Source organism: Paracoccus sp. BR5-17, assembly GCF_055693925.1.
Window position 1 is genome coordinate 183010 of record NZ_JBVFUV010000003.1, and the last position, 439760, is coordinate 622769.

433 protein-coding genes, 9 tRNA genes, 34 pseudogenes and 2 CRISPR repeat arrays (2 of these 478 only partly in view) are annotated in these 439760 nt (G+C 68.8%); of the genes and pseudogenes, 194 read left to right on the forward strand and 282 right to left on the reverse strand.

Going from position 1 to position 439760, the window contains the following annotated elements:
• Both ACZ1HC_RS01980 and ACZ1HC_RS01985 read left to right on the forward strand, forming a co-directional pair.
• Nucleotides 1-99 carry the end of a glycosyltransferase gene (locus ACZ1HC_RS01980; RefSeq protein ID WP_472698521.1) on the forward strand. 795 nt of this gene lie to the left of the window's left edge, so only the last 99 of its 894 coding nucleotides appear in the window; its start codon lies beyond the left edge, outside the window; the stop codon is at nucleotides 97-99.
• A complete protein-coding gene (locus ACZ1HC_RS01985) occupies nucleotides 99-908 on the forward strand; it encodes an NAD-dependent epimerase/dehydratase family protein (RefSeq protein WP_472698522.1) in 810 nt (269 codons plus the stop codon). Before ACZ1HC_RS01980 ends, ACZ1HC_RS01985 begins: the two co-directional genes overlap by 1 nt.
• Nucleotides 909-981: 73 nt before the next feature.
• Here the strand turns inward: ACZ1HC_RS01985 and cobT are convergent, their stop codons facing one another.
• Nucleotides 982-2850, reverse strand: coding sequence for a cobaltochelatase subunit CobT (gene cobT, locus ACZ1HC_RS01990; protein WP_472698523.1), 1869 nt, complete (start codon nucleotides 2848-2850; stop codon nucleotides 982-984).
• Nucleotides 2851-3020: 170 nt separating this feature from the next.
• Between cobT and ACZ1HC_RS01995 the strand changes: the two genes are divergently transcribed.
• Nucleotides 3021-3602 carry an NADPH-dependent FMN reductase gene (locus ACZ1HC_RS01995; RefSeq protein ID WP_472698524.1) on the forward strand — a complete coding sequence of 194 codons (582 nt, stop codon included), beginning with the start codon at nucleotides 3021-3023 and terminating at the stop codon, nucleotides 3600-3602.
• 42 nt (nucleotides 3603-3644) lie between these two features.
• On the opposite strand, the gene ACZ1HC_RS02000 is transcribed toward ACZ1HC_RS01995, so the two are convergent.
• Genes ACZ1HC_RS02000 through ACZ1HC_RS02010 form a run of 3 tightly spaced genes read right to left on the reverse strand, consistent with a single transcriptional unit; the run spans nucleotide 3645 to nucleotide 6600 of the window.
• Entirely contained in the window at nucleotides 3645-4523 is an 879-nt protein-coding gene (locus tag ACZ1HC_RS02000; RefSeq protein WP_472698525.1) for a hypothetical protein, read from the reverse strand.
• A gap of 23 nt (nucleotides 4524-4546) precedes the next feature.
• Nucleotides 4547-5950: a TolC family outer membrane protein gene (locus tag ACZ1HC_RS02005; protein WP_472698526.1), complete on the reverse strand. Its 1404-nt coding sequence runs from the start codon at nucleotides 5948-5950 to the stop codon at nucleotides 4547-4549.
• Nucleotides 5947-6600: a protein-L-isoaspartate O-methyltransferase family protein gene (locus tag ACZ1HC_RS02010; RefSeq protein WP_472698527.1), complete on the reverse strand. Its 654-nt coding sequence runs from the start codon at nucleotides 6598-6600 to the stop codon at nucleotides 5947-5949. Before ACZ1HC_RS02010 ends, ACZ1HC_RS02005 begins: the two co-directional genes overlap by 4 nt.
• 122 nt (nucleotides 6601-6722) lie before the next feature.
• Between ACZ1HC_RS02010 and ACZ1HC_RS02015 the strand changes: the two genes are divergently transcribed.
• Nucleotides 6723-6796, forward strand: a tRNA-Cys gene (locus tag ACZ1HC_RS02015).
• Between the two features lie 360 nt (nucleotides 6797-7156).
• Entirely contained in the window at nucleotides 7157-7609 is a 453-nt protein-coding gene (locus ACZ1HC_RS02020; RefSeq protein WP_472698528.1) for an FRG domain-containing protein, read from the forward strand.
• Nucleotides 7610-7612: 3 nt separating this feature from the next.
• Here the strand turns inward: ACZ1HC_RS02020 and ACZ1HC_RS02025 are convergent.
• Nucleotides 7613-8381, reverse strand: a protein-coding gene (locus ACZ1HC_RS02025; protein WP_472698529.1) for an IS5 family transposase whose coding sequence is annotated in 2 segments (ribosomal slippage) — nucleotides 7613-8045 and nucleotides 8044-8381 — 771 coding nt in all. Because the reading frame shifts where the segments join, the coding sequence is not laid out codon by codon here.
• 24 nt (nucleotides 8382-8405) lie between these two features.
• Here ACZ1HC_RS02025 and ACZ1HC_RS02030 point away from each other — a divergent pair.
• Nucleotides 8406-8768, forward strand: a complete 363-nt coding sequence (locus ACZ1HC_RS02030; RefSeq protein ID WP_472698530.1) for a hypothetical protein — start codon at nucleotides 8406-8408, stop codon at nucleotides 8766-8768.
• Nucleotides 8769-9177: 409 nt separating this feature from the next.
• Here the strand turns inward: ACZ1HC_RS02030 and opgC are convergent, their stop codons facing one another.
• The 9 genes and pseudogenes from opgC to ACZ1HC_RS02075 all read right to left on the reverse strand — a co-directional run bounded on the left by opgC (nucleotide 9178) and on the right by ACZ1HC_RS02075 (nucleotide 21126).
• Nucleotides 9178-10311 (reverse strand): OpgC domain-containing protein, encoded by a 1134-nt coding sequence (opgC, locus tag ACZ1HC_RS02035; protein WP_472698531.1) that lies wholly within the window; start codon nucleotides 10309-10311, stop codon nucleotides 9178-9180.
• A complete protein-coding gene (gene mdoH / locus ACZ1HC_RS02040; RefSeq protein ID WP_472698532.1) occupies nucleotides 10308-12404 on the reverse strand; it encodes a glucans biosynthesis glucosyltransferase MdoH in 2097 nt (698 codons plus the stop codon). The genes opgC and mdoH overlap by 4 nt, the downstream gene beginning before the upstream one ends.
• Nucleotides 12401-13915 carry an OpgD/OpgG family glucan biosynthesis protein gene (locus tag ACZ1HC_RS02045; RefSeq protein WP_472698533.1) on the reverse strand — a complete coding sequence of 505 codons (1515 nt, stop codon included), beginning with the start codon at nucleotides 13913-13915 and terminating at the stop codon, nucleotides 12401-12403. The genes mdoH and ACZ1HC_RS02045 overlap by 4 nt, the downstream gene beginning before the upstream one ends.
• Before the next feature lie 188 nt (nucleotides 13916-14103).
• Nucleotides 14104-16350 carry a phosphoenolpyruvate--protein phosphotransferase gene (ptsP, locus tag ACZ1HC_RS02050; protein ID WP_472698534.1) on the reverse strand — a complete coding sequence of 749 codons (2247 nt, stop codon included), beginning with the start codon at nucleotides 16348-16350 and terminating at the stop codon, nucleotides 14104-14106.
• 62 nt (nucleotides 16351-16412) lie between these two features.
• Nucleotides 16413-17668: pseudogene (locus ACZ1HC_RS02055) on the reverse strand (aspartate kinase).
• Nucleotides 17669-17768: 100 nt separating this feature from the next.
• Entirely contained in the window at nucleotides 17769-18176 is a 408-nt protein-coding gene (locus ACZ1HC_RS02060) for a DUF1178 family protein (protein ID WP_472698535.1), read from the reverse strand.
• Between the two features lie 3 nt (nucleotides 18177-18179).
• Nucleotides 18180-19421 (reverse strand): 3-deoxy-D-manno-octulosonic acid transferase, encoded by a 1242-nt coding sequence (locus ACZ1HC_RS02065; protein WP_472698536.1) that lies wholly within the window; start codon nucleotides 19419-19421, stop codon nucleotides 18180-18182.
• Between the two features lie 132 nt (nucleotides 19422-19553).
• Nucleotides 19554-19630: transfer RNA gene (locus ACZ1HC_RS02070), tRNA-Arg, on the reverse strand.
• 77 nt (nucleotides 19631-19707) lie between these two features.
• Nucleotides 19708-21126, reverse strand: coding sequence for a sensor histidine kinase (locus ACZ1HC_RS02075; protein WP_472698537.1), 1419 nt, complete (start codon nucleotides 21124-21126; stop codon nucleotides 19708-19710).
• A gap of 264 nt (nucleotides 21127-21390) precedes the next feature.
• Between ACZ1HC_RS02075 and rpmH the strand changes: the two genes are divergently transcribed.
• The 9 genes from rpmH to ACZ1HC_RS02120 all read left to right on the forward strand — a co-directional run bounded on the left by rpmH (nucleotide 21391) and on the right by ACZ1HC_RS02120 (nucleotide 28014).
• Nucleotides 21391-21525, forward strand: a complete 135-nt coding sequence (rpmH, locus tag ACZ1HC_RS02080; RefSeq protein ID WP_103172990.1) for a 50S ribosomal protein L34 — start codon at nucleotides 21391-21393, stop codon at nucleotides 21523-21525.
• A gap of 109 nt (nucleotides 21526-21634) precedes the next feature.
• The gene (rnpA, locus tag ACZ1HC_RS02085; protein ID WP_472698538.1) at nucleotides 21635-21970 is read left to right on the forward strand and encodes a ribonuclease P protein component; all 336 of its coding nucleotides are present in this window, start codon (nucleotides 21635-21637) and stop codon (nucleotides 21968-21970) included.
• Nucleotides 21967-22215 carry a membrane protein insertion efficiency factor YidD gene (gene yidD / locus ACZ1HC_RS02090; protein ID WP_472698539.1) on the forward strand — a complete coding sequence of 83 codons (249 nt, stop codon included), beginning with the start codon at nucleotides 21967-21969 and terminating at the stop codon, nucleotides 22213-22215. The genes rnpA and yidD overlap by 4 nt, the downstream gene beginning before the upstream one ends.
• Before the next feature lie 11 nt (nucleotides 22216-22226).
• Complete coding sequence (gene ttcA, locus ACZ1HC_RS02095) at nucleotides 22227-23102, forward strand: tRNA 2-thiocytidine(32) synthetase TtcA (protein ID WP_472698540.1); 876 nt, start codon at nucleotides 22227-22229, stop codon at nucleotides 23100-23102.
• A 100-nt stretch (nucleotides 23103-23202) separates the two neighbouring features.
• Nucleotides 23203-25032 carry a membrane protein insertase YidC gene (gene yidC / locus ACZ1HC_RS02100; RefSeq protein ID WP_472698541.1) on the forward strand — a complete coding sequence of 610 codons (1830 nt, stop codon included), beginning with the start codon at nucleotides 23203-23205 and terminating at the stop codon, nucleotides 25030-25032.
• Nucleotides 25029-25790, forward strand: a complete 762-nt coding sequence (locus ACZ1HC_RS02105; RefSeq protein WP_472698542.1) for an MOSC domain-containing protein — start codon at nucleotides 25029-25031, stop codon at nucleotides 25788-25790. The genes yidC and ACZ1HC_RS02105 overlap by 4 nt, the downstream gene beginning before the upstream one ends.
• Complete coding sequence (gene yihA, locus ACZ1HC_RS02110) at nucleotides 25787-26437, forward strand: ribosome biogenesis GTP-binding protein YihA/YsxC (protein ID WP_472698543.1); 651 nt, start codon at nucleotides 25787-25789, stop codon at nucleotides 26435-26437. Before ACZ1HC_RS02105 ends, yihA begins: the two co-directional genes overlap by 4 nt.
• Nucleotides 26438-26514: 77 nt before the next feature.
• Complete coding sequence (gene argB / locus ACZ1HC_RS02115) at nucleotides 26515-27414, forward strand: acetylglutamate kinase (protein WP_472700756.1); 900 nt, start codon at nucleotides 26515-26517, stop codon at nucleotides 27412-27414.
• Between the two features lie 81 nt (nucleotides 27415-27495).
• Entirely contained in the window at nucleotides 27496-28014 is a 519-nt protein-coding gene (locus ACZ1HC_RS02120; RefSeq protein ID WP_472698544.1) for a SixA phosphatase family protein, read from the forward strand.
• 101 nt (nucleotides 28015-28115) lie between these two features.
• On the opposite strand, the gene ACZ1HC_RS02125 is transcribed toward ACZ1HC_RS02120, so the two are convergent.
• The 11 genes and pseudogenes from ACZ1HC_RS02125 to ACZ1HC_RS02175 all read right to left on the reverse strand — a co-directional run bounded on the left by ACZ1HC_RS02125 (nucleotide 28116) and on the right by ACZ1HC_RS02175 (nucleotide 38350).
• Nucleotides 28116-28904 carry an amino acid ABC transporter ATP-binding protein gene (locus ACZ1HC_RS02125; protein WP_472698545.1) on the reverse strand — a complete coding sequence of 263 codons (789 nt, stop codon included), beginning with the start codon at nucleotides 28902-28904 and terminating at the stop codon, nucleotides 28116-28118.
• Nucleotides 28905-28914: 10 nt separating this feature from the next.
• On the reverse strand, nucleotides 28915-30369 hold the full coding sequence (locus ACZ1HC_RS02130; protein ID WP_472698546.1) for an amino acid ABC transporter permease: 1455 nt from the start codon (nucleotides 30367-30369) through the stop codon (nucleotides 28915-28917).
• Between the two features lies 1 nt (nucleotide 30370).
• The gene (locus tag ACZ1HC_RS02135) at nucleotides 30371-31627 is read right to left on the reverse strand and encodes an amino acid ABC transporter permease (protein ID WP_472698547.1); all 1257 of its coding nucleotides are present in this window, start codon (nucleotides 31625-31627) and stop codon (nucleotides 30371-30373) included.
• Nucleotides 31628-31738: 111 nt separating this feature from the next.
• Nucleotides 31739-32755 (reverse strand): amino acid ABC transporter substrate-binding protein, encoded by a 1017-nt coding sequence (locus ACZ1HC_RS02140; protein WP_472698548.1) that lies wholly within the window; start codon nucleotides 32753-32755, stop codon nucleotides 31739-31741.
• Nucleotides 32756-32918: 163 nt separating this feature from the next.
• The gene (locus ACZ1HC_RS02145; RefSeq protein ID WP_472698549.1) at nucleotides 32919-33632 is read right to left on the reverse strand and encodes an ATP12 family chaperone protein; all 714 of its coding nucleotides are present in this window, start codon (nucleotides 33630-33632) and stop codon (nucleotides 32919-32921) included.
• Nucleotides 33629-34285 carry an HAD-IA family hydrolase gene (locus ACZ1HC_RS02150; protein ID WP_472698550.1) on the reverse strand — a complete coding sequence of 219 codons (657 nt, stop codon included), beginning with the start codon at nucleotides 34283-34285 and terminating at the stop codon, nucleotides 33629-33631. The genes ACZ1HC_RS02145 and ACZ1HC_RS02150 overlap by 4 nt, the downstream gene beginning before the upstream one ends.
• Nucleotides 34282-35334, reverse strand: coding sequence for an RluA family pseudouridine synthase (locus ACZ1HC_RS02155; RefSeq protein ID WP_472698551.1), 1053 nt, complete (start codon nucleotides 35332-35334; stop codon nucleotides 34282-34284). The genes ACZ1HC_RS02150 and ACZ1HC_RS02155 overlap by 4 nt, the downstream gene beginning before the upstream one ends.
• On the reverse strand, nucleotides 35331-35690 hold the full coding sequence (locus tag ACZ1HC_RS02160) for a fluoride efflux transporter FluC (protein ID WP_472698552.1): 360 nt from the start codon (nucleotides 35688-35690) through the stop codon (nucleotides 35331-35333). Before ACZ1HC_RS02160 ends, ACZ1HC_RS02155 begins: the two co-directional genes overlap by 4 nt.
• A gap of 32 nt (nucleotides 35691-35722) precedes the next feature.
• Nucleotides 35723-37038: pseudogene (locus ACZ1HC_RS02165) on the reverse strand (replication-associated recombination protein A).
• A gap of 47 nt (nucleotides 37039-37085) precedes the next feature.
• Nucleotides 37086-37676, reverse strand: a complete 591-nt coding sequence (locus ACZ1HC_RS02170) for an acyl-homoserine-lactone synthase (RefSeq protein WP_472698553.1) — start codon at nucleotides 37674-37676, stop codon at nucleotides 37086-37088.
• A gap of 62 nt (nucleotides 37677-37738) precedes the next feature.
• Nucleotides 37739-38350 (reverse strand): helix-turn-helix transcriptional regulator, encoded by a 612-nt coding sequence (locus tag ACZ1HC_RS02175; RefSeq protein WP_472698554.1) that lies wholly within the window; start codon nucleotides 38348-38350, stop codon nucleotides 37739-37741.
• 97 nt (nucleotides 38351-38447) lie between these two features.
• Between ACZ1HC_RS02175 and ACZ1HC_RS02180 the strand changes: the two genes are divergently transcribed.
• The gene (locus ACZ1HC_RS02180; protein WP_472698555.1) at nucleotides 38448-38642 is read left to right on the forward strand and encodes a hypothetical protein; all 195 of its coding nucleotides are present in this window, start codon (nucleotides 38448-38450) and stop codon (nucleotides 38640-38642) included.
• 24 nt (nucleotides 38643-38666) lie between these two features.
• Here the strand turns inward: ACZ1HC_RS02180 and rplQ are convergent, their stop codons facing one another.
• The 29 genes from rplQ to tuf form a co-directional block, all read right to left on the reverse strand.
• On the reverse strand, nucleotides 38667-39083 hold the full coding sequence (rplQ, locus tag ACZ1HC_RS02185) for a 50S ribosomal protein L17 (protein ID WP_472698556.1): 417 nt from the start codon (nucleotides 39081-39083) through the stop codon (nucleotides 38667-38669).
• 108 nt (nucleotides 39084-39191) lie between these two features.
• Complete coding sequence (locus ACZ1HC_RS02190) at nucleotides 39192-40208, reverse strand: DNA-directed RNA polymerase subunit alpha (RefSeq protein WP_472698557.1); 1017 nt, start codon at nucleotides 40206-40208, stop codon at nucleotides 39192-39194.
• Between the two features lie 115 nt (nucleotides 40209-40323).
• Entirely contained in the window at nucleotides 40324-40713 is a 390-nt protein-coding gene (gene rpsK, locus ACZ1HC_RS02195; RefSeq protein WP_106691846.1) for a 30S ribosomal protein S11, read from the reverse strand.
• 12 nt (nucleotides 40714-40725) lie between these two features.
• Nucleotides 40726-41094, reverse strand: coding sequence for a 30S ribosomal protein S13 (gene rpsM / locus ACZ1HC_RS02200; protein WP_103173012.1), 369 nt, complete (start codon nucleotides 41092-41094; stop codon nucleotides 40726-40728).
• Between the two features lie 146 nt (nucleotides 41095-41240).
• Entirely contained in the window at nucleotides 41241-41921 is a 681-nt protein-coding gene (locus tag ACZ1HC_RS02205) for an adenylate kinase (protein WP_472698558.1), read from the reverse strand.
• Nucleotides 41922-41957: 36 nt separating this feature from the next.
• Nucleotides 41958-43328, reverse strand: a complete 1371-nt coding sequence (gene secY, locus ACZ1HC_RS02210) for a preprotein translocase subunit SecY (protein ID WP_472698559.1) — start codon at nucleotides 43326-43328, stop codon at nucleotides 41958-41960.
• A gap of 109 nt (nucleotides 43329-43437) precedes the next feature.
• Nucleotides 43438-43914 (reverse strand): 50S ribosomal protein L15, encoded by a 477-nt coding sequence (gene rplO / locus ACZ1HC_RS02215; RefSeq protein WP_472698560.1) that lies wholly within the window; start codon nucleotides 43912-43914, stop codon nucleotides 43438-43440.
• Nucleotides 43915-44095: 181 nt separating this feature from the next.
• Nucleotides 44096-44806: a hypothetical protein gene (locus tag ACZ1HC_RS02220; protein WP_472698561.1), complete on the reverse strand. Its 711-nt coding sequence runs from the start codon at nucleotides 44804-44806 to the stop codon at nucleotides 44096-44098.
• Between the two features lie 131 nt (nucleotides 44807-44937).
• Nucleotides 44938-45123 (reverse strand): 50S ribosomal protein L30, encoded by a 186-nt coding sequence (rpmD, locus tag ACZ1HC_RS02225; RefSeq protein ID WP_472698562.1) that lies wholly within the window; start codon nucleotides 45121-45123, stop codon nucleotides 44938-44940.
• Between the two features lie 12 nt (nucleotides 45124-45135).
• Nucleotides 45136-45702 (reverse strand): 30S ribosomal protein S5, encoded by a 567-nt coding sequence (rpsE, locus tag ACZ1HC_RS02230; protein ID WP_472698563.1) that lies wholly within the window; start codon nucleotides 45700-45702, stop codon nucleotides 45136-45138.
• A 115-nt stretch (nucleotides 45703-45817) separates the two neighbouring features.
• The gene (gene rplR, locus ACZ1HC_RS02235) at nucleotides 45818-46177 is read right to left on the reverse strand and encodes a 50S ribosomal protein L18 (protein WP_472698564.1); all 360 of its coding nucleotides are present in this window, start codon (nucleotides 46175-46177) and stop codon (nucleotides 45818-45820) included.
• Nucleotides 46178-46189: 12 nt separating this feature from the next.
• The gene (rplF, locus tag ACZ1HC_RS02240; protein ID WP_472698565.1) at nucleotides 46190-46723 is read right to left on the reverse strand and encodes a 50S ribosomal protein L6; all 534 of its coding nucleotides are present in this window, start codon (nucleotides 46721-46723) and stop codon (nucleotides 46190-46192) included.
• A 12-nt stretch (nucleotides 46724-46735) separates the two neighbouring features.
• The gene (gene rpsH, locus ACZ1HC_RS02245; RefSeq protein WP_472698566.1) at nucleotides 46736-47134 is read right to left on the reverse strand and encodes a 30S ribosomal protein S8; all 399 of its coding nucleotides are present in this window, start codon (nucleotides 47132-47134) and stop codon (nucleotides 46736-46738) included.
• Nucleotides 47135-47143: 9 nt separating this feature from the next.
• Nucleotides 47144-47449 carry a 30S ribosomal protein S14 gene (rpsN, locus tag ACZ1HC_RS02250; RefSeq protein ID WP_472698567.1) on the reverse strand — a complete coding sequence of 102 codons (306 nt, stop codon included), beginning with the start codon at nucleotides 47447-47449 and terminating at the stop codon, nucleotides 47144-47146.
• A gap of 17 nt (nucleotides 47450-47466) precedes the next feature.
• Complete coding sequence (gene rplE, locus ACZ1HC_RS02255) at nucleotides 47467-48027, reverse strand: 50S ribosomal protein L5 (RefSeq protein WP_472698568.1); 561 nt, start codon at nucleotides 48025-48027, stop codon at nucleotides 47467-47469.
• Complete coding sequence (gene rplX, locus ACZ1HC_RS02260) at nucleotides 48027-48332, reverse strand: 50S ribosomal protein L24 (RefSeq protein WP_472698569.1); 306 nt, start codon at nucleotides 48330-48332, stop codon at nucleotides 48027-48029. The genes rplE and rplX overlap by 1 nt, the downstream gene beginning before the upstream one ends.
• Nucleotides 48332-48700 (reverse strand): 50S ribosomal protein L14, encoded by a 369-nt coding sequence (gene rplN, locus ACZ1HC_RS02265; protein WP_010400243.1) that lies wholly within the window; start codon nucleotides 48698-48700, stop codon nucleotides 48332-48334. The genes rplX and rplN overlap by 1 nt, the downstream gene beginning before the upstream one ends.
• A 91-nt stretch (nucleotides 48701-48791) precedes the next feature.
• Nucleotides 48792-49037 (reverse strand): 30S ribosomal protein S17, encoded by a 246-nt coding sequence (gene rpsQ, locus ACZ1HC_RS02270; RefSeq protein ID WP_472698570.1) that lies wholly within the window; start codon nucleotides 49035-49037, stop codon nucleotides 48792-48794.
• 12 nt (nucleotides 49038-49049) lie between these two features.
• Nucleotides 49050-49256 carry a 50S ribosomal protein L29 gene (gene rpmC / locus ACZ1HC_RS02275; protein ID WP_472700757.1) on the reverse strand — a complete coding sequence of 69 codons (207 nt, stop codon included), beginning with the start codon at nucleotides 49254-49256 and terminating at the stop codon, nucleotides 49050-49052.
• A gap of 197 nt (nucleotides 49257-49453) precedes the next feature.
• Nucleotides 49454-49867 carry a 50S ribosomal protein L16 gene (rplP, locus tag ACZ1HC_RS02280; RefSeq protein WP_103173027.1) on the reverse strand — a complete coding sequence of 138 codons (414 nt, stop codon included), beginning with the start codon at nucleotides 49865-49867 and terminating at the stop codon, nucleotides 49454-49456.
• Between the two features lie 11 nt (nucleotides 49868-49878).
• The gene (gene rpsC / locus ACZ1HC_RS02285) at nucleotides 49879-50595 is read right to left on the reverse strand and encodes a 30S ribosomal protein S3 (protein WP_472698571.1); all 717 of its coding nucleotides are present in this window, start codon (nucleotides 50593-50595) and stop codon (nucleotides 49879-49881) included.
• Nucleotides 50595-50975 carry a 50S ribosomal protein L22 gene (gene rplV, locus ACZ1HC_RS02290; protein ID WP_472698572.1) on the reverse strand — a complete coding sequence of 127 codons (381 nt, stop codon included), beginning with the start codon at nucleotides 50973-50975 and terminating at the stop codon, nucleotides 50595-50597. Before rplV ends, rpsC begins: the two co-directional genes overlap by 1 nt.
• 5 nt (nucleotides 50976-50980) lie before the next feature.
• Entirely contained in the window at nucleotides 50981-51259 is a 279-nt protein-coding gene (gene rpsS, locus ACZ1HC_RS02295; protein ID WP_142664074.1) for a 30S ribosomal protein S19, read from the reverse strand.
• Between the two features lie 3 nt (nucleotides 51260-51262).
• Nucleotides 51263-52102 carry a 50S ribosomal protein L2 gene (rplB, locus tag ACZ1HC_RS02300; protein ID WP_472698573.1) on the reverse strand — a complete coding sequence of 280 codons (840 nt, stop codon included), beginning with the start codon at nucleotides 52100-52102 and terminating at the stop codon, nucleotides 51263-51265.
• Between the two features lie 93 nt (nucleotides 52103-52195).
• A complete protein-coding gene (locus ACZ1HC_RS02305; protein ID WP_472698574.1) occupies nucleotides 52196-52492 on the reverse strand; it encodes a 50S ribosomal protein L23 in 297 nt (98 codons plus the stop codon).
• The gene (gene rplD / locus ACZ1HC_RS02310) at nucleotides 52489-53109 is read right to left on the reverse strand and encodes a 50S ribosomal protein L4 (protein WP_472698575.1); all 621 of its coding nucleotides are present in this window, start codon (nucleotides 53107-53109) and stop codon (nucleotides 52489-52491) included. Before rplD ends, ACZ1HC_RS02305 begins: the two co-directional genes overlap by 4 nt.
• Nucleotides 53109-53969 carry a 50S ribosomal protein L3 gene (rplC, locus tag ACZ1HC_RS02315; protein WP_472698576.1) on the reverse strand — a complete coding sequence of 287 codons (861 nt, stop codon included), beginning with the start codon at nucleotides 53967-53969 and terminating at the stop codon, nucleotides 53109-53111. Before rplC ends, rplD begins: the two co-directional genes overlap by 1 nt.
• 10 nt (nucleotides 53970-53979) lie before the next feature.
• Complete coding sequence (gene rpsJ / locus ACZ1HC_RS02320; RefSeq protein WP_167622738.1) at nucleotides 53980-54288, reverse strand: 30S ribosomal protein S10; 309 nt, start codon at nucleotides 54286-54288, stop codon at nucleotides 53980-53982.
• Between the two features lie 281 nt (nucleotides 54289-54569).
• Nucleotides 54570-55745, reverse strand: a complete 1176-nt coding sequence (gene tuf / locus ACZ1HC_RS02325; protein ID WP_472698577.1) for an elongation factor Tu — start codon at nucleotides 55743-55745, stop codon at nucleotides 54570-54572.
• A 222-nt stretch (nucleotides 55746-55967) separates the two neighbouring features.
• Between tuf and ACZ1HC_RS02330 the strand changes: the two genes are divergently transcribed.
• The 3 genes from ACZ1HC_RS02330 (at nucleotide 55968) to ACZ1HC_RS02340 (ending at nucleotide 58158) form a co-directional block, all read left to right on the forward strand.
• Complete coding sequence (locus ACZ1HC_RS02330) at nucleotides 55968-56915, forward strand: tellurite resistance TerB family protein (protein WP_472698578.1); 948 nt, start codon at nucleotides 55968-55970, stop codon at nucleotides 56913-56915.
• Nucleotides 56916-57067: 152 nt separating this feature from the next.
• Complete coding sequence (locus ACZ1HC_RS02335; protein WP_472698579.1) at nucleotides 57068-57535, forward strand: c-type cytochrome; 468 nt, start codon at nucleotides 57068-57070, stop codon at nucleotides 57533-57535.
• Nucleotides 57535-58158 carry a cytochrome b/b6 domain-containing protein gene (locus ACZ1HC_RS02340; RefSeq protein WP_472698580.1) on the forward strand — a complete coding sequence of 208 codons (624 nt, stop codon included), beginning with the start codon at nucleotides 57535-57537 and terminating at the stop codon, nucleotides 58156-58158. Before ACZ1HC_RS02335 ends, ACZ1HC_RS02340 begins: the two co-directional genes overlap by 1 nt.
• A 66-nt stretch (nucleotides 58159-58224) precedes the next feature.
• Here the strand turns inward: ACZ1HC_RS02340 and parC are convergent, their stop codons facing one another.
• A complete protein-coding gene (gene parC, locus ACZ1HC_RS02345) occupies nucleotides 58225-60465 on the reverse strand; it encodes a DNA topoisomerase IV subunit A (protein WP_472698581.1) in 2241 nt (746 codons plus the stop codon).
• 120 nt (nucleotides 60466-60585) lie between these two features.
• Here parC and ACZ1HC_RS02350 point away from each other — a divergent pair, with 120 nt between their 5' ends.
• The 9 genes from ACZ1HC_RS02350 to betC all read left to right on the forward strand — a co-directional run bounded on the left by ACZ1HC_RS02350 (nucleotide 60586) and on the right by betC (nucleotide 67953).
• Nucleotides 60586-61086, forward strand: a complete 501-nt coding sequence (locus ACZ1HC_RS02350) for an SH3 domain-containing protein (RefSeq protein WP_472698582.1) — start codon at nucleotides 60586-60588, stop codon at nucleotides 61084-61086.
• Nucleotides 61083-61904, forward strand: coding sequence for an SDR family NAD(P)-dependent oxidoreductase (locus ACZ1HC_RS02355; protein ID WP_472698583.1), 822 nt, complete (start codon nucleotides 61083-61085; stop codon nucleotides 61902-61904). The genes ACZ1HC_RS02350 and ACZ1HC_RS02355 overlap by 4 nt, the downstream gene beginning before the upstream one ends.
• Nucleotides 61905-61931: 27 nt before the next feature.
• Nucleotides 61932-62132 carry a twin transmembrane helix small protein gene (locus ACZ1HC_RS02360; protein WP_472698584.1) on the forward strand — a complete coding sequence of 67 codons (201 nt, stop codon included), beginning with the start codon at nucleotides 61932-61934 and terminating at the stop codon, nucleotides 62130-62132.
• A complete protein-coding gene (locus tag ACZ1HC_RS02365; RefSeq protein WP_472698585.1) occupies nucleotides 62132-62704 on the forward strand; it encodes a cob(I)yrinic acid a,c-diamide adenosyltransferase in 573 nt (190 codons plus the stop codon). The genes ACZ1HC_RS02360 and ACZ1HC_RS02365 overlap by 1 nt, the downstream gene beginning before the upstream one ends.
• A gap of 111 nt (nucleotides 62705-62815) precedes the next feature.
• Nucleotides 62816-63574 (forward strand): electron transfer flavoprotein subunit beta/FixA family protein, encoded by a 759-nt coding sequence (locus ACZ1HC_RS02370; RefSeq protein ID WP_472698586.1) that lies wholly within the window; start codon nucleotides 62816-62818, stop codon nucleotides 63572-63574.
• Nucleotides 63574-64500, forward strand: a complete 927-nt coding sequence (locus ACZ1HC_RS02375) for an electron transfer flavoprotein subunit alpha/FixB family protein (RefSeq protein ID WP_472698587.1) — start codon at nucleotides 63574-63576, stop codon at nucleotides 64498-64500. The genes ACZ1HC_RS02370 and ACZ1HC_RS02375 overlap by 1 nt, the downstream gene beginning before the upstream one ends.
• A 124-nt stretch (nucleotides 64501-64624) precedes the next feature.
• Nucleotides 64625-65500, forward strand: coding sequence for a 3-hydroxybutyryl-CoA dehydrogenase (locus ACZ1HC_RS02380; protein ID WP_472698588.1), 876 nt, complete (start codon nucleotides 64625-64627; stop codon nucleotides 65498-65500).
• Nucleotides 65501-65528: 28 nt separating this feature from the next.
• The gene (gene choX, locus ACZ1HC_RS02385) at nucleotides 65529-66458 is read left to right on the forward strand and encodes a choline ABC transporter substrate-binding protein (protein WP_472698589.1); all 930 of its coding nucleotides are present in this window, start codon (nucleotides 65529-65531) and stop codon (nucleotides 66456-66458) included.
• 1 nt (nucleotide 66459) lies between these two features.
• Nucleotides 66460-67953: a choline-sulfatase gene (gene betC, locus ACZ1HC_RS02390; protein ID WP_472700758.1), complete on the forward strand. Its 1494-nt coding sequence runs from the start codon at nucleotides 66460-66462 to the stop codon at nucleotides 67951-67953.
• A 56-nt stretch (nucleotides 67954-68009) separates the two neighbouring features.
• On the opposite strand, the gene ACZ1HC_RS02395 is transcribed toward betC, so the two are convergent.
• The 6 genes and pseudogenes from ACZ1HC_RS02395 to ACZ1HC_RS02420 all read right to left on the reverse strand — a co-directional run bounded on the left by ACZ1HC_RS02395 (nucleotide 68010) and on the right by ACZ1HC_RS02420 (nucleotide 71260).
• Complete coding sequence (locus tag ACZ1HC_RS02395; protein WP_472698590.1) at nucleotides 68010-68411, reverse strand: DUF2852 domain-containing protein; 402 nt, start codon at nucleotides 68409-68411, stop codon at nucleotides 68010-68012.
• Between the two features lie 82 nt (nucleotides 68412-68493).
• Nucleotides 68494-69108 (reverse strand): TetR/AcrR family transcriptional regulator, encoded by a 615-nt coding sequence (locus tag ACZ1HC_RS02400; RefSeq protein WP_472698591.1) that lies wholly within the window; start codon nucleotides 69106-69108, stop codon nucleotides 68494-68496.
• A 14-nt stretch (nucleotides 69109-69122) separates the two neighbouring features.
• Complete coding sequence (locus tag ACZ1HC_RS02405; protein ID WP_472698592.1) at nucleotides 69123-69401, reverse strand: HPr family phosphocarrier protein; 279 nt, start codon at nucleotides 69399-69401, stop codon at nucleotides 69123-69125.
• Nucleotides 69398-69820 (reverse strand): PTS sugar transporter subunit IIA, encoded by a 423-nt coding sequence (locus ACZ1HC_RS02410; protein ID WP_472698593.1) that lies wholly within the window; start codon nucleotides 69818-69820, stop codon nucleotides 69398-69400. Before ACZ1HC_RS02410 ends, ACZ1HC_RS02405 begins: the two co-directional genes overlap by 4 nt.
• A pseudogene (rapZ, locus tag ACZ1HC_RS02415) lies at nucleotides 69817-70817 on the reverse strand (RNase adapter RapZ). Before rapZ ends, ACZ1HC_RS02410 begins: the two are co-directional and overlap by 4 nt.
• A 32-nt stretch (nucleotides 70818-70849) precedes the next feature.
• A complete protein-coding gene (locus tag ACZ1HC_RS02420) occupies nucleotides 70850-71260 on the reverse strand; it encodes an HPr kinase/phosphorylase (RefSeq protein ID WP_472698594.1) in 411 nt (136 codons plus the stop codon).
• A gap of 204 nt (nucleotides 71261-71464) precedes the next feature.
• Here ACZ1HC_RS02420 and ACZ1HC_RS02425 point away from each other — a divergent pair, with 204 nt between their 5' ends.
• On the forward strand, nucleotides 71465-73060 hold the full coding sequence (locus ACZ1HC_RS02425; protein WP_472698595.1) for a phosphoenolpyruvate carboxykinase: 1596 nt from the start codon (nucleotides 71465-71467) through the stop codon (nucleotides 73058-73060).
• 83 nt (nucleotides 73061-73143) lie between these two features.
• Here ACZ1HC_RS02425 and ACZ1HC_RS02430 read toward each other — a convergent pair whose 3' ends face one another.
• From ACZ1HC_RS02430 to ACZ1HC_RS02445, 4 genes are all read right to left on the reverse strand, one after another.
• Nucleotides 73144-75168 (reverse strand): PhoX family protein, encoded by a 2025-nt coding sequence (locus ACZ1HC_RS02430; RefSeq protein WP_472698596.1) that lies wholly within the window; start codon nucleotides 75166-75168, stop codon nucleotides 73144-73146.
• 147 nt (nucleotides 75169-75315) lie between these two features.
• A complete protein-coding gene (gene argF, locus ACZ1HC_RS02435; protein WP_472698597.1) occupies nucleotides 75316-76242 on the reverse strand; it encodes an ornithine carbamoyltransferase in 927 nt (308 codons plus the stop codon).
• Nucleotides 76243-76424: 182 nt separating this feature from the next.
• Nucleotides 76425-77591 carry an acetylornithine transaminase gene (locus ACZ1HC_RS02440; protein ID WP_472698598.1) on the reverse strand — a complete coding sequence of 389 codons (1167 nt, stop codon included), beginning with the start codon at nucleotides 77589-77591 and terminating at the stop codon, nucleotides 76425-76427.
• 139 nt (nucleotides 77592-77730) lie between these two features.
• On the reverse strand, nucleotides 77731-78564 hold the full coding sequence (locus ACZ1HC_RS02445) for an ABC transporter permease (RefSeq protein WP_472698599.1): 834 nt from the start codon (nucleotides 78562-78564) through the stop codon (nucleotides 77731-77733).
• A gap of 117 nt (nucleotides 78565-78681) precedes the next feature.
• Between ACZ1HC_RS02445 and ACZ1HC_RS02450 the strand changes: the two genes are divergently transcribed.
• Nucleotides 78682-79311, forward strand: coding sequence for a GcrA family cell cycle regulator (locus ACZ1HC_RS02450; protein ID WP_472698600.1), 630 nt, complete (start codon nucleotides 78682-78684; stop codon nucleotides 79309-79311).
• Between the two features lie 20 nt (nucleotides 79312-79331).
• Here the strand turns inward: ACZ1HC_RS02450 and ACZ1HC_RS02455 are convergent, their stop codons facing one another.
• Complete coding sequence (locus ACZ1HC_RS02455; RefSeq protein ID WP_472698601.1) at nucleotides 79332-79979, reverse strand: hypothetical protein; 648 nt, start codon at nucleotides 79977-79979, stop codon at nucleotides 79332-79334.
• A gap of 121 nt (nucleotides 79980-80100) precedes the next feature.
• Nucleotides 80101-80622: a BLUF domain-containing protein gene (locus ACZ1HC_RS02460; RefSeq protein WP_472698602.1), complete on the reverse strand. Its 522-nt coding sequence runs from the start codon at nucleotides 80620-80622 to the stop codon at nucleotides 80101-80103.
• A 150-nt stretch (nucleotides 80623-80772) separates the two neighbouring features.
• Here ACZ1HC_RS02460 and metG point away from each other — a divergent pair, with 150 nt between their 5' ends.
• The 3 genes and pseudogenes from metG (at nucleotide 80773) to ACZ1HC_RS02475 (ending at nucleotide 83678) form a co-directional block, all read left to right on the forward strand.
• A complete protein-coding gene (metG, locus tag ACZ1HC_RS02465; protein WP_472698603.1) occupies nucleotides 80773-82497 on the forward strand; it encodes a methionine--tRNA ligase in 1725 nt (574 codons plus the stop codon).
• Between the two features lie 120 nt (nucleotides 82498-82617).
• Nucleotides 82618-83537, forward strand: a pseudogene (gene rocF / locus ACZ1HC_RS02470) (arginase).
• Between the two features lie 55 nt (nucleotides 83538-83592).
• Nucleotides 83593-83678, forward strand: a tRNA-Leu gene (locus ACZ1HC_RS02475).
• Nucleotides 83679-83739: 61 nt separating this feature from the next.
• Here the strand turns inward: ACZ1HC_RS02475 and ACZ1HC_RS02480 are convergent.
• The 4 genes from ACZ1HC_RS02480 to ACZ1HC_RS02495 form a co-directional block, all read right to left on the reverse strand.
• Nucleotides 83740-83815, reverse strand: a tRNA-Thr gene (locus ACZ1HC_RS02480).
• An 88-nt stretch (nucleotides 83816-83903) separates the two neighbouring features.
• Nucleotides 83904-85691 (reverse strand): heme biosynthesis HemY N-terminal domain-containing protein, encoded by a 1788-nt coding sequence (locus tag ACZ1HC_RS02485; RefSeq protein ID WP_472698604.1) that lies wholly within the window; start codon nucleotides 85689-85691, stop codon nucleotides 83904-83906.
• Between the two features lie 10 nt (nucleotides 85692-85701).
• Entirely contained in the window at nucleotides 85702-86748 is a 1047-nt protein-coding gene (locus tag ACZ1HC_RS02490; RefSeq protein ID WP_472698605.1) for a COG4223 family protein, read from the reverse strand.
• Between the two features lie 594 nt (nucleotides 86749-87342).
• Nucleotides 87343-87915: a uroporphyrinogen-III synthase gene (locus ACZ1HC_RS02495; RefSeq protein WP_472698606.1), complete on the reverse strand. Its 573-nt coding sequence runs from the start codon at nucleotides 87913-87915 to the stop codon at nucleotides 87343-87345.
• Between the two features lie 157 nt (nucleotides 87916-88072).
• Here ACZ1HC_RS02495 and tsaD point away from each other — a divergent pair, with 157 nt between their 5' ends.
• The 9 genes and pseudogenes from tsaD to truA all read left to right on the forward strand — a co-directional run bounded on the left by tsaD (nucleotide 88073) and on the right by truA (nucleotide 95211).
• Nucleotides 88073-89143 (forward strand): tRNA (adenosine(37)-N6)-threonylcarbamoyltransferase complex transferase subunit TsaD, encoded by a 1071-nt coding sequence (gene tsaD / locus ACZ1HC_RS02500; RefSeq protein ID WP_472698607.1) that lies wholly within the window; start codon nucleotides 88073-88075, stop codon nucleotides 89141-89143.
• A complete protein-coding gene (locus tag ACZ1HC_RS02505; RefSeq protein WP_472698608.1) occupies nucleotides 89140-90084 on the forward strand; it encodes an NAD(P)H-dependent glycerol-3-phosphate dehydrogenase in 945 nt (314 codons plus the stop codon). The genes tsaD and ACZ1HC_RS02505 overlap by 4 nt, the downstream gene beginning before the upstream one ends.
• Complete coding sequence (locus ACZ1HC_RS02510; protein WP_472698609.1) at nucleotides 90081-90356, forward strand: YciI family protein; 276 nt, start codon at nucleotides 90081-90083, stop codon at nucleotides 90354-90356. Before ACZ1HC_RS02505 ends, ACZ1HC_RS02510 begins: the two co-directional genes overlap by 4 nt.
• Nucleotides 90356-90769, forward strand: coding sequence for an EVE domain-containing protein (locus ACZ1HC_RS02515; RefSeq protein WP_472700759.1), 414 nt, complete (start codon nucleotides 90356-90358; stop codon nucleotides 90767-90769). Before ACZ1HC_RS02510 ends, ACZ1HC_RS02515 begins: the two co-directional genes overlap by 1 nt.
• Nucleotides 90770-90888: 119 nt before the next feature.
• Entirely contained in the window at nucleotides 90889-91140 is a 252-nt protein-coding gene (locus tag ACZ1HC_RS02520; RefSeq protein ID WP_472698610.1) for a DUF4170 domain-containing protein, read from the forward strand.
• A 22-nt stretch (nucleotides 91141-91162) separates the two neighbouring features.
• A complete protein-coding gene (locus ACZ1HC_RS02525; RefSeq protein WP_472698611.1) occupies nucleotides 91163-92326 on the forward strand; it encodes a 3-deoxy-D-manno-octulosonic acid transferase in 1164 nt (387 codons plus the stop codon).
• Nucleotides 92323-93308, forward strand: a pseudogene (gene lpxK / locus ACZ1HC_RS02530) (tetraacyldisaccharide 4'-kinase). The gene ACZ1HC_RS02525 and the pseudogene lpxK overlap by 4 nt, the downstream one beginning before the upstream one ends.
• A 156-nt stretch (nucleotides 93309-93464) precedes the next feature.
• Complete coding sequence (locus tag ACZ1HC_RS02535; protein WP_472698612.1) at nucleotides 93465-94430, forward strand: 5-bromo-4-chloroindolyl phosphate hydrolysis family protein; 966 nt, start codon at nucleotides 93465-93467, stop codon at nucleotides 94428-94430.
• A gap of 4 nt (nucleotides 94431-94434) precedes the next feature.
• The gene (gene truA / locus ACZ1HC_RS02540) at nucleotides 94435-95211 is read left to right on the forward strand and encodes a tRNA pseudouridine(38-40) synthase TruA (RefSeq protein ID WP_472698613.1); all 777 of its coding nucleotides are present in this window, start codon (nucleotides 94435-94437) and stop codon (nucleotides 95209-95211) included.
• Between the two features lie 38 nt (nucleotides 95212-95249).
• Here the strand turns inward: truA and ACZ1HC_RS02545 are convergent, their stop codons facing one another.
• Both ACZ1HC_RS02545 and ACZ1HC_RS02550 read right to left on the reverse strand, forming a co-directional pair.
• Entirely contained in the window at nucleotides 95250-96182 is a 933-nt protein-coding gene (locus tag ACZ1HC_RS02545; RefSeq protein WP_472698614.1) for an NAD-dependent epimerase/dehydratase family protein, read from the reverse strand.
• 79 nt (nucleotides 96183-96261) lie between these two features.
• Entirely contained in the window at nucleotides 96262-96942 is a 681-nt protein-coding gene (locus ACZ1HC_RS02550; RefSeq protein WP_472700760.1) for a sugar transferase, read from the reverse strand.
• A gap of 219 nt (nucleotides 96943-97161) precedes the next feature.
• Between ACZ1HC_RS02550 and ACZ1HC_RS02555 the strand changes: the two genes are divergently transcribed.
• The 10 genes and pseudogenes from ACZ1HC_RS02555 to ACZ1HC_RS02600 all read left to right on the forward strand — a co-directional run bounded on the left by ACZ1HC_RS02555 (nucleotide 97162) and on the right by ACZ1HC_RS02600 (nucleotide 105395).
• Nucleotides 97162-97617 carry a universal stress protein gene (locus ACZ1HC_RS02555; protein ID WP_472698615.1) on the forward strand — a complete coding sequence of 152 codons (456 nt, stop codon included), beginning with the start codon at nucleotides 97162-97164 and terminating at the stop codon, nucleotides 97615-97617.
• A 64-nt stretch (nucleotides 97618-97681) separates the two neighbouring features.
• The gene (locus ACZ1HC_RS02560) at nucleotides 97682-98239 is read left to right on the forward strand and encodes a NifU family protein (protein WP_472698616.1); all 558 of its coding nucleotides are present in this window, start codon (nucleotides 97682-97684) and stop codon (nucleotides 98237-98239) included.
• On the forward strand, nucleotides 98232-98810 hold the full coding sequence (tsaB, locus tag ACZ1HC_RS02565; protein ID WP_472698617.1) for a tRNA (adenosine(37)-N6)-threonylcarbamoyltransferase complex dimerization subunit type 1 TsaB: 579 nt from the start codon (nucleotides 98232-98234) through the stop codon (nucleotides 98808-98810). The genes ACZ1HC_RS02560 and tsaB overlap by 8 nt, the downstream gene beginning before the upstream one ends.
• Nucleotides 98811-98817: 7 nt before the next feature.
• On the forward strand, nucleotides 98818-99237 hold the full coding sequence (locus ACZ1HC_RS02570; RefSeq protein WP_472698618.1) for a GNAT family N-acetyltransferase: 420 nt from the start codon (nucleotides 98818-98820) through the stop codon (nucleotides 99235-99237).
• Between the two features lie 80 nt (nucleotides 99238-99317).
• Nucleotides 99318-100301 carry a BMP family lipoprotein gene (locus ACZ1HC_RS02575; protein ID WP_472698619.1) on the forward strand — a complete coding sequence of 328 codons (984 nt, stop codon included), beginning with the start codon at nucleotides 99318-99320 and terminating at the stop codon, nucleotides 100299-100301.
• Between the two features lie 28 nt (nucleotides 100302-100329).
• Nucleotides 100330-101901, forward strand: a complete 1572-nt coding sequence (locus ACZ1HC_RS02580; protein WP_472700761.1) for an ABC transporter ATP-binding protein — start codon at nucleotides 100330-100332, stop codon at nucleotides 101899-101901.
• Nucleotides 101901-102464, forward strand: coding sequence for a hypothetical protein (locus ACZ1HC_RS02585; protein WP_472698620.1), 564 nt, complete (start codon nucleotides 101901-101903; stop codon nucleotides 102462-102464). The genes ACZ1HC_RS02580 and ACZ1HC_RS02585 overlap by 1 nt, the downstream gene beginning before the upstream one ends.
• Nucleotides 102465-102468: 4 nt before the next feature.
• Nucleotides 102469-103560, forward strand: a complete 1092-nt coding sequence (locus ACZ1HC_RS02590; protein WP_472698621.1) for an ABC transporter permease — start codon at nucleotides 102469-102471, stop codon at nucleotides 103558-103560.
• Nucleotides 103560-104611: pseudogene (locus ACZ1HC_RS02595) on the forward strand (ABC transporter permease). The gene ACZ1HC_RS02590 and the pseudogene ACZ1HC_RS02595 overlap by 1 nt, the downstream one beginning before the upstream one ends.
• The gene (locus ACZ1HC_RS02600) at nucleotides 104595-105395 is read left to right on the forward strand and encodes a purine-nucleoside phosphorylase (RefSeq protein ID WP_472698622.1); all 801 of its coding nucleotides are present in this window, start codon (nucleotides 104595-104597) and stop codon (nucleotides 105393-105395) included. Before ACZ1HC_RS02595 ends, ACZ1HC_RS02600 begins: the two are co-directional and overlap by 17 nt.
• A 62-nt stretch (nucleotides 105396-105457) precedes the next feature.
• Here ACZ1HC_RS02600 and mnmH read toward each other — a convergent pair whose 3' ends face one another.
• Nucleotides 105458-106549: a tRNA 2-selenouridine(34) synthase MnmH gene (gene mnmH, locus ACZ1HC_RS02605; RefSeq protein ID WP_472698623.1), complete on the reverse strand. Its 1092-nt coding sequence runs from the start codon at nucleotides 106547-106549 to the stop codon at nucleotides 105458-105460.
• Nucleotides 106509-107069 (reverse strand): L,D-transpeptidase, encoded by a 561-nt coding sequence (locus tag ACZ1HC_RS02610; RefSeq protein ID WP_472698624.1) that lies wholly within the window; start codon nucleotides 107067-107069, stop codon nucleotides 106509-106511. The genes mnmH and ACZ1HC_RS02610 overlap by 41 nt, the downstream gene beginning before the upstream one ends.
• 403 nt (nucleotides 107070-107472) lie before the next feature.
• Here ACZ1HC_RS02610 and ACZ1HC_RS02615 point away from each other — a divergent pair, with 403 nt between their 5' ends.
• Nucleotides 107473-109725 carry a heavy metal translocating P-type ATPase gene (locus ACZ1HC_RS02615; RefSeq protein WP_472698625.1) on the forward strand — a complete coding sequence of 751 codons (2253 nt, stop codon included), beginning with the start codon at nucleotides 107473-107475 and terminating at the stop codon, nucleotides 109723-109725.
• Between the two features lie 45 nt (nucleotides 109726-109770).
• Here ACZ1HC_RS02615 and ACZ1HC_RS02620 read toward each other — a convergent pair whose 3' ends face one another.
• From ACZ1HC_RS02620 to meaB, 5 genes are all read right to left on the reverse strand, one after another.
• Entirely contained in the window at nucleotides 109771-110226 is a 456-nt protein-coding gene (locus ACZ1HC_RS02620; RefSeq protein WP_472698626.1) for a copper chaperone PCu(A)C, read from the reverse strand.
• Between the two features lie 18 nt (nucleotides 110227-110244).
• The gene (locus tag ACZ1HC_RS02625) at nucleotides 110245-110595 is read right to left on the reverse strand and encodes a hypothetical protein (protein WP_472698627.1); all 351 of its coding nucleotides are present in this window, start codon (nucleotides 110593-110595) and stop codon (nucleotides 110245-110247) included.
• A 96-nt stretch (nucleotides 110596-110691) separates the two neighbouring features.
• Nucleotides 110692-110982 carry a 50S ribosomal protein L28 gene (gene rpmB, locus ACZ1HC_RS02630; protein ID WP_472698628.1) on the reverse strand — a complete coding sequence of 97 codons (291 nt, stop codon included), beginning with the start codon at nucleotides 110980-110982 and terminating at the stop codon, nucleotides 110692-110694.
• Between the two features lie 136 nt (nucleotides 110983-111118).
• Nucleotides 111119-112165 carry a bifunctional transcriptional activator/DNA repair enzyme AdaA gene (locus ACZ1HC_RS02635; RefSeq protein ID WP_472698629.1) on the reverse strand — a complete coding sequence of 349 codons (1047 nt, stop codon included), beginning with the start codon at nucleotides 112163-112165 and terminating at the stop codon, nucleotides 111119-111121.
• A 5-nt stretch (nucleotides 112166-112170) separates the two neighbouring features.
• Nucleotides 112171-113205, reverse strand: coding sequence for a methylmalonyl Co-A mutase-associated GTPase MeaB (gene meaB / locus ACZ1HC_RS02640; protein WP_472698630.1), 1035 nt, complete (start codon nucleotides 113203-113205; stop codon nucleotides 112171-112173).
• A gap of 64 nt (nucleotides 113206-113269) precedes the next feature.
• Here meaB and ACZ1HC_RS02645 point away from each other — a divergent pair, with 64 nt between their 5' ends.
• From ACZ1HC_RS02645 to ACZ1HC_RS02655, 3 genes are all read left to right on the forward strand, one after another.
• Entirely contained in the window at nucleotides 113270-113620 is a 351-nt protein-coding gene (locus ACZ1HC_RS02645) for a SoxS protein (RefSeq protein ID WP_472698631.1), read from the forward strand.
• 66 nt (nucleotides 113621-113686) lie between these two features.
• Nucleotides 113687-114979, forward strand: coding sequence for a serine--tRNA ligase (gene serS / locus ACZ1HC_RS02650; RefSeq protein ID WP_472698632.1), 1293 nt, complete (start codon nucleotides 113687-113689; stop codon nucleotides 114977-114979).
• Nucleotides 114980-115045: 66 nt separating this feature from the next.
• On the forward strand, nucleotides 115046-115792 hold the full coding sequence (locus ACZ1HC_RS02655; RefSeq protein ID WP_472698633.1) for a hypothetical protein: 747 nt from the start codon (nucleotides 115046-115048) through the stop codon (nucleotides 115790-115792).
• Nucleotides 115793-115797: 5 nt separating this feature from the next.
• Here the strand turns inward: ACZ1HC_RS02655 and der are convergent, their stop codons facing one another.
• The 5 genes from der to ACZ1HC_RS02680 form a co-directional block, all read right to left on the reverse strand.
• Nucleotides 115798-117282: a ribosome biogenesis GTPase Der gene (der, locus tag ACZ1HC_RS02660; RefSeq protein WP_472698634.1), complete on the reverse strand. Its 1485-nt coding sequence runs from the start codon at nucleotides 117280-117282 to the stop codon at nucleotides 115798-115800.
• Complete coding sequence (locus ACZ1HC_RS02665; protein WP_472698635.1) at nucleotides 117279-118604, reverse strand: PQQ-like beta-propeller repeat protein; 1326 nt, start codon at nucleotides 118602-118604, stop codon at nucleotides 117279-117281. Before ACZ1HC_RS02665 ends, der begins: the two co-directional genes overlap by 4 nt.
• Nucleotides 118605-118643: 39 nt before the next feature.
• The gene (locus tag ACZ1HC_RS02670; protein WP_472698636.1) at nucleotides 118644-119312 is read right to left on the reverse strand and encodes a tetratricopeptide repeat protein; all 669 of its coding nucleotides are present in this window, start codon (nucleotides 119310-119312) and stop codon (nucleotides 118644-118646) included.
• 137 nt (nucleotides 119313-119449) lie between these two features.
• Nucleotides 119450-120049 (reverse strand): superoxide dismutase, encoded by a 600-nt coding sequence (locus ACZ1HC_RS02675; protein ID WP_472698637.1) that lies wholly within the window; start codon nucleotides 120047-120049, stop codon nucleotides 119450-119452.
• Between the two features lie 169 nt (nucleotides 120050-120218).
• Nucleotides 120219-120473 carry a hypothetical protein gene (locus ACZ1HC_RS02680; protein WP_472698638.1) on the reverse strand — a complete coding sequence of 85 codons (255 nt, stop codon included), beginning with the start codon at nucleotides 120471-120473 and terminating at the stop codon, nucleotides 120219-120221.
• A gap of 200 nt (nucleotides 120474-120673) precedes the next feature.
• On the opposite strand from ACZ1HC_RS02680, the gene ccmI reads away from it, so the two are divergent.
• The 6 genes from ccmI to plsY all read left to right on the forward strand — a co-directional run bounded on the left by ccmI (nucleotide 120674) and on the right by plsY (nucleotide 125467).
• A complete protein-coding gene (gene ccmI / locus ACZ1HC_RS02685; protein WP_472698639.1) occupies nucleotides 120674-121900 on the forward strand; it encodes a c-type cytochrome biogenesis protein CcmI in 1227 nt (408 codons plus the stop codon).
• Nucleotides 121897-122367 carry a Holliday junction resolvase RuvX gene (gene ruvX, locus ACZ1HC_RS02690; protein ID WP_472698640.1) on the forward strand — a complete coding sequence of 157 codons (471 nt, stop codon included), beginning with the start codon at nucleotides 121897-121899 and terminating at the stop codon, nucleotides 122365-122367. Before ccmI ends, ruvX begins: the two co-directional genes overlap by 4 nt.
• Nucleotides 122364-122531: a DUF1289 domain-containing protein gene (locus ACZ1HC_RS02695; protein ID WP_472698641.1), complete on the forward strand. Its 168-nt coding sequence runs from the start codon at nucleotides 122364-122366 to the stop codon at nucleotides 122529-122531. Before ruvX ends, ACZ1HC_RS02695 begins: the two co-directional genes overlap by 4 nt.
• Before the next feature lie 124 nt (nucleotides 122532-122655).
• Nucleotides 122656-123618 (forward strand): aspartate carbamoyltransferase catalytic subunit, encoded by a 963-nt coding sequence (locus ACZ1HC_RS02700; protein ID WP_472698642.1) that lies wholly within the window; start codon nucleotides 122656-122658, stop codon nucleotides 123616-123618.
• Nucleotides 123615-124889, forward strand: a complete 1275-nt coding sequence (gene pyrC, locus ACZ1HC_RS02705) for a dihydroorotase (protein ID WP_472698643.1) — start codon at nucleotides 123615-123617, stop codon at nucleotides 124887-124889. The genes ACZ1HC_RS02700 and pyrC overlap by 4 nt, the downstream gene beginning before the upstream one ends.
• Nucleotides 124886-125467 (forward strand): glycerol-3-phosphate 1-O-acyltransferase PlsY, encoded by a 582-nt coding sequence (gene plsY / locus ACZ1HC_RS02710; protein ID WP_472698644.1) that lies wholly within the window; start codon nucleotides 124886-124888, stop codon nucleotides 125465-125467. The genes pyrC and plsY overlap by 4 nt, the downstream gene beginning before the upstream one ends.
• Here plsY and ACZ1HC_RS02715 read toward each other — a convergent pair.
• From ACZ1HC_RS02715 to ACZ1HC_RS02760, 10 genes and pseudogenes are all read right to left on the reverse strand, one after another.
• Entirely contained in the window at nucleotides 125464-126498 is a 1035-nt protein-coding gene (locus tag ACZ1HC_RS02715) for an SGNH/GDSL hydrolase family protein (protein ID WP_472698645.1), read from the reverse strand. The genes plsY and ACZ1HC_RS02715 overlap by 4 nt on opposite strands.
• Before the next feature lie 109 nt (nucleotides 126499-126607).
• Entirely contained in the window at nucleotides 126608-126997 is a 390-nt protein-coding gene (locus tag ACZ1HC_RS02720; protein ID WP_472698646.1) for a hypothetical protein, read from the reverse strand.
• Between the two features lie 142 nt (nucleotides 126998-127139).
• Nucleotides 127140-128509 (reverse strand): annotated as a pseudogene (locus ACZ1HC_RS02725) (glutamate--cysteine ligase).
• Between the two features lie 68 nt (nucleotides 128510-128577).
• Nucleotides 128578-129084 (reverse strand): hypothetical protein, encoded by a 507-nt coding sequence (locus ACZ1HC_RS02730; protein ID WP_472698647.1) that lies wholly within the window; start codon nucleotides 129082-129084, stop codon nucleotides 128578-128580.
• Complete coding sequence (locus tag ACZ1HC_RS02735; RefSeq protein ID WP_472698648.1) at nucleotides 129071-129559, reverse strand: molybdenum cofactor biosynthesis protein MoaE; 489 nt, start codon at nucleotides 129557-129559, stop codon at nucleotides 129071-129073. The genes ACZ1HC_RS02730 and ACZ1HC_RS02735 overlap by 14 nt, the downstream gene beginning before the upstream one ends.
• A 4-nt stretch (nucleotides 129560-129563) precedes the next feature.
• Nucleotides 129564-129815, reverse strand: coding sequence for a molybdopterin converting factor subunit 1 (gene moaD, locus ACZ1HC_RS02740; protein WP_188714981.1), 252 nt, complete (start codon nucleotides 129813-129815; stop codon nucleotides 129564-129566).
• Nucleotides 129805-130437, reverse strand: a complete 633-nt coding sequence (gene pgsA / locus ACZ1HC_RS02745; RefSeq protein ID WP_472698649.1) for a CDP-diacylglycerol--glycerol-3-phosphate 3-phosphatidyltransferase — start codon at nucleotides 130435-130437, stop codon at nucleotides 129805-129807. The genes moaD and pgsA overlap by 11 nt, the downstream gene beginning before the upstream one ends.
• Before the next feature lie 129 nt (nucleotides 130438-130566).
• Nucleotides 130567-132427, reverse strand: a pseudogene (gene uvrC, locus ACZ1HC_RS02750) (excinuclease ABC subunit UvrC).
• A gap of 507 nt (nucleotides 132428-132934) precedes the next feature.
• Nucleotides 132935-133744 carry a S49 family peptidase gene (locus tag ACZ1HC_RS02755; protein ID WP_472698650.1) on the reverse strand — a complete coding sequence of 270 codons (810 nt, stop codon included), beginning with the start codon at nucleotides 133742-133744 and terminating at the stop codon, nucleotides 132935-132937.
• Nucleotides 133745-133801: 57 nt separating this feature from the next.
• Nucleotides 133802-134821, reverse strand: a complete 1020-nt coding sequence (locus ACZ1HC_RS02760) for a LacI family DNA-binding transcriptional regulator (protein ID WP_472698651.1) — start codon at nucleotides 134819-134821, stop codon at nucleotides 133802-133804.
• A 98-nt stretch (nucleotides 134822-134919) separates the two neighbouring features.
• On the opposite strand from ACZ1HC_RS02760, the gene ACZ1HC_RS02765 reads away from it, so the two are divergent.
• From ACZ1HC_RS02765 to ACZ1HC_RS02785, 5 genes and pseudogenes are all read left to right on the forward strand, one after another.
• Nucleotides 134920-134996: transfer RNA gene (locus ACZ1HC_RS02765), tRNA-Arg, on the forward strand.
• A gap of 258 nt (nucleotides 134997-135254) precedes the next feature.
• Nucleotides 135255-135626, forward strand: a complete 372-nt coding sequence (locus ACZ1HC_RS02770; RefSeq protein WP_472698652.1) for a capsular polysaccharide synthesis protein — start codon at nucleotides 135255-135257, stop codon at nucleotides 135624-135626.
• 121 nt (nucleotides 135627-135747) lie between these two features.
• Nucleotides 135748-136946, forward strand: a pseudogene (locus ACZ1HC_RS02775) (IS256 family transposase).
• A 39-nt stretch (nucleotides 136947-136985) separates the two neighbouring features.
• On the forward strand, nucleotides 136986-137498 hold the full coding sequence (locus ACZ1HC_RS02780; RefSeq protein WP_472698653.1) for a capsular polysaccharide synthesis protein: 513 nt from the start codon (nucleotides 136986-136988) through the stop codon (nucleotides 137496-137498).
• The gene (locus tag ACZ1HC_RS02785; RefSeq protein WP_472698654.1) at nucleotides 137479-137676 is read left to right on the forward strand and encodes a hypothetical protein; all 198 of its coding nucleotides are present in this window, start codon (nucleotides 137479-137481) and stop codon (nucleotides 137674-137676) included. Before ACZ1HC_RS02780 ends, ACZ1HC_RS02785 begins: the two co-directional genes overlap by 20 nt.
• A 57-nt stretch (nucleotides 137677-137733) precedes the next feature.
• Here the strand turns inward: ACZ1HC_RS02785 and ACZ1HC_RS02790 are convergent.
• Nucleotides 137734-137817, reverse strand: a tRNA-Tyr gene (locus tag ACZ1HC_RS02790).
• A gap of 124 nt (nucleotides 137818-137941) precedes the next feature.
• Between ACZ1HC_RS02790 and ACZ1HC_RS02795 the strand changes: the two genes are divergently transcribed.
• The 3 genes from ACZ1HC_RS02795 (at nucleotide 137942) to ACZ1HC_RS02805 (ending at nucleotide 139892) form a co-directional block, all read left to right on the forward strand.
• Nucleotides 137942-138745 (forward strand): TrmH family RNA methyltransferase, encoded by an 804-nt coding sequence (locus ACZ1HC_RS02795; protein WP_472698655.1) that lies wholly within the window; start codon nucleotides 137942-137944, stop codon nucleotides 138743-138745.
• 94 nt (nucleotides 138746-138839) lie between these two features.
• On the forward strand, nucleotides 138840-139247 hold the full coding sequence (locus ACZ1HC_RS02800) for a YHS domain-containing (seleno)protein (RefSeq protein WP_472698656.1): 408 nt from the start codon (nucleotides 138840-138842) through the stop codon (nucleotides 139245-139247).
• A gap of 213 nt (nucleotides 139248-139460) precedes the next feature.
• Nucleotides 139461-139892 carry a CoA-binding protein gene (locus ACZ1HC_RS02805; protein ID WP_472698657.1) on the forward strand — a complete coding sequence of 144 codons (432 nt, stop codon included), beginning with the start codon at nucleotides 139461-139463 and terminating at the stop codon, nucleotides 139890-139892.
• A gap of 39 nt (nucleotides 139893-139931) precedes the next feature.
• Here the strand turns inward: ACZ1HC_RS02805 and ACZ1HC_RS02810 are convergent, their stop codons facing one another.
• The 5 genes from ACZ1HC_RS02810 to ACZ1HC_RS02830 all read right to left on the reverse strand — a co-directional run bounded on the left by ACZ1HC_RS02810 (nucleotide 139932) and on the right by ACZ1HC_RS02830 (nucleotide 146622).
• Nucleotides 139932-141875 carry an OmpA family protein gene (locus tag ACZ1HC_RS02810; protein ID WP_472698658.1) on the reverse strand — a complete coding sequence of 648 codons (1944 nt, stop codon included), beginning with the start codon at nucleotides 141873-141875 and terminating at the stop codon, nucleotides 139932-139934.
• A gap of 154 nt (nucleotides 141876-142029) precedes the next feature.
• On the reverse strand, nucleotides 142030-144291 hold the full coding sequence (rnr, locus tag ACZ1HC_RS02815) for a ribonuclease R (protein WP_472698659.1): 2262 nt from the start codon (nucleotides 144289-144291) through the stop codon (nucleotides 142030-142032).
• An 11-nt stretch (nucleotides 144292-144302) separates the two neighbouring features.
• Nucleotides 144303-144719, reverse strand: a complete 417-nt coding sequence (locus ACZ1HC_RS02820) for a GNAT family N-acetyltransferase (protein ID WP_472698660.1) — start codon at nucleotides 144717-144719, stop codon at nucleotides 144303-144305.
• Nucleotides 144716-145855 carry a succinyl-diaminopimelate desuccinylase gene (gene dapE, locus ACZ1HC_RS02825; protein WP_472698661.1) on the reverse strand — a complete coding sequence of 380 codons (1140 nt, stop codon included), beginning with the start codon at nucleotides 145853-145855 and terminating at the stop codon, nucleotides 144716-144718. Before dapE ends, ACZ1HC_RS02820 begins: the two co-directional genes overlap by 4 nt.
• A gap of 2 nt (nucleotides 145856-145857) precedes the next feature.
• On the reverse strand, nucleotides 145858-146622 hold the full coding sequence (locus tag ACZ1HC_RS02830) for a sulfite exporter TauE/SafE family protein (protein WP_472698662.1): 765 nt from the start codon (nucleotides 146620-146622) through the stop codon (nucleotides 145858-145860).
• 166 nt (nucleotides 146623-146788) lie between these two features.
• On the opposite strand from ACZ1HC_RS02830, the gene ACZ1HC_RS02835 reads away from it, so the two are divergent.
• Both ACZ1HC_RS02835 and ACZ1HC_RS02840 read left to right on the forward strand, forming a co-directional pair.
• Nucleotides 146789-148387, forward strand: coding sequence for an acyl-CoA dehydrogenase family protein (locus ACZ1HC_RS02835; protein WP_472700762.1), 1599 nt, complete (start codon nucleotides 146789-146791; stop codon nucleotides 148385-148387).
• A 78-nt stretch (nucleotides 148388-148465) separates the two neighbouring features.
• Entirely contained in the window at nucleotides 148466-148942 is a 477-nt protein-coding gene (locus tag ACZ1HC_RS02840) for an META domain-containing protein (RefSeq protein ID WP_472698663.1), read from the forward strand.
• On the opposite strand, the gene recO is transcribed toward ACZ1HC_RS02840, so the two are convergent.
• The 15 genes and pseudogenes from recO to ACZ1HC_RS02915 form a co-directional block, all read right to left on the reverse strand.
• A complete protein-coding gene (gene recO, locus ACZ1HC_RS02845; protein ID WP_472698664.1) occupies nucleotides 148936-149670 on the reverse strand; it encodes a DNA repair protein RecO in 735 nt (244 codons plus the stop codon). The two genes, ACZ1HC_RS02840 and recO, sit on opposite strands and share 7 nt — an antisense overlap.
• Nucleotides 149670-150101 (reverse strand): VOC family protein, encoded by a 432-nt coding sequence (locus ACZ1HC_RS02850; RefSeq protein WP_472700763.1) that lies wholly within the window; start codon nucleotides 150099-150101, stop codon nucleotides 149670-149672. Before ACZ1HC_RS02850 ends, recO begins: the two co-directional genes overlap by 1 nt.
• Nucleotides 150102-150158: 57 nt before the next feature.
• Nucleotides 150159-151070, reverse strand: coding sequence for an EamA family transporter RarD (gene rarD / locus ACZ1HC_RS02855; protein WP_472698665.1), 912 nt, complete (start codon nucleotides 151068-151070; stop codon nucleotides 150159-150161).
• Nucleotides 151071-151111: 41 nt separating this feature from the next.
• Entirely contained in the window at nucleotides 151112-151447 is a 336-nt protein-coding gene (locus tag ACZ1HC_RS02860) for a DUF1491 family protein (RefSeq protein WP_472698666.1), read from the reverse strand.
• Complete coding sequence (era, locus tag ACZ1HC_RS02865; RefSeq protein ID WP_472698667.1) at nucleotides 151440-152378, reverse strand: GTPase Era; 939 nt, start codon at nucleotides 152376-152378, stop codon at nucleotides 151440-151442. The genes ACZ1HC_RS02860 and era overlap by 8 nt, the downstream gene beginning before the upstream one ends.
• The gene (rnc, locus tag ACZ1HC_RS02870) at nucleotides 152375-153064 is read right to left on the reverse strand and encodes a ribonuclease III (protein ID WP_472698668.1); all 690 of its coding nucleotides are present in this window, start codon (nucleotides 153062-153064) and stop codon (nucleotides 152375-152377) included. Before rnc ends, era begins: the two co-directional genes overlap by 4 nt.
• Nucleotides 153061-153856, reverse strand: a pseudogene (gene lepB / locus ACZ1HC_RS02875) (signal peptidase I). The gene rnc and the pseudogene lepB overlap by 4 nt, the downstream one beginning before the upstream one ends.
• A gap of 74 nt (nucleotides 153857-153930) precedes the next feature.
• Nucleotides 153931-154341 (reverse strand): holo-ACP synthase, encoded by a 411-nt coding sequence (acpS, locus tag ACZ1HC_RS02880; protein WP_472698669.1) that lies wholly within the window; start codon nucleotides 154339-154341, stop codon nucleotides 153931-153933.
• Nucleotides 154338-154766, reverse strand: coding sequence for a hypothetical protein (locus tag ACZ1HC_RS02885; RefSeq protein WP_472698670.1), 429 nt, complete (start codon nucleotides 154764-154766; stop codon nucleotides 154338-154340). The genes acpS and ACZ1HC_RS02885 overlap by 4 nt, the downstream gene beginning before the upstream one ends.
• Nucleotides 154763-155500 (reverse strand): pyridoxine 5'-phosphate synthase, encoded by a 738-nt coding sequence (locus ACZ1HC_RS02890; RefSeq protein WP_472698671.1) that lies wholly within the window; start codon nucleotides 155498-155500, stop codon nucleotides 154763-154765. Before ACZ1HC_RS02890 ends, ACZ1HC_RS02885 begins: the two co-directional genes overlap by 4 nt.
• A 28-nt stretch (nucleotides 155501-155528) precedes the next feature.
• Nucleotides 155529-156351: pseudogene (locus tag ACZ1HC_RS02895) on the reverse strand (4-(cytidine 5'-diphospho)-2-C-methyl-D-erythritol kinase).
• A gap of 3 nt (nucleotides 156352-156354) precedes the next feature.
• Nucleotides 156355-156675, reverse strand: a complete 321-nt coding sequence (locus ACZ1HC_RS02900; protein WP_472698672.1) for a tetratricopeptide repeat protein — start codon at nucleotides 156673-156675, stop codon at nucleotides 156355-156357.
• A gap of 160 nt (nucleotides 156676-156835) precedes the next feature.
• Nucleotides 156836-156892 (reverse strand): annotated as a pseudogene (locus tag ACZ1HC_RS02905) (hypothetical protein); the annotation flags it as partial.
• Nucleotides 156893-156915: 23 nt separating this feature from the next.
• Nucleotides 156916-158175: pseudogene (locus ACZ1HC_RS02910) on the reverse strand (tetratricopeptide repeat protein); the annotation flags it as partial.
• A 77-nt stretch (nucleotides 158176-158252) separates the two neighbouring features.
• The gene (locus ACZ1HC_RS02915) at nucleotides 158253-159908 is read right to left on the reverse strand and encodes an electron transfer flavoprotein-ubiquinone oxidoreductase (protein ID WP_472698673.1); all 1656 of its coding nucleotides are present in this window, start codon (nucleotides 159906-159908) and stop codon (nucleotides 158253-158255) included.
• Nucleotides 159909-160154: 246 nt separating this feature from the next.
• On the opposite strand from ACZ1HC_RS02915, the gene greA reads away from it, so the two are divergent.
• Nucleotides 160155-160625, forward strand: coding sequence for a transcription elongation factor GreA (gene greA / locus ACZ1HC_RS02920; RefSeq protein WP_472698674.1), 471 nt, complete (start codon nucleotides 160155-160157; stop codon nucleotides 160623-160625).
• 3 nt (nucleotides 160626-160628) lie between these two features.
• Nucleotides 160629-161594, forward strand: coding sequence for a hypothetical protein (locus ACZ1HC_RS02925; protein ID WP_472698675.1), 966 nt, complete (start codon nucleotides 160629-160631; stop codon nucleotides 161592-161594).
• Nucleotides 161595-161621: 27 nt separating this feature from the next.
• Here the strand turns inward: ACZ1HC_RS02925 and ACZ1HC_RS02930 are convergent, their stop codons facing one another.
• Nucleotides 161622-162104, reverse strand: coding sequence for a GNAT family N-acetyltransferase (locus tag ACZ1HC_RS02930; protein WP_472698676.1), 483 nt, complete (start codon nucleotides 162102-162104; stop codon nucleotides 161622-161624).
• A 69-nt stretch (nucleotides 162105-162173) separates the two neighbouring features.
• On the opposite strand from ACZ1HC_RS02930, the gene ACZ1HC_RS02935 reads away from it, so the two are divergent.
• Both ACZ1HC_RS02935 and ACZ1HC_RS02940 read left to right on the forward strand, forming a co-directional pair.
• Nucleotides 162174-162941, forward strand: a complete 768-nt coding sequence (locus ACZ1HC_RS02935; protein WP_472698677.1) for an AzlC family ABC transporter permease — start codon at nucleotides 162174-162176, stop codon at nucleotides 162939-162941.
• Nucleotides 162938-163270 carry an AzlD domain-containing protein gene (locus ACZ1HC_RS02940; protein WP_472698678.1) on the forward strand — a complete coding sequence of 111 codons (333 nt, stop codon included), beginning with the start codon at nucleotides 162938-162940 and terminating at the stop codon, nucleotides 163268-163270. Before ACZ1HC_RS02935 ends, ACZ1HC_RS02940 begins: the two co-directional genes overlap by 4 nt.
• On the opposite strand, the gene ACZ1HC_RS02945 is transcribed toward ACZ1HC_RS02940, so the two are convergent.
• The 4 genes and pseudogenes from ACZ1HC_RS02945 to ACZ1HC_RS02960 all read right to left on the reverse strand — a co-directional run bounded on the left by ACZ1HC_RS02945 (nucleotide 163258) and on the right by ACZ1HC_RS02960 (nucleotide 166826).
• Entirely contained in the window at nucleotides 163258-163881 is a 624-nt protein-coding gene (locus ACZ1HC_RS02945) for a type 1 periplasmic-binding domain-containing protein (protein WP_472698679.1), read from the reverse strand. The genes ACZ1HC_RS02940 and ACZ1HC_RS02945 overlap by 13 nt on opposite strands.
• A gap of 18 nt (nucleotides 163882-163899) precedes the next feature.
• Complete coding sequence (locus ACZ1HC_RS02950; protein ID WP_472698680.1) at nucleotides 163900-164055, reverse strand: aa3-type cytochrome c oxidase subunit IV; 156 nt, start codon at nucleotides 164053-164055, stop codon at nucleotides 163900-163902.
• Between the two features lie 55 nt (nucleotides 164056-164110).
• A complete protein-coding gene (locus ACZ1HC_RS02955; RefSeq protein WP_472700764.1) occupies nucleotides 164111-165061 on the reverse strand; it encodes an MBL fold metallo-hydrolase in 951 nt (316 codons plus the stop codon).
• Between the two features lie 68 nt (nucleotides 165062-165129).
• Nucleotides 165130-166826: pseudogene (locus ACZ1HC_RS02960) on the reverse strand (acyl-CoA dehydrogenase).
• A 112-nt stretch (nucleotides 166827-166938) separates the two neighbouring features.
• On the opposite strand from ACZ1HC_RS02960, the gene ACZ1HC_RS02965 reads away from it, so the two are divergent.
• A complete protein-coding gene (locus tag ACZ1HC_RS02965) occupies nucleotides 166939-167886 on the forward strand; it encodes an L-threonylcarbamoyladenylate synthase (protein ID WP_472698681.1) in 948 nt (315 codons plus the stop codon).
• Between the two features lie 74 nt (nucleotides 167887-167960).
• Here the strand turns inward: ACZ1HC_RS02965 and ACZ1HC_RS02970 are convergent, their stop codons facing one another.
• The 3 genes and pseudogenes from ACZ1HC_RS02970 to ACZ1HC_RS02980 all read right to left on the reverse strand — a co-directional run.
• On the reverse strand, nucleotides 167961-168455 hold the full coding sequence (locus tag ACZ1HC_RS02970; protein WP_472698682.1) for a Rossmann-fold NAD(P)-binding domain-containing protein: 495 nt from the start codon (nucleotides 168453-168455) through the stop codon (nucleotides 167961-167963).
• A gap of 20 nt (nucleotides 168456-168475) precedes the next feature.
• Complete coding sequence (locus ACZ1HC_RS02975) at nucleotides 168476-168943, reverse strand: hypothetical protein (protein WP_472700765.1); 468 nt, start codon at nucleotides 168941-168943, stop codon at nucleotides 168476-168478.
• Nucleotides 168944-168955: 12 nt separating this feature from the next.
• Nucleotides 168956-169386, reverse strand: a pseudogene (locus ACZ1HC_RS02980) (Glu/Leu/Phe/Val dehydrogenase dimerization domain-containing protein); the annotation flags it as partial.
• A gap of 295 nt (nucleotides 169387-169681) precedes the next feature.
• Between ACZ1HC_RS02980 and ACZ1HC_RS02985 the strand changes: the two are divergent.
• From ACZ1HC_RS02985 to ACZ1HC_RS02995, 3 genes are all read left to right on the forward strand, one after another.
• A complete protein-coding gene (locus ACZ1HC_RS02985; protein ID WP_472698683.1) occupies nucleotides 169682-170041 on the forward strand; it encodes a hypothetical protein in 360 nt (119 codons plus the stop codon).
• Nucleotide 170042: 1 nt separating this feature from the next.
• The gene (locus ACZ1HC_RS02990) at nucleotides 170043-170330 is read left to right on the forward strand and encodes an I78 family peptidase inhibitor (protein ID WP_472698684.1); all 288 of its coding nucleotides are present in this window, start codon (nucleotides 170043-170045) and stop codon (nucleotides 170328-170330) included.
• 64 nt (nucleotides 170331-170394) lie between these two features.
• Nucleotides 170395-170727 (forward strand): DUF2794 domain-containing protein, encoded by a 333-nt coding sequence (locus tag ACZ1HC_RS02995; protein ID WP_472700766.1) that lies wholly within the window; start codon nucleotides 170395-170397, stop codon nucleotides 170725-170727.
• Here the strand turns inward: ACZ1HC_RS02995 and hrpB are convergent.
• Nucleotides 170724-173180 carry an ATP-dependent helicase HrpB gene (gene hrpB, locus ACZ1HC_RS03000; protein ID WP_472698685.1) on the reverse strand — a complete coding sequence of 819 codons (2457 nt, stop codon included), beginning with the start codon at nucleotides 173178-173180 and terminating at the stop codon, nucleotides 170724-170726. The genes ACZ1HC_RS02995 and hrpB overlap by 4 nt on opposite strands.
• Nucleotides 173181-173293: 113 nt before the next feature.
• On the opposite strand from hrpB, the gene ACZ1HC_RS03005 reads away from it, so the two are divergent.
• The 4 genes from ACZ1HC_RS03005 to nagA are packed head-to-tail and all read left to right on the forward strand — an operon-like array spanning nucleotide 173294 to nucleotide 177706.
• Complete coding sequence (locus tag ACZ1HC_RS03005; RefSeq protein ID WP_472698686.1) at nucleotides 173294-174661, forward strand: YcjX family GTP-binding protein; 1368 nt, start codon at nucleotides 173294-173296, stop codon at nucleotides 174659-174661.
• Nucleotides 174662-174686: 25 nt separating this feature from the next.
• Nucleotides 174687-175724, forward strand: coding sequence for a YcjF family protein (locus ACZ1HC_RS03010; RefSeq protein WP_472698687.1), 1038 nt, complete (start codon nucleotides 174687-174689; stop codon nucleotides 175722-175724).
• A gap of 24 nt (nucleotides 175725-175748) precedes the next feature.
• Complete coding sequence (locus ACZ1HC_RS03015) at nucleotides 175749-176585, forward strand: glucosamine kinase nucleotide-binding domain-containing protein (protein ID WP_472698688.1); 837 nt, start codon at nucleotides 175749-175751, stop codon at nucleotides 176583-176585.
• Nucleotides 176582-177706 (forward strand): N-acetylglucosamine-6-phosphate deacetylase, encoded by a 1125-nt coding sequence (gene nagA, locus ACZ1HC_RS03020; protein WP_472698689.1) that lies wholly within the window; start codon nucleotides 176582-176584, stop codon nucleotides 177704-177706. Before ACZ1HC_RS03015 ends, nagA begins: the two co-directional genes overlap by 4 nt.
• Here the strand turns inward: nagA and ilvD are convergent.
• From ilvD to ACZ1HC_RS03045, 5 genes are all read right to left on the reverse strand, one after another.
• Nucleotides 177693-179531 (reverse strand): dihydroxy-acid dehydratase, encoded by a 1839-nt coding sequence (gene ilvD, locus ACZ1HC_RS03025; RefSeq protein WP_472698690.1) that lies wholly within the window; start codon nucleotides 179529-179531, stop codon nucleotides 177693-177695. The genes nagA and ilvD overlap by 14 nt on opposite strands.
• A 92-nt stretch (nucleotides 179532-179623) precedes the next feature.
• Nucleotides 179624-179938 (reverse strand): DMT family transporter, encoded by a 315-nt coding sequence (locus ACZ1HC_RS03030; protein WP_472698691.1) that lies wholly within the window; start codon nucleotides 179936-179938, stop codon nucleotides 179624-179626.
• 93 nt (nucleotides 179939-180031) lie between these two features.
• Nucleotides 180032-180586 carry a pyridoxamine 5'-phosphate oxidase family protein gene (locus ACZ1HC_RS03035; RefSeq protein ID WP_472698692.1) on the reverse strand — a complete coding sequence of 185 codons (555 nt, stop codon included), beginning with the start codon at nucleotides 180584-180586 and terminating at the stop codon, nucleotides 180032-180034.
• Between the two features lie 71 nt (nucleotides 180587-180657).
• Entirely contained in the window at nucleotides 180658-181857 is a 1200-nt protein-coding gene (locus tag ACZ1HC_RS03040) for a UbiH/UbiF family hydroxylase (RefSeq protein ID WP_472698693.1), read from the reverse strand.
• A gap of 9 nt (nucleotides 181858-181866) precedes the next feature.
• A complete protein-coding gene (locus ACZ1HC_RS03045; protein ID WP_472698694.1) occupies nucleotides 181867-182052 on the reverse strand; it encodes a hypothetical protein in 186 nt (61 codons plus the stop codon).
• Nucleotides 182053-182201: 149 nt separating this feature from the next.
• Between ACZ1HC_RS03045 and ACZ1HC_RS03050 the strand changes: the two genes are divergently transcribed.
• From ACZ1HC_RS03050 to ACZ1HC_RS03060, 3 genes are read left to right on the forward strand one after another with little or no spacing between them, the layout of a single operon-like run.
• Nucleotides 182202-182828 carry a GntR family transcriptional regulator gene (locus tag ACZ1HC_RS03050; protein WP_472698695.1) on the forward strand — a complete coding sequence of 209 codons (627 nt, stop codon included), beginning with the start codon at nucleotides 182202-182204 and terminating at the stop codon, nucleotides 182826-182828.
• A 43-nt stretch (nucleotides 182829-182871) separates the two neighbouring features.
• Entirely contained in the window at nucleotides 182872-183456 is a 585-nt protein-coding gene (locus tag ACZ1HC_RS03055; RefSeq protein WP_472700767.1) for a DNA-3-methyladenine glycosylase family protein, read from the forward strand.
• Nucleotides 183453-184106 carry an alpha/beta hydrolase gene (locus ACZ1HC_RS03060; protein ID WP_472698696.1) on the forward strand — a complete coding sequence of 218 codons (654 nt, stop codon included), beginning with the start codon at nucleotides 183453-183455 and terminating at the stop codon, nucleotides 184104-184106. Before ACZ1HC_RS03055 ends, ACZ1HC_RS03060 begins: the two co-directional genes overlap by 4 nt.
• A 64-nt stretch (nucleotides 184107-184170) precedes the next feature.
• Here the strand turns inward: ACZ1HC_RS03060 and ACZ1HC_RS03065 are convergent, their stop codons facing one another.
• The gene (locus tag ACZ1HC_RS03065) at nucleotides 184171-184596 is read right to left on the reverse strand and encodes a VOC family protein (RefSeq protein WP_472698697.1); all 426 of its coding nucleotides are present in this window, start codon (nucleotides 184594-184596) and stop codon (nucleotides 184171-184173) included.
• Between the two features lie 182 nt (nucleotides 184597-184778).
• Between ACZ1HC_RS03065 and ACZ1HC_RS03070 the strand changes: the two genes are divergently transcribed.
• Nucleotides 184779-185378, forward strand: coding sequence for an HNH endonuclease (locus tag ACZ1HC_RS03070; protein ID WP_472698698.1), 600 nt, complete (start codon nucleotides 184779-184781; stop codon nucleotides 185376-185378).
• A gap of 39 nt (nucleotides 185379-185417) precedes the next feature.
• On the opposite strand, the gene ACZ1HC_RS03075 is transcribed toward ACZ1HC_RS03070, so the two are convergent.
• Together ACZ1HC_RS03075 and dapA are read right to left on the reverse strand one after the other, a co-directional pair.
• Nucleotides 185418-185591, reverse strand: a complete 174-nt coding sequence (locus ACZ1HC_RS03075; RefSeq protein ID WP_472698699.1) for a hypothetical protein — start codon at nucleotides 185589-185591, stop codon at nucleotides 185418-185420.
• Between the two features lie 99 nt (nucleotides 185592-185690).
• Nucleotides 185691-186566 (reverse strand): 4-hydroxy-tetrahydrodipicolinate synthase, encoded by an 876-nt coding sequence (gene dapA, locus ACZ1HC_RS03080; RefSeq protein ID WP_472698700.1) that lies wholly within the window; start codon nucleotides 186564-186566, stop codon nucleotides 185691-185693.
• A gap of 107 nt (nucleotides 186567-186673) precedes the next feature.
• On the opposite strand from dapA, the gene ACZ1HC_RS03085 reads away from it, so the two are divergent.
• Complete coding sequence (locus ACZ1HC_RS03085) at nucleotides 186674-188725, forward strand: lytic transglycosylase domain-containing protein (RefSeq protein ID WP_472698701.1); 2052 nt, start codon at nucleotides 186674-186676, stop codon at nucleotides 188723-188725.
• Between the two features lie 20 nt (nucleotides 188726-188745).
• Here ACZ1HC_RS03085 and ACZ1HC_RS03090 read toward each other — a convergent pair whose 3' ends face one another.
• The 3 genes from ACZ1HC_RS03090 to ACZ1HC_RS03100 form a co-directional block, all read right to left on the reverse strand.
• Nucleotides 188746-189717: a DMT family transporter gene (locus tag ACZ1HC_RS03090; protein ID WP_472698702.1), complete on the reverse strand. Its 972-nt coding sequence runs from the start codon at nucleotides 189715-189717 to the stop codon at nucleotides 188746-188748.
• Nucleotides 189718-189779: 62 nt separating this feature from the next.
• Nucleotides 189780-190568 (reverse strand): inositol monophosphatase family protein, encoded by a 789-nt coding sequence (locus ACZ1HC_RS03095; RefSeq protein ID WP_472698703.1) that lies wholly within the window; start codon nucleotides 190566-190568, stop codon nucleotides 189780-189782.
• A 30-nt stretch (nucleotides 190569-190598) separates the two neighbouring features.
• Entirely contained in the window at nucleotides 190599-191552 is a 954-nt protein-coding gene (locus ACZ1HC_RS03100) for a LysR family transcriptional regulator (RefSeq protein ID WP_472698704.1), read from the reverse strand.
• Between the two features lie 90 nt (nucleotides 191553-191642).
• Here ACZ1HC_RS03100 and metF point away from each other — a divergent pair, with 90 nt between their 5' ends.
• On the forward strand, nucleotides 191643-192515 hold the full coding sequence (gene metF / locus ACZ1HC_RS03105; protein ID WP_472698705.1) for a methylenetetrahydrofolate reductase [NAD(P)H]: 873 nt from the start codon (nucleotides 191643-191645) through the stop codon (nucleotides 192513-192515).
• Between the two features lie 69 nt (nucleotides 192516-192584).
• Here metF and ACZ1HC_RS03110 read toward each other — a convergent pair whose 3' ends face one another.
• A complete protein-coding gene (locus ACZ1HC_RS03110; protein WP_472698706.1) occupies nucleotides 192585-193739 on the reverse strand; it encodes a type III PLP-dependent enzyme in 1155 nt (384 codons plus the stop codon).
• Between the two features lie 175 nt (nucleotides 193740-193914).
• Between ACZ1HC_RS03110 and ACZ1HC_RS03115 the strand changes: the two genes are divergently transcribed.
• A complete protein-coding gene (locus ACZ1HC_RS03115; RefSeq protein ID WP_472698707.1) occupies nucleotides 193915-194346 on the forward strand; it encodes an Lrp/AsnC family transcriptional regulator in 432 nt (143 codons plus the stop codon).
• 100 nt (nucleotides 194347-194446) lie between these two features.
• A pseudogene (locus tag ACZ1HC_RS03120) lies at nucleotides 194447-197535 on the forward strand (valine--tRNA ligase).
• Nucleotides 197536-197606: 71 nt separating this feature from the next.
• Here ACZ1HC_RS03120 and ACZ1HC_RS03125 read toward each other — a convergent pair.
• The 17 genes from ACZ1HC_RS03125 to cyoA all read right to left on the reverse strand — a co-directional run bounded on the left by ACZ1HC_RS03125 (nucleotide 197607) and on the right by cyoA (nucleotide 213187).
• Entirely contained in the window at nucleotides 197607-198701 is a 1095-nt protein-coding gene (locus ACZ1HC_RS03125) for a pyridoxal phosphate-dependent aminotransferase (protein ID WP_472698708.1), read from the reverse strand.
• Nucleotides 198701-198937, reverse strand: coding sequence for an Lrp/AsnC ligand binding domain-containing protein (locus ACZ1HC_RS03130; RefSeq protein ID WP_472698709.1), 237 nt, complete (start codon nucleotides 198935-198937; stop codon nucleotides 198701-198703). Before ACZ1HC_RS03130 ends, ACZ1HC_RS03125 begins: the two co-directional genes overlap by 1 nt.
• A gap of 30 nt (nucleotides 198938-198967) precedes the next feature.
• On the reverse strand, nucleotides 198968-200338 hold the full coding sequence (locus tag ACZ1HC_RS03135; RefSeq protein WP_472698710.1) for an MATE family efflux transporter: 1371 nt from the start codon (nucleotides 200336-200338) through the stop codon (nucleotides 198968-198970).
• 75 nt (nucleotides 200339-200413) lie between these two features.
• Entirely contained in the window at nucleotides 200414-200773 is a 360-nt protein-coding gene (locus ACZ1HC_RS03140; protein ID WP_472698711.1) for a hypothetical protein, read from the reverse strand.
• 1 nt (nucleotide 200774) lies between these two features.
• Complete coding sequence (locus ACZ1HC_RS03145; RefSeq protein WP_472698712.1) at nucleotides 200775-201710, reverse strand: DnaJ C-terminal domain-containing protein; 936 nt, start codon at nucleotides 201708-201710, stop codon at nucleotides 200775-200777.
• A gap of 57 nt (nucleotides 201711-201767) precedes the next feature.
• Nucleotides 201768-202826 (reverse strand): aldo/keto reductase, encoded by a 1059-nt coding sequence (locus ACZ1HC_RS03150; RefSeq protein WP_472698713.1) that lies wholly within the window; start codon nucleotides 202824-202826, stop codon nucleotides 201768-201770.
• A gap of 61 nt (nucleotides 202827-202887) precedes the next feature.
• On the reverse strand, nucleotides 202888-203640 hold the full coding sequence (locus ACZ1HC_RS03155; RefSeq protein ID WP_472698714.1) for an ABC transporter ATP-binding protein: 753 nt from the start codon (nucleotides 203638-203640) through the stop codon (nucleotides 202888-202890).
• 43 nt (nucleotides 203641-203683) lie between these two features.
• Nucleotides 203684-204562 (reverse strand): ABC transporter ATP-binding protein, encoded by an 879-nt coding sequence (locus ACZ1HC_RS03160; protein ID WP_472698715.1) that lies wholly within the window; start codon nucleotides 204560-204562, stop codon nucleotides 203684-203686.
• The gene (gene nikC / locus ACZ1HC_RS03165) at nucleotides 204559-205455 is read right to left on the reverse strand and encodes a nickel transporter permease (RefSeq protein ID WP_472698716.1); all 897 of its coding nucleotides are present in this window, start codon (nucleotides 205453-205455) and stop codon (nucleotides 204559-204561) included. The genes ACZ1HC_RS03160 and nikC overlap by 4 nt, the downstream gene beginning before the upstream one ends.
• Nucleotides 205452-206444, reverse strand: coding sequence for an ABC transporter permease (locus ACZ1HC_RS03170; RefSeq protein WP_472700768.1), 993 nt, complete (start codon nucleotides 206442-206444; stop codon nucleotides 205452-205454). Before ACZ1HC_RS03170 ends, nikC begins: the two co-directional genes overlap by 4 nt.
• A gap of 83 nt (nucleotides 206445-206527) precedes the next feature.
• A complete protein-coding gene (locus tag ACZ1HC_RS03175; RefSeq protein WP_472698717.1) occupies nucleotides 206528-208126 on the reverse strand; it encodes an ABC transporter substrate-binding protein in 1599 nt (532 codons plus the stop codon).
• A 126-nt stretch (nucleotides 208127-208252) separates the two neighbouring features.
• Complete coding sequence (locus tag ACZ1HC_RS03180) at nucleotides 208253-208717, reverse strand: SURF1 family protein (protein WP_472698718.1); 465 nt, start codon at nucleotides 208715-208717, stop codon at nucleotides 208253-208255.
• Nucleotides 208718-208749: 32 nt separating this feature from the next.
• Entirely contained in the window at nucleotides 208750-208947 is a 198-nt protein-coding gene (locus ACZ1HC_RS03185) for an SURF1 family cytochrome oxidase biogenesis protein (RefSeq protein WP_472698719.1), read from the reverse strand.
• Nucleotides 208944-209360, reverse strand: a complete 417-nt coding sequence (cyoD, locus tag ACZ1HC_RS03190; protein ID WP_472698720.1) for a cytochrome o ubiquinol oxidase subunit IV — start codon at nucleotides 209358-209360, stop codon at nucleotides 208944-208946. The genes ACZ1HC_RS03185 and cyoD overlap by 4 nt, the downstream gene beginning before the upstream one ends.
• Nucleotides 209360-209977 carry a cytochrome o ubiquinol oxidase subunit III gene (gene cyoC / locus ACZ1HC_RS03195; protein ID WP_472698721.1) on the reverse strand — a complete coding sequence of 206 codons (618 nt, stop codon included), beginning with the start codon at nucleotides 209975-209977 and terminating at the stop codon, nucleotides 209360-209362. The genes cyoD and cyoC overlap by 1 nt, the downstream gene beginning before the upstream one ends.
• A gap of 3 nt (nucleotides 209978-209980) precedes the next feature.
• The gene (gene cyoB / locus ACZ1HC_RS03200) at nucleotides 209981-211987 is read right to left on the reverse strand and encodes a cytochrome o ubiquinol oxidase subunit I (protein WP_472698722.1); all 2007 of its coding nucleotides are present in this window, start codon (nucleotides 211985-211987) and stop codon (nucleotides 209981-209983) included.
• Nucleotides 211988-211996: 9 nt separating this feature from the next.
• Complete coding sequence (gene cyoA / locus ACZ1HC_RS03205) at nucleotides 211997-213187, reverse strand: ubiquinol oxidase subunit II (RefSeq protein WP_472698723.1); 1191 nt, start codon at nucleotides 213185-213187, stop codon at nucleotides 211997-211999.
• Between the two features lie 320 nt (nucleotides 213188-213507).
• Here cyoA and ACZ1HC_RS03210 point away from each other — a divergent pair, with 320 nt between their 5' ends.
• Together ACZ1HC_RS03210 and ACZ1HC_RS03215 are read left to right on the forward strand one after the other, a co-directional pair.
• The gene (locus ACZ1HC_RS03210; RefSeq protein ID WP_472698724.1) at nucleotides 213508-214734 is read left to right on the forward strand and encodes an MFS transporter; all 1227 of its coding nucleotides are present in this window, start codon (nucleotides 213508-213510) and stop codon (nucleotides 214732-214734) included.
• Nucleotides 214735-214802: 68 nt separating this feature from the next.
• Nucleotides 214803-215660, forward strand: a complete 858-nt coding sequence (locus tag ACZ1HC_RS03215; RefSeq protein ID WP_472698725.1) for an alpha/beta fold hydrolase — start codon at nucleotides 214803-214805, stop codon at nucleotides 215658-215660.
• 4 nt (nucleotides 215661-215664) lie between these two features.
• Here ACZ1HC_RS03215 and ACZ1HC_RS03220 read toward each other — a convergent pair whose 3' ends face one another.
• The 9 genes and pseudogenes from ACZ1HC_RS03220 to cls form a co-directional block, all read right to left on the reverse strand.
• Nucleotides 215665-217827, reverse strand: coding sequence for a malate synthase G (locus tag ACZ1HC_RS03220; protein WP_472698726.1), 2163 nt, complete (start codon nucleotides 217825-217827; stop codon nucleotides 215665-215667).
• 270 nt (nucleotides 217828-218097) lie between these two features.
• Entirely contained in the window at nucleotides 218098-218772 is a 675-nt protein-coding gene (locus tag ACZ1HC_RS03225) for an AI-2E family transporter (protein WP_472700769.1), read from the reverse strand.
• A gap of 1 nt (nucleotide 218773) precedes the next feature.
• Nucleotides 218774-219364, reverse strand: a pseudogene (locus ACZ1HC_RS03230) (AI-2E family transporter); the annotation flags it as partial.
• Between the two features lie 97 nt (nucleotides 219365-219461).
• The gene (locus tag ACZ1HC_RS03235; protein WP_472698727.1) at nucleotides 219462-220688 is read right to left on the reverse strand and encodes a saccharopine dehydrogenase family protein; all 1227 of its coding nucleotides are present in this window, start codon (nucleotides 220686-220688) and stop codon (nucleotides 219462-219464) included.
• A gap of 35 nt (nucleotides 220689-220723) precedes the next feature.
• On the reverse strand, nucleotides 220724-221824 hold the full coding sequence (nspC, locus tag ACZ1HC_RS03240) for a carboxynorspermidine decarboxylase (RefSeq protein WP_472698728.1): 1101 nt from the start codon (nucleotides 221822-221824) through the stop codon (nucleotides 220724-220726).
• An 87-nt stretch (nucleotides 221825-221911) separates the two neighbouring features.
• Entirely contained in the window at nucleotides 221912-222277 is a 366-nt protein-coding gene (locus tag ACZ1HC_RS03245) for a hypothetical protein (RefSeq protein ID WP_472698729.1), read from the reverse strand.
• A gap of 10 nt (nucleotides 222278-222287) precedes the next feature.
• Nucleotides 222288-223060 (reverse strand): annotated as a pseudogene (locus ACZ1HC_RS03250) (DUF6478 family protein).
• A gap of 70 nt (nucleotides 223061-223130) precedes the next feature.
• Nucleotides 223131-223409, reverse strand: a complete 279-nt coding sequence (locus tag ACZ1HC_RS03255) for a 4a-hydroxytetrahydrobiopterin dehydratase (protein WP_472698730.1) — start codon at nucleotides 223407-223409, stop codon at nucleotides 223131-223133.
• A gap of 9 nt (nucleotides 223410-223418) precedes the next feature.
• A complete protein-coding gene (gene cls, locus ACZ1HC_RS03260) occupies nucleotides 223419-224846 on the reverse strand; it encodes a cardiolipin synthase (protein WP_472698731.1) in 1428 nt (475 codons plus the stop codon).
• Between the two features lie 91 nt (nucleotides 224847-224937).
• Between cls and accD the strand changes: the two genes are divergently transcribed.
• Both accD and ACZ1HC_RS03270 read left to right on the forward strand, forming a co-directional pair.
• Nucleotides 224938-225918, forward strand: a complete 981-nt coding sequence (gene accD, locus ACZ1HC_RS03265) for an acetyl-CoA carboxylase, carboxyltransferase subunit beta (RefSeq protein ID WP_472698732.1) — start codon at nucleotides 224938-224940, stop codon at nucleotides 225916-225918.
• 62 nt (nucleotides 225919-225980) lie between these two features.
• Nucleotides 225981-227251 (forward strand): annotated as a pseudogene (locus ACZ1HC_RS03270) (bifunctional folylpolyglutamate synthase/dihydrofolate synthase).
• A 75-nt stretch (nucleotides 227252-227326) separates the two neighbouring features.
• On the opposite strand, the gene zapE reads toward ACZ1HC_RS03270, so the two are convergent.
• Nucleotides 227327-228427, reverse strand: coding sequence for a cell division protein ZapE (zapE, locus tag ACZ1HC_RS03275; RefSeq protein WP_472698733.1), 1101 nt, complete (start codon nucleotides 228425-228427; stop codon nucleotides 227327-227329).
• Nucleotides 228428-228527: 100 nt separating this feature from the next.
• Between zapE and ACZ1HC_RS03280 the strand changes: the two genes are divergently transcribed.
• Entirely contained in the window at nucleotides 228528-229175 is a 648-nt protein-coding gene (locus ACZ1HC_RS03280; protein WP_472698734.1) for a 5'-methylthioadenosine/S-adenosylhomocysteine nucleosidase, read from the forward strand.
• Between the two features lie 98 nt (nucleotides 229176-229273).
• Entirely contained in the window at nucleotides 229274-231022 is a 1749-nt protein-coding gene (locus tag ACZ1HC_RS03285; protein ID WP_472698735.1) for an ABC transporter transmembrane domain-containing protein, read from the forward strand.
• A 21-nt stretch (nucleotides 231023-231043) separates the two neighbouring features.
• On the opposite strand, the gene ACZ1HC_RS03290 is transcribed toward ACZ1HC_RS03285, so the two are convergent.
• Complete coding sequence (locus ACZ1HC_RS03290; RefSeq protein WP_472698736.1) at nucleotides 231044-231583, reverse strand: CAP domain-containing protein; 540 nt, start codon at nucleotides 231581-231583, stop codon at nucleotides 231044-231046.
• 301 nt (nucleotides 231584-231884) lie between these two features.
• Here ACZ1HC_RS03290 and ACZ1HC_RS03295 point away from each other — a divergent pair, with 301 nt between their 5' ends.
• Together ACZ1HC_RS03295 and ACZ1HC_RS03300 are read left to right on the forward strand one after the other, a co-directional pair.
• The gene (locus ACZ1HC_RS03295; RefSeq protein ID WP_472698737.1) at nucleotides 231885-233768 is read left to right on the forward strand and encodes an acyl-CoA synthetase; all 1884 of its coding nucleotides are present in this window, start codon (nucleotides 231885-231887) and stop codon (nucleotides 233766-233768) included.
• Between the two features lie 85 nt (nucleotides 233769-233853).
• Nucleotides 233854-234999, forward strand: coding sequence for a glycosyltransferase family 61 protein (locus tag ACZ1HC_RS03300; RefSeq protein WP_472698738.1), 1146 nt, complete (start codon nucleotides 233854-233856; stop codon nucleotides 234997-234999).
• Here ACZ1HC_RS03300 and ACZ1HC_RS03305 read toward each other — a convergent pair.
• On the reverse strand, nucleotides 234944-236338 hold the full coding sequence (locus tag ACZ1HC_RS03305; RefSeq protein ID WP_472698739.1) for a glycosyltransferase family 61 protein: 1395 nt from the start codon (nucleotides 236336-236338) through the stop codon (nucleotides 234944-234946). The two genes, ACZ1HC_RS03300 and ACZ1HC_RS03305, sit on opposite strands and share 56 nt — an antisense overlap.
• 144 nt (nucleotides 236339-236482) lie before the next feature.
• On the opposite strand from ACZ1HC_RS03305, the gene ACZ1HC_RS03310 reads away from it, so the two are divergent.
• The 3 genes from ACZ1HC_RS03310 to ACZ1HC_RS03320 all read left to right on the forward strand — a co-directional run bounded on the left by ACZ1HC_RS03310 (nucleotide 236483) and on the right by ACZ1HC_RS03320 (nucleotide 238097).
• Nucleotides 236483-236797, forward strand: coding sequence for an HNH endonuclease family protein (locus ACZ1HC_RS03310; RefSeq protein ID WP_472698740.1), 315 nt, complete (start codon nucleotides 236483-236485; stop codon nucleotides 236795-236797).
• Nucleotides 236798-236866: 69 nt separating this feature from the next.
• A complete protein-coding gene (locus tag ACZ1HC_RS03315) occupies nucleotides 236867-237007 on the forward strand; it encodes a hypothetical protein (RefSeq protein ID WP_472698741.1) in 141 nt (46 codons plus the stop codon).
• 321 nt (nucleotides 237008-237328) lie between these two features.
• Nucleotides 237329-238097 (forward strand): IS5 family transposase gene (locus tag ACZ1HC_RS03320; protein WP_472698742.1). Its coding sequence is split into 2 segments (ribosomal slippage): nucleotides 237329-237666 and nucleotides 237665-238097, totalling 771 coding nucleotides; the frame shifts between segments, so codons are not numbered across the junction.
• Between the two features lie 204 nt (nucleotides 238098-238301).
• Here ACZ1HC_RS03320 and ettA read toward each other — a convergent pair.
• From ettA to rimO, 4 genes are all read right to left on the reverse strand, one after another.
• On the reverse strand, nucleotides 238302-239957 hold the full coding sequence (gene ettA / locus ACZ1HC_RS03325) for an energy-dependent translational throttle protein EttA (RefSeq protein WP_472698743.1): 1656 nt from the start codon (nucleotides 239955-239957) through the stop codon (nucleotides 238302-238304).
• A 57-nt stretch (nucleotides 239958-240014) separates the two neighbouring features.
• Nucleotides 240015-240734, reverse strand: coding sequence for a sulfotransferase family protein (locus tag ACZ1HC_RS03330; protein WP_472698744.1), 720 nt, complete (start codon nucleotides 240732-240734; stop codon nucleotides 240015-240017).
• Nucleotides 240735-240876: 142 nt separating this feature from the next.
• A complete protein-coding gene (locus ACZ1HC_RS03335; protein WP_472698745.1) occupies nucleotides 240877-241512 on the reverse strand; it encodes an MT-A70 family methyltransferase in 636 nt (211 codons plus the stop codon).
• A 79-nt stretch (nucleotides 241513-241591) separates the two neighbouring features.
• On the reverse strand, nucleotides 241592-242956 hold the full coding sequence (rimO, locus tag ACZ1HC_RS03340; RefSeq protein ID WP_472698746.1) for a 30S ribosomal protein S12 methylthiotransferase RimO: 1365 nt from the start codon (nucleotides 242954-242956) through the stop codon (nucleotides 241592-241594).
• Nucleotides 242957-243170: 214 nt separating this feature from the next.
• Here rimO and ACZ1HC_RS03345 point away from each other — a divergent pair, with 214 nt between their 5' ends.
• Nucleotides 243171-243638, forward strand: coding sequence for a hypothetical protein (locus tag ACZ1HC_RS03345; protein WP_472698747.1), 468 nt, complete (start codon nucleotides 243171-243173; stop codon nucleotides 243636-243638).
• Nucleotides 243639-243656: 18 nt separating this feature from the next.
• Here ACZ1HC_RS03345 and ACZ1HC_RS03350 read toward each other — a convergent pair whose 3' ends face one another.
• Genes ACZ1HC_RS03350 through ACZ1HC_RS03360 form a run of 3 tightly spaced genes read right to left on the reverse strand, consistent with a single transcriptional unit; the run spans nucleotide 243657 to nucleotide 245999 of the window.
• Nucleotides 243657-244427, reverse strand: a complete 771-nt coding sequence (locus ACZ1HC_RS03350) for an ABC transporter permease (protein WP_472698748.1) — start codon at nucleotides 244425-244427, stop codon at nucleotides 243657-243659.
• A complete protein-coding gene (locus tag ACZ1HC_RS03355; RefSeq protein WP_472698749.1) occupies nucleotides 244424-245365 on the reverse strand; it encodes an ABC transporter ATP-binding protein in 942 nt (313 codons plus the stop codon). Before ACZ1HC_RS03355 ends, ACZ1HC_RS03350 begins: the two co-directional genes overlap by 4 nt.
• 49 nt (nucleotides 245366-245414) lie before the next feature.
• A complete protein-coding gene (locus ACZ1HC_RS03360) occupies nucleotides 245415-245999 on the reverse strand; it encodes an NADPH-dependent FMN reductase (RefSeq protein ID WP_472698750.1) in 585 nt (194 codons plus the stop codon).
• A 176-nt stretch (nucleotides 246000-246175) separates the two neighbouring features.
• Between ACZ1HC_RS03360 and chrA the strand changes: the two genes are divergently transcribed.
• Nucleotides 246176-247363, forward strand: coding sequence for a chromate efflux transporter (gene chrA / locus ACZ1HC_RS03365; RefSeq protein ID WP_472698751.1), 1188 nt, complete (start codon nucleotides 246176-246178; stop codon nucleotides 247361-247363).
• Here the strand turns inward: chrA and ACZ1HC_RS03370 are convergent, their stop codons facing one another.
• Entirely contained in the window at nucleotides 247364-248632 is a 1269-nt protein-coding gene (locus tag ACZ1HC_RS03370) for a 4-aminobutyrate--2-oxoglutarate transaminase (RefSeq protein ID WP_472698752.1), read from the reverse strand.
• 67 nt (nucleotides 248633-248699) lie between these two features.
• Between ACZ1HC_RS03370 and ACZ1HC_RS03375 the strand changes: the two genes are divergently transcribed.
• Both ACZ1HC_RS03375 and ACZ1HC_RS03380 read left to right on the forward strand, forming a co-directional pair.
• The gene (locus tag ACZ1HC_RS03375; protein WP_472698753.1) at nucleotides 248700-249173 is read left to right on the forward strand and encodes an META domain-containing protein; all 474 of its coding nucleotides are present in this window, start codon (nucleotides 248700-248702) and stop codon (nucleotides 249171-249173) included.
• A gap of 5 nt (nucleotides 249174-249178) precedes the next feature.
• Complete coding sequence (locus ACZ1HC_RS03380; RefSeq protein WP_472698754.1) at nucleotides 249179-249904, forward strand: rhomboid family intramembrane serine protease; 726 nt, start codon at nucleotides 249179-249181, stop codon at nucleotides 249902-249904.
• Here the strand turns inward: ACZ1HC_RS03380 and mnmC2 are convergent.
• Nucleotides 249901-250572: a tRNA (5-methylaminomethyl-2-thiouridine)(34)-methyltransferase MnmC2 gene (gene mnmC2, locus ACZ1HC_RS03385; protein WP_472698755.1), complete on the reverse strand. Its 672-nt coding sequence runs from the start codon at nucleotides 250570-250572 to the stop codon at nucleotides 249901-249903. The genes ACZ1HC_RS03380 and mnmC2 overlap by 4 nt on opposite strands.
• On the opposite strand from mnmC2, the gene ACZ1HC_RS03390 reads away from it, so the two are divergent.
• Entirely contained in the window at nucleotides 250571-251617 is a 1047-nt protein-coding gene (locus ACZ1HC_RS03390; protein ID WP_472698756.1) for an NAD(P)/FAD-dependent oxidoreductase, read from the forward strand. The genes mnmC2 and ACZ1HC_RS03390 overlap by 2 nt on opposite strands.
• Nucleotides 251618-251684: 67 nt before the next feature.
• On the opposite strand, the gene ACZ1HC_RS03395 is transcribed toward ACZ1HC_RS03390, so the two are convergent.
• Nucleotides 251685-252206, reverse strand: coding sequence for an NnrU family protein (locus ACZ1HC_RS03395; RefSeq protein WP_472698757.1), 522 nt, complete (start codon nucleotides 252204-252206; stop codon nucleotides 251685-251687).
• A gap of 38 nt (nucleotides 252207-252244) precedes the next feature.
• Between ACZ1HC_RS03395 and ACZ1HC_RS03400 the strand changes: the two genes are divergently transcribed.
• Together ACZ1HC_RS03400 and ACZ1HC_RS03405 are read left to right on the forward strand one after the other, a co-directional pair.
• The gene (locus tag ACZ1HC_RS03400; protein ID WP_472698758.1) at nucleotides 252245-252850 is read left to right on the forward strand and encodes a DUF4202 domain-containing protein; all 606 of its coding nucleotides are present in this window, start codon (nucleotides 252245-252247) and stop codon (nucleotides 252848-252850) included.
• Nucleotides 252847-253530, forward strand: coding sequence for a CbiX/SirB N-terminal domain-containing protein (locus ACZ1HC_RS03405; protein ID WP_472698759.1), 684 nt, complete (start codon nucleotides 252847-252849; stop codon nucleotides 253528-253530). Before ACZ1HC_RS03400 ends, ACZ1HC_RS03405 begins: the two co-directional genes overlap by 4 nt.
• On the opposite strand, the gene ACZ1HC_RS03410 is transcribed toward ACZ1HC_RS03405, so the two are convergent.
• Together ACZ1HC_RS03410 and ACZ1HC_RS03415 are read right to left on the reverse strand one after the other, a co-directional pair.
• Nucleotides 253525-254241, reverse strand: a complete 717-nt coding sequence (locus tag ACZ1HC_RS03410; RefSeq protein WP_472698760.1) for a GNAT family N-acetyltransferase — start codon at nucleotides 254239-254241, stop codon at nucleotides 253525-253527. The two genes, ACZ1HC_RS03405 and ACZ1HC_RS03410, sit on opposite strands and share 6 nt — an antisense overlap.
• Nucleotides 254241-254981, reverse strand: a complete 741-nt coding sequence (locus ACZ1HC_RS03415) for a competence/damage-inducible protein A (RefSeq protein WP_472698761.1) — start codon at nucleotides 254979-254981, stop codon at nucleotides 254241-254243. Before ACZ1HC_RS03415 ends, ACZ1HC_RS03410 begins: the two co-directional genes overlap by 1 nt.
• A gap of 105 nt (nucleotides 254982-255086) precedes the next feature.
• Between ACZ1HC_RS03415 and map the strand changes: the two genes are divergently transcribed.
• On the forward strand, nucleotides 255087-255884 hold the full coding sequence (gene map / locus ACZ1HC_RS03420) for a type I methionyl aminopeptidase (protein ID WP_472698762.1): 798 nt from the start codon (nucleotides 255087-255089) through the stop codon (nucleotides 255882-255884).
• A 45-nt stretch (nucleotides 255885-255929) separates the two neighbouring features.
• On the opposite strand, the gene ACZ1HC_RS03425 is transcribed toward map, so the two are convergent.
• The 4 genes from ACZ1HC_RS03425 to kynU all read right to left on the reverse strand — a co-directional run bounded on the left by ACZ1HC_RS03425 (nucleotide 255930) and on the right by kynU (nucleotide 262385).
• Nucleotides 255930-258980 (reverse strand): efflux RND transporter permease subunit, encoded by a 3051-nt coding sequence (locus ACZ1HC_RS03425; RefSeq protein ID WP_472698763.1) that lies wholly within the window; start codon nucleotides 258978-258980, stop codon nucleotides 255930-255932.
• Nucleotides 258977-260074 carry an efflux RND transporter periplasmic adaptor subunit gene (locus tag ACZ1HC_RS03430; RefSeq protein WP_472698764.1) on the reverse strand — a complete coding sequence of 366 codons (1098 nt, stop codon included), beginning with the start codon at nucleotides 260072-260074 and terminating at the stop codon, nucleotides 258977-258979. Before ACZ1HC_RS03430 ends, ACZ1HC_RS03425 begins: the two co-directional genes overlap by 4 nt.
• Entirely contained in the window at nucleotides 260071-261093 is a 1023-nt protein-coding gene (locus tag ACZ1HC_RS03435) for an efflux RND transporter periplasmic adaptor subunit (protein WP_472698765.1), read from the reverse strand. The genes ACZ1HC_RS03430 and ACZ1HC_RS03435 overlap by 4 nt, the downstream gene beginning before the upstream one ends.
• Nucleotides 261094-261197: 104 nt before the next feature.
• Nucleotides 261198-262385, reverse strand: a complete 1188-nt coding sequence (kynU, locus tag ACZ1HC_RS03440) for a kynureninase (RefSeq protein WP_472698766.1) — start codon at nucleotides 262383-262385, stop codon at nucleotides 261198-261200.
• Nucleotides 262386-262446: 61 nt separating this feature from the next.
• On the opposite strand from kynU, the gene ACZ1HC_RS03445 reads away from it, so the two are divergent.
• Complete coding sequence (locus ACZ1HC_RS03445) at nucleotides 262447-263241, forward strand: alpha/beta hydrolase (RefSeq protein ID WP_472698767.1); 795 nt, start codon at nucleotides 262447-262449, stop codon at nucleotides 263239-263241.
• On the opposite strand, the gene ACZ1HC_RS03450 is transcribed toward ACZ1HC_RS03445, so the two are convergent.
• Nucleotides 263231-263701 carry a YbaK/EbsC family protein gene (locus ACZ1HC_RS03450; protein ID WP_472698768.1) on the reverse strand — a complete coding sequence of 157 codons (471 nt, stop codon included), beginning with the start codon at nucleotides 263699-263701 and terminating at the stop codon, nucleotides 263231-263233. The two genes, ACZ1HC_RS03445 and ACZ1HC_RS03450, sit on opposite strands and share 11 nt — an antisense overlap.
• Nucleotides 263702-263777: 76 nt before the next feature.
• Here ACZ1HC_RS03450 and ACZ1HC_RS03455 point away from each other — a divergent pair, with 76 nt between their 5' ends.
• The 3 genes and pseudogenes from ACZ1HC_RS03455 to ACZ1HC_RS03465 all read left to right on the forward strand — a co-directional run bounded on the left by ACZ1HC_RS03455 (nucleotide 263778) and on the right by ACZ1HC_RS03465 (nucleotide 265732).
• Nucleotides 263778-264116 (forward strand): hypothetical protein, encoded by a 339-nt coding sequence (locus tag ACZ1HC_RS03455; RefSeq protein WP_472698769.1) that lies wholly within the window; start codon nucleotides 263778-263780, stop codon nucleotides 264114-264116.
• 84 nt (nucleotides 264117-264200) lie between these two features.
• Nucleotides 264201-265455: pseudogene (locus tag ACZ1HC_RS03460) on the forward strand (lytic murein transglycosylase).
• A gap of 100 nt (nucleotides 265456-265555) precedes the next feature.
• Nucleotides 265556-265732 (forward strand): hypothetical protein, encoded by a 177-nt coding sequence (locus tag ACZ1HC_RS03465; protein ID WP_472698770.1) that lies wholly within the window; start codon nucleotides 265556-265558, stop codon nucleotides 265730-265732.
• Between the two features lie 66 nt (nucleotides 265733-265798).
• On the opposite strand, the gene ACZ1HC_RS03470 is transcribed toward ACZ1HC_RS03465, so the two are convergent.
• The 7 genes from ACZ1HC_RS03470 to ACZ1HC_RS03500 form a co-directional block, all read right to left on the reverse strand.
• Nucleotides 265799-266233: an RNA pyrophosphohydrolase gene (locus ACZ1HC_RS03470; protein ID WP_472698771.1), complete on the reverse strand. Its 435-nt coding sequence runs from the start codon at nucleotides 266231-266233 to the stop codon at nucleotides 265799-265801.
• 48 nt (nucleotides 266234-266281) lie between these two features.
• Nucleotides 266282-267712: a S41 family peptidase gene (locus ACZ1HC_RS03475; protein ID WP_472698772.1), complete on the reverse strand. Its 1431-nt coding sequence runs from the start codon at nucleotides 267710-267712 to the stop codon at nucleotides 266282-266284.
• 17 nt (nucleotides 267713-267729) lie between these two features.
• Entirely contained in the window at nucleotides 267730-268905 is a 1176-nt protein-coding gene (locus tag ACZ1HC_RS03480) for a murein hydrolase activator EnvC family protein (RefSeq protein WP_472698773.1), read from the reverse strand.
• Nucleotides 268902-270419 (reverse strand): 2,3-bisphosphoglycerate-independent phosphoglycerate mutase, encoded by a 1518-nt coding sequence (gene gpmI / locus ACZ1HC_RS03485; RefSeq protein ID WP_472698774.1) that lies wholly within the window; start codon nucleotides 270417-270419, stop codon nucleotides 268902-268904. Before gpmI ends, ACZ1HC_RS03480 begins: the two co-directional genes overlap by 4 nt.
• Before the next feature lie 172 nt (nucleotides 270420-270591).
• Nucleotides 270592-271059, reverse strand: a complete 468-nt coding sequence (rlmH, locus tag ACZ1HC_RS03490) for a 23S rRNA (pseudouridine(1915)-N(3))-methyltransferase RlmH (protein ID WP_472698775.1) — start codon at nucleotides 271057-271059, stop codon at nucleotides 270592-270594.
• A gap of 16 nt (nucleotides 271060-271075) precedes the next feature.
• The gene (rsfS, locus tag ACZ1HC_RS03495; RefSeq protein ID WP_472700770.1) at nucleotides 271076-271498 is read right to left on the reverse strand and encodes a ribosome silencing factor; all 423 of its coding nucleotides are present in this window, start codon (nucleotides 271496-271498) and stop codon (nucleotides 271076-271078) included.
• Between the two features lie 77 nt (nucleotides 271499-271575).
• Nucleotides 271576-272934 carry a mechanosensitive ion channel family protein gene (locus tag ACZ1HC_RS03500; protein ID WP_472698776.1) on the reverse strand — a complete coding sequence of 453 codons (1359 nt, stop codon included), beginning with the start codon at nucleotides 272932-272934 and terminating at the stop codon, nucleotides 271576-271578.
• A 234-nt stretch (nucleotides 272935-273168) separates the two neighbouring features.
• Here ACZ1HC_RS03500 and leuC point away from each other — a divergent pair, with 234 nt between their 5' ends.
• On the forward strand, nucleotides 273169-274605 hold the full coding sequence (leuC, locus tag ACZ1HC_RS03505) for a 3-isopropylmalate dehydratase large subunit (RefSeq protein WP_472698777.1): 1437 nt from the start codon (nucleotides 273169-273171) through the stop codon (nucleotides 274603-274605).
• Nucleotides 274606-274669: 64 nt separating this feature from the next.
• On the opposite strand, the gene ACZ1HC_RS03510 is transcribed toward leuC, so the two are convergent.
• Nucleotides 274670-275440 (reverse strand): VPLPA-CTERM sorting domain-containing protein, encoded by a 771-nt coding sequence (locus tag ACZ1HC_RS03510; RefSeq protein WP_472698778.1) that lies wholly within the window; start codon nucleotides 275438-275440, stop codon nucleotides 274670-274672.
• 211 nt (nucleotides 275441-275651) lie between these two features.
• Between ACZ1HC_RS03510 and leuD the strand changes: the two genes are divergently transcribed.
• On the forward strand, nucleotides 275652-276257 hold the full coding sequence (gene leuD, locus ACZ1HC_RS03515) for a 3-isopropylmalate dehydratase small subunit (RefSeq protein ID WP_472698779.1): 606 nt from the start codon (nucleotides 275652-275654) through the stop codon (nucleotides 276255-276257).
• Nucleotides 276258-276345: 88 nt separating this feature from the next.
• On the opposite strand, the gene ACZ1HC_RS03520 is transcribed toward leuD, so the two are convergent.
• From ACZ1HC_RS03520 to ACZ1HC_RS03540, 5 genes are all read right to left on the reverse strand, one after another.
• Complete coding sequence (locus ACZ1HC_RS03520; RefSeq protein ID WP_472698780.1) at nucleotides 276346-277479, reverse strand: DNA methyltransferase; 1134 nt, start codon at nucleotides 277477-277479, stop codon at nucleotides 276346-276348.
• Nucleotides 277480-277566: 87 nt separating this feature from the next.
• Nucleotides 277567-278199: a ribonuclease HII gene (locus tag ACZ1HC_RS03525; RefSeq protein ID WP_472698781.1), complete on the reverse strand. Its 633-nt coding sequence runs from the start codon at nucleotides 278197-278199 to the stop codon at nucleotides 277567-277569.
• Nucleotides 278196-278675 carry an ureidoglycolate lyase gene (locus ACZ1HC_RS03530; protein ID WP_472698782.1) on the reverse strand — a complete coding sequence of 160 codons (480 nt, stop codon included), beginning with the start codon at nucleotides 278673-278675 and terminating at the stop codon, nucleotides 278196-278198. The genes ACZ1HC_RS03525 and ACZ1HC_RS03530 overlap by 4 nt, the downstream gene beginning before the upstream one ends.
• Before the next feature lie 22 nt (nucleotides 278676-278697).
• The gene (locus tag ACZ1HC_RS03535) at nucleotides 278698-280419 is read right to left on the reverse strand and encodes a glycosyl transferase family 90 (RefSeq protein WP_472698783.1); all 1722 of its coding nucleotides are present in this window, start codon (nucleotides 280417-280419) and stop codon (nucleotides 278698-278700) included.
• Complete coding sequence (locus tag ACZ1HC_RS03540; protein ID WP_472698784.1) at nucleotides 280416-281618, reverse strand: MFS transporter; 1203 nt, start codon at nucleotides 281616-281618, stop codon at nucleotides 280416-280418. Before ACZ1HC_RS03540 ends, ACZ1HC_RS03535 begins: the two co-directional genes overlap by 4 nt.
• A gap of 192 nt (nucleotides 281619-281810) precedes the next feature.
• Between ACZ1HC_RS03540 and ACZ1HC_RS03545 the strand changes: the two genes are divergently transcribed.
• From ACZ1HC_RS03545 to ACZ1HC_RS03555, 3 genes are all read left to right on the forward strand, one after another.
• Nucleotides 281811-282566 carry a GntR family transcriptional regulator gene (locus ACZ1HC_RS03545; protein WP_472698785.1) on the forward strand — a complete coding sequence of 252 codons (756 nt, stop codon included), beginning with the start codon at nucleotides 281811-281813 and terminating at the stop codon, nucleotides 282564-282566.
• 117 nt (nucleotides 282567-282683) lie between these two features.
• Complete coding sequence (locus ACZ1HC_RS03550) at nucleotides 282684-283970, forward strand: L,D-transpeptidase family protein (RefSeq protein WP_472698786.1); 1287 nt, start codon at nucleotides 282684-282686, stop codon at nucleotides 283968-283970.
• 319 nt (nucleotides 283971-284289) lie between these two features.
• Entirely contained in the window at nucleotides 284290-284787 is a 498-nt protein-coding gene (locus ACZ1HC_RS03555) for an extensin-like domain-containing protein (protein ID WP_472698787.1), read from the forward strand.
• On the opposite strand, the gene ACZ1HC_RS03560 is transcribed toward ACZ1HC_RS03555, so the two are convergent.
• On the reverse strand, nucleotides 284788-285519 hold the full coding sequence (locus tag ACZ1HC_RS03560) for a Crp/Fnr family transcriptional regulator (protein ID WP_472698788.1): 732 nt from the start codon (nucleotides 285517-285519) through the stop codon (nucleotides 284788-284790).
• A 107-nt stretch (nucleotides 285520-285626) separates the two neighbouring features.
• Nucleotides 285627-286970: a FliI/YscN family ATPase gene (locus tag ACZ1HC_RS03565; protein ID WP_472698789.1), complete on the reverse strand. Its 1344-nt coding sequence runs from the start codon at nucleotides 286968-286970 to the stop codon at nucleotides 285627-285629.
• 76 nt (nucleotides 286971-287046) lie between these two features.
• On the opposite strand from ACZ1HC_RS03565, the gene ACZ1HC_RS03570 reads away from it, so the two are divergent.
• Genes ACZ1HC_RS03570 through ACZ1HC_RS03615 form a run of 10 tightly spaced genes read left to right on the forward strand, consistent with a single transcriptional unit; the run spans nucleotide 287047 to nucleotide 292686 of the window.
• Nucleotides 287047-287433 carry a FlgB family protein gene (locus ACZ1HC_RS03570; RefSeq protein ID WP_472698790.1) on the forward strand — a complete coding sequence of 129 codons (387 nt, stop codon included), beginning with the start codon at nucleotides 287047-287049 and terminating at the stop codon, nucleotides 287431-287433.
• Nucleotides 287433-287825, forward strand: a complete 393-nt coding sequence (gene flgC / locus ACZ1HC_RS03575) for a flagellar basal body rod protein FlgC (protein ID WP_472698791.1) — start codon at nucleotides 287433-287435, stop codon at nucleotides 287823-287825. Before ACZ1HC_RS03570 ends, flgC begins: the two co-directional genes overlap by 1 nt.
• A 12-nt stretch (nucleotides 287826-287837) precedes the next feature.
• Nucleotides 287838-288122 carry a flagellar hook-basal body complex protein FliE gene (gene fliE / locus ACZ1HC_RS03580; protein WP_472698792.1) on the forward strand — a complete coding sequence of 95 codons (285 nt, stop codon included), beginning with the start codon at nucleotides 287838-287840 and terminating at the stop codon, nucleotides 288120-288122.
• A gap of 3 nt (nucleotides 288123-288125) precedes the next feature.
• Complete coding sequence (locus ACZ1HC_RS03585) at nucleotides 288126-288392, forward strand: flagellar biosynthetic protein FliQ (protein ID WP_472698793.1); 267 nt, start codon at nucleotides 288126-288128, stop codon at nucleotides 288390-288392.
• Between the two features lie 4 nt (nucleotides 288393-288396).
• A complete protein-coding gene (locus ACZ1HC_RS03590; protein ID WP_472698794.1) occupies nucleotides 288397-289113 on the forward strand; it encodes a flagellar hook-basal body complex protein in 717 nt (238 codons plus the stop codon).
• Nucleotides 289114-289124: 11 nt separating this feature from the next.
• Nucleotides 289125-289910, forward strand: coding sequence for a flagellar basal-body rod protein FlgG (flgG, locus tag ACZ1HC_RS03595; protein WP_472698795.1), 786 nt, complete (start codon nucleotides 289125-289127; stop codon nucleotides 289908-289910).
• Nucleotides 289910-290323 (forward strand): flagellar basal body P-ring formation chaperone FlgA, encoded by a 414-nt coding sequence (gene flgA, locus ACZ1HC_RS03600; protein WP_472698796.1) that lies wholly within the window; start codon nucleotides 289910-289912, stop codon nucleotides 290321-290323. Before flgG ends, flgA begins: the two co-directional genes overlap by 1 nt.
• A 14-nt stretch (nucleotides 290324-290337) precedes the next feature.
• A complete protein-coding gene (gene flgH / locus ACZ1HC_RS03605; protein WP_472698797.1) occupies nucleotides 290338-291063 on the forward strand; it encodes a flagellar basal body L-ring protein FlgH in 726 nt (241 codons plus the stop codon).
• A gap of 9 nt (nucleotides 291064-291072) precedes the next feature.
• Nucleotides 291073-291654: a hypothetical protein gene (locus ACZ1HC_RS03610; RefSeq protein WP_472698798.1), complete on the forward strand. Its 582-nt coding sequence runs from the start codon at nucleotides 291073-291075 to the stop codon at nucleotides 291652-291654.
• Between the two features lie 60 nt (nucleotides 291655-291714).
• Nucleotides 291715-292686, forward strand: a complete 972-nt coding sequence (locus ACZ1HC_RS03615; protein WP_472698799.1) for a glycosyltransferase — start codon at nucleotides 291715-291717, stop codon at nucleotides 292684-292686.
• On the opposite strand, the gene rfbA is transcribed toward ACZ1HC_RS03615, so the two are convergent.
• The 10 genes from rfbA to ACZ1HC_RS03665 form a co-directional block, all read right to left on the reverse strand.
• Nucleotides 292656-293534 carry a glucose-1-phosphate thymidylyltransferase RfbA gene (rfbA, locus tag ACZ1HC_RS03620; protein WP_472698800.1) on the reverse strand — a complete coding sequence of 293 codons (879 nt, stop codon included), beginning with the start codon at nucleotides 293532-293534 and terminating at the stop codon, nucleotides 292656-292658. The two genes, ACZ1HC_RS03615 and rfbA, sit on opposite strands and share 31 nt — an antisense overlap.
• Nucleotides 293531-294388: a dTDP-4-dehydrorhamnose reductase gene (rfbD, locus tag ACZ1HC_RS03625; RefSeq protein WP_472698801.1), complete on the reverse strand. Its 858-nt coding sequence runs from the start codon at nucleotides 294386-294388 to the stop codon at nucleotides 293531-293533. The genes rfbA and rfbD overlap by 4 nt, the downstream gene beginning before the upstream one ends.
• Nucleotides 294385-295425 carry a dTDP-glucose 4,6-dehydratase gene (gene rfbB, locus ACZ1HC_RS03630; protein WP_472698802.1) on the reverse strand — a complete coding sequence of 347 codons (1041 nt, stop codon included), beginning with the start codon at nucleotides 295423-295425 and terminating at the stop codon, nucleotides 294385-294387. The genes rfbD and rfbB overlap by 4 nt, the downstream gene beginning before the upstream one ends.
• Entirely contained in the window at nucleotides 295422-295982 is a 561-nt protein-coding gene (gene rfbC / locus ACZ1HC_RS03635) for a dTDP-4-dehydrorhamnose 3,5-epimerase (RefSeq protein WP_472698803.1), read from the reverse strand. Before rfbC ends, rfbB begins: the two co-directional genes overlap by 4 nt.
• Nucleotides 295983-296068: 86 nt before the next feature.
• A complete protein-coding gene (locus ACZ1HC_RS03640) occupies nucleotides 296069-297172 on the reverse strand; it encodes a flagellar basal body P-ring protein FlgI (RefSeq protein ID WP_472700771.1) in 1104 nt (367 codons plus the stop codon).
• Complete coding sequence (locus ACZ1HC_RS03645) at nucleotides 297169-298179, reverse strand: hypothetical protein (RefSeq protein WP_472698804.1); 1011 nt, start codon at nucleotides 298177-298179, stop codon at nucleotides 297169-297171. The genes ACZ1HC_RS03640 and ACZ1HC_RS03645 overlap by 4 nt, the downstream gene beginning before the upstream one ends.
• Nucleotides 298180-298181: 2 nt before the next feature.
• Nucleotides 298182-299636 (reverse strand): flagellar hook-associated protein FlgK, encoded by a 1455-nt coding sequence (gene flgK / locus ACZ1HC_RS03650; RefSeq protein WP_472698805.1) that lies wholly within the window; start codon nucleotides 299634-299636, stop codon nucleotides 298182-298184.
• Between the two features lie 14 nt (nucleotides 299637-299650).
• Nucleotides 299651-300967: a flagellar hook protein FlgE gene (locus ACZ1HC_RS03655; RefSeq protein ID WP_472698806.1), complete on the reverse strand. Its 1317-nt coding sequence runs from the start codon at nucleotides 300965-300967 to the stop codon at nucleotides 299651-299653.
• Nucleotides 300968-301035: 68 nt separating this feature from the next.
• Nucleotides 301036-301773, reverse strand: a complete 738-nt coding sequence (locus tag ACZ1HC_RS03660) for a flagellar motor protein MotB (protein ID WP_472698807.1) — start codon at nucleotides 301771-301773, stop codon at nucleotides 301036-301038.
• Nucleotides 301774-301874: 101 nt separating this feature from the next.
• Nucleotides 301875-303314: an aldehyde dehydrogenase family protein gene (locus ACZ1HC_RS03665; protein ID WP_472700772.1), complete on the reverse strand. Its 1440-nt coding sequence runs from the start codon at nucleotides 303312-303314 to the stop codon at nucleotides 301875-301877.
• Between the two features lie 151 nt (nucleotides 303315-303465).
• Here ACZ1HC_RS03665 and ACZ1HC_RS03670 point away from each other — a divergent pair, with 151 nt between their 5' ends.
• Nucleotides 303466-304122 (forward strand): peroxiredoxin, encoded by a 657-nt coding sequence (locus tag ACZ1HC_RS03670; protein WP_472698808.1) that lies wholly within the window; start codon nucleotides 303466-303468, stop codon nucleotides 304120-304122.
• Here ACZ1HC_RS03670 and ACZ1HC_RS03675 read toward each other — a convergent pair whose 3' ends face one another.
• The gene (locus ACZ1HC_RS03675) at nucleotides 304123-304977 is read right to left on the reverse strand and encodes a glycosyltransferase family 2 protein (protein WP_472698809.1); all 855 of its coding nucleotides are present in this window, start codon (nucleotides 304975-304977) and stop codon (nucleotides 304123-304125) included.
• Nucleotides 304974-305762, reverse strand: a complete 789-nt coding sequence (locus ACZ1HC_RS03680; RefSeq protein WP_472698810.1) for a hypothetical protein — start codon at nucleotides 305760-305762, stop codon at nucleotides 304974-304976. The genes ACZ1HC_RS03675 and ACZ1HC_RS03680 overlap by 4 nt, the downstream gene beginning before the upstream one ends.
• A gap of 148 nt (nucleotides 305763-305910) precedes the next feature.
• On the opposite strand from ACZ1HC_RS03680, the gene ACZ1HC_RS03685 reads away from it, so the two are divergent.
• Together ACZ1HC_RS03685 and ACZ1HC_RS03690 are read left to right on the forward strand one after the other, a co-directional pair.
• Complete coding sequence (locus tag ACZ1HC_RS03685) at nucleotides 305911-306819, forward strand: glycosyltransferase family 8 protein (protein ID WP_472698811.1); 909 nt, start codon at nucleotides 305911-305913, stop codon at nucleotides 306817-306819.
• A 30-nt stretch (nucleotides 306820-306849) separates the two neighbouring features.
• Entirely contained in the window at nucleotides 306850-307887 is a 1038-nt protein-coding gene (locus ACZ1HC_RS03690; protein ID WP_472698812.1) for a polysaccharide pyruvyl transferase family protein, read from the forward strand.
• Nucleotides 307888-307943: 56 nt separating this feature from the next.
• Here the strand turns inward: ACZ1HC_RS03690 and pnp are convergent, their stop codons facing one another.
• From pnp to ACZ1HC_RS03725, 7 genes are all read right to left on the reverse strand, one after another.
• Nucleotides 307944-310085, reverse strand: a complete 2142-nt coding sequence (gene pnp / locus ACZ1HC_RS03695) for a polyribonucleotide nucleotidyltransferase (protein WP_472698813.1) — start codon at nucleotides 310083-310085, stop codon at nucleotides 307944-307946.
• Between the two features lie 281 nt (nucleotides 310086-310366).
• Nucleotides 310367-310945: a hypothetical protein gene (locus ACZ1HC_RS03700; protein WP_472698814.1), complete on the reverse strand. Its 579-nt coding sequence runs from the start codon at nucleotides 310943-310945 to the stop codon at nucleotides 310367-310369.
• 161 nt (nucleotides 310946-311106) lie between these two features.
• On the reverse strand, nucleotides 311107-311376 hold the full coding sequence (gene rpsO, locus ACZ1HC_RS03705) for a 30S ribosomal protein S15 (RefSeq protein WP_103172335.1): 270 nt from the start codon (nucleotides 311374-311376) through the stop codon (nucleotides 311107-311109).
• 138 nt (nucleotides 311377-311514) lie between these two features.
• Nucleotides 311515-311994 carry a hypothetical protein gene (locus ACZ1HC_RS03710; protein ID WP_472700773.1) on the reverse strand — a complete coding sequence of 160 codons (480 nt, stop codon included), beginning with the start codon at nucleotides 311992-311994 and terminating at the stop codon, nucleotides 311515-311517.
• Entirely contained in the window at nucleotides 311927-312472 is a 546-nt protein-coding gene (locus tag ACZ1HC_RS03715; protein ID WP_472698815.1) for a hypothetical protein, read from the reverse strand. Before ACZ1HC_RS03715 ends, ACZ1HC_RS03710 begins: the two co-directional genes overlap by 68 nt.
• A 160-nt stretch (nucleotides 312473-312632) precedes the next feature.
• Nucleotides 312633-312758, reverse strand: a complete 126-nt coding sequence (gene ykgO / locus ACZ1HC_RS03720) for a type B 50S ribosomal protein L36 (RefSeq protein ID WP_028725484.1) — start codon at nucleotides 312756-312758, stop codon at nucleotides 312633-312635.
• Between the two features lie 80 nt (nucleotides 312759-312838).
• Nucleotides 312839-312913 (reverse strand) — tRNA-Val (locus ACZ1HC_RS03725).
• Nucleotides 312914-313069: 156 nt separating this feature from the next.
• On the opposite strand from ACZ1HC_RS03725, the gene ACZ1HC_RS03730 reads away from it, so the two are divergent.
• Nucleotides 313070-313936 (forward strand): N-formylglutamate amidohydrolase, encoded by an 867-nt coding sequence (locus ACZ1HC_RS03730; protein ID WP_472698816.1) that lies wholly within the window; start codon nucleotides 313070-313072, stop codon nucleotides 313934-313936.
• 57 nt (nucleotides 313937-313993) lie between these two features.
• Here the strand turns inward: ACZ1HC_RS03730 and ACZ1HC_RS03735 are convergent, their stop codons facing one another.
• Both ACZ1HC_RS03735 and pyrF read right to left on the reverse strand, forming a co-directional pair.
• On the reverse strand, nucleotides 313994-314719 hold the full coding sequence (locus ACZ1HC_RS03735; RefSeq protein WP_472698817.1) for a hypothetical protein: 726 nt from the start codon (nucleotides 314717-314719) through the stop codon (nucleotides 313994-313996).
• 66 nt (nucleotides 314720-314785) lie between these two features.
• Nucleotides 314786-315469, reverse strand: coding sequence for an orotidine-5'-phosphate decarboxylase (gene pyrF, locus ACZ1HC_RS03740; RefSeq protein WP_472698818.1), 684 nt, complete (start codon nucleotides 315467-315469; stop codon nucleotides 314786-314788).
• Between the two features lie 153 nt (nucleotides 315470-315622).
• Here pyrF and clpB point away from each other — a divergent pair, with 153 nt between their 5' ends.
• A complete protein-coding gene (gene clpB / locus ACZ1HC_RS03745) occupies nucleotides 315623-318262 on the forward strand; it encodes an ATP-dependent chaperone ClpB (RefSeq protein ID WP_472698819.1) in 2640 nt (879 codons plus the stop codon).
• A gap of 284 nt (nucleotides 318263-318546) precedes the next feature.
• On the opposite strand, the gene dxs is transcribed toward clpB, so the two are convergent.
• The 5 genes and pseudogenes from dxs to ACZ1HC_RS03770 all read right to left on the reverse strand — a co-directional run.
• Nucleotides 318547-320463, reverse strand: coding sequence for a 1-deoxy-D-xylulose-5-phosphate synthase (gene dxs / locus ACZ1HC_RS03750; protein WP_472698820.1), 1917 nt, complete (start codon nucleotides 320461-320463; stop codon nucleotides 318547-318549).
• A 33-nt stretch (nucleotides 320464-320496) separates the two neighbouring features.
• The gene (locus tag ACZ1HC_RS03755) at nucleotides 320497-321357 is read right to left on the reverse strand and encodes a polyprenyl synthetase family protein (protein ID WP_472698821.1); all 861 of its coding nucleotides are present in this window, start codon (nucleotides 321355-321357) and stop codon (nucleotides 320497-320499) included.
• The gene (locus tag ACZ1HC_RS03760) at nucleotides 321357-321593 is read right to left on the reverse strand and encodes an exodeoxyribonuclease VII small subunit (protein WP_472698822.1); all 237 of its coding nucleotides are present in this window, start codon (nucleotides 321591-321593) and stop codon (nucleotides 321357-321359) included. Before ACZ1HC_RS03760 ends, ACZ1HC_RS03755 begins: the two co-directional genes overlap by 1 nt.
• A complete protein-coding gene (locus tag ACZ1HC_RS03765) occupies nucleotides 321590-322510 on the reverse strand; it encodes a histone deacetylase family protein (RefSeq protein WP_472698823.1) in 921 nt (306 codons plus the stop codon). The genes ACZ1HC_RS03760 and ACZ1HC_RS03765 overlap by 4 nt, the downstream gene beginning before the upstream one ends.
• Nucleotides 322511-322521: 11 nt before the next feature.
• Nucleotides 322522-324138 (reverse strand): annotated as a pseudogene (locus tag ACZ1HC_RS03770) (MFS transporter); the annotation flags it as partial.
• Between the two features lie 419 nt (nucleotides 324139-324557).
• Between ACZ1HC_RS03770 and ACZ1HC_RS03775 the strand changes: the two are divergent.
• The 3 genes from ACZ1HC_RS03775 (at nucleotide 324558) to ACZ1HC_RS03785 (ending at nucleotide 327316) form a co-directional block, all read left to right on the forward strand.
• Nucleotides 324558-325409 carry a L,D-transpeptidase family protein gene (locus tag ACZ1HC_RS03775; protein WP_472698824.1) on the forward strand — a complete coding sequence of 284 codons (852 nt, stop codon included), beginning with the start codon at nucleotides 324558-324560 and terminating at the stop codon, nucleotides 325407-325409.
• 120 nt (nucleotides 325410-325529) lie between these two features.
• A complete protein-coding gene (locus tag ACZ1HC_RS03780) occupies nucleotides 325530-326372 on the forward strand; it encodes a hypothetical protein (RefSeq protein WP_472698825.1) in 843 nt (280 codons plus the stop codon).
• Between the two features lie 8 nt (nucleotides 326373-326380).
• Nucleotides 326381-327316 (forward strand): lytic transglycosylase domain-containing protein, encoded by a 936-nt coding sequence (locus tag ACZ1HC_RS03785; protein ID WP_472698826.1) that lies wholly within the window; start codon nucleotides 326381-326383, stop codon nucleotides 327314-327316.
• Nucleotides 327317-327329: 13 nt separating this feature from the next.
• Here the strand turns inward: ACZ1HC_RS03785 and ACZ1HC_RS03790 are convergent, their stop codons facing one another.
• A complete protein-coding gene (locus ACZ1HC_RS03790; RefSeq protein ID WP_472700774.1) occupies nucleotides 327330-329531 on the reverse strand; it encodes a primosomal protein N' in 2202 nt (733 codons plus the stop codon).
• Between the two features lie 123 nt (nucleotides 329532-329654).
• Between ACZ1HC_RS03790 and fsa the strand changes: the two genes are divergently transcribed.
• The 7 genes from fsa (at nucleotide 329655) to ACZ1HC_RS03825 (ending at nucleotide 334180) form a co-directional block, all read left to right on the forward strand.
• On the forward strand, nucleotides 329655-330311 hold the full coding sequence (gene fsa / locus ACZ1HC_RS03795; RefSeq protein WP_472698827.1) for a fructose-6-phosphate aldolase: 657 nt from the start codon (nucleotides 329655-329657) through the stop codon (nucleotides 330309-330311).
• 17 nt (nucleotides 330312-330328) lie between these two features.
• Complete coding sequence (locus ACZ1HC_RS03800; protein WP_472698828.1) at nucleotides 330329-331024, forward strand: DUF484 family protein; 696 nt, start codon at nucleotides 330329-330331, stop codon at nucleotides 331022-331024.
• A complete protein-coding gene (locus ACZ1HC_RS03805; RefSeq protein WP_472698829.1) occupies nucleotides 331021-331950 on the forward strand; it encodes a tyrosine recombinase XerC in 930 nt (309 codons plus the stop codon). Before ACZ1HC_RS03800 ends, ACZ1HC_RS03805 begins: the two co-directional genes overlap by 4 nt.
• Nucleotides 331951-332007: 57 nt before the next feature.
• Complete coding sequence (gene msrA, locus ACZ1HC_RS03810) at nucleotides 332008-332583, forward strand: peptide-methionine (S)-S-oxide reductase MsrA (protein ID WP_472698830.1); 576 nt, start codon at nucleotides 332008-332010, stop codon at nucleotides 332581-332583.
• Complete coding sequence (locus ACZ1HC_RS03815) at nucleotides 332583-333455, forward strand: 50S ribosomal protein L11 methyltransferase (RefSeq protein WP_472698831.1); 873 nt, start codon at nucleotides 332583-332585, stop codon at nucleotides 333453-333455. Before msrA ends, ACZ1HC_RS03815 begins: the two co-directional genes overlap by 1 nt.
• Before the next feature lie 168 nt (nucleotides 333456-333623).
• Nucleotides 333624-333830, forward strand: coding sequence for a cold-shock protein (locus tag ACZ1HC_RS03820; protein WP_103172357.1), 207 nt, complete (start codon nucleotides 333624-333626; stop codon nucleotides 333828-333830).
• A gap of 98 nt (nucleotides 333831-333928) precedes the next feature.
• Nucleotides 333929-334180 (forward strand): DUF982 domain-containing protein, encoded by a 252-nt coding sequence (locus tag ACZ1HC_RS03825; protein WP_472698832.1) that lies wholly within the window; start codon nucleotides 333929-333931, stop codon nucleotides 334178-334180.
• A 66-nt stretch (nucleotides 334181-334246) separates the two neighbouring features.
• On the opposite strand, the gene ACZ1HC_RS03830 is transcribed toward ACZ1HC_RS03825, so the two are convergent.
• Both ACZ1HC_RS03830 and ACZ1HC_RS03835 read right to left on the reverse strand, forming a co-directional pair.
• A complete protein-coding gene (locus ACZ1HC_RS03830; RefSeq protein ID WP_472698833.1) occupies nucleotides 334247-334441 on the reverse strand; it encodes a DUF1127 domain-containing protein in 195 nt (64 codons plus the stop codon).
• A gap of 188 nt (nucleotides 334442-334629) precedes the next feature.
• A complete protein-coding gene (locus tag ACZ1HC_RS03835; protein WP_472698834.1) occupies nucleotides 334630-335349 on the reverse strand; it encodes a 16S rRNA (uracil(1498)-N(3))-methyltransferase in 720 nt (239 codons plus the stop codon).
• A 13-nt stretch (nucleotides 335350-335362) separates the two neighbouring features.
• Here ACZ1HC_RS03835 and ubiA point away from each other — a divergent pair, with 13 nt between their 5' ends.
• From ubiA to ACZ1HC_RS03850, 3 genes are all read left to right on the forward strand, one after another.
• Nucleotides 335363-336301, forward strand: coding sequence for a 4-hydroxybenzoate octaprenyltransferase (gene ubiA / locus ACZ1HC_RS03840; RefSeq protein WP_472700775.1), 939 nt, complete (start codon nucleotides 335363-335365; stop codon nucleotides 336299-336301).
• 61 nt (nucleotides 336302-336362) lie between these two features.
• Nucleotides 336363-338465: an OmpA family protein gene (locus tag ACZ1HC_RS03845; protein WP_472698835.1), complete on the forward strand. Its 2103-nt coding sequence runs from the start codon at nucleotides 336363-336365 to the stop codon at nucleotides 338463-338465.
• Nucleotides 338466-338550: 85 nt separating this feature from the next.
• Nucleotides 338551-338859: a hypothetical protein gene (locus ACZ1HC_RS03850; RefSeq protein WP_472698836.1), complete on the forward strand. Its 309-nt coding sequence runs from the start codon at nucleotides 338551-338553 to the stop codon at nucleotides 338857-338859.
• 24 nt (nucleotides 338860-338883) lie between these two features.
• On the opposite strand, the gene ACZ1HC_RS03855 is transcribed toward ACZ1HC_RS03850, so the two are convergent.
• Nucleotides 338884-340248 carry an aminotransferase gene (locus ACZ1HC_RS03855; RefSeq protein ID WP_472698837.1) on the reverse strand — a complete coding sequence of 455 codons (1365 nt, stop codon included), beginning with the start codon at nucleotides 340246-340248 and terminating at the stop codon, nucleotides 338884-338886.
• A gap of 130 nt (nucleotides 340249-340378) precedes the next feature.
• On the opposite strand from ACZ1HC_RS03855, the gene ACZ1HC_RS03860 reads away from it, so the two are divergent.
• Both ACZ1HC_RS03860 and miaB read left to right on the forward strand, forming a co-directional pair.
• Nucleotides 340379-340822, forward strand: a complete 444-nt coding sequence (locus ACZ1HC_RS03860) for a DUF2380 domain-containing protein (RefSeq protein ID WP_472698838.1) — start codon at nucleotides 340379-340381, stop codon at nucleotides 340820-340822.
• Between the two features lie 81 nt (nucleotides 340823-340903).
• Nucleotides 340904-342235, forward strand: a complete 1332-nt coding sequence (miaB, locus tag ACZ1HC_RS03865) for a tRNA (N6-isopentenyl adenosine(37)-C2)-methylthiotransferase MiaB (RefSeq protein WP_472698839.1) — start codon at nucleotides 340904-340906, stop codon at nucleotides 342233-342235.
• Between the two features lie 302 nt (nucleotides 342236-342537).
• On the opposite strand, the gene ccoP is transcribed toward miaB, so the two are convergent.
• The 4 genes from ccoP to ccoN are packed head-to-tail and all read right to left on the reverse strand — an operon-like array spanning nucleotide 342538 to nucleotide 346114.
• The gene (ccoP, locus tag ACZ1HC_RS03870) at nucleotides 342538-343572 is read right to left on the reverse strand and encodes a cytochrome-c oxidase, cbb3-type subunit III (protein WP_472698840.1); all 1035 of its coding nucleotides are present in this window, start codon (nucleotides 343570-343572) and stop codon (nucleotides 342538-342540) included.
• Nucleotides 343572-343760, reverse strand: coding sequence for a cbb3-type cytochrome c oxidase subunit 3 (locus tag ACZ1HC_RS03875; protein WP_472698841.1), 189 nt, complete (start codon nucleotides 343758-343760; stop codon nucleotides 343572-343574). Before ACZ1HC_RS03875 ends, ccoP begins: the two co-directional genes overlap by 1 nt.
• An 11-nt stretch (nucleotides 343761-343771) precedes the next feature.
• A complete protein-coding gene (ccoO, locus tag ACZ1HC_RS03880) occupies nucleotides 343772-344497 on the reverse strand; it encodes a cytochrome-c oxidase, cbb3-type subunit II (protein WP_472698842.1) in 726 nt (241 codons plus the stop codon).
• Nucleotides 344498-344509: 12 nt separating this feature from the next.
• Nucleotides 344510-346114, reverse strand: a complete 1605-nt coding sequence (gene ccoN, locus ACZ1HC_RS03885) for a cytochrome-c oxidase, cbb3-type subunit I (protein ID WP_472698843.1) — start codon at nucleotides 346112-346114, stop codon at nucleotides 344510-344512.
• Nucleotides 346115-346312: 198 nt separating this feature from the next.
• Here ccoN and ACZ1HC_RS03890 point away from each other — a divergent pair, with 198 nt between their 5' ends.
• A complete protein-coding gene (locus tag ACZ1HC_RS03890) occupies nucleotides 346313-347149 on the forward strand; it encodes a universal stress protein (RefSeq protein WP_472698844.1) in 837 nt (278 codons plus the stop codon).
• Between the two features lie 41 nt (nucleotides 347150-347190).
• On the opposite strand, the gene mtaB is transcribed toward ACZ1HC_RS03890, so the two are convergent.
• Nucleotides 347191-348444 (reverse strand): tRNA (N(6)-L-threonylcarbamoyladenosine(37)-C(2))-methylthiotransferase MtaB, encoded by a 1254-nt coding sequence (mtaB, locus tag ACZ1HC_RS03895; RefSeq protein WP_472700776.1) that lies wholly within the window; start codon nucleotides 348442-348444, stop codon nucleotides 347191-347193.
• Entirely contained in the window at nucleotides 348441-349274 is an 834-nt protein-coding gene (dapF, locus tag ACZ1HC_RS03900) for a diaminopimelate epimerase (RefSeq protein ID WP_472698845.1), read from the reverse strand. The genes mtaB and dapF overlap by 4 nt, the downstream gene beginning before the upstream one ends.
• Before the next feature lie 94 nt (nucleotides 349275-349368).
• Between dapF and ACZ1HC_RS03905 the strand changes: the two genes are divergently transcribed.
• A tRNA-Lys gene (locus ACZ1HC_RS03905) sits at nucleotides 349369-349444 on the forward strand.
• 152 nt (nucleotides 349445-349596) lie between these two features.
• Here ACZ1HC_RS03905 and gltB read toward each other — a convergent pair.
• The 5 genes and pseudogenes from gltB to ACZ1HC_RS03930 form a co-directional block, all read right to left on the reverse strand.
• Nucleotides 349597-354136: pseudogene (gltB, locus tag ACZ1HC_RS03910) on the reverse strand (glutamate synthase large subunit).
• Nucleotides 354133-354834: a hypothetical protein gene (locus ACZ1HC_RS03915; RefSeq protein ID WP_472698846.1), complete on the reverse strand. Its 702-nt coding sequence runs from the start codon at nucleotides 354832-354834 to the stop codon at nucleotides 354133-354135. Before ACZ1HC_RS03915 ends, gltB begins: the two are co-directional and overlap by 4 nt.
• A gap of 4 nt (nucleotides 354835-354838) precedes the next feature.
• The gene (locus ACZ1HC_RS03920; protein WP_472698847.1) at nucleotides 354839-356335 is read right to left on the reverse strand and encodes an NAD(P)-dependent oxidoreductase; all 1497 of its coding nucleotides are present in this window, start codon (nucleotides 356333-356335) and stop codon (nucleotides 354839-354841) included.
• Between the two features lie 149 nt (nucleotides 356336-356484).
• Nucleotides 356485-357288 (reverse strand): undecaprenyl-diphosphate phosphatase, encoded by an 804-nt coding sequence (locus ACZ1HC_RS03925; protein ID WP_472700777.1) that lies wholly within the window; start codon nucleotides 357286-357288, stop codon nucleotides 356485-356487.
• Nucleotides 357288-358274, reverse strand: coding sequence for a complex I NDUFA9 subunit family protein (locus ACZ1HC_RS03930; RefSeq protein ID WP_472698848.1), 987 nt, complete (start codon nucleotides 358272-358274; stop codon nucleotides 357288-357290). The genes ACZ1HC_RS03925 and ACZ1HC_RS03930 overlap by 1 nt, the downstream gene beginning before the upstream one ends.
• Before the next feature lie 185 nt (nucleotides 358275-358459).
• On the opposite strand from ACZ1HC_RS03930, the gene ACZ1HC_RS03935 reads away from it, so the two are divergent.
• A tRNA-Leu gene (locus tag ACZ1HC_RS03935) sits at nucleotides 358460-358544 on the forward strand.
• 115 nt (nucleotides 358545-358659) lie between these two features.
• On the opposite strand, the gene ACZ1HC_RS03940 is transcribed toward ACZ1HC_RS03935, so the two are convergent.
• Entirely contained in the window at nucleotides 358660-359109 is a 450-nt protein-coding gene (locus tag ACZ1HC_RS03940) for a DoxX family protein (protein WP_472698849.1), read from the reverse strand.
• 94 nt (nucleotides 359110-359203) lie between these two features.
• Nucleotides 359204-359512, reverse strand: coding sequence for a hypothetical protein (locus ACZ1HC_RS03945; RefSeq protein WP_472698850.1), 309 nt, complete (start codon nucleotides 359510-359512; stop codon nucleotides 359204-359206).
• Nucleotides 359513-359661: 149 nt separating this feature from the next.
• On the opposite strand from ACZ1HC_RS03945, the gene ACZ1HC_RS03950 reads away from it, so the two are divergent.
• The 4 genes from ACZ1HC_RS03950 to queG all read left to right on the forward strand — a co-directional run bounded on the left by ACZ1HC_RS03950 (nucleotide 359662) and on the right by queG (nucleotide 362780).
• Nucleotides 359662-360195, forward strand: a complete 534-nt coding sequence (locus ACZ1HC_RS03950) for a DUF1269 domain-containing protein (protein WP_472698851.1) — start codon at nucleotides 359662-359664, stop codon at nucleotides 360193-360195.
• A 32-nt stretch (nucleotides 360196-360227) separates the two neighbouring features.
• Nucleotides 360228-360956: a monofunctional biosynthetic peptidoglycan transglycosylase gene (mtgA, locus tag ACZ1HC_RS03955; protein WP_472698852.1), complete on the forward strand. Its 729-nt coding sequence runs from the start codon at nucleotides 360228-360230 to the stop codon at nucleotides 360954-360956.
• A 61-nt stretch (nucleotides 360957-361017) separates the two neighbouring features.
• Nucleotides 361018-361704 carry an FtsZ-binding protein FzlA gene (fzlA, locus tag ACZ1HC_RS03960; RefSeq protein ID WP_472698853.1) on the forward strand — a complete coding sequence of 229 codons (687 nt, stop codon included), beginning with the start codon at nucleotides 361018-361020 and terminating at the stop codon, nucleotides 361702-361704.
• A 44-nt stretch (nucleotides 361705-361748) separates the two neighbouring features.
• On the forward strand, nucleotides 361749-362780 hold the full coding sequence (queG, locus tag ACZ1HC_RS03965; RefSeq protein ID WP_472698854.1) for a tRNA epoxyqueuosine(34) reductase QueG: 1032 nt from the start codon (nucleotides 361749-361751) through the stop codon (nucleotides 362778-362780).
• Here the strand turns inward: queG and ACZ1HC_RS03970 are convergent.
• The 3 genes and pseudogenes from ACZ1HC_RS03970 to cobA all read right to left on the reverse strand — a co-directional run bounded on the left by ACZ1HC_RS03970 (nucleotide 362777) and on the right by cobA (nucleotide 367076).
• Nucleotides 362777-364255 (reverse strand): calcium-binding protein, encoded by a 1479-nt coding sequence (locus tag ACZ1HC_RS03970; protein WP_472698855.1) that lies wholly within the window; start codon nucleotides 364253-364255, stop codon nucleotides 362777-362779. The two genes, queG and ACZ1HC_RS03970, sit on opposite strands and share 4 nt — an antisense overlap.
• Nucleotides 364256-364357: 102 nt before the next feature.
• Nucleotides 364358-365431: pseudogene (locus ACZ1HC_RS03975) on the reverse strand (calcium-binding protein); the annotation flags it as partial.
• Between the two features lie 934 nt (nucleotides 365432-366365).
• Nucleotides 366366-367076, reverse strand: a complete 711-nt coding sequence (cobA, locus tag ACZ1HC_RS03980) for a uroporphyrinogen-III C-methyltransferase (protein WP_472698856.1) — start codon at nucleotides 367074-367076, stop codon at nucleotides 366366-366368.
• A 150-nt stretch (nucleotides 367077-367226) separates the two neighbouring features.
• Here cobA and ACZ1HC_RS03985 point away from each other — a divergent pair, with 150 nt between their 5' ends.
• On the forward strand, nucleotides 367227-368603 hold the full coding sequence (locus ACZ1HC_RS03985) for a cryptochrome/photolyase family protein (RefSeq protein ID WP_472698857.1): 1377 nt from the start codon (nucleotides 367227-367229) through the stop codon (nucleotides 368601-368603).
• On the opposite strand, the gene ACZ1HC_RS03990 is transcribed toward ACZ1HC_RS03985, so the two are convergent.
• Both ACZ1HC_RS03990 and mobA read right to left on the reverse strand, forming a co-directional pair.
• A complete protein-coding gene (locus ACZ1HC_RS03990; RefSeq protein ID WP_472698858.1) occupies nucleotides 368582-369295 on the reverse strand; it encodes a hypothetical protein in 714 nt (237 codons plus the stop codon). The two genes, ACZ1HC_RS03985 and ACZ1HC_RS03990, sit on opposite strands and share 22 nt — an antisense overlap.
• An 11-nt stretch (nucleotides 369296-369306) precedes the next feature.
• Nucleotides 369307-369918: a molybdenum cofactor guanylyltransferase MobA gene (gene mobA / locus ACZ1HC_RS03995; protein WP_472698859.1), complete on the reverse strand. Its 612-nt coding sequence runs from the start codon at nucleotides 369916-369918 to the stop codon at nucleotides 369307-369309.
• 229 nt (nucleotides 369919-370147) lie between these two features.
• On the opposite strand from mobA, the gene exbB reads away from it, so the two are divergent.
• The 3 genes from exbB to ACZ1HC_RS04010 are packed head-to-tail and all read left to right on the forward strand — an operon-like array spanning nucleotide 370148 to nucleotide 372426.
• Nucleotides 370148-371074, forward strand: coding sequence for a tonB-system energizer ExbB (gene exbB, locus ACZ1HC_RS04000; protein ID WP_472698860.1), 927 nt, complete (start codon nucleotides 370148-370150; stop codon nucleotides 371072-371074).
• A 3-nt stretch (nucleotides 371075-371077) separates the two neighbouring features.
• Nucleotides 371078-371542 (forward strand): TonB system transport protein ExbD, encoded by a 465-nt coding sequence (exbD, locus tag ACZ1HC_RS04005; protein ID WP_472698861.1) that lies wholly within the window; start codon nucleotides 371078-371080, stop codon nucleotides 371540-371542.
• Entirely contained in the window at nucleotides 371539-372426 is an 888-nt protein-coding gene (locus ACZ1HC_RS04010) for a TonB family protein (RefSeq protein WP_472698862.1), read from the forward strand. Before exbD ends, ACZ1HC_RS04010 begins: the two co-directional genes overlap by 4 nt.
• Before the next feature lie 193 nt (nucleotides 372427-372619).
• Here ACZ1HC_RS04010 and ACZ1HC_RS04015 read toward each other — a convergent pair whose 3' ends face one another.
• The gene (locus ACZ1HC_RS04015; RefSeq protein ID WP_472698863.1) at nucleotides 372620-374071 is read right to left on the reverse strand and encodes a 2-isopropylmalate synthase; all 1452 of its coding nucleotides are present in this window, start codon (nucleotides 374069-374071) and stop codon (nucleotides 372620-372622) included.
• Between the two features lie 125 nt (nucleotides 374072-374196).
• Here ACZ1HC_RS04015 and ACZ1HC_RS04020 point away from each other — a divergent pair.
• Nucleotides 374197-375853: pseudogene (locus tag ACZ1HC_RS04020) on the forward strand (NAD+ synthase).
• 46 nt (nucleotides 375854-375899) lie between these two features.
• Here the strand turns inward: ACZ1HC_RS04020 and ACZ1HC_RS04025 are convergent.
• Nucleotides 375900-376859, reverse strand: a complete 960-nt coding sequence (locus ACZ1HC_RS04025; protein ID WP_472698864.1) for a TIGR03885 family FMN-dependent LLM class oxidoreductase — start codon at nucleotides 376857-376859, stop codon at nucleotides 375900-375902.
• Between the two features lie 212 nt (nucleotides 376860-377071).
• Between ACZ1HC_RS04025 and ACZ1HC_RS04030 the strand changes: the two genes are divergently transcribed.
• From ACZ1HC_RS04030 to ACZ1HC_RS04070, 9 genes are all read left to right on the forward strand, one after another.
• Nucleotides 377072-378118: an NAD(P)-dependent alcohol dehydrogenase gene (locus ACZ1HC_RS04030; RefSeq protein WP_472698865.1), complete on the forward strand. Its 1047-nt coding sequence runs from the start codon at nucleotides 377072-377074 to the stop codon at nucleotides 378116-378118.
• A gap of 189 nt (nucleotides 378119-378307) precedes the next feature.
• Nucleotides 378308-379138 carry a manganese catalase family protein gene (locus ACZ1HC_RS04035; protein ID WP_472698866.1) on the forward strand — a complete coding sequence of 277 codons (831 nt, stop codon included), beginning with the start codon at nucleotides 378308-378310 and terminating at the stop codon, nucleotides 379136-379138.
• A 57-nt stretch (nucleotides 379139-379195) separates the two neighbouring features.
• Nucleotides 379196-379804: a DUF2243 domain-containing protein gene (locus tag ACZ1HC_RS04040; RefSeq protein ID WP_472698867.1), complete on the forward strand. Its 609-nt coding sequence runs from the start codon at nucleotides 379196-379198 to the stop codon at nucleotides 379802-379804.
• A complete protein-coding gene (locus tag ACZ1HC_RS04045) occupies nucleotides 379801-379941 on the forward strand; it encodes a hypothetical protein (protein ID WP_472698868.1) in 141 nt (46 codons plus the stop codon). Before ACZ1HC_RS04040 ends, ACZ1HC_RS04045 begins: the two co-directional genes overlap by 4 nt.
• Nucleotides 379942-379964: 23 nt before the next feature.
• Entirely contained in the window at nucleotides 379965-380720 is a 756-nt protein-coding gene (locus ACZ1HC_RS04050) for an SDR family NAD(P)-dependent oxidoreductase (protein ID WP_472698869.1), read from the forward strand.
• A gap of 80 nt (nucleotides 380721-380800) precedes the next feature.
• Nucleotides 380801-381292 (forward strand): DUF4142 domain-containing protein, encoded by a 492-nt coding sequence (locus ACZ1HC_RS04055; protein WP_472698870.1) that lies wholly within the window; start codon nucleotides 380801-380803, stop codon nucleotides 381290-381292.
• Between the two features lies 1 nt (nucleotide 381293).
• Nucleotides 381294-381473, forward strand: coding sequence for a patatin-like phospholipase family protein (locus ACZ1HC_RS04060; RefSeq protein WP_472700778.1), 180 nt, complete (start codon nucleotides 381294-381296; stop codon nucleotides 381471-381473).
• Nucleotides 381474-381490: 17 nt separating this feature from the next.
• Nucleotides 381491-383401, forward strand: a complete 1911-nt coding sequence (locus tag ACZ1HC_RS04065; RefSeq protein ID WP_472698871.1) for an MBL fold metallo-hydrolase — start codon at nucleotides 381491-381493, stop codon at nucleotides 383399-383401.
• Nucleotides 383402-383519: 118 nt separating this feature from the next.
• Entirely contained in the window at nucleotides 383520-384071 is a 552-nt protein-coding gene (locus tag ACZ1HC_RS04070) for a PRC-barrel domain-containing protein (protein WP_472698872.1), read from the forward strand.
• A gap of 57 nt (nucleotides 384072-384128) precedes the next feature.
• Here the strand turns inward: ACZ1HC_RS04070 and ggt are convergent, their stop codons facing one another.
• The 4 genes from ggt to ACZ1HC_RS04090 form a co-directional block, all read right to left on the reverse strand.
• The gene (gene ggt / locus ACZ1HC_RS04075) at nucleotides 384129-385943 is read right to left on the reverse strand and encodes a gamma-glutamyltransferase (RefSeq protein WP_472698873.1); all 1815 of its coding nucleotides are present in this window, start codon (nucleotides 385941-385943) and stop codon (nucleotides 384129-384131) included.
• An 88-nt stretch (nucleotides 385944-386031) separates the two neighbouring features.
• A complete protein-coding gene (locus tag ACZ1HC_RS04080) occupies nucleotides 386032-387690 on the reverse strand; it encodes a DHA2 family efflux MFS transporter permease subunit (protein ID WP_472698874.1) in 1659 nt (552 codons plus the stop codon).
• On the reverse strand, nucleotides 387677-388864 hold the full coding sequence (locus ACZ1HC_RS04085) for an HlyD family secretion protein (RefSeq protein WP_472698875.1): 1188 nt from the start codon (nucleotides 388862-388864) through the stop codon (nucleotides 387677-387679). Before ACZ1HC_RS04085 ends, ACZ1HC_RS04080 begins: the two co-directional genes overlap by 14 nt.
• On the reverse strand, nucleotides 388861-389289 hold the full coding sequence (locus ACZ1HC_RS04090) for a MarR family transcriptional regulator (protein ID WP_472698876.1): 429 nt from the start codon (nucleotides 389287-389289) through the stop codon (nucleotides 388861-388863). The genes ACZ1HC_RS04085 and ACZ1HC_RS04090 overlap by 4 nt, the downstream gene beginning before the upstream one ends.
• A 76-nt stretch (nucleotides 389290-389365) precedes the next feature.
• On the opposite strand from ACZ1HC_RS04090, the gene ACZ1HC_RS04095 reads away from it, so the two are divergent.
• On the forward strand, nucleotides 389366-389854 hold the full coding sequence (locus ACZ1HC_RS04095; protein WP_472698877.1) for a universal stress protein: 489 nt from the start codon (nucleotides 389366-389368) through the stop codon (nucleotides 389852-389854).
• Between the two features lie 106 nt (nucleotides 389855-389960).
• Here ACZ1HC_RS04095 and ACZ1HC_RS04100 read toward each other — a convergent pair whose 3' ends face one another.
• The 6 genes from ACZ1HC_RS04100 to ACZ1HC_RS04125 all read right to left on the reverse strand — a co-directional run bounded on the left by ACZ1HC_RS04100 (nucleotide 389961) and on the right by ACZ1HC_RS04125 (nucleotide 394067).
• Nucleotides 389961-390452 (reverse strand): Hsp20/alpha crystallin family protein, encoded by a 492-nt coding sequence (locus ACZ1HC_RS04100; RefSeq protein WP_472698878.1) that lies wholly within the window; start codon nucleotides 390450-390452, stop codon nucleotides 389961-389963.
• A 38-nt stretch (nucleotides 390453-390490) separates the two neighbouring features.
• Nucleotides 390491-390889, reverse strand: coding sequence for an Hsp20/alpha crystallin family protein (locus ACZ1HC_RS04105; RefSeq protein WP_472698879.1), 399 nt, complete (start codon nucleotides 390887-390889; stop codon nucleotides 390491-390493).
• 15 nt (nucleotides 390890-390904) lie between these two features.
• Nucleotides 390905-391432 carry an Hsp20/alpha crystallin family protein gene (locus ACZ1HC_RS04110; protein WP_472698880.1) on the reverse strand — a complete coding sequence of 176 codons (528 nt, stop codon included), beginning with the start codon at nucleotides 391430-391432 and terminating at the stop codon, nucleotides 390905-390907.
• A gap of 231 nt (nucleotides 391433-391663) precedes the next feature.
• Nucleotides 391664-392533, reverse strand: coding sequence for a VOC family protein (locus ACZ1HC_RS04115; protein WP_472698881.1), 870 nt, complete (start codon nucleotides 392531-392533; stop codon nucleotides 391664-391666).
• Nucleotides 392534-392590: 57 nt separating this feature from the next.
• Nucleotides 392591-393034 (reverse strand): DoxX family protein, encoded by a 444-nt coding sequence (locus ACZ1HC_RS04120; RefSeq protein ID WP_472698882.1) that lies wholly within the window; start codon nucleotides 393032-393034, stop codon nucleotides 392591-392593.
• A gap of 106 nt (nucleotides 393035-393140) precedes the next feature.
• Nucleotides 393141-394067: a LysR family transcriptional regulator gene (locus ACZ1HC_RS04125; protein ID WP_472698883.1), complete on the reverse strand. Its 927-nt coding sequence runs from the start codon at nucleotides 394065-394067 to the stop codon at nucleotides 393141-393143.
• Nucleotides 394068-394284: 217 nt separating this feature from the next.
• Between ACZ1HC_RS04125 and ACZ1HC_RS04130 the strand changes: the two genes are divergently transcribed.
• From ACZ1HC_RS04130 to ACZ1HC_RS04175, 10 genes are all read left to right on the forward strand, one after another.
• Nucleotides 394285-395280, forward strand: a complete 996-nt coding sequence (locus ACZ1HC_RS04130) for an ABC transporter ATP-binding protein (protein ID WP_472698884.1) — start codon at nucleotides 394285-394287, stop codon at nucleotides 395278-395280.
• A complete protein-coding gene (locus tag ACZ1HC_RS04135) occupies nucleotides 395277-396344 on the forward strand; it encodes an ABC transporter ATP-binding protein (protein ID WP_472698885.1) in 1068 nt (355 codons plus the stop codon). The genes ACZ1HC_RS04130 and ACZ1HC_RS04135 overlap by 4 nt, the downstream gene beginning before the upstream one ends.
• Before the next feature lie 32 nt (nucleotides 396345-396376).
• Nucleotides 396377-397879, forward strand: a complete 1503-nt coding sequence (locus ACZ1HC_RS04140; protein ID WP_472698886.1) for an ABC transporter substrate-binding protein — start codon at nucleotides 396377-396379, stop codon at nucleotides 397877-397879.
• Nucleotides 397880-397999: 120 nt separating this feature from the next.
• Nucleotides 398000-398944, forward strand: a complete 945-nt coding sequence (locus ACZ1HC_RS04145) for an ABC transporter permease (protein ID WP_472698887.1) — start codon at nucleotides 398000-398002, stop codon at nucleotides 398942-398944.
• Nucleotides 398944-399828: an ABC transporter permease gene (locus tag ACZ1HC_RS04150; RefSeq protein WP_472698888.1), complete on the forward strand. Its 885-nt coding sequence runs from the start codon at nucleotides 398944-398946 to the stop codon at nucleotides 399826-399828. The genes ACZ1HC_RS04145 and ACZ1HC_RS04150 overlap by 1 nt, the downstream gene beginning before the upstream one ends.
• Before the next feature lie 10 nt (nucleotides 399829-399838).
• The gene (locus tag ACZ1HC_RS04155) at nucleotides 399839-401629 is read left to right on the forward strand and encodes a gamma-glutamyltransferase family protein (protein ID WP_472698889.1); all 1791 of its coding nucleotides are present in this window, start codon (nucleotides 399839-399841) and stop codon (nucleotides 401627-401629) included.
• Between the two features lie 2 nt (nucleotides 401630-401631).
• The gene (locus ACZ1HC_RS04160; RefSeq protein WP_472698890.1) at nucleotides 401632-402381 is read left to right on the forward strand and encodes a DUF1028 domain-containing protein; all 750 of its coding nucleotides are present in this window, start codon (nucleotides 401632-401634) and stop codon (nucleotides 402379-402381) included.
• 12 nt (nucleotides 402382-402393) lie between these two features.
• Nucleotides 402394-403215, forward strand: a complete 822-nt coding sequence (locus ACZ1HC_RS04165) for a sulfite exporter TauE/SafE family protein (RefSeq protein ID WP_472700779.1) — start codon at nucleotides 402394-402396, stop codon at nucleotides 403213-403215.
• Between the two features lie 2 nt (nucleotides 403216-403217).
• Complete coding sequence (locus tag ACZ1HC_RS04170) at nucleotides 403218-403883, forward strand: FadR/GntR family transcriptional regulator (protein WP_472698891.1); 666 nt, start codon at nucleotides 403218-403220, stop codon at nucleotides 403881-403883.
• A 204-nt stretch (nucleotides 403884-404087) separates the two neighbouring features.
• The gene (locus tag ACZ1HC_RS04175; protein ID WP_472698892.1) at nucleotides 404088-404288 is read left to right on the forward strand and encodes a hypothetical protein; all 201 of its coding nucleotides are present in this window, start codon (nucleotides 404088-404090) and stop codon (nucleotides 404286-404288) included.
• A 30-nt stretch (nucleotides 404289-404318) separates the two neighbouring features.
• Here the strand turns inward: ACZ1HC_RS04175 and ACZ1HC_RS04180 are convergent.
• Nucleotides 404319-405517: pseudogene (locus tag ACZ1HC_RS04180) on the reverse strand (IS256 family transposase).
• Nucleotides 405518-405688: 171 nt separating this feature from the next.
• On the opposite strand from ACZ1HC_RS04180, the gene cas5c reads away from it, so the two are divergent.
• The 3 genes and pseudogenes from cas5c to ACZ1HC_RS04195 form a co-directional block, all read left to right on the forward strand.
• Entirely contained in the window at nucleotides 405689-406501 is an 813-nt protein-coding gene (gene cas5c / locus ACZ1HC_RS04185; protein WP_472698893.1) for a type I-C CRISPR-associated protein Cas5c, read from the forward strand.
• Nucleotides 406498-408126, forward strand: a pseudogene (gene cas8c / locus ACZ1HC_RS04190) (type I-C CRISPR-associated protein Cas8c/Csd1); the annotation flags it as partial. The gene cas5c and the pseudogene cas8c, both read left to right, overlap by 4 nt.
• A 55-nt stretch (nucleotides 408127-408181) precedes the next feature.
• Nucleotides 408182-408744: a CRISPR direct-repeat array (repeat unit 32 nt; unit sequence GTCGCCCCTTATGCGGGGGCGTGGATCGAAAC).
• Between the two features lie 53 nt (nucleotides 408745-408797).
• Nucleotides 408798-409798 (forward strand): annotated as a pseudogene (locus ACZ1HC_RS04195) (IS256 family transposase); the annotation flags it as partial.
• Between the two features lie 525 nt (nucleotides 409799-410323).
• On the opposite strand, the gene ACZ1HC_RS04200 reads toward ACZ1HC_RS04195, so the two are convergent.
• On the reverse strand, nucleotides 410324-410608 hold the full coding sequence (locus ACZ1HC_RS04200) for a hypothetical protein (protein ID WP_472698894.1): 285 nt from the start codon (nucleotides 410606-410608) through the stop codon (nucleotides 410324-410326).
• Nucleotides 410605-410766, reverse strand: a complete 162-nt coding sequence (locus ACZ1HC_RS04205; RefSeq protein WP_472698895.1) for an Arc family DNA-binding protein — start codon at nucleotides 410764-410766, stop codon at nucleotides 410605-410607. The genes ACZ1HC_RS04200 and ACZ1HC_RS04205 overlap by 4 nt, the downstream gene beginning before the upstream one ends.
• 124 nt (nucleotides 410767-410890) lie before the next feature.
• Here ACZ1HC_RS04205 and ACZ1HC_RS04210 point away from each other — a divergent pair, with 124 nt between their 5' ends.
• Both ACZ1HC_RS04210 and ACZ1HC_RS04215 read left to right on the forward strand, forming a co-directional pair.
• Nucleotides 410891-411289 (forward strand): hypothetical protein, encoded by a 399-nt coding sequence (locus ACZ1HC_RS04210; protein ID WP_472698896.1) that lies wholly within the window; start codon nucleotides 410891-410893, stop codon nucleotides 411287-411289.
• 475 nt (nucleotides 411290-411764) lie between these two features.
• Nucleotides 411765-411992 (forward strand): annotated as a pseudogene (locus tag ACZ1HC_RS04215) (transporter associated domain-containing protein); the annotation flags it as partial.
• A gap of 22 nt (nucleotides 411993-412014) precedes the next feature.
• Here ACZ1HC_RS04215 and ACZ1HC_RS04220 read toward each other — a convergent pair.
• Nucleotides 412015-412995 (reverse strand): calcium/sodium antiporter, encoded by a 981-nt coding sequence (locus ACZ1HC_RS04220; protein ID WP_143794656.1) that lies wholly within the window; start codon nucleotides 412993-412995, stop codon nucleotides 412015-412017.
• Between the two features lie 93 nt (nucleotides 412996-413088).
• Between ACZ1HC_RS04220 and ACZ1HC_RS04225 the strand changes: the two are divergent.
• Nucleotides 413089-413462: pseudogene (locus ACZ1HC_RS04225) on the forward strand (IS5 family transposase); the annotation flags it as partial.
• A 298-nt stretch (nucleotides 413463-413760) separates the two neighbouring features.
• Here the strand turns inward: ACZ1HC_RS04225 and ACZ1HC_RS04230 are convergent.
• From ACZ1HC_RS04230 to ACZ1HC_RS04240, 3 genes are all read right to left on the reverse strand, one after another.
• Nucleotides 413761-414792, reverse strand: coding sequence for an IS110 family RNA-guided transposase (locus tag ACZ1HC_RS04230; protein WP_472698897.1), 1032 nt, complete (start codon nucleotides 414790-414792; stop codon nucleotides 413761-413763).
• Between the two features lie 125 nt (nucleotides 414793-414917).
• Nucleotides 414918-416747, reverse strand: a complete 1830-nt coding sequence (locus tag ACZ1HC_RS04235) for an SLC13 family permease (protein WP_472698898.1) — start codon at nucleotides 416745-416747, stop codon at nucleotides 414918-414920.
• A 56-nt stretch (nucleotides 416748-416803) separates the two neighbouring features.
• A complete protein-coding gene (locus ACZ1HC_RS04240; protein WP_472698899.1) occupies nucleotides 416804-417658 on the reverse strand; it encodes a universal stress protein in 855 nt (284 codons plus the stop codon).
• Between the two features lie 88 nt (nucleotides 417659-417746).
• On the opposite strand from ACZ1HC_RS04240, the gene ACZ1HC_RS04245 reads away from it, so the two are divergent.
• Both ACZ1HC_RS04245 and ACZ1HC_RS04250 read left to right on the forward strand, forming a co-directional pair.
• Nucleotides 417747-418181: a DUF1538 family protein gene (locus ACZ1HC_RS04245; RefSeq protein WP_472698900.1), complete on the forward strand. Its 435-nt coding sequence runs from the start codon at nucleotides 417747-417749 to the stop codon at nucleotides 418179-418181.
• Nucleotides 418136-418531 carry a DUF1538 family protein gene (locus tag ACZ1HC_RS04250; protein WP_472698901.1) on the forward strand — a complete coding sequence of 132 codons (396 nt, stop codon included), beginning with the start codon at nucleotides 418136-418138 and terminating at the stop codon, nucleotides 418529-418531. Before ACZ1HC_RS04245 ends, ACZ1HC_RS04250 begins: the two co-directional genes overlap by 46 nt.
• 239 nt (nucleotides 418532-418770) lie before the next feature.
• Here ACZ1HC_RS04250 and ACZ1HC_RS04255 read toward each other — a convergent pair.
• A pseudogene (locus tag ACZ1HC_RS04255) lies at nucleotides 418771-420074 on the reverse strand (IS3 family transposase).
• A 122-nt stretch (nucleotides 420075-420196) separates the two neighbouring features.
• Nucleotides 420197-420496: pseudogene (locus ACZ1HC_RS04260) on the reverse strand (transposase); the annotation flags it as partial.
• 97 nt (nucleotides 420497-420593) lie between these two features.
• Here ACZ1HC_RS04260 and ACZ1HC_RS04265 point away from each other — a divergent pair.
• Together ACZ1HC_RS04265 and ACZ1HC_RS04270 are read left to right on the forward strand one after the other, a co-directional pair.
• Nucleotides 420594-421163, forward strand: a complete 570-nt coding sequence (locus ACZ1HC_RS04265; RefSeq protein ID WP_472698902.1) for a plasmid pRiA4b ORF-3 family protein — start codon at nucleotides 420594-420596, stop codon at nucleotides 421161-421163.
• Nucleotides 421164-421349: 186 nt separating this feature from the next.
• A pseudogene (locus tag ACZ1HC_RS04270) lies at nucleotides 421350-421757 on the forward strand (IS5 family transposase); the annotation flags it as partial.
• Between the two features lie 135 nt (nucleotides 421758-421892).
• On the opposite strand, the gene ACZ1HC_RS04275 reads toward ACZ1HC_RS04270, so the two are convergent.
• From ACZ1HC_RS04275 to ACZ1HC_RS04345, 15 genes and pseudogenes are all read right to left on the reverse strand, one after another.
• Nucleotides 421893-424472: a molybdopterin-dependent oxidoreductase gene (locus ACZ1HC_RS04275; RefSeq protein ID WP_472698903.1), complete on the reverse strand. Its 2580-nt coding sequence runs from the start codon at nucleotides 424470-424472 to the stop codon at nucleotides 421893-421895.
• Nucleotides 424469-424798 carry a nitrite reductase small subunit NirD gene (gene nirD / locus ACZ1HC_RS04280; RefSeq protein WP_472698904.1) on the reverse strand — a complete coding sequence of 110 codons (330 nt, stop codon included), beginning with the start codon at nucleotides 424796-424798 and terminating at the stop codon, nucleotides 424469-424471. The genes ACZ1HC_RS04275 and nirD overlap by 4 nt, the downstream gene beginning before the upstream one ends.
• An 11-nt stretch (nucleotides 424799-424809) precedes the next feature.
• A pseudogene (gene nirB, locus ACZ1HC_RS04285) lies at nucleotides 424810-427240 on the reverse strand (nitrite reductase large subunit NirB).
• A gap of 3 nt (nucleotides 427241-427243) precedes the next feature.
• Nucleotides 427244-428038, reverse strand: coding sequence for an ABC transporter ATP-binding protein (locus ACZ1HC_RS04290; protein WP_472698905.1), 795 nt, complete (start codon nucleotides 428036-428038; stop codon nucleotides 427244-427246).
• Between the two features lie 10 nt (nucleotides 428039-428048).
• Nucleotides 428049-428942, reverse strand: coding sequence for a nitrate ABC transporter permease (gene ntrB, locus ACZ1HC_RS04295; protein ID WP_472698906.1), 894 nt, complete (start codon nucleotides 428940-428942; stop codon nucleotides 428049-428051).
• Nucleotides 428943-428952: 10 nt separating this feature from the next.
• Nucleotides 428953-430245: a CmpA/NrtA family ABC transporter substrate-binding protein gene (locus ACZ1HC_RS04300; RefSeq protein WP_472698907.1), complete on the reverse strand. Its 1293-nt coding sequence runs from the start codon at nucleotides 430243-430245 to the stop codon at nucleotides 428953-428955.
• Nucleotides 430246-430524: 279 nt separating this feature from the next.
• Nucleotides 430525-431700 carry an ABC transporter substrate-binding protein gene (locus tag ACZ1HC_RS04305; protein WP_472698908.1) on the reverse strand — a complete coding sequence of 392 codons (1176 nt, stop codon included), beginning with the start codon at nucleotides 431698-431700 and terminating at the stop codon, nucleotides 430525-430527.
• Nucleotides 431697-432278: an ANTAR domain-containing response regulator gene (locus ACZ1HC_RS04310; RefSeq protein ID WP_472698909.1), complete on the reverse strand. Its 582-nt coding sequence runs from the start codon at nucleotides 432276-432278 to the stop codon at nucleotides 431697-431699. Before ACZ1HC_RS04310 ends, ACZ1HC_RS04305 begins: the two co-directional genes overlap by 4 nt.
• A gap of 155 nt (nucleotides 432279-432433) precedes the next feature.
• Nucleotides 432434-432767: direct repeats of the CRISPR family, unit length 29 nt; unit sequence GGGTCTATCCCCGCGGGTGCGGGGGAGCC.
• Between the two features lie 165 nt (nucleotides 432768-432932).
• Entirely contained in the window at nucleotides 432933-433058 is a 126-nt protein-coding gene (locus tag ACZ1HC_RS04315; RefSeq protein ID WP_472698910.1) for a type I-E CRISPR-associated endoribonuclease Cas2, read from the reverse strand.
• 137 nt (nucleotides 433059-433195) lie between these two features.
• A pseudogene (gene istB / locus ACZ1HC_RS04320) lies at nucleotides 433196-433396 on the reverse strand (IS21-like element ISSsp5 family helper ATPase IstB); the annotation flags it as partial.
• A complete protein-coding gene (locus tag ACZ1HC_RS04325; RefSeq protein ID WP_472698911.1) occupies nucleotides 433387-434982 on the reverse strand; it encodes a prohead protease/major capsid protein fusion protein in 1596 nt (531 codons plus the stop codon). The gene ACZ1HC_RS04325 and the pseudogene istB, both read right to left, overlap by 10 nt.
• Nucleotides 434983-434987: 5 nt before the next feature.
• Nucleotides 434988-436544 carry a phage portal protein gene (locus ACZ1HC_RS04330; RefSeq protein WP_472698912.1) on the reverse strand — a complete coding sequence of 519 codons (1557 nt, stop codon included), beginning with the start codon at nucleotides 436542-436544 and terminating at the stop codon, nucleotides 434988-434990.
• Entirely contained in the window at nucleotides 436544-436753 is a 210-nt protein-coding gene (locus ACZ1HC_RS04335; protein WP_028030714.1) for a phage head-tail joining protein, read from the reverse strand. Before ACZ1HC_RS04335 ends, ACZ1HC_RS04330 begins: the two co-directional genes overlap by 1 nt.
• 2 nt (nucleotides 436754-436755) lie before the next feature.
• On the reverse strand, nucleotides 436756-438753 hold the full coding sequence (locus ACZ1HC_RS04340) for a phage terminase large subunit family protein (protein WP_472698913.1): 1998 nt from the start codon (nucleotides 438751-438753) through the stop codon (nucleotides 436756-436758).
• A complete protein-coding gene (locus ACZ1HC_RS04345) occupies nucleotides 438701-439285 on the reverse strand; it encodes a hypothetical protein (RefSeq protein WP_472698914.1) in 585 nt (194 codons plus the stop codon). The genes ACZ1HC_RS04340 and ACZ1HC_RS04345 overlap by 53 nt, the downstream gene beginning before the upstream one ends.
• Before the next feature lie 111 nt (nucleotides 439286-439396).
• On the opposite strand from ACZ1HC_RS04345, the gene ACZ1HC_RS04350 reads away from it, so the two are divergent.
• Together ACZ1HC_RS04350 and ACZ1HC_RS04355 are read left to right on the forward strand one after the other, a co-directional pair.
• On the forward strand, nucleotides 439397-439594 hold the full coding sequence (locus ACZ1HC_RS04350; RefSeq protein ID WP_472698915.1) for a DUF6900 domain-containing protein: 198 nt from the start codon (nucleotides 439397-439399) through the stop codon (nucleotides 439592-439594).
• 12 nt (nucleotides 439595-439606) lie between these two features.
• Nucleotides 439607-439760: the 5' portion of a hypothetical protein gene (locus ACZ1HC_RS04355; RefSeq protein WP_472698916.1), read on the forward strand. 62 nt of this gene lie beyond the right edge of the window; only the first 154 of its 216 coding nucleotides appear in the window; its start codon is at nucleotides 439607-439609; its stop codon lies beyond the right edge, outside the window.

Sequence of the window (439760 nt, forward strand, 5' to 3'; positions counted from 1 at the left end):
AAGTCGCACCTGCTGCGCCCGCTGATCGACCTGTGGCGCGCCATCGCCGACGGCCACCCGGTGCCCGACCTGGCCGCCCAGGTCCGCCCCGCCGCCTGATGCGCCTCGCGCTGACGGGCGCCTCGGGCATCGTCGGGGGCTTCGTGCTGCGCGCGGCCGTTGCGGCCGGCCACCAGGTCACCCGCCTGGACCGCAGCAGCGGCTTCAGCCTGGGCGAGACGCCCGATCTCTTCGGCCATGACGCCCTGATCCACTGCGCCTTCGCCCACGCCCCCGGCCGCTATCGCGGCGGCGAGGGGGACGATCCGCAGGGCTTCCTGCGGCTGAACCGCGACGGGACGCTGCGCCTGTTCGACGCGGCGATCCGCGACCGCGTCCCCCGGATCGTTTTCCTGTCCTCTCGCGCCGTCCATGACGGCCATCCGGCAGGCATGGTCCTTGCCGATGACCTGGCGGCACGCCCCGCAAACCTTTACGGCCGGATCAAGGCCGAGACGGAGGCCTGCCTCGCCAGCCTGCCGGTGGCCGGAACCTCCCTGCGCGCGACCGGCGTCTATGGTCCGGGCCCCGCCAACAAGTGGCGCGGGATCCTTGAGGACTACCGGGCGGGGCGTCCCGTCGCCCCGCGGGTCGCGACCGAGGTGCATGGCGAGGACCTTGCCCGGGCGATCCTGCTGCTGCTGGACCAGCCCGCGCCGCCCTCGCCGGTCAACTGCAGCGACCTTGTCCTGGACCGCCGCGATCTGCTGGCCGAGGTTGCGGCCCTGACCGGCTGCCCGCATCCCCTGCCCGACCGCGCCGACCCGTCCGGCCTTCGCATCCAGACCTGCCACCGGCTTCGAGACTTGGGTTGGCAACCCGGCGGCATGGCCCGGCTGCGCGCCACGCTGCCGCATCTTCTGTGCTGAAATATCCTCGGGGGTAGGACGCCCCCGGCGTCCGCAGGGGGTCCGAGACCCCCTGCCCGCCCGCGCCGCAGGCTCAGCCGCGCCGCGCCTGCGCCATGCCCAGAACCCGGGCGCGCTTGCGGGGATCGGCGTCGAACAGCGCCGCCAGCTGTTCGGTGATCGCGCCGGCAAGCTGATCGGCGTCGGTGATGGTCACCGCCCGCTGGTAATAGCGCGTGACGTCGTGGCCGATGCCGATCGCCAGCAGTTCCACCATGCGTTTCTTCTCGACCATCGCGATCACGTCGCGCAGGTGCTTTTCCAGGTAGTTGGCGGGATTGACCGACAGGGTCGAATCATCGACCGGCGCCCCGTCCGAGATCACCATCAGGATCTTGCGCGCCTCGCTGCGCCGGACCAGCCGCTTGTGCGCCCATTCCAGGGCCTCGCCGTCGATGTTTTCCTTCAGCAGGCCCTCCTTCATCATCAGCCCCAGGTTCGGCCGCACCCGCCGCCAGGGCGCGTCGGCGGGCTTGTAGATGATGTGGCGCAGGTCGTTCAGCCGCCCCGGCTGCGCGGGCCGGCCCGCCTGCAGCCAGGCCTCGCGCGATTGCCCGCCCTTCCAGGCGCGCGTGGTGAAGCCCAGGATCTCGACCTTGACGCTGCACCGCTCCAGCGTCCGGGCCAGCACATCGGCGCAGATCGCCGCGATGCTGATGGGCCGGCCGCGCATCGAGCCGGAATTGTCGATCAGCAGCGTCACGACGGTGTCGCGGAACTCGGTGTCCTTCTCGACCTTGAAGGACAGGGGCGTGGTCGGGTTCGCCACCACCCGGGCCAGACGTCCGGCGTCCAGAACGCCCTCCTCCTTGTCGAACTCCCAGCTGCGGTTCTGCTGGGCCTGCAGCCGGCGCTGCAGCTTGTTGGCCAGCCGCGACACCGCGCCGCGCAACGGTTCGAGCTGCTTGTCCAGATAGGCGCGCAGCCGCTCCAGCTCGGCCGGCTCGGCCAGATCCTCGGCGCGGATCTCCTCGTCCCAGGCCTGGCTGAACACCTTGTAGTCCGCGCTGGCTTCGCTGACCGGCGGCGGCAGGTCGGGCGGGGTTTCGGATTCCGGCATCTCGGCCTCGTCGGTCAACTGCTCGTCGGACTGGTCGTCCATGCTGACCTGGGCCTGCCGCTCGTCCTGCTGCTGTTCCTGCGACCGTTCGGGCGAAGCCTCGGCATCCTCGCTGTCGTCCTGGTCGCGCGACTGGTTGTCGCCGGCTTCCTCGTCCTGCTCGGCCTGCTCGTCGGCCTCGTCCTCGTCGGGCTGGTCGGGATCGTCGCCCAGCTGGTCGCCATAGCCCAGGTCGCTGATGACCTGCCGCGACAGGCGCGCGAACGCCGCCTGGTCGGCCAGCACCTCGTTGACCCCGGCCAGCGAACCGCCGGCCTGCTGTTCCACGAAGGGCCGCCACAGATCGGCCACATGCTGCGCGCCCGCCGGAAGCGGACGGCCGGTCGCTGCCTGGCGCAGGATATAGCCCGCCGCCACCGCCAGCGGGGCGTCGGCGGCCGCCTTGATCTGGCCGTAGCCCTTCTTGTCGGCGTCGGCGCCGATGCGGGCGTCGATGTTGGACAGCGCGCCCGGCATCTCGCGCGCGCCAAGCGCCTCGCAGCGCGCGGTTTCCATCGCCTCGTAAAGTTCTTTGGCCATCGGCCCGGCAGGAGAGAAGCGGGCGTGGGTCGCCGCGTCGTGGTGGCGCATCCGCATCGCCAGGGCGTCGGCGGTGCCACGCGCCTGCAAGACCTCGTCCCGGCCCATCCGGCGGCTGACCTGCGGCAGGCGCATGGTGTCGCCCGCCACCCCTGATGGATCGGCGCTGAAGGTCACGTTCAGATCGCGGTCGTCGGCCAGCGCCCGTGTCGCCTCGGACAGGGCCTTCTTGAACGGATCGGCAGGGTTGTCGGACTTCTTCATGCCACCAGATAGACCACCGCCGCGACTGCCGTTCAAGGCGTCATCTGCGGATCTTGTGCATGGATGCGCGACCCGCTGTGCGCGCCTGCCCTGTGGAAAGATGCAGCGCGGCCCCCAAAACAGGCTAGTCTGCGGCTGAGATTCAACCCCGAAGAAAAAGGAGAGCTGCCATGTCCAGGCCCCGCATCGGCGTCATCATCAGTTCCACGCGCGACAGCCGGTTCGCCGACAAGCCGACGCAGTGGCTGATGGAGAAGGTCAGGGATCACCCGGGACTCGACTTCGCGCTGATCGACCTGCGCGACCACGACCTGCCCTTCTTCAACGAGCCCGCCTCGAACCTGTGGATGCCCTCCAGCGATCCCCGGGCGGTCGCCTGGCAGGAAACCCTGGCGGGCTTCGACGGCTTCATCTTCGTGGTGGCCGAATACAACCGCTCGATCACAGGGGCACTGAAGAACGCGCTTGACCAGGCCTACAAGGAATGGAACCGCAAGCCCTTCGGCGCCCTGGCCTATGGCAGCATGGGCGGGACGCGGGCGCTTGAACACCTGCGCCTGATCGGGATCGAGCTTCAGATGGTGCCGCTGCGCAACGCGGTTCACATCGGCGGGGCGGACTTCTTCAAGGTCTCGCCCCTGGGCGCGAATGCCCCGATGACCGAGATCGAGGGCAATCTTGAAGGCTCGCTGAAGGCCATGCTGGACGAACTGGCCTGGTGGGCCGGAACCCTTCAGGCCGCGCGGACCTGACAGGACCGGGGGCAGCGCGGCAAGGCGCTGCCCCCCTTTGCGTCAGAGGCGGTCGAGATGGGTGTCCAGGGCCGCAGCGATCTCGCGCCGGATCACCGCGCGCAGATTGGCCGAGAACCGCTCGCCCAGCTCGCCGTTCAGCTCCTCTTGCACCATCTCGCGCAGAAGCTCGCGGATGCCGCGCTCCTCGGCCGCGGGGTCGGCGGGGATGTGGTGTTCGGCGTCGCAGGCCGCGACTTCGGCGGCCAGTTGCGCGACGGGGTCGAGGGCAACCGGATCGGGCGACAGAACCCAGCCCGACAGGCGCTGCTCGGCCGGCCTGGCCTCGGCCATCAGCGGCTGCGGCTTGGGCTCGTCGATCTCGGGGCGCATCCGGGCCTTCCAGTCGAAGGCTTCGGCAAAATCATCCTCGTCCTCGGCCACGGCGTCCACCGGTTCGGAGAGGCTGGCCGCCACCGGCGCGGGGGCTTCGACCTGCGGCGCGGGTTCGCGAAGCTCAGGGCGCAGCCAGGCCCGCCAGCCGGATACCTTCGCGGGCTCGGGCTCCTCGGCACGGCGCTCGGCGCGCAGACGCGGGCGGACGGGATCGGCAGCGGGACCGGTGTCGGGACGGGCGCGCAGGATGAAGGGCGGGACCGCGGGGGCCGGGGCCTCGGCCTCCTCCTCGGCAACGGCCGGGGCGGGCGCCGGGCGGGCGGCGGTTTCGACCATCTGCCGCGCAAGGGCGGCGGCGCCGCCATGCCGGCGGGCCAGGAACTCGCCGGCATCATCCTGCACCAGGCCGGTCCGGCCGCTGCGGATGCTGTCACGGGCGGAACTAAGCGCATCATCATCCGCGATCATGCGACGGATCGCGGTCAGGACGTCGCCGATATCCTCGGACAGGCGGGCGGCGTTTTGCGAAGCGCGGGGATCACCCATGGTGGCCCCCGCAGTTCAGCGTGTCAGTCGCGCCCGATTGCGCGCAGGACGCGGTCAAGGCTTTCGCCCTGCTTGCTGGTGTAGGGCGCGTCGCGCACGGCGTTGTAGTACTGCGAAGGGTCATAGGTCGGGATCCCCAGGTTCAGGTGTTCTACCGTAAGGAGACCCATAGCAGCCAGAAGTTGATAATGTGCTAACTGCAGCAGGGCTTGCGCGTCGATCTCGTCGGCGCGCGCCTCCAGCAGGGACTGCTCTGCGTCCAGCACGTCCAGCGTCGTCCGCGCGCCCAGCGCCGCTTCTTCGCGCACGCCGTTATAGGCTTGCTCGGCGGCGGCGATCTGTTCGTCGATGGCGCTGAGCTGCGCCCGCGCCACGGCGATGTTGGCCCATGATTCGCCGACCTGCTGGCTGATCTGGCGGGCGGTGTTCAGCAGGGCCGCGCGCGCCTGATCCCGTTCGGCCATCGCCTGACGATGCAGCGCCGACAGGCGGCCGCCGGAATAGAGGGTCTGGCTCATGCTCAGGCCGACCTGCGCGCTGTTGAAGTTGTCCCGCTGGTTGTCCAGCGGACTGCGTGCGCTGCGGCTGACGCCGGCGCCGATACTGCCGGTCAGCGTGGGGTTGCGCTCGGCGGCGACGGCGGCGACGCGAAGCTCTGAAAAGGCGGCGCGCCGCTGGTTCTGGGCGATCAGGGGATGGTTGCGCTGCGCGATCGCCCTGGCCGCATCAAGCGTGGGCGGCAGCTGCGGCAACGGCGGCGGCGGGGCCAGCGCGCCGGGCACGAGCCCCGTCACCGCCAGATATTCCTCGCGCGCGATCTCGAGATCGCCCTGGGCCGCGGCAAGGGCCGCCTGCGTCTGCGCAAGCTGGGCCTCGGCCAGGGCCACGTCGGTCACGGTGATCTCGCCCACGTCGAAGCGGTCCTGCGCGGCCTGACGTTCGCTGGTCAGAAGCTCGACCGAGTTCTGCTGCAGGGCCACCCGCTCGGACGTGCGGCGGATGTCGAAGAAGGCCACGGTCGCCGACAGCAGGACATCCTGCTCGACCGCCACCAGACCCTGCCGCGTCGCCAGCACCAGTTCCTTGGCGGCGTCGATGGCAAGCTGCGAACGCCCCCAGTCGTAAAGCAGGATCTGGGCGCCGATCTGCACCGAGGTCGAACGGGCGGTGGTATAGCCGGTCAGCCCCTCGACCCGCTGGACAGTATGGCTGGCGGTCCACTCGATCACCGGGCGCAGCGCGGCGACGGCTGCCGCCACGTCCTCGTCGGCGGCGCGCAGGACGGCGCGGTTCTGTTCGATCAGGGCCGAGTGCCGATAGGCGGCAACCATCGTATCGGCCAGCGTCTGCTGGGCCTGGACGGCCTGCCCGCCAAAGGCGAACGCGGCGCCGAACGCGATCCCGGCAACAGCGTGAAAACCCCTCATAGCGAGAAACTCCGCACCCGCTGGAAGCCCGGCAGGAGCGGGGCCCAGGCGTTGAAGGCATAGCGCCAGACGACCCGGCCGACCAGGCAGTGGCCGATGCGGACGACGCCGAGCGCGCCTTCCAGAAACAGCGCGGCGATCCGGCCGCCCTCTTTCAGCTGGGCAAGGATCGGCGCGGGAACCTCTTCGACGCCGCCGTTGATGAGGATCGCGTCGAAGGGGCCCTGCCGCTCGGCGCCCTGGGCCAGCGGGGCGTTCAGCACCGCGACGTTGAAGACGCCGGCCTCGGACAGCCGCCGCTCGGCCTCGGCGGCCATCTCGGGATCCTCCTCGATGGCGACGACGGTCTGGACCAGCCGCGCCAGCAGGGCCGAGGAATAGCCGTAGCCGCAGCCTACATCCATCACCAGGTCGTCGGGGTCCAGATCCAGCATGTCGATCATCTTTCCCAAGGTCCGCGGTTCCAGCACGACACGGCCGCCGCCCAGGTCCAGGTTTTCCCCGGCATAGGCCACGGACCGGCGCGAGGGGGGAACGAAATCCTCCATCGGGACCGCCAGCATGGCCTCGATGACCGGGAATTTCGTGACATCGTTGGGCCGAACCTGGCTGTCCACCATCATGGTGCGCCGCGTGGCGAAATCGCTCATTACCGGAACCTCTGCGAACTGCTTTTTGCGCTTATTGCCATGATTCCGAGGGTCCCGCAACGACGCAGGTTCGCGTCTTGCAAGCCGTGCGGCAATCCTCTATTGGATGCAGACCTCACGGCGGCGGGTTGGCGGAGAGGTTACGCAGCGGATTGCAAATCCGTGAAGACCGGTTCGATTCCGGTACCCGCCTCCAAGGAAAATCAATCACTTAGCTGGAAGATCGTAGCGCGGGGCAGCTGCCGAATAGGGACAGTGTAGCCGCTTTGTCGCCACGCTTCTTAGGAATCAAGAACTGGTGACGAGGGGCCATTAAGGGCTGCTTGTATGGTCGTCAGCATTGACGGAAGCGGCGCGGCACCGGCTGAAGTGCAGCGGCTGCGCGTCGGTCGGGCCGCGTGTTGAAGCTGCATGGGAGCAAGAGATGTTCTTGCGTTACCGTACAAGACGTGCAGTTGCTCGAACAATAATCACAACTGACATAAATTGATAGATGAAGCGTAAGAATGAACATCGGTTAACTTCGAATGGTTAAGTTAGATGAAAGGATCGTAGTGTGGAAGTGATAGAGTGGAACAGCGGCGACAACCTCTGGAGCTTTATGTCGTATTTAAGCGATAGCGGATGCCTTGGTCATGACTTTGTTTTTAGAGGTCACAGCGACGCCGAATGGCGTCTTATTCCATCGCTCTACAGGCACAACTACAATCTGTGGGGACAAAACAAGGAAAAGCTATTTTATAGTCAAGAAGAATATATGGTTTCAGCTTTTTTTAACCGTGGTGCAATCCTTCTCCCAAATTATGAAAGAAGCCCCATTGCCGATAGAGTCATTGCTCAACACTACGGCGTCCCTACGCAACTATTAGATTGGACCTTGGATCCACTGATTGCACTTTACTTTGCTGTAAATAATCTCAACCACAATACAGACTGTGCGTTGTTTTATATTTCTCCCACACACGGTCGAAGATTTGTTAGCCCCGATCTTAGGGTCCAGACTCATTGATCTTCAAAGCCAGAACATGATGGTTGCCGCGAGTGCGACAGCGGACAGGAAGGTCTTGGCGCATCTGTCATAGCGGGTTGCGACCCTGCGCCAGTCTTTCAGGCGACCGAACATGATCTCGATGCGGTTGCGGCGGCGATAGCGCCGCTTGTCGTAGCGGACCGCCTTGCCGCGCGACTTCCGCCCCGGGATGCAAGGGCGTATCCCCTTGTCTTTCAACGCTTCCCGGAACCAGTCGGCGTCGTAACCGCGATCCGCGATCATCCACTCGGCAGCGGGCAAGCTGCCCAGCAGGGCGGCGGCTCCGGTGTAGTCACTCACTTGGCCCGCGGTCATGAAGAACTTCAGGGGCCGTCCCTTGGCGTCGGTAACGGCATGTAGCTTGGTATTGAGCCCGCCCTTCGTTCTGCCAATCAAACGTCCGCGCTGGTCGTCGGGCCCCCTTTTTCGCCCGCAGGCTCGAAGCCGTGCGGTGCGCTTTCAGGTAGGTCGCATCGATCATGATGGTCTTCTGCTCGGCACCCTCGGAGGCCAGTCCTTCCATCATCCTGGCGAAGACTCCCATGTCGCCCCACCGCTTCCATCGGTTGTAGAGCGTCTTCGGAGGTCCATATTCACGCGGCGCATCGCACCATCTCAACCCATTACGATTGATGAAGATTATGCCGCTCAAGACCCGACGATCATCAACCCGCGGCTTGCCATGACTCCTCGGAAAGAACGGCTTCAAACGCTCCATCTGCTCGTCGGTCAGCCAGAAAAGATTGCTCATCATTGCCCCCATCAGTTCGGGAGCGTGAATCACGCAGCCAAGGCGACCGCAAGCCGATTAATGGGTCCTGACCCTAGGCTACCTTGGAGCGATCGCATCACCAGGTTAAATCCTCCTGTGATTGATGAGCGCATACGCATGCAAAAAAGTGTCTTCACAATTCAAAACTACGGCGACCAGGAGGATTTTACACCTTTAGATGAGCGCAATTTAGATCGGTTGGAGATCAATAAAATGGGAAAAGTCATTATAAGGGCTGCATGTAGACGTCCGTTTCTCCAGCAATTGCTCAACTTGGGCGTCGATAGTTCTCTTGTTTACCCCGGCATCCAAGGAATTGGGCAACGGATTGCCGAGGCGGCGATAGTTGGAGTTTCAACTTCATGAGGAACCTGTTGATGGGCTTGTCAGTCAACGTGATTTCTCGGCACAATTTTTCGTGGCCTATCTACATACTCGGGCGCGACAACTTCCCCCATACCCCCGGCGCGACAGTCAGGGATACCCCTTATCGCATTGCAGTTTGAGCGGTGCAGGGCAAGGCGGTTCAACCTGCGTAGGGCCGGTACAAGGCAATTCGAACAGTTGACAGGTAAACAACTCAGACAGCATAAGCGTGACACGAAGTGCGACATACAACTCAACCTCACACTCGGTTATTCAAGCCGCCCAGTGGCTTAGAACAATGGTAGCAGGTCCGGTACCCGCCTCCAGATCCCCGGTATCCTGGTGCGCAGCGTCGTCCCGGCCGGCCCCCTTGCCGGAACGGCGGGCTGGCGGATGTCGCGTTTTCGCGTCAGGCAGCGGTCTTGCGCCGCAGCCGCAGGGACAGTTGCCAAGGGGCGCCATAGGCAAGCCACAGGGCCGACAGCCACCACAGCGCCAGCATCGCCCAGACATCGACCACCATGCGGCGCAGGATGCCCTGGTCGGGCGGGTTCATCTGGAAAGCGTCGCCCAGCACCGACAACAGAACGCAGGCCAGAAACGAGAACAGCCCGCCCCGCCCGATCTGCTGCAGGGCCACCCCCAGCCGGCTGGCGGCCATCCGCTCCATGATGTCGGCAAGGGGGACGGCGACCAGCCAGCTTGCGGCCATGATGGCCATGTAGCGGGTGCCGTCCAGATCCCACTTGCCGATCTCTCCGCCATAGATCAGGCGCAGGGCGTCGCGGAAGGCCAGCGCCGGCGCGCCGATCTTGGCGCCGATGATGATGGCGGTGCCGAACAGGAACATCCCGGCCGAAAGCACCGTCAGCAGCGTCCTGTGCTGCATCAGGACCGGCATCATCTGCCTGCGGAACAAGCCCATCGCGATGCCGGAAAAGAACAGCATCTGCCAGCCGAAGGGATTGAACAGCAAGCCGCCCAGGCGGTGGTTGGGCACGAAGGCGTTCAGCAGCGGCGCAAAGCACCACAGCACGAAGGATCCGGCCGCGAACCCCACCGGATAGCGGATCAGCAGCGGCACCAGCACCGGCACCGAGGCCAGCAGGATCACATAGACGGCCAGCACGTCCAGCAGGTTCGGCTGCAGCCACATGCTGGCCAGCACGCCAAGGAAGCCGAGAGGGTTTTCCAGCACCCAGACCGCATACTGGTGCCAGATCGCGGTATGGTCCATCTCCAGCGCCAGCAGGCCGGCCGACACCAGCGCCATCAGCATCCCGCCGAACACCAGGGCCCGCCAGACCTCGAAGGCGCGGCGGGCAAAGCGCCATTGCGCGGCGCGGCGCCCCTGCTTCATCTCGACTGCCAGCCAGACCATGCCGACCAGGAAGCCCGACAGCAGCACGAACAGTTCCGCCGCGTCGAAGATCGAGAAATTGGCCAGCGTGAACGACCGCAACGCCGAAACCGGCATGTGGTCCAGCATGATGCAGACCAGCGCGTAGCCGCGCAGCATGTCCAGAGCGATCAGCCGCTTCATGAGGGAAGCAGGCTCCATTGCCGCAGCAGCGCGGGGTCGGACACCAGGGCGTCGGTTTCGTCGCGGGTCAGATAGCCGAGGGCCTGCGCCTTGGTGGCCGCATGGCCGATCTTTGCGCCGGCGGTGATGCGCGCCAGGCGCTTGTCGTCGGGCAGGGCCGGGTTTTCGGGAAGCAGCGCCACGTGGCGGTCGATCTGGCCGGGTTCCTCGGCGAAGGCCAGAAGGCCCGGTGTTCCCCTCAGCGGGCGGGGCATCGCCCGCACCACCGCGCTGGCCTCGGTCAGGATGGCCGGGGGATCGCGTTCCTCGGGGGTGACCAGCAGCCCGCGCATCCGCGCCCAGCGGCCGAAGATCGGGCTGGCCGAATAGCGCGAGGTGAGCGGCGACAGGATCAGCCCCGCCAGGATCGGCGACAGCCAGATCAGTTGCGGGGGCGAGAACTGCGCCAGCACGATCAGCGTGCCGAGGCCCAGCCCGACATGCACCCAGTGCCGCGCGATCACCACGTTCCAGTCGGGCATGGATCCGGCGCGCACCTGGGCGTTCCAGCCGCTGTCGCGGCCGCGCAGGATGTCGAAGATCTGGCGCGTCTGGATCAGCATCTGGACCGGGGCGATCAGCGCCGACAGAAGGATCTCGAACAGGGAACTGGCGAAGATCCGCACCGGCCCGCCGGAATTGCGCGCCAGCGGCCGCAGCCAGGCGCGGAAGGTGGCGATCAGCTTGGGCAGCAGCAGAAGCGCCATCGACACCGCGAACAGCCACAGCATCCGCTGGGCGTCGAACACCGGCCAGTCCGGGAACAGCTGATAGGCGGTGGGAAAGTATTCGGGCGTGGACAGCAGCACCGTGGCCGACAGCGCAAGGCCGACCAGGATCAGGGCCAGCCACAGCGGGCTCATCAGGAAGCCCAGGATGCCGATGGTGAAATGGGCTAGGGTGATGGCGCGGGCGCCGCGCATCCCGAACAGGCGCGAATGCTGCAGGTTGCCCTGGGCCCAACGCCGTTCGCGCACGGCCATGTCCAGAAGCGTCGGCGGGCAGCCCTCGAAGCTGCCGCGCAGATCGTGGTCCAGCCGGACCTTCCAGCCGGCCCGGCACAGCGCCGCCGCCTCGACGAAATCGTGCGACAGGATGGTGCCGCCGAAGGGCGGCTTGCCGGGCAGGCGCGGCAAGCCGCAGGCCGAGGCGAAGGCCGGCAGGCGGATGATGGCGTTGTGGCCCCAGAAGTTGCCGGTGTCGCCCGACCAGGCGGAAACGCCGCGCGCGATCATCGGGCCATAGACCCGGCCCGCGAACTGCGTCAGGCGGGCAAAGATCGTCTCGCCCCCCACCAGGACCGGCATGGTCTGGATCAGCGCCAGCCGCGGATCGGCGTTCATGCGCGCCGACAGCGCCCGGATCGTGGCGCCGGTCATGATGCTGTCGGCATCCAGCACCACCATCTGATCGTAGCGGCCACCCCAGCGGCGGATGAAGTCGCCGATGTTGCCGGTCTTGCGGTCCTCGTTGGTGATGCGGCGGCGATACCAGATCGGCAGGGGCGACATGCGGCGGGCCGCGTCGATCACCAGCGTCTCGTTCACGGCCACGACCGGATCGCGGGTGTCGGACAGCACGAAGATCTCGGCCCGCTCGCCCAGGCCCTCGCGGTCAAGCTCGCGCGCCAGGGCGGTCAGCAGGCCGATGCTTTTCTGCGCGTCCTCGTTGTAGATCGGCATGACCACGACCAGGCGGGCCGTGTTCGGCCCTTCGGGCGTGGTCAGGCGCGGCGCGAACAGGCCCGCCAGCACGTTGCAGAAGGAAAACCCCACCCAGGCGAAGGTCGGCACGAACAGGACCAGCAGCGCCCATTGCATCGGCGTCGGATCGTCGCCGAAGGTGCGCAGCATCTGCTGAAAGCCGATGACGGCCAGGGCCGCGGTGCCGCCGAAGGCGACCAGCCGGGCCATCCAGACGCGCCAGCCGTCGTGGACGCGCGGGAAGGCCGGTTGCGGCGGCGCCCCGAAATCCTGCACCGGCATGGCCAGCGGCGCTTCGGCCGGAGTGGCGGGCAGCCGGTGGCAGTCCGCCAGGACGCGCGCCCGACTCATGCGGTCCAGCGCGCGAGCCAAGTTTCGCTTTGCGCCACGCCCTCGGGCGAGGTCAGCACCGCCTGCAGGTCGGCCAGCATCGCGTCGCCCGGCTCGAACTCGAAGGCCAGGCGCAGGACGCCCTGGTCGGCCAGCGGCTTCAGGTAGGCATGGGCGATCCGTCCCGCCGAGGTAGTCACCTGCGATTGCGGCATCGCGTCGGTGAAAAGCGACAGGTCGAAATCGACGATGACGCTGCGCGCGGCTTCGGAATTGATGGACCGGCCGCTGCGCACCTGCCGGACCTTGGCCAGCGGCAGGTCGTTGGCCGGCAGCCCCGAGAAGATCAGCCGATAGCGGAAGTCGTGGCGCCGGTCGCGGGCCAGCGGCTCTTTCGGCACCCAGAAGCTGACGATGTTGTCGTTGAACTCGTTCTCGACGGGGATCTCGACCAGGCGCACCTCGCCCTCTCCCCAGTTCTCCTCGGGCTCGATCCAGGCCGAGGGACGCAGGTGGTAAAGCGCCTCGGCGTCCTGATAGTTGTCGAAGTCGCGGCTGCGCTGCACCAGACCGAAGCCCCGCGGATTGTTGTCCACGAAGGACGAGATCTGCAGGTTTTCGTGCGCCCCCAGGGTCCGCCACAGCGCCTGCCCGGCGCCCGTATGCATGGCCAGGCCGTCGCTGTCGTGAACGGCGGGGCGATAGTCGTCAACCTCGCGGCGGCTTGCCGGGCCGAACCAGAACATCGATGTCAGCGGCGCAAGACCGGTGCTCTGCAGATCGACGCGCGGGAACAGCGCGGCCCGCGTCCGCACCACCGTCGCGGCACCCGGATTGACGTCGAACTGATAGGCGCCCGCGACGGACTTGCTGTCCAGAAGCGCGTAGATGCGCACCCATTCCGATGTCTCGGACGGTTCCTGGATCCAGAAGTCGGTGAACAGCGGGAACTCCTCGCCGTCGGGGCTGCCGGTCTTGATGGCAAGCCCGCGCGCCGACAGGCCATAGATCGTCCCGCGCGCCACGGCGCGGAAATAGGTGGCCCCCTGGAACACCAGGAACTCGTCCATCACGCCGGGGCGGTTCAGGATGGTGCGCAGCCGGAAGCCCGACCAGCCCATGTCGCCCTTGTTCTGCAGATCGGCGCCCTCGGGGAACTGCGAGGGATCGAACTCCAGCATCGCCGGGTCGAATTCAAGCCGCTGCGGCACGCCGTCGCGCACGATGCTGATGTTGACCGGCTCGTAGAAGATCGCGCCGGGCGGCAGCAGATCCATCCCGAAGCGCGGGTTGCCCGCGAAGGGGTCAAGATCGCGGCGAAAGCGGATCGCGCGGTACTTGTCATAGGTCAGGTTGGCGAAACTGCCCACCTGCTCGGCAACCGGCTGTTCGTAAACCCGGGTTGCGCGATCCGCGGCCATAGAGGCCACGTCCTCGAATCCGAAGGTGGCCGGGGCCGGAGGGGTGTCTTTCCCCTCGCCGGCCGATGCCGCCTCGTCCGGTGCTGTCTGCGCCTGCGCAGGCACGGCCATGAACGACCCTCCTGCGGCCAAGGCGGTCGCTGCGTTGAGAAAATGACGGCGTTTCATGTCGGGTGATGGTTACCAAAAACCGTTTCAATATAAGGGGGCTGCGTCGCCGCAGCAAGGCAGAAGCCTGACGTGCGACGGTCCAGCCGGCGCCGACCGGGCAGCCGATGCCCCGCCCTGCGGCTTTCCGCCTAATGCCGCGCCAGCCATTCGGTGACCGGACCGCGCAGGTTGGGCAGCCCGGCGTCCAGACCTGCGTCGATCACCTCGCGCAGGCCGGTCAGCGACACCCGCCGGATCAGGTGCTTGACCGGCCCGATCGAGGCCGGGCGCATCGACAGGCGCGGGATTCCCAGGGCGGCGAAGGTCAGCGCCTCGACCGGGCGGCCGGCATCCTCGCCGCAGAAGGACAGCGGCACCCGCGCCTCCTCGCACCGCTCGATGATCTGGCGCAGAAGCAGCAGGAAGGAGGAACTGAGCGTGTCATAGCGGCGGCGCACCCGTTCGTTCTCTCGGTCGGCGGCAAAGAAGAACTGCTTGAGATCGTTGCCGCCGATCGACACGAAGTCGCACATCTCGAAGAACTTCCGGGGCGCGAAGGCCAGCGAGGGGGTTTCCAGCATGGCCCCCACGCGGATGTCGGTGGGCATGGCATGGCCCAGCCGCTGTTCGCGCGACAGCTCGTGCATCAGGATCTTGTAGGCGGCCTCGTATTCGCCGATGTCGGCGATGAACGGGAACATGACGTGCAGCGGCCGTCCCGCCGCGGCGCGGATCAGCGCCTGGATCTGCATCCGCAGGATCCCGCGCTTGTCCAGCCCCACCCGGATCGCACGCCAGCCCATGGCCGGATTGGGTTCGTCCTGCGGCTTCATGTAGGGCAGCACCTTGTCGGACCCGATGTCCAGCGTGCGGAACATCACCGGCTTGCCCTGCGCGTTGTCCAGCACCCGGCGATAGAGTTCGGCCAGTTCGCGGCGGCGGGGGACGTGGCTGCGGACCAGGAACTGCAATTCGGTGCGGAACAGGCCCACCCCCTCGGCGCCCGACCCCGCCAGCGAGGGCAGGTCGGCCATCAGGCCCGCGTTCATGTAAAGCTGCACCGTCGTGCCGCAGGTCGCGGTGGCAGGCAGTGTCCGCAGGCTGGCATAGCGGTTCTGCGCCTCGGCCTGCATGGCGATCTTGTCCAGGAAGGCCTTGTGGACGCTTTCCTCGGGGCGAAGATGGACCACGCCATGATCGCCGTCCACCAGGATGGTGTCGCCGTTCAGCGCCTCGGTGGTGATGCGGGCGGCGTGGATGACCAGCGGGATCGCCAATGCGCGGGCGACGATGGTGGCATGGCTGCCCACCGATCCGTCCTCGAGCACGACGCCCTTCAGGCGGCGGCCGTATTCCAGCAGTTCCGCAGGGCCGATGTTGCGGGCAACCAGGATCGGGTTGTCGGGCATCTGGGCGCCGGTGTCGGCCCCCTGCCCGGTAAGGATCCGCAGCAGCCGGTTGGACAGGTCGTCCAGATCGTGCAGCCGTTCGCGCAGATAGGGGTCGGCGGCCCGTTCCAGCCGCGCCCGCGCCGCCGACTGTTCCTTTTCCACAGCGGCCTCGGCAGACAGGCCCAGATGGATGTCCTCCTCCATGCGCTTCAGCCAGCTGCGCGAATGGGCGAACATGCGATAGGTTTCCAGGACGGCGGCGTGTTCGCCCTCGCCGCCCATGTCGGCCGCCGCCACCATCTTGTCCACGGTGCTGCGCAGCATCGCCACGCCCTCGTTCAGGCGCGCGAGTTCCCGGTCGGGATCGTCGCCCACCGGGTTCGTCACCACGACGCGCGCCTCGTGCAGCCAGACCCGGCCCTCGGCCGCCCCCTCCTGCCCGGTCGAGCCGCGGATCAGCAGCGGAAAGCGGTGCTTGGGCGGCAGCGAATCGGACTGGCCGCCCTGGAAGGCGCCCAGTTCCGCCATTTCAGCCAGCACCATGGCCACCACTTCCAGGCCATAGATCTCGTCTTCGGAAAACAGCCGCGCCTCGCGGCACTGGACCACCAGAACGCCCAGCCGTTCCCCGACCCGCTGGATCGGCACCCCCAGAAAGGACGGGAACACCTCCTCGCCGGTTTCCGGCATGAAGCGGAAGCCGGGTTCGGAGGGAGCGTTGGCGGTGTTCACATAGCGCCCCGTGCGCGCCACCCGCCCCACCAGCCCCTCGCCCAGGCGCAGGCGGGTGCGGTGGACGGATTCCGGCCGCAACCCCTCGGTCGCGCAGAGTTCGAGCGTCTGGGCATCGCGGAACAGATAGATCGAACAGACCTGCGTTCCCATCGAATCGGCGATGTGATGGGTGATCTGGTCAAGCCGGTCCTGACCACCGCCGGCGGCAGCCAGGATGTCCTTCAACCGTTTCAACAGCTTGCGTGAATCGCTGTCCTTGCGGTCCTGCATCGCCCGCCTGCCCTGCCTTGCTTTGCCCCGCAGATGCCATCCGGCACGCCGTCAGGAAGATATCAGGCCGCTTCCAGGCCAAAGGCATCATGCAGCGCCTGCACGGCCAATTCCATATATTTGCGGTCGATCAGCACCGAAATCTTGATCTCGCTGGTGGAGATGACCTTGATGTTGACGTTTTCATCGGCCAGCGCCTTGAACATCCGGGCGGCCACGCCGGCATGGCTGCGCATCCCGATGCCCACCACCGACACCTTGGCCACCTCGGTGTCCACCACCAGTTCGTCATAGGCGATCTGCCCGGCGGCCTTGGCCTCCTCCATCGCCCGCTTCGCACGTTCGACCTGGTTGATCGGCACCGAGAAGGTCATGTCGGTCACCGAACCGGGATGGTTCTCGTAATCCTTTTCCGAGATGTTCTGCACGATCATGTCCACGTTCACGCCCGCCTCGGCCAGCGGCGCGAAGATCGCGGCCGAGATGCCGGGCCGGTCCTCGACCGTGACCAGGGTGATCTTGGCCTCGTCCCGCGAGGAGGCGACGCCGTTGACGACTTTCGATTCCATGATTTCCTCCTCGGCACAGATCAGCGTGCCCGAATTTTCGGTCGTTTCCTCGAAGGACGACAGCACCCGCAGCCGCACCTTGTAGCGCATCGCCAGTTCGACCGACCGGGTCTGCAGGACCTTGGCGCCCAGCGACGCCAGTTCCAGCATCTCCTCGAAGGCGATCCTGTCCAGCTTGCGGGCCTTCGAGGTGATGCGCGGATCGGTGGTATAGACCCCGTCCACATCCGTGTAGATGTCGCAGCGTTCGGCGCCGAAGGCGGCGGCGAAGGCGACGGCCGTCGTGTCCGAGCCCCCCGGCCCAGCGTGGTGATGCGCCCGTCCGGCCCCAGCCCCTGGAAGCCCGCGACCACGGCGACCTTGAAGCCCTCGGCGAACTTCTGGTCGATGTTGGCGCGCGGGATGTCCACGAAGCGGGCTGCGGAATGCTGGGCGGTGGTGTTGATCGGCACCTGCCAGCCCTGCCAGCTGCGCGCCGGAACGCCCAGTTCCTGCAAGGTCAGCGCCATCAGCCCGGCCGTGACGTTCTCGCCCGAACTGACGACGGCATCGTATTCGCGCGCGTCAAACAGCGGCGAGGTCTGTTCCACCCAGCCCACCAGTTCGTTGGTCTTGCCCGACATGGCGCTGACGATCACGATGACGTCATAGCCGCGCTCGACCTCGCGCTGCACCTTCAGGGCAGCGTTCTTGATGCGGTCCAGATCCGCGACCGACGTGCCGCCGAATTTCATCACCAGAAGCGGCATCGCGAGGCCTCCAGCCAGGGGTTTCTGCTGGCCGCGGCTTTTAGGGGCGGGGGGCGGAACCGCAAGGGCGGAAAGGGAATAGCCGCGCCTGCCCTGCCGATCAGTTCGTCTTCTGGCGCGGGATGAAGGGCAAGGGGGCCACCGGCACCCCGTCCTCAAGCAGCTTGCGGGCCTCGTCTGGCCTTGCTTCTCCGTGGATCGACCGGCGGGGGATGCGGCCTTCGTGCATGGCGCGGGCCTCGTCGGCGAATTTCAGGCCGACATAGTCGCTGTTGGCCTCGACCTGCTGGCGCAGGGCCTGCAAGGCGGCCTCCAGGGGGTTCGGGGCAGGCCCCGCCTTGCGTTCCGAGGCGACCGAGGGCGCCATCAGCGACTTCCGGACCTGCGCCGATCCGCACTGGGTGCAGGCGACGTACCCGGCCGCAAGGGTCGTCTCGAACGCATCGGACGACCGGAACCAGCCGTCGAAGTCATGGCCTTTCTCGCAGCGCAGCGCATAGCGGATCATCGGTTAAGAACCCCTTCCTTCCCCGCCTATATCGGATCGGCCGGGCGGCCCTGCAAGTTCCCGCAGATGCGCGATCAAAGCGGCGGGATCGCCGGCGCGACGGTCCAGCACCAGGCGCGCCGCCCGCCCCACCTGCCGCGCCCGGTCCGGCGCGTCGGCAAGCCCGGCCAGTTGCCCGGCCAGGCTGCCCGCATCGACGGCGATCGCCCCACCCGCGGCGTCGAGGGCGGCATAGGCCTCGCGGAAATTGCCGACATGGGGGCCGTGCAGGATCGCGCAACCGTGGGCGGCGGGCTCCCACGGGGTATGGCCGCCCCGGTCCGCCAGGGACCCGCCCACGAAGCAGAGCCCGGCTTCGCCATACCAGCGGTCCATTTCCCCCAGGGTATCGGCCAGCAGCACCTTTTCCCCCGCCGCGCCGCGCGACCGGCGCCCGTGGGCGATGCCGCGTTGCGCCAGCAGGGCCGCCACCGCATCGCCGCGCTGCGGGTGACGGATGGCCAGGATCAGGCGCAGGTCGGGGTGGCGGCGGCGGGCCAGGGCCCAGGCGTCCAGAACCGCGGCCTCCTCTCCCTCATGCGTCGAGGCCGCCAGCAGCGTCCTGTCGCGATCCGCCGAGGGCGGCGGCAGCGTGATCCCGGCGGGGCTCAGCAGCTTCAGATCCAGCCGCGGCAGGATCGCCCCGGCAGGAACCCCCAGCGCCCCAAGCCGCCCTTCGCTGTCGGCATCCTGGGCCGACAGGGCTGCCAGCCGCCCCAGCACCGGCCCGATCAGCCCCGGCAGCCGTGCCCATCTCCGGGCAGACCGTTCCGACATGCGCGCGCCGATGACCGCCTGGGGGATGGCGCGCCGCGCCAGGGCCCAGGATCGCAGCGGCCAGAACTCGGCCTCGACGGTGATCTGCAGGCGCGGCTGCACCTGATCCAGGAACCGCGCCAAGGTGCCGGGCAGATCCAGCGGCGCCAGCCGTGCCGGCAGGCCCCAGCCGGCCGCCCTGTCCCGCCCGGTCAGGCTGTTGGCCGTCACCAGCACGCGATGCGTGGCCGCCAGGGCTTCTATGACCGGCCGCGCGGAAGTCAGCTCTCCGACCGAGGCGCCGTGGATCCAGATCTCGGCCGGGCCGGCGCCGTCCAGCGCCAGACGCTGGCGCAGCGCCTCGGACCGGCCCAGACCGGCGCGCAGGCGAAGGACGTGTTCAAGAAGGCCACCGGCCGCGCGATGCATCATGCACTGGCTATAGCCCATGCCGCATCCGCCATGAAGCACCCCCTGCCGGGGGGCCGCCCGTCCGCAACGCAGCCAAATGGGAAGGATACCCGCACGCGATGGGCCGGACGCGCCGGCAGCGCGTCGTGATGGGGGGATCATGAGGGGAAGTGGCGGACCCGGAGCGATTCGAACGCCCGACCCCCAGATTCGTAGTCTGGTGCTCTATCCAGCTGAGCTACGGGTCCGTCATAGGGCGGTCATGTAGACGGCTGCCGGGGGGATGCAAGGGGGTCGGGCGGAAAAAACGCCGGGCGCGGGGTTGTCACGCCCCCGCCATCCGCGCGGCCGGAAGGATCGCCACGTCGCGCGGGATGTGGATCATGAACTCGCTGCCCTCGGCATCGCTGCGCACCAGCTCCAGCCGCCCGCCATGACCGCGCACCAGATCGGCGGCGATGGTCAGGCCCAGGCCCGTGCCGCCCTTGCGGGCGCTGCCGGCGAAGGGCTTGAACAGGTATTCCCGGGCCCTGTCCGGCAGGCCCGGCCCGGTGTCGCCCACGCGGATCCACCAGTCGCTGTCGCTTTCGCCGGCGCCGATCTCGACCGTGCCGGGCTGGCCGGTGCCCTCGATGGCCTGGCGGGCGTTGCGGGCAAGGTTGGCAAGGACGCGGAACAGCTGGTCGCGATCGGCCCGGATCATCAGGCTGGGCGGAATGTCGCACAGGAACTCGACCTTCGGGCCGTCGCCGCTGGCCAGGGTCTCGGCCTCGATGACCTCGGCGGCCAGTTGCGCCAGGTTGAAGCGCGACAGCGTCGGCGCAGGCTCCTCGGCCCTGCCGAAGGCCAGGGTCGTCTCGCACAGGTTCACGGCGCGGCTGATCGAATTGACCAGCTTGGGCGCCGCCCGCCTGACCTTGGGATCGCCGCTGTCCTCCAGCCGGTCGGCGAAGATCTGCGCGGTCGTCAGGATGTTGCGCAGGTCGTGGCTGATCTTGGCCACCGCCTCGCCCAGCTGCGCCATCCGCTCCCTCTGCTTCAGCGACGAGGTCACGGTCTTCTGCATCGTCTCGAGCGCGGTTTCCGCGTCGCGCAGTTCGGCCAGGCGGGCGTCGGGGATGATGATGTGGCGCGGATCGCCCGGCGCCTGGGCATAGGACACCATGTGGCTGATGACGCGCCGGATCGGCACCAGCACCAGACGCTGCACGGCCAGGTTCAGAAGGATCGCCGTCAGGATCGAGAAGGCCGCCGACAGCAGCAGCAGGCGGAAGCCGTATTCGATCATGCCGGTGCGCAGCGGCGCCGTCTCCATGGTGATCTCGATCAGCTGGCCGGCCTGGTTCACCGGGGCGCCGATGACCCGGATCACCTCGTTCTGGCGGTTCACAAGCACCCCCAGCGCGTCGTCGATGCTCTGGAACACGCCCTGTTCGCGCAGGTCGTAGGTCTGGGCGACCGGCCCCGGGATGGGCGAGGACAGCACAAGCTGGCGGATGTCGTCGCGCCGCAGGACGACGTTGAAGACCCCCGCATTCTGCAGCAGTTCCGATTCCAGGTCGGCGGCCAGGGATTCATCGGTCGCCAGCAGCGCAAGGCTGGCGATCTGCGCCCGCTCCAGCCGCGATTCGAGGTAATCCAGCCGAAAGCTGGCCAGCGCCGGAAGCAGGATCAGCACTTCGGCCAGCATGACGAAGATGATCGTCAACGCGGCGAATCGGCCAGAGATCGTGTTCAGTTGCATGCACTCTTGATGGTCAGCGCCCGAGGATGCGCGTGTTTCAGCCCGACCGGCCCCCGCTTGCGCATCAAACGAATGTGATCTTTCGCAGGTTCCGGCGGGGATTTCCAGTCACCTGCGCGAAACCGCGACTTGCCGGTTGACGGACCGGCCCCCTTCCTCTATCCAGCGGGCTTCGAACAACCGGCGCGTCCGCGTGCGGGGTGAAGCCTTGCTTCCTTGCCCCGGCTGCCCGCCATCCGCAAGACAAGATCCCGGAGAACGACCATGAAGCGCACCTATCAACCCTCGAATCTCGTTCGTGCGCGCCGCCACGGCTTTCGCGCCCGCATGGCCACCAGCGGCGGCCGCCGCGTGCTGAACGCGCGCCGCGCCAAGGGCCGCAAGCGCCTGTCGGCCTGATCCCGTGCGGCGGGACCGTCCCGCCCGATCCAAGGCCCTGCCGATGCCGCCCCTGCCCCATCCCGGTGCCTCAGAGCGACCTGCGGATGACGGCACGGCGGCATTTCGCATGTCGATGCCCCCGGTCATCGCCAAGCGGGCGGACTTTCTGGCCGCGTCCCGCGCGCTGCGCCAAGGGGCGCCCGGCTTCCTGCTGCAGGCCCGCGACCGGGGCGACGGGGCGCCGTTCCGGGTGGGCTTCACCTGTTCCAAAAAGATCGGCAACGCGGTGATGCGCAACCGCGCCAAGCGCCGCCTGCGCGAAGCGGCGCGGCTGCATCTGCCCCAGGGCGCGCGGCCTGGCTGGGACTATGTGCTGGTCGGCAGGCCGGATGCGACGATCGGCCGCGCCTTCGCCGACCTGTGCGCCGACCTGCGCCACGCGCTGCGGAAGATCCACGGATGAGCCCGCTGGCCTCTCTGCTGGCCCTGCCGGTCCGCGCCTACCGGCTGCTGGCCTCGCCCTGGATGGGGAAGGCCTGCCGCTTCCAGCCGACCTGTTCGGCCTATGCGCTGGACGCGCTGTCGCGGCACGGGGCGCTGCGGGGCGGGTGGCTGACGGCGCGGCGGATCGCGCGCTGTCATCCCTGGGGCGGCTCGGGCTATGATCCGGTGCCGGGCGCCGATCCCGATCACGACCGCCTTGGATGAAGGGCCTTGCCATGCTGGACGACACCGACGACCTGACCGAGATCCACCCGCTGTTCGCGGGCGCGCCCTCCTCGACCGAGTTCCGCAAGCTGCGCAAGCGCCTGGTGCGCGAGACGCGGCAGGCGATCGAGGATTACGGCATGGTCCGCCCCGGCGACCGCTGGCTGGTCTGCCTGTCGGGCGGCAAGGACAGCTATACCCTGCTGGCGGTGTTGCACGAACTGAAATGGCGCGGGCTGCTGCCGGTCGATCTGCTGGCCTGCAACCTGGACCAGGGCCAGCCGAACTTCCCCGCGACCGTGCTGCCGACCTTCCTGAGCGAACGCGGCGTGGCGCACCGGATCGAATACCAGGACACCTATTCCATCGTCACCGACAAGATCGCTCCGGGCGGGACCATGTGTTCGCTGTGTTCGCGGCTGCGCCGGGGTAACCTGTATCGCATCGCCCGCGAGGAAGGCTGTTCGGCCGTCGTCCTGGGCCATCACCGCGACGACATCCTGGAAACCTTCTTCATGAACCTGTTCCACGGCGGCAGGCTGGCGACCATGCCGCCCAAGCTGCTGAACGAGGACGGCGACCTGACCGTGCTGCGCCCCCTGGCCTATGTGGCCGAGGCCGACTGCGAGCGGTTTTCCCGCGCGATGGGCTATCCGATCATCCCCTGCGACCTCTGCGGCAGCCAGGAGGGCCTGCAGCGCGTTCAGGTCAAGCGCCTGCTGGACGAGTGGGAAAGCCGCACCCCGGGCCGCCGCCAGGTGATGTTCCGGGCGCTGATGAACGTGCGCCCCTCGCACCTGCTGGACCCCGGGCTGTTCGATTTTGCCGCGCTGTTCCCCGGCGCCAAAGCGCCTGACCCCGGCCAGGCGCCGCGGCTGCGCGACTAGGACGGACGCTGCGGATGCTGGCCACGGCGGCCAAATACGCTTGACCTTTAGCCGCCCCTTCTGTTGAAGCGGCGCGACCGACGCGAAAGGCTTTGCTGGCATGGAAGACAACAACCGCAATCTGATCCTGGCGACCGTCCTGTCGTTCCTGGTGATCCTGGTTTGGTACACGGTCTTCGCGCCCGAACCGCCCCTGCCCGCAGAACAGCCGGTCGCGGTCGAAACGCAGACGCAGGACATCCCGCTGGCCAACCCCGAAAGCAGCACCCTGCCCGCCGATCTGGGCGCGCCCGCCGAACCCGCCACCCAGGCCGGCCGGGTCGAGATCCAGACGCCCTCGCTCTCGGGCTCGATCTCGCTGGTGGGGGGGCGGATCGACGACCTGCTGCTGACGAAATACCGCGAGACCCTGGACGAGGATTCGCCCAATGTCCGCCTGCTGTCGCCGTCCTCGGCCACCGCCACGCAGGCGATCGCGACGGGCGCGGCCAAGCCCTATTACGCGATCTATGGCTGGACCCCCGGCCCCGGCGTCGATCCCGCGCTCGTTCCCGGCCCCTCGACCGTCTGGACCGTGGAAGCCGGCGACACGCTGGCCCCCGGCCAGCCGGTGACGCTGGCCTGGGACAACGGCTCGGGCCAGATCTTCCGCCGCACCTTCGCGGTTGACGAGGATTACCTGTTCACCGTCACCCAGTCGCTGCAGAACAACGGCGACGCCGCCTTCACCGCCGCCCCCTACGGCATCATCGCGCGCCACGGCCGCCCCGACACGCAGAACTTCTTCGTCCTGCACGAGGGCGCGGTGGGGATGCACGACGGCACGCTGATGGAGCTGAAATACGACGACATCGCCGAACTGGACGCAGTGGAACGCGAAGGCCGGGCCGAGGTGAACGAGGTCACCAACAACGGCTGGATCGGCTTCACCGACAAGTACTGGATGACCACGCTGGCCCCCGCGCCCGGCCAGGCCTTCACCTCGGTGGTGAAATACGCCGAAGGCGCGGACATCTATCAGACCGAAGCCCGCTACCCGATGCAGAGCGTCCAGCCGGGAACGCAGGTCAGCGCCGCCAGCTACCTGTTCGCCGGCGCCAAGGTCTGGGAGACGATCAACGCCTACGAGGAAAGCCCCGGCATCCAGGGCTTCGTGGATTCGATTGACTGGGGCTGGTTCTACTTCCTGACCAAGCCGATCTTCCGCCTGCTGCACTGGCTGCACGGCATGATCGGCAACATGGGCTGGTCGATCATCGCGCTGACCTTCATCCTGAAGATGCTGGTCTTCCCGCTGGCGCGCAAATCCTACATCTCGATGGCCAAGATGAAGGAGCTTCAGCCCCAGCTGGAGGCGCTGAAGGAACGCACCGGCGACGACCGCATGAAGTTCCAGAAGGAAATGATGGAGCTTTACAAGCGCGAGAAGGTCAACCCGGCCGCCGGCTGCCTGCCGATCCTGCTACAGGTGCCGATCTTCTTTGCGCTCTACAAGGTGATCTTCGTCACGATCGAACTGCGCCACGCGCCTTGGATCGGCTGGATTCAGGATCTGGCCGCGCCCGATCCCTCGTCGCTGTGGAACCTGTTCGGGCTGCTGCCCTTCGCGCCCCCCGCCCAGGGCACGCTGCTGCATTCGCTGTCGCTGCCGGCGCTGGCGATCGTTCTGGGCATCAGCATGTGGCTGCAACAGCGCCTGAACCCGACGCCCGCGGATCCGGCGCAGAAGATGATCTTCGCCTGGATGCCCTGGATCTTCATGTTCATGCTGGGCGGCTTCGCCTCGGGGCTGGTGCTGTACTGGATCACCAACAACCTGATCACCATCGCGCAGCAATACACGATCATGTCGATGCACGGCCACCGGCCCGACCTGTTCGGCAACATCAAGTCCTCGATCCCCACCCGTCCGAGGAAGGGCAGCAAGTGACGGCGCGCCTGGCCCATATCCGCCGCCACCCGATCAAGTCGATCGGCGGCGAGGGGCTGGACCGCGTCACCCTGACCGCCGCGCGCCGTCTGCCCGGCGACCGCGAATGGGCGGTGCTGACCGAGGCCGGCGAACGCCACGCGCGGGCCGGCCAGGCGGCGGGCGAACCCGACCGCTGGCTGCCCAAGTCCTGCTTCCTGCGGGGCGTGCAGTCGCCGGGCCTGCAGGCCGTCACCGGCGGCTGGTCAGCCGGTCGCCTGACCCTGCGCCAGCCGGCCCGGGGCGATCTGACCATCGACCCTGAAACCGAAGGCGACAGGCTGGTGGACTGGCTGCGCCCGCTATGGCCGGCCGACGCCCCCGCGCCCACCCGGCTGGTGCGCGGTGCGGCGATCTGGACCGACCAGAAGTGGCCCTGGATCTCGATCCTGTCGCTGGCCAGCCTGGCGGATCTCGAGGCGCGGGCCGGGTTGCCCCTGGGCCTGCACCGCTGGCGCGGCAACCTGTGGATTGAGGGCTGGGAGCCCTGGGCCGAACGCGACCTGATCGGCCGGATCATCCGCATCGGCACGGTCGAGTTGCGCGTCACCCAGCATGTCGGCCGCTGCGAGGCGACCTCGGCCGATACCGGGACCGGCGAACGCGACATCGATATGCCGGACGCCCTCGACCGCCTCTACGGCCACAGCGATTTCGGCATCTTCGCCGAGGTGGTGACCGGCGGGGACATCGCCCTTGGCGATCAGGTGGCCGCATGAAGGTCGCCTTTCCCGTCGCCCCCGAACCCGAGGCCGACCAGGCCGAGGCCGCGCGCCTGCTGTTCACCGGGCCGGTGGACTTCCTGAAAGGCGTCGTCGCGATGGACGGCTTGCCGCCCGCCGACCGCCCCGAGGTCTGCTTCGCGGGACGCAGCAACGCCGGCAAGTCCAGCCTCATCAACGCGCTGACCGGCCGCAAGGGCCTGGCGCGGGCCTCGAACACGCCGGGCCGCACGCAAGAGATCAACTACTTCACCCTGGGCGACCACAGCTATCTGGTGGACCTGCCGGGCTATGGCTTCGCCAAGGCGCCGGTCGCGGTCGTCGCCCGGTGGCAGGCATTGCTGAAATCCTATCTGGCGGGCCGCCCGACGCTGCGGCGCGCCTTCTGCCTGATCGATTCGCGCCACGGCGTGAAAGCCGTCGATCACGAGATCATGACCCTTCTGGACCGATCCGCCGTGCCCTTCCAGGTGGTGATGACCAAGGCCGACAAGCTGGGCCCCAATGCCCTCCGGCCGGTCCTGGACCAGGTCGAGACCGAATTGCAGAAGCATCCCGCCGCCTTCCCCCAGATCGTCGTCACCTCGTCCGAGAAGGGCCAGGGCATCGCCACGCTGCGCGCGATCATCGCCGGGCTGGACTGAACGCGACTGGACTGATCCGGCGTAGCGTCCTAGGGTCCGGCCGTCGAAAGGGGCCTTCAAGGATGAGAACGCAAGACATGGACCGCGACTGGACCGCCACCGCCAGAACCCTCTCCGAGGCCCTGCCCTACCTGCAGCGCTATTCCGGCGCGGTCGTCGTCGTGAAGTTCGGCGGCAACGCGATGGGCGACGACGACGCGATGGCGGAATTTGCCCGCGACATCGTGCTGATGAAGCAGGTCGGCATGAACCCCGTCGTCTGCCACGGCGGCGGGCCGATGATCAACGACCTGCTGTCCCGGCTGGGCATCGAAAGCACCTTCGTGCGCGGCAAGCGCGTGACCACCAAGGACACCGTCGAGGTGGTCGAGATGGTGCTGTCGGGCCTGGTCAACAAGCGCATCGTCCAGGCCATCAACGACGCCGGCGGGCGGGCCGTAGGCATCAGCGGCAAGGACGACGATCTGATGGTCTGCGAGGCGGACGATCCCGAACTGGGCTTCGTCGGACGCCCCGTCGAGATGAACGTCCAGATCATCCGCGACCTCTACAAGGCCGGCCTGATCCCGGTGATCGCCCCCGTCGCCACCGGCATGGCCGACAACGAGACCTTCAACGTCAACGGCGACACCGCCGCAGGCGCCATCGCCGGCGCGCTGCGCGCCGACCGGCTGCTGCTGCTGACGGATGTCGCGGGGGTCAAGGACAGGACCGGCCAGATCCTGACGCAGCTTCACCCCGACCAGGTCCGCGCCATGATCGCCGACGGCACCATCACGGGCGGCATGATCCCCAAGGCCGAAACCGCGCTGAAGGCGCTCCAGGACGGCGTGCGCGCGGTGGTGATCCTGGACGGCCGCGTTCCCAATGCGACCCTGCTGGAGCTTTTCACCGAACACGGCGCCGGCAGCCTGATCCGGTCCACGCCCCCCAGCACCCGCCCCCGCGGCCTGCGTCAGGGCGAGGCTTCGTTGTAACGGGGCGGCCCGCCTTGCCGAAGGCGCAGCGCCTGTGGCAGGCTGTCGTGCAAACAGGCATGACACGGGGACAGACCGCATATGACACCGCTTGGACACCGACGGCTGATCCTGACCCGCCATGCCAAGTCGGCCTGGGATGACCCGGGCCTGGCCGATCACGACCGGCCGCTGAACGATCGCGGCCGCCGCTCGGCCCTGGCGCTCGGCGACTGGATGGCCTCGCGCGGCTACGAGCCCGAGGAAGTGCTGTGTTCCTCGGCCGCGCGCACGCAGGAAACCTGGGCGACCATCGCCAGCGCACCGCTCGAGGTCCGCCCCCTGCTGCGGATCGAGCCCGGCCTTTATCAGGCGGGGCCCGAAAAGATGCTGGCGATCCTGAAGACCGCGACGCGGCCCACGGTCATGATGCTGGGCCACAACCCCGGCATTTCGGAATTCGCGGCGCTGCTGCCCGCCCGCCTGCCCCTGGACCCGGATTTCCGCCGCTACCCGACCGGCGCGACGCTGGTGGTGGATTTCCAGATCGAGGACTGGTCGCAGGTCGAACCGGGCCAGGGCAGCGTCATGGATTTCGTGCGGCTGGACGGGCGCCACTGACCATCGGGCCTGCGGCCTGCATCTTCTGTGCGCAAATATCCTCGGGGGGTCCGGGGGCGAAGCGCCCCCGGGCGGTCCGCCGATGATTCCCCGCAGGTGGCTCAGTGCCCCAGGATCTGGGACAGGAACAGCTTGGTGCGTTCCGACTTGGGGTTGTTGAAGAACTCGTGCGGCTCGTTCTGCTCGACGATCTGTCCCTGGTCCATGAAGATCACCCGGTTCGCCACCGCCTGGGCGAAGCCCATCTCGTGCGTGACGCAGATCATCGTCATGCCTTCCTCGGCCAGCTCGATCATGGTGTCCAGAACCTCCTTGATCATCTCGGGGTCCAGCGCCGATGTCGGCTCGTCGAACAGCATGATCCTGGGCTGCATGCACAGCGACCGGGCAATAGCCACGCGCTGCTGCTGGCCCCCCGACAGCTGGCCGGGATACTTGTGCGCCTGTTCGGGGATCTTGACCTTTTCCAGAAACCGCATGGCGGTTTCCTCGGCCTGGCGGCGCGGCACCTTGCGCACCCAGATCGGCGCCAGCGTGCAGTTCTCCATGACGGTCAGGTGCGGGAACAGGTTGAAGTGCTGGAACACCATCCCGACCTCGGAGCGCACCTTGTCGATGTTCTTGATGTCGTCGGTCAGCTCGATCCCGTCCACGACGATGTGGCCGGACTGATGCTCCTCCAGCCGGTTGATGCAGCGGATCAGGGTGGACTTGCCCGACCCCGACGGCCCGGCGATGACGATGCGTTCGCCCCGGTACACGGTCAGGTTGATGTCGCGCAGCACATGGAAGGATCCGAACCACTTGTTCATGTTGCGGATGTCGATCGCGACCTCGTCGCTGACCTGCATGTGGCTGCGGTCGATCTGGCGGGTGGAATTGTCGCTCATGGCGGGGTCCTTACCTGTGGTCGCGGGCCAGCCGGCGTTCGAGATACATCGAATAGCGCGACATGCCGAAGCAGATCAGAAAGAAGATGAGTCCGACGAAGATGTAGGGCTCCCAGTAGATGCCCTTCCACGAGGTACTGGCCCGCACGGCATCGGACATCGACTTCAGCGGATCATAAAGGCCCACGAAGGTCACCAGCGTGGTGTCCTTGAACATGCCGATGAAGGTCGAGACGATCCCCGGGATGCTGATCTTCAGCGCCTGGGGCAGCACGATCAGGCGCTGCGCCTTCCAGTAGTCCAGGCCCAGGGCATCCGCCGCCTCGTACTGGCCCTTCGGCAGGGCGGCAAGGCCGCCCCGGATCACCTCGGCCATGTAGGCCGCGGAAAACAGCGTCACCATGATGATGACGCGCAGGATGATGTCGAAATTCGTGCCCGGCGGCAGGAAATAGTTCAGCAGCAGCGAGGCCACGAACAGCAGCGCGATCAACGGAACCCCGCGGATGAACTCGATGAAGATGACGGCCAGCGACTTGACCAGGAACATGTCCGACCGCCGCGCCAGGGCCAGCACGATCCCCAGGGGCAGCGACAGCGCGATCCCGGCGATGCCGATGGTGATGGACAGCAGGAAGCCCCCGAAGCGGTCCGAGGCGACGGCCGGGATCGACAGAGAGACGATGCTTTCCGCGTCCCGGGCCGCCTCGGCCGAATAGCCGATCCACCACAGCAGCGGGATCGCCAGGGCCGCGGCGACCGCCGCGATGGGGGACAGGGGCTGAAGCACCCGCCAGGCGACCCAGCCCAAGGCCGGGCCGACCAGCACCATGATCGGCCCCCAGGCCGAGCCGCCCCACAGGAACCAGACGCCCATCAGCGGATACAGGACGGAAAATATCAGCAGCCAGGACACGCGGCGCTCGGACACCAGCAGCCCTGCGATCAGGACCAGCGCCGCAAAGACCAGCCAGGCCGCGGGCGCGTCCAGCCAGACCATCAGCCCCAGCGTCAGCACCGTCGTCGTGCCCAGCACGATCCGCCGGATGCCCGGCGCCTCCGAGAATAGGACCGGCGCCAAGGCCAGGAACAGCAGGCCGAAGGCCATCGTCGGACGCCAGTACAGTTCCGACGGATAGAACCCGTAGACGTACTGGTTCCAGCGTTCCCGGATGACCGCCCAGCAGGCCCCGCGCGCCCCCTCGCCCCAGCGTTCGGCGATGATCTGGCGGCATTCGGCAAGACTGCCGGCGTTCCAGACGGAATGGGCGAACCAGTCCCAGAAATGGCTGACCACGAACCAGACGATCAGGATGCCCAGGATGGTCAGGACCGTGTTGACCGGCCCCGAGAACAGGTTTTCGCGCAGCCAGCGGACGGACCCCGCCTGGCGCACGGGAGGGTCGGCGGGGGGCAGCATCGTGTCGCGCACGAAGGGGACGGTCTGGGCATGGGTGTCGCTCATCCTACCGTTCCTTCAGCTTGACGCGCGAGTTGAAGATGTTCATCCCCGACGAGATGATGAGGCTGAGAACCAGATAGACGCCCATCATCAGCAGGATGGCCTCGAGTTCCCGCCCGGTCTGGTTCAGCGTCGTGCCCCCCAGCGTCCCCTTGATGTCCATGTAGCCCACCGCGATCGCCAGCGAGCTGTTCTTCGTCAGGTTCAGGTATTGCGAGATCAGCGGCGGGATGATGACCCTCAGCGCCTGCGGCAGGATCACCAGGCTCATGGTGCGGCGGGGACGCAGGCCCAGAGCGAAGGCGGCCTCGGTCTGGCCGCGGCTGACGGCCTGGATGCCGGCGCGCACGATCTCGGCGATGAAGGCGCCGGTGTACAGCGTCAGCGCCAGCCACAGCGCGACCAGGCTGTTCTGCACGTTGAGCCCGCCCGTGAAGTTGAAGCCGCGCAGTTCCGGGGTCTCGAAATGCAGGCCGAAATACCAGATCAGCAGCAGCGACGGAACCGTCATCACCGCAAGGCTCATCCACCAGGTGGTGGGACGCTCGCCGGTCTGGTCCTGCACGCGCTGCGCCCAGGCGCGGATCATGCGGCGCACGAACCAGCCGCCGACCAGGACCACGACGAAGGCGATGGTCGCCCAGTTGACGGTGATCCGCGCGCCCAGATCCAGGCTGCCCGGATCGTTGGTCATCGCCAGCGTCGGGATCGCGGTATAGCGGTTGGTCAGCGCCACATGGTCGAACAGGATCATGCTGGCCGCCGGATCGTCGCCGCGGAAGGCGTTGGGGGGCGGCATCACCTCGGTGAAGATGGCGAAGACGATCAGGATCCACAGCAGCAGGGGGACGTTGCGGAAGGCCTCGACATAGACGGTCATCAGCCGGGCGATCAGCCAGTTGTTCGACAGCCGGGCCACGCCCGCGATGATGCCCACGAAGGTCGCCGCGATGCAGCCCAGGATCGCCACGATCAGCGTGTTCAGCAGGCCGACCACGGCGGCGCGGAAATGCGTGTCGTCTGCGGTATAGGGGATCGGCGTCTGGGGGATGTCATAGCCGGCCCGCTGCCACAGGAAGCCGAAGTTGAAGTCCTTGCCCAGGGCCTCCAGGTTGCGGATCGTGTTGTTGACCAGCCACCAGGCCAGGGCCATCACCAGAATGAACACGATCACCTGGAAGGTCATCGACCGGTAGCGCCGATCATAGATCAGCATGCTGGGCCGAAACGGCGGGCTCGCCGGCGCGGAGATGTCCGTCATTCGATCTTTACCCCTGCAGCCGGTCATGCCTTTCATGGCTGCGTTTGTCGCGACCGGTCTTTTGTGGTGATGCGCAGGGGCGCGGCCGCCCCCCGCCTTGTCGTGGAACCCTCAGCGGAAGGGCATCGCGTACATCAGGCCGCCCTGCGTCCACTGGGCGTTCAGGCCGCGCGCCAGGCCGATGGGGGTCTGTTCGCCGATATTGGCCGCGAAGATCTCGCCATAGTTGCCGCTGGCCATGATGGCGCGCTTAGCCCAGTCCTTGTCCAGGCCGATCATCGCGCCCAGATCGTCGGTCACGCCCAGCAAACGCTGCACCTCGGGGTTCTGCGAGGAACTGGCGAGTTCCTCGACATTGGCAGAGGTGACGCCGTATTCCTCGGCCGCGATCAGCGCGTAAAGCGTCCAGCGCACGATGTCGCCCCAGTTGTTGTCGCCGTGGCGCACCGCCGGCCCAAGCGGCTCCTTCGAGATGATCTCGGGCAGGATGATGTGGTTCTCGGGGTCGGCGAAGGCCGCGCGCGTCGCCGCCAGGCCCGAGGCGTCGGTCGTGTAGGCGTCGCAGGCGCCGGCCATGTACTGCTGCTCGCCCTCGGCGTTGCTGTCGATGTTGACGGGCTGATAGCTCATGTTGTTGGCCTTGAAGTAGTCGGCCAGGTTCAGTTCCGTGGTGGTGCCGGTCTGGATGCAGATGGTCGCGCCGTCCAGTTCCTTGGCCGAGGTCACGCCCAGATCCTTGCGCACCATGAAGCCCTGGCCGTCGTAGTAGTTCACGCCCACGAAATCCAGCGCCAGGTCGGTATCGCGCGAGAAGGTCCAGGTCGAGTTGCGCGCCAGCACGTCCACCTCGCCCGAGGACAGCGCGGTGAAGCGCGTCTGGCCGGTCGTCGGCACGTATTTCACCTTGGACGGATCGCCCAGCACGGCGGCGGCGACGGCCTTGCAGATATCGACGTCGAAGCCCGTCCAGTTGCCGTTCGCGTCCGGCGCGGCGAAGCCCACGAGGCCGGTGTTCACGCCGCAGTTCAGTTCACCGCGCGCCTTCACGTCTGCCAGCGTGTCGGCCATGCCGGCACCGGCCATCAGCGTGGCGGCGGCGACAGAACCCAGGAATACCGAAGTCTTCATTTCTACCCCTTGTGTTGGATGCCGCCCCTTTCCGGGGCGGGCGAGGCCCGGCCTTGGCGGTCGGGCTGTTCTGCGGAGGCCCCGGGCGGGGGCCGCTCCATGAGCAACATAGTGCCGATCCTTCCCGGTGCGTCAAGCTTGACGCCCCCTCGGGCCCTCACATTCACCTGCGGCGCGAAAGGTGCCAGAACCGTTCGGCCACCAGCATGGCCTCCTTCCGCCCCTGGGCGGCCGCATGCGCTTCCTCGTCCTGGCCCCAGCGTTCGGTCTGGAAATCCTCGTCGATGCGAGAGATGCGGAACGCCTCGGCCGCGTCGATCCGGCCGCGGATGACGGCCAGACCCAGGATCAGCGACCCCGGCAGCGTCACAAGATCGTGCAGCGCCGTCAGGCCGAAGGCATCCAGGTCGTCCAGATGCCCGCGCAGCCGCGCCAGCACCTGACGGTCCTGCGGGACGGGGATGATGCCGTGGGTGATGCGCAGGGGCGCGCGCAGATCCGTCGCGGCCCAATCCACCAGCGAATCCCAGGCCTCGGCCTGACGGCGGGCCAGTTCGGCCGGCTGGTCGGCGCGATAGGACAGCAGGTCGGTGCCGCCGTATTCGGCAAGCATGTCCGCCACCGAGGCAAACTGCGGCGTGACCTTCTCGACCGCGGAATTGGCGGCGCGGGTCAGCGGCATGGCGTTGGGGTCGATGATGTCGGCCTGCGCGTCCCATTCCCGGGCGATGGCCCAGGCCAGATCCTCGACCGGCAGGATCAGGGGCAGCTTGCCCGGGGTCCGCAGCGGGCGCATGTCCAGAACCACCTCGAACCCCGAACCGGCGGACACGACCGAGGCCGCCTTCCAGAACCGCCGTGCCTTCCACTCGCTCATGCCGCCCACCGTTCTATCGCCTGCGTCAGTTCCGTGAAGTCGCGCGCGATGCAAGCCGCGCCTGCGGCCTGCAACCGTTCCACGGGATGATAGCCCCATGCAACCCCGAAGCCCGCCATTCCCGCCGCCCGCGCCATGTCCAGATCGAAGCTGGTGTCGCCCACCATCGCCGCGTCGGCTGCCCCAACACCCGCATCGGCCATCGCCGCCAGCAGCATCGCGGGATGCGGCTTCGAGGGATGGTCGTCCGCCGTCTGCAGGCTGACGAAGCGCCCCTCCAGCCCATGCGCGGCGATCATCGCCGCAACGCCGCGCCGGGACTTGCCGGTGGCCAGCGCCAGCACCATGTCGCCGCGCCTGCCCAGCCTGTCCAGGCAGGCCATCGCCCCGTCATAAAGCGGCGCTGCCCGGTCCAGCCGCGCCTGCATGAAGGCCCCGCGATAGGCGACGACGATCCTGCCCTGCGTTTCGGCGTCGTGGGCGGGAACAAGCTGCGCCACCGCCACGGGCAGCGACAGGCCCACGACGGACAGCACCTGGGCCCGCGGCAGGGGCGCGAGGCCCACGGCCCGGAACGCCTCGGCCATCGCGCGATGGATGTGGTCCTGACTGTCGATCAGCGTGCCGTCGACATCGAAGACGACCAGCCTCATTCAGGATCCGCGAAAGGGTCGTCGGGCACGTCGCCCTCGTGCCAGCCCAGCGTCTTCCAGGTTCGCGCCATGTGATCGGGCAGAGGCGCGGTCAGGGTGATGCGCTTCTTGGTGATGGGATGGTCGAAGCTGATGCTGCGCGCGTGAAGATGCAGCTTCTTGCTGATCTCGCCGCCCAGCTGGGCGCCCCAGCCGTCGCCCAGGTTCTCTTGCCCCGAGCCGCCGTATTTGCCGTCTCCGACGATCGGGTGGCCCAGTTCCGCCATATGCGCGCGCAACTGGTGCGTCCGGCCGGTCACGGGCACCAGGGCGCACCAGCTGACCCGCGTGGCCAGCGCGTCCAGCACCGCGTAATCGGTGGTGGCGCGTTTGGCCCCCTCGGTCGTGTCGATGTCGCGGGGATGGACGGCGATCATCTTTTCGTTGTCGCCGCGCCCGGCCCCGCCCTTGACCAGGCCGAAGCGGATCGTGCCCATGCGCGGATGCGGCACGCCCGCCACGGCGGCCCAGTAGATCTTGCGCGTGGTGCGCGACCGGAAGGCGTCGGACAGGGCGCGGGCCACGCGGTCGGTCCGCGCCAGCAGCAGCACCCCCGAGGTGTCCTTGTCCAGACGATGCACCAGCTTCGGGCGGTCCTTGTAGCCGAACATCAACGCCGTGGTCAGCCCGTCCACATGGCGGTCGCCCTGCCCGCTGCCCCCCTGGCTGGGCAGGCCCGGAGGCTTGTTCAGCGCGATGATGTGGTCGTCCTTCCACAGCACGGCAGCCTGGATCATGCTTTCGTCCGCCCCCGAGACCCGGGGCCCCAGCGGCCGTTCCCTGACGGGCGCGGCGGGCCGGCCCTCGGGCAGCGGCGGGATGCGGACCTCCTGCCCGGGCTCGATCCGGGTGGCGGGCTTGACGCGCCCGCCATCGACGCGCACCTGGCCGGTGCGGCACAGCTTCTCGATGGCGATCTGGCCAAGCTGGGGGAACTTCTTCCTCAGCCAGCGGTCCAGGCGCTGATCGCCCTCGTCCTCGGCCACGCGGATGGTCTGCACGCCGCTCATGCCCAAAGCCCCCGCCCCAAGGCCAGCCCCGCCGCGACCGCGGCCAGCGACAACAGGACCGAGGCGCCGGCATAGGCCAGGGCCCCGGCCCCCTGCCCGCGTTCGTACAGGCTCAGCACGTCCAGCGAGAAGGCCGAGAAGGTCGTGAACCCGCCCAGCATCCCGGCCAGCGCCAAGGGTGCCCAGTCCTTGCCGAACCTGTGGGCGAAGGCGGCGGCGAGAAGCCCCATCGCGAAGCTGCCCAGGACATTGGCCAGCAGCGTGGCCAGCCAGGCCAGCGGCATCGCGCGATACAGCGCATAGCGGCAGGTGGCCCCGATGGCCCCGCCTATGGCGACTTGCAGAAAGGGGTTCATGGGCATGTCTGTGTGGCCCCGCGCGGGCAAAGTCAACCGCCCCGCTTCAGCCGCTGCGACACGAACCAGTCGAGCCGCTTCTTCAACTCGCGCTCGAACCCGCGTTCGACCGGGACATACAGGACCGGGCGCTTCATGCCGTCGGGAAAATAGTTCTGGCCGCTGAAGCCGTCCTCGGCATCGTGGTCATAGGCATAGCCGGCGCCATAGCCCTGGTCCTTCATCATCTGCGTGGGCGCGTTCAGGATATGGGCGGGCGGCATCAGGCTGCCCGTGCGCCGCGCCTCGGCCCGCGCCGCCTTGTAGGCCACGTAGCCGGCGTTCGACTTCGGGGCCAGCGCCAGATAGACCACCGCCTGCGCCAAGGCCAGTTCCCCTTCCGGGCTGCCCAGCCGTTCGTAAAGCGCCCAGGCATCCAGGCAGTGGCGCTGCGCCGCCGGATCGGCCAGACCGATGTCCTCGACCGCCATGCGGGTGATGCGGCGGGCCAGATAGCGGGGATCCTCGCCCCCCTCCAGCATCCGCGCCAGCCAGTACAGCGCCGCGTCGGGATCGCTGCCGCGCACCGACTTGTGCAGCGCCGAGATGAGGTTGTAATGCTCGTCGCCGGACTTGTCGTATTTCGCCGCCCGCCGCGTCAGGCGCTGCGCCAGGGCCGGCTGGTCCAGCGGCCTGTCGGTCTTCCAGGCCGCCACCTGTTCGATAAGGTTCAGCGCGGCGCGGCCGTCGCCGTCGGCCATCTCCAGAAGCGCCTCGCGCGCCTCGGGGGTCAGGGGCAGCTTGCGGCCCAGTTCCCGCTCGGCGCGCTGCGCCAGCAGTTCCAGATCGCGCAGCGACAGCCGCTCGAGCACGATCACCACCGCCCGCGACAGCAGCGCCGCGTTCAGTTCGAAGGACGGGTTTTCGGTCGTCGCACCGACCAGAAGGATCGTCCCGTCCTCCATGTAGGGCAGGAAGCTGTCCTGCTGGGCCTTGTTGAAGCGGTGGATTTCATCGACGAACAGCAGCGTGCCGCGTCCCTGCCGGCGACGCAGCTTCGCGGCCTCGAACACCTTGCGCAGTTCGGGCACGCCCGAAAAGATGGCGCTGATCTGCACGAAGGCCAGATCAGTCTCGTCCGCCAGAAGCCGGGCGATCGTCGTCTTTCCGACGCCGGGCGGCCCCCAGAGGATCAGCGACGACAGGCTGCGGGACGCCAGCATCGAGCCCAGCGGCCCTTCGGGGCCAAGCACCTTGCCCTGGCCGATCACATCGCCCATGCGCACGGGGCGGATGCGGTCGGCCAGGGTCGCACCGCCGGGGAAGGCGGTGGATCAGAGGCGGTGCTGGCGTCGAACAGGTCTGGCATGATGCGATCAATGTAGGATCGGCCTGGCGCCCCGAACAGCCCCGCCGTCAGTGCATCTTGCCGGCCAGGTTGATCGCCACGCACTGGAAATTGGCGTCGTCGATCCACATGACCCGGCCGATGGCCTCGGCCTCCAGGCCGCAGCGGCCATACCAGCGCGGCCACGTGGCGCCGGTCAGCGCGATCAGCCGGGTGGCGCCCAGGTCGCGGGCCGATCCGGTCATGGCCTCGACCATCTTGAAATGGACCTTGCGGCGATACATCTGCGGGATGTCATGGCAGACGAACACCCGCGAGCATTCCCAGATCTGCTCGTCCACCGGCGCCTCGTGATCCAGCAAATCCTGCGGGATCGACCCGCCCAGGATGCCCTTCTGCGCGTCCCGGATCATGTAGCTGTAGATGCCGCAGCGCGCGGTCGTGGGCGTCAGGCGGAAGCCTGCCAGAACCTCGCCCTTGTCATGGACCGCGATCCAACGGCTTTGAGGGGTGTCGTACTGGTCGAACTCCATGTCCTCGGCCTCGGGAAGGTCCCAGTTCTTCTGGATGATGAAGCTTTGCTTGCGGGCGCGAAACAGGTTGGCGAAAAGCTCGCCATGGTTGTGGAGGTTCGAGAAGGAAAGCGTGGTCGTCTGCATGGTCATACTCCTGGGGTGTGAGATCTGACCCTTCCCACATCACGGATCCCCTGGGCGAGCGCCTAGAGCAGCCGGTACTCCTTGGCCCGCTGGAGCGCCTCGGCCGTGGTGCGTGCGTTCAGTCTTTCGCGGACCGAAATCAGCCTGGCCTTGAACGCGCTTTCGGTAATGCCAAGTTTGGCTGCCGCTGCCGCATGACGATCGCCCTCCGCAACGCAACGAAGGGCCTCTTTCTGAGCCTTTGTCAGGCTCGCCGGCGGCTCCGTGATGTCATGAAGCCGACGTACCGTGGTCGAGATCTCCTCGATCTCGCTATCCGTGAACTCGCGGTCGCCGCGTGCGAAGCTGGCGATGGTGCGCGAGGTGATCGGACCGCTGGAAACCGTCAGGCCATAGGTAAGACCGTGGTTGGCCGCGTCCTTGAGAATGTTGAACGGATCCGGGATCGGCAGGCTGGACCAGCGGCAGGCGCCGGTCGTGGAAAACCCCCAGGCGATCGTGGGGTCGCGCAGTGCGTATCCGTTCTGTGAATAGAAGTCCGCCCAGGCCTGGGAATAGGTCTGGAACTGCATCAGGGGGGCGGCAAAACGGATGTGCAGGCCGACGAAATAACCTGCGGGGGCCAGTTTCCCCAGTTTCTGCAAGCCAGCATTGATATCGGCGCGTGATGACATGACTTTTTAGACAAATTGCCTTAGCTGGCGTCAACGGACAAAGTAGGTATGACCGACAATAGTTGCCATATCCTTAATAGGATAGGAGAACCCGCCTATGCGGCCCCCGTGCGGCATTTCCGTCCTGCCTGCCGATCTTCACCAGCAACTGCTGGAGATGCCGCTGACGGATGACGAACGGCGCGAAGCCGCCGATGCGCTCTGTCAGCTTCTGTCGCAGCCGGAAACCGAAGCCTTCTATCGCTACATCGTCAAAAACGCCCCGCAACCGGATTGGCTGCGGGGCGTTTGATTCGACCTGAACCCGCCTAGGGGATTATTCGGCGGCAGCCTCGGCTTCCAGACGGCTGCGGTCGGCAGCGCCCTTGGCCGACACGTCGCGATCCACGAACTCGATGATGGCCATCGGCGCCATGTCGCCATAGCGGAAGCCGGCCTTCAGCACGCGGACATAGCCGCCCTGACGATCCTTGTAGCGCGCGCCCAGCACCTCGAACAGCTTGGCGACGTGCTGATCCTGCTTGAGCTGCGAGGCAGCCTGGCGGCGGGCATGCAGGTCGCCGCGCTTGGCCAGGGTGATCAGCTTCTCGATGATCGGGCGCAGTTCCTTGGCCTTGGGCAGCGTGGTCTTGATCTGCTCGTGCTCGATCAACGAGCCGGCCATGTTGGCGAACAGCGCCTTGCGGTGTTCGTGGGTGCGGTTGAGTCGGCGATAGCCGCGGGCGTGACGCATGATGGTTCTCCGTTGACGTCTTTTGCTTTGTCCGGCAGCCCATGCGTGCGGGCCGCTCTCCTTGGGGCGGAATGCCCGGGTGGCAGGGGCCGAAGCCCCCGCCGAAACTCAGAACTGGTCGTCGAAGCGCTTGGCCAGATCCTCGATGTTCTCGGGCGGCCAGTCCACGACATCCATGCCCAGGTGCAGGCCCATGCCCGACAGCACTTCCTTGATCTCGTTCAGGGACTTGCGGCCGAAGTTCGGGGTCCGCAGCATCTCGGCCTCGGTCTTCTGGATCAGGTCGCCGATATAGACGATGTTGTCGTTCTTCAGGCAGTTGGCCGAACGCACCGACAGTTCCAGTTCGTCCACCTTCTTCAGCAGCCGCGGATCGAATTCCAGCCCGTCCTCGGCGTCCTGGCGGTTGGCCGATTCCGGCTCGTCGAAGTTGACGAAGACCGACAGCTGGTCCTGGACGATGCGCGCGGCATAGGCCACGGCGTCTTCCGGGGTCAGCGAACCGTCCGTCTCGATCTTCATGGTCAGCTTGTCATAGTCCAGCACCTGCCCTTCGCGGGTGGGCGTGACTTCATAGCTGACGCGCTTGACGGGCGAGAAGATCGCGTCGATCGGAATCAGGCCGATGGGCGCGTCCTCGGGGCGGTTCTTGTCGGCGGCGACATAGCCCTTGCCGGTCTGCACGGTCAGTTCCATGCGCAGTTCCGCGCCGTCGTCCAGATGGCAGATGACGTGATCGCGGTTCAGCACCGTGATGCCCGCGGTTTCCTGGATGTCCCCGGCCTTGACCTCGCCCGGGCCCTTGGCGGACAGCGTCAGGCGCTTGGGCCCCTCGACGTCCATCTTCAGCGTGACGCCCTTGAGGTTCAGCACGATGTCGGTCACGTCCTCGCGGACGCCGGCGACGCTGCTGAACTCGTGCAGGACGTTGTCGATCTGGACCGCCGTGATGGCCCCGCCCTGAAGCGAGGACAGCAGCACGCGGCGCAGGGCGTTGCCCAGCGTCAGGCCGAAGCCGCGCTCCAGCGGTTCGGCCACCAACGTGGCGGTGCGGGTGGCATCCGCGCCCGGCCTGACGACCAGCTGCGTCGGCTTGATCAGCTCGGCCCAATTCTTGTGGATCATGCGTTTGCCTCCATTCTTGTTCCCGCCCCATGTCCTTGGCCGGAAACGCCCGAGGTTGAAAACGTAAAGACCGAACCGCGCGAAGTCGCGCGGTCCGGGTAAGCATCATCTGAAATCAGACGCGGCGGCGCTTCGGCGGGCGGCAGCCGTTATGCGCGATGGGGGTCACGTCGCGGATCGCGGTGATGTTGAAGCCCACCGCCGCCAGCGCGCGCAGCGCCGATTCACGGCCCGAGCCGGGGCCCTGGACTTCGACTTCCAGCGTGCGCACGCCGTGTTCCTGCGCCTTGCGGCCGGCGTCCTCGGCGGCCATCTGCGCAGCATAGGGCGTCGACTTGCGCGAGCCCTTGAAGCCCATGGTGCCGGCCGACGACCACGAGATCGCGTTGCCCTGCACGTCCGAGATCAGGATCTTGGTGTTGTTGAAGCTGGAGTTCACATGCGCCACGCCGGTGGCGATGTTCTTGCGCTCCTTGCGCTTCATGCGGGTCTTGTCACGTGCCATGTCCGTTCCCCCTTACTTCTTCTTGCCGGCGATGGGTTTCGCCGGGCCCTTGCGGGTACGGGCATTGGTGTGGGTGCGCTGACCGCGGACCGGCAGGCCGCGACGGTGGCGCAGACCGCGATACGAACCCAGGTCCATCATGCGCTTGATGTTCATCTGGGTTTCGCGGCGCAGGTCGCCCTCGACGGTCAGGTTGGCGTCGATGTATTCGCGGATCTGCAGCACTTCGGCATCCGACAGGTCGTTGACGCGGCGGGCGCGGTCGATGCCGACGGCTTCGCAAATCTGTTCGGCATACATCGGGCCGATGCCGTGGATATAGGTCAGGGCGATCGGGACGCGTTTCCCGGTCGGAATGTTGACGCCAGCAATACGAGCCACGCGTTTTCCTTTTTTCGGTTGCGGTTCCGTAGCGCCGGAACCTTTTTTCACAACGTAAGGCCCGAAAGCGATGCCTTCGGGCCGATGATGGTCCACCCGAAACCGGGTGATTCTCTTGCGAGATGCCGTGACTTAAAGGGAGTGCGCTACCGCGTCAAGTCCCGGGCGGATTTTTCGCTTGACACGGGTAGCACGGCGGCAATCTGTCCGGCGACCTTGTCCATGTCGGCCAGGCCGTCAACCGGGGCAAGCTTGCCCTTGGCATAGTAATAGCCGATCAGCGGAGAGGTCTTCTTGTAGTATTCCAGCAGCCTGGTCTTCAGGCTGTCCTCGTTGTCGTCGGCGCGGCGGCGCAGATCGTTGGATCCGCAGACATCGCAGACCCCGGGCTTGGCGGTCGGCTTGGTGTCGTCGTGGTAAACCTCGCCGCAGTTGCCGCAGGTGAAACGCCCGGTGATCCGCCGCACCAGCGCCTGGTCATCGACCTGCATCTCGATCACCGCGTCCAGCACCATGCCGGTCTCGTCCAGCAGCTGCCCCAGGGCGTCGGCCTGGGCCAGCGTGCGCGGGAAGCCGTCGAAGATGAAGCCGTTGCCGCCTTCCGACAGCTTCTCGCGGATCAGGCCGATGACGATCTCATCGGTGACAAGTTCGCCTCGGTCCATCACCTCGGCCACGCGCCGGCCCATCTCGGTCCCCGAGGACCGCGCGGCGCGCAGCATGTCGCCGGTGGACAGCTGGACCAAGCCCCGCTCCTCGACCAGCTTGCGGGCCTGCGTTCCCTTGCCGGCGCCCGGCGGCCCGAGCAGAATGATGTTGATCGTCATGTCGGATCTGTCCCCCTCGTCAGCCCTTCTGGGCCGTTAGCGGCGCGACGGTGCGCGACGCGGCTTGGCGCTTCCCTCTTTGCGTTTACCACGCAGTTGGGATTTCTCAATCAGGCCTTCATATTGATGGGCCAGAAGATGGCTTTGAACCTGGTTGATCGTGTCCATCGTCACCGACACCACGATCAGCACCGAGGTGCCGCCGAAATAGAACGGGATCGACCACTGGCTGCGCAGGATCTCGGGCAGCAGGCAGACCGCGGCCAGGTAGGCCGAGCCGATCACCAGGACCCGGTTGACCACATAGTCCAGATATTCCTCGGTCCGCTTGCCGGGGCGGATGCCGGGAATGAAGCCGCCCTGGTTCTTCAGGTTCTCGGCCACGTCGTCTGACTTGAAGCTGACGTTATGGGTATAGAAATACGCGAAGAACACGATCATCGCCGCAAAGAAGACCAGATACAGCGGCTGGCCCGGCCCGAAATAGGCCAGGATCGTGGACATGATCGGGCCGGTCTGGTTGCCCGAGAAGGTCGAGATCGTGACCGGCAGCAGCAGCAGCGACGAGGCGAAGATCGCCGGGATCACGCCCGCCGGGTTCACCTTGATCGGCAGGTGGCTGGACTGGCCGTCATAGATCTTCATGCCGACCTGGCGCCGCGGATACTGGATGCGGATCTTGCGCAGCGCGCGTTCCATGAACACCACGAAGGCGATCACGGCCACGACCATCACGATCACGCCCAGAATCACCGGGGTCGAGATGGCGCCCGACCGCCCCTGCGCGAAGAAGCTGGCCATTGCGGCGGGGATCTCGGCGACGATGCCCACGAAGATGATGAGCGATATGCCGTTGCCGATGCCGCGGGCGGTGATCTGTTCGCCCAGCCACATCAGGAACATGGTGCCGCCCACCAGGGTGATGACCACCGAGGCCTGGAAGAACAGGCCCGGATCATGCGCAAGGCCGCCCGCCTCCAGCGAACGGGCAAGGCCATAGGCCTGGAACAGCGCCAGGGCCACGGTGCCGTAGCGCGTGTACTGGTTGATCTTCTTGCGGCCCTGTTCGCCTTCCTTCTTCAGCTGCTCCAGCGACGGCACCATCGAGGTCAGAAGCTGCACGATGATCGAGGCCGAGATATAGGGCATGATGCCCAGCGCAAAGACGCCCATCCGCCCCAGCGCGCCCCCGGTGAACATCGACAGGATGCCGCCGATCCCCGACTGCGCCTCGTCCATGAAGTTGCGCAGCGCCGCGCCGTCGATGCCCGGCACCGGGATGTAGGTGCCCAGCCGATAGATGATCAGCAGGCCGATGGTGAACCAGATACGCTGGCGAAGTTCGGTGGCCTTGCCGAATGCGCCCCAGGAAAGGTTCGCGGCCATCTGTTCTGCGGCTGACGCCATGTGATTTACGTCCCGTGTCATGACAGCGCCGCCGGCCCGTTTCCGGGGACCGGCGGCGCCAGGAAAACCTGTGGGCTATCTATGGGGCGCAGGCGCCCCGATCAACAGCTTATTCCGCCGCCTCGGCCCGCACCGGCATCGACACCTTGCCGCCCGCCTTCTCGACCGCCTCGACCGCCGATTTCGACGCGCCGGTGACGCTGATGGTCACGGCCGAGGTCAGTTCGCCCTTGCCCAGCAGGCGGATGCCGTCAAGCCGGCGGCGCACCAGACCCGAGGCGACGAGCGCCTCCTCGGTCAGTTCCGCGCCCGCGTCGATCTTTCCGGCGTCGATGAAGGACTGGATCTGGCCCAGGTTCACGACCGCGAACGACTTCGCGTTGGGCTTGTTGAAGCCGCGCTTCGGCAGGCGCCGATACAGCGGCATCTGGCCGCCTTCGTAGCCGTTCAGCGCGACGCCGGAGCGCGAGCTCTGGCCCTTGATGCCGCGGCCGGCGGTCTTGCCCTTGCCCGAACCGGGACCGCGCGCGACGCGCTTCTTCTTGCGGTTCGCGCCTTCGTTGTCGCGGATTTCATGCAGTTTCATGTCGCTTCTCCTGGGCCGGACGCACCCCCGAAGCGATGATGGGGCGGCCACGGCATGACGTGTTTCGTGAATCGTGCCCGACGGCACCCGGGGCATATAGACGCAACGCCGTTCACCGGCAAGTCCTGCCGTGACGCGCGGGCGCCGCCGAAGCGGTCGCACCCGTGGGCGCGACGACCCCTCAGAACTCGAACCAGGTGCCCAGCTTGAACCCGGCCTCACCGGGGCCGGAAAGCGGCGCGATCACCCCCGCCTCGAGGCGCGCGGGGCCGGCGACGTCATAGACGACGGAACTGGCCAGCTTGGCCTGGAAATCGCTGTCCTTGCCGCTTTCCAGCCGAAGCTGGTTGACGATGGCCCAGTCGGGCCGTGGACGGATGCCCAGGGTCAGGTCCAGCTTGCCGACGATCTCGGGGGTCAGATAGGCGTATTCGACCTGCGTCAGCCCCTCGCGGACGATGATCTCCTCGGTCTTGCCGGCGACCTTCAGCCGTGCCTCGGCGGTCATCCAGCCGCCGTCCCAGGGACCGGAGAAACCCCGGCCCAGCATCAGGGCGGCCTGGCTCAGCGGCTGGATCTCGCCGTTCCGGCGGATCGCCCCCAGGCCCAGGGAATAGGACAGCCGATAGGGCCCCTCGCCGTCGTCCAGAGACTTCTGATACCACAGCAGCAGGGTCGTCTCGCCCACATCGGTATGGCCCAGTTCTGCGCCCAGAACGCGGCGCCGCGACAGGCCGTATTCGCCGTAAAGCCCCAGATGCGAATTGCCCGCCCTGTCGCCCTCGCCCGTCAGGGCCAGGAAGGTGTGCCCGGGATCACGTGGCCAGGGCCCCGCATGGGCCGGCAGCACCAGCACGAGCCAGCCGAGACAGACGCCAATGAGCCGGGCCACCGTCTTCCCCTTCCGGTGCGTGTCTTCGGAAGGAATAGGAAACAGAGGTTACGAATTGGTTAACGCGGCGGCGCCAAGACGAACGCCCCGGGGTTTCCCCGGGGCGCGGTTGACTGCCGATCCTGATGGGTTCAGGCCTTTTCCTCGACGATGGTCACCAGATGCGGGATCTTGGCGACCATGCCGCGGATCGCCGGGGTATCCTGCAATTCGCGGGTGCGGTGCATCTTGTTCAGGCCCAGGCCCTTCAGCGTCTCGCGCTGGATGGCCGGGCGGCGGATCGGGCTGCCGATCTGCTTGACGACGATGGTTGCCATGCGCCTCTCTCCTTAGGCTTCGACCGGCTCGGCAGCCGGCTTGTTGTCCTGCTGCAGGATGTCGGCCACCTTCTTGCCGCGACGCTGCGCGACGGAACGGGGGCTGGCTTCCTTCTTCAGGCCGTCCAGGGTGGCGCGGATCATGTTGTAGGGGTTCTGCGAACCCTGCGACTTCGCCACCACGTCCTGAACGCCCAGCATCTCGAACACGGCGCGCATCGGGCCGCCGGCGATGATGCCGGTGCCCGGGACAGCGGTGCGCATGATGACGCGGCCGGCGCCGTGGCGGCCTTCGATGTCATGGTGCAGCGTGCGCCCGTCGCGCAGCGGCACCCGCACCAGCGAGCGCTTGGCCTGCTCGGTCGCCTTGCGGATGGCTTCCGGCACTTCCTTGGCCTTGCCCTTGCCGAAGCCGACGCGGCCGCGCTGATCGCCGACCACCACGAGGGCCGCGAAGCCGAAGCGCTTGCCGCCCTTGACGGTCTTCGAGACGCGGTTGATCGCGACCAGACGATCCTGGAACTCCGGGTTCTCCTCGCGGTCCTCGCGGCGGCCCCGGCGGTTTTCACGTTCTGCCATCAGGCATTCCTTCTTCTCTGGCGCGCGACCCGCGCCGTTTTTGCCAATCCAGGTGGGCGCGCCTGCGCGGGCACGCCCCCGGATCATCGGGGTGGCGCTGACGCCACCCGCCTCATCAGAACTTCAGGCCACCTTCGCGGGCGGCGTCGGCCAGGGCCTTCACCTTGCCGTGGAAGATGAAGCCGCCACGGTCGAAGACCACTTCCTCGATGCCGGCGGCCTTCGCCCGATCGGCGATCGCGGCGCCGATCCTGGCGGCGGCCTCGACGTTGTTCTTGCCCACCAGGCCGAAGTCCTTTTCCAGCGTGCTGGCCGAGGCCAGGGTCACGCCGCGGACATCGTCGATCACTTGGACCGAGATGTTCTTGGACGAACGGTGGACCGACAGGCGCGGACGGCCGTTCGACATCGCCCGCAACTTGTTCCGAACGCGCAGGCGGCGCTTCTGGAACAGCTCTTGCTTTTTCAGTGCCATTTCATGCGCCCCTTACTTCTTCTTGCCTTCCTTGCGGAAGACGAACTCGCCCTTGTAGCGGATGCCCTTGCCCTTGTAGGGCTCGGGCTTGCGCCATTCGCGGATGTTCGCGGCCACCTGACCAACCAGCTGCTGGTCGATGCCTTCCACAACGATTTCGGTCTGCTTCGGCGCGGTGATCGTCACGCCTTCCGGCGTTTCGAAGTTCACGTCGTGCGAATAGCCCAGAGCCAGCTTCAGGGTCTTGCCCTGCATCGTGGCGCGGTAGCCCACGCCCTGGATCTCCAGCTCTTTCTTGAAGCCTTCCGACACGCCGACGGTCAGGTTCTCCACCATCGAGCGGGTCATGCCCCACTGCTGGCGCGCCCGCTTGGAGGTGCCGCGCGGCTTCACCGAAACCGCGCCCTCGTCCAGCACCAGATCCACGTCGTCCGTCGCCGTGAAGCTGCGGGTGCCCTTGGGACCCTTGACCTGGATGGTCTGGCCCTTGATCTCGGCCGTCACGCCCTTGGGCAGAGCGACCGGCTTCTTACCAATCCGAGACATCTGCTGCCCTCCTCAGAACACGGTGCAGAGGACTTCGCCGCCGACATTGGCGTTGCGAGCCGCTGCATCCGACATGACGCCCTTGGGGGTCGAGACGATCGAGACGCCCAAACCCTGACGGACCTGCGGGATTTCCTTGGCGCCGGCGTAGACGCGGCGGCCAGGCTTCGACACACGCGACAGTTCCCGGATGACCGGGGCGCCGTCGTGATACTTCAGACCGATCTCCAGCTCGGCATGGCCGGCTTCGGAGGTCACTTCTTCATAGCCGCGGATGTAGCCTTCGGCTTTCAGCACGTCCAGGACCCAGGCGCGAAGCTTGGAGGCCGGGGTGCGGACGGTCGATTTGCCGCGCATCTGCGCGTTGCGGATGCGGGTCAGCATATCGCCGAGAGGATCGTTCATCGACATGGTGCCCCCTTACCAGCTGGACTTGACGAGACCGGGGATCTGACCTTGCGAGCCCAGCTCGCGCAGCATGATCCGCGACAGTTTCAGTTTGCGGTAATACGCGTGCGGACGCCCGGTCAGTTGGCACCGGTTGTGCAGACGCGTCTCCGACGAGTTGCGCGGCAGTTCGGCCAGCTTCAGCGTGGCCTTGAAGCGCTCTTCCATCGGGCGGGACTGGTCGTTGATGACCTCCTTGAGGGAGGCGCGCTTGGCGGCGTATTTCGCGACCAGACGCTCGCGCTTCTTCTCGCGCTCGACCATGGATTTCTTTGCCATATCTCTTACCTCCGCGATCAGCTGTTGAAGGGCATGTTGAAATGCTTCAACAGCGCTTTCGCTTCCGCGTCGGTCGGCGCGGTGGTGCAGATGATGATGTCCATTCCCAGAACTTCGTCGACCTTGTCGAAGTTGATCTCCGGGAACACGATGTGTTCCTTCAGGCCCATGGCATAGTTGCCGCGGCCGTCGAACGAGGTGCCCTTAACGCCGCGGAAGTCGCGCACGCGCGGCAGCGCCACGTTGATGAGGCGATCGAGGAATTCGTACATCCGGTCGCCGCGCAGCGTCACCTTGGCGCCCAGGGGCATTTCCTCGCGGACGCGGAAGCCCGCGATCGAGGTCTTGGCCTTGGTGATCACGGCCTTCTGGCCGGCGATCAGCGACAGTTCCTCGGCGCCCTGCTTGACCTTCTTGGTGTCCTTCACCGCCTCGCCGATGCCCATGTTCAGGACGATCTTGTCCAGACGCGGGATCTGCATGTCGTTGCGGTAGCCGAATTCTTCCTTCATCGCGGCGCGGATCGTGTCGCGATAGACCGCCTTCAGGCGCGGCGTGTACTTGGTTGCGTCCAGCATCAGATCACGTCTCCGGTGGTCTTGGCGAAACGGACCTTCTGATCGCCTTCCATGCGGAAACCGACGCGGGTCGCCTTGCCGTTCTTGTCCAGCAGCGCCAGGTTCGACAGGTTGATCGGCATCGCCTTCGGCGTGCGGCCGCCCTGGGTCGTCTGGGTCTGGCGCTGGTGACGGATCGCGATGTTGATGCCGTCAACGATGGCCTTGTTGTCCTTGGGCATGACCGCGGTGATCTCGCCCTGCTTGCCCTTGTCCTTGCCGGCCAGCACGACGACCTTGTCGCCCTTCTTCAGCTTGGCAGCCATCACAGCACCTCCGGCGCAAGCGAGATGATCTTCATGAAGTTCTTCGCGCGCAGTTCGCGCACGACCGGCCCGAAGATCCGGGTGCCGACCGGCTCGCCCTGGTTGTTCAGGATGACGGCGGCGTTGCGGTCGAAGCGGATGGACGTGCCATCCTCGCGCTTCACTTCCTTGGCGGTCCGAACGACCACGGCCTTGCGGACGTCGCCCTTCTTGACCCGGCCCCGGGGGATGGCTTCCTTGACGGACACCACGATGATGTCGCCCACCGACGCATAGCGGCGGTGCGAACCACCCAGGACCTTGATGCACTGAACCCGGCGGGCGCCGGAGTTGTCAGCGACATCCAGATTGGTCTGCATCTGGATCATTTGGTTTCTCCCGACCTTTGGGGACCGCGCCCGGATTGTCTGATGGGGGCGGCCCCAGGGTTTCGATCATTTCTGACCTGTGATGATGGACCTACGCGGAAACCGCTTCGTCCGTCAGGACAGTCCAGCGTTTCGTCTTCGAGATCGGCGCGCATTCGATGATGCGAACGATGTCACCGACCTTGAACTGGTTGTTCGCGTCGTGCGCCCGGTACTTCTTGGACGAACGGACGGTCTTGTGCAGCAGCGGGTGCTTGAAGCGGCGCTCGACCAGGACGGTGACGGTCTGTTCGTTCTTGTCGCTGGTTACGCGGCCTTGCAGGATGCGTTTGGGCATGGGCCGGGCTCCTTAGTTCGAGGCCGCGGCTTGCGCCGCTTTCTGGTTCAGAATGGTTTTCACACGGGCCACGTCGCGGCGCACGGCGCGCATCCGGGCGGTGCTTTCAAGCTGGCCGGTGGCCTGCTGGAAGCGGAGGTTGAAGGCCTCCTTCTTCAGCGCGATCAGTTGATCCTTCAACTGATCGGGCGTCTTCGACGTCAGATCCTGCGCTTTCATGGCGCCATTCCTTTCAACATCACCGGAGAGCCCCTGCATCGCAGGGCCACCCTGATTCCCGGTGGAGTTTCGTGATGAAGGCCTGCCCATACAGGCAACGCGGCCTTCGTGCAACCCTTTTCGGGGCGGAAAAGGATGACCCCGCCGGTCGCCCGGCGGGGTCATCCCTGGGCAGGGCTTTCGGCCCCGCCTTTTTCTTACCAGTCTTCGCGCGCGACGATCCGGGTCAGGACCGGCAGCTTGTTGGCGCCAAGCCGCAGGGCTTCACGGGCGATCTCGTCGGACACGCCGTCGATCTCGAACATGATGCGGCCGGGATGCACGCGGGCGGCCCAGAAATCGACCGAACCCTTGCCCTTGCCCATCCGCACCTCGGTCGGCTTCGACGACACCGGCACGTCCGGGAAGATCCGGATCCAGACCCGGCCCTGACGTTTCATGTGGCGGGTGATCGCGCGGCGGGCCGCCTCGATCTGGCGGGCGGTGACGCGCTCGGGCTCGGTGGCCTTCAGCGCGTAGGAGCCGAAGTTCAGGGCGAAACCGCCCTTGGCTTCGCCGTGGATCCGGCCCTTGTGCTGTTTGCGGAACTTGGTCCGTTTCGGTTGCAGCATCTCATGTCTCCTTAGCGCGCGTCGCGGTCACGGCGCGGACCACGGGGCGCGGGACCTTCCTGGGCCTCGGCGGCCTTGCGGTCGCGGGCCTGGGGGTCGTGCTCCATGATCTCGCCCTTGAAGATCCAGACCTTCACCCCGATGATCCCGTAAGGGGTCGTGGCTTCGGCCAGGGCATAGTCGATGTCGGCCCGCAGGGTGTGCAGGGGCACGCGGCCCTCGCGATACCATTCGGTCCGGGCGATCTCGGCCCCGCCCAGGCGGCCCGAGACGTTCACGCGGATGCCCAGGGCGCCCATGCGCATGGCGTTCTGCACCGCCCGCTTCATGGCGCGGCGGAACGAGACCCGGCGTTCAAGCTGCTGGGCGATCGATTCCGCGACCAGGGCCGCATCGACTTCCGGCTTGCGGACCTCGACGATGTTCAGGTGAACCTCGGACTTGGTGAAGTTCGCCAGCTTGTTGCGCAGCACCTCGATGTCGGCGCCCTTCTTGCCGATGATGACGCCCGGGCGCGCGGCATGGATCGTCACGCGGCACTTGCGGTGCGGCCGTTCGATGATGACGCGGCTGATGCCGGCTTGCTTGGCTTCCGACTTGATAAAGTCCCGGATCTTCAGGTCCTCAAGCAGCAGATTGCCATAGTCCTTGTCGTCGGCGTACCAGCGGCTGTCCCAGGTGCGGTTGACCTGGAGGCGCATGCCGATCGGATTGACCTTCTGACCCATTACGCTTGCTCCTCGACTTGGCGCACCTTGATGGTGATTTCCGAAAACGGCTTCATGATCTTGCCATACCGGCCACGCGCCCGCGGGCGGCCGCGCTTCATCACCAGGTTCTTGCCGACCCAGGCTTCGGCGACGATCAGGTTGTCGACGTCCAGGCCGTGGTTGTTCTCGGCATTCGCGATGGCCGACTGAAGGCATTTCTTCACGTCGCCCGCGATCCGCTTGTGCGAGAAGGTGAGGTCGGCCAAGGCCCGGTCCACCTTCTTGCCGCGGATCAGTTGCGCGACCAGGTTCAGCTTCTGCGGCGAGGTGCGAAGCATCTTGGTCTTGGCGAACGCCTCGTTCTCCGCCACGCGGCGCGGATTGGTTTCCTTACCCATGACGATTACTTCCTCTTGGCTTTCTTGTCCGCCGCGTGGCCGTAATAGGTCCGCGTGGGCGAATATTCACCGAATTTCTGGCCGATCATTTCCTCGGTCACGGCAACGGGGATGTGCTTCTGCCCGTTGTAGACGCCGAAGGTCAGGCCGACGAACTGCGGCAGGATGGTCGAACGACGCGACCAGATCTTGATGACGTCGGATTTCCCCGACTCACGGGCCTTTTCCGCCTTGCGAAGCACATAGGCGTCGACAAAGGGGCCTTTCCAGATAGAACGTGCCATAGGTCAGCGCCCCTTCTTCTTCGCGTGACGCGAGCGCAAGATGTACTTGTCGGTCGCCTTGTTCGAGCGGGTCTTCTTGCCCTTGGTGTCCTTGCCCCAGGGCGTGACCGGCGTCCGGCCGCCCGAGGTGCGGCCCTCGCCGCCGCCATGCGGGTGGTCGATCGGGTTCATGGCGACGCCGCGGACGCTGGGGCGGATGCCCTTGTGGCGGTTGCGGCCGGCCTTGCCGAGGTTCTGGTTCGAATGGTCGGCGTTCGACACCGCGCCGATGGTCGCCATGCATTCCTGGCGCACCAGGCGCAGCTCGCCCGAGGACAGGCGGATCTGCGCATAGCCGCCGTCGCGGCCGACGAACTGGGCATAGGTGCCGGCCGAGCGGGCGATCTGGCCGCCCTTGCCGGGCTTCAGCTCGACGTTGTGGACGATCGTGCCGATCGGCATGCCGCTGAAGGGCATGGCGTTGCCGGGCTTCACGTCCACCTTGGCGCCGGCGATCACCTTGTCGCCCACGGCCAGGCGCTGCGGCGCGATGATATAGGCGCGCTCGCCGTCCTCGTAGCCGATCAGGGCGATGAAGGCAGTGCGGTTGGGATCGTATTCGATCCGCTCGACCACGGCGGCCATGTCGAACTTGGTGCGCCGGAAATCGACGATGCGATACAGGCGCTTCGCCCCGCCGCCCTTGCGGCGCATGGTGATCCGTCCGGTGTTGTTCCGACCGCCGTTCTTGGTCAGACCCTCGGTGAGGGCCTTGACCGGGCGACCTTTCCAAAGCTCCGAACGGTCGATCAGAACCAGCCCGCGCTGGCCAGGCGTCGTCGGTTTGTACGACTTCAATGCCATCTTTCTGTCTTCCGTTGCTTTGGACCAGGGTGGTCCGTTACGTCCAAAAGATCGCGGCCCCGGTTGCCCAGGGCCGCGGATTCGAGCCTGCTATCAGAGTCCGGTGGACACGTCGATAGTGCTGCCCTCTTCCAGGGTCACATAGGCCTTCTTGACATCGCTGCGGCGGCCGAGGATGCCCCGGAACCGCTTCTGCTTGCCCTTGGTGATGGTCGTGTTGATCGCCTTCACCTTGACCCCGAACAGCGCCTCGACCGCCTGCTTGATCTGCGGCTTGCTGGCGTCCTTGGCGACCTGAAAGACCACGCCGTTGTTTTCCGACGTCATGGTGGCTTTCTCGGTGATGATCGGCTTCACGATCACGTCGTAATGTTCCGCTTTCGCGCTCATTTCAAACGAGCCTCCAGAGCTTCGACGCCCGAACGCGTGATCACCAGGGTGTCGCGCTTCAGGATGTCATACACGTTGGCACCCATCGACGGCAGGACATCCACGCCCTCGACGTTGCGGGCGGCGCGGGCGAAGCCTTCGTTGACTTCGGCGCCGTCGATGACCAGCACGCGCTTCCAGCCGTTTTCCTTCACAGCCTTGGCGACCACCGAGGTCTTGGCGTCCGTCAGGTTCAGATCCTCGACGATCACCAGTTCGCCCGCGGTGGCCTTGGCCGACAGCGCATGGCGCAGACCCAGGGCCCGCACCTTCTTGGGCAGGTCGAAGGCGTGCGGAACGCGGGTCGGCCCCTTGTAGGTGCCGCCGTGGCGGAAGGTCGGCGCCTTGCGCGAGCCGTGACGGGCGCCGCCGGTGCCCTTCTGGCGATAGATCTTCTTGGTCGAATAGCTGACATCCGACTTGCCCAGCACCGAATGGGTGCCGGCCTGGGCCTTGGCGCGCTGCCAGCGGACCACGCGCTGCAGGATGTCGCCGCGCGGCTCCAGCCCGAAGATCTCGTCCGCCAGCTCGATTTCACCGGCCTTGCCGGAATCCAGCTTGATCACATCGAGTTTCATCACTTGTCTCCTTCGGGCGCAGCATCGCCGTCCGAAGCCTCGGAGGCGGTCGAAGCCTGGGCCTCGGCCAGTGCGGCTTCCTCGGCGGCGGCGGCTTCGGCGGCGGCAGCCTGACGGGCGGCCTCCTCGGCGGCAGCGGCCTCGGCAGCGGCGGCTTCGGCGGCGCGGCGGGCCTCCTCGGCGGCGGACCTCAGCGCGGCGGGATAGATCACGTTCTCGGGCGTCGCCTTCTTGACGGCGTCCTTGATCGTGACCCAGCCGCCCTTGGAGCCGGGAACCGAGCCCTTCACCATGATCAGACCGCGGTCGGCATCGGTGCGCACGACCTGCAGGTTCTGCGTGGTGACGCGGACGGCGCCCAGATGGCCGGCCATCTTCTTGCCCTTGAACACCTTGCCGGGATCCTGGCACTGACCGGTGGACCCGTGCGAGCGGTGGCTGATCGACACGCCGTGCGAGGCGCGCAGACCGCCGAAGTTGTGACGCTTCATGGCGCCCGCGAAGCCCTTGCCGATCGAGGTGCCGGCGATGTCCACATACTGACCGGCGAAATAGTGGTCAGCGGTGATTTCCTCGCCCACGTTGATCAGGTTTTCTTCGGCCACCCGGAACTCGGCGATCTTGCGCTTGGGCGCCACATTCGCCTTGGCGAAGTGGCCGCGCATGGCCGCGGTCGTGCGCTTGGCCTTGGCGACCCCGGCGCCCAGCTGGACGGCGGTATACCCGTCACGCGCGGCGGTGCGCTGATCGACGACCTGCAGGTTGTCCAGTTGCAGGACGGTCACCGGAACCTGACGGCCGTCCTCGAGGAACAGCCGGGTCATGCCCAGCTTCTTGGCGATAACACCAGTACGCAGCATCATCCCCTCCTTACACCTTGATCTCGACATCCACGCCGGCGGCGAGGTCGAGCTTCATCAGCGCATCGACGGTCTGCGGGGTCGGATCGACGATGTCCAGCAGCCGCTTGTGGGTGCGGATCTCCCACTGGTCGCGCGACTTCTTGTCGATGTGCGGACCGCGCAGGACGGTGAACTTCTCGATGTTGTTGGGCAGCGGGATCGGGCCGCGGACGGTCGCTCCGGTGCGCTTGGCGGTGTTGACGATTTCCTGGGTGCTGGCTTCCAGCACGCGGTAATCGAACGCCTTCAGCCGGATGCGGATATTCTGACTTTGCATGGTCATCCCTCTGACGGGGAGTTCCAGTCGAGAGGCTGACAACGCACCACGCGGCGCCAGCGTCGGACCGTATAAAAACTGCAAGGCCGCCCTGGATCAGGCGGCCGCGCGCATGACAGGCGAATCTGCGTGACGGCAGGTTCGGGCTGCGATGCGCGCCTATAGCCCCGCGCAGGCGGTGCCGTCAAGCCCGAAGCATCGCCCCCCACGGCGAAGGCCGCGCTTTGGGGCGCGGCCTTCGGGTTGGTTCTGGGGCTGCGGGCGGCCGGGCCGCCCTGGGATCACTTGATGATCTTCGACACGACGCCGGCGCCGACGGTGCGGCCGCCTTCGCGGATGGCGAAGCGCAGCTTTTCCTCCATGGCGATCGGGGCGATCAGCTCGACCTCGAACTTCAGGTTGTCGCCCGGCATCACCATCTCGGTGCCCTCGGGCAGCTTCACCGTGCCGGTCACGTCCGTGGTGCGGAAGTAGAACTGCGGGCGGTAGTTGGCGAAGAACGGCGTGTGCCGGCCGCCTTCCTCCTTGGTCAGGATGTAGGCCTCGGCCTCGAAGGTGGTGTGCGGCTTGACCGAGCCGGGCTTGCACAGCACCTGCCCGCGCTCCACGCCGTCGCGGTCCACGCCGCGCAGCAGCGCGCCGATGTTGTCGCCCGCTTCCCCGCGGTCCAGCAGCTTGCGGAACATCTCGACGCCCGTGCAGGTGGTCTTGCGGGTGTCGCGGATGCCCACGATCTCAAGCTCGTCGCCGACGTTGACGGCGCCGCGCTCGACCCGGCCGGTGACGACCGTGCCGCGGCCCGAGATCGAGAACACGTCCTCGATCGGCATCAGGAAGGGCTGGTCGATGGCGCGCTCGGGCGTCGGGATGTAGTCGTCCACCGCCTTGATCAGCGCCCGGATCGAGTTCTCGCCGATCTCGGGGTCGCGGCCTTCCATCGCCGCCAGCGCCGAGCCCTTGATGATCGGGATCTCGTCGCCCGGATAGTCGTAGCTGCTCAGCAGCTCGCGCACCTCCATCTCGACCAGCTCCAGCAGCTCCTCGTCATCGACCTGGTCGACCTTGTTGAGATAGACGACCATGTAGGGGATGCCCACCTGGCGGCCCAGCAGGATGTGCTCGCGCGTCTGCGGCATCGGGCCGTCGGCGGCGTTGACCACCAGGATCGCCCCGTCCATCTGCGCCGCGCCGGTGATCATGTTCTTGACGTAGTCGGCGTGGCCCGGGCAGTCCACATGCGCATAGTGGCGCGCTTCCGATTCGTATTCCACATGCGCCGTCGAGATGGTGATCCCCCGGGCGCGTTCTTCCGGCGCCCCGTCGATCTGGTCATAGGCCTTGAATTCACCGAAATACTTCGTGATCGCAGCCGTCAGCGTCGTCTTGCCGTGGTCAACGTGACCGATCGTGCCAATGTTGACGTGCGGTTTCGTCCGTTCAAACTTTGCCTTTGCCATGAATGGCCTCCTGATCGCGGGGCATGGCGAAGACGGCCCCGAATTGACGTGCGCCGCGATGTATAAGCCTGCCCTGGAAAAATCAAGGCCGCCCGCGCCCCCGCGCCGGGCGGACCGGACCCGCCGTTCCCAGGCCCCGCGGAACCATTCCGGGCAAAGTTCTGTTCGACCGGCAACCGGGGTGCCCTGCGCCCCCACCCACCCTTGCGGAGGATGAACTCGATGAGCCTGATGAAAACCCTGGGCCGGGTCGCGGCCGGCGTCATTCTTGCCAAGGGCCTGGGGGCCGCCATGCAGCAGCAGCGCCCGCAGGGCCAGCACGGCAGGCAGATCCCGCAGGGCCGCAGCGGCCAGGGCGGGCTTCTGGGCGAGTTGTTCGGCAACAACACTGCCCCCGGCCAGAGCGGCAACCTGGGCGACGTGCTGGGCCAGGTTCTGGGCGGAGGACGTTCCGGGACGGGCCCGCGCTATGGCGGCCCGCAGTCGCGCGGCGCCCAGGGCGGCCTGGGCGGGCTGCTGGATGGCCTGACCACCAGGGCCCGCACCGGTGGCAGCGGCAGCAGCGGCGGGCTGAACGACCTGCTTGCCCAGCTTGGCGGCGGCAGCAAGACCCGCAGCGCGGGCACCGGCACGGGCACGGGCGGCGGGCTGGGCGACATCCTGGGCGGCCTTCTGGGCGGGGCGGCGGCAGGAGGCGCGGCCGGCGCGCTGGCACGCAAGGATTCCCAGCCCAGCAACGATGCCAGCTTCGGCGAGCTGTTCAACGACGCCGTCATCAACAAGGGTGAACCGCAGGTCGCACCGACGCCCGAACAGAACGCGGTGGCCGGGCTGATGCTGCGTGCCATGATCCAGGCGGCCCGGTCGGACGGCACCATCGACGAGGCCGAGAAGCAGCGCCTGCTGGGCAAGCTGGGCGAGGACCTGGACGAAGACGAGCGACAGTTCATCCGCGACCAGATGGCCGCCCCCGTCGATCCCGAGGGACTGGCGCGCGACGTGCCCCGCGGCCTTGAAGCGCAGGTCTATCTGATGTCGCTGCTGGCCATCGACCTGGATCACCAGGACGAGGCGCGCTATCTGGACAGGCTGGCCCGCGCCCTGAACCTGGACCGGCCCACGGTCAACGACATCCATGCCGAGGTGGGTGTCACGAAGCTGTACGATTGACAGCTTGAAAACGGTCCCTGGAACGGCCCCTTCGGGGGCCGTTTTGCGCCGGCACGGCCGGCTTCTGATTCCGTTGCTCCAGTCAGCTGATTCGGCTATGGTTTTCCGGACAGTCCCCGCGATGTAGCCAGTCCCCTTTCAGGAGCCAGCCGATGAACGCAGTCAAAGCCCTTGCCCTTGCCGCCGCCCTGACCGTCCCGGTCGTGGCCCTTGCCCAATCCGCAGAGGAAGCCGCCGAAAATGCCGTCGAGGCGCGGCACGGCTTCATGACCATGCTGGCCATCAACATGGGACAGCTGTCCGGCATGGCCAAGGGCGACATCCCCTATGACGAGGCCGCGGCCAGCCGCGCCGCCGCCAACATCGTCGCCCTGACCCAGTACGACGCGCCCGCGCTGTTCATCGAGGGCACATCCTCCGAGGAGATGGAGGACTCGGCGGCTTTGCCGGCGATCTGGGAAAACCCCCAGGGCTTCGGCGAACGCTTCGCCGGCCTGCGCGAAGCCGCGGCGGGCAGCCCCGATGCGGTGATGGGCGGACAGGAAAACCTTGCCCCCGTGCTGCAGAAGCTTGGCGGCGCCTGCAAGGCCTGCCACGACGATTTCCGCCAGGAGGACTGATGGAGGACGAGGCCGCGCAGCGCGAGAAGGTCTGGGACCCGGCGCTGCGCGTCTTCCACTGGTCGCTGGCGATCCTGGTGGTCGCCAACTGGCTGCTGGGCCAGTTCGGCCCCAGCGACATGACCCTGCATTTCTGGCTGGGCTACGGGGTGATCGCCCTGCTGGCCTTCAGGCTTGTCTGGGGCTTCGTCGGCCCGCCCTCGGCCCGGTTCAGCGGCTTCCTGCGCGGACCGCGCGCGGTGGCCGCCTACCTGCCCGAGATGATGCGCCGCCGTCCCAGCCGCTGGCCGGGCCACAGCCCCGTGGGCGCGCTGGCGGTGGTGGCGATGCTGGCGGTGCTGATCCTTCAGGTCACGACCGGCCTCTTCGCCGACCCCGAGGACTTCATCAATGTCGGTCCCTTGGCCTCGGAGGTCAGTTCCGACACCGCGCGGATGGCGCTGCGGTGGCACCACCGGGGCGCCGACCTGATCCTGATCCTGGTGCTGCTGCACTGGGCGGTTCTGCTGTTCTATCGCCTGTGGAAGCACGAGGATCTGGTTCGCCCGATGATTACCGGCTGGAAGCTGGTCCGCCGGCGCGGGGACGGTTCCCGGCCCGGCACCCAAGACCGGCCCGGCTGAAAGGCCCGGCCCCCTGCGCCCGGGCGGAAGGAACCGCGCCGGTCGTCAGTCCGGCGCGTTGACGCGTCAGGTGAAGCGGTTGTTGCGGGGAAAGCCGCGCGGCGCCATGCGGCCGGCGCCGGACCGCTTGCCCAGCCATTCGCTCAGATCGCTTTCGGTGCGGGTCCGGCCGCCGCTTTCCTGCCACCGCAGACCTTCGGACAGGGTGATGAAGGTGGCATCCGACAGCGTGTCCCCCGCCACCAGCCCGCCGCCGCTGCCGTATTTCTGCAGCTTGACGCCCTTGCCGCGCGACATCTCGGGCAGGTCGGCCAGCGGAAAGACCAGCATCTTGCGGTTGGTGCCCACCACCGCGACATGGTCCCCGCGGACGGGCCGGCACAGCCGTGCCTCGCCGTTCAGCACCTGCTTGCCGGTCCGGGTCTGGGCCAGGATGTCGGCGGCGGCCACGATGAAGCCGTCCCCGGCCTTCGAGGCCACCAGATAGCGTTCGTCCGGCCGCCAGGGGAACATGGCGATCACCTCGGCCTCGTTGGGCAGGTCGATCATCAGGCGCAGCGGCTCGCCCATGCCGCGGCCGCCGGGCAGGCTGTTGGCCGGCAGCGTGTAGAACCGCCCGTTCGAGGCGAAGACCATCACCTTGTCGGTCGTTTCGGCATGGACCGCCAGGCCCGGGCCGTCGCCATCCTTGAACTTGACCTCGGCATCCAGGGGCTGGTGGCCCTTCAGCGTGCGGATCCAGCCCATCCGTGACAGGATCACCGTCAGCGGCTCGCGCTCGATCATGGCATCCATGTCCAGCGGCGCGATGTCCTGAGCCTCGGCGATCCGGGTGCGGCGTTGCCCCAGCGGCTTGGACTTGCCGAACAGGTTGCGCACCTCCTTCAGCTCGGCCGCGATGCGCGCCCATTGCACGCCCTCGTCGGCCAGCATCGCCTCGAGGCCCTGCCGTTCCTGCTGCAGGGCGTCGCGTTCCGAGCGCAGTTCGATTTCCTCGAGCTTGCGCAGGGCGCGCAGGCGCATGTTCAGGATCGCCTCGACCTGCACCTCGGTCAGGGCGAACTCGGCCACCATGACCGCCTTGGGGTCGTCCTCGTTGCGGATGATCTCGATCACGCGGTCCAGGTTCAGGTAGGCGATCAGATAGCCTTCCAGCACCTCGAGCCGGGCGGCGATCCTGTCCAGCCGGTGGGTGGCACGGCGGACCAGCACCTCGCGGCGGTGGTCCAGGAAGGCGCGCAGCACCTCCTTGAGCGAGCAGACCTTGGGCACGCGGCCGTCGATCAGCACGTTCATGTTCATGTTGAAGCGGATCTCCAGATCGCTGACGCGGAACAGCGCGCCCATCAGCTGTTCGGGATCCACGGTGCGGGCCCTGGGCTCCAGCACGATGCGGATGTCCTCGGCGGATTCGTCGCGGACATCGGCCAGGATCGGGATCTTGCGGGTCTGGATCAGTTCGGCCAGACGCTCGATCAGCCGGGACTTCTGGACCTGGTAGGGGATCTCGGTCACGACGACCTGCCACTGGCCGCGGCCCAGATCCTCGACCGCCCAGCGGGCACGCAGGCGGAAGGCGCCGCGGCCGGTGCGATAGATCTCGGCGATGGTGTCGCGGTTTTCCACGATGACGCCGCCGGTGGGGAAGTCCGGCCCCTGCAGGATGCCCGCCAGCGTGTCGTCGCCCGCACCCGGCGTCTTGATGAGGTGCAGGCAGGCGTCGATCACCTCGTGCAGGTTGTGGGGCGGGATGTTCGTGGCCATGCCCACCGCGATGCCCGAGGCGCCGTTGGCCAGCAGGTTCGGAAAGGCCGCGGGCAGCACCACGGGTTCCTGAAGCGTGCCGTCATAGTTGGGGCGGAAGTCGACGGCGTTTTCGGCCAGCCCGTCCATCAGGCTTTCGGCCGCCTGGGCCAGCCGCGCCTCGGTATAGCGGGCGGCGGCGGGGTTGTCGCCGTCGATGTTGCCGAAGTTGCCCTGCCCGTCCACCAGCGGATAGCGCATGGCGAAATCCTGGGCCAGCCGCGCCATCGCGTCATAGATCGCGGCGTCCCCGTGGGGGTGATAGTTGCCCATCACGTCGCCGGTGATCTTGGCCGACTTGCGGAACGGCCCGTTCGGCGCCAGGCGCAGTTCGCGCATCGCGTAAAGGATGCGGCGGTGGACCGGCTTCAGCCCGTCGCGCGCATCGGGCAGCGCCCGGTGCATGATCGTAGACAGGGCATAGGTCAGATAGCGTTCGCCGATCGCGCGGCTCAGCGGCTCGGTCAGGGTGTTGTCGTCGGGGTCGATGGGCAGGCTGGACATGGGCCACCAGATAGGGCGCGGCGGGCCGGCGGTCCAGCGGGAATCGCGGAACGGCGGTTGCGCCGCTGGCGTTGCGCTGCAACATGGGACGACAAGATCCGCAAGGACGCAGGGGGGCTGATGATCAGACTTGGCGCGCTGATTCTGGCGACCCTGGCCGGGCTGTTCCTGGTCCTGTCGGTCTGGGGCGAGGGCGACCCGAGGGCAGAGCGCCGCGCCGCCCTGCGGCAGCAGGCCGCGGCCCCCGCCGCCGAGCCCGCGGCCGATCCTGCGGCAGCCGTCCCGCAGCCGCAGATCATCCCCGCCCTGGTCGAGGCCCAGAGCCAGACCCCCCGGCAGGTGCAGCGCTTTCCCGGACCGGCGCTGCGGCCTTCGCCCGAACATGCGGGACAAAGGCCTGCGGCGGCCTCCCTTCCCGACGGCCCGGTGCTGTATGTCACCGCGGACCGCGTGAACATGCGGGCCGGGCCATCGACGGGGGACCGGGTGGTGACCTCCCTGGCGCGGGGGACGGCGGTGCAACCGCTGGGGCCGACCGGCGGCGAATGGGTGAACATCCGCGATGCCGACGGCCGCCTGGGCTATGTCGCGGGCCGGTTCCTGTCGCCGGGGGCGCCATGACCCGGCGCGTCCTGATTACCGGCTGCTCGTCCGGCATCGGGCTGGACGCGGCGCGGCGGATGCAGGCCGAAGGCTGGCGGGTCGTCGCCACCTGCCGCCGCGACGAGGACATCGCCGCCCGGCGGGCCGAAGGCATGGAATGTCACCATCTGGAGCTGTCTGACGAAGATAGCGTCGCGGCCCTGGCGGACCGGGTGCTGTCGGACGGGCCGCTGGACGCGCTTGTGAACAACGCCGCCTTCGCCCTGCCCGGCGCGGTCGAGGACATGCCCCGCGGCGCCCTGCGCGCCATCTTCGAGACGAACCTGTTCGGCACCCATGACCTGACCGTGCGGCTGATCCCGCATTTCCGCCAGCGCGGCGGCCGGATCGTGAACATCAGTTCGGTGCTGGGGCTGATCGGCATCCGCTGGCGCGGCCCCTATGTCGCCACCAAGTTCGCGTTGGAGGGGCTGACCGACGTGCTGCGCCTGGAGATGGCGGGCACCCCCGTCCGCGTCATCCTGATCGAGCCGGGCCCCATCGCCAGCCGCATTCGCGTCAACGCGATCCCGCATTTCGAACGCTGGGTGGACTGGCGCAGCAGCGCCCGGGCCGACGAATACCGCGACAGCCTGCTGAAGCGGCTGTACGAACCCGCCGCCGGCAAGGACCGGTTCGAGCTGCCGCCCTCGGCGGTCAGCGACCGGGTCGTTCATGCGCTGACGTCCGGCCGGCCCCGGCCGCGCTATTACGTCACCACGCCCACCTGGATGTCGGGGACGGCGCGGCGGCTGCTGCCCACGCGCGCACTGGACTGGTTCGCCCGCCAGGGTTAGGGTCCCGGCCAGCGAAAGGCGGTGGACATGACGGACGACCCCCTCTTCTACGTGATCGTGCTGGCCATGCTGGCGGTGCTGGCGATCCTGGCGACCGGCATCGGCGGCTTTGCCAGGGGCGGCGACTTCAACCGCAGGAACGGCAACCGGATGATGCGGTGGCGCCTGATCGCGCAGGCGGTGGCGGTGGCGCTGATCATGCTGTTCGTCTGGCTGGGGGGCCGCTGATGGTCGTGCTGAACCGCATCTATACCCGCACCGGCGACAAGGGCGACACCGCGCTGTCGGACGGCAGCCGCGTCGCCAAGCACGATCCCCGGGTCGAGGCCTATGGCAGCGTGGACGAACTGAACGCGACGCTGGGCCTGGCGCGCCTGCACGCCGCAGGAGAGATGGCCGCGCGCATCGGCGTCATCCAGAACGACCTGTTCGACCTGGGCGCGGATCTGGCCCGCCCGGGTCTGGCCGCGGACGATCAGGCGGGCTATCCGGTGCTGCGCGTCATTGATGCCCAGGTGGCCCGGCTGGAGGCCGAGATTGACGCGATGAACGCGGCCCTGAACCCGTTGCGCAGCTTCATCCTGCCCGGGGGCTCGGCCCTTTCGGCGCATCTGCATCTGGCGCGCACGGTGGCGCGGCGCGCCGAACGCCGCGCCACGGACCTTGCCACGGGGGGCGACGTGAACGGGGCCGCGATCCGCTATCTGAACCGCCTGTCGGACTGGCTGTTCGTGGCTGCCCGCGTCGCCAACAACGGCGGCGCCGACGACATCCTGTGGGTGCCGGGGGCCAGCCGCTAGGATCCGGGCCGCGCGAAAACGCTGCGTCGGGGAACGCTTTTGTATTGTGCAGGGCCGCGATCCGCCGATAACACTGCCCCCGACAATCAGACCCTAGGGAGAGCGCAGTCCATGAAGATCCTTGTGCCCGTGAAACGGGTGATTGACTACAACGTGAAGGCCCGCGTCAAGGCGGACGGGTCTGGCGTCGATCTGGCCAATGTGAAGATGTCGATGAACCCCTTCGACGAGATCGCCGTCGAGGAGGCGATCCGGCTGAAGGAGAAGGGCCAGGCCGAGGAGGTGATCGTGGTCTCGGTCGGCGTGAAGCAGGCGGCCGAGACGCTGCGCACGGCGCTCGCCATGGGCGCGGACCGGGCGATCCTGGTGGTCGCCGCGGACGACGTGCATCAGGACATCGAGCCGCTGGCGGTGGCCAAGATCCTGAAGGCCGTGGTCGATGCCGAACAGCCCGGGCTGGTGATCGCGGGCAAGCAGGCCATCGACAACGACATGAACGCCACTGGCCAGATGCTGGCGGCGCTTCTGGGCTGGGGCCAGGCGACCTTTGCCAGCAAGCTGGAGATCGACGGCGATGCGGCGCGCGTCACGCGCGAGGTCGATGGCGGCCTGCAGACCATCCAGGTCAGCCTGCCCGCGATCGTCACCGCCGACCTGCGGCTGAACGAGCCGCGCTACGCCAGCCTTCCCAACATCATGAAGGCCAAGAAGAAGCCGCTCGAGGAAAAGACCGCGGCCGATTACGGCGTGGACGTGACGCCGCGCCTTGAGGTGGTGTCCACCCGCGAGCCCGAGGGGCGGCAGGCCGGCATCAAGGTCGGCTCGGTGGACGAGCTGGTGGGCAAGCTGAAAGAAGCGGGGGTGATCTGATGGCTGTTCTTCTGTTGGGCGAAGTGACGGGCGGCGTGCTGAACCGCGACGCGACGGCCAAGGCCGTGAACGCCGTGGCCTCGCTGGGCGAGGTGACGGTGCTGTGCGCCGGCGCCCAGGCCCGCGACGCGGCGGCCGAGGCCGCGACCATCGCCGGCGTGGCGAAGGTGCTGGTGGCCGAGGATCCGCGCTATGGGCACCGGCTGGCCGAACCCACCGCGGCGCTGATCGCGCAGCTTGCCGGCGACTATGACCACATCGCCGCCCCGGCCACCACGGATGCCAAGAACGTCATGCCCCGCGTGGCGGCGCTTCTGGACGTCATGGTGATCCCCGAGGTGTCCAAGGTGATCGATGCCGACACCTTCGAGCGTCCGGTCTATGCCGGCAACGCCATCCAGACGGTGCGTTCGCGCGACGCCAAGAAGGTCCTGACCATCCGCACCGCCAGCTTCGACGCGGCGGGCGCGGGCGGCAATGCCCCGGTCAGCGAGGCGACCCTGGCCGATGATCCGGCGGTGTCGTCCTGGGTCGGCGACGAGGTTGCCGCCTCGGACCGGCCGGAACTGACCTCGGCCGGGCGGGTCGTCTCGGGCGGGCGCGGGGTGGGCTCGAAGGAAAACTTCGCCATCATCGAGGCCCTGGCCGACAAGCTGGGCGCCGCCGTCGGCGCAAGCCGCGCCGCGGTGGACAGCGGCTATGCCCCGAACGACTGGCAGGTGGGCCAGACCGGCAAGGTCGTCGCCCCCGAGCTTTACGTGGCAGTGGGCATCTCGGGCGCGATCCAGCACCTTGCCGGCATGAAGGACAGCAAGGTGATCGTCGCCATCAACAAGGACGAAGAGGCGCCGATCTTCCAGATCGCCGACTACGGCCTGGTAGGCGATCTGTTCACCACGGTGCCCGAACTGACCGAAAAGCTGTAAGGCCACGCCGGCAAAGGGCCGGAAGGCCTGCACCCATTCCTCGACCGCCCCCTTCGGGGGCGGTTTTGCGTTGCAGCACCGCTGCCCCCGCCCTATCGTCCCGTCAACGGAAAGCGAGGCGGCAATGACGGTTCAAACGGTTGGCATCATCGGGGCGGGTCAGATGGGCAACGGGATCGCCCATGTCTTCGCGCTTGCCGGCTTTGACGTGCTTCTGACGGATATCGGCCAGGAAGCCCTGGACAAGGCGCTGGGGCTGATCGACCGCAACCTCGAACGTCAGGTCGGCCGCGGCAAGATCACCGCCGAGACCAAGAAGGCGGCGATGGGCCGCATCAGGACCACCCTGCGGCTGGCCGACCTGGGCCAGTGCGACCTGGTGATCGAGGCCGCGACCGAGCGCGAGACCGTCAAGCAGGCGATCTTCGAGGATCTGGTTCCGCATCTGAAGCCGACGACGATCCTGACCTCGAACACGTCGTCCATCTCGATCACGCGGCTGGCCTCGCGCACGGACCGCCCGGAAAAGTTCATGGGCTTCCACTTCATGAACCCGGTTCCGGTGATGCAGCTTGTGGAACTGATCCGCGGCATCGCCACCGACCAAGCCACCTACGACACGCTGCACGAGGTGGTCGAGAAGCTGGGCAAGACCGCCGCCAGCGCCGAGGATTTCCCCGCCTTCATCGTCAACCGCATCCTGATGCCGATGATCAACGAGGCGGTCTATACGTTGTATGAAGGCGTGGGCAACGTGAAGTCGATCGACGAGTCGATGCGGCTTGGCGCCAACCACCCGATGGGTCCGCTGGAGCTTGCCGACTTCATCGGGCTGGACACCTGCCTGGCGATCATGAACGTGCTGCATGACGGGCTTGCGGACACGAAGTACCGCCCCTGCCCGCTGCTGACGAAATATGTCGAGGCCGGATGGCTGGGCCGCAAGACCGGCCGCGGATTCTACGACTATCGCGGAGAAGCCCCGGTCCCGACGCGGTGACGCGCACCGCCCCCTACAGGAGGTAGAGATGAAAGTCCTGACGACACTGGCCGCCCTGACGCTGGCCACCGCCCTGCCCGCCTTCGCGGATGACGCGGGCACCTGCGGCACCGTGCGCTATTCCGATCCCGGCTGGACGGACATCACCGCGACGAACGGGGTCGCTGCGGTCCTGCTCGAGGCGCTTGGCTACACGCCCGAAATCTCGACCCTGTCGGTTCCGGTCGGATACGAGGCGCTGAAGAACGGCCAGACCGATGTCTTCCTGGGCAACTGGATGCCCGCGCAGCAGAAGTTCCGCGACGACCTGGACGCCTCGGGCCGCGTTCAGGAACTGGCGCAGAACCTGGAAGGCGCCAAGTTCACCCTGGCGGTCAACCGGGCCGGCGCGGATGCGGGCGTGACCGACTTTGCCGACCTGGATGCGCGCAAGGACGCCTTCGGCGGCAAGATCTACGGGATCGAGCCGGGGGCGCCCGCGAACCAGTCCATCCAGGCGATGATCGAGGCCGACGATTTCGGCCTGGGCGACTGGGAACTGGTGGAATCGGGCGAACAGGCGATGCTGGCGCAGGTGACGCGCAGCGGCGACACGCCCGTGGTGTTCCTGGCCTGGGCGCCCCATCCGATGAACGAGGCCATCGACATCACCTATCTGTCGGGCGGGGACGCGCAGTTCGGCCCCGACTTCGGCGGCGCGACCGTGCATACGCTGGCGCGCAGCGAATGGGTCGAGGCCTGCCCCAACGCCGCGCGCCTGTTCAGCCAGCTGGTCTTCGACGTGCAGATGGAAAACGTGCTGATGGGCAAGATCCTGGACGGCGGCATGGACGCGAAAGAGGCCGCCCGGGAGTGGCTGGCCGAAAATCCCCAGGCCCTCGACCGGTGGCTGGACGGCGTGACGACCCTGGACGGCCAGCCGGGCGCCGAGGCAGCGAAAGCCGCGGTGGCTGGATAAGATCTTGAAGCCGAACATCCTGATCCTGATGGTGGACCAGCTGTCGGGGGTGCTGTTCCCCGACGGCCCGGCCGCCTTCCTGCACGCGCCGAACCTGCGCCGCTTGGCCCAGCGGTCCACGCGGTTCGCCAACACCTATACGGGCAGCCCGCTCTGCGCGCCGGCGCGGGCCAGCTTCATGTCGGGTCAGCTGCCGCGCCGCACCCGGGTCTATGACAACGCGGCCGAGTTCGCGTCGGACATCCCGACCTATGCCCATCACCTGCGCCGGGCGGGATACCACACCTGCCTGTCGGGCAAGATGCATTTCGTCGGCCCCGACCAGCTTCACGGCTTCGAGGAGCGGCTGACCACCGACATCTATCCCGCCGATTTCGGCTGGACGCCGGACTATCGCAGGCCCGGCGAACGGATCGACTGGTGGTATCACAACCTGGGTTCCGTCACCGGCGCCGGCGTGGCCGAGATCACCAACCAGTACGAATACGACGACGAGGTGGCCTATCACGCGACCCGCAAGCTTTACGACCTGTCGCGCGGCAAGGACGACCGCCCCTGGTGCCTGACGGTCAGCTTCACCCATCCGCACGATCCCTTCGTGGCGCGGCGCCGGTATTGGGATCTCTATGACGGGATCGCGGAACTGGAACCGCCCGCAGCGATCCCCTATGACGAGATGGATCCCCATTCGCGGCGGCTGATGGATGCCTGCGACTGGCGGGCCTTCGACATCGGCCCCGACCACGTGCGCCGCGCGCGGCAAGGATATTTCGCCAACATCACCTATGTGGACGACAAGATCGGCGAGATCCTGGACGTGCTGGAGCGCACCCGGCAGGACGCCATCATCCTGTTCCTGTCCGACCACGGCGAGATGCTGGGCGACAGGGGCCTGTGGTTCAAGATGAACTTCTTCGAGGCCTCGGCGCGCGTGCCGCTGATGATCGCGGCGCCCGGGATGACGCCGGGGCGTGTCGATCAGCCGGTCAGCACCATCGACGTCCTGCCGACGCTGTGCGATCTGGCCGGGCTGTCGCTGGAGGAGATCGCCCCCTGGACCGACGGCCATTCCCTGGCGCGCGGGGCTGCGCGCGGGCCGGTGCCGATGGAATACGCAGCCGAAGGCAGCGTCGCGCCGATGGTGGCGATCCGCGACGGGCGGTGGAAATACATCGCCTGCAACGCCGACCCCGAGATGCTGTTCGACCTTGGGAACGATCCGCAGGAACGCCAGAACGTCGCGGGCGATCCCGGTCATGCCGGGCCGCTGGCGCATCTGCGCGTCATGGCCATGCAGCAATGGGACCTGGACGCCTATGATGCCGAGGTGCGCCAGTCGCAGGCCCGCCGCCGGATCGTTTACGAGGCGCTGCGCAACGGCGCCTATTACCCCTGGGACCACCAGCCGCTGCAACGGGCCTCGGAACGCTACATGCGCAACCACATGGATCTGAACGTTCTGGAGGAAATCCAGCGCTTCCCGCGGGGGGAATAGCGCAAAAAGGGCCGGTCATCCCGGCCCTTCGCGTCAAGTCCCGCCAGATGCGCCGGTCAGGCGGCCGCCTTGGGGCTGCGGCTTTCCATGAACTGGTCGAACTCGGCCTTGTCCTTGGCCTCGCGCAGCTTCTGCAGGAAGTCCACGAATTCGCGGTGTTCGTCCTCAAGCCGCTTCAGCGTTTCCTCGCGATAGGCGTCGAAGGCGCTGTTGCCGGTGCTGGGGGCGTAATAGCGGACGTGCGCGGCGCGGTTCTTGCCGGTGAACATGCGTTTGCTCCAGATCATGTAGCCCAGAAGGGCCAGGCCTAGGGGCCAGAAGGCGACAAAGCCCAGGATCATCGCGACGATCCAGGCTGTCCGGCCACGGGCATCCAGCCAGTCGCGCGCCCGGATCAGCGGTCCCTGGACGCGGGAGGGCAAGGGATAGGCGGGCATTTGGTAGGCTGCGGTCTGCATTCTGGGGAACCTCCCATGTTAATGTTAATCACATTTACATAGATGGAGCGCCGCCGGCCCGCGTCAAGCGACGGAAGCGAAATTAATCGCCGATCAGTCCCAGACCGCGCAGGTAGATGATCGCGCCGCTTTCCAGCATCTCGGAGGCGCCGACCGGGCTGCGCCCGCCGGGCGCGCCGCGCAGGAACAGTTCGACCACGCCGTGGCTCAGCGCCCAGATGTGGTTGGCGACCATGCGCGCGGGCGGACGGCGGTCGGGCGGCAGACGCCGGGACATCGTTTCGGCAGCGCCGATCAGCACCCGCTGCGCCTGTTCCGAGGCCGCCAGCAGGTCGGCATTTCCGGCGATCGACAGGCCGGATTCGAACATCGCCATATAGTAGCCGGGGCGTTCCACGGCGAAATCCAGATAGGCCTGACCCATCCGCATGAAGGCGGTCAGCGGCCGGGGCTTGCCGTCGTCGAAGGCGCGTTCCAGCCGTTCGCCGAAATCGACGAAGCCCTGGCGCGCCACCTCCTCCAGCAGGTCGTCGCGGCCCTTGAAATGGCGATAGGGCGCGGCAGGCGACACGCCCGCCCGGCGCGCGGCCTCGGACAAGGTGAAGGCCAGCGGGCCGGTTTCCTGGATCAGAAGGGCGGTGGCTTCGACCAGGGCCTGCCGCAGGTTGCCGTGATGATAGGACTTGCGGTCGGGCAAGGGTCCCCGGCCCCTCACATGCCTTCGCCGAAATAGTCCGCCACCAGCGCCTGGAGGGCGTCGGCCAGGGCGGCGGCTTCGGGGCCGGTGGTGGTCACGGTGATGCGGCTGCCGCGCGGGGCGGTCAGCATCAGCAGGCCCATGATCGAATCGCCCGACACGGTGATCCCGTCCTTTTCCACCTGCGCCTGGGCATCGAACCGTTCGACCAGGTCCACGAACTTGGCGCTGGCGCGGGCATGAAGGCCTTTTTCGTTGATGATCTCCAACTCGCGCGTGATCACCCCGGTCATCCGAAGCGCGATCCCGTGTCCAGGGCCGCCTCGAGAGGGACGTTGTAGGAGTTGATGTATTTCCGGCCCGCTTCCTTGGCGAAGGCCACGGCGTCGGGCACCGGCAGGTGCCGCGACTTGGCAAGCTTCACCAGCATCGGCAGGTTGGCGCCATAGAGGATCGTGCGGTCCCGCATCGCGCAGGCCGGCAGCGACAGGTTCGAGGGCGAGCCGCCGAACAGGTCGGTCACCACCACCACCCCGTCGCCAGTGTCCACGGCATTGGCGGCCGCCTGGATCTCCGCCGTCTTGGCGGCGCGGTCGTGATCGTCCTCGATCACGACGGCTGCAATGCCGCTTTGCGGACCCACCACATGTTCGACGGCCAGCAGGTATTCCCTGGCAAGACCGCCATGCGCCACGATCACGATACCAATCAACGCGTTCCACCACGTTCAACAGCGCGCAGCCGGCCCGCTTCCCTGGGACTGCCCTCGGCGTTCCCCAGGAAAGACGGCACCGGAATGCGACGTTCAAGTTCCCGGTGCCTTATTGACACCGGCCAGCCGGCCTTCGCAAGCACGGCCGCCACCTTTTCAGCCAAAGTGACGGAACGGTGTTGCCCGCCGGTGCAGCCGAAGCCGACCGCAAGATGCGATTTCCCCTCGTCCAGATAGGCCGGAAGCAGAAACAGGATCATGTCGCACACGCGATCCAGAAACTCGGCGAATCGCGGATCATCGGCGACGTGCTGCTGCACGGCCGCATCGCGCCCGGTCAGGGGGCGCAGCGCCGCGTCCCAATGCGGATTGGTCAGGAAGCGGCAATCGAACATCATGTCGATGCCGCGCGGCACCCCCGCTTGTAGCTGAAGGAATGCAGCGAGACGCTGAGCCTGCCATCGGGACGGATGTCGAACCATCGCGTCAGTTCGGCCTTCAGGTCGTGGGGCGTCAGTTCCGAGGTGTCGACCAGCACGTCGGCCCGGACCCGGATCGGCTGCAGCAGGTCGATCTCGGCCATCACGCCTGCCGAGGGTGCCGTGTCGGGCGACAGGGGATGACGGCGGCGGGTTTCGTTGAACCGGCGTTCCAGCACCTCGGGCGCGCAGTCCAGGAACAGAACCTGGGGGGCGTAGCGCGGGTCCCGGGTCAGCTTGTCGATCAGCTCTATCACGTTGCTGGCCGAGAAATCGCGGTTCCGCACGTCCAGGCCCAGGGCCAGCGGCTGGGGACGCGCCGGACCGTCCAGCAGCCGCGGGATCAGCGACAGGGGCAGGTTGTCGATGGCCTCGAACCCCAGATCCTCGAGCACGTTGATGGCCGTGGACCGTCCCGCGCCCGAAGGCCCGGTGACCAGCACCAGCCGCTGCGCCCCCTCGGACGACGGGGCGGCATCAAGGGTGGCGGGATCGGGATCGTCGGCCAAGGCGACCATCTTTCCTGTGGGAAGGGGATGCGGATCGTTCGTCACGCGACACGGCCACCCAGCAAAAGCTGCCGCAGCGCAGCGTAAAGATGCGGTTGATAGGGCCCTGTGACAAGGGGCAAGGCCAGCCCCAGCAGATCATAGCTTCGCGACTGTGGCAGGCGATCACCAGCCTCCGCCCCCAGATCGACCACCAGGGCAAGCCGGACGGGTCCGGCCTGCGCAGCCCGCAGGATGCCGATGCCGCGCGCCTCGATCCGGCCCGCAAGCGGGGCCGGGCAGCTGGCAACGACGTGATCCCCGTCGCGGTGAAGATCGGTCCGGTCATCCGCCACCAGAACCGCCCCCGCAGCCATCAACTGCAACGCGAGCGTGGTCTTTCCTGCGCCAGAGGGGCCGAGGATCATCATCCCCTGGCCGTCAAGCGCGACGGTGGTTGCGTGAAGCTGCATTCCGAATCACCCCCCTGCTTCGATCATCGGAGGATTCCCTAACAACCAGTTAGCAGGGGTGCGGCGCGCCTTGTTGGCGATAACATTTCCTGTTTCCGCTAACTGTTCGCGCCAACTTCTTTCTCGCCCATTCCGGCGTGTTATAGCGCCTTCATAGCGCGTCACCACGACGCCGCAAAGCCATCACCTGAGGAGCGTCCGAACATGGCCAGCCGCGTAAACCCGAACTGCAAGCTTGAGGATCAGGGAATCGAAGGCCTTGGCCGGGTTTACTACAACCTTCTCGAACCGGCGCTGATGACCGAGGCGGTGGCGCGGGGCGAAGGCAGGCTGGGTCTTGGCGGGACCTTCCTGGTCTCGACGGGCGCGCATACGGGGCGGTCGCCCAAGGACAAGTTCGTGGTCCGCACCCCCGAGGTCGAGGACACGATCTGGTGGGACAACAACAAGCCCATGTCGCCTGAGGCCTTCGACCGCCTGCACGCGGACATGCTGGCCCACATGAAGGGCCGCGACTACTTCGTGCAGGACCTGTTCGGCGGCGCGGATCCCGACAACCGGCTGGACGTGCGCGTGGTGACGGAACTGGCCTGGCACGGGCTGTTCATCCGCCACCTGCTGCGCCGCCCGGATGCGTCGGAGCTGGAAAGCTTCGTGCCCGACTTCACCATCATCAACTGCCCCGGCTTCAAGGCCGATCCCGAACGCCACGGTTGCCGCAGCGAAACCGTGATCGCGCTGAACTTCACCAGGAAGCTGATCCTGATCGGGAACACCGCCTATGCCGGCGAGAACAAGAAGTCGGTCTTCACGCTGCTGAACTATCTGCTGCCGGAAAAGGGCATCATGCCGATGCACTGTTCGGCCAACCACGCCATCGGCAACCCCGATGACAGCGCGGTGTTCTTCGGCCTGTCGGGCACCGGCAAGACCACGCTGTCGGCGGATCCCTCGCGCGTGCTGATCGGCGACGACGAACACGGCTGGTCCGACAAGGGCATCTTCAACTTCGAGGGCGGCTGCTACGCCAAGACCATCAACCTCTCGCCCGAGGCCGAGCCCGAGATCCACGCCACCTGCTCGCGCTTCGGCACCGTGATCGAGAACATGGTCTTCGATCCCGAGACGCTGGATCTGGACTTCGAGGACAACTCGATCACCGACAACATGCGCTGCGCCTATCCGCTGGAGGCCATCGGCAACGCGTCCCCCACCAGCCTGGGCGGGCACCCGAAGAACGTCATCATGCTGACCTGCGACGCCTATGGCGTGCTGCCGCCGATCGCGCGGCTGACGCCGGCGCAGGCCATGTATCACTTCCTGTCGGGCTTCACCTCGAAGACTCCGGGGACCGAAGTGGGCATTGCCGAGCCGACCCCCACCTTCTCGACCTGCTTCGGCGCACCCTTCATGCCGCGCCGCCCCGAGGTCTATGGCAAGCTGCTGCAGGAAAAGATCGCCCAGCACGGCGCAAGCTGCTGGCTGGTGAACACCGGCTGGACCGGCGGCGCCTTCGGCACCGGCAAGCGGATGCCCATTGCAGCGACCCGGGCGCTGCTGGCAGCCGCCCTGGACGGCAGCCTGAACGACGTGCAGTTCCGCAAGGATCCGAACTTCGGCTTCGAGGTTCCGGTGTCCGTGCCGGGGGTCGAGGATCGGCTTCTGGATCCGCGCCAGACCTGGGCCGATCCCGCGGCCTATGACCGGCAGGCCGCCAGGCTCGTCCAGATGTTCAGCGACAACTTCGCGCAGTACCTGGACGCCATCGATGACGAGGTGCGCGCGGCGGCCATCGGCTGATCCTGCCCCGACAGCAACAGGAACGGGGAAGGCCGCGCAGATGCGCGGCCTTTTCAGTGGCACCCGGCCGGCCTGCACCGGCCCTAGCCGATCCGGCCGCCGCCCTGCTTCGTGATCGCCACGACCGCGGGGCGCACCGGCATCGCCTCATTGAAGTCCGGCCAGCGGGTTGACAGATCCTCGTAATAGGACGGGCGGCCGTGGCCGTCCCAGTCCTCGCCGCCATCGCCCGGATGCTGGACGGCCACGAAGAAGGTGGTCATGTCACTGGTCATGCAGGGGCCGCACAGTTCGGCGCCCACCGGCACGCGATAGAACAGCCGAGAGGTGCCGCGCGCCGTCCCTTCGGTATCCACCGCCCACAGGCCGTCGGTGCGGCCGGTGTCGGCCATCGAGTTGCCGTCGGTCGAAACCCACAGCCGGCCATCCCGGTCCACCGTGGCGTTGTCGGGCATCCCGAACCAGCCGTTGACGGAGGTTTCGGTCGAGAAGGTCGCGCCAACCTGGGCGATCTTCGGATCCCCGCATTTCACCAGGATTTCCCAGGTCCCTTCCGTGGCGGTGAAATCGCCGTCCCGTTCGATGATCTCGACGATGTGGCCGAAGGCGTTCTCGGCGCGGGGGTTGGCCGCGTTGGCCCGGTCGCGCTTGGTGTTGTTGGTCAGCATGACATAGGCGCGGCCCGTCAGCGGGTTCGGCTGGATGTCTTCGGGGCGATCCATCGGCGTGGCGCCCAGCAAGTCGGCGGCGCGGCGGGTGTCGATGACCACATCGGCCTGGCTCATGAAGCCGTTCTCGGGCGTCAGCGGGCCCTGGCCCTGAACCAGGGGCATCCAGACCACCCGGCCGTCGGCATCGAAGCGCGCGACATACAGCGTGCCCTCGTCCAGCAGGTCCATGTTGGCGGCACGGTCCTGGGGGTCATAGCGTCCCGCCGTCACGAACTTGTAGACATAGTCGAAACGCTCGTCGTCGCCCAGGTAGAAGACCACGCGGCCGTCCCGGGCAACCACGCTTTCCGCACCCTCGTGCTTGAAGCGGCCAAGCGCGGTGCGCTTTCTGGGCGTTGAGGCCGGATCCATCACGTCCACCTCGACGATCCAGCCGAAGCGGTTGGCCTCGTTCGGTTCCTTCGAGACGTCGAAACGCTCGTGGAACCTGCCCCAGGCATAGGTCGCTTCGGGGATGCCCAGGCGTTGGTAGTTCGCTGCCTCGGGGTGGCCTTCGGGCAGTTCGCCCATGAAATAGCCGTGGATGTTCTCCTCGGCCATGATGTAGGTGCCCCAGGGGGTCACGCCGCCGGCGCAGTTGTTGATGGTCCCCAGCACCCTGGTGCCCGAGGGATCGGCCAAGGTCTGCAGGCGCGCATGGCCCGCCGCCGGACCCGACAGTTCCATCTCTGTCGTGGCGGTGATGCGGCGGTTCAGCGCGCCGTCCAGAACCGGCCGCCACTTGCCGTCCACGCGGCGGATCTCGATGACGGTGCCGCCATGAGCCGCCATCTCGATGTTGACGCGGCCCTCGTCGGCCTCGGCGACGACGATTTCCCGTGCGGTTGTCACGGTCCCGTCCTCGGCGGTGTCCTCGACCTCGCGGATGGTGACGATCCCGGGGAACATCAGGTGATCGTTGGTATATTCGTGGTTCACGACCAGCAGGCCCCTGTCGGCCGCGCCGTCCAGGGGGATGAAGCCCACGAAGTCGTTGTTGTAGCCGAACTGACGTTCCTGGGCGGCCGCGGACTGGTTCATCGGATCGAAGTCCGGCGCATCGGCGAAGACCTTGTCGCCCCAGCGCAGCAGCACGTCGGCATCATAGCCTTGGGCCACGTGATGGTCGGCATCCACGCCCGCCACGACTTCGGGGAAGGCGAAGGTCGAACCCGAGCCGGGGGCAGCCTGCGCATCGCCCGCCGACAGCAGGGCCATGGGGCTGACCGCGGCCGAGATCGCCGTCACCGCCATCGACCCCCTGAGAAAGCCGCGCCGCGAGAAGCGCGCGGCGATGATTTCGCCCATCGTCGGACTTTCGGTCGGGTTCAGGCCGGGCCCCTCCGCCTCCTCGAGCCTGCTGGTGCGGAAGATGTTCCGGGTTTGCTGGTCACGCATCGCGCTCTCCTGGCTGATCCTCGGGCCGCGGGGACCCGTCGGGCAGGGCTTAGAAGAACGGTGCGACAGCGCGGTGTCGGAACCGTGACGGTTTCTTGAAACGGGCACGCTTTCGCATGTCCGGCGGGCGGCCTTGCGGCTGGGTGGTCACACCCCCAGGCACCAGCGCATGATGGCCTTCTGGGCGTGAAGGCGGTTCTCGGCCTCGTCCCAGACCACCGAATGCGGGCCGTCCATGACGGCGCTGGTCACCTCGTCCTCGCGATGGGCAGGCAGGCAGTGCATGAACAGGCTGTCGGGCTTGGCCTTTGCCATCAGCGCCTCGTTGACCTGGTAGCCGCGCAGCTGGTTGTGGCGCCGTTCCTTGGCCGATTGCGGGTCGTGCATCGAAACCCAGGTGTCGGCGATGACCAGATCGGCGCCCGCGACCGCCTGGGCGGGATCGCGCACGATCTCGGCCCGGACGCCATGGGCGCGGGCGAAGTCCAGGGCCTCGCGTTCGGGATCCAGCGGGGGCGGGCCGCTGAAGGTGAAGTCGTAGCCGAACTGGCCCGCGCCGTGGATCACGCTGGCGCAGACGTTGTTGCCGTCGCCCACCCAGACCACCTTGCGGCCGGCGATCGGGCCGCGATGTTCCTCGAAGGTCATCACGTCGGCCATGATCTGGCAGGGATGGGTGCGGTTGGTCAGCCCGTTGATGACCGGGACAGTGGCGTATTCGGCCATTTCCAGCAGCGTCGCCTCCTCGAAGGTGCGGATCATGATGAGATCCACGTAGCGCGACAGGACGCGCGCGGTGTCGGCGATGGTTTCGCCGTGGCCAAGCTGCATTTCGGATCCCGACAGGACCATGGTCTGCCCGCCCATCTGGCGCACGCCCACGTCGAAGCTGACGCGGGTGCGGGTCGAGGGCTTTTCGAAGATCAGCGCCACCATGCGCCCCGCCAGCGGCTGGTCGTCGTCGGCCATCCCCTTCGGACGGTTGTTGCGGGCGGTCTTCATGGCGTGGGCCTGGTCGATGATCGACCGCAAATCGGCCTTGTCGGTGGTGTGGATATCCAGAAAATGCTTCATCTTCGATGCCTTCGCGGTTTGGACAAGGAAGCCTGCCGCGGCCTTCGCGGTCAAGAGGGGGCGCTGCCCCCACGCGCGTGCCGCGCGTTCCCCCGGGGTATTTCGGACAAAGAAGAAGCGATTATCGTCGCCGGACCGGAAGGAGCCCCGCGAGGGTTGCGGCGGCGAACAGGGGCAAAACCTCAGCCAAGGCTGGAGGCCGCCCGGTCGAGGCGCGCCACGGCCTCGGCGATTTCGTCGTCGGTGATGTTCAGCGGCGGCAGCAGGCGCAGGGTGTTGTCGGCAGCGGGCACGGTCAGCAGGTGCTGGGCGTATCCGGCCTTGACCACATCCGCGGGCGAAACCTTGCATTTGAGGCCCAGCATCAGGCCCTGGCCGCGCACCGCTTCGAAGACCTCCGGGTGGGCCGCGACCAAGCCCTCGAGCTTCTGACGGAACAGGGCGGCCTTGCGGTTCACCTCGGCCAGGAAGGCGTCGTCGGCCACGATCTCCATCACCCGGGCGCCGACCGCGCAGGCCAAGGGGTTGCCGCCATAGGTCGATCCGTGCGTGCCCGCGACCATGCCGGCCGCCGCCTTTTCCGTTGCCAGCACCGCGCCCAGCGGGAAGCCCCCGCCGATGCCCTTGGCCACCATCATGATGTCGGGCGCGATCCCTGCATATTCATGGGCGAACAGCCGGCCGGTCCGGCCCATGCCGCATTGCACCTCGTCCAGGACCAGAAGCGCGCCGTGCCGGTCGCAGAGCGCGCGGATCTCTTGCAGGTCGGCATCGGGCAGCGGGCGGATGCCGCCCTCGCCCTGCACGGGTTCCAGCATGACCGCGGCCGTCCTGTCGCTGATCGCGGCCTTCAGCGCCGCCATGTCGCCCCAGGGAAGTTGCCGGAAGCCGGGCATCAGCGGGCCGAAGCCCTTGACCATCTTTTCCGCCCCCGAGGCGGCGATGGCGCCGGTCGAGCGGCCGTGGAAGGCGCCCTCGAAGGTCAGGATCTCGATCCGGTCCTGGCCCTGGTCGTGCCAGTACTTGCGGACCATCTTGATCGCCAGTTCGGCGGCTTCGGTGCCCGAATTGGTGATGAAGGCGGTATCGGCGAAGGTATGTTCCACAAGCAGGTCGGCCAGCCGTTCCTGCTGGGGGATCTGGTAGAGGTTCGAGACGTGCCAGATCTTCCCCGCCTGTTCGGTCAGCGCAGCCACGAGGTCGGGGTTGGCGTGACCCAGCACGTTCACCGCAATGCCCGATCCCAGGTCCAGATACCGGCTGCCGTCGGTGGCGATAGCCCAGACCCCCTCGCCCTTCTCGAAGGCGATCGGGGCGCGGTTATAGGTCGGCAGGACGTGCGAAATCATGGGGAACTTCCCGATTGGCAGGACGGACGGCGTGGGCAGGACGGATCGGGCGGTGACGCAGGTCAACGTCGGGGACGGGCGGTGGTGGCGGTCCATGCGATCATGGCCCCGCCATAGCGCCGATTCGAGGGCCGTGCAATCACGCTTTCATCCGGTAGCCGGTTTTCAGCCACCGCCAGCCCAGCCACAGGATCACGGCCACGACCAGCACGCAGATCACCAGCCCGCGCCAGACCGGCGCATCGCTGACGCCGGTGACGCCGTAGCGCGCCCCGTCGATCAGGTAGAAGACCGGATTCCAGTGCGACAACGTGCGGAAGGGTTCCGGCAGGGACTGGACCGAATAGAAGGTGCCCGACAGGAAGGACAGGGGCGTGATGACGAAGTTGCTGATCGCCGCCATCTGGTCGAACTTCTGCGCCAGCACCCCGGCCAGGATGCCCAAGCCCCCCAGCATCAGCGCGGCCAGCAGGATGAAGGTCAGCGCCCAGACCGGATGGGCCACCCCCTGCCCCGTCACCAGCACCATTCCCGCGCCGATCACCGCCCCGACCAGCCCGGCGCGGGCGACCGATCCCGCCAGATAGCCGGTCAGCAGTTCGCCCGCCGACAGGGGCGGCATCAGCGTGTCCACGATGTTGCCCTGCACCTTGGCCGAGGTGATCGAGCTCGAGGTATTGGCGAAGGCGTTCTGCACCACCGTCATCATCAGGATGCCGGGGCCCAGGAACACCAGATAGGGCAGGCCCATCACCTCTCCGCGTCCCTGGCCCATCGCCAGGGCGAAGATCAGCACGAACAGCGCCGCCGTCATCAGCGGCGCAAAGACCGTCTGCTGCCAGACGGCCATGAACCGCATCACCTCTCGGGTGGCGAGGGTGCGCAGCCCCAGCCAGTTCACGCGGCCGAAGCGGCGCACGCCCATGGCGGGCTGTTCGCCGGCGGGGCGGTGGGGGAAGATCGTCTGGCTCATCCGGCGGTCCTTGAATTTCTGCGCATCGGCGGCTAAATCTCGGCATCCCGTTTCTGACGGGGCCAATCGCAGGTTTCAAGATGGGGCGGCGCGGATCGCACGCCCGGAAAGGCAGCCATGTCCTGGACGGATGAACGCGTCGAGACGCTGAAGCGCATGTGGGCCGAGGGCCAGTCGGCCAGCGCCATCGCCAAGGAACTGGGCGGCGTCACGCGCAACGCGGTCATCGGCAAGGTCCACCGCCTGGGTCTGTCCAACCGCGGCGACGAGGCCGAGCCGGTCCCCGCCCCTGCGCCCGCCCCCGAACCCGTGGCCGAGAAGAAGGCCGACCGCCAGCCGGCCGCGGCCGCCCAGGCCCTGCGCCCCGAACCGCAGCCCGAGCCGCAACCCGAGCCTGCCGCCCCCCAGCGCGAGGAGCGTGCCGAGGAAGAACCCGTGTCCCAACCCGTCTTCACCCCCGTCCCGCGCCGCCCGATCGTGCCGGCGGGTCAGCCCCTGCCGCCCCAGCCTTCCGCGAACGAGATCAGCCCCGAAACCTTGGCTTCGGTCCGCGAGGTGGAAAAGCGCGCCCGCAAGCTGACCCTGATGGAACTGACCGAGCGGACCTGCAAATGGCCGATCGGCGACCCCGCGACCGAAAAGTTCTGGTTCTGCGGCCTGCCCAGCCAGCCCGGCAAGCCCTATTGCGAGACCCATGTCAGCGTGGCCTTCCAGCCGATGAGTTCGCGCCGCGACCGGCGGCGCTAGCGGGCGGCAGCCCCGCGGCTTCAGGGCCGTCCTTCGGCGGGCGGCCCGTTTGCCGTCCGGGGACCCGCGACCGCCAGACCGATCGCCTGCAGGATCATGACCGCGGCGGCCAGCTCCAGGACCTCCTCGCTCTGCCCGGCGATGTCGTTCACCCAACCGGCCACCTCGATCCCCCAGGGGGCAAGCTTCCGCGCCAGGCCGTCTAGAGACTTCGCCACGGCATAGACCAGGACTGCCGCGGCGATCAGCCAGGCCGGCGCCATCCGCCGGCGCAGGGCCAGGCGCCAGGGCCGCAGGTCGCGCCTGAGCAGGCGCAGCACGGCCGCGCCCAGCAGCAGGACCACGATCAGGCCGGCGATCTTCTGTTCGGCGGGATTGTCGCGCGTGTACAGCTTCAGCGACAGGACGCCGCTGTTCGTGAAGGCCTTGTCCCAGTCCAGTTCCCGCAGGCCCGCGGCCAGGACCAGCACCAGCCGGTGCCAGTTCGCCCAGTCCCGACGGGCCGCCATGTCCCAGGCCAGCAGCCCCGCCCCAAGGCACAGGGTGACGGCCGACATCCGTTCCACCGGGCCCGCTTCGGACAGCAGTTTGGCCCCGGGGTCGGCCAGCGCCAGATGCAGAACGAGGGCAACGACCGTCAGGCCTGCGATCGCCGCCAGAACCAGCACCGGCCTGCCGAAAATCCGCGGCGGCGGGGGCAGTCCTGACGGATGTCGGGCGGATCGTTCGATGGGACTGTCCTTCCTGGCGGCAGGGGTCAGGGGCGGCTTCCGGTCGTGATGAGGCAGGCTAGTGGCCGCCACCCGGATTGGCAAGGCCGCCCTCGCCGCCCAGCTGGCCGGCGTCAGGCCCCGCGCTTCCGATCGCCTGCAGGAACTGCCTCACGCGGTCGGCATAGGCCGCCTCGTCGGGGCTGCGGGTCTTCCAGTCCGCAAGCCAGTCCATAAGCGATGCGGCGGCGGGGTCGGAAAAGCGCATGTCCCAGTCCGGGAACAGGCGCCGGGACAGCGAGCCCTGGTCAAGGACCGTCATCTGCAGATGCCGGTTGTCGTCGCGCAGGGTGTCCACCAGCCGGAAGATGCGCAACCAGGGCCCCTCGATCCACTGGACGAAGGTTCCGTCCTCGTAATGCAGGCAACCCGTCACGCCGGTGCGGTGGTTGCGCTCGCGCGCGTCCTCCAGGATCGCAGCAACGCCGGCCTGGTCAAGCGAAGGGTGGATCAGGCTGCGGTAAAGGCAATAGCCCAGCCTGTCATCCGCCTGCGGATTGCGGGGCTGAGCCGCGTTCCCGGCCTCCGGCGCCTCGTCCATCATGGCTCTGTCATGTCCCCGTCTGGTCATTTGTCTAATTCTACTAGGACACCTCTTGCAGGGAGTGCAACAGAAATCCTGCCTTTCTAAACCGCTTCAATTTGCCCGGCCGGGCGGCTAAGGAGACGCGACCCTGACAGGACGCACCGCATGGCCCGCCACCTCATTACCTCTGCCCTGCCCTATATCAACGGCATCAAGCACCTGGGCAACCTTGTCGGCTCGCAGTTGCCCGCCGACCTCTATGCCCGCTTCCTGCGCGCGCGGGGCCACGAGGTGATGTTCATCTGCGCCACCGACGAACACGGCACGCCCGCCGAACTGGCCGCCGCCAAGACGGGCGAACCCGTGGCCGACTACTGCGCGCGGATGCACCAGGTGCAGGCGGATCTGGCGCGGGGATTCGGGCTGTCCTTCGATCACTATGGCCGGTCCTCCAGCCCGCGGAACCATGCGCTGACCCAGCATCTGGCGGGCAGGCTGGCCGACAACGGCTATATCGCCGAGGTCAGCGAGAAGCAGGTCTATTCCGTTGATGACGGCCGCTTCCTGCCCGACCGCTACATCGAGGGCACCTGCCCCAACTGCGGCTATGACAAGGCGCGCGGCGACCAGTGCGAGAACTGCACCAAGCAGCTTGACCCCACCGACCTGATCGACCCGCGCAGCGCCATTTCCGGCAGCACCAACCTGGAGGTGCGGGAAACCAAGCACCTTTATCTGCGCCAGTCGGCGCTGAAGGACCGCATCAGCGCCTGGATCGACAGCAAGAGCGACTGGCCGATCCTGACCACCTCGATTGCCCGGAAATGGCTGAACGACGGCGAAGGGCTTCAGGACCGGGGGATCACCCGCGACCTGCACTGGGGCGTGCCGGTCAGACGCGGCGACCGCCCCTGGCCGGGGATGGAGGGCAAGGTCTTCTACGTCTGGTTCGACGCCCCCATCGAATACATTTCCGCGACCGCCGAATGGGCCGACGCCGCCGGCCTTCCCGACGCCGACTGGCGGCGCTGGTGGCGCACGGACGAAGGCGCGGACGACGTGACCTACACGCAGTTCATGGGCAAGGACAACGTGCCCTTCCACACCCTGTCCTTCCCCGCCACCCTGATCGGGTCGGGCGAACCCTGGAAGCTGGTCGACTACATCAAGTCCTTCAACTACCTGACCTATGACGGGGGGCAGTTCTCGACCAGCCAGGGCCGCGGCGTCTTCATGGACCACGCGCTCGAGATCCTGCCCGCCGATTACTGGCGGTGGTGGCTTCTGTCCCACGCGCCCGAATCCGGCGACAGCGAGTTCACCTGGGAAAACTTCCAGCAGTCCGTGAACAAGGATCTGGCCGATGTCCTGGGCAACTTCGTCAGCCGCATCACCAAGTTCTGCCGCTCGAAGTTCGGCGAGACGGTGCCCGGCGGCGGCGCCCATGGGGCCGAGGAAGCCGCGCTGGTCCAGGCCCTGACCGCCCGGATCCGCGCCTATGAAGGCTTCATGGCCGCGACCGAGGTGCGCAAGTCGGCCGCCGAATTGCGGGCCATCTGGGTTCTGGGCAACGAATACCTGCAGTCGGCCGCCCCCTGGTCCACGCACAAGGCCGACCCTGAAAAGGCCGCCATGCAGGTCCGGCTGGGCCTGAACCTGATCCGCCTCTACGCGATCCTGTCCGCCCCTTTCGTGCCCTTCGCTGCCGGGGCCATGCTGGAGGCGATGCGGACGCGCGACGCCGCCTGGCCCGACGACGTGGCGGGGGCGCTGACCGCGCTGCCCGCAGGCCATGCCTTCACCGTGCCCGAGGTGCTGTTCGCCAAGATCACCGACGAACAGCGCGAACGGTGGGAGGAGCGGTTCAAGGGGGTGCGCGCCACCGCGTGACGGGCGAAGGGCCGAACCGGCACGGGCACAGGCTGCCCGTTCCGACGCGCCGCTGCGACGGGCGGTGGAACCCCGTCGCCCGGCATGTTCTTTTGAACCGAGGCAACACAGGAAGGTCCCATGACCCATTGCATCCTGATCGGCGCGCCCGTCGATGAAGGCCAGCGGCGCCCCGGCTGCCTGATGGGGCCCGCCGCCTACCGGGTGGCCGGTCTCGCCGGCACGCTGACGGCGCTGGGCCACACCGTCGAGGATCGCGGCGACATCCGCCCGGGTCCGGCGCCCGATGCCCATTGCGCCAACCCCGCCGTCCACCACCTGCCCGAGATGATCGCTTGGACCCACGCCCTGCGCGAGGCGATGGCCGAGGCGCTGCCCCAGGGGCTGCCGGTAGTGATGGGCGGAGACCATGCGCTGGCGCTGGGCAGCGTCGCCGGGGCGGCGATCCACGCCCGGCAGCAGGGAAGGCCGCTGTTCGTGCTGTGGCTGGACGCCCACAGCGACATCCATACGGTGCAGACCACCACCTCGGGCAACCTGCACGGCACGCCCATCGCCTATGCGCTGGGCCTTCCCGGCTTCGATCCCTTTCCCCCTTCCCCGATCCGGTGCCCGGCCAGAACATCTGCATGTTCGGCATCCGCAGCGTCGATCCGGCCGAACACGCGGCGATGCTTGCCGTCGACATCACCGTGAACGACATGCGCGTGCTGGACGAACAGGGCATCGTCGCCCCGCTGCGCACGTTCCTGAACCGGGTGGCGGCGGCAGGCGGGATGCTGCACGTCTCGCTGGACGTGGATTTCCTGGACCCCTCGATCGCGCCCGCAGTGGGCACGACCGTGCCCGGCGGCACCACCTTCCGCGAGGCGCATCTGGTCATGGAACTGCTGCACGAATCGGGCCTGGTGACATCGCTGGATCTGGTCGAACTGAACCCGTTCCTGGATGACCGCGGCCGCACCGCCAAGCTGATGGTCGATCTGGTAGGCAGCTTGATGGGCCGCAAGGTCTTCGACCGTCCGACCCGCAGCTTCTAGCGCCAGACCGCCGAAAGCCTTGCCAACCGCCCCCCGCCCGTTAGCCAATCCGGGAGCGGGCGTGGCGGAATGGCAGACGCATGGGACTTAAACTCCCTGGGGCGCAAGCCCGTGCGGGTTCAAGTCCCGCCGCCCGCACCATCATTCCGGCCCGGAAACGCCAACGGCCAGCCCGGGGGACTGGCCGTCTGCTGGAACAACCTGGTGCCGGTGAAGGGACTCGAACCCCCGACCCCATCATTACGAATGACGTGCTCTACCAGCTGAGCTACACCGGCATCTGGTTGTGCGGCGCCGGATAGCAGCTTCCGCGCGACGGGAAAAGGGGGCGCGGCGTTTTTTCTGTGCGCCCCCGAACCGTCCGCCTCAGGGGCGGGTCTTGCCCTCGGTCCAGTCGGCCTCCTCGGGCGGCAGCACGTCGGGACGCACCGGGACCGGCTCGGGTTGCGACGCCGGGGCCTTGTCGAAGGGACGCTCGGGGGCCGGCCTCACCACCGGTTGAATGCTGGGCGCGGACACCGTCTCGGGCCGGGCCGGGGCCGGTTCGGGGGTGGTGATCGTGGTGGCCGGCTCGATGGTCATGTAGTCGCTTTCCCGCGGCACCATGCCCGGCGCCACCTGCGCGATCTCGATCTTGCGGGGCGCCGGCGCAGCCTTGGCCGCGGGCTCGGCGTCCGGCCTTGCGGTGGGCTGCGGGACCGACGGCGGCCGGACCTCTGCATCGGCGCCAGTATGGGTGTCGGCGGGTTCCGGCGCGGCGGGCTTCCGCTTCGGCGCGCCGACCAGAAGCGGCAGCATCTCGGCCCCGGGCGCCACGGTCGCGACGGGGCGGCGGGTGTCGGGTTCGCGCCAGGTCAGCGTGTCGAAGCCGCCGCAGCTGTCGCAGACCGGGGCCCAGGCCTCCATGACGTTGTGGCACTTGTCGCAGACCCACTGCGGCCCGCGCGAGGCCGTCAGCGCCCGCGTCAGGTAGCCCCGCACGACGCTGTCGTCGGCCCCCTCGCCGCGCTCAATTGCCGCCATGATCGAAAGCGTCCGCACCGTGGGGTGCTTTTCCGCCACATCGCCCAGGGCGCGCCGGGCGCCGGGAAAGTCCTCGGCCATCAGCAGCAGCTCGGCCCGCAGCAGGCGCGACTCCTCGTGATCGGGGTTCCTGGCGATCAGCCGCTCGAACCGCTCCAGACGGGCCGCGGTCGATTCGTCGGGCACGATCTCGGCATAGGTCGCCGCCACGTCGGGATGGGGACGCACCGACCAGGTCTTTTCCAGCACGCGAGAGGCGTTGCGGTAATCCTTCTGCGCGATGTAGCTGCGCGCGGCCAGCACCGCCGCCGGGATCAGGTCGGGCGACGCCTTGCTGGCCGAGATGGCGGCCTCGCGCGCGCTGATGGAGTTGCCCTGGGCCAGAACCTCGCTGGCTTCCTGCAGGGCCAGCACCGCGTCACGGCGGATATGCACGTCCTTGGGCAGATCGCCCTGGCGGCGCTTGTCCTTCAGCACTTGGCGCGCGCCCTTCCAGTCATGCTCGCGCATCTCAAGATCCAGCAGCGTGTCCTGCAACTCGCGGTGGCGGGGCTTCAGCGCATAGGCCTTTTGCGCCAGCAGCAGCGCGGTGGCGGTGTCGCCGTCCTCGATCTTCTGGCGCATCAGCCCGCGGATGCCCACGAAGCGGGTGCGGTCGTCCTGCAGCAGGGTGCGGTAGACCTGGCCTGCCCGGTCCCTGTCGCCCGCGACCTCGGCCGCCTGGGCCGACAGCAGGTTGGTGATGTGGGGCATGTTCAGGTATTTCTCGGCCTTGGCGGCCTTTTCCTGGGCCAGCTTGCCCTCGCCCGAGGCGACGGCAAGCATCCCGTCGGCCAGGGCCTCGTAGCCCTTGCGCTCGCGCGAGCGGGCGAAATAGCGGTCGATGGCGGTTTCGTCGCCGGCGATGAAGCGGATGAAGGCCAGCAGCAGCCCGAGGGCCTTGAACACCAGCCAGGCCAGCACCATCAGGATCAGCAGCGCCACGACCGCCTTGACCGGGGTCAGCACATATTCGGTGCCGGCGTATTCGATCCGCAGCATCTGTCCGGTTTCCGACAGATGCACCGCGCCAAGGGCGACGGCCACGACGACCGCGAAGAAGAACAGGATTTTCAACAGGGACAGCAACATTGCCCGAACCTCAGTTTGCAGGGGCGGACAGGTCGGACAGGGCCGCCTGCGCATCGCGATAGGCGGTGGCCCCGTCCAGCCAGTCGGCCATCGCCGGGGCGGCCCGGGCCTCCTCGGGCAGGGAATCGATCTCGGCCAGCGCGTCGGCGATGCGGCCTTCCTCGACCGCGTCGTTGGCGCGCGACAGGACCGCGTCCGGGTCCGATCCCTCGCGCGCCTCGACCGACCGCGCGCCGGTCTGGGCGCGCAGGAAGTTCGTCAGCACGTTGCCGTCGCCCTCGGCGCTGTCCTGGCGCAGCGCCGCCCGCAGCGCGTCCCGGGCGGCCCGGGGAAAGTCCGCCTGAAGCCCGTCCAGGCTGGGAACCTCGCGGGTCAGCGCCTCGGGCGTCTGCAGGCCCGCGCCTTCCAGCGTCTGACGCGCCTCGTCGGGCGTCACGCCCTGGTCAAGCCGGGCCTGCAGCGACGCGATTGCCGCCACCGCCTCGGCCCGGCGGGTGCTTTCGGCGGCGGCGTCCTGCAACCGCTGCGCCTCGGACTGGGCCGCGTTGATCTGGGACAGGGCGGATTGTGTCGCGGTCTGGATCTGCTGTTCCAGCGCCCCGGCCTGATCGACAAGGGACTGGAGACGCGAAGCCGTCTCGGGATCGACTTGCGGACGCGCCGCCAGTTCCTCGATTCGGGCGGCCTGCTCCTCGATCCGGGAAACCTGTTCATCAAGGCGCGCGGCCTGCTGCTCGATCTGCTGGCGCAGCGCCGCCAGGTCCTCCTGGGACGGGCCGGCGGGTGCGGCCTGGGCCTCGGCCTGCGCCTGTTCGGTCTGCGCGGCCAGTTCGGCGCGCAGCGCGTCGATCTGCTCGGCGGTGGCGTCCTGGGCGGCGGCGACGGCATCGGTGCGGATGGCGGCAAGGTCCAGTTCGGGGGCGGCGGCTGCCGGCTCGGGCTGCGGGGGCAGCCAGCCTTCTGGCAGATTGGGCAGCGCCCAGATCGTTGCGGCCGAGCCCAGGCCCGCGGCCACAACGCCCCCCAGCACCACCGGCCAGAAGCCGGTCTTGCGCACCGTCACCTTCTGCGCGGGCGCAGGGGACGCTGCAGCGGGCGACGCTGCCGGAGAGGTCGAGGAGGCCGAAGAACCCGAGACGCCCGTGGATCCGGTGGACGCTGCGGACCCTGTGGATCCCGTGACCGCCGACGATCCGGAGACTGCCGAGGAGGCCGGCTCCGTCGCAGAAGCCGGGACGGCGGTCGTCGCTTGGGTCGCCGCCGCCTTGCCGCCCGTGGGCGACAGGCTGGCATCGCGGGACGCATCGGCGCCGCGGGTCGCCGCCTGGTCCTGGGCGGCCCTGCGCGCAGCAGGGGGTTCTGGCCGGTCTTGTCGCCCAGCAGCGTCGATTCGACGGGCTTGACCTCGCCGCCCGAGGCTGCGGCCGCCTTGCCCTCGCCCGAGGGGATGTCGGCCGAGGCGATGACGCCGGGCGCGGCTGCCTGCCTTTTCGACGTCGAGGGCGCGTCGTCCTGCGGGGTTGCGGATGGGCTGGTCGTCCTGGTCTTGTCTGGCTTTTTCACGTTTGGTCCCCGTCTCGCGGCGGCAGGCTGGCCGCGGCTGGCCCGCAGCCTAATCAGGCAGGGGCCGCTTCTCAACCCGCCCTGCGCATCATTGTTCCGCGACGGGCAGACGGCGGATGGCCGCCGCCATCGCCTCGATGTCGGGGCTGCGGGCAACCGTGCGGCCCGCGCTGGGCGCGTCCCAGGCCGCCAGGGCCGCGTCGCTGATCGCGGCCAGCCACAGCGGCGCGCGCGCATCCCGCGCGGCCTGCGCGACCAGCCGCGCGCTGCGGGGGGAAAACAGCGGCAGCGCCACCGGCCCGTCCCCGGCCAGCAGGGCCCGCGCCTGCGGGGACAGGGGCTGCGCCTGCTGGTCATAGACGACCACGCCCGGCACCGGCAGATCCCTGGCCAGATGCCGCCCGTGCGGATGGATCAGCGGCACCGGCGCCGCCCGGATCAGCGGCAGCAGGCTTTCCGCGAAGCCGTTACCCTGCTGCACCGCAAAACCCGCCCGGCGCGCGGTGGCGGCCGTGTGACCGCCCACGCAGATTGCCAGCCGCCCCTGCCCCGGTCCCGCCGCCGCCACCGCATGGGCCGAGGTGAAGACCAGCCCCGGCGCCGCGCGCAGCGCCGCCTGGTCGTGATCGACCGCCACGATCCGCAGGATGGGCGAAATCACCGGCCGCCAGTCCGGCAGCAGCGCCGCAAGGCGCAGCGAGATCCGGCCGGGGACGGGTCAGCAGCAGGACGCGCTGCGGGTCGGGGGACATTGGCAAATCCTGCATCCGATGCTAGGGCCTTCAGGCGTAAGCGCCAATCCCCCGCCCGGCAAGAGCATGGACGACACCCAGATTTTCCTTGGCATCGAGAGCAGCTGCGACGACACCGCCGCGGGCCTTGTCACGGGCGGACGGCGGATCCTCGCCTCGGTGGTCAGCAGCCAGACCGCGCTTCATGCCGACTTCGGGGGCGTGGTGCCGGAAATCGCCGCCCGCGCCCATGCCGAACGGCTGGACCTGGTGGTGGAACAGGCGCTGTCGCAGGCGGGCGTCGGGCTGTCCGATGTGACGGCGGTCGCCGTCACGGCGGGGCCGGGCCTGATCGGCGGGGTGATGGCCGGCGTGATGTGCGCCAAGGGCATCGCCGCCGGGGCCGGCCTGCCGCTGCTGGGCGTGAACCACCTGGCCGGCCACGCGCTGACGCCGCGCCTGACCGACGGCATCGGCTTTCCCTATCTGATGCTGCTGGTGTCGGGCGGGCATTGCCAGTTCCTGCGCGTGGACGGCCCGCAGGACTTCACGCGGCTGGGCGGCACCATCGACGACGCCCCGGGCGAGGCTTTCGACAAGCTGGCCAAGCTGCTGGGCCTGCCGCAGCCGGGCGGCCCCTCGGTCGAAGCGGAAGCCGCCGCCGGCGATCCCGACCGCCTTGCGCTGCCGCGCCCGCTTCTGGACCGGCCCGGCTGCGACATGTCGTTTTCCGGGCTGAAGACCGCCGCGCTGCGGCTGCGCGACCAGATGATCGGCGATCAGGGCGGTCTGCGCCAGCAGCACCGGGCCGATCTGTGCGCCGCCTTCCAGCAGGCCGTGGCCGAGATCCTGGCCGAGAAATCGCGCCGCGCCCTGGCGGCAAGCCCGGCGCCGGTGCTGGCCGTGGCGGGGGGCGTGGCCGCCAACGGCACGATCCGCGCGGCCCTGGAACGCGTGGCCCGCGACCGGGGCGTGCGCTTCCTGGCCCCGCCCCTCGCGCTTTGCACCGACAACGGCGCGATGATCGCTTGGGCCGGGGCCGAACGCTTCGCCCTGGGCCACCGCGACGGCATGGATCTGGCCGCGCGCCCCCGCTGGCCTCTGGACCAAGGCGCTGCGCCGATGCTGGGCGGCGGCAGGAAGGGGGCCAAGGCATGAGCATCGCGATCCTCGGCGCGGGCGCCTTCGGCACCGCGCTTGCCGTGGCCCTGTCGGCGAACGGGCCGGTGACGCTCTGGGCGCGCGACACCAGCTGGGGCCGCGACAACCCGCGCCTGCCCGGCGTCACCCTGCCTCAGGCGGTGCGCGTGACCGGGGATCTGCCAGCCGCGACGACCGCCGGCACGCTGCTGCTGGCGCTGCCCGCACAGGCGCTTGGCGGGTTTCTTGCGGATCATGCCGCATGCCTGAACGGCAAGCACCTGGTCAGCACCGCCAAGGGCATCGACCTGACGCACCTCACCGGCCCCTCGGCCCTGCTGCAGGACGCCTGCCCGCAGGCGACGGTGGCGGTCCTGACCGGGCCTTCCTTCGCCGCGGACATCGCCCGCGGCTTGCCCACCGCCCTGACGCTGGCCTGCGCGGATCCCGATGCGGGCCGCGCCCTGCAGCACGACCTGTCCACCCCGGTCCTGCGCCTTTACCGCAGCACCGACGTGACCGGGGCGGAACTGGGCGGGGCGCTGAAGAACGTCATCGCCATCGCCGCCGGGGTCGCGATCGGCGCCGGCCTGGGCGACAGCGCCCGCGCCGCCATCATCACCCGCGGCTTCGCCGAGATGACCCGCCTCGCCACCCGCCTGGGGGCGCGGCCCGAAACCCTGACCGGGCTTTCGGGCCTGGGCGATCTGACGCTGACCTGCACATCCGCGCAGTCGCGCAACTTCCGCTATGGCCAGGCCCTGGGCGCCGGCCAGCCCTTCGACGCCACCACCACCACCGTCGAGGGCGCCGCCACCGCCCGCGCCGTCGCCTCCCTGTCCCGCCGGATCGGCTGCGACATGCCCATCGCCGCCATGGTCGCCCGCCTCGCGGAAGGCCGCATGAGCGTGGACGACGCCACCCAGCACCTGATGACCCGCCCCCTGAAGGAGGAATGATGCCCCTGTTCGCCGTGATCTGCCGGGACAAGCCCGGCGCCCTGCAAACCCGCCTGGACACGCGCGAGGCGCATCTGGGCTTCATCCGCGACAGCGGCATCGTCCGCATGGCCGGCCCGCTGATCGAGGCCGGCGAGATGCGCGGATCGCTGCTGATCCTGGAAGCCGACGATCTGGCCGCCGCCCGGGACTGGGCCGCGAACGACCCCTACAAGTCCGCCGGCCTGTTCGACAGCGTCGAGGTGATCGAATGGAAGAAGGTGATCGGCTGATGGCCTTCTGGCTGTTCAAGTCCGAACCCGACGTGTTCAGCTGGGACGACCTCGTGGCGCGCGGCGATGCGGGCGAGGAATGGGACGGCGTGCGAAACTACCAGGCCCGCAACTTCATGCGCGCCATGACGGTGGGCGACCGGGGCCTGTTCTATCACTCCAACATCGGCAAGCAGGCCGTGGGCATCGTCCAGGTCATCGCCGCGGCCCATCCCGACAGCACGACGGATGATCCCAGATGGGAATGCGTGGACATCAAGGCGGTGCAGCCGCTGCCCCGGCCCGTCTCGCTGGAACAGGCGAAGCAGGAACCGGCGCTGAAGGACATGGTGCTGGTCAAAAACTCGCGCCTGTCGGTGCAGCCCGTCAGCGACCGCGAATGGGCGGCGATCATGCGGCTTGCAGGGCTATGACCGCTCTTTCACCTTTGCGCAAATACCCCGGGGGTCCGGGGGCTGGCCCCCGGCCTGCCGCTTCATCTCGACGCGCCGCGGCATCAGGTTCGCGCCCGTCACAACCACAGGAAACACCCATGAGCCAACGCCTGCATCTCGTCTTCGGCGGCGAACTGACCGACCCGCAGGGCACCCAGTTCCGCGACACCGACAACATCCACATCGTCGGCATCTTCCCGAACTACCAAGCCGCCTACGACGCCTGGAAGGCCGAATCGCAGCGGACCGTGGACAGCGCCCATACCCGCTATTTCATCGCCCACCTGCACCGCCTGCGCGACGAGGAAACCGCCGCCAGCGCGACCGAGGAACTCGAGGTCAGGGGCTGAGGCCGGTCCGGGGACGCGGGACATGGCCCTGGGGCGCGGGGGGATCGGGCGACTGGGCCTGTGGTGGCAGGCCCGCCGGCCGGGTCTGGCCGATGACGCGGGGGTGCCGGACATTCCGCCCGGCAGCGGCCCGCTGCTTCTGGTGCAGGTCGCGCCCGAAGCCCGCGCGGCCTTCGCCCAGGTGCAGCGCCGCCTGATGCGCGGCAGGCCCGACCTGCGCATCCTGGACGCGGGCGATCCCGGCCCCGCCACGGCCGAGGCGCTGATGCAGGCCAGCCCGGCGGCGCTGCTGCTGCTGGGGACCGACCTGCCCCCGGCGCTGATCCAGGCCGCGGCCCGCCGGCGCTTGCCGATCATCCTGGCCGAGGGACGCTTTTCGGCCGAGGATGCCGGCTGGACCCTGCGCGCCGTCGCGCGGCGCGAACTGGTGCGCCAGATCCGCACGATCCTGGTCACCGACGCGGCCAGCCAGTCCGTCGTCCTGCGCATGGGCGCGCATCGCAAGCGGGTGACCGTGACCGGCCCGGTGGCGGAAATCCGCGACCCCCTGCCCTGCTCCGAGGCCGAGCGCAGCGTCATGGCGCAGCTCTTGCGCGGCCGGCAGGCCTGGCTGGCCGCCTCGGTCCCCCCGGACGAGGAACAGGCGGTTCTTGTCGCCCATCACGCGGCGCTGGCCCAGTCGCACCGGGCGCTGCTGTTCCTGGCCCCGCGCGATCCCGACCGCATCGACCCGCTGGCCCGGGCGATCGAGGCCAGCGGCCTCATCGTCGCCCGCCGCGCGCTGGACGAGGATCCGGCCGAGGACGTGCAGGTGATGCTGACCGACGGCCCGACCGAGATGGGGCTGTGGTATCGCCTTGCGCCCGTGACCTATCTGGGCGGCACGCTGGGCGGCGACGACGCGGCGGCCCGCCACCCCTTCGAACCGGCCGCGCTGGGATCGGCGATCGTCCACGGCCCGCACACCGCCCGCTTCGCCGCCGAATGGCAGCAGCTTGCCGGCGCGGGCGCGGCGCGACAGGTGTCGGGCCCCGAGGAACTGGCCACCGCCATCGCCGAACTGTCCCAGCCCGACCTGGTGGCGGCGCTGGCCAACAACGCCTGGGCCGTCAGCACCGGCGGGGCCGAGGTGACCATGCGGATCTGCGCCCCCGTGCTGGATGCCATCGCAAAGGCCAGGACATGAGACGCGCCCCCGCCTTCTGGTATCTGCGTCCGCCAAGCCTGCGCGCCCGCCTGCTGTCGCCCCTGGGCGCGGCCTATGCCCGGGCCACCGCCTGGCGGCTGGCGGCGGGTCCCCGGACCACGCTTGGCGTGCCAGTGATCTGCGTCGGCAACCTGAACGCGGGCGGCACCGGCAAGACGCCCACGGTGATCCACCTTCAGCAGGCGCTGCAGGCGCGCGGGCTGGCCGCCCATGTCGTCTCGCGCGGCTATGGCGGCAGCGGCCAAGGCCCGCTGCGCGTGATCGAGGCGCAGCACGACGCCGCGCTGACCGGGGACGAGCCCCTGCTGATGGCGGCCTTCGGGCCGGTCTGGGTCGCCAGGGACCGGCTGGCGGGCGCCCGGGCGGCCGTGGGCGGCGGCGCGCAGGCCGTGATCCTGGACGACGGCTTCCAGGATCCGGCGCTGGCCCACGACCTGTCGCTGGTGGTGGTCGATGCCGCCAAGGGCTTCGGCAACGGCCTGTGCATCCCCGCAGGCCCCCTGCGAGAGCCGGTCGCCGCCGGCCTGGCCCGGGCCGACCTGCTGTTGTCGATCGGGCCGGACGACGCGCAGGCGCGTTTTGCCCCCCGCCGGGCGCCCCGCCGCATCTGCGGGGCCGGCTTGCACCCCTGCCGACGGGCATGGACTGGCAGGACCACCGCGTGCTGGCCTTCGCAGGCATCGGCCACCCCGAGAAGTTCTTCGCCACTCTTGCCGGGCTGGGCGCCGATCTGGTCCGCGCCGAGGCGCTCGAGGATCACCAGCCCTTCACCCCGGCCCTGCTGACGCGGCTGGAAACCGAAGCGCGGCTGCTGGGGGCGCAGCTTGTCACCACCGAAAAGGACGCAGCCCGGCTGCCGCGGGCCTTCCGGCCGCAGGTCATGACCCTGCCGGTCCGGCTGTCGCTGGACGATCCCGCGCCTCTGGATGCGGCGCTGGACTGCCTGTTTGCGCGGCGCTGATCTTTGCAATCGCGGCTGCAATCCCGATATAGGGCTTGCACGGCCATCCGGGCCGCAGGGGAAAGCACGGGCATGTCGCAAAAGGCCATCCAGAGGCTCAGCTTCTATCTGCTGATACTCGTGACGCTCTATGCCTCGGTTGGGGCGGGATAGGGCATGTCGAAACGCTTTGGCGGGCGCCCCTGGCCTGATCTCGGCCCGCAGGACGACAACCGGAACCCGGCGCCCGCGCCAGCGATCCGCCACCCGCTGGCGGGACGGCCGAAATACGTGACCATCGCTGCCACGCCCTTCCTGTTTGGCGCCTTCTTCCAGGATCCGGTCGGCATGGCGGGCAGCCTGGCCGCCTTTGGCGTCATCGCCAGCGCGATGTGGATGACCGGCGAGGGGCTGGCCGCCGAGGCCGCCTATCAGGTCCGCCGGGTGGCCCGCCGTCCGGCCGTCCCGCGCAAGCTGCTGGGCAGCGTGATGACGGGGCTGGGGCTGGGCCTGGGCACCGTCGCGCCCGACAGCCTGGCCGGGGCCGGAGTGATCGGAGCCACCGGCATGGTGCTGCACTGGCTGGCCTTCGGGGCCGACCCGATGCGCGACAAGGGCATGAAGACCGGGGACGACTTCCAGCAGGACCGCGCCCGCAAGATGATCGACGAGGCCGAGGCGACCCTTGCCCAGATCCGCGAGGCGATCGGGTCCTTGGGGGACCGCTGGCTCGAGGCCCGGCTGCACCGCTTCGCGGCAACGGTCGAGGCGCTGTTCGACCGCGTCCGCGCCAATCCGGGCGACCTTTCGGCCGCGCGGCGCTATCTGGGGGTCTATCTGGCGGGCGCGCGGGATGCGACGGTGAAGTTCGCGGGCCTCTACCGCCAGACCCGCGACCCCTCGTTGCGCGCCTCGTACGAGGCGTTCCTGGACGATCTGGAACGGGATTTCAGCGCCAAGTCCCGCCGCCTGCTGGAAGGCGACAGGACGGATCTGGACCTCGAGATCGCGGTCCTGCGCGAACGCCTGGCGCGCGAGGGGGTGGGCGCCTCGGAACCCGCCGCGCTTGATCCGCCGCGCAGCGAGACGGCGCGCTTTCTGGACGGGCTGCTGACCCCCGACCGCGACAAGGCGCGGCGCTGAATCCGTGCCGCGCTTCGCCTTCAGGATCGAATACGACGGGCGTTCCTTCGCCGGATGGCAGGCGCAGGCCGACCAGCCCTCGGTCCAGGGCGCGATCGAGGCGGCGCTTGCCAGGCTGGATCCGGGGTTCGCGGCCGGTGCGCGGGTTGCTGCCGCAGGGCGCACCGATGCCGGCGTCCATGCCACGGCCCAGGTCGCCCATGCCGACCTGCACCGCGACTGGGACACCTTCCGACTGGCCGAGGCGCTGAACTTCCACCTCAAGCCGGTGCCGGTGGCGGTGCTGGCCGCCGCGCGGGTGCCCGACGATTTCCATGCCCGGTTCTCGGCCGTCGAACGGCGCTATCTGTTCCGCCTGCAGGCCCGCCGCGCGCCGGTGACGCACGACCGGGGGCTGGTCTGGCAGGTGCTGAACCCGCTGGACGCGCTGGCGATGCGACAGGCGGCGGCGCACCTGACGGGGCGGCACGACTTCACGACCTTCCGATCCTCGATCTGCCAGGCGGCAAGCCCGGTGAAGACCCTGGACGAGATCCGCATCGACGAGGTCGAGATCCCGCATGGCCGCGAATACCGCTTTCGCCTGCGCGCGCGGTCCTTCCTGCACAACCAGGTCCGGTCCATCGTCGGGACGCTGGAACGCGTGGGCGCCGGTTCCTGGCCGCCGGACCGCGTGGCCGAGGTCCTGCGCGCCCGCGACCGGGGGGCCTGCGGCCCGGTCTGCCCGCCGCACGGGCTGTACCTCTGCGGCGTGGCCTATCCGCACGATCCCTTCGCCTGAACGCCGTCCCGCCACGGGCGGCGCGGCGGGGGGCGCGGTCAGTCCCGGCCCAGTGCTTGGTGCAGATCGGCCAGCCCCTGGTCCACCGTGAAGGCCGCCGCGAAGCCCAGGGCCGCCCGGGCCGCCTCTGGTGCGCCTTTCGAGATGCGGATGTCGCCCTTGCGCGCGGGCACGTGGTTGATGACCGCCGGCCCCGGGCCGCCCACGGCGTCGATCTTCCGCGCCAGGTCGATCACGCTGGTCCCGATCCCGGTGCAGATGTTGAAGCGATGCGCCCCGGGCCGGGCGCTGCCGAAGGCCATCGCCGCCAGCAGCCCGCGGGCGACGTCCTCGACATAGACGAAGTCGCGAACCTGCTGGCCGTCGCCATGCACCGTATGGGGCCGGCCCGCCCGCAGGTCGGAGAAGAACTTGGTGATGACCCCCGCATAGGGCGAACGCGAATCCTGGCGGTCGCCATAGACGTTGAACAGCCGCAGGCTGACCGAGGGCAGGCCCCGCGTTCCCGCCAAGGCGCGCAGGTGATGTTCGGCGCCCAGCTTGTCGGCGCCGTAGGGCGAGACCGGGAAGGCGGCGTCGGTCTCGCGGCAGAACTCCTGCGGCGAATCGCCATAGACGGCGGCGGTCGAGGTGAAGACCACCGGGATGTTGCCGCTGCGCTGCGCCGCCAGGAACACCGTCAGCGCGCCGTCCAGGTTGATGCGATGCGCGCCCATCCAGTCGGCGATGCAGGCCTGCACCGACACCTGCGCCGCCAGATGGAAGATGCCGTCCATCCCCACAGCCAGCCGGGCCACCAGATCGGCGTCGAGGATGCTGCCCTGGACGAAGCGCGCGCCGGGCCGGATGTTCCGCCGCCGCCCCGATGACAGGTCGTCGAGGATCACCACCTCGTCGCCCCGGGCGATCAGGCGGTCGGTCAGATGGCTGCCGATGAATCCGGCGCCGCCGGTGACAAGGAACCTGCCCACTGCGCTTATCCCCCGCCGATCGCGTTGCTGGGACGGGCAGCGATCTTCCGGCAGGCAGTCCCGTAAGGTGCTGCGACTGTCAGTTGCGGTTGCCCCTGGTGCCCCTGCGCGGACGCGGAGCATTGGCGAAGACGACGGCCAGGGTATGCCACAGGATCCACAGGTCCAGCGCCATGGTGCGGTTCTTCTGATAGATCAGGTCGATCTTCAGCTTGGTCGGCAGGCAGCGGCGGGCATAGGCGCGCTCGGTCTCCTCGGCGCTGCGGCAGCGGGCCAGGATCTGGCCTTCGTGCCGGTGATAGATCAGCGTCGCAAGGCCGGTCACGCCGGGGCGGTTCTTCAGGACCTGGCTGTAGACGGCGGGGAACCGCTCGACATATTCGCGGATGGTGGGGCGGGGGCCGACGAAGCTCATGTCGCCGCGCAGGATGTTGAACAGCTGCGGCATCTCGTCGATGCGGGTGCGGCGCATGAAATGGCCCAGCGGCGTGATCCGCCAGTTCTTGTGCGCCCCCGTCACGCCCGAATCCTGGTCCTGCTGCAGCATCGTGCGGAACTTGAGGTGCAGGAAGGTCTCGGTCGGGGTGCGCATCCGCGGCGCCGCATAGAGGATCGGCCTGCCCTGCACGACCAGCAGGACCACCGCGACCACGGCCATCACCACCGACAGCGGCACCAGCAGGATCAGGGCCAGCGTGATGTCGAACAGGCGCTTGCGACGGGGCAAGGGCTTCACGCCGGCCGCATTGGCCTGCTGCATGAGCCAGGTCAGGCTGGTCGCCGGAAGATACGCCGCCTTGGTGTTGTCCCAATCGGGGTGGATTGTCACGATACCTGCCTTGCCGTTTCCGCTTTTGCTCTCCGCTAGCACATCGTTCCGGGCATGGGAACACGGCGCGCCCGGCGGGGGCCGAATGACTTGCGCGACCATTGCAAAGTCGCCACTGTCAACCCGAACGAGGCGATGCACAGGCGGATGATGCGGAAATTTTTAGTCATGCTGGACGACAGCCGGGAATGCCTGAACGCGATGCGCTTCGCGGCCATGCGCGCCTCCAATTCCGGCGGGGCGGTGACGGTGCTTGCGGTGATCCCCCCCGACGAGATCCAGCATGGCTTCGGGGTGGCCGAAGTGATGCGCGCCGAGGCCTACGAACGGATCGAGGCGCATTTCGATGTCTATGCCAAGTGGATGAAAACACGCCCGAAGGTCGAACCGGAACTGGTCATCCGCGAGGGCGACCCGGCCGAGCAACTGCTGGCTTATCTGAACGAGGATCCCGAGATCGGCATCATCGCCATGGGCCTGGGATCGGACAAGTCGTCGCAGAACCCGCTGCTGCTGCGCCTGCTGCGCGATGCGGGAAGCCTGCCCTGCCCCATCACCATCGTGCCCGCCGACATCTCGAAGGAACGGCTGGAGGCGATCACCTGACCGCAGCCCCCGCTTGACCCGCAGGCGCCCCGTCGCCATATCCGATGCAAAGGAGCCTTGGCCAATGTTCATCCAGACCGAAACCACACCGAACCCTGCGACGTTGAAGTTCCTTCCCGGGGAAACCGTGCTGGACACCGGCACGGCTGACTTTCCCTCGGCCGACACCGCGGCGCGGTCTCCGCTGGCCCAGCGCATCTTCGCCGTGGGTGGGGTCACGGGCGTCTTTCTGGGCCGCGACTTCGTGACCGTGACGAAGGCGGACGACCAGCCCTGGGATCATCTCAAGCCCTCGATCCTGGGCGCCATCATGGAGCATTTCCAGTCCGGCGCGCCCGCGATCGAAGGCGTCTCCCAGCCGTCGGGCCATGCCAGCCATGACGGACCCGACACCGAGATCGTCACCCAGATCAAGGACCTGCTGGACACCCGGGTGCGCCCGGCGGTGGCACAGGACGGCGGCGACATCACCTTCCACGGCTTCGACCGGGGGGTGGTCTATCTGCACATGCAGGGCGCCTGCGCGGGCTGCCCGTCATCGACTCTGACCCTGAAGATGGGGATCGAGAACCTGCTGCGCCACTATATCCCCGAGGTGGTCGAGGTCAGGCCCGTTGCCTGACCCGGTCGCCCTGGGCTTCGACACATCGGCCGCGCATTGCGCGGCCGCTTTGCTGCGGGGCGACGCGGTTCTGGCCCAGGCCTCGGAGGAGATGACCCGCGGCCAGGCCGAGCGGCTGTTCCCGATGATCGAGGAGGTGCTAGGCCGGTCGGGCCTTGCCTGGCGGGATCTGGACGTGATCGGCGTGGGCATCGGGCCGGGCAACTTCACCGGCATCCGCATCGCCGTGGCCGCCGCCCGCGGGCTGGCCCTGTCGCTGGGGATCCCGGCCGTCGGCGTGACCGCGACCGAGGCTGCGGCCCTGGGCGCGGCCCGCCCCTGCCGCGTCGTGCTGCCGCTGCGGGGCGACCAGGTGGTGTGGCAGGACTTCGGCACGGCCAAGGGGGCCGTCCGCAGCAAGCTGCGGCCGGTCCGCTGCCGCCCGGCCCCGCGCAGGCTGCGCCTGCGGTTCCCCCCGCCATCGCCATCGCGCGCATCGCCCTGGCGCGCCGCACCGATCCCGGCCCGCGACCGGCGCCGCTGTATCTGCGCCCCGCCGACGCGGCACCCGCGCGCGACGCGGCGCCGCTGATCCTGCCGTGACGAGGGACGACCTGTCCGCCCTGCACGCCCGCTGCTTCGTCCGGCCCCGCCCCTGGAGCGGCGCCGAGTTCGCCACGCTGCTGGACAGCCCGCACGTCTTCCTGCTGACCCGCCCTGCGGGGTTTCTCATGGGCCGGATGGTCGCCGACGAGGCCGAGTTGCTGACCCTGGCGGTCGCCCCCGAGGCCCGCCGGCAGGGAATCGCCCGCGACCTGCTGCGCGATTTCTGCGCGACGGCCCAAGCGGGCGGGGCGCGCCGCGCCTTTCTGGAAGTGGCCGCCGACAACGCCGCCGCCCGCGGGCTTTATCTGGGCGAAGGCTGGCAGGAGGCGGGGCAACGGCGGAACTACTATGGCGCCGGCCTGAACGCGGTCGTGATGCAGCGCCATCTTCAGGCCGGCCAAGAAGGCGGTTGACCCGTGGGGGCCGTTGCGCCCTAATCTGGCCATCAAGCGGGCGACTTGAATCGCCGGCATCAACAGGATGAGGTTTCCTTATGTCCCTGACGAAATCGCTGCTTGCGGGCGTGGCGCTGTCGGCACTGGCGGGCGGCGCGGCCCTGGCCGAGCCTGCGCTGATCTTCGACCTTGGCGGCAAGTTCGACAAGTCCTTCAACGAGGCCGCCTTCATGGGCGCGCAGCGCTGGGCCGAGGAAACCGGCGGCACCTACAAGGAACTGGAGATGCAGTCCGAGGCGCAGCGCGAACAGGCGCTGCGCCGGCTGGCCGAAACCGGGGCCAACCCGATCGTCATGACCGGCTTTGCCTTCGGCGACGTGCTGAACCAGGTGGCCCCGGATTATCCCGACACGCAGTTCGCCATCATCGACATGGTCGTGGAACAGCCCAATGTGCAGTCCATCGTCTTCACCGAGGAACAGGGCAGCTATCTGGCCGGGATCATGGCGGCCGAAGCCTCGGAATCCGGCACCGTGGGCTTCATCGGCGGCATGGACATCCCGCTGATCCACAAGTTCGAATGCGGCTTCGCGCAAGGCTTCAAGGCCGCCCGGCCCGACGGCACGGTTCTGGTCAACTATACCGGCACCACGCCCGCCGCCTGGAACGACCCCGTCAAGGGGGGCGAACTGGCCAAGGCCCAGATCAGCCAGGGCGCGGACGTGATCTATGCCGCGGCCGGCGGGACCGGGATCGGCGTGCTGCAGGCCGCGGCGGATGGCGGCATCCTGTCGATCGGCGTGGACAGCAACCAGAACCACCTGCACCCGGGCAAGGTGCTGACCTCGATGGTCAAGCGGGTGGACAACGCCGTCTACGACGTCTTCACGAACGGCGTCGAGCCGGGCGTCAAGGTCATGGATCTGGAGGCCGGTGGCGTGGACGTGGCCATCGACGACAACAACAAGCCGCTGGTGACGCCCGAGATGCAGGCCGCCCTGGATGACGCCCGCGCCAAGATCGCCAGCGGCGAGATCGCGGTCCACGACTACATGACCGACAACACCTGCCCGGTCCAGTAATGGCGGCGGACAGGCGGACAGGGGGCGGCTGGAAACGGCCGCCCCTGCGGCGATTGAACTGCGCGGCATCTCGAAGGCGTTCGGGCCGGTGCAGGCCAACCGCGACATCCATCTGCGCGTCGAGAAGGGCACGATCCACGGCATCATCGGCGAGAACGGCGCCGGCAAGTCCACGCTGATGTCGATCCTCTACGGCTTCTACAGGCCCGACTCGGGCGAAATCCTGGTCGGCGGCCAGCCCCTGACCATCACCGACAGCCAGACCGCGATCCGCGCCGGCATCGGCATGGTCTTCCAGCACTTCAAGCTGGTCCAGAACTTCACCGTCCTGGAAAACATCATCCTGGGCGCCGAGGAGGGCCGCCTGCTGCGCCCGTCGCTGTCCAAAGCCCGCGGCGTGCTGCGGCAACTGGCGCAGGAATACGAACTGAACGTCGATCCCGACGAGGTCGTGGAAAACCTCTCGGTCGGGCACCAGCAGCGGGTCGAGATCCTCAAGGCGCTGTATCGCCAGGCCGACATCCTGATCCTGGACGAGCCCACCGGCGTGCTGACCCCCGCCGAGGCCGACCACCTGTTCCGCATCCTGGAAGGCCTGCGGGCCGAGGGCAAGACGATCATCCTCATCACCCACAAGCTGCGCGAGATCATGGAGATCACCGACACCGTGTCGGTCATGCGCCGCGGCGAGATGGTGGCATCGGTCAGGACCGACGACACCAGCCCCGAGGAACTGGCCGAGCTGATGGTCGGCCGCAAGGTGCTGCTGAACGTCCAGAAGGCGCCCGCACGCCCCGGCAAGCCGGTGCTGGAAGTCCGCAACCTGCGGATGGTCGATGACGACGGCGTGGAACGGCTGCGCGGCATCGACCTGGACATCCGCGCGGGCGAGATCCTGGGCATCGCGGGCGTCAGCGGCAACGGGCAGACGCAGCTTCTGGAGATCCTGGGCGGCTATCCCCCGAAGGGCAGCACCGTCTCGGGCGAGGTGCGGGTGAACGGCGCGCCGCTGCCCCTGCGCGGGGCCGCCTGCAACGCCGCCGAACGCCGCCGCCAGGGCATCGGCCACATTCCCGAGGATCGGCAGGCCGAGGGGCTCATCATGGATTTCTCGGCCTGGGAAAACGTCGCCTTCGGCTATCACGACGCGCCGGAATACGGCCAGGGCCCGCTGATGGACCGGGACGCCATCCGCCGCGATGCCGAGGGCAAGATCGCCCGCTTCGACGTGCGCCCGCCGAACTGCGACCTGGCCGCGCGCAACTTTTCGGGCGGCAACCAGCAGAAGATCGTCGTCGCCCGCGAAATCGAACGCAATCCGGACCTGCTGCTGATCGGCCAGCCCACCCGCGGCGTGGACATCGGCGCCATCGAGTTCATCCACAAGCGCATCGTCGATCTGCGCGACGCCGGCAAGGCGATCCTGCTGGTGTCCGTCGAACTGGACGAGATCATGGCGCTGTCGGACCGCATCGCGGTGATGTTCGACGGCCGCATCATGGGCGAACGCCTGCCCGGCCAGACCACGACCGGCGATCTGGGCCTGCTGATGGCGGGCGTGGACGCCGCGCCCCAAGACCAACCTTCCCGGATGACCTGATGAAGTCCATCTGCCTCGCCTGCCTTGTTCCCCTTGCTCTGGCTGCCGGTTGCAGCACCGGCGCCATGCCGCGGATGCCCAAGATGGACATCTGGCCCGATGGCGAGGCGCCCGACCGTCTGGTCATGGCCGCCGAGTCCCGCGCCCAGACCCGTGCCCGCAACCCGGACGGCAGCTGGGCGGTGGCCGATCCGGTCCGAGATTCGGATTATCAGGCCGACTTCCCGGCCAATTGCGTCACCGACGCCCGCGGCACGGCCTGCGCCGACCACGCCCCGGTCGAGGTGCCGGCCGAAGCCGCGACCGCGCCCCAGGTCACCGGCCGCGTCGCCATCGCCTTCGCCACCCTCGCCGACGGCAGCCGCTGCACCGGAGAGGCCCGCCAGGGCCAGTCCGCGGCCGAGGAGAACCTGCTGGCCGTGCGCGGCTTTCCCGGCGCAGGCGGCGCGGTCCCCCGCGCCCGAAGCCTGGCGCGCATGGCGGGAAACGGTGACCCGATCGGCTGGGACCAGATCGCCGACGCCCGCGCCTTCCTGGCGCTGTGTTCCGGCATGAAAGGCTGAGCCGATGGAAAAGATGCCGAAATGGGCCGACCTGATCCTGACGCCGCTGATCTCTCTGGTGCTGGCGATGGCGATTTCGGCGCTGGTGATCCTGGCCATCGGTGAAAGCCCGGTGGTCGCGCTGACCACGATGATCGACGGCGCCCTGGGCTCCAGCTATGGCTGGGGCTTCACGCTGTATTACGCGACGAACTTCATCTTCACCGGGCTGGCGGTGATGGTGGCCTACCACGCCAGCCTGTTCAACATCGGTGGCGAGGGGCAGGCAGCGATGGGCGGCCTGGGCGTGGCGTTGGTGCTGCTGTCGGTGCCGCTGCCGCACTGGGCGCTGGCGCTGCCCGCCGGAATGGCGGGCGCGGCGCTGTTCGGCGCCGCCTGGGCGCTGATCCCGGCCTGGCTTCAGGCGAAACGCGGCAGCCACATCGTCATCACCACGATCATGTTCAACTTCATCGCCGCCGCGGCGCTGAACTATATCCTGGTGAACCTGCTGCGCCCGGTGGGCAGCATGGACCCGGCATCCGCCCGCTTTCCCGAAGCCTCCCACCTGCCCAAGCTGTCGGACATGGCGCTGGCCCTGGGCTTCGACTGGGGCGAGAACACCCCCGTCAACATCAGCTTCTTCGTGGCGGTGATCGCCTGCCTGCTGGTCTGGCTGCTGATCTGGCGAACCCGCCTGGGCTTCGAAATCCGCGCCTTCGGCAAGTCCGAACCCGCCGCGCTTTACGCGGGCATCAACCCGGTGCGCATCACCGTGATCGCCATGCTGATCTCGGGCGGACTGGCGGGGATGATGGCCATCAACAACGTCATGGGCGAGGCCGAGCGCCTGGTCCTGAACGCCGTCGAAGGCGCGGGCTTCATCGGCATCGCCGTGGCGCTGATGGGCCGCAACCACCCGCTGGGCGTGTTCCTGGCCGCGCTGCTGTTCGGGTTCCTGTATCAGGGGGGCGAACTGGCGCTCTGGACCTCGATCCCGCGCGAACTGATCATCGTCATCCAGGCGCTTGTGATCCTGTTCACCGGCGCTCTGGACAACATGGTGCGGATGCCGCTGGAGCGGATGTTCATGGCGATGCGGAAAAGGGGCGCATGATGGATCTGAATACGATCATCCAGATCCTCGACAGCGCGGTGCGGCTGATGACGCCCCTGCTGCTGGCCTGCCTGGCCGGGCTGTATTCCGAACGCGCGGGGATTTTCGACATCGGCCTGGAAGGCAAGATGCTGATGGCCGCCTTCAGCGCCGCCACCGTCGCCGCGCTGACCGGCAATGTCTGGCTGGGCGCCTGCGCGGGGCTTCTGGGGGCGCTGATGCTGTCGGCGCTCCACGGCATCGCCTCGATCACCTTCCGGGGCAACCAGTTGATCTCTGGGGTGGCGATCAACTTCCTGGCCTCCGGCCTGACGGTGCTGCTGGGACAGAAGATCTTCGGCCTGGGCGGGCGCACCCCCAGCCTGACCCCCGGGGCCGAGCTTGATGCGCAACTGGGGCCGTTCCGGGGCTGGCTGTCTGGCATCGCCGGACCGGATGGCACGGCCGCGCTGACCGGCACGCCGCGCTTCGGGGAAATCACCCTGCCGCTGGCCGAGGCGATGCGGGGCGTCCCGGTGATCGGGCCCTTCTACGCCGAGGTGGTCTCGGGCCACACGATCCTGGTCTATGTGGCCTTCCTGATGGTGCCGCTGACATGGTGGGTGCTGTATCGCACCCGCTTCGGCCTGCGGCTGCGGGCGGTGGGGGAAAACCCCGCCTCGGTCGATACCGCAGGGGTGTCGGTCACGCGGCTGCGCTATGCCGCGGTGGCCATCGCCGGGCTGCTGTGCGGGCTGGCCGGGGCCTATCTGGCAACCGGCCTGTCCGCCGGCTTCGTCAAGGAGATGACCGCCGGGCGGGGCTTCATCGCCCTGGCCGCGCTGATCTTCGCGAAGTGGCGGCCCTGGGGGCGCTGGGCGCCACCTTCCTGTTCGGCCTGCTCGAGGCCGTGACCAACCGCTATCCCGATCTCGACCTGGGGATCGTCACGGTGCCCTCGATGTTCATGAACGCCCTGCCCTACATCCTGACCGTCATCATCCTCGCGGGCTTCGTGGGCCGCGCCATCCCGCCCCGCGCCGGAGGAGAGCCCTATGTCAAAGAGCGCTGAGCTTGCCCGTCTGATCCGCGACCGGGCGGGGGACCAGCCGCCCGAATACGGGCTGATCCTGGGATCCGGCCTGGGCCACCTGTCGGGAACGGTCGATGGCGTGGCGATCCCCTATGACGACCTGCCCGGCTTTCCCCATGCGGGCGTGTCGGGCCACGTCCCGCAGCTGGTGATCGGGCAGTTGGAAGGCCGCCGCGTCGCGGTCTTCGGGGGCCGGTCGCATTACTACGAATCCGGCCGCGCCGATGCGATGCGCCTGCCCCTGGAGACTCTGGCAGCCCTAGGCACGCGCAAGCTGATCCTGACCAATGCCGCGGGGTCGCTGCGCCCCGACCTTCCGCCGGGCGGGCTGATGCTGCTGGCCGACCACATCGCCTTCGCCGGCACCAACCCCCTGATCGGAGAGCCGACCGACGCCCGCTTCGTGCCGATGACCGATGCCCACGACGCGGACATGCGCGCAGCCTTGGCCGCCGCCGCAGCGGCCGAGGGGATCGACCTGCCCCAGGGCGTCTATTGCTGGTTCTCGGGCCCCAGCTTCGAAACCCCTGCCGAAATCCGCGCCGCGCGGATCCTCGGCGCCGATGCCGTCGGCATGTCCACCGTCCCCGAGATCATCCTGGCCCGCTTCCTGGGCCTGCGCTGCGCCGCCATCTCGGTCATCACCAACATGGGGGCAGGCCTGTCCGACGAATCGATCAGCCACGACCACACCAAGGCCATGGCCCCGCTGGGCGCCGCCAAGCTGGAACGCATCCTGCGCCGCTTCCTGCGCGACGCCTGACTTCTTCTTTGTCCCAAATACCCCCGCCGGAGGCACCCGCCCTCGCCCCCCTGCCCGGTGCCTCAGGTCAGGCGGACCAGTTCCGCCTCGACCCGCGCCGCGGCTGCCTCCAGGTCGCGCAGGTCGTCCAGGGCCACCACGGCGCGTTCGCGGTCGGCATAGCGCTGCCGGTGCTTCAGATAGCGCGGGTCATAGTGGTCGCGCAGCAGCCCCTGGGCAAGGCCGCGCCAGTCGCCCGCCGCGACGGCGGCCAGCCAGCCTCGGGTCCGCTCGGCCGGATGCAGCGGCGCCAGGGCGGCAACGACCGCCTCGACGCGCGCCGGGTCGGCCACCATGTCGGCATAGCTTTCCGCCGTATAGGCCGCCCGGGCTGCGACAGGCACCTGAAGCCGCAGGCGCGGCGCGGCGCAGATCGCCTGCCACATGGCCTTCGGCAGCGTCACCTTGCCGATGCGGCTGCTCTCGGCCTCGACCAGCACGGGACGCGCGGGGTCAAGCCCTTCCAGCACCAGCGCCAGCCTGCCCTCGAACAGCTTCTGGCCTGGCTGGCCCTCGGGCCGGCCGCCGAACAGGCTTCCGCGGTGGTTGGCCAGACCTTCAAGGTCGATCACCTGCCAGCCGCGCCGCGCCAGCCGCCCCAGGATCGCGGTCTTGGCGCTGCCGGTATCGCCGTCCAGGACGATCACTGGCGCCAGGACCGGCTGGTTCTGCACCCGGTCCACCACCAGCGCCCGCCAGGCCTTGTAGCCGCCCTCGATGCGGTCCACCCGCCAGCCTATCTGCGATAGGATCGTGGCGAAACTGCCCGACCGCTGCCCGCCCCGCCAGCAATAGATCAGCCCGCGCCAGCTTCCGTCGCGGTCGGCCAGCGGCCCGGACAGGTGGCGCGCGGCATTGGCGGCCACCAGCGCGCCGCCGACGCGGCGGGCGTCGAAGGCCGACACCTGCTTGTAGATGGTGCCCACCTGCGCCCGTTCGGCGTCATCCAGAACCGGCAGGTTGATCGCGCCGGGCAGGTGATCCTCGGCGTATTCGGACGGGGACCGCACGTCGATGATGTCGTCGAACCCCGCCAGGGCGGGGTCGAGCAGGCGCGTCAGGGCCAGGGGCACGTCAGTAGACGTAGACCGGCGTCCCGATGGGCACCTGGTCATACAGCGCCATCACCGCCTCGTTGCGCATCCGCAGGCAGCCGTTCGACACCGCCCGCCCGATCGAGCCCGGCTCGGTGGTGCCGTGGATGCGGATGGCCGTGTCCTGGCCTTGGTCGTTGTACAGATACAGCGCCCGCGCGCCCAGCGGGTTCTGCGGGCCGCCCGGCATCCCGTTGGCCCATTTGCCGTACTGTTCGGGCTTGCGCTTGATCATGTCCTGCGTCGGCGTCCAGGACGGCCATTCGACCTTGCGGCCGACGGTCGCGCGGCCCTTCCAGACCAGCTCGTCGGTGCCCACGGCCACGCCATAGCGCACGGCCCGCCCCGGCGCGATGACGTGATACAGGAAGAAGTCCTTGCTGACGACGACGATGCTGCCGACCTCGAAATCGTTGCGGATCGCGACTTCGGTCGGGGCATAGGGATCGCGCGGAGCCTCCTGCGAGAAGGCCAGCGAGGGGGCGAGGCAGGCGGCGGCCATCAGCGGCGCGGCCAGCGACATCAGTTCACGGCGATTCATGGTGATCCTGTCATTCTCGTGTTCTTCTGCTCTTGATCCTGTCCTAGCAAGACGGGACCCACAGGTGCAACTCACGAGGGCGTATCGCGTTCAATCGCCCTTGACCGCGGCGCCTCCAGGCCACATCTGCCGGATATGGCCTTCGCCCCGCGCCCCTGCTGTCAAGACGCCCGCCGCCGCCCGCTGCGGCGTCCCGCGCATCTGTGCCGGGGCAGGGGCGACCGCGCCTGCCGCTGCCATCAGGACGCCCGGCCGGTCCAGGCCCGGCCGCGCCGCCCCCTGCGGCTCGACCCCCGCGCCCTGATCGCCGCGCAGCTTCCGCGGCAGGCCCCGCTGCGGCCCCAGGCGCCGCCCCGTTTCCTGAACCCGTGCCGCATCTCTTGCATGACTTCAGGAAACCGCCATGACCGCCACTTCCACTGACCTGCCGCGATCGGGCACCGCGCCCGATCTTGCCACCACGCGCCTGTCCATCCAGGGCATGAGCTGCGCCGCCTGCTCGGCCCGCATCACGCGGGTGCTGTCCGCCCGCCCCGGCGTCGCCGAGGCGCAGGTGAACCTGCTGGCCGGCTCGGCCAGCATCCGCCACGACCGCTCGCTCTCGCCCCAGGATCTGGCCCAGGCCGTGACGAAGCTGGGCTATCCCGCCACCGTCCCGCAAGAGGCGGCGCCCCGGCCCGCCCCTGACGAGGCCGGCCCGCTGAAGCGCGATTTTCTTCTCGCCCTGGCCCTGACCCTGCCGGTCTTTGTGGCCGAGATGGGCGCGCACCTGGTTCCGGCCTTCCACCACTGGCTGCAGGGCACGTTCGGGGCGCAGCCCCTGAACTGGGCGCAGATGGTCCTGACCGCGCTTGTCCTGGCGCTGCCGGGCCGGCGCTTCTTCGTCACCGGCATCCCCGCCCTGCTGCGCGGCGGCCCCGAGATGAACAGCCTCGTGGCGCTGGGATCGGGGGCGGCCTTCCTCTATTCGGCGGTGGTGGTGCTGATGCCGGGGCTGATCCCGCCCGCCTCGCGCCATGTCTATTTCGAGGCCGCGGCCGTCATCGTCACCCTGATCCTGATGGGCCGCTGGCTGGAGGCGCGGGCCAAGGGCCAGGCGGGGGCGGCTATCCGCGCGCTGATCGAACTGGCGCCCGATCACGCCAATGTCCTGCGCGACGGCAGGCCGGTCCGGACCCCGGTCGCGGACCTGCATCCCGGCGACCTGGTCCTGCTGGCCCCGGGCGAACGCGTGGCCGTGGACGGCGTCGTGACCGAAGGCCAGGGTCATGTCGATGAATCCATGCTGACGGGCGAACCCGTCCCGGCCCCCAAGGCCCCGGGCGACGGCGTCACCGGCGGCACCGTGAACGGCACTGCCGCCCTGACCTACCGCGTCACCGCCACGGGCGCCGACACCACCCTGTCGCGGATCGTGCAGATGGTGGAGGGCGCCCAGAACGCCCGCCTTCCGGTGCAGGCCCTGGTGGACCGCATCACCCGCGTCTTCGTGCCGGTGGTGATCGGGCTGGCGGCGCTGGCCTTCCTACTGTGGCTGGCCTTCGGCCCGGATCTGGCCCATGCGGTCGTCGCCGGCGTGGCGGTCCTGATCATCGCCTGCCCCTGCGCGATGGGTCTGGCGGTGCCGGTTTCGATCATGGTGGGCACGGGGCGGGGGGCGCAGCTTGGCGTGCTGTTCCGCCGGGGCGAGGCCTTGCAGCGCCTGTCGAAGGCCCGGCTGGTGGGCTTCGACAAGACCGGCACCCTGACCCGGGGCCGCCCGGAACTGACGGGCGTGCAGACCGAGGGCATCGCCGAGGACGAGGTTCTGCGCCTTGCCGCCGCCGCCGAGGCGCGGTCCGAGCATCCCCTGGGCGCGGCCATCGTGGCCGGAGCGGTCGGGCGCCGACTGGACCTGCCCCCGGCCACAAGCGTCCAGGCCACTGCCGGACGCGGCCTGACGGCCCTGGTCGAGGGCCGGCGCCTGCTGATCGGCAACATTGCCGCGCTGACCGAGGCCAGGGTTACCCCCGCCCCCGCGCTGGAACGCGCCGCATCAGAGATGGCGGGCCGGGGCGCCACGCCGGTTCACGTGGCGGTGGATGGCCGGCACGCCGCCGTCTTCGCGCTGGAAGACCGGCTCCGCGAGGAAGCCCCCGGAACGGTTGAGGCCCTGCACCGGATGGGCCTGACCACGGTGATGCTGTCGGGCGACATTCCCGCCACCGCCCAGGCCGTCGGCCGGCGCCTGGGGATCGACGACGTGCGCGCGGGACTGATGCCCGGCGACAAGCTGGCGGCGGTCGGCGGCATGGGCGCGGGATCCGTCTTTGTGGGCGACGGGATCAACGATGCCCCCGCGCTTGCAGCGGCGGAAACCGGCATCGCCATCGGCACGGGCACCAGCATCGCCATCGAATCGGCGGATCTGGTGCTGATGTCGGGCGACCTGTCGGGCGTGGTACGCGCCATCCGGCTGTCGCGGGCGGTGATGCGCAACATCCGCCAGAACCTGTTCTGGGCCTTCGCCTACAACACCGCGCTGATCCCGGTCGCGATGGGGGTGCTGGTGCCCTTCGGCGGCCCGCAACTGTCGCCGATGCTGGGCGCCGCGGCGATGGCCCTGTCCTCGGTCTGCGTGGTGGGCAACGCCCTGCGGCTGAGAAGGGTGCGCTAGGCCGGCAACCGCGGGCGCCTGCTGCCGCCCGCGGTCCCAGGGGCCTCAGTGGCCCGTATGGCCCTGCACTTCGTCGGGCGCGCGGTCGTTATCGACCGCCGCCTCGATCTGCCGGGTTCCGCAGTCGCCGAAGTCCAGCGTCAGGGTCACCGTGTCGCCCTGGGCAAGCGGCGCCTTCAGTCCCATCAGCATCACGTGATCGCCGCCGCGGGCCAGCGCGTGTTCGCCGCCCGCAGGGACGGGGATGCCCCCCTCGACGCGCATCATCTTCATCACGCCCCCTTCCTCGGCATGGGTGTGCAGTTCCGCGCGCTCGGCAGCCTCGGTCGAGACGGCGGTCAGCGTGCAGGCGGCGGGGCCGCGATTCTCGACCACCATGAAGACCGCGCCAGTCCTGGGGTTGGCGCTGCGGGCATAGGCGTCGCGGACGGACAGCCCGTCCTGGGCAAGGGCGGCAGCGGGAAGAAGGGCCGCTAGCGCGGCCAGGGTCATGCGGATCATCGGTTCTTGTCCTTCGTGTCAAACTGGCTTGGCGGGGAAGACCTGTTGGGCCGGGGGATCCCGCGCGGCGGCCGGTGGGGCAGCCTGCCCCGGCACGACAAGGACGGAAGAGGGCCGGGCCGTGCGCGCCGGCCCCTGCGGCGAAAGCGCGTCGGCGGACGGAGCGGGCGCCGCCGCCAGCAAGGACAGCGCCATGTCGGGGCAGACATGCGCCCGCCGCTGGCCGTCGGGGCGTTCGACGACGACTAGGCCGTGGCCGGTGCAGATCACCACCCGGTCGGCCCGCAGGATGGTGCCGCGCGCGGCACCCAAGCCGATGCCGGTAAGCATAAGGCACAGAATCAGCGCGTGATGGACCAGGCGTCGCATGGCGCGACCATCGGCGATGAACGGGATCAAGGCAACCGCAATGCAAAAGCCCCGCCGTGGGAACGACGGGGCATGTTGCCGCAGTCAGGGACCGGATCAGGCCTGGGGCGCGTCAGCCTTGGCCAGTTCCCGCTTGATCTTCAGCGCGCGGTCCGACAGCTCGCTGTCCTTGGCCTTGGCCAGATAGGCGTCCAGCCCGCCCCGGTGATCGACCGAACGCAGCGCCGCGGCCGAAATGCGCAGCGAATACGAGCGGCCCAGCTTGTCCGACAGCAGCGTGACCTCGTTCAGGTTCGGCAGGAACCGGCGACGGGTCTTGTTGTTGGCATGGCTCACGTTGTTGCCGGTCATCGGGCCTTTGCCGGTCAGTTCGCAGACGCGCGACATGGTGTTGATCCTTCGTCTTTGCTATGCGGGCGGTCCCGGCGGGGGTTCCGGCCCAAAGTGAAAGGGCGCCGCGAGGCAGCGCCCGGAATTCCGTTTGCGCGTCCCTAATGGAACCGGGTGGGGCCGTCAAGTCCCATCAGGCATAGCCCCGTTCGATGGCGATCAGCCTTTCCTTGCGCCACAGCCCGCCGGCATAGCCGGTCAGCGTGCCGTCGGCGCCGATCACCCGGTGGCAGGGCACCACCAGGGCGATGCGGTTGGTGGCATTGGCCCGCGCCACCGCGCGCATCGCCGTGGGCCGCCCGATCGCTGCGGCAAGCTGGGCATAGCTGCGGGTTTGCCCGGCGGGAATGTCCTGAAGGGCGCGCCACACGGCCTGCTGGAAGGCCGTGCCGTGCAGCGTCACCGGCACATCCAGCCGCAGCCCCTGCCCCGCGAAATAATCGGCAAGCCGCGCTTCGGTCAGGTCGTGGACCGGACCGCGCCCCAGCCCCACCCGCCCGCCGACATGGGCCGACAGGCGACGAAGCCCCAGCGGCAGCGCCTTGCGGTCGATGAATTCAAGCAGGTGCAGCGTCCGGTCGTCGGCAATGGCGATCATGCCCCCCAGCGGCGTGTCGATCCAGTGGGCCAGCAGGTCCGACCCCTGCCGCAAAAGGTGCGGCGCGTGGCCGAACAGCCGCGCAAAGGCCGACCGGAAGCCCGAGGCCGAATCGAATCCCGCGTCCAGTTGCGCCTCGATCATCCGCGATCCCCTTGAAAGGCTCGTCACTCCGTCCCGCAGCCGCGCGGCGCGGGCCATGCCCAGGAAACTTTGCCCGAAATGGCGCTTGAAGGCCCGCCGCACGGTCGAGGGGTCGTGCCCCAGGGCCAGCAGGTCCGCCTCGGACCAGCGGTGGCCGGGGCGGTCGCGCAGCCGGGCCAGAAGATCGCGCACCAGGGGATCGCCTTCGACGGTGGCGCCGGCGGGGTGGCAGCGGCGGCAGGGCCGGAAGCCCGCCGCCCGCGCGGCATCGGCCGTGGCGAACCAGCGGCAGTTCTGCGCCAGGGGCTTGCGGGCCGGGCAGGTCAGCCGGCAGAAGATGCCGGTGGTCGTGACCCCCACCAGGGCCCGTCCCTCCCAAGCGGGATCGCGGGCCAGAAGGGCCGCGTAAAGCGTCGCGTCGTCGGGCAGATCAAGCATGTCACTCACCTTGTCCATGCCCCCGAGCCTAGCCGATCTCGCGGCGCCTCGCGGGCCGCAGGATCGGGCGTCGCATCCTGCCGCGCCAGCCAGTCCAGCATGTCCTGCGCGGCCTCGGCCGGGGCCTTGGCACCGGCCGCCACGGCATCGCCCAGACGGGCCAGCCGGTCGCGCGCCGCGGGCGCGTCCAGCCGGGCCAGCAGCCCCGCGCGAACGTCGGCCAGAAACCACTGGCGTTCCTGTTCGGCGCGGTTGGCCGCGAAATGGCCGTGGTCGCGGCGCCACTGGGCCAGGGACTGCATCTCGGCCCAGGCCTTCTCCAGTCCCTCGCCGGTCGCGGCGGAAACCGGCAGCGCCTTGGGAAAGCCCTCGGGGTCCTGCGGGCGCTTGCGCAGCAGCCGCAGCGCGCCCGCGTAATCGGCCACCGTGCGCCGGGCGGTGCCCAGCAGGTCGCCATCGGCCTTGTTGACCAGGATCAGGTCGGCCATCTCCATGATGCCGCGCTTGACGCCCTGCAATTCGTCGCCGCCGGCCGGGGCCAGCAGCAGCACGAACAGGTCGCACATCTCGGCCACCAGCGTCTCGGACTGGCCGACGCCCACCGTCTCGATCAGCACCACGTCGAAGCCCGCCGCCTCGCACAGCCGGATCGCCTCGCGCGTGCGGCGCGCGACGCCGCCAAGCTGGGCGCTGGAGGGGGTGGGCCGGATGAAGGCCATCGGGTTTCGGGACAGCGTCTCCATCCGGGTCTTGTCGCCCAGGATCGACCCGCCCGACCGGGCCGAGCTGGGGTCGACCGCCAGCACCGCCACGCGCAGGCCCTGCCCGATCAGCATGGTTCCGAAGGCCTCGATGAAGGTGGACTTGCCGACCCCCGGCGTTCCCGACAGCCCGATCCGCAGCGCCTGCCGGTCGGGCAGGCGGGCCAGCAGCGCCACCGCGCGGTCGCGGTGGTCGGGGCGCGTCGATTCGATCAGCGTGATCGCCCGCGACAGGGCGCGCCGGTCCTTGGCGACAAGGGGTTCCAGAAGCTCGTCCATGCCAGAAGGGATAGGCGGCGGCGATGCGATTGCCAAGCGGTCACGGCCGATGGATACTGCGCCGATGATCCGACGCCTTGCCGCCGCAGCCCTGATGATCCTGGCCGCCCTGCCCGCGATGGCCGGCCCGCTGCGGCTGATGATGGTGGAAAAGGACGGCTGCATCTATTGCGAGGCCTGGAACCGCAGCATCGGCCCGGCCTATGCCGGGTCGGCGGCGGGCCGCGCCGCGCCGCTGATGCGGGTGGACATCCACGGCCCCTGGCCCGACGGGCTGGCCCTGGCGCGCAGGCCCTTCGTCACCCCGACCTTCATCCTGCTGGACGGCGGGCTGGAGGTCGGGCGCCTGGAAGGCCACATGACCGCCGCGCAGTTCTGGCCCGCCCTGGACGCCCTGCTGGACCAGGCCCGCTGAGCGGGCTTTCCCACGTCCCCCGCTTCGGCTAGTCACCGGCAACGCTGTCAGTTCAGGGGGACGATCATGCATGACATCCGTGCCATCCGGGAAAACCCGGCGGCCTTCGACGCCGCCCTGGCGCGGCGCGGGCTTGCGCCGCTGTCGGACCGCATCCTGTCGCTGGACGCCGACCGCCGGGCGCGCATCGTCGCGTCCGAGACCGCGCAGGCCGACCAGAACCGCGCCAGCAAGGAGGTCGGCGCCGCCAAGGCCCGGGGCGACGACGCCGAGTTCGAGCGCCTGCGCACTCTCGTGGCCGAGAAGAAGGCCGACGTCACCCGGATGCAGGCCGAGGCCTCGCTGCTGGACGGCCGCCTGCGCGACCTGCTGATGGAGATCCCCAACCTGCCGCTGGACGGCGTCCCCGACGGGCGCGACGAAAGCGACAACGTGGAACTGCGCCGCTGGGGCAGCCCGCGCGCCTTCGACTTTCCCGCGCGCGAGCATTTCGAGATCGCCGGCGTGCGTCCGGGCATGGACTTCCAGACCGCCGCCAAGCTGTCGGGCAGCCGCTTCGTGGTGCTGAAGGGCGCCGTCGCGCGCATCCACCGGGCGCTGGCGCAGTTCATGCTGGATCTGCACGTGAACCGTCACGGGCTCGAGGAGACCTGGACCCCCGTCCTGGTGCTGGAAGACATGATGGTAGGCACCGGGCAACTGCCCAAGTTCGGCCAGGACAGCTATCTGACCCGCGAGGGCTACTGGCTGATCCCCACGGCCGAGGTGACGCTGACGAACACCGTGAACGGCGATCTGGTCGATCACGCCAGCCTGCCCCGCCGCATGGTGGCCCATTCCCAGTGCTTCCGATCCGAGGCGGGCAGCGCGGGCCGCGACACCACCGGAATGCTGCGCCAGCACCAGTTCGAGAAGGTCGAGATGGTGTCCGTCACCGACGCCGAGGACGGCCTTGCCGAACACGACCGCATGACCCGCTGCGCCGAAGCCGTACTCGAGGCGCTGGAACTGCCCTATCGCACCATCGTCCTGTGCACCGGCGACATGGGCTTTGGCGCGCGCATCACCCATGACCTGGAAGTGTGGCTGCCCGGCCAGGACAAGTACCGCGAGATCAGCAGCGTCAGCTATTGCGGCGATTTCCAGGCGCGGCGGATGAACGCGCGCTATCGCTCCGACAAGACCGGCAAGCCGGAATTCGTCCATACGCTGAACGGCTCGGGGCTGGCGGTGGGACGGGCGCTGATCGCGGTGCTGGAAAACGGCCAGCAGGCCGACGGGTCGGTGGCGCTTCCCCAGGCGCTTCACCCCTATCTGGGCGGCGCGACCCTGCTGGGGGCCGATGGCCGCCTGGCCTGAAGCCGGCAAAATGCGCGATCCGGCGCCGCGGCCGAAACTGCGGCGCCGATCCCCGCGTTGGCTGTCATGGCGCGCGGGGCAGACATCTTCCATCTGGGATCGGTGACGATCTTCATCGCCAGCGGGATCCTTCTGGCGACGCTGAGGCGCCCCGCCGCGCAGGGCGCGGTGCCCGACCTGTCGCAGGGTCCGGTTCTGGATGCCTTCGGGGTGGGGGCGAACCTTCCCGTCGCCAGCCTGCCGCAACTCTATCTCCAGCCGCAGAACCCGCTGATGTGGGCGCTGCTTCTGACGCTGTGGGGGCTGCTGCTTCTGGACGGGATCGGCCAGTACCTGGATCCTTCGGACCTGGGGCCGGCCCCCGCCGCCCATCCGCTGAGCCTTGCGCTGCTGTGCGGGGCGGCGTGGCCCTGGCTTGCGGTGCTGAGCAAGCCGCTGGCGACGCTGGGGGCGCTGCTGATGATGGCGGCGGCGCTGTCGGGGGCGATCCGGGCGCGGGGCCAGCGCCGCCCGACCCCGGCCTTCCTGGCGGGGTGGAGCGTCGCCCTGGCCACCGCGACGGTGGCCACGCTGATCGGCGCGCCGCTGTCGCTGACGACGCCGCAGACGGCGATCCTGGCGATCCTGCCTGGCGCCGTCATCGGCATGATCGGCCAGGAACGGCTGGGACGGTCGCTGGGCTTCTCGATCGCGATCATCTGGGCCTTCTGCGCGGTGGCGATCACGACGATGGGCAGCAATCCCGGCGTGGCGCTGGCGGCCATCATCGGCATCTCGGGGATGGGGATGGTGCTGGTGCGCGCCGCGACCTGATCGCGCTAGCTGCCCTTGGGCTTCTGCCGATTCCGGTGCTTGGACAGCGCCCCCGACTGGCTGATCCTGCCGGCCTTGTCCTTGTAGGGGTTGTCCGCCCCCTGGTCGCGGAAGAACAGCCGGATGGGTGTGCCGGGCATGTCGAAGTCCTGCCGCAACCCGTTCACCAGATACCGCTGGTAGCTGTCGGGCAGCTTGTCGGTATGGGTCGCCTTGACGACGAAGGCGGGCGGACGGGTCTTGACCTGCGTCATGTAACGCAGCCGGATCCGGCGGCCGCCCGGCGCCGGGGGCGGATGGCTTTCGGTCATCGCGGCAAGCCACTGGTTCAGCCGGGCGGTGGGGACGCGCCGGTTCCAGACCTCGTGCGCCTTGAGGATCGCGGCGTGCAGCCGGTCCAGCCCCTTGCCGGTTCGCGCGGACACCGTGACCAGCGGCGCGCCCTTCAACTGCGGCAGCAGCTTTTCGAAGTTGGCGCGCAGTTCGTTCAGCTTGTGGGGCTTGTCCTCTTCCAGATCCCACTTGTTCGCGGCGATGACGACGGCGCGGCCCTCGGTCTCGGCGAAGTCGGCGATGCGCAGATCCTGCTGCTCGAAGGGAATGGCCACGTCCAGAAGGACCACCACCACCTCGGCAAAGCGGACGGCGCGCAACCCGTCGGCCACCGACAGCTTCTCCAGCTTGTCCGTCACCCGGGCGCGCTTGCGCATCCCGGCGGTATCGAAGATGCGCATGGGCGTGCCCATGAAGGTCGTGCTGACGCTGATCGAATCGCGGGTGATCCCGGCCTCGGGGCCGGTCAGAAGGCGATCCTCGCCGATGATCTTGTTGATGAGGGTGGACTTGCCCGCATTGGGACGGCCGATCACCGCCAGTTGCAAGGGGCGCGCCGCAGATGGCCGCCAATCCTCGGCCCCGGTGCCCGCTTCGGCATCGGCTTCGGACAGATCCACGTCCGTCTCGGCGGCTGCCGGGGACGGCCGCTCGGCCTCGATGCGGTCCGCCAGCGGCACCAGGGCGCGATAGAGATCGTCCATCCCCTCGCCGTGTTCGGCGCTGATGCGCAGCGGCTCTCCCAGGCCCAGGCCATAGGCCTCGATCGCGCCGGATTCGCCTGCCCGACCCTCGGCCTTGTTGGCGGCGACGATGACATGGCGGGCGCGGCGGCGCAGGATTTCTGCAAAATACTCGTCGGCGGCCGTCACGCCCGCGCGGGCGTCGATCACGAACAGGCAGATGTCGGCCTCGTCCACGGCGCGTTCGGTCAGGCGGCGCATCCGGCCCTGCAGGCTGTCGTCGTCGGCCATTTCAAGGCCGGCGCTGTCGATCACCACGAAGCGCAGGTCACCCAGGCGCGCGGCGCCCTCGCGCAGGTCGCGGGTGACGCCGGGCTGGTCGTCGACCAGGGCCAGCTTCTTGCCGACGAGGCGGTTGAACAGGGTCGATTTGCCGACATTGGGCCGGCCGACGATGGCAAGGGTGAAGGTCATCGGAAGGCGTGCAACTGGCCCGCGCGCGAGACGACATAGATCGTCTGGCCCGCCACGGCGGGGGCGGCGGCGGCGCCGCCGGGGATCGGCGCCTGGCCCACCAGGGCGCCCGAGCCGGGATCGAACACCCGCATCACCCCGTCCGAGGAGGTCACGAACAGCCGACCCCCCGCCAGGACCGGGCCGAAATGGGCGTGGATGCGGTCCTGCCTGCGGATCCGCCTGTCCGTGTAGTAGGGAAGCTGGACGCGCCAGATCACGCCGCCGCTGGCGGCATCGAGGCGGACCAGTTCGGCCTGATCGTTGACGGCGAAGACCGACCCGCCCGCCACGACGACCGGGCTGTTGGCGCCGTCGCGGGCCGACCAGGCCTCGATCCCGCTGTCCATCTCGACCGCGTTGATGCGCCCCGAGGAGGTGCCGCCATAGACCCTGTTGCCGGCGATCACCGGATCGCCGGTCATGTCGCGGATGTTGGCGATGGCCCGGCCGATCCGCATCCCGCCCACCTGCGAGGTCCACAGGGTCGCGCCGGTTTCGCGGTCGGCGGCCAGAAGCTGGCCCGAGGCGAAGGGAAAGATCACCGTGTCGCCCTGGACCGCGGGCACCGACACGCCCATCACCCCCGCCGTGGACGGCGTGCCGGATGTCTGCCACAGCACCCGGCCGTCGGCCGCGCGCACCGCCCAGCCGATGTCGTTGCGGCCCAGCACATAGACCACGCCGTTCTGCACCGCCGGGCCGCCGCCGATCGGCGCATCGACCCGCTGGCGCCACAGCACCCGGCCCGAGGCCGCGTCAAGCGCGACCAGTTCGCCGAAGCCGCTGGTGGCATAGACGCGCCCCGCCTCATAGGCCAGCCCGCCGCCCGACACGCTGTCGCGGGTTTCCAGGGCCGGGGCGATGTCGCTGCTCCAGACGGTGGCGCCGCCGGTGCTGGTCGCCGTCACCCGCGTCCGGCTGTCCAGCGTGAAGACCAGCCCGCCGCCCACCACCGGGTCGGCGCTGATGCGATGGCGCTTGTCGCTGCCCTGCCCGACGGGGGCGGTCCAGATCCGGGTCGTGCCGGCGCCGACGGCCAGATGCCCCGGCTGGTGGGCCGCATTGCCGGCGCGGTGGGTCCATTCCCCGTTCGTAACCGGCGCGGCAAGGTTCAGCGCGGTCGAGGTGACCGGAGCGGGTCCTTCGATCGCCGGCCCGTCAGGAGAGGTGACCGCCAGCGGGTCCAGCCGCTGTCCCGGCAAGATGGGATCGCGTTCGCCGCAGGCCTGCAGGCCAAGCGTGGCCGCCAGGGCCAGGGTCAGTCGCAGCGTGGCGGTCATTCCTCGCCTCTCCCTCGTGTCTTCGGTCATTGGCCCGCGTCAGCCGGCAGGCATGGTGTCGGACGGTTCCGCTTCGACGCCCAGCGCGATCATCATCTCGGACAGGCGCAGGCGCAAGGCTTGCGACAGGCCGTCCTTCTGCTGGATCTGGCGGATCAGGCTGACCGCATCCTCGGTCCGCCCGGCGCCGACCAGGGCGATCGCCTTCTGCTCGAGGGCCAGCAGCTCGAAGGGGGCGCCGGTGCGCGACAGGCGGGCCAGGATCTCGTCGCGCTGGGCGGGATCCATCCTCTCGCCCTGCAGGATCACCAGCTTCAGTTCGGCCAGGTCGTGCAGGACGGTGCCCGCCGCCTGATCGCCCGCCACCTCGCGCAGCGCCTGGGCCGCGGCCTCGTCCTCGCCGGCCTCGGACCACTCGGACGCGGCCAGCAGCGCCGCCAGGATGCGGCGGGATTCGGCGCCGCGGGGATCGACCTCCAGGATGGCCGCCGGATCGCCCGCAGCCTCGGCCGCCAGGATCGCGTCGCCCCAGGCGCGGGCCTGCGCCTGGTCCCGGGCCTGGCTGTATTCGCGCCAGATGACGCCCGCGACGATGCCCAGGATGACCAGGCCCGCCAGCCAGCCCCAGCGGCGGAACAGCCGGAACAGCCGTTCGCGGCGCAGGTCCTCGAAGACCTCGTCGATGAAATTGTCGTTCTGGTTGGCCATGCCGCCTTCCGCCCCGCCTTCCGCAGTCTCTTGCGCCTTGTCTTATACCGCTGCGGGCCGGAAAGCCAAGCAGGCGCTTGGCCGGAACGGGAAAGGCCCGGCGCGACGGCCGGGCCCTGTGCCTGCTGGCGCGGGGATCACATCCGCGAGGCGACGTTTTCCCAGTTCACGAGGTTGTTGAGGAAGTTTTCCAGATATTTCGGCCGCGCGTTGCGGAAGTCGATGTAATAGCTGTGTTCCCAGACGTCGCAGCCCAGAAGCGCGGTCTGCCCGTGGCAGAGCGGGTTCACGCCGTTCTCGGTCCGGGTGACCTCCAGCCCGCCGTCGGCGTTCCTGACCAGCCAGACCCAGCCCGAACCGAACTGCGCCACGCCGCCTTCGGCGAACTTCTTCTTGAAGTCATCGACCGATCCGAAGGACTCGGTGATCGCCCGTTCCAGTTCCGAGGGCATGGCGCCGGGGGTCGGCGTCATCATCTCCCAGAACTGGGCGTGGTTCCAGTGCTGGCTGGCGTTGTTGAAGATGCCGTTCTGCGCCACCGCGCCCTTCTGGTAGGTGCCCCTGACGATCTCCTCCAGCGGCTTGCCGTCCCATTCGGTGCCCGCGACCAGCTCGTTCAGCTTGTCCACATAGGCCTTGTGGTGCTTGTCGTGGTGGTATTCCAGCGTTTCCCTGGACATGCCGCCCTGGGCCAGGGCGTCATGGGCGTAGGGAAGATCGGGGAGGGTGAAGGCCATCTTTCTGTCCTTTCATAAGGGGTTGAGGCATCGGTCGGGGCACAGTCCGGGATCTCGTCCGGCCGACGCAAGAGGGCCGGATGCTTCGCAGGGGCCGCCGCAACGCCGCAGACCGGGGGCGCTTGCCCCCGGTCCTTGCCGGATGACGGAATGTGGATCGGATGTCCGGTCAGTCGGCCGGAGCCGTCGTCGCGGGCGCAGCCGGGGTCGCGGGCGCGGCCGGTTCGACTTCCACCGCATCGTCCTCGAGTTCGTCGTCCGCGGCGGTATCCGCGGTGCCGGCAGGCTCGGTGGTGACCGCCGTATCGGTGGTCGCATCCGCAGCCGGCTCCTCGCCGCCCGACATGAAGAAGAACAGCAGCGCCACGATGACGATGATGGCTCCGATGATGATGTACATGCGATTGCTGTTGCGCTCGGCCATTCTTGCCCCTTTCGGATCAATCATTCATATCCGGACAATGAAGGCCGGGCTTCTCTGGTTCCCTCGATGTCCCGCGACCGGCGAATCCGCCGCGTCATGGGCCAAGGCCCGCCGGTGTCCTTCGCCGCCCTTGCGACAGCCTGCCGCTTTCCGCCGGACGCAAATGCCCTTAGAAGATGGGCCTGACCAAAGAGGCTCGCATGTTCTGGATCATCTGCGCCGCACTGACGGGGGCCGTGGGCCTTGCGATCGCCGCCCCCTTGCTGCGCGGGCGCGGCCATGCCGCCCCGCCTGCCGCGGCCTACGACCTTCAGGTGTACCGCGACCAGCTGCTCGAGGTGGACCGCGACCTGCAACGCGGGGTGATCGCGGCCGAGGATGCGGCGCGGCTGCGCACCGAGATCGGGCGCAAGGTGCTGGACGCCGACCGCCGGCTGTCGCAGGCCGGGGGCCAGGGGAAGGGCGCGGGGGCCGGCGGGCTGGCGGTGGCCCTGCTGGCTCTGTGCCTTGCGGCGGGCCTGGCGCTTTACCTGCGCGAAGGCCGGCCCGGGCTTGGCGACCTGCCCCTGGCGCAGCGCATCGCCCAGGCGGAACAGCGCTATCAGGACCGCCCCGGCCAGGCCGAGGCCGAGGCCTTGGCGCCCGCCCCTGCCCCGCCCGAGGTGCCCGAGGACTTAGCCGCCCTGATCCGCCAGCTTCGCGAGGCCGTGGCGCGCAATCCCGACGATCCGCAGGGCCTTGCGCTTCTGGCCGTCAACGAACTTCGGCTGGGCAATGTGGCCGCCGCCCGCGATGCCCAGCAGCGGCTGGTCGAGCTTCGCGGCGACCAGGCCTCGTCGGACGACCTGGTGCGCCTTGCCGCGCTGATGATCGAGGCGGCGGGCGGCCTGATCACCCCCGAGGCCGAGGAAGTCCTGGCCCGCGGCCTGGGCCGGGATCCGTCCAATCCCCAGGGGCGCTACCTGCTGGGGCTGCTGCAGCTGCAGAACGACCGCCCCGACCGCGCCTTCCCGGTCTGGCGCCGCCTGCTCGAGGAAGGCCCCGAGGATGCGCCCTGGATCCCGCCGATCCGGAACGCCATTGCCGACCTGGCCTGGCTTGCGGGCCATCCCGACTACGTTCCCCCCGCGCCCGTCGCCGCGCCGCTGCCCGGCCCCGACGCCGATGCCGTGGCGGCGGCCGAGGAGATGACCCCGCAGCAGCGTCAGGACATGGTCGTCGGCATGGTGCGCCAACTCCAGGCGCGGCTGGCCCAGCAGGGCGGCAGCCCCGAGGAATGGGCGCGGCTGATCTCCTCTCTGGTGGTGATCGGCGATCTGGACCACGCCCGCGAGATCTGGGCCGAAGCCCGGACCCGCTTTGCCGACCAGCCCGAGGCGCTGGAAACCGTCCGCCGCGCCGCCGCAGGGTCGGGGCTGGCGGAATGATCCACGCCGACATCACCGACTTCGCCGCCGGGCTGCCCCCGGTCGGAGCCATCGCCGGGCTGGATCTGGGCACCAGGACCATCGGCGTGGCCGTCAGCGACGGGCTGCGGCAGGTGGCCTCGCCGCTGACGGTGATCCGGCGGCAGAAGTTCACGCTGGACGCGCAGAGCCTGCTGGCCATCGCCGCCGACCGCGCCCTGATCGGCCTGGTCCTGGGCCTGCCGCGCAACATGGACGGCAGCGAAGGCCCGCGCGCGCAGTCCACCCGCGCCTTCGCCCGCAACCTGGAACGGCTGACCGATCTGCCCATCACCTTCTGGGACGAACGGCTGTCCACGGTGGCCGCCGAACGCGCGCTGCTGGAAGCCGACACCTCGCGCAGGCGCCGGGCCGAGGTGATCGACCAGGTGGCGGCGGGCTATATCCTGCAGGGCGCGCTGGACCGTCTGCGCCATCTTCGCCGATGATCGAAAGCCCCTGCATCAGGATCTGCGTGATCGACCCGAAGACCCGGCTCTGCACCGGCTGCTGGCGCAGGCTGGACGAAATCGCCGCATGGTCCCGCCTGTCGCCCGAAGACCGCCGCCGGATCATGGCGGACCTGCCCGCCCGCGCGTCCCGGCAGGGCTGACATCTTCTGTGCCGAAATATCCCCGGGGGACGCGCGGAACGCGCGGGGGGCAGGCAGCCCCCTGCCCGCTTGCTGCGTGATCGGCCATCTGCGATAGAAGCCCGACCCGACCTTGAGGCCCGTCATGACCTTTCGCGCCCGCCACCTTCTGGGCATCGACCACCTCTCCCCGCCCGAGATCACCGCGCTTCTGGATCTGGCCGGGGACTACGTCGCCCTGAACCGCCGCACGGTCAAGCATTCCGACGCGCTCGCGGGGATGACGCAGATCAACATGTTCTTCGAGAACTCGACCCGGACGCAGGCCAGCTTCGAACTGGCGGGCAAGCGGCTGGGCGCCGACGTGATGAACATGGCCGTGGCCCACAGCAGCGTGAAGAAGGGCGAGACGCTGATCGACACCGCCCTGACGCTGAACGCGATGCAGCCCGACCTGCTGGTGGTGCGCCACCCCAACAGCGGCGCGGTGAACCTGCTGGCGGAAAAGGTCACCTGCGCCGTCATCAACGCCGGCGACGGGCGCCACGAACACCCGACGCAGGCGCTGCTGGATGCGCTGACCATCCGCCGCGCCAAGGGCCGGCTGCACCGCCTGACCATCGCCATCTGCGGCGACATCGCCAACAGCCGCGTGGCCCGGTCGAACCTGCTGCTGCTGGGCAAGATGGAAAACCGCCTGCGCCTGATCGGCCCCGCCACCCTGATGCCCGCGGGCGCGGCCGAGATGGGGGTCGAGCTGTTCGAGGACATGCGCCAGGGCCTGAAGGGCGCCGACGTGGTGATGATGCTGCGGCTGCAGAAGGAACGCATGGACGGCGGCTTCATCCCGTCGGAACGCGAATACTTCCACCGCTTCGGCCTCGACGCCGAAAAGCTGGCCTGCGCGGCCCCCGATGCCATCGTCATGCATCCCGGCCCGATGAACCGCGGGGTCGAGATCGACGGCCTCATCGCCGACGACATCAACCGGTCGGTCATTCAGGATCAGGTGGAAATGGGCGTGGCCGTGCGCATGGCCGCGCTTGACCTGCTGGCGCGGAACCTGCGCGCGGAACGCGGCCGGGCGGCGGCGGGGGTGATGGTATGACCGCCATCCTGTTCACCAACGCCCGCCTGATCGACCCCGAGGCGCAGTCCGATGCCCCCGGCAGCCTGCTGGTCCAGGGGGGCGTGATCCGCGGCAGCGGCGCGGACGCCCCCGATGGCGCCACCGTCATCGACTGCGGCGGCCGGGCCCTGGCGCCGGGGATCATCGACTGGGGCGTGAAGATCGGCGAGCCGGGCGAGCGCCACAAGGAATCCTTTCGCAGCGCCGGCCTTGCGGCGGCGGCGGGCGGCGTCACCACCATCGTCGCCCGCCCCGACACCCTGCCGCCGATCGACACGCCCGAATCGCTGGAATTCGTCACCCGGCGGGCGGCGGACGCGCCGGTGAACATCCGCCACATGGCCAGCCTCACCAAGGCCCGCGAGGGGCGCGAGATGGTCGAGATCGGGTTCCTGACCGATGCCGGGGCCGTCGCCTTCACCGACGGCGTGCGCCAAGTCACCGACACGCGGCTTCTGTCGCGCTGCATGACCTATGCGCGGGGGCTGGGCGCGCTGATCGTGGGCCATCCGCAGGACGCGGGGCTGTCGCGGGGGGCGGCGGCCACCAGCGGCAAGTTTGCCTCGATCTATGGCATCCCGGCCGTCTCGCCCATGGCCGAGGTGATCGGGCTGGACCGCGACCTGTCGCTGGTCGCCATGACCGGCTGCCGCTGGCACGCCGACCAGATTACCGCGGCCGCCGCCCTGCCCGCGCTGCGTCGCGCGCGCGACGCGGGACTGGACGTGACGGCGGGGATCTCGATCCACCACCTGACGCTGAACGAATACGACGTGGGCGATTACCGGACGTTCTTCCGCTTCACCCCGCCGCTGCGGTCCGAGGACGACCGGCTGGCGATGGTGCAGGCCGTGGCGGAGGGGCTGATCGACGTGATCGCCAGCTTCCACACCCCCCAAGACGAGGAATCCAAGCGCCTGCCCTTCGAGGCCGCCGCCCCCGGCGCCGTGGGCCTGCAGACGCTGCTGCCCGCCGCGATGCGCCTGTATCACCAGGGCGGGCTGACCCTGCCGCAGCTGTGGCGGGCGATGTCGCTGAACCCGGCGCGTCGGTTGGGCCTGCCCGGCGGCCGGCTGACGGCGGGCGCGCCTGCCGATCTGGTGCTGTTCGACCCGGACGCGCCCTTCGTGCTGGACCGCTTCACCCTGCGGTCGAAGTCGAAGAACACGCCCTTCGACGGCGCCCGGCTGGAAGGGCGCGTCCTGGGCACCTGGGTCGCCGGCCGGCGCGTCTTCGGAGGCGAGGCATGATCCTGATCCTGTGGAGCGTTTTCGGCTATCTGCTGGGCTCGATCCCCTTCGGGCTGGCGATCGCGCGGGCCCTGGGGCTGGGCGATCTGCGCAAGATCGGCTCGGGCAATATCGGGGCGACCAACGTGCTGCGGACCGGCAACAAGGGCGCGGCCTTGGCAACGCTGCTGCTGGATTCGGGCAAGGGCGCCATCGCCGTGCTGGTGGCCCGCCATTTCGGCGGCGAGACGGCGGCGATGCTGGCGGGCGGCGCGGCCTTTCTGGGCCATTGCTTCCCCGTCTGGCTGGGCTTTCGCGGCGGCAAGGGCGTCGCCACCTTCCTGGGCACGCTGATCGCGCTGCACTGGGCGCTGGGGCTGACCGCCTGCGCCGTGTGGCTGGCCACGGCGCTTGTCAGCCGCATCAGCAGCCTGTCGGCGCTGCTGGCGGCGGCGCTGTCGCCGGTCTTGGCCTGGGGCCTCGGACGTTCCGACCTGGTCGCCGTCAGCCTGTTCATGGCGGTGCTGATCTTCATCCGCCACCGCCCGAACATCGCCCGCCTGCTGGCCGGGACTGAACCCCGGATCGGCCGGCGCTAGGCCCGGCGGCGGCGCAGGGCCACGAAGCTGCCCAGCCCGGTCAGAAGAAACGGCAGCCCGCCCGTCAGCGGAACCGGCGCCAGTTCCGACCCGATCGCGTCCAGGGCGGCCTGACCGAACTGCGCATGGGCCAGAAGGTTCGGATGGACCGAATCGAAGAACAGCCGGGTCAGCGATTCGGCGTCGCTGCACACGGCCGGCTGGCCGAACGCCCCCGCCACCCCCGCGCTGGGAAACAGGCAGGGCAGCGTCGTGTCGCCATAGCCGAACCCGGCAGGATCCGCCAGGATGCTGTTCAACTGCGCATAGATGTCCAGGTCGATGACGTTCAGGCCCCCGGATTCGAGCGCGGCGACATTCGCCGCCAGCCGCGCGTTGTAGGCCGATGTGGCCGCGCTGGCCAGCAGCCGGGCCTGGGGCTGGAACAGCGAAAAGCCCGGCGTCGCGCCTAGATCGGGCAGGTTCGAGATCAGGAAGTCGCGCACCCCGCGGGCGCCCAGGAAGCTGGCCGTTTCCGCCACCGCGTCGGCCGCCCTGACCGCCGCGGTCAGGGCATTGGCCACCGGGTCGCCGCTGGCCAGGCCCGCAAAGATGTCGTTCGCCCCCGCCAGGATCGACACCAGGGGCCGCGATCCGAAGCTGGCCGAGGCCGCGGCCAGGACCTGCCGCTGGGCGGTCAGGCCCGGCGTGGGATCCAGCAGATCGGCCGGCTCGGCCGCCTCGGCCCCGCCGAAGGCCAGGTTGCCCGTCGGCCGGCCCTCGGCCTCGAACGCCTCGGCGACGTATTCCGCGAAGGTCCGGCCGTTGGAAAAGCGCGGCCCGTCCTGGGGCGCGTAATAGGCCGCCCGTCCCGGCTGGGCAGAGATCGGCGCCCCCGGATGGCCCGCGGCAAAGACGGCCAGCGGCAGGTTGCCGTCGTCCGTCAGGCTGTCCCCCAAGGCCCAGAAGCTGGTGAAGGCATTCGTCACCACCGAGGCCTGCGCCGTCAGCGGCGCTGCGATGATGGCAACGGTCAGCAGGAATTTGCGCATGATCCCCCCATGTGCTTTTCCGCTCAGGCTAAAGGCAGCAGGGGCGCCGAGACAACAGGAAAGATCCGGGGGGCAGGCTGGGTCCCGGGCCGGCCGCGGATCGCCGCCCTCAGCGTTCGGCGACCAGGCTGCGGCCCGTCGGGCGCGCGGGACGGCCGGGGGCCGGTTCGGGCTGCGGCTGGGCCACGACCTCGCGCAGGGGCGCCTGGCTGAACAGCCGCGCGGGGGCGGCCAGGGGCGCGGCCCCGCCCTGTCCGGCGATCCGACGCAGCGCCTCGGCCCCGCGCCGCGCCGAGATCGCCAGCGAGATCAGCGCCAGGCAGGTCCCGGCCGCCAGGATCAGCCCGACGATGCCCAGAAGCCCCAGGAAGATCGGCAGCGGTGGCAGGCCCTCGGCCTGGCCGACCTGCGAGACGATCGCCCCGATCAGCGCGATGACCCCCACCGCGAAGACCGCACCGACGATCCGCTGCACCCATACCATCGCATCCGCCTTCATCCGTGCCGCTCCTTCGCCGCTGTTTCAGGCCGTTCCCGCCTTGGCGTGCCACCGACGCCAGCGGCTTTCAAGCCTGTTGCGGTCATTTTGTCGTGCATTGGGGATGGCGGCACGGGCCCCTGCCGGATCACCCCGGGGCGGATCAGTAGGAATAGTCGCGATAGATCGCGGTCAAATCGCCGTTCCATTCGCCGTGGTACTTTTCCAGCAGTTCGTCGGCCGGCACCTTGCCGCTATCCAGGCTTTCCTTCAGCGCATCCAGGAAATGCGTCTCGTCCGGGATCATGCCGCCGGCGCCGGGGCGGGCGCGGTTGGCCAGACCCTGTTCGGCGATGGCCACGACCTCGCGCGCCAGATCCTGCATGTGGATGCCGTTCACGCTGGCCTGCAGGGCATGGAGACCGGCCTGCCGGCGCAGACCCTCGCGCGTCTCGTCATCCCAGCCCTTGACCAGATCCCAGGCGGCATCCAGCGCACCCTGGTCATAGATCAGCCCGACCCACAGCGCCGGCAGCGCGCAGAGCCGCCGCCAGGGGCCGCCGTCGGCGCCGCGCATCTCGATGTATTTCTTGACGCGGGCCTCGGGGAAGACGGTGGTCATGTGGTCGGCCCAGTCCGACAGGGTCGGCACCTCGCCCGGCAGGGCGGGCAGGCGGCCGTCCAGGAAGTCGCGGAAGGACTGGCCCAGGGCGTCGATATACTGGCCGTCGCGATAGACGAAATACATCGGCACGTTCAGGACGTAATTCACCCAGGCCTCGTAGCCGAAGCCGTCCTGGAAAACGAAGGGCAGCATCCCCGTGCGGGCGTCGTCCAGGTTCTGCCAGATATGCGCGCGCCAGCTTTTCCAGCCGTTGGGCTTGCCGTCGAGGAAGGGCGAATTGGCGAACAGCGCGTTGGCGACGGGCTGCAGCGACAGGGCGACGCGCAGCTTCTTGACCATGTCGGCTTCCGAGGCGAAATCCAGGTTCACCTGCACCGTGCAGGTGCGGTACATCATCTGCTTGCCCAGCGTGCCGACCCGGTCCATGTAGTCGGTCATCAGCCGATAGCGCCCCTTGGGCATCATCGGCATGTCGTCCTGTCCCCAGATCGGCGCGGCCCCCAGGCCGATGAAGCCCGCGCCGATGCGGTCGGCCACCTGCTTCACCTCGGCCAGGTGCTGGTTCACCTCGTCGCAGGTCTGGTGGATGGTTTCCAGGGGCGCGCCCGACAGTTCCAGCTGCCCCCCGGTTCCAGGCTGATATTGGCCCCGTCGCGCTGCAGGCCGATCAGCCGGTCCTGTTCCATGACCGGATCCCAGCCGAAGCCGTCCCGAAGCCCGGACAGCATAGCATGGACCGAACAGGCGCCCTCGTAGGGCAGAGGCTTCAGGGTCGCCTTGTCGTAGCCGAACTTCTCGTGTTCGGTGCCGATGCGCCAGGCGTCGCGCGGCTTTTCGCCGCTGGCGATATAGGCCGCCAGTTGGTCGCGGCTTTCGATCGGGCCTCCGCCCTGTTGTGGTATCGACATGAGGCGGGGCCTTTCGAGCGTGTCTGCCGGTCACAGGTGACAAGCGGCGATGGCCAAGTCAACCCGCCTCAGCCGGGGCGCCGCCAAACCGTCCGCACCGCGTCGGACTGATCGGCGACATGGGCCAGGGCGGCCGAGACCGCGCCCATGTCCAACCCGGGCAGCGCCGTGAAGGCATGAGCCAGCGCGTCCGAGCCCGCCGCATCGACAGGGACCAAGAGCGCCTCGCCACTGGCGCTGCGCAGCCGCCAGTGGCCCCTGCCCTCGAGGCGCAGCAGGCGGATCTCGACCAGGTCGCGAAGCGCGATCTCGCCGCCCAGGACGGCGGCGCCGTAATAGCGGACGGCGCCCTCGTCCACCTCGACCAGGCCGGGGGCGGCGATCTGGCGGCGGAACGGCAGGCGGCGGACCGCGCCGATCAGCAGCGACAGGCCCACCAGCACCACCAGGCCACCCAAGGCAGCGAAGAACCAGCCGCCGCGCAGGGCCAGCCACAGCCCCGCGGCCAGGATGATGACGGCGAGGATGGCTTCGGACCGGCGGGCGGCCCAGGCGCGCAGTTCAGGCCGGATCATCGCTGGCGGCCGGAGCCGGGTATTTGGGCAAAGAAGAAGCCTGCCATCGCGACAGGGATTCCTCGTCGCTGGTCCGGGCATCGACCCAGCGGGTGGCGCCGTCGCGGCCGATCTCGCGCTTCCAGAAGGGGGCGCGGGATTTCAGCCAGTCCATCAGGTAGTCCGCGGCCTGGAAGGCGGCGTGGCGGTGGCGGGCGGCGGTGGCCACCATCATGATCGGCTCGCCCACGGCAAGCAGGCCGTGGCGATGGACGATGCGCCAGTCGGCAAGGGCGAAGCGGGCCGCGGCCTCGGCGCCGTAATCGGCCAGCGCGCGTTCCGTCATGCCGGGATAATGCTCGATCTCGAGCGCGGCCAGGGCGCCGGTGTCGTCGCGCACGATGCCCGTGAAGGTGACGATGGCGCCCGCCCCGGCGCCGAACCGCGCCAGTTCGGCGGAAAGATCGAAGGGGGCGGTCTGGACGCGGGCCGACACCGGATCAGCCCCCGGTCATCGGCGGGAAGAAGGCGACCTCCCTGGCCCCGGCAAGGGGGGCGTCCAGGTCGGCAAGCTGCTGGTCCACCGCGCAGCGGACCGCCGCCAGGTCGGCGAAGGCGGCCGCGTGCCAATCGTCGCGCGCGGCAAGATCCGCGATCAGGTCGCGGACGGTCGCGGCGTCGGTCTCGATCCGTTCGCGGGGCTGGCCGATGCGTTCGCGCAGCCAGGCGAAATAGAGGACGTCAAGCGTCATGGCCGGGCTCTCGCAGGTAGGGGCGCGACTTCACGAAATAGTCCCAGCCCGTCCAGGCCGTCAGGACCGCGGCGACCCAGATCAGCAAAAGCCCCACCTGCGTCGCCAGATCCGCCCAGGACGACGAAAAGGGCAGCCGGGATTCGCCCACCAGCGGCGGGCGCCCGTGTTCGACATAGGCAAGGCCCGTGCCCAGAAACAGCACCGAGATCGCCACCATCTGCGTGGTGGTCTTCCACTTGGCCAGCTTGGTGACCTTCAGCAGCCGCGCGTTCGCGCCCAGGAACTCGCGCAGGCCGGACACGAAGACCTCGCGGAACAGGATCAGGGTGGCGGGCAGGATCAGCCAGGGATTCATGCCGGAATAGCCGGTGATGACGACGATGGCGATCACCACCATGGCCTTGTCGGCGATCGGATCCATGGCGGCGCCGAAGCGGCTTTCCTGCTGCCAGCTTCGCGCGAGGTAGCCGTCCACCCAGTCGGTCACGGCAGCGACCAGGAACAGCGCCAGGGCAGCCCAATCCGCGAAGGGGCGGCTGAAATACAGAAACATCAGCGGCACCGCCGGCGCCGCGATCAGCCGAAGCAGGGTCAGGATATTGGGGACGGTCCAACGCATGAGGGCAAGCTAGTCGGTGGCGCCGGACTTGGAAAGGGGGCGCATTGCGATGCCCGCCGCCGTGGTCCGGCCTGCCGCCCAGGGCGCCGGCTGCCCCGGCAGGCTGCAGCGGGGCCGGGGCGCGCCGGCTCAGCTGCGGGCGTTGAAGTGGTCGTGAACCTTCTGCGCCATCGCGGCCGAGATCCCCTCGACCGCCTGCAGGTCGGCCAGGCCGGCGCGGCTGACGGCCTTAGCGCTGCCGAAATGGGCCAGCAGGGCGCGCTTGCGCGATGCGCCGATGCCGGCGATCTCGTCCAGGGGGTTGGCCATTACCGATTTCGCGCGCCTGGCGCGATGCGAGCCGATGGCCCAGCGATGCGCCTCGTCGCGCAGCCGCTGGATGAAATAAAGGACCGGGTCGTTCATGCGCAGGGCGAAGGGCGGGCGGCCGGGGCGGTGGAACTCCTCTTTTCCCTGGTCGCGGTCGATGCCCTTGGCGACGCCGACGATGGGAATGTCCTCGACCCCCAGTTCTGCCAGGATCCCCTCGACGGCCGAGACCTGCCCGGCGCCGCCGTCGATCAGCAGCAGGTCGGGCCAGGCCTCGGTCTGCCGGTCGGGATCTTCCTTCAGCAGCCGCAGGAAGCGGCGGGACAGCACCTCTCTCATCATGCCGAAGTCGTCGCCGGGGGTGATCTCGGTCCCCTTGATGTTGAACTTGCGATACTGGCTCTTGATGAAGCCCTCGGGGCCGGCCACGATCATGCCGCCGACGGCGTTGGTGCCCATGATGTGGCTGTTGTCATAGACCTCGATCCGGCGGGGGGCGCGGGCAGCTCGAAAGCCTCGCCCAGGCCTTCCAGCAGGCGCAGCTGGGTGGCGCTTTCCGACATGCGGCGGGCCAGGCTTTCGCGGGCATTGCGCATCGCGTTTTCCACCAGATCGGCCTTCTCGCCCCGCTGCGGGACGCCGATGACGATGCGCCGCCCGGCGCGTTCCGACAGCACCTGCCGCGTCAGGTCGGGTTCATCGGGCGCGTGCGACAGCAGGATCATCCGGGGCGGCGGCTTGTCGTCGTAGAATTGCAGCAGGAACGCCTGCATCACCTCGGCCGGCGATTCGACGCCGCCCAGGCGCGGATAGAAGTCGCGGTTGCCCCAGCTCTGGTTCCCGCGGATGAAGAAGACCTGCACGCAGGCCTGCCCCCCTCCATGTGCAGGGCGACGATGTCGGCCTCGGCCACGCGCTTGGGGTTGATGGCCTGGACCGACTGCACCGCGGTCAGCGCCTTGATCCGGTCGCGCAGCGCCGCGGCGCGTTCGTATTCCATGTCCTCCGCCGCCTGCGCCATGTCGCGGGCCAGGTTGGCCTGGATCATGGTGGTCTTGCCCTGCAGGAAGCGTTCGGCGTCGGCGACAAGCGCGCCGTAATCCTGTTCGCTGATCCGACCGACGCAGGGCGCGCTGCACCGCTTAATCTGGAACAGCAGGCAGGGACGGGTGCGGCTTTCGAAGGTCGCATCGGTGCAGTTGCGCAGCAGGAACACCCGCTGCAACTGGGTCAGCGTGCGGTTCACCGCCCCCGCGCTGGCGAAGGGGCCGTAATAGTCGCCCTTTTCCGATTTCGCGCCGCGATGCTTCTTGATCTGCGGGAAGGCGTGGGACTTGGCGACCAGGATGTTCGGGAAGGACTTGTCGTCGCGCAGCAGCACGTTGTAGCGCGGCTTCAACTGCTTGATGAGGTTCTGTTCCAGAAGCAGCGCCTCGGTTTCCGTGCGCGTGGTCAGGAACATCATCGAGGCCGTCTCGCGGATCATCCGCGCGATGCGCGCCGAATGGCCCGAGGGCCGGGCATAGTTCGACACCCGCGCCTTCAGGTCGCGGGCCTTGCCGACATAAAGAACAGCCCCCTGGGCATCCAGCATCCGATAGACGCCGGGGCTGCGGTCAAGCTGGCGAAGATAGTCCTGGATCAGCGCGTGGCCGGTCTTGAGAGAAGGCGCTTGGGTCATGTCAGTGAAGAAAGTGATTCCCTTCCCCTGCCGCAAGATGCCGGGGCACCGCAAGGCGAAAGCTGTCCACCGGCTTTGGGGATAACTCTGTGCACTGGCTGTGAGACAGAGGGATTCCGTCCAGCAAACGTTACAGATCCTTCATACTGCCCGAAAATTGGGCACAAAGACAAATAGTTGTTTCCACAAGGAAAAACGGTGGACGCGATGCCGTGGTCAAAAAATCTTCACGGTTTCAGCCAGTTGGGCAACCCGTCTTAACCGGCCGGGACAACCGGGCGCCGCGTCGGCCCAGGATCACCGGCATCGAGCCTTCCGCAAGATCCCGTCGCGCCATCGGCCGGCCGCGCCGGACCAAACACCCCCGTGCGCGCCCCGCCGTGCCCGCCGATCAGCGGCCGCCGCGCAACCCCCTCAGCAGGCGGGACAGGAACCGGCGAAACGCGGGTCCGTTGACCAGGCCCAGCAGGATCATCGCCAGCAGGAACAGGATGACGATGCGGAGGCTCATCCTCCGGCGCCGAAGCGCGCGAAGGCCGCGCGTTCCTGGGCGGCGTCCAGAACCGTGCCCGCCGACAGGCCCAGCCTGCGGAACAGCGACTGGCGCGGCGCATGGACGACGAAGCGCGTCCTGTCGCCGAACAGGGCCTTCATGCGCGGGACCAGATGGCCGATGCCGTCGGCCAGGCCCAGTTCGACCGACTGCCGGCCGGCCCAGAATTCGCCGGTGAACAGATCGCGGTCCGCCGCCAGCCGCGCGCCGCGCCGGGCGGTCACGTGATCCTTGAACGCCTGGTGGATCGGTTCCAGGACATTGTGCAGCCGCGCGACATCCTCGGGGCGCTCGGGGCGGAAGGGATCCTGCGTGGATTTGGACCGCCCGGCGGTATGGACGCGCCGTTCGATCCCCCAGCGGGCGATCAGGTCCTGAAAGCCGAAGCCCGCCGAGATCACGCCGATCGACCCCAGGATCGAACTGTCGTCGGCCCAGATCTGGTCGGCCGCGCAGGCCAGCCAGTATCCGCCCGAGGCGGCCACGTCCTCGACGAAGGCGTGGACGGGGATGCCGGTTTCGTCCGCAAGCCGCCGGATCCGCGCGGCGATCAGCGAGGACTGGACCGGCGATCCGCCGGGCGAATTGATCGACAGGGCCACGGCTACCGGCTTGCCCTTTCGGAAGGCGCGTTCGATCACCGGGGCCAGGGCGGCGTCGGACAACGCGCCGCCGCGTCCCGCCATGCCGATGGCGCCATGCAGCCGCACCACCGAGACCCGGGGGCCCTTCTTCGTCAGACGGTCAAGGAAAGGAATACGCATGGCCGCAGACTTAGTTACCCGCCCGCCCTGCCGCAAGCGCCCGCCCGGCGGCAATCGTCAGCCATGCCGGATCGTGTCGCCGGGCAGGAAGGTCGGCGTCAGCGCCACGATGCGGTCCGCCGGCAGGCTGTCCTTGCCCGCCACCAGCCGCGCCGCCCGCCTCCCGATATCGACCCGCCGCGCGTCGGTGGTGGCCAGCCGCACCGGCAGCCCCTCCAGCAGATCGACGCCGTTGAAGCCCGCCAGCCCGATCCGGCCGGGGATGTCATAGCCCTTGTCCAGGCAGTAAAGCAGCCCGCCCGCCCCGATCATGTCGTTCGAGAAATAGAGGAAATCCAGATCCGGGGCGCGGGTCAGGATGCGCTCGGTCAGTTCGCGGCCCTTCAGCAGCGACGACCCGCCCTGATAGTATTCGCGCGCCTCGAGCGGCACGCCGGCTTCCGACAGGCCCTCCTCGAACCCGGCCAGGCGCTTGCGGGCGCGGTGATCCTCGGGCATGTGGGTGCCGACGAAGCCGATGCGGCGATATCCCGCGGCCAGGATCCGCGCCGCCATCTCGCGCCCCGCGCGGCGGTGCGAGATGCCCACCACGGTGTCGATCCCCTCTCCGTCCACGTCCATGATCTCGACCACGGGGATGCCGGAATTGGCCAGCATCGCGCGCGAGGCCTTGCTGTGTTCCAGCCCTGCCAGGATCACCCCCGAGGGCCGCCAGGACAGCATGTCGTAAAGCACCATCTCCTCGCGCGCGGGGGAATAGTTGGTGACGCCGATCACGGGCTGCAGGCCGGTGTCGTCCAGTTCCGCCGAAATCCCCCCCAGCACGTCGGGAAAGACCAGGTTCGACAGCGACGGGATGACCACGGCGACCAGGTTCACCCGCTGGCTGGCCAGCCCGCCGGCGATCTTGTTGGGCACGTAGCCCAGGGTCTTGGCCGCCGTCAGCACCTTTTCGCGGGTGGCCGCCGACACGTCGCCCCGGTTCCGCAGGACCCTGCTGACCGTCATCTCCGACACGCCGGACGCTTCGGAGACATCCCGCAGGGTCAGCGGGCGGCGGGGTCTGGGAACGTTCATCTGGCACCGGCATTGGGATCTTTTCCCGATGTTAGCGCCCGTTCGGCGGCGCGACAACCTTGCCAAAGCGCCCGTCTGCGGTCAAAAGGGCTGCAGGCGGCCCCGTGGCTCAACTGGATAGAGCAGCCCCCTCCTAAGGGGCAGGTTACAGGTTCAAGTCCTGTCGGGGTCACCATGAGGCCCGTATCCGGCCCCCTAAGCCCCTGCCAGGCATCGTCGGCCCGCACCCCTTGGAAGGCACGGAACAACAGCATCGGGATTGCCTTGGTGGCCTGCTAGGAACAGGCGGTCGTTAAGGGATCCGGCGCATGGATGCTCGACAAACTCTCTGCATCCTGTTCTCTGGAGCAAGGTCAACAAGCCGGGGCGATTCATGGGTGTGCGACAGGTTCTGGGGCGGGGCAAACGGACGCTGAAAAGCACGTTCTTGTGGATGCGCCATGAACTCCCCAAGGCGCCAAGGCTGGAACTGTATGCCCGACGGCTTGACCGCGACAACCGCCACCTCACCAAAACCCTGCGCGAGGGTGGCGGGGATGCCTTTCAGGCCTATATCTCGCCCTATCTGGACCGTGACATTCCCCGCATCCTCTGGATTTTCTGGGCCCAGGGCGAAGATGCGGCGCCCGAGCTTGTCAAGACATGCATCGCCTCGTGGCGCCGGGAAAACCCCGATTGGGACATTCGCATCCTGGACAATAACGCGCCCGAAGTCTTGGATCTTCCAGATTTGCCGAACGATCTGCCGCTCCGGTTCAAGGCCAACCTGCTGCGACTGAAGGCTGTGTCCCATGTGGTGGTGTAGGAGGCCGCGCGCGGAGCCTTTGGCGTAGCGCAGCGCGCGGCCGTAGGTAACGCTGGCGGTCATCGCCGATCTTCGGAGTAGGTTTGGGTTGCAAGACCTGAAACCTGGAATGGAGACGACGATGACCAATGACAGAATGGCGCTAATCGAGCTGGTTGAGAAGCAGGCTGATGGCGATCTCGTGCGCGAGATGCTGGCCTTTGCGGCCGAGCGGATCATGGAAGCCGAAGTTGAGGCGCGGACAGGGGCTGCCAAGGGGGCGCGAACGCCCCTGCGGGAGGTTCAGCGCAACGGATACCGTGACCGCGATTGGGACACCCGTGCCGGGCGGATCACGCTGGAGATCCCGAAGCTCCGGAAGGGCAGCTACTTTCCCAGCTTTCTGGAACCGCGCCGCACAGCCGAGAAGGCCTTGGTGGCGGTGATCCAGGAAGCCTATGTTCACGGTGTCTCAACCCGCTCGGTCGACGACCTGGTCAAGGCCATGGGCGCAGGCGGCATGTCCAAAAGCCAGGTCAGCCGCCTCTGCGCCGAGATCGACGAGCGGGTGAATGCGTTCCTGAGCCGTCCGTTGGAGGGCGCTTGGCCCTACCTGTGGCTCGACGCGACCTACCTGAAGGTGCGCGAAGGCGGGCGGATTGTCAGCCATGCCGTGATAATCGCTGTCGCCGTGAACGAGGATGGCAAGCGCGAGGTGCTGGGGGTCGCGACTGGCCTCTCTGAGGCCGAGGCGTTCTGGATGAAGTTCCTGCGCTCCTTAGCCGACCGCGGTTTGCGCGGCGTGAAGCTGGTAATCGCCGACGACCACAAGGGTCTGCGGGCCGCCGCGCGCCGGGTCTTCAACGCAACCCACCAGAGATGCCGGGTTCATTGGATGCGCAACGCCTTGGCCCATGCTCCAGCCAAGAGCCGCACCGCCATGGCGGCGATGCTGAAGACGATCTTCGCTCGAGGCAAACCAAGGCCGAGGCGGAAAAGCAGTGGGATATCGTCGCGGATGCGTTGCGTGAGAAGCAGTCGAAGCTGGGCGCCCTGATGGACGCCTCCCGTGACGACGTGCTGGCCTACATGTCCTTCCCCCGCGAACACTGGGCTCAGATCGCCAGCACAAATCCACTGGAACGGGTGAACCGCGAGGTGAAGCGACGCGCTGACGTGATCGGCATCTTTCCGAACGATGATGCAGTCATTCGTCTCGTCGGCGCGCTGATGCTCGAGACAAACGACGAGTGGACCGTCGCCCGGCGCTATATGAGCCTTGAAACGCTCGCCCGCGTCACCGACAATCCCAACGTCAGGCTGCCCGCCGTGGCATCCTGATCGAACCCTAATCTTTCCGGGGGTCGGCGCTCATACACCATGCCCTGGGGCACTATCCGACTGAACCTTCTGGCGCGTCATGGAGGGGTCTGGACTGATGCCACCACCTACTGCCACCGTCCCTTAAACCAGTGGATCCAATTGCTGGGCGGGCAGACGGGGTTTTTCGTCTTTTCCGCGCCGCATTCTGATCGCTGGATCGACAACTGGTTTATCGCCAGCCATCCGGCAAATCCGCTGGTCGCTGCCTGGCACGAGGCTTATCGGACGCTTCTGACCCGGGCGAAAACCAGGCCGTCCAGATACTTCATGATGATCTACGCCCTGCAATGGCGGCTGATCAACAGCAGTGACCTGATGGCGCATTTCCGCCGCCGTGGCAGCCTGCCTGCGGTGCCGTGCTTCTTGTTGCAGGGTGCGCTCGAGGGCAAGATCGACGCCGATGCTGCCCTGAAAGCAATCGGACGCGGATTGCCGCTGAGCAAGCTGTCCCACAAGGCTGTCGTGGCGGAAGGGCGGCTGAACAACCTGCTTGCCCGGATCGGGTCATGAAGCCCTTGCCATCCCGCGGATCCTGGCTCGGGTCCTGACCATCAGGACGGAGATCACCATCCACGAGGCGCGCAAGGCGCTGGCGGAAAATGCTCCCGCCGAGGCGGATGTCCGGCAGATGTTTCCCACGAAGGACGGCTTCGGAACGACCCTGTCGCTGGACAGCCTGCGGCCCTGACAGGACAGGCCCAATGCCTCCGCTTTCGGGCAGCGCAGATGGGGGGAAACGGGAAAATGGTGGGCGACCCTGGAATCGAACCAGGCATGGGTCTCCCCGGCGGAGTTACAGTCCGCTGCCGCACCTTGCAGCACGTCGCCCGCCGAACGCCTCGGCGTGGGGGCGTCATTAGCGGGCGGGCCGCAGGGCGTCAAGCGGATTTCCGGGCCTTGCGCCGGGGCGGTTTCCCGCGCCATGAAGGGGCCAGCCGACAAGGATGCTGCGCATGGCCGAACGACCGGGAAAGCCCCAGAAACCCGCCTGGGTGATCGACAAGGAACGTGCCCGGCGCGCCTTGGCGTCCGAGACGCTGTGGCTGTTCGGCCTGCACGCGGTGCGCGACGCGCTGGCCAATCCGCGCCGCGAGAAGCTGCGCCTTGTCGTCACGCAGAACGCCCTCGACCGTCTGGGCGACCTGCACGGCATGACGCCCGAGATCACCGATCCCCGGATCTTCGGCAAGGCCGTGCCGCTGGCCCCCGACAGCGTCCACCAGGGCGCCGCGCTCGAGGTCAGGCCGCTCAGATGGGGCGGGCTCAGCGATGTCGTGCTGCGCCAGGCACCGGGCGAAAGGCGGCCCCTGCTGGTGGCCCTGGACCGCGTCACCGACCCCCACAACATCGGCGCCATCCTGCGGTCGGCCGAGGTTTTCGGGGCCCGCGCGGTGATCGCCCCGGCCCGTCATTCCGCGCCGGAAACGGGCGCCCTGGCCAAGACCGCCTCGGGCGCGCTGGAGCGCCAGCCCTATCTGCGCGTACCGAACCTGGCCGAGGCGCTGAGCCAGTTGAAGGGGATGGGCTTCACGCTGATCGGCCTGGACGGAACCGGCACCACCCCACTGCCCGACCTGCTGGCAGGACTTCAGGGCCGCGCGGTCTGCCTGGTGCTGGGGGCGGAAGGGCCGGGGATGCGCGACCTGACCGCCAAAAGCTGCGATCACGTCGCCCGGATCCCCTTTGCGGCCGATTTCGGGTCGCTGAACGTGTCCAACGCGGCGGCCGTGGCCCTGTATGCGGCCAGCATGGCATGAACATCACATGGCTGCGACAATCTGCGCGGCAGCGTTGAGATTCGGATCGGGTGCTGTCATCTAGGGGTCCTGCCGCCGCAAAGACTGCCTGCCCATGAAATCGCTGCTTCTCTCGCTTGTGCTTGCCCTGGGGTCCGGCGTGCCGGCCGCGGCTCAGGACTGGGCCATCGACGGCTATGACGCGGTGGGGTTTCTGGAACGCGGGCAACCGGTGCCCGGGCGCCGCGACATCTCGACGCTGTGGAAGGGAAAGCTCTGGCATTTCGCGTCCGAGGAAAACCGCAGCCGGTTCGAAGCCGATCCGCGCAGCTTCGCCCCGGCTTTCGGAGGGCTGTGCCCCGTGGCGCTGTCGAACGGCCAGCGGGTTCCAGGTGATCCGCATCATTTCGTGGTCATCGGAAATAGACTGTATCTGGTAGGATCCGGACGCGCCGCACACAAGCTGCGGCAGGATCCCCAGGAAATCCTGGCCAAGGCGCGCGAAAACTGGGCGCGCCATTAACACGAAGCGCGACTTTTTCAATCACATGATCGAGATATGTCTGGAACCAATCCGGGGTGTTGCCCATTTACAAGCTGGAACATGACCTCGGAACCGTCATGTTCAGATCACTGTCCCTCGTTCCGCGACTTGCGCCCGGCCAGCCTTCTGGACCGGGCGCCTTTTCTATGTCAAGCTTGATTCAACTATTGGACGAGAAAAGGGAGGTTTGTCATGGACACGGATGTGACGGACGACCAAGATATTGCCCGCATCGCGCGCGACGTGAAAGTGATTGCGGTTGTGGGCCTGTCCCCGAACGAGGCACGGCCGAGCTGGGGCGTGGCGCGCTTCCTGCAGGCGAACGGATATCGGATCGTTCCGGTCAATCCCGGCCAGGCCGGAAAGACCATCCTGGGCGAAACCGTCTATGCCAGCCTGTCCGACATTCCCGACACCATCGGCGTCGAGATGGTTGACATCTTCCGCCAGTCCGAGGCCGTGGGCCCGATCGTGGACGAGGCGCTGGCGCATCTTCCGGCGCTCAGCGCGATCTGGCTTCAACTGGGGGTGCGCAACGACGCGGCGGCCGGGCGCGCCAGGGACTGCGGCATCACCGTCATCCAGGACCGCTGCCCGAAGATCGAGTTTCCCCGCCATCTCTAGCGGAAAAGGCCCCGGCGCTGCCGGGGCCTTTCGCGTCGGTCAGTCGGCCTCGGCCGTCTGCAGCAGATCGGTGATCCGGCGCACCGCCGCGCGGCGGTTCTCTCGGACATCGCCTTCCTGCCTCACCTGCAGGAACTGCTCGCCATAGCCTTGCACCACCAGATTCTCGGGCGGGACATCGAAGTATTCCGTCAGCGCCAGGGCCACGGATTCCGCCCGCCGGTCCGACAGCGCCAGATTGGCCGCGTCCGGGCCGACGGTGTCGGTATGGCCTTCGATCAGGAACATCTCGCGCGGGTTTTGCGCGATTGCGTCGGCGATCACGTTGCCCAGCGTCGAGAGCTGGCGCGCCTGGTCGGGCGAGATGGCGGCCGAGCCGGTGTCGAAGGTGATGGCGTCGATGGTGACCGGCGGCACCAGGGCGCGCACCTCGGGGATGCTGCGGATCTGGCCCAGGGTGAAGCGGCGGTCCAGCTCGACCTCGCGCTGCAGGGCCTCGCGCAGGGCGGCCTCGTCCTGATAGTCGGCGGCCGAAACGACCGGCGCCGGGGCGGGCAGAGACGCGACATCCACCGGCTCGACCGTGGCGGTGTCGTCGATCAGCCGGGTCTGGGTGCCGTCGGGCGATATCAGGGTGCGGCGCAGCACGCGCAGGTCGGCGTCGCGGATCGTGACCACCCGGCTGCCGTCGCTGCGCGTCACCACCGTGCGTGACGAGCCATCATCAAAGTTTTCGGTCGTGACGGTCGATCCGGGCTGGCGCAGCAGCGCGACCTCGTCCTTGATGATCTCCTGGCTGCCGTCCGGGCGCGTGACAACCACCCGGTCCGGCGCGCTGAGCGTGACCTGCCGGTTGTTGTTCAGGTAGGTGCCGACGGCGACCCCGCCCAGCCCCAGCAGCAGCGCCCTGGCCAGGTCGTTGTCATCGTCGTCATCGTCCTCGTCGTCCTCCTGGCGGGCCTCCTGGTCCTGCGAGGCTGCCTGCTCCTGCTCGGGCGTCAGGGCCTCGCGCAGGCTGGTTTCGAAATCCTCGTTCGAGGAGCGGCTGTTCTCCTCGGTGATCTCCTCCTCGACGACCTCGCCCTGCTCTTCCTCGTTCAGCGCGGCCGCCACCGCGCCGCCGCCGGTTTCCCCGGCGGCCTGCTGGGCGGCTTCGGTCCGGGGCGCGTCAGCCTCGGGCGGGGTGGCCGCGTCCTCGGGGGCAGCGGCCTGGTCGGCGGGTTGCCCGTCAGCCGCGGGTGCCTCGTCCTGCTGCTCCTGCTCAAGCGCCTCGCGCAGCGCGTCTTCGCTGCCGGCTTCGGCCTCGGTGTCGGCTTCGGTTTCAGCATCCGGGGCGGGCACAGGGCGGTCGGCCTGCTGTTCGCGGGCGGCCTCGACCGGGCGTTCCTGTTCCTGCTGGCGGTCCGCCTCGGCGGGACGCTCGTCGCCGACGGCCGGGGCCTCGGCGGGTTCGGCTTCGGCTGCGGCAGCGTCAGCGGGATCCTCGGCTGCGGCGGGGGCCTCCTCCTCGCTGCTCTCGGCGCGGGCCGGGCGATCGCTTTCCTGCTCGCGCTGGGCCTCGGCGGGGCGCTCAGATGCCTCGAGTTCGGCTTCGGGCTCTGCCGGCGCAGCCTCGGGGGCCGCGGCTTCGGGCTCGGGTGCAGGCTCCGCGGCAGGCTGCTCGGCAGGCGCGGCCTCAGCGGGGGCCGCGGCTTCCGGTTCCTCGGCAGCGGGTTCCTCGGCTTCCGCCTCCTCGGCGGCCGGCTCCTCTGCGGCGGGTTCCTCGGCAGCGGCCTCGGCTTCCGGTTCCTCAGCGGCCGGTTCCTCGGCAACGGGTTCCTCGGCGGGGACTGCCTGTTCGGCCTGGGGTTCGGCGGGTTGTTCCTGGGCCGGCGGGACGGGGGGCTGCTCGCCCTCGGCCGGGGCCTGGGCCTGGGCCAGGGGCGGCACCAGAAGCGACAGACAGGCCGCCAGGGCGGTAGAGTTCTTGAACATGCGGCGCATGGGTCTTCCTTCCCTTGAACGGGTTGATCCGTTGCGGATCCAACCGGCTATCGGACGGGGCGGTTCCAAACATCCGCGTGACGCGGCGGTGATCGGCAGAAACTGCCGCGTAGCGCCCCCAGCCGCGCAAGGCGCCGTTGGGGCGGGCCGCGGCCTAGCGCTTGCGGCGGCGCTTGGTGGCGCGCTTGATCTCGGCCAGACGGGACTTGGTGGACATCGGACGCGGGCCGCGGCCGCGCCTGCCCTTCTGCGGGCCGCGCGGCAGGGGCTGGCCCTCCAGTTCCAGCAGATCCAGCGTCAGCCCGCCGGTCGTCGGCACCGCCTCGGCCAGACGGACCGTGACCCGCTGCCCCAGGCCGATCTCGAGCCCGGTATCGCTGCCGATCAGCATCTGCGCGTCGGGATCGAAGTGGAAATATTCGTTGCCGATGGCGCGGATCGGCAGAAGCCCGTCGGCGCCGGTCTCGTCCAGCTTGACGAAGGCGCCGAACTTCTGGACGCCGCTGATCCGGCCGGTCATCTCGGTGCCGACGCGTTCGGACAGGAAGGCTGCCAGATAGCGGTCGGTGGTGTCGCGTTCGGCGGCCATGCTGCGGCGCTCGGTCTCGCTGATATGGGTGGCGGTTTCGGACAGCCGCTCCATGTCCTGGGCCGACAGGCCGTCCCCCTTCCCGTCCCGGCCCCCGCCCCAGCCATGCGCGGAAATCAGCGCCCGGTGCACGATCAGGTCGGAATAGCGCCGGATGGGCGAGGTGAAATGCGCGTAGCTTTTCAGCGCCAGCCCGAAATGGCCGAAGTTTTCGGGGTGGTAATAGGCCTGGGTCATCGAGCGTAGCGTGCTGATGTTGATCAGCTCGTCGAAGTCGGTGCCTTCGGACTGGGCCAGCAGGCGGTTCAGGTGGCTGGTGTGCAGCACCTGCCCCTTGGCCAGCGTGAAGCCCGAGGCCTGGGCCACCTCGCGCAGCGCGTCGATCTTGGCCAGGCTCGGTTCCTCGTGGACGCGGAACAGCAGCGGACGCTGACGGCGGGTCAGTTCCTCGGCGGCGGCGACGTTGGCCAGGACCATGAACTCCTCGATCAGCCTGTGCGCGTCCAGCCGCTCGCGGAAGTTCACCGACTTGACGCGGCCATCGGGCGTCAGTTCGATCCGGCGTTCCGGCAGGTCCAGATCCAGCGGCTGTCGGCGGGCGCGCGCTTCCTTCAGCAGGCCGTAGGCGTGCCACAGGGGCCGGATCACGCTGTCCATCAGCGGTTCCGTGTGCGCGTCCGGCTTGCCGTCCGCCGCGGCCTGGGCCTGTTCATAGGCCAGGCTGCCGCGGCTGTTCATCATGCCGCGGTGGAAGTTGTGGCTGATCTTGTTGCCCTGCGCGTCCAGCCGCATCCTGACCGCGATCACCGGCCGGTCCACGCCTTCGTGCAGCGAACACAGGTCGGCCGACAGCGCCTCGGGCAGCATGGGCACGACGCGGTCAGGAAAATAGGTAGAATTGCCGCGCAGCCAGGCCTCGCGGTCCAGGGCGCTGCCGGGGGTGACGTAATGGGCGACATCGGCGATGGCGACCCAGATGGTCGCGCCGCCGTCCTCCTCGACATGGGCGGCCACGGCGTCGTCGTGGTCGCGCGCGTCCGAAGGGTCGATGGTCACCAGCGGCAGGTCGCGCAGATCCTCGCGGCCCTTCATCGTGGCGGGCCTGGCGGCCTCGGCCTCGGCGATCGCCGCGTCGGGAAAATCGTCGGGGATGCCGTGCTGGTGGATGGCGATCAGGCTGACGGCGCGCGGCGCCGAAGCATCGCCCAGCCGGTCGACGACCCGCGCCAGAGGCAGGCCCAGCCGGCCCTTGGCGCCGACCTGTTCGGCCTGCACCAGTTCGCCGTTCTGCGCGCCCTGGGTCGCATCGGCGCGGACGCGCCATTCCTTGTCCTGGCCCTTGTCGATGGGCACGATGCGGCCCCCTTCGGCCTCCTTGCGGAAGATGCCGGTGATGCGGTGGGGCGCGGCCGTGATGCGGCGGATCAGGCGCGCCTGGTACTGGTAATCCTCGCCGTGAACCTCGATCAGGCGGCCCAGGAAGCGGTCGCCCCGGCCCAGCGCCGGGTCGCTGTCGCGCGGCAGGTAATGGATGCGCGGCATCGGGCCGTCGCCGTGCCATTCCAAGGGACGCGCGAACAGGTCGCCCGAACCGTCGGGGGCCAGCAGTTCCAGCACCGTGACCGGGGGCAGGCGTTCCGCGTCCAGGTAATGGCGGCGGCGGCGTTCCAGATGGCCCTCGCCCTCAAGCTCCTTCAGCAGGCGCTTGAGTTCGATCCGTTCGGCGCCCTTGATGCCGAAGGCCTTGGCGATGTCGCGCTTGGAATTGGCGTCGGGATGTTCCGCGACCCACTCCATGATCTGTTCCTTGCTGGGAAGCTGGGCCATCTGCCGGTCCTTCAAAGGTCGCGGGTCATGTCGCGATGCGGGATCCCGGCATCGTCATAGACCGGACCATAGGGGGTGAAGCCCAGCTTCTCGTAGAAGCCGAGCGCATGGGTCTGCGCGCCCAGCTTGGCGCGGGTGATGCCCGGCTGCACCCGCAGCACGTCCAGCGCGGCCCGGATCAGCGCCGCGCCCAGGCCGGTGCCGCGCACCCGGGGCAGCACGCAGACGCGCCCGATCTTGCCGGTGTCGCCGTCCAGCACGATCCGCGCGCTGCCGACGGGCTGGCCGTCCTGGGTCGCCAGCAGGTGGATGGCGGTGCTGTCCAGGCCGTCGATCTCGCGGTCCTCGGGGACGCCCTGCTCCTCGATGAACACGGTGCGGCGCAGGGCAAGGCAGGCGGCAAGGTCGGTGGTGGGTTCGATCTTCATTCGAAATACTGTTCCAGAATCCGCTGGTAGATGGTCTTGAGTTGCTGGACCTGCGCCACGGGAACGCGTTCGTCCACCTGGTGCATATAGGCGCCGACAAGGCCGAATTCGACCACCGGACAGTGGTTCTTGATGAACCGCGCGTCCGAGGTGCCGCCGCTGGTGGACAGCACCGGCTGGCGGTTGGTTTCCTGGGTGACGACGCTGCGCACCAGATCGACGAAGGGTCCCGGCCGGGTCAGGAAGGCCTCGCCGCTGATCTGGCTGTCGATGGTCAGGCTGACGCCGGTGGCCTGGGCGATGCGGGCGGCGCGGGCCTTCAGGTCGGCCTCCAGGCTGGCGCCGGTATGGAGGTCGTTGAAGCGGATGTTGACCACGGCCCGGGCCCGTTCCGGGATCACGTTCGAGGCCGGATTGCCGCAGTCGATGCTGGTGATCTGCAACCCGGACGGGTCGAAATGATCGGTCCCGCCATCCAGCGGCGCCGCGATCAGGTCGTTGAGATAGGCCGTCAGCGCGTGCAGCGGATTGCGGGCGCGGTGGGGATAGGCCGCGTGCCCCTGCACCCCCCGGGCGGTGACGGTATAGGTCGCCGATCCGCGGCGGCCGATCTTCATCATCTCGCCCATGACGTCGGGGTTCGATGGCTCGCCGACGATGCAGGCCTCCATCCGTTCGCCGTTCTCCTCCATCCAGTCCAGCAGGGCCAGGGTGCCGTCGCGCGACGGGCCTTCCTCGTCGCCGGTGATGGTCAGGATCACCGCGCCCTCGGGCGGGGGCGTTTCGCGGACGAAGTCGATGGCGGCGGCGACGAAGGCCGCGACGCCGGATTTCATGTCGGTGGCGCCGCGGCCCCAGATGACGCCGTCCTCGACATGGCCGCTGAAGGGGGGATGGGTCCAGGACGCCGGATCGCCCGGCGGGACCACGTCGGTATGGCCGTTGAAGCCCAGCGCCCTGTCGCCCTTGCGGCCCCAGCGGGCGAACAGGTTGGGCGTGCCGTTGCGATCGACGCGACGCACCTCGAAGCCCGCATCCGCCAGCAGATCGCCCAGCAGGACCAGGGCGCCGCCTTCCTCGGGCGTGACCGAGGGGCAGCGGATCAGGCGGGCGGTCAGGGCGGCGGCATCGGTCATGGTCATATCCAGTCAGAGAAGGCGCGGCGGACCAGGTTCAGGCCGGTCATCACCAGCAGGATCAGCGTCCAGCGGCGGAACTGCGCGACATCCATGCGGTCCTGCAGGGCAAAGCCCGCCATCATCCCCGCGAAGCCCGGAACGCAGAGGACGGCGGACAGCGGGATCGTCTGCGCGTTCAGCACGCCCGACGCCAGATGGGCCAGCGTCAGCCCGATCGCGCCCAGCAGGAACACCACGCCCTGCACGCGGACCTGTTCGCGCTTGTCCACCCCCAGCGACAGCAGCAACACCACCAGCGGCGGCCCCCAGATCCCCGAGACGCCGCCGTACAGCCCGCCGACGATGCCCGTCGCGATCTCGGCCCGGCGGCGGTGGCGGATCGCCAGGGTCATCGGCCGCCCCGCCAGCTGCCACAGCGCGAAACCCAGGATCGGCAGGCCCAGCAGCGCATACATCAGACCCTGCGGGATCTGGCGGGCCAGCCCGGCCGACAGCATCAGGAAGATCAGCACCATCGCGATATGCCAGCGGAAGTTTCGGACCGACCGCAGCGCCGCCCCGGGTCCCTGACGCAGGGCCTGGTGGATGTTGGTCGTCAGCACCGGCAGGATCAGCGCCGCAAGCGCCACCTGCGGCGGCAGAAGCGACGCGAAGGCCGACGCCATGATGAGCGGCATGGCAAAGCCGATCGCCCCCTTCACGAAGCCCGCAAAGGCCGTGACGGCGAAGACCGTCCAGAACAACCAGGGATCCAGTCCGAACATGGCGGCAGGCTAGCCGCCCCGACCGGGAATGGGAATGGCCCATCCCGGGCAAGAAAGGCAGACATAATCGTTCACCGGCCGCTGGCAAGCCGCATTATTGTTGCGCTGCGGCTGCGAAGGCGCTACCCATGCCGCGATGCCGCAAGGAGCCTGATCCATGAAAGACATGCCCCACCAGTTCGACAGCGTGCTGTCCGATCTTGCCGACCTGCAGGCGCGGGCCACCGACAGGCTGCGCGCGCTGGTCTCGGCCAACGGCAAGGTCGATGCCGAGGCGCTTGAACGCCACCAGCATGGCGCCCACACGCTGTCCTGGCTTGCGACCTATGTCGAATCGCTGCGCCAGCTTGCGGCCTGGTCGTCCCGCGTCGAGGGAGAGGTCGAGACCCTGATCGCCCGCATCGGCTTTGGCGAATACCTGACCCAGATCCTGGGCGGCATCCCCATGAGCCAGACCGAGTTCGCCCGGCTGTCGGATCTGGGCCTGGACTGGCAGCCCTCGGACGCCACCCGCGCCCTGATGGCGGGAAACACGCCCGAAGCCCGCGCCCGGCTTGCCGCCCTGCTGGCCGAACACCAGGGCAGCGCGACCTTCGGCGCCTCGGGCCTGGACGAGGATCTGGAGATGATCCGCGACCAGTTCCGCCGCTGGACCGACGACAAGGTGGTGCCGCACGCCCACGGCTGGCACCTGCGGGACGAACTGATCCCGATGGAGATCATCGCCGAACTGGCGGAACTGGGCGTCTTCGGCCTGACCATCCCCGAGGAGTTCGGCGGTCTTGGCCTGTCCAAGGGCGCGATGGTCGTGGTCAGCGAGGAACTGTCGCGGGGCTATATCGGCGTGGGTTCGCTGGGCACCCGGTCGGAAATCGCCGCCGAACTGATCCTGGGCGGCGGGACCGAGGCGCAGAAGGCCCACTGGCTGCCGCGGCTGGCCTCGGGGGAAATCCTGCCCACGGCGGTCTTCACCGAACCCAACACCGGCAGCGACCTGGGCAGCCTGCGCACGCGGGCCGTGAAGGACGGCGATACCTGGACCGTCACCGGCAACAAGACCTGGATCACCCATGCCGCGCGCACCCATGTGATGACGCTGCTGGCCCGCACCGATCCCGAGACGACCGATTACCGGGGCCTGTCGATGTTCCTGGCCGATAAGACCCCCGGAACCGACGCCGACCCCTTTCCCACACCCGGCATGACCGGCGGCGAGATCGGGGTTCTGGGCTATCGCGGCATGAAGGAATACGAGCTTGGCTTCGACGGCTTCACCGTCCGCGCCGAAAACCTGCTGGGCGGCGTCACCGGGCAGGGCTTCAAGCAGTTGATGCAGACCTTCGAATCCGCGCGCATCCAGACCGCGGCCCGCGCCATCGGCGTGGCGCAGAACGCCTTGGAACTCGGGCTGCAATACGCGCTTGACCGCAGGCAGTTCGGCAAGGCCCTGATCGCCTTTCCGCGCGTGGCCGACAAGCTGGCGATGACGGCGGTCGAAATCGCGATCGCGCGGCAACTGACCTATTTCAGCGCCCGCGAGAAGGACCAGGGGCATCGCTGCGACCTCCAGGCCGGGATGGCCAAGCTGCTGGGCGCGCGCGTGGCCTGGGCCGCGGCCGACAACGCCCTGCAGATCCACGGCGGCAACGGCTTTGCGCTGGAATACCAGATCAGCCGGGTGTTGTGCGATGCACGCATCCTGAACATTTTCGAAGGCGCGGCCGAAATTCAGGCGCAAGTGATCGCCCGGCGTCTGTTAGGCTAGCCGGGTTTCGTCTAGGGTGCTGCAACCAAAGCCGTTTTGCCGCATTCCCCTTCGACGTCCGCCCACAGGAGCCCAGACATGTCCCGCCTTGCCCGACTCGGCACATTCGGCGCGCTGACCGCCGCAGCCTTCGCCCTTGCCGCCTGCGAGCCCACCGCGGCCGTGGATCCGGCGACCGACCGGGGCTTCATTCCCGGCGGGAACTACGCCCTTGTCGGGATGGACGGGGCGACCGTGCCGCTGCGCAACATCACGCTGACCGTCGCCGAACGCAGCGTGTCGGGGCGCGGACCGTGCAACGGCTACGGGGCGGCCAACAACTTGGAACTGCCGCTGGTCCAGTTGTCGCCGCTGCAGACCACCAACGTTCCCTGCGGCCGGAACGCCGCGCTTGAGAACCGGTTCTTCGAGGTCCTGCAATCGGCGACCGAGATGGAATATTACGGCGGGGTCCTGAAGGTCAAATCGCCCGAAACCTGGCTGATCTTCGAGCGTGGCGTGACCGAGGCGCAGGCCCAGGTGACGGCCCTCGATCAGGCGCGCGCGGGTCAGTAGGCCGCCGGCCCGCCCCGCGTCAGCCGGTCCACAAGACGCTGGCGGGCTGCCGGAACCGGCCGGCCCACCAGTTCGCCGCCAATCCTGGTGGTCAGGAAATGGCCGGTAATCGCCAGCCCCTCGGCCAGATCCTGCCCGCGGTTGTCGCCTGCCCCGCCCAGCATGGCGGGCAGAGGCAGAAGCCGGTCGGCCCATTCCCCGGCCCCTTCGCGGCTGACCGCGCGGCCCGACCGCGGGCTGACGAAGGCCAGCCCGTCTTGCGTTCCCGTCACCGCACAGGCCGACAGATCCAGGCCGAAGCCCATCTCGTCCAGCAGGCGGATCTCCCATCGCAGGTAATCCGGGCCCCAGTCGGCGCCGCCTTCCATCAGATCCAGCAGGCGTTCGGTATCGGCCACCAGGGCCGGATGCGGATCGCGTTCGGGCAGCGCAAAGACCAGCAGCGCACAGACCGCGATCAATCCCGCAAGCGCCAGGGGATCGGCCAGCAGTCCCGACCGCAGCCGCACGGGCTCGACCGAGAAGGTGCCAAGCTGGTCGTCGCGCCGCGCCCGCCAGCGCAGATCCAGGCGGCTGCCGGGTTGCAGCATCGCCGCCCGCCGCTGGGACGTGCCGCCGGGCACCAGGCCGGAATGGCGCCCGTGCAGGTCGGTCAGGACGTCCAGGATCACCGCCGTCTCGCCATGCGGACGGCGGGCCAGGACGGTGCCCTGGGCCTGCCATTCCATCAGGCGTCCGGCAGGGTCAGCGACCCGTCCCGGGCCAGCGGCCAGAAGGGGTTCATGGCGATTTCCCAGACATGGCCGTCGGGATCGGCGAAATAGCCGGAATAACCGCCCCAGAAGACCCGTTCCGGGCGCTTCAGGACCGTGGCGCCGGCATCCACCGCAGCCTGAAAGACGGCATCCGTCGCGGCTTCGTCAGGCCAGTTCTGCGCCAGCGCGACCGCCCCGGTGCCCAGGGCCGCCCCGGCCCGCCCCTGATCGGCGGCCAGGTCGTCCCGCCCGAACAGGGCCAGCACCGCACCGGCCATCTGGAAGAAGGTGACGCCGGGCTGCGACGCGGGATGGGCCACCCATCCCCAGCCCTGATAAAAGCGTCGCGCGCGGTCCATGTCGGCCACCCCCAGCGTGACAAGGGTGATGCGTTGGCGGGTCAGGGACATGGAACCTCCGGCGGTCGGGCCAGCTTGGCACGGTCCGCCGCCGCCGCCAAGTCAGGTCGCGGCACGGCGCCGCGCCCCTGCCCCGCGCAGCATCGACAGAGTATAGATCACCAGGGCCGCCCAGATCATCGGGAAGGCGATCATCTGCGCCGCCCCGAAGGCTTCGCCGAAGATCAGCACGGCGGTCAGGAAGATCATCGTCGGCGCGATGTATTGCAGGATGCCGATGGTGGACAGCCGCAACTGCTTGGCAGCGGTGGCATAGCAGATCAGCGGCACCGCCGTCACCGGGCCGCAGCCGATCAGCAGGATCGTGTCGGTCAGGCTGCCCGAGGCGAAATGCGACTGCCCGCTGGCCGTCAGCCAGATCACATAGGCCAAGGCTGGCGGCGTCAGCAGCAGAACCTCGAGCGTGAAGCCCTGGGTCGGACCCAGCGGCAGGCTTTTCTTGCAATAGGCGTAAAAGCCCCAGGTCAGCATCAGCCCGATCGCCACCAGCGGCAGGCGCCCCAGCTGCACCGTCAGCACCACCACCGCCAGCGAGGCCAGCGCGATCGCCACCATCTGCGCCCGGTTCAGCCGTTCGCGCAGCAGCGTGGCGCCCATCAGGATGCTGAACAGCGGGTTGATGTAATAGCCAAGCGCCGCGTCCAAGGCGTGGTTGTTGCCCACCGCCCAGACATAGATCATCCAGTTGACCGAGATCAGCGCCGCGGTGACCAGCGCCATGACCAGCAGGCGCGGCCGGCGCAGCGCCGCCATCACCTCGGCCGAGCGGCGCTGCCAGATCAGCACCGCAAGCGCGATGGGCAGCGACCACAGCACGCGATGGGCGATGACCTCGGCGGGGGGGACGTGCGACAGCTGTTTCATGAACAGAGGCAGAAAACCCCACATCACATAGGTCGCGACGGCCAGGATCAGGCCCGGCAGGGAATCACCCGATGGGGACGCGTTCTTCATGCCGATTGCATAGGCTGCAAATGCCGCCCGCACCAGACGGATCACGCAAGGCCGGGCTCGTCCAGCAGGGTGCGGCCGTCGCGGCTCTCGATCTCGATCACCCACAGGTCGGGGTCGAAGCCGCGCTGCCGGGCGATGGCCTGGTCGATCTCGGGTTCCGGGCCTTGGGCGATCACCCGCCAGGGGCGGCTGCCCGTGTCGAAATCCCATTCGCGGGCATATGCCGCGGCGGTGCCGTCCAGATGCGCGCATTTCACCAGCACGGCGCCCGCGGTGTCGTCGCCCCGGGCCGTGACATAGGCGGGGATGTTCGCCAGTCCCAGCCGCGCAAGATAGGCCGACACCCAGATGCCGGTCGCCAGTCTCGGCTCAGGCATCGCCGTCGCGGAAGTCCAGCCCCATTTCGCTGTAGCGCTCGGCCTCGTCCAGCCAGTTCTCGCGGACCTTCACCTGCAGGAACAGGTGGACGCGGCGGCCCATGAACTCCTCAAGCTCGGCGCGCGCCGCCTGGCCCACGGCCTTGATCGTCTCGCCGCCCTTGCCCAGAACGATGCCCTTGTGGCCGGGCCGCGCGACATAGACGATCTGATCCACGCGAGCGGATCCGTCCTTGCGTTCCTCCCAGGCTTCGGTTTCCACCGTCAGCTGATAGGGGATTTCCTCGTGCAGGCGCAGGGTCAGCTTTTCGCGGGTGATCTCGGCGGCGATCATGCGCATGGGCAGGTCGGCGATCTGGTCCTCGGGGTAAAGCCAGGGGCCTTCGGGCAGCCTGTCCGCCAGCCAGGCGCGCAGGTCGTCGCAGCCATAGCCCTTCTCGGCCGAGATCATGAAGGTGTTGACGAAGGGATAGGCGGCGTTGAGGTCCGCCGACAGCGCCAGCAGGGTTTCCGCCTTCACCCGGTCGATCTTGTTGATGACCAGGGCGACCGGAGTCCTGCCGTCCAGTCCCCGAAGCGAATCGATGATGGCCCCGACGCCCTCGGTCCTGCCGCGATGCGCCTCGACCAGCAGCAGGATGATGTCGGCGTCCGAGGCCCCGCCCCAGGCGGCGGCGACCATCGAGCGGTCCAGGCGGCGGCGCGGACGGAAGATGCCGGGCGTATCGACGAAGACGATCTGCGCCGCGCCGTGGATGGCGATGCCGCGGATGCGTGCCCGGGTCGTCTGCACCTTGTGGGTGACGATGCTGACCTTGGCGCCGACCATCTGGTTCAGCAGGGTGGACTTGCCGGCATTGGGTTCGCCGATCAGGGCGACGAAGCCGGCACGGGTCGGGCTTTCGGACAGGGGGCTCTCGGTATCGGTCATGCGCGGCCCTCCAGCCGGTCCAGCAGGGCCTGCGCCGCCGCCTGTTCGATGCTGCGTTTGGTGCCCGCGCCTCTGGCTTGCGCCTCGCGCCCGTCGGCCAGCCGCGCGGTGATCAGGAAGACCGGCGCATGGTCGGGGCCTCCGCGTTCGGTCTGTTCGTAGACGGGCGGCGGCATCCCGTTGGCCTGCGCCCATTCCTGCAGCGCGGTCTTGGCGTCGCGGGGATCGTCCTCCAGCGTCTCCAGCCGGTCGGCCCAGAGCCGCAGCACGATCCGCCGCGCCGTCTCGAAGCCCGCGTCCAGATAGACGGCGGCCAGGACCGCCTCCATCGCGTCGGCCAGCAGGGCGTCCTTGCGGCGGCCGCCCGACATCATCTCGGACCGGCCCAGCTTCAGCACGTCGCCCAGCCCGATCTCGCGGGCGATGGCGGCGCAGGTCTCGCCGCGCACAAGCGCGTTGTAGCGCGGGGCAAGCTGGCCTTCGCTGGCGGCCTTGTCGGCGTCGAACAGCGCCTCGGCCATGACCAGGCCCAGGACGCGGTCGCCCAGGAACTCCAGCCGCTGGTTGTCGGGGCGCGTGGTTGAAGCGATGGATCCATGCGTCAGCGCGCGCACCAGAAGTTCGGGACGCGCGAAGTCGTGCCCCAGCCGGGCCATGAAGGCGCGGATGTCGGCGCCGGGCTTCAATCGACCGCCTTGAAGAAGCGATCGGCCCGCCAGGTCCAGAAATACAGCAGCGACCGGCCCGCGGACGAGAACATGATCCGGTCGGCGCGGCCGATCAGGTATTCCGACGGCACGAAGCCCAGCCCGCCGATTTCCTGGGGAAAGCGCGAGATCCTCGGAATTGTCGCGGTTGTCGCCCATGAAGAAATACTGGCCTTCGGGGACGGTAAAGGTGGGCGTGTCGTCGGCGAATGCGCCGTCGGCAATGTTCAGGATATCGTGGCTGCGTCCGCCGGGCAGGGTTTCGGTGGAGCGCTGCTTGATGCACTGCCCGCCCTCGGCCACCGGGTCGTTCACGCAGCGCGGGATCAGGCCCTGCGGACCCTGCTGTTCCTTCACCTCGACGAAATCGCCGGCGGGGGTGACGGGCACTTCCTCGCCATTGATCCACAGCCGGCCGTTCCGCATCTGGATCGTGTCGCCCGGCAGGCCGATCAGCCGCTTGATGAAATCGACCCCGCGCGTGGGGTGGCGGAAGACCACCACATCGCCGCGTTCGGGTTCGGAACCCAGGATCCGGCCGCTGATCGGGCAGATCGAGAAGGGGCAGGAATAGCGCGAATAGCCGTAAGCCATCTTGTTGACGAACAGGAAGTCGCCGATCAGCAGCGTGTCCTTCATCGACCCCGAGGGGATCCAGAAGGGCTGGAAGAACAGCGTGCGGAAGATGCCCGCGATGACAAGCGCCCAGAACACGGTCTTGACCGTTTCCCACAGGCCTTCCTTCTTCTTGCCCGCCGTGCTGTCGGCCATGGTGTCGTCCTTCGTCATCAAGCGCGGGCGAATGGCCGCATTGGCGCGTTCATGGTCCCCGGCGGGGGGCAGAGTCAAGATTGCGGGGCGTCGGGCCGCGCCTCGATCACCACGAAAGCCTGCGCCCAGGGGTGGTCGTCGGTCAAGGTGACGTGAACGACGGCGTGATGGCCGGGCGGCGTCATCCGCGCCAGCCGCTCCGCCGCCCAGCCGGTCAGTTCCATCACCGGCTGGCCGCTGCGCAGGTTGCTGATCGCCATGTCGCGCCAGCTGATGCCCATCGCCAGCCCGGTGCCCAGCGCCTTGCTGCACGCCTCCTTGGCGGCCCAGCGTTTCGCCAGCGTCCCGGCCTCGTCCTTGCGACGCGCGGCCTTGGCCAGTTCGGTGGACGTGAAGACCCGGTTGCGGAAACGGTCGCCGAAGCGGTCCAGCGTCCCGGCGATGCGGTCGATATTGGCCAGATCGGTGCCGATGCCCAGGATCATTGTGGGACGGCCTTGAGTTCGTAGGATGGCTCCAGGAATGTCGCTGCCCATTTCGGCAGGGTGGGCCAATGCCAGGTGCCTTTCACCAGCCAGCTTGGCGCCGCTTCATCGACAAGCCTTCTTGCAAGCACCCAACTTGCAAATTCGTCGTGCGGGTAGACAAAAATCCTCTCTCTCAGACGGAACGCGATGTGCAGCCCCTTGCCGAGATATTTCTTGTCGATCACGAGCCGCGACTTCAACTGGACCCTCAGCACCGTCGCCCCGTCGATGTGGCAAGCAAGGAAGTCTGCGCCCTGCCAATCGTCGCTCAGCCACATGGAGTGAAAGCCATAATCTGCCAGACGTGCGGCGACCTTGTGGAAGTTGCGCAATTCCTTTTGACGGGCGTTCAGGGTCGCGGGATCGACGATCGTGAAGTTCATCCCTGCCGCGCCTCGTCCATCCGGCGCCGCATCTCGCGGATCGCGCCGTCGAGGCCGATGAACAGGGACTCGGCGATCAGGAAATGGCCGATGTTCAGTTCCCTGATCTGCGGGATCGCGGCGATGGGACCCACCGTATCGAAGGTCAGGCCGTGGCCCGCGTGAACCTCGAGCCCCAGGCGGTCGGCCAGGGCCGCGCCTTGGGCCAGGCCCGCCAGTTCGCGGTCGCGATCCGTGGGACGGCCCTCGGTATCCAGGTCGCAATAGGCGCCGGTGTGCAGTTCGACCACCGCCGCGCCGATCCGGGCCGCGGCCTCGATCTGGGCGGGGTCGTGGCCGATGAACAGGGACACGCGGCAGCCCGCGTTGCGCAGGGGGGCGATGAAATCGGCCAGCATCGCCTCGTTTCCGGCGACGTCCAGACCACCCTCGGTGGTGCGTTCCTCGCGCTTTTCGGGGACGATGCAGACGGCGTGGGGACGGTGGCGCAGGGCGATGGCCTGCATCTCGGGGGTGGCCGCCATTTCCAGGTTCAGGGGCAGCCGCAGGTTCGCCATCAGCGCGTCGATGTCGGCATCGCTGATGTGGCGGCGGTCTTCGCGCAGATGGGCGGTGATGCCGTCGGCGCCCGCGGATTCGGCCAGGCGGGCGGCGCGCAGCGGATCGGGCCAAGGCGTGCCGCGTGCGTTGCGGACGGTCGCGACATGATCGATGTTGACGCCTAGACGCAGCATGAAGTCCCCCTTCGCGGTTTGCGCCAGCTTAGCGGGGCGCCGGCGGCGGTGCCAGTTCCGAGGCGACGGCCCACCAGCCCTGCCGTTCCAGCGCGGCCGCGGCCGCCCGGGCGCGGTGCGGGCTGTCGAAAAGCCCGAAGCAGGTGGCCCCCGAGCCGGACATGCGCGCAAGGGCCGCGCCGCTGGCCCGCAGCGCCTGCAGCACCTCTGCGATGACGGGGGCGATCGCCAGGGCGGGCTGCTGAAGATCGTTGCGGGCAAGCGCCAGCCAGAACGCCAGATCCCGCAGACCCGCGAAGGCCGGAATGTCGGGCAGGCCGGGATTGCCGCGCTGCGCCAGCGCCGCAAAGACCTGGGGGGTCGAGACGGCCACGCCCGGGTTCACCAGCACCAGCGGGATCGCGGGCAGGGTCGGAAGGGGCGTCAGGATCTCTCCGACGCCCTGCATCCGGGCGGGCCGCGAAGCGATGCAGACCGGGACATCGGCGCCCAGCGTATCGGGCCGGTCGGGCACGGGGTGGCCCATGCGCGCCAGCCCGCGCAGCACCGCCGCCGCATCCGCCGACCCGCCGCCGATGCCCGAGGCCACGGGCAGGTTCTTGGTCAGCCGGATCGCCGCCTGCCCCCCGGCCAGCCGCGCGGCCCGCAGGCAGAGATTGTCGCCGCCGGACAGATCCCCGGCGAAGGGCCCGTCGATGCGCAGCGACAGGGGCCCCGGTTCCAGCACCACCTGATCCCCGGCCCCTGCGAAGGCCACCAGCGAGATCCAGCAGATGATAGCCGTCGGCGCGGCGGCCGGTCACATGCAGCGCAAGGTTCAGCTTGGCCGGCGCAGCCTCAAGGACGGGCATCTCTCAGTCGTTGGCGGCCTGCGGGGCGGGCGCCGGGGTCTGGACCGCGCCCGCGGCCTCCTCGGCCAGCACGGCGTCAAGCCCGCGGTCCAGCTTGGCGCGGATCCGGTCGGGATCGACGTCGTCCGTCTCGGTCGGATCGAGCGAGAGGGCGCGCTGCCACTGGATCTCGGCCTCGCGGTGGCGGCCGACCTTCCAGTAGATGTCGCCCAGATGGTCGTTGACCAGCGGATCCTGGGACATGGTCAGGATCGCCCGTTCCATCGGTTCGACGGCCTCCTGATACCGGCCCAGCCGGTAATAGGCCCAGGCCAGCGAGATCAAGGATATACCCGTCGTCCGGCGACAGCGAGACCGCCTTCTCGATCATCTCGAGCGCCCGGTCCAGGTTCACGTTCCGGTCGATCCAGCTGTAGCCCAGATAGTTCAGCAGGCTGGCCTGGTTCGGGCGGATCTCGATCGCGGCCAGGAAATCGGCCTCGGCCCGGTCGAACTGGCCCGACCGTTCCAGCGCGATGCCGCGCGCATAGAGGGGAACCACCGTGCCTCGGCCGGGGCATCCTCCAGCAGCGCCAGGGCCTTGTCGTAGGCGGGCACGGCCTGGGCGAATTTCTCCTGCTGGCGCAGAAGGTCGCCCAGCGCGATCCAGGCCTGGGGCAGGTCGGGATAGGCGGCGGTCAGCGACAGGGCGGCCTTGCCGGCCTCGTCGGTGCGGCCGGCGCGCGACAAGGTGTCGATGCGCGACAATTCGGCCGCCGGGCGCATCTGGCCCATGCGGCGCAGCGCGTCGTATTCGGGTTCGGCCAGCTCGAACTGCTGACGCTCCTGCAGGATCTCGGCCACCATCAGCCGCGCCTCGGCGGTTTCGGGGGACAGCCAGGCGGCCAGGCGGGCGTGGATCAGCGACAGCGGCTCGGGGTCGGGGCTGCTGAGCAGGGCCGAGGCGAAGGTCAGGAACACCTGGGCGATGCCGTCGGCCGGGGTCTTGACCACGTCGAAGGGGACCGGCTGGCCCGCCTTGATGCGGTCGCGCAGGGCCAAAAGCTGCGGCTCGGCCTCGACGCCGGGAACCGCCTCGATCATCGCCACGGCTTCGTCGCGACGCTCCAGTTGCGCCAGGATCTGCGCGCGGGCCGTGAAGCCCAGGATATGCGCGCCGGTCAGGTCGTCGGCCAGCAGCGATTCCGCGCCCTCGTAGTCGCCGACCAGGGCCCGCGCCAGGGCAAGATGATAGTTCACCATCGGGGCCACGCCCTCGACCCGGGCCAGCCGCTCGAACTCGGCCAGCGCTTCCGAGGCCTTGCCCCCGCCCAGAAGCCCCCAGCCGCGCAGCATCCCGGCCAGAAGGTCGGCTTCGGGTTCGGGATCGTCGGGGGTGCCCACATCGTCCAGAAGGGCGGCCCAGTCGCCGGAATGGACTAGGTCCGCCCGGCTGATCAGGCGCGACAGTTCCGTCGGTTCGCTTTCGGCACCGATGCGCGAGGCCAGTTCCACCGCCCGGTCGATCTCTCCGGCGGAAACCAGGGCCACCAGGGCGTTGTCCTGAAGGAAACGGTCGTCGGGATCATGGGCGACGGCCTGCACGAAGAACCGCGCGGCGGCCTGGAAGTCGTTTTCCACCGTCGCCATGCGCGCCGCCAGAAACGGCCCCGCCAGCCCGAAAGTCAGCGGCGGCGCGGGATTCGAGACGGGCGCCTCGGCCGCCGGCGTGTCACCCTCGGGGCGCGGATCGGGGCGGTCCTGTGCCTGGGCGGGCAGCGACAGCCCCGCCAGCAGCGCGGCGATCAGGGCCAGGGTCGGGCGGGTCAGGGTCACGGCATCCATCCCGGAAATCACGAAAATGTTCTGGCGACCCTAGCGCGGGGCCGGGCGCGGTTCAACGCCCCTGCCCTCGCCTCCCATCACATGTTCGGGTAATTCGGCCCGTCGCCGCCCTGGGGGGTGGTCCAGACGATGTTCTGCGACGGATCCTTGATGTCGCAGGTCTTGCAGTGGACGCAGTTCTGGAAGTTGATGACGAAGCGCGGGCCGCTGGCATCCTCGACCACCTCGTAGACGCCGGCGGGGCAGTATCGCTGCGCGGGCTCGGCGTATAGGGGCAGGTTCACCCGGATCGGGATGGTCGGGTCCTTCAGCTTCAGGTGGCAGGGCTGGCTTTCCTCGTGGTTGGTAAAGCTGAACGCCACGTTGGTCAGCCGGTCGAAGGACAGCTTGCCGTCGGGCTTGGGATAGTCGATGGGCTTGAAGTCGGCGGCCTTGCCGGTGGCTTCCGCGTCGGTCTTGCCGTGCTTCCAGGTGCGCAGGATGTTGCGGCCCGTCAGCCCCGCCCCCCACATGTCCATGCCGCCCAGCACCAGCGACGGCCACAGCCCATAGCGCGACCAGGCCGGCTTGACGTTGCGCACCTTCTTCAGGTCCTGGCCGATGGCGCCCGTCCGCACCGCGGTGTCATAGTCCGTCAGCCGGTCGCCCTGGCGCCCCGCGGCGATGGCCGCAGCCGCCGCCTCGGCCGCCTCGATCCCCGAGATCATGGCGTTGTGGTTGCCCTTGATGCGCGGCACGTTGACCATGCCCGCCGAACAGCCCAGCAGCACGCCGCCGTTGAAGCTCAGTTCGGGAAGCGACTGCCAGCCGCCCTCGGAAATCGCCCGGGCGCCATAGCTGATGCGCTTCCCGCCCTCCAGCAGCTCGGCCACCATCGGGTGGTGCTTGAAGCGCTGGAACTCCATGTAGGGATAGAGATACGGGTTCTCGTAGTTCAGGTGCACCACGAAGCCCACCATCACCAGGTTGTCCTCGTAGTGATAGATGAAGCTGCCGCCGCCGGCGTTCTTGCCCAGCGGCCAGCCCATCGTGTGGACCACCCGGCCCTTCTGGAACTTCTCGGGGCGGACTTCCCAGATCTCCTTCATGCCCAGGCCGTATTTCTGCGGCTCGTGGCCCTGGGACAGGCCCAGGCGGTCGATGATGACCTTGGCCAGCGACCCGCGCACGCCCTCGCCGATGAAGACATACTTGCCGTGCAGCTCCATCCCCGGCTCGTAGTTCGGGCCAGGCGTGCCGTCGGATTGCAGGCCCATCTCGCCCGCGACCACGCCCTTGACCCGGTCGCCGTCCCAGACGACCTGCGACGCCGCCATGCCGGGGAAGATCTCGACGCCCAGTTCCTCGGCCTGTTCGGCCAGCCAGCGGCAGACGCTGCCCATGCTGACGATGTAGTTGCCGTGGTTGTTCATCAGCCGCGGCATCGGCCAGTTCGGCACCCGGACCGACCCCGCCTCGCCCAGCACGAAGAAGTTGTCGTCGGTGACTTCGGTGCGCACGGGGGCGCCCTTTTCGCGCCAGTCGGGGATCAGCCGGTTCAGCCCGATGGGGTCCAGAACCGCCCCCGACAGGATATGCGCGCCGACCTCGGAGCCCTTTTCCAGCACCACGACCGACAGATCGGGGTCGATCTGCTTCAGCCGGATCGCGGCCGACAGGCCGCTTGGGCCTGCCCCCACGATCACAACGTCGTATTCCATCGACTCGCGCTCGGGCTGCGTGGTGTCGGTCATGGCTCGGGCCCCCCTGCTTTGGCTCATTGCCGATGTAGCCTCTTTGCCGCGGCGCGACAATGCCGACGCAGCGGCCGATTTCTGCTGGAAATGCTGCCTCCGGTCTTGCCAAGGCGCGGCTGTTCGGGGCACCTTGCCCGCAACCGAGGTCCCGCCCCTGCCATCCGCATGGCAGGGGCGTTGCCTTAGCATCTGGACGAAACCGCATCCCGAAAAGGGTTGCATCCCGCAGAGGAGTGGGCAGCGATGGACAAGATTCCGATGACCCGCAGCGGCTATGCCGCGCTTGAACGCGAACTGGGCGAACTGAAATCGAAGGAACGTCCCGCGATCATCCGCCAGATCGCCGAGGCGCGCGAGCATGGCGACCTGTCGGAAAACGCCGAATACCACGCCGCGCGCGAGAAGCAGGGCTTCATCGAGGGCCGCATCAAGGAACTGGAATCCATCCTGTCGCGAGCCGAGGTGATCGACACCGCCAAGCTGACCGGCTCGGTCAAGTTCGGCGCGGTGGTCCATCTGGTGGACGAGGACACCGACGAGGAGCGCACCTACCAGATCGTCGGCGAGGCCGAGGCCGACATCGAACGGGGGCTGCTGAACATCCGTTCGCCCCTGGCGCGCGCGCTGATCGGCAAGGATGTGGGCGACAGCGTCGAGGTCGCCACCCCCGGCGGTCAGCGCAGCTACGAAATCCTGGCGATCCGGTACGAATAGGCCATGTCGCTGGTTGCACGGATCACCTCGCTGGCGCAGCGCGACGCGCTGACGGTTACCGGCATCGCCCTGTCGGCAGCCTGGCTGTTTCTGCTCGCGCTGTTCTGGCTGCTGGCCCCCGCGGATCCGCAAGGGGGCCCCACGGGCATCGCCCGGCTGGTCACGATCATGGGCACGGTCCTGCCGCTGGCGCTGATCTGGCTGGCCGTCGGCATGGCCCGCGCCCTGGCCGTGCTGCGTGCCGAGGCCGAGGATCTGCGTCTGCGGCTGGGCCAGCTGCGCGAGGGCGCAGCGCTGCGCGATCCCGCCCCGCAGCGCCCGGCAGCCGGAAGCCCCGGTGCGGAGGATCGGGAACCTCAGGCCGCGGCCCCGCTTGCGGCTGCGCCCGTCGCCGCGCCGCCCGCTGCCCCTTCGCCCGTCCCCCCGCTGCCGCGCCCGGCGCCCCGTCCGGCCGAACCGCGCCCCCAGGCGCTTCGGCCGGAACCCGGTCCCGCCGTGCCGGTCGATCCCGAAACCCTGATCCGGGCGCTGAACTTTCCCGATGGCGCCGACGATGCGCCCGCCATCGCCGCCCTGCGGACCGCCCTGCAGGATCCCGACCATGCCCGCGTCCTGCGTGCCGCGCAGGATGTGGTGACGCTTCTGGCGGGACAGGATCTGTACATGGACGACCTGCCCCCCGACCCGGCCCCGGCATCGGCCTGGCGGCGCTATGCCCAAGGCCAGCGGGGCAGCGCGGTGGCGCAACTGGGTGCCATCCACGATCCGGTGGCCCTGGACATCGTGGCGGCGCTTTTGCAGCGCGACGAGATCTTTCGCGACACGGCGCACCATTTCCTGCGCCACTTCGACGCGATGCTGGTGCGGCAGGTGCCGCAGATGGACGACGCGCAGATCGCGGTCCTGGCCGGGACGCGGTCGGCCCGCGCCTTCATGCTGCTGGGGCGCCTTTCGGGGAACTTCGGCTGACGGCGCGGGTCGCGGTGCGGGCGGCGGCTAGACGGGCCGGCGCAGCAGCACCACCGGCCCGGACCAGGGCCATCCGAAGGGACCGCGCCCGATCTCGGCAAAGCCCAATGCGGCGTAGAAGGCCAGGGCGTCGCGGTTGCGGGCCTCGACCTCGGCGCGCAGGCCGGGATGGCCCGCCTGCCGCGCCGCCCGGGCCGCGCCCTCCAGCAGCGCGCGGCCGATGCCCGACCGCGGACGGGCGGCCACGATGCCGTCGATCACCAGATCCGCCGTGGCCGGCGCGGCGCGGTAACAGGCGCGCGCCAGCAGCGGCATGGCCGCCAGAAAGCCCCCCTGGGCGTCGCGTATCCCGGCCATTCCGGCAAGCCCGTCGTTCCCGCCGATCGCGGCGATGCCGTGGCAGGCGCGCCCCTGCGGCGGGCGGCAGGCCAGGGGCGGGGCAAAGGCCCGCCACCACAGGCCCGCGGCATCGGGCAGGTGCCGGGCCGGAATGGGAAACAGGATCTGCACCCGGCCTTGCCTTCCCGTTGCGCATCGTGCAACCAAGGTGCCGCGTTCCGGCCTGATGCGAAAGCCCCCATGTCACCGATCCCCCAGCCCCGTTCCGCGCCCCGGCAAGGCCGTGCCGACGCGGCCGAGGCACGGACCCCGCGCAGCCTCTATCGGCTGGGCGTGCTCAGGTCGCTGCCCTTCCTGATCGTGATGATGCCCTTCGGGATGCTGTTCGGGGTGGTGGCCACCAAGGCGGGCATGGATGTGGGGCAGGTCCTGGGCTTTTCGGTTCTGGTGCTGGCCGGTGCCTCGCAGTTCACGGCGGTCCAGCTTCTGTCGGAAAACGCGCCGGTCCTGATCGTGATCCTGTCCAGCCTGGCGGTGAACCTGCGCATGGCGATGTATTCGGCCTCGCTGGTGCCCTGGCTGCGCGGGGCCAGCGCGGCGCAGAGGGCGATGGTCGCCTATTCCCTGGTGGACCAGAGCTATGCCCTGGCCGTCCAGGAATACGAATCCAATCCCCGCCTGACCCTGGGGCAGCGGCTGGCCTTCTTCGCCGGCGTGGTCACCGTGGTCTGCCTGCCCTGGATGATCTTTTCCTGGATCGGCGCGACCCTGGGGCAGGCGATCCCCGAAGGGATCGCGCTCGATTTCGCGATGCCGATCACCTTTCTGGCGATGATCGCGCCGATGCTGCGCAGCGCGGCGCATCTGGCGGCCTGCTTCGTGGCGATCGTGGCGGCGCTGCTGCTGGCGGGTCTGCCGTCGGGGCTGGGGCTGCTGATCGCCGCGCCGCTGGGCATGGCCGCCGGAGCCCTGGTCGAGACGCGCGCCAGCCGGAGGGCCCGCGCATGACCGACGGACCTTCGGACCTGACCATCTGGCTGGTGATCGTGGTGCTGGGCATCGGCACCTTCCTGATCCGCTGGTCGTTCCTGGGGGCGCTTGGCAACCGGGACATGCCGCCCTGGGTGCTGCGGATGCTGCGCTACACGCCGGTGGCGGTGCTGCCCGCGCTTGTGGCGCCGCTGGTGGTCTGGCCCGCCGCGAACGGCGGCCAGCCCGACCCGGCGCGCATGGCGGCGGCCGCGGTGACGGTGGCGGTCGGCCTTTGGACCCGAAACATGATCGCGGCCATCCTTGCCGGCGCGATCACGCTGTTCGGCCTGCTTTACATGTTGTAGCCGACGATCCTGCCGTCCTTCTGGCGCAGCAGCACGTCGTGGTTGTTGGCCGGATCGCCGTCCATGTGCCGCTTGGACTGGACGCCCGGCTGCGTCAGGAACCAGTTGCGCAGCCTGATCGGGCTGAAGCCGGTGGGCGCGTTCTCGAATCCCGGAACGCGGCTCAGCGCCTGGCCGGTGTTCACGGCGCAGAAGCTCTTGGGCGAGGCGCCCTGCGATTCCACCGCGCGGATCGCCGCCTCGGCCACCTGGGGGCTGACGAAGACGGTGTCCTCGGCCACCCAGTAGGTGCTGCGGGCGTGGTAGTCGATGTAGAAGTTCTTGAAGTTGTCGGTGATCCCGTACAGCACGTCGTTGCGTTCGGGGATGCGCGGATGCTGCCAGCTTCCCGCGGGGTCATAGATCACCCTCTGGCTGCCGTTCACCATCAGCCCTGAATGGCCGCCCTCGCCCCGCGGAATGCCGATCACCGTCAGAAGCGTGATCGACGGCGGCTCGTCCGAGACGAAGCGCGCGGCCCGCAGTTCCTCGTCGGAATCCCACACGTGCTTGGCGCCGCAGGCGGCCAGGGCGGCCGGCATGGCAGCCGCCAGAAAAACCCGTCTTTTCATTGAGGATCCGCCTGCCGCTCAGGCATTCGCCAGGGCCAGGAACACCAGCACCAGGATCGACAGGATCACGGTCCAGGTGGCGAACTTGATGAAGCCCCTGAAGGTCCGTTGCTGTTCGGTGATGTCCATGGTGCCGACCTTGTGGTGTTCGGTCGTGTCGTGATGCTGCGCCATGCGGCTGCCCTCCTTGTCCGGTTCGCCCTTGCGATAACGGAAACCGTCCGCCCTGTCACGCCCCCCACAGCACGGCCCCGTCCTGCTGTCCCACCGGCGACACGACGCCCTGCCGGTGCAGGTGGTTCACATGGGCCACCGCCTCGACCAGGGCCAGGCCGAACTCGCCCGATCCGATGCGGCGCTTGAACAGGATGTCGAAGCAGCCGACCGCCGTGCGCGGGCCTTCGCGCAGGGCCGCGACCATCCGGGCCAGGGCGCTGTGGTGGTTGTCGATCAGCTGGCGCAGCCGCGTCGGCAGGCCGGTGAAGGGCAGCTTGTGGCCGGGCAGGACCAGGTGGCGAGGCTGGGCCAGATCCAGCATCCGCTGGCAGCTGTCGATCCATTCGCCCACCGGATCGGCCTCGGGTTCGGTCGGATAGACCCCCAGATTGGGAGAGATCGAGGGCAGAAGCTGGTCGCCGCCGATCACCAGGTCGTCATCCAGGGACCAGAAGGTGGCGTGGCAGGGCGCGTGGCCGTGCCCCATGACGACGCGCCAGCGGCGGCCCCCGAACACCGCGTCCTGCCCGTCCGTCAGCCGGGTGAAGCCCAGCGGCAGGGGATGGACGCAATCGGCGAAGTTGAAGGGCCGTTCCGCAGCGCGCTTCTCCAGCATCTCCGCCGGCATCCCGGCGCGGCGCCAGAAGGCCAGGGATTCGGCGGTGATATGGTCCTGCCGGTCCAGGACCAGCATCCGCGCCATCAGCCAGGCGGTGCGGCTCATGGCCAGTTCCGCCCCGTCCAGCGCCATGAACCGGCCTGCCAGGCCTATATGGTCAGGATGGTGGTGGGTGCCGATCACGCGCAGGATCGGCCGGCCCTTCAGCGGACCCGCCCGCAGCGCGGTCCAGGCCTCGCGGGCGGCGGGGGTGTCGAAGCCGGTATCGACCAGCGTCCAGCCGTCGCCCTCGTCCAGGGCATAGACGTTCACGTGGTCCAGCGCCATCGGCAGCGGCAGGCGCATCCACAGGACGCCCGGCGCGACCGTAATGGCATCGCCCGCCGCGGGCGGGACCTGGAACGGAGCGGCGATCACGCCGCCACAGCGCCGGCCAGCGCGGCGTCGCTGATGCCCTCCAGGTCGTCCAGCCCGGCCAGGGCCTCGGCCAGGTCGGCCGCGTGGCGCGGCAGGACGCGCGCCATGAAGACCCGGGCCAGGGCCAGTTGCGTCCCGCCGCCGGCCTGCACCGCGCGCAGGTGGTAAAGCCCCCCAGCACCCGGGCGAAGGCCGACAGATAGGGCACCGCCCCGGCAAAGCGGTCGGGCAGGTCGCGCTCGAGCAGCGTCTGCGTCGCCTCGCGCAGGGTCTCGGCCGCCTGCCACAGCTGGTTGGCCATCTGCGGGTGATCGACCTGGGCGGTCTTGGCGCCGTCGGCGATCTCGTCCAGAAGGCGCAGGGCGACGTCGCCGCCGTCCGACAGCTTGCGGCCCACCAGATCCATCGCCTGGATGCCGTTGGTGCCCTCGTAGATGGGGGTGATGCGCACGTCGCGCAGATACTGGGCCGCGCCGGTTTCCTCGACATAGCCCATGCCGCCGTGGACCTGCACGCCCATGTCGGCGACCCGGCAGCCGACATCGGTGCCATAGGCCTTGGCGATCGGGGTCAGGAACGCCGCGCGGGCGGCATGGGCGGCCTCGCCGGTGGCGCGCTCCAGGTCGATGGCGGTGGCGCAGGCCAGGCCGATGGCCCGGGCGGCAAAGACCTCGGCCCGGGCGGTGGCCAGCATCCGGCGGACGTCGGGATGGCGGATGATCGGCCCCATCTGGTTGCGTTCGGCGGCATAGGCCACGGCCTTCTGCAGCGCGGCCTCGGCCACGCCGACGCCCTGCATCCCCACGCCCAGGCGGGCGCAGTTCATCATCGTGAACATCGCGGCCATGCCCCTGTGCTCCTCGCCGACCAGCCAGCCGGTGGCGCCCTCGAAGCTCATCACGCAGGTGGGGCTGCCGTGGATGCCCAGCTTCTCCTCGAGGCTGAGGACCTTGAGGCTGTTGGCCACCCCCGGCCGGCCATCGGCATCCGGGATCAGCTTGGGCACCATGAACAGGCTGATGCCCCGGGTTCCCCTGGGGGCGCCCGGCAGGCGGGCCAGCACCAGGTGGCAGACGTTGTCGGTCACGTCGCTGTCGCCCCAGGTGATGTAGATCTTCTGGCCGGTCACGCGATAGGTGCCGTCGTCCACGGGCTCGGCCCGGGTGACAAGCGCGCCCACATCGCTGCCCGCACCGGGTTCGGTCAGGTTCATCGTCCCCGACCATTCCCCGGAGATCAGCTTTGGCAGGTACAGCGCCTTCAGCTCCTCGCTGGCGTGATGCTCCAGCGCCTCGATCTGGCCTTGGGTCAGCAGGGGGTTCAGCTGCAAGGCCAGGCAGGCGCCCGACATCATCTCCGAGACGGCCATGTTCAGCGCCTGCGGCAGCCCCATGCCGCCGTGACGGGGATCGGCGGAAAGCCCGACCCAGCCGCCCTCGGCAATGGCGCGGAAGCCCTGGGCATAGCCGGGCGAGGACCGGACGCGGCCGTTTTCCAGGACCGCAGGCTGTTCGTCGCCCGCCCGGTTCAGCGGCGCCAGGACGTTCTCGGCCAGCTTTCCGGCCTCGGACAGGATGGCGGACGCGGTCTCGGCCGTCGCCTCGGCGAAGCGGTCGGTCCGGGCCAGGTCGGGGAACGGCACGACGTGGTTCAGGATGAAGTCGATCTGCTCGACCGGGGCCTTGTAGCTCATCTGGATCCCTTTCCCTCGGCGCCTTGGCAACCTGCCGCGGCGCGGCTATCTGACTGTCGCGGCCCATCTTATGGGGCCTTGACCAATGCTCAACCGAAACCCGGCGTCACGGATGCAGACCGAACGACTGTTGCCAGACGAAAGCGGGCTGGCCCGCGCCGCCGCCCTTCTGGCGCAAGGACAGGTCGTGGCCATCCCGACCGAGACGGTTTACGGCCTGGCGGGCGACGCGCGCAACCCCCAGGCCGTCGCCCGCATCTATCAGGCCAAGGGCCGGCCCAGCTTCAATCCGCTGATCGTGCACGTGGCCGACCTGGACACGGCGCGCACCATGGCCGATCTGACGCCCGAGGCCGAGGCGCTCGCCGCCGCCTTCTGGCCCGGCGCCCTGACCCTGGTGCTGCCCCTGCGCAAGGAAGCGGGCATCGCCTCGCTGGTCACCGCGGGGCTCGAGACGGTCGCGCTCAGACTGCCTGCGCATCCCGTCGCGCAGGCGCTGTTGCGGCTGACCGGGCCGCTGGCGGCCCCTTCGGCCAATGCCTCGGGCCGCATCAGCCCGACAAGCGCGGCCCATGTGCTGGACCCCGACGGCGGCCTGAACGGCCGCATCGCGGCGGTGATCGAGGCCGGCCCCTGCAGTCTGGGCGTGGAATCCGCCATCGTCGGCTGGCCGGAAAACCGCGCGACGCTGCTGCGCCCCGGGGGCATCCCGGCCGAACGGCTGGCCGAGGTTCTGGGTCGCCCGCTGGCGGATCATTATGCCGATCCGGCCGCGCCCAGCGCGCCGGGCCAGCTGACCAGCCACTATGCCCCCAGGGCGGCGCTGCGACTGGACGCGGCCGATCCCGCGCCCGGCGAAACCCATATCGCCTTCGGCCGGCCCGGCCCCTTAACGCTGTCGGAAACCGGCGACCTGACCCAGGCCGCCGCCCGGCTCTTCGACATCCTGCGGCGCGCCGACCGCGAAGGCCGCCCGATCGCCGTCGCGCCGATCCCGGATCACGGCCTGGGCGCGGCGATCAACGACCGCCTGCGCCGCGCCGCCGCACCGCGGAGCTGAGGCCCCATCTTCTGTGCGCAAATATCCCGGGGGCGCCGCCGGAACGGCGGCGGGGGCAGCGCCCCCGCCTCCCGTCACAGCCCCAGCGATCCATAGACGTTGGCGATGCGCCGGATCGCCACGACGTATCCGGCGGTGCGCATGTCATCCATCTGCGGATTGGAAATCCAGACCTCCTTCATCTTCTTGAAGGCCTCGCGCATCGTGTCGTCCAGACCCGAGCGGACCAGATCCAGCTCGTCCGCGCCGTGCAGGAAGGCCTCCTTGAAGCCGCGCGCCAGTTCGAAGTTCGTGCCCGTGTCGGCCGAGATCCGCTCCAGTTCCTCGATCAGCAGCCGGGCGCGCGCTTCTTCATGGCGGCGTTCCAGACGGCCCAGGCTGATCTGCGACAGGTTCTTGACCCATTCGAAATAGCTGACCGTGACCCCGCCCGCGTTGGCATACATGTCGGGGATGATGACCACCCCCTTGCGCTTGAGGATCGCGTCGGCATCCGCCGTCACCGGGCCATTCGCGGCCTCGATGATCAGCTTGCAGCGGATGCGGTCGGCGTTGCCGGCGTGGATCACGCTTTCGACGGCCGCCGGGATCAGGATGTCGCACTCGTCCTCCAGCGCCGACAGCCCGATCTCGCGATAGTCGCCGCCGGCAAAGCCCCGGACTCCCCGGTCACGCGGATATGGCCGCGCAGGGCGTCGATGTTGATGCCCTGGGGGTTGCTGATCGCCCCGTCGCGCTCGATCACGCAGGTGACGATCGCCTTGTCCTCGGCCGACAGAAACTGGGCGGCGTGATAGCCCACATTGCCCAGGCCCTGGACGATCACCCGCTTGCCCGCCAGGCCGCCCTCCAGCCCTGCCCGCTTCATCACGTCCGGGTGGCGGAAGAACTCGCGCAGCGCGTATTGCACGCCCCGCCCCGTGGCCTCGACCCGTCCCTCGATCCCGCCTGCAGTGCGCGGCTTGCCGGTGACGCAGGCCTTGGCGTTGATGTCGTCGGGATGCAGCCGCTTGTAGGCATCGGCCATCCAGGCCATCTCGCGTTCACCCGTGCCCATGTCGGGGGCCGGAACGTTCTGGCTGGGCGAGATCAGGTTGCGCCGGGACAGCTCGTAGGTGAAGCGGCGGGTGATGCGCTCCAGCTCGTCCTCGTTCCAGGCGCGGGGGTCGATGCAAAGGCCCCCTTGGACCCGCCGAAGGGCACCTCGACCAGCGCGCATTTGTAGGTCATCAGGGCGGCCAGGGCCTCGACCTCGTCCTGGGTCACGTCCAGCGAATAGCGGATGCCCCCCTTCACCGGCTCCATGTGCTCGGAATGGACCGAACGATAGCCGGTGAAGGTGTGGATCTGCCCGCGCAGACGCACCCCGAAGCGCACGGTATAGGTCGAATTGCAGACCCTGATCTTCTCCTCCAGCCCCGGCTGGAGATTCATCAGGCCCGCAGCCTGGCTGAACATGCGCTCGACCGAATCGCGGAAGGATGTATGGGGGACGGTCATCAACTGCTCCTGAACTGGGCGCTTTCCTGGCGATGTCCCCGGACCCTATGCCGGCCCGGACGGGGGGCCAAGCGTCTTCTGGGCAAGATCCGGGCATTCCCGCCCCCTTCCCGGCCCAGCCCTGGCAGGCCCTGCCGACAAGGGGCCGCCGCCGGCCAACCGCAGGCGGGTGCGGCGGGCCCGGAGTCGATGATGCGAACGTGACCGCCGACACGCCTTCTCAACCAGAGGGGCTCTCTGTATGATCCGGGCGCGAAGCCCGCGACAGACGGGCGCTCCGAGGGAATCCGCCATCATGAAGACCATCACGATCCTGCTGCCGATCGCCGCCGCCAGCCTGGTGTCGGCCTGCATGGCCCCGGCACCCGTCCCGGCCCCCCTGCCCGAACCCGCCCCGATGGTTTATGCGCCCCCCGCGCCCGAACCGGCGCTTGGGGTGTCGGGCCTGACCGAACGCAAGCCCGACCTCTGCGGGGCGACCAAGAACTATGGTTCCACGGTGGGCCAGCCCGGCAGCGTGATCCCGACCCTCGGCATCACCAAGGATTACCGCGTCGTCGAATATCGCGGGATCGAGCCGCAGGACTACGACCCCAACCGGATCGTCTTCCGCCTGGACCAGGCGGGCATCATCACCAATGTCGATTGCGGGTGACATGATGCCTGCAAAAGCCTGCGCCCTCGCCCTGACCGCCGCCGCGCTTCTTGCCGCCTGCGAACCCTTGCCGGTCGAGCCCGCGCCCGACACGCCTCCCGATGACTGCCGCGCCTCGGCCTATCAGGGGCTGGTCGGGCAGCCGGCCTCGGTGGTGGCGGCCATGACCTTTCCCATCGGAACCCGCCAGATCGGCCCCGATGATCCCGTCACCTCGGATTTCCGCCCCGAGCGCCTGAACATCGAATACGGCCGCACCGGCCTGATCGAGAGGGTCAGCTGCTATTGACCGGCCCGGCGCCGTCGTTTTCGCCGTTGCCTTGCCCCGCGGCGGGTGTCACCATTCCGTCATGATGAATGCCGGCCCGCCGTTCCAAGCCGATCCCGATCGCGTCGTCTTCGACCGGGCGGAATTGTCCCTGATCCTGTCGGTCTATGGCCGATTCGTCGCCGCAGGCGAATGGCGCGACTATGCCATGTCCTTCCTGCGCGACGCGGCCGTGTTCAGCGTCTTCCGCCGCGCCGCCGAACATCCTCTCTACCGGATCGAAAAGCGCCCCCGGCTGCGCGCCGCCCAGGGCGCCTATGCGGTGATCGGCATGGACGGGCGCATCCTCAAGCGCGGGCACGACCTGGCGCAGGTGCTGCGCGTGCTGGACAAGGCGCTGATCCGCGCCGTCGACTAGGTTCCGCGCGGCTTGGCGCGCAGCGTGGGATCGGCCTGGCGCGGATCCTCGGGCCAGGGATGGCGGGGATAGCGCCCGCGCATGTCCTTCCTCACATCGCCATAGCTCGACGCCCAGAAGCCCGGCAGGTCGGTCGTCACCTGCACCGGCTTGCCGCCCGGGGACAGCAGGCTGATGCGCAAGGGCCGCCCGCCCACGGCCGGGTGTTCCGTGACCCCGAACAGCTCCTGCAGGCGCAGCTCGATCGAGGGCTGCTCGTGGCCGTAGTCGATCGGCACCCTGCGGCCCAGCGGCGTGACGAAATGCGCCGGCACCTCACGATCCAGCCGCTGCTGGCCGTCCCAGCCGATCCGGGCCTTCAGCGGCTCGACCAGATCCAGCCCGCGCAGATCGGCCAGCGTCCGGGCGCGGCCCAGCCAGGGCAGCAGCCAGTCGGCATCCGCCAGCAGGGCCGCGTCATCGACCGGGCCAAGCTCCGGCAGCAGCGCGATCCGCGCCCGCAGCCGCGCCGCCGCCGGACTCCAGGGCAGCCCGTCCAGCCGCAGTCCCTCCAGCGAGGCCCGGGCGATGGCCTCGGGCGGCGCCTCGGGCCAGGGGCGGTCCGACAGCACCAGCGCGCCCAGCCGCTCCTGCACCCGCGCCATCACCCGCGCCTCGCGCCGCGACCACGCGCAGATCGAGACCGTCTCGATCCGCCCGCCGTGCAAGGCGCGCAGCCGGTCCTCCTCCAGGGGGGCCGCCATGCGGATGCGCGCCTCGCGCGCGTCGCCGTCCAGATCGGCGGCGACGATTAGGCGCTCTCCGGCCAGCGGATCGCCCGGATCCATGACGGCGCCCCTGCCCCCCGACAGCACGAAGCGCGCCTCTCCGCCGCTGCGGCGCAATCCGATCCGGTCGGGATAGGCCAGCGACACCATGGCGCCCGTTTCTTCTTTGTCCAAATACCCCCGGGGGGCCCGGGGGGCAGAGCCCCCGCCGTCGCGGGACGCCACAAGCCGCCGCAGCCGCAAGGCCTCGTCGCGGATCTGCTGGATGACCGGCCGGTTCGCCTCCCAGGGATGGCGGGCGGAAAATCCGCCGGGGTCGCGCATCGCCGCCAGCCGCAGCGCCAGATCGGCGGGCGCGCCGCGCAGGGGATCGCGGCTCGACAGCAGCGCGGCCAGTTCCGCCGCTTCCGGCCCTGCGCGCAGCAGCATATGGGCCAGCCTGGGATGCAGCGGCAGCCGCGATAGCGCCCGCCCGTGATCGGTGATCCGGCCGGCCCCGTCCAGGGCCTCGAGCCCGCGCAGCAGGGCGCGGGCCTCCGACAGCGCCGCATCGGGCGGGGGCGTCAGGAAGGCCAGATCCCCTGGCGCGGCGCCCCAGGCGGCCAGATCCAGCGCCAGCCCGGCCAGATCCGCCACCGCGATCTCTGGCGGGGCGAAGGGGGGAAGCGCGCCTTCCTCGGCCCGCGCCCATAGCCGATAGCAAAGCCCCGGCGCCACGCGCCCCGCCCGGCCGCGGCGCTGGTCGGCCTCGGCCCGGCTGACGCGTTCGGTCACCAGCCGCGACATCCCTGAACCGGGGTCGAACCGCGCCCGCCGCGCCCGGCCCGCATCCACCACCACCCGAACCGCCGGAATGGTCAGCGAGGTTTCGGCGATCGCGGTGGCCAGGACGATCCGCCGCCGCGGCCCCGGGGGCGACAGCGCCGCCCGTTGCTGGGCCGGTTTCAACGCCCCGTAAAGCGGCAGCACTTCACAGCGGTCGCCAAGCTGAGCCATGACCCGCCGGATCTCGCCCTCGCCGGGCAGGAAGGCCAGGATCGTGCCGCCGGTCTCGCGAGTTTCGGCCTCGGCCTGGGCGATCAGCCGCGCGGCCTCGTCGACCAGGCGCGCGCCCGCGGGCAGCGGCCGGGGCAGCCAGCGCGTCTCGACCGGGAAGGCGCGGCCCTCGGACCGGATCACGGGCGCGTCGTCCAGCAGCGCGGCGACGGGTTCGGCGTCCAGCGTGGCCGACATCACCAGCACCGCCAGATCCTCGCGCAGGGCGCCCCTGGCCTCCCAGACCAAGGCCAGCCCCAGGTCCGCGTTCAGGCTGCGCTCGTGGAACTCGTCGAAGATGACGCAGCCAATCCCCTCCAGGCCGGGATCGGCCTGGATCATCCGCGTCAGGATGCCCTCGGTCACCACCTCGATCCGGCTGCCCGCGACGCTTTCGCCGCGCATCCGGTAGCCGACGCGGCCGCCGGGGGCCTCGCCCAGCTGCTCGGCCAGCCGTTCGGCGGCGGCGCGCGCGGCCAGCCGCCGCGGCTCGAGCATGACGATCCGGCCCGCCACCCTGTCCAGCAGCGCCAGCGGCACCCGCGTGGTCTTGCCGGCCCCCGGCGGCGCCACCAGCACCGCCCGGTCCTGCGCGGCCAGCGCCTCGCAGAGCGCGGGCAAAACATCCTCGACAGGCAACCGATCCAGCATCCCCGCGTTATGGCGCAACGGCGGGCCAAGCGGAACCCCGGCCCGCCGCCCTAGGCAAACCCTTCCCCGGGGCCTACCTTCCAGGACCGACGGCAGAAAAACAGGCAGGCGGAATGGGTATCGGCAGCAGCGTTCTGGCAGGCATCGGCATGGGTGATCCGGTCGTCCGGCTGGGGGTCACCGGCCTGTCGCGGGCGGGAAAGACGGTGTTCATCACCTCGCTGGTGGCGAACCTGATGGACCGCGGGCGGATGCATTCGCTGCGCGCCGCCGCCGATGGCACCATCAAGGCGGCCTGGCTGCAACCGCAGCCCGACGACACGGTGCCGCGCTTCGACTTCGAACGCCACCTGGCCGCGCTGACCGGCCCGCAGCCCCACTGGCCCGAGGGGACGCGCCATGTCAGCCAGTTGCGCCTGTCGCTGCGGCTGGACGGCCGCGGCCTTCTGGGCGGGCTGAGGGGGCCGCGCACCCTGCATCTGGACATCGTCGATTACCCCGGCGAATGGCTGCTGGACCTTCGCCTGATGGAGCGGGACTTCTCCGACTGGTCGGCCGAGGTTCTGGACCGGATGCAGGGCCGCCCCGGCGCCCAGGACTATCAGGCCGCGCTGGCGGGCCTTGATGGCGACCGCTTCGATGAACCCACCGCGCAGCGGCTCGCCGGGGTCTATACCGCGCATCTGCACGCCGCCCGGGACGCGGGCTGGTCGGACTGCACCCCCGGCCGCTTCCTGATCCCCGGAGAGATGGAGGGCTCGCCCGCGCTGACCTTCGCGCCCCTGCCCGCAACCCTTGCGGAGGGCCGGCTGCACCGGGAGTTCCGCCGCCGCTTCGACGCCTACAAGTCCCGCGTCGTCAGACCCTTCTTCCGCAACCACTTCGCCCGCATCGACCGGCAGGTGGTGCTGGTCGATGTGCTGGGCGCGATCCATCAGGGGCCTGGCGCGGTCGAGGACATGCGCCGCGCCATGGCCGACGTGCTGACCGCCTTCCGCCCCGGCCGCGCGGGCTGGCTGGCGCAGCTTCTGGGCACGCGGCGGGTCGAACGCATCCTGTTCGCCGCCACCAAGGCCGACCACCTGCATCACGTCCAGCACAACCGCCTGACGGCGATCCTGTCGGCGATGCTGCGCGAGGCGCGCGACCGCGCCGACTTCTCGGGCGCGCGGACCGAGGCCATGTCGATCGCCGCGCTGCGCGCCACGACCGAAGACACGATCCGCCAGAACGGCGAGGATCTGCCCGCCGTGCGCGGCCGGCTGCTGGACGGGCGGCAGGCGGCCTTCTATCCGGGCGAACTGCCCGCCGATCCCGCCGTGCTGCTGCATCCCGCGCGCGACGGCGCGGCACGCTGGCTGGACGGCGACTATGCCATCATGAACTTCGCGCCCGCGCCCATGACGGCGCGCCCCGGCGACGGCCCGCCCCATATCCGGCTGGACCGCGCCGCCGAATTCCTGATCGGGGACCGGCTATGAGCGATACACCCCCCGCCGCGGCCCGGTGCTGATCGAACTGGACGCCCCTGCCGCCGCCGATGCCCGTCCCGGTCCCAGCCAGGACGAACGCGAAGGCGACGGCGGCCCGAACCCGGCCGACGCCCCGCCCATCGACGCCGCCGATGCCGTCCTGCCCCGCCCCCGCACGATGGAGATGGTGGCCCGGCTGGTCGGGCGGCGCCCGTCGCGGCTGACGCGGTTCTTCGTCAATTCCGGCGTGGCGCTGTTCACCTTCCTGCTGTCGATCGCGGCGCTGAACTTCATCAACGACCTGCTGAACCGCTATCCGGTGCTGGGCTGGATCGGGGTTGCGCTGTTTGCGCTGTTCACGCTGGCGGCCCTGGGCATGGCCTGGCGCGAATACCGGGCCTGGGCGCGGTTCGCCCGGATCGACGCCATCCAGCGGCAGGCCGGCGCGGCCCTGGCAGGCGACAGCATGGACAAGGCCCGTGCGGTGGCCGACGACCTGCTGGCGCTTTACCGCGACCGGCCGGAACTGGACTGGGGCCGCAGGCGGCTGGCCGACGGCCGGGGCGACGCCTTCGATGCGCGCACCCTGCTGACGATGGCCGAAACGGAACTGCTGGCGGGCCTCGACCAGGATGCCCGCCGCGAGATCGAGGCCGCCGCCCGCACCGTGGCCACCGCCACCGCGCTGATCCCGCTGGCGCTTGCCGATGTCGCTGCGGCCCTGGCGGCGAACCTGCGGATGATCCGCCGCATGGCCGAGATCTATGGCGGCCGGGCCGGTGCGGTCGGCGGCTGGCGGCTGGCGCGCACGGTGATGACCCATCTGGTCGCGACCGGCGCGGTGGCTGCCGGCGACGACCTGATCGAGACCGTCGCGGGCGGCGGGATGCTTTCCAAGCTGTCGCGCCGCTTCGGCGAGGGCGTGGTGAATGGCGCCCTGACCGCCCGCGTCGGCATCGCCGCGATGGAGGTCTGCCGTCCCCTGCCCTTCCTGGCCCAGCCGCGCCCCCGGGTCGGCAACCTGGTCACGCGGGGGTTGCGCGGGCTGTTCGGATCCGGGGAACGCGGCTAGAACCGTCCCGAAGGGGGACAGGGCATGGCGTTCTTTCTGGGAATCGACGGGGGCGGCAGCGGCTGCCGGGCGGCGGTGTCGGACGCGGACGGCCGGATCATCGGCCAGGGCCAGGGCGGGCCCGCCAACATCAACAGCGATGTCGAGGGCGCGGCGGTCAACATCATGGCCGCCACGGCCCGGGCGATCGAGGGGACCGGCGCCGACCCGCGCGACCTCATCGCCGCGCTGGGCCTTGCGGGCGGCACGATGACGGCCGCGACCGAACGGCTGGCGGGGCTGCTGCCCTTCGCCCGGATGCGGATCGTCAACGACGCGGTGACGGCGGCCCGCGGAGCCCTGGGCACCCAGGACGGCATCCTGGCCGCGATCGGCACAGGATCGGTCTTTGCCGTGCAGCGCGGCGGCGATCTGCGCCAGGTGGGCGGGCGCGGCTTTCTGATGGGCGACGAGGGATCGGGCGCCGTTCTGGGCCGGGCGCTGCTGGCTCTGGCGATGCGGGCCGCAGACGGCTTCGCGGCCATGACCCCCCTGCTGCAGGAAATCCTGGAAACGCTCGGCGGCATCGAGGGCATCATCCGCTTCGGCAACACCGCCAGCCCCGCCGATTTCGCCGCCTTCGCCCCAGGCATCGTCTCGGGCGACGACCCGGCGGCGCGGCAGGTCCTGGATGCGGCCCTGGCCGATGTGCGCCACATCCTGACCGTCCTGCAAGGCGATGCGCCCTTGCCGGTGGTCTTCGTGGGCGGGCTTGGCCCCGCCTATGCGGCGCGGCTGACGGACTGGCCGCAGCGCCCGGCGCTTGGGTCGGGGGTGGACGGGGCGCTGCTGATGGCGCGGCAGATGGCCGGGGCGGCATGACGGTCCTGGCCGCGACGCGCGTCTTCGACGGCCGCCGGATGCTGGCCGATCATGCCGTGGTGATCGAGGGCGGCCGCATCGCCGCCGTGCTTCCGGTTGCCAAGGCCGGGCCTGTCACGCGGCTGAACGGCACCCTCGCCCCCGGGTTCCTGGATTTGCAGGTGAATGGCGGCGGCGGGCTGATGGTGGACGGCGGCACCGATCCCGCGGCGCTGCGCCGGATCTGCGCCACGCACCAGCGGCTTGGCTGCGCGGGGGTGCTGCCCACGCTGATCTCGGACAGCCCTGACGCCACGGCGTCCGTCATCGCCGCGGGCATCCGCGCGATCGGCACCCCCGGCTTTCTGGGCCTGCATCTGGAAGGCCCGCATCTGGACCCGCGCCGCCACGGCGCCCATGACCCGGCCCTGATCCGCCCGATGACGCCCGAGGATCTGGCGCGCCTTTGCGATGCCGCGCGCGCCCTGCCGGTGCTGATGGTGACGCTGGCGCCCGAAGCCGCGACGCCCGACCAGATCGCCGCGCTGTCGCGCGCCGGTGCGGTCGTCAGCCTGGGCCACAGCGACTGCGATTACGACACCGCCCGCGCCGCCTTTGCGGCGGGCGCGCGGCTTGTCACGCATCTGTTCAACGCCATGAGCCAGATGGGCCACCGCGCCCCCGGCCTGGTCGGCGCGGTGCTGGCGGGCGACGCCCGGGCCGGGCTGATCGCGGACGGGGTCCATGTCCACCCGGCGGCGATGCGCGCGGCCCTGGCGGCGCGCCCCGAAGGCATCTTCCTGGTCACCGACTGCATGGCCTTCGCCGGCACCGACCTGACCCGGATGGCCTTGCAAGGCCGGATCATCCACCGCCGCGACGGGCGGCTGACGCTGGCGGACGGCACCCTGGCCGGGGCGGATCTGCGTATGGATCAGGCGATCCGCGTGCTGGTCGATCAGGCGGGGATCGCCCCCGAACGGGCGCTGGCCATGGCCACGTCGGAGCCCGCGCGCGCCGCCGGCCTGGCGGGCGAGTACGGCGCGCTGCGCGAAGGCAGGCGCGCCGATCTGGTGCTTCTGGACGACGACTGGGGCCTGCAATCCGTCTGGATCGCCGGCCAGCCGGTCACTCCGGGATGACGCGCACCGCGCCGCGCGAGGCGCTGGTGGTCATCGCGGCATAGGCCCTGAGCGCGGTCGAGACCTGACGCTGGCGCGGCTTGGCGGGCTTCCAGCCCAGGGCCTCGCGCTGCGCACGGCGGGCGGCCAGGGTCGCGTCGTCCACCTCCAAGTGGATCACCCGGTTCGGGATGTCGATGCGGATCGTGTCGCCCTGTTCGACCAGGCCGATGGTGCCGCCCTCGGCCGCCTCGGGCGAGACATGGCCGATCGACAGCCCCGACGAGCCGCCCGAGAAGCGCCCGTCGGTCACCAGCGCGCAGGCCTTGCCCAGCCCCTTCGACTTCAGATAGCTGGTGGGATAGAGCATCTCCTGCATCCCCGGCCCGCCGCGCGGGCCTTCGTAACGGATCAGCACGATCTCGCCGGGGACCACCTTGCCGGTCAGGATTCCCGACACCGCATCGTCCTGGCTTTCGAAGATATGCGCGCGGCCGGTGAAGGTCAGGATCGATTCGTCCACCCCCGCCGTCTTCACGATGCAGCCGTCCTCGGCCAGGTTGCCATACAGCACCGCCAGCCCGCCGTCCTGGCTAAACGCATGGTCTGCCGCCCGGATCACGCCCGACTTGCGGTCGGTATCCACCGAATCATAGCGCCGGTCCTGCGAGAACGCGACCTGCGTCGGCACGCCCCCCGGCGCGGCGCGGTAGAAGTCGTGGACGGACGCGGCGTCGGTGCGCATCACGTCCCAGCGGTCCAGCGCCTCGGCCAGGGACCCGGCATGGACGCTGCCGACATCGGTGTGCAGCAGGCCCGCGCGGTCCAGTTCGCCCAGGATGCCCATGATGCCGCCGGCGCGGTGGACGTCCTCCATGTGCACGTCGTCCTTGGCGGGGGCGACCTTGCACAGCACCGGCACGCGCCGCGACAGGCGGTCGATGTCGGACATGGTGAAATCGACGCCCGCCTCGTGCGCGGCGGCCAGCAGGTGCAGCACGGTGTTGGTGGACCCGCCCATGGCGATGTCCAGGGTCATCGCGTTCTCGAAGGCCTTGAAGCTGGCAATCGAGCGGGGCAGCACGCTGGCGTCGTCGCCTTCGTAGTAGCGGCGCGCCAGATCGACGACCAGATGGCCGGCCTCGACGAACAGGCGCTTGCGGTCGGCATGGGTGGCAAGCGTCGATCCGTTGCCGGGCAGCGCCAGGCCCAGCGCCTCGGTCAGGCAGTTCATGGAATTGGCGGTGAACATGCCCGAACAGGATCCGCAGGTCGGGCAGGCCGAGCGTTCGATCACCTCGACCTCGGCATCCGAGATGCGATCATCGGCGGCGGCGACCATGGCATCGACCAGATCCAGCGCCTTGACCTTGCCGCTGTCCAGGATGACCTTGCCGGCCTCCATCGGGCCGCCGGACACGAAGACCACCGGGATGTTCAGCCGCAGCGCCGCCATCAGCATCCCCGGCGTGATCTTGTCGCAGTTGCTGATGCAGACCATCGCATCGGCGCAATGGGCGTTGACCATGTATTCCACCGAATCCGCGATGATCTCGCGCGAGGGCAGCGAATACAGCATCCCGTCATGGCCCATCGCGATCCCGTCATCGACGGCGATGGTGTTGAATTCCTTGGCGATGCCGCCCGCGGCCTCGACCTCTCGGGCGACCAGCTGGCCCAGATCCTTCAGATGGACATGGCCCGGCACGAACTGGGTGAAGCTGTTGACGATGGCGATGATCGGCTTGCCGAAATCGCTGTCCTTCACCCCGGTCGCCCGCCACAGGCCGCGCGCGCCCGCCATGTTGCGGCCGTGGGTGGTGGTGCGGGAACGATAGGCGGGCATGGCAGGCACTCCTCTGGCTGGCGCGCGGTTTTAACACCGTTGGCGGCGGAAGGAAATTGCCGATTGCGTGCGTTTGCGGTTCGTTTCGACCGTCACGAGGCCAGCTTCATGGTGACGATGCCCGCCACGATCAGGGCGGCGGCCAGAAGGCGCGCGGGGGTGACGGGTTCGCCGAACAGCACGATGCCCAGCAGAAAGGCCCCGACCGCGCCGATGCCCACCCAGACGGTATAAGAGGTTCCCAGCGGCAACGTCCGCATGGCAAGCGCCAGCAGCCAGAACGAGCCGATCATGCCGGCGACCATGACCACCGTGGGCAGAAGCCGCGTGAAGCCGGCGGACTGCTTCATCGCCGTGGCCCAGACGATTTCCAGAAGGCCGGCAAGAACAAGATGGAACCAGGCCATGACGGACCCCCTGCTGGCCGGGTCGTCCCGGCATGTCGCCCGTCACGGGGAGGTCGTCCTCTCTACCCCAGGTACGGGCGCGGGCGCCGGCGTTCAAGGCCGCAGGCGATCGACCTGCGCGTTCTCGACCAGGCGGGTCCTGGCGCCCAGCAGCCGTTCGGCCAGCATCTTGGTGCCGGTTATCAGCAGGTTGCTGCCGTCCCACAGTTCCGCCGCAACCGGCCGCACCGTGATGACCCGCAGATCGGGATTGTCGGGCGCCTTGAAGAAGGTCTCGTCGGAAAAGCGCCACAGGTCGCGGGCCTTCTGGGGGTCGTGGCGGACCTCGGCGATGCCGTTGATGACCACGTAGTCATTCGCGCGCTCATCGGAAAAGGCCAGCGCCACATGGGGGTTCGCCGCGATCTGGTCCAGCTTGCAGCCCTTGCCGTCGGACAGGACGTAGATCGCCCCCTCGTCGCGGCGGACGCGGGCGAAGACCGGGCGGACCCGCTGGCCCTGGCCGTCCTGGGTGACGAACATGCAGGGGTCCAGCTTTCCGGCAAGGGTCCAGATGCGGTCGATGACATCAGGATCGGGGGCGGAGTCCTGCGGTTCGGGGTCTTTCGGACCGGGGTTCTGCGGGTGGGGGGCATCGGGGGCAGGCATGGCGATCCTCGGGGCTCTGCGGTGGCGCAGAAACGCCCGGGCGCGAGGCCCGTTCCCTGCCGGCTTCCCCCTCAGCGCATCCCCAGCCCGGCCCGCATCATCAGCCGCCGCACCGGAGCAATGCCGTAGAGCCCGCCCAGCGCCGCCGCGCGCAGGTCGCGCAGCGGGCGGATCGAAGTCTGGCTGGCGCGGTTCAGCGCGTCGATGCCCAGCAGCCGGGCAAAGGCCTCGGGGCGGCGGTCGCGGTCATAGGCGGCAAGGCCCGCCGGATCGCCCGGCCGGTCGCCCGACAGGTCCAGCAGCGCCGACAGGTCGGCCAGGCTCATGTTCAGGCCCTGCGCACCGATGGGCGGGACCACATGGGCGGCCTCGGCGATCAGGGCGGTACGGGGGCCGGCGAAGCGGTGGGCGATCTGGCTGATGATCGGCCATTGCGTCAGCCGGGTCGCCAGCGCCAGATGGCCCAGCACCCCGGCGGAACGGGCGTTCAGTTCGGCCTCGAAGGCGGCGGGCGGCAGGGCGGCAAGGCGCGCCACGTCGCGGCCGGTCTCCATCCAGACGACGGCCGAACAGGGCCTGCCGTCGCGGTCGGGCAGCGGGACCAGCGTGAACGGCCCGCCCGAGCGGTGGATCTCGGTCGAGACGTTGCCGTGGGGGATGTCGTGCGTGACCGCGAAGGCCAGGGCCTTCTGCCCATAGCGGAAGGTCCGCACGCCGATGCCAAGCGCCTGGCGGACCGGCGAATCGCGCCCGTCCGCGCCCACCAGCAGCCGCGCCCGCAGGCGCCGGCCGTCGGTCAGCGTCACCAGCGCGCCCTCGTCCCGGGCCAGGACGCCGGCGGTGCCGGTGCCGGGCTGGAAGCGGACGTTCTCCATCCCGGACAGCCGGGCCAGGATCTCTCGCCGCAGCAGCCAGTTGGGCAGGTTCCAGCCGAAGGGCTGGTCGCCGATTTCCGAGGCGTCGAAATCGCGGATCAGCCGCGCCACCGGCTGCGCGCCGCCGGCATCGACGATCCGCATCACCTGCAGGGGCGTGGCGTGGGGCGCCAGCCGGTCCCACAGCCCGATCCGCCGCAGCAGGCCGACCGCGGGCGTCAGGAAGGCCGTGGTCCGCAGATCGGCGCCCTCGGCGGCCTCGTCCGTCACCGGCGCGGCCGGATCGACGCAGAGGACCGAACGGCCCTGCGCCCCGAAGGCCACGGCAGCGATCAGCCCGGCGACGCCGCCGCCGGACACCAGGATGTCGGTTCGCGAAGGATCGCCTGCGATCATATGCCGCGCCTAGTTTCCGGCGGTGAACAGCAGCATCACCGCGAAAACCACCGCCGTCAGCACCAGACCCAGCAGGCCAAGCGCCGGCAGGCCGATCAGGGCGACGGCCAGGACGCCCAGCGCCAGAACCACGGCGATCAGGGCAAGGACAGGAAAAGTCAGGCGATTGGCGGTCTTGCGAGTAGCGTGGGTCATGGCAAACCTGTTGATGGGCGCGTCCGGCCCCGATTGTGGCCCAACCGGTCGGCAAGGGCAATCTGGCGCAAGGCCCCGCGCAGGAACCCCATGCGGATCCGGGAACAGCGGCCTTGCAATCGGCGGATGCGCGGCCAATCGTGCAGGCCATGAAGGACGCGTATTCCCTGATCCTGGCCGCGATCGAATCCGGCACCTATCGCCCCGGCGACAGGCTGGTCGAATCGGAACTGGCCGAACGCTTCGGCGTCAGCCGCACCCCCGTGCGCGAGGCGCTGCAGCGGCTGGAAACGCAGGCCATGCTGGTGCGCGACGGGCGCAGCCTGATCGTCGCGTCGCTGGACCACAACCAGCTGGCGGAACTTTATACCGTCCGCGCCGAGCTCGAGGCCCTGGCGGCCCGCCTGGCCGCCCGCCACGCCACCCCCGAGGAGGTCCGGGTGCTGGCGCAGATGGTCGAGGACGACCAGAAGGCCGTGGGCGACCCCGAGGCGCTGGCCCGCGCCAACAAGCGCTTCCACCACCAGATCCACCTGGCCTCGCACAACCGCTATCTGGTGCAGCAGCTTGACCTGGTGCATCGGTCGATGGCGCTGATGGCGCGCACATCGCTGGCCGCCGAGGGGCGCAGCGAAACCGCCCTGGCCGAACACAAGCGGATCGTGGACGCCATCGCGGCGGGCGACGGGCCGGCGGCGGACAGGGCGCTGCGGCAGCATATCTCGATGGCCTGGGAGACGCGGCTGAAGCTCGAGGCGGCGGCGGACCGTGACTGAGCGCCCGCGCCTGATCGGCTCCGAGGCCGACCTGTCGGAAGGCATGGCGCATCTGGTGGCGGTCTGCCCGGTCTGGGCGCGCGTGGCGCCGCGGATCGGCCCCCTGCCCCTGCGCCGGCGCAGCGACGGCTTCGAGGCCATCGCCTCGGCCATCGTCTCGCAGCAGATCTCGGTCGCGGCGGCCGAAGCGATCTGGGCGCGGATGGGCGCGGCCGGGTTGCGGAGCGAAGCGGCCATCGCGGCGGCGGACGACGACAGCCTGCGTGCGGCGGGGCTGTCGCGGCCCAAGGCGCGCTATCTTCGGGCCGTGGCGGCGGCGGGCCTGGACTGGAACGGGCTGCGGGAGCTGCCCGACGACCAGGTGATCGCGGCGCTGACGGCCCTGCCCGGCATCGGCGTCTGGACCGCCGAGATCTATCTGAAGTTCGCGCTGGGCCGGGCGGACGCCTTCGCGGCCGGCGATCTGGCGCTGCAGGAGGCCGCGCGGATCATGTACGGCCTGGAACTGCGCCCCGGCCCGGCCGCCCTGCGCCAGATGGCCGAACCCTGGCGGCCCTGGCGTGCGGTTGCGGCGCGGGGGCTGTGGGCCTATTACCATCTGGCGAAAGGCCGCGAGGGAGTGACATGAGCGTTCTGACAACAGCCCGCAAGGGACCGGCGAAGGCCGATGCGGTGGTGGTCTTCCTGCACGGCTATGGCGCGGACGGCGCGGATCTGCTGGGCCTGGCCGAGCCGCTGTCGCCGCATCTGCCGGGCGTCGCCTTCCACGCCCCCGACGCGCCCGAGCGCAGCATCAACAACCCCTTCGGCTATCAGTGGTTTCCCGTTCCCTGGCTGGACGGGTCGAGCGAGGCGCAGGCGCGCGACGCCATGGCACGGTCGGTCGGCCTGCTGAACGCCTGGCTGGACGGGGTGCTGGCGGACGAGGGGCTGACGGCGGACCGGATGGTCGTGGTGGGATTTTCGCAAGGCACGATGATGGCGCTGCACGTCCTGCCGCGCCGGGCCGAGCCCGTCGCCGGCATCGTCGGGTTCTCGGGCCGCCTGCTGGCGCCGGAACTGCTGGCGGCCGAGGCCAGGGTCAGGCCGCCGGTGCTGCTGCTGCACGGCGACCAGGATCCGATGGTGCCGTTCCAGGACATGCAGCTTGCATCCCAGGCGCTGCAACAGGCGGGCTTTGCCGTCAGCAGCCATGTGATGAAGGGAACCGGGCACGGGATCTCGGCCGACGGTCTGTCGGTCGCGCTGCGCTTCGTGAAGGACCGGCTGGGAAAATGACAAGGCCGGGGGCTTCGCGCCCCCGGACCCCCGCGGGATATTTGCGCACAGAAGATGGCCCCCGTCAGGCCCAGATGGCGGGGTCGGCAAGTTCGATCGAATTGCCCGCGGGATCGCGCAGATAGATGGACCGCCCGCCGTTGGGCCATTGGAAATCCGCCTCGATGGCGATGCCGCGGGCGGTCAGGTGGGCGCGCCAAGCGTCCAGGTGATCGGGCTGGACCGACAGGCAGAAATGCCCCTGCCCCCGGGCGCCATGCGGGGGAACCGGCAGGCGGGCACCGGGGCCGGGCGGCTGCCCGGTGGCGGCCGGGTTGAACACCAGCAGAACCTGCGAGGGGGCCACGCGGAAGAAAACGTGCCTGCCGGGGACGCTCTGGAAGGGCTCGAGGCCCATCACCTCGGCCCAGAAGGCCCGGGCGGCGTCCAGGTCATCGGCGTAAAGGGCCGATTCCAGCGTGCCGAGAACAGGGGGTGGCGGTTGGCTCATGGGCGCAGGCTGCCATGTCCGCGGCCGCCGGGCAATCCGTCCTGTGCGCGCCGCGCGGATCCGGATCCCCTGCCGCGCCGAACAGATTGGGGGGTTGCCAGCGGCCCGACGCGATATATAGTTGCGGTGATGGATCTGACGGGCGCCCCCGACCACCCTGCGGGGGAAGACGGGAAGGCTGCATGCTAGACGACCGACATCAGGCGGATTTCCGGACCCAGTTCGTGCGCGAGCCAGCCAGCCTGCGCCATCACCCCGCGCTTGTGCTGAACGCGGACTATCGGCCGCTGTCCTATTACCCGCTCTCGCTCTGGCCTTGGCAGGAGGCGATCAAGGCGGCCTTCCTGGACCGCGTGGACATCATCGCCGAATACGACGAGGTGGTGCGAAGTCAGCGGCAGGCGTTCCGGCTGCCCTCGGTCGTGGTTCTGAAGGATTATGTGAAACCCCAGAAGCGCGTAGCCTTTACGCGCTTCAATCTTTTCCTGCGGGACGAGTTCTGCTGCCAGTATTGCGGCGCTAAGGGGGATCTGACCTTCGATCATGTCGTGCCCCGGTCGCGCGGCGGCGTCACCAGTTGGGACAATGTCGTGGCGGCCTGTTCGCCCTGCAACCTGCGCAAGGCCAACCGCAGCCTGCGCCATTCCGGGATGAGCCTGCGCCGCAAGCCCAGGCAGCCCACGCCCGAGGAAATGCACGCGGCCGGGCGGCGGTTTCCGCCGAATCACCTGCATGAAAGCTGGATGGATTTCCTGTACTGGGACGCCGAACTGGAAAGCTGACCCCCGGCTGCAAGCCCGCAGCGGGCCGCAGGGACGGCTTCAGGCGTCGTGGTCGTGCCTGTCGCGCTGCGCCAGATGGACGAACACCGCCCCGGACAGCGCGATCAGCGACAACGCCACCAAGGGGATGCCTGCAGCGAAAGACAGCCACAGCGTCAGGGCGGCGATCAGGATGACCGCGGCGATCAGGAACAGGAAATGCGGCAGGGGCATGGCGATCGTCTCCTCACCGCCAATATGGGGCGCAAGGAGCCGCTTGAAAAGAAGACCGTGACGGTCCGCCAGGTTTTTGCCTGCCTGCCGGCGGCGCGTTCAGATCAGGCCGGCATGGGCAAGCGCCGCGTCGATCTGCCGCCGTGTCGGATCTGTCAGCCCCACCAGCGGCAGCCGGACCCGTTCGTGGCAAAGCCCCAGCCGCGACATCGCGTATTTCGCCCCCACCAGCCCCGGTTCGACGAAGATCGCCACGTGCAGCGGCATCAGCCGGTCCTGGCATTCCAGCGCCTTCGCATAGTCGCCCGCCAGCGTCGCCTCCTGAAACTCGGCGCAGAGCCTGGGTGCCACGTTCGCGGTCACGCTGATGCAGCCCACCCCGCCATGCGCGTTGAAGCCCAGCGCGGTGGCGTCCTCGCCCGAGAGCTGCACGAAGTCGCGGCCGCAGGTGATGCGCTGCTGGCTGACCCGCTCGAGCCTGCCGGTGGCGTCCTTGACGCCGATGATCGTGGGCAGTTTCGCCAGCTCGCCCATGGTTTCCGGGGTCATGTCGATGACCGACCGGCTGGGGATGTTGTAGATGATGATCGGCAGGTCCGACGCCTGGGCCAGGGCGGTGTAATGCGCGATCAGCCCCGCCTGCGTGGGCTTGTTGTAATAGGGCGTCACGACCAGGGCGGCGTCGGCGCCGACCTCGGCTGCGTGGCGGACAAGGCCGATGCCCTCGCGGGTGCTGTTCGATCCGGCGCCGGCGATGACCGGGATGCGCCCGGCCGCGGCGCGCACGACTTCCTCGATCACCAGGCGATGCTCGTCATGGGTCAGGGTGGGGCTTTCGCCGGTGGTGCCGACGGGAACAAGGCCATGGCTGCCCTGTTCCACATGCCAGTCCACCAGGGCCTTCAGCCTGTCCAGATCCAGTTCGCCGTCCTCGGTGAACGGCGTGACCAGGGCGGGCAGGGATCCCTTGAACATGACACGCTTCCTTGCAGCATTGCTTTGCGGGCCTGATTAACGGGCTGGGGGAACTTGCCAAGGTTGTGAATTGCCTCGCGGGCAAGGGGCGGCGACACAGGGCGGTGATGCGACTTCTGCGCGACATGATAGCCGCCGGGCTGCTGATGCTGGCCCCCCTTGGCCCGGCCCGGGCCGAGGACGCCGGCGCGATGGCCCTGGCGCTGTCGGCGGCGGATGCCCGCGACTGGATCACCGCCCGCGACGCTGCGCGCCGGTCGGGACCGATGGCCGAGGCGCTGGTCGGCTGGCAGGCGATGCGCGCGGGCCACGGCCAGATCGGCGACTATGTCGACTTTGTCCGGGCCTATGGCGACTGGCCGGGACTGGCGCTGCTGCGCGAACAGGGCGATGCCCGGCTGCGCCCGGACCTGCCGGCGCAGGACCTGCGCGACTGGTTCGGCGCCCGCCTGCCCCAGACGCTGGCGGCGGAAACCGCCTATCTTGCCATCCTCGACCCGCAGGCCGCGGCGGCCGAACGCGCCCGGTTCTGGACCGGCACTCCGCTGACGGCGGCCGAGGAGGCGGCCTTCCTGGCCGCGCACGAGGCGGAACTGGCACCGCTGATGACGGCGCGGGCCGTGGCGATGCTGGACCGGCAGGAATGGGCCCAGGCCGAACGCCTGTTGCCCCGCCTGCCCCAGGGCGACCGGCCGCTGCTGGCCGCGCGGATCGCGCTGCAGGCGGGCCGCGCGGGGGTGGACGACCTGATCCTGGCCCTGCCCGATGCGGCGCGCGCCGATCCGGGCCTGACGCTGGACCGCTATCTGTGGCGGGTCCGCGCCAAGCAGCATGATGGCGCGCAGGCGCTGATGCTGGCGGCCTCTGGCAGCGCCACGGCGCTGCGCGACCCCGCCGCATGGGCGCCGATGCGGGTGGACTATGCCCGGCTGGCCATGCGCAACGGCGACTGGGCGCGGGCCGAGGCGCTTGCCCGCCCGCATTTCCTGCCCCAGGACAACCGCCATTATGCCGATCTGGAATGGCTGGCGGGTTTCGCGGCGCTGAAGCAGGGGGCGGCGGACCGCGCCCTGGCGCATTTTCGGCACCTGGAGACCGTTGTGGGCAGCCAGATCAGCCGGTCCCGGGCCTTCTACTGGCAGGGACGCGCGCATCAGGCGCTTGGCGATCAGGCGGCGGCGGATGCGGCCTTCCGGCAGGCGGCGGCGATGCCGGGGACCTATTACGGCCAGCTTGCCGCCGAACGGGTCGGCGTGCCCATGCCTGCCGACCTTGCCGATCCCGGTCCCCTGCCCGACTGGCGCCGATCGGCGCTGGGCAACAGCACGGTCTTTCAGGCCGGGCTGTGGCTGCTGGCCACCGGCCGCCCGGACGAGGCGCAGCGATTCTTCCTGCACCTGTCGGAAACCGCCCCGCCCCAGGACATCCTGCGCATGTCCCGGCTGATGCATGACGCGGGGATGCCCTGGCACGGGCTGCGCCTGTCCAAGCGCGCGGCCGACAAGGGCGTGATCCATCCCGCGGCGCATTTTCCGCTGACCGGGCTGCAGCACACCGACTTCGGCGTACCGCCCGAACTGGTGCTGTCCATCGCCCGCCAGGAATCCGAGTTCAACCCCGCAGCCCGTAGCCCGGTGGGCGCGCGCGGCCTGATGCAGGTGATGCCGGCCACCGCCGAGCAGATGGCCCGCCAGATCCGCGAACCCTATGACCTGGGGCGGCTGACGTCCGACGGGGCCTACAACGCCCGGCTGGGCGCGGCCTATCTGGCCGGGCTGCGCGGCCGCTTTGGCGCCTCGACGGCGCTGATCGCCTCGGGCTACAACGCCGGGCCGGGGCGCCCCGCCCGCTGGCTGCGCGACTTCGGCGACCTGCGCCGCGACGCCGATCCGGTCGAATGGGTGGAGCTGATCCCGTTCGACGAGACCCGCAACTACGTGATGCGCGTGACCGAGGCGATGCCCGTCTATCGCGCCCGCATCCACGGCAAGCCCGCGCCGCTTGTTCCGGCCTGGGATCTGACCGGCGGCGGGCTGATGCCGCCACCCGCGGCGCGGCTGACGCTGGCCCTGTCCGCGCGGCCGGCGGAAAAGCCCTTCATCGGGCCGCGCCTGCCCCCGGGCTGGCTGCCGGTCGCCGTCGAGGCCTCGGCTCGCTAGGGCTGCGCGCCAGGCGCCCGTCAGGCGGCCTTCAGCCTTGCGCGCCACAGCGTGAACAGGCCCGCCGCGACGACGATCGCCGCGCCGATCACCACGTTCATGTGCAGCGCCTCGCCGAAGACCAGCACGCCGATCGCGCTGACCCAGACAAGCTGCGTATAGGCGAAGGGCTGCAGGGCCGAGGCCTCGGCCAGTTCGTAGGCCCGGATCAGCAGGTAGTGGGACAGGATCCCCAGGGCGCAGAGGATCCCCATCCAGATCCAGTCGCCCGGCGCCAGCCACTGCCAGTGACGGATGCCCAGCACCGTGATGGTGGCGGCCCCGGCGATGCCGGTCCAGAAAAAGCTGACCTGCGCCGGATCGTCGCGCGACACGTGCCGCGTCAGCAACCCGTAGACCGCGAACATCAGCGCCGACACGAAGGCCAGCAGCGCGCCGGGATTGAGCGCCGTGCCGCCCGGCTGCAGGATGATCAGGATGCCCAGAAAGCCCACGCCGATCGCCGTCCAGCGGCGCCAGCCGACCCGCTCGCCCAGGATCGGGCCCGACAGCGCGGCGACCAGCAGCGGATAAGCGGTGAAGATGGCATGGGTGCCGACCAGGCCAAGGCGAACGAAGGCCTCGACCATCAGGGTGGTCTCGATCACCAGAAGGGTGCCGCGCAGGATCTGCGTCGCCGGCCTTCTGGTGCGGATCGCCCGGCGCAGGCCGCCCGGCTGGCGGGAAACCATCGCGATCACGAACAGGGCGAAGACCCAGTACCGGATCATCACGATCAGCAGCGGCGGGTATTGCGATCCCAGCAGCCGCGAGAAGGCATCCTGCCCGGCGAAGATCAGGCTGGTCGCGCACATCAGCAGAATGGCCAGCCCGGTGCGGTCGCCGCTGCCGCGCGTGGGCGGCGGAACGGGCGGCGGGGCCGCGGCAGCGGCCGCCGATGCGGCATAGGGCTGGTCGTCGTGGCTCTCTGGCATGGCGGGTCCCCGGGTCATGGGCCGCCATGCGCCCCTGCCGCCCCAAGGTCAAGGCAAGCCGGCCTTGCAGGCGCTGCAACTCAGTCGCGGCTGCGGATGACCTTGGCCAGCGGCTCGAAGAGTTGCGGATTGGCGGCGATCAGGCGGCCGGATTCCAGCGGGCTGTCGCCGTCGCGGATGCCTTCGACAAAGCCGCCGGCCTCGCGCACCATCAGGATGCCGGCCGCCACGTCCCAAGGCTTGTTGCCCCGTTCCCAATAGCCGTCATAGCGGCCCGCCGCCACATAGGCCAGATCCAGGGCCGCGGCCCCCATCCGGCGCACGCCGGCGGTCAGCGGCATCAGGCGGGCCAGATCCTGCAGCGCGGCCGGCAGGGGGCCGTTGCCGGCGAAGGGTATGCCCGTGGCGAACAGCGATTCGTCCATCCGCCGCCGGCCCGACACCCGCAGCCGCTGGTCGTTCATGAAGGCCCCGCCGCCCTTTTCGGCCACGAACAGCTCGTCCTTGGCGGCGTCGAAGATCACCGCGGCGACGATCTCTCCCTTGTGTTCCAGGGCGATGCTGACCGCCCAGTGCGGCAGGCCGTGCAGGAAGTTGGTGGTCCCGTCCAAGGGATCGACGATCCAGCGCCGGGTCGGATCCTCGCCCGCTTCCTCGCCGGTTTCCTCGCCCAGCCAGCCATAGTTGGGACGCGCGCCGCGCAGTTCTTCCTTGATGATGCGCTCGGCCTCCTGATCGGCCTTGCTGACGAAGTCGCCCGCGCCCTTGACGCTGACCTGAAGGTTCTCGACCTCGCGGAAATCCTTGACGAGGCTGCGCCCGGCCTTGCGGGCGGCCTTGATCATGACGTTCAGATTGGCGCTTGCCATAGCATTCCTCGGGACATGGGGTTGGGGGCGTCATAGGGGCAAGCCGCGGGAATGTGAAGCGCCGGGGGCTAAGGCGGCGGCGCCCCGCAGCATCCGCAGGGGTTCGGTCCGCGACAGGCGCAGCACATGGGCCATGTAGGGCTGGCCCAGATCCTCGGACCGCACCGCCGCGTAAAGTCGGCGGATGATGCCGCTGCGGGTCAGGGGCAGCATGGCGATTTCCGCATTGGCGGATTCGCGGCGCAGCACCCAGTCGGGCATCACCGCCACGCCCCGGCCAGAGGCCACCAGCATCAGCGATACGGCGGTCAGTTCGACGGTGCGCTGCTGCGCCGGTTCCACCCCCGCCGGCGTCAAGAACTGGCTGAAGACGTCCAGCCGCGCCCGGTCCATCGGATAGGTGATCAGCGTCTCGCCCGCCAGATCCGCGGGATCGGCATGGCCTTTCGCCACCAGCGGATGGCCGGCCGGCACCACCAGCGTCGGCGCATAGTCGAACAGCGGCTGGTAGGTGATGCCTGCCATCTCCTCGGGGTCGGAGGAGATCACCAGATCGACCTCTTGCCGCGCCAGTGCGGGCAGCGCGCCGAAGGCCAGCCGCTGGCGGATGTCCAGGTCCACCTCGGGCCAGGCGCGGCGGAAGATGTCCAGCACCGGCAGCAGCCAGTCGAAGCAGGCGTGGCATTCCATGGCGATGTGCAGCCGCCCGATGCGGCCGGCCTCGACGCCCTTGAACTCGGCCTCGGTGGCGGCGACCAGCGGCAGCACCTGTTCGGCCAGCCGCAGCAGGCGCATCCCCGCGGGCGACAGGCGCATCGGCTTGGCGCGGCGGACGAACAGATCGACCCCCGCCTGCTCCTCGAGCGCCTTGACCTGGTGGGACAGGGCCGATTGCGTGATGTTCAGCACTTCGGCTGCGCGGGCGAGACCTCCCTGTTCATGGATCGCGCGGACCGTCCGCAGGTGGCGCAGTTCAAGGTGCATGGTGAGGCGGTCTCATGTTGATCTTGAGGATTATGAATTTGTCTCACAGACTGCGGCATGGCACAAGCGCCCGGAGCCAAAGGAATCGCCATGCCCCGCCCCAAGATCAGCTTCGAGTTCTTTCCGCCCAAGACGCTGGATGCGTCCTTCCGGCTGTGGGAAACCGCGCGGGCCCTGGCGCCGCTGGCCCCGGATTTCGTGTCGGTCACCTATGGCGCGGGGGGCACCACCCGCAAGCTGACGCACGAGGCGGTGACGACCATCCACCGCCACTACGGCCTGCCGGTTGCCGCCCACCTGACCTGCGTCGAGGCCACGCGGGCCGAGACGATGGAGATCGTGCAGGCCTATGCCGATGCCGGAATCCGCGAGATCGTGGCCCTGCGCGGCGACGCGCCGAAGGGCCAGGACCGCTTCACCCCCCACCCCGAGGGCTTTGCCGACACGGTCGAGCTGATCGAGGCAATCGCGGCGCGCGGCGACATGACGATCCGCGTCGGCGCCTATCCCGAAGCGCATCCCGACAGCAGCGGGACGGACGCCGACGTGGCCTGGCTGAAGCGCAAGATCGACGCGGGCGCGACAAGCGCCATCACCCAGTTCTTCTTCGAGGCGGACACCTTCTTCCGCTTCCGGGACAAATGCGCGGCTGCGGGGATCGAGGCGCCGATCATCCCCGGCATCCTGCCGATCCAGGGCTGGGCCGGGACGAAACGCTTCGCCGCGGCCTGCGGCACCAGCGTGCCCGCCTGGGCCGAGGAGGCGTTCGGTGCCGCCGCCGCCCGGGGTCCGGCGGCGGAACGCGCGCTGTCCGAAGAGGTCTGCGTCACGCTGTGCCAGGCGCTGCTGGACGGGGGCGTGGAGCGGCTGCATTTCTACACGCTGAACCGGCCCGACCTGACGCTGGCGGTCTGCCGGGCTCTGGGGGCACGGCCCCTGCGCGATCTGGGCGCCGTGGCCTGAGCGGCACCCGTGGAACGGGGGTTTTCCACCCCCGACCCCCGGAGGATATTTGCGCACAGAAGATGCGGCCTAGTCGAAGCCCATCACCGTGGCGCGGGTCATCGCGCCGAAGCCATTGAAGCGCGTGTTGGTCACGACCGAATAGGCGCCCGCGCCGTGGAAGATCACATAGTCGTCCTCGGCGATGTCCTCGGGAAGCGACAGTTCGCCCGGCAGGCGATCCACGGAATCGCAGGTCGGGCCGAAGATCACGCGGCCGCTGCGCTCGGCGGTGCGGGGCTTGCCCTGCGGGGTCAGGACCTCGATCCGGTCGATATTGCCGATGATCGGCAGTTCCGCCAGCCCGCCATAGACGCCGTCGTTCAGGAACACGCCGGCCCCGTCGCGCACCCCCTTGACCCGGGCGATCAGGGCGTAGGCATCGGCGCAAAGGCCGCGCCCCGGTTCGCAGACAAGCGCGGGGGCATCGTCGCCGAAGCATTCCGCCACCGTGTCGCCGATCTCGGCGAAGATCGAGGGAAGATCCGGCTCGACCCCCACGACGCGATGCGAGGGGAAGCCGCCGCCCACGTTCAGCCGACGCGCCCGCACGCCCGCCATGTCGCAGATCTCGCGCGCGACGCGGATATAGCTTTCCCAGGCGATCGGGTCGGTGCATTGTGTGCCCGGATGGAAGGTCAGCGAGGCGACATAGCCCCGTTCCGCCACCAGCCGCAGAAGGTCCGCCGCGAGTTCCGGCGTGGCGCCGAACTTCGACCCGAAGTCATAGGCCGCGCCCAGGACCGGCAGCTTGAAGCGGGGAGAGATCTCTACCCCCTTGCCGTCCACATGGGTGGGCACCTGCTCGAACAGCTTGTCCAGTTCGCTGCGGCTGTCCACCGACCAGGCGCGGATCCCCTCGCGCACGCCGTGGGCGATCTCGCGCCGCGACCGGACCGGGTTGTGGTAATGGCGCGCGGCGCGGGGGGCCAGGCGGCCGATCAGGTCGATCTCGAAGGGCGAGGCCACGTCGAAGCCCTGGATGCCCGCCGTCACGAGGTTCTGGATCACGGCCTCGTCGGGATTCGACTTCACGGCATAGGTGACCAGCCCCGGAAAACCTTCCAGGAACTGCCGCGCCCGGTCCTGCAGGACGGTCGGGGCGAAGGCCATCACCGGGTGGTCGGGCTGAAGATGGCGGATGAGGTCGGCCGGATTGTCCCAGACGGTCTTCTGTGTTCCCATGGGGCGGGGTCCTTTCGCGCGTTCAAGCCAAGGCAGGGCGACAGGTCGAAGCCCCGTAATCCAGAGTGGCGCTTTTGGGTTCCATTTTCACCGATGAAAAGGGTAGATTCGTCGTCTTCCCCAGTTAATATGACGAACTTCATGTCATTGTGACCAGACAGGGATGCGCGCGCCGATGGATGACCTGGACCGCAACATCGTGGCGCAACTGTCCCAGGACGCCCGCACCTCGATCGCGGTTCTGGCGCGGCGGCTGAAGGTGGCGCGGTCCACGCTGCAGGCCCGTCTGGAGCGGCTGGAGGCCTCGGGCGCGATCGCCGGCTATACGCTGCGCCTGGGCGATGCCGCCACGCGCGGCCGCATCCGCGCCACCGTGCTGCTGGCCATCGAGCCGCGCAGCCAGCCCGCCATCCTGTCGCGGCTGAAGGCGATGTCCCAGGTCGAACGCATCCACACCACCAGCGGGCGCATCGACCTGCTGGTTCAGATCGTCAGCGGATCGACCGCAGAACTGGACGAGGCCCTGGACCGGATCGGCGCCATCGACGGCATCCGGTCGCATGAAAGCCTGATCCACCTGACGACCAAGCTGGACCGCGCGCTCTGACCGGGGCGCGCGCGGCCGGGGGCGGCGACGGCGGTCCTGTCTCTTGGCCTTTGTCGCCGGTTTCGCTAATCCCTTGGCCAAGCGAAGGGGATCAGCCACGATGAGCATGGACAAAAGCTTTGACGCCAGGGCCGCCGAGGCCAGGATCAGCGCCGAATGGGAACAGACGAACGCGTTCGCCGCCGGGGCCAATGCCTCGCGCGCCGAGACATTCTCGGTGATGATCCCGCCGCCGAACGTCACGGGCAGCCTGCATATCGGCCATGCCTTCAACAACACCCTGCAGGACATCCTGGTCCGCTGGCACCGGATGCGCGGCTTCGACACGCTGTGGCAGCCGGGTCAGGACCATGCCGGCATCGCCACCCAGATGGTCGTCGAACGCCAGATGGCGCAGCGCCAGGAACCCGACCGCCGCGAGATCGGGCGCGAGGCCTTCGTGGAAAAGATCTGGGCCTGGAAGCAGGAATCCGGCGACACCATCATCAACCAGTTGAAGCGCCTGGGGGCATCCTGCGACTGGTCGCGCAACGCCTTCACCATGTCGGGCGCCCCCGGCGCGCCAGCGGGCGAAGATGGCAATTTCCACGATGCGGTGATCCGGGTCTTCGTGGATCTCTATAACAAGGGCATCATCTATCGCGGCAAGCGGCTGGTGAACTGGGATCCGCATTTCGAGACCGCCATCAGCGATCTGGAGGTCGAAAACCGCGAGGTTCCCGGCCACATGTGGCATTTCAAATACCCGCTCGCGGGCGGTGAGACCTATGATTACGTCGAACGCGACGCGGACGGGAACATCACCCTGCGCGAGACGCGGGACTATATCAGCATCGCCACGACCCGGCCCGAAACCATGCTGGGCGACGGCGCGGTGGCGGTGCATCCCGAGGATGCGCGTTACGCCCCCATCGTCGGCAAGCTGTGCGAGATCCCGGTGGGACCCAAGGCGCATCGCCGCCTGATCCCGATCATCACCGACGAATATCCCGATCCGAATTTCGGCAGCGGCGCGGTCAAGATCACCGGGGCGCATGACTTCAACGACTACGGCGTGGCGATGCGCCACGGCATCCCGCTGTATGCGCTGATGGACACCAAGGGCGCGATGCGGTCGGACGGGCTGTCCTATGCGGAATCCGCCGCCATCGCGACCCGCGCCGCGCGGGGCGAGGATGTGGGCGACGTCTCGGCCGTGAACCTGGTGCCCGAGGATCTGCGCGGGCTGGACCGTCTCGAGGCGCGGCGGCGGGTGATCGGGCAGATCAACGCCGAGGGGCTGGCCGTCACCATCCTGCACAAGGAGATCGACCGCGACACCGGGGCCGAGCATCTGGAGCGCCGCCCCCTGGTCGAGGCCAAGCCGATCATGCAGCCCTTCGGCGACCGGTCCGGCGTGGTGATCGAGCCGATGCTGACCGACCAGTGGTTCGTGGACACTGCCCGGATCGTCGGCCCGGCGCTTGATGCGGTGCGCGACGGCCGCACCCGGATCCTGCCCGAGCAGCACCGCAAGGTCTATTTCAACTGGCTCGAGAACATCGAACCCTGGACGATTTCCCGCCAGTTGTGGTGGGGCCATCAGATCCCGGTGTGGTACGGGCTGGATCTGTCGGTGGAAGGACAGGTCGAGGATGACCATGATGGCAACCTGGACGACGTGGAACTGTTCGCCCTGCTCGAGGAGGGCCTGGTCCACCGCGATGCCATCCACCGCGCGGCTGTCAGCTTCTCCGAGGCGGCCGGGCAGTTCCGCGACCTGATCGCGGGCCTGCCCCAGCCGCTGGAGGTCGCCCGCGTTGTCGAGGTCGCGGATCGCGACGCGGCGATCGACGCCTTTGCCCGCGCGCTGGCCGATTACAACCTCACGCAGGATCCGACCCGGCTGATCTATCCGGTCTGGCGCGACCCGGACGTGCTGGACACCTGGTTCTCGTCGGGGCTGTGGCCGATCGGCACGCTGGGCTGGCCCGAGGACACGCCGGAACTGCGCAGGTATTTCCCGACCGACGTGCTGGTGACCGGCTTCGACATCATCTTCTTCTGGGTCGCCCGCATGATGATGATGCAGCTTGAAGTGGTGGGCGACGTGCCCTTCCGCACCGTCTATGTCCACGGCCTGGTGCGCGACGAGAAGGGCGCCAAGATGTCGAAGTCGAAAGGCAACGTCATCGACCCGCTGAGCCTGATCGACGACTACGGCGCCGACGCGCTGCGCATGACGCTGACCGGAATGGCCGCGATGGGCCGCGACCCCAAACTGGGCCCGAAGCATGTCGAGGGCGCGCGGAACTTCGTCACCAAGATCTGGAACGCGGCGCGGTTTGCCGAAATGAACGGGGTGCGCGGCGGCGGCCCCTGCCCCGGCCAAGCCACACCGTCAACCGCTGGATCATCGGCGAGGTCGCGCGGATCCGCGTGGCGACGGACGAGGCGCTGTCGTCCTATCGCTTCAACGACGCGGCGAACGGGCTTTACGCCTTTGTCTGGGGCAAGGTCTGCGACTGGTATGTGGAATTCGCCAAGCCGCTGTTCGACGGCGACCATGCCGAGGAGACGCGCGCGACCATGGGCTGGGTGCTGGACCAGTGCTGTCTGCTGCTGCACCCGATCATGCCCTTCGTGACCGAGGAACTGTGGCGGCTGACCGGCGAGCGGCCGAAGATGCTGGTCCACGGCGACTGGCCGGCCTATGGGGCGGACCTGATCGACGCCGAGGCCGACCGGCAGATGAACTGGGTGATCTCGCTGATCGAGGCGGTGCGGTCCGCCCGCGCGCAGATGGGGGTGCCTGCGGGTGCCAAGCTGGACCTGATCGTGACCGAGGCCGATCCCGCCGCCCGCGCCGCCCTGGCTGCCAACGGCCCGCTGATCGAACGGCTGGCCCGGGTCAACGCGCCGGTGGACGGCGTGGCAGGCAAGGGCATGATCGCCGTCGCCGTCCAGGGGGCAAGCCTGGCCCTGCCGATCGGCGCGGTGATCGACGCGGCGGCGGAAACCGCGCGGCTTCAGAAATCGCTGGCCAAGTCCGAAAGGGACGCGGACGGGCTGCGCAAGCGCCTGGGCAATCCCCGTTTCGTCGAGAACGCCGAGCCCGAGGTGATCGAGGAAACCCGCGAGAAGCTGGCGGCGCTTGACGATGACATCGCCCGGCTGACGGCGGCGCTGGCGCAGCTGGCGGCGATGTAAGCCCTTGCCGATGGGGCACCTGCGGCGCGTGCGGGTGCCTCCGGCGGGGGTATTTGGACAAAGAAGAAGTCTCAGAGCCGCGCGAGCGCCCGCGGCAGGGCCTGTTCCAGGATGTCCAGTTCGGGATCGGGCGCGCAGCTGATGCGGATGCAGCGATCGAGGGGCGCCACGCCGGGCATGCGGATGAACACGCCCTCGGCCGCCAGCCCATCGACCAGCCGGCGGGCGAAGGCGCCGTCGCGGCCGGTATCGACGGCCACGAAGTTGGTGGCCGAAGGCAGCGCCGCCATGCCGCTGCTTGCCGCGATGGTGGTGATCCGCTGCCGTGCGGCGCCGACGCGGGCGACGGTCTGCGCCAGCCAGTCCTGGTCCTGCAGCGCGGCCAGCGCGCCGGCCTGGCCGATGCGGTTCACCCCGAAATGGTTGCGCACCCGGTCGTAGGCCGCGATCAGGTCGGGGTGGCCGATCGCATAGCCCACCCGAGCGCCGGCCATGCCGTAGGCCTTGGAAAAGGTGCGCAGACGGATCACGCGCGGGTCGTCGGCGGCGATGGCAGGAAGGGCGGAGGCAGGGGCAAATTCGGCGTAGGCTTCGTCCAGGACCAGCAGCGTCGCGGGCGGAAGGTCGTCCAGCATCGCCTCGATCACCCTGCCCTCGTGCCAGCTGCCCATCGGGTTGTCGGGGTTGGCCAGATAGAGAAGCCGCGCGCCGGTGGTTGCCGCGCGGTCCAGCAGCGCCTGCGGGTCCTCGGCGTCGTGGCGATAGGGCAGCTTCTCCAGCGCGCCGCCGAAACCCGTGACGTGGAAGTTGAAGGTGGGATAGGCCCCGTCCGAGGTCACCACCGCATCGCCCGGCGCCACGGTCAGGCGCACGAGCAGCCCCAGAAGGGCGTCGATCCCCTCGCCCACGACGATGTTTTCCGCCCGGACGCCGTGATGCGCGGCAAGGGCCTGCGTCAGATCGAAGCTGGTCGGATCGCCGTATTTCCAGACCTCGGCCGCCGCCTTTTGCATCGCGGCAATGGCGCGCGGGCTGGGGCCGAAGCCGTTCTCGTTGGCGCCAAGCCGCGCGGCGAAGGGGCGGCCTGCCCGGCGTTCCAGCGTTTCGGGACCGACGAAGGGCACGGTCGCCGGCAGGCCGGCGGGGATCGGGGAAAGGCGGACCATCAGAAGGCGCGGAAGGTCATGGTCGTCAGCGTGCGGCTGATATGGGGGATGTCGAACAGCTTTTCGGAGAGGTAGCGGCCGACATCCTCGTCTTCCGGGATGTAGACCTTGGCGATCAGGTCGTAGTCGCCCGAGGTCGAGTAGAGTTCGCTGACCACTTCGCGGTCATAGATGGCCTCGGCGACCTGATAGGTCTTGCCGGGCTCGCAGCGGAACTGGACGAAGACGGGTCGCATCGGCAGCCTCCCTTGTGGATCGGGCGCAGGTTAGACCGCCACGGCGGGACGGGTCCAGACCCCGCGCGAATGTCCCCGCCAGAACCGCGTCAGCAGCAGCGCGGCCGCCACCGTCAGCCCCACGCAAAGCCCCAGCCACAGCCCGGCAGGCCCGAAGCCCAGCGGGAAGGCCAGCCCCCAGGCGACCGGCATCCCCACCACCCAGTAGCTGAAGCCCGCGATCCACATGGGCACGCGGGTGTCATGCACCCCGCGCAGGAAGCCGAGCGCCAGCACCTGCATGGCGTCGGCCAGCTGGAACAGCGCGGCGAAGAACAGAAGGCCGGTGCCGATCTGCACGATCGCCGCCGCCTGCGGATCGGCCGGGTCCAGATACAGCCGTACCAAGGGCGCGGCGGCGGTCAGGAACAGCACGATGGTCATGCAGGCAAAGGCCAGCGACATGCCGGTGACGGTCACGGCCGCGTCGCGCATGAAGCGGCGGTCGTTGCGGCCCTTGGCCTGCCCGACCCGGATGGTCGCCGCATTGGACAGCCCCAGATGCGCCATGAAGGCGATGGCGGTGATCTGCAGGGCGATGCCGTGGGCGGCCAGTTCCCGGGTGCCGATCCAGCCCATCATGATGTTCGAGCCGACGAACAGCCCGCCCTCGGCCACCATGGTCAGGCCAATGGGCAGGCCAAGCGCCGCCACGCTGCGCAGGGCGGGCCAGTCGGGTCGCCACAGGCGGTGGAACAGGCTGTATTTGCGCGCCATCGGCAGCCAGGCGGCATAGCCGACCAGCATCAGAAGCTGCAGGATCTGGACCGTCAGGCTGGCGATCGCCGCGCCCTGCACGCCCAGTTCCGGCGCCCCCAGATTGCCGAAGATCAGCACCCAGTTCAGGCCGGCATTGACCGGCAGGCCGGCCAGCGTCACCCACATCACCACCTGCGTCCGCTCCATCGCCGCCAGGTACGAGTTCAGCGTCAGCTGGCACAGGACGATGCCCAGGCCCCAGCCGGCGATGCGCAGGTAGTCCTGCGCATGCTGCGCGACGGCCGGTGACTGGCCAAGCGCCGACAGGATGGGTTCGGAAAACCACATCAGCGGCATCCCCGCCAGGCCGAAGCCCGACGACAGCCACAGCGCCATGCGCGTGGCGCGCCGGACATCGGCCTCGTCGCGGCGGGCGATGGCCGTGGCGATCAGGCCCAGGACGCCGGTGCCGAAGCCCATGCCCAGAAAGAACAGGATGTGGAAGAACGACGTGGCGATGACCAGCCCGGCCAGGGCCTCGACCCCGTACCAGCCGACCATGACGGTATCGCCCACGCCGATGGCCATGCGCGCCAGATGGCTGCCGATCAGCGGCAGGCCCAGCGACAGGGTCGCGGTGATATGAGGCAGGAAGCGGGACATGATCCCGCCATACTGCGGCGCCGGCGACCGCACAATCGGCAAAGCGCCGGCGGGCCTTGGCGCCGGCGCGGGCGATCAGGCGTCGTCCCGTTCCCGCGTCACGATCCGCAGCCGGCGCACGGTCTGGCGGATCCGGCCGCGCACCTCGTCGGGTTCGGTGGCGACGGCCTGGATCAGCGCGCGCATGTCGGCGCGGACGGTGTTCAACTGGTCGATCAGCGACATCACCATCGCCAGGGCGTCGTCGGGAAGATCGTAGGCGTCGGACAGGTCGCACAGCAGTTGCAGCCGCGCCAGATCCGCCTCGCTGAACAGGGGCCCCCGGGGCGTCATGGCAGGGCTGACCACCCGGGCCGCGACCAGGGCCGTCAGACGCCGCGCGTCCAGGTCGCCCAGGATCGCGATCACTTCGGTTTCAGAAAAACTGCGGGTCATGCTACTTCCCCCCGTTCCCCATCATCCCGGCCCGCGGATCATAGCCGTGGCCCTTGCGCCAGTTTTCCATGAAGCGGGCCAGATCCTCGTCCACCCTGGGCGGCATGACGATCTTCAGTTCGACCTGCTGATCGCCGCCGTTGATCCCCCGACCCCGCAGCCGCAGCTTCTGGCCGGTGCTGGCCCCCTTGGGGATGGTCACGCTGACGGGGCCGTCGATGGTGGGGACGGTGACCTTGCCGCCCAGAACCGCCTCGTCGAGGCTGATGGGCAGGGTCAGCAGGATGTCGTCGCCCTCGCGCCGGAAGTCGGGATGGGGGGCCACGCTGATCGTCAGATAGGCGTCGCCCGGGCCGCCCTGGCCCAGCCCGGGTCCGCCCTTGCCCTTCAGCCGGATGGTCTGGCCGTCCCGCACGCCCCGGGGGATGGTGACCTCCAGATCGCCGCCCTCGGGCAGGGTGATGCGGGTCTTGCCGCCGCGCGCGGCGGTCAGGAAATCCACCTGAAGGGAAAAGCGGTAATCCTGGCCGCGCATGTGGAAGTCGCGCATCTCGTCCGCGCCGCCGCCGCGGCCGAAGCCGCCGAAGCCGCGCCGCCCGAACAGGTCGGAAAAGACATCCGACAGATCCGGATCGCTCTCGAAGCCGTAGCTGCGGGCATAGGGGCTGCCGGCGGCCTCGGCATGGTCGCGCCAGGCGCGGCGCTGCGGGCGTTCCTGGCCCTGGGCGTCGATCTCGCCGGCATCGAAGCGGCGGCGCTGTTCGGGATCCTTCAGCAGGTCGTAGGCGGCGGATGCGGCCTTGAAGCGCGCCGTCGCCGCCGGATCGGGATTGAGGTCTGGATGGTCCGACTTGGCGATCCGGCGATAGGCCTTCTTGATCTCGGCATCGGTTGCCGATTTCGTCACCCCCAAGGCTTCATACGGATCGCCAGCCATCACCATTCCCCCAAATCGTCGCCTGTGTTCAAGAACATAGGCGGCATCGCGGTTTCATCAATAGGGCAGCGGATGCTGCCTGTGCAGCCGGTCGATTGCCTTGCGCAGATCGTCGGGCAAGGCCTTGCCCAGGCCCGCCAGCAGGTGGTCGAGCTGGTCCATCCGGGTGGCGCCGATGATCGGGACGACCTTGAAGGGCCGGGTCGATTGCCAGGCGATGGCCATGTGAATCGGATCCCAGCCATGTTCGGCCGCCAGCGCGTGATAGGCCTGGGTCGCGGCCAGGCTGCGCGCGGTCTTGCGCCCGCCCAGGTTGCCCTGCCCGCCCGCGGCCTTGTCCACCGCAGCGCGGCTGCCCTGGGGCAGCGCGCCGCCCGCATACTTGCCCGACAGCAGGCCGGCGGCCAGGGGCGAATAGGCCAGCAGCGTCACGTCCTCGTTGACGGCGGCCTCGGCCAGATCGGTATCGAAGAGGCGATGGAGCAGCGAGTATTCGTTCTGGATCGAGGCCAGGGGCGGGCCACCGATCCGGCCGGCCATGTCGCACCAGCGGGTCAGGCCCCAGGCGCTGTCGTTCGACAGGCCGAAGGCGCGGATCTTTCCCGCCTTCCGCGCCGCCGACAGCGCCCCCAGAACATCGGCCATGTGATCCAGGGTCTGCTGTTTCGACTGCGTCGAGGGATCGTAGCTCCAGTTCTGGCGGAAGGCATAGCTGCCGCGCACCGGCCAGTGCATCTGGTAGAGGTCGATGCGGTCGGTCCGCAGCCGCTTCAGCGAGGCGTCCAGCGCCCGGGCGACGGTGGCGCCGTCGAAGGGGGCGTTGTCGCGGACCATCTGGCTGGGGCCGGTGATCTTGGTGGCGATCTGGAGCCGGTCGCGGTTGGCCCGCCGGGCGATCCAGTTCCCGATGATGGTTTCCGTCAGGCCGATGGTGTCGCGCCGGACGGGGTTGACCGGATACATCTCGGCGGTGTCCAGGAAGGTGATGCCCGCCTCCAGGGCGCGGTCCATCTGGGCATGACCCTCGGCTTCGGGGGTCTGGTTGCCGAAGGTCATCGTGCCCAGGCAGATCGCGCTGACCTCGATATCGCTGCCGCCCAGTGTCACCCGCCTCATGCCGCTTCCCTTTCGCTGCTGCCGGGGCAACTTAGCGGCAGGCCTGCGGGACGCAAGCCGGTCAGGCGCGGGCGTAGCCCTGCGACGCGGCGATGAGATGGCGGGTATAGTCCTGCCGGGCGGTGCCCTGGCGCAGGGCCTGGACCTCCATCACCTCGACGATGCGGCCGGCCTGCATGACGGCCAGCCGGTCGCACATATGGCCCACCACCGCCAGGTCGTGGCTGACCATCACGTAGGTCAGCCCGTGTTCGGCGCGCAGATCGGCCAGCAGGTTCAGGATCTCCGCCTGCACGCTGACGTCGAGCGCGCTTGTCGGCTCGTCCAGCAGCAGCAGGCGGGGTTCGGCGGCCAGTGCGCGCGCGATGGCGACCCGCTGGCGCTGCCCGCCCGACAGCTGGTGCGGATAGCGGAAACGGAAGCCCCCGCCCAGGCCCACGTCGTCCAGAAGCCGCGCGATGCGACGGTCGATGTCGTCCATGCCCTGCAGCCGCAGGGTTTCCGACAGCACCGCATCGACCGAATGGCGCGGGTGCAGGCTGGCATAGGGATCCTGGAAGACCATCTGCACGGTCTTGTAGAAGGCCCGGTCGCGCCGCCGCGCGGCCAGGGGCTGGCCCGCCACCTCGATGGTCCCGGACCAGCTGTCGATCAGCCCGGCGATGGCACGCAGGATGGTGGACTTGCCGGACCCCGATTCGCCCACCAGGCCGAAGCTTTCGCCTTGGGCGACGGCGAAGCTGGCGTCCCTGACCGCGTCCACCCGGTCGGGAGCGTGGCCGAACCAGACGTCCAGATGATCGACCCTCAGCATGGGCGGCACCGTCGCAGGGGGGTACTTGGACAAAGAAGAAGCATCAGAGGCCACCCGGAAGCTGGCTTTCCAGGCTTTGCATGATCGCGTCGTCCTCGCGCCAGCTTTCCTCGCGCTGCAGGACCGGCAGGCGGTCCTGGGGGGCGTCCAGGCGCGGCAGGCTGTGCAGCAGGCCCCGCGTATAGGGGTGGCGGGCGTCGTGCAGATCCTTCGCGGCCAGCGTCTCGACGATCCGGCCGGCATACATGATCAGCACCCGGTCGCAGAACTGCGCGACCAGGTTCAGGTCGTGGCTGATGAAGATCAGGCCCATGCCGCGGTCGCGCACCAGCCGATCCATGATGTTCAGCACCTCGGTCCGCACCGACACATCCAGCGCACTGGTGGGTTCGTCCGCGATCAGGATGTCGGGGTCGGGGGCCAGCATCATGGCGATCATGATGCGCTGGCCCATGCCGCCCGAGACTTCGTGCGGATAGGTGCCCATCACGCGTTCCGGGTCGCGGATCTGCACGGCGGCCAGCATGTCGAGCGCCTTCTGACGGGCAGCGGCCCGGTTGCCGCCCGCGTGCAGGCGGTAGGCCTCGACGATCTGGTCGCCGATGGTCATGACCGGGTTCAGGCTGAACTTGGGATCCTGCATCACCATGCTGATCCGCCTGCCCCGGATCCGGCGCATCCGCCGTTCGGGCAGGTTCAGGATCGACTGGCCCTCAAGCTCCATCAGGTCGGCGGTGACGCGACCGGGCGGGCGGACAAGGCCCAGGATGGCGCGGCCGGTCATCGACTTGCCCGAGCCGGATTCGCCCACCACGCCCAGCCGTTCGCGGCCCAGGTCGAAGCCGACGCCGCGCACGGCCTCGAAGCTGCCCTGGCGGGTCGGGAAGCTTACTCGCAGGTTGCGCACCGAGAGCAGCGTCATTCCTTGGCCCCCTTCGGATCCAGCACGTCGCGCAAGCCGTCGCCCAGCAGGTTGAAGGCCATCGAGACGATGAAGATCGCGATCCCCGGCATGGCGGCGACCCACCAGAAGTCCAGGATATAGGTCCGGCCGTCGGAAATCATCGCCCCCCATTCCGGCATCGGCGGCTGCGCGCCGAGGCCGAGAAAGCCCAGTCCCGCCGCGGACAGGATGATCCCCGCCATGTCCAGCGCAACCCGCACGATCAGCGACGACACGCAGAGCGGCCAGATGTGCCGGACCAGCAGCCGCAGCGGCCCGGCCCCCTGCAGGCGCGCGGCGGCGATGAAGTCGGCATTGCGGATGGTCAGGGTTTCCGCCCGCGCCAGGCGCGCATAGGGCGGCCATGCCGTCAGGGCCAGCGCCAGGACCGCGTTGCCGATGCTGGCGCCCAGGGCCGCGACGAAGGCCAGGGCCAGGATCAGCTTGGGAAAGGCCAGGAAGATGTCGGTGAGGCGCATCAGCACCTGATCGACCCAGCCGCCCGCGAAGCCCGCCACCGTGCCGATGAACAGCCCGATGATCGGGGCGATCAGCGCCACCGTCCCGACGATGAACAGCGTGATGCGGGAACCATGGATCAGCCGCGACAGGATGTCCCGGCCCAGATGGTCGGTGCCCAGCCAGTGTTCCGCCGAGGGCGGCTGCAGCCGTCCGGCCAGATCCTGGGCGAAGGGGCTTTGCGGCGCGATCCACGGCGCCAGCACCGCCACGCCGATCAGCACCACCAGCACGATCAGTCCCAGCATCGCCAGCCTGTTGCCCCGGAAGGTCAGCCAGCCCTGATAGAGCGCGCCAAGCCGCGCTTGCCTGCGGGTCTGCGGGGCGTCGGAAAGAAGCCATGCGCGGTTCATCTCGACCTCGGATCCAGGACGCGGTAGAGGATGTCGCTGAGCAGGTTCAGCACCACGAAGCAGGTGCCCACCACGACGGTGCCGCCCAGGACCGCGTTCATGTCGCCGGCCAGCAGCGCCTTGGTGATGTACTGGCCAAGACCGGGCCACGAGAAGATGATCTCGGTCAGGACCGATCCTTCCAGCAGCGACCCGAAGGACAGGGCGATGACGGTGACCAGCGGGATCCGGATGTTGCGGAAGGCGTGGCGCCAGATCACCGCGCGTTCCGACAGGCCCTTCACGCGCGCGGTGGTGATGTATTCGGCCGACAGCTGTTCCAGCATGAAGCTGCGGGTCATCCGGCTGATATAGGCCAGGCTGAAATAGCCCAGCAGGCCGGCGGGCAGGATGATGTGGCTGAAGGCGTCCCTGAAGGCCGCCCAGTCGCCCGCGATCAGCGAATCGACCAGGATCAGGCCGGTCACGGTGGGCACCATCCCGTCATAGATGATCCCCTGCCGCCCCGGTCCGCCCACCCAGCCCAGGATTCCGTAGAAGACCAAAAGCCCCATCAGCCCCAGCCAGAAGATCGGCATGGAATAGCCGACCAGCGCCACCACGCGCGCCACCTGATCGACGATCCCGCCCCGCCGAGCGGCGGCGATCACCCCCAGGGGCACGCCGATCAGCACGCCGATCAGGGTGCCCAGCGTCGCCAGTTCGACGGTGGCGGGAAAGACCCGCAGGATGTCCTCGACGACCGGCTGCCCGGTCGAGATCGACCGCCCGAAGTCCCCGGTCAGCACGTCGCCCAGATAACGCGCGAACTGGACGTAGATCGGCCGGTCAAGCCCCATGGCCTGATAGACCGCGTCGTATTGCGCCTGGCTTGCGCGGTCGCCCACGACCTTCAGGACCGGGTCGATGGGCATGACGCGTCCGATGATGAAGGTCACCAGCAGCAGGCCCAGCAGGGTCAGCAGCAGCGACAGGATCGTGCCCGCGATGCTGCGGGCGCGGCGCCGGCGGGCGGCGGCGCGGCCGTCGGAGGGCGTCGCCGCCCCCCGCCGGTATCCGAGACGGCCAAGCCCTATTCGCCCTTCGTCACCTGCCGATACATGACCGAGGTCACCGCCCCGCCCGAGTTCCAGTTCTGCACGGTCTCGCGCAGGCCGGTATTCTCGACCCGCTGGAACAGCGGCACGATCGGCGCCTCGGCCTGATACTGCCTCTGGATGTCCTGGTACATCTGGGCGCGCTTCTCGGCGTCCTGTTCCAGGGTGGCGGCCACGGTGGCCTCGTTCATCTCCTGCGGGACGGCATAGGCGTTGCGCCAGGCCAGAAGGCCGGTCGCCTGCGCCTCGTCGCTGTTGTCGGGATTATAGGCGAAGGTCGAGGCGTTGGTGTTCGGGTCGGAATAGTCCGGCCCCCATTCGCCGATGAACACCGGCACGTCGCGGGCGCGATAGGCGTCCAGCACCTGCGCGCCGGTCATCTGCTGGATCTCCAGCGTCAGGCCGGCCTCGGCCATCGAGGCCTGCAGGGCCTGGGCCACGTCCAGATATTCGCGCAGGTCGCGGACCTTGGTGACGATGGTCTTGCCGGACATCCCGGCCTCGTCGATCAGCGCCTTGGCCTTGGCCACGTCAAGCGTCCAGGGCATGTCCTCAAGAGCGCCCAGATACCCCTTGGGCAGGAAGGACTGATGGGGCACGAAGGTGCCCTTGAGGAAACTGTTCGCGATCCCGTCGTAATCGACCAGGTACTTCATCGCCTCGACCACCTGGGGATTGGACAGCACCGGGTCCTTCTGGTTCAGGCCCATATACAGGATCCGGCCGCGCGGCTCGTCCTGGATCTTCACGCCCTCGACCGCGGCCACCGATTCCACGTCCGTGGGCGACAGGTTGCGGGCGGCGTCGATGTCACCCTGTTCCAGCAGCAGGCGCTGCGCGCTGGATTCGGCGACGTTGCGGACCACCACGCGCTTCATCGCGGGGGCGCCTTGGAAATAGTCCTCGTAGGCCGTCAACTGCACGGCCTCGTTCGGACGCCAGCCGGCCAGGATATAGGGACCCGAGCCCGCCTCGTTGGTGTTCAGCCAGGTGTTGCCCAGATCCTCGTCCTGGGCATTGGCCATGACGGTTTCCTTGTCCACCACGCTGGCGATGTTGGCGGTCAGGCAGTTCAGCACGAAGGTCGGCGCGTAGGGCTTGTCCAGATGCAGCGTCAGGGTGGTGTCGTCGAAGGTGATCTTTTCCTCGACGTTCTCGGGGGTGAAGCCGAACTGCGTCAGGATGAAAGCGGGGGTCTTGTTCAGGATCACCGCGCGCTGCAGCGACCAGGCCGCATCCTCGGCCCGGACGGGGTTGCCCGAATGGAAGGTCACGCCGTCGCGCATGGTGAAGGTGATGGACATGCCGTCGGGGGCCACCTGCCAGCTTTCGGCAAGCGAGGGCTTGAAGCCCGCCTCCATGTCCAGCGGGTCGAAATCCACCAGCCGGTCGTAGGTGTTCTGGTTCACGTCGTTGCCCGAGAACTCGAAGCTCTGGGCCGGATCGAGGCTGATGATGTCGTCGATGGCAGCGGCCACCACCAGCGTGTCGGCGGGCGTTTCGGCATATGCCGCGGGCGCAAAGGCCAAGGCTGATGCCAGCAGGATCGCGCGCGGGGTCAGAAGGTGTTTCATGATGCTTCCCTGTCGTTCGTCCCCGCGTCGTGGCGGGGTTGCATGACAGGCAGCGTGACCCAAGGCGGCACATGTGGCAAGGCCCTGATGGGTCGCGCCCGGGTCTGGCCCGGGAAATCCGGCCGCCTAGCGTCTGATGGCGCAGGCGGTCAGGACCAGCAGGCCGCCCGCCATCACGAACCAGGTCAGCGCATAGGTCAGATGCGGGTTGCGGAAGGCGATCACGGTCAGGCCGCCGACCGGCTGGCCATCGCCGCTGCGGTCGGCGTCGATGAAGTAGGGCGCGGCTTGGGGCAGGCCCAGGCTGGCGGCGATGGCCCGCGTGTCGCGCGAATACCAGCGGCCCGCCGCCGGGTCGTTGGCGCGCAGGAAGGCGCCGTCGGGCTGCGACATCCGCAGCAGGCCGGTCACGGTCTGCGGGCCGGGCGGCAGGGGCCGATCGTCGCGCCGGTCCGCGGCGACGAAGCCCCTGTTGACCAGCACCGTCCAGCCCTGGTCGGTCATCAGGGGCGTCATCACCCAGAACCCCGCCCCGCGTTCGGTGACGGCCTGCACCAGCACATCGCTGCCGGGCAGGTATTCCCCCTGCACGGCGACGCGCCGGTATTCGGCGTCATCCCGGCTCAGCCCCGCCCAGTCGCCGGGGGTGGCGCGGGAACCGGCGCGGCCGCGACGCGGGCATCGACGCGGGCGATCAGGTCGGTCTTCCAGGCCAGCCGCTGCACCTGCCAGATGCCCAGGCCCATCAGGATCAGGAACGCGATCCCCGCCGTGACCAGCAGGGCAGCGGGCAGTGCTGCGGCGCGACGAGACACGGTCACGACCCCAGGCCCAGGGCCTCGTGGTTCATCTGGGGCATCATGTTGGTGTTCATGTTGTACATGACCCACAGCGAGCCGGCCAGGACGATCACCAGGATCACCACCGTGAAGATCAGCGCCATCATGGTCCAGCCTTCGTCGCTGCGCGCGTTCATGTGCAGGAAATAGACCATGTGGACCAGGATCTGCGCCAAGGCCATGCCCACCACCACGGCGGCGGTCAGGAAGCGGCTTTCGAAGCCCCCCGCCATGACGATGGCGAAGGGGATCGCCGTCAGGACCGCCGAGAGGACGAAGCCCGTCAGGTAGGACCTTACGCTGCCGTGGTCGTGGCCGCCGTCGTGATGATCCTCGTGCGCCTCAGCCCGCCGCTGCGCGCGGTGCTTGTCGCCTTGGGCTTCGATCGAACTCATCAGATCATCCCCAGCAGATAGACGAAGGTGAAGACGCCGATCCAGATGACGTCCAGGAAGTGCCAGAACATCGACAGGCAGGACAGGCGGCGGCGGTTGGCGTCGATCAGGCCGCGCTGGCGGATCTGGATCATCAGCGTGACCAGCCACAGACAGCCGAAGGCCACGTGCAGCCCGTGCGTGCCCACAAGCGCGAAGAAGGCCGACAGGAAGGCCGACCGCTGCGGCCCGGCGCCCAGGTGGATCAGGTGCTGGAACTCGTAGATCTCGACGGCCAGGAAAGCCAGGCCGAAGACCAGCGTGATCCCCAGCCACATCAGCGTGCCGCGCGCATTGTCCCTGACCATCGCCAGCATGGCGAAGCCGTAGGTGATCGAGGACAGCAGCAGGAAGGCGGTGTTCAGCGCCACCAGTTCCAGATCGAACAGATCCTTCGGCCCCGGACCGGCGGCATAGCTGCCGCCCAGGACGCCGAAGACCGCGAAGAGCACCGCGAACATCAGGCAGTCGCTCATCAGGTAGATCCAGAACCCGATGCTGGTCGAGAGGCCCTCGGGGTGGTGATGCGGCTCGACGTCCCAGTAGTTGCCGGGCGCGGCCTGGGTGACGCTGCTCATGGATCAGGCCCCTGCGCTTGCCAGCCGGCGGTCGTGCGCGTCTTCCGTGGCGCGGACCTCCTCGGCCGGGATGTGATAGTCGCGGGCATAGTTGAACGTGTGCAGGACCGCGGCGATCACGATGCCCGCGAAGGACAGCGCCGCCAGCCACCAGATGTACCAGACCAGGGCAAAGCCGCAAATCGTGGACAGCGCCGCGATGATGACGCCCGAGCCGGTGTTGCGCGGCATGTGGATCGGCACGTAGGCCGCGCGCGGCCGGGTCTGGCCGTGGCGCTTCATGTCCCACCAGGTGTCCAGCCCGTGGCTGACCGGGGTGAAGGCGAAGTTGTAGGCGGGCGGGGGCGAGGATGTCGCCCATTCCAGCGTGCGCCCGTCCCAGGGATCGCCGATGTCGTCGCGCAGCCGGTCGCGCCGCGCGATCGAGACGCCGAACTGGATGAACATGGCGGCGATGCCGACGGCGATCAGGACCGCGCCTAGGGCGGCGATGGCGAACCAGATCTGCAGGCTGGGATCGTCGAAGACCCGCATCCGCCGCGTCACGCCCATCAGGCCCAGGACATAGAGCGGCGCGAAGGCCACCCAGAAGCCCACCACCCAGAACCAGAAGCTGACCTTGCCCCAGAACGGCTCCAGCCGGAAGCCGAAGGCCTTGGGCCACCAGTAATAGATCGCCGCGAACAGCCCGAACAGCACCCCGCCGATGATGACGTTGTGGAAATGCGCCACCAGGAACAGCGAGTTGTGCAGCACGAAGTCGGCGGGCGGCACGGCCAGCAGCACCCCCGTCATGCCGCCGATCACGAAGGTCAGCATGAAGGCGATGGTCCACATCATCGGCAGCTCGAAGCGGATGCGGCTGCGATACATGGTGAACAGCCAGTTGAAGATCTTCGCCCCCGTGGGCACCGAGATGATCATGGTGGTGATCCCGAAGAACGAGTTCACCGACGCCCCCGACCCCATCGTGAAGAAGTGGTGCAGCCAGACCAGATAGGACAGGATGGTGATGCAGACCGTCGCATAGACCATCGAGGTGTATCCGAACAGCCGCTTTCCGGTGAAGGTCGCCACCACCTCGGAATAGACGCCGAACAGCGGCAGGATCAGGATATAGACCTCGGGGTGGCCCCAGATCCAGATCAGGTTCACATACATCATGGCGTTGCCGCCAAGATCGTTGGTGAAGAAATTGGTGCCGACATAGCGGTCCAGCGTCAGCAGGACCAGGGTCGCCGTCAGCACCGGGAAGGACGCCACGATCAGGACGTTCGTGCACAGCGAGGTCCAGGTGAAGATCGGCATCCGCATCATCGTCATGCCGGGCGAGCGCATCTTGACGATGGTCACCAGCAGGTTGATGCCCGACAGCGTGGTGCCCACGCCGGCGATCTGCAGCCCCCAGATATAGTAGTCCACGCCCACATAGGGGCTGTAGCCAAGCCCCGATAGCGGCGGGAAGGCCAGCCAGCCGGTCTGCGCGAACTCGCCCACGAACAGCGACATCATCACCAGGATGGCACCGCCCGCGGTCATCCAGAACGACAGGTTGTTCAGGAACGGGAAGGACACGTCGCGGGCGCCGATCTGCAGCGGCACCACATAGTTCATCAGCCCGGTGATGAAGGGCATCGCCACGAAGAAGATCATGATGACGCCGTGGGCCGAGAAGATCTGGTCGTAATGATGGGCATTCAGATAGCCTTCGGATCCGCCGAAGGCCATGACCTGCTGAAGCCGCATCATGATCGCGTCGGCAAAGCCGCGCACGAACATGATGAATGCCAGCACCATGTACATGATGCCGATCCTCTTGTGATCGACGGTGGTGAACCATTCATGCCACAGATAGCCCCAAAGCCGGTACCTGTGCAGCATCCAGAGCATCGCGATGCCGCCGATGCCGACCACGACACCGGTGGCCCAGACGATCGGATCCTGCGGGATCGCGTTCCAGTCCAGGCGCCCCAGCAGGAAGGTGGTTTGGATGTCGGAGGGTACAGCCATCGTCGGCCTCTACAGATTCTGGTCGGCCCCGGCCGGCGGCGCGGCCTGGGTCACCTGGTTCGGGATCAGGTTGCGGCCCAGGATGCCCTGCGGCGGCTGAAGCCCCTGCCCGCGCATCGGGGTCAGGTCGCGGGGGGCGGGACGATCGTCCTGATCGGCATAGGCCAGCATCTCATCCAGTTCCTCGACCGTGCAGATGCCGGTGACCTGGAAGGGCGGCAGACCCAGCACCGGGCGCGGGGTGCCGCGGCCGGGTTCGGCCAGGGCGGCGACGTTGGCGATGCCCGGCAGGCCCAGCCCGCCCTGCGCGTCATAGGCCATCATCTCGGCCATGCACATGCGGCCCTGCTCGACGCACATGTTCACCACGCGGCTGAACAGTTGCGGATCGACCCGGGCGAAGGCCATCGGGGGAACGTTCTCGCTGGGTTCCTCGAGTTCAAGGTAGCGGGCGCGGTCCAGGGTCCCGCCGCTGTCGGCTACCCGGGCAAGCCAGCCGTCGAAGCCGGCGCCATCGACCGCATGGGCCCTGAAGCGCATCCCCGAAAAGCCCGCGCCGGAATAATGCGAGGCCAGGCCCTGATATTCGCCCGCCTCGTTGAAGACCCCGTGCAGCGTCGTCTGCATCCCCGGCATGGCATAGATCATCCCCGCCATCGCCGGGATGTAGAAGGCGTTCATGACCGAGGTCGAGGTCAGCGTGAACTCCACCGGCCGGTCCACCGGCACGACCAGTTCGTTGACCGAGGCGACGCCCTGTTCGGGATAGATGAACAGCCATTTCCAGTCCATCGCCACGACCTGCACCTGCAGGGGCTGTTCGTTGCCGACAGGGGTTTCCGCGTCGATGCGGTCCAGGGGCCGGTAGGGATCCAGAAGATGCGTGCCGACCCAGGTCAGCGCGCCCAGGCAGACGATGATCAGCAGCGGGATCGCCCAGATCACCAGCTCCAGCTTGGTGGAATGGTCCCAGTCGGGATCATAGGTCGCCTGCCGGTTCGACGCCCGGTAGCGCCAGGCGAACCACACGGTCAGCGCCATCACCGGGACGATGATGATCAGCATCAGCAGCGTGGACTGCACCAGCAGTTCCGCCTGCCGGGCGGCGATGTCGCCAGACGGCTCCAGCACGACCGCCTCGCAGCCGGCAAGCAGCATGACGGGCGCAAGCCACGAAAGATGTCCGAGAGACTGTCTCATGCGGTCAGGATCCTGGTAGGCGCCGGAATCACGCGGCTGTTCCGGCGGCGACGCCTGGATGTTTGCAGTCAGATAGCCGCCATGATCTGGATCAAACATAAGACAATTTGTCGCGTATCAATCCCCGGCGGCTTGCGGCATGTCTTGCGGCGGCGGCGCGGTTCCCGCGGGACCGTGCGCATCCTGCCCTTCACGCCTTGTGGCCCCCTGCGGAGTGGTTCGCGCAATGGTGACATCATTCAGAAGCCCCCGTCGGCCAAAGCGCCGGCAAGGATGCCGACGACATCCACGTCACGCCCTCGGACATCGCGGTGGGCGTGGTGATCGGGCGCACGTCCGAGTTCTTCGATTTCTTCGTGTTCGCCATCGCCTCGGTGATCGTGTTCCCGGCGCGGCTGTTTCCCTTCGCCGATCCGCTGACCGGCACGCTGCTGTCCTTCCTGCTGGTGCTGCTGGCCTTCGTCGCCCGCCCCGTCGGCACGGCGATCTTCATGCGCATCGACCGCAAGCACGGGCGCGTGACCAAGCTGACCCTGGCGCTGTTCCTGCTGGGCACCTGCACGGTGGCGATGGGGCTGGTGCCGTCCTACGAGGTGCTGGGCGACTGGGCAATCGTCGCCATGGCGGTGCTGCGGATCGGCCAGGGCCTTGCCATCGGCGGCAGCTGGGACGGCCTGTCGTCGCTGCTGGCGCTGAGCGCGCCTCGCCGGAAGCGCGGCTTCTACGCGATGGTGCCGCAGCTTGGCGCGCCGATCGGGCTGATCGTCGCGGCCTCGCTGTTCTCCTTCCTGGTCTCGAACCTCTCGGCCGAAGATTTCCTGGACTGGGGCTGGCGCTATCCGTTCTTCGTCGCCTTCTCGGTCAACGTGGTGGCGCTGTTCGCGCGCCTTCGCATCATCGCCTCGCCCGAGTTCCAGGAGGCCTTCGAGACGCGCGAACTGCAGCCGACCCGCATCCGCACCGCCTTCCGGTCGGACTGGCGGGCGATCTGGCTGGCGTCCTTCGTGCCGCTGGCCAGCTTCGCGATGTTCCACATGGTCACGGTCTTTCCGCTGTCCTGGGTCTATCTCTATACCGACGAGACGCTGACCTTCTTCCTGAACATGACGGCGCTTGCCGCGGTCTTCGGGCTGGGGTCGGTGCTGCTGTCGGGCTATCTGTCGGACTGGTTCGGGCGGCGGCGCGTGCTGCTGTGGGGATCGCTGGGGATCGGCGCCTTCAGCCTGATGGCGCCCCTGCTGCTGAGCGCGGACAAGACCGGGGTCAGCATCTACCTGATCCTGGGCTTCCTGATCCTGGGCATCAGCTTCGGCGTGTCCTCGGGGGCGGTGGCCTCGATGTTCAACAGCCGCAACCGTTATACCGATTCCGCCTTCGCCTCGGCCCTGGCCTGGCTGTTCGGGGCGGGGCTGGCGCCGCTGACGGCGCTGTTCCTGTCCACCACCCTGGGCCTGTTCGCGGCTGGCCTGTATCTCCTCTCGGGCGCCGTCGCCACCGCCATCGCGCTGTGGCTGGTGCGGCAGATGGAGTTCCAGAAGCAGGGCTGACAACGCGGGCTTGACCCGGCACCGTGCAGATGCACGATGATCCGGGACATCGAGGACCGGGGGATCGCTTGTTTGCAGACTTCGACAGGGTGGACGTTGCGCTGCCGGGGGCCACGATCCACGCCCGGATCGGCGGCAGGGGCGACCCGCTTCTGCTGCTGCACGGTTATCCGCAGACCCATGCGATGTGGCACGGGATCGCGGCGGATCTGGCGCGCAGCCACCGGGTGGTCCTGGCGGATCTGCGCGGCTACGGCGATTCGCGATGCCATGACGGGGACTTCACCTTCCGCGCGATGGCCCGCGATCAGGTGGCGCTGATGGGGCATCTGGGCCATCCGCGCTTCAAGGTGGTGGCCCATGACCGCGGCGCGCGGACCGCGCACCGGATGGTGCTGGACCATCCCGACGCGGTGCGGTCGGTGGCGCTGCTGGACATCCTGCCGACGCTGGATGTGTGGCGCACGATGGATGCCTGGCTGGCGCAGCGTTATTACCACTGGACGTTCCTGGCCCAGCCGGGCGGCCTGCCGCAGCGGCTGATCGGCGCCGACCCGGTGTTCTTCCTGCGATCCGTCCTGACCGGGCTGGCCGGATCCGCCGACGGCTTCGACCCGGCCGCCCTGGCGGAATACGAACGCGCCGCGCTGGGGCCCGGGGTGGTGGATGCGTGGTGCGGCGATTACCGCGCCGCGGCCACCACCGACCTGGACCACGACCGGGCCGACCTTGGCCGGACCAGCGACATCCCCTGCCTGATCCTGTGGGGCGGCAGGGGCGTGGTGGCCCATCACGTCGATCCGCTGCAGGCCTGGCGGGCCTGGTTCCCGACCGCCCGCGGCCAGGCCATCGACGCCAGCCACTTCCTGGCCGAGGAGCGCCCGGCCGAGGTGCTGGCCGCCATGGCCAGCCACCTGCGGGACTAGGGTCTCAGCCCGCGCGCCGCGCCTTGGCCTCGCGCCGGCGCGCGTGCAGCACCGGCTCGGTATAGCCCGAGGGCTGCGCGGTGCCCGTCAGCACCAGATCCCGCGCCGCCTCGAAGGCGGGGCCGTCGAAGCCGGGTGCCATCGGCACATAGTTCGGATCGCCCGCGTTCTGCTGGTCCACCTTCACGGCCATGCGGCGCAGCGCGTCCTCGACCTGATCGCGACTGACAAGGCCCTGCTCCAGCCAGTTCGCCAGGATCTGCGCGCTGATGCGGCAGGTGGCGCGATCCTCCATCAGCGGCACGTCGTCGATGTCGGGCACCTTGGAACAGCCGATGCCCTGATCCACCCAGCGCACCACATAGCCCAGGATCCCCTGGGCGCTGTTGTCCAGTTCGCGCAGGATGTCGGACTGCGGCAAGGGCGTGTCCCCCATCAGGGTCGGCGTCAGCAGGGCGTCCAGATCCGGCACGGGCTGGCCTTCCAGTTCATCCTGGCGCGCCGCCACATCGACCATGTGGTAATGCAGCGCGTGCAGCGTGGCCGCCGTCGGACTGGGCACCCAGGCAGTGTTCGCGCCCGACTGCGGATGGGCGATCTTGGTGCCCAGCATCTCGGCCAGGGCGTCGGGCTTGGCCCACATGCCCTTGCCGATCTGCGCGCGGCCGCGCAGGCCGCAGTTCAGGCCGATCAGGACGTTGCGATCCTCATAGGCCTTGAGCCAGCCCGACCGCCGCGTCGCATCGCGCCCCGCGAAGGCGCCCGCCTGCATCAAGGTGTGGATTTCGTCCCCGGTGCGGTCCAGAAAGCCGGTGTTGATGAAGAACACCCGGTTGCGGATCGCGTGGATCGAGGCTGCCAGGTTGGCGCTGGTGCGGCGTTCCTCGTCCATCAGGCCCAGCTTGACGGTGTTGGCGGGCAGGCCCAGGATCCGTTCCACGCGGGCGAAGGTGCGGTCGGCGAAGGCGGCCTCGTCGGGTCCGTGCATCTTGGGCTTGACCACGTAGATCGAGCCCACCCGGCTGTTGCGCGGCCCTTCGGTCTTTCGCAGGTCGTGGAGGGCCGCGGTGACCGTCACCATCGCGTCCATCAGCCCCTCGGGCGTGTCCTGGCCGTCCAGGCGCACGGCGTCGGTGGTCATCAGCAGGCCCACGTTGCGCACCAGCAGCAGCGCCCGGCCCGGCAGGGTCAGGGTGCTGCCGTCGGGCTGCGTCACCACCCGGTCATCGGCTAGACGGCGGGTCATGGTCCTGCCGTTCTTGTCGAAGCTGTCGACAAGGTCGCCCTTCATCAGCCCCAGCCAGTTTGCATAGACCGCGACCTTGTCCTCTGCATCCACGGCGGCCACGCTGTCCTCGCAGTCCTGGATGGCGGTCAGCGCGGCTTCCAGAACCACGTCGCGCAGCCCCGATGCCGAGACCGCGCCGATCGGGTGGCCCGGGTTGATGACCAGTTCGACATGCAGGCCGTTGTGGCGCAGGACCAGGGCGCTGTCCTGGCCCTCGACCCGGCGCCCGACATAGGCCGAAGGATCGCGCAGCGTGACGGCAGAGCCCGCGACGACCGCCCTGAATCCCCCGGCATCGGCGTCATAGGAGGTCACCTCGGCATGGCTGCCGCCGGTCAGGGGGAAGGTCTCGTCCAGGAACTGCGCGGCGCGGGCGACCACCGCCTCGCGGCGGGCGGGGTCGATGCCGCCAGCGGCGGGCGGCGGCCCCATCACGTCCGAGCCGTAGAGCGCGTCATAAAGCGAACCCCAGCGGGCGTTGGCGGCGTTCAGCGCGAAGCGCGCGTTGCTGACCGGCACTACCAGCTGCGGCCCGGCCACCTGCGCGATCTCGGGATCGACGCGGCCGTTGTCGATGGCGAAAGGCGCCGGTTCGGGGACCAGATAGCCGATCTCGGTCAGGAAGGCGCGATAGGCCGCCGTGTCCCAGGGCTGGTTGCCGCGGGCCTTGTGCCAGGCGTCGATGCGGGCCTGCAACTCGGCGCGGCGGTCCAGCAGGGCGCGGTTTTCGGCAGCGAAGTCGCGCAGCAGCCCCGCATAGCCCGACCAGAAGGCGTCGGCATCGACGCCGGTGCCGGGCAGCAACCGCTCCTCGACGAAGGCGGCCAGGGTCTCGGCCACCTCGAGGCCGTGCTGGCGAAGATGGCGGGTCTGGGTCATGGGCTTCTCCTCTCCGATCGCGCGCGGTGGCGTGCCGCTTGTGAAAACCCGTTTACGCCAGATGGGCAGCGGTTCCAAGCGCAATGAAAAGTTTTTCTGACGGGTGGAAAAACCGCATCGGCGGGGTCCGGTCGCCGTTCCGTCCGGTTCCGGCGATCTTCCGCGGCCCTGCCCCAGCCCGCCGCAACCCTGCCGGCGCGGGGCTGCTGGCGTGCGCGCCGGGCGCCGGCGCATCCATCGCAGGAACCTGCCGGAACCCCGGCCCCTTTTTCAGGGGCTCTTGTCCTCGACCACCTCGGCCGTGACCTCGCGCGCGGCGGCTTCGTCCTCGGCCTCGCTGCCGGCCTCGACGATCTCGCGGGCCTCCTCCTCGTCCTCGTCCTCGTCCTCGATGGCAGGGGGATCCTCGCCGGCCAGGAAGTTGCCGAACTTTTCCCAGCCGGGGACATAATCCGCCAGAACCCGCAGAACGACCAGCACCGGCACGGCGATGATCATGCCGATCACCGACCACAACCATGCCCAGAGCGCCACCGCCAGAAACACCACCACCGTGTTCATCTGCAGCCGGCGGGACACGAAATAGGGCGTGATGACCTGCCCCTCCAGCGAGGTCAGCAGCATGTAGCTTCCCGCCACCATCAGCGGCCAGAAGATGCCGGGCATCACCACCAGCGCGACAAGGCCCGATGCCGCCACCCCGACGATCGCGCCCAGATAGGGGATGTAGTTCAGCACGAAGGCGCCCAGCCCGAACAGCACCGCGCCGGGCATCCCCCAGGCGAACATGGCCAGCCCGACCGCCAGCCCCAGCCCCGCATTGATGATGGTAATGGCGCCCAGATAGTTGCCCAGCGAGATCCTCGATCTGGCGCAGGGCCAGATAGGCGCTGCGCTTTTCGGCCATGGTGTCGAAGCTCTGCACGATCTTGAGATACAGCAGATCGCCCGAGGCCAGCATGAAGAACAGCAGGACCAGCGTCAGGACGATCTGGCCGATGATCGGCGGCGTGAACCTCATGGCCGAGGTCAGGGGGCTGTCGCTGACCTCCTGGACCTTGATCGGCTCCTGCGGGCTTGTCTCGTCGCCGCCCTGGACGTCCTCGATTTCCTCGGCGGCCTGCTGAAGCTCCTGGAAGGACGCGCGCAGGTCGCTGAACTTCTCCTCCAGCCGGACCTTGATGGTGGGCAGGTTCTCGGCCGCGCGGCTGATCGGCCCGCTGGCGACAAGGCCGATCAGGACCACCGTCAGGACCAGGCCAAGCGTGACCACGGTCGCGGTCAGGCTGTCGGGCACGCCGCGCCGTCGCGCCAGGCGGCGCAGGGGCGTGAAGACGAAGAACAGCAGCGCCGCCAGCGTCACCGGCATCAGGAAGTCGCGCCCGGCGGCGATGGCGGCGAAGGCGAGGATCAGGAAGATGCCGATGACGGCCCAGTTGGCCGCGCGCCCGCTGGCTCCGCTGCCTTCGGGAAGAAAGCGCGGAAAGCTGTATTTCTGGGCCAAGGCGGTCCCCCGATGCTGCACCGGCCGCCCCATGCTGCGCCGGCAGGATCGAACGCGAACGGGCCTGCGATGTTCCAGACCGCCGCGACCGATCGCACCGACCCGGCCGGCACGGATCAGGGCGCGCGGATCAGATCGGATGGTCGCCGGTCGCGTCGATCACGCGGCTGGGCAGACCCATCTGCCCCAGAAGCTCCAGGAAGGGACGGGCGGGCAGATCCTCGACATTCACCATGCTGCCGACATCCCAGGTGCCGCGCGCGACCAGCACCGCCGCCGCGACCGGGGGCACGCCCGCCGTATAGCTGATGCCCTGGCTGCCGACCTCGGCAAAGGCGTCCTTGTGGTCGGCGACATTGTAGATGAAGACCTCGCCCGGCTTGCCGTTCAGGCTGCCCTTGACCAGATCGCCGATGCAGGTCTTGCCCTGATAGTCGGGCGCCAGGCTGGCCGGATCGGGCAGCACCGCCTTGACCACCTTCAGGGGCACCACCTCCTGCCCCTCGGCGGTCCTGACCGGCTGTTCGGACAGAAGCCCCAGGTTCTTCAGCACCGTGAAGACGTTGATGTAGTGATCGCCGAAGCCCATCCAGAAGCGCACGTCGGCGTCCTTGTAGCGGGCCGACAGGCTGTGGACCTCGTCATGACCGGACAGATAGGCCTTCTGCTTGCCGACGACCGGCAGATCCCATTCGCGGCCAACCTCGAACATCTGGTTGGTGCGCCATTCACCGCCCTGCCAGGAATAGACCGTCCCGGTGAACTCGCGGAAGTTGATCTCGGGGTCGAAGTTCGTGGCGAAATACCGCCCGTGCGAGCCCGCGTTGATGTCCACGATGTCGATGCTGTCGATCTTGTCGAAATATTCATCCTCGGCCAGGCGGGCATAGGCGTTCACGACGCCGGGATCGAAGCCCGCGCCCAGGATCGCGGTGATGCCCGCGCGCGCCACGTCCTCGCGCCGCGTCCATTCGTAGTTCGCGTACCAGGGCGGCGTCTCGCAGATCCGGGCGGGATCTTCATGGATGGCGGTGTCGATATAGGCGGCGCCCGTGCGGATGCAGCCTTCCAGAACGGTCATGTTGATGAAGGCCGTGCCCACGTTGATGACGATGCCCGCATCGACCTGCCGGATCAGCGCCTCGACCGCGCCCGCATCCATCGCGTCCAGCGCATGGCTGGTGAAGGGCATGTCGTGGCCCTTGTCGCGCAAGGTCTGGATGATCGCATCGGCCTTGGCCTGCGTGCGGTTGGCGATGTGCAGATCGCCGAATTCCCCCGCCCATTGCGCCACCTTGTGCGCCACGACCTGCGCGACGCCACCCGCGCCGATGATGAGGACGTTCTTCTTGGCCAATTCTGGATCCTTTCCGGGGTTGCAGAGAGGGCGCCTTAGGACAGGCTGGATTTGTAGTCGTCGTAGCCGAAGCCGCGGACGGCGCGAACCGTGCCGTCCTCCTCGCGGATGGCGATGGCGGGCATGGCCACGCCGTTGAACCAGTTCTTCTTGACCATCGTGTAGCCCGCGGCATCGGCGATGCTGATCCGGTCGCCCACGGCCAGCGGCCGGTCGAAGCGCGCGTCGCCGAAGATGTCGCCCGCAAGGCAGGTCTTCCCGGCGATCTGGTATTCGTGCGACCCCGCCTGGGGCAGCTTGGCGCTTTCGCGGTAGATCAGCAGATCCAGCATGTGCGCCTCGGTGCTGCTGTCCACGATGGCGACCTGCCTGCCGTTGTCGATGATGTCCAGCACGCTGACCTCGAGGGTGGCGGTGCCGGTGATGCTGGCCTCGCCCGGCTCCAGGTAGGCCTGCACGCCGAAGCGGTCCTGGAAGGCCTTCAGCCGGTCGGCCAGCCGGTCGAGCGGATAGCCCTCTGCGGTGAAATGGATGCCGCCGCCCAGGCTGACCCAGTCGAGACGCCGCAGGATCGCGCCGAACTCGGTCTCGATGCGGGTCAGTTGCCGGTCGAACAGGTCGAAGTCGCGGTTCTCGCAGTTGTAGTGGATCATCACCCCGCTGATGCGGTCCATCGCCGCCTCCAGCCGCGAGGGATCCCATTCGCCCAGGCGGCTGAAGGGCCGGGCGGGGTCGGCCAGGTCGAAGCCGCTGGTGGAAAAGCGCGGGTTCAGGCGCAGGCCGGTGGTCAGCCCGCGCGCCTTGTCGGCAAAGCGGTCAAGCTGCGAGAGGCTGTTGAAGATGATCTTGTCGGCATAGGACACCGCCTCGTCGATCTCGTGGTCGGCCCAGGCGACGGAATAGGCATGGGTTTCCTTGCCGAACTCCTCGTGGCCCAGGCGCAGCTCGAACAGCGACGACGAGGTGGTGCCGTCCATGTAGTCGCGCATCAGGTCGAAGACCGACCAGGTGGCAAAGCATTTCAGCGCCAGCAGCGCCCTGGCCCCCGACGCCTCGCGCAGCCGCGCCACCTGCTGCATGTTGCGGCGCAGGGCGGACTTGTCGATCAGGTAGAAGGGCGTCTGCATCCCGGCCATGCGAAACCTGTGGGCTGAAAGCGAAAGCGCCGATATAGCCACCGCCCGGACCTTTCGCAAGGAAGGGTGACGGGCGCTGCCCGCGGCTCAGCCGCCCGCGCCCAGGCGCCGCAGTTCGCGCTTGACCAGGTCCAGTTCGGCCCGCAGCTGCGCGACTTCGGCCAGCAGTTCCTCGCCGGCAACGCTGCCGGCGATCAGCGTCAGGCGGGCCAGCACGGGCGATCCGGGCCGGTCGGGATCACCCGCCACAAGCAGCAGCCCGTGCACCCCCCGGTCGATGACCGTCCCGGGCAGATCGACCGCCACCGACCACAGGCCCGGCCCGGCATGGACGACCGCGGCCTGCGCCACCGCCTTGCCGCGATGAACCAGCCACAGATCCGGGGGCGGCGCCTCGGCTTGCAGGGTCCCGCTCCAGCATCCTGCCGACAGACCGTGATCCTGGAACCTCATGGCCCGCGCCTCAGGCCTGGGCGCGCCGCCGGCGGGACACCAGCAGGTCGTCGAGGATCACGGCGTTCCGGCGCGGCGCCTCGAAGATCAGGTCCAGCCAGGCCCGATCGACGGGCCGGTTGGCAAGGCCCGCATAGGCCAGGTCGAACTCGGCCTGCCGCCTGGCGCCAGGGCCCTCGACCGGATGGCCAAGCTGGCGCAGCATCGTCTCGGTGTTCGGGCCCTGCACCAGGTTGATCCGGGCATAGAGGGTGATCGGCCGCTCCGCCTCGGTCACCGCATCCAGGTGCAGCACCTGGTCCGGCCCCAGCCCCTCCAGCGCGTCCCCCGGCAGGTCCAGGGCCAGCGACAGGAACCCGCAGGACGCGCCCATCATCTCGATCTGCAGGCCATAGCAGGCCGCCTGCCCGGGGCGCGGCCGCGACAGCTGGCGCAGGATCAGCGCATCGTGGGGACAGTCGTGCCAAAGGGCGGCATCCTCGGCCAGCCGGTGCCCGCTGCGGGGGGCGGCCACCGCCGGGGGCTGATCTGCCCGCACAGCAGCCGCGGCCGCCAGTGCCAGTCCGTGCCGGCCGGCAGGTCGCCCGGCGCCAGCGCGGTCTTTCGCAGCATCAGCGGGTCCGACGCCTGAAGGAACCGCGACAGGCTGCGATGCAGGGCCTGCGCCTGCTCGCGCAGTGCGGGATCGACGGGCCGGGGCCGGCGGTCCAGACGGTCGGCCAGCCGCGCCCAGTCGGGGCGGCGCCGGTCCAGGCCGAACAGTTCCCCCAGTCGCATCGCCATGACGGGCAGCCTGTCCCTTTCCGCTTGTCGCTTCCTTGTGGATAGACTGCAACCTTGACGCGAACAAGCCTCAGGACAGCAGCGCGTCCAGATGCGCGGCGCAGTCGAAATCGGCCTCGGTCAGCCCGCCGGCGTCATGGGTGGTGAACGACACCTGGCAATAGCCCCAGCCGAAGGCGATGTCGGGATGGTGGTTGCGCTTGTTGCCCAGCCATGCGACCAGGTTGGCCATCTCGACGGCCCTGGCGAAGCCCTTGAACCGGAAACGGCGCGTGATCGCGCTTCCGTCCGGGGTCAGGGCCCAACCGTCCAGAGCATCCAGCCGTTCCGCGATCCTGCCCGGGTCCATCGCTCCTCCTCACAGCAGCGGCGAGGCCAGGGCCAGCAGGTTGTTGCGCAACCGGCGCAGCAGGGACCAGTCGCGCACCTCCTCCAGCGTGATCTCGCGCGAGCGTTCGACATAGCTGTCCTGCCGCGCGTCCAGTTCCGCCACGAATTCGTGGTCGAAGACGGCCATGTTGACCTCGTAGTTCAGCTCGAAGCTGCGCCGGTCCAGGTTGGCGCTGCCCACCATGCCCATGCGGCCGTCCACGGTCATGATCTTGGAATGCAGCAGGCCGTCCTGGAACAGCATGATCCGCGCGCCCGCCGACAGCAGGCCATGATAGAACCCCTGGCTGGTCGCCCCGACCACCAGGGAATCGTTGCGCGCCGGCAGGATCATCGTCACCTCGACCCCGCGCCGCGCCGCCGCCCGCACGGCCGCGTCCAGGGCGGTATCGGGCACGTAATAGGGCGTGGTGATGACCACCCGATCACGCGCGGCGTGCAGCATTCCCGTCAGGCAGTCGGAAATCGAGCCCTGCCGCCGGTCGGGGCCGGTGGGGATGACCTGCGCCACCTCTCCGGGATCGGCGGCGGGGCTGACGGGCTGCAGCATGTCGCCCAGATCCTTGCCGGTATAGCTCATCCAGTCGCTCAGGAAGACCGACTGGTACTGCCGGACGACCGGCCCCTCGACCGACATCAGGATATCGACCCAGGGGGCGAAGCGCGGCTTGATGGCGAAGGCCATGTCGGCGCAGTTCCGGCTGCCCGAGAAGGCCACCCGGTTGTCCACCACCAGGATCTTGCGGTGGTTGCGCAGATCCAGTCGGCGGAACAGCACGCTGATGAAGGGCAGCCCCCAGGGGAAGGCGGTCACGCATTCGGCGCCGGCCTCCTGCATCCGCGCCCACAGCGGCGAGCGCACCAGAAGCCGCGATCCCAGGGCATCGACGATCACCCGGCATTCGACCCCCCGCCCGGCGGCGCGGGCCACCGCCTCGGCCACCTTCTGGCCGGAATGGTCGGGCAGCCAGATGTAGAACAGCACATGCACGTGATCCACGGCCCGGTCGATGGCGTCGATCAGCCGGTCGATGGCCTCGTCGCCCTCCTCCAGCAGGCGGATGCGGTTGCCCGACAACGCCGACATGCCCCCCACCGCCGCATTCGCGGCCACCACCGGCACCGCGTAATGGGGCGGCTCGGCGATGACGGCGGGGTTGGGGACGCGCAGGTTGGTCAGCCGGTCGCGCACGTCGGCCATGCGCTGAACCTCGGCCTGGTTCAACCGCACCTCGCCGAACAGCACATAGGCCAGGATGCCGACGACCGGCAGCGCCTCGATCACCATGATCCAGGCCAGCCGCACCGAGGGATCCAGCCGGGGGCGGATCAGGACGCGCGCGATCAACGCCAGCGTGACCGTGGTGTGAAGGATGACCAGGAAGGAAGCCCACATGCCGCGCATCATTCCTCTCTGCCGCGGCAATTGCAATTCCTGCCGTCGGGGCCTATCTCGGGGGCTTGAAAACAGCAAGGGCCGTTCGCGAATGAACTGGATCACCAACTACGTCCGTCCGCGCATCAATTCGCTGTTCTCGCGCCGCGAGGTGCCTGAGAACCTGTGGACGAAGTGTCCCGAATGCGGCGCCATGCTGTTTCACCGCGAATTGTCGGACAACCTGAACGTCTGCACGACCTGCGACCACCATCTGGCGATCAGCCCGCGCGACCGCTTCACTGCGCTGTTCGACGGCGGCGCCTTCCTGGAGGTCAAGGTCCCCGAACCCATCGCCGACCCCCTGCAGTTCCGCGACCAGAAGAAATACCCGGACCGCATGAAGGCTGCGCAGAAGGCCACCGGCGAGAAAGAGGCCATGCTGGTCGCCGAGGGCGAGATCGGCCGCACCCCCATCGTCGCCGCAGCCCAGGACTTCAGCTTCATGGGCGGGTCGATGGGCATGTATGTGGGCAACGCGCTGATCGCCGCGGCCGAACGCGCGGTCAGGACCAGGCGCCCGCTGGTGGTGTTCTCGGCGGCGGGCGGGGCGCGGATGCAGGAAGGGATCCTGTCGCTGATGCAGATGCCCCGCACCACCGTCGCCGTCCAGATGCTGAAAGAGGCGGGCCTGGCCTATGTGGTGGTGCTGACTCACCCGACCACCGGCGGCGTCACCGCCAGCTACGCCATGCTGGGCGACATCCAGATCGCCGAGCCCAACGCCCTGATCTGCTTCGCCGGTCCCCGCGTCATCGAGCAGACCATCCGCGAAAAGCTGCCCGAAGGCTTCCAGCGGGCCGAATACCTGCTGGAACACGGGATGCTGGACCGGGTGACGCACCGCAAGAAGCTGCGCGACGAACTGATCTCGATCCTGCGCATGATCGGCGGGCTGCCGGCACCCACCCGCGCCGACCTGCCGGCGCCCTCGGCCGAAGCGATCCAGCCCGAACCCGCCCAACCCGAACCGGCCCGCCGGGACGCGTCCCGCCCCAGGCCGGCCCGGTCCGAACCCGCGCCCGCCGACTGACCATCTTCCGTGTCCAAATATCCTCGGGGGTCCGGGGGTCCGAGACCCCCGGCTTGTGCCGCATGAGCCATTCCGACGCCATCCTGGACCGCCTGATGTCCCTCCATCCGAAGGTCATCGACCTGTCGCTGGACCGGATGAGGCGCCTGCTGGCGGCCTTGGACCATCCCGAACGCCGCATCCCGCCGGTCATCCACATCGCCGGGACCAACGGCAAGGGCAGCACCCTGGCGATGATCCGCGCGGGGCTTCAGGCCGGGGGGCGCGTGTCCACGCCTACACCTCGCCGCATCTGGCGCGCTTCCACGAACGCATCCGCCTGGCGGGCGAACTGATCGCGGAACCCGACCTCTCGGCGGCACTCGAGGAATGCGAGGGTGCCAATGCCGGCCAGCCCATCACCTTCTTCGAGATCACGACGGCGGCGGCTTTCCTCGCGTTTTCCCGCATCCCCGCCGACTACACGCTGCTCGAGGTAGGCCTGGGCGGCAGGCTGGATGCCACCAACGTGATCGACCGGCCGCGGCTGTGCGTCATCACCCCGGTCAGCATCGACCACACGCAATACCTGGGCGACACGCTGCCCCTGATCGCGGCGGAAAAGGCCGGCATCATCAAGCGCGGCGTCCCCGTGGTGGTGGGCCCGCAGGACGATCAGGCCCTGCGCGTGATCGAGGCCAGGGCCTCGGGCCTGACGGCCCCTGTTCTTGCCCACGGCCAGCACTGGATGATCGCGCGGGACCGGGACGGCATGATCTATCAGGACGACCACGGGCTGTGGGATCTGCCGCTGCCCAATCTGGTCGGCCCGCACCAGATCCAGAACGCCGGCACGGCCCTTGCCGCCCTGCGCCAGCTTGGCGCCACCGAGGCCCAGGCCCGCGCCGCGGTGACCCGCGCCGAATGGCCCGCGCGGATGCAGCGCCTCCGCCACGGGCCGCTGGTCGATCTGGCCGGTCCGCAGGCCGAACTGTGGCTGGACGGCGGCCACAACCCGGCCGGGGGCGAGGCCTTGGCCGCGACGCTTGCCGCCCTGCCGCCGCGCCCGACGCATCTGGTTTGCGGGATGCTGAACACCAAGGACATCGCGGGCTATCTGCGGCCCTTGGCGGCCCATGCGCGGTCGCTCACGGCCATAGACATCCCGGGCGAGCCCAACACCCTCCCCGCCGCGACCACGGCCGAGGTTGCCACCCATGCCGGGATGATCGCCGCAACCGCGCCGGATGTTGCGTCGGCCATCGCCAGGATCGCCAGCCGCGACCCCCAGGCCCGCATCCTGATCTGCGGATCGCTGTATCTGGCGGGACGGGTGCTGCGGGAAAACGGCTAGCGGATCAGGTCGGGCGAACAACCCCGGGTCCGCTGCCCGGGCCGCCTGACCCGGCCGCCAAGGTTCGCGCCGCCGCTAGCCGCTGTCTCCGCCCCAGGCGGCGTCCTGCATTTCCCGCAGCCGGCTGGCAGTGCGCTCGAACTCGAAGCTGCCCTCGCCCTCGTTATAAAGCTGCTCGGGCTGGTCGGCCGCGCTGGCGACCAGCCGGACCTTCGCCTCATAGAGCGCGTCGATCAGCGTCACGAACCGCTTGGCCTCGTTATAGTTGGACGCCGACAGCCGCGGGATGGCGTCGATCATCAGCACCCTGACCTCGCGCGACAGCGCCAGGTAATCGGCCGGCCCCAGAGGCTTGCCGCAGAGATCCCAGAACCCCGAACGGCCCACGCCATCCGCGAACTGCGGCAGGGTGAAGCTGCGCCCGCCGACCTCGATCGCATGGGGGGTGCCCGGGGCGCCGCCGGTCAGGCCGTCCCAGATGGCGTCCATCGCGGCCTTCGCGGCGCCATTGGCCGGGCAGAACCACACCTGCCCGCCCGTCACCCGCCCCTGCCGGTGGTCAACCGGACTGTCCAGGCACACCACCTCGAGCCGCTGGCGGATCAGGTCGATGAAGGGCAGGAACAGCTGCCGGTTCAGGCCGTGCTTGTACAGATCCTCGGGCGCCCGGTTCGAGGTGGTGACGATCACCACCCCCTGCTCCAGCAGGACCTGGAACAGCCGCCCCACGATCATCGCATCGGCGATGTCGGTGATCTGCATTTCGTCGAAACACAGCAGCCGCACCCGCGAGGCGACCTCGATGGCGACGGGACGCACGGTGTCCTGCTCTCCGCGCTGGCGGGCGCGGTTCAGGCCCGCCTGGATTTCCTGCATGAAGGCGTGGAAATGCACCCGCCGGACGGGCACGGTCGCGGCCTCGGCCACCAGATCCATCAGCATCGACTTGCCGCGCCCGACGCCGCCCCACAGATACAGCCCCCGCGCCGCTGGCGCGGGCGGCGGGCTGCCTACCCCCAGGAAGGCGCGCCAGGCGGACCGTTTCTCGGGGACGGGGGCGGCGGCAAGATCGTCCAGCACCCGGTCCAGATGCGGCAGCACGCCAAGCTGCGCCGGATCCGCCTCGATCCGGCCTTCCGCCACGCGCCGTCGGTAAAGATCGCTGACCCTGCCCATGCGCCGCACCTGCCACGGATGCCGAAGCGGCCGCAAGACCCCATGCTTGACCGCCCGCCACCGCCCGTGCGACCCCTGACCCAGCAACCCCCGAGGAGCCATGAGCACGTCCCCCACCCTGATCGCCGGCATCCCGGTCCTGTTCGCGATGGCCGCCCCCGCCGAATACGGCCCCGCCCTGCGCGCCCGGATCGACCCGGTCATCACCGGCATCGGCCCGGTCGAGGGCGCGGTCCAGCTGACGGCGGCCCTGGCCGGGATGCGCGATCTGCCCCGGCTGATCGTGTCGCTGGGCTCGGCCGGATCGGCGCGGCTGGAACAGGCCGAGGTCTATCAGGTCAGCGCGGTCGCCTATCGCGACATGGACGCGTCGCCCCTGGGGTTCGAGAAAGGCCGCACGCCGCTGCTGGATCTGCCGGTGCGCGTCGAACTGCCCCACCGGATCGAGGGTATCCCCTCGGCCACGCTGTCCACGGGCGCCAATGTCGTCAGCGGCGCTGCCTATGATGCGGTGGCCGAGGACATGGTGGACATGGAAACCTTTGCCCATCTGCGTGCGGCCCAGCATTTCGGGGTGCCGCTGATCGGGTTGCGCGGCGTCTCGGACGGGGCGGCGGAATTGCAGCACCTGTCGGACTGGACGCAATACCTGCACATCATCGACGAGAAGCTGGCCCTTGCCGTGGACCTGATGGCCGAGCAGCTGGCCGACGGGCGGCTGATGGCGGCGCCCCCGCGCTTGTCCTGAGGGCAGTCTGCCCCTAAACCCGGCAGGGCATATCGACCGGCAAAGGCAGACATGGCACGCGGCACCACCACCCCCCCGACCGGCCCGCCAGCAGGCGCGTGGGCGCCCTGCGCGCGCTCTGGCCCTTTGTCCGCCCCTACCGCCTCCAGGCGGCTCTGGCGCTGATCGCGCTTGTCGCCACCTCGGCCATCAGCCTGGTCCTGCCCCTGGCGGCGCGGCGGGTGGTGGACAATTTCGACGATGGGGCGGGGCTTCTGGACGAATATTTCGGGGCCGCGCTGCTGATCGTGGCGCTGCTGGCCCTGGGCACGGCGGCGCGGTACTTCTTCGTGACGCGGCTGGGCGAACGGGTCGTGGCCGACATCCGCAAGGCGGTCTTCGCCCGCGTCATCACCCTGTCCCCGGCGTTTTTCGAACGGGTGATGACCGGGGAAATCCTGTCGCGCATCACCACCGACACCACGCTGATCCAGTCGGTGATCGGATCCTCGCTCTCGATCGCGCTGCGCAACATGCTGATCCTGGCGGGGGGGCTGGCGATGCTGGCCTTCACCTCGCTGAAGCTGATGGGGCTGGTGCTGCTGATCGTGCCGGCGATCCTGGTCCCGATCATCGTGCTGGGCCGCCGCCTGCGGGACCTGTCGCGGGCCAACCAGGACTGGATCGCCGCCTCGTCCGGGGCCGCCTCCGAGGCGCTGCTGGCCGCGCAGACGGTGCAGGCATATACCCACGAGGGCCGCAGCATCGCGCGCTTCGACGAGGTGACGGAAAGCGCCTTCGCGGTGGCGCTGACGCGGATCCGCACGCGGGCCGTGATGACGGCCATCGTGATCTTCCTGATCTTCGCCGGCGTGATCGGCGTCCTGTGGATCGGCGCGCGGGACGTGCAGACGGGCGCGATGACGGCGGGGCAGCTGGTGCAGTTCGTGATCTACGCGATCCTTGTCGCCAGTTCGACCGGCGCCCTGTCCGAGATCTGGGGGGAACTGCAGCGCGCCGCCGGCGCCACCGAACGCCTGGGCGAATTGCTGTCGGCCGAGGATGCGCTGACCGATCCGGCCCGGCCGGTTCCCCTGCCCCGCCCGGTGCGCGGCCGCATCACGCTCGAGGATGTGAGCTTCCGCTATCCCACCCGGCCCGATGTGTCGGCCCTGGAAGGGGTCAGCCTGTCGATCAACCCCGGCGAGACGGTGGCCCTGGTCGGCCCCTCGGGCGCGGGAAAGACGACGGTGATCCAGTTGATCCAGCGGTTCTGGGATCCGGCGGCGGGCCGGGTGACGCTGGACGGCATCGATCTGCGCGACATGGCGCGGGCCGATTTCCGGCAGGCCTTGGCGCTGGTGCCGCAGGATCCGGTGATCTTCGCGGCAAGCGCCCTGGAAAACATCCGCCTGGGCCGTCCCGATGCCCCGCCCGCCGAAGTCGAGGCCGCCGCCCGCGCCGCCCATGCCCATGACTTCATCAGCGCCCTGCCGCAAGCCTACGACACGCCGCTGGGCGAACGCGGGGTGATGCTGTCGGGCGGCCAGCGCCAGCGCATTGCCATCGCCCGCGCCATCCTGCGCGACGCCCCGGTGCTGCTGCTGGACGAGGCCACCAGCGCGCTTGACGCGGAATCGGAATCGCTGGTTCAGGCCGCCGTGCAGCGCCTGTCCGAGAACCGGACCACGGTGGTCGTGGCCCACCGGCTGGCCACCGTGAAGAAGGCCGACCGCATCGTGGTCTTCGACGGCGGCCGGATCGTGGCGCAGGGCAGCCATGACGCCCTGGTGGCCGAGGGCGGCCTTTACGCGCGGCTGGCGCGGATGCAGTTCACCGACATGCCGCGGCTGCCGGAACCCGCCTGACCGGCGCCCCGGTTCCCGCCGTCACTTGGGCGCGGCATAGACGGCAGCCCAGAAGCGCGTCTTGCCGTCCGGGCCGATCGCCTGGCCGATGCCGTAATCGCGCACCTGCGGGATCAGGATATTGGCGCGGTGGCCGCTGGACGCGTTCCACTCGGACAGCACGCGTTCCTGCGAGAAGGGTCCGGCGGCGATGTTTTCCGCCGTGACGCGGGGGGCGTAGCCTGCCGCCTTGACGCGCGGGCCGGGGCCGCTGGTCGTGCTGCCCAGATGGGTCATGCGGCCGCGCTGCGCCATGTCGCAAGCGTGCCGCGCGGCGACCTGGGCCAGCACCGGATCCGGCCGCACGGGCGCAAGGCCCGCGCCGCGCCGCATGGCGTTGGTGGCCGCCGCGCCCAGGCTGTTCTGGCCGGGGCTGGTGGCAAGGCAGGTCGCCTGGCCGGCCGGCATCAGCTGCATGGCATGGGGATCGTCACCGGCAGCCTGGTCGGGACCGGTCTGGGCACAGGCAGCCAGCACGGCGCAGCCAAGTGCCACGGCAGAAAAACGGATGGAAAATCTCATGTCGTTTCACCTCGGGATGTCGGACACATCCTATGGGTGAAATATTTAAAAAATGGACAACGCGCGATTGCTCGGGGGACAGACGGGCGATACCCGCCGCAAGCCCGCGCCCTTCACCGTCGCGTCCGTCTTTGGTCGCGCCGCCCGGGCTTGCGCGGCGGGCCGACGCTGACGCAGCGTCGGCCCTTGCTGACGCCGCGTCCTGCAATGACGTTTCGTCAAGGCTCTTGCCCCCTTTCCCGCCGATGTCCCATTCTGGGGCATCGTTGGGATCAGGAGGGTGGTCCCGTGGGAGGAATGGATGACGCGCTTCAGCACTTACGACGACCGCAACGCCCTTGAGGCAGAGATGCCCTACGAGGCCCGGGGCCTGCCGGTCACGATCTACGGCCTGCTGTCGCGCACGGCCGAACGCTTCCCCGACCGCCCGGCGATCAGTTTCCAGCTTCTGTCCGACCCCAAGAGCCACGCCTCGACCCTGACCTGGCGCGACCTGCTGGAGCGCGTCACCGAAACCGCCAACCTGCTGCGCAAGCTGGGCGTCGGGCCGACCGACACCGTTGCCTATCTTCTGCCGAATTCGCTGGAAACGCCGGTGGTGCTGCTGGCCGGCGCCACGGCCGGGATCGTCAACCCGATCAACCCGCTGCTGGACGCCGAACAGATCGCGGGCATCCTGCGCGAAACCCGCGCCAAGGTTCTGGTGACGCTGCGCGCCTTTCCCAAGACCGACGTGGCCCAGAAGGCGGCCGAGGCGGTGGCCCTGGCCCCCGACGTCACCCACGTGGTCGAGATCGACCTGAACCGCCACCTGCGCGGGCTGAAGCGCTTCATCGTGCCGCTGATCCGGCCGCGGGTGAAGCGCCGCCACAAGGCCAAGGTCCTGGGCTTCGAGGCCGCGACAAGCTGCGAGAAGCACACGCGGCTGGATTTCGAGGATGTCCAGCGCGACCGGGTCGCCGCCTACTTCCATACCGGCGGCACCACCGGGATGCCCAAGGTCGCCCAGCACAAGTATTCGGGCATGATCTACAACGGCTGGCTGGGCGGATCGCTGCTTTTCGACGAGACCGACGTGCTGATGTGCCCGCTGCCGATGTTCCACGTGTTCGCGGCCTATCCGATCCTGATGTCCTGCGTCGCGTCGGGCGCCCATGTCGTCATGCCGACCCCGGCCGGATACCGGGGCGACGGGGTCTTCGACAACTTCTGGAAGCTGATCGAACGGTGGCAGGCGACCTTCCTGATCACCGTCCCCACCGCCATCGCCGCGCTGATGCAGCGGCCGGTGAACGCCGATGTGCGCTCGCTCAAGACCGCGATCTCGGGGTCGGCGCCGCTGCCGGTCGAGCTTTACAACCGCTTCAAGGCCGCCACCGGGGTCGAGATTTCCGAAGGCTACGGCCTGACCGAGGCGACCTGCCTTGTCAGCTGCAACCCGGTCGACGGGCTGAAGAAGGTCGGATCGGTGGGCATTCCGATGCCCTACACGCGTGTCCGCATCCTCAACCACGACGACGCCGGCAACGTCCACGAATGCCCCACCGACGTGGTCGGAGAGATCTGCGTGGCCAATCCCGGGGTCTTTCCGGGCTCGACCTATACCGAGGCCGACAAGAACCACAAGCTGTTCGCCGAGGATGTCTATCTGCGCACCGGCGATCTGGGGCGGCTGGACGCGGACGGGTATCTGTGGATCACCGGCCGCGCCAAGGACCTGATCATTCGCGGCGGCCACAACATCGACCCCGCCGAGATCGAGGAGGCGATGCTGACGCATCCCGCCGTGGCCTTTGCCGGCGCGATCGGCCAGCCCGACAGCTTCGCGGGCGAACTGCCCTGCGTCTATGTCGAACTGGTCGCCGGCGCCCAGGTCACCGAGGACGACCTGCTGGCCCATGCCCGGCAGCACATCCACGAACGCGCCGCCATCCCCAAGCATGTCGAGATCCTGCCCGAACTGCCCAAGACCGCCGTCGGCAAGATCTTCAAGCCCGACCTGCGCCGCATGGCCATCAAGCGCGTCTATGACGAGGCCCTTGCCGGCACCGGCGCCCATGTGGCCGAGGTGGTCGAGGACAAGAAGCGCGGCCTGGTGGCCCGCCTGGCCCGCGAAGGCCAGGTGGACGAGGCTGCCGTCAAGGCCCGGCTGGGCGAGTTCACGCGCCCCTGGGAATGGCAGTGATCGCTGCAATCCGCGGTGGCCGGCTTGTTACCGTTCACAATTCTGCGTAGAAAAATCCCGGCGGATGCCGTTCTGCGGGGATGCGATGCTGGACCTGACTGACGAATCGGACGACCTGGTTCTGATCGAGAACGCGATCGTGGTCCCACCGGGACCGAAGGGGCAGGGAAAGTGGCAACCTTCGGGCGTCCTGACGGGCGATGGCGCCTTCGTCGCCAATTCCATCAGCTGGTCCAGCACGGTCCTGCCGGTCAATTCCGAGCCCCCCATGCCCCGCCCCGCAGATATTCGGGACATGCCGGGGACGCATATGTTCGCGGGGATCAGCTATGGCCATTTCGGGCATTTCATCACCGAAAGCATGACCCGCATCTGGGCCCTGGATCAGCTGCGGGACAGCATCGACGGCCTGATCTTCACGCCGAAGAACCAGATGAAGGACAACCTGCGCCCCTTCGAGGTCTATCGCGATCTGATCGACAACTTCGGCCTGGCCGGCCTTGTGATCGCCTGCCCGGCGGAACCGGTGCGCGTCGAAAGGCTCTATGTGCCCAGGCAGGGTTTCGGCCTGGGGGATCTGGCGGGCGGCAGCCGCAAGTTCGTGGACTTCATCAACCGCCACGCGGGGGTGACGGTGGCGCCCGCCGGCGCCGAGCGGATCTACATATCGCGGTCCCAACTGCCGCCCGAGCGGGGCGGGATCCTGGGCGAAGGCAAGCTGGAACGCCATCTCGAACAGGAAGGATACAGGATCTTCCATCCGCAGAAGGAATCGAAACTGGCGCAGCTGGCGCAGTACAAGGCGGCGCGGGCGGTCGTCTCGGTGGATTGTTCGCCCCTGCACCTGATCGGCTATGTCGGCAACGCCGACCAGACGGTGGCGATCCTGCGGCGCCGCAGCCTGGAGTTCGGCGACCTGTTCGCCCGCCAGTTGACGGGCTTCAAGGGGATCCGCTGCGTCGGCGTGGACGCGCTGAAGAACGACTGGCTGCCGGCCAACACCAACCGGCCCAGCCGCAGTTCCTTCGGCGAGATCGACTTTCCCCGCACCTGGCGGGCGCTAAAAGAGGCCGGGCTGATCCGGGGCGAGGTTCCCTGGGAGCCGCTGACGCTGGAGAACCGCAACCGCGACCTGCACCGCATCGAGGCGATGCACGACATGGCCTTCAGGCCCTTCATTGCCGACGACAGCTTCCAGACCAGCATCCAGAAGGCCGATCAGTCCGGCTGACCCCCTCTGCCAGATCGCAGATCAGGTCGATCGCGAATCTGCCCACCTGCACGCCGATCAGCCCTTCGGTGATGGGCGGGATCACCGAAGGGTCCTGCTGCGCCAGATCGGCGAAGACCACCGAATAGCGGCACCCCGCGACATGGGCATTGCCCAGGAAGTCGCCCCAGCGGTGGAATTGCGTCTGCACGCTGCCGATCTCGATCACATGAGCGTCGGGGTGGGCGAACATCATGTTGGCGAAGAAGGCGCCATGCGCCGACACGATAACCCTGGCCGCGTTCATGGTGGCGACCTGTTCCAGCGGCGCCAGCCGTTCGAAATAGACCTTCCGGAATCCCAGGGGGCGCAGACGGTCCCACAGCGCATCCTGGCCCAGGAAATCGCGTTGGTTGGCCGCCTCGTTCCGCGGGTCGCGCAGCACCAGGATGCGCTCGGGCCGCGCCCGGTCGGGCAGGCCGGCCGCCATTTCCAGGGCCCTGTCGCGCATCCGGCGCAGCGAATGGTCGAAGCTGTTCTTCAGCACGAACTTGCGGCTTTGGGTATGCGCGGTCAGGTCGTGCCACGCCGGATCTCCGCAACAGCGCGACAGCGGGCCGCTGATGCGGCCGTCGCCGCTGGCCAGAATGAGGTGCCGGGCGTTCAGCGGGATCACCACGCGATCATGGCGCGTCGCCCGGTCCGTGAAGACGATGCGCCCGGCCAGTTCCGGGAAAAGCGCCCGCACGAACGCTTCGGAAAAGCCCGAGGCCTGGGCGTTTCGGCAATGCACGGTGATTGGGCCTTCGCCCCGGTCGCAGAAATGCGTCAGTTGGGGCAAGGTCTCGGTCATGAAGTGATAGTAGTTGGTCCGGTTCCGGCACTCGATCCCGATGGGAAGGGCGGTGGCGTCGCCGCGCCACGGCGGAAGCTCCGCGTCGCCGGCGGTGCGGGCGACGCGGAAGAAGGCGATCATGTCATCGACCGCGGCCCTGGTCCGGTTGTGCTTCAGGAAGCGGGCGAAGACGCGATCGCCTGCGGCTCCGTTCGTCAGCCACTTGCCCCTGATGCGAAGGCTGCCCGCGCTGAACAGCGCCGCTTCGGCCAGGGCCAGGAAGGTGTTGGTCTCGAAGATCACGGGCGTCCGGCGCCAGCGGTCCTCCAGGTTGCGCTCGAGCCGGCGCTGGATGGCGGGGTGTTCGCTGCGCGCGTATTGGCGCACGCGCGCGCCCGTCACCGGACGGATCAGCCAGTCGGGCCGCTCGATCCCGTACAGCCCCGCGTCAACCCCGGGAATGAAGAAATAGTCCCGCGGGGGTCCGGCCCACCTGCCCGGTCTTTCCCTGTGAACGGCCGACACGCCCCCTCCTGTCGCGAATGCAAGGACTTCTCGTTGCAATGTCGCAGGTGTCGTCAACCCTGACCAGATGCCGAAAGCGGGCCTTGCCCTGCCGGGAGCTTCCGGCCTTGATGGGGGCGCCGCCTGCCTGGAAGATCGCCCGCCATGTCCGCTGCCACGCCCCCTGCCCCGTCCCCCGCCCCGTCCGGGGATCCCCTGTGCCCGCTCTGCCTGCGCCCGATCCCGCCGGGCGTCCCGCAAAGCCGCCACCACCTGATCCCCAAGCTGCGCGGCGGCAAGGGCGGCGAGACGGTGCTGCTGCACCACGTCTGCCACAAGACCATCCACAAGACGCTGGGCGAAACGGATCTTGCCCGCCACTACCCTGCCGTCGAGGCCCTTCGTGCCCATCCCGACCTGCGGCGCTTCTTCGAGTGGGTGGCGAAGCGCCCGCCCGGCTGGACCGGAAAGGTGCGGTAACGCGGCTGTGTGTTTGCCGCGCAGGCGATTCGGGCGACGCTTGGCCGTTGCAACCGGAAAGGAGAGCCCATGAAGAGACTTGCCCTGACCACCCTGACCGCCTGCCTGCTGGCAGCCCCGGTCCTTGCCGCGCCCGTCACCGCCCCCGAAGGCGTGCCCGGCGCGACGATCCTGGCCAACTGCCCCGGCAAGCCGCCGGTCAATGCCTGAACGATGCGCAACGCCGCAAGGCGTTGCGTGTTTTGCAGGGTAGGATTTTCCCCCCACCATTGTTACGGCCGAAAGCCGGCGGAGGGAAACTTCCCCTCAAATAATCATAGGTAAGATGCGCAAATTCCCGTATTGCTTTGCGTCGCATGGCTACCGGAAGGACAGGCAACTCTATGGGCTTATCAGTCAATCCTGCTCTATATCTGGAGGAGGTAACTGTTTAACTTCATCAGGCGGAGGCAACCTAGGGTCAGGACCCATTAATCGGCTTGCGGTCGCCTTGGCTGCGTGATTCACGCTCCCGAACTGATGGGGGCAATGATGAGCAATCTTTTCTGGCTGACCGACGAGCAGATGGAGCGTTTGAAGCCGTTCTTTCCGAGGAGTCATGGCAAGCCGCGGGTTGATGATCGTCGGGTCTTGAGCGGCATAATCTTCATCAATCGTAATGGGTTGAGATGGTGCGATGCGCCGCGTGAATATGGACCTCCGAAGACGCTCTACAACCGATGGAAGCGGTGGGGCGACATGGGAGTCTTCGCCAGGATGATGGAAGGACTGGCCTCCGAGGGTGCCGAGCAGAAGACCATCATGATCGATGCGACCTACCTGAAAGCGCACCGCACGGCTTCGAGCCTGCGGGCGAAAAAGGGGGCCCGACGACCAGCGCGGACGTTTGATTGGCAGAACGAAGGGCGGGCTCAATACCAAGCTACATGCCGTTACCGACGCCAAGGGACGGCCCCTGAAGTTCTTCATGACCGCGGGCCAAGTGAGTGACTACACCGGAGCCGCCGCCCTGCTGGGCAGCTTGCCCGCTGCCGAGTGGATGATCGCGGATCGCGGTTACGACGCCGACTGGTTCCGGGAAGCGTTGAAAGACAAGGGGATACGCCCTTGCATCCCGGGGCGGAAGTCGCGCGGCAAGGCGGTCCGCTACGACAAGCGGCGCTATCGCCGCCGCAACCGCATCGAGATCATGTTCGGTCGCCTGAAAGACTGGCGCAGGGTCGCAACCCGCTATGACAGATGCGCCAAGACCTTCCTGTCCGCTGTCGCACTCGCGGCAACCGTCATGTTCTGGCTTTGAAGATCAATGAGTCTGGACCCTAGCCCGCGCAACCTCAAACAGGTTTATGGGTCCTGACCCTAGCCATGTTCTGTAGTATTTCTAAAAAACGTGAATTCTGGAGGCTTTCATCTCCCCGGCACAATGCAATCATAGTGTCAATCGCATGGTAGTTCTTTTTCCGCAGTTGAACTTCTATTGCTCCCTTAATTCTATCATCCATAATTACCTCGCGAACTTCTTGTACTTCACCCGCTTCGGCTCGATGCTGTCCGGCCCCAGGCGGCGGACCTTGTCCTTCTCGTAATCCTCGAAGTTGCCCTCGAAGAACTCGACATGGGCATCGCCTTCGAAGGCCAGGATATGCGTGCAGAGCCGGTCGAGGAAGAAGCGGTCGTGCGAGATGATGATCGCGCAGCCGGCGAAGTTCTCGATCGCGGCTTCCAGGGCCTGCAGGGTTTCCACGTCCAGATCGTTGGTCGGTTCGTCCAGCAGCAGCAGGTTGCCGCCCGACTTCAGCAGCTTGGCCATGTGGACGCGGTTGCGTTCGCCGCCCGACAGCAGGCCCACCTTCTTCTGCTGGTCGCCGCCCTTGAAGTTGAACGAGCCCACATAGTTGCGGCTGTTCACCTGCGCATCGCCCAGTTCGATCACCTCGGCCCCGCCCGAGATCTCCTCCCACACGGTCTTGTCAGGGTCCAGGCTGTCGCGGGACTGGTCAACATAGGACATCTTCACCGTCTCGCCGATGGTGATGGTGCCCTCGTCGGGCTGTTCCTGGCCGGTGATCATCTTGAACAGCGTGGACTTGCCCGCGCCGTTGGGGCCGATCACGCCGATGATGCCGCCGGGCGGCAGGCTGAAGGACAGGTCCTCGATCAGCAGCTTGTCGCCCATGTGCTTCTTCAGGCCTTCGACCTCCAGCACCTTGCCGCCCAGGCGCGGGCCGTGCGGGATGACGATCTGCGCCTTGCCGACCAGTTCCTTGATCGATTCGTCGGCCATCTTGTTATAGGCCGAGATGCGGGCCTTCGACTTGGCCTGCCGGGCCTTGGCGCCCGCGCGGATCCATTCCAGTTCCTTTTCCATGGCCTTCTGCTTGGCCTTGTCCTCGCGCGCTTCCTGGGCGACCCGCTTGGCCTTGGCCTCGAGCCAGCTGGAATAGTTGCCCTCGTGCGGGATGCCCCGGCCGCGTTCCAGTTCCAGGATCCAGCCGGTGATGTCGTCCAGGAAATAGCGGTCGTGGGTCACGGTCAGGATCGTGCCCTTGTAGTCGATCAGGTGCTTTTGCAGCCAGGCGATGGTTTCGGCGTCCAGATGGTTGGTCGGCTCGTCCAGAAGCAGCATGTCGGGCGCCTCCAGCAGCAGCTTGCACAGCGCCACGCGGCGGCGTTCGCCCCCCGACAGCGTTTCCACCTCGGCGTCGTCGGGCGGGCAGCGCAGCGCCTCCATCGCGATGTCCACCTGGTTGTCCAGATCCCACAGGTTCTCGGCGTCGATCTCGTCCTGGAGGCGGGCCATTTCCTCGGCGGTCTCGTCGGAATAGTTCATGGCAAGTTCGTTGTAGCGGTCGAGCTTGGCCTGCTTGGCCTTCACCCCCTCCATGACGTTGCCGCGGACGTTCAGCTGCGGGTCAAGCCACGGCTCCTGCGGCAGATAGCCGACGCGGGCGCCCTTGGCGGCCCAGGCCTCGCCCTGGAAATCCTTGTCGATCCCGGCCATCACCTTCAGCAGCGTGGACTTGCCGGCGCCGTTCACGCCCACCACGCCGATCTTCACGCCCGGCAGGAAGTTCAGGTGGATGTTCTCGAACACCTTCTTGCCGCCGGGATAGGTCTTGGACACGCCGTCCATGTGGTAGACGAACTGATAGGACGCCATCGGAATCTCCTGCAGATTTTGGGTGCTATGTAGGCCAAAGCGGCGCCGGGCGAAAGGTCAGCGCGTTTCGGCCAGGAAATCGGCCCCGAGGCGGTCGGCAAGGAAGGCCAGCTGCCGGGCCATCCGCCCGGCCAGCGCCTGCGCGACCTCGGGCGGCGGGCGGTCGGGGTTGGGGTTGGAAAAGACCCTGTCGCGCATCTGCGCATAGGGCTGCGGGGCGATGCCCAGGAACGACTCGACCGCGGCCATCACCCGCTGCGGGTCGCGGGCGATGCGGCCGAAGGGCAGCACCAGCATGTCGGGAAAGCGCGCTTGCCAGCGGGGCAGGTAGCTGGCGTAATCGCCCCGGTCGTACAGCACCGGGTCGTCGATCGCGGCCATCCAGTCGGCCAGCGTCCGCGGGCGGCGCCCCTCCCGCTGCAGGTTCATGCGAAGCTGAGAGATGGCGCGATCGACCGGGTGGCGGATCAGGTAGATGACGCGGGCGCGGGGCAGGAAATTTGCCACATGGTCCACGCCCGTCTCGGGGAGGGTGGAATATTCCGGCGTGAAGTCCATCGGGATCGCGCCTGCGGGCGCGGGGGCGAAGACGCGCTTGTACCACTGGTTGTGAAACATCTTCCCGCGCGTGATGCCGTTCAGATAGGCGTCCAGTTCGGGCGGCACGGGGATGGCGCGCCGGGCGTGGCGGTCGCGAATTTCCTGCGGCTTCTGGCGGTAATGCCAGCCGATCCAGCGGCGATGGTCGGGGATGAACAGGTGGTTGAAATACTGCACCTCCTTGAAGGGGGGATCCAGACCTGCGGGTGCTGGCCCAGCATCTGCGCCAGCCAGCTTGTCCCGGCCTTCTGCGCGCCGATGCACAGGGCGCCGGGCTTGCGCGGCAGGCCCGTGGGGTCCATGACCGGGGCCCGACCGCTCAAGGCAGCTTCACCGCGTTGCTTTGGGAGTGGTTGGCATAGGTGGGCCAGTCGGGTTCGTATGCGCCGGCCTGGTTGCCCCAGACGGTCCAGCCCGGGCGCGGCCCGCGCGCGAACATCTCGAGCCGGGGGCCCCAGGAACAGGCCTCGATCAGCGGATACTGTTCGTCGGGCTTGCGCGAATGTTCGCGCTTGCGGGTGGCGATGACGTTTTCCTGGCTGCGGCCGGGGTCCAGCGTGCGCACGTCGCGGCCGCGCGTGCCGAACAGCAGGATTTCCGTGACGTTGCGGAAATAGAAGCCCACCCCGCGCCGGTCGGGGCCGCCGTCCTTGCGGGTCTTGTACCAGATCAGGTTCGACTTGTAGGCAAAACCCCAGGCCTCCATGACCCGCAGCCCCTCGGGCAGCAGGGCGTTCGGCACCCAGAGGTAGAGATGCGACCGCGCCTCGGCGACCCGGGCCACGGGCAGGGCGCAGATCTCGTCCAGCGTCATGGTCGGATAGCGCGACAGGCGCTTGTGTTCGGGGGCCATCTTGCCGGTGCGGTTCTGGAACTGCCAGGGCGGATCGGCCAGCACAGTGCCGAAGCGGACCGCGCCGGCGGTGGCCAGAAGATCATCGGACGCGCTTGCCAAGCCGGCCTCCGGTCAGAGGTTCACAGATGCGACCCAGCTTTAGCCGACCGCCCGCGCCGCCGCCACCGCCAAGCTTGCGCTAGAGCCGGCCCCACAGGTCGTATTCGCCCGCCTCGTCCACGGTGACGGTGACGATGTCGCCCGCGGCGAGGCTTTCGAAGCCTTCGTCGATGAACAGGTTGCCGTCGATTTCCGGCGCGTCGGCCTTGGTGCGGCAGGTGGCGCTCTGGTCGTCCACGCTGTCCACGATCACCTCGAGACGACGGCCGACCTTCGCGGCCAGCCTGGCTTCGGAAATGGCCTGGGCCTTTTCCATGAAGCGGTCGAAGCGGTCCTGCTTGACCTCGGGCGCGACGTGGTCGGGCAGGTCGTTGGCCCGCGCGCCCTTGACGTTCTCGTACTGGAAGGCGCCGACGCGGTCCAGCTGCGCCTCGTCCAGCCAGTCCAGCAGGGTCTGGAACTCGGCCTCGGTCTCGCCGGGATAGCCGACGATGAAGGTGGAACGCAGCGTGATCTCGGGGCAGATCGCGCGCCAGGCGGCGATCTCGTCCAGGGTCCGGGCCGCCGCCGCCGGCCGCGCCATGCGGCGCAGGGTCTCGGGATGGGCGTGCTGGAAGGGGATGTCCAGATAGGGCAGCACCAGCCCCTCGGCCATCAGCGGGATCAGGTCGCGCACATGCGGATAGGGATAGACATAGTGCAGACGCACCCAGGCGCCCAGGCTGCCCAGGTCGCGGGCTAGGTCGGTAATGTGGGCGCGGTGCCCCCGGTCGGTCGCGTGCCGCAGGTCGAGGCCATAGGCACTGGTGTCCTGGCTGATGACCAGCAGTTCGCGCACGCCGGCCTGCACCAGCCGTTCCGCCTCGCGAACCACCGCATGAGCCGGGCGGCTGACCAGGCGGCCGCGCATGTCGGGGATGATGCAGAACTTGCAGCGATGGTTGCAGCCTTCGGAAATCTTCAGATAGCTGTAATGGCGCGGCGTCAGGCTGACGCCCGATGCGGGCAGCAGGTCGATGAAGGGATCGGGCTGCGGCGGCACCGCGGCGTGGACCGCGTCCAGCACGGCCTCGTATTGATGCGGGCCGGTGACGGCCAGCACCCGGGGATGGGCGCCGGTGATATAGTCGGGCTCCGCCCCCAGGCAGCCGGTGACCAGCACCTTGCCGTTCTCGCGCAGCGCCTCGCCGATGGCGTCCAGGCTTTCCGCCTTGGCGCTGTCCAGAAAGCCGCAGGTGTTCACGATCACCGCGTCGGCGCCCTTGTAGTCGGGGCTGATGGCATAGCCCTCGGCCCGCAGGCGGGTCAGGATGCGTTCGCTGTCCACAAGCGCCTTGGGACAGCCCAGGGACACCATGCCGATGGTCGGCTGGCCCTCGCGGCGGGTCTCGGGGACGCGGGCGCGGGCAAGATCGGGGCGCAGGTCGGGCGGGTTCTGGTGCATCGCGCGCAGATAAGCGATTCTGCGCCCGCGGGAAAAGCCCGTTCCGCGCGGCCTATCTGCGCCGCATGAAGCGGCGGATCATCTTGAAGATGGCGAAATACTTGAACAGACGGTACATGAGGGCCTCCTTTCGCTGACCTTCAACGCGCCGGGACGGCCCCAGTTCGCCGGAACGTGACTTTCCCTGCGGCGGGGGCTGGGGAATAACGGCCCCATGAAGATGCAGATTTTCCCCGTCCTTGCCGTTGCGGCTGTCGTGGCCGCGATGGCCGGCCCCGCCGAGGCCCAGCCGCGACCGGGCATCCACCGGCAAGGCCAGTTCATCGACGTGTGGAACCACAAGGGCGGCAACGTCCTGCAGATGGTGCAGACGCGCCAGGAACTGGCCGCGACCGGGCGCACGGTGCGCATCCGCGGCTATTGCCGGTCGGCCTGCACGATCCTGACGACGCTGCCGAACGCCTGCCTGGGGCCGAAGGCGCGGATCGGGTTCCACGCCCCGCGCATCCCCAACACGCGGATCATCCCGCCCTATGTCGATCAGATCATGGGCCGCTTCTACCGCGCCGGCATCCGCCACCGGTGGTTCGGCGGCTGGAACCGCGCAAGCGAGATGCAGGTGATCACGGCGCGCGACTATGTGCGGCTGGACCCGCAGGCGAGGATCTGCCCCAGCCTGTGACGATCCGGCCTGCGACGGCTATTCGCGAAGCCGCCAGCCGGTCGCGAAGATCCAGCGGATCGCCGCGCAGCAGACCGCGATCATCAGCGCGACCGCGACCAGCGACACGCCCACCGGGACGTCGGCCAGGCCGAAGAAGGACCAGCGGAACCCCGAGACCAGATACAGGACCGGGTTCAGCTTGGCGACGTCCTCCCAGAAGGGAGGCAGCATCTCGGCCGAATAGAAGGCGCCGCCAAGGAACACCAGGGGCGTGATGACCATCAGCGGCACCACCTGCAACTGCTCGAAGCTTTTCGCCCACAGCCCGATGATGAAGCCCAGCAGGCTGAAGCCGGTGGCGGTCAGGATCAGGAAGGCCAGCATCCAGACCGGATGCAGGATATGGACGCCCACGAAGAAGAAGCTGGTCGCCAGGATGACCAGGGCGATCAGCACGGCCTTGGTCGCCGCCGCGCCCACGAAGCCCAGCGTCACCTCGATCCAGCCCACGGGCGAGACCAGGTATTCATAGATCGTGCCGCTGAACTTGGGGAAATAGATGCCGAAGCTGGCGTTGCTGACCGATTGCTGCAGGATGGTCAGCATCATCAGGCCCGGCACGATGAAGGCGCCGTATTCCACGCCCTCGACCGCCTGGATGCGCCCGCCGATGGCGGCGCCGAACACCACGAAGTAAAGGACCGTCGAGATGACGGGCGACAGCATCGACTGCATGATGGTTCGGAAAAAGCGCATCATCTCGTGATGGAAGATGGCCCGCACGCCGGGCCAGTTGATCCCGGTCATGCCGTCACCTCGCGGCGCGGTTCGGAAACGAGCGTCATGAAAACCTCTTCCAGGGTGGATTGGCGGGTCGAGACGTCCCGCACCATCACCCCGTGCCGCGCCAGATCCCCCAACAGGCGGGCGATGCCGGTCCGCGCCGCCCGCGTGTCATAGTCATAGGCCAGGGCCAGCCCGTCGGCGGACAGGCGCAGGCCGCGGCCCGCCAGGTCGTCGGGCAGCGCCGCCATCGGCTCCATCAGCTCGATCGTCAGGGTCTTCCTGCCGAACTCGCCCATCAGCTCGACGGTCGGCCTGACCAGCAGCAGTTCGCCCCGGTTGATGACGCCGATGCGGTCGGCCATCTCCTCGGCCTCCTCGAGGTAGTGGGTGGTCAGGATGATCGTCACGCCGTCGCGGCGCAACTGGTCCACGACCTCCCACATCTCGCGGCGCAGCGCCACGTCCACGCCCGCCGTGGGTTCGTCCAGAAACAGCACCTTGGGCCGGTGCGACAGCGCCTTGGCGATCAGCACCCGCCGCTTCATGCCGCCCGACAGCTCGCGCGTCATGGCGTCGCGCTTGTCCCACAGCGCAAGGCTGCGCAGCACCTGTTCGATATGGGCGTCGTCGGGGCCTTCGCCGTAAAGCCCGCGGGTGAAGCGGACGCAGTTGATGACCTTCTCGAAGGGTTCAAGCGCGATTTCCTGGGGCACGAGGCCGATCAGCTTGCGCGCGGCGCGCCAGTCGGTGCGGATGTCGTGCCCGCCCACGCGCACGGTGCCGCCGGTCGGCACCACCAGCCCGCAGATGATCGAGATCAGCGTCGTCTTGCCCGCCCCGTTCGGGCCCAGCAGGGCGATGATCTCGCCCTCGTGGATGTCCAGCGACACGTTGTCCAGGGCCTTGGTGCCGCTGTCGTACTGCTTGGTGAGGTTCTGGATCTGGATGATCGGGGTCATGGGGATGTCCTTGTGACGGATCGGGCGCGATCGCTTGGCGCCAGGGGCATCAGCCGTCGTCCTCGGGGTGGTAGGGGCGAGCGTCGCGCGCGTTGGCAAGGGCTTCCACCCACCAGTCCAGCCGGTGCGCGAACACCGCCATCGCCGCCGTGGCGGCGGCCGCGTCGTCGGCATCGGTGATCCGGCCCGCCTCGTCGAAGCGCCGCCAGGGCGACGCGAAGCTGACCGTGTCGCGCAGCGTGACGGTGTGCAGTTCGGCCAGGATGATCCGCAGCGCCTCGATGGCGCGCAACCCGCCCGAGATGCCGCCATAGCCGATCAGCCCCACGGGCCGCGCCCACCATTCGGCGGTGACGCTGTCGATCAGCGTCTTCAGGTGGCCCGGCTCGGCGTGGTTGTATTCCGGCGTCACGATCACGAAGCCGTCAAGCCCCGCCATCCGGTCGCGCAGCCGTCCGATGGCGGCCGCGTCGCCCGTCTGCACCGGCAGCAGGTCGGGATCGGCCGGGTCGATCATCCGGGTGGCGAAGCCGTGCCCCTCCAGCTGGCGGATCACCCAGGAGGCCACGCGGTCGTTGATCCGCCCGGCGCGGATCGACCCCAGGATCACCCCGATGCATTTGCGTTCCGCCATCGCCGCTCCTTGCGCGTTCAGAAAGGGCCGGGTTCCTAAAGACAGTCGTCCCGGGCGAAGGACAAGGCGAAAAAGCCCGCCGCCGTTCCCCCGAGGGCGCCGTGGCCGGGCCCGCGGCATTGCCCGCCGCGCCGCGCCATGCCACAAACCGGCGTCGCCATCGTCAGGGAAAGCGCATGTCCCCTTTGCCCGGCAGCAGCCCGTTGCAGGTCTTTCTGGTGTTTCTCAGGCTGGGGCTGACGTCCTTCGGCGGCCCCATCGCGCATCTGGGCTATTTCCGCGACGAGTTCGTGACCCGGCGGCAATGGATGACCGACCGCGCCTATGCCGATCTGGTGGCGCTGTGCCAGTTCCTGCCGGGCCCGGCCTCCAGCCAGGTCGGCTTTGCCATCGGCATGATGCGGGCAGGCTGGGCCGGCGCCCTGGCGGCCTTCCTGGGCTTCACGCTGCCCTCGGCGGTGCTGCTGACGGGGCTGGCCCTGTCGGGGCTGGGACTGGGCGCTGGGACGGCGGCATCGGGTGTGATCCAGGGCCTGAAGATCGTCGCCGTGGCCATCGTCGCGCAGGCCGTCTGGGGCATGGCCCGCAGCCTGTGTCCCGACCGGACGCGGGCGGGCATCGCCCTGGGGGCGCTTGTCATGCTGGTGGTGCTGCCCGGATCGGCGGGGATGATGGCCGCCATCGCCGCGGGCGCCCTGGCGGGGCTGGCGCTGTGCCGCCCGCAGGACGGCGCCGCGCCGTCGGCGCTGGCGCTGGGCATCAGGCGGCGCAGCGGTCTGGCGGCGCTGGCGATCCTGGCCGGCCTGCTCGTCCTGCTGCCGCTGCTGGCCCCGGCCGGGCAGGGCCTGGCCCTTGCGGACCGCTTCTTCCGCGCCGGAGCGCTGGTCTTCGGCGGCGGCCATGTGGTGCTGCCCCTGCTGGAGGCGGGGACGGTGGCCCCCGGCTGGGTCGGCCCCGACGCCTTCCTGGCCGGATACGGGCTGGCGCAGGCGGTGCCGGGACCGTTGTTCACCTTCGCGGCCTGGCTGGGCGCGCTGATGGAGGTTCCGCCCAACGGCGTCGCCGGCGCGGTCATCGCCCTGGTGGCGCTGTTCCTGCCGGGCTTCCTGATCCTGACGGCCGCCCTGCCCTTCTGGGACCGGCTGCGCCGCCAGCCCCGTGCGCAGGCGGCGATGCAGGGGACCAATGCGGCGGTCGTGGGGATCCTGGGGCTGGCGCTCTACGACCCGGTCTTCGTCAGCGCCATCGGCGACCGGGTGGATTTCGCCCTGGCGCTGGCGGGCTTTCTGGCGCTCACGCGGTGGAACGTCCCGTCCTGGGCGGTGGTGCTGCTGGCGGCCGGCGCCGGGGCGGCCATCGCCTGATCATCCCCGCGCGGCCAGAAGGCTGTCGTCCAGGATGTCCAGGGCTTCCTCGAAGACCGGGTCGGGGATCGTCAGCGGCGCCAGGAAGCGGATCACGTTGCCGTGGACACCGCAGGTCAGCAGGATCAGCCCGCGCTTCAGCGCCTCGTCGCGGACCTTGTTGGCGAAGGCCGGGCTGGGGCTGTCGCTGCCGGGCAGGTTGAACTCGACCGCGTTCATGAAGCCGGGGCCGCGGATGTCGACGATCTGCGGGATCTGGTCGCGCGCGGCGGCCAGGCGCTGCTTCAGCCGCTGGCCCAGCCGCATGGCGCGGTCGCACAACCCCTCCTCCTCGATCACGTCGAGGACGGCATGGGCGGCGGCCACGCCCAGCGGGTTGCCGGCATAGGTGCCGCCGAGGCCGCCGGGATTGGGGCTGTCCATCACCTCGGCCCGTCCGGTGACGGCGCTGATGGGCAGGCCGCCGCCCAGCCCCTTGGCCATCGTCACCAGATCCGCCGCGACGCCGTGATGTTCCATCGCGAACAGCTTGCCGGTGCGGGCGAAGCCTGTCTGCACCTCGTCCGCGATCAGCAGCATCCCGTGATGGTCGCACAGCGCGCGCAGTTCCGCCATGAAGCCCTGCGGCACCTCGTAGAAGCCGCCCTCGCCCTGCACCGGCTCGACGATGATGGCGGCCACGCGCGCCGGTTCCAGGTCGGCCTTGAACAGTTGCTGCAACGCCTTCAGCGCGTCTTCCTTGCTGACGCCGTGCAGCGGGTTCGGGAAGGGCAGATGCCAGACGTCGGGCATCATCGGCCCGAAGCCCGCCTTGTAGGGCTGCACCTTGCCGGTCAGCGCCATGCCCATGAAGGTCCGCCCGTGAAAGCCGCCCGCGAAGCTGACGATGCCGGGGCGGCCGGTATAGTGGCGGGCGATCTTGATGGCGTTTTCCACCGCCTCGGCGCCGGTGGTGGCGAAGAGGGTCTTCTTCTCGAAATCGCCGGGCACCAGGGCGTTCAGCCGTTCGGCCAGGGCCACATAGTTCTCATAGGGGACGACCTGGTGGCAGGTATGGGTAAAGCGGTCCAGCTGCGCCTTGACGGCCTCGACCACCCTGGGATGGCGGTGGCCGGTGTTGACCACCGCGATGCCCGCGGCAAAGTCGATATAGCGGTTGCCGTCCCTGTCCCAGATCTCGGCGTTCTCGGCGCGGTCGGCATAGATCTGCGTGGTCATGCCCACCCCGCGAGAGATCGCGGCATTCTTGCGGTCGGTCATGCTGGTCATCGAAGTCGCCTCTCCCGTGATTCGGCAGGATGCTAGCGCAGCGGCAATGCGCCGAACAGGCCCGGCCTTGCGCCGCCTGCCCCGCCGCGCCATGCTGGCCCACGACCCCCAGGAGGTTCCGATGCCGGCCCGCGCCCTTGCCCTTGTCGCCGCAGTCCTGTCCCTTGCCGCCTGCCAGGATCCGGGCGAACGATCGGTGGCCATGCTGCGCCCGGGCAGCAGCTTTGCCGTGGCCCGCATCGACGGCGCCCCCGCCCCGGGCGGCGTCACCCTCGAGGTGGGCGAGGGCGGCCGCGTGACGGGGCGTGCGCCCTGCAACCGCTACAGCGGCCAGTTGACCGAAAGCGGCGGCGCGATGACTGTCAGCGGCATGGTGATGACCCGCGCCGCCTGCCTCGAGCCCGACCGCACCATGGCCGAGATGCGCTTCGCCGTGGCCCTGGGCAGCATCACCGGCGCCCGGCGCAGCGGCGACACCGTCGCCCTGATCGACCCCGAGGGCCGCGAGCGCATCGCCCTGATTCCCGCCGGCGGCGGCTGAGCCCGGTGTTCCCGATCCGCGACCACAACCCGTCGCAGCAACGGCCCTGGGTGACCCAGGGCCTGATCGTCGCCAACATCACCCTGTTCCTGCTGACCCTGCCGGCGGTCGAAGGAGGGGAATGGCTGTGGGTGCGGCTGGCGCTCTATCCGCTGGCGGTGGTGCAGGGCGACCTGATGTGGGGGCTTCTGACCCACATGTTCCTGCATGTCGGGATCCTGCACCTGGCGGGCAACCTGCTGTTCCTGCACGTGTTCGGCGACAATCTTGAAGAACAGCTTGGCCGTCTGGGCTTTCTGGCCTTCTATCTGGCCGCCGGCCTGATCGCGGCGGCCGCCCAGATTGCCGCGGATCCCCTGTCGCCCGTGCCGATGGTGGGCGCGTCCGGCGCCATCGCCGGCGTGATGGGCGGCTATCTGCTGCTGTTCCCGCGCGCCCGGGTCGATATCCTGGCGATCTTCATCGTGTTCTTCAAGATCTTCACCCTGCCTGCCTGGGTGGTGCTGGGCGTCTGGCTGGCGATCCAGATCTTTGGCGGATACACGACCCCGACGGACGGGGGCGGCGTCGCCTACTGGGCCCATGCGGGCGGTTTTCTGGCCGGGGCGGCGCTTGCCCTGCCGCGCTTCCTGCGCCTGGGCGGTCCGGGCTTCTGGGCGCGCACCCACGGCCTTCCCCCGCATCCCGAGGCCGTCTATGCCCCGACGCGCATCCCGCGCGTGCGCCGCTAGGGCTTGACGCCGGCGCTCATGTGCCGCTTGCGGCCAAAGCCGGGGCGGCGGACGACCGTGAACCCCGCCTGCGCCAGGGCGCGCCGCACGCCGCCTGCGGCGGTATAGGTGGCGAAGGTGCCCCCCGGCGCGGTGCAGCGCCCGACATGGGCCATGATCTCGTCCCGCCACATCTCCGGGTTCCTGGCGGGGGAAAAGCCGTCCAGGAACCAGGCATCCGCCCTGCCCCGCCAGCCGGGCAGGGTCTGCGCGACATCGCCAACCACCAGGTGCAGCCGGACCTGCCCCACCCGGATCACGTCGCGGCCCCAGCCCGCGCGCAGCCGTGCCGCCAGATCAGCCAGTTCCGGGAAGGCCGCATGGGCCTGCTCAAGCTGCGGCAGGCTCATCGGCCAGGCCTCGAAGCTGGTCATCGTCACCGGGACCGCCGCCACCTGCGCCAGGGCCAGGCAGTTCAGCCCGGTCCCGAGGCCCAGTTCCGCCACATGAAAGCCAGGCCGCAGCCGCGCGGGCAGGCCGTTGCCCTCCAGGAACACGTGCCGCGTCTCGGCCAGCCCACCGTCCAGGCTGAAATAGGGATCGTCGAAGCGGGTGGACACCGGCACGCCGCCCTCGCGCCAGTCAAGCTGCGGGTGGCGGGCGGGGTCGGGATCGGGTAACGCGCTCATGCCCGCAGCTAGGGGAAAGGGCTACGGCTTGACAAGCGTCACGATCATCGGCGGCGGCATCTTCGGACTGGCCTGCGCGTGGGAGATGACCCGCCGCGGCGCCCCGGTCCGGCTGATCGAATCCCGGCGGATCGGGGCGGGGTCGTCGGGCGGCCATGTCGGCGCGCTCGCCCCCCATGCCCCCGAGAACTGGAACCCGAAGAAGGCCTTCCAGCTGGACAGCCTGCTGATGGCGCCCGGCTTCTGGTCAGGGGTCGAGGCGGCATCTCGCCTGCCCACCGGCTACGCCCGCACGGGACGGCTGCAGCCGGTGACGGATGCGGATGGCCTAAGCGACCGCCTTGCCGCCGCATCCGACCGCTGGCCGCAGGACTGCGCGATGCGCCTCACCGACGTCCCGACAGGCGATCTGGTCCCCGCCAGCCCCTCGGGGCTTTGGCTCTTCGACGGCCTGACCGCCCGCCTGTCGCCGCGCTCGGCGGTGGCGGCGCTTGCCGCCGCCATCCGCAGCCGCGGCGGAGAGGTGATCGAGGGCCAGGACCCTGGCCCTTGCAGCGGCCCGATCCTCTGGGCGACCGGCACGCCTGGGCTGAGGGATCTGTCGCGCGATCTGGGCCGCCCCGTCGGCAAGGGCGTGAAGGGCCAGTCCGCGCTGCTGCGCCATGCTGCGCCCGACGCGCCGCAGGTCTTTGCCGAGGGGCTGCATATCGTGCCCCATGCCGATGGCACGGTGGCGATAGGCTCGACCTCGGAAACCGACTACCACCATCCCGATCCCGACGACCGGATCGACGGCCTGATCGCCAGGGCGCGCGGCATCTGCCCGCAACTGCGCGCCGCGCCGGTCATCGACCGCTGGGCGGGCGAGCGCCCGCGCGCGCGGAGCCGCGCCCCGATCCTGGGCCCCTGGCCCGGGCGCCCCGGCCATTTCGTCGCCAATGGCGGCTTCAAGATCGGCTTCGGCATGGCGCCGAAGGTGGCGCAGGTGATGGCCGACCTGATCCTGGATGGCCTTGACGCCATCCCCGACGGCTTTCGCCTCTGACCTGCATCGGACCGCAAATATCCTCGGGGGGTCCGGGGGGAGAAGCGCCCCCGGCCTTCGCCTGCCGTCAGGCAGGCAGGGGCGAGACGCCGATCACCAGAGGATGCAGATGCAGCAGAGCCGCCCAGACGGCCAGCGCCAGCACCAGGCGCCGCCAGCCCGGACGGAAGATGCGTGGAAGCCCCGACCGCGCCATGCCCGACAGCGCAAAGACCAGCATCCCGCCGAACAGCAGCACATGGGCCAGATCGCCGTTGGCCGGCAGATGCGCGCCTGCCCACAGCGCGAAGGCCGTCACCAGCCCCGCCATCCCCAGCGTAAGCGCGCCCGTCAGGACCGCCACCGGCATGGCGATGTTGACCAGCCAGCGGCTCCAGCCCGGCGGGTCCCACAAGGGCACGAAGGGCGCCCGCCCGGCCGCCAGGATCAGCCAGTAGAGAAGCCCGACCGACAGCAGGCTGAACGAGGCCAGGTATCCCCGCCGCCCCAGCCGCCTCACCAGCCAGCCGCGCGGGCCGGGCAGCGCCGGGATCATATGCGCCCCCAGGAAACACGCCCAGGCGGCCCCGTATCCGATCCATCCGCTCATGCGCCCCTCTAACCGCTTGCGCGGCGCCGCGCCAGCGGGTGAAACTGCGGGAAAAAGGAACCGCAACCCATGACCACCCCCTGGACCGCGCCTTCGGGGCCATCGACGAGGCCAATGCCCGCGACCCCAACCTCGAGGACGGCAAGCCCGCCAATCTGCTCTACGGCCAGCGGATGACGCAGCAGCAGGAGCGGCTGTTTCCCCAGGCCTCGGACGCGCTGCGCATCGCCTGCCGGGGCCAGCACGTCGAACGCTGGCTTCTGCCGCGCGACGCCTATCCGAAGGACCGGGCGGGCTATCTGCAATGGCGCCAGGAACAGGGCCGCCGCCACGCCGACCGCGTCGCGGGCATCATGGCCGAGGCAGGCTACGGCCCGGACGACATCGACCGGGCGCGCAGGATGCTGACCAAGCAGGGCCTCAAGCGCGACCCCGAGGTTCAGGCCCTCGAGGACGTGATCTGCTTCACCTTCATCCGCTGGTATCTGGGCGACTTCATGGCGGCGATCCCGGACGAGAAGATGGACCGCATCCTGCAGAAGACCGCGGCCAAGATGTCGCCGGAGGGCCGCGCCCGGGCGCTGCAGGAATTTCCCATGCCCGAAAGCCTGGCCCGGCACTTCCGGCTGGAAGCCACCCCGTGACGACCCGCGCCGTCATCGTCTCTCACGGGCAGCCCGGGGATCCCGGCCCCCAGCAGCAGGCCGTCGAGGATCTGGCCGCGCGCGTCGCCGCCTGCGATCCCGGCTGCCCGGTCGCGGGCGCGACGCTGGCGATGCCGGGCGCCCTGGCGGCCGTCGCCGATGACGACAGCCTCATCTATCCGATGTTCATGGCGCAAGGCTGGTTCACCGGCACCGAACTGCCGCGGCGGCTTGCCCGGGCGGGCGCAGGCCGGGCGCGCGTGCTGCGTCCCTTCGGCACCGATCCGGCCCTGCCCGGGCTGATCCTGTCCAAGGCCCAGGCTGCGGCCGCAGAACGGGGCTGGTCCCCGCAGGACACCACGCTGCTGCTCTCGGCGCATGGCTCGCAGCGGTCGCAGGCGTCCTTCGCCATCACGACCGCCCTTGCCGACCGCCTCGCCCCGCACTTCGCGCGCGTGGTGACCGGTTTCGTGGAACAGGAACCCTTCATCGCCGAGGCCGCGCGGGGACTGGATCGCGCCGTCAGCCTGCCGCTGTTCGCGCTGCGCGCCGACCATGTGCTGGACGACCTGCCCAAGGCGCTGGATCAGGGCGGGTTCACCGGCCCGCGGCTGGATCCCCTGGGCCTCGCCCCCGAGGTTCCGTCCCTGATCGCCGCCAGCATCCGCGCCGCCCTATGATCCCTTTGTGTAATAGGCATAGCCCCAGGCTTCGCTGAAGCCCAGGGCGTCCCAGGCGGCCCGCGCGCCCGCATTGGCGCGATTGACCGCCAGCCCGATCCGCAGGGCCCCCTGCTCCTGCCCCCACAGCCCCGCCCGCCGCATCAGCCAGCCGGCAAGACCGCGGCGGCGGAAGGCAGGCAGCACCTCGACCGCGTGGACCATCACCACGTCCCCGGACAGGGCGGCAAAGGCCGCGCCCGCGGCGCGGTCGTCCATCCGCCCCAGGATCGCCGTTCTTGGAACCGCCACCCGGTCCATCACCGCCTGGCGCGCCGGACCGATGTTGCCGGCCGCCCAGATGTCGCGCTGGATCGCCAGCGGCGGCCAGATGGCGAAGGTGGCCATGAAGGGGATCCGCCGCCCCGACAGCAGCGCCTCGACCGGGGCCTGCATGACCGCGGTCGGCGTCTCGCGGCGGTAGCCGGCGGCGTCCAGAACCGCGGCCAGGTCCCGGTCCGCATCCGGCAGGCGGAACATCGGCTGCTGCTGCCAGTTCCGGTGGATCGCCTCGACCGTGGCGATGTCCTCGGGGCTCCAGGCCCCGACCGGGCGCGCCGAACTGACCCGGCCGCCGCCGCCCAGCCCGCGCCCGACCCGGAAGCCCCCGGCCTCGGCATATTCGGCGGCGGGCCAGGTTTCCTCGAAGGCGCGGGCCAGCGCGGCGTCCATCACAGCACCAGCCGCTGTCTCAGCGCCGCCATCGCCTGATCGACCCGCGCCCCGTCAAGGCCGCGCACCACCAGGTTCGTCCCCCAGCCGGTCGAATCGTGGAAGGGATACGAGCCCAGCGACAGGTCGGGATACTCGGCCGCGACCGCCGAGAGATCCTCGGCCACGTCGCTTTCGCCGCGCCGCACCTCGATGCTCTGGCTCTGGACGGGGCGGCCGCCGGGCAGCCGGGGGATCAGCCAGTCCACCATGGCCCGGAACACCTCGGGGACGCCCGCCATCACATGGGTGTTGCCGATCGAAAAGCCCGGCGCCGCCGACAGCGCGTTGTCGATCAGCGTCGCCCCGACGGGGATGCGGGCCATGCGCAGCCGGTTCTCGGTCAGTTCGACGCCGATCCGCTCGCAGCGGGCCTGCAGCCGGGCACGGGCCTCGGGATGGATCTCCAGCACCGTGCCATGCGCGTCGGCCACCGCATCGGCGGTGATGTCGTCATGGGTGGGGCCGATCCCGCCGCTGGTGAACAGCAGGTCGTAGGCGCCCCCCAGGGTCCTGTTCAGGGCGCGGATCGCGGCCACGATGCCGTCGTGATCGTCGGCCACCACCCGGATCTCGCGCAGATCGAAGCCGGTCGCGGTCAGCACCTGCGACAGGTGGTGGGCGTTCCCCTCGCGCGTGCGGCCGGACAGGATTTCATCGCCGATCACCAGGATCGCCGCCGTCGGATTGTCGGATTGCATCGTCTGCCCCCTGAAACCAGTGATGGCCTGCATCTATGCGCACGCGCGGGGCTGGAACAAGTGGCCTTCCGGGTCTATCTATGCGGCCATACGAAAGGATCAGCGATGGACCAGAGCCACATCACCAAGGAAGGCATCCGCATCCACGCGCGCGAGGATTTTGCGGGGATGCACAAGGCCGGTGCCGTGGCCTCGCGGATCCTGGACGAGGTCGGGCCGCTGGTCCGGCCGGGGGTCACCACCGCCGCGCTTGACGACTTCATCACCCGCCGGGTGCAGGAACTGGGCGCCACCTCGGCCACCATCGGGTATCGGGGCTATGAACACGCAAGTTGCATCAGCGTGAACCATGTCGTCTGCCACGGCATCCCGGGCGACAAGGTGCTGGCCAACGGCGACATCCTGAACATCGACGTGACGGTGATCGTCGATGGCTGGTATGGCGATACCAGCCGCATGTATGTGGCGGGCAAGGCCTCGATCAAGGCCAAGCGGCTGATCCAGGTGACGCACGACGCGCTGATGAAGGGGATCGAGGCGGTCCGCCCCGGCGCGACCTTCGGCGACATCGGCGCGGCCATCCAGGCCTATGCCGAGGGGCACGGCATGTCGGTGGTGCGCGACTTCTGCGGCCACGGGCTGGGCCGGGTGTTCCACGCGCCCCCGAACGTGCTGCACTTCGGACGTCCCGGCAAGGGCCCGGTGCTTGAGGAAGGCATGTTCTTCACCATCGAGCCGATGATCAACCTGGGCCGCCCGGAAACCAAGGTTCTGGCCGACGACTGGACCGCGGTAACCCGCGACAAGTCGCTGTCGGCGCAGTTCGAACACGCCATCGGCGTGACCGCCGACGGCTGCGAGATCTTCACGCTGTCCGACAGGTTCTTCCCCGAACTCGACTGATGCCAGGCTCGACCGGCCCCAGGTTCGGCCTGACCGGGCGCCCGGTCAGGCCCGGTCCTCGGGGTCGGGCTTCACCCGCATCACCGCGCAATACAGCGCCGGCACGAAGACCAGCGTGATCAGCGTGCCCGCGATGATGCCGCCCATCATCGAATAGGCCATCGGCCCCCAGAACACCTGCCGCGAGATCGGTATCAGCGCCAGCGACGCCGCCGCGGCCGTCAGCAGGATCGGCCGGGCGCGGCTGTCGGATGCCTCGAACACCGCCTGCCACTGGCTGCGGCCGCCGTGCAGCAGTTCCTGGATCTCGTGGACCAGGATGACCGAGTTGCGGATCAGGATGCCGATCAGCGCCAGGATCCCCAGGATCGCCACGAAGCCCATCGGCACGCGGAAGGGGACCAGCACCGCGACCACCCCGATCAGCCCCAGGGGCGCGGCGGCGAAGACGATCAGCGACAGCCGGAAGCTTTGCATCTGGGCCATGACCAGAAGCGCCATGATCAGCAGCATCGCCGGGACCACGGCGGCAATCGGTTCCTGGCTATCGGCCGAGGTCTCGACCGTGCCGCCCACGGTGATCGTCACCTCGCCGGGAAGGCCCTGCTGGAACTCGGCCACGGCGGGGGCAAGGGCGTTGACCAGCGTGGCGGGCTGGTCGTCGGTGGCAATCGCCGCCTTCACCGTCACCGTGGGCAGGCCGTCGCGCTGCGCGATCAGCGGCTGCTCGGTCGCGTAATGCAGAGAGACGATGGTGGACAGCGGCACGCTCTGGCCCGAGGCCAGCACGATCTGCAGGTTGCGGATCGAATCCAGCGAACTGCGGTCCAGGGCATCGCCGCGCGCCACCACGTCGATCAGGAAGATGTCGTCGCGCAGCTGCGTGACGGTCCGCCCGGAAAACAGCGCCGACAGCGTGTCCGCCACATCCTGGCTGGTCACGCCCAGCCGGCGCGCCTGGTCCTGGTCGATCTCCAGCCGCACGACGCGCGCCGGCTCGTTCCAGTCCATCGCGATGTCGCGCAACCGCGGCTCTTGCGCCAGGATCGCGGCCAGTTGGCGCGCCGCGTCGCGGGCGGCGTCGGCATCGGGGGCGCTGACGCGGTACTGCACCGGCTTGCCCACCGGCGGCCCGATTTCCAGGTTCTTGACGTAGATATCGACGCCGGCAAAGTCGCGGGCGGCGGTTTCCATCAGCAGGGCCTTGACCCTGTCGCGGGCCTCGAGATCCGGGGTCTGGATCACGATCTGGCCCATGTAGGGGCCGGGCGTCGGCACATCCAGCGCCAGCACGAAGCGCGGCGCGCCCGCCCCGACATAGGAGGTCCAGAACAGCACGTCGTCATTGTCCGCCAGCACCTGTTCCAGCCGGTCCATGTCGGCGCGCGTCTGGGCGATCGAACTGTTCTGGCGTTCGGCGATGTCCACCAGAACCTCGGTCCGGTCCGAGGTCGGGAAGAACTGCTGCTCGACGAAGCGCATCCCCCAGACCGACAGCGCGAACAGCGCCAGCGTCACCGCGATGACGATCCACCTGAAGCGCATCGACCATCGCAGCAGCGCATGGAACCGCCGCCGCAGCCAGCCCGGCTTCGCGTCGTGATGGGCCGGGAAGGTGCGCAGGAAGGTCACGCCCAGAAGCGGCGCGAACAGCACCGCGACGAACCACGACACGACCAGCGAGACCGCGATCACGACGAACAGCGAGAAGGTGAATTCGCCCGCGGCCGAGTTGTTCAGCCCGATGGGGATGAAGCCCGCCACCGTCACCAGCGTCCCCGTCAGCATCGGGAAGGCGATCGAGGTCCAGGCGTAGCTGGCGGCCTTTTCCAGCGATTCGCCGATTTCCAGCCGCGAGATCATCGTCTCGATGGCGATCATCGCGTCATCGACCAGAAGCCCCAGGGCGATGATCAGCGCCCCCAGCGAGATGCGCTGCAGCGTGATCCCGTAGAGGTCCAGGATCACGAAGGTGATCGCCAGCACCAGCGGAATGGTCAGGGTGACGACGAAGCCCGCCCGCAGGCCCAGGCTGATGAAGCTGACGACCAGCACGATCCCTACCGCCTCGGCCAGTGCCTTCACGAAATGGCCCACCGCGTCTTCGACTACGTGCGGCTGGTCAGCGACCTTGGCCATCTCGATGCCGATGGGCAGGCCGGCGGCGATGCGGTTCATCAGCGCGTCCAGTTCCTCGCCGAACTCCAAGATGTTCTCGCCGTCCCGCATCCCGACCTGCAGGCCGATGGCAGGCTGGCCGTTGTATCTGAACAGCGATTGCGGCGGATCCTGATAGCCGCGCCGGACAGTGGCCACGTCGCCCACCTTGAAGAACCGCTCGCCCACGCGCAGGTTGACGGCGGCGATCGCCTCGGCGTCGTCAAACTGGCCGCCGACGCGGACCAGCACCTGTTCGGGGCCGGCCTGGATCACCCCCGACGGCGCGATGGCGTTCTGCTGGGCCAGCGTCGCCAGCACCTGCTGCTGGTTCAGCCCCAGCGCCGCCAGCCGCGCGGCCGAGAACTCGATGTAGATCTGCTCGGGCTGCTCGCCCAGAAGTTCGGCCTTGCCGGCGGCGTCCAGGGCCGCCACCTGCTTGCGGATGTCTTCCACCTGGTCGCGCAGTTCGCGGGGGCTGAAGCCGTCCGCGGTGAAGGCATAGATGTTGCCGAACACGTCGCCGAAGTCGTCGTTGAACTGGAAGCCTGCGAATTCCTGGGGAAATTCGGGGCGGATGTCCGACATCATCTCGCGCACGCGCTTCCAGACATCGGGCACCTGCGGGCCGCGGACGGTGGGCAGCAGTTCGACATAGACGATCGCCTGGCCCGGCATGGTGACCGAGCGGGTGAAATAAAGCTCGTCCAGTTCCTCGAGCTTGGTCTCGATCCGCGTCGTCACCTGCTTGAGCGTCTCTTCGACGGTGGCGCCGGGCAGGGCCGCGTTGATGACCATGATCTTGATGGTGAAGTTGGGGTCTTCCTCGCGGCCCAGGCTGTTGTAGCTGATGGTGCCCGCCACCAGCGAGATGATGAGCAGGAACCAGACGAAGCTGCGGTGGTTCAGCGCCCAGTCCGACAGGTTGAAACGGCTCAAGGCTGGACCCTTTCCCCGACGGCCTGGCCGTCGGTCAGCGAATTGACGCCCCGCACCACGACCTCGTCCCCGGGCCGCAGCCCTTCGGCCAGCAGGATGCGGCCGCCGAAGTCGGCGGCGGGGGTGACGGGCACGGCCTCGACCCGGGCCGTGTCGCCCTGGCGCAGCACGCGCCAGACATGGGGCGCGCCGCCCCGCTGGAAGATGGCCGAGGCCGACAGCATCAGCGCGGGCTCGGCGGCGGTGCCCAGCCGGGCGCGGATCAGCGCGCCCAGCCGGAAGGGGGCGTCGGGCGGCAGGGTCAGGTAAAGCCTGCGCGTGCGGGTGGCCGCATCGGCGGTGGGGTCGATCCTGTCCAGCGTCGCCTGAACCTGGCCCGCGGGATCGGTGCGTTGCCAGACGGTGAAGACGGCCTTGGCGGGCAGGGCGGCGATCGCCGATTCGGGCAGGTCGATCAGGGCCTCGCGCTGATCCTCGGCGGAAAGCTGCAGGACCGGGGTTCCCGCGCCCAGAACGCTGCCCGGGGCTTCGTAGACCGCGCTGACCACGCCCGAAAACGGCGCCACCATGCGGGCATAGTCCTGGGAATCGCGGGCTTGAACCAGTTCCGAACGCGCCTGCTCGGCCCCTGCCTCGGCGGCGGCGGCGGCCTGCTGGGCCTGTTCCAGTTCGGCGGCGGTGGCGACGCCGCGGGCGGCCAGCGCCCGGGTGCGCTCCAGCGCCCGCCGCGCCGTGTCGCGCTGCACCTCGGCGGCCGCCAGCGCCGCCTCGGCCGCGCGGGTGGTGGCAGCCAGATCCTCGGCCGCCAGATTGGCCAGAACGTCGCCCTTTTCAACACGGTCGCCCAGATCGACGGGGCGCGACACCATCCGGCCCAGCGTCTGGAAGGCCATCGTCACCTGGGTCTTGGAGGCCACCACCCCCGGAACCCATCGCGCGTCCTGGCCGCGATCCTCGACGATCTCGGAGACCACGGGACGCACCGGGGCCGGGGCTTCGGCGTGGGACTGGAAATCCAGCCAGTCGGGCAGGGAAAGCGCCCCGGCGGGCGCGGCGGCCAGTCCAAGGGCCAGAAGAACGACCAGGGCTTTCATGGCTGCGCCTCGGCCCCCTGCACCTGCCGGCCGGGATAGAGCAGCTGAGAGCCCGCGCCCACCACCGTATCGCCCGCCGAAATGCCGTCCGTCAGATAGACGACCCTGTTCGAGAAATGCCCGATGGTCACCGGCACCAGGCTGACGCGGCGCTCCTCATCCACCCGCCAGACCGCGGGCCGGTTGCCCTGGCGCATCAGCGCCGTCCAGGGGACCGCAATGCCGCGATCGACGGCGATATCGACATGCCCCCGCACCGCCGCACCCAGCAAGGCGGTATCGGCGGCCACGTCCCGGATGGCGACGCGCATCGTCACCGTGCCCGTGGCCGGATCGACCAGAGGCGAGATCTCCGTGACCGTGCCCTGCATCTCGGGGCGGCGAATGTCGATGGTCTCCAGCCGCACCGGGCTGCCCATCGCCTCGTCAAGCCGCGGCTGGTCGGGGGCGTTGAAGACCGCCTCCAGCCCGTTCAGCGTCGCCAGGGTCAGCACCACCTGCGCGGCCCCGACCACCTGGCCCGGGGCCATGTCGCGCGACGTCACCACCGCATCCTCGGGGGCGCGCAGGACCGTGTCCTCGACGGCCCGGCGGGCCTGGTCGAGGGCGCTTTCCGCGCGCTCCACCGTCCCTTCGGCTTCCGAGAGCAGGCGCAGCGCGTCGTCCCGCGCGGCGCGCGTGCCGACGCCGCGCGCCAGCAGCGCCTGGGCCCGGTCGCTGGCCTGGCGCGCCTGCGACAGGCCCGCCTGCGCGGCGGCAAGTCCGGCCTCGGCCACGCGCAACGCCTGGTCCTGCTGGACCGAATCCAGCCGGGCCAGCTCCTGCCCCTGCGTCACCCGGTCCCCCTCGTCCACCGACACGCCGATGACGCGCCCCGGCTGGCGAAAGCTCATCTGGACGCTGTCGGTAGCGGTGATCGTGCCGGTCAGCTGCAGGTCGAAGCGCACCGGCTGTTCCTCGGCCGCGACCAGTTCGACGCGCAGCAGATCATCCTGCGCCCCCAAGGGGGTGCCGGACATGGCAGCAACGATCACAAAGGCTAGGCTCGATTTGCGCATCATGACGACCCGATCGAATGGCGCCCTCTGTGCGTCAAAACCAGCGCCGGGGAAGCCCCCTGCCCCTACGTCACGGCGGCCTTTCGCTGAAACTCCTCGTGATTCCAGCTTTCGTCGCGCAGGATCCGGGCCAAGGCGTCCACGGCCCGCTCGACATCCTCCAGGTCGTTGTAGAGCGGCGCGAAGCCGAAACGGAGAACGTCGGGCGCGCGGAAGTCGCCGATGATGCCCGCCGCGATCAGCGCCTGCATCACCGCGTAGCCCTGGGGATGGCGCAGGCCCACCTGCGACCCGCGAAGCGCCGGATCGCGCGGCGAATGCAGCGCGACCTCCGGGCAGCTTGCCTCGACCCCGGCGATGAAGGCCTGGGTCAGCACGATCGACCGGGCCCGCAGGTCGGCCAAGTCCACGCCGTCCCAGACGTCCAGCGCCGCCTCGAGCGCGGCCAGCGCGATCACCGGCGGCGTCCCGACCCGCATCCGCTCTACCCCGGCGGCGGGGCGATAATCGGGGTCGAAGGCGAAGGGCGCGTCGTGGCCCATCCAGCCCTGCAGGATCGGCTGGGCCGCATCGGCATGGCGGGGGTGGATCCAGATGAAGGCCGGCGCGCCCGGACCGCCGTTGAGGTACTTGTAGGTGCAGCCGACGGCGAAATCCGCATCCGCCCCGGTCAGGTCCACATCGACGGCGCCTGCCGAATGGGCCAGATCCCAGACCGCCAGCGCGCCCGCCTCGTGCGCGCGGCGGGTCAATGCGGCCATGTCGTGACGCCGCCCGGTGCGGTAATCCACCTCGGTCAGCATCAGCACGGCCAGGTCGCCGGCGATGGCCGTCTCGACCTCCTCGGGCGCCGCGACGCGCAGCTCGGCGCCCAGGGCGCGGGCCAGACCCTGCGCCACATACAGGTCGGACGGAAAGTTGCCGCTGTCGGACAGGATCACCCGCCGGCCCGGCCGCAGCGCCAGGGCCGCGCTCAGCGCCTGGAAGACCTTGATCGACAGCGTGTCGCCCATCACCACCTGCCCCGGCCCCGCGCCGATCAGCCGGGCGATGCGGTCGCCGACGCGGCGCGGCTGGACATACCAGCCGGCCCTGTTCCAGCCGGTGATCAGCATCTCGGACCATTCCTCGGCCATCATGCGCGCCACGCGGTCCCGGGCAGCCAGAGGCATCGGCCCCAGCGAATTGCCGTCCAGATAGGTGATCCCCCGGGGCAGGTGGAAGGCCCGGCGGGTCGCGGCAAAGTCGGTCATGGCGTTCTCCATCTTGACCGCAGGCTAGCAGCGGCCTTTGCTGCCGGAAAGAGAGGGCAGGATGATCTATCACGTCACAGACTGGGACGATGCCTACGCCAACGGCGCGCATATCCCCGGGGCCGAGGGCTTTGCCCCCCGCTGGCAGGAAGCCGCCGCAAAGTTCCGCACAGCGCGCCCGCCCGCGCCCTTGGGCCGCGGCCACCTGTTTCGCCCCGACGGCACCCCGCGGGGGCTGATGGTCTTCATCCACGGCGGTTACTGGATGCGCTTCGATCCCACGATGTGGTCGCATCTGGCGGCGGGCGCCCTGGCACGCGGCTGGGCGGTGGCGATGCCCGGCTATCCGCTGGCCCCGCAGGCGCGGATCGCGCAGATCACGCGCGCGGTTGCGGCGTCCGTGACCGAGGCCGCCGGGCTGATCGGCGGGCCGATCGCGCTGACGGGACATTCGGCGGGCGGGCACCTGGCGGCGCGGCTGGTCTGCGACGACGCCGCGCTGCCCGATGCCGTGGCGGCGCGGGTGACGGCCTGCGTCCCCATCTCGCCCCTGACCGACCTGCGCCCGCTGCTGCGCACGGCGATGAACGACACGCTGCATCTGGACGGACCCGAGGCTGCATCCGAAAGCCCCGCCCTGCTGGCCCCGCGCCAGGGGATCCCCGTCACCACCTGGGTCGGCGGCATGGAGCGGCCCGAGTTCATCCGCCAGGCCCGCCTGCTGGCCGACATCTGGGCGGGCCTGGGTGCGCCCACCGACTGCGTGATCGACCCCGGCCTCCACCACTTCAACGTCATCGACAGGCTGGAACGGGCCGACGGCCCGCTGCTGGACCGGCTGCTGGTCAGCCGGTGAAGTCCGCCAGCCGCGCGCCCGTCAGTTCCAGCAGCATCCCCGGCGCGATCGCGAAGACATGGCGCGGCGTGCCCGCCGCCGCCCAGACCCGGTCGAAATCCAGCAAGCGCGGGTCGAAGAAGGCAGTGACGGGCTTCAGGTGTCCGACAGGCGCGACGCCGCCGATGGCGAAGCCGGTTTCCTCTCGGATCAGGGCGGCGTCGGCCTTGCCCAGGGGCTGGCCCGCGACGGCGGTGGCGCGGGCGGGATCGACCCGGTTGCCGCCTGCGGTCAGGAACAGGACCACGTGGCCGGTTTCCTCGCCCCGGAAGATGATCGACTTGGCGATCTGATCGACCGCGCAGCCCGCCGCCCGCGCGGCATTCTCGGCGGTGCGGGTGCTGTCCGACATCTCCAGGATCTCGACCGCCACGCCTGCCGCATCCAGGGCCGCCCTGACCCGCGCCACGCTCTTGCTCATGGTGTCCTTCCGCGCCACGCGCCTTGCGCTTCGGCGTCAACCGTGCTGTTGCAAGGGGATCATCACGGAGGTCGCCATGAACGTCTATACCCTTCTGGTCCAAGTGGGCCGGGCCAAGGACGACGGCCTGCCCGAGGGTTCGACCGGCGCCGCGCTGATCTGCTATGCCGCCGGCCGGGACGAGGCCGAGGCGGTGCGCGAGACCGTCGCGATCCTCAAGCAGGCGGATCTGGCGCCGCTGGACGTCACCGGTTACGGCACGCTCGAGGAACGCCTGGCCGAGGGCCACGAGATCAACGCGGACGAGCGCGCCCTGATGCAGCGGGCACTGGACGAAAATTCGGTCATCGTCGCGCAGATGCAGCCCTTCTTCCAGGGCGAGGGCGCCTCGGACGAGGGGGAAACGCTGCACTGACGGGCGAGGCGGCCCTATTCAACCGAAAGTGTATTCGCTAGACTGCCGGCAACAACAAAAGCAGCAGTCAGGACAGGCGATCACATGACATTTTCCCGCATCTTCCTCACCACCGCCCTGGTGGGTGCCCTGGCATCCTGCGCGGGTCCGGTGAACCGCGCACCGGGCAGCATGGCCTCGAGCGCGCCGGTCACGCCCGCGCCGATCCCGGCCGCATCCGCGGGGGACGAAGCCGGCCTGCAGAACTTCGTGCAGTCCTTCCGGCCGCGCGCCCTGGCCTCGGGCGTGTCGCCCGCCACCTACGACCGGGCCATGCGCATCGCGCGCTACAACCCCGAGGTGATCCGCCTGGACCGCAAGCAGGCCGAGTTCAGCCGCCCCGTCTGGCTGTATCTGGACAGCGCCGTGTCGGATGTGCGCGTCACCACCGGGCGCCAGAAGGCCGCGCAACTGTCCGGCACCCTGTCGCAGATCGAGGCGCGCTACGGCGTCCCGCGCGAGATCGTGCTGGCCGTCTGGGGGATGGAATCCAACTTCGGCGCCAATCGCGGCAAGATGCAGATCATCCCGTCGCTGACCACGCTGGCCTATGACGGCCGCCGGGGCGAGATGTTCCAGAACCAGCTGATCGCCTCGCTGCGGATCCTGCAGGCGGGCGACACCGATCCCGAACACATGCTGGGAAGCTGGGCGGGGGCGATGGGCCACACGCAGTTCATGCCGACCTCCTATCTGGATTACGCCGTCGATTTCACCGGCGACGGGCGCCGCGACATCTGGTCCGAGGATCCGACCGACGCGCTGGCCTCGACCGCGAACTATCTGCGCCGCAACGGCTGGGTGCCGGGCCAGCCCTGGGGGGCCGAGGTGCAGTTGCCGCAGGGCTTCAACATGGGCCTGATCGGCAAGGGCACGCGGCGGTCGGACTGGGCCGCGCAGGGCGTGCGCCGGTTCGGCGGGGGCGCTGCCGTCCGGCAGCGGGTCGATCATCATGCCGGCGGGGGCCAACGGCCCGGCCTTCCTGATCCTCGACAACTTCCGGTCGATCCTGCGCTACAACAACTCGGACAACTACGCGCTTGGCGTGGCCTTCCTGGGCGAACGCATCGCCGGCCGCCCCGGCATCCAGGGATCCTGGCCACGCAACGACCGCCCGCTCTCCACGTCCGAGCGGCAGGAGATCCAGCAGCGCCTGCGCGCCAAGGGCTTCTACCAGGGCGAGATCGACGGGCTGTTCGGGTCGGCCACGATGGAATCCGTTGCCGCCTATCAGCGGTCGATCGGGGTCACGCCCGACGGCTATCCGACCTCGATCCTGCTGGCGCAGTTGCGGCGCTGAACCTGAACGTCACGGGCGGCGCGACGGCGCCGCCTTAACACATTGTTAACTGATCCTCGCGTAAGTCGGGTCCGAGTTCCCGTCATCAGGATCACCGCCCTTGTTTCGTTCCCTCGCCTTGTCGTTTGCCGCCGCCTTCGGTCTTGCGGGTTGCAGCCCGCAGCTGCTGGAAACCCCGCCCGTCACCATCGATACCGCAAAGGGTCCGGTCCGCTGCCAGCTCTACACGCAGACCCTGCACAGCTGGGACCGCTCCATTGACATCCCGGCGACATGACCGTGGCCGAGGCGGACGCCCTGTGCCGCGCCGAAGGGCAAAGGCCGCGATAGGCCTGCCGGTCGGTCAGGCCAGCCGGTCGCGGAAGGCTGCCAGCACTTCCTGATAAACGCCGCGCTTGAAGGGTACGATGCCGTCCAGCAGCACCGCTGCCGGCATCCAGCACCATTCCTGGAACTCGGGGTGGTCGGTGTCGATGCGGATGTCGGCGTCGTCGCCCAGAAACCGCATCAGCACCCATTTCTGGCGCTGACCGCCGTAGCGGCCGTTCCAGATCTTGCCCAGAAGCTGGGGCGGCAGGTCGTAATGCAGCCAGCCCGGCGTCTCGGCCAGGATCTCGACCTTGTCGGGCGTGACGCCCGTTTCCTCAACCAGTTCGCGCAGGGCAGCGTCGCGCGGGCTCTCGTCCCCGTCGATCCCGCCCTGGGGCATCTGCCAGGCGCCCGGCGTGTCGATGCGCCGGCCGGCAAAGACAAGCCCCTGGTCGTTGATCAGGACCACGCCCGCACAGGGCCGGTAGGGAAGCCCCCCGGCCCCTTCAGGTCGGCCTCAGCCATTCGTGCTGGCCGCCCCGGTTCCCTCGGTGCCCGAGCCTTCCCCGGTGACGGCGGGGGTTCCGCTGGCAGGCACCTGGTCGGCCTGGAAATCGACCGCCGCCAGGCCCTTGAGGATATCGACCGCATAGGCCAGCTGATAGTCCTCCTCGCGCAGCTTGGCGGTGGCCTCGACCTCGGCGGCCTCGTCCTCGATCTGCTTCCGCTCGTCCTCGCTGACGGAATCGTTGTTCAGCGCGCCGCGCAGATCGGCTTCGGAGCGGCCGAAGTTCGACTGGCTGCGCGGGCCTTCCTCCTCGTCCTCGGACGCGGGGGGCCGGACCGGCTGGGCCACGAGGATGTCGGGCTGGATGCCCAGCGACTGGATCGACCGCCCCGACGGGGTGTAATAGCGCGCAGTGGTCAGGCGGATGGCGCTGTCGGCGGTGACCGGCATCACCGTCTGGACGGAACCCTTGCCGAAGGTCTTTTCGCCCACGACGATGGCGCGGCGATGGTCCTGAAGCGCGCCCGCGACGATTTCCGACGCGCTGGCCGAGCCGCCGTTGGTCAGCACCACCATCGGCTTGCCTTGGGCCAGATCGCCGGCTTCCGCGTTCCAGCGTTCGCTTTCCTCGGGGTTGCGGCCCCGGGTGCTGACGATTTCCCCGGCGTCCAGGAAGGCGTCCGAGACGCTGATCGCCTGGTTCAGCAACCCGCCCGGGTTGTTGCGCAGATCCAGCACGAAGCCGGTCACCTTGTCGATGCCCCCAGCCTCGGCCACGGCCTTTTCCAGTTCGGCCTTCAGCGTGTCGTAGGTCTCGTCGTTGAAGGTGGACACGCGCAGCACGACCGCCTTGCCCTCGATCCGGGTCTTGACCACCGTCAGCTTGATCGTGTCGCGGGTCATGGTCAGATCGAACGGCTCGGTCTCGCCCTCGCGCAGGATGGTCACGGTGATCTCGGACCCGATCGGGCCGCGCATCATGTCCACCGCCTGATCCAGCGTCAGCCCCATCAGCGATTCGCCGTTCACATGGGTGATGAAGTCGCCCGTTTTCACGCCCGCCTCGGCCGCCGGGGTGTCGTCGATGGGCGAGACGACCTTCACCAGCCCCTCCTCCTGGCTGACCTCGATCCCCAGGCCGCCGAAGCTGCCGCGGGTCTGGGTCTGCATGTCCTCGTAGTCGCTGGCCGACAGGAACGACGAATGCGGATCCAGCGAGGTCAGCATCCCGTTGATGGCAGCCTCGATCAGTTCCTTGTCGTCGGGGGCCTCGACATAATCGGCGCGGACGCGTTCGAAGACGTTCCCGAACAGTTCAAGCTGTTCATAGACCGAGGCGTTGGAGCCTGTTTCCTGCGCCACCAGCGGCCCGGCGATCTGGGTGGTCAGAAGCGCACCGGCCAGAACGCCACCCACGCCTGCGATCAGATAATGTTTCATGACGGCCTTTCCTGCCTTCAATCCTGTTCAGGCTCCACGACGGGATTCAGCATGAACCATTCCGCCGGGTCCAGAGTTTCCTGTCCCTTGCGCAACTCAAGATACAGGGATTCGGTCTGCCCTGCATTCCCGCCGATGGCGGCATCGGTCACGAATTGCGCGCCGAATTCCTGCGCCGGCGCCTCGGCTCCGCCCATCAGGCCGATCGGGTCGCCCGCCTGCAGAACGTCGCCCACCTCTCCGAAGACCTGCGCCATGCCTGCAAAGACCAGAAGATAACCGCGCGCAGGCTCCACGATCATCACATTGCCGTAATCCAGTAGCGGGCCGCGATAGCGGATCGTGGCGGGCCAGGGGGTGGTGACCAGCGCCGCCGGGGGCGTGGCGATCACCCAGCCGGGCCGTTCGACGCCCGCCGCGTCGGGCTGGTCGTAAAGGCGCAGGATGGTGCCCACCACCGGCAGCGGCAGCGTGCCCCGCGCGCCTTCGAAATCCGCCATCGGCGGGCCGACATCCAGTTGCAGCTTCGAGACGCCCGACGCAAATTCGTCCAGGCTTTGCGCCGCGTCGCGCAGCGTCTGCAATTCGGCGGGCGCCTCGGCATAGCGGACGGGCAGGCTGGAGCGGTCGGTGACGGCGCTTGCCAGCAGGCGCCGCGCTTCCTGGACCGATTCCAGCCCGGCCCCCAGCATCTGCGCGGCGCCGGCCTGCAGGTCGCGCACCGCGGCGATCTCCTCGAGGTCCTCTTTCAGCCGTTCGGCCTCGGCGCGCAGGCCGGGCGTGACGTCGTTCAGGACCATGCCCGACCGGGCATTGGCCAGGGCGCCTGCCGGATGCAGCAGCATCGTCGCCTCGGGCGCGCGCTGCAGGGCCGTCATCGCCCCCAGGACCGAGGCCAGCCTGGCGCGCTGCGATTCGAAGCGGGCGCGCAGATCGGCCTCGCGCGCGCTGGCCTGGCGCAAGCCCTCGCGCAGCGCGGACAGGCCCTTCTCATAGCCCCGGATCACTTCGGTCAGGGCGGTCACCTGGTCGTCCGCCGACACCGCCTCGGCCAGCTTGGAAACCGCGGCGCGCAACTGGGCGGCGGCGTCCTGCGCCTCGGCCACCGCGGCATTGACCGAGGGTTCCTGCGCCCGGAGAGCAGGGGCGGCGGCGATCAGGGCAGCCAGGGCCAGGGAAGCCAGAACTCTCATGCGGTCACGATCAGGCTCTCGCCGGTCATCTCGGCCGGCTTTTCCAGCCCCATCAGGTGCAGCACCGTCGGCGCCAGATCGGCCAGGCGGCCATCGCGCAGCCGCGCGCCGGGCGGGCCGCCATAGACGATCACCGGCACCGGATTGGTGGTATGGGCGGTGTGCGGGCCACCCGTCGCCGGGTCGATCATGGTTTCGCAGTTGCCGTGATCGGCGCAGATCACCGCCGCCCCGCCGGCCCGGTCCAGCGCCTCCAGCATCCGCCCCAGGCCCCTGTCCACGGCCTCGCAGGCCAGGATCGCGGCGGGCAGGCTGCCGGTGTGGCCGACCATGTCGGGGTTGGCGAAGTTCACCACGATCAGGTCGTAGCCCGCGCCGATCACCTCGACCAGCTTCGCCGCCACCGCGTCGGCGGCCATTTCCGGCGCCAGGTCATAGGTCGCCACCTTCGGGCTGTCGGGCATGAAGCGGTCCTCGCCGGGTTCGGGATCCTCCTTGCCGCCATTCAGGAAGAAGGTGACATGGGGGTACTTCTCGGTCTCGGCCAGGCGGAACTGGCGCAGGCCCTGGGCCGCGACCCAGGCCCCCAGGGTATTGGCCACCTGCTGCTTGGGATAGGCGGTGGTCATGAACTGGCTGTGGCGGCTGCTGTAATCCACCATGCCCAGAAGCCCGGCCCATTGCGGGCGGTCGCTGGTGTCGAACCGGGTGAAGTCGGGATCCGCAAGCGCCGCCAGAATCTCGCGCGCGCGGTCGGCCCGGAAATTGAGGCAGAAGAACCCGTCGCCGTCCATCGCGCCGTTATAGCCGTCGATGATGAAGGGCTGGATGAATTCGTCCGTCTCGCCCCGGTCATAGGCCAGGGTGATGGCCTCGTCTGCGGCGGCCGCCGGCTGTCCCGCCCCGGCGACGATGGCGCGGTAGGCGCGTTCGATCCGGTCCCAGCGGTTGTCGCGGTCCATCGCGTAATAGCGGCCGATGACGGTGCCGATCCGCGCGCCCTCGGGCAACGAGCCCTGCAGTTCGGTGACAAAGCCCATGGCCGATTGCGGCGGCACGTCGCGGCCGTCGGTGATCGCATGGACGACCACCGGCACGCCGGCCCCGGCAATGGCGCGAATGGCGGCCTGGACGTGGACGATGTGACCGTGCACGCCACCGTCGGACACCACGCCCATGAGATGGGCCGTGCCCCCGGTGGCCCGCAGGCCCTCGACGAAGCGGATCAGGGCCTCGTTGCCGACGAAGCTGCCGTCCTCGATCGCCAGGTCGATCTGGCCTAGGTCCATCGCCACCACGCGGCCGGCGCCGATATTGGTGTGGCCCACCTCGGAATTGCCCATCTGCCCGCGCGGCAGGCCGACATCGGGGCCGAAGGTCGTCAGCGTGGCGTGCGGGCAGTCGCGCATCAGGCGGTCGTAATTCGGGGTCGCGGCCTGATCCGGCGCGCTTTGCTCGGGCCGGTCGGACAGGCCCCAGCCATCAAGAATGCACAAGACCACAGGTTTCGTCATGTCGGCCCTCGGGTGATTTCCGCCTTGTTACGCGTGCGCGGGCCCAGCGGCAACCGAAAGGCCGGGGGCGGCCCCCGGATCTCCGGGATATGTGAACCGGCATGACCCGAGGGGGCTTCATCCCGGCCAGGGCACCCGCGGGCCGCCGCGGCGGCCGCGACCGCGGCGCCCGCTAGTGGCGATGATAGGGCGATCCCGCCAGGATCGTCGCCGCCCGGTACAGCTGTTCGGCCAGCATCACGCGCACCAGCATGTGCGGCCAGACCATCCGGCCCAGGCTGATCTGCCAGTCGGCGCGCGCGCGCAACGCCGGATCCAGGCCGTCCGCCCCGCCGATCACGAAGCAGACATCGCGCGCCTGGTCGCGATAGCGCCCCAAGGCCTGCGCGAAATCGGGCGAGGAAGGCTGGTCGCCGCGTTCGTCCATGCAGACCATCGCCGCGCCCGTGGGCACGGCCCGCGCCAGAAGCTCGGCCTCGGCCGCCATGCCGCCGCCGCGCCGGTCCTCGACCTCGGTCACGGTGGCGGGGGGCAGGCCCAGGCTGCGCCCGGCCTTGGCGAAGCGGTCCAGGTAATCGGCCACCATCGCGGCCTCGGGGCCCCTGCGCAGCCGCCCGACCGCGGCGATGTCGATCCGCATGACGCCCCGCCCGGCCTCAGTGCGCGGGGCGGGCCTGCTCGCGGACGCGGCTGAGGGCGTCGGCGGGCATCCACATCTTTTCCAGCTGGTAGAACTCGCGGACCTCGGGGCGGAAGACGTGGACGATGACATCGTCGGCGTCGATCAGAACCCAGTCGCCGGTGTCCTTGCCTTCTATGCGGGGGGTGCGGCCGGTCAGCTGCTTCATGCGGTCGGCCAGCTTTTCGGCGATGGCGCCCACCTGGCGGGAACTGCGGCCCGATGCGATCACCATGTGATCCGCGATGGACGACCGCCCACGAAGGTCGATCGTGACGATGTCCTCGGCCTTGTCGTCGTCAAGCGAGGACAGGATGCGGGCAAGGATCTGGTCGCTGGTCAGATCCGGCCCGGCGGCGGTCGCTGCCGGCCCCGTGGCCGGCGAGACGTCTTGTGACAGGGTTGTATCCTCCGGTCAGCGCGCCGATCGCCCCCGGCGCAGGGGATGGATCAAAGATAGCAACTTTTCAGACCATCTCAATGTTCCCGGTCCGGCTGGCGGTCGCGCACCGCAGCGGCGGCGGGCCGGGTCTCGACGGCGACCGGGGCCAGAACCCGCACCTCGCGCTGCGGGAACGGCAGGGTGACGCCGTTTTCGCGAAAGCTGTCCCACAGCGCCAGATAGACCTGCCCGCGCACGTTCGTCAGCCCGCCGGCGGCGTCGTCGATCCAGAAACGCAGGACGTAGTCGATCGAACTGTCGCCGAAACCGGTGATCCAGCAGACCGCCGGCTTGTGCGACAGCACCCGCGGGACCGTCTGCACAGCCGCGATCGCCAGGGCGCTGACCTTGTGGGGATCGTCCTGGTACGAGGTCCCGAAGGTCAGATCCAGGCGCACGAATTCGTCGGTGTGGGACCAGTTGACCACCTGACCCGTCACCAGATCCTCGTTGGGGATCAGGTATTCCTTGCCGTCGCGGGTGACGACGCTGACATAGCGGGCGCCCAGTTCCTCGATCCAGCCGAAGGTGTCGCCAAGGCTGATCACGTCGCCGGGCTTGATCGACTTGTCCAGCAGGATGATGATCCCCGAGACCAGGTTGGACACCACCTTCTGCAAGCCGAACCCCAGCCCCACCCCGACCGCGCCGGAAAACACCGCAAGGCCGGTCAGATCGAAGCCCGCCGCCTTGAGGCCGACCACCACCGCCAGGCTGAACAGCGCCACCTGCAACAGCTTGGCCGTCAGCACCCGCATCGTCGGCGAGATGTCCTGGTTGCGCGCCAGCCTGCCGGTGACGATGCGCGACAGCGCCCGCGCGCCGCCGATCAGAAGGCCGGTGACGACCAGGGCCTTCAGCACCGTCAGGGCCGACAGGCGCAACTGGCCCAGGGTGATGGCGATGCTGTCCAGGAAGTCGGCCGTCGGCTCGGTCAGGCCCAGCAGATAGAGCGTCACCCACACCCAGCCGAGCCAGCCGACGAGGCGCCGCAACAGCCGGTTGGCGATCAGCCGGACCACGAAGTAGATCACGAGCCAGGCCGTCGCGATCGAGGCCGCCAGCGCGATCACGGCGCTGCGCGAGGGCCAGGTGATTTCGTGCATCACCAGGACCACCGCCCAGGCGAGGGCCGCAAAGACGATCAGCCCCATCCGGCGGCCGATCAGCACCCCCAGGCGCAGCTGCCATTTCGGCCAGTTCTCGCGCCGGCGCAGCCAGCGGTCCCACAGGCCGGCAGCCAGACGCCCCAGCAGCCAGGACAGTGCGATCAGCGCCACGACCGCGGCCAATTGATACAGGCGCGCGGGCAGGATCATGGTCTCGAGGAACAGCGCCAGGCGCGACCACAGCCCCTGCGCGGCATCCACGACATTCGGTGCGACCGGCTCCATGCCCTCTCCTCGCGGTGCCGGAGGCCCCCGCCGGCATTGTTGCGTCAACGCGAAAAGCGCCTTAAAAGATCATCCATGTCCGGGTTCATTTATTTCGACATCCATGACCGCGCGCGCCTGCCTTCGCGGTTCTTCGGCGAGATGCGCGGCGTCACGGCGCGACTGTGACGGGCTGCGGCGCCGCCGCAGCCGGTCCGTCGCCCCCGTTTCCATCACAGCCGAAAGCCACCAGCCATGACCATCGAACCCAAGCCCGCCGCCGGGCGGACCCTCTACGACAAGATCTGGGATGCCCATGTCGTCGATCGACAGGATGACGGCACCTGCCTTCTGTATATCGACCGCCACCTGGTCCACGAGGTGACAAGCCCGCAGGCCTTCGAGGGGCTGCGCCTGTCGGGCCGCGCCGTCCGCGCCCCCGAACGCACCATCGCTGTGCCCGACCACAACGTTCCCACCACCTGGGACCGCGAGAAGGGCATCGACAACGAGGAATCGCGCATCCAGGTCGAGGCGCTGGACCGCAACGCCCGGGAATTCGGCGTGGTCTATTACCCGGTCAACGACATCCGCCAGGGCATCGTCCATATCGTCGGTCCCGAACAGGGCTGGACCCTGCCCGGCATGACCGTCGTCTGCGGCGACAGCCATACCGCCACCCACGGCGCCTTCGGCGCGCTGGCCCACGGCATCGGCACCTCCGAGGTCGAGCATGTCCTCGCCACGCAGACCCTGATCCAGAAGAAGTCGAAGAACATGAAGGTCGAGGTGACCGGCCGCCTCGCCCCCGGCGTCACCGCCAAGGACGTGGTGCTGGCGATCATCGCCAAGACCGGCACCGGCGGCGGCACCGGCCATGTCATCGAATACTGCGGCGAGGTCATCCGCGGCCTGTCGATGGAAGGCCGCATGACGATCTGCAACATGGCGATCGAGGGCGGCGCCCGCGCGGGCCTGATCGCCCCGGACCAGACCACCTTAGACTATGTCAGGGGCCGCCCCCACGCCCCCAAGGGCGCGCAATGGGAGGCCGCGGTCGCCTGGTGGAAGACGCTGTTCTCGGACGCGGATGCGCATTGGGACAAGGTCGTGACCCTGCGCGGCGAGGACATCGCCCCGACCGTCACCTGGGGCACCAGCCCCGAGGACGCCCTGCCCATCACCGCGACCGTCCCCGACCCTTCCGACTTCTCTGGCGGCAAGGTCGAGGCCGCGCGGCGCAGCCTGGATTACATGGGCCTGGTTCCCGGCACGCGGCTGACCGACATCGCCATCGACGCGGTCTTCATCGGATCCTGCACCAACGGCCGGATCGAGGATCTGCGCGCCGCGGCCGAGGTGCTGCGCGGGCGCAGGCTGGCTTCGGGCGTGCGCGGCATGGTGGTGCCCGGATCGGGCCTGGTGCGTGCCCAGGCCGAAGAAGAAGGACTGGACCGGGTCTTCAAGGACGCGGGCTTCGAATGGCGCCTGGCCGGCTGCTCGATGTGCCTGGGCATGAACCCCGACCAGCTTGCCCCCGGCGAACGCTGCGCCGCGACCAGCAACCGCAACTTCGAAGGCCGCCAGGGCTACAAGGGGCGCACCCACCTGATGTCGCCGGCGATGGCGGCGGCGGCAGGGGTGGCGGGGCATCTGGTGGATGTGCGGGAACTGGCTTCGGCCCCCGCCTGACCCGTCCCGCCCGAAGCGCAACGCCCACCGTCCTGCGGCGGGCGCTGTGCGACATCGGCAGACGTCAGGCGGCGCGGCGCCGGCGCAGGGCGGCCAGGCCCCCCAGCCCGCCCAGCAGCAGCCATCCCGCGGCAGGCAGAGGGATCGGCGCGGGATTGACGATGATATCGTCGCGTTCGCCAAAGCGCAGGCTGTCGATGGCGAAGCCCCCCGGTTCGGGTCCGGTCAGGCTGAACAGCACCCCGGCAATGTCGGCCGCATCGGACACCAGCCCCAGGAACTCGATGCCGAAGCCTTGGTTGCTGACCGTCCCCAGCAAGTCGCCGTTGCGATTGAAGGCCGTCAGGCCAAGCGAGCCCGCCGCGTCGAAAAAGCCCGCGTCGAAGCCCACCCCGAACTGATCGGAGTCGAACAGGACCGCAATCGCGCCGTTGTAAGGGGGAAAGCCGGACAGAACGGGGGAATTCGGCGCGGCCCCGTCAGTCACGACAAAGGTAAAGAGCGCTGCGGGATCCAGCGCCAGACCCGGACGTGGGGTGCCGACGACACAGGCACCGGGCGCACCGCCGGGGCAGTCCACGGCGGGATTGGCGCTTAGAGACTGTCCCAGGAAATAGCCGTCGAACCTCACCGTGGGCGCCGTCGGACCGCCCCCATAGAGGTCGGGCGTATAGACCGGATTGATGGTCAGAAGCGGCACTTCGCTGAAGGTGATCAAGCCCGCGGACGGCTGGAAGTCGGCTTCGTCGACGCGCACCACCGCGGCCGATGCCGCCGTTCCCATCAGTGCAGCACCCGCCAGCGACAAGGCGGCAAGCCGGAGTCTGTCTTTCATCATGACCATTTCCCTTTTTAAAAAGACTCGCGAAAAGGTGATCGCGTTCAATATCGTGCCGGCAAGAACCCCGAAGCACAACAGCAATCGTGGCCCGAAGGGGCAGGAAAGTCGTCTTGACGACCGCCGGTTCCCTCTCCAATACAAGCAGGATGGGCCTTATTCATCATAAGGTTGCACCACCCCACCCTTCAGCAGGCAACGGTCCCCCATGGAGAAGTTCACCACCCTGACCGGGATTGCGGCGCCCATGCCGCTGGTCAACATCGACACCGACATGATCATCCCCAAGCAGTTCCTGAAGACGATCCGGCGGTCGGGGCTGGGCGTCAACCTGTTCGACGAGATGCGCTATGACCGCGAGGGAAACGAGATCCCGGATTTCGTGCTGAACCAGCCCGCCTGGCGCGAGGCCCGGATCATCGTCGCCGGCGACAACTTCGGCTGCGGATCGTCGCGCGAACACGCGCCCTGGGCGCTTCTGGACTTCGGGATCCGCTGCGTGATCTCGACCAGCTTCGCCGACATCTTCTTCAACAACTGCTTCAAGAACGGCATCCTGCCGATCGTCCTGCCCCAAGAGGCCGTGGACGTCCTGATGGAGGATGCGAAGAAGGGCGCCAATGCCCGCATGACGGTGGATCTGGAAAGCCAGACCGTCACCACCTCGGACGGGGTGGTGTTCCGGTTCGACGTCGATCCCTTCCGCAAGCACTGCCTGCTGAACGGGCTGGACGACATCGGCCTGACGATGGAGCGGGCCCCGGTCATCGAGCAGTTCGAGACGCAGATGGCGCAGGCGCGGCCCTGGGTCTGACGCCCGCAGCGAAAAAAGCCCCGCCAGTCATGGCGGGGCAAGGGGGTCCCCCTTTGGCGGCAGCCGGGGAACCAGGCGAACTGGGGGTTCAGTTGGGGCGGGACACCTCGCCCTCCATCTCGGCGCGGATCTGCTGGCGCAGGATGTCGATGGGGATCATCCGGCCCTCGCGCCGGTAATGCCAGTAGGTCCAGCCGTTGCAGCTGGGCGCCCCTTCCAGCGCCGCGCCGACCTGGTGGATCGAGCCCTTCACGTCATTGCCGATCAGGCTGCCGTCGGCGCGCACCTTGGCCTTGTGGCGGTTGTTCATGGAATACAGCTCCTCGCCCGGGCGCAGCATCCCGCGCTCGATCACCTGGCCGAAGGGGATCCGCGGCTCGGCGCGCTTGGCCCGCGTCGTGGCCAGCGCCTCGGCGTCCAGGCGGCGGATGCGGCCGATGCGGCGCTCGGCCACCTCGCGGTAGGCCTCCTCGCGCTCGATGCCGATGAAGTCGCGTCCCAGCATCTTGGCCACCGCGCCGGTCGTGCCGGTGCCGAAGAACGGATCCAGCACGACGTCGCCCGGATTGGTCGTGCCGATGATGACCCGGTGCAGCAGCGATTCGGGCTTCTGCGTCGGATGGGCCTTGTCGCCCGCCGCGTCCTTCAACCTTTCGCCGCCGCTGCAGATGGGCAGGACCCAGTCGGACCGCATCTGCGTGCCCTCGTTCAGCGACTTCAGCGCCTCGTAGTTGAAGGTGTATCTCGAGGATTCGGACTTCGCGGCCCAGATCAGCGTTTCATGGGCATTGGTCAGCCGCTTGCCGCGGAAGTTGGGCATGGGGTTCGCCTTGCGCCAGATCACGTCGTTCATGATCCAGAAGCCCTGGTTCTGGATCTCGGCCCCCACGCGGAAGATGTTGTGATAGCTGCCGATGACCCAGATCGCGCCGTCGGGCTTCAGCAGACGCCGCGCGGCGGCCAGCCAGTCGCGCGTGAAGGCGTCGTAGCTGGCGAAGCTGGAGAACCGGTCCCAATGATCATCGACCGCATCGACCTTGGAATGGTCGGGCCGGTGCAGGTCGCCGCGCAGTTGCAGGTTATAGGGCGGATCGGCGAAGATCAGGTCCACGCTGGCTTCGGGAAGCGCGTTCATCACCTCGACGCAGTCGCCCGCCAGGATTCGGTTCAGGGGTAACGGTCGCGCGGCTGCCATGCGCTGATCCTTGGTCTTCGTCATCATCGCCTCGGGGTAAATCGCCGGCTTGGGTCCGGTCTGGTATCCGCCCAAGATGATTCACCGCCGAATCGGCGTCAATTTCTTTTTGAATCAAGGGCTTGTTTCGGGGGCTTTACACAAGATGTTGTGGACCGGGGCAAAGGAACGCCTATGATAGGGGGTCGCGCCCAGATCCAGCAGCGCCTGCAGATGCGCGGCCGTGGCATATCCGGCATTGGAATCCCAGCCGTAGCCGGGGTGTTGTTGCCCCAAATCCACCATCAGCCGGTCGCGCGCCACCTTGGCCAGGATCGAGGCCGCGGCGATCGTCGCGCAGCGCGCATCGCCCGCGACGATGGCCTCGCCGGGGCAGGACAGGTCGCGCGGCACGCGGTTGCCGTCCACCAGCACCAGGCAGGGCTTGCTCCGCAGTCCCGCCACCGCTCGGCACATCGCCAGATGCGAGGCGTGATAGATGTTCAGCCGGTCGATCTCATCGACGCCGACATGGACGATGCAGTGGTCGCAGTGGGCCGTCAGCCAGGCGGCCAGGGCCTCGCGCCGTCTGGGGGTCAGCTTCTTGGAATCGTTCAATCCTTCGGGGATGTTCTGGGGGTCCAGCACCACGGCGGCGGCGGTGACCGGACCGGCCAGCGGGCCGCGCCCGACCTCGTCCACCCCGGCGACGCGGCGCGCGCCCTGCGAAAGGGCGGCCAGTTCGACGCTGAAATCGGGCAGGCTCATGCGGTGATGGTCACCGGGGTGATGGCGACCTCTTCAAGGTTCACGCCGTCGCCCTCGCGGTCCACCACAAGGAAATCGGCAGGACGGTCCAGCGGCGTCAGCACGCCGTGCCAGACCCCCGCGCGCAGGTTCACGCCCATGCCCGCCGGGACCAGGAAAGCGCGGGGCCGGCCGGGGCGGCCGCCGTCGTCGGGTGCGACGACCGACATCCAGGGATCCGGCCCCAGCGGCATGAAGGCCTGGCTGCCCAGGGGGTGGCGTTCCAGCAGCCCGCAGTCGTAGGGCAGGCTCACCGCCTGCGACCGGAAGATCGAGATGACCGCCTCGCCCCCGTGCCGCTCGACGGTCGCAAGCGCATGATGACGTTCGCAGCGGCCGGCGTTGATCATCCGGTCGGGGGCGGCGCGCGGGGTCAGCAGGTCGCCGAAGGGCGCGAAGGCCGCGCGGGTGATGGGTTCGATGCGGATGGTGGTCATAGCTTGCCCCTTTGCCCCCTGCTTAGCCCGCCGCGGCCAGACCGTCGAGGATCCCTGACAGGATCGCCCGCCGCGTGGCAGGCTTGCGCAGCAGCGCGGCCTCGTGCCGGGCGGCGGCGGACATGGCCCTGCACTGCCCGGGATGCTCGCGCGCCCAGGCCAGCTTCTCGGCGATGTCGGCGCCGTGGCGTTCCAGCGGGACATAATGTTCCCAGGGGCGGAAGCGGCCGGAATAGAAGACCTCCCAGCCGTCCTCCTCGGCCAGCAGCACGGACTGGCCGTCGATGGCGGCGATGAAGTTCGAGCCGTGGTCGTAGCCCGTCAGGCAAAGCTGGTACCGAAAGCGGTGGAAGAACGCCCGGTCCCGGCGCGGCGTGCAGTAGGGCGCCAGCAGCGGATCGCGGGCGAAGTCGCGAAAGCCCCAGGCCATCACCACGCCCAGGTCGAAATCGGGATGGCCCCACCATCGGCGGACGAAGGCCAGCCGGTTGGTGTTGCACAGCCGGTCCCAGGCGCGCTGCCGCCGGGCGGGATCGCCTGCCGCCTGGGCCAGTTCGCGCAGGATCGTGTGCGAGGCCGGGCCGGGACGAACCCCGCCCGTCATCTCGCTGCCCGAGATCATGCCGCGCCAGACGACCCGATCCAGCTTGTCCTCCCACGCGATCGGGTCCGGCGCGGCATCGGGATCGAAGCCCGGCAGGCCGATGCTGTGCTGGTCCGGCAAGGGCCACAGCACCGCGTTGCACGCGCCGGCGCGGCGGTTGTGGCACAGGACGGGAGCCGCCAGGGGGTGGCCCTGCGGGGATCCGAACCAGCGCAGATCCTCCATGTCGATGCGCAGGGCCATGGCCCGGCCGAGACGCAGCGCGTCGGTGATGACGGCCTCGGCGCGGATCACCTTGAACGGACGGCCGGGGGCGGCGACCGCACCCAGGCCGGGCAGGACCGCGATGCGGCGGGGTGCGCCGTTCCGGCCAAGGACGCCGTCGCGCCCGTCCCAGCGGGTGAAATACTCGGAAAGTCCTGCGTCCGGATCCTGGGTCTGTTCCTGTTCCTCTCGGGCACCTTTCAGGCAGAAGGCCGCCACGTCCTCGGCATAGGCCCGGTCAACGCGATCGGCGGGCGGCCGGGTCAGCAGGGCCGCCACGACCCCGGGATCGGCTGCGGCAGGGGCACACCAGGCCGGCTCCTCGCCCGGATCGTCCATCGGCAGCAGGCAGGCCAAACGCGCCGCCACCTCGGCCGGGCTTTCACGGTCTAGGTCGATGCGGATCAGCCGGGGATCGTCGCCGAAGAAGCCCTCGACCGCGGCCTGGTGATCCTGCCAGTCCCGGTCCCACAGATCCGGCAGGTCGGCGATGTCGCAGCCACGGTGATGGGCGTGGCATCGGGCGACGGCGCCGCCCTGGCGCGTCAGCCGGTCGAGGATCCAGCCCTCCGGGTCCCGCCGCGACAGGATGAAGCGGGCCTCGGGAAACCGCGCGGCCAGCCAGGCGAAGTGGCGCCACGCCTCCAGCGGCGGCCGCCAATGGGGCGCATGGCGATAGAGGCCCGCAAACAGCACGGTCCCGCGCCAGGACAGCAGCGGCTCTGACCCCGTGGCCTTGGCGTGGAGGATGGATTCCGCCAGCCGGCCGTCGTCGTGGCCGACCGCGGCGTGGCCGTTGCGCCGAAACAGCGCGGCCAGCCGCGCCTCACCGCAGCCGTCGGGGCTGATGTGGAAGAACGGCGGATGGGCCGTCATCCGGCGGTCAGCCGACCGGGCCGCGGCAGCAGGATCGTCAGGACGCCCAAAATCGGCAGGAACGAGCAGAGCAGGAACACCGTCTCGATCCCGCGCAGATCGGCCAGCACGCCCAGGGCGGCGGCGGCGATGCCGCCCATGCCGAAGCTGAAGCCGAAGAACAGCCCGGCGATGGTGCCCGTGCGGCCCGGCACCAGTTCCTGCGCGAAGACCACGATGGCCGGGAAGGCCGAGGCCAGGATCAGCCCGATCACCACCGCCAGCACCCCGGTCGCCGCAAGGCCCACATGCGGCAGCAGCAGCGTGAAGGGCAAGGCCCCCAGGATGGAAAACCAGATGACCCGCAACGGCCCGATCCTGTCGCCCACAAGTCCGCCCAGGATGACCCCCGCCGCCATGCCGCCCAGGAACAGGAACAGCATGATCTGGGCGCCCTGCGCGGACAGCCCGAACTTCTCGATGGTGAAGAAGGTGAAATAGCTGCTCATCGAGGCGGTGTAGATGTTCTTGGTAAAGGTCAGGACCGCCAGCACGGCGATGGACCGGATCACCAGGTCGCGCGGATGGCGCGTCGCGACGTCGGGGCGCGCGGCGGTGGCGCGGCGGCGCCCCTCGGCCCAGTGGCCCACGTGCCACAGCAGCGCCCCGCCCAGGGCCGCGGCCACGGCGAACCAGGCCACCGCCGGACGGCCCAGCGGCACCACGATGAAGGCCGCCAGCAGCGGACCCAGCGATTGTCCCAAATTGCCCCCCATCTGGAACAGCGATTGCGCCGTCCCGAACCGCCCGCCCGAGGCCAGCCGGGCCACGCGCGAACTTTCGGGGTGAAAGACGGCCGAGCCCACGCCGATCAGCATCGCCCCCGCCAGCAGCATCCCGTAATGATGCGCGAAGGCCAGCAGCAGCACCCCGCAGAAGGTCGAGGCCATGCCGAACGGCAGCGACCGCGGCTGCGGATGCCGGTCCGTCGCCATGCCGATCACCGGCTGCAACAGCGAGGCGGTGACCTGGAAGGCGAAGGTCATCACCCCGATCTGCGCATAGCTCAGCGAGAATTCGACCTGCAGCAGCGGATAGATCGCCGCCAGCATCGACTGCATCACGTCGTTGATCATGTGGCACAGGCTGATGGCCGTGAGGATCCCCCAGACGGTGCCGCTGGCGGCCGTCGGAGGGGCTGTCGGGACTTCGGCGCGCATCGGGATCCCCCGCAGATCTGCACATCATGCATTAGCATCCGCAGAGGCAGGTGCAAGCGGATGCTGGACCGGCCCCACGCCGCGAGCCCCGGAAAAGGTGGCGGATTTTGCCGGCTGACGATTTGGACAGCTTCCCTTGTCCGTGCCGGGGCACGAGACTGGACCGGTATATGTTCCGAGTAAAATGTAATCATGGCAAAGATCCCCGGCAACCTTGTCCGGTCGCTGCGCACGTCGGGCGCATCGGGCGGCGGGCGGCGACTGAACACCTGGCAATCCGTCCGCGCCGACGTGCTGGAGCGGATCCGGTCGCGTGAATGGCCGCCCGGCGAGCTGATCCCGACCGAGCAGGAGCTTGCGCGAAGCCTGGGCTGCGCGCGGGCGACGGTTAACCGGGCCCTGCGCGAGCTGGCCGACAGCGGCATCATCGAGCGGCGGCGCAAGGTCGGCACGCGGGTCGCCGCGACCTCGGCCCGCCGGACGGTGCTGGACATGCCGGTGGTCCGCACCGAGATCGAGGCCATGGGCGCCGTCTATTCCTACGAGCTGACGGGCTTCGGGCGGCGGCTTCCGACGCCGCTTGCCGCGCAGGTCCTGCAGGTTCCCGACAGCCAGGAAGTCCTGCTCATCAAGGCCAAGTACACCGCCGACGGCCAGCCGCATTGCTGCGAGGCGATCTGGCTGAACCCTGCGGTCCTGCCGCCCCTCACGCGCCAGGACGTCGAACAGCGCTCGGCCCATGAATGGCTGGCCTCGCAGGTGGCGCTGACGCATGGGCGCTTCTCGATTCTGGCCGACGCCGCCTCGGGCGACTGCGCGCGCCATCTGGGCATCGCCGAGGGCACGGCGGTCCTGACCATCGAGCGCACCAACTGGTCCGACACGACCCCGGTTTCGTTCGCGCGCCAGTTCTATCCGCCGCAGCACCGCCTGGTGTCCGAGGACTAGGGCGCGACCGACCGGATCCTTCGGGGCGAACGGGAATTGACCGAAATGTGACCGCCGGTCTATCTGGCGATTTCGCGCAAGACCCTGAATGCTGCGCTCACCCCGACGGAGAGTCCGATGCCGCGATTCACCCTGCGAGCCCCGCTTGCCCTTGTCCTGGCGGCGCTGTGGTCCCTGCCCGCAGCGGCGCAGACCGCAGCGGCGCAGACCGACATTCCCTTCACCGCCGCGGAAATCGAGGCGGCGTCCTATGGCGGCGGCGACCTGCCGCGGGGACGTTCGGCGCTGACGACCAAGGTACAGGTGCTGCTGGACCGCTCGGGGATCTCGCCCGGGGTGATCGACGGCTTCAAGGGAGGCATGAGCCAGAGCGCGATCATGGCCTTCGAGCGCCGGTCGGGCCTGCCCATCGACGGGGTGATGGATCCGCATGTCTGGAACCTGCTGCAATCCTTCGCCGCCCTGCCCGCGACCACGGATTACACCATCACCGCCGAGGACGCCGAGGGGCTGGTCGATTCGATCCCCGTCGATTACGCCGAAAAGGCCCTGATGCCGGCCATGGCCCATACCAGCGTCGCCGAACGCCTGGGAGAGCGGTTCCACATGGACGAGAAATTCATCGGCTTTCTCAATCCCGGAGTGGATCTGGTGCCCGGCGCCACCATCAAGGTCATCGACCCGGGCAACCGGATGCGCGGCAGCGTCGCGCGGATCCTGGTGGATGTGAACACCCGGCGGGTGGCCGGATACGATAGAGCCGGCAGGCTGCTGGTGGATTATCCCGCCACCATCGGATCCTCGGCCACGCCTTCACCGTCAGGGACGCACAGCGTGAAGACCGTGGCGCTGAACCCGAACTATACCTACGATCCGAAGAAGAACTTCCAGCAGGGCGACAACGACAAGGTGCTGGTGGTCCCGCCCGGGCCCAACGCGCCGGTAGGCACGGTCTGGATCGGCCTGTCCAAGCCGACCTACGGCATCCACGGCACGCCCACCCCCTCGCAACTGTTCAGCAACCAGTCGATGGGCTGTGTGCGGCTGACCAACTGGGACGCCGAGGAACTGGCCCGCATGGTCGGCATCGGCACCACCGTGGTCGAGTTCCTGCCGCAGGGCATGACCATCGCGGCGGCCACAGGCGCCGTTCCCGCCGCCGCGCCGGCCGAACCGGCCCCGGCCGCGACGCCCGTGGTCGCGCCTGCCCAGACAACCCCTGCCACGCCCCTGGACTATACCGATCCGCTGGCCGCCAAGCGCGCCGCGGCCGAGCCCGTCTATGAAAACACCTCCGAGGAGGAGGCGGATGCTCTGGCGCCGGCCGCCGATCCGCTGACAGAGGCCCTGACCGGGGCGCTGTCCGGGAACTTCGTCGTCCCGCCGCTGGACGAACAGCCGTGAGGCGCCGGGGCGCGGTCCTGCTGGCCATGGCTGCCACCCTGCAGGCGGCCCTGGCCGCGGCGCAGGACCGGCCCCCCGACCGCCCCCTCGACCGGCCGGCCGAACGGCCGCCCGCCGCCGAAGCCGGACCCCAGGGGCGACCGCTTGCCGATCCCCGACCCGCAGCCGGATTGCAATCCGAAGCACCGGCGGAAGCCGCCCTGGCCTTCGGCCCCCCGCCCCGCCCCGCTGGTTCACCCTGCGCGAGACCGACCAGGACTATGCCGCGTGCAGGCTGGCGCTGTCCCTTCTGGGCACGGTCTATGCCGAACAGCCGCCGGTGACTGACCCTGAGGATCCCGACTGCGGCATCGCCCGCCCGATCCGGGTAGAGCGGATCCTGCCCGACCTGACCCTGGAGGGGGGCGCCGTGATGCGCTGCGACACGGCCCGCGCACTGGGCTTCTGGGCGCGCGACTTCCTGCGGCCCGCCGGGGCCATGCTGTCAGACGCGCCCCGGGTCACCGGGCTGCAACTGGGCAGCACCTATGACTGCCGCCCGCGCGTCGGGACCGGCGCCGACCGGCCCGCGCTGTCGGAACATGCGCTGGGCAATGCGGTGGACATCGCGGCCTTCGTCTTCGACGGCGGCGATCCCCTGCCCGTCGAGCCGCGCCAGGATTCGGGCGATCTGGCCGAAGCCTTTCAGCGCACCGCCCGCGCCGCGGGCTGCCTGTATTTCACCACCGTCCTGGGTCCGGGATCGAACGAGGCGCATTCCGACCACCTGCACCTGGACCTTGCCGAACGGCGCGGCGGCTGGCGGCTGTGCCAGTGATCAGCGCCGCACCCGTTCCAGGTCCAGATAGGACGGGTCGAACCGCGCCAGCGTCGCAAGCCCCTTCCAGTCCACGATGCTGATGTCGGGCCCGGTCCAGCGGATCAGCCCCCGGTCGCGCAGATCCCTGACCGCGCGATTCACGTGGATTGGCGAATATCCCAGGATGTCGGCCAGTTCGCGCTGCAGCAGCGGCAACTGGAACTGCCAGCCGGAGGCCGCGCCGACGGCCTTCAGCCGGGTATAGATCTCGCACAGCAGATGGGCCAGATGCGCGCTCGACCGCAGCGAGGCCGCGGCCACCAGCCATTGCCGGTGGATGGACGATTCGATCAGCGTCGCCATCCACAGCAGCCGGGTCAGATGCGGAAAGTTCTGGGTGATCTCGACCAGTTCCTCATGGCCGACGAATTCCACCTCGACCGGACCGACGGCGATGATGGAATGGTCAAGCCCCGCCAGGACGAAGGCGTGCAGATCGACGAAATCCCCGGGAACCTGCAGGGCGGTGATCACCCGGTGGTCGGGCCGCCCCACCAGCCGGTTCGACCGCGCGGCGATGCCGCGCAGCATCATGCAGCTGCGGGTCGGAGAGGTGCCTGCCGGCACGATCACCTCGCCCGCCGCGAAGCTGGCATGTTCCGTCCTGATGGCCCTCAGGCGTGCGAGTTCCTGCGGCGAAAGTTCGTCGCGCTGTTCAAGATAGCGGACAAAATACTCGGTGATCGCCAATTCCGTCCTCTTTCTCGGGCGAGGGACAGTTGCAAATCGCGCCCCGCGACGCAATCCGACAACGCCGTTCTATAACATTCATTAAGCGGCCTGGGACCATGCCACGGCTATCCCCGTGCGGGTTGGCGCATCTGGCCCTGAACCCGCAGCGCTGCCGCAAGTTCCTGAAAACTCTCGACGACTCCAGCGGTGCGCCGGGTCACGAGATCGTCCAGTTGCGGAAACAGCTTCACGGCCTCGTCCAGGCGCGGATCGGCCCCCGGCGCGTAAAGGCCGGCCCGGATCATCAGTTCGGATTCCGCATAGGCGCCAAGCGCCGCCCGGGCCTTGCCGATCATCCGGTTCTCCTCGGCCGTGGCGGCATCGGGCAGCGAACGCGACACGGACTTGACCACGTCGATCGCCGGAAAGCGGCCGCGTTCGGCGATGGTCCGGTCCAGCACGACATGACCATCCAGTGTCCCTCGCAGGATGTCGGCCACGGGCTCCTCCATGTCGGACCCGGCGACCAGCACGCTGAAGATCCCGGTGATGTCCCCGGTTCCTTCCAGCCCCGGCCCCGACCGCTCGGCCAGGGCCATGATGAGATTCGAGACAGAGGGCGGAAAGCCGCGATAGCTGGCCGGCTCGCCCGCCGCCAGGGCGATCTCGCGATGCGCCTCCGCGAAGCGGGTGATCGAATCGGCCAGAAACAGCACGTGGCGTCCCTGGTCGCGGAAATGTTCCGCCACCGCCATCGCGGCCCAGGCGCAGCGCCGCCGGATCAGCGGCGACCGGTCCGAGGTCGCGGCGACGATCACCGCCCGGGCCATGCCTTCGGGACCCAGGGTCTTCTCGACGAACTCGCGCAGTTCCCGGCCGCGCTCGCCGATCATCGCGATCACCACGACATCGGCCTGCACGCCCTTGGCAAGCCCAGACAACAGCGTCGACTTGCCCACGCCCGACCCGGCGAACAGGCCGATCCGCTGACCCCTCACCACGGGCAGCAGCGTGTCGAATACCGCAAACCCCGTGGCCAGTCGCGCCCCCAGCCGCTTGCGCCGCACCGCGGGCGGGGCCTCGCGGCGAAAGGGCAGCGGCTCCAGCCCCGAGGGCAGCGGCCGGCCGTCCAGGGGCTGACCCAGCGGGTCGATGATTCGCCCGATCCAGGCATCGCAGGGGGCGATGGTGGGGGCGAACAGCAACTCGACCTCGGCTCCGACCGAAAGCCCCTCGGCATCGCCTTCCGGCAGCACGTCCGCGTGGCGCGGGGCCAGCCCGACGATCTCGCCCGACACCTGGCTTTTCTGCAGCGCGATCAGCACCCTGTCCCCCACCGAGGCGTGGCTGTTCAGCCCCTCGACCCGGATCATGCCGGCCTGCATCGAATGCACCCGGCCAAAGTGGCGCGTCAAGCGCAGATCGCCGATCCGTGCCGCGATCGAGGTCAGGTGATCCATGTCCGTCATCCGTTTTTTCCAGCCGCAAACGGTTTCTAAACAGATCGGGGTTAAGACCGGGTTATCGCCAATGAGGAGAAGCCTCATGTTTGAAAAGATCGAAATGATGCGCATGGCCCGTGCCCTGGGCGCCCATGCCAGCCAGCGGCATCTTGTCGTCACCCGCAACATCGCCAATGCCGACACGCCCGGCTTCAAGGCGGCCGACACCGCCAGCTTTGCCGACAGCTACCGCGACGCGACCCTGTCCCCGCTGCGGACCACCGACCCGCGCCACCTGGGCCTGCCGGAATGGTCGCCCGCCACCCGCCAGACGGTTGACGAAACCGGGGCGTCGCCCAACGGTAACTCGGTCTCGCTCGAGGAGGAGATGCTGAAGGCGGCCGAGGTCAAGCGCGGCCACGACCTGTCCCTGGGCATCTACAGTTCGGCGCTTGACCTGATGCGCATCAGCATCGGGCGGAGGGCGTGATGGACCGTCCGCTCTCTGCCCTGCATTTGGCCGCCTCGGGAATGCGCGCGCAGGGCGAACGCCTGCGCCACACGGCCGAAAACATCGCCAACGCCGACACGCCCGGCTATCGCCGCAAGCTGGTCACCTTCGAGGAAGCGGTGCGCTTCGGCCGCCCCAGCGGCGAGGTCGAGGCATCGAAGCTGCGGCTGGACCGGTCCGAACTGCCCCGCATCTACGACCCCTCGCATCCCCTCGCGGACGAGGAAGGATACTACCTGGGGTCGAACGTCGATCTGGTGATCGAGATCGCCGACAGCCGCGAGGCGGGCCGCAGCTATGAAGCCAATCTGAAGATGTTCGAGCAGACGCGCCAGATGGGCGCGTCGCTTCTGGAACTTTTGCGTCGCTAGAAAGGGTCGCCCATGTTCACCAGTCTGAATGCCGCCAGCGCCTATTCCGCCGCCCGCACCGCGGTGGCGCCGGGTCAGCAGGCCCCCGCCGTCCAAGCGCTGTCGAACGCCGCCGAGGAGTTCGCCGCCCAGATGGGCCAGGTGGATCAGGTCGCCGCCGGCGCCATGACCGGCCAGGTGGAAACCCACCAGCTGGTCCAGACCATCGCCGAGGCCAAGATGGCGATGGAGACCGTCGTCGCGATCCGCGACAAGGTGGTCGAGGCCTATCAGGAAATCCTGCGGATGCCGGTGTAGGCCATGGACGAGACGCTGCTGTTCGACATGCTGCGCCAGGCGCTGCTGATCTCGGTCCGCATCTCGGCCCCGATGCTGGCGGTGGCGCTGATCGTCGGGGTGGTGATCGGCCTGTTCCAGGCGCTGACCTCGGTGCAGGAGATGACGCTGACCTTCGTGCCCAAGGTCGGGCTGATGCTGGCCGTCTTCTGGGTCTCGATGAGCTTCATGACCACCGCCCTGTCCGATTTCTACATCGGCCAGATCATCCCCCTGATCGCGGGAAGCTGACGCCATGGACAACGCGATCTACGCGACGCTGACGCGTCAGGCGGGGCTGATGGCCGAGATGCGGGTCGTGGCCAACAACATCGCCAACGCCAACACCACCGGCTTTCGCCGCGAGGGGGTGATCTTCGCCGAACATCTGTCGGCTCTGGACCGCAGCGGCGACACGCTGTCGATGGCCCATGCCCGCGGCCGCCTGCTGGATCTGGACCAGGGGGTGCTGACGCAGACCAACGGCAACTACGACCTGGCCATCGAGGGCGAGGGCTTCTTCATGGTCGAGACGCCGGACGGCAACCGCCTGACCCGGGCGGGCGCCTTCCTGCCCTCGGCCGAGGGCGAGCTGATGACCGCCGACGGCTTCCGCCTGCTGGACGAGGGGATGGCCCCCATTGTGGTCCCGGCAGGCGCCAGCGGCGTCGCCGTGGGCGCCGACGGCACGATGTCCGCCAACGGCGTGGCGTTCGGCAAGATCGGCATCTTCGGCGCCCCCGACGACGCGCAGCTGACCCACCAGGGCGGCACGTCCTTTACCACCGACGCGGCCCCCGAACCCGTCGAGGACGCCCGCATCCGGCAAGGCTTCCTGGAAGAATCCAACGTCGATTCCGTCTTCGAGATCACCCGCATGATCGAGGTCCAGCGTGCATACGAACTGGGCCAATCCTTCCTCGACCGCGAAGATCAGCGCATCCGCAGCGCGATCGCCGGCATGACCCGCTGAAAGGACCAGCCATGAGAGCCCTGCAGATCGCCGCCACCGGCATGAGCGCCCAGCAGACCCGGGTCGAGGTCATTTCGAACAACCTCGCCAACATGTCCACCACCGGCTACAACGCCCGACGCGCCGAATTCGCGGACCTGCACTACCAGCAGGCCACCCGCCCGGGCACCGTGACCGCCGCCGACGGCACCGTCATCCCGGCCGGGGTGCAGCTGGGGCTGGGCGTGCGCCCCACCGCCGTCAGCATCAACCTGCAGCAGGGCGCGCTGACCCAGACCGGCGGCGATCTGGACCTTGCCATCGACGGCGACGGCTATCTCGAGGTGACGCTGCCGTCCGGCATCTCGGCCTATACGCGCGACGGCGGGCTGAAGCGGTCGCCGGACGGGCTGATCGTCACCTCGGACGGCTATGCGGTGGCGCCGGGGATCACCATCCCCGACGACGCGCGCACCATTTCCATCAACGCCGCGGGCGAGGTCTATGCCTATTTCAACGACCAGGTCGAACCGGAACTGCTGGGACAGCTGACCCTCGCGGGGTTTTCCAACGAAAAGGGCCTCGAGGCGATCGGCTCGAACCTGTTCCTGGAAACCGCGGCCTCGGGCACGCCGCAGGTGACGACGCCGGGTCAGGAGGGCTTGGGCACGCTGCGGCAGGGCTATCTGGAGGACAGTTCCGTGGACTCGGTGCGCGAGATCACCGAACTGATCAAGGCGCAGCGGGGATACGAGCTGAACGCCAAGGTCATCACCGCAGCCGACCAGATGCTGGCGGCCACCACGCAGGTGCGCTGATGCGGTGGCTGGCGCTTCTTTTGGCCCTTGCGCCTCTGCCTGCCTCGGCGGCGGTGCTTGCCGCGGCCCGGACGCTTCCCGCGGGCACGATCATCACTGCCGCCGATATCCGCGCCATCGACGGCGACCGTCCCGGCCTGTCCGATCCCTCGCAAGCGATCGGGTTGCAGACCCGCATCACCATCCGCGAAGGCCGCCCGCTGCAGGCCTCGCTGCTGCAGCCGCCCAGGCTGATCGGGCGCAACCAGATGCATCCGCTGGTCTTCCAGCGGGGCACGCTGCGGATCGTCACCACCGCCCGGACCCTGTCCGAGGGCGCGGCAGGGGACGTGATCCGGGTCATGAACATCGAATCGCGCGCCACGATCAGCGCCGTCGTCCAGCCCGACGGCAGCCTTCTGGCCGTAAAATAACGCAAGGACCACCCATGAAAACCCTTCCCCTGCTCTGCCTCGTCCTTGCCGCGTCCGCCTGCGCGCGGGGCGATCACATGGGCAAGCCGCCCAGCCTGACCTCGCCGCGCAACAGCGAGGAATTCATCGCCATGACCAACCCGCCGCTGGAGATCCCGGTCGATTCGGGCCGGCCGGAAGCCGCGGCCTCGCTCTGGGCGGGAACCACATCTTCCCTCATCAGCGACCGGCGGGCGGCCACGCGCGGCGACATCCTGACCGTGGTGATCGAGATCGACGACGAGGCGCAGATGACCAACACCTCGGGCCGCAGCCGCGCCTCGGGCGAGAGCGTCAGCATCCCGCAGATGATCGGCATCCCGCAGCGGTTGAACGAAAAGCTGCCCGACGGCGCCAGCTTCGACAACCTGGCCGAGGCGGAATCGTCATCCACCTACAAGGGCAGCGGCAACATCACCCGGCGCGACAAGCTGACCCTGCGCGTCGCGGCCACGGTGATCGACACCCTGCCCAACGGCACCCTGCAGATCGAGGGCACCCAGGAGGTCCGCGTGAACTATGAGCTGCGCGAGCTGACCGTCAGCGGCTTCGTCCGCCCCGCCGACATCGACCGCAGCAACGAGATCGCCTATGACCGCATCGCGGGCGCGCGCATCAGCTATGGCGGCCGCGGCCAGATCACCGATGTGCAGCAACCCCGATTCGGCCAGCAGATCGCCGACGTGATCCTGCCCTACTGAGGCGCTCCCATGAAGAAGCTCCTGCCCATGCTGATCCCGATCCTGGCCCTGGCGGGGGGCGTCGCCGCGGGCGACATGCTGCGCCCCGCCCCTGAAGGGGCCGACCATGCCGCCGAACCCTCCGCCCAGGCCGAGGGGGGCGCCGCGCAGGCCGAAGGTCATGGCGCCGGCGCAACGCCCGACCCGGCCGCGCCCGCCGCGGCCGAAGGCCACGCCGATGCCAAGGATCATGGCGGGGGCGGCGGGCATGGGGATGGCGCGGTCTCCGAAGAGGGATGGTTCACCTTCCCCACGCAGTTCTTCGTCCCCTTGATGCGCAACGGCGACATGGGCGCAGTGATGATCCTGACCCTGACGATCGAGACGGGGGGCGCCGACCTGTCCGCCATGAAGCAGCAGGAACACCGCCTGCGCGATGCCCTGCTGCGAGAATTGCTGATCCACGCCAACACCGGCGGGTTCGACGGCAACTTCACCTCCGAGGCCCGGCTGGCCCCCTTGCGGGATCGCCTGCAAAAGGCAGCCCAGGCCAGCACCAGCCTGCCGGTCAAGGCCGTGCTGATCGAGGACATCGCGCGCCAGGCCGGCTGACGGTTGCATCGGTGGGGCGGGCGGGGCAGAAGCGGCCTGCCCACTCATAAGGACATGCCGGTGGACCGCCAGACCCCGACCGACGCCGACACCGTGACGATCCTGCTGGCCAGCTATCGCGGCGCGCGGTTCATCCGCGCGCAACTGGACAGCATCGCGGCGCAGACCCACCGGCAATGGCGGCTGATCGTCTCGGACGACGGATCGGACGACGGAACGCCGCGCATCGTGGCTGATTTCGCGGCCTCGCGCCCGGCGGGCCAGGTGTCCCTCGTGCGGGGGCCCGGCCGCGGAGCGACGCAGAACTTCCTGCACCTGCTGTCGGTCGCCCCGGATGGTCCCCTGGCCTTTTCAGACCAGGACGATGTCTGGTTCCCCGACAAGCTGGCCCGCGCCCTGGCGGCGCTGTCGCTCCTGGAAGGCCCCGCCCATTACGCCGCCCGCACCGTCATCACCGATCCTCAGCTGAGGCCACTGGCCCCGTCGCGGCACTTCCGCCGCCCGCTGGGCTTCAGGAACGCCCTCGTGCAGGCGATCATGGCCGGCAACACCTCGGTCTTCAACGGCCAGGCCGCGGCGATCCTGCGGCGCTGCGTCGGGCCGGCACAGCAGCACGGCATCGAGGCCCACGACTGGTGGGCCTATCAGATCACCGCAGGCGCGGGGGCGGCGCTGATCCACGACCCGCGCCCGGCCCTGTTCTACCGCCAGCACCCTCACAGCGTGATGGGCCGCAACGATACCGTCGCCGCGCTGTCGCAGCGCATCAGCAGGCTGCTGGCCGGAGAATACGGCGGCTGGCTGCGGGCACATCACGCCGCGCTGGATGCCGTGCGCCTGGAACTCCGGCCGGAAAACCGCCCGATCCTCGACCGTTTCGGGGCGCTGCTGCACAGGCCCGGTCCGGCGGCGGCGGCCGGCATGGTCCGGCTCGGGCTCTATCGCCAGACGCGGGCGGGGACTGCGGCGCTGCTTGCGGCGGCGCTTGCGGGCCGGCTGCGTCAGCGAGGCCCCAGCAATCCCATCAGGTAGCGTCCGTAGGCATTCTTGGAAAACCTGCGGGCCTGTTCGCGTAGGGCATCCTCGGTGATCCAGCCGGCCTCATAAGCGATTTCCTCGGGGCAGCCGGTCTGCAGGCCCTGCCGCTTTTCCAGGGTCCGCACGAAGTTGCCGGCATCCAGCAGGCTGCCGTGGGTCCCGGTGTCCAGCCAGGCAAAGCCGCGGCCCATCTTTTCGACCGTCAGGCTGCCCTCGTGCAGATAGCTCTCCAGCAGCGTGGTGATCTCGAGTTCGCCGCGCGCCGAAGGCTGGACCTGCCTGGCGCGGTCGGGGGCGCTGCCGTCCAGGAAATAAAGCCCCGTCACCGCGAAGTTCGAGGGCGGCTGTTCCGGCTTTTCGATGATCGCGCGCACCCGGCCGTCCGCCAGGAAGTCCACCACGCCGTAGCGTTCGGGGTCGGCCACCCGATAGCCGAAGACCGTGCCGCCGCTGGTCCGCCCGTCCGCCGCCTTCAGCAGCTCGGGCAGGCCGTGGCCGAAAAAGATGTTGTCGCCCAGCACCATGGCGGAAGGCGCGCCAGCCAGGAAATCTTCGGCCAGGATATAGGCTTGCGCCAGCCCGTCCGGCGAAGGCTGGATGATCCAGTCGAAATGTAGCCCCCATTGCGCGCCGCTGCCCAGCAGCCGCTGGAACTGGGCCTGGTCCTCGGGCGTGGTGATGATGGCGATCTCGCGGATGCCGGCCAGCATCAGCACGCTGATGGGGTAATAGATCATCGGCTTGTCGTAAAGCGGCAGAAGCTGCTTCGAGACGCCCATGGTGATCGGGTAAAGGCGCGTGCCCGACCCGCCCGCCAGAACGATGCCCTTGCGTGCCGTCATTTCGGATACCCCAGTTGCTTCAGGACCTGGTCCAGGTCGGCCCGCCAGTCGGGGCGGGCAATGTCAAAATCGCGCGCGATCCGCGAACAGTCCAGCCGCGAATTGGCGGGACGCCGGGCCGGCGTCGGATAGTCGCTGCTGGGGATCTCGCGCACCCTGCAGGCCAGGCCGGCGCGGTCGAAGATCGCGCGGGCGAAACCGGCCCAGCTGACATCGGGCGCTCCGCTGAAATGATAAAGTCCGCCCTTGGCCGGATCGGCCTGCATCTGCCGGGCGATGTCCAGCAGCGCCGCCGCGATGCGGGCTGCTGCGGTCGGACCCCCGACCTGGTCCGTCACCACGGCTATTTCGTCGCGCTGGCCCCCAAGCCGCAGCATCGTCTTCACGAAATTCGTGCCGTCGGCGGAAAATACCCAGGAAGTCCGGATCACCGCCCACTGTCCGCCGGCCGAGGCCACCTGCGCCTCGCCCTCCAGCTTGGTCCGCCCATAGACGCCCAAGGGTGCCGTCACGGCGTCCTCTGCCCGCGGCTGATCGCCCGAGCCGTCGAAGACGTAATCGGTCGAAACATGCAGCACCGGCACCCCCAGATCGGCCGCGGCGCGGGCAATGAAGCCGGGCGCCGCGGCGTTCAGGGTGGCCGCGGCCTCGACCTCGGCCTCCGCGCGATCGACGGCGGTATAGGCCGAGGCGTTGATGATCGCCGCGGGCCGCAGTGCCAGGATGCGTTCGGCGACGGCGCGGGGATCGGACAGGTCGGCTTCGGCGCGGCCCCAGAACGTCGCCCCCTCCGCCAGCCGCGCCAGGGCTTGGGCAAGTTGCCCCGACCGCCCCAGAACCAGCAGACCGGTCATCGGCCGTGGCCCAGGCGGCGACCCACGCCGTCGCGGCCCAGAAGCGGCTGCCACCAGTCGCGGTTCTGCAGATACCATTCGACGGTCCGGCGCAGCCCTTCCGCAACCGTGACCGAGGGCCGCCAGCCCAGTTCGGTGCGGATGCGGGTGGGGTCTATGGCATAGCGGCGGTCATGGCCCGGTCGGTCGGCCACGAAGGAGATCAGCCGCGCATGGGGCGCGCCTTCGGGGTGCAGGTCGTCCATGTGCGCGCAGATGGTGCGGACCAGGTCGATGTTCGTGGCCTCGTTCTCGCCGCCGATGTTGTAGCTGCGGCCCGGCCGGCCCTTTTCCACAACCAGCAGAAGCGCATCCGCATGATCCTCGACGTAAAGCCAGTCGCGTACGTGTCCGCCGTCGCCATAGACGGGGATCGGTTCGCCTGCGAGCGCCTTGAGGATCACCACCGGGACCAGCTTCTCGGGGAAGTGATAGGGGCCATAGTTGTTGGAACAATTGGTCAGCACCACCGGCAGGCCGTAGGTTTCGTGCCAGGCGCGCACCAGGTGGTCCGATCCCGCCTTGCTGGCGGAATAGGGGCTGCGCGGATCATAGGGCGTGGCCTCGGTGAACTGCCCGGTCTCGCCCAGAGAGCCGAACACCTCGTCGGTCGAGATGTGGTGAAAGCGAAAGCCCGCAGGCCTGCCCCGCGCGATCCAGTAGCCGCGCGCCGCTTCCAGCATGTTGAAGGTGCCCACGACGTTGGTCTGCACGAAGGCGTCAGGCGCGTCGATCGAGCGATCGACATGGCTTTCCGCCGCCAGATGCATCACCGCATCGGGGCGGTGGGTGGCAAGGACACGGTCCAGGGCCGGCCGGTGGCGGATATCGACCTGTTCGAACCGGTAAAGAGGACTGCCAGCCACCTGGGCCACATTGGCAAGATTGGCCGCATAGGTCAGCGCATCGAGATTGACCACCTCGTGGCCCCGCGACACAGCCAGCCGAACCACCGCCGAGCCGATGAACCCGGCGCCCCCGGTTACCAGGATCTTCATGCCGCCTCCCTGTATTCGAACGGCGACGACCAGTCCGCGAAGGTCGGAGCAGTGCGATCCTTCTCCGACAGCAGCGGATCAGAGACGCCCCAAGCGATCCCCAGGCTGTCCCAGCGCACCGCGCCGTCGCTGGCGCGATCATAAGGGGCGGTGCATTTGTAGACGATCTCGGTGTCGGGTTCGCGGGTCACGAAACCGTGCAGGAAGCCCTCGGGGATCCAGAGCTGCCGTCCGTTCTCGAAGGACAGTTCCACCGCAACCCATTGCCCATAGGTCGGGCTTCCCCGGCGTGCATCCACGGCAACGTCCAGAAGCGCGCCGCGGGCACAGCGCACCAGCTTGCCCTGCCCGAAGGGCGGCGCCTGATAATGAAGCCCCCGCAGCGTTCCTGCCACTCGCGACAGCGAATGGTTGTCCTGCACGAAATCAGGCAGGATCACCCCGGCATCGACCAGTGTCCTGCGGTTCCAGGTTTCCGAAAAGAAGCCCCGCTCGTCGCCGAAGCGCGCAGGCGTCAGGATCAGCAGATCGGGAATGGCAGCGGTTTCTATCAGCATCGGATCAACGCAAAACTCGAAATCTTGCCTCGCTCTATGCCATGAAAGGGGCGCTGTCACTTGCCGGCGAAGAAAAAAACCCGCCGTCACTCGATGACCAGATCGGCGTGCAACGCTCCTGCCGCATGAATGGACTTGAGAATATCGATCATCTCGCGCGGCCTGACTCCTAAGGCGTTCAGCCCTTCGACCAGGTCACTGAGCGAGGTTTCTCCTGCCACCTCGGCAAAGCCGATGCCCGGCTCATTGCGCAGTTCGGCCACGGTGCGGGGGACGGCGACGGTTTCGCCGCGGGCGAAGGGGTTCGGCTGCGACACCATGGGCGCCTCGCTGACGCTGAGGGTGAGCGCGCCCTGCGACACCGCGACCCGCGATATGCGCACCCGCTCGCCGATCACGATCGTCCCGGACTTGTGGTCGATCACCACCTTCGCGCGATCCTCCGGCTCGACGGTCAGGTTCTCGATGCGGCCCAGCACGCGGGCGGGATTCACGTCACCCAACTCGCGGAACTCCACCAGCACGGTGCCGCTGTCCTGGGTCACCGCAACGCGGCGGTCGAAGTCGCGGTTGATGGCGTCCTCGATCCGGGTCGCGGTGGTAAAATCCGCGTTGCGCAGGGCCACGCGGATGTTCTGGATGCTGGCGAAGTCGAATTCGACCTCGCGCTCGACGCGGGCGCCGACGGGGATCTTCCCCGCGGTCGGCACACCCTCGACCACACGGGCGGCTTCGCCCCCGATTGCGGCACCGCTGGCGATGATCGATCCTTGCGCCACGGCATAGATGTTGCCGTCGGCGGCCTTCAGCGGCGTCATCACCAGCGTGCCGCCCAGCAGGCTCTTGGCGTCGCCGATGGTGGACACGTTGACGTCGATCCGGCTGCCCGACCGCGCGAAGGGGGGCAGCGTCGCCGTCACCACCACGGCCGCGACGTTGCGCGATCGCAGCGCCTCGTCCGTCACGTTGACACCCAGCCGTTCCAGCAGACCGGCCAGCAATTCTTCGGTGAAGGGGGCATTGCGGAAGCCATCGCCCGTGCCGTCCAGCCCGACCACCAGCCCATAGCCCACCAGGTCGTTGCCTCTCACGCCGTCGAAATCTGCCAGATCCTTGATGCGAACCGGGGCCGCCGCGGCAGCCAAGGGCAGAAGGACGGCAAGGATCACCAACAAAATGCGCCGCATCAGATGTAATCCGCCAGCTTGAGTTGCGACAGGCGCCCGATCACCGAGTACAGCGTCTGCAGCCTCGTCTCGGCATCGGAAATGGCGGCCGAGGTCGCGAAGGGATCGGCCTCGCGCAGCAGGTTGCGCGCGCTTTGAAGGGTGGCGGTTGCGGCGCCGCCTTCAGTCTGCGCGCTTGTGATGATCTGCTGGGTATGACCGATGGTGGACATTTCCGCGATGACGCGCGGCCCGTTGTCCAGCAACGCCTTGCCCGCCATTGCCAGCAGCGCCCGCTTTTCAGCCCCGTTGGCTGCAAGCGCGCCCCTGTCAATCAGGGCCGCTGTCGCAAGGCCCTTCAGGCTGTCGCGGACGGCAGGCGTTAGCGGGGTCGTGGCCAGGGCAACCGTTACGCCTTCTCCGATCGGCATGGGATGGTCGCCGGGACCGCCGTGATAGGCGACATCGGCAAAGCCGCCCATTCCGGGCGGCGCGTCGAACCACACCGAAACCGCCTGCGCCACATCGGCGGCAGAGGACAGGCCAGCCACCTGGGGCGCCAGGGCATCGAGGATGACCTTCGCCGACGACAGCGGCTGGGTGTCGCTGTGAATGCCCGAAAACAGGAACCGTTGCCCGACAGAGCCGTTCAGCTGGCCAATCACAGCCTGCAGCGTTGAGGCCGCCTGAGTCCCTTGCGCGGTGATGACGCCATCCGTCACCGCCGCCGGGTCCAGGAAAAGGTTCCGCCCCGTCGCCTCGGTCAGCGCGTGCACCGCGCCCAGGGCGTCCTGCATGCCCTGGGCGTGGGCAGCAGCCTCGGTGGCGTTGCGTTCAAATTGTCCCAGCAGGGACAGGCGGGCTTCGATCGCGGCCAGATCCTGTGTGTTCCCCTGCAGCCTGGCGCCCAGATCGGCGACCTCGCCGCTGGCCAGTTCAGCGGTCAGCGTGCCCAGGGTGGTCTTGATCCGGTTCGACGCTACCTGCATGGCAAAGGCTCGCGCCTGGTCTCCGATGGATTGCACCGTCATCGTCATATCCCCAGTATCTGATCCATCATCGTCTGGATGGCCTGAATGACCCGCGCGTTTGCGGCATAGGCTTGCTCGTACTTCAGCAGACGCTGCATCTCGGCGTCGCTGTCCACGCCGTCTGCGGCCAGGCGCGACCAGATGGTGTCGGCCTGACCGTTGCGAACGGCAGCTTCGGACTGGGCGTTGACGCGCGCTGTCGCGACTTGTGCCTCGATGCTGCCCAGGCGTTCGGCCAGTGCGGCCTTGCCGGTGAAGCCGGTGCCTGGGGGCGCCGCGACCGCCCGCTCGAGGGCGCCCGAGATCGCGACCAGAAGGGCGGATTCGCCGACGGGTCCTTCGGCGCCAGCCTGCAAACCGGCACGCAACCGCCACACGGCGCCTCCGTCTGACTCGACGACAGCCTTGTTGACACTGATCCGGCCGGCCAGCCCCTGCTTGTCCGCCACGGCGGCACGAAGGCCGCCATCGGTGAAAAGGCCCGGCGATGCCGCCCCCAGCGTCGCATCCACCGCGGGGTCAGCCAGCCGTTCGTGCAGATCATAGGCAAGATCGTCAAGGGATGCCTGAACCGCAGGGGCCAAGTCGTCGCGGATGGCGAAATGCGCAGCCAGCGAGCCCCCTGCGTAGAGCCGCATCTGCGACCGTGTCAGCTCGGTCCCGTTTTGCGTCAGCAGCGCCAGACCCGTGCCGACCTCCTGCGCCGCGGTCACCTGACCCGCCGCCGTGAAGGACAGGTCGGTGGGCACGCTGCCATCCAGAAGGACGGCCCCCTCGGCGGTGAACAGGGCCACGCCGCCTGCAGGGCGGGTCACTTCCTGCACGGGCACGATCTTGGCGATCTCGCTGATAATCCCCTGCCGCTGGTCGATCAGCGCCGAAGGATCCGAACCGTCAGCCTCGAGCACGGCGATACGGCGGTTCAGATGGACAACCTCGGCCAGCGACTTGTTCAGCACCCCCACCTCGCGGGTGATCGCCTGATCGGCGGCGGTGCGGGCCGCCTGAACCTGCGCCGAAACCGCCCCCAGCCGGCTGGCCAAGACTTGGGCCTTGTCCACCACCTGGGTCAGGCGGATCTCGTCGTCGGGGCGGCTGGCGGCCGAGGTCAGGGCCGTGCGCAGTTCGGTCAGCGCAGCGCCCAGGCTGCCGGGACTGCCGGCGATGCCCATGCGATCCTCGATCTGCTGGGTGAAGGCCAGACGCGCAGCCGCATCGGCGCGGGCAGCTTCGGCCAGGCGCGATTCGGACAGGACGCTGGCATTGACGGCCCGGGTGAGGCCATCGACGCGCACGCCGCCTGCGTTGCCGCCTGCCGTCTGGGCGGTGATAACCAGATCCCGCCGGGCATAGCCAGGGGTCGAGGCATTGGCCAGGTTTGCCGCCACGGTTTCCGTTCCGCGTGCGGTGGCCGTCAGCCCCGACATCGCATTCCCCAAGGCGCGCGCGATGCTCATCTCATCAGGCCCTTTCAGCGCTTGATGTTGGTGGTTTCCTGCAGCATTTCATCGACGGTCTGGATGATCTTGGCGTTCGACGAATAGGCGCGCTGCGTCAGGATCAGGTGGGTCAGTTCCTCGGCCACGTCGGTGGTCGATTCCTCAAGCGCGTAGCCCTGGAGCGTGCCCGTGGGCCCGTCGCCCGCATCCCACAGGAAGAAGCTGCCCGAGGTTGGCGAGATCGTGAAGGCCTGCGCGCTGACCGAGGCCAGACCGTTGGGGTTTGGCACATCGACCAGCGGGATCTGGTACAGGGTCTTCACGAAGCCGGTGTCGTAGGTCGCCTTCAGGTAGCCGTCCGAATCCAGTTCGACCGTGGTCAGGTTGCCGACCGGCGAGCCGTTCTTGCTGATGTTGGTGGGCGAGAACTTGGCCGAGAGCTGGCGCAGACCGGTCGTGCCACCGGGCGTGCCGATGACCAGGTCCATCGCGCCGCCCCCGACGCCCAGGCCGATCGCGCCGGTGATCGGATCATAGGCACCGCCGCTGAGCGTCGTGACGCTGGCGATGCTGCCGCCCTTCGCCTGCGTGTCGTCGAAGGTGATACGGTAAGACCCCACCAGGTTCGCCGCCGGATCGGTCGCCGAATCGCGCACCTCCATCACCCAGGTGTTCGACATGCCGGTGGGATCCGAGGTGTCGGGCACGAAGGTGATGTCCAGCGATTCGGAGGTTCCCAGATTGCCGTAGTATTCGATCTTCAAGGCCAGCGGGTCGCCCGAAGCGGTGGGCTGCGTTTCCGTCGCGGGCAGGTTGACGCCTAGGGAAACCTGGCTTGTGGGATCGCCCGCCGACTGGTTGGCGCTGATCTGGATCGGAACAAGCCCGCCGACCGTGTCGCGCGAATTGAGGGGCACGGTTCCGTCGGCCTGCGCGGGCCATCCCATCAGCACAAGGCCGGATTGCGTCTTCAGGATGCCTTCGGAATCGGTGCGGAATGAGCCCGTGCGGGTCATCATGAAGGGCATGTCTGTGAAGCCGTTATCCAGATCCACGGCCGAGGTGACAGGCAGCATCCCGCGGCCCGACACGGCGATGTCCAGAGGATGCGAGGTGGTCGAAAGCGCCCCGTCATCCTCGATCAGCCGTTTCGTGGCGGCCGTCACCCCGCCCGCCGAGTAGGAGCCGGCGATGCGGTTCTGGGCCAGCACGAAGGAGTTGAAGTCCGTCTCCATCCGCTTGTAGCCGTAGGTGCCCGAGTTCGCGATGTTGTCCGAAATCGTCGCCAGACGGGTGGAATTGGCCGCCAGCCCCGAGACGCCGGCGCTCATTGCGGAAGACATTGACATGGGATCACCTTTCCTCGTTCGACTCGGATCATCCATGCCAGGGCTTAAGATTCGCCTAACCGCCCCGGCTATCTGAGTAAAATCACCTCGATCCGGTTGTTGGCGGGATCCATCGGGTTTCCGGTCTTGCTCTTGCGGTCGGCATAGCCCGTGACCCGCTGGATCCGCTGGGCGTCCAGGTCCGACGCCTCCAGCAGGTTGCGCACAGCATGGGCGCGGGCGTCGGACAGCGCCCAGACCGGAGAGGTCACCAGCGTTTCCGGGTAGGCCCGCACATGTCCGGAAATGGCGACCAAATTGCGCGTCCTGGCGATGACCCGGCCGATGATCCGCGTCAGTTCAGACAGCACCGGCTGCGGCTGGCCGGTGTCGTCCACGAACAGGGGCTCGTCGGTCAGGTCGCCCAGTTCGATCACCAGCCCCTCGTCGGTCATGCGGGTGACGACATGGCGCAGAAGGTTCGTCAGCTGCTGCGATTCGCCGCCGCTGGCGCGAAGGGCGCGTTCGATTTCCTGGGCCACCTGTTCGAGAGATGCCTCGGACGGGTCCTTCCCCTGCTGCTCGACCCCCTCGCCCGAGGATCCGGGCGTGCGCACGATGGTCGGATCGAAGTAATCGGCCAAGCCCGCGCGCTGCTGTTCGGTCGTGGCGCTCAGCAGCCACATCAGCAGGAAGAAGGCCATCATGGCGGTCACGAAATCCGCATAGGCGACCTTCCAGGCGCCGCCGTGATGGCCGCCTTCGCCGGAAGCGGTCACCCGCCTGATCATGATCGTGGGGCCTGCCGCCCCCTTCTGCCTTGCCATCGCCATTCCGCCTTCGACCGTATCGACGGAATGTCGCGGCAAGTCGGCCCCGGGACAAGCCGACCCCTCAAATGCAAGGCATTATGGGCGAGCCGTGCGCCTCAGTCGCGATGCCAGCCGCTGATGGCCTTGGAATCCATGAATTCCTCGAGCCCCATGACGCCGCCTTCCCGCGCGCGGCCCGACATCTTCACGCCCCCGAAGGCCGATCCCGCGCCGCGCGACTGGCCGTTCATCTCGACCATCCCCGAGCGCAGGCGGCGCGCCACGCGGTTGCGGCGCGGACCGTCCTGCGACTGGACATAGTTGGTCAGGCCATAGGGGGTGTCGTTGGCGATGGCGATCGCCTGCTCTTCGGATTCGAAGGGGATGATCGACAGGACCGGGCCGAAGATTTCCTGCTGGGCGATGGTCATGTCGTTGCTGACATCGGCAAAGACCGTGGGGCGCACGAAATAGCCGCGATTGACCCCTTCGGGCAGCCCGGCGCCGCCCGCCACAAGGCGCGCCCCTTCGTCGATACCCTTCTGGATCAGGTTCTGGATCTTCTGCCACTGCTGGCTGCTGACGACCGGGCCGATATGGCTGCCGGGCTGATGGGCGCTTGCGACGGCGGTTTCCCCCGCCACCCTGGCGGCCGTCTCGACCGCGCGATCATAGATCGAGCGTTCCACCAGCATCCGGGTCGGCGCGTTGCAGGACTGGCCGCTGTTATAGAAGCAGTGCCGCGCGCCCCGCGCCACCGCCTGTTCGTCGGCATCGGCAAAGACGATGTTGGCGCCCTTGCCGCCCAGTTCCAGAACGACCTTCTTCAAGGTGTCGGCCGCGGCTTTGGTGATGGCGATGCCGGCGCGGGTCGATCCGGTGAAGCTGATCATGTCCACGTCCCTGTGCGTGGACAGTTGCGTCCCCACCCCCGGCCCGTCGCCGTTGACCAGGTTGAAGACGCCCCGGGGCAGCCCCGCCTCGTCCAGGATCTCGGCGAACAGCAGGGACGACAGCGGCGCGATCTCGGACGGCTTCAGCACGCAGGCGTTCCCGGCCAGGATCGCGGGAATGACCTTCAGCGTGACCTGGTTCATCGGCCAGTTCCAGGGCGTGATCAGGCCCACGACGCCCACCGGCTCCCATGCCACCATCGAGGTGGGGGCGTGATCCCCCAGCGGCCGGATGAACCGGAAGTCCCTGAAGGCCGTGATGAAGTTCTGGGTGTGATAGGTTCCCGCCGCAACCTGGTCGTCCAGGGACATGTCCTGCGGCGCCCCCATTTCCGTGCTGATCGCCCAAGCCATGTCCCGCGCCCGGCGGGTGTAGATCTCGAGGATCCTTTCGACATGGGCCAGCCGTTCGGCAGGTTCGGTGCGCGACCACGAGGCGAAGGCCGCCTTGGCCGCCGCCACCGCCCGGTCGGTGTCGGCTTGGTCGCCCAGGCTGATGACCGCCACCGCCTCCTCGGTCGATGGGTCGATCACCTCGAGGTCATGGCCCCGGGCGGGATCCACCCAGGCGCCGTCGATGTAGAACTTGCGCTTGTCCAGCAGGCCGGTCATCGCGTTCCCCTTCCTTGATGTCCTGCCCAAGGTGGAACGCCCGGATGGCCTTGTAAATGCGGTTCGTCCGGGCCGATAGCTTTTGGCAATCCCGCGGTTTGCGCCTATGTTCCAGCCGCAACGACCTGAAAGGACGCATCCCATGTCCCTGCGAATCAACGACATCGCCCCCGATTTCACCGCCCCCTCGACCGAGGGCGAGATCCGGTTCCACGACTGGCTGGGCGACAGCTATGGCATCATCTTCAGCCATCCGCGCGACTTCACGCCTGTCTGCACGACCGAGTTCGGTGCGGTTGCCCAACTGGTCCCCGAATTCGAGAAGCGCAACACCAAGGTCCTGGGCGTCTCGGTCGATTCGGTCGAGGATCACGGCAAGTGGAAGCGCGACATCGAGGCCGTGGCGGGCGCGCCCGCCAACTTCGCGATGATCGACGACCGGGACCTGACCGTTGCCAAGGCCTACGACATGCTGCCCGCCGACTACTATCTGCCGACCGAGGGCCGCACCCCCGCCCATTCGGCCACTGTGCGCAGCGTGTTCATCATCGGGCCGGACAAGAAGATCCGGCTGACCATGACCTATCCGATGTCCATCGGCCGCAACTTCGCCGAGATCCTGCGCGCCCTGGATGCGGTGCAAAAGACCGATGGCGTTCCCATCGCCACGCCCGCCAACTGGGTTCCGGGTCAGGACGTGATCGTGGCCCTGTCCCTTGACGACAAGGCGGCCGAGGAACGCTTTGGCCCGCTGGACATCAAGCTGCCTTATCTGCGGTTTGCCAAAGACCCGGCCTGATCAGCGGGCAGAGGGCGCGGACCGCGGCGCGCGATCCGCGCCGGGCCAGCCGTAATGGGCGATCATGGCGGCAATTGCCCGGTCGTTGCCGGTTCCCTGCAGGTTGTCGGTCCGCAGGCTCTGCGCCTGGCTGCCCTCCCATTCCAGGATGCGGATCCGCCCGCCGATCTTCTGCGCCTCGACCCCGTTCAGGCGGTGCATCCAGTACAGCCACACGTCGTCCGAACGCGGCGCAAGCCGAAGGAACAGGTCGCTGCGCGTCGCGTCCGGGTGCAGGACCCGGGGCGCGTAGATCACCCCGCTGACCCCGGTCAGGAAGGTCAGGGGCGACGATTCGGGCGCATCGACGTTGCGGTGCCACTGGGCATAGGGCGCGGGAAAACCGTCGCGCAGCGTGATCCGGTGCGCACGGTGGCAGGCAACGCGCGCGCCCTGCCCCGCCGCGGCGACCAGCCTCTCCAGCCAGTCGGCCGGGTAATAGACATCGTCATCGGCCGTCACCACGAAGGCCTCGGGGTGGGCCAGCAGGGTCGGGACGATCTTCTTGTAGGACCGCCAGTTCGGGCAGGTCAGCACCTCGAGCCCGGCAAGCGCGCGCACGTCGGCGGGCAGCAGCGCCTCGTGGCCGTCGTCCAGCCACAGGATCACCCGGTCCGGCCGGACGGACTGGCGCAGGATCGCCTGCAGCGTCAGGCCCAGCGTGGCGAAGCGCCCCGGATAGCTGGTCAGCGACACCACCAGCGGAGCGGGCAGACCGTGCGCACGCCCCCGCCCATCGGGGCGGGCGGCGATCTCGGCCCTGGCGCGGGCCAGCCTGCGGCGGTGCTTGAAGGCGCGGAAGGCGTCCGAGATCATGCCTGATCCCAGGCCTGGCGCAGCCAGTCGATCCTGCCGATGCGGCGATACCACTTGTGGCCGCGCCCGGCGAAGACATCCTCCATCTTCGGCGCGCCCGCGAACAGGACGATCCTGGTTCCGGCCGGCAGGGCGGGATCGCGTAGATAGCTGGCGACGTGGCGCGGCACGCAATGGTTCTTGAAACTGACGCACCAGCCCTTGGGCCAGTAGTGCAGGTGTCCATGCGCCGCCAGTTGCGCGGTCTGGAACTGCTGGCTGATCTCATACTGGCGCACCGCCGCCTGCGGATCGGCCAGATAGGCGTCCAGGATATAGGCGTGGTCTCCGACCCGGTATCGGAACACGCTGGAATTGCCGACGCTGTGCAGAAAGCGGTCCCGCGCGGGGTTGATCCGCCGCAGCGGCTTGGGGCGGAACAGGTCGTCGTCGCGGATGATGAAGAATGTCCCCGGCAGGTCGAAGAACGGCCCCAGATCGTCCACCACGACCAGATCCAGATCCAGAAACAGCGCCGTCTGCCCCGTCAGGCCCCCCAGGTCGCGCCGGAACAGCCCCAGCTTGCGCCAGCGCAGATCGGCATGTCCCGGGGCCAGGCCCAGCTCGGGCAGGGGCATCGCCTCGACCCCCGCATCCAGGCCGGCGGCATCATCGGTGAAGCAGACGAAGCGATGCGGCCGCGCCAGGTGCCGCCGGACCTGGGCCGCCAGCCGGTTCACATCCGCAGCCGAATAAAGCGTGCCCCACTTGATCGTCAGGATCAGGGCCTGGGGGTCCGCCGTCATCTGTCGTCCTTTCCTTCGCCTTTCTCCCGATACGCCAGCCAGCATCCCGCCTGCAATCCATGATCCGGCCGCAGATGCGGCAGCGATGTTGCCCGGCGGCGTCCGCGCCCGTATGGTTGGGTGCCGATGCGATCTCACGGACCTTGCAGTGACCGACCCGATCCAGACAACCAAGGTTGCCTATGTGACCGACCGCGGCTTTCTTGAACCGACCCTGGTATCGGTCTGGAGTCTGCTTCGGCACCTGAGTGGCCCGGCCCAATTGCATTTCTGGGGCGACGGACTTCAGGCGGCGGACTGGGTGAATGTCCGCAAGGTCGTGTCGGGCAACCCCCAGGTCACGTTACACTGTCTGGACATCAGCAGCGGTTTTCTTGAAGGCGCGCATGGCCCGCAGGGCTATATCTCGGCCGCAACCATGGGCCGTCTCCATATCCCCGGCCGGCTGGACGGCCACGTTCTGTACATCGACGGCGACACGCTTGTGACCGGCGACGTGGCGCCTCTGTTCCGCTTGGACCTGGGCCGGGCCTATGCCGGCGTCGTGCACGACTATACCGTCGCCCACTGGCTTGCCGACCCGAGCGGAAGGACCGGCGCCCGGGAAGCCAGGCTGGCCGAGATCCGCGGGATGATGGACCCCGTTCCCGCCAGGGACTACTTCAACGCCGGCGTCATGCTGCTGAACTGCGACACTTTGCGCGCAGAACCGGCGGTGATGGAACGGATGATGGACGTTGTCGCGGCATCGGCGTGCAGCCACGGGGACCAGGACCATCTGAACGCCCTGTTCCGGGGCAATGTCGTCCACTTGGACCTGGGATGGAACGCGTCTTGGGGCCGGATCAGGAAGCACCGCGACCATCTGGCGCGAAACGGGATATCCGTGGATGGGGCCATGCCCGGCGGCATCCGCATCCTGCATTATCACGGGCCGGAAAAGCCGTGGCGGCAGGGGGGCTGGGACATCTGGTCGTCCCGCGGCCGCGCGAAGCTGGCCTATCGGTTGGCCTTGCGGCGCTTCCTGCACGCCTTTCCCGACCTGCGCCCGACCTGACAGCCCCATGACGCCTTGCAGGAGATCGACATGACGCCCGGCAGTTCCTTTCGTCCCGGAGGCAGCGGTGCGCGTGCGCTGCTGGTGGGGCATTTTTCCACCGTTGGCGATGTCGAAGTTCTGCACCAGGTCCAGACGAGGCTTGATGCCCTTGGAATGGGCTACGACGTGTCCCCCTATACGGACGCCCCTCTGTCCATCGACGCCTCCTGGCTGGACAAGCACACGGTTGATCCGTCGCGTTATACGCATCTGATCGTCATCTGCGGCCCTTTCACGCCGCGGATGGCGGTGCAGCACCAGGCGATCTTCGGCCGGTTCAAGCATTGCGTTCATATCGGCGTCAACCTGACGATGGTCGAAAGCCTGCGCGACTTCAATCCGTTCGAGGTTCTGCTGGAACGCGACAGCGACCGAACCGTGCGCGCCGATCTCAGCTTTCGTGAGCCGACCAGGCCCATGCCGGTGGTCGGCCTGTGCCTTGCCAGCGCACAGCGCGAATATGGCGGGCGGCGGCGCGGGGATCTGGCCGCGCTGAAGCTGCGTCAGCTGATCCGCGATTCTGGTGTGGCCTTCATCGAGATGGACACATCCACGCCGGTCCAGACCAACCGCTTCGGCATCTCCAGCGGCGCCGAGTTCGAGGCGATCTGCCGCCGGCTTGATGCAATGCTGACGACCCGGCTTCACGGCATGGTGCTGGCGCTGAAGAACGGCATCCCGGTGCTTGCCATCGATCCTGTCGCAGGGGGCGACAAGGTCACGCGGCAGGCGGAGAAGCTGGGCTGGCCCGAGGTCTTCGATACCGACAGGGTCAGTGACGAAAGCCTTGTGGCGGCTCTTGCCCGGTGCCTTTCGCCGGATGCACGGGACAAGGCGGCGCTGATCCGCGACGCGGCCATAGCCTCTCTTGCCGATTTCGACGCACAGTTCGCCCAAGCCCTCTCGGCGCCGGCCGATCCCGCCCTGAGGGAAAACCTGATTCCCCCCGTCGGCCGGATCGAGGGGCTGCGCAGGCGGTTCAAGGCATGGAAGCGACGGCGCAGGGCCTGGGGACGCGCACGATAGGCGGCAATGCAAAAGGCCCCGCAAGCGCGGGGCCTTTCCTCCACGGGATCAGCCGATCACTCGGCCGATTCCTCAGCCTTTTCGGTGATCTCCTGGCCGGTTTCCTGATCGACCATCTTCATGCCCAGGCGGACCTTGCCGCGGTCGTCGAAGCCCAGCAGCTTGACCTTGACCTCCTGGCCTTCCTTCAGCACCTCGTTGGGGTGATTGAGGCGCTTGTTGGCGATCTGGGACACGTGGACCAGACCGTCCCGCTTGCCGAAGAAGTTCACGAAGGCGCCGAAATCCACCAGCTTGACGACCTTGCCGGTGTAGATCCGGCCCTCCTCGGGTTCGGCCACGATGGAATAGATCATGTCGTGCGCCTTCCTGATCGAATCGGCATTGGCCGAGGCGATCTTGATGGTGCCGTCGTCGCTGATGTCCACCTTGGCGCCGGACACCTCGACGATCTCGCGGATCACCTTGCCGCCCGACCCGATCACCTCGCGGATCTTGTCCGTGGGGATCTGCATCGTCTCGATGCGCGGGGCGTGGGCGCTGAACTCGCGGCGGCCTTCGGTCAGGGCCTTGGCCATCTCGGCCAGGATGTGCAGGCGGCCGTCCTTGGCTTGCGCCAGGGCCTGCTGCATGATCTCGGGCGTGATGCCGGCGACCTTGATGTCCATCTGCAGCGAGGTGATGCCCTCGGCGGTGCCGGCCACCTTGAAGTCCATGTCGCCCAGGTGATCCTCGTCGCCCAGGATGTCGGTCAGGACCGCATAGCGGCCGTCGTCCTCGAGGATCAGGCCCATCGCCACGCCCGCCACGGGTGCCTTCAGCGGCACCCCCGCGTCCATCATCGACAACGAGCCGCCGCAGACCGAGGCCATCGAGGACGATCCGTTCGATTCGGTGATCTCGGAGACGACGCGGATCGTGTAGGGAAAGTCGGTCGGCGCCGGCAGCACCGCCTGCAGCGCGCGCCAGGCCAGCTTGCCGTGGCCGATCTCGCGGCGGCCGGGCGAACCGACGCGGCCCACCTCGCCCACCGAATAGGGCGGGAAGTTGTAGTGCAGCAGGAAGTTCGACCGGAAATTGCCGTTCAGCGCGTCGATGATCTGTTCGTCGTCGCCGGTGCCCAGCGTGGTCACGACCAGGGCCTGCGTCTCGCCGCGGGTAAACAGGGCCGAACCGTGGGTGCGCGGCAGCACGCCCACCTCGCTGTCGATCGGGCGGACGGTGCGGGTGTCGCGGCCGTCGATGCGGGCGCCGCCATTGATGACGTCACCGCGCAGGATGCCCGATTCCAGCTTCTTGAGCGCCGAGCCCAGGTTCGGGTCGGCCAGTTCTTCCTCGGACAGGTTGGCCACGATCCTTTCGCGCACCGCCTGGATGGCGTCGCGACGCTCGGACTTGTCGATGATGCGGTAGGCGGCGCGCATCTCGGTTTCGCCCAGGTCCTTCACGCGGGCGTACAGCGCGCCGTAGTCCGGCGACTGGAAGTCGAAGGGCTCCTTGGCGGCGGCTTCGGCCAGTTCGATGATCAGGTCGATCACCGGCTGCATCTGTTCGTGGCCGAACTTGACGGCGCCCAGCATCTCGTCCTCGGTCAGCTCGTAGGCTTCCGATTCGACCATCATCACGGCGTCCCGGGTGCCCGCCACGACCAGATCCAGGCGCTGTTCGGGATTGGCACGCAGATTGTCCATGTCCGCCACATCGGGGTTCAGGACATACTGGCCATTGGCGAAGCCCACGCGGGCCGCCCCGATCGGACCCATGAAGGGCACGCCCGAAATGGTCAGCGCGGCCGAGGCCGCGATCATCGCCACGATGTCGGGGTCGTTCACGAGGTCATGGGACAGGACCGTGCACATCACCAGCACTTCGTTCTTGAAGCCCGGCGCGAACAGCGGGCGGCAGGGCCGGTCGATCAGGCGCGCGGTCAGCGTCTCCTTTTCAGTCGGCCGAGCCTCGCGCTTGAAGAAGCCGCCGGGGATCTTGCCCGCGGCATAATACTTTTCCTGATAGTGGACCGTCAGCGGGAAGAAATCCTGCCCCGGCTTGGGTTCCTTCGCGAAGGTCACGTTGGCCATGACGCTGGTTTCGCCCAGGGTGGCGATCACGCTGCCGTCGGCCTGACGGGCAATCTTGCCCGTTTCCAGCGTGAGCGTTTCCTGGCCCCACTGGATGGATTTCTTCACTTCATCAAACATCTGGTTTCCTCTGGGCCGCGCCAGCCCTCTGGCAGCGGCCGTGTCTATGGCGGCCCCATTGCCGCCGCCCCTATCCTTTGCATGTGCCCCAGGGCCTGGGCGTCACGTCGCAGATGGCCGGGGCCTTACAGGAAAACGAGCCGTTTGGGAAGTGGACAAGCGGCGCCCCCGCCGCCCTGGTCAGCGGCGTCTGGGACAGATCGCCCCGGAACGGGGGCCGGCGGAAAAACGAATGGCCCGCGGCGACAGGCCGCGGGCCATGGACGGGAAGAACAGGCCGGCTAGGCCGCTGCCGCTTCTTCGCGCGGGGCGGCCACGATGGAAGGCTGCACGGCCGTTCTTTCGGCCGCTTCCTTCTGGGCCGGATCGGCCTTGGGCGTGACCCTGAGCGTGTCGAGCAGGTTCAGCAGCTTTTCACGCTCCATCCCCCGGATCGCCCAGGCCCGCGCACGCTCTTCCTCGGTCGGCTCTCTGGCTTCAAGGCTGCGGGCCGGCGCGGCGAACGGCGTCGGTGCGGGCTCGGCCGCGCGAGGCGCCGAGATCATCGCCGATGCGGACCCGGCTGCCGGCAAGGAAGCAGCCAGTTCCACCATCTGCAGCGCCTTGTCCGAAAGATCGAACCTGAAGCCGGTTTCGGGCGCCGCCACCGGGGCGGGCGGCGGCGGACTGGACCCGGATACAGGCGCGGCCGCAACCTGCGAGGTTTCCTGCGGTGCCGTCACTTGCTGGGATGCCGGCTGCGACGGAGCCTGCTGCGGCGCCGCCTGCTGGCTTGCCGCGACTGCCGCGGTGCTTTGCGGCGTTGCTGCGGCAGGATACGTCCCGGGGCTGAGGAGGGGTTTCAGAAGACTGAGTACCATTTGCACATTCCTTGATTAAAACGACCTCATTCTGACAGGCCTTCAGGAACGGCGCCAATGGAAAGCCCTTTGAATTTTAACCTTTCTTTAACCATACCGGCGCTTTTCATGCAAACGCCCGCGATCTCTCGCGGGCGTCCGGCAGTCCGGTCGATCTGCGATCAGCGGCGCAGGCCCAGCTTGCCGATCAGGTCGGTGTAACGGGCCTCGTCCTTCTTCTTGAGATAGTCCAGCAGCTTGCGACGCTGGGCAACCATCATCAGCAGGCCGCGACGCGAGTGGTTGTCCTTCTTGTGCGTCTTGAAATGCTCGGTCAGGGTGGCGATGCGCGACGACAGGATCGCGACCTGCACCTCGGGCGAGCCGGTATCGCCGGCGGCGGTGCCGAATTCCTTGATGACGCGGGCTTTTTCTTCAACGGTGATCGACATCGGGTTCTCCTTTCGGGAAGGGGTTATGGCGCAGGCCGGGATGTCGTCCAGCACAGGCCCGTGGAGTGTCCGTCCGGCCAAACCGGGTCGGATGGGCGCCCATACAGGAATTGCGGGCCGGGGAAAAGGGGTTGCGCGTCAGGCTGGCAGCCTGACCAGGACGATATCCGCCGGCGCAAGGCCCCCGCCCTGCAGCATCCGGGCCACGGGATCGCCGTTCACCGTCACCAGCAGCGTGCCGTCCCTGTCCGGGATCATGTCGATGCTGGCATCGGACGCCAGGTGCTGCGGCAGATGCAGCACCAGCTGATCCTCGCGCGCGTCGAAATCGGCGATCACGGGCAGGTCGCCGCCGCCCTCCTTCAACACGAACCGGTCCGCCCCCTGCTGCCCTTCGGCAAAATCGCCCGCCCCGGGCATCAGGCTGTCGTCGCCCTCTCCTCCGCGCAGCCAGACGGTCCCGGGATCGTCGTCGCCCACCAGGACGTCATTGCCGCGGCCGCCGTCCAGATCGTCGCCGCCGCCGCCCGCCACCAGCACATCGTCGCCGTCATGTCCGGCTAGCCAGTCGTTGCCGGCACCGCCGAACAGCGCGTCGTTCCCGTCCCCGCCCAGGATCGTGTCGTCGCCCTCGTCGCCCCAGGCGGTATCGTCGCCACCCTGCCCCGCCAGCGAGATCGTCGCCCGCGCCGCCATGAAGCTCGTCCCGGCCAGAAGGCTCGGAGGTGCCGTCGCCCTGAACCCAGTCGTCGCCCGCGCCCGCGACGATGGTGTCGTCGCCTGCGCCGCCCTGAAGGTCGTCCGCCCCTTCGCTGCCCTCGATCAGATCGTCATCCGCCGGAGCTTCGGGCAGAGGCGGCAGCACCGGATCCCCCGGATCGGCGACGGGTTCGGGCGACGGCCAGTCGATCTCCTCGGCGCCCGCTTCCTCGGTCTGGTCGGAACTGACATCGCCCACCTCGCCGCTGTCCGGCTCGGCCAGGACCGGGGCGGGATCGTCGAAATCGCCCTCCCCCTCGGGGTCCTGCCCGCTGGAGGTCAGATCAAGCGCCGCACCGGCGGCTGCAAGCGCCATGAGACTGGCAAGCACGAACATGGCACCACACCCCAAGCCACCGCCACCTGTCCTCGATACAACCGCAGGGTGCTGCTCACCAACCGGTTTGTTCATAAACTGTTAATCGTGCCGGGGCGCGGGGCATGAAAAAACCCGCCGGTGCGGCGGGTTCGTTTCGTCTTCGCGGTGATCGCGCCGATCAGCCCTGGCGGGCCTTGAAGCGGCGGTTGGTCTTGTTGATCACGTAGATGCGGCCCTTGCGGCGCACGATCTGGCAGTCGCGATGCCGGCTTTTCAGCGAGCGGAGCGAATTGCGAACCTTCATCGGTTTTTTCTCCATCACGCGGCTCGCAGCCGCAGGAAAACGAAAGACCCCCGACCAACCTGCCGGGGGCGGCGAAATCATGGTGGGCGGTACTGGGATCGAACCAGTGGCCACTACGATGTCAACGTAGTGCTCTACCGCTGAGCTAACCGCCCGTTGCCGGGGCCGTCCCATCCGCCTTCCCAGGAAAGCAGCGGAACCGCCGTCGGTCCGCGTGTCTATATAGGGGGGACCGGGGGGTTTCAAGCCCTATCGCGGCACGAAAATTGGCGCTTATATGGGCGCAGCGGAAATGCCTGACGGGGTTCGTCTTGACCGAAACCGATCTGCCTGTCCTGATCGACCGGCCCCGTGCTTGGGCCAGCGGCGTGATCTTCGGATCGCCCCATTCCGGCCGCATCTATCCCGACTGGTTCCTGCAGGGAACGAAGCTGCCGGCCCGCACGCTGCGATCGTCGGAAGACGCCTTCGTGGACCGCCTGATCGCCTGCGCGCCGTCCTTCGGCGCCGTGACGATTCGGGCCCAGGTGCCGCGCGCCATCGTCGATCTGAACCGCGCGCCCGACGAAATCGACCCGCTTGTGGTGCGCGGCGTCCCGCGCCATCCGCTGAACCAGCGGACCCTGGCCGGCCTTGGGGTGATCCCGCGAGTCGTGTCGCAGGGGCGCCCGATCCTGGAACGGCCCATCGACCGGGCCGAGGCCGAGCGCCGCATCGACGCCTATTGGCGCCCCTATCACCAGGCCCTCGCGGGTCTGATCGCCGAGGCGCGGGCGCGGTTCGGGCAGGCGATCCTGATCGACATGCATTCGATGCCCCACGACGCGCTGAACCATCTGCACGGGCAGCGCCCCGACATGGTGCTGGGCAACCGCCACGGGCTGTCGGCCTCGGCGCGCGTGTCGGATGCGATCATCGCCGCCGTCGAGGCCGAGGGCTGGCGGATCCGGCGCAACTCGCCCTTCGCGGGGGCCTATATCTGTTCGGCCTATGGCAGGCCCGGCCACAACGTCCATGTCGTCCAGCTCGAGATCGACCGCGCCCTCTACATGGACGAACGGACCATCACCCCCAACGACCGTTTCGACGATGTCGCCGCCCGCATCGGGCGGGTGATCCGCACGCTGGCGGCCCTGGACGCGGGCGGGCGGGAAGGTCCGGCGGTCGCGGCGGAATGAACCCTCGCCTTGGTGGGGCCGCAGGCTCTTCGCGGGGACTTTCTGGGCGCCGGCGTTTCAGCGCAGCGCCGCGACGCCGCGCACCAGGGGACGCATCGCGTCGCCCTTGACCATCCAGCTTGTCGCGAAGGCGAAGGTGGCGACGGTCTCCAGCCAGAAGACCGGGTGCAGGCCGGCCAGGCTGTCGTCAAGGCCCGTCGCGAAGATCAGGCCGATCAGGCCGATGCTGGCGATGATCGTCCAGCCGCAGAGGCGATAGATCCGGTTCGAGGCGTCCTTTTCCGGCCCGTCCACCGCGCCCTTGGTGAACAGCACCAGGCAATAGACCGCAAGCGCCCCGAAAAACACCGCCGCCGCGCCCAGGTGGACGGCGGATGACAGGCCCGGTGCGACGCTGTCCGCCAGGCATTGCAGCAGCGTGCAGGCCCGCCCGTCGGGCAGAGGCTGCCCGGGGGCGGTCGGCACCAGGGCCACCAGCGCCACGGCCACGGCCGCCACGCGGGCGGTGCCCTTGTCGGTGATCAGGTCGTCGGCATCGGGGCGGAAGCCTTCGTAGCTCCACAGAAAGACCGCCTGCGCGATCAGGGTGCCCACGAAGATCTCTCGCATCGGCGAATAATAGGCCGAGGAGATGCTGGGCAGCCGATCCCCGGTCAGAAGGCCGTAGCCCAGCAGGGCCAGCGGCAGGAAGAAGCCCAGACCGCCGATGGCCCGCCTGACCGCCAGAAAGGACAGCACGAGGTCGTTATGCGCCTTCTGCGACATGCCGCGCTGGTCCCGCATGGGGCGCCTTCCTTCGGTGATCCCGCCGTTCCGGGGCAGACTGGCGCGGATGGCGCGGCCGGTCAATCAGCCGCGCATCTGGGCCAGGATCGCCTGGGCGGCGGCGCGGGGATCGGCGGCCTGCCAGATCGGCCGGCCGACCACGATGTGATCGGCCCCCGCGGCGATGGCGCTGGCCGGGGTTTCGACGCGCTTCTGGTCGCCCGGCGCCGCGCCTGCCGGGCGGACTCCGGGCGTCACGATCAGGCGCGATCCCGGCAAGGCCCGGATCGCCGCCGCCTCGCGCGGGGAACAGATGATGCCGTCGGCCCCGACCTCGAAGGCGCGGGCGGCGCGTTCCACGGTGATCTCGTGCAGGTCGCCCGGCCGGATCATGCCGGCGTCCAGATCGGCGCGCTCCAGCGAGGTGAGGATCGTCACGCCCAGGATCTTCAGCGCCGATCCGGCGGCCCCTTCCCGGGCGGCGCGGATCACGTGGGGGTCGCCGTGGACGGTCAGGAAGTCCAGGTCGAACCGCGCCAGGCCGCGCACGGCGGCCTCGACGGTGGCGCCGATGTCGAACAGCTTCATGTCCAGGAAGATGCGCTTGCCGTGATCCTGCTTCAGTTCGTTGGCCAGCGCCAGCCCGCCCCCGGTCAGCATCCCCAGGCCGATCTTGTAGAAGCCGACCGCGTCGCCCAGCCGCTGCGTCAGTTCCAGCCCCGCCACGGCATCCGGCAGGTCCAGTGCCACGATCAGCCGGTCGTCCATGCTTCACCCCTTGCCCCTGAAATCGCGGCCTTATCGCACAGCATCCCGGTGCTTGAAAGTGCCGCAAAAGTCACCAGATCATCATCGAAGACCCGGACCGGGACGTGCCTTTCGGGCGTCCGCGACACGGGGGCTAGGACAGGAGAAGTGCCGATGAACATGGAAAAGTTCACCGAACGGTCTCGCGGCTTCATGCAGGCCGCCCAGACCATCGCGATCCGCGAGGAAAACCAGCGGGTCATGCCCGAACATCTGCTGAAGGCCCTGATGGACGACGACCAGGGGCTGTCGTCGAACCTCATCACGCGATCGGGCGGCGATGCCCGCCGCGTCAAGGAGGCGGTCGATGCCGCCGTGGCCAAGCTGCCCAAGGTGAAGGGCGGCAACGGCCAGGTCTATGTGGATCCCAGCATGGTCCGCGTGCTGGACGAGGCCGAGCAGGTCGCCAAGAAGGCCGGCGACAGCTTCGTGCCGGCCGAGCGCATCCTGATGGCGCTGGCGATGGTCAACACCAATGCCCGCGACGCGCTGACGGCGGGCGGCGTGACCGCGCAGAAGCTGAACGCGGCCATCAACGACATCCGCAAGGGCCGCACCGCCGATTCGGCCAGCGCCGAGGACAGCTACGAGGCGCTGGAGAAATACGCCCGCGATCTGACCCAGGCCGCGCGCGACGGCAAGATCGACCCGATCATCGGCCGCGACGAGGAGATCCGCCGCGCCATGCAGGTGCTGTCGCGCCGCACCAAGAACAACCCGGTGCTGATCGGCGAACCCGGCGTCGGCAAGACCGCCATCGCCGAGGGCCTGGCGCTGCGCATCGTCGATGGCGACGTGCCCGAATCGCTGCGTGACAAGCGGCTGATGGCGCTGGACATGGGGGCGCTGATCGCCGGGGCCAAGTATCGGGGCGAGTTCGAGGAGCGCCTGAAGGCGATCCTGAAGGAGATCGAGACCGCCGCCGGCGAGATCATCCTGTTCATCGACGAACTGCACGTTCTGGTCGGCGCCGGCAAGACCGATGGCGCGATGGACGCCGCCAACCTCATCAAGCCCGCGCTTGCCCGGGGCGAGCTGCACTGCATCGGCGCGACGACGCTGGACGAATACCGCAAGTATATCGAGAAAGACGCGGCGCTCGCCCGGCGCTTCCAGCCGGTGATGGTCAACGAACCGACGGTCGAGGACACCATCAGCATCCTGCGCGGCATCAAGGAGAAGTACGAGCTTCACCACGGCGTGCGCATCAGCGACGCGGCGCTTGTCGCGGCGGCGACGCTGAGCCATCGCTACATCACCGACCGCTTCCTGCCGGACAAGGCCATCGACTTGGTGGACGAGGCCGCATCGCGGCTGCGCATGGAGGTGGACAGCAAGCCCGAGGAGCTGGACCAGCTTGACCGCCAGATCCTGCAGATGCAGATCGAGGCCGAGGCGCTGAAGAAAGAGGACGACGCGGCATCCCGCGACCGGCTGGAGCGGCTCGAGAAGGACCTGTCCGAACTGCAGCAGCGCAGTGCCGAGATGACGGCCCGCTGGCAGGCCGAACGCGACCGGCTGGAGGGATCGCGCACGCTCAAGGAGCAGCTTGACCGGGCGCGCGCCGAACTGGACCAGGCCAAGCGCGAGGGCAACCTGGCCCGCGCGGGCGAACTGTCCTACGGCATCATCCCGGGGCTGGAACGCAAGCTGGCCGAGGCCGAGAACGGCGGCGCCGACGGGCTGATGGTCGAGGAAGCGGTGCGCCCCGAGCAGATCGCCGAGGTGGTGGAACGCTGGACCGGCATCCCCACCAGCAAGATGCTGGAGGGCGAGCGCGAGAAGCTGCTGAAGATGGAAGAACAGATCGGCGCCCGCGTCATCGGCCAGCAGGAAGCCGTGGTGGCCGTGTCCAACGCCGTCCGCCGCGCCCGCGCCGGCCTGAACGACGAGAACCGCCCGCTGGGCTCGTTCCTGTTTCTGGGTCCGACCGGCGTCGGCAAGACCGAACTGACCAAGGCGCTTGCCGAATACATGTTCGACGACGACAGCGCGATGGTGCGCATCGACATGTCCGAGTTCATGGAGAAACATTCCGTGGCCCGGCTGATCGGCGCCCCTCCGGGCTATGTCGGCTATGACGAGGGCGGCGTGCTGACCGAGGCCGTGCGGCGGCGTCCCTATCAGGTGATCCTGTTCGACGAGGTGGAAAAGGCCCATCCCGACGTCTTCAACGTGCTGTTGCAGGTTCTGGACGACGGGGTTCTGACCGATGGCCAGGGCCGGACGGTGGACTTCAAGCAGACGCTGATCATCCTGACCTCGAACCTGGGGTCGCAGGCGCTGTCGCACCTGCCCGAAGGCGCCGATTCGACCGATGCGCGCCAGCAGGTGATGGAGGCGGTCCGGGCGCATTTCCGGCCCGAGTTCCTGAACCGTCTGGACGAGATCATCATCTTCCGGCGGCTGTCGCGCGCCAACATGGATGGGATCGTCGACATTCAGTTGCGGCGCCTGCAGGAACGCCTGGCCCCGCGCAAGATCACGCTGGAACTGGACGAATCGGCGCGCAAGTGGCTGGCCGACCAGGGCTACGATCCGGTCTTCGGGGCGCGCCCGCTGAAGCGGGTGATCCAGCGGGCCTTGCAGGATCCCCTGGCCGAACTGCTGCTGTCGGGCGAGGTTCTGGACGGCCAGACCGTGCATGTCAGCGCCGGCCCCGACGGGCTGATCGTCGGCAGCAGGCTGGGCAAGGCCGGTCCCAAGCTGGGCGCCGTGGGCGAAGGCCCCCGGCCGGACGCCACGGTTCACTGATCGACCAGCAGGAAACGCCGGGCTACGCGCCCGGCGTTTTTCTGTCCCGGAACCGCCAGAAACCCGCAGGGAGGAGGGGACGGATCTCTGGCGGCCCGGCGGACCATCCGCCGACTTGGGGACGACAGGGGAAAAACATTCACAGGCCCCATGAACCCGGAAATAGCGCCTGGACGGGCCGGCATCACGCGATCCCGCGCGGGTGACGGCCGCCTTTCAGGAAAAACCCGGATCGCTGCCTGCGCGGCGGGCAGATCGCCCGGCAGGCAGGCAGGCCGCGGGTGTCAGGCGGTTCGACCCGCCACCTGCGCGATGCCCAGGATGTTCAGGACCTTCGCCTCGATATGGGCGGCGTTCAGGGCCGAGGTGTCGTACATCGCATGAGGGGCGTCGTGATCCACGAAACGGTCGGGCAGCACCATCGACCGGAACCGCAGGCCGCGATCGAACACCCCCTCATCGGCCAGAAGCTGGGCGACATGGCTGCCAAATCCGCCGACCGCGCCTTCCTCGATGGTGATGAGCGCGTCGTGGGTCGCGGCCAGGCGCAGGATCAGGTCGCGGTCCAGCGGCTTGGCAAAGCGGGCATCGGCCAGCGTCGGGCTGATGCCGCGCGCGGCAAGGCCCTCGCAGGCCTTCTGCGCCTCGGACAGGCGGGTGCCGAAGGACAGGATCGCCACCCCCCGCCCCTCGCGGAGGATGCGGCCCTTGCCGATTTCCAGGATCTGCCCGCGCTCGGGCATCTCGACCCCGGTCCCCTCGCCGCGCGGGAAGCGGAAGGCGATGGGGCCGCTGTCATGGGCGGCGGCGGTGGCCACCATGTGCATCAGTTCGGCCTCGTCGGCGGCGGCCATGACGACCATGCCGGGCAGGTTGGCCAGAAAGGCGATGTCATAGGCGCCCGCATGGGTCGGCCCGTCCTGGCCCACCAGCCCGGCGCGGTCGATGGCGAAGCGCACCGGCAGGCGCTGCACCGCGACGTCATGGACCACCTGATCGTAGGCGCGCTGCAGGAAGGTCGAATAGATCGCGCAGAAGGGCTTCATGCCGCCCGCAGCCAGCCCGGCGGCGAAGGTGACCGCGTGCTGTTCGGCGATGCCCACATCGAAGCTGCGGCGCGGGAAGCGTTCGGCGAACTGCTTGAGGCCGGTGCCGTCCGGCATGGCGGCGGTGATGCCCACGATCCGGTCGTCGCGCCCGGCCTCGTCGATCAGGGCGCGGGCGAAGACGGCGGTATAGCTGGGCGCGTTCGACTTGGCCTTGGCCTGCACGCCCGTGACCACGTCGAACTTGCCCGTCGCATGGCCGCGGTCGGCCGCGTTCTCGGCCGGGGCGTAACCCTTGCCCTTCTTCGTGACGGCGTGGATCAGCACCGGACCGGTGGCGCGCGCCTTCACCGTGCGCAGCAGCGGCAGCAACTGGTCCAGATCATGCCCGTCGACCGGCCCGACATAGGAAAAGCCCAGTTCCTCGAACAGGGTGCCGCCGACAGTCATGCCCTTCAGCATTTCCTTGGCCCGGCGCGCGCCTTCCTGGATGGGCGGCGGCAGCAGGCCAACGGCGCCCTTGGCCGCGGCCTTCAGATCCTGGAACGGGCGGCGCGAATAGAGGCGGGTCAGATAGGACGACAGCGCCCCCACAGGCGGGGCGATCGACATCTCGTTGTCGTTCAGGATCACGATCAGCCGCTTGCCCAGGTGGCCGGCGTTGTTCAGCGCCTCGAAGGCCATGCCCGCGCTCATGGCGCCGTCGCCGATCACCGCGATGGCGTCGCCCGGATCGCCGCCCAGGTCGCGCGCCACGGCAAAGCCCAGTGCCGCGGAAATCGAGGTCGAGGAATGACCTGCCCCGAAGGGGTCATAGGGGCTTTCGGCGCGCTTGGTGAAGCCCGCCAGCCCACCGCCCATGCGCAGCGTGCGGATGCGGTCGCGCCGGCCGGTCAGGATCTTGTGGGGATAGCACTGGTGGCCCACGTCCCAGATGATCTTGTCGCGCGGCGTGTCGAAGACCGCGTGCAGCGCCACGGTCAGTTCCACCACCCCCAGGCCCGCGCCCAGATGCCCGCCGGTGACGCTAACCGCGCTGATGGTTTCGGACCGCAGCTCGTCGGCAAGCTGGTGCAGCTCGCGGTCGCTCAGCGCCTTGAGGTCCGAGGGCAGGGCGACCCGGTCGAGGAGCGGCGTGGTGGTCAGGTCGGTCATCGGCTGGCCTTCTGTGCAGGCAGGGGCGGGCGGTCAGGTGTCCCGTTCGATAACGAAACGCGCCAGGTGGCGCAAGTTTCCGGCGGCTTCGCCATAGGGGGCCAGGGCCGCATCGGCGGCGGCGACCAGCCGCGCGGCCTCGGCCCGGGCGCCGTCCAAGCCCAGCAGGGACACGAAGGTGGCCTTGCCCGCCGAGGCGTCCTTGCCCACGCGCTTGCCGGTCACATCTTCGTTGCCGGTTACGTCCAGGATGTCGTCGGCGATCTGGAAAGCAAGCCCCACCGCATCGGCATAGCCGGCCAGCGGGCGGGCATCGGCATCCGCGATCAGCGGTCCGGCCATCGCGGCAAAGCGGATCAGCGCGCCGGTCTTGCCGCGCTGCAACCGGGTGATCTGGTCCAGCGTCAGCGGCTGGCTGGCGGTTTCGGCGGCGATGTCCAAGGCCTGGCCCCAGACCATCCCTGCCCCGCCCACGGCCTGCGCGAAGGCCGACACCAGCCGGCGCGAGGCGCCGTCGTCGATGGCCGGATCGGCCAGCAGCCCGAAGGCCAGCGATTGCAGGGCGTCGCCCGCCAGGATCGCGGTGGCCTCGGACCACTTCACATGCACGGTGGGCAGCCCCCGGCGCAGGTCATCGTCATCCATCGCCGGCAGGTCGTCGTGGACCAGGGAATAGGCGTGCAGCGCCTCGACCGCCGCGGCGACGGGCAGAGCCGCATCGTCCGGTACGCCATGCAGGCGCGCCGATTCCAGGACCAGGAAGGCCCTGATCCGCTTGCCGCCCGCGCAGGCATAGGCCATGGCGTCGCGCAGTTCGCCGCCGGGAAGGGCGCCGATGGCCGCGTCCAGCGCGCCCTGCACCTGCGCCTTCACGGCGCCCAGCCGGTCCTGCATCACAGCCCCTCGGCCGGTTCCGTCCCCGTGGGCTGGCCATTGGCCGCCAGGGTGATCTTTTCCACCCGGTCCTCGGCCTCGCGCAGGCGCTTTTCGCAATGCTGGCGCAACAGGGCGCCGCGTTCGTAGAGGCGGATGGATTCGTCCAGGCTGGCGTCGCCGGTTTCCAGCTTGGCGACCGTGGCCTCAAGCTCCTTCATGGCTTCCTCGAAGCTCATGGTCGCGATGTCGTTCATGTTCCGGTCTCCAGCAGGACTTGCACATGGGCGCGGACGGACCGGCCCAGGGCGGCCAGATCATAGCCACCTTCCAGGCAGGATACCACCGGCGCCGACAGATCCGCCGCCGTGGCGCAGATCAACCTGGTGATGGCGGCGAAGTCGCTGTCCTCCCATTCAAGCTGCGCCAGCGGATCGGCGGCATGGGCGTCGAAGCCCGCCGAGACGATCACCAGTTGCGGCCGGGCCTCGCGGCAGCGCGCCAGGATCTCGCGCCAGGCGATCTGCCCCGCCGCGCCGTCCGAGCCGGGGCGCAGCGGCACGTTCATCACCTGCCCGTGCGCGCCCGTTTCCCCGGCCGCGCCGGTGCCCGGATAAAGCGGCATCTGGTGGGTCGAGGCGAAGAAGGCGCGGCCTTCGTTCCACAGCAGATCCTGGGTGCCGTTGCCGTGGTGGACGTCGAAATCCAGCACCGCCACGCGGTCCAGCCCGTGATGATCCAAGGCCCGCATCGCCGCGATGGCGGCGTTGCCGAAGATGCAAAAGCCCATCGGCGTCTCGCGTTCCGCGTGATGGCCGGGCGGGCGCATGGCGACGAAGGCGTTCGCGGCCTCGCCCGCCAGGACCGCATCGACGGCGGCGACCGCGCCGCCCGCGCCGCGCAGCGCCGCGTCCAGGCTGCCGGGCGACAGATGCGTGTCGGCGTCCAGCATCTGCCATCCTTCGTCGGGGATCGCGGCGCGGATGCGGTCCAGGTAGGACTGCGGATGGCAGCGCAACAGATCGGCCTCGTCCGCGCGGGGGGCTTCGCGCCGGTCCAGATCCAGATCCTCCAGGGCGGTCAGGACCGCGGCGTGGCGCGCGACCTGTTCGGGATGGCCCGGGGGCGTGATGTGGCGTTCGGCGTCGGGATGGGTGAACAGGGCTGTGGTCATGGCTGGCTTTCCTATACCTCCATCCTGCCGATCAGGGGCAGGTCGTCCTCGGGGCCGACGCTGTGGCGTTCGATCATGCGGTGGACCACCGGATCGCCTTCGCCCTGATGCAGGGCGCGCAGGGTGACCGCAACCTCGGCGTCGGACTTGGTGCGGCGCAGGTTGTGGCGGACATATTCATCCCAGGTGGCGATGTGATAGCTTTCCGACCACAGGTCGGGATGTTCCAGATCGCGCAGCAGCGCCCAGTTGCGGGCGCCGTCGCGGCGGCGGATGTTGCGGCGCAGGCGCATCAGGCGCAGGAATTCGGGCGTGTCCTTCTGGGCGATGCGGTAATCGACCATCACCATGATCGGCCCCGACCGGCCGCGCAGATCCAGCCGCAGCGCCGGTTCGCGGAAGCGGTTGACCGGATCCAGGTCGGCGGTCCCGAACTCGGGCGCCCTGAGCCAGACGCCGATCACCGCGCCTGCCAGCAGCACGATCCCCGCCGCCGTCAGCGCCTGATCCAGACCATGCGCCCCGGCGATGCCGCCCCAGACCCAGGATCCCGCCGCCATGCCGCCGAAGGTCGCCGTCTGATACAGCGCAAGCGCCCGGGCAACCACCCAGCGCGGCGTCGAAAGCTGCACCGTCACGTTGAACAGCGACAGGGCCAGCACCCAGGACGCCCCCGCCGGCAGCAGCGCCACGGCGTGCAGCCAGACGTTCTGCGTCTGCCCCAGCATGATGGCCGACAGGGCGAAGCCCGCGAAGGCCAGGCGGACGATGGTCTCGTTGTCGAAGCGCGCCCGGATGCGCGGGTTCAGGGCGGCGCCGGCGATGGCGCCCACGCCGTAGCAGCCCAGAAGCCCGCCGAACAGCATCGAGCCGCCCTCGGGATGCGCCTTGGCCACCAGGGGCAGCAGCGCCAGCACGGACACGGCGGCAAAGCCGAACAGGGCGCTGCGCCCGATCACGCGGGTCAGGTTCGGCGACAGGAACACATAGCGCAGCCCGGCCGCCACGGCCGGCAGGAAGGCCTCGGGCGGGGCGGTCCGGGGGGCGATGTCGGGGCGCCAGCGCAGCAGGGCGCCCAGCAGCGGCACATAGCTGACCGCGTTGACGGCGAAGGCCGCGGCCGCGCCGAAGGCCGCCACGATGAAGCCGCCCGCCGCCGGCCCCACGCTGCGCATCAGGTTGAACCCGACCGAGTTCAGCGTCACCGCCGCCGGCAGGTCCGCCCGGGGCACCAGATCGCCCATGCTGGCCTGCCAGGGCGGATTGTAGAGCGCCTGCCCCGCGCCGATCAGGAAGGTGAAGGCCAGCAGCAGCCAAGGGGTCAGCCAGCCCTGCCAGGCCGCCACCGCCAGCGCCAGGGACACCGCCGCCATGAAGCACTGCGCGAACATCAGGATCGCCTTGCGGTCGAAGATGTCCGCCAGCGCACCCGCCGCCAGCGCCAGCAGCATGACGGGCAGCGTGTTCGAGGCCTGCACCAGGGCGATCAGCGTCGCGCTGTCGGTCAACTGGGTCATCAGCCAGGCGGCGCCGACGGCCTGGACCAGCCCGCCGAAGTTCGACACCAGCGTGGCGCCCCACAGCAGGCGGAAATCGCGGTGGCGGAACGGGGCGAGGGCCGAGGAACGGGGGGCTTTGGGCGGTCACGGACACTGTCGTTCTTGGCTTCGGGGCCAGCCTAGCCAGCCTTGCGGACGGGGGCAATCCTCGGGCCGGGCGGCGCCGGCCGTTCCTGTCGCCCCGAAGCGGAAAGCACGATGGGGTGAACGGGAAGCAGGTCCGAGCGGTTGTTGCGGTGCGGATGAAACCAAACCAAACGAAGAATTGTTCCGCTGCCAGCCAATCTTGAACGGACTGCCGCCCATTCGCCACAACCCTGCAACGGCTGCGGATCAGGCTGGATTGCAAGCCTTGACGCCCGGGACATGTGACGGGCTGATGAAACCCTGCTCGAATCACCCGCGCCGCTGCGGCGGGTGCTTTCTGGATGAAATCTTGGACGCTGCAGGCGCCCCCGGGCAGCCGAATGCCATGAAGGAATGTGAAGATGCGTCTTGTTACCCTTTTCACGGCGGTCGCCCTGGGGCTTGCCGCATGTGGAAGCAGCCAGCCGGTCTCGCTGGCAACGCCGACCGTGCCCGAAGCCTATCAGGCGCGGATCGATTCCGGCCCCAACGGAGAGCCGATCCAGATCCCCGCGGTCCGCGCCGCCTACCTGACCGAGCGCAACCAGCGCCAGCTGGTTCCCTATAACGGCCCCGAGGCGCCCGGCACCATCGTCGTCGATCCCTATGCTCGGGTGCTCTATCACGTGCAGTCCGGCGGGCAGGCGATGCGCTATGGTGTGGCCGTGGGCCGCGAGGGGACGGGCTATGCCGGAACCGCCACCATCGCCCGCAAGGCCGCCTGGCCCAGCTGGCGTCCGACCGACAACATGATCCGCACGCAGCCCGACCTTTACGCGCAGTTCGCGGACGGCCTGTCGGGCGGGATGCACAACCCGCTGGGGTCGCGGGCGCTGTATCTCTATGAAGGCGGGCGCGACACCTATTACCGCATCCACGGCACGATGGATCCGTCCTCGATCGGCAAGGCCACCTCGGCGGGCTGCATCCGGCTGTTCAACCAGGACATCATCGACCTGTTTTCGCAGGTCGGCACCGGCACCACGGTCCACGTCCGCACGCAAGAGGAAAGCCTGCGCTACGAAGGCCCGATGATCGAGACCCCCGAGGGCTATGTCCAGCCCGCCGGGGCCGCGCCCGCGGGCTCTGTCTCGGTGGCGCTGGCATCGCCTGCCGCCGCGCAGGTCACCGATCCCTATGCGGTGACCCGGATCAGCACCCCCTCGATGGCCCCGGTGACGACCGTCTCGCCGGTCGAAAGCGCCGTGCAGTAAGGCGTTCAAGCCTGCGGACAGCTTTGGCAGGCCCCGGTTCAGCCGGGGCCTTTCCATTTGCATATCACGGCGATCTTGCCCAAAATCCGCCGCAAATCAGGCCACGGCGGGAGACAGGCGATGCCCAACTATCAAAGGCTGGAACGGGACGTGCTGACGGACGAACAGCAGGTCTTGGCCGACACCAGCCGCGGCCCCGCCCTTGCCGGCCTGAGCGATGCGGATCTGCATGGCCTGATCGCCGATCTGGACGGGGCGGTGAAGGGGGCGGGTCCGCGCGGACAGAACGGGCAAGTGCTGGCCGCTGACGTGCTGGCCGCCGCGTTGCGGCGGGCCAGGAAGGAACGGCGGCGCAGGCAGAAGGCCGCGCCCGGTGCGGACGCGCCGCTGCCCGGGCCAGCAGCCACACCCACACCCGCCGTCGCGCCCGCGCCTGCCGTCGCAGTCACGGCTGCAGCCGCGCCGAAGCCCGCCGCGAAGGCCGCCAAGCGCAAGCCCGCATCCCCGGCGCGCAAGCCCGCGGGCCGCAAGAAGGCCGAGACCCGCAAGGCCGACCTTCGCACCGGCTCGCGGCGGGTGGTCAAGAAGGGGGCCAAGCCCGCCGCTGCCGCGATCGCCGACATTGCGCCCGCCCTGCCCCCCTTGCCGGTCGCGGCCCCCGCCCCGCCTTTGGCCGCACCACCTTCCCAGCCTGCCGATCCGGCCGGAACCGCCGGCAAATCCGCCGCCAAGGCGGCCAGGAAGGCCGAGAAGCAGGCCCTCAAGTCCGAACGGGAAGGCCAGAAGGCCGCGCGCAAGGCCGAAAAGAAGGCGGCCAAGCAGGCCGACAAGGCCGCCCGCAAGGCGAAGGACAAGGACAAGGACAAAGAGGACAAGCCGAAGAAGGACAGGAAGGCCAAGAAGGACAAGGCGCTGCGCAAGGCCGGCAAGGCCAAGGCCGCCGACCCGGGTGCTGGCGCCTGATCGCGGCCATGATCCTGCGTCCCCTTCTGCGCCGACTGGCCCTTGTCGCCCTGATGGTCCTTTCGGGTCCTGCCGCCCAGGCCTTTCCTGCCGTCGACGCCCTGGCCGGCCGCGGCCCGGTCCGCCAGTCGGAAACGCTGCGCTGCACGGATGACGGGCGCGATTGCGTCCGGCTGGACCACTACGCCGCCGATGTCTGCAAGCTGATCGAGCGCAACGCGCTCGAGCGCCGGCTGGACCCCAACTTCCTGGCCCGCCTGCTGTGGAAGGAAAGCCGGTTCGAACCCGGCGCGATCAGCCCCGTGGGCGCGCTGGGCATCGCCCAGTTCATGCCCGGCACGGCCGACCTCTATGACCTGCACGACCCCTTCAATCCCGCCCAGGCGATCCACAAGTCGGCCTGGTATCTGCGCCGCCTGACCGACCAGTTCGGCAACATCGGCCTGGCCGCCGTCGCCTACAACGGCGGAGAGAACCGCGCGGCCCGCTTCATCGCCCGGACCGGCGGCCTGCCCTACGAGACGCAGGACTATGTCGCCTCGATCACCGGGTTCGAGGCCCTGCGCTGGCGCGACAACCCGCCGCCCGCGGCCGACCTGAAGCTGGCCCTCGATCCCGACCTGGCCTTCCGCCCCGCCTGCGAGAAGCTGGCGGGCGATCGCAAGCTGCGCGAATTCATGATCCAGCCCAAGGTCTTTCCCTGGGGCGTGATCGTGGCCAGCCATCCCAGCCAGTCCGGAGCCATCAGCCAGGTAGCCCGCCTGAACCGCAGCCTGCGCCCGATCCTGGGCGACAAGCAGGTGGGCTATGTCCGCAAGCGCCTGACCGGGATGCCGCGCGCCGTCTATACCGCGCAGATCGGCTGGGACAGCAAGCGCGAGGCGGCGGCCTTCTGCAACCGGCTCAAGCAGCTGGGCGGGCGCTGCATCGTGCTGCGGAACTGAGGGCGGGCGAAGGCTACAGAAAGCTTTGCGGGTCGATGTCCACCGACAGCCGCAGGTTTGCGGGCGGCTTGTGCGGGGCCAGCCAGTCGGCGATGGCTGTCTGCACCGGCGCCTGCCGGGGCGCGTGGACCAGCATCCGCATCCGGTGGCGGCCCCGGATGCGCGCGATCGGCGCCGGCGCCGGACCCCAGAGCTGCGCGCCCGCCTGTTCCAGCGGCGCGGCATGGGCGGCCAGGTGGCGGGCGAAGTCGCTGACCACGCCCAGATCGGGATGGGACAGGATGATCCCCGCCAGCCGGCCGAAAGGCGGCATCCCGGTGGCCTGGCGACCGGCGGCCTCGGCGTTCCAGAAGGCCTCGTCCTCGCCCGACAGGATGGCGCGGATCACCGGATGGTCGGGCTGGTGGGTCTGCAACAGCGCCACGCCGGGGGCCGCGCCCGACATCCGCCCGGCCCGTCCGGCCACCTGCCGCATCAACTGGAACGACCGTTCCGCCGCCCGCAGGTCGGCGCCCTGCAGGCCCAAATCCGCGTCGATCACCCCCACCAGCGACAGGCGCGGAAAATTGTGGCCCTTGGCGACGATCTGCGTGCCGATGATGATCTGCGTATCGCCGTTGGCGATGTCGGCGATGGTCTCCTTCAGCGCGCGGGCGGACTGGAACAGGTCCGAGGACAGCACCGTGGCCTTGGCGTCGGGGAAGCGGGCGGCGACCTCCTCGGCGATGCGTTCGACGCCGGGGCCGATGGGGACCAGCTTGCCCTCGACCTTGCAGGAGGGGCAGGCCAGCGGGATCGGCCGGGTCTCGCCGCACTGGTGGCAGACCAGCCGGTTCTGGAAACGGTGTTCCACCATCCGCGCGTCGCACTGGTGGCAGGCGATCTGTTCGCCGCAGGCCCGGCAGACGGTGACGGGCGCGAAGCCGCGCCGGTTCAGGAACAGCAGCGACTGTTCGCCCCGGGCGATCCGCGATTCGACCGCCCCCGCCAGCCTGGGCGAGATCCAGCGGCCCGACGCCATGTCCTCGGCCCGCAGGTCGATGGCGGCCATGTCGGGCAGCTCGGCCGCCCCGTAGCGCGACCGCAGGTCCAGCCGCCGGTACTTGCCCATGCCCGCGTTGACCCAGCTTTCCAGCGACGGCGTGGCCGATGCCAGCACCACCTGCGCCCCGTTGATGGAGGCGCGCAGCACCGCCATGTCGCGGGCGCTGTAATAGACGACATCCTCCTGCTTGTAGCTGCTGTCGTGTTCCTCATCGACGACGATCAGGCCCAGGTCGCGGAAGGGCAGGAACAGCGCGGATCGCGCGCCCACGACCAGCCCCACCTCGCCCCGGCCGGCCATGTGCCACAGCCGGCGGCGTTCCGTGCGGGTGATGCCGCTGTGCCATTCGCCGGCCCGCGCGCCGAAGCGCGCCTCGACCCGGTCCAGGAACTCGGCCGAGAGGGCGATTTCCGGCAGCAGCACAAGCGCCTGCCGGCCTTGGGCCAGACATTCGGCGACGGCCTCCAGATAGACCTCGGTCTTGCCCGACCCGGTCACCCCGCGCAGCAGCGTGGTGCCATAGCCGCCCGACCGGACGGCGGCGCGCAGGCTGTCCGCCGCCGCCTGCTGGTCCGCGTCCAGCGGCTTGCCCGGCCGCGCCGGATCCAGGCGCGGATAGGGCAGGTCGCGCGGGGCCTGAACCTCGGCCAGGGCTCCCGCCGCGACAAGGCCCTTGATCACCGCCATGCCCACGCCGGACAGTGCGCCCAGTTCGGACGGCGCGAAACTGGCGCCGCCGTGGTCGGCCATCACCTGCAGCACGCGCGCGCGCGCCTCGGTCATGCGGGCAGGAGGGGCGCCGCCCGGAACGATCACCCGGCGGGCGGCAGGAGGCTGGTCCAGATCGGGCGCCCGCGTCGCCATCCGCAGCATCAGCGGCAGCGGCGTCAGGGTATAGTCGGCGGCGCGCGCCAGGAAGTCCAGGAAGCGGGGATCGAAAGGTTCGGCGTCCAGCACCCGGACCACGGGCCGCAGCCTGGCCAGGTCGAAGTCGCCCAGGCCCGGCCCCCAGACCAGCCCCGGCACCCGGCGCGGCCCCAGCGGAACCAGCACCAGCTGTCCCAGCGCCACGCCGCCTTCCGGCGCCAGGTAATCCAGCACGCCCACCGGCTCGACCGTCAGGACGGCGATCCGGGCGCGGCCCTCGAAGAAGCGGGGCGCGGAAGGCAGGGGGGGCTTTTCATCGCCCTGATAAAACCCTGCCCCGCAGCCGTTGCAAGACCCGCCTGCCCCTTTCGGGCAGGGCGGTTTTGCGCTATCACCCCGGGCGAACCGCCTGACCGGAGCATGGCCATGAAATTCTTCCTTGATACCGCCGATGTGGACGCCATCCGCGAACTGAACGAACTGGGCATGGTCGATGGCGTGACCACCAATCCGTCGCTGATCCTGAAGGCCGGCCGCAACATCGAGGAGGTCACGCGCGAGATCTGCGAGATGGTCAGCGGCCCCGTCAGCGCCGAGGTCGTGGCCGACAAGGCCGAGGACATGATCCGCGAGGGCCGCCACCTGGCGCAGATCGCGCCCAACATCGCCATCAAGGTGCCGCTGACCTGGGACGGGCTGAAGGCCTGCCGGACCTTCGCCGACGAAGGCCGCATGGTCAACGTGACGCTGTGCTTCACCGCCGCCCAGGCGATCCTGGCCGCCAAGGCCGGGGCGACCTTCATCAGCCCCTTCGTCGGGCGGCTGGACGACATCGGTCTGGACGGCGTGGACCTGATCGCCGACATCCGCGAGATCTACGACAACTATGGGTATGAAACCCAGATCCTCGCCGCCTCGATCCGGTCGGTGAACCACATCGTCGAGGTGGGCAAGATCGGCGCCGACGTGATTACCGCACCCCCCGCCGTCATCAGGTCGATGGCCAAACATGTCTTGACGGACAAGGGGCTTGAACAGTTCACTGCCGACTGGGCCAAGACCGGTCAGAAGATCGGCGGGTAACGCACAAAGGGGCAGGCATGACGGCGGAACGGCAGGCGGGGCTGGACCCGGAAACGCGCGACAGGCTGCTGGCCGATCCCGGAGTCATCCTGGCCGACCGCGACCTGATGCGCGCCCTTGTGGCCGCGCGCGAGGCCGAGATCGGCGACAACGTCATCGACATCCGCGGCCGCGCGATGGAGGCGCTGGAATCGCGGCTGGACCGGCTTGAGACCCAGCACGAAAGCGTGATCGCCGCAGCCTATGACAACCAGTCGGGCACCGCGGTCATCCACCGCGCCGTGATCGGCATCCTGGAAACCGCCGATCTGGCGGAACTGGTGGACAGCCTGCAATCGGACATCGCGCCGCTGCTGCGGATCGAGACGCTGCGGCTGGTGGTCGAACCCGATCCCGCCATCCCCAACCTGCCCGAGGACGCGGTGGTGGTCCCCGAAGGCGCCATCGGCCGGATCATCGCGGCCGGGCGGCGCACGCCGCGGGGCGACGACATCGTTCTGCGCCCCGCCTCGCCCATCACCCAGCCGCTGCACGGCCGCGCCGTCGCCTCCGAGGCGATGATCCCGCTCGACCTGGGCGCGCGCCGGCCCCGCGCCATGCTGCTGATGGGCAGCGGCGACAGGACCCGCTTCATGCCCGCCCACGGCACCGACCTGCTGCGCTTCTTCGCGCAGGTGTTCCGGCTGGTGCTGCTGTCGCGGCTGCGCGGATGACCGCGCCCCTGGCGCTGGCCCCGGCGATGGCCGACAGCCTAGCCCGCTGGCTGGAGGTCGAGGCGGCGACGCGGGACCGCTCGGCCCATACCATCACCGCCTATCGGGGCGATCTTCTGGCCTTCCTGGCCTTCCTGGGCGGCCATCACGGCCAGCCCGCCACGCCGAAATCGCTGGCCGGGCTGCGCCAGACCGACATGCGCGCCTTTGCCGCCGCCGAACGCGCGCGGGGCTTGGGCGCGCGGTCCCTGGCCCGGCGCCAGTCGGCGGTGCGCAGCTTCCTGCGGTGGCTTTCCGACCGCGAGGGCCACGACCTGTCCGCCGCCCTGGCCACGCGCAGCCCCCGATACACCCGGTCCCTGCCCCGGCCGCTGAGCCCGTCCCAGGCGCAGGACACGCTGGACATGGTGGCCACAGGCCACGCCACGCCCTGGGTCGCGGCGCGCGACGCGGCGGTTCTGACGATGCTCTGGGGCTGCGGGCTGCGCATCTCCGAGGCGCTGGCGCTGAACGGCGCCGACTGGCCCTTCCGCGACAGCCTGACCATCACCGGCAAGGGCGGCCGGCAGCGGCGCGTGCCGGTCCTGCCGGTGGCGCGGGACGCGGTGGCCGCCTATCTGCGCCAGTGCCCCTGGCCGCTGGTCCCCGACCAGCCGCTGTTTCGGGGCGTGCGCGGCGGGCGGCTGTCGATGTCGCTGGTCGAACAGGCGATGGCGGGGGCGCGCGCCGCGCTGGGGCTGCCGCCCACGGCCACGCCCCATGCGCTGCGCCATTCCTTCGCCACGCATCTGCTGGCGGCGGGGGGCGACCTGCGCACCATCCAGGAACTGCTGGGCCATGCGAACCTGTCCACCACCCAGGTCTATACGGGCGTGGACGACGCGCATCTGATGGCGGTCTATCAGGCGGCCCATCCGCGCGGCTGACCGCGAACCCCGCCCCGCCCTGCCGCGTTCAGCGTCCAGGTTCAGAAGGATGAGACGATGACCACACACGCGATCTTCAACCGGCCGATGGACGAACCCGTTCCGCAGGGCATGGATCAGGCGATCTTCGGGATGGGCTGCTATTGGGGGGCTGAACGGCTGTTCTGGCAGCAGAACGGCGTCTGGCTGACCCAGGTGGGCTTTGCCGGCGGCACGGTCGAGAACCCGACCTACGACCAGGTCAGGACCGGCACCACCGGCCATGCCGAAGTCGTGCGGATCGTCTTCGACAGTTCCAAGATCAGCTACGACCACCTTCTGCAACTGTTCTGGGAAAATCACGATCCGACCCAGGGCGACCGGCAGGGCGACGACGTGGGCAGCCAGTATCGCAGCCTCATCATGGCCTTCAACGACAGCCAGTATTCCGCGGCCGAGGCCTCGAAGATCGACTATGACAACCGCCTGGCGGTGGCGGGCTTCGGCAAGATCACCACCCAGATCATCGGCCCGGGGCCCTTCTGGCCCGCGCATGACGCGCACCAGCAGTATCTGGAGAAGAACCCCGACCGCCACTGCGCGCTGCAAGGCACGGGGGTAGAGGCCTCGTTGCCCAACCCGGATCCGATCTGATGGCCACCTATTCCGCGCTGACCCATGTGCAGGGCCGCGAGGCGGCCGAAGCCCTGGCCGAAGCCTGCGAGGATCTGGAGCCCGAGCCCGTCGGCACCGGCGTCTTCGAGATCGAGGACGGCTCCGGCCGCTGGGAGATCGGGGTCTATTTCACCGAGGCCCCCGACGAGATCGCGCTGGCGCTGCTGGCCGCGGTCCACGGCGCCAACCCCTTTGCCGTGTCCGAACTGCCCGACGTGGACTGGGTCGCCCATGTCAGGCGCGAACTGACCCCGGTGCGGGCCGGGCGGTTCTTCGTCCACGGCAGCCACGACGCCGACAAGGTTCCCGAAGGCGTCGAGGCGCTGTGGATCGAGGCGGCGATGGCCTTCGGCACCGGGCACCACAGCACCACGAAGGGCTGCCTCGAGGCGCTTGACCGGCTGGCGGTGCAGGGCTTCCGGCCGCGCCGTATCGTCGATATCGGCTGCGGCACCGGCGTGCTGGCGATGGCCGCGGCGCGGCTGTGGCCCGTCACGGTGCTGGCCAGCGACATCGACGCCGTGGCGGTGGACACCGCGGCGGCCAACGTGATCGCCAACGGCCTGGACGGCCGGGTGATCTGCGTGGAGGCGGCGGGCTTCGGCCACCAGATGCTGGAAGACAACGCCCCCTACGATCTGGTTCTGGCCAATATCCTCAAGCAGCCGCTGATCGACCTGGCGCCGCAGATGGCCACGATGGTCGCCCCCGAAGGCCGCGTCATCCTGTCGGGCATCCTGGTGACCCAGGCCGATGAGGTGACGGGCGTCTATGGCGAGAACGGCTTCGTTCTGGACCGCCGCGACGATCTGGCGGACTGGTCGGCCCTGACGCTGATCCGCCAGAGCTGAGAGATCCGCGAAGCTCGCCCTTGAAAAACCCGGCGCGGTCTGCTAAGTTGACGGGGCTGATGTTCTTCCTTCGACCTTCTGTCTGCTTTACGGCTTCAGATGTTCTTGCGACGACTGGGCCGCGCCATCGCAATCTCGCGGGTGGCATACATGACAGGAGATCTCACGATGGCCAATGGCACCGTGAAATGGTTCAACGCAACCAAAGGCTTCGGCTTCATTCAGCCCGAGCATGGCACGAAGGACGTGTTCCTTCACATTTCGGCCGTGGAACGCGCCGGCCTCCGCGAAATCAAGGACGGCCAGGCCGTGACCTTCGACGTGGAACGCGGCCGTGACGGTCGTGAATCGGCGACCAACCTCGCCCTGGCCTGAACCGGCCTTTGCATCATCCGGGCGGCGGCACTGGCCGCCTCCCCTTCCCGATCCCGGACGCAGAGGCGCGGGTCGGACGACCTTCCGAAAGAGACAACTTGATCGAGATTAACTGGGGCCAGCCCTTGTCCTTCGTCGTCTCGCCCGACGGCGAAACGAAGACCTTCACCACCCTCGAAACCGCGGCCTACTGGCTGGAGCGCAGATGGCCCATCGACGACCTGCACCGCCGCCGCGCGGCGCAGATGCTGGATGCGGCTGCCCATTGCATGACCTCCATCGGATCGGCCCGCACGGCGTTCGCCGAGGCCGCCGAGAGCGCGGGCTTCCAGGCCGCCGTCCGGAACTGACAGGACAGGAAAAAACCCCCTCTGCATCGCATTGGGGGTTCGTTCGTCTTGACCGGGATGGTTGGCTCAGAGGCCGCGGGCAATCCGCTCGATGTCGCCGCGGCACAGACCGATATCGTCCAGCTCGCGATCCGACAGGCGGCTCAGTTCGCGACGGGTCACGCGGGTATCGTTCCACGCGGACAGCATCGCGACAAGGCTCGCGGCAACATGGCCAACGATCCCGCCAGCATGGCTGCGGTTCAGTTCGATCGTCGTCATGTCATCACCTGTTTCAGAAGTGCCCGACCATCGGGCATGGGCTTCATGAACAGGGATATAGCGCCCGCACCGCCGCACGAGTAGCCGCGGGAAGGGCAATGCTGCCATGCAGAAACCTCAGGCTGGACCAGCGTTTGCCCGCCTTGTGCTAACGCTTTCGCCCCTGCGGATGCCGCATTGCAGCATCCCTATCCCCAGTCCCCCAGCGCCGCCTGCCACAGCGCCAGTGCCGCGACGGCAGCCGTGTCGGCGCGCAGGATCCGCGGCCCCAGGCTGATCGGGAACACATGGTCCAGCGACGACAGGCGCGCGCGCTCGGCGCCGGAAAAGCCGCCTTCGGGGCCGATCAGGATGGCCCAGGGGCCGCGCGGCAGCCCTGCCAGGGTGGCGGCGGGACCGGCCATCGCCTCGTCCGCCCACAGGATCCGCCGGGCCGGATCCCAGTCCTCCAGCAGCCGCGGCAGCGCCACCAGATCCGCGACCGGGGGCACGAAGGTGCCGCCGCACTGCTCGGCGGCCTCGATGGCGTGGGCCTGCAGGCGATCCTGGCGGATCCGTTCCGAATTGGTGTGATCGGTCTGCACCGGCAGGATGCGCGCGGCGCCCATCTCGGCAGCCTTTTCCACGATGAAGTCGGTGCGCGCCTTCTTGATGGGGGCGAAGCACAGCCACAGGTCGGGGGGATCGCGCTGCGGCGCGGTCTGTTCCAGCACCTCGGCCGATCCGCCGCGCCGGGAGGCCGCGGTGATGCGCGCGGACCACGCGCCGTCGCGGCCGTTGAACAGTTCGATCACCGCGCCGGGGGACAGGCGCATGACGCCCGACAGGTAATGCGCCTGCGCGGCGTCCAGCGGGACGGCTTGTCCCGCGCCCAGGGGGTGATCTATGAACAGCCTGATCCTTGCCATGGGGCCAGACGCTATGCAAAGCCGGACGGAAAGACCAGACGCCGTCATCGACGCGCCCCGGGGCAACTGGGTGGACAGCGCCGCCCCCTCGGGCTGGAGGCCCTGGCTGCGCCTGTCCCGCGCAGACCGGCCCATCGGCACCTGGCTTCTGCTGCTGCCCTGCTGGTGGGGGATCGGGCTGGCGATGATCGCCGATGCCCCGCGATGGGAGGATCTGTGGATCGCAGTCGCCTGCGGCATCGGCGCCCTGGTGATGCGCGGCGCGGGCTGCACCTGGAACGACATCACCGACCGCGACATCGACGCCAAGGTGGCCCGCACCCGGTCGCGACCGCTGCCGTCGGGACAGGTGACGCTGCGGGGCGCGGGGCTGTGGCTGGTGGCGCAGGGACTTGCGGGCCTGGTGATCCTGCTGACGCTGGACCGGGCGGCGATCTGGATGGGCGTGGCCTCGCTGGCGCTTGTGGCGGTCTATCCCTTTGCCAAGCGCTTCACCTGGTGGCCCCAGGTCTTTCTGGGCCTGGCCTTCAACTGGGGGGTGATGCTGGCCTATGCCGCGCATATGGGGCGGCTGGACGCGGCGCCGGTGGTCGCCTGGGTCGCTGGCATCAGCTGGACCATCTTCTACGACACCATCTATGCCCATCAGGATGTCGAGGACGACGCCCTGATCGGCGTGAAATCCACCGCCCGGCTGTTCGGCCGCAACAGCCCGCGCATCCTGGCGGGCTTCGCGGTGCTGACGGTGCTGCTGCTGGGCGCGGCGATCTGGCTGGCGGGTCGCGATCAGTTGATGGCCTGGCTGGGACTGGCCGGATTCGCCGGGCACCTGGCTTGGCAGCTGAGGAATTTCCAACCCGATCAGGGGGATGTCTGCCTGCGGCTGTTCCGGTCGAACCGCGATGCGGGGCTGATCCTTGCGCTGTTTCTTGCCTTGGCCGGGCTGGTCTGATTGCGCGGCCCCCCGGGACCGCTACACCGCGCGTTCAGGAAACAGCCCAAGGTCATGCCCGATGGCATCATCCCGCAGGCGGCTTGTCTCGCCCCTCGCAACGATCGTGGTCCTGTCCCTTGCGGGCGGGGCCTGCTGGTTCGGGGCCGAAGCCGCCGCCCGCTATATCGAGGATCGGTCGCAACACGAGGTCGCGCAGGCGCTGACGGGCCAGGATTGGGTCCGCGTCAGCACCGACGGGCTTCAGGTGCGCCTGACCGGGACCGCGCCATCGGAACTGGAACGCTTCCGCGCCATGACCCTGGCCGGCGGCGTCGTGGACCCGGCCCGGGTGGTGGACGGAATGACGCTGGCCTCGGCCGAGGAGATGGCCCCGCCCGATTTCAAGGTCGAACTGCTGCGCACCGACGAGGGGATCTCGCTGATCGGGCTTGTGCCCGCTACCACCGACCGCCAGGACGTGCTGCGCGCGCTGCGCGCCGGAACCGGTGCGGCACAGATCGCCGACCTTCTGGAAACCGCGGATTACCCCGTGCCCCCGGCCTGGGACGCGGCCTTGCAGTTCGGGCTTCGCGCCGCGCAGATGGCCCCAAGCGCCAAGATCTCGATCCGGCCGGGCAGCGTCACCGTCGCGGCGATTGCCGAAAGCGACGGCGACAAGGGACGGCTGGAATCGGACCTGCGCGGGGCCCTGCCCCCGGGGGTGACGCTGGCCACCGACATTTCCGCCCCCCGCCCGGTGATCGCGCCCTTCACGCTGCGCTTCGTCAAGACCGCCGATGCCGCCCGGTTCGAGGCCTGCGCCGCCGATACCCCCGAGGGCCGCGACCGGATCGTGGCGGCCGCGCGGGCGGCGGGGGCGGATCCGGTGCCGGCCTGCACGCTGGCTCTCGGCTCGCCCTCGCCCGACTGGGATGCAGCGGCGGTCGCGGCGATCGACACCGTGGCGCAACTGGGCCAGGGCACCGTGACCCTGTCGGATGCCGACGTGGCGCTGAGCGCGCCCGCCTCGGTCCGCAAGCCCGCCTTCGAGGCCGCCGTCGCGCGGCTGCAGCGGGCGCTGCCGGCGGTCTTTTCGCTGCAGGCCACGCAGGAGCAGCCGGTGGACGACACCGCCCCCGGCCCGGTCGAGTTCACGGCCACGCTGTCGGACCTGCAGGTGATGGCCATGCGCGGCGCGATCGGCGACGACCGGCTGGCCGAGACCGTGGACAGCCTGGCCCGCGCGCGCTTTCCCACCGTCCAGGCCGACCTGGACCGCCACCCCGGCGTCCCCCAGGGCTGGACCGTGCGGGTCGTCGGCGCGATCGAGGCGCTTGACCTGCTGCAATCGGGCAGCGTCCAGGTCACGCCCGACCTGATCCGGCTGACCGGCACCTCGGGCGATGCCAATGCGACCGAGGCGGTGGCGGCGCGGCTGTCCGACAGGCTGGGGCCCGGCGCGTCCTACCAGCTGTCGATCCGCTATGATCGCCGGCTGGATCCGTCGCTGGATCTGCCCGACGGCGCGGAATGCGTGCGCCGGTTGAACATCGTGATGTCGGAGGCCGAAATCGGCTTCGAGCCCTCGAACGCCGCGATCGCCGGCGACCCGGGGCCGACGCTGGAACGGCTGGCCTCGGTGATGGCCGAATGCGCCGACTTCCAGATCGAGGCCGGCGGGCACACCGACGCGCAGGGCTCGGAGGGGTTCAACGCCGACCTGTCGCGCGGCCGGGCGCAGGCCCTGCTGGCGGCGATGGCCGATGCCGGCATCGACGTGACCAACATGACCGCCCGCGGCTATGGCGAAAGCCAGCCCATCGCCCCCAACGACACCGAGGAAGGCCGCGAGGAAAACCGCCGGATCGAGTTCCGGCTGCTGTCGGAACACCCGGTCCGCAACCAGCCCGTCCCGGCGCCCGTCACCCTGTCGGGCGTCACCGCCGAGCCGAGCCCCCAGCCGGCGGCGGCGATCCCCCTGCCCCCGCCGATCCGATCGGGCCCGCGCTGCCCCAGGCTTTCGGCCCGCCCGCACCGGCCACGCTCGGCGCGCGGCCGCAGATGTTCGGCCCGCCGATGCCGCAGGCCGGCATTGGCCCGATGGCCCCGGCCATCGTCGGCGCCAGCGAGGTGTTCCAGACGCTGGACGACCGCGAGGAAAGCCTTAGGCTGCCGGTCCTGACGCCCACGCCCGACACGCCGCGCCCCTCGCCCCGCCCGGACGATGCCGCGGCCCCCGCCGACTGACCCAGGATGACCCGGACCGCATGACCCGCACGGAATTCGTCACCATCACCACGATCGTCCTGTTCGGCGTCTTCGTGCTGGGCTGGTTCGCAAGCTGGCTGATCGGCCGGCTGACGCGGCCCAGTCAGGCCGATCTCTCCGACCTCGAGACCAGGCTGCGCCAGGCCGAACGCGAACGCGACAAGGCCATCGCGCTGCTGGCGGAACGCCAGGCCCGGCTGGCCGCAGTCCAGGCGGAACTGGACGGCGCCGTCGAGGGGCTGCGCGAAAGCCGCGCCGAGATCGAGGAACTGCGCGACTACATCGAGCGCAAGCTGGCGCGGCGATAGGGCCGGGGCGGCGGACGGGGCGCGTCAGGCCACCTCGGCAAAGACCTTTTGCAGCGCCCGTTCCAGCTTGTCGAAGATCTCGTCCATCTGCGCCTCGGTCAGGATGAAGGGCGGGCACAGCACGATCGACTGGCCCAGCGGGCGGCAGATCAGGCCCAGATCCGTGCAGGCATTGGCGATGCGTTCGCTGACCGACAGGCTGCTGTCGAACGGCGTCCTGGTGGCCTTGTCGCGCACCGCTTCCAGCGCCCACATGAACCCCACGCCCCGCAATTCGCCGATGTGGTCGCTGCGCTCCATGATGGCGCGCAGGCCGGCTTCCAGCCGGGGGGCCAGCCGGCGGACGTTTTCGGCCAGCCCCTCGTTCATCACCACGTCGATGGCCTTCAGCGCGATGGCGCAGCCGACCGGGTGGCCCGATGCGGTGAAGCCGTGAGGGAACTCCTCGATCCTCTCGACCGCCGCCTGCAGCCGGTCCGACAGATCGGGCCCCAGGATCACCGCGCCCATCGGGAACAGGCCCGCCGTCAGGTTCTTGGAACTGATGATCGCGTCGGGCATGAAACCGTAGGTCTGGCAGCCCCAGGTGTTGCCGGTGCGGCCGAAGCCGGTGATGACCTCGTCCGAGATCATCGGGATGGCGTATTTCCGCAGGATCGGCAGCACCGCCTGGAAATAGCCCTGCGACGGCGGGATCACGCCCCCCGCCCCCTGCACGGGTTCGGCAAAGAAGCCGGCGATGGTGTCGGCGCCTTCGCGCAGGATGGTGTCCTCCAGCTCCTGCGCGAGGCGGGCCGTGAACTGCTCCTCGGTCTCGCCCGCTTCGCCGTAGCGCCAGTAATGCGGGCAGGTCAGGTGGATGAAGCCCGGCAGCGGCAGGCCGAAGACGGAATTGTAGGGCTTGCCGGTCATCGAGGCCGACACCGCGGTGACGCCGTGATAGGCGTTCCAGCGGGTCAGGATCTTGCGGCGCTGCGGGTTGCCCTCGCTGGCGTGCAGGAACCACAGCATCTTGACCATGGTATCGTTCGCCTCGGAGCCCGAATTGGTGTAGAAGACCTTGCCCCGCTCGAAGGGCGAGACCTCGACCAGCTTCTCGGACAGCATCACGGTCTGGTCGGACAGCCGCCCGAAGAAGGCGTGGTATCCGGGGAAGCGGTCGTACTGGGCCTTGGCGGCCTCGATCAGGCCGCGATGGTCGAAGCCCGCGACCATGTTCCACAGCCCGGAATTGGCGTCCAGGTAGCGCCGCCCGTTCACGTCGAAGACATAGGGCCCCTCGCCGTGGGTCAGCACGACGGCGCCGCGGCTGGCGACGCTGGGCAGGTCGGTGAAGCCGTAAAGCGAATATTCGTCGGCGCGGGCTTCCCAGCTTTGCGGTTTGTTCATCGGTGCCTCCATCGACGGTGTGAGGGCAGGCTATCCGGGCGCCTTCGGTCATTCAATGCCCCCGCCCCGCCATCTTTCCGCTGGACCTGGTCCGGTCAGGGCGTAACATCCTGCCCTGGGGGGAACCGCCATGCGCCACGTGCTTGCCTTGTGCCTGCTGCTTGCCTCGCCGGCATGGGCGGACATCGCCATCCTGCCCGTCAAGATGCTGGACACCTCGGGCGAGGCGCGCGATCAGCAGGAAGACCACGACCGGCGCATGGCCCTGCTGGCCCGGGTTCTGGCCGAGGAACTGCCCGCCACCCCCGTCGCGCCCGACGCGCTTGCCGCCTGCCAGCCGCAGACCGCCGACTGCCTGCTTGCGGCGACGCTCTCGACCGGCGCGGACCAGGCGCTGTTCGTCGTCGCGCAGAAGACCAGCACCCTGATCCTGCAGCTGTTCGTCAACCTGGTGGACGCCCGGACCGGAGAGCTGCTGGACAGCCGCAACCTGAACTTCCGCGGCGACAACGACGAGGCGTGGCGCCGCGCGGGCCTGTTCCTGGCCGGCCAGATCCGCGACCGCGCCCCCTGACGGCGGCCGTTCCGTGCGCCCGTGGCTTTTCAACATGCCGCAACTGCTGTATCAGCGGGCCATTCCCAAGGACAGCACGGCATGACCGACCAAGCCAATCCCCCGGCAGCCAAGAAGCTTTTCATCAAGACCTATGGCTGCCAGATGAACGTCTATGACAGCCAGCGCATGACCGAGGCCATGGGCGCGGAAGGCTATGTCCTGACCGAGGATCAGGCCGATGCCGACATGGTGCTGCTGAACACCTGCCACATCCGCGAGAAGGCGGCCGAGAAGCTGTATTCCGACCTGGGCCGCCTGAAGCCGTTGAAGGCCGAACGGCCGGATCTGAAGATCGGCGTGGCCGGCTGCGTGGCCCAGGCCGAGGGCGAGGAGATCGTGCGCCGGATGCCCCTGGTCGATCTGGTCGTCGGCCCGCAGACCTATCACCGCCTGCCGGCGATGGTGCGCGGCGAGGCGCCGGCGATCCTGACCGAGTTCCCGCCCGAGGACAAGTTCGACCACCTGCCCCAGCGCCGTGTCACGCGCCGCGCCCCCTCGGCCTTCCTGACGGTGCAGGAAGGCTGCGACAAGTTCTGCGCCTTCTGCGTCGTCCCCTATACCCGCGGCGCCGAGGTCAGTCGCCCCGTGGACCGCATCCTGCGCGAGGCCCGCGACCTTGTCGGGCGCGGCGTGCGCGAGATCACCCTGCTGGGCCAGAACGTCAACGGCTGGCACGGCGCGGGGTCGGACGGCGAATGGGGCTTTGGCCGCCTGATCCGCGCGCTGGCCGAGATCGACGGGCTGGACCGCATCCGCTATACCACCAGCCACCCCAACGACATGTCGGACGACCTGATCGCCGCGCATCGCGACGTGCCCGCCCTGATGCCCTATCTGCACCTGCCCGTGCAGTCGGGCAGCGACCGGATCCTGCGGGCGATGAACCGCAAGCACACGGCGGCGCAATACCTGCGCCTGATCGACCGCATCCGCGCGGCCCGTCCCGACATCCTGCTGACCAGCGACTTCATCGTGGGCTTCCCGGGCGAAACCGACCAGGACCACCAGGACACCCTGCGCCTGGTGGCCGAGGTGGGCTTCGGCACCGCCTTCAGCTTCAAGTATTCCCCCCGCCCCGGCACCCCCGCCTATGACCGCCCCGAGGTGGACGGCGCGGTGGCCGACCAGCGGCTGCAGGAACTCCAGGCGCTGCTGACGAAGCAGCAGAAGGCCGCGCAGGAAGGCATGGTCGGGCGCACCCTGGGCGTGCTGTTCGAAAAGCCGGGCCGCCAGCCGGGGCAGATGATCGGCAAGTCGGACTACCTGCATTCGGTCTTCGTGGACGCGCCGGATGCCCAGGCGGGCGATCTGGTGCAGGTTCGGATCGTGGAGAGCGCGGCCAACTCGCTGCACGGGGAACTGGCGGCCTGAGGCCCGCCCCATCGGATCCTGCCTGCGGGCCGTTCCGGCGCGGCCCCCGGTGAACAGGTCCCTGCCGATGCGGCCGGGCGGAAAAGCAGGTGGCCGGCCCCCAGGCGCCCGGACGTGAAGGGGGCCGGCCCTCTTTCGCCCCGGTGGATGAAGGCGAAAGACCGGGGCGCCGGATCGTCGCCTGGGCGAGATCGGCGCGATGATGAAGGACCGGCCCCTGGGAACGCGCGAACAGGACAGGGGCCGGTCCCTTTCGCCCGCGGTGGTGCGCGCAGGCGAAAGCCGGAGGATCCGGGCGGGGGCTATTCCCCGCCGCCCAGACCGTGGACATAGGTGGCGACGGCGCGGATCTCGGCCTCGGACAGGCGCGTGTTCCAGGCGGGCATCACCCCGAAGGGGCCTTGGGCGACGATCCGGTTCAGCGTCGCGGCGTCGCTGCCGTAAAGCCAGACGGCATCGGCCAGGTTCGGCGCGCCCTGTGTGCGGTCGCCGCTGCCGTCCTCCATGTGGCAGGCCGAACAGTTGTCCAGGAAGACCTGCTGGCCCTGCGCCGCCTTGCGGGCGTCATGCGGCAGATCCGACAGCGACAGGACATGGTTCACCACCTGGTCGATCTGCGCGCGGTCCAGGATCCCGTCGGTGCCGAAGCGCGGCATCTCCGAATACCGCGTATCGCTGTCCTGCGGATCGCGGATGCCGTGCTGCAGCGTCAGGTGGATGTCCTCCAGCGTGCCGCCCCACAGCCAGTCGTTGTCCAGCAGGTTCGGATAGCCCCGCGTCCCGCCCGCCCCCGATCCATGGCACTGCGCGCACCAGGTGCGGAAGATCGCGCCGCCCGCGTTGGTGGCATAGTTCAGCAGGTCCGGGTCGTTCGGGATGGCGGCCAGATCCACCTCGGCCAGGCGGGTCTGGATGGCGGCGTTGGCCTGGTCGAAACGCGCGATGTCGGCCGCGACTTCCTGGCGGTAGTCGGTGCCCAGAAGGCCGTCGGTGGCCCGATCGACCAGCGGGATGGCGGGATAGGCGATCACGTAGCCCACCGCCCAGACGATGGTGGCATAGAAGGTCCACAGCCACCAGCGGGGCATCGGGTTGTCGTATTCGGTGATCCCGTCCCATTCGTGCCCGGTCGATCCGACCTCTTGCACCAGCCCCTTGCGGGTCTTGCGGCGCAGCCCGGGCGCCGCGGGCCTGTCGGGGCGGGTCCGCTGGGGGATCTCTCCGGCGATCTTGGCGGCGTGTTCGCTGTCGGCGGCGTGCCGCTGGACCGAGATCCGGTTGGTGGGATCGGCGCGATCCCCCTGCGGTTCAGCGGGCTTGTCCTTGTCCTCGGCCATCACCGGCCCTCCTTGTCGTCCGCCTCGGCGGGACGGTTCTCGTTCCTGAAGATGCTTTCGGCGGCGTCCCGGTGCGTCTTGCGCGATCCGGGGCGGAACACGAAGCCGATCACGCCCAGGAAGAACAGCACCAGAAGCAGCAGCGCCCAACTGTCGGCCAGCCCGCGCAGGAAGCTGTAGGTTTCCATCGCCCGCCCCCCTACCGCGCCGGATCCGGCTGGAAGGTCGAGAAATCGACCATCGTGCCCAGCACCTGCAGATAGGCGATCAGCGCGTCCATTTCCGTCAGCTGCGGCTGGCGGTCGAAGTTGCGCTGCTGCGCCCCCGGATAGCGTTCCTGAAGGCCCGAGGCATCGGCGCCGGGATTGCCCTGCGCACGGAAATCGGCGACCGCCGCGGCGATCATCTCCTCGGAATAGGGCACCCCCACCAAGGCGTCGGTCGTGACGCGGTCGGCGACATGGTCGGCGGTGATGACCCGGTCCGCCAGGAACCCGTAGGCCGGCATGATCGATTCGGGCACCACCGATTGCGGGTCGCGCAGGTGGTCCAGGTGCCATTCGTCGGAGTAGCGCCCGCCGACGCGCGCCAGATCCGGCCCGGTGCGCTTCGATCCCCACTGGAAGGGATGGTCATACATGGATTCGGCGGCCAGGCTGTAATGGCCGTAGCGTTCCACCTCGTCGCGCATCGGCCGGATCATCTGGCTGTGGCAGACATAGCAGCCCTCGCGGACATAGACATCGCGTCCTGCCAGCTCCAGCGGGGTGTAGGGGCGGACGCCCTCGACCTTCTCGATGGTGTTTTCCAGATAGAACAGCGGCGTGATCTGCACGAGGCCGCCGATGGTGACGACCAGGAAGGAAAAGATCAGCAGCAGCGTGGCGTTCTTTTCCAGGATCTTGTGCTTTTCCAGGATCTGCATGGCGTTTTCCCCTTATTCGGCCGGCACGGCGATGGCCGTCGAATGGGCCTTGGACTGGCGGGCCACGGTGGCCCAGAGGTTGAAGGCCATGATGATCCCGCCCGCGAGGTAGAGGGTCCCCCCCAGGGCGCGCACCACGTTCATCGCGAACTTGGCCTGCACGGTGTCGGCGAAGGCGTTGACCAGGAAGCCCTGGCTGTCCACCTCGCGCCACATCAGGCCCTCCATGATGCCCGACACCCACATCGAGGCGGCGTAGAGGACCAGCCCGATGGTCGCCAGCCAGAAGTGCCAGCTGACCAGCGACAGGCTGTAGAGGCGTTCCCGGCCCCACAGCCGCGGCGTCAGGTAATAGAGCGCGCCGAAGGTGATCATGCCGTTCCAGCCCAGCGCGCCGGAATGGACGTGGCCGATGGTCCAGTCGGTATAGTGCGACAGGCTGTTGACGGCCTTGATCGACATCATCGGCCCCTCGAAGGTCGCCATGCCGTAGAAGCCCACGGCCACCACCATCATCCGCAGGATCGGGTCGGTGCGCAGCCTGTCCCAGGCGCCCGACAGCGTCATCAGCCCGTTGATCATGCCCCCCCAGGACGGCATCCACAGCATGATCGAAAAGACCATCCCCAGCGTCGAGGCCCAGTCGGGCAGCGCGGTGTAGTGCAGGTGGTGCGGACCCGCCCAGATATAGAGGAAGATCAGCGCCCAGAAGTGGATGATCGACAGCTTGTAGCTATAGACCGGGCGTTCGGCCTGCTTGGGGATGAAGTAGTACATCATGCCCAGGAAGCCCGCGGTCAGGAAGAAGCCCACGGCGTTGTGGCCGTACCACCACTGCACCATCGCGTCCTGCACGCCGCTGAACACCTGCACCGACTTCGACCCGAAGATGCTGACCGGCACCGAGATGTTGTTGACGATGTGCAGCATCGCGATGGTCACGATGAAGGCCAGGTAGAACCAGTTGGCGACGTAGATATGGGGTTCCTTGCGCTTGATGATGGTGCCCAGGAACACCGCCAGATAGGCCACCCAGACGACCGTCAGCCACCAGTCCACATACCATTCGGGTTCGGCATATTCCTTGGACTGGGTGGCGCCGGCGATATAGCCGGTCGCGGCCAGCACGATGAACAGGTTGTAGCCCCAGAACACGAACCAGGCCAGGTTCCCGCCCCACAGCCGCGCCGCGCTGGTGCGCTGCACCACGTAGAACGAGGTGGCGATCAGCGCGTTGCCTCCGAAGGCGAAGATCACCGCGCTGGTGTGCAGCGGGCGCAGCTTGCCGAAGTTCGTGTAGCCCTGCGTCAGATCCGACAGGTTCAGGGCCGGAAAGGCCAATTGGAAGGCGATGACCACGCCGACCAGAAAGCCCACCACGCCCCAGAAGGCCGTGGCCATCACGCCCCAGCGGATCACGTCGTCCATGTACTGTGTCCGGTCGATGACCGGCGCGGGTTCGTCGATCTGGCGCAGCGCCCAGACGAACATCCCGCCCGCGACCAGCATGACGACGATCGCGTTGACCATGAAGGCCGGGTCGCGCGCCATGTTGGCGGCGATCGCCGCCAACAGCGCGATCGAGCCCATCAAGATCAGCTTTGCATAATTCCACATGGCATCCACCTGCGTCCCCTTGGCGGGAATGGCCGGGGCACGAATCGCCGCCGGTCGCATTCCCTTGTCGCTGCCCGGAATAAGGTGGCGGGGACGCCCGGAACCTTGATCTGCATCAAGTTCGGCGGTTTGATTCCGGTCAAGGCTGCGACTTGGCAGATCCGTCATCCTGGACCTGCCCCCTCAGAGGAGAACGCCATGGGCTACAAAAGCATCCTGACCGTCCTGTCCGACCCCCGCCAGCTGCCGCAGCTTGACGCGGCCGCGGCCCTGGCGGCCCGAGAGGACGGACACCTGTCGGTCCTCAGCCTGGGGCTGGACCACACGCAGGTGGGCTATTATTTCCCCAACGGGATGCCCTACGCCTTCCAGGACGCCATCGACATGGCGATGGATCAGGCGGGGTCGCTGGACCAGATGGTTCGCGAGCACCTGGCACGCTACAGCGACCTGCGCTGGTCGGCCGAGGCGGCGGTGGCCCAGATCGGCGGGATCGCCAACCTGGTGGGGATGCGCGCCCGCTTTTCCGACCTGACGGTGCTGGCGCGCCCCTATGGCGAGGACGCCCCCGGCGAGGCCGAGGCCGTGGTCGAGGCCGCCCTGTTCGAGGGCGGCTGCCCCGTGCTGGTCCTGCCGGGCACCGACCTGCCCGCCGATCCGCCGGGCAAGGTTCTGGTGGCCTGGAACCAGTCGCTCGAGGCGCTGGCGGCGGTGCGGCGCGCGCTGCCGCTGCTGAAGGCCGCCGCTTCCGTCGAGATCACCGTGATCGACCCGCGCGGGGGCGCCGACGGGTCCGAACCGGGGGCGCCCCTGGCGCAGATGCTGACGCGCCACGGCGTGCATACCGACATCACCGTGCTGCCCCGCCCCTCGGGCACCATCAGCGATGAAATCAACCGCCGCGCGACCGAGATCGGCGCGGACCTGGTGGTTATGGGCGCCTATGGCCATTCGCGCTTCCGCCAGGCGATCCTGGGCGGGGCGACGCGAAACATGCTGGAAAAGGCCCGGGTGCCGGTGCTGATGGCGCGCTGAAGCCGCCCCGAAAGGGCAGCGCCGGGGCCTGGAAGGCGGCTTCAGGCTGCCAGCCGGCTGCCGTCGTGGCCGGCGATGCGCAAGTCGATCAGCGCGCCTTCCGGCTGGTCGCTGGCGAACGCCACCTCGGTGAACTGTTCGGTCCGGCCCAGGCGCGGGCCTTCGGTCAGAACCCGGTGGGTCCGGCCAAGCTGGGCGTCCAGATGACGGCGCAGCGCGGCCTCGCCCGCCGCGCGCAGCCGGGCGGCGCGGTCGCGGATCACCGGCCCGCCGACCGCAGGCATCCGCGCGGCGGGCGTGCCCTTGCGGGGCGAAAACGGAAAGACGTGCAGGAAGGTCAGGCCGCAGTCCTCGACCAGCTTCAGGCTGTTGTCGAACATCGCCTCGGTTTCCGTGGGAAAGCCCGCGATGATGTCGGCGCCGAAGACCATGTCCGGGCGCAGCCGGCGCGCCTCCTCGCAGAAGCGGATCGCGTCGTCGCGCAGGTGGCGCCGCTTCATCCGCTTCAGGATCATGTCGTCGCCCGCCTGCAAGGACAGGTGCAGATGCGGCATCAGGCGCGGTTCCGTGGCGATGGCCAGCATCAGGTTGTCGTCGGCCTCGATGCTGTCGATGCTGCTGATGCGCAGGCGCGGCAGGTCGGGGACCAGCCGCAGGATCCGCATCACCAGATCGCCCAGCCGGGGCGTCCCCGGCAGATCGGCACCCCAGCTTGTCAGATCCACGCCGGTCAGCACCACCTCGTTGAAGCCGCGCCCCACCAGGCGCTTGATCTGTTCGACAACAACACCCGCGGGCACCGACCGGGAATTGCCGCGCCCGTAGGGGATGATGCAGAAGGTGCAGCGATGATCGCAGCCGTTCTGCACCTGGACATAGGCCCGGTGCCGCCCGAAGCCGTCGATCAGGTGGCCGGCGGTTTCCCTGACCGACATGATGTCGTCCACGCGGATCTTTTCCGTCTCGCCGATCAGGTCGGGCGCGCGCAGCCCGGCCCAGGTTGCGGGCTGCATCTTCTCGTGGTTGCCGATGACGCGCGTGACCTCGGGCATGGCGGCGAAAGTCTGGGGTTCGGTCTGCGCCGCGCAGCCGGTGACGATCACCGGCGCGCCGGGGTTTTCGCGGGCCAGGCGGCGGATTTCCTGGCGGGCCTTGCGCACGGCCTCGGCGGTGACGGCGCAGGTGTTGACCACCACGGCGCCAGACAGGCCGGTGGCCTCGGCCATCTCGCGCATCGCCTCGGTTTCATAGGCGTTGAGCCGGCAGCCCAGCGTCGAAAAGACCGGCGCCGTCATGATGCTGCCAGCCATTCAGGGGTCAGAACGCCCGAAAAGACATGCGCCGTCGGCCCCTCCATCCAGACGCCATCCTCGCGCCAGTCGATCAGCAGGACGCCGCCCGGCACGTTGACCCTGACCCGCCGCCCGGTCAGCCCGCGCCGCGCCGCGGCCACGGCCGCCGCGCAGGAACAGGACCCCGAGGCCAGCGTCGCCCCGGTCCCCCGTTCCCAGATCCGCAGGATGATCTCGTCGCGCGACAGGACCTGCACGACCTCGACATTGGTGCGCTGCGGATAGAGCGGGTGATGCTCCATCGCCGGGCCGAAGGCGGCCAGATCGACCAGGGCCGCGTCATCCACGAAGAAGGTGAGATGCGGGTTGCCCATGCCGGTGGCGGCCGGGTCGCCGTCGATGGGCAGGTGGTCGATGTCCACCTCGTGCGCAAGCGGGATCGCCCGCCAGTCCAGCACCGGCGGACCCATGTTCACGCGCGTCAGCCTGCCGCCCGCATCCTCGGCCAGCAGCAGGCCGTGATCGGTGCGCAGGCTCAGACGGTCGCGGCCGGTCTGGTCCATCAGGTGGCGCGCGACGCAGCGCGTGGCGTTGCCGCAGGCCGCGCTGGCCGAGCCGTCGGCGTTCCAGAACCGCAGCCGGACATCGGCGCCGTCGTCGGCCTGGATCGCGGCAAGCTGGTCGAAGCCCACGCCGCGATGGCGGTCCGCCAGGCGCGCGATCACCTCCGCCGCCGGCGGCCGGCCGCCGCCGCGCAGGTCGAGGATCACGAAATCGTTGCCAAGCCCGTGCATCTTCATGAAGGGCAGGCCGGGGGCGGAAATGCTGTTCATGGGGGGCATATACGCCCCCGGCCGGATTTCCACCAGTGGCCCCGACTTTTCCGCTTGACGCCCCCGGAAGCCCCCCTAGTAAGCCCCCCATGTTGGGCCCGTAGCTCAGTTGGTAGAGCAACTGACTTTTAATCAGTGGGTCACAGGTTCGAATCCTGTCGGGCTCACCACATATCGAAATCAAGGGCCTGGGCGGAAAGCCCGGGCCCTGATCTTTTGCAATCCGCCTCTTTTGCGCCCCGCGCAGGCTTGCAGCCGCTGATCACGCGCCGGGCGGAAGGGCGCGCCTGCCGCGCGCCCGGTTCCTGTTCGCCGCCTGGGCCTATTCGGCCGGAACCGCGGCCGGTTCCTCGACCGCCATGATCGGACAGGGCAGATGGGCCAGCATCTCCCTGGGGCAGATCTGCAGGAAGCTGGCCTTCTCGGTGGCCCAGTCCGCCAGGATCCCGGCGCCGCGGCGCGAGCCGGTTTCCGCGACATGCCGCTCGATCAGGCCCTTCAGCTGGTGTTCCCAATGGTCTTGGGTGACAGGGCATGTCACCAGCGTTTCCAGGTTGATGTAGTCGCGCGCCACGTCCTGCGGGTCATAGAGATAGGCCATCCCGCCGGTCATCCCCGCCCCGAAGTTCGCGCCGATCCGGCCCAGGATCACCGCCACGCCGCCGGTCATGTATTCGCAGCCGTTGCTGCCGCAGCCCTCGATCACCACCTTCGCGCCCGAGTTGCGGACCGCGAAGCGTTCGCCCGCGCGGCCTGCGGCGAACAGATATCCGTCGGTCGCCCCGTAAAGGACCGTGTTGCCGATGATGGTGTTCTCGGCCGCGACCAGCGGGCTGGCCATAGGCGGGCGCACCACGATGGTGCCGCCCGACAGGCCCTTGCCCACATAGTCGTTGGCGTCGCCCGACACCTCGATCTTCAGGCCCGGCGCGGCGAAGGCGCCCAGCGACTGCCCGGCGCTGCCGGTCAGGCGGATCGTCAGGTGGTCGGGCTGCAGGTTGTTGCGCATCCCGAACTTCTGCACGATCAGCGAACTGGTCCGCGTGCCGATGGTCCGGTGGGTGTTGCGCACCGCATAGGACAGCTGCATCTTCTCGCCATCCTCGAAGAAGCGTGCGGCGTCCTTGACGATCTCGGCGTCCAGCGTGTCCATCACCGCGTTGCGCGGCTTGGACCGGTCATAGACGATCTTCTCGGCCCCATCGACGGTGATGAGCAGCGGGTTCAGGTCCAGATCGTCCAGGTTCGCGGCGCCCCGGCTGACCTGGGTCAGCAGGTCGGCGCGGCCGATCACCTCGTCCAGGGACCGCGCACCGATGCCGGCCAGGATTTCGCGGACCTCCTGGGCATAGAAGGTGATGAGGTTCACCACCTTGTCCGCCGATCCGGTGAACATGGCGCGCAGGCGTTCGTCCTGGGTGCAGACGCCCACCGGGCAGGTGTTCGACTGGCACTGGCGCACCATGATGCAGCCCATCGCGATCAGCGCGGCGGTGCCGATGCCGTATTCCTCGGCGCCCATCATCGCCGCCATGACGATGTCGCGGCCGGTGCGCAGGCCGCCGTCGGTGCGCAGCGTCACCCGTTCGCGCAGCCGGTTCATGGCCAGCACCTGATGCGCCTCGGTCAGGCCCATTTCCCAGGGCAGGCCGGCGAACTTGATGGACGTGGCAGGGCTGGCCCCGGTGCCGCCGTTGTGGCCGGAAATCAGGATGATGTCGGCCTTGGCCTTGGCCACGCCCGCCGCGATGGTGCCCACGCCGCTGGAAGCCACCAGCTTGACGGTGATCTTGGCGCGCGGGTTGATCTGCTTGAGGTCATAGATCAGCTGCGCCAGATCCTCGATCGAATAGATGTCGTGGTGCGGCGGAGGAGAGATCAGCGTCACCCCCTTGGTCGAATGGCGCAGGCGCGCGATCAGGTCGGTGACCTTCATGCCGGGCAGTTGCCCGCCCTCGCCGGGCTTGGCGCCTTGGGCCACCTTGATCTCAAGCTCCTCGCAGGCGTTGAGGTATTCGGCGGTGACGCCGAAGCGGCCCGAGGCCACCTGCTTGATCTTGGCGCAGGGGTTGTCGCCGTTGGGCAGCGGATGGCTGTGGGCCGGATCCTCGCCTCCCTCGCCCGAATCGGACTTCGCGCCGATCCGGTTCATGGCGATGTTCAGCGTCATGTGCGCCTCGGGCGACAAGGCCCCCAGCGACATGCCCGGCGTCACGAAGCGCTTGCGGATCGAGGTGATCGATTCCACTTCCTCGATGGGCACCGGCTTGCCCAGCGGCTTGATGTCCAGCAGGTCGCGGATGTGGATCGGCGGGTTGGCCCGCATCGCTGCGCTATATTGCTTCCACACGTCGTAGGAGGCCTTCTCGCAGGCCACCTGCAACAGCTTCATGGTGCTGGCCTCCCAGGCGTGCTTCTCGCCCGAGCGGCGCATCTTGTAGAAGCCGCCCACCGGCAGAAGATCGGGCGCGCCGCCGTGGAAGGCACGGTGATGCAGATCCTCGACCTTGGCCTGCAAGCCGTGCAGGCCGATGCCGCTGATGCGCGAGTGCATGCCGGGGAAATATTCCGCCACCATGGCGCGCGACAGGCCGACCGCCTCGAAGTTCAGACCGCCGCGATAGGACGAGATGACCGAGATCCCCATCTTGGCCATGATCTTCAGAAGGCCCGCATCCACCGCGTCGCGATAGCGGCGCATGTTCTCGATGAGGCTGCCGGGCAGCAGGCCGCGCTCGATCCGGTCCTGGATCGAATCCTGGGCCAGATAGGGGTTCACGGTGGTCGCGCCGCAGCCGATCAGCACGGCGAAGTAATGCGGGTCGATGCATTCCGCGGACCGCACGTTCAGCGAACAGAAGGTCCGCAGGCCCTTGCGGGTCAGCCAGGAATGGACCGCACTGGTCGCCAGGATCATCGGCATCGCCACCCGGTCGGGCCCCTGCCCCTCGTCGGTCAGCACCAGATGGCCCGCGCCCGACCGCACCGCGTCCTCGGCCTCGGCGCGGATGCGGGCCAGACCCTCGGCCAGGGCCTCGGGGCCGGCATCGTCGGGGAAGGTGCAGTCGATCCGCGTCACCGCGTCGCCGAACATGCGGGTCATTTCCGCAAATTCGCCATTGGCGACGAAGGGGCTCTCCAGGATCAGGATCTCGGTCTGGCTGCTGGATTCGTCCAGCACGTTCTTGAGGTTGCCGAAGCGGGTCTTGAGGCTCATCACCCGGGTTTCCCGCAGGCTGTCGATGGGCGGGTTGGTCACCTGGCTGAAGTTCTGGCGGAAGAAATGGCTCATCGGCCGGTACTGGCTCGACAGCACCGCGGGCGGCGTGTCGTCGCCCATCGAGGCGATGGCTTCCTTGCCGTCCTCGGCCATCGGCGACAGGACATGCTCCAGCTCCTCCAGCGTATAGCCGGCGGCGGTCTGGCGGCGGCGCAGGTCGTCGCCGCTGAAATGCGCCTGTTCGGGCAGTTCGCGCATGATGGCGTTCAGATCGACGACCTTCTCGATCCACTCGCCGAAGGGCTGGCTGGAGGCCAGGCGGTCCTTGATCTGGCTGTCGTGGTACAGCTTGCCGTCCCACATATCGACGGCGATCATCTGCCCCGGCCCAAGCGCGCCCTTTTCGCGCACCTCCAGGTCATCGACGGGAACCATCCCTACCTCGGATCCCGCGATCAGCAGGTTCTCGGCGGTCACGACATAGCGCATCGGCCGCAGGCCGTTGCGGTCCAGACCGCCGCAGACCCAGCGACCGTCGGTCATGGCCAGGGCCGCGGGACCGTCCCAGGGCTCCATCACGGCGTTGCAATAGGCATACATGTCGGCCCAGGCCTTGGGCATGTCGGTGGTGGCCTTGGACCAGCTTTCCGGGACCAGCATGGTCTTGGTCATCGGCGCGCTGCGCCCCGAACGCACCATCACCTCGAACACCGCATCCAGGGCGGCGCTGTCGGAGGATCCGGCCGGCACAATCGGCTTAATGTCCTCGGCCGCCTCGCCGAAGGCCGACGAGGCCATGCGGATCTCGTGGCTGCGCAGCCAGTTCAGGTTGCCCTTCAGCGTGTTGATCTCGCCGTTGTGGGCCAGCATCCGGAAGGGCTGGGCCAGCCACCACTGCGGGAAGGTGTTGGTCGAATACCGCTGGTGATAGATGGCGAAGGCCGATTCGAAGCGGTCGTCCTTGAGGTCGGGATAGAACTCGGCCACCTGCTCGGCCAGCATCATGCCCTTGTAGATGATCGAGCGGCAGGACAGCGAGCAGAAATAGAGCCCCGCGACCTGGGCCGCCACCGCGGCCTTCTCGATTCGGCGGCGGATGATGTACAGCTCGCGCTCGAACTGGATGTGGTCGATGTCCTTCTCGCAGCGGATCAGGATCTGCTCGATCTCGGGGCGGGTGGCGTTGGCCTTTTCGCCCAGCACGGCGGTGTTCACCGGCACGTGGCGCCAGCCGTAGATGTAGTGGCCCATCCGCAGGACCTCGGATCTCGACGATGGTCCGGCAGGCCTCCTGCGCGGCGAAGTTGGTGCGCGGCAGGAACACCTGGCCCACGGCGATCATCTTGGCGGGATCGGGCTCGTGCCCGGTGCGGCGGATCTGGTCGTGGAAGAAGGACACTGGGATCTGGACGTGGATGCCGGCGCCGTCGCCGGTCTTGCCGTCGGCGTCCACCGCGCCGCGATGCCAGATGGCCTTCAGCGCGTCGATGCCCGACTGCACCACCTTCCGGGACGGCTTGCCGTCGATGTTGACCACCAGCCCCACCCCGCACGAGGAATGTTCGTCGTCCTCGCGATACAGGCTGTGCTTGGCCATCCAGTCGCGGAGGGCTTCCTGTTCCTGCTGCCAATCCCTGCTCATGAGCCGACCCTTTCCTGCAGAAGCTGCGTCAGCAACTGATCGCAGTCGAATTGTGGCGTGGCTTCCCCGAAGCCTTCCTCGCCCGGAAAGGCGAAGGTCACGGGGCTGTCGTTGGTGTCCTGACGCTGGCCGGTCCAGTCGGACTGGGTTTCGATGCCGCCGAAGAACCGGCCCATCTGGCGGCTGATGAACTGCTGCCCGCTGCGTTCGATCAGCAGATCGCCCTCCGCGTCATAGGTCCTGAGCTGGAAGCGCGTCACCTCCAGCGGCTGGCCGTCGATCACGACGCGCTCGCCGGTCAGGATGTCCTGGCCCACATGGCGCAACCGTTCGCCTGTGTTCGATTCGGTCCAGAAGTCGAAGTCGTCCCGCCCGGTTTCCAGCAATGTGGTGAAGCTGGCGTGGTCGCGGGAATCCTCGACCAGGACATCGGCCAGGCCGGTGTTGGGATCGCTGCTTTCGATCCAGCGGGTTTCGGCGTCGATGCGCGACAGGTGGCGCAATCCGTCCTCGCCCAGGATGGCGCTGCGCTGATGCCCCTGGGGATCGGCGGAACACTGGTAATACTGGGTGACCGAACAGCCGCGGTTCTGGACCGTCGCCTGCAACTGGCAGCCCTCGGGCGGGAGGAAGCTGGCGGCATGGCCGGCCGATGCGGCCAGCGCCCAGGCCAGGGGCATGATGATCCGCAGCATCATGGCCCTACTCCGCCGCGACACGGGCTTCGCCCGTCAGGTAGCCGGCGATGGATTCGGCGGCCTCGCGGCCGTCGCGGATGGCCCAGACCACCAGGGACGCGCCGCGCACGATGTCGCCCACGGCGAAGACGCCGGGCAGGCTGGTGCGGTGGGTTTGGAAGTCCGCCTTGATGGTGCCCCAGCGGGTGACCTCCAGCCCGTCCGCGCCCCACAGCCTTGGCAGGTCCTCGGGCTCGAAGCCCAGGGCCTTGATGACCAGGTCGGCGGGCTCGTCGTAATCGGCCCCCTCGATCAATTCGGGCGACTGGCGGCCGGTCACGTCCGGTGCGCCCAGGCGCATCCTCTGCACGCCGACCGAGGCGACCTGCATGACGGCGCGCACCGGGCCGTCCACGTCGGCTTCCTGGCTGGCGGCGAAATCCCCGGTGACATGACCGATGAACCTGCCCGGCGCCGACATCCAGACGAACTGGACGCCCTCCTCCTCGGCGCTCTGGACCTCTCGCTGCGAACCCGGCATATTAGCCCGGTCGCGGCGATAGAGGCACTTCACCGACAGCGCGCCCTGGCGGATCGCGGTGCGCACGCAGTCCATCGCGGTGTCGCCGCCGCCGATCACGACGACGCGCTTGCCGCGCGCGTTCAGTTCGCCATCCTCGAAATCGGGCACACTGTCGCCGAAATCGACCTTGTTCGAGGCAGTCAGATAGTCGATGGCGCGCACCACGCCCCCGGCATCGGCATTGTCGATGTCCAGATCGCGGGTCTTGTAGACCCCCGTGGCGATCAGCACCGCGTCGTGCCGGCCCCGGATCGCGTCGAAGCTGATGTCCTCGCCCACGGTGCAGTTCAGCACGAATTCGACGCCGCTTTCCTCGAGCCAGCGGCTGCGGCGCATGACCACGTCCTTCTCCAGCTTGAAGCCGGGGATGCCGTAGGTCATCAGCCCGCCCGCGCGGTCGTAGCGGTCATAGACGGTGACCTGAAAGCCGCGCGCGCGCAGCATGTGGGCGGCGGAAAGGCCGCCGGGACCGGCGCCGATGATGCCGACCGATTCGGCGCGTTCCCGTTCGGGCCTGACAGGGGTGATCCAGCCCTGATCCCAGGCGGTGTCGTTGATGTATTTCTCGATCGCGCCGATGGTGACGGTGCCGTGGCCGGACTGCTCGATCACGCAGTTGCCCTCGCACAGCCGGTCCTGCGGGCAGATGCGCCCGCAGATTTCGGGCAGGGTGCTGGTCGCATGGCTGACCAGATAGGCTTCGTGCAGGCGCCCTTCGGCCGTCAGTCGCAGCCAGTCGGGGATGTTGTTGTGCAGCGGGCAGTGGCTTTGGCAATAGGGCACGCCGCACTGGCTGCACCGGCTGGCCTGTTCGGCCGCCTTCGCCCGCGCGAATTCGCGATAGATCTCGTGAAAGTCCTCGCTGCGTTCGGTCGCGGGGCGTTTCTCGGGCATCTCGCGCGGGGTCGAGACGAACTTGAGCATCTTCTGCGTGGCCATGGCTGCGCGACCTTCAATGACAGACCTTCCGCAGCCGGCATAAACCAAGAGATCCAGCATTAAAAGTCAGCATTACTGACTTAAATGGCAGATTTAGCCCGCGATCTAAAAAAATCGGCTTCGAAAGCGTCAAAAATAGTCAGCATGCCTTACCCAAATGCCCAGAGACCCAGCAGCGCCAGAACGCCGACGATGATCCGCCACCAGCCGAACAGCGCATAGCCGTGTTGCGAGACATAGCCCAGAAGCCAGCGAACCACGACCAGCGCCATCACGAAGGCCGCGACAAAGCCGATGGCGATGTTGCCCAGGGCGCCTGCATCCAGAAGGTCGCGGTTCTTGAACAGGTCCAGGGCGAAGGCCCCCAGCATGGTCGGCATCGCCAGGAAGAACGAGAACTCGGCCGCGGCCCGCTTGTCGGCCCCCATCAGCAGCGCGCCGACGATCGTGGCGCCGGACCGCGAGACGCCGGGGACCATCGCCAGACACTGGAACAATCCGATCCTGAAGGCCACGGACAGCGGAAACTCCTCGACGCGGCCATAGACCGGACGGGTGGCCCTGCGATCCACCCACAGCAGGACCAGCCCGCCCAGGATCAGCATCACCGCGATCAGGGCGGGCGTCTCGAACAGCACCGCCTTGATGAAGCCGTGGGCCAGAACCCCGACCGCCGCCGCCGGCAGGAAGGCCAGCAGGACCGCCTGAAGAAAGCGCCGCGACGCCGGGTCGCGACGGGCCGAGGCAAGGATATGGACGATCCGCGCGAAATAGACCCCCAGGATCGCCAGCAGGGCGCCAAGCTGGATCAGCACCTCGAAGCTGCGGCCGGGCGACTCGAAGCCGAGGAAATGGCCTGCCAGAAGGATATGCCCGGTCGAGGACACCGGGATGAACTCGGTCAGGCCCTCGAGGATCCCGAGGACCGCGGCGACGATGGTGTTGGCTTCCATCACTCGGCGCGCAGGTTCTTGGCCGACTGCTTGATCGCGTCGAACTGGCCCGACGGCCGGAAACGCCACAGATATTCGTCGATCACCGCCTCGGGTGCGACCGGGTCGATGCCCAGTTCGGCAAAGCCGCGTGCGCCGGGTGACACCACGTTGTCGGCACGCAACAGCGCGATCTGGTCGCGGGTCAGGATGGTGTTGGTGAACAGGCCGCCGGTGATCGTCTGCAGGACACCCAGCACCCGCGCGCCCAGTTCCGCCACCCGGAAGGGCAGGTTCACCACGCCGCGCCGGCGCATGGTGGATTTCAGCACCTGATCCACCACCTGCCGCAGGGTCAGGATCTCGGGGCCGCCCAGTTCGTAGATGCCGGGCGCCGCCTCGCCGGTCGCGCCCTTGACGGCGGCAAGGGCCACGTCGTCCACATAGACCGGCTGCATCCGGGTGCCGCCGCCCACGACCGGCACCACCGGGCCCAAGCGGGTCATCGCCGCGAAGCGGTTGTAGAAATTGTCGCCCGGCCCGAAGATCACCGAGGGCCGCAGGATCACCGCGTCCGGGCGGTGCTTCAGGACCGCCGCTTCCCCGCGCGCCTTGCTGGCGATGTAGGGGCTTTCCGAGGCGGGATCGACCCCCAGACCCGAGATGTGGACGACCCGCTCCACGCCCATCTCCAGCGAAAGTCGGGCGATCCGTTCGGCGCCTTCCTCGAACACCGTCTGAAAGCTGCTCTGGCCCTTGGGGGCCAGGATGTTGACGCAGTTCACCACCGCATCCGCGCCGACCATGGCCGCGCGCACGGACAGTTCGTCGCGGACGTTGCACAGGATCGGCTGGACCTGTCCCACCGCGCCATAGGTGCGGGTGAACAGCGCCTCGTCGGGACGGCGGACGGCGACGCGCACGCGCCAGCCGCGCTTGGCCATCTGCCGGGCGACGTGGCGGCCGACAAAGCCGGATCCGCCATAGATCGTGACCAGTTTCGCCATGGGCGTCTCGCCTCCTTCATGCCGATGCCTGCTGGTTCCATATCCAAGCGCGGGCGGCGCGACAAGGCGGGGCACGGCCTGGGGGCGGATCGGCCCGCAGCCGCCAAAGATTTTCGCAAGATTTCTGCCGCCCACCCATTGACGCCCCCCGCGACTGGCTTTAGAGACCCGCCTCACACCAGTTGGCCCAGATGGCGGAATTGGTAGACGCGCACGGTTCAGGTCCGTGTGCCGCAAGGCGTGGAGGTTCGAGTCCTCTTCTGGGCACCATAAAAAGCCCCCGGAAACTTCGGTTTCCGGGGGCTTTTTCCTGTCCGGGGCCTGTCGTGTCCTGGGCGGATGGCCAGGGCGGGAACGGGCCCGCCGCAGCCCCCTGCCGGCGGGCCTAGAACTGCTTGCCCCAGGCGCGGTCCAGCGACAGCCGCCCGCCGCCATGCGCGGCGAAATACAGCGTCAGGCCCAGCCACAGCAGCGACTTCTCGGCCCCGGCGAAGCCCTCGGCCTGGACGACCCAGTGGAAATAGCTGGTCACGCACAGCACGATCGAGGTGGCGACGGCGGCCGGTCGGGTCAGCAGGCCCAGGACCAGCAGCAACCCGCCGAAGAACTCGGTCCCGGCCAGAAGCGGCGACCAGAACCAGCCGGGATGGAAGCCCAGCCCCTCGACCATGCCGACGGCGCCCATCGGGTTCATGATCTTGGGCCAGCCGTGCATCATGAAGGCCAGGCCGCAGATGACGCGCATGTAAAGGACCGTCAGCGGCGCCACGGCGGCATAGAGGCGCTGAAGGCCGGGAATGATCAGGCGGGTGTTGGCGGTGTTGTAATCGGACATCGTGGTTGATCCCATTGGTCTTGCGGCCCGTCGCGGCGCAAGGAAAGCTGGTATTCCCCGTCCCGGGGGCGGTTCGGCGTGATGATCGGAGGGATCAGGCCCGCGGCGGTCGCCAGGGCGCGGCAAGCCGCAGGCCGGTCAGAACGACGGCGCCGAAGGCCATCGGCAGGCGCTGACGGGGACGGGCGGGCGCAGCCTCGTCCTGGGGCGGGGCCAGGCAGAGAAAGCAGACGCCGGGGTTCTGGGCGGTGTCCGAGGTGGCGCCGGGCAGCGCCGCGCCGTGGCACGGATCGCCCGCGCCCCACTGGGCGCTGCAGGCAGGCCGCGCCAGCCCCGCGCCCGCCACGGTGACGGACATCGCCAGAAGCGCGACCATCAGCATGACTGTGGCAAGAACTCTCATCCCGGGGGCGCGCCAATGGTTGCGGATGGGGCGATATGGCCCGGCGGAACGCCGCTTTTCAAGCGCCTTCCCCTCGGTCGGCTTCACGATGGTGAAACCCCCCGCCGCCGAGGTGGTTGGGCACCTGCATCCCATGAAAGGAGAGCATCATGTCGGAACTGATCGTCATCGCCTTCGACGACGAGGCCACCGGGTTCGAACTGCGGGCGGAACTGGTGAAGATGCAGGGGGAATACCTGATCGAGATGGAGGACGCGGTGGTGGTCACCCGCCCGACCGAGGACGACATCAAGCTGCACCAGGCCGTCAACCTGACGGCCGCGGGGGCGCTGGGCGGGGGCTTCTGGGGCACCTTCATCGGGCTGATCTTCCTCAACCCGCTGATCGGCGCGGCGGTGGGGGCGGCCTCGGGCGCACTGGCCGGCAAGCTGACGGATGTGGGGATCAACGACGACTTCATCCGCCAGACCGCACGGGCGCTGCCGCCGGGCGGATCGGCGGTCTTCGTGCTGCTGCGCAAGATGACGGCGGACAAGATGCTGGACCGGCTGCAATCCTTCCACCACCGGGGCCGGGTGCTGCAAACCTCGCTGTCGCGCGAGGACGAGGACCGGCTGCGCGACGCCCTGTCGGGCAATCCCGCGCCGGTGCCGCCCGTCGCCCCGCCCCCTGCCGGCGCTTGACGCAGGCGGGGGCCGCGTGAGACAGGGCGGGCATGGTCCTGCGCGCCCTTCTCAGCCGTCCCGCCGACGATACCGGGTCCGCGACGCGGCCGATCCGCGGGCGGGTCCTGCGGCGGCTGCTGATCTGGACGCGCTGGCTGGCGCTGCGCTTTGCGGCGCTGATGCTGGGGCTGGTGTTGGTCTATGGCCTGGTCAACCCGCCCACGACCTGGACCATCGCCGCCGAGGCGACGACGCCGCGGACTTGGGTGGATCTGGACGACATCTCGGGGGCGATGCGGCGGTCGGTCGTGGCAGCCGAGGATGCGAACTTCTGCCTGCACTGGGGCTTCGACATGGCGGAAATTCGCAAGGTCGTGGCTTCGGGATCGTCGCGGGGGGCATCGACGCTGACCCAGCAGACGGCCAAGAACGTCTTTCTGTGGCAGGGGCGCAGCTGGACCCGCAAGGCGCTGGAAACCGCCTTCACCCCGATGATCGAGGCGCTGTGGACCAAGCGCCGCATCCTCGAGGTCTATCTGAACGTGGCCGAGTTCGGCCCCGGCATCTTCGGCATCCAGGCGGCGGCGCGCGAATATTTCGGCACCACGCCGGACCGGCTGACCGAGGTGCAGGCGGCGCGGCTGGCGGCGGTGCTGCCCGCGCCCAAGACGCGCAGCCCGGACCGGCCCTCGCAACGGTCGCGCGCCATCGCCGACGGGGCGGCGACCATCGCGCGCGACGGTCGCGCCGATTGCTTCGCCGCCGCCCGCGCCGGTTGAAACGCGGCGGGCGCAGGCTTATCAAGGCCCGATTGCACGACAGGGATTCTTGAACCAGGCGATGAACAGCAACACCCAGACCACCCGGCTTTATCACACCGCGCTGTCACCCTTCTGCCGCAAGGTCCGGCTGGTGCTGGCCGAGAAGAAGATCGAGGTGGAACTGGTCGAGGAACGCTATTGGGAAAGCCCGCCCGACCTGAAGCGCCGCAACCCAGCCGGCAAGCTGCCGGTGCTGCGCCATCGCGGCAACATGCTGGCCGAAAGCCAGGCCATCGTCGAATATCTGGACGAGGCGGTTCCCTCGCCCGCGCTGATGCCCTCGACACCGCTGGAACGCCATGAGGTGCGCCGCCTCTGCGCCTGGTTCGACGACAAGTTCAACGCCGAGGTGACGGTGCCGATCCTGACCGAGCGGGTCTGGAAGAAGATCACCCGCCAGGGCTATCCCGACAGCCGCGTGGTCAAGGAGGGCCTGCGCGCCATCAAGGAGCATATCGACTATCTGGCCACGCTGCTGGAAACCCGCCGCTGGCTGGCCGGCAACAGCCTGACGCTGGCCGATTTCACCGCCGCCGCGCATTTCTCGTGTCTCGACTACATTTCGGACGTGGACTGGGACCGTTCGGACAGCCTGCGCGACTGGTATGCCACCATCAAGTCCCGCCCGGCCTTCCGGTCGATCCTGGCCGACCAGGTTCCGGGCATCCACCCGGCCCCCCATTATGCCGAGCTTGACTTCGGCTAGCGCCGGGGGCCGGCCCCCGGTCCCCCCGGGGTATTTGGACAAAGGTGAAAGAGCGTCTGGCGGCTGAAGCCGAAGCCGTGGGCTTTTCCCGGATGCGCGTGACGACGCCCGATGCGGTGCCCGAGGCGGCAGAGCGATTGCAGCAGTTCCTGGCCGCCCGGCGGCACGGGCAGATGGGCTGGATGGCCGAGCGCACGCGGTGGCGCGGCGATCCGGCGGCGCTGTGGCCGGAAGCCCGTTCGGTGATCGTTCTGGCCGAGCTTTACACACCCGACCACGATCCGCTGGCGGTTCTCGACCAGCCCGACCGTGCCGCGATCAGCGTCTATGCCCAGGGGCGCGATTACCACGACTTGGTCAAGAAGCGGCTGAAGCAGCTTGGCCGCTGGCTTCTGGAACAGGCGCCGGGCGAGCAGATCAAGGTCTTCGTCGATACCGCGCCGGTGATGGAAAAACCCCTGGCGCAGGCCGCGGGCCTGGGCTGGCAGGGCAAGCACACCAACCTTCTGTCGCGCGATCTGGGAAGCTGGTTCTTCCTGGGCTCGATCTTCACGACCCTTCCCCTGCCCCCGGACGCACCCGAGCGTTCGCATTGCGGATCCTGCCGCGCCTGCCTGGACGCCTGCCCGACAGGCGCCTTTCCGGCGCCCTATCAACTGGATGCGCGGCGCTGCATTTCCTACCTGACGATCGAACACAAGGGGCCGGTCGATCCCAAGCTGCGCCCCCTGATGGGCAACCGCATCTATGGCTGCGACGACTGCCTGGCGGTCTGTCCCTGGAACAAGTTCGCCCAGGCCGGGTCCGAAATGCGCTATCGCGGCATCGTCGGCGCCCCGCCCCTGGCCGAGCTGGCGCGGCTGGACGATGCGGGCTTCCGGGCGCGCTTCTCGGGCAGCCCGATCAAGCGCATCGGGCGCGACCGCTTCGTGCGCAACGTGCTTTATGCGATCGGCAATTCCGGCGATCCGGGGCTTGCCCAGGTGGCGGAAAGCCTGACCGGCGATGGCGACCCTGCCGTGGCCGACGCGGCGCGCTGGGCATCGGACCGGCTGAGAACGCGGGCCGGGGGCTAGAGCAGGAAGTCGCCGCGGTCGAGGTCGATCTGGTCCAGAAGCCGCACCACCAGATCCGCCCTGCCATCGCCATCCAGGTCCGCCATGACGCGGGTTTCGGACGGGGTGTGATGCCAGCGAAGCTGGCGGGCGGCGCTGAAATCGCCGTCGTCGATATAGCGCAGCCCCAGGCCGCGCAGGTCCAGACGATCGCTGCCGGCCCGGAAGTCCTGGATGATGTCGGGGGCGGCGGGGGCGCTGTCGCCGGGCCGGACAAAGCGGAACACGTCGGCATCGGCGCCGCCCCAGATCAGGTCGCTGCCGCCGCCGCCGGCCAGCGTGTCCCGGCCCGCGCCGCCCCAAAGCCAGTCGCGCTGCCCCTCGCCCAGCAGAAGATCCTGGCCGGCGTCGCCCTGAAGGCGGTCCGAACCGGCACCGCCCCTCAGGGCGTCGCCGCCGGTTCCGCCATAGAGCAGATCCGCCCCCGCATCGCCCCAGAGGCTGTCGTTGCCCGCCTGACCCGACAGCCGGTCGTTGCCCAGCCCGCCGCGCAGCGCGTCGCATCCCGCGCCGCCGGTCAGGCTGTCCTGACCAGCCTCGCCGAACAGCCGGTCGTTGCCGGCGCCGGCTGTCGCAATGTCGTTGCCCAGCCCGCCGCGCAGCAGGTTGTTGCCCCGCAGGTCCGTCAGCCGGTCGTTGCCCGCCTCCCCCCACAGGCTGTCGTTGCCCAAGCCGCCGTCCAGCAGGTCGCCGCCCCCGCCCCCGCGCAGCAGATCCTGGTCCGCCTCGCCCCGCAGCGTGTCCCGGCCCGCCCCCGCCAGCAGCCGGTCGTTGCCCCTTCCGCCGTCAAAGAGGTTGTTGCCCGAATAATCCTCGATCAGGTCAGCGCCGTCCTCGCCCCAGGACCGGTCGTTTCCGGCATTGCCCCACAGCCAGTCGGCGCCGGCCCCACCCCAGAGCGTATCGCCCCCGGCCCCGCCGTAAAGCCGGTCCGCCCCCGAGCCCCCGCGCAGGCCGTCGTTGCCGTCCTGGCCGAACAGGCGATTGGCGCCCCACAGGTCGGCCAGCGCATCGTTGCCGGCCTGGCCCTGCAGCGTGTCATTGCCCAGGCCGCCGTCCAGGCGGTCGTCGCCCGCACCGCCGTCCAGCAGGTCGTTGCCCTTGCCGCCGTCCAGCAGGTCGTTGCCGGCCTCTCCGAACAGCTGGTCGTCGTCATCCTCGGCCCAGAGGCTGTCGTTGCCCAGGCCCGCCCGCAGCAGATCCCGGCCCGACCCGCCGCGCAGCCGGTCGGCGCCGGCTCCGGCGGTCAGCAGGTCGTTGCCGGCCTCGCCCAGCAGGTGGTTGTCGCCCAGCAGGTCCGTCAGCCGGTCGTCGCCGGCACCGCCCCGCAGGCTGTCCTGCCCGGATCCGCCATCCAGCAAGTCAGCGCCGCCGCCCGCCTGCAGAAGATCGTCGCCCTCGCCGCCCCACAGCGAATCAAGGCCCGCCCCCGCCACCAGGCCGTCCCCGCCCGCGCCGCCCAGCAGGTGGTTGTCGCCCAGAAGATCCTCGAGAAGGTCGTCGCCATCCTCGCCCGACAGGGTGTCGTTGCCGGTCTCGCCGTACAGGCGGTCATCGCCCGCGCCCCCATACAGCCGGTCGTTGCCGGTCCCGCCCCGCAGGCCGTCCCGCCCCAGGCCTCCATACAGAAGGTCGCAGCCGTCATCGCCCAGCAGGCTGTCGTCGCCGCCGTCGCCGAACAGGCTGTCCTGTCCCGCCTGGCCCAGCACCTGATCGGCCCCGTCTCCGCCGCGCAGCAGGTCGTCGCCCGCCTGCCCCTGCACCGTGTCGCCGCCCGCCCCGGCCGAGACGGTGTCCTGTCCCTCGCCCGCCTGGATCTGGTCGGCGCCGCCCGCCCCCAGAAGCCGGTCCGGCCCGGCGGTTCCGAAGATCCACTGGCCGGCGGCGACGGGGGAACCGCGGTGCTGACCGGATCCAGCCGCGGCAGCATGTAATGGGCGATGGGAAACATCCCGTCGCCGAAATCCGCAGGCGCCAGGGGCGTGCCGTCGCGGCTGCGGATCTCGACGATGGCGTTGCCATAGACGATCAGCGTTCCCCAGGCCTGCGGCGCGAAGGTCAGTTGCAGGGTGCTGCGGATCATGCCCAGCATCGACAGGTCCAGCCGGTCGGTGCCTGCCTCGTAGTCGGTGATGACGATGCGGCCGTCGAAGCGCGTCAGGGCGAAGATGTCGGCGCCCGCGCCGCCGCTCAGCGTGATGCCGGTCCGGCCGGTCACCAGGATGTCGTCGCCGGCCCCGCCGCTCAGGCCGGTGGTGGCGCCGCCGGCCACCAGCAGATCGTCTTGGGCGGTTCCCGCGACCCGGCCCGATCCGGCAATCGCCGTGCTGCCGACCGCGCCGGGGTCGATGGCAAGCTGCGTCACCCCGGTCTCGCCCCCGGATGTGACCAGCAGGACGATCCTGCCGGCGATGGTCACGGCCTCGATCGCGCTGATGCGGTCCAGGGTCGTTCCGGCGGTGTCGGCGATGGTCTGCAGATGCAGCAGCCTGCCGTCCGGCATCAGCGCAAAGATCGAGATTCCCCCGTCCGCCCCGCCCGCGATCACGAAGCCGCGCCCGTCCACCACCGCCGTGGCCATGGCCGTTACCGACTGGAAGCGGGTCGTCAATTCGTCCAGCACGTGGTCGGTGGCGGTCAGCGCGCCGGTCCTGTCCAGCCGGAACACCGACAGCGAGGACGAGGCGTTCCCCGCCACCACGACGAAGCTGCGCCCCCCGACCTGCAGGACCTCAAGCCCCGAGGGAACATGGTATCCGGTCCCCTCGGCCGCGGCATGGACCGATCCGGCGCGCAGGGTGCCGTCCGCGCCGATCGCATGGGTCGAGATGAAATTGCCCAGGCCCGAGATCGCCACCACGAGGCGCTGCCCCTCCACCTCGAGCGTCGCGATCCCGTCCAGCGACGCCCCGGCCGCGCCCGCGGGCCTGGGCAGGTCGGCCGAGGAGACCGCCGACAGGCTGCCGTCGGCCGTGATCCGGTTCACCTCGATCGTCAGCCGGTCGGGCCGGGCCGAGACCAGGAACTGCCCCTGCTCGGTCACCAGATGCGCGCTGGCCGACAGACGCGCGCCGATCCTGTCGGCGGGAAACAGCTGTCCCAGCGTCCCCAGCCTGCCCATGCCGTCGATCGTCAGGCCCGCCACGCCCGCCCCCGAGACGCCGCCGACCAGAAGGCGGGCGCCGCCGTCCCCGCCCAGCACCGTCAGGCTGGGCTGCGCGTGATAGGTGAAGCCTGCCGGAAAGCCCGCCGTCAGCCCCCGGACCAGCGGCGCCAGCGGGTCGCCGATCCGATAGCTGGAGATCCCGCCCAAGGCGTTCACGGCGCACAGCAGCCACTGTCCCGCGGTCTGGACCAGCGCCAGATCGGTCACGTCAGACAGCCAGCGTTGCTGCGTGGTCCCATAGGTGACCACGTGACGATAGGAGATCATCTTGTCCGTTGATTGCGCGTTTCAGCTGCAAGCCCGGCGGCGGGCGATGGCTAACAGAACCCTAATCCGCACGGACCGGAAAGCCGGGTTTTCCCAAGGGTTTAACGAAAGCTTTACAGGTCGAAGGCCAGCGGGCCGTAGAGGATCAGCCCGGGCTGGGACACGGACGCCGTCGCCATCATCGCCGCCAGGCCGTCCACCGTGGTGCGGACCAGCCGCTGGTGGGGATGGCCCACCGCTTCGGCAAACAGGGCGGGCGTGTCGCCGGGCAGGCCGTGGGCGCGCAGGCCGCGCGCCAGGTCGGGAAAGCTGCGCTGCCCCATGAAGACCACGGTGGTGACCGCCGGATCGGCGATGGCGGCCCAGTTGATGTCGCCGGGAAGCCGGCCCGTCACGTCCGCGCCGGTGATGAACTGCACGCGGCGCGCGGTCAGCCGGCGTGTCAGCGGGATGCCCGCCGCCGCCGCCGCCGCGCTGGCCGAGGTGACGCCGGGCACGATCTCGAACGGGATGCCCGCCTGCCTCAGCGCCGCCAGTTCCTCCTCGAGCCGGCCGAAGAAGCCCGCGTCGCCGGACTTCAGCCGCACCACCCGGCGCCCGGCTAGGGCGTGTTCGACCAGCAGCGCGTTCACCTGGTCCTGACGGGCCGAGGGCCGCCCGGCGCGCTTGCCCACCGGGATGCGTTCGGCCCCTGGACCCGCATGGTCCAGCACCGCGCCGGATGCCAGGTCGTCGAACAGCACCACATCGGCCCGCGCCAGGCGGTCCGCGGCCTTCAGCGTCAGCAGTTCGGGATCGCCGGGCCCGGCAGAGACAAGCGACACGAAACCGGGTGGGGCAGCGGGATCAGGCAACGGGGCGGCTTTCGTCCGGGGCGTTCCAGCTATACCACCGCCGGCGGGCCAGACAATCCGCCCGGGGGCGAAACTTTCCGCCCGCCGCGACGTGACCGGGGAAGCAAGGAAAGGAACGCCATGACCGTCATCTGCTGGTTTCGCCGCGTGCTGCGGCTGGACGACCATCCCGCGCTTGTCGCCGCGGCCCAGGACGGGCCGGTGATCCCGCTGGTGATCCTCGACCCGGCCGAGGCCCGGGATCATCCCGCCTCTGCGCAGCGGCAGGCGATGGCGCTGCCCGACCTCGACGCCAGGCTGCGCCGGGCGGGCAGCCGCTTGATCCTGCGACGCGGGGATCCGGCCCAGGTGCTGGCCCGCGTCATCCGCGACAGCGGCGCCCGGGCCGTCCACACCTCGCAGGGGATGCCCTTTGCCGGGGATGCGGGGCTGCAGGCGGTGGCCGAACAGGCGGGCGCGCGGCTGCACCTGCATCCGCTGGCCGATCTGGTGCCGCGCGGCAGCGTGCTGACGGGCGGGGGCACGCGCTTCAAGGTCTTCACGCCCTTCTGGCGGGCGCTGCGCCGCACCCCCATCGCCACCCCCCTGCCCGCCCCGCGCCTGTCCCCGCCCGCGGCTTGGCCGGACAGCGACGGCATCGACTGGCCCGAGGCCCGCGCCGCCATGAACCGCGGCTGGGATATCGTCGCCCGCCATGTCCGGGCGGGGGAAGGCGCCGCGCATGACCGGCTTGACGCTTTCCTGGACCGGGTGGACGCGGGCTATGCCCGGCGGCGCGATCTTCCCGCCGATCCCGACGTGACCTCGGGCCTGTCCGATGCCCTGGCGGCAGGAGAGATCAGCGCCCGCCGGCTGTGGCACCGGGCGCTGCACGCCCAGCACGCCGGGGCGGGCGGGATCGAGGATTTCCTGCGTGAACTGGCCTGGCGGGACTTTGCCCGCGACCTGTTCGACGCCGCCCCCGACATGGCCAGCAACTGCTGGAAGCCGGAATGGAACGATTTTCCGTGGCGCGGCGACAACCCCGACGCGGCGGCCTGGCGGCAGGGACGCACCGGCGTGGCGATGGTGGATGCCGGGATGCGGGAACTCTACGCCACGGGGCGGATGCACAACCGGGTGCGGATGATCGCCGCCAGCTATCTGGTCAAGCACCTGATGACCGACTGGCGGATCGGCCTGGACTGGTTCGCCCGCTGCCTGACGGACTGGGACGCGGCCAGCAACGCGATGAACTGGCAATGGGTGGCGGGCTGCGGGCCGGATGCCTCGCCCTATTTCCGGGTCTTCAACCCCGAGGGCCAGGCCGCCCGGTTCGACCCCGGGCGCCGCTATCAGGACCATTGGCTCAAGCCCGGCGCCGCCGGGTCGCGTGCCTTCGCCGCCGCCGTGCCGCGGTCGTGGCGGCTGGATCCCGACGCCCGCCCGCAAGCCCCGGTCGGGCTGGACGAGGGGCGGCAGCGGGCGCTGGAGGCCTATGGGCGGTTCAGGCGATAGCCCCCGGCCGCGCGCCATGCCAGTATCAGGATCGCCAGCGCCGACAGGGCCAGCACCGGCATGTTCGCGGTCGCCAGGTTCGCCGCGAAGATCCCGATCAGCGCCCAGATCACCCCGGCCGGATAGCCCCATTCGCCCGGCCGCGCCGCCTGGACGGCCAGGGCCGCGCCGGTCACAGCCAGCAGGCACAGGATCGCCGCCGCCTGCTGGGACATCACCCCGAAGCCGGCCAGCACCACCCCGAACGAGGCCCCCGTCGCCGCCGTCAGCCAGCCCGCATAGAGCGCCACGGGGCGCCGCTGCCAGACCGCGTCCCGCCGCCCCGCGCGCAGGAAGGCGATCAGCGCCGGGACCAGCATCGCCACGATCAGCACCGTGGCGGCGATGGGGTCGCGATGCGCCGTCTCGATCCAGAAGGCGCCCAGGGCAAGGCTGACCAGCAGCGCGGGCCGCATCGGCTGCCAGTCGGGATCCTCGCGCCGCCTCCAGGCGCCGAAGGCGGATCCGGCCACCAGCCAGGCGAAGATCAGCCCCCAGATCGAAAAGGCCCAGCCGGCCGGCTGGATGGGCGGATCGGCCTGCGGGATCGGGAACTGGTCGGGCCGATAGCCTCCGAAGCCGTTCGACAGCAAAGGCGAGACGGCAAAGGCGACAGCCGCCAGCAGCACGAGGATGGGAAGCATTCTGCGCATGAGGATTTCCGCTAGCCCTGCAAGCAGGGCGACTGGCGGGCCAGATCCAGATCGGCCGGCGTGTTGATGTTGAAGAAGGGATCGCAGGATCCCCCTGCCTCCCAGACGGCCAGCCGGGCGCCATGATCGCGGGCAAAGCCGCGCACCCTGCGCCCGCCCGCGGCCAGAAAGGCCTGCAACGGGCCGCGCAGGGCCACGGGCCACAGCCCGAAGGTCGGGTGTTCGTGGATCCCGCCCTCGGCGTCGCGGCTGGCGGCCAGGACGATGCCGCCGCCGGCCCCGGCCAGCCGCCGGGCAAGATCGGCGGGAAAGAAGGGCGTGTCGCCCGCCACCGACAGGATCCGCGCGGCCCCGGTCCTGGCCGCCCAGTCCATGCCCGCCAGGATCCCGGCCAGCGGCCCGGGATGGTCCGGCAGGCTGTCGGGCAGGACCGGCAGGCCGAACCCCCCGAAGCGGGCCGGATCGCCGTTGGCGTTCAGCGCCACCGGCCCCGAGGAAGGCCCGAGCCGGGCGACGATCCGCGCCAGCATGGGCTGGCCGCCCAGATCCAGCAGGCATTTGTCGCCGCCGCCCATGCGGGTGGCCAGTCCTCCGGCAAGGATGATGACGGGTGGTGGGCTCATGGGCCGTTTGTGGCGCGGCTCGGGCGCATCGGCAAGGGGGCCGGCGCCGGTTGCCGGCATCCGCCGGAACCGGCCCAAGATCGGGCCAGCCGCGCATCCGGCCGCCGATGCCCGGCTGAATAGTTGACAATTTTACATGGGCGATTGATACCCGTCATCGTCTGCGGGCGCGATCCCGCCGGGATGCAACAGGACCCGCCTTGGGCGGGTCAGGAAGCCAGGGAACAGCATGATCCACCTGCCGCCGCGCCGCCTTGGCCTTGCCCTTGCCTTGTCCTGCCTGCTGGGAAGCCTCGCCCAGGCGCAGGACAGCACGCCCGCGGCCGATCCGGCCCCGGCCCCTGCAGCGGGGGCCACCGCGCCGGCGGCTGCCGAACCCGCCGAACCTGCGCCGGGTTATCTGCCCGAGGCCGTGCAGGACGCCCTGGCGCCGGTCCTGGCCCCGCCCGCCCGCGACCCGAACCTGCCCCACGACCTTTCGCCCCTGGGGATGTTCCAGGCGGCGGATGTGGTGGTCAAGGCGGTGATGATCGGCCTTGCCATCGCCTCGGTCATCACCTGGACGGTGCTGGTGGCGAAGGCGCTGGAACTGTGGGGCGCAAGCGGCAGGCTGCGAAAGGCCATCCGCCGCATCCAGGCCGCCCGCAGCCTGGACGCCGCCCTGACGGCCAGCGGCAGCCGCCGCGACGCGGCCTCGCGCATGATCCACGAGGCGGCCGAGGAATACCGCCGGTCCCAGCCCGCGCTGACGGTCGCGGGCGACCGGGGCATCAAGGAGCGCGTCGAATCGCGGCTGGAGCGGATCGAGGCCGTCGAGGGCCGGCGCATGGCGCGGGGAACCGGCATCCTGGCCACGATCGGATCGACCGCGCCCTTCGTCGGGCTGTTCGGCACCGTCTGGGGGATCATGAACAGCTTCATCGGCATCTCGGAATCCCAGACCACGAACCTGGCCGTGGTGGCCCCGGGCATCGCCGAGGCGCTGCTGGCCACCGCCATCGGCCTGGTCGCGGCCATCCCCGCCGTGGTCATCTACAACGTCTTCGCCCGCGCCATCACCGGCTATCGCCTGCGCCTTGCCAATGCGGCGGCGGGCGTCCGCCAGCTGGTCAGCCGCGACCTGGACTTCCGCGGCCTCCCGGCCGGAAAGGTCTGAGCCATGGCGGGCGGGATCCGGGAAAGCGGCGATGATCTGGTCGAGAACCACGAGATCAACGTCACCCCCTTCATCGACGTGATGCTGGTGCTGCTCATCATCTTCATGGTGGCGGCGCCGCTGGCGACGGTCGATGTCAATGTCGATCTGCCGGTGTCCAACGCGACGCCCGCGGAACGTCCCGATCAGCCGGTCTATCTGACCGTCAGGCCCGACCTGACGCTGGCGCTTGGCGACCGGGACATCGCCCCGGGCGGCCTTGCCGCCGCGCTGGCCCAGGCGACCGGCGGCGACCGAAACCAGCGCATCTTCCTGCGCGCCGACCGCGCGGTGGCCTATGGCGACCTGATGGACACGATGAACACCCTGCGCGACGCGGGCTATCTGAAGATCGCCCTGGTGGGGCTTGAATCGGCCACCGCCGCCGCGCCCGCGCCGGAACCACCGGCCGGGGATCCCCCGCAATGAGCGGCCGGGCGGGCAGCCTGATCCGCGCAGGCGCCTTGTGGGGCGGGGCTGCGGCTCTGGTGCTGGCGGCGCATCTGGGCGGCGGGCTGTGGCTTCTGCACCGCGCCGAGGCGGATGCCCCGCCCCCCGGGCTGCCTGAACCGGTCTATGTCGATCTCGCCCCCGCCGAGGAGCCCGCCGAGGAAGCCCTCGCCCCCGCCGAAGAAGCGGCCGAGGAGCCGGTCCGGCCCGAAGCCGAAGCCGAATCCCAACCCGAACCCGAACCGCAGCCGGCCCCGGCTGCAGAGCCTCTGGACCTGCCGCCCCTGCCGGAACTCGAGCCGCTGGAGGACATGGCGCGGCTGTTTCCGCCCGCCCCGCCGGATCTGCAGGCGCCGGCCTCGGTGGCCCTGAACAGCTCGGCCCGCCCCGAGCGGCGGCCCGAGCGCGACCCCCAGCCGCAGGCCCGGACCCGGCCGCAGGCGCCGCGCGAAGCCGGTGGGCAGCGCCAGGCGGAACCCCGGCAGGAACAGCCCGCAGCGCCCCGGCAACAGCAGGCCCGCCGCGCCGACCAGGGCGCCGGAGGCACGGGCGCCAGCGGACCCAGCCCGCAGCAGAAGGCCAGCCTGATGTCGCAATGGGGCGGCCAGATCCGGTCCTGCATCAGCCGCCGCGCCTCGGCCCCGCGCGGGATCCGCGAAGGCGGGCGCGTGACGCTGCGCCTCTCGGTCTCGCGCAGCGGCGCGATCCAGGGGGTCGGGATCGCCGGATCGTCCGGCATCGCGGCGCTGGATCAGGCGGCGCTGCAGGCCGCACAGCGCGCGGGACGCTGCCCCGGCGCCCCGGCGGCCCTGACCGATGCCAGCTACGCCTTCGATCTGCCGATCAACCTTCAGGTTCGCTGACGCTGCCGGCGGCCGCGTGCCCTGGCAGCGGCGATCCGCCTGGGCAACCCCGTCCTGGCGCCGGCGGGGCTGTCAGGCGCCGCCCGGGATCGCGCCGCCGGATCCCCGCCGCAGGACTCTGGCGCCCTGATTGGGCAGCCCCTGTCGTCCGGCCGCAGTCCCATTCGCCCGATCCGCCTGCCGGACCGCATCCTCAGGGGCTGGGCGCCTCGGCCGGCATGGAGGGGGCTTCGATCTGCCCCGGCGCCGGTCCGGGAAGCGGGCCTGCCTCGACCAGGCGGTTCTGGTCCCACTGGCCCGACGCCACCTCGCCGCTGGCATAGCGCATGACGCCCTGGCCCTGGCGCTTGCCCGCGACGAAGCTGCCCTCGTAGCGGTCGCCGCTGGCATAGGTGGCCACACCCTGTCCGTCGATCTCGCCCGCCTTCCAGCCGCCTTCATAGACGAAGCCGTCCGGCGTCGTCAGCCTGCCCTGGCCTTCGCGCAGGCCGTTGACGAAGCTGCCGGTATAGACGGTGCCGTCGGCATAGGTCGCCTGGCCTTCGCCGTGGCGCTGCCCATCGGCCCAGGCGCCGGTATAGACATAGCCGTCGGGATAGGTCATCCGGCCCTGGCCGTGGTTGCGGGCGTTCCTGAAGCCGCCCTCGTAGACCATGCCGTTGGCATAGCTGGCCCTGCCCTCGCCCTCGATCACGCCCTGGGACCACTGGCCCTCGTAGGTGGCGCCGTCGGGATAGGTGATCTTGCCCCTGCCGTGGGGGCGGTCGGCCTGCATCTGGCCCTGATAGATCGAACCGTCCGGATAGGTGATCTGGCCCTCGCCCTCCATCCGGCCCTCGACCCAGGAACCGATATAGACATAGCCGTCGGTTCCGGTGAAGGTGCCCTGGCCGTGGCGGCGGTCGGACTTGAACTCGCCCTCGTAGACGTCGCCGTTGGCATAGGTGGCGATGCCCTGGCCCTCGCGCTTGCCGTTCAGCATCTGGCCTTCGTAGCGGTCGCCCGACGCCTGGACCAGAACCCCGCTTCCCGACATCTGCCCGGCCGACCAGATGCCGTCATAGATCAGCCCGTCGGCCATGGTCAGGCGGCCCTTGCCCGCGCGCTGTCCCGCCAGCATCCCGCCTTCATAAACCGCGCCGTCGGGATAGGTGATCTTGCCCTGGCCTTCCTTGACGCCAGCGTTCCAGTCGCCCTCGTAGCGATAGCCGTTGGGCTGGGTCAGCACGCCCTTGCCCTGGTGCAGCCCCTTGACGAAGTCGCCCGTATAGACCGAGCCGTTCGCATAGCGGGCCACGCCCTTTCCGGTGATCTCGCCCTCGACCCAGTCGCCTTCGTAGGTGCCGCCGTCGGCATAGGTGATCTTGCCCGTGCCATGAGGCTTGCCCTGCGCAAACTGGCCCTCATAGACCGAACCGTTGGGAAAGGTGGCCCGGCCCCGGCCCAGGATCTCGCCTTCGACCCAGTCGCCCTCGTAGCGATAGCCGTTGGGCAGGGTATAGCTGCCCTGGCCGTGCTGGCGGCCGTTGCGGAAGGTGCCCTCATAGACGCCGCCATCGTCGTATTGCTTGGTCACGACCTGCGCATCCGCCGCCACGGACCCCGCCAAAAGCGCCACGACTGCCGCCCAACCTGCCGCCTTCATCGCCACATCGCCCCTTGACTTCCGCCTTGTGGTTTAGCGCAGGGGAACCCTTCGCGCAAAGCCCGACTTCTCCTTATCCGCGCCATCGCCTATCACGTTTTCCACAAGGACCAGGGGCCAGCATCATGACGAACCGTTTCCGCCTGACCATCGGCCAGTTGAATGCCACGCTGGGCGACCTGCCGGGCAACGCCGCCAAGGCGCGCGAGGCCTGGGCCGCCGCCAGGGATGCCGGGGCCGATATGCTGGCCCTGCCCGAGATGTTCATCACCGGCTATCAGACCCAGGATCTGGTGCTGAAGCCCGCTTTCACCCGCCAGGCCGAGGACGCCATCTGCGCCCTGGGCGCCGCCTGCACCGGCGGCCCCGCCATCGGCATCGGCGGGCCCTATGCCGAGGGCGACAGGCTGTACAACGCCTATTGGGTCTACAAGGACGGCGAACTGGTCGCCCGGGTGCTGAAGCACCGCCTGCCCTACAAGCAGCTGTTCGACGAATTGCGGCTGTTCGACAGCGGCCCGATCAGCGGCCCCTATCCGGTCGCGGGCGCGCGGATCGGGTCGCCCATCTGCGAGGACGGCTGGGCGCCCGACGTGGCCGAGACCCTGGCCGAGACGGGGGCCGAGATCCTGGTGGTGCCGAACGGCAGCCCCTATCACAGGAACAAGCTGGACCTGCGCATGGGCCACATGGTCGCGCGCGTCGTGGAAACCGGGCTGCCGCTGGTCTATGTCAACATGGCGGGCGGGCAGGACGACCAGCTCTACGACGGTGCCAGCTTCGTGCTGAACCCCGGCGGCCACAAGGTCGTCCAGCTTCCCCTTCGAGGAGATGTTGGCCCATGTCGATTTCACCCTGACCCCCGAAGGCTGGCGCGCCGAGCCCGGGCTGATGGCGCCCCAGCCCGACGAATGGGAACAGGATTACCAGGCGATGATGCTGGGGCTGCGCGAATACCTGCACAAGTCGGGCTTTTCCAAGGTGGTCCTGGGCCTGTCGGGCGGCATCGATTCGGCGCTTGTGGCCACGATCGCGGCGGACGCGGTGGGGCCTGAAAACGTCCATTGCGTGATGCTGCCCAGCGAATACACGTCGCAGACCAGCCTGGACGATGCCGCCGATTGCGCCACCCGGCTGGGCGTGCGGCTGGACACCGTGCGCATCGACGGCGCGCGCGACGCCGTGTCCCAGGCGCTTGCGCATCTGATGGAAGGCACGCAGCCCGATGTCACCGAGGAAAACATCCAGTCCCGCCTGCGCGGCCTGATGCTGATGGCGATTTCCAACAAGTTCGGCGGGATGCTGCTGACCACCGGCAACAAGTCCGAGGTGGGCGTGGGCTACGCCACGATCTATGGCGACATGGCAGGGGGATACAACCCGATCAAGGATCTCTACAAGACCCGCGTGTTCCAGACCTGCCGCTGGCGCAACGCCAACCACCGCCCCTGGATGATGGGCCCCGAGGGCGAGGTGATCCCGGCGCGCATCATTTCGAAGCCGCCCTCGGCCGAATTGCGCCCCGACCAGGTGGACCAGGACTCGCTGCCCCCCTACGAGATCCTGGACGCAATCCTGGAAGGTCTGGTCGAAAAGGACCTGTCGCTGGCCGATCTGGTCGCCCAGGGCTTTGAGGCGGATACCGTGCGCAAGGTCGAACGGCTGCTCTATGGCAGCGAATGGAAACGCTATCAGGCCGCGCCCGGCCCGCGGATTTCCACCAGGGCCTTCTGGCTGGACCGGCGCTATCCGCTTGTGAACCACTGGCGCGACAAGCTGTAGGCGGGACGGGCTGCCGTCCCCCCCGCGGCTTGTCCTGCGCGGCCCGCTATCCGGCCTGGCCCAGCAGTTCGCGCGCCGCCATGTCGATGAAGGCATCCTGGTTGAGGCCGACATTGTGCAGGAAGATCGCCTGGGCGCCCAGATCCGCCAGGGCCTGAAGGTCGGCCCGGTGCCGGCCGGGATCCGAGGAGACGCGCACCGCCCCGCCGATCTGATCGGGGCCGACGTAGCGGCCCAGCAGGTCGAAATCCGACGGCCGGCGGATGTCCCAGTTGATCTCTCCGCCGATGGCCACCGGCCCCCACTGGTCCAGGGCATTGGCCATCGCCTGATCCGGCGTCTCGGCCCAGGACATCGTGTGCTGGATATGGACCGGCTTGCCCTCGCCCCCGCCCTCGCGGAAGGCCTCGATCACCCTTGCCACCTTGGCGGGCTCGCCGCCCAGCGTCAGAAGCCCCTCGGCCCAGGCGCCGACCTGGCGCGCGGTTTCGGCGGTGGCCGCGGCGGCGAACAGCGGCGGCGGCGTGTCGGGCAGCGACCACAGCCGCGCCTCGATCACGGTGATGCGGCCGCGATGGGTGACGGTTTCGCCGCGCAGCAGGGCCTGCATCACGTCGAAGCATTCCCGCAGCCGGGCATTGCGTTCGGCCTTGTCCGGCCAGGTCATGCCGGTGACCCATTCGTTCAGCGCCTCGCCGGTGCCGAGCGCCAGCCAGAAGCGGCCGGGAAACATCTGCCCCAGCGTCGCCACCGCCTGGGCCATCACCGCCGGGTGATAGCGATAGCCCGGCGCCGAGATGCTGCCGAAGGGAACCGTGGTCGCACCCATCGCCGCCCCCAGCCAGACCCAGGCATGGCCCGACTGGCCCTGCCGCGTGCTCCAGGGTTGCAGGTGGTCCGAACACTTGACGCCGGCAAATCCCGCCGCCTCGGCGCGGATCGCCAGGTCGCGCAGGGCGCGAGGGTCGAACTGTTCATGCGAGGCGTGGTATCCGATGCGCGTCATGGCGTCCCCCTGGGCGGTCCCTTCATGGCTTCCTGCCGGAAGCCGGCTGAGGCCGGGGAAGTTCCCGGGCCCCGACGCCGGCCCCGATGCCGGCAGCGCCGCGGGGCCGCCGGACGGCAGGCGGCCGCGGCCTGCGGCAGGGGGCGCCTTCTGGTTCAGATGGCGGCGGGGGCGGCCCCGCCATCCCTTCTTGCGATGCGAAAGGAGACTTCATGACCATCCGCGCGGTTGGAACCCCGGCCGCCGACCAGCCCCTGGGTCCGATGCAGATCACCCGCCGCGATCCCGGCCCCCATGACGTGCGCATCGCGATCGCCTTCTGCGGCATCTGCCATTCCGACCTGCACCAGGCGCGCAGCGAATGGGCGGGCACGCTGTATCCCTGCGTGCCGGGGCACGAGATCGTGGGCCGCGTGACCGAGGTGGGCGCCCATGTCACCGGCCACAAGCCGGGCGATCTGGTGGGCGTCGGCTGCATCGTGGACAGCTGCCGGCACTGCCCCGACTGCGCCGAGGGGCTGGAGAACTACTGCGGCGGCATGGTCGGCACCTACAACAGCCCCACCCCCGACGCGCCGGGGCACACGCTGGGCGGCTATTCGCAGGCGATCGTCGTCCATGAACGCTATGTCCTGAAGATCAGCCATTCGCCGGATCAGCTTGCCGCCGTGGCGCCGCTGCTTTGTGCGGGGATCACCACCTGGTCGCCGCTGCGCCACTGGGGCGCGGGGCCGGGCAAGAAGGTGGGCGTCGTCGGGATCGGCGGCCTTGGCCACATGGGCGTCAAGCTGGCCCATGCCCTGGGCGCGCAGGTGGTGGCCTTCACCACGTCCCCCGACAAGCGCGAGGCCGCCAGGGCCCTGGGCGCAAGCGAGGTGGTCGTCTCGACCGACGCGGCCCAGATGTGGGCCCATGCGCAAAGCTTCGACTTCATCCTGGACACCGTGGCCGCCCCGCATGATCTGGACGCCTTCCTGGCGCTGCTGAAACGCGACGGCACGATAACGCTGGTGGGGGCGCCGGCGACGCCCCATCCCTCGCCCAACGTGTTCAGCCTCATCATGCGCCGCCGCAGCCTGGCCGGGTCGATGATCGGTGGCATCCCCGAAACCCAGGAGATGCTGGATTTCTGCGCCCGCCACGGCATCACCGCCGACATCGAGATGATCCGCGCCGACCAGATCGAGGAGGCCTACGACCGGATGCAGAAGGGCGACGTCAAGTATCGCTTCGTCATGGACATCGCCACCATGGCCTGAGCGGCCGCCCCGCCCCGCCGCGCCGCCAGGAACCGGGGCCGCGGCCGGGACGGGTTAATAAAGTTTTTCTGCGCGATCGTCGGGGAACCCCGCGGCAATCCTGCCGGTTGGGGGACGTGCGGCCGATGACTGCGGGTGCGTGAGGCGCCCCTGGCCGATGGACCTTCAACGACCAGCCGGAGAGTGTCGATGTTCTATACCGATAACAAGTTGCAATATCCCGTCCGGGTCGATTCCCCCAATCCGCTGTTCGCGCGCGCGCTGCAGCAGGCCATCGGTGGGGTCGAGGGCGAAATCCGCGTGGCGATGCAGTATTTCTTCCAAGCCTGCGGGGCGCGCGGCGACAAGCGGTTCCGCGACCTTCTGATGAACACCGCCGCCGAGGAGCTGGGCCACATCGAGATGCTGGCCACCGCCGTGGCGATGAACCTGGAAGGCGCGCCGCTGTCGATGAAAGAGGAAATGGCCGCCAGCGACCGGGCCGTGGGCGCGATCATGGGGGGCATCAACCTCAAGAACCTGCTGTCGTCGGGGCTGTCGGCGATGCCGGTGGACAGCGACGGGGTGCCCTTCGACATGTCCCACATCTATGCCAGCGGCAACATCGCCGCCGACATGATCGCCAACGTCGCCGCCGAATCCACCGGTCGGACGCTGGCCGTGCGGCTTTACAACATGACCGACGACGCCGGCATGAAGGACATGCTGCAATACCTGATCGCGCGCGACACCATGCACCAGAACCAGTGGCTTGCCGCGCTCGAGGAACTGGGCGGCATGACCGGCGCCTTCCCGATCCCCAACAGCCATCCCCAGGCCGAGGAAAAGACCGAGTTCAGCTATGCCTATCTGGGCTTCCAGGCCGATGGCAGCGCACCGGCCCCGGGCCGCTGGGGCGAAGGCGCCTCGATCGACGGCAAGGGCACCTTCACCACCGGCACCCTGCAGCCGTCCGACCAGATCCCGGACCTGGGCATGGCCCGGCCCGGCAGCGGCGCGCAGTCCGAACAGATCGGATAACCCGGCGGCTCGCCGGCCACGGCCGGCGGGCCCCTTGCGGCGTGGAGACCGGTCCCGATGTCACGTAACCCGTGGATCACCCATGCGGCCCTGCTGGGCTTCGCCCTGGGCGGCTTCTTCGACGGCATCCTGCTGCACCAGATCCTGCAGTGGCACCACCTGCTGAGCCTCGTGCCGGGGATGGAGGATCTGCGCCTGCAGATCCTGTGGGACGGCTGGTTCCATGCGCTGATGTATGTGCTGGCAGCCGTGGCCCTGTGGGGCCTGTGGCGGGCGCGGCACCGTGCGGCGGGGCTGAACGCCACGGGCGGCGCGCTGCTGGCGGGCTTCGGGGCCTGGCACATGCTGGACGGCATCCTGTCGCACTGGCTTCTGGGCATCCACCGGATCAAGCTGGACAGTCCGGCTCCGCTGGCCTGGGATCTGGCCTTCTTCCTGTGTCTGGGGCTGCTGCCGGCGCTGCTGGGCTGGTGGCTTGGCCGCAGGCCGGACGCGGGCGGCGCGCCCCCGCGGTCACGGTGGCGGTTCTGGCCGCGATCGGCCTCGGCGCGGGGCTGTGGGCGGCGCAGCCTCCGGCGGGCCAGGCCTTCGCCACCATCGTCTTCGCCCCCGGCGTGCAGCCGGCGGCGGCGCTGGAACGGGCGGGCTTCGCGCCCTCGGACGTGATCTGGTCCGATCCGGTCTCGGACGTCACCATTGCCCGGCTGACCACCGGCGATCCCTGGCGGCTGTATCTGGCCGGGGCGCTGCTGGTCAGCGGAACGGGCGTTCCCGCCGGGTGTTTCAACTGGACACGCGTCTAGCCGCCCGCAATCAGGAGAGCTTCATGACCCTTGCCCTCATCACCGGCGCGTCCAGCGGCATCGGGCTGGAACTGGCCCGCATCGCCCGCGCCGACGGACACCAGGCGATCATGGTCGCCGACGAGCCCGCCATCCACCAGGCCGCCGCCGGCCTGGGGGCCGAGGCGGTCGAGGCCGACCTCGCCACCCCCGAAGGCATCGCCGCCGTCCTGACCCATCTGGGCAGCCGCGACGTGGATCTGCTGATGCTGAACGCCGGGACCGGCCTGGGACACGCCTTCCTGGACCAGGATCCCGCCCGCATCGACCATGTGGTGATGACCAATGTCATGGGCGTGCTGCGGCTGGCCCATCCGATCGGCCGGCGGATGCGGGACCGCGGTCAGGGCCGGATCCTGATCACCGGGTCCATCGCCGGCTTCATGCCGGGCCCCTTCCAGGTGATCTACAACGCCTCGAAATCCTTCCTGAACACCTTCGCCGCAGGCTGGAACGAGGAATTGAAGGACAGCGGCATCACCGTCACCTGCCTGATGCCGGGGATCACCGACACCGCCTTCTTCGAACGGGCGGGCCTGATGGACACGCCGCTGGGCCAGATGAAGAACAAGGACGACCCCGCCAAGGTGGCCCAGGCGGGATACGACGCGATGATCGCGGGACGGGCGCAGATGACGCCGGGCCTGAAGAACAAGGCGCAGGCCACGCTGGCCGAGATCCTGCCCGCAGGCCTCGTCGCCCGGACGCATCGGCAGATGGCCAAGCCCGAAGACGAATGACCCCATTCCCGCCGGGCCGGATCCCGGCCGGCGGACAACCCCGTCCGGCATCGCCGGACCCCCTGACCAAGGAGAACATGATGCAGCGCAGAACCCTTTTCGCCGCCGGCGCCGTGGCCGCCGTGATGCCGGTCGCCCGGATGGCCTTTGCCCAGACCGCCGCCGCCCCCGACGCCGACATGCAGGCGATCCTGCTGGCCGGCAACTTCTCGTTGCTGAGCAGCCGCATCGCTGCCCAGAAGGCCACCGATCCCGCCATCCAGGCCTTCGCGACCCTCGAGGTGGCCGAGCAGGAAGCCGTCGCCCGCGCCTTCGGCGCCGCGCCCTCGGAACAGGTCTCGGCCGAACATGCCGCGCTTCTGGAACAGATGAACACGATGCAGGCCGGCGCCGAGTTCGACCAGCAGTATCTGGCCGCGCAGATGCAAGGCCACGAACAGCTGCGCGCCCTGAACGCCGCCTATGCCGAAGGCGGCGAGAACCCGATGGCGCGCGGTGCCACCATCGTGGGCGTTCCGGCGATCGATTCCCACATGTCCATGCTTCGGGCGATCAGCAGCCGGCTTGGCTGACATGACCGAAGCCTGGCTTTGCCTTGCCGGCGGGAATGCGCTTGGCGCATTCCATGTCGGCGCCTGGTCCGCCATCGAGCAGTCCGGCCTGCGCGTCACGCGCATGTCGGGCGCCTCGATCGGGGCGGTAGTTGCGGCCGTGGTGGCGGGCAACCCCCGAATCGGCGGATCGAGGCGCTGAACACCTTTCTGGCCCATGTGCGCCAGCAGCACCCGGTGGTGGGCCGGCGCGCGGCCGTGGCGGGGTTGCTGATGCGCGGCCATCCGTCGCTGTTCGTGCCGTCCTGGCCGGGCCTGTGGGAAATCCTGCCGGGGATGCCGCCGGACAAGTCCCAGTTCCGGCGCGGGCCGATGCGCCGCCTTCTGCAACGGGTCATCGACTTCGACCGCCTGAACGACGGCGAGATCGAGGTGACGATGACCGCCCTGGACGCCGAAACCGGCGAGATCCTGGACTTCCGGAACCGCGACATCCGCCTGTCGGTCGATCACATCATGGCCAGCACCGCCCTGCCGGTCCTGTTCCGCCCCGTGCATCTGGACGGCCGCGCCCTGCTGGATCCCGGCCTGTGCGAGAACCTGCCGCTTCGGCCTTTGCTGGACCGGCCGGGCGACGCCGCGATCATCGCGCTGGACCTGTTCGTGCAGCAGGGCCGGCTGAGCGAGACCATGGACGGCATCGCCACCCGCGCGCAGGAACTGTTCTTCGCCGGCCAATCCGCGCGCATCATCCGCAACGCCGATCTTCGCGGGCGCGACTTCCGCCACGTCGTGCTGACCGATCCCGACGACGAATTCGTCGGCAAGGCCTTCGACTTCAGCAAGGCCAACCTAGAACGCCGGGTGCAGCTGGGCAAGCTGCTGACCAGCCGCGCGCTGGCGGATCTGCACGCCGCGATCCCGGCACCCCCGGACCCCGCCCCCTGGAAGGAGTCTCAGATGATCCCGCCCCGTCTTCACGCCCAGCTTGATGCGGCTTCGGCCGCGGCCCTGCTTGTGCTGCCTTCGGCGCTGCAATGGCCCGCCCGGCTGGTCCGGCCGCTTGCGCTTGCCGGGCTGGGGGTGGCGGCCTATTCGCTGGCCACCCGCTATCGCGAGGATGCGGACGGGGGCGGCATCGACCTTGACCAGCACCGGCTGATCGACGCGGCGCAGGGCGCGGCCAGCCTGGCCGCCGGCCTTGCCCAGCGCGCCCCCGGTCCCCGCGCCTTCCTGACCGGCTACGGGCTCTTTTCGCTGGCGGCGGCCTTCCTGACCCAGCCCCAGGGGCCGCGCGGCGTGCCGCTGCCCGCCACCGCGGTCGCCGACGACATCGGTCCCGACCTGGTCCGGCTGCGCTGCGGCATCGTCAACGTGGCCTTCATCGGCGCGCCCGGCGCCGGCGACCGGGGCTGGTTTCTTGTCGATGCGGGTCTTCCGGGCTGCGGTCCCGCGATCCGCGCGGCCGCCCAGGACCGTTTCGGCGAGGCCCGGCCCGCGGCCATCCTGCTGACGCACGGCCATTTCGATCACGTCGGGGTCCTTGAGGATCTGGCCCGGGACTGGGACGCGCCGATCCTGGCCCACCCGCAGGAACGGCCCTTCCTGGACGGCACGCGGTCCTATCCGCCCCCCGCCCCCGAGGTCGGCGGCGGCAGCATGGCCGAACTGTCGCCGCTGTTTCCGCGCAGCCCGCTGGACGTGTCCGACCGGCTACAGGACCTGCCGGAGGACGGCACGATTCCCGGTCTGCCCGGCTGGCGGTGGATCCACACCCCGGGCCATTCGCCGGGCCATGTCTCGTTCTGGCACGAGGACAGGCGCAGCCTGATCGCCGGTGACGCCTTCAGCACCACCCGGCAGGAATCGCTGAGCAGCGCGGCCCTGCAGACCCCGCATCTGCAGGGGCCTCCGGCCTATTTCACCCCGGACTGGGACGCGGCGGGACAGTCGGTCCGAAGGCTTGCGGCGCTGCGGCCCGAACGGGCGATTCCCGGCCACGGCCATGCCGTCCAGGGGCCGGATTTCCAGGACGCGCTTGACCGACTGGCCCGAGACTTTGCCCGATGCGGCCTGCCCCGCCGCAGCCGTTACACCGCTGGTTCCCGCATCGGACAGGGCGCTGCCTGAGGGCTGACCCGGAAAGGCCAATGTCAGCCCGCGGGGAACCTTGGCCGGTCCGGGCCGTTGACCCTGCAGCCGGGCAATGTCCGGAACCCGCTGATAATGAAACGATCAGGAGATGACCATGACCAAGCTGCTTGCATCCACCGCCCTTGTCGCCATGCTGGCCGCACCCGTTGCCATGGCCCAGACCGCGACCGATACCACCACCGCGCCGGTAACCGATACCACCACCACCGCGCCCGCCGCATCCGGCACCATCGCGACCGATGCCACGACCACCACGACGATGCCCGCTGACGGCGCCATGTCCGACGAAGGCTTCGGCTATACCGCCCAGCCGGGCGACATGTCGGCGCAGACCTTCATCGGCAAGCGCCTCTATGCGGCGGAAGCCGAGATCGACGTGAACCCCACCTACACCGAAGTCGAGCAGGATTGGGAGGACGTGGGCGAGATCAGCGACCTGGTCATCAGCCAGGACGGTCAGGTCGAGGCGGTTCTGACCGACATCGGCGGCTTCCTGGGCCTGGGCGAACGCACCGTGGCCGTGTCGATGGACGACCTGCAGGTGATCCCGGACGGCGATTCCCAGGGCGAATACTTCATCGTCTTCACCGCCAACCGCGAAGCCCTGGAAGCGGCCCAGGAATTCGAATGGATGATGGACGAATAATCGCAGGCCTATCCAGCCGGAAAGGGCGCGCATCCTGCGCGCCCTTTTTGTTGCGCGTCAGCCGCCCAGGGCGATCCCCTCGCGCCGTGGATCGGCGCCCCCGCTCAGCCCGTCCGGGCCGATGACGATGCCCTGAAGACCAGAGGTCAGGTCGGTCTCGTTCAGGTCGAACCCCATTGCGGTCAGACCCTCGGACAGGGCGGGCGGCAGGCCCGGCTCGACATCCATGGGGCCGAAGCGGTTGACGATGTTGGGGGCGGCCGCCGCCTGCTGGATGTCCATGCCCCAGTCCAGATGGGCGATGATGGCGCGGGCGACATAGCCGATGATGCGGCTGCCGCCCGGAGAGCCGATCACCATCGCCGGGCGCCCGTCCCGCAGCACGATGGTCGGCGCCATCGACGACCGGGGCCGCTTGCCCGGAGCCAGCGCATTGGCGATGGGCCAGCCGTTCTCGTCATGGGTCTCGAAGCTGAAGTCGGTCAGTTCGTTGTTCAGCAGGAAACCGTTCGCCATGACGCGCGATCCGAAGCCGTTCTCGATGGTGGTGGTCATCGACAAGGCGTTCCCGTCCCGGTCCACGATCGAGATATGCGTCGTCGAGGGCAGTTCCGGCGAAGCGTCCTGCCCCCACAGCGCGGCATGGGACCAGCCGGGGCTTCCCGCGCTGACCTCGGGCAGGCTGTCGTCGCCGGCCAGCAGCCTGCCGCGCCCGGCCAGATAGGCGGGATCGATCAGGCCCTCGGTGGGCATGGGAACGTGGTCGCTGTCGGCCATGAAGCGGCCCCGGTCGGCAAAGGCCAGCCGCGACGCGTCGCCGATCAGCCGCCAGCTTTCCGGGCTTTCCGCCCCCAGCGCCGCCAGGTCATAGCCGCCCAGCATCCCCAGGATCTGGCCCACCGTCAGCCCGCCCGAGGACGGCGGCCCCATGCCGCAGACGTCGTGGGCGCGGTATTCGACGCAGACTGCCGGACGTTCCACCACGCGATAGGCCGCCAGATCCTGCAGCGACAGCAGGCCGGGATTGTCCGCCCCGCGCACGGCCGCGACGATGCCTTCGGCGATCGGGCCGTCGTAGAAGCCCTGCGCCCCTTCAGCGGCCAGCCGGCGCAAGGTTTCGGCATAGGCGGGGTTCTTCAGCGTCGCGCCGGCCGCGACGGGCTGGCCGCCGGGAAAGAAATAGGCCGCGGTCGCCGGATCGGCCTGCAGCGCCTCGCCCTCGGCCGCGACCAGGCTGGCCAGGCGGGGCGAGACGGCAAAGCCATCCTCGGCCAGGCGGATCGCGTCGGCGAACAGGCCCTGCCAGTTGGCGCGGCCCCAGCGGCGATGCGCGGCCTGAAGCAGCGCGGGCGTGCCGGGCGTGCCAACCGACAGGCCGCCCACCACCGCCTCCATGAACTCCAGCGGCTGGCCCGAGGCGTCCAGAAACATCGTCGGCCGTGCCGCCAGGGGCGCGGTTTCGCGGCCGTCCAGCGTGGTCGTCTCGCCCGTGGCGGCGTCATGCCAGACCAGGAAGGCGCCGCCCCCCAGGCCCGAGCTTTGCGGCTCGACCAGCCCCAGGACGGTCTGCACGGCGATCATGGCGTCCGCGGCGCTGCCTCCCGCCTCCAGCACCCGCGCCCCGGCCTGGACGGCAAGCGGATGGGCAGCGCTGACCATCCAGTTCCGGCCGGTGACCGGCCTGCCCTCGGCCTTGGCCGCCAGGGCGGCGCGGGCGGCATCGGTCAGCGGGCCGAAGGCGGCGTCCCCGTCGGCCTGCCCGGACGCCTGCCCGGTTGGGGCCTCGGGCGCCACCGCGTCGGTGGCCTGCTGGGCCTGCGCCCAGGCGGCGCTGCCCAGAAGCAGCGCGATCGCGAATGCCGGATGTCTCATCCTGTCCTCCCGTCATGGCTGGCGGAAGTCTGTGGCCCCTTCCGTCCCGGCGCAAGCGGCGATCGGCCTTCCGGCGGCGGGGACCGCCTCAGAGGGTTCGGCTTGCGGCCTGCCTGCCCAGGGGGGTGACGCTGGCGGGCTGGGGCGCGCGGACGGGCGCGGGGGACGGGGCGGGTTGCGCAGGGGCGGGCTGGGCTGGAACGGGCCGCCGGCCTGCGAAATGCATGATCGCCGTGGGGACCAGCGCGATCACGAAGATCAGCGTGACCACCAGGAAGCCGTCGCGGAAGGCCGCGGTGTTGGCCTGGATGACGACCGCCTGCCCCAGGAACTGCGTGGCTGCCGCCATGGCCTGCGTGTCGGGCAGGCCGGCGGCGTCTACCATCCGGCTGACCTGTTGCAAAAGCGCCATCGTCGCGGGATTGTCGCTGGTCTGCGTCGCGGCGAAGGCGTCGGCGTGAAGCATGGTGCGACGCTCCATGAACACCGACAGCAGGTTGACGCCGAAGGCGCCGCCCAGCTGGCGGATGAAGTTCATCGCCCCCGAACCCTGTCCGATCAGGTCGCGCGGCAGCGTCTTCAGCGGCCCCGCCGAGATCGCCGGGAACACGAAGCCAAGCCCGACCCGCGAGAGGATGGTCCACCAGGCCAGGGTCCAGAAGCCGGTGTTGATGTCCACGACCGAGGTCAGCCAGGACGACCAGGCAAAGACCACCATCCCGCCGCCGATCAGCAGCGCGGCGGGCAGCTTGTCCGACAGCCGCCCGGCCAGAGGAAACACCAGCACCAGCACGAAGCCCGACGGCATCAGCAGCAGCCCCGCCTGGGTCGGGGTCAGGCCCTGGATCGTCTGCACGAACAGCGGCAGCAGATAGGTGGATCCGAACAGACCCGCGCCCATGATGAAGGCGACGACGGACGCCGAGGCGAAGGGCACGTTGCGGAAAAGCCGCATGTCCAGCATCGGCTTCGCGCTGCGCAGTTCCCAGAACAGGAAGCCCAGCGCCGCCGTGGCGGCGATGGCGAACTGCAGCAGGATCGGATCCGAACCCCAGCCGAGCCGCTGGGCGTTGGTCAGCGCGTTCAGCATCGAGGCCAGGAACACCACCAGCAGCCCGAGGCCCACCCAGTCGAAGCCGGGTCGCGGCCCTTGGGCCTCGCGGCCGGGCACGAACAGGTTGGCCAGCACGATGGCCAGAACGCCCGGCGGCAGGCCGAGGTAGAACACCCACCGCCAGTCGAAGGCGTCGATCAGCAGGCCCCCGACCCAGGGCCCAAGCGCCGGGGCCAGCACCACGCCGATGCCGAAGATGCCCATTGCCGCGCCGCGCTTGTCGGGGGGAAAGACCCGGAACAGCAGGATCATGCTGAGCGGCTGCACGACGCCCGCCGCCGCCCCCTGGACCACGCGCGCAAGGGTGAGGATCCCCTGGTTCGGCGCCAGGCCGCCCAGCACCGATCCCGCCAGGAAGACCGCAAGGGCCACGTTCAGCGACAGCCGCAGCCCGAAGGCGCGGTCCGCCCAGTCGCCCAGCAGCATGGTCGCCGTCATCGCGGCCAGAAAGCCGGTGGACAGCCACTGCGCCTGCACGGCGCTGATGCCGAAGGCGCCCATCACGTCGGGAATGGCCACGTTGACGATCGTCGTCGACAGCACGACGGAAATCGTCGCGATCATCACCGTGCCGGTGGCATAGGCCCGATAGACCGGGCCGTAGCGCTGGAAGAACGCGTCAGTCCCCGACATCGATGCTCAGCACCACCATCATTCCGGGCGACAGCACCTCGCCTTCGGCGTCGATCGAGACCCGGATCGGCAGCCGCTGCGTGACCTTGGTGAAGTTGCCGCTGGGGTTGGGGCTTGGCAGCAGCGCGAACTGGCTGGTTGCGGCCCCGCCGATGCGCGCGACTTCGCCGTGGAACTCGCGCCCCGGATAGGCGTCCACGGTGATCGTCGCGGGGGCACCCAGCCGGATGTTGCGGAACTCGGTTTCCTTGACATTGGCATCCACCCAGACCTCGTCGGGCCGATGATAGATCAGAAGCCGCGTGCCGGGGGTGACAAGCTCGCCCTCGTCCACGAAGGTGACATCGACCACGCCATCGAAGGCCGCGGTCACCTGGCGTTCGCGCAGGTCGATCTGCGCCTGCGCGCGCTGCGCCTCCAGGCCGGTCCGCTGCGCGGCAAGGGTGGCGATCTGGCGGTCGATCACCTCGATCTGGCCGGTGTCGGACTGGACGATCCGCAGATTGGCCCGCGCGGTCTGGATCGCGGCGGCGGTGGCCAGTTCGTTCTGGCGCGCGGCATCCAGCCGGGCCTGGGCGTCCTCCTCGTCCTTGGGGGTGGCGATCTGCCGGCCCGCCAGCGTGGTGATTCGGTCGAACTGGCTCTGGGCGTTGCGCAATTCGGCCTCGCTGGCGGCGTGGTTCGCCTCGGCCGCGGTGATCTGGGCCTGCGCGGCGGCAAGGCGGCTTTCGATCTGGGACCGGATCATGTCCTGCTGGGCGCGCAGCTGCTGGATCTGCGCATCAAGCGCGGCGATCTGCGCCTCGGCGCCGGCCAGGGCCAGTTGGGCCTGCTCGGGATCGATGGAGACCAGCAGTTGCCCGGCATCGACCGATTCGCCGGCGATGACCGGCATCGCCAGCACCTCTCCGGCGACCTCGCTGGAAACGGTGACAAGGTTGGCGGCGATGCGCGCGTCGTCGATCGAGACCTGCGACCAGCGCGCGGCAAGCCAGCGGCCCCCGAAGACGGCCAGCGCCGCGACCAGGATCAGGATGATCCCCAGGCGCAGGGGCCGCGCCCGGCGTCGCGCGGGTGCGGCCGGCGCGGCAGGGGGCGCGGCTTCGGGCTCGGGTCCGGTCCGGCCGGGCTGGGGCGCTTCGGCGTCCTTGCGAAGTTCGGCGATCTTGTTCACTCGGTCTGCTCCAACCGTTCGACAATCCTCGAAAGCACCCGCCGGGCCACGGACAGGTCTTCCCTTGCGATGTCTTCCAGCAGTTCCCGGCGCGTCGCCTCGGCGATCTTGCGGATCTCGGCCAGAACCGGAGCCGCGGCCGCCGTGAGGCCGACGCGCTTGGCGCGGCGATCCTCGGGACAGGACTGCCGCTCGATCAGGCCCTGCGCCTCGAGCCCGTCCAGAAGCCGGACCAGCGTCGGCCCTTCGATCCCCAGGGACGCGGCCAGATCGCGCTGGGTGATCGCGTCCGCGCGCGAGAGTTCGAGAAGCGCCATCCAGCGTGCCTGGGTCAGCCCGACAGTGCGCAGCCGCGAATCCAGCCGGGTCCGCCAGCGCCTGGCGACCTTGCCCAGCTCCATCGCGAATTCCATCTCTTCGGACATAGACCCGATTGCAGGCTAATTGATAGGACGCTATCTAGGTGTCCGGCCCTGAATTTGCAATCGGAAATCCGTCAGAATGTACCGCACCATCCTGCTGGCCTATGACGGGACGACCGAGGGCCGTCTGGCGCTGCGGGAAGGGGCGCGGCTGGCGCAGATATGCCAGGCCCAGGTGGTGCTGCTGGCGGTGGTGGACACGAGCATCGGCCTGTCCATGGCGGGCGCCGCGGCGCCCTATGCGCCGCCCTACGACATGGACGAATACCGCAGGATCCTGGATGAAGGCCTGGCGCGGCTGACGCGGATGGGATTGTCCCCGCAGGCCCGCCTGGAAGTGGGCGAGCCTGCCGACCGGATCCTGGCCGTGGTCAGCGACCTGCGGTCCGATCTGGTGGTGGTCGGGCACCACCGCTACGGGTTCGTGCGCCGCTGGCTCAATCCCTCGGTGACCGCCGCGCTGGCGGACCGGTTGCCATGCAGCCTTCTGGTCGCGCGGCACGAGATCGGCGACGACGAGTTGTTCGCGGCGGCCGAGGCGGCGGCCGGCCCCCGGCCGCCGGAATAGGCGCGGCCCGCGGCCAAGGGTCCCGCCCGAGCGCGGCCCGGGGCGAAAAGCCGGTGCCGTGCCCGGCAGGGACGGGCCTGACGACCGGCCCGCCCCCAGGGGCCGATCATTCGGCCTTCACCTCGATCCGCTTCATTTTCGCCTGGGCTTCGGGCGTCTGCGGCAACCTGATGGTCAGCACGCCGTTCTTGAACGACGCGTCGGCCTTTTCGCCGTCCACGCCCGGGGGCAGCGGGATCGTGCGATAGACCGCGCCGTAGCTGCGTTCTGAAAGGTAATAGCCCTTCTTCTCCTCTTGCCGCTCGACCTTCTTCTCGCCCTTGATGGTCAGCATGTCGTCGGTCACCGAAACCTCGATGTCCTTCATCTCCATGCCGGGCAGTTCGATCGACACTTCGACATGGTCCTTGGTCTCCACCACGTCGGACCGGGCGTCGCCGGCGCCCCAGGGCCAGCGCAGGTCCCCGGCGCGCTGCCAGAAGGTCTCGAACACCCGGTTCATGTCGCGTTGCAGGGCAGCGATGGGATTGTCCTCGCCGGATTTGGGCTCTGGCGCGTTGTCCTTGCGCGCCCAGGGCATCAGGTCCTTGATCTGCATGTGACGATCTCCTCTCCTTGGATCAGAGTGGTCTTGCCTCAGGCCGCCTTGACGGCGATCTTCCTGGGCTTCGCCTCGGCCACCCGCGGCAGCGTCACGGTCAGCACGCCCTGCGCGACCTCGGCGCCGATCCTGTCGGGATCGAAGTCGTCGGACAGGGTGAAGGCCCGCTCGTAATCGCCCTCGCCGTATTCGGCATAGGCCAGTTGCAGTTTCTCGGGGGCGGTCGGGTGGACCTTGCCGCGGATGGTCAGGACGCGCTTCTCCAGGGTGACCTCCACCTCCTCGGCGGCGACGCCGGGCATCTCGAGCATCAGGGTCACGCCCTCGGGGGTTTCGATGATGTCCGCCAGCGGCCTGAAGATGCGGCTGCCGATGGTGGTTTCCGGCGTCTCGGCGGCGGTCTTGTCGGCTGTCTTGGTGATGTCCTTGCTCATCGCGTCCTCCAGCTTTCAGGCGGCCTTGATCTCGATCTTCCTCGGCTTCTCGTCCTCGGGCCGCCCAACGACAACGCGCAGCACGCCATTGGCCATGCGGGCCTCGACCTTGTCGCCGGCGGCGGCAAAGGGCAGCCGGATCGCCCGGGTGAACTTTCCGAAAGCCCGCTCCTGGCGGTGCCAGCGCGCCTCCTGCGGCAGGTCCGGCGCCCTGCGCTCGCCGCTGATCGTCAGAACGTTCTCGCGGACCGAGATGTCGATCTCGGCCGGATCGACGCCGGGCAGTTCGGCGGTTATCGCGATGGCCTCATCGCCCTGCCAGACATTCACGGCAGGAAACACGGGCTGCGCCGCGCCGCCGGGTGCGACCCGGTCGAAGTCGCGCAGCATCGAGCGCATGAGCGCGAACGGGTCGCTTCGCTGCATCTGCGTTGGAAACAGCATCGTCTCGTCTCCTTCTCGTCTCGTCACGAGCGCGACCCGGAGGCCGCGCAGAGATGAAACGCCCGAGCGGAGCGGACATGCGTCGGCGGTGCCGCGCATCGGCGGCGGCCGGAAGCCTGCGCGTCTGCCGATCGTTCCCTTGCGGCGAACGCCGGCGGTCCGCCAGTCGGCCGAACCTGCCGCGAGTCCTGAAACCCCCTGCGGGGCGTTTCACCCGCCGATAAAGGAAGCGTAATGCGGACTGTCAAGGGCTTTTCCGTGCAAATCCGGGGGCTTGCGGACGGACGGGCCGTCCCTGGGATGTGGCGCGCGACCCGGCCTTCGCAGGCGTCACCGGGCCGCGGCCCTCAAGACCAGGCCGGTGCCCCAGGGGTCGCGCAGCGTGATGCTGCGCGGATCCTGGCCGACCTCCAGGCCCGCGCCTTCGGCCCGGGCGGCGATGGCGGCCAGCGCTTGGGGATCGCGCAGGACGATCTCGACCCTGTCCAGCCCGCTGATGCCGCGGGGCCGCGGTCCGGCGCCCCGGCTGTTCCAGACGTTGCCGGCAAGCTGGTGGTGATAGCCGCCGCTGCCGTAGAAGCTGGCCCCGGGATAGCGCGTGGCGATGTCCAGCCCGAGGATGCCGGTGTAGAAGCGGTCGGCTTCCGCCGTGTCGCCGACCTGCAGATGCACATGGCCGATCATGCCCCCAGCGGGAAAGCCCGACCAGGTGGTGCCTCCGGCCTCGGCAAGCAGGTCCTGCGCGTCGAGAGGTTCGGTCGCCATGCGGATCGCCCCCGTCGCGTCGTGCCAGCCCGAGGTCGGCCGGTCGGCATAGACCTCAATGCCGTTGCCCTCGGGGTCGGCCAGATAGACGGCCTCGCTGACGATGTGATCGGACGCGCCCTGCAGCGCCACCCCGGCGGCGGCCGCATGGGCCAGCCAGCGGGCAAGATCGGCCCGCGACGGCATCAGGAACGCCGTGTGGAACAGGCCCGCCTGCCGCGGATCGTTCGGGGCCAGAGAGGGATCGCCCGCCAGTTCCAGAAGCGGCACCGCGCCGGTGCCAAGCAGCATGTGCCCGGCCCCCCTGTCCATCGGCGCCAGCCCTAGCACCGACTGGTAGAAGGCTGCGACCGCATCAAGGTCACGCACCGAAAGCCGGACGGTGCCGACGCGCATCGGTGCAGAGTGCATGTTGAAGGATTCCGTTCCGGTCATGATGACGCTCCGTTGCAGGGGGTGCGGCCGCGGGTCGCCGCCCGCAGCCCAAGGGTCTTAGGCGCGGTCGCGCTGCACGGCATAGGCGCCGCCGCCCAGCAGGGACTGGGCCAGCAGAGCCACCGCCCAGAATGCCGGAAACTCCCAGCCGCCGCCCTCGTTGGAAAAGAAGAAGCCCGCGGCCCCATGGGGGACGTAGATCGAGCCCAGCAGGATCGGCACCAGGGCCAGCGACACCTGGCGGGTGCGGATGCCCAGGATCAGGGCGATGCCGCCCAGAAGTTCGGCGGCGATGACAAGATAGGCAAGCGGCCCGGGCAGGCCGAGGCTGGCGAAGTAGGCCGCGGTGCCGGCGGGCGTAAAGACGAAAATCTTCAGCCCGGCATGGGCCAGGAACAGCGCGCCCGACGACACCCGCAGCAGGGCGGCGGCAAGATCGGCACGGCTGGCCTGCGCGGCCGCTGACAGGCGGGCGGTATCGGGTGCAGTGGCATGGGTCATCGGATCGGTCCTTTCAGGATGGGACGCATCTGCGTCGTCGTCCCGGCCAACATGGACCCGGCTGAGGCGCGCGATAATCCGGGGAACTGGAAGATCATTGCATCCCCTATGGAAGGAATGGATCCCGCACCTGTCCCCGCTGCGCTGCCCCCTTGTAGCGATCAGCCAGGAAATCGACCAGAAGGCGGATCTTGGCCGGCAGGTGCCGGCTGTGAGGATAGATCGCATGGACAACGTAGGGCGTCGTCTCGAAGTCCTGCAGGATGCCGCGCAGGCGGCCGTCGCGAAGGGACCGGCCGGCCACGAAGCTGGGCACGCGGGCCAGACCCAGGCCGGCCTCGGCGGCGCGCAGGCAGGCCTCGGCGTTAGAATAGCGGATGCGGCCGCTGACCGGCACCACCCGGGCGCTGCCGTCGGGCAGGCGGAACGGCCAGCGATCGGGCGTCGGGAAGTTGGTGTCGATCACGCAGTCATGCCCTGCCAGATCCTCCGGCCCCTCGGGCTCGCCCCTTCGGTCGAGATAGGCCCCTGCCCCGACCACGACGATCCGCACGTCGCAGAGCCTGCGGGCCACAAGGCTTGAATCCACAGGCCGGCCGACGCGGATCGCCAGGTCGAAGCCTTCCTCGACCAGATTGGCGACCCGGTCCGAAAAGGTCACATCCAAGTCGATCCGCGGAAAGCGCAGCGCGAAATCGTCAAGCGCCGGAGCCAGCTCGACCACCCCGAAGGTCAGGGGCGCGGTCAGCCGAAGCCTGCCGCGCGGCGTTTGCGAGACGTTGCGGACCGCCGCATCAAGATCGTCATAGTCGTCCAGCAGCGCCCGCAGCCGGTCGTAGTAGGCGGCCCCGGCCTCGGTCAGAGAGATCGAGCGGGTCGTGCGATTCAACAGCCTCACGCCCAGTTCGGCCTCGAGCCGGGACACCAGCTTCGAGGCCTGGCCTGAACTGGCGCCGAGCCGCTGGGCGGCAGCGGTGAAGCTTCCGGTCTCGATCACGGCGACGAACATCCGGTCGCAGTCAAGTCGATCCAATCGCGCCCCCCGGGGATCACCGCCGCCGATGCCTGAAGACCCTGCCATCATTCCCCCGAAAATGCCCCGCTGCCAAGGATCACGGCCTTTGCCCGCAGCCGCCTGCAAATCGGGCAGCCGCGGGACCAGAGGCAGGCGGCAGAGGAGCCGGGAAAGTTTTGGCTTGCAACGTGACCTAAGGGAACTACGGTGAACCAATCACAAATTGGTTTGCGCGATGCCCCTGCCTTCCCCGACCGACACGCTGATGCGGCTTGACCACCTGTCGCTGAAGGTGCCGCCTCATCAGGCGCCGCTGCTGGACGGCGTGTCGCTGTCGGTCCGCCGGGGCGAGACGCTGTGCATCGTCGGCGAATCCGGCTGCGGCAAGAGCCTGACCTCGCTGGCGATCATGGGCCTGCTGGCGCCGGGCCTGCGCGAGGGGCTGTCGGGGCGGATGACCTTCGACGGCAAGGCCATCGACCTGAGGGACCGGGCCGCCGTCGCAAGCCTTCGCGGCCGCCGGATCGGGATGATCTTCCAAGAACCCATGTCCAGCCTGAACCCGGCCTACCGGGTCGGCGACCAGATCGCGGAAGCCTGGCGGCGCCACAACCCGGGCGACGGGCGCGATCAGGCTCTGGCGATGCTGCGCCGCGTGGGCATTCCCGCCCCCGAACGGCGGATGCGCGACTACCCCCACCAGATGTCGGGGGGAATGCGCCAGCGGATCATGATCGCGATGGCCCTGGTCAACAACCCCGACCTGCTGATCGCCGACGAACCGACCACCGCGCTGGATGTGACCATCCAGGCGCAGATCCTGGACCTGATCGCCGAACTGCAGGGGGATGGCCGCATGGGGACCATCCTGATCACCCACGATCTGGGGGTCGTCGCCGAGATCGCGACCACCGTCGCCGTCATGTACGCCGGGCGGGTGGTCGAGACGGGCCCGGCCGATGCCATCTTCTCCGATCCCCAGCATCCCTACACCATCGGCCTGATGTCGTCGGTCCCGCGCCTGCGCGGCCCGCGGATGCGGCTGTCCACGGTTCCCGGCATCGTGCCCTCGATCGAGACCATGCCGGGGGGCTGCCGCTTCTCGACCCGCTGCCCCTTCGCCCAGCCCCGCTGCCGCGCCGAGGCCCCGCCGCTGGCCGACGTGGCGCCCGCCCATCGCGCGGCCTGCCACTTCGCGCCGCTGGAAGCCAACTGGAGGGGCGCGGCATGACCGAGCCGGTCATCAGGGCCCGGGGCCTGGCCAAGCGATTCCCGGTGGGCAGCGGGGTTCTGCGCAAGCCGCGGATGCTTCACGCCGTCGATGGGGTCGATCTGACGGTCCATCAGGGCGAAACCCTGGCCATCGTGGGCGAATCGGGCTGCGGCAAGTCCACCCTGGCCCGGCTGCTGATGCGGCTTCTGACCCCGACCGAGGGGCAGATCCACATCGACGGGCGGGACATGTCGGACGTGACCGGCCGCCAGCTGCGCGCCCTGCGCCGCGACGTCCAGTTCATCTTCCAGGACCCGTTCTCGTCGCTGAACCCGCGCCTCAGCGTGGCGCGGCTGGTGGGCGAGCCTCTCGAGGCGCATCGCCCCGAGATGACCGCCAGCGACCGCCGCGCCGAGGTGGCGCGCCTGTTGCGACAGGTGGGGCTGCGTCCGGAACACATGGACCGCTATCCGCACGAGTTCAGCGGCGGCCAGCGCCAGCGCATCGGGATCGCCCGGGCCTTGGCCTCGGGGCCCCGGGTGCTGATCGGCGATGAGCCGGTCAGCGCGCTGGATGTCAGCGTGCAGGCGCAGGTCGTCAACCTGCTGTCGGATCTGCGCGACAGGCTGAACCTGACGCTGATCGTGATCGCCCATGACCTCGCGGTGATCCGGCAGATGAGCGACCGCATCGCGGTGATGTATCTGGGCCGGATCGTCGAGACGGGTCCCACCGACGCCATCTTCGCCGCGCCCCGCCACCCCTATACCCGCGCCCTGCTGGCGGCCATTCCCGGCCCCGAGGGCGGCGCGGGCCGGACTGCGCTGAAGGGCGAGACGCCCAGCCCGCTGGACCCGCCCTCGGGCTGTCACTTCCGCACCCGGTGCCCCTACGCCATCGACCGCTGCGCCGAGCGGCGCCCCCCGCTGGAGGACGCGGGCGGGACCGAGGTGGCCTGCATCCGGTGGCGCGAGATCGGGACCGACGCGGCCCTGCCGGACCAGCCCCCGCCCCTCAGCACCGGCGCCAGGACCCGCTTCGCCATGTATCGCGACGCGCTCGCGCAGCGCAGCGACGACTAGAAAAACAACAGGACAACAGGAGAGAACCTCACATGCCGCTTCGTAGAACCCTGCTTCTGGCCGCCTTGTTCGCCAGCACCGCGCTGGGGGCGCAGGCCCAGACCCTGCGCATCGGTCTGGAAAGCGATCCCGACGCGCTGGACCCGGCGCGCAGCCGGACCTTCGTGGGCCGCATCGTCTTCACGGCGCTGTGCGACAAGCTGATCGAGGTGACGCCCGAACTGGAACTGACGCCGGAACTGGCGACGGAATGGACCGTCAGCGACGACGGCCTGACCATCGACATGACCCTGCGCGAGGGGGTGGTGTTCCACGACGGCACGCCCTTCGACGCCGAGGCCGTCAAGGCCAACATCGAGCGGTCGCAGACGCTGGAGGACAGCGTGCGCAGGTCCGAGATCACCTCGATCGAGCGGGTCGAGGTGGTGGACCCGACCCATGTGCGCCTGCATCTGTCTGCCCCCGACGCGCCGCTTCTGGCGCAACTGGCGGACCGGGCGGGCATGATGCTGTCGCCCGCCTCGTTCGACACGGACGTGGCCGCCAACCCGGTATGCTCGGGTCCGTTCCGCTTCGTCAGCCGCGTGGCCCAGGACCGGATCGAACTCGAGAAGTTCGACGACTACTGGAACGCCGACGCCATCAAGCTGGAAGGCGTGACCTATCTGCCGATCCCGGATTCCACCGTGCGCCTTGCGAACCTGCGCTCGGGCGATCTGGACCTCATCAACCGGCTGGCCGCGACCGACGTGCCGACGGTCGAGGGCTCGGGCGATCTGTCCTTCCAGCGGGCGGACGGCCTGGGCTACCAGGGCATCACCTTCAACACCGGCAACGGGCCGCGCGCGGAAACGCCCTTCGGACAGGATGCCCGCCTGCGCGAGGCGCTGTCGCTGGCGATCGACCGCGAGGCGATCAACCAGGTGGTCTTCGCGGGGCTGAACGCCCCCGCCAGCCAGTTCGTCCCCCAGGTCAGCCCCTATTTCGACCCGGCCTTCCCGGTGCCCCCGCGCGACGTCGAAAGGGCCAAGGCCCTTCTGGCCGAGGCGGGCTATGCCGACGGCGTCGATCTCGAGCTTCAGGCGCCCAACACCCCCGAAAGCCAGCAGGTCGTCCAGATGATCCAGGCGATGGCGGCCGAGGCGGGGATCCGCGTCAACATCGTCGCCAAGGAATTCGCGACCATGCTGGCCGATCAGGCGGCCGGCGATTTCCAGGCCAGCCAGGTCGGCTGGTCGGGGCGGATCGACCCGGACGGCAACATCTACGGCTTCGTGACGACCGAAGGCGGCTTCAACGACGGCAAGTATTCCAACCCCGAGGTCGATGCCCTTCTGGCCGAGGCCCGCAGCACCAGCGACATGGAGCGCCGCAAGGAGCTTTACCATCAGGCCAACGTCATCCTCGATGCCGACAAGCCGCTGTTCTACCTGTACAACGAGGCCTGGCTCTATGGCGTGTCGAATGACGTCCAGGGCTTCACGCCCAGCCCCGACGGCATGATCCGCCTCGAGGGCGTCACCCTGGCCGAGTGAGCCCTGGCCGGACCGGGGCACGTCCCGGTCCGGCGCCTTCCTTTTCCGCCGCCGCCCTTGTCCGCCGCCTGCCAGGGCATCTTCGCCGATGGGCGCGCCGTCACGATGCAAGGTTTCACCATGCTCTCCTATCTCGGCCGCAGGCTGCTGATCTCGATCCCCACGCTGATCCTGATCTCGATGTTCGTCTTCGCGCTGCAGAAGATGCTGCCGGGCGACCCGGTCCTGGCGCTGGCCGGCGAGGATCGCGACCCCGAGACGCTGGCGCGCCTGCGCGAACTCTACCGGCTGAACGAGCCGGTCTGGGTCCAGTATCTTCTGTGGGTCAGGGGCGTGGTGCAGGGCGATCTGGGCGAATCGATCCGCACCGGGCTGCCGGTCAGCACGATGATCGCGCAGAAGCTGCCGGTGACGATCCAGCTTGCGGTGATGTCGATGATCTTCGCCGCGCTGATCGGGATCCCCGCGGGGATCCTCTCGGCCGTGAAGAAGGGCACGCTGACGGACTATCTGGCCAACATCGTGGCGCTGTCGGGCCTGTCGATCCCGAATTTCTGGCTGGGGATCATGCTGATCCTGCTGGTGTCGGTGAACTGGCAGCTTCTGCCCGCATCGGGCTATGTGCCGCTGAGCGAGGATCCGGTGCAGTCCATCCGCACCATGCTGATGCCGGCCTTCGTGCTTGGCACCTCGCTGGCGGCGTCGCTGATGCGGCACACGCGGTCGTCCATGCTGGGGGTGATGGGCCAGGACTATGTCCGCACCGCGCGCGCCAAGGGCCTGGCCGAGCCGACGGTGGTGATGCGCCACGCCTTCCGCAACGCGCTGACGCCTGTCGTCACCCTGTCGGCGCTGCTATTTGGCGAACTGATCGCCGGGGCGGTCCTGACCGAGCAGATCTTCACCATCCCGGGCTTTGGCAAGATGATCGTCGATGCCGTGTTCAACCGCGATTACGCGGTCGTCCAAGGTGTCGTGCTGGTGACGGCCCTGGGCTTCATCCTGATGAACCTGGTGGCCGACGCCGCCTATGCCCTTCTGAACCCGCGCCTGAGGACCGGCTGATGACCGAACCCACCGCCGCCGCCGATCCCATCGACCCTGCGCTTCACCGCCGCCCCAGAAGCCGCGTCTGGCGAAAGCTGCGCGGCCATCGCAGCGCCCTTGTCGGCGCGGTTCTGGTGGGCATCTTCGCGCTTCTCGCGCTGTCGGCGCCGGTGCTTCCGATCCCCGACCCCGCCGCCGCCGATTGGAGCGCGATCCGCCAGGCCCCCTCGGCCGCCCATTGGCTGGGGACGGACGAACTGGGCCGGGACCAGTTGTCGCGGATGATCTGGGGGGCGCGCGCCTCGCTTCTGGCGGGGGTCGTCTCGGTCGCCATCGCCATCGTCATCGGCGTGCCGCTGGGCATTCTGGCGGGCTATTTCGGCGGCTGGATCGACGCCGTCATCTCGCGCTGCACCGAGGCGCTTCTGGCGATCCCGTTCCTGATCCTCGCCATCGCCCTGGCGGCGTTCCTGGGCCCCTCGCTGACCAATGCCATGATCGCCATCGGCATCGCCGCCACGCCCGTGTTCATCCGCCTCACGCGCGGGCAGGCGATCAGCGTGGCCGCCGAGGACTATGTCGAAAGCGCCCATGCCGTGGGGCTGGCGACGCCGGTGATCCTGCGGCGCTACATCTTTCCCAACGTCCTGCCGCCCATCCTGGTGCAGGCCACGCTGACCGTCGCCAGCGCGATCATCGCCGAGGCGTCGCTGTCGTTTCTGGGCCTGGGCCAGCAGCCGCCCGCGCCAAGCTGGGGGGCCATGCTGAACGTGGCCAAGGGCTTCATGTCGCAGGCCCCCTGGATGGCGCTCTGGCCGGGGGTGGCGATCTTCCTGGTGGTGCTGGGCTTCAATCTTCTGGGTGACGGATTGCGCGACGCCCTGGACCCCCGAGAAGACTAAAGGAGACACCATGACCAGCTTCACCACCCGCCCTGACATCCGGGGCACCTTCGGCACCGTCGCCTCGACCCACTGGATCGCTTCCGCGGCGGGGATGGGGGTTCTGGAACGCGGCGGCAACGCCTTCGACGCGGCGGTGGCGACGGCGCTGGTGCTGCAGGTGGTCGAGCCGCACCTGAACGGGCCGGCGGGCGATCTGCCGGCGCTGGTTCATGTCGCTCGCACCGGCGAGACGCGGGTGCTGTGCGCCCAGGGCGTCGCGCCCAGGGGCGCCACGATGGACCACTATCGCAGCCATTTCGGGGACGGGCTGATCCCCGGCTCGGGGCTTCTGGCAACGGTCGTGCCGGGCGCGTTCGACGGCTGGATGCTGATGCTGCGCGATCACGGCAGCATGGACCTTGCCGATGTCCTCGCCCCCGCCATCGGCTATGCCCGCGACGGCCACCCGGTGCTGCCGCGCGTGTCCAAGACCATCGCCGATCTGGCGGACTTCCTGCGCAGCGAATGGCCGACCAGCGCCGCGACCTGGCTTCCCGGCGGCGACGCGCCAGCGCCCTGGACGCTGTTCAGGAACCCCGATCTGGCGGCCACCTGGCAGCGGATCGTCGACGAGGCCCAGGGCGACACGCGCGAGGCGCGCATCGACGCGGCGCGCAGGATCTGGTCGCAGGGCTTCGTCGCCGACGCGATCTGCAGCTATCTGGCCGAGGCCTCGGTCATGGATGTCTCGGGCAGCGCCCACTCCGGCGTCCTGTCGCGCGAGGATCTGGCGGAATGGCGGGCAAGCTGGGAAGCCCCGCTGTCGGTCGAGCATCACGGCTGGACGGTATACAAGACCGCGCCCTGGTCGCAGGGGCCGGTGCTGCTGCAAACCCTCCAGATCCTCAAGAACGTCGATCTGGCCGCGATGGACCCGATGGGCGCGGATTTCGTCCATGTCGTGACCGAGGCGATGAAGCTGGCTTACGCCGACCGCGAGGCCTATTACGGCGACCCCGATCACTTCGACATCCCGATGGATGTGCTGCTGTCGGACGACTACGGGGCCCGGCGCGCCGCCCTGATCGGCCCGCGGGCAAGCCTCGAGCAGCGCCCGGGGCGCCTGCCGGGTCTGGAACATCTGGCGGATGACGCGATCGCCCGCGCCGCCACCGACTTCGAGGCCGCCCGGGGCGTCACGGCGGGCGAGCCGACGATGGCGCATCTGACCGACAGGCGCGGCGACACCGTCCATATCGACGTGATCGACCGCTGGGGCAACATGGTCAGCGCCACCCCGTCCGGGGGCTGGCTGCAATCGAGCCCCGTCGTGCCCGGGCTGGGCTTCCCCTTGAACAGCCGCGCGCAGATGTTCTGGCTGCGCGAGGGGCTGCCCAGTTCGCTGAAGCCCGGCGCGCGCCCGCGCACCACGCTGACGCCCTCGCTGGCGGAAAAGGACGGCACCCGCATCGCCTTCGGCACGCCCGGCGGCGACCAGCAGGACCAGTGGCAGCTGATCTGGTTCCTGCGCTACGTCCATCACGGGCTGGGGATGCAGCACGGCATGGACAGCCCGCTGTTCCACACCAGCCACTTCCAGTCCAGCTTCTATCCGCGCGAAGTGCGTCCCGGCGCGCTGATGGTCGAACCGGCCTTCGGCGAAGAAGTGATCGCCGATCTGCGCGCCCGGGGCCACGACGTCACGGTTGCCGAACCCTGGAGCGTGGGCCGGCTGACCGCGGCCCGGCGAGAGGCCGACGGCATGCTGACCGCCGCCGCCACGCCGCGCCTGATGCAAGCCTATGCCGTGGGGCGCTGAACATGACCTGGTCCATCATCGCCCGTGACGACACCAGCGGCGACATCGGCATCGCCGTGGCAAGCCGGTTCTTCGCCTGCGGCTCGCTGGTGCCCCATGTGGGACGGCAGGCGGCCTTCGCCACGCAGGCCTTCGTGAACCCGGTCTGGGGTACCGAAGGCCTGGCGCGGCTGGAGGCCGGAGAGCCCGCGGACGCCGTGCTGGCCGATCTGGTGGCACGCGACCGGGGTCAGGCACAGCGCCAGGCCCATGCCATGGATGCCCAAGGCGGTATCGCGGCGCATACCGGATCGGATTGCGTGCCCTGGGCGGGCCACTTGTCCGGTGCCGGCTGGTCCATCGCCGGCAACATGCTGACCGGGCCCGAGGTCATCGCCGCCACCGCCCGGACCTACGCGGCGCGCGCCGACCTGCCCTTCGCCGACAGGCTGCTTGCGGCCATGCAGGCCGGCGAGGATGCCGGCGGCGACGCGCGCGGCCGGCAGGCGGCCGGCCTGCGCATCCACCGCGGCGAGGCCCATCCCTGGCTGGATCTGCGCGCGGACGACCATGCCGACCCGCTGGCCGAACTGCGCCGCCTGCTGGCAGTCGCGCGCGAACGCTATCTGTTCGTGGCCGAGATCATGCCCACGCAGGCCAATTTCAGCGGCGCCCCGGATCGTGCCGACATCGACCGCCGCATCCGCGAGGCCGAGGAGGCCCGCCAGGCTGCCGGCCTGCCCAGCCTCTCGCACGCCACCCCCAGGACCTGAGAGATGCAGGCCATGACCCTGACCGCGCTTCTGGAACTGGCGGCGGTGGCCGTGGGGGCCGGGATCGCGGGCGGCATCCTGGCCGGGCTTCTGGGCGTCGGGGGCGGCATCGTCATCGTGCCCGCGCTCTATTTCGCGCTGACGCTGACGGGCATGGACCCGGCCCTGACGATGAAGGTTGCGGTGGGCACGTCGCTTGCCACCATCGTCTTCACCTCGCTGGTCTCGGGCTGGGCCCACCACAGGCGCGGCGCGATCGACACCAGGCTTCTGCGGCTCTGGGCGCCGTCGATCCTGGTCGGCGTGGTGATCGGCAGCCTCTTGGGCGGGATCGTGTCCGGCAGCGTCCTGATCGGCGTCTTCGCGACGGTCGCGCTGATCGTCGCGGCCGACATGATCCTGCGCAAGGGACGATCTGACCCCGAGCCGAAAGGCTTCCCGCCATCGGTCTGGGCGGCCTTCGGCATCCTGACCGGCACGCTCAGCGCGATGATGGGGATCGGCGGCGGCACCATCGGCGTGCCGCTTCTGAACTTCCTGGGCTACGACATCCGCCGCGCCGTGGGAACATCGGCGGCGATCGGCTTCCTGATCGGGCTTCCCGGCGCCCTCATCTACGCGCTCACCGGGATCGGCCTTGATGGCCTGCCGCCGTTTTCGGTGGGCTTCGTGAACCTTCTGGCGGCGGCCGTCATCATCCCGCTGTCCACCCTCTTCGCGCCGTTCGGGGTGCGCCTGGCCCATACCATACCGCGCCGTGCCCTGCGGCTGGCCTTCGGAGGCTTCCTGCTTCTGACCTCGCTGCGGATGTTCGTCGATCTGGCGGGGTCCTGAGCATGGAGCCCGCCGACCGGAACCTGCGCTCCGTCATCGCGGCCCTCGATCCGGTCCTGGCAGAGGCCCGAGCGAAGGGCGGCCGGCTGCCGCCCGAGCGTGCCCTCTGCGACAGCCTGGGCGTGCCGCGCCGCCGCCTGCGCCTGGCCCTGGACGAGTTGCAGGCCCGCGGCATCGTCTTTCGCCGGCACGGCCAGGGCACCTTCGCGGTGCCCCCGCCCCATCCCGACGCCAGTCGCCGCCGGCTGCTGGCCGGGGATCTGACGCTGGACCAGTTGATGGACGTCCGCCGCCGGATCGAGCCGCGCCTGGCGGAACTGGCGGCCATTCATGCCCGCCCCGAGGATCTGGACCCGCTTCGCGACCTCATGCAGCGCTCGCGGGACGCCGCCACGCCGCAGGACTACGATCTGGCCGATGAGGTGTTCCATTACCGCATCGCCCAGCTTGCCGGGAACGCGCTGTATCTCGAGATGTACGACCTGATCCGGCAGATGCGCCGCGAGGCGAACTGGCGCGCGCGGCGGGCCGAGACGAACATTCCCGAGATCATGCGCATCCTGGGCGAACAGCATCGCGCGATCTTCGATGCCATCGCCTCGGGCAACTCGCTTCAGGCGGGCGCCGCACAGCGCCTGCACCTGCGCTTCGTGGCCTCGACCGTCTGAGCCCCGGGCCGGTTTCCCACAAATGTGACTTTCATGCCAGCATGTTGACGGCCTCATGCTGGCCATGAACCAGAGGGGGCCGCACTTCTGGCTGAGCGCACAGCCGATGAGGCGCATTCAGTTTATCTTTGCTAACCTTCGAGGACGGGTCCGGTCCGACGACTGCAATATGCTGAGCGACATCACCGACGCTTCATCGGCAAGATGCTGCCGCAGCCTGTAGAAACCCTGGCGCGGCTCCTGCCGCTGGCCAAGTTGCTGAACTTGCTGGACCGGCCCGAGGACCAGGCCCCGGATTTGGGCCGCGATCTCTCGGAGACCCTGAAGGAGATCGCCGCGCAGATGCGCTTGTTGCGCCAGGCCATGGCGGGCGCAGAGGATAGTGCCCCAGGGCATGGTGTATGAGCGCCGACCCCCGGAAAGATTAGGGTTCGATCAGGATGCCACGGCGGGCAGCCTGACGTTGGGATTGTCGGTGACGCGGGCGAGCGTTTCAAGGCTCATATAGCGCCGGGCGACGGTCCACTCGTCGTTTGTCTCGAGCATCAGCGCGCCGACGAGACGAATGACTGCATCATCGTTCGGAAAGATGCCGATCACGTCAGCGCGTCGCTTCACCTCGCGGTTCACCCGTTCCAGTGGATTTGTGCTGGCGATCTGAGCCCAGTGTTCGCGGGGGAAGGACATGTAGGCCAGCACGTCGTCACGGGAGGCGTCCATCAGGGCGCCCAGCTTCGACTGCTTCTCACGCAACGCATCCGCGACGATATCCCACTGCTTTTCCGCCTCGGCCTTGGTTTGCCTCGAGCGAAGATCGTCTTCAGCATCGCCGCCATGGCGGTGCGGCTCTTGGCTGGAGCATGGGCCAAGGCGTTGCGCATCCAATGAACCCGGCATCTCTGGTGGGTTGCGTTGAAGACCCGGCGCGCGGCGGCCCGCAGACCCTTGTGGTCGTCGGCGATTACCAGCTTCACGCCGCGCAAACCGCGGTCGGCTAAGGAGCGCAGGAACTTCATCCAGAACGCCTCGGCCTCAGAGAGGCCAGTCGCGACCCCCAGCACCTCGCGCTTGCCATCCTCGTTCACGGCGACAGCGATTATCACGGCATGGCTGACAATCCGCCCGCCTTCGCGCACCTTCAGGTAGGTCGCGTCGAGCCACAGGTAGGGCCAAGCGCCCTCCAACGGACGGCTCAGGAACGCATTCACCCGCTCGTCGATCTCGGCGCAGAGGCGGCTGACCTGGCTTTTGGACATGCCGCCTGCGCCCATGGCCTTGACCAGGTCGTCGACCGAGCGGGTTGAGACACCGTGAACATAGGCTTCCTGGATCACCGCCACCAAGGCCTTCTCGGCTGTGCGGCGCGGTTCCAGAAAGCTGGGAAAGTAGCTGCCCTTCCGGAGCTTCGGGATCTCCAGCGTGATCCGCCCGGCACGGGTGTCCCAATCGCGGTCACGGTATCCGTTGCGCTGAACCTCCCGCAGGGGCGTTCGCGCCCCCTTGGCAGCCCCTGTCCGCGCCTCAACTTCGGCTTCCATGATCCGCTCGGCCGCAAAGGCCAGCATCTCGCGCACGAGATCGCCATCAGCCTGCTTCTCAACCAGCTCGATTAGCGCCATTCTGTCATTGGTCATCGTCGTCTCCATTCCAGGTTTCAGGTCTTGCAACCCAAACCTACTCCGAAGATCGGCGATGACCGCCAGCGTTACCTACGGCCGCGCGCTGCGCTACGCCAAAGGCTCCGCGCGCGGCCTCCTACACCACCACATGGGACACAGCCGATATATTGACAGGCGAGTTGTCGCTTGCCCAAGATTGGCGGCAGACATCCCTGCTGTTTGTTGGATCAAAAATTGACCTACGGTGTTCGTTTGCACGTCTGGGGGCCTCGTGCCCTGTTCACCCGCCCCGAATTGAAGGTCGAACGCACGTCCTATGACGTGATGCCGCCGTCGGCCGCGCGCGGCATCCTGGAAGCCATCCACTGGAAGCCTGCCATCCGCTGGGTGATCGACCGCATTCACGTGCTGGAACCGATCAGCTTTCAATCCATCCGCCGCAACGAGGTCGGACATAAGGCCCCGGCGGGCACGATTAAGCGGGCGATGAACCGAGGCGACTTGATGGGCGTGCAATTGCTGGTCGATGAGGATCGTCAGCAGCGTGCCTCTACCGTGCTGGTGAACCCCGCCTATGTGATCGAAGCACATTTCGAACTGACCATCCGCGCCGATGCCTCGGACACCGAGGGCAAGCACCTGGACATCTTCAATCGCCGCGCCGCGCGCGGGCAGTGCTTTCACCAGCCCTGTCTGGGCACCCGCGAGTTCGCCGCCAGTTTTACGCTGATTGAACCGGGCGCACCCGTGCCCGGTCCTCAAGGCCCCGGCTGGGGCGATCTGTGCCGCTACGGCAGGCCCACGGCGACCCCGGCGCCGTTCCGGGCGCCCGATGCAGAAACGGCGGACCTTGGCTTCGGCACGCCGCGCGATCTGGGCTTCATGCTGTGGGACATCGACCACGCCGCCCCCGGTCGCCCGTCGCTGCTGTTCCGCGCCACGCTGCGCGACGGCGTGATCGACGTTCCACCCTCCGGCAGCCCCCAGGTGAAACGATGAGCCTGCTGGCCGCCCTGGTCCGCGCCTATGACCGCCTCCCCGACAGGCCGGTTTTTGGTTATTCGTCCGAAAAGATCGGCTTCTGCGTTGTGTTGAATGCCGATGGTTCGGTGGCCGAGGTGGCGGACCTGCGCGGGGACGACAAGAAGCGCAGTCCCGGGATGATTTTGGTGCCGCAGGCAAAGAAGCGGACGGTCGGGATCGACCCGAACTTTCTGTGGGACAAGACGGCCTATGTGCTGGGCGTGACCGGGGGCGCGGGCAAGCGCACCGCCGAGGAGCATGCGGCCTTCAAGGTAAAGCACCTGGACTGGCTGGCCGACGCAACGGATGAGGGACTCGTGGCGCTGCGCCGCTTTCTGGAAAGCTGGTCGCCGGAAGGATTTGCCCCGCCGACCTGGCATGACGATGTTCGCGACCAGAACCTGGTGTTCCGCCTGTCATCCGAGTTCACCTTTCTGCACGACCGCCCGGCTGCCAAGGAATTGTGGAGAAGGGTCGGGGCCGAAGCGGCCTCGGACCCACAGATTTGCCTTGTCACGGGCAACGCCGCCCCCGTGGCGCGGCTGCATCCGTCGATCAAGGGTGTATGGGGGGCGCAATCCTCGGGCGCCAGCATGATCTCGTTCAATCTGGACGCCTTCACCTCCTATGGCCACGAACAGGGGGACAATGCCCCCGTGTCCGAGGCTGCCGCTTTTGCCTATACCACCGCGCTGAACTGTTTTCTGGCCGACCCCAACCACCGTATCCAGATCGGCGACGCCTCGACGGTGTTCTGGGCCGACTGCCAGGATCAGGCAGCCGCCGAGGAGGCGGACAAATGGGCGGGCATCATGTTCGGGGCGCGTGCTAAAGCCGGTGACGACGAAGGGATCGCGGAAAACAGGATCAAGGAAAAGCTGCTGCTGATGCGCGACGGCAAGCCACTGTCCCGGATCGCCCCCGGACTGGCCCATGGCGTGCGCTTTCATCTCCTGGGCTTGGCACCGAACGCCGCGCGCCTGTCGGTGCGGTTCTGGTGGGAAAGCGATTTCGGCACGCTGGCCGCAAACTATCGTCGCTATCTGGCCGAAATGGCGATTGAACCCCCGCCCCGCGATGACTGGCCGCCCTTGTGGCGTTACCTGGCCGAACTGGCCGTTTTGGGCAAACGGGAAAACGTGCCTCCGCTGATCGCAGGCGACTGGATGCGTGCGATTGTGATGGGAACGCCTTATCCCCTGACGCTGCTGTCCACGGTGCTGATGCGCATCCGTGCCGATGGCGCGGTAAACGCCCTGCGCGCCGCAATCCTGAAATCCGTCCTGATCCGCAATTTCAATTCGAAGGAGGCCCCTGTGGCTTTGGATCCCGCCAATACGAACAAGGGCTATATTCTTGGCCGGCTGTTCGCCGTCTATGAAGAAGTCCAGCGTGCCGCACTAGGCGGAAACGTGAACGCGACGATCAAGGACAAGTTCTATGGCTCGGCTTCGGCTACACCGCAAAAAGTGTTCCGCACCCTGGACGCGAGTTCCCAGAACCATTTCTCGAAACTGCGCAAGCAAAGTCCGGGCCGTGCGGTTAATCTGGAAAAGCTGCTCGGATCGATCACCGATCTGATGGATCCCGGCGACGATCCGATCCCGGCTTCGCTGGCCAGTGCTGAACAGGCGCTGTTCGGGATCGGCTATTACCATCGCCCCTTATGCGGGGGCGTGGATCGAAACCCGCGCTACCACGTCCTCAAGGATGGATCCCCAGTCGCCCCTTATGCGGGGGCGTGGATCGAAACGGGTGACAGCGGACACCGATCCCCATCCGAAGATGGTCGCCCCTTATGCGGGGGCGTGGATCGAAACTCTTGGTCGATTGAAGAAAAGACCGAGATAGACCGTCGCCCCTTATGCGGGGGCGTGGATCGAAACACGATGGACGAGGCGAAGCGGGCCGGGCTGGCGAGTCGCCCCTTATGCGGGGGCGTGGATCGAAACCTATGGGCTGACCCCTACTACAAGGGACCGGCTTGTCGCCCCTTATGCGGGGGCGTGGATCGAAACGCGCAAGCCCCGCCGGCTCAAGACCGTCACCCGAACGTCGCCCCTTATGCGGGGGCGTGGATCGAAACGGGATCCGCTTGCTCTGGTGGGACGTGATCTGGGCGTCGCCCCTTATGCGGGGGCGTGGATCGAAACCGACGCGATACGCGCCCGTGGAACCGCGCCGGATGTCGCCCCTTATGCGGGGGCGTGGATCGAAACACTCTGCCCTTGATGCGCTGGGCCGGGACGGTCCGTCGCCCCTTATGCGGGGGCGTGCCGGGCGGATCACGCTGGAGATCCCGAAGCTCCGGAAGGGCAGCTACTTTCCCAGCTTTCTGGAACCGCGCCGCACAGCCGAGAAGGCCTTGGTGGCGGTGATCCAGGAAGCCTATGTTCACGGTGTCTCAACCCGCTCGGTCGACGACCTGGTCAAGGCCATGGGCGCAGGCGGCATGTCCAAAAGCCAGGTCAGCCGCCTCTGCGCCGAGATCGACGAGCGGGTGAATGCGTTCCTGAGCCGTCCGTTGGAGGGCGCTTGGCCCTACCTGTGGCTCGACGCGACCTACCTGAAGGTGCGCGAAGGCGGGCGGATTGTCAGCCATGCCGTGATAATCGCTGTCGCCGTGAACGAGGATGGCAAGCGCGAGGTGCTGGGGGTCGCGACTGGCCTCTCTGAGGCCGAGGCGTTCTGGATGAAGTTCCTGCGCTCCTTAGCCGACCGCGGTTTGCGCGGCGTGAAGCTGGTAATCGCCGACGACCACAAGGGTCTGCGGGCCGCCGCGCGCCGGGTCTTCAACGCAACCCACCAGAGATGCCGGGTTCATTGGATGCGCAACGCCTTGGCCCATGCTCCAGCCAAGAGCCGCACCGCCATGGCGGCGATGCTGAAGACGATCTTCGCTCGAGGCAAACCAAGGCCGAGGCGGAAAAGCAGTGGGATATCGTCGCGGATGCGTTGCGTGAGAAGCAGTCGAAGCTGGGCGCCCTGATGGACGCCTCCCGTGACGACGTGCTGGCCTACATGTCCTTCCCCCGCGAACACTGGGCTCAGATCGCCAGCACAAATCCACTGGAACGGGTGAACCGCGAGGTGAAGCGACGCGCTGACGTGATCGGCATCTTTCCGAACGATGATGCAGTCATTCGTCTCGTCGGCGCGCTGATGCTCGAGACAAACGACGAGTGGACCGTCGCCCGGCGCTATATGAGCCTTGAAACGCTCGCCCGCGTCACCGACAATCCCAACGTCAGGCTGCCCGCCGTGGCATCCTGATCGAACCCTAATCTTTCCGGGGGTCGGCGCTCATACACCATGCCCTGGGGCACTATCGTTCTGCAGCCGGAAGTGCTACAATGAACATTACCATTCTCTAGAAAAGATCGCACGACTTGAGGCGAAGGCAACGCGACCAGAATGTGCCCACTGCGGCAAGGCGGTTGCGCCGTCGCGATTTGCCCATGCCATCTACTGCAGCGTGACGTGCAACAATCGCGCCCGCCGGCATCCGAAGGTTTGCCTGCACTGCCGGAAAGAGTTTATGGCCCGTAGGCAAGACTGTCAGTATTGCAGTCAAGCCTGCGTCGATTATGGCGTGCGTATCAAGCACCCGCCGATAGCATGTGAGTGGTGCAGCAAGATCATTGAGCGACCGCACATGTCCAGGAAGCGGTTTTGCTCCCACCGCTGTTCAGGCAAGGCCGGAATGGATGTCCGGCTGACCGCGCGAGGGCACTCCCCTCTCCTTAGCCCAGTGCGCCTCGATGCCATGCTGGAGCGGGTGAAAAGGGTGAGGTAGGTTTATCCTCTCGGCCTGACAAAGCGGTCAAGCGCCTCTGCCACCAACGTGTCAAAGCTTCGTCCAGTGCGCCAGTGTTCAGCCGCCACGAATAGAAGCCGTTGATGGTAGGTGATGTTCGGCTCTTTATATACGCGATTAGGAAATCGGCGTCGGTAGCGGATGGCCGCGGAGAATGTCTCATCGTCGCCCTGATGGAGAGCGCGCAACAGGCGCAAATCCATTCCTTCGGCGTCAAGATACTCAAGAGCCTTGACCAGCTTACCAGTGTCCTGCTCAGGTCTCATTCCGATGTCCTTGGCAGATGCCCCCGCTCTTTGAGCCAGTCGCGCAAGATGATCGTGACCAAGGACGAGACTGACCTGTCATCAGCAGACGCTGCACGGTCTAGCGCCTCCTTCATTTCGTCAGGAACACGAAACGAGAGCGCCGCTTGCTTTGCCATTAACACATTCCCACACGTTTTGTGTTGACTTGTGTGGAAGTGTATGACGATATGAGCGGGCGGGCAAGGTGTTCCAGCACCAAGCCCGGCCCTAACCGAAACCCGATCTTAGAGGAGATCGAGCATGGCTGATCATTGCCATAACACCTCCGGCTCGCCTACACAAACCAGCCGCCGCAATCTGCTTAAGGCACTGCCTGCCGTTGGCATCATGCCTGCTGTGGCAGGCTTCCCGGCGCTGGCAGATGCGGACACACCGGTCATGCGGTTGTTCAGGGAGCGGGAGAAGCATCGGGCGTATCTTGACAGCCCCGAAGGGCTGGCCCTGCCTGACCCGGAGTTCAACGCCGTGCTGGGTGTCTGCCACGACCTCGAAGTGCGAATGATCAATACGCCCTCTCAGTGCGCGCAGGACTTTATCGCCAAGCTCCTGTCGTGGACGGACGAGGGCGCTCTTGGAGCGCCTGAACCGGAGGAATTTCCCGGCTTCTGGGCCGAGGCCCGCGCGCTGATGTCGGCATGAGCAGCGCCGAGGTAGAGTTCAAGGGACTGCGGCTGCAACCCCCTATGACAACCTTTGCACGGCGATCGGCTTGATCCAAGCCCATATCCTGGCCGGCGACCCGCCCCATCCCAGAGAAGATGTTTGGCAACGCGCACTTCCCGCAAGCAGGACTGCAGACCACAGGCGCGAGGCTGGTGGCGAGTGGCCGGCAAAGGACGCAGCCTGACCATCAACGCCCGACCAAGGCCGGGCGCTTGATTCCCGTAACGTCCCGCAGCATCCGCTTTCAGATGGGGGGACAGCAGGGGGAACATCAAAGGCCTGATGCCGTTTTCGCACCTAATAACAGACACTTAAGTAGCATGATGGCGGAGGGGATGGGCCTGACGTCGAACCTTCTCCAGTCTAAGTCATTGTTTTTATTGATCGCACGCACCCTCGACGGAATGGCGAGACCCGACCTCCTGTATGACCTGCGACGCGGGCCGACGGATCCTACCTGATCGCGGGCTGGATGCCGGTCGACGAGTTCGCCGATCTGCTCTCGCTCGACTTGGACGAAGATCGCGACTTCGAGACAGTTGCAGGACTTGTCCTCGACGAAGTGGGCCAGTTGCCGGAAGTGGGGCAGCGCATCGACCTGCAAGGCTGGGGGGTCGAGGTGGTCGATATGGACGGTCGGCGCATCGACAAGCTTCTGGTGCAGAAGGCGGCGGCCTGAGCCCGCCGCCGCTATCCTGGATTTAGGGCCAGATCGCCCAGACATAGACGAGGTAGCCGGCGAGCAGGACCGCGCCCTCCCATCGCGCGATCCTGCGCCCGGTCCAGGCGAAGGCGACCAGCGCCAGCGAGACGCCGATCATCACGAGGTTGTCGAAGCTCACGATCTCGGCCGGGACCACGCCTGGCGCGATCAGCGCGGTGAAGCCGCCGATGCCAAGGATGTTGTAGATGTTCGAACCGACGATGTTGCCGAAGGCCACGTCGCCCTGCTTTTTGAGCCCGGCGACGATGGAGGTGACGAGTTCCGGCATGGAGGTGCCGACCGCGACGATGGTCAGCCCGATCACTGTCTCTGAGATGCCGAAGCCACGCGCGAGCGATACGGCGCCGTCGACGAGGAACTTGCCGCCGAACACGACGAGCACCAGTCCGGCGACGGCGATCAGGGCTGAGACGAGGAGCGACGCCTGTGGTGGCGCCGGAGGGGCGAGCGCGGGATCTACCTCCTGCAAGGCGATGCTCTTGTCGTAGACCGCTCCGTGATCCGGGGTGGCGGCGCGCTCTTGCCGGAAGGCAAGAAAGATGTACCCAACGAGCGCAAGGATGAAGACCGCGCCTACGGCCCGCCCCATGGGCATCACCGCAGCGGCTGCCGCGAAGGCCACGGCCACGGCCAGCATCACCAGACCGTCGCGCTTGAGAGCCGACGACGCCACGATAATCGGGCTCAGGAGTGCCGCGATGCCCGCGATCAGCAGGATGTTGGCGATGCTGGAACCGACGATGTTGCCGTACGCGATCCCCGGCGCATCCGAAAGCGCGGCCTGCACGGACGTTACGAGCTCGGGCGTCGAGGTGCCGAAGCCCACCAGCGTTAACCCAATGACAAGTGGCGAAACGCCCAAGCCCGTGGCGACCTGCACGGCCCCGCGCACCAACAGTTCGCCGCCTGCAATCAGCAAGACAAGGCCGCCAATAAGCGGCAACCAGATTTCCAACACGTTCAAACTCCGTACGTTTTTTGATTGAGACCCTAGGGTCAGTCCCTATAAATCTTTCTTGCACGCCAGCATGTTGACTGATTCATGCTGGTCATGAACCAGAGCAATACAAGATACTTCTGGCTGAGCGCGGAGCAGATGCGACGCATTCAGCCCTTCTTTCCCAAAGCGCGAGGGCGTGCCCGATCTGACGATTGCAAGGTGCTGAGCGGCATCATCTATGTCAAGCGAAACGGTCTTCGCTGGCAAGATGCGCCAGCGGTCTATGGCCCTTACAAGACCCTGTATAACCGGTTCGCCCGCTGGTCCCGGATGGGCATCTTCGCCAGAATATTTCAGGAGCTGGCGCAACCAGGCGCTCAAGGCGACACGCTGATGATGGACAGCACATTCCTGAAGGCGCACCGCACCGCGGCCAGTCTTCGAAAAAAGGGGATCGTCCGCGCGCGATCGGACGCACGAAAGGCGCGGAGGGGATGGGCCTGATATCCAACCTTCTCTTGTGGATGCCGCCCTCATTTGCAAGGAATTTCTGAACCTTAGACATGTGATCGAGTGCGGACTCTTGTCAGGCCTGTTAGCGCGGCCCGATAGATGCCGCTGGCCGGGATGGTGATGCGCGGACCGGGGCCAAATCTCCAACAGCGAGCTCGAAGCTCTGAGAAGGTTTCTGGTTTGCCCAACCCGGATCATGTCGATCATTTGCCCATTCGGATCATGCCTTCCTCACAATTCTGCGTTCCGGTTTCGCGTTCTGCTGCCGGATTAGGCAGCGCGGACGACCACCGGATCGCGATAGCCTTCACCGCGCGTGAGCATCGCCCAGATGCCGCGCGCCATCTTGTTGGCCAGTGCGAAGGCCGCGACCATCGGCGGCTTGCGTTCCAGCATGCGCTCAAGCCAGGGGTTTTGAGGTGCGCCACGGTGCAGGGCCCAGCGGACCACCGCCATCGCGCCGGTGACAAGCAGTCGCCGGATGTCCCGCTGCCCCATCTTCGATGTTTTCCCCAGCCTCTGCTTTCCGCCGGACGAATGTTGCCGCGGCACCAACCCGAGCCACGCGGCGAAATCGCGGCCACGCCGGAACTGGTTCATCGGTGGCGCGAAGGTTTCGACCGCGAGCGCGGTGATCGGTCCGACACCCGGCATGGTCTGTAATTGCCGGGGCATGGTGGCCGCCCTGGACGCGGCGGCGAGCTTTGCCGAAACTGCGGCGAGGCGGGACGACAACAGGTCGATCTGTTCCAGAACCATGCGGCAGATGTCTCGCGCCAAGTCAGGCAGGCCCGAACCCGGATCATCGACAACCTTCGCCAACCGCGGGATGTATCCGACCCCTTCCGGCGCGACGTGTCCAAATTCATAGAGGTGCGCGCGCAGCGCGTTGATCGCCTCGGTCCGCTGCTTCACAATCTGCTCGCGAGCGCGAAACGCCACCGCCCGGGCCTGCTGGTCTTCGGTCTTGGGTTCGACAAACCGCATGGTCGGACGCGTCGCCGCCTCGGCGATTGCTTCTGCGTCGGCGGCGTCGTTCTTTTGCCGCTTGATGAACGGCTTGACGTAATGGGGCGCGATCAGCCGGACTCGGTGCCCGTGGGCGGTCAGTTCCCGTGCCCAGTGATGGGCGCTTGGGCAAGCCTCCATCGCCACATCGCATGCGGGATAGTCCGTCATGAACCGCGCAAACTGCAGTCGCGACAGCTTCTTGCGGAAAACGACCGCCCCGTCCGCTGTCGCCCCGTGCAACTGGAACACGTTCTTTGCCAGATCGACCCCGATGATGCTAACTTCTTCCATGGATGCCCTCTCCTTCAGCTTGTGCTTCGACACCACGAGTATGGCACATCGCGATGCCGTCAGGGTGAGAGCGGCATCCACCCCATCTCCACCCTCTGGCAGTCTTCTGGCCTGGGGCATCGTCGCTAGAAAGGCAGCACGAGCGGCACCAGCGCCACATTCGCGGCCATGCAGATCAACGCGAAAGGCACGCCGATCCGCAGGAAATCTGCGAACCGGTAGTTGCCCGGCCCCACCACGAGCGTGTTCACCGGCGAGGAGACAGGGGTCATGAAGGCAGCCGAGGCCGCCAGCGCGACTGTCATCGCGAAGGGATAAGGCGAGGCGTCCAGCGCGCTGGCGACGGCCAGCGCAACGGGGGCCATCAGAACGGCCGTTGCGGTGTTGGAGATGAAGAGCCCCAGCAGCCCGGTGACCGCGAAGATCGCCGCCAGCACCAGCCGGGGCGAGGCACCATCCAGCGCACCGAGCAGCGCCTGCGCCGCGATATCGACCCCGCCTGTGCGCTGCAACGCCAGCGAGAAGGGCAGCATGCCCACGATCAGGATGAGGCTCTGCCAGTGGATCGAGCGATAGGCGCCCGCCATGTCGATGCAGCGAAACAGGCCCAGCAGCAGGCAGCCGAACAGCGCCGCCTGCACATTCGGCACGATCCCCCAGACCATCAGCACCACCACCAGCGCCAGCACGCCCACGGCCAGCGGGGCGCGGTGGCGGGCGGGCACGGCCTCGTCGGATTCGGCGGGCAGATCGAGCAGCACCAGATCGCGCCGCTCGTCCGCCAGCTTGCGGATCGCGCGCCAGGGACCGACGGTCAGCAGCGTGTCGCCAGGGCGCAGCGGCTCGTCGATCACGCTGTCGGGCACGGGTTTCGTGCCGTGCTTCATGCCGATCACCGAGAGGTCATGGGTGCTGCGGAACCGGGCCTGCGTGACCGTCTTGCCGATCAGGCGCGACGTCGGCGGCACGATGATCTGCGCCATGCCGATTTCCTGCGCCGTGTCTGTGAACCACCGCCCCGAGACCGGCAGCGCGATCAGATCATGCGCCCGCGCGAAAGCGTCCAGATCGAAGCTCGATGCGCCGTTCGCGCGCTGGTCGATCAGCAGGATGTCGCCAGCTTCCAGCACCGTCTCGGCGCGGGGCTGGATCAGCTTGCGCCGGAATCGGCTGCCGCGCTCGATGGCGACGATGTTGATGCCCGCGCTGGCGCGCAGGTCCAGGGTATCCAGCCGCTTGCCGGCAAGGTCGGACCCCGCGCGCAGTTGCAGCCGGTGCTCTCGGCCGGCAAGGCCGTAATCTGCAACCCAGCCCGTCAGGGCGGCTCGCTCGGGCAATTCAGGCGCCGGACCCGGCGCAAGGAAGCGGCGCGCGACCAGCATGTAAAGGATGGCCAGCACAAGGATCGGCACGCCAAAGGGTGTGAAGGCGAAGAAGCTGAAGCCCTCGTGCCCCTGCCGCATCAGTTCGGAATGCACGACCAGATTGGGCGCGGTGGCGACCAGCGTCATCATCCCGCTGATCAGCGCGGCCATCGAGAGCGGCATCATCAACCGGCCCGCCGGAATGCGTGCGTTGCGGGCGATGCGCAGGACGATGGGGATGAAGATCGCGACGACGCCGGTCGAGGACATGAACGAGCCCACCGCGGCCACGATCAGCATCAGAAGGAAGATCAGCTTCGCCTCGCTGGCACCGGCGCGTGCGGTCAGCCAATCGCCCAGACGCTGCGCAACGCCGGTGCGCACCAGCGCCTCGCCGATCACGAACAGGGCTGCGATCAGCACGATGTTCGGGTCCGACAGGCCCACCAACGCCTCGGACATGCTGATCACGCCTGTCATCGGCAGCGCGACCATCATGATCACTGCCACCACATCCATGCGCGGCCGGTTGAGCGCGAACATGACCACCGCCGCGCCCAGCAGGGCCAGCACCATGGCGAGGGGGGACATCAACTAGACCTCGCGCAGTGGTGCGGTGCAGTTTGGGATATGTGTGATGGCGCAGATCATGCCTGTGGCGGAACTGCGAGCACGTCGATCTCGACGCTGCCCATCAGCTCCTGCGCCACGCTGCCCAGGAACAGGCGCCTGATCCCCGAGAGCCCGCGCGTGCCGATCACCAGCAGATCGGGTTTTGCCTGTTCCACCAGACCGGAGATGGCATCGGCGCCAACGCCCTCGATGATGCGGGCGTTGTAGTTCAACTCACCAAGGTCGAGGCCCTGAATGAACTGGCCAAGCTCACGACGCGTTGACTGGAACTCGCGCTCGGCTTCCTGATGAACGCGCTCGGCCGGGATGCCGGCATGCGTCATCATCTGCCGTGTGATCGGCGCATAACCATGCACGAAAGAGACATCGGCATTCTCCAGCAGACCAAGCGCATGCGCCTTGCGCGCCGCGTGGCCCGAGGCCTCGGACATGTCCGTTGCTATGAACACCTTGCGCCAGCGCTCACCGGTCTTGGAGTTCGCCATCAGCACCGGTCGCCCCGCCGTGCGGGTGACACGCTCGATCGTCGTGCCGACGAAGACATCGCGCAGGAACTGCCGCCGATGCGCCCCCATGACGATCAGATCGGCCTCGCGAGCGCGCGCCTCTTCCCCGATGACATGGAAGGCGTGGCCCGTGGCCACTGCGACATCGCAGGCGGGCGGCTTGCCGAAGCCCTTCACGTGCTTTGTCAGATAATCCTCGGCGCTCCGGATCTCATTGCGCATCCGGTCTTCGAGCAAGTCATCCTCGACCACATGCAGGATGCAGAGCGCCGCACCGGAACCCTCGGCAAGCTGCACCCCGCGCTGGACGGCGGGTTTCGAGCGGGACGAGAGGTCAGAGGCGACGAGGATGGATTTCAGCATGGGCGTCCGGGCTTCTGGTCAATTATCGGGCTTCTTGGCAGTATTGCATTGAAACAAAATCGAGAAAACCCGAAAGCGCCTGGAACGCATGCACGCACTGCAACCTCTTGCCCTGGCCCTGCTCGCAACCCTGCGTGACATGGCGCCGATCCTTGTGACCATCGCGCTGTTTCAGGGGCTGGTGCTGGGGGTTTGGCCCGATGACCCGGCGGGCCTGCTGGCGGGGTTGGTTGCGATCCAGATTGGCCTTACGCTGCTGGTGCGCGGACTGGAGATGAGCCTCTTCCCCATCGGCGAGGCGCTGGCCGATGCCATGGCGCGGCGCGGCCATCCCGCCTGGCTGATGGGGTTTGCCTTCGCCCTCGGCTTCGGCAGCACCGTGGCCGAGCCTGCATTGGCAGCCGTTGCCGCGCAGGCGGCGAGTGCCATGGTTGCCGATCCCGATTTCCCGGCAACCGAGACCCAGCGGCTCTTACCGTGCAGATACGCTACGGCGTGGCGTTCGGGCTGGGGCTGGCACTGATGCTGGGGGTCTGGCGCATCCTCAAGGGCTGGCCGCTGATCTGGCTGGTGCTGCCGGGCTACGGCGTGATCGCCGTGATCGCAGCGCTCACCGATGCCCCCTTCGTTGCCGTGGCGCTGGACTTTGGCACCGCTGCAACCTCGGCCATCAACATCCCGCTGATGCTGGCGCTCGGGATCGGACTGGCCTCGGTCCTGCGCAGCCGCAACGCGCTGGTCGATGGCTTCGGCATGGTGGTCATGGCCAGTCTGACAACGATGCAGCTGAGTGGGTGGTGGCGAACGTCCTGCACTGGCAGCCCTCCGGCCGCTTCGACGTCTGGCATGATCGGGCCGCGTTCCATTTCCTGACCGAGGCTTCCGATCAGGACGCCTATCTGCGGGGCATGGATCGGGCCCTTGTCCCCGGCGGCCACGCCATCATCGGAACGTTCGCGCCAGATGGCCCGAGCTCGTGCAGCGGTTTGCCGGTCGCGCGCTATGATGCGGCCCTGCTTTCGCAACGGCTGGGTAGCGCCTATCGGCTCGTCCGATGGTAATCCTCCCCGTTTTGTACCGGGGCACGGTTTTGAGACAGCGCTTTGCGCCGGTCATGCCGCCAGTTTGAACCCCGTGGCGGCTTCGGTTTCAAGCGTCCTCTGCTCTGCGCGGATCTGATCGGGCGTCCTGTGCCCGTGCCGCTCGCGCAGCCAGCTGGCGTTGTAGAGAGCCGCAAACGCGGTCAGCGCCAGCCTGAGTTCCTCGATCGTGGCGAAGTGCCGAACCCAGAGGAGCTGCTCCTTCAGCGTCCGGATCGCCCGTTCGGCCACGCCGTTGCCTTCGGGCTGGCGGACGAAGGCGGGCGAACTGGTCATGCCGAGGAACCGGATCTCGCGCTGGAAATCGCCCGACATGTAGTTCGAGCCGTGGTCGTGGCGCAGGACGAGACCCTGGGCCACCCCCGATTTGTCGAGCGCGCCAAAGTGCCTGGCCACCCCTTGCCGGATCGGATCCAGCGCCTCCCAACGGCTGGCGCCGGAGGCGGCGTGGATGCCCACAAACTCGCCCGAGCAGTGGTCAACCGCGACAAAGACGTAGGCACGACCCTCGGCTGTCGTGAGGGTCTCGGTCATGTCCGTGCCCCACACCTGATCCACCCGCTCCGTCACGACCGTCCCGTCATGGGGATGCGCCGCCCGTGGTGCCGGCCGGTGAGGGGCAAGCAGGCCATGCTCCTTCATCAGCCGCCGCACCCGGCGTGCTGCCGTGCGCAGGCCGCGAAAGCGCAGGCGCGCCCAGACCTTGCGATAACCCTCCCCCGTGAAGGGCGAGGCCTCGATGACCTCCCGGATCGCCGCCAGCAGGTCGGTGTCGCTGGCCGCGCCCTGCGGTCCGCGACGCCGAAAGCGGCGCGGTTCGCTTGCCGCTGCCCGGGCGCGTTGGCGATGGAGGGTTGCCCGTGACAGACCCCAGAACCGGCAGATGGTGGCCAGCGGGTAGCGGCGCTGAAGGGAGGGCGAGATCATCTGGCTCATCTCCTCGACCTCCCGCGGGCCAAAGGGCGGCCCGCCTCCAGCTTGTCGATCTTTGCGTAAAGAAGCTCGTTGGCCATGGTGATCTCGCCCACCTTTGCCTGCAGCCGCGCGATCTCGTCGTCACGCGCGTCGCGCTCGCGCTCCTTTAGCGCGCTCTCACCTGCCAGCAGCACCCGGTCGCGCCACGCTGAGAGCCGATGCGCCGGAACGTTCAGCTCGCGCGACAGCGCCTCCAGGCTCTCGCCCCGCATCAGCCGCTGCACCGCCGCAAGCTTCCGCTTCGCCGAGAACCGCTTCCCCGGCCCGGCCTCGGCCCCGCCGCCGCCAGCGTGTGGGGCGCGCGTCGCCGGGGCCGAAGCCTCCGTTGCACCAGGCTTCATCTCGTTCTTATCGTCCATGCTCTACCCCCACTTCACTGGGAAAAGTAGCGCTAGCCGCTGTCTCAAGAAACCGTGCCCCGGCCCATAATCCTCCCCGTTTTAACGGGGTGCAGCCGTAGAATTCACGCGGCCATCTTCAGCTTCATGGCAGGTGTGACCCCGCCGATGCCCATGTTGGGGCGTTCGTTGTTGTAGGTCCAGAGCCATTCGGTGGCGATCTGCTGCACTTCCTCGATGGTTTCAAAGATGTAGAGGTCCAGCCATTCATGTCGGACCGTCCGGTTGTAGCGCTCGACGTAAGCGTTCTGCTGCGGCTTGCCGGGCTGGATGTAGGTCAGGGCGATGCCCTGCTTCTCCGCCCAGGTCATGAGCGTCGAACTGACATATTCCGGGCCATTATCGACCCTTATGGAAAGAGGCTTGCGGAGATGCCTGCATTCCGGACTACAAGATCACGCACATCGACGACCTGCTGCCGTGGCGTTGGCGGGCCGGCATCAAGAAGGACCCCTTGCCGACATGACCATCGCTCATCTCAAGATCACCCTCGAAGGCATTGCTCCCGTCGTGTCGCGGACCCTTGAAGTGCCGACCGACATCCGCCTCGACAGATTGCACCTGGTTATCCAAGGGGCGATGGGATGGGAGAACTGCCATCTCTACGAGTTCCTGGCAGGTCAGGCCCGCTGGAGCCTGCCAGATCCAGACTTCGGCACCGACGCGTTGCCGGTCGCCAAAGCCAGGCTCGCCGACGTTATCGGCGCCGCCGGAACAACCCCAATCCGCTATGTTTATGACTTCGGAGACCACTGGGTCCATCTGATCGAGGCAACGATCATCGGTGACCCGATACCGGGCAACCTTTATCCCCGCTTGCTCGACGTTATCGGAAAATGCCCGCCCGAGGACGTCGGCGGCCTGCCAGGATACGAGAACTTCCTCAGCGCCATCAGCAACCCAAAACATCCCGACCACGAAGAACTGACGGAACGGGCGGGCGAGCCGTTCGATCCACATGTCCCGGACGCTGATGAGCTCCGCCTCGATGTCCTTAAGCTTGCAAAGAAATGGAAGCCGCGGACCATCTGAGCGGCTTCACCGGACGGTTACTGAGGCCGACACCGCTGCAGCTGTTCTTGCCCAGATCGACGCCAAGGAACACAATGCTCATAGTCCGCTCCTTCCTCCAGTGAAACACCGACATCCTACAAGGAGGTCGGCGGGAGGGGCGGGCCATCCATAAAGGGGGCCCGACGATCAGCGCGGGCGCCATCGGGGCGCACGAAGGGCGAGTTGAACACCAAGCTGCATGCCGTCACCGACGCGAGGGGTCGTCCGCTGAAGTTCTTCATGACCGCAGGCCAGATCAGCGACTACACCGGTGCTGCGGCCTTGCTGGGCGCCGTGCCCGCCGCAGAATGGCTGATCGCCGATCGGGGCTACGACGCCGACTGGTTCCGGGAAGCGTTGAACGACAAGGGAATACGCCCCTGCATCCCGGGCCGGAAGTCGCGCGGCAAGGCCGTCCGCTACGACAGGCGCCGATACAAGCGGCGTAACCGGATCGAGATCATGTTCTGCCGCCTGAAGGATTGGCGCCGCATCGCGACCCGCTACGACCGCTGCGCAAAGACCTTCCTCTTCACCGTCGCCCTCGCAGCAATCGTCATCTTCTGGCTTTGACGATCAATGAGTCTGGAGCCTACCTACTTGTCGATCTCTCAGCTGGCTTGTGTCGGAGGGGCGGAATGCGACAGGTATTATTTTCACGCATCCCGACGCACGGAAATAGTTACCCTGCGGTCGGGTTTAGCAGGTTCACTCGGCGGCGACCCTCTGCCTGTACTGCACAAGAAGCGCGGCGAGTTCGGGGCGGCAGGAGCCGCAATTCGTGCCCGCACCGAGGGCGGCGCCGATGGCGGAAACGCTGGTCGCCTGGCCGGTCACGATGGCGGCGCGGATCTGGTTGAGGCCGATGTCCAGGCAGGCGCAGACGGTGGGGCCGGGATCGGGGCGATCCGCGCCGGGCTGGCCGGCGAGGATGGCGGGGCCGGGCTCGGCGAGGGCGGCGCGCAGGTAGCTGCGGGCGAGGAGGATCGGCTGCGGGGCGATGAACAGGGCGCCGGTGAGGCGGGCACCTTGGGTGAAGGCGAAGCGTGCGATGCCGCGGGTGGGGTGGGTGAGCTCGCTGGTGGGGGCGGCGCCGAAGAGGGCTTCGGCGAAGGCGCGCCAGTCCTCGGGGGCGGTGCCGGCGAGCTCGTACTGCAGGCCGCCTGCAATGGCGGCTTTGGCCCAGTAGGCGCAGGTCGGCGCAAGCGGGGCGGCGCTGATGGCGTAGCCGAACCAAGCGGCGCGGAAGGGGCGGATGTCGACGGCGGCCGATTTGCTGGCGGGCTGGCCCGAGACGGGGTCGGTGAGGCCGGGTATCAGCGCGTCGATGCGGCCCGAGGGGGCGGTCTCGGCAGTCCAGTGGATGGGCGCAAAGGGGTGGCCGGGCTGGACCTTGGGCGTGATGAGGGTGCGCAGGATGGCCGTGCCGTGGGCGCTGGTGATCTGGGCCAGGGAGGCGGGGGCAAGGCCGAGGCGGAGGGCGTCCTCGGGGTGGATCTCGAGGAACGGCTCGGCAAGGTGCTGGCTCAGGCGCGGGGCGAGGCCGGTGCGGGTCATCGTGTGCCACTGGTCGCGGATGCGGCCGGTGTTGAGGCGGAAGGGCGCGGAGTCGGACACGCGTGCGCTGACGGGGACCATCCGCGCGCGGCCGTCAGGCGTGTGGAACCTGCCGGTGCCGAAGAAGCGGCCGCCTTCCTGGCTGTGGTTTTGGGGCCAGAGGGTCGGTTCCAGCCTGTCATAATCGGCGGTGGCGAGGTTCGAGATGTCGAAGTCGCTGCCCAAGGTTCCGGCGATGCCGGAGAGGGTGGCGTGTTCAGCGAAGATTTCGGCCGGAGCGGTCCAGTCGAAGCCTTGGAGCCCCATGCGGCGCGCGACTTGCGCCAGTTGCCACCAGTCGGGGCGGGCCTCGCCCGGCGGCGGCAGGGCGGCGCGCTGGCGGCTGATCAGGCGCTCGGAGTTGGTGACGGTGCCGTCCTTTTCGCCCCAAGCGGTCGAGGGTAGCAGCACCTTGGCGAGGCGGGCGGTGTCGGTGTCGGGCCATGCCTCGGAGACGACGGTGAAGTCGCAGGCGGCGATGGCGCGGGCGACGCGGTCCGCTTCTGGCATGGTGACGGCGGGGTTGGTGTGGATGATCCAGAGCGCCTTGATGCGGCGCTCCTCGACCGCGCGGAACATGTCGACGGCCTTGAGGCCAGGGCGGGTCGCCATCTTCGGGGCGTTCCAGAATGCGCCTACGGCGGCGCGGTGGGCGGGGTTTTCCAGCTCCAGGTGGCAGGCGAGCATGTTGGCGAGGCCGCCGACCTCGCGCCCGCCCATGGCGTTCGGCTGGCCGGTGACGGAGAACGGCCCGGTGCCAGGGCGGCCGATGCGGCCGGTTGCGAGGTGGCAGTTGAGGATCGCGTTGACCTTGTCGGTGCCGCTGTCGCTCTGGTTGATGCCTTGGGAATAGACGGTGACGGTCTTTTCCGTGCCGGCCCAGAGGTCGAGGAACTGCCGGAGGGTTTCGGGCGGCAGGCCGGTGTCCTCAGGGCGGCTGGCGCGGGCGGCGGTGAGGGCGGCGTCGAAGCCGGTGACGTGGAGCAGGAAGGCGGCGCTGGTGCGGGCGCTGTCGTGGAGGTGGCAGAGCAGCAGGTTGAAAAGATGGCCGTCCGCGCCGGGGGCGAGGGGCAGGTGCAGGTCCGCATCCTCGCAGGTGGCGGTGCGGCGGGGGTCGATGACAACGATCTTCATCTGCGGCCGGGCGGCGCGGGCGGCCAGCAGGCGTTGGTGCAGGACCGGGTGGCACCAGGCGAGGTTCGAGCCGGTGAGGACGACGAGATCGGCAAGTTCCAGATCCTCGTAGAGGCCGGGGACGGTGTCGGTGCCGAAGGCGCGTCGGTGGCCGGCGACGGAGGAGGCCATGCAGAGGCGTGAGTTGGTATCGATGTTGGCGCTGCCGATGAAGCCCTTCATCAGCTTGTTGGCGACGTAGTAGTCCTCGGTCAGGAGCTGGCCGGAGACATACAGCGCCGCCGAATCCGGGCCGTGCTGGGCGATGGCGTCGGTGAAGCGGTCGGCGATGAGGTCGAGGGCGGTGCTCCACGAAGCATCCGCGCCGTGGATGCGGGGGGTCAGAAGGCGGCCTTGGGTGCTGAGGGTCTCGCCCAGGGCCGCGCCCTTGACGCAAAGGCGGCCGCGGTTCGCCGGGTGGTCGGGGTCGCCCTTGATGGTCAGGCCCCCCTGACCGTCCGGTGTCGCGAGGACGCCGCAGCCGACGCCGCAATAGGGGCAAGTCGTGCGGACCGTCATGCCGCCCTGCGCGAAAGGAAGGAGGCGTCGAGGAGGATGCGGCCCTCGCGGACCTGCACGGCGTAGGTGGCGACGCGGCCTTCGTCGGCGCCCTGGGCCTCGCCGGTGGCCATGTCGAAGACCCAGTTGTGCAGGGGGCAGGTGACGGAGGTGCCGTGGACGATGCCTTCCGACAGCGGCCCGCCCTTGTGGGGGCAGCGGTCGTCGAGGGCGAAGACCTCGTCGCGCGCGGTGCGGAAGATGGCGACGCAGCCTTGGGGGGTGCGAACGACGCGGGCGCCCTCGCGCGGGATGTCGTCGAGTGCGGCGATGTCGATGAGGTTCATTCGGCGGCCCTCTATTCTGCGGCTCGAAGCGTGAGATCGGCGATGGGCGACCATTCCGCCGGGCGGGCGGCGTGGTCGGCCCAGGGATCGGCCTGGTAGACCGATTGGCTCAGCATGAAGCGGTCGTAGAGCGCCGCGCGGGTGGCGGGGTCCGCCACCTGCTCGCGGCACCAGTCGAGACCGACCTTGTCCACCCATTTGTAGATGCGATGGAGGTAGCGGGCGTTCTCGCGGTAGAGCTGGACGAAGGCGGCGACGGTCTCGCAGACCTCGTCCGCGGTGGCGACGGTCAGCAGGGGAACGGTCTCGCGCACATCCATGCCCGCCGCGCCGGCGACGCTGATCTGGAAGCCGCTGTCCACGCAGACGATGCCGATGTCCTTGCAGGTCGCCTCGGCGCAGTTCCGGGGGCAGCCCGAGACGCCAAGCTTAACCTTGGCCGGGGTCCAGGAGCCCCAGAGCAGCTTTTCCAGCCGGATGCCGAGGCCGGTCGAGATCCTGCGTGCCAAAGCGGCAGAACTGCTGGCCGACGCAGGTTTTGACCGTGCGCAGCCCCTTGGCATAGGCGTGACCCGAGACCATGCCGGCCTCGTTAAGGTCGGACCATATCGCGGGCAGGTCTTCCTTGCGAACACCCAGCAGGTCGATGCGCTGGCCGCCGGTGACCTTCACCATCGGCACGTTGTAGCGGTCGGCGGCGTCCGCGATGGCGCGCAGCTCGGCCGGCGTGGTGACGCCGCCCCACATGCGGGGGACGACGGAATAGGTGCCGTCCTTCTGGATGTTGGCGTGGTTGCGCTCGTTCACGAAGCGGCTCTGGCGGTCGTCGCGATAGTCGAGCGGCCAGTCGGCGAGCAGGTAGTAGTTCAGCGCCGGGCGGCAGGAGGCGCAGCCGCCGACCGTGGTCCAGCCGAGTTCCTGCATGACCGCGGGGATGGACTTGAGGCCCATCGACTTGATGAGGCGGCGCACGTCCTCATGCGTGTGGTCGGTGCATTTGCACATGGGCGGGCTCTCGTTGGCGGCAAAGCCGTCGCCCAGGGTGAGGGCCATGACCTGCTCGACCAGCCCGGTGCAGGTGCCGCAGGAGGCGCTGGCCTTGGTGAGGCCGCGCACTGCGTCCAATGTGTTGGCTCCGCCCTCGATGGCGCGGGTGATCTGTCCCTTGCAGACGCCGTTGCAGCCGCAGATCTCCGCCTCAGGCGGCAAGGCTGCAACGGCTGCCAGAGGGTCCGCTTGGGCACCTCCGGCAAAGGCGGGGCCGAAGATGAGCGTGTCGCGGTCTGCGCTGACGTCGGCGCCCGAGCGGATCTTGTCGAAGAACCACGCGCCGTCGGCGGTGTCGCCATACATGACGGCGCCGATCAGGCGCTCGCCTTCCAGGATCAGGCGCTTGTAGATGCCGCGGCCGGGGTCGCGGAAGACGATGTCCTCGCGGCCGGGGGCGTCCGCGAAGTCGCCGGCGCTGAAGAGGTCGCAGCCGGTGACCTTCAGTTTCGTGGCGGTCTGGACGGGCTTGAAGGCGGCGCCCTGCCCCGCCAGTGTCGCCGCCAGCACCTTGGCCTGATCGTAGAGCGGCGCGACGAGGCCGAAGAGCTGGCCGTCATGCTCCACGCATTCGCCGAGCGCGTAGATGGCAGGGTCGCTGGTCCGCAGCTGGTCGTTCACGGTGATGCCGCGCGAGACTTCGAGGCCGGCGTCATTGGCCAGCCGCGTCTCGGGGCGGATGCCGACCGCCATGCAGACGAGGTCGGCGGGGTAGACGGTGCCGTCTTCCAGCAGGACGGCCTCGACGCGGTCCTCGCCGAGGATCGCCTTGGTTGCCCCCTTGCAGTGGATGCGGATGCCGCGCTTTTCGAGGTCCTTCTGCAGCAGGTAGCCGGCGGCGGGGTCGAGCTGGCGCTCCATCAGGTGGCCCATGAGGTGGATCACCGTCACTTCGGCGCCGCGCGCGGCCATGCCGGCGGCGGCCTCGAGGCCGAGGAGGCCGCCGCCGATCACCACGGCCTTCGCGCCGGGGCGGGAGGCGGCGATCATGGCATTGGTGTCCTCCAGGTCGCGGTAGGAGACGACGCCGGGCAGCTTGTGGCCGGGGATCGGGATGATGAAGGGGGCCGAGCCGGTGGCGATGACCAGCACGTCGTAGTCCACCGGGCCGTTCTTCCCGTGGACGACTTGCGCCTGCCGGTCGATGGCAGTCACGGCCTCGCCGAAGCGGGTGGTGACGCCTTGGGCCTGATACCACGCCTCGTCGTGGGTGACGATCTGCTCGTAGGTCTTTTCGCCCGAGAGGACCGGGGAGAGCATCAGGCGGTTGTAGTTGCCGCGCGGCTCGGCGTTGAAGAGGGTGACGGTGTAGGCGCCGGGGGCGGTCTCGAACAGATGCTCCAGCATCCGGCCCGAGGCCATGCCCGCGCCGATGACGACAAGGTTCTTGGTCATGGCTTACTCCGCGGCTTCGACGAAGCGGTGGCGTTCGTAGAGGAAGCGCAGCACCGCCTCGCGGGCCCGCACATAGTCGGGGTGGCTGGCAAGGCGGATGCGGTCGCGGGGGCGCGCGAGGGGAACCGTTAGCACCTCGCCCACGGTCGCCGCCGGGCCGTTGGTCAGCATCACGATGCGGTCGGCCAGCAGGACGGCCTCGTCCACGTCATGGGTGATCATGATCATGGTGTTGCCGAGCCGGGCATGGATCTCCATCACCGCGTCCTGAAGATGGGCGCGGGTCAGGGCGTCGAGGGCGCCGAAGGGCTCGTCCAGCAGCAGGATCTTGGGCTCCATCGCCAGCGCGCGGGCGATGCCGACGCGCTGCTTCATGCCGCCCGAAATCTCGCCCGGGCGCTTGTCGGCGGCATGGGCCATCTGCACGAGGTCGAGGTTCTGCATGATCCAGTCGTGCCGCTCGGCCTTGGACTTGGAGGTGCCGAAGACCTTCTGCACGCCCATCTTGACGTTGTCATAGACGCTGAGCCAAGGCAGCAGGCTGTGGTTCTGGAAGACGACGGCGCGGTCGGGACCGGGGGCGTTCACCTCTCGCCCTTCCAGGATGATGCCGCCCGAGGTGGTGTCGGTCAGGCCGGCGATCATGTTCAGAAGGGTGGACTTGCCGCAGCCGGAATGGCCGATGACGGAAACGAACTCGCCATTTTCGATGTCCAGCCGGACGTCCTGAAGGACGACGTTCGACCGGCTGCCCGAGATGAAGGTCTTTCCTGCGTGATCGATCTTGAGATAGCTCATGATGTCCTCCTCAGACCGTGGTGCCGCGGCTGACCTTGACGCCGATGAAGGCGACCAGACGGTCCAGCGCAAAGCCGGTGGCGCCGATGTAGAGCAGCGCGACGAAGATGTCGGTCAGCATGGAGCTGTTCCACGCGTCCCAGATGAAGAAGCCGATGCCCACGCCGCCGGTCAGCATCTCGGCCGCGACGATGGCCAGCCATGCAAGGCCGACGCCGATCCGGAGGCCGGAAAAAATGTAGGGGGCGGCGGCCGGGACCATGATCTTCCAGAAGAATTCCATCTGGTTCAGGCGCAGGACGGCGGCGACGTTGCGGTAATCCTGCGGGATGGCGCGGACACCGGCGGCGGTGTTGATGATGATAGGCCAGATCGCGGTGATGAAGATCACGAAGATGGCCGAGGGGCGGCTGTCCATGAAGGCGGCCAGGCTGATCGGCAGCCAGGCCAGCGGCGGCACGGTGCGCAGCACCTGAAACAGCGGGTCCACACCTCGCATCAGCCAGGCGGATTGGCCGATCACCGCGCCGATGGCGATGCCGACAAAGGCGGCGAGGCCGAAGCCGATGCCCACCCGCTCCAGCGAGGTCAGGACGCGCCAGCCGAGGCCCATGTCCTGCGTTCCCGCCACGTAGAAGGGATCGAGGATCAGGTCGCCCGACTGCTGCCAGATCTCGACCGGCGAGGGCAGCGCGGCGCCGCCCCCGGCCAGCAGCAGCTGCCATAGGCCCAGAAGCGCGGCGACGACCAGCACGGGCGGCAGGACGTTGGCGGCGGCGGCGCGGCCAAGCCGGCCGGCGCGGGCCGAGGCGGCGCTGCGCGGGCGGGGGATTGCGTGGACTGTTGCGGCGGGTTTCGGGGCGGGCGCGGCCGGGGCGCGCTTGAGGGCGGTGACGCTGCTCATCGGGACCTCCTTACGCCATCGCCTTGATGGACTGGGCGGCGAGATAGCCGTCCGCATCGGCGGGATCGAAGGTGGTGCCGTCGAAGAAGGTCTCGACGCCCCGGCTGTCGCCCTTGTCGCCGGTCTCGAGGCCGAGCGCTGTGGCCGCCTCCAGCCACAGGTCCGAGCGGTTGGTCTGCTGAACCAGCGCCGCGGTGTCCAGATCGCCGGGCAGATAGCCCCAACGCTTGTTTTCGGTGATGAACCAGGTGTCCAGTGACTTCCACGGGAACGAGGCGCTGCCGTTCTCGCCCCAGAAGCGCATGGCCAGGTCGGTGCGCTGCTCCTCGCGCCCGTTGCCGTAGTTGATGTCGCCCTTCAGGCGGGCGGCGATGTCGGCGACGGGGACGTTGTACCATTGGCGGCGCGAGAGGATCTGCGCCATCTCGTCCTTGTTGGCGGCGTCCTCGCACCACATCTGCGCCTCAATCACGGCCATCAGGATGGCGCGGGCGGCGTTCGGGTTGGCGTCCACCCAGTCCGCGCGCATGCCGAGAATCTTCTCGGGGTGGTTCTGCCATATCTCGCCGGTGGTGCAGGCGGTGAAGCCGATGCCCATGTTGACGAGCTGCTCGTTCCAAGGCTCGCCGACGCAGAAGGCCTCCATGTTGCCGACGCGCATGTTGGCGACCATCTGCGGGGGCGGGACCACGATCAGGTCGCATTCGGTCGTGGGGTCGATCCCGCCGGCGGCCAGCCAGTAGCGCATCCACAGGTCATGCGTGCCGCCGGGGAAGGTCATCGCCACGGGGATCTCCTGCCCGGCGGCGCGGCGGGCGGCCCAGATCTCCTTCAGCGGCGCGCTGTCGAGGCCGACGCCTCTCTCGGCATAGGCCTGCGTGACCGAGATGCCTTGGCACTGCTCGTTCAGCTGCAGCAGGTTGTACATCGGCAGGGGCTGGTTGTTCTGCGTGACCGTGCCGGTGGAATAGAGATGCACCTTCGGCCGCAGGATATGCCCGCCGTCGATGCCCCCGCCCGCGGAGCCGAGCGCCATGTTGTCGCGCGTGGCCCCCCAGCTCGCCTGCTTCTCGATCCGCATGTCGGTCAGGCCGTGCTTTTCGTAGAAGCCCTTTTCCAGCGCGATGATCAGGGGCGCGCTGTCGGTCAGGGCGATATAGCCGAGCGTGGCGCCGGTGGTCTCTAGCGCGGGGGTGGCGGCCCAGGCTCCGCCCGGCAGGGCGAGGCGCGCGGCGGCGGCGGTGGCCGCGACCGAGGCGACGGATTTCAGGAAGCTGCGGCGGGTCGGCGTGATCAGGCTCATCTGACGATCCTTTGCGTGGCCCAAGGGCGGGCCGGGAATGGCGGGACGGCAACGGGCAAAAGCCACCTGCGCTTGACCCAGAGGCGGGACATGCGTGGTGGCGTCGTTGCCGAGAATGGGGGTCCGCAGCCTTGCGGAAGGTCGGTGGCCGGAGGCGCCGTTGCCCTGTGGCCTTGCGTTAACCTTGGGGCACGGAAGGCGAATCGGTCAAGGACGGCGCAAGGGTTTTCGCGTGGCTTTCGCGAAGTGCCGCGCAGGGCAGCGCGGCTGCCTGCCGTTTCAGCGCGAATAGATCGGCGGGTCGAAGGTTTCGCCGTCGAAGAAGGCATCGGGGCCGAGAATCATCTGCCCCTTTTCGCTGGCGACGGGGGTGGGATGGGTCATCGCCCCCTCGATCCGGGCCGAGGCGCCGGGCATGTCCGCCCCCGCCGCCCTGAGATGCCGGCGATAAAGGTCGGTGCGGAAGCAGGCGCCCGCCGCCTCCATCGCCGCCTGCGGATCGAGGTTGTGCGCCTCGGCGATGCCGCGCGCCAGCAGCGCCGCCGTGCTGCGCCAGGGGAAGTTCGCCCCGCCCGCGTGGAAGCGGATGAAGTCGGGGAAATGCCGCAGCTCGCCCTGCGGGGTGACATGGAGGCGGCCCAGAAGGCCCCGCTCGCTGAGTTCCGGCGAGAGGTTCAGGTAATCGGGCCGCGACAGGATCTCGACCGCCGTGCCGCGATTCTCGGGGATGTCGAGCCAGCGGCAGGCGCGCCAGACGGCCCGCATCAAGGCGCCGGTCAGCTCGGGCTGCGTGTCGGTGAAGCGGCGGGTCAGAACCAGCGCCTTCTCGGGCGGCGCGTTCCAGATCGCCCGCCCGGCCAGCAGCAGCGCCCCCGCCGCCGTCTCGACGGCATAGGAGGCCCAGGGCTCGCCGACGCAGAAGGCGTCCACCTCGCCCGAGGCGAGGGCGGCGGCCATCATCGGCGGCGGGACGGTGTGAACCGAGAGGCCGGGCTCTAGCGGCGAGCCCTTCAGCCAGTGCCGCACCAGATGGGCTTGGGTCGAGAAGGGAAAGGGCACGCCCACCCGCAACGGGCCGGTCCAGACCGCCGCCAGCGCATCCCGCGCCGCGCGAGCGTCGCCGAAGCCGAAGCCGTGGCCGATGGCGCGCAGCCGGTCCGCCAGCGCCGCGTTGACGGCGATGGCCTGCCCGCCCTGGCTGATGAACATCGCCAGATCGAAGGCCGGGTAGTCCGGCCCGAGGCCGAGCGCCTGCGCGATGGGCAGCGGCACCAGCATATGGGCGGCGTCGATCCCGCCGGTGCCCAGCATGTCGCGGCTCTGCGCCCAGGAGCGCAGGCGGATGAGGTCGAAGACCAGCCCCTCCTCGGCGGCAAAGCCGATCTCGGCGGCGACGATCAGGGGGGCGGCGTCGATCAGCGGGACATAGCCGAGGCGCAGGGGCGTCAGGCTCATGTCAGCAGCCCCGCCGCCATCACGAGCTGCTGGGCGATGTCAGCGACGCGCCGGCCCTGGTCCATCGCCGTCTTGCGCAGAAGGGCATAGGCGGCTTCCTCGTCGATGCCGCGCGCCTTCATCAGGATGGCTTTCGCGCGGTCGATGATCTTGCGCTCTTCCAGCGCGGCGCGGGTGGCCGCCAGCTCGGTCCGCATCTTGTGGAACATGTGGAAGCGCGCGATGGCGGCATCGAGGATCGAGCGGATGCGCTCGGGCTGCAGCCCGTCCACAACATAGGCCGAGACGCCCGCCTCGATCGCCGCCCGCGTCAGCCCCTCGTCTGAGCGGTCGACGAACATCGCCACCGGCCGCTCCAGCGGTCCCGAGGCCAGCGCCAGTTCCTCCAGCACGTCGCGCGAGGGGTCGGCTACGTCGATCAGCACGATGTCGGGCTTCTGCTCGGCGATGCGGCGGGCGAGGCCGGTCTCTTCAGCGATGACGGTGACGGTGTTCTCGCCCGAGGCCTTCAGCCCGTCCACGATGCGCAGCGCACGGTCGCGGTCGCGTTCAACGATAATGATCGACAAGGCAGGCATAGCTTCCCCTTCAGCCTGCCTTTTCAAGCTGCACCACGAGCCGTGATGAACTGCTGGCAGATGTATCCGCATTGAAGACAAATCACCTGCGGCGTCTTTAGGCATCCTTTGGCATGTTTGCCTAATTGGGGTGCAGTTGATACTCCGACGGCACGGGGTCTATGCCCGCGGGTGCGGGGAAGCCTCCAGCCGCTTCGCCAGATCGGCAGCCGTCTCGGGTCTATCCCCGCGGGTGCGGGGGAGCCGGGCAAACTGCGCGCGGTCTTCGCAATCCTGCGGGTCGATCCCCGCGGGTGCGGGGGAGCCAAATCCTTGAACCACGGCCCCACCGTTTCCCAGGGTCTATCCCCGCGGGTGCGGGGGAGCCACCAGATCGCCGGGCGTCGGGCGACGGCGCGGGGGTCTATCCCCGCGGGTGCGGGGGAGCCCAGCGGGCGACAAGCGCCGGAATGTCTGCATCGGGTCTATCCCCGCGGGTGCGGGGGAGCCTCTTGGGCTTAAGTGACTGCAGTTGAAAAATGTCAAAAAGCAAGTAGGCGAGCGTCGTCGAGCCTACTTTCGTTTTACGAGCAGAACGCCATCCGCATCAACAATGGTTTTCGGCGGCTCTCCTAGTGTTTCGATCCTTAAGTTGCCGACTGCCTTCGTGTCGCGTCAGATCAAGGTGAGCGATCCGCGGCCAAGGGCCTCCCACCATGCCGTCATCACGTTCCACACGCGCTCGCGCACGGCTGCAGTCATGTCAGGGGCGACATATACGCCGGGCGCCACCTCCAGCATGACTGTCAACGGCGGAGTAAAACCCGGCCACGCGGCGGCGCAAAAGTCTGCCAGTTAGCGGCACAAGCACGGAACGTCGGGAGGGCGTAGCCCGACCAGAGTTCCGTGCTTGTGCCGCTGGTATTTTTTGAAAGGGGTCAGCCGGCCTTTCGGGCGCGGCTTTGGGCGAGACGATAGCTCTGGCCATTCATTTCGAGAATGCTGACGTGGTGGGTCAGCCTGTCGAGAAGCGCGCCGGTGAGGCGTTCGGAGCCGAATGTCTCGGTCCATTCGTCAAAAGGCAGATTGCTGGTGATCAGGGTCGATCCGCGCTCGTAGCGTTGCGAGATCAGTTCGGCCATCGCCGGGTTGGCGGTGATGATCCCCAGACCACGTCCGACTCCAGCTGGGCGATGGAGTTGCCGTACATCGCCGGGATCCGGGTGAAGGCGTCGAGGTCGTCGTTGATCAGAGTCTGGCGGGTGATCGCGACCACCCGGCCATAGGTCTTGACCTTGTAGCTCTCCTTCGACTCGCCGAGCGTGCCGCGCTTGAACTCGCCGCTCTCGCCGACCTCCAGAAGCTGTGGCGCCTCGCCGAGCTGGACGCGGTGCATCGCCTTGAAGTCGGTGGCGAGCACCTGGCGGCAGAACAGCATGAACGTACGGGGATAGGCCTCGTAGGCCTGGCGCAGGGTCTTGTTGGTGACCGCCGAGAGGATCTCGGGGAAGTCCGAGGTCGAGTGCAGCGCCCGCGTCGCCACCTCGTCGCGCGAAAGGCCCCGCGTGTTGACCCCGGCATTGCCGAGGCTTTCGCGGGCCAGTTCCAGCAGCGTTATGCCGCGGTACTGACGGGCGGCGTCTTCCAGCTGGAACAGCGACGGGCTGTAGCGGTGCAGCAGCGCATTCGCCACGGCGTCGCGGCGGGTGATGCGCTCGTCGCGGCCGCCGAGCGGCACGGAGACATGGGGGAAGGTCCGGGTCTCGTCGGATTTGGCGGCGACCTGATCGAGGATCAGGCGGCGGCACTCGTCTACGCTGACGCCGCGCTTGACCAGATCCTCGGCGAAGCCGCGCTCGAGGTTCAGCCGCCCGGCCAGATCGTAGATGGTGGAGACGCGGTCACGCTCGGCCTCTCGGGCGCGGGTGGCGACCGCTTCGGTGTCGGGCGCGGGCGTTGCCTGCGTCTTCGGCTGGCTGCGCGTCTCACTTGCGTGGACTTTCGGTTCGCTGGCCGCGACCTTCGGGTCGGGCGCAGCCGCTTTCGGCTCGGTCATGCGGGTGTCCTCGGTATCATTCGGCTCGGTCGGCTGGGTGGTGGCGGGGGTTGCGGCGTCGCTCGCCGGGGTCTGGGTCTTGTCCGTCATCGGGGATGCTCCTTGCTCTGTGGGGGCGTCCCAGCGGTGAAGGACGCAGTCGTGAAGGGGATGCTGGGCGCGGAAGCCCGCGGCGGGATCGGCGCCGACCGCGACGGCGGAGACCTCGAACGGCGTCCAGTCGACCGCCCGCCAAAGCTCGCGGGCGGCCTCTGGCTTGGAGACCTCGAAGCGGTGGACCTGGTAGCCGATGGAGACCGCCCGGATGTGCCCGGCCTGGATGTCGCGCCAGATCGGCTCGACATCGGCGCGTTCGCTGATCCGGACCAGCGCGATGCCGCGGCCGTTCTCGATCCGGGCCGAGCCCGGCACGACCGAGCCGATCACCGCGTCGAGCGTGTCGAGCTCATGCACCTTCAGGAACGGCGCGCCCGCGTTCAGCCGGTCGAGGCGGACATGGGCGGGGTCGAGGCTCAGCTCCTCGTCATAGGGCTCGCCGAAGAAGGTCGCGCGCCGGACGCGGGCCCCGGCCGACCAGACCACCTCGACGGTGCGGCTGTCGGCATCGGCCGTGTTCGGCGCAAGCTCCGCCGACCGGCGCATGGCCGGCAGTTCGATCATCGTGTCCATGTAGGTCAGTCCTGTTGGTCGGCCTGCGCCGGGTCGGTTTCATCCGCGTCGGCGGAGGGGTCGTCGTCGGCCGGATCGTTCGCCGGATCGGCGGCCCCGTCTTTGGATTGCGCGCTGCCGGTTTTTGTGACACGGCGCGGATCGCTGTCGAGCACCAGCCCGAGCGCGTCGAGCTTGGCGTTGGTCGCGGCGATCTCCGCCAGCACAGCGTCGGGATTGCGGCCCTGTTTCGCGATCACCTCGGCCAGCGTCATGGTGCCCGAGCGGATCGACAGCAGGTTCGCCATCGCGTCCTTCTGCGGATCGACCGCCTCGAACTTCGGCGGCGACCATTCCACCGGCACGATGGGCGACGGGATCAGCCCCGCCGCCCACGCGGCCTCGGTGAACCAGCGCCAGACCGGCGCGCAGAACATCGGGATGAAGAGCTGCCACTGGACAGCGTCGATCTGGCGGCGGAACTCGACGAGCCCCGCCCGGATCGAGGAATAGTTCACCTGGCTGAGATCGCCGGTCAGCAGCTCGTAGGGCACCCGGAATCCGGCCGAGATGGTGTGCAGGCTCGCCCGCTTGTATTCGCCATAGCCCCCCGTCGCCGAGGGCTGGTTGAACCGGATGTCCTTGCCGCCCCGCGCGTAGGCGATCAGCCCCGGCTCGAACTGCTCGACCCGGTTGCCATCGGCGTCGACCACGGAGGGCGCGATGCCCTGCTGCGCCTCGTCGTCGCCGAAGACGATGGCGGTGACGCAGGCCTCGGTCTTCTTGCGGACCAGTTCCGCCACCTCGTAGTCGTCGAGATCGCGCAAGGATCGGATCACCGGCGCGCCCCAGGGAACGCCGCGCGCCTGCGTGCGCTGCTTCTCGTAGACATGGGCGATCTCTGACGCTGGCACCGGTCGGCTCTGCAACCCGTTCTGCAAGGCCCCGTAAGCGTCGCCGGGATGTTCGGCATGGAGCCAATAGGCCCTGCGCTTGCCGACCGGGTCGAACTCGATCCCCTGCACCAGCCGCCCTGCGCCGAGGGCGCCGGACTTGGTGGCGTCGAGGAAGTCGGCCTCGAGCACCTGCAGTTGCAGCGGGACCGGCAGACCGTCGCTTGCACGCCGCAGCCTTCGACGGACCAGAACCTCGCCCGCCTCGACCATCTCGCGGCAGATCAGCGTCTGCAGGCCGTAGAAGTCGAGCTGGCCGTCGGCATCGCAGTCCGCCGTCCAGCGCTCGAACAGCGCGTCGACCTTGCGGTCGAGCTTGTCGTCGCCGCTGGCGGCGCGCGGCATGATGCCCGCGCCGATGATGTTGTTGACCAGCACCGCCACGGCCTTGGCCGCATGCGGGTTGTTGCGCACCAGATCGCGCATCCGGTCGCGCAACAGGGCTCCGGCGACGCCGATCTCGGTGTCGGCCGAGGAGCCCGGCGCGCGCCAGCCCTCGGTGCGACGCCCGCGCGCGGCGCCGTCGTAGCCCCGCGTCAGCGTCTCGAAGGCCCGACGCGCCATCACGCGGCGCGCGGCCATGCGCGGCGCCACCGTGGCGATGGCGTGATCGAACCAGGTCGCCGACATCACCGATCTCCGCGGCTGAAGCCCGCGAGCCCGGCCACCGGCAGCGGCCGCGTGGTGCCCGCGATGGCGCGCTCGATGGTGCGGATGCGGGCGAGCAGATCCTCGGCCGAGCCATAGTCGACGGATTTGCCATCGTAGCTGACCCGGGTCGTGCCGCTGGCGTAAGCCCGGCGCAGCGCCGAAAGTTCGGTTTCCGTCCAGTCGGTCATGTTCAAAACCATCCTCCGCGCCGCCCGAGCCAGTCGGAGCGGCGCTTGCCCTGCGGGGCCTGTCCCGGCCGGTTGATCTGTCCGGCGGGATCGGTGTCGGTGGGGGCGGACCCGAGCTGATCCTCGAGGTCGCGCCATTTCTCGTCGGGCCAGCGGTCCGCGCCCGCGATCCAGGCGGCGGCGCGGGCATAGACCCGGCAGTCCAGCGCCTCGTTGCGCTCGCGCAGCTTCTGCCATTCCAGCCGGGCGAAGCCGCGCTTGGTGCGCACCGTCACCAGCTGCTCGGCGACGAACTGCTTCAGCCATTCGTTCTCGACCCAATGCGGCAGGTGCACCGAGCCGGGCGGGAATGCCGCCCCGTCGGCCACGTCCTCCTCGGTCGGGCGCGCCAGCCGCAGGAAGCGGTAGGTCTCGGCCTTGAAGGTCGACACCGCCACGGTCCAGAGCCGCGCCCCGCGACGCAGGCGTTTCCCGCCCTCGGTCGCGTCGACGAAGGTCGGCCCCGAGACCGGGCTCGAGCGGTTGAACCCCTCAACACCCTTCACCGGCGACACCTGCGCGAACCCCTGCGCCCGCGACCAGGAATAGACCGCCGGGGCCTCGTAACCGGTGTCGATGGCGAGCCGCGCGATCCGCAGATGCGCACCGCGTTCGTGCGGCCAGCTTCGGTCGAGCAGCGCCGTCAGCTCCGACCAGGCGTCGTGCCGATCCGGGCCGCCCTCGATCACGACGTGATCGACGAGCCAGCTTTCCAGCCCGCGACCCCAGGCCCAGACATCGACCTCGATCCGGTCCTTCTGCACGTCGGCCCCGGCCGTCAGGAACAGCCCGCCTGCTGGCACCGTGCCGGATGTCCAGCGCTCGCGCCGGTCGTAGAGCCGCTGCCAGTCCGGCGCCTCCCCCGTCTCGACCCATGTCTCGCCGAGGATCGTGTTGCGGAACGCCTTGATCGCCTCGTCCGACCCTTGGCACCCGTCCCATGCCCGCACGATCCGCTCCCAGCTCAGCCAACCGATCGGCGAGTAAAGCGCCGAGAGGTGATACCCGACCGTGGTCGGATCGGCTGCGGTAGCGGTCGCCCGCCATTCGCCGCCCTCCAGCATGGCCGTCTTGTGGTGCTCCGCGATGGGCGTCTCGCAGCCCTCGCAGTGATATTCCGCCGTTTCCGGGCGGCCCTTCTGCCATCGCAGCCGGTCGAATTTCAGCCACTGCATCGCCCCGCAGTGCGGGCACGGCACGAAGTACCGCCGCTGATCGCTGGCCTCGTATTCCCGCTCGATCCGGCTCAGCCCCCGGATCGTCGGGGTCGAGACCAGAAACACCTTGCGCCGATGCGCGAAGGTCAGCGAGCGCGCCTCGGCCAACGTGACCGGATCGCCTTCCTCGTCGGCCGAGGCGGGATAGGCGTCGACCTCGTCGAGGAAGATGTAGCGCGCCGGGGTGGACCGAAGCCCGACCGCCGAGTTCGCGCCCGTCATGATCAGGATGCCGCCCGCGAACTCCTTCGACAGCATCGTGTTGCCCGCGTCGCGCGAACGCGCGGGCTTCACCCGCTCCCGCAGCTCTGGGCTCTCGTCGATCAGCGGGTCGATCCGCTGGCGCGAGTTGCGCTTGGCCAGTTCCACCGTCGGCTGGACCGCCAGCATCGGGCCGGGCGCCTGGTGGATGGCGAACCCGATCCAGTTGTTGCCCGCCTCGGTCGCGCCGACCTGCGCGGCCTTCATGAACACGATCCGCTGCGTGGGGTCGCCGGGCGACAGCCGGTCCATGATCTCGCGCATGTAGGGCGTGCGCGCGGTCCGGTACTGCCCCGGCTCGGCCGAGGCGCGCGAGGCGAGTTTCCGGTGGCGGTCGGCCCAGCTCGAGACCGTCAGATCCGGGTCGGGGCGCAGGCCCCGCGACCATGCGCGGATCAGCGCGGCGGACCCGTCGAACCCGACAAGATCGTCATCCAAGCCCGGGTCGGATCTCGGCGAGGCTGTCGAGCTGAGCGCGGACATGGGCCTCCAGAACCTTCTGCATCAGCGCCGCCTCCACCTCGCATGTGTCCCCAAGCGCCGCGGTGAGCTCCGAGGCCATCAGCGCCGCGACGCGCGCCGGCCAGGTCACCCAGGCGTCGCGTTCGTCGCGCGCGAGCCGGAACATCAGCGTCTCCGCCCGCGCACGGTCGACCAGTTCCCCCTTCAGCTTCTGGAGCCGGATGCGCCGCTCCTGCGCCTTCAGCACCTCGTTCGCGGTCTTGGCCTGCAGGAAGGTCGTACCGCCGCCCACGGCCGGCGCGGTCAGTCCCTGTTCACGCAAGGTGTCGCCGACAGCGGCGACGGCGGCCTCGGGGACAGGCTTCAGCTTCGGCGCGGGCGGCTTTCTCGTCTTCGACGGGTCCGTCGTCTCGGCACGCCGGGCGTCGCTGGCCGCCGCGTTGATGCTGCCGTCCGGATAGAGGACCAGCCGTTCGGCGGTCTTCGCCTTCTGGATCGCGCCGCGCGAGAGCCCGACGTGGGCGGCGTACTGGCGCTCGCTCATGCCCTGCATCGACGGCTCCGATTATCATTCGAAATCATGTGCTTATCGAGTTGATAGGCACGGCGGACAGAGGGAACGTGTCTCCAGAAGGACGATGCAACTTACCACGGAGCCACCCTGTTGACCCGCCGCAAGACCGACCCCGCCGCCGCCCGCGACGCCCTGATCCTGGAGATCGCGCAGCGGCGCTTCTTCCTCGAGACGCTCGAGACCCGGAATTCCGACCGGCTCGATTTCCACGACGTCGCCGTCTGGGCGATCCGCGACGCGCTCGCTGAGGCCTACGAGGCCGGACGTCGCGCCTCCACCCAATCCTGAAAGGACCCCGCCATGAACACCACCACCATCCGCATCGATCACGACGCACTTCCGGACCAGTTCGACCGCTCCCGCCCCGATGCCGTCGCCGAGGTGATCGAGGCGGCTCTGCGCGAGGACGGGGTCGCGGCCGAGGTCTCGGACGTCATCTCGCACCTCAAGATCG

Bases quoted from the DNA above. Each gene is read 5' to 3' on its own strand.
- ACZ1HC_RS01985 (WP_472698522.1), top strand. From the start codon at position 99: ATGCGCCTCGCGCTGACGGGCGCCTCGGGCATCGTCGGGGGCTTCGTG.
- cobT (WP_472698523.1), bottom strand. From the start codon at position 2,850: ATGAAGAAGTCCGACAACCCTGCCGATCCGTTCAAGAAGGCCCTGTCC.
- ACZ1HC_RS01995 (WP_472698524.1), top strand. From the start codon at position 3,021: ATGTCCAGGCCCCGCATCGGCGTCATCATCAGTTCCACGCGCGACAGC.
- ACZ1HC_RS02000 (WP_472698525.1), bottom strand. From the start codon at position 4,523: ATGGGTGATCCCCGCGCTTCGCAAAACGCCGCCCGCCTGTCCGAGGAT.
- ACZ1HC_RS02005 (WP_472698526.1), bottom strand. From the start codon at position 5,950: ATGAGGGGTTTTCACGCTGTTGCCGGGATCGCGTTCGGCGCCGCGTTC.
- ACZ1HC_RS02010 (WP_472698527.1), bottom strand. From the start codon at position 6,600: ATGAGCGATTTCGCCACGCGGCGCACCATGATGGTGGACAGCCAGGTT.
- opgC (WP_472698531.1), bottom strand. From the start codon at position 10,311: ATGAAGCGGCTGATCGCTCTGGACATGCTGCGCGGCTACGCGCTGGTC.
- mdoH (WP_472698532.1), bottom strand. From the start codon at position 12,404: ATGAGTCGGGCGCGCGTCCTGGCGGACTGCCACCGGCTGCCCGCCACT.
- ACZ1HC_RS02045 (WP_472698533.1), bottom strand. From the start codon at position 13,915: ATGGCCGTGCCTGCGCAGGCGCAGACAGCACCGGACGAGGCGGCATCG.
- ptsP (WP_472698534.1), bottom strand. From the start codon at position 16,350: ATGCAGGACCGCAAGGACAGCGATTCACGCAAGCTGTTGAAACGGTTG.
- ACZ1HC_RS02060 (WP_472698535.1), bottom strand. From the start codon at position 18,176: ATGATCCGCTATGCGCTGCGCTGCGAGAAAGGCCATGACTTCGACGGC.
- ACZ1HC_RS02065 (WP_472698536.1), bottom strand. From the start codon at position 19,421: ATGGGCTATAGCCAGTGCATGATGCATCGCGCGGCCGGTGGCCTTCTT.
- ACZ1HC_RS02075 (WP_472698537.1), bottom strand. From the start codon at position 21,126: ATGCAACTGAACACGATCTCTGGCCGATTCGCCGCGTTGACGATCATC.
- rpmH (WP_103172990.1), top strand. From the start codon at position 21,391: ATGAAGCGCACCTATCAACCCTCGAATCTCGTTCGTGCGCGCCGCCAC.
- rnpA (WP_472698538.1), top strand. From the start codon at position 21,635: ATGTCGATGCCCCCGGTCATCGCCAAGCGGGCGGACTTTCTGGCCGCG.
- yidD (WP_472698539.1), top strand. From the start codon at position 21,967: ATGAGCCCGCTGGCCTCTCTGCTGGCCCTGCCGGTCCGCGCCTACCGG.
- ttcA (WP_472698540.1), top strand. From the start codon at position 22,227: ATGCTGGACGACACCGACGACCTGACCGAGATCCACCCGCTGTTCGCG.
- yidC (WP_472698541.1), top strand. From the start codon at position 23,203: ATGGAAGACAACAACCGCAATCTGATCCTGGCGACCGTCCTGTCGTTC.
- yihA (WP_472698543.1), top strand. From the start codon at position 25,787: ATGAAGGTCGCCTTTCCCGTCGCCCCCGAACCCGAGGCCGACCAGGCC.
- argB (WP_472700756.1), top strand. From the start codon at position 26,515: ATGGACCGCGACTGGACCGCCACCGCCAGAACCCTCTCCGAGGCCCTG.
- ACZ1HC_RS02120 (WP_472698544.1), top strand. From the start codon at position 27,496: ATGACACCGCTTGGACACCGACGGCTGATCCTGACCCGCCATGCCAAG.
- ACZ1HC_RS02125 (WP_472698545.1), bottom strand. From the start codon at position 28,904: ATGAGCGACAATTCCACCCGCCAGATCGACCGCAGCCACATGCAGGTC.
- ACZ1HC_RS02130 (WP_472698546.1), bottom strand. From the start codon at position 30,369: ATGAGCGACACCCATGCCCAGACCGTCCCCTTCGTGCGCGACACGATG.
- ACZ1HC_RS02135 (WP_472698547.1), bottom strand. From the start codon at position 31,627: ATGACGGACATCTCCGCGCCGGCGAGCCCGCCGTTTCGGCCCAGCATG.
- ACZ1HC_RS02140 (WP_472698548.1), bottom strand. From the start codon at position 32,755: ATGAAGACTTCGGTATTCCTGGGTTCTGTCGCCGCCGCCACGCTGATG.
- ACZ1HC_RS02145 (WP_472698549.1), bottom strand. From the start codon at position 33,632: ATGAGCGAGTGGAAGGCACGGCGGTTCTGGAAGGCGGCCTCGGTCGTG.
- ACZ1HC_RS02150 (WP_472698550.1), bottom strand. From the start codon at position 34,285: ATGAGGCTGGTCGTCTTCGATGTCGACGGCACGCTGATCGACAGTCAG.
- ACZ1HC_RS02155 (WP_472698551.1), bottom strand. From the start codon at position 35,334: ATGAGCGGCGTGCAGACCATCCGCGTGGCCGAGGACGAGGGCGATCAG.
- ACZ1HC_RS02160 (WP_472698552.1), bottom strand. From the start codon at position 35,690: ATGAACCCCTTTCTGCAAGTCGCCATAGGCGGGGCCATCGGGGCCACC.
- ACZ1HC_RS02170 (WP_472698553.1), bottom strand. From the start codon at position 37,676: ATGCAGACGACCACGCTTTCCTTCTCGAACCTCCACAACCATGGCGAG.
- ACZ1HC_RS02175 (WP_472698554.1), bottom strand. From the start codon at position 38,350: ATGTCATCACGCGCCGATATCAATGCTGGCTTGCAGAAACTGGGGAAA.
- ACZ1HC_RS02180 (WP_472698555.1), top strand. From the start codon at position 38,448: ATGCGGCCCCCGTGCGGCATTTCCGTCCTGCCTGCCGATCTTCACCAG.
- rplQ (WP_472698556.1), bottom strand. From the start codon at position 39,083: ATGCGTCACGCCCGCGGCTATCGCCGACTCAACCGCACCCACGAACAC.
- ACZ1HC_RS02190 (WP_472698557.1), bottom strand. From the start codon at position 40,208: ATGATCCACAAGAATTGGGCCGAGCTGATCAAGCCGACGCAGCTGGTC.
- rpsK (WP_106691846.1), bottom strand. From the start codon at position 40,713: ATGGCACGTGACAAGACCCGCATGAAGCGCAAGGAGCGCAAGAACATC.
- ACZ1HC_RS02205 (WP_472698558.1), bottom strand. From the start codon at position 41,921: ATGACGATCAACATCATTCTGCTCGGGCCGCCGGGCGCCGGCAAGGGA.
- secY (WP_472698559.1), bottom strand. From the start codon at position 43,328: ATGGCGTCAGCCGCAGAACAGATGGCCGCGAACCTTTCCTGGGGCGCA.
- rplO (WP_472698560.1), bottom strand. From the start codon at position 43,914: ATGAAACTGCATGAAATCCGCGACAACGAAGGCGCGAACCGCAAGAAG.
- rpmD (WP_472698562.1), bottom strand. From the start codon at position 45,123: ATGGCAACCATCGTCGTCAAGCAGATCGGCAGCCCGATCCGCCGCCCG.
- rpsE (WP_472698563.1), bottom strand. From the start codon at position 45,702: ATGGCAGAACGTGAAAACCGCCGGGGCCGCCGCGAGGACCGCGAGGAG.
- rplR (WP_472698564.1), bottom strand. From the start codon at position 46,177: ATGGCACTGAAAAAGCAAGAGCTGTTCCAGAAGCGCCGCCTGCGCGTT.
- rplF (WP_472698565.1), bottom strand. From the start codon at position 46,723: ATGTCTCGGATTGGTAAGAAGCCGGTCGCTCTGCCCAAGGGCGTGACG.
- rpsH (WP_472698566.1), bottom strand. From the start codon at position 47,134: ATGTCGATGAACGATCCTCTCGGCGATATGCTGACCCGCATCCGCAAC.
- rpsN (WP_472698567.1), bottom strand. From the start codon at position 47,449: ATGGCAAAGAAATCCATGGTCGAGCGCGAGAAGAAGCGCGAGCGTCTG.
- rplE (WP_472698568.1), bottom strand. From the start codon at position 48,027: ATGCTGGACGCAACCAAGTACACGCCGCGCCTGAAGGCGGTCTATCGC.
- rplX (WP_472698569.1), bottom strand. From the start codon at position 48,332: ATGGCTGCCAAGCTGAAGAAGGGCGACAAGGTCGTCGTGCTGGCCGGC.
- rplN (WP_010400243.1), bottom strand. From the start codon at position 48,700: ATGATCCAGATGCAGACCAATCTGGATGTCGCTGACAACTCCGGCGCC.
- rpsQ (WP_472698570.1), bottom strand. From the start codon at position 49,037: ATGCCCAAACGCATCCTGCAAGGCCGCGTAACCAGCGACAAGAACGAA.
- rpmC (WP_472700757.1), bottom strand. From the start codon at position 49,256: ATGAAAGCGCAGGATCTGACGTCGAAGACGCCCGATCAGTTGAAGGAT.
- rplP (WP_103173027.1), bottom strand. From the start codon at position 49,867: ATGCTGCAACCGAAACGGACCAAGTTCCGCAAACAGCACAAGGGCCGG.
- rpsC (WP_472698571.1), bottom strand. From the start codon at position 50,595: ATGGGTCAGAAGGTCAATCCGATCGGCATGCGCCTCCAGGTCAACCGC.
- rplV (WP_472698572.1), bottom strand. From the start codon at position 50,975: ATGGGTAAGGAAACCAATCCGCGCCGCGTGGCGGAGAACGAGGCGTTC.
- rpsS (WP_142664074.1), bottom strand. From the start codon at position 51,259: ATGGCACGTTCTATCTGGAAAGGCCCCTTTGTCGACGCCTATGTGCTT.
- rplB (WP_472698573.1), bottom strand. From the start codon at position 52,102: ATGGCATTGAAGTCGTACAAACCGACGACGCCTGGCCAGCGCGGGCTG.
- ACZ1HC_RS02305 (WP_472698574.1), bottom strand. From the start codon at position 52,492: ATGAGCGCGAAAGCGGAACATTACGACGTGATCGTGAAGCCGATCATC.
- rplD (WP_472698575.1), bottom strand. From the start codon at position 53,109: ATGAAACTCGATGTGATCAAGCTGGATTCCGGCAAGGCCGGTGAAATC.
- rplC (WP_472698576.1), bottom strand. From the start codon at position 53,969: ATGCTGCGTACTGGTGTTATCGCCAAGAAGCTGGGCATGACCCGGCTG.
- rpsJ (WP_167622738.1), bottom strand. From the start codon at position 54,288: ATGCAAAGTCAGAATATCCGCATCCGGCTGAAGGCGTTCGATTACCGC.
- tuf (WP_472698577.1), bottom strand. From the start codon at position 55,745: ATGGCAAAGGCAAAGTTTGAACGGACGAAACCGCACGTCAACATTGGC.
- ACZ1HC_RS02330 (WP_472698578.1), top strand. From the start codon at position 55,968: ATGAGCCTGATGAAAACCCTGGGCCGGGTCGCGGCCGGCGTCATTCTT.
- ACZ1HC_RS02335 (WP_472698579.1), top strand. From the start codon at position 57,068: ATGAACGCAGTCAAAGCCCTTGCCCTTGCCGCCGCCCTGACCGTCCCG.
- ACZ1HC_RS02340 (WP_472698580.1), top strand. From the start codon at position 57,535: ATGGAGGACGAGGCCGCGCAGCGCGAGAAGGTCTGGGACCCGGCGCTG.
- parC (WP_472698581.1), bottom strand. From the start codon at position 60,465: ATGTCCAGCCTGCCCATCGACCCCGACGACAACACCCTGACCGAGCCG.
- ACZ1HC_RS02350 (WP_472698582.1), top strand. From the start codon at position 60,586: ATGATCAGACTTGGCGCGCTGATTCTGGCGACCCTGGCCGGGCTGTTC.
- ACZ1HC_RS02355 (WP_472698583.1), top strand. From the start codon at position 61,083: ATGACCCGGCGCGTCCTGATTACCGGCTGCTCGTCCGGCATCGGGCTG.
- ACZ1HC_RS02360 (WP_472698584.1), top strand. From the start codon at position 61,932: ATGACGGACGACCCCCTCTTCTACGTGATCGTGCTGGCCATGCTGGCG.
- ACZ1HC_RS02365 (WP_472698585.1), top strand. From the start codon at position 62,132: ATGGTCGTGCTGAACCGCATCTATACCCGCACCGGCGACAAGGGCGAC.
- ACZ1HC_RS02370 (WP_472698586.1), top strand. From the start codon at position 62,816: ATGAAGATCCTTGTGCCCGTGAAACGGGTGATTGACTACAACGTGAAG.
- ACZ1HC_RS02375 (WP_472698587.1), top strand. From the start codon at position 63,574: ATGGCTGTTCTTCTGTTGGGCGAAGTGACGGGCGGCGTGCTGAACCGC.
- ACZ1HC_RS02380 (WP_472698588.1), top strand. From the start codon at position 64,625: ATGACGGTTCAAACGGTTGGCATCATCGGGGCGGGTCAGATGGGCAAC.
- choX (WP_472698589.1), top strand. From the start codon at position 65,529: ATGAAAGTCCTGACGACACTGGCCGCCCTGACGCTGGCCACCGCCCTG.
- ACZ1HC_RS02395 (WP_472698590.1), bottom strand. From the start codon at position 68,411: ATGCAGACCGCAGCCTACCAAATGCCCGCCTATCCCTTGCCCTCCCGC.
- ACZ1HC_RS02405 (WP_472698592.1), bottom strand. From the start codon at position 69,401: ATGACCGGGGTGATCACGCGCGAGTTGGAGATCATCAACGAAAAAGGC.
- ACZ1HC_RS02420 (WP_472698594.1), bottom strand. From the start codon at position 71,260: ATGCAGCTTCACGCAACCACCGTCGCGCTTGACGGCCAGGGGATGATG.
- ACZ1HC_RS02425 (WP_472698595.1), top strand. From the start codon at position 71,465: ATGGCCAGCCGCGTAAACCCGAACTGCAAGCTTGAGGATCAGGGAATC.
- ACZ1HC_RS02430 (WP_472698596.1), bottom strand. From the start codon at position 75,168: ATGCGTGACCAGCAAACCCGGAACATCTTCCGCACCAGCAGGCTCGAG.
- argF (WP_472698597.1), bottom strand. From the start codon at position 76,242: ATGAAGCATTTTCTGGATATCCACACCACCGACAAGGCCGATTTGCGG.
- ACZ1HC_RS02440 (WP_472698598.1), bottom strand. From the start codon at position 77,591: ATGATTTCGCACGTCCTGCCGACCTATAACCGCGCCCCGATCGCCTTC.
- ACZ1HC_RS02445 (WP_472698599.1), bottom strand. From the start codon at position 78,564: ATGAGCCAGACGATCTTCCCCCACCGCCCCGCCGGCGAACAGCCCGCC.
- ACZ1HC_RS02450 (WP_472698600.1), top strand. From the start codon at position 78,682: ATGTCCTGGACGGATGAACGCGTCGAGACGCTGAAGCGCATGTGGGCC.
- ACZ1HC_RS02460 (WP_472698602.1), bottom strand. From the start codon at position 80,622: ATGGACGAGGCGCCGGAGGCCGGGAACGCGGCTCAGCCCCGCAATCCG.
- metG (WP_472698603.1), top strand. From the start codon at position 80,773: ATGGCCCGCCACCTCATTACCTCTGCCCTGCCCTATATCAACGGCATC.
- ACZ1HC_RS02485 (WP_472698604.1), bottom strand. From the start codon at position 85,691: ATGTTGCTGTCCCTGTTGAAAATCCTGTTCTTCTTCGCGGTCGTCGTG.
- tsaD (WP_472698607.1), top strand. From the start codon at position 88,073: ATGGACGACACCCAGATTTTCCTTGGCATCGAGAGCAGCTGCGACGAC.
- ACZ1HC_RS02505 (WP_472698608.1), top strand. From the start codon at position 89,140: ATGAGCATCGCGATCCTCGGCGCGGGCGCCTTCGGCACCGCGCTTGCC.
- ACZ1HC_RS02510 (WP_472698609.1), top strand. From the start codon at position 90,081: ATGATGCCCCTGTTCGCCGTGATCTGCCGGGACAAGCCCGGCGCCCTG.
- ACZ1HC_RS02515 (WP_472700759.1), top strand. From the start codon at position 90,356: ATGGCCTTCTGGCTGTTCAAGTCCGAACCCGACGTGTTCAGCTGGGAC.
- ACZ1HC_RS02520 (WP_472698610.1), top strand. From the start codon at position 90,889: ATGAGCCAACGCCTGCATCTCGTCTTCGGCGGCGAACTGACCGACCCG.
- ACZ1HC_RS02525 (WP_472698611.1), top strand. From the start codon at position 91,163: ATGGCCCTGGGGCGCGGGGGGATCGGGCGACTGGGCCTGTGGTGGCAG.
- ACZ1HC_RS02535 (WP_472698612.1), top strand. From the start codon at position 93,465: ATGTCGAAACGCTTTGGCGGGCGCCCCTGGCCTGATCTCGGCCCGCAG.
- ACZ1HC_RS02550 (WP_472700760.1), bottom strand. From the start codon at position 96,942: ATGCAGCAGGCCAATGCGGCCGGCGTGAAGCCCTTGCCCCGTCGCAAG.
- ACZ1HC_RS02555 (WP_472698615.1), top strand. From the start codon at position 97,162: ATGCGGAAATTTTTAGTCATGCTGGACGACAGCCGGGAATGCCTGAAC.
- ACZ1HC_RS02560 (WP_472698616.1), top strand. From the start codon at position 97,682: ATGTTCATCCAGACCGAAACCACACCGAACCCTGCGACGTTGAAGTTC.
- ACZ1HC_RS02575 (WP_472698619.1), top strand. From the start codon at position 99,318: ATGTCCCTGACGAAATCGCTGCTTGCGGGCGTGGCGCTGTCGGCACTG.
- ACZ1HC_RS02585 (WP_472698620.1), top strand. From the start codon at position 101,901: ATGAAGTCCATCTGCCTCGCCTGCCTTGTTCCCCTTGCTCTGGCTGCC.
- ACZ1HC_RS02590 (WP_472698621.1), top strand. From the start codon at position 102,469: ATGGAAAAGATGCCGAAATGGGCCGACCTGATCCTGACGCCGCTGATC.
- ACZ1HC_RS02600 (WP_472698622.1), top strand. From the start codon at position 104,595: ATGTCAAAGAGCGCTGAGCTTGCCCGTCTGATCCGCGACCGGGCGGGG.
- mnmH (WP_472698623.1), bottom strand. From the start codon at position 106,549: ATGACCAGGTGCCCATCGGGACGCCGGTCTACGTCTACTGACGTGCCC.
- ACZ1HC_RS02610 (WP_472698624.1), bottom strand. From the start codon at position 107,069: ATGAATCGCCGTGAACTGATGTCGCTGGCCGCGCCGCTGATGGCCGCC.
- ACZ1HC_RS02615 (WP_472698625.1), top strand. From the start codon at position 107,473: ATGACCGCCACTTCCACTGACCTGCCGCGATCGGGCACCGCGCCCGAT.
- ACZ1HC_RS02620 (WP_472698626.1), bottom strand. From the start codon at position 110,226: ATGATCCGCATGACCCTGGCCGCGCTAGCGGCCCTTCTTCCCGCTGCC.
- ACZ1HC_RS02625 (WP_472698627.1), bottom strand. From the start codon at position 110,595: ATGCGACGCCTGGTCCATCACGCGCTGATTCTGTGCCTTATGCTTACC.
- rpmB (WP_472698628.1), bottom strand. From the start codon at position 110,982: ATGTCGCGCGTCTGCGAACTGACCGGCAAAGGCCCGATGACCGGCAAC.
- ACZ1HC_RS02635 (WP_472698629.1), bottom strand. From the start codon at position 112,165: ATGCTTGATCTGCCCGACGACGCGACGCTTTACGCGGCCCTTCTGGCC.
- meaB (WP_472698630.1), bottom strand. From the start codon at position 113,205: ATGGACGAGCTTCTGGAACCCCTTGTCGCCAAGGACCGGCGCGCCCTG.
- ACZ1HC_RS02645 (WP_472698631.1), top strand. From the start codon at position 113,270: ATGATCCGACGCCTTGCCGCCGCAGCCCTGATGATCCTGGCCGCCCTG.
- serS (WP_472698632.1), top strand. From the start codon at position 113,687: ATGCATGACATCCGTGCCATCCGGGAAAACCCGGCGGCCTTCGACGCC.
- ACZ1HC_RS02655 (WP_472698633.1), top strand. From the start codon at position 115,046: ATGGCGCGCGGGGCAGACATCTTCCATCTGGGATCGGTGACGATCTTC.
- der (WP_472698634.1), bottom strand. From the start codon at position 117,282: ATGACCTTCACCCTTGCCATCGTCGGCCGGCCCAATGTCGGCAAATCG.
- ACZ1HC_RS02665 (WP_472698635.1), bottom strand. From the start codon at position 118,604: ATGACCGCCACGCTGCGACTGACCCTGGCCCTGGCGGCCACGCTTGGC.
- ACZ1HC_RS02670 (WP_472698636.1), bottom strand. From the start codon at position 119,312: ATGGCCAACCAGAACGACAATTTCATCGACGAGGTCTTCGAGGACCTG.
- ACZ1HC_RS02675 (WP_472698637.1), bottom strand. From the start codon at position 120,049: ATGGCCTTCACCCTCCCCGATCTTCCCTACGCCCATGACGCCCTGGCC.
- ACZ1HC_RS02680 (WP_472698638.1), bottom strand. From the start codon at position 120,473: ATGGCCGAGCGCAACAGCAATCGCATGTACATCATCATCGGAGCCATC.
- ccmI (WP_472698639.1), top strand. From the start codon at position 120,674: ATGTTCTGGATCATCTGCGCCGCACTGACGGGGGCCGTGGGCCTTGCG.
- ruvX (WP_472698640.1), top strand. From the start codon at position 121,897: ATGATCCACGCCGACATCACCGACTTCGCCGCCGGGCTGCCCCCGGTC.
- ACZ1HC_RS02695 (WP_472698641.1), top strand. From the start codon at position 122,364: ATGATCGAAAGCCCCTGCATCAGGATCTGCGTGATCGACCCGAAGACC.
- ACZ1HC_RS02700 (WP_472698642.1), top strand. From the start codon at position 122,656: ATGACCTTTCGCGCCCGCCACCTTCTGGGCATCGACCACCTCTCCCCG.
- pyrC (WP_472698643.1), top strand. From the start codon at position 123,615: ATGACCGCCATCCTGTTCACCAACGCCCGCCTGATCGACCCCGAGGCG.
- plsY (WP_472698644.1), top strand. From the start codon at position 124,886: ATGATCCTGATCCTGTGGAGCGTTTTCGGCTATCTGCTGGGCTCGATC.
- ACZ1HC_RS02715 (WP_472698645.1), bottom strand. From the start codon at position 126,498: ATGCGCAAATTCCTGCTGACCGTTGCCATCATCGCAGCGCCGCTGACG.
- ACZ1HC_RS02720 (WP_472698646.1), bottom strand. From the start codon at position 126,997: ATGAAGGCGGATGCGATGGTATGGGTGCAGCGGATCGTCGGTGCGGTC.
- ACZ1HC_RS02730 (WP_472698647.1), bottom strand. From the start codon at position 129,084: ATGATCCGGCCTGAACTGCGCGCCTGGGCCGCCCGCCGGTCCGAAGCC.
- moaD (WP_188714981.1), bottom strand. From the start codon at position 129,815: ATGACGCTTGACGTCCTCTATTTCGCCTGGCTGCGCGAACGCATCGGC.
- pgsA (WP_472698649.1), bottom strand. From the start codon at position 130,437: ATGCGTTGGACCGTCCCCAATATCCTGACCCTGCTTCGGCTGATCGCG.
- ACZ1HC_RS02755 (WP_472698650.1), bottom strand. From the start codon at position 133,744: ATGCGTATTCCTTTCCTTGACCGTCTGACGAAGAAGGGCCCCCGGGTC.
- ACZ1HC_RS02760 (WP_472698651.1), bottom strand. From the start codon at position 134,821: ATGAACGTTCCCAGACCCCGCCGCCCGCTGACCCTGCGGGATGTCTCC.
- ACZ1HC_RS02770 (WP_472698652.1), top strand. From the start codon at position 135,255: ATGCGCCATGAACTCCCCAAGGCGCCAAGGCTGGAACTGTATGCCCGA.
- ACZ1HC_RS02780 (WP_472698653.1), top strand. From the start codon at position 136,986: ATGCCCTGGGGCACTATCCGACTGAACCTTCTGGCGCGTCATGGAGGG.
- ACZ1HC_RS02795 (WP_472698655.1), top strand. From the start codon at position 137,942: ATGGCCGAACGACCGGGAAAGCCCCAGAAACCCGCCTGGGTGATCGAC.
- ACZ1HC_RS02800 (WP_472698656.1), top strand. From the start codon at position 138,840: ATGAAATCGCTGCTTCTCTCGCTTGTGCTTGCCCTGGGGTCCGGCGTG.
- ACZ1HC_RS02805 (WP_472698657.1), top strand. From the start codon at position 139,461: ATGGACACGGATGTGACGGACGACCAAGATATTGCCCGCATCGCGCGC.
- ACZ1HC_RS02810 (WP_472698658.1), bottom strand. From the start codon at position 141,875: ATGCGCCGCATGTTCAAGAACTCTACCGCCCTGGCGGCCTGTCTGTCG.
- rnr (WP_472698659.1), bottom strand. From the start codon at position 144,291: ATGGCCCAGCTTCCCAGCAAGGAACAGATCATGGAGTGGGTCGCGGAA.
- ACZ1HC_RS02820 (WP_472698660.1), bottom strand. From the start codon at position 144,719: ATGAAGATCGAACCCACCACCGACCTTGCCGCCTGCCTTGCCCTGCGC.
- dapE (WP_472698661.1), bottom strand. From the start codon at position 145,855: ATGACCGATGCCGCCGCCCTGACCGCCCGCCTGATCCGCTGCCCCTCG.
- ACZ1HC_RS02830 (WP_472698662.1), bottom strand. From the start codon at position 146,622: ATGTTCGGACTGGATCCCTGGTTGTTCTGGACGGTCTTCGCCGTCACG.
- ACZ1HC_RS02835 (WP_472700762.1), top strand. From the start codon at position 146,789: ATGCCCCACCAGTTCGACAGCGTGCTGTCCGATCTTGCCGACCTGCAG.
- ACZ1HC_RS02840 (WP_472698663.1), top strand. From the start codon at position 148,466: ATGTCCCGCCTTGCCCGACTCGGCACATTCGGCGCGCTGACCGCCGCA.
- recO (WP_472698664.1), bottom strand. From the start codon at position 149,670: ATGGAATGGCAGGCCCAGGGCACCGTCCTGGCCCGCCGTCCGCATGGC.
- rarD (WP_472698665.1), bottom strand. From the start codon at position 151,070: ATGAAGAACGCGTCCCCATCGGGTGATTCCCTGCCGGGCCTGATCCTG.
- ACZ1HC_RS02860 (WP_472698666.1), bottom strand. From the start codon at position 151,447: ATGCCTGAGCCGAGACTGGCGACCGGCATCTGGGTGTCGGCCTATCTT.
- era (WP_472698667.1), bottom strand. From the start codon at position 152,378: ATGACCGATACCGAGAGCCCCCTGTCCGAAAGCCCGACCCGTGCCGGC.
- acpS (WP_472698669.1), bottom strand. From the start codon at position 154,341: ATGATCCTGGGCATCGGCACCGATCTGGCCAATATCGACCGCATCGCC.
- ACZ1HC_RS02885 (WP_472698670.1), bottom strand. From the start codon at position 154,766: ATGAACTTCACGATCGTCGATCCCGCGACCCTGAACGCCCGTCAAAAG.
- ACZ1HC_RS02890 (WP_472698671.1), bottom strand. From the start codon at position 155,500: ATGCTGCGTCTAGGCGTCAACATCGATCATGTCGCGACCGTCCGCAAC.
- ACZ1HC_RS02915 (WP_472698673.1), bottom strand. From the start codon at position 159,908: ATGACCGACACCACGCAGCCCGAGCGCGAGTCGATGGAATACGACGTT.
- greA (WP_472698674.1), top strand. From the start codon at position 160,155: ATGGACAAGATTCCGATGACCCGCAGCGGCTATGCCGCGCTTGAACGC.
- ACZ1HC_RS02925 (WP_472698675.1), top strand. From the start codon at position 160,629: ATGTCGCTGGTTGCACGGATCACCTCGCTGGCGCAGCGCGACGCGCTG.
- ACZ1HC_RS02935 (WP_472698677.1), top strand. From the start codon at position 162,174: ATGTCACCGATCCCCCAGCCCCGTTCCGCGCCCCGGCAAGGCCGTGCC.
- ACZ1HC_RS02940 (WP_472698678.1), top strand. From the start codon at position 162,938: ATGACCGACGGACCTTCGGACCTGACCATCTGGCTGGTGATCGTGGTG.
- ACZ1HC_RS02945 (WP_472698679.1), bottom strand. From the start codon at position 163,881: ATGAAAAGACGGGTTTTTCTGGCGGCTGCCATGCCGGCCGCCCTGGCC.
- ACZ1HC_RS02950 (WP_472698680.1), bottom strand. From the start codon at position 164,055: ATGGCGCAGCATCACGACACGACCGAACACCACAAGGTCGGCACCATG.
- ACZ1HC_RS02955 (WP_472700764.1), bottom strand. From the start codon at position 165,061: ATGCGCCTGCCGCTGCCGATGGCGCTGGACCACGTGAACGTCTATGCC.
- ACZ1HC_RS02965 (WP_472698681.1), top strand. From the start codon at position 166,939: ATGCAGACCGAACGACTGTTGCCAGACGAAAGCGGGCTGGCCCGCGCC.
- ACZ1HC_RS02975 (WP_472700765.1), bottom strand. From the start codon at position 168,943: ATGGGCACGGGTGAACGCGAGATGGCCTGGATGGCCGATGCCTACAAG.
- ACZ1HC_RS02985 (WP_472698683.1), top strand. From the start codon at position 169,682: ATGAAGACCATCACGATCCTGCTGCCGATCGCCGCCGCCAGCCTGGTG.
- ACZ1HC_RS02990 (WP_472698684.1), top strand. From the start codon at position 170,043: ATGATGCCTGCAAAAGCCTGCGCCCTCGCCCTGACCGCCGCCGCGCTT.
- ACZ1HC_RS02995 (WP_472700766.1), top strand. From the start codon at position 170,395: ATGAATGCCGGCCCGCCGTTCCAAGCCGATCCCGATCGCGTCGTCTTC.
- hrpB (WP_472698685.1), bottom strand. From the start codon at position 173,180: ATGCTGGATCGGTTGCCTGTCGAGGATGTTTTGCCCGCGCTCTGCGAG.
- ACZ1HC_RS03005 (WP_472698686.1), top strand. From the start codon at position 173,294: ATGGGTATCGGCAGCAGCGTTCTGGCAGGCATCGGCATGGGTGATCCG.
- ACZ1HC_RS03015 (WP_472698688.1), top strand. From the start codon at position 175,749: ATGGCGTTCTTTCTGGGAATCGACGGGGGCGGCAGCGGCTGCCGGGCG.
- nagA (WP_472698689.1), top strand. From the start codon at position 176,582: ATGACGGTCCTGGCCGCGACGCGCGTCTTCGACGGCCGCCGGATGCTG.
- ilvD (WP_472698690.1), bottom strand. From the start codon at position 179,531: ATGCCCGCCTATCGTTCCCGCACCACCACCCACGGCCGCAACATGGCG.
- ACZ1HC_RS03030 (WP_472698691.1), bottom strand. From the start codon at position 179,938: ATGGCCTGGTTCCATCTTGTTCTTGCCGGCCTTCTGGAAATCGTCTGG.
- ACZ1HC_RS03035 (WP_472698692.1), bottom strand. From the start codon at position 180,586: ATGCCTGCCCCCGATGCCCCCCACCCGCAGAACCCCGGTCCGAAAGAC.
- ACZ1HC_RS03040 (WP_472698693.1), bottom strand. From the start codon at position 181,857: ATGATCGCAGGCGATCCTTCGCGAACCGACATCCTGGTGTCCGGCGGC.
- ACZ1HC_RS03045 (WP_472698694.1), bottom strand. From the start codon at position 182,052: ATGACCCACGCTACTCGCAAGACCGCCAATCGCCTGACTTTTCCTGTC.
- ACZ1HC_RS03050 (WP_472698695.1), top strand. From the start codon at position 182,202: ATGAAGGACGCGTATTCCCTGATCCTGGCCGCGATCGAATCCGGCACC.
- ACZ1HC_RS03055 (WP_472700767.1), top strand. From the start codon at position 182,872: ATGGCGCATCTGGTGGCGGTCTGCCCGGTCTGGGCGCGCGTGGCGCCG.
- ACZ1HC_RS03060 (WP_472698696.1), top strand. From the start codon at position 183,453: ATGAGCGTTCTGACAACAGCCCGCAAGGGACCGGCGAAGGCCGATGCG.
- ACZ1HC_RS03065 (WP_472698697.1), bottom strand. From the start codon at position 184,596: ATGAGCCAACCGCCACCCCCTGTTCTCGGCACGCTGGAATCGGCCCTT.
- ACZ1HC_RS03070 (WP_472698698.1), top strand. From the start codon at position 184,779: ATGCTAGACGACCGACATCAGGCGGATTTCCGGACCCAGTTCGTGCGC.
- ACZ1HC_RS03075 (WP_472698699.1), bottom strand. From the start codon at position 185,591: ATGCCCCTGCCGCATTTCCTGTTCCTGATCGCCGCGGTCATCCTGATC.
- dapA (WP_472698700.1), bottom strand. From the start codon at position 186,566: ATGTTCAAGGGATCCCTGCCCGCCCTGGTCACGCCGTTCACCGAGGAC.
- ACZ1HC_RS03085 (WP_472698701.1), top strand. From the start codon at position 186,674: ATGCGACTTCTGCGCGACATGATAGCCGCCGGGCTGCTGATGCTGGCC.
- ACZ1HC_RS03090 (WP_472698702.1), bottom strand. From the start codon at position 189,717: ATGACCCGGGGACCCGCCATGCCAGAGAGCCACGACGACCAGCCCTAT.
- ACZ1HC_RS03095 (WP_472698703.1), bottom strand. From the start codon at position 190,568: ATGGCAAGCGCCAATCTGAACGTCATGATCAAGGCCGCCCGCAAGGCC.
- ACZ1HC_RS03100 (WP_472698704.1), bottom strand. From the start codon at position 191,552: ATGCACCTTGAACTGCGCCACCTGCGGACGGTCCGCGCGATCCATGAA.
- metF (WP_472698705.1), top strand. From the start codon at position 191,643: ATGCCCCGCCCCAAGATCAGCTTCGAGTTCTTTCCGCCCAAGACGCTG.
- ACZ1HC_RS03110 (WP_472698706.1), bottom strand. From the start codon at position 193,739: ATGGGAACACAGAAGACCGTCTGGGACAATCCGGCCGACCTCATCCGC.
- ACZ1HC_RS03115 (WP_472698707.1), top strand. From the start codon at position 193,915: ATGGATGACCTGGACCGCAACATCGTGGCGCAACTGTCCCAGGACGCC.
- ACZ1HC_RS03125 (WP_472698708.1), bottom strand. From the start codon at position 198,701: ATGGTCCGCCTTTCCCCGATCCCCGCCGGCCTGCCGGCGACCGTGCCC.
- ACZ1HC_RS03130 (WP_472698709.1), bottom strand. From the start codon at position 198,937: ATGCGACCCGTCTTCGTCCAGTTCCGCTGCGAGCCCGGCAAGACCTAT.
- ACZ1HC_RS03135 (WP_472698710.1), bottom strand. From the start codon at position 200,338: ATGTCCCGCTTCCTGCCTCATATCACCGCGACCCTGTCGCTGGGCCTG.
- ACZ1HC_RS03140 (WP_472698711.1), bottom strand. From the start codon at position 200,773: ATGACCCGCAGTTTTTCTGAAACCGAAGTGATCGCGATCCTGGGCGAC.
- ACZ1HC_RS03145 (WP_472698712.1), bottom strand. From the start codon at position 201,710: ATGGCTGGCGATCCGTATGAAGCCTTGGGGGTGACGAAATCGGCAACC.
- ACZ1HC_RS03150 (WP_472698713.1), bottom strand. From the start codon at position 202,826: ATGAGGCGGGTGACACTGGGCGGCAGCGATATCGAGGTCAGCGCGATC.
- ACZ1HC_RS03155 (WP_472698714.1), bottom strand. From the start codon at position 203,640: ATGCTGAGGGTCGATCATCTGGACGTCTGGTTCGGCCACGCTCCCGAC.
- ACZ1HC_RS03160 (WP_472698715.1), bottom strand. From the start codon at position 204,562: ATGACGCTGCTCTCGGTGCGCAACCTGCGAGTAAGCTTCCCGACCCGC.
- nikC (WP_472698716.1), bottom strand. From the start codon at position 205,455: ATGAACCGCGCATGGCTTCTTTCCGACGCCCCGCAGACCCGCAGGCAA.
- ACZ1HC_RS03175 (WP_472698717.1), bottom strand. From the start codon at position 208,126: ATGAAACACCTTCTGACCCCGCGCGCGATCCTGCTGGCATCAGCCTTG.
- cyoD (WP_472698720.1), bottom strand. From the start codon at position 209,360: ATGAGTTCGATCGAAGCCCAAGGCGACAAGCACCGCGCGCAGCGGCGG.
- cyoC (WP_472698721.1), bottom strand. From the start codon at position 209,977: ATGAGCAGCGTCACCCAGGCCGCGCCCGGCAACTACTGGGACGTCGAG.
- cyoB (WP_472698722.1), bottom strand. From the start codon at position 211,987: ATGGCTGTACCCTCCGACATCCAAACCACCTTCCTGCTGGGGCGCCTG.
- cyoA (WP_472698723.1), bottom strand. From the start codon at position 213,187: ATGAGACAGTCTCTCGGACATCTTTCGTGGCTTGCGCCCGTCATGCTG.
- ACZ1HC_RS03220 (WP_472698726.1), bottom strand. From the start codon at position 217,827: ATGACCCAGACCCGCCATCTTCGCCAGCACGGCCTCGAGGTGGCCGAG.
- nspC (WP_472698728.1), bottom strand. From the start codon at position 221,824: ATGGCCGGGATGCAGACGCCCTTCTACCTGATCGACAAGTCCGCCCTG.
- ACZ1HC_RS03245 (WP_472698729.1), bottom strand. From the start codon at position 222,277: ATGAGGTTCCAGGATCACGGTCTGTCGGCAGGATGCTGGAGCGGGACC.
- ACZ1HC_RS03255 (WP_472698730.1), bottom strand. From the start codon at position 223,409: ATGGACCCGGGCAGGATCGCGGAACGGCTGGATGCTCTGGACGGTTGG.
- cls (WP_472698731.1), bottom strand. From the start codon at position 224,846: ATGTGGGCTTCCTTCCTGGTCATCCTTCACACCACGGTCACGCTGGCG.
- accD (WP_472698732.1), top strand. From the start codon at position 224,938: ATGAACTGGATCACCAACTACGTCCGTCCGCGCATCAATTCGCTGTTC.
- zapE (WP_472698733.1), bottom strand. From the start codon at position 228,427: ATGGGCAGGGTCAGCGATCTTTACCGACGGCGCGTGGCGGAAGGCCGG.
- ACZ1HC_RS03280 (WP_472698734.1), top strand. From the start codon at position 228,528: ATGAGCACGTCCCCCACCCTGATCGCCGGCATCCCGGTCCTGTTCGCG.
- ACZ1HC_RS03290 (WP_472698736.1), bottom strand. From the start codon at position 231,583: ATGAGATTTTCCATCCGTTTTTCTGCCGTGGCACTTGGCTGCGCCGTG.
- ACZ1HC_RS03295 (WP_472698737.1), top strand. From the start codon at position 231,885: ATGACGCGCTTCAGCACTTACGACGACCGCAACGCCCTTGAGGCAGAG.
- ACZ1HC_RS03300 (WP_472698738.1), top strand. From the start codon at position 233,854: ATGCTGGACCTGACTGACGAATCGGACGACCTGGTTCTGATCGAGAAC.
- ACZ1HC_RS03310 (WP_472698740.1), top strand. From the start codon at position 236,483: ATGTCCGCTGCCACGCCCCCTGCCCCGTCCCCCGCCCCGTCCGGGGAT.
- ACZ1HC_RS03315 (WP_472698741.1), top strand. From the start codon at position 236,867: ATGAAGAGACTTGCCCTGACCACCCTGACCGCCTGCCTGCTGGCAGCC.
- ettA (WP_472698743.1), bottom strand. From the start codon at position 239,957: ATGGCGTCCTATCAGTTCGTCTACCACATGGACGGCGTGTCCAAGACC.
- rimO (WP_472698746.1), bottom strand. From the start codon at position 242,956: ATGCACCAGAACCCGCCCGACCTGCGCCCCGATCTTGCCCGCGCCCGC.
- ACZ1HC_RS03345 (WP_472698747.1), top strand. From the start codon at position 243,171: ATGAAGATGCAGATTTTCCCCGTCCTTGCCGTTGCGGCTGTCGTGGCC.
- ACZ1HC_RS03350 (WP_472698748.1), bottom strand. From the start codon at position 244,427: ATGACCGGGATCAACTGGCCCGGCGTGCGGGCCATCTTCCATCACGAG.
- ACZ1HC_RS03355 (WP_472698749.1), bottom strand. From the start codon at position 245,365: ATGACCCCGATCATCCAGATCCAGAACCTCACCAAGCAGTACGACAGC.
- ACZ1HC_RS03360 (WP_472698750.1), bottom strand. From the start codon at position 245,999: ATGGCGGAACGCAAATGCATCGGGGTGATCCTGGGGTCGATCCGCGCC.
- chrA (WP_472698751.1), top strand. From the start codon at position 246,176: ATGTCCCCTTTGCCCGGCAGCAGCCCGTTGCAGGTCTTTCTGGTGTTT.
- ACZ1HC_RS03370 (WP_472698752.1), bottom strand. From the start codon at position 248,632: ATGACCAGCATGACCGACCGCAAGAATGCCGCGATCTCTCGCGGGGTG.
- ACZ1HC_RS03390 (WP_472698756.1), top strand. From the start codon at position 250,571: ATGCCCGCAGCTAGGGGAAAGGGCTACGGCTTGACAAGCGTCACGATC.
- mnmC2 (WP_472698755.1), bottom strand. From the start codon at position 250,572: ATGAGCGCGTTACCCGATCCCGACCCCGCCCGCCACCCGCAGCTTGAC.
- ACZ1HC_RS03395 (WP_472698757.1), bottom strand. From the start codon at position 252,206: ATGAGCGGATGGATCGGATACGGGGCCGCCTGGGCGTGTTTCCTGGGG.
- ACZ1HC_RS03410 (WP_472698760.1), bottom strand. From the start codon at position 254,241: ATGGACGCCGCGCTGGCCCGCGCCTTCGAGGAAACCTGGCCCGCCGCC.
- ACZ1HC_RS03415 (WP_472698761.1), bottom strand. From the start codon at position 254,981: ATGCAATCCGACAATCCGACGGCGGCGATCCTGGTGATCGGCGATGAA.
- map (WP_472698762.1), top strand. From the start codon at position 255,087: ATGGACCAGAGCCACATCACCAAGGAAGGCATCCGCATCCACGCGCGC.
- ACZ1HC_RS03430 (WP_472698764.1), bottom strand. From the start codon at position 260,074: ATGAAAGCCCTGGTCGTTCTTCTGGCCCTTGGACTGGCCGCCGCGCCC.
- ACZ1HC_RS03435 (WP_472698765.1), bottom strand. From the start codon at position 261,093: ATGTCCGGCACCCCCTTGGGGGCGCAGGATGATCTGCTGCGCGTCGAA.
- kynU (WP_472698766.1), bottom strand. From the start codon at position 262,385: ATGACCGACTTTGCCGCGACCCGCCGGGCCTTCCACCTGCCCCGGGGG.
- ACZ1HC_RS03445 (WP_472698767.1), top strand. From the start codon at position 262,447: ATGATCTATCACGTCACAGACTGGGACGATGCCTACGCCAACGGCGCG.
- ACZ1HC_RS03450 (WP_472698768.1), bottom strand. From the start codon at position 263,701: ATGAGCAAGAGCGTGGCGCGGGTCAGGGCGGCCCTGGATGCGGCAGGC.
- ACZ1HC_RS03455 (WP_472698769.1), top strand. From the start codon at position 263,778: ATGAACGTCTATACCCTTCTGGTCCAAGTGGGCCGGGCCAAGGACGAC.
- ACZ1HC_RS03475 (WP_472698772.1), bottom strand. From the start codon at position 267,712: ATGAAACATTATCTGATCGCAGGCGTGGGTGGCGTTCTGGCCGGTGCG.
- ACZ1HC_RS03480 (WP_472698773.1), bottom strand. From the start codon at position 268,905: ATGAGAGTTCTGGCTTCCCTGGCCCTGGCTGCCCTGATCGCCGCCGCC.
- gpmI (WP_472698774.1), bottom strand. From the start codon at position 270,419: ATGACGAAACCTGTGGTCTTGTGCATTCTTGATGGCTGGGGCCTGTCC.
- rlmH (WP_472698775.1), bottom strand. From the start codon at position 271,059: ATGCGGATCGACATCGCCGCGGTCGGGCGGCTGCGCAGGGGCCCCGAG.
- ACZ1HC_RS03500 (WP_472698776.1), bottom strand. From the start codon at position 272,934: ATGGAGCCGGTCGCACCGAATGTCGTGGATGCCGCGCAGGGGCTGTGG.
- leuC (WP_472698777.1), top strand. From the start codon at position 273,169: ATGACCATCGAACCCAAGCCCGCCGCCGGGCGGACCCTCTACGACAAG.
- ACZ1HC_RS03510 (WP_472698778.1), bottom strand. From the start codon at position 275,440: ATGAAAGACAGACTCCGGCTTGCCGCCTTGTCGCTGGCGGGTGCTGCA.
- leuD (WP_472698779.1), top strand. From the start codon at position 275,652: ATGGAGAAGTTCACCACCCTGACCGGGATTGCGGCGCCCATGCCGCTG.
- ACZ1HC_RS03520 (WP_472698780.1), bottom strand. From the start codon at position 277,479: ATGATGACGAAGACCAAGGATCAGCGCATGGCAGCCGCGCGACCGTTA.
- ACZ1HC_RS03525 (WP_472698781.1), bottom strand. From the start codon at position 278,199: ATGAGCCTGCCCGATTTCAGCGTCGAACTGGCCGCCCTTTCGCAGGGC.
- ACZ1HC_RS03530 (WP_472698782.1), bottom strand. From the start codon at position 278,675: ATGACCACCATCCGCATCGAACCCATCACCCGCGCGGCCTTCGCGCCC.
- ACZ1HC_RS03535 (WP_472698783.1), bottom strand. From the start codon at position 280,419: ATGACGGCCCATCCGCCGTTCTTCCACATCAGCCCCGACGGCTGCGGT.
- ACZ1HC_RS03540 (WP_472698784.1), bottom strand. From the start codon at position 281,618: ATGCGCGCCGAAGTCCCGACAGCCCCTCCGACGGCCGCCAGCGGCACC.
- ACZ1HC_RS03545 (WP_472698785.1), top strand. From the start codon at position 281,811: ATGGCAAAGATCCCCGGCAACCTTGTCCGGTCGCTGCGCACGTCGGGC.
- ACZ1HC_RS03550 (WP_472698786.1), top strand. From the start codon at position 282,684: ATGCCGCGATTCACCCTGCGAGCCCCGCTTGCCCTTGTCCTGGCGGCG.
- ACZ1HC_RS03565 (WP_472698789.1), bottom strand. From the start codon at position 286,970: ATGACGGACATGGATCACCTGACCTCGATCGCGGCACGGATCGGCGAT.
- ACZ1HC_RS03570 (WP_472698790.1), top strand. From the start codon at position 287,047: ATGTTTGAAAAGATCGAAATGATGCGCATGGCCCGTGCCCTGGGCGCC.
- flgC (WP_472698791.1), top strand. From the start codon at position 287,433: ATGGACCGTCCGCTCTCTGCCCTGCATTTGGCCGCCTCGGGAATGCGC.
- fliE (WP_472698792.1), top strand. From the start codon at position 287,838: ATGTTCACCAGTCTGAATGCCGCCAGCGCCTATTCCGCCGCCCGCACC.
- ACZ1HC_RS03585 (WP_472698793.1), top strand. From the start codon at position 288,126: ATGGACGAGACGCTGCTGTTCGACATGCTGCGCCAGGCGCTGCTGATC.
- ACZ1HC_RS03590 (WP_472698794.1), top strand. From the start codon at position 288,397: ATGGACAACGCGATCTACGCGACGCTGACGCGTCAGGCGGGGCTGATG.
- flgG (WP_472698795.1), top strand. From the start codon at position 289,125: ATGAGAGCCCTGCAGATCGCCGCCACCGGCATGAGCGCCCAGCAGACC.
- flgA (WP_472698796.1), top strand. From the start codon at position 289,910: ATGCGGTGGCTGGCGCTTCTTTTGGCCCTTGCGCCTCTGCCTGCCTCG.
- flgH (WP_472698797.1), top strand. From the start codon at position 290,338: ATGAAAACCCTTCCCCTGCTCTGCCTCGTCCTTGCCGCGTCCGCCTGC.
- ACZ1HC_RS03610 (WP_472698798.1), top strand. From the start codon at position 291,073: ATGAAGAAGCTCCTGCCCATGCTGATCCCGATCCTGGCCCTGGCGGGG.
- rfbA (WP_472698800.1), bottom strand. From the start codon at position 293,534: ATGACGGCACGCAAGGGCATCGTTCTGGCGGGCGGGTCGGGCACGCGC.
- rfbD (WP_472698801.1), bottom strand. From the start codon at position 294,388: ATGACCGGTCTGCTGGTTCTGGGGCGGTCGGGGCAACTTGCCCAAGCC.
- rfbB (WP_472698802.1), bottom strand. From the start codon at position 295,425: ATGAAGATCCTGGTAACCGGGGGCGCCGGGTTCATCGGCTCGGCGGTG.
- rfbC (WP_472698803.1), bottom strand. From the start codon at position 295,982: ATGCTGATAGAAACCGCTGCCATTCCCGATCTGCTGATCCTGACGCCT.
- ACZ1HC_RS03645 (WP_472698804.1), bottom strand. From the start codon at position 298,179: ATGACGGTGCAATCCATCGGAGACCAGGCGCGAGCCTTTGCCATGCAG.
- flgK (WP_472698805.1), bottom strand. From the start codon at position 299,636: ATGAGCATCGCGCGCGCCTTGGGGAATGCGATGTCGGGGCTGACGGCC.
- ACZ1HC_RS03655 (WP_472698806.1), bottom strand. From the start codon at position 300,967: ATGTCAATGTCTTCCGCAATGAGCGCCGGCGTCTCGGGGCTGGCGGCC.
- ACZ1HC_RS03660 (WP_472698807.1), bottom strand. From the start codon at position 301,773: ATGGCAAGGCAGAAGGGGGCGGCAGGCCCCACGATCATGATCAGGCGG.
- ACZ1HC_RS03670 (WP_472698808.1), top strand. From the start codon at position 303,466: ATGTCCCTGCGAATCAACGACATCGCCCCCGATTTCACCGCCCCCTCG.
- ACZ1HC_RS03675 (WP_472698809.1), bottom strand. From the start codon at position 304,977: ATGATCTCGGACGCCTTCCGCGCCTTCAAGCACCGCCGCAGGCTGGCC.
- ACZ1HC_RS03680 (WP_472698810.1), bottom strand. From the start codon at position 305,762: ATGACGGCGGACCCCCAGGCCCTGATCCTGACGATCAAGTGGGGCACG.
- ACZ1HC_RS03690 (WP_472698812.1), top strand. From the start codon at position 306,850: ATGACGCCCGGCAGTTCCTTTCGTCCCGGAGGCAGCGGTGCGCGTGCG.
- pnp (WP_472698813.1), bottom strand. From the start codon at position 310,085: ATGTTTGATGAAGTGAAGAAATCCATCCAGTGGGGCCAGGAAACGCTC.
- ACZ1HC_RS03700 (WP_472698814.1), bottom strand. From the start codon at position 310,945: ATGGTACTCAGTCTTCTGAAACCCCTCCTCAGCCCCGGGACGTATCCT.
- rpsO (WP_103172335.1), bottom strand. From the start codon at position 311,376: ATGTCGATCACCGTTGAAGAAAAAGCCCGCGTCATCAAGGAATTCGGC.
- ACZ1HC_RS03715 (WP_472698815.1), bottom strand. From the start codon at position 312,472: ATGTTCGTGCTTGCCAGTCTCATGGCGCTTGCAGCCGCCGGTGCGGCG.
- ykgO (WP_028725484.1), bottom strand. From the start codon at position 312,758: ATGAAGGTTCGCAATTCGCTCCGCTCGCTGAAAAGCCGGCATCGCGAC.
- ACZ1HC_RS03735 (WP_472698817.1), bottom strand. From the start codon at position 314,719: ATGCGGGACCAGCGCGGCATGTCGCAGAAGGCGCATAACGACCTCGTG.
- pyrF (WP_472698818.1), bottom strand. From the start codon at position 315,469: ATGGACGACCGGCTGATCGTGGCACTGGACCTGCCGGATGCCGTGGCG.
- clpB (WP_472698819.1), top strand. From the start codon at position 315,623: ATGAACATGGAAAAGTTCACCGAACGGTCTCGCGGCTTCATGCAGGCC.
- dxs (WP_472698820.1), bottom strand. From the start codon at position 320,463: ATGACCGACCTGACCACCACGCCGCTCCTCGACCGGGTCGCCCTGCCC.
- ACZ1HC_RS03755 (WP_472698821.1), bottom strand. From the start codon at position 321,357: ATGCAGGACCGGCTGGGCGCCGTGAAGGCGCAGGTGCAGGGCGCGCTG.
- ACZ1HC_RS03760 (WP_472698822.1), bottom strand. From the start codon at position 321,593: ATGAACGACATCGCGACCATGAGCTTCGAGGAAGCCATGAAGGAGCTT.
- ACZ1HC_RS03765 (WP_472698823.1), bottom strand. From the start codon at position 322,510: ATGACCACAGCCCTGTTCACCCATCCCGACGCCGAACGCCACATCACG.
- ACZ1HC_RS03775 (WP_472698824.1), top strand. From the start codon at position 324,558: ATGCGTCTTGTTACCCTTTTCACGGCGGTCGCCCTGGGGCTTGCCGCA.
- ACZ1HC_RS03780 (WP_472698825.1), top strand. From the start codon at position 325,530: ATGCCCAACTATCAAAGGCTGGAACGGGACGTGCTGACGGACGAACAG.
- ACZ1HC_RS03785 (WP_472698826.1), top strand. From the start codon at position 326,381: ATGATCCTGCGTCCCCTTCTGCGCCGACTGGCCCTTGTCGCCCTGATG.
- fsa (WP_472698827.1), top strand. From the start codon at position 329,655: ATGAAATTCTTCCTTGATACCGCCGATGTGGACGCCATCCGCGAACTG.
- ACZ1HC_RS03800 (WP_472698828.1), top strand. From the start codon at position 330,329: ATGACGGCGGAACGGCAGGCGGGGCTGGACCCGGAAACGCGCGACAGG.
- ACZ1HC_RS03805 (WP_472698829.1), top strand. From the start codon at position 331,021: ATGACCGCGCCCCTGGCGCTGGCCCCGGCGATGGCCGACAGCCTAGCC.
- msrA (WP_472698830.1), top strand. From the start codon at position 332,008: ATGACCACACACGCGATCTTCAACCGGCCGATGGACGAACCCGTTCCG.
- ACZ1HC_RS03815 (WP_472698831.1), top strand. From the start codon at position 332,583: ATGGCCACCTATTCCGCGCTGACCCATGTGCAGGGCCGCGAGGCGGCC.
- ACZ1HC_RS03820 (WP_103172357.1), top strand. From the start codon at position 333,624: ATGGCCAATGGCACCGTGAAATGGTTCAACGCAACCAAAGGCTTCGGC.
- ACZ1HC_RS03830 (WP_472698833.1), bottom strand. From the start codon at position 334,441: ATGACGACGATCGAACTGAACCGCAGCCATGCTGGCGGGATCGTTGGC.
- ACZ1HC_RS03835 (WP_472698834.1), bottom strand. From the start codon at position 335,349: ATGGCAAGGATCAGGCTGTTCATAGATCACCCCCTGGGCGCGGGACAA.
- ubiA (WP_472700775.1), top strand. From the start codon at position 335,363: ATGCAAAGCCGGACGGAAAGACCAGACGCCGTCATCGACGCGCCCCGG.
- ACZ1HC_RS03845 (WP_472698835.1), top strand. From the start codon at position 336,363: ATGGCATCATCCCGCAGGCGGCTTGTCTCGCCCCTCGCAACGATCGTG.
- ACZ1HC_RS03850 (WP_472698836.1), top strand. From the start codon at position 338,551: ATGACCCGCACGGAATTCGTCACCATCACCACGATCGTCCTGTTCGGC.
- ACZ1HC_RS03855 (WP_472698837.1), bottom strand. From the start codon at position 340,248: ATGAACAAACCGCAAAGCTGGGAAGCCCGCGCCGACGAATATTCGCTT.
- ACZ1HC_RS03860 (WP_472698838.1), top strand. From the start codon at position 340,379: ATGCGCCACGTGCTTGCCTTGTGCCTGCTGCTTGCCTCGCCGGCATGG.
- miaB (WP_472698839.1), top strand. From the start codon at position 340,904: ATGACCGACCAAGCCAATCCCCCGGCAGCCAAGAAGCTTTTCATCAAG.
- ccoP (WP_472698840.1), bottom strand. From the start codon at position 343,572: ATGGCCGAGGACAAGGACAAGCCCGCTGAACCGCAGGGGGATCGCGCC.
- ACZ1HC_RS03875 (WP_472698841.1), bottom strand. From the start codon at position 343,760: ATGGAAACCTACAGCTTCCTGCGCGGGCTGGCCGACAGTTGGGCGCTG.
- ccoO (WP_472698842.1), bottom strand. From the start codon at position 344,497: ATGCAGATCCTGGAAAAGCACAAGATCCTGGAAAAGAACGCCACGCTG.
- ccoN (WP_472698843.1), bottom strand. From the start codon at position 346,114: ATGTGGAATTATGCAAAGCTGATCTTGATGGGCTCGATCGCGCTGTTG.
- ACZ1HC_RS03890 (WP_472698844.1), top strand. From the start codon at position 346,313: ATGGGCTACAAAAGCATCCTGACCGTCCTGTCCGACCCCCGCCAGCTG.
- mtaB (WP_472700776.1), bottom strand. From the start codon at position 348,444: ATGACGGCGCCGGTCTTTTCGACGCTGGGCTGCCGGCTCAACGCCTAT.
- dapF (WP_472698845.1), bottom strand. From the start codon at position 349,274: ATGAACAGCATTTCCGCCCCCGGCCTGCCCTTCATGAAGATGCACGGG.
- ACZ1HC_RS03915 (WP_472698846.1), bottom strand. From the start codon at position 354,834: ATGATGCTGCGGATCATCATGCCCCTGGCCTGGGCGCTGGCCGCATCG.
- ACZ1HC_RS03920 (WP_472698847.1), bottom strand. From the start codon at position 356,335: ATGGCCACGCAGAAGATGCTCAAGTTCGTCTCGACCCCGCGCGAGATG.
- ACZ1HC_RS03925 (WP_472700777.1), bottom strand. From the start codon at position 357,288: ATGGAAGCCAACACCATCGTCGCCGCGGTCCTCGGGATCCTCGAGGGC.
- ACZ1HC_RS03930 (WP_472698848.1), bottom strand. From the start codon at position 358,274: ATGGCGAAACTGGTCACGATCTATGGCGGATCCGGCTTTGTCGGCCGC.
- ACZ1HC_RS03940 (WP_472698849.1), bottom strand. From the start codon at position 359,109: ATGTCCGATTACAACACCGCCAACACCCGCCTGATCATTCCCGGCCTT.
- ACZ1HC_RS03945 (WP_472698850.1), bottom strand. From the start codon at position 359,512: ATGAGAGTTCTTGCCACAGTCATGCTGATGGTCGCGCTTCTGGCGATG.
- ACZ1HC_RS03950 (WP_472698851.1), top strand. From the start codon at position 359,662: ATGTCGGAACTGATCGTCATCGCCTTCGACGACGAGGCCACCGGGTTC.
- mtgA (WP_472698852.1), top strand. From the start codon at position 360,228: ATGGTCCTGCGCGCCCTTCTCAGCCGTCCCGCCGACGATACCGGGTCC.
- fzlA (WP_472698853.1), top strand. From the start codon at position 361,018: ATGAACAGCAACACCCAGACCACCCGGCTTTATCACACCGCGCTGTCA.
- ACZ1HC_RS03985 (WP_472698857.1), top strand. From the start codon at position 367,227: ATGACCGTCATCTGCTGGTTTCGCCGCGTGCTGCGGCTGGACGACCAT.
- ACZ1HC_RS03990 (WP_472698858.1), bottom strand. From the start codon at position 369,295: ATGCGCAGAATGCTTCCCATCCTCGTGCTGCTGGCGGCTGTCGCCTTT.
- mobA (WP_472698859.1), bottom strand. From the start codon at position 369,918: ATGAGCCCACCACCCGTCATCATCCTTGCCGGAGGACTGGCCACCCGC.
- exbB (WP_472698860.1), top strand. From the start codon at position 370,148: ATGATCCACCTGCCGCCGCGCCGCCTTGGCCTTGCCCTTGCCTTGTCC.
- exbD (WP_472698861.1), top strand. From the start codon at position 371,078: ATGGCGGGCGGGATCCGGGAAAGCGGCGATGATCTGGTCGAGAACCAC.
- ACZ1HC_RS04010 (WP_472698862.1), top strand. From the start codon at position 371,539: ATGAGCGGCCGGGCGGGCAGCCTGATCCGCGCAGGCGCCTTGTGGGGC.
- ACZ1HC_RS04015 (WP_472698863.1), bottom strand. From the start codon at position 374,071: ATGAAGGCGGCAGGTTGGGCGGCAGTCGTGGCGCTTTTGGCGGGGTCC.
- ACZ1HC_RS04025 (WP_472698864.1), bottom strand. From the start codon at position 376,859: ATGACGCGCATCGGATACCACGCCTCGCATGAACAGTTCGACCCTCGC.
- ACZ1HC_RS04030 (WP_472698865.1), top strand. From the start codon at position 377,072: ATGACCATCCGCGCGGTTGGAACCCCGGCCGCCGACCAGCCCCTGGGT.
- ACZ1HC_RS04035 (WP_472698866.1), top strand. From the start codon at position 378,308: ATGTTCTATACCGATAACAAGTTGCAATATCCCGTCCGGGTCGATTCC.
- ACZ1HC_RS04040 (WP_472698867.1), top strand. From the start codon at position 379,196: ATGTCACGTAACCCGTGGATCACCCATGCGGCCCTGCTGGGCTTCGCC.
- ACZ1HC_RS04050 (WP_472698869.1), top strand. From the start codon at position 379,965: ATGACCCTTGCCCTCATCACCGGCGCGTCCAGCGGCATCGGGCTGGAA.
- ACZ1HC_RS04055 (WP_472698870.1), top strand. From the start codon at position 380,801: ATGCAGCGCAGAACCCTTTTCGCCGCCGGCGCCGTGGCCGCCGTGATG.
- ACZ1HC_RS04060 (WP_472700778.1), top strand. From the start codon at position 381,294: ATGACCGAAGCCTGGCTTTGCCTTGCCGGCGGGAATGCGCTTGGCGCA.
- ACZ1HC_RS04070 (WP_472698872.1), top strand. From the start codon at position 383,520: ATGACCAAGCTGCTTGCATCCACCGCCCTTGTCGCCATGCTGGCCGCA.
- ggt (WP_472698873.1), bottom strand. From the start codon at position 385,943: ATGAGACATCCGGCATTCGCGATCGCGCTGCTTCTGGGCAGCGCCGCC.
- ACZ1HC_RS04080 (WP_472698874.1), bottom strand. From the start codon at position 387,690: ATGTCGGGGACTGACGCGTTCTTCCAGCGCTACGGCCCGGTCTATCGG.
- ACZ1HC_RS04090 (WP_472698876.1), bottom strand. From the start codon at position 389,289: ATGTCCGAAGAGATGGAATTCGCGATGGAGCTGGGCAAGGTCGCCAGG.
- ACZ1HC_RS04095 (WP_472698877.1), top strand. From the start codon at position 389,366: ATGTACCGCACCATCCTGCTGGCCTATGACGGGACGACCGAGGGCCGT.
- ACZ1HC_RS04100 (WP_472698878.1), bottom strand. From the start codon at position 390,452: ATGCAGATCAAGGACCTGATGCCCTGGGCGCGCAAGGACAACGCGCCA.
- ACZ1HC_RS04105 (WP_472698879.1), bottom strand. From the start codon at position 390,889: ATGAGCAAGGACATCACCAAGACAGCCGACAAGACCGCCGCCGAGACG.
- ACZ1HC_RS04110 (WP_472698880.1), bottom strand. From the start codon at position 391,432: ATGCGCGGCACCGCCGACGCATGTCCGCTCCGCTCGGGCGTTTCATCT.
- ACZ1HC_RS04115 (WP_472698881.1), bottom strand. From the start codon at position 392,533: ATGACCGGAACGGAATCCTTCAACATGCACTCTGCACCGATGCGCGTC.
- ACZ1HC_RS04120 (WP_472698882.1), bottom strand. From the start codon at position 393,034: ATGACCCATGCCACTGCACCCGATACCGCCCGCCTGTCAGCGGCCGCG.
- ACZ1HC_RS04130 (WP_472698884.1), top strand. From the start codon at position 394,285: ATGCCCCTGCCTTCCCCGACCGACACGCTGATGCGGCTTGACCACCTG.
- ACZ1HC_RS04135 (WP_472698885.1), top strand. From the start codon at position 395,277: ATGACCGAGCCGGTCATCAGGGCCCGGGGCCTGGCCAAGCGATTCCCG.
- ACZ1HC_RS04140 (WP_472698886.1), top strand. From the start codon at position 396,377: ATGCCGCTTCGTAGAACCCTGCTTCTGGCCGCCTTGTTCGCCAGCACC.
- ACZ1HC_RS04145 (WP_472698887.1), top strand. From the start codon at position 398,000: ATGCTCTCCTATCTCGGCCGCAGGCTGCTGATCTCGATCCCCACGCTG.
- ACZ1HC_RS04150 (WP_472698888.1), top strand. From the start codon at position 398,944: ATGACCGAACCCACCGCCGCCGCCGATCCCATCGACCCTGCGCTTCAC.
- ACZ1HC_RS04155 (WP_472698889.1), top strand. From the start codon at position 399,839: ATGACCAGCTTCACCACCCGCCCTGACATCCGGGGCACCTTCGGCACC.
- ACZ1HC_RS04160 (WP_472698890.1), top strand. From the start codon at position 401,632: ATGACCTGGTCCATCATCGCCCGTGACGACACCAGCGGCGACATCGGC.
- ACZ1HC_RS04165 (WP_472700779.1), top strand. From the start codon at position 402,394: ATGACCCTGACCGCGCTTCTGGAACTGGCGGCGGTGGCCGTGGGGGCC.
- ACZ1HC_RS04170 (WP_472698891.1), top strand. From the start codon at position 403,218: ATGGAGCCCGCCGACCGGAACCTGCGCTCCGTCATCGCGGCCCTCGAT.
- ACZ1HC_RS04175 (WP_472698892.1), top strand. From the start codon at position 404,088: ATGCTGCCGCAGCCTGTAGAAACCCTGGCGCGGCTCCTGCCGCTGGCC.
- ACZ1HC_RS04200 (WP_472698894.1), bottom strand. From the start codon at position 410,608: ATGAGACCTGAGCAGGACACTGGTAAGCTGGTCAAGGCTCTTGAGTAT.
- ACZ1HC_RS04205 (WP_472698895.1), bottom strand. From the start codon at position 410,766: ATGGCAAAGCAAGCGGCGCTCTCGTTTCGTGTTCCTGACGAAATGAAG.
- ACZ1HC_RS04210 (WP_472698896.1), top strand. From the start codon at position 410,891: ATGGCTGATCATTGCCATAACACCTCCGGCTCGCCTACACAAACCAGC.
- ACZ1HC_RS04230 (WP_472698897.1), bottom strand. From the start codon at position 414,792: ATGGAAGAAGTTAGCATCATCGGGGTCGATCTGGCAAAGAACGTGTTC.
- ACZ1HC_RS04235 (WP_472698898.1), bottom strand. From the start codon at position 416,747: ATGTCCCCCCTCGCCATGGTGCTGGCCCTGCTGGGCGCGGCGGTGGTC.
- ACZ1HC_RS04240 (WP_472698899.1), bottom strand. From the start codon at position 417,658: ATGCTGAAATCCATCCTCGTCGCCTCTGACCTCTCGTCCCGCTCGAAA.
- ACZ1HC_RS04245 (WP_472698900.1), top strand. From the start codon at position 417,747: ATGCACGCACTGCAACCTCTTGCCCTGGCCCTGCTCGCAACCCTGCGT.
- ACZ1HC_RS04265 (WP_472698902.1), top strand. From the start codon at position 420,594: ATGACCATCGCTCATCTCAAGATCACCCTCGAAGGCATTGCTCCCGTC.
- ACZ1HC_RS04275 (WP_472698903.1), bottom strand. From the start codon at position 424,472: ATGACGGTCCGCACGACTTGCCCCTATTGCGGCGTCGGCTGCGGCGTC.
- nirD (WP_472698904.1), bottom strand. From the start codon at position 424,798: ATGAACCTCATCGACATCGCCGCACTCGACGACATCCCGCGCGAGGGC.
- ACZ1HC_RS04290 (WP_472698905.1), bottom strand. From the start codon at position 428,038: ATGAGCTATCTCAAGATCGATCACGCAGGAAAGACCTTCATCTCGGGC.
- ntrB (WP_472698906.1), bottom strand. From the start codon at position 428,942: ATGAGCAGCGTCACCGCCCTCAAGCGCGCCCCGGCCGCGCCCGCCCCG.
- ACZ1HC_RS04300 (WP_472698907.1), bottom strand. From the start codon at position 430,245: ATGAGCCTGATCACGCCGACCCGCCGCAGCTTCCTGAAATCCGTCGCC.
- ACZ1HC_RS04305 (WP_472698908.1), bottom strand. From the start codon at position 431,700: ATGAGCCTGACGCCCCTGCGCCTCGGCTATGTCCCGCTGATCGACGCC.
- ACZ1HC_RS04310 (WP_472698909.1), bottom strand. From the start codon at position 432,278: ATGCCTGCCTTGTCGATCATTATCGTTGAACGCGACCGCGACCGTGCG.
- ACZ1HC_RS04315 (WP_472698910.1), bottom strand. From the start codon at position 433,058: ATGCTGGAGGTGGCGCCCGGCGTATATGTCGCCCCTGACATGACTGCA.
- ACZ1HC_RS04325 (WP_472698911.1), bottom strand. From the start codon at position 434,982: ATGGACACGATGATCGAACTGCCGGCCATGCGCCGGTCGGCGGAGCTT.
- ACZ1HC_RS04330 (WP_472698912.1), bottom strand. From the start codon at position 436,544: ATGTCGGCGACCTGGTTCGATCACGCCATCGCCACGGTGGCGCCGCGC.
- ACZ1HC_RS04335 (WP_028030714.1), bottom strand. From the start codon at position 436,753: ATGACCGACTGGACGGAAACCGAACTTTCGGCGCTGCGCCGGGCTTAC.
- ACZ1HC_RS04340 (WP_472698913.1), bottom strand. From the start codon at position 438,753: ATGTCCGCGCTCAGCTCGACAGCCTCGCCGAGATCCGACCCGGGCTTG.
- ACZ1HC_RS04345 (WP_472698914.1), bottom strand. From the start codon at position 439,285: ATGCAGGGCATGAGCGAGCGCCAGTACGCCGCCCACGTCGGGCTCTCG.